This window comes from Olleya sediminilitoris, assembly GCF_016785945.1.
Classification (GTDB): domain Bacteria; phylum Bacteroidota; class Bacteroidia; order Flavobacteriales; family Flavobacteriaceae; genus Olleya; species Olleya sediminilitoris.
The window spans coordinates 1-324,651 of the sequence record NZ_JAEMEF010000004.1 but is presented as its reverse complement, the minus strand read 5'-3'; the positions used below and the strand labels follow the sequence as shown (position 1 = coordinate 324,651).

Annotated in this window: 281 protein-coding genes, 1 tRNA gene, 2 pseudogenes and 1 riboswitch; of the genes and pseudogenes, 136 read left to right on the top strand and 148 right to left on the bottom strand. The window is 31.4% G+C overall.

Annotated features, from left to right (window positions below; all coding sequences use genetic code 11):
* The 15 genes from JAO71_RS07185 to JAO71_RS07115 form a co-directional block, all read left to right on the top strand.
* On the top strand, positions 1-542 hold a 542-nt coding region (locus tag JAO71_RS07185), incomplete at its 5' end, for an IS3 family transposase (protein WP_202999853.1).
* A gap of 214 nt (positions 543-756) precedes the next feature.
* Positions 757-1,443 (top strand): hypothetical protein, encoded by a 687-nt coding sequence (locus tag JAO71_RS07180; RefSeq protein ID WP_202999851.1) that lies wholly within the window; start codon positions 757-759, stop codon positions 1,441-1,443.
* Positions 1,444-1,772: 329 nt separating this feature from the next.
* On the top strand, positions 1,773-2,480 hold the full coding sequence (locus JAO71_RS07175) for an SIMPL domain-containing protein (protein WP_116822557.1): 708 nt from the start codon (positions 1,773-1,775) through the stop codon (positions 2,478-2,480).
* A gap of 155 nt (positions 2,481-2,635) precedes the next feature.
* The gene (locus tag JAO71_RS07170; RefSeq protein WP_202999849.1) at positions 2,636-3,958 is read left to right on the top strand and encodes a P-loop NTPase family protein; all 1,323 of its coding nucleotides are present in this window, start codon (positions 2,636-2,638) and stop codon (positions 3,956-3,958) included.
* Between the two features lie 1,114 nt (positions 3,959-5,072).
* Positions 5,073-5,459, top strand: a complete 387-nt coding sequence (gene tssD, locus JAO71_RS07165; RefSeq protein WP_028291068.1) for a type VI secretion system tube protein TssD — start codon at positions 5,073-5,075, stop codon at positions 5,457-5,459.
* Positions 5,460-5,792: 333 nt separating this feature from the next.
* A complete protein-coding gene (gene tssD / locus JAO71_RS07160) occupies positions 5,793-6,179 on the top strand; it encodes a type VI secretion system tube protein TssD (RefSeq protein WP_028291069.1) in 387 nt (128 codons plus the stop codon).
* A gap of 91 nt (positions 6,180-6,270) precedes the next feature.
* Positions 6,271-6,666, top strand: a complete 396-nt coding sequence (gene tssD, locus JAO71_RS07155) for a type VI secretion system tube protein TssD (RefSeq protein WP_202999847.1) — start codon at positions 6,271-6,273, stop codon at positions 6,664-6,666.
* Positions 6,667-6,818: 152 nt separating this feature from the next.
* Positions 6,819-7,469 carry a hypothetical protein gene (locus tag JAO71_RS07150; RefSeq protein ID WP_202999845.1) on the top strand — a complete coding sequence of 217 codons (651 nt, stop codon included), beginning with the start codon at positions 6,819-6,821 and terminating at the stop codon, positions 7,467-7,469.
* Positions 7,470-7,582: 113 nt separating this feature from the next.
* Positions 7,583-7,885: a hypothetical protein gene (locus tag JAO71_RS07145; RefSeq protein ID WP_202999843.1), complete on the top strand. Its 303-nt coding sequence runs from the start codon at positions 7,583-7,585 to the stop codon at positions 7,883-7,885.
* A gap of 96 nt (positions 7,886-7,981) precedes the next feature.
* The gene (locus JAO71_RS07140; RefSeq protein WP_202999841.1) at positions 7,982-9,772 is read left to right on the top strand and encodes a type VI secretion system Vgr family protein; all 1,791 of its coding nucleotides are present in this window, start codon (positions 7,982-7,984) and stop codon (positions 9,770-9,772) included.
* Between the two features lie 15 nt (positions 9,773-9,787).
* Positions 9,788-10,747, top strand: coding sequence for a hypothetical protein (locus JAO71_RS07135; protein ID WP_202999839.1), 960 nt, complete (start codon positions 9,788-9,790; stop codon positions 10,745-10,747).
* Positions 10,748-10,756: 9 nt separating this feature from the next.
* The gene (locus JAO71_RS07130; protein ID WP_202999837.1) at positions 10,757-11,245 is read left to right on the top strand and encodes a DUF4280 domain-containing protein; all 489 of its coding nucleotides are present in this window, start codon (positions 10,757-10,759) and stop codon (positions 11,243-11,245) included.
* Positions 11,246-11,254: 9 nt separating this feature from the next.
* Positions 11,255-13,942 carry an OmpA family protein gene (locus tag JAO71_RS07125; RefSeq protein WP_116823014.1) on the top strand — a complete coding sequence of 896 codons (2,688 nt, stop codon included), beginning with the start codon at positions 11,255-11,257 and terminating at the stop codon, positions 13,940-13,942.
* A gap of 29 nt (positions 13,943-13,971) precedes the next feature.
* Positions 13,972-14,634 carry a hypothetical protein gene (locus JAO71_RS07120; protein ID WP_202999835.1) on the top strand — a complete coding sequence of 221 codons (663 nt, stop codon included), beginning with the start codon at positions 13,972-13,974 and terminating at the stop codon, positions 14,632-14,634.
* Positions 14,635-14,665: 31 nt separating this feature from the next.
* Positions 14,666-15,439, top strand: coding sequence for a hypothetical protein (locus JAO71_RS07115; protein WP_116823016.1), 774 nt, complete (start codon positions 14,666-14,668; stop codon positions 15,437-15,439).
* A gap of 235 nt (positions 15,440-15,674) precedes the next feature.
* Here the strand turns inward: JAO71_RS07115 and JAO71_RS07110 are convergent, their stop codons facing one another.
* The 4 genes from JAO71_RS07110 to JAO71_RS07095 form a co-directional block, all read right to left on the bottom strand.
* Positions 15,675-16,322 carry an outer membrane beta-barrel protein gene (locus JAO71_RS07110; RefSeq protein ID WP_028291081.1) on the bottom strand — a complete coding sequence of 216 codons (648 nt, stop codon included), beginning with the start codon at positions 16,320-16,322 and terminating at the stop codon, positions 15,675-15,677.
* Between the two features lie 95 nt (positions 16,323-16,417).
* Positions 16,418-17,773, bottom strand: coding sequence for a DUF5458 family protein (locus tag JAO71_RS07105; protein ID WP_054851313.1), 1,356 nt, complete (start codon positions 17,771-17,773; stop codon positions 16,418-16,420).
* 3 nt (positions 17,774-17,776) lie between these two features.
* Complete coding sequence (locus tag JAO71_RS07100; RefSeq protein WP_028291083.1) at positions 17,777-18,226, bottom strand: hypothetical protein; 450 nt, start codon at positions 18,224-18,226, stop codon at positions 17,777-17,779.
* 63 nt (positions 18,227-18,289) lie between these two features.
* Positions 18,290-20,758 carry an ATP-dependent Clp protease ATP-binding subunit gene (locus JAO71_RS07095; protein WP_116823017.1) on the bottom strand — a complete coding sequence of 823 codons (2,469 nt, stop codon included), beginning with the start codon at positions 20,756-20,758 and terminating at the stop codon, positions 18,290-18,292.
* A 264-nt stretch (positions 20,759-21,022) separates the two neighbouring features.
* On the opposite strand from JAO71_RS07095, the gene JAO71_RS07090 reads away from it, so the two are divergent.
* The gene (locus JAO71_RS07090; protein ID WP_054851315.1) at positions 21,023-21,772 is read left to right on the top strand and encodes a hypothetical protein; all 750 of its coding nucleotides are present in this window, start codon (positions 21,023-21,025) and stop codon (positions 21,770-21,772) included.
* An 88-nt stretch (positions 21,773-21,860) separates the two neighbouring features.
* On the opposite strand, the gene JAO71_RS07085 is transcribed toward JAO71_RS07090, so the two are convergent.
* The 7 genes from JAO71_RS07085 to JAO71_RS07025 form a co-directional block, all read right to left on the bottom strand.
* A complete protein-coding gene (locus tag JAO71_RS07085) occupies positions 21,861-22,325 on the bottom strand; it encodes a hypothetical protein (RefSeq protein WP_202999833.1) in 465 nt (154 codons plus the stop codon).
* Between the two features lie 55 nt (positions 22,326-22,380).
* Entirely contained in the window at positions 22,381-23,850 is a 1,470-nt protein-coding gene (locus tag JAO71_RS07080) for a hypothetical protein (RefSeq protein WP_116823019.1), read from the bottom strand.
* A 2-nt stretch (positions 23,851-23,852) separates the two neighbouring features.
* The gene (locus tag JAO71_RS07075) at positions 23,853-25,820 is read right to left on the bottom strand and encodes a T9SS type A sorting domain-containing protein (protein ID WP_202999831.1); all 1,968 of its coding nucleotides are present in this window, start codon (positions 25,818-25,820) and stop codon (positions 23,853-23,855) included.
* Positions 25,821-25,874: 54 nt separating this feature from the next.
* The gene (locus tag JAO71_RS07070; RefSeq protein WP_202999830.1) at positions 25,875-26,279 is read right to left on the bottom strand and encodes a DUF7793 family protein; all 405 of its coding nucleotides are present in this window, start codon (positions 26,277-26,279) and stop codon (positions 25,875-25,877) included.
* Positions 26,280-26,284: 5 nt separating this feature from the next.
* A complete protein-coding gene (locus JAO71_RS07065) occupies positions 26,285-26,698 on the bottom strand; it encodes a hypothetical protein (RefSeq protein ID WP_054851320.1) in 414 nt (137 codons plus the stop codon).
* 188 nt (positions 26,699-26,886) lie between these two features.
* Positions 26,887-33,063, bottom strand: a complete 6,177-nt coding sequence (locus JAO71_RS15845; RefSeq protein WP_236011189.1) for a PAS domain S-box protein — start codon at positions 33,061-33,063, stop codon at positions 26,887-26,889.
* 35 nt (positions 33,064-33,098) lie between these two features.
* The gene (locus tag JAO71_RS07025; protein ID WP_202999828.1) at positions 33,099-36,218 is read right to left on the bottom strand and encodes a PAS domain-containing sensor histidine kinase; all 3,120 of its coding nucleotides are present in this window, start codon (positions 36,216-36,218) and stop codon (positions 33,099-33,101) included.
* A gap of 421 nt (positions 36,219-36,639) precedes the next feature.
* Between JAO71_RS07025 and JAO71_RS07020 the strand changes: the two genes are divergently transcribed.
* The 5 genes from JAO71_RS07020 to JAO71_RS07000 all read left to right on the top strand — a co-directional run bounded on the left by JAO71_RS07020 (position 36,640) and on the right by JAO71_RS07000 (position 44,304).
* Complete coding sequence (locus JAO71_RS07020) at positions 36,640-41,640, top strand: DUF4132 domain-containing protein (RefSeq protein WP_202999826.1); 5,001 nt, start codon at positions 36,640-36,642, stop codon at positions 41,638-41,640.
* A gap of 115 nt (positions 41,641-41,755) precedes the next feature.
* Positions 41,756-42,169, top strand: a complete 414-nt coding sequence (locus tag JAO71_RS07015; protein WP_202999824.1) for a hypothetical protein — start codon at positions 41,756-41,758, stop codon at positions 42,167-42,169.
* Between the two features lie 407 nt (positions 42,170-42,576).
* Positions 42,577-43,092, top strand: coding sequence for a GNAT family N-acetyltransferase (locus JAO71_RS07010; protein ID WP_215906973.1), 516 nt, complete (start codon positions 42,577-42,579; stop codon positions 43,090-43,092).
* A 167-nt stretch (positions 43,093-43,259) separates the two neighbouring features.
* Positions 43,260-43,877 carry a hypothetical protein gene (locus JAO71_RS07005; RefSeq protein WP_116823026.1) on the top strand — a complete coding sequence of 206 codons (618 nt, stop codon included), beginning with the start codon at positions 43,260-43,262 and terminating at the stop codon, positions 43,875-43,877.
* 52 nt (positions 43,878-43,929) lie between these two features.
* Entirely contained in the window at positions 43,930-44,304 is a 375-nt protein-coding gene (locus JAO71_RS07000; RefSeq protein WP_028291096.1) for a hypothetical protein, read from the top strand.
* Positions 44,305-44,404: 100 nt separating this feature from the next.
* Here the strand turns inward: JAO71_RS07000 and JAO71_RS06995 are convergent, their stop codons facing one another.
* The 6 genes from JAO71_RS06995 to JAO71_RS06970 form a co-directional block, all read right to left on the bottom strand.
* A complete protein-coding gene (locus tag JAO71_RS06995) occupies positions 44,405-44,833 on the bottom strand; it encodes a hypothetical protein (RefSeq protein ID WP_028291097.1) in 429 nt (142 codons plus the stop codon).
* Between the two features lie 19 nt (positions 44,834-44,852).
* On the bottom strand, positions 44,853-45,362 hold the full coding sequence (locus JAO71_RS06990) for an endonuclease V (protein ID WP_116823027.1): 510 nt from the start codon (positions 45,360-45,362) through the stop codon (positions 44,853-44,855).
* Positions 45,363-45,366: 4 nt separating this feature from the next.
* Complete coding sequence (locus tag JAO71_RS06985) at positions 45,367-45,894, bottom strand: hypothetical protein (RefSeq protein ID WP_202999822.1); 528 nt, start codon at positions 45,892-45,894, stop codon at positions 45,367-45,369.
* A gap of 29 nt (positions 45,895-45,923) precedes the next feature.
* Positions 45,924-46,349: a DUF2262 domain-containing protein gene (locus tag JAO71_RS06980; protein WP_202999820.1), complete on the bottom strand. Its 426-nt coding sequence runs from the start codon at positions 46,347-46,349 to the stop codon at positions 45,924-45,926.
* 15 nt (positions 46,350-46,364) lie between these two features.
* Positions 46,365-47,621, bottom strand: coding sequence for a YncE family protein (locus tag JAO71_RS06975; RefSeq protein ID WP_202999818.1), 1,257 nt, complete (start codon positions 47,619-47,621; stop codon positions 46,365-46,367).
* A gap of 140 nt (positions 47,622-47,761) precedes the next feature.
* The gene (locus tag JAO71_RS06970; RefSeq protein WP_202999816.1) at positions 47,762-48,667 is read right to left on the bottom strand and encodes a DUF6892 domain-containing protein; all 906 of its coding nucleotides are present in this window, start codon (positions 48,665-48,667) and stop codon (positions 47,762-47,764) included.
* A gap of 155 nt (positions 48,668-48,822) precedes the next feature.
* On the opposite strand from JAO71_RS06970, the gene JAO71_RS06965 reads away from it, so the two are divergent.
* The 4 genes from JAO71_RS06965 to JAO71_RS06950 all read left to right on the top strand — a co-directional run bounded on the left by JAO71_RS06965 (position 48,823) and on the right by JAO71_RS06950 (position 55,338).
* Positions 48,823-49,878 carry an SMI1/KNR4 family protein gene (locus JAO71_RS06965; RefSeq protein WP_202999814.1) on the top strand — a complete coding sequence of 352 codons (1,056 nt, stop codon included), beginning with the start codon at positions 48,823-48,825 and terminating at the stop codon, positions 49,876-49,878.
* A gap of 66 nt (positions 49,879-49,944) precedes the next feature.
* The gene (locus JAO71_RS06960; protein ID WP_202999805.1) at positions 49,945-52,425 is read left to right on the top strand and encodes a hypothetical protein; all 2,481 of its coding nucleotides are present in this window, start codon (positions 49,945-49,947) and stop codon (positions 52,423-52,425) included.
* Positions 52,426-52,429: 4 nt separating this feature from the next.
* Positions 52,430-53,089 carry a DUF1266 domain-containing protein gene (locus JAO71_RS06955; protein WP_202999803.1) on the top strand — a complete coding sequence of 220 codons (660 nt, stop codon included), beginning with the start codon at positions 52,430-52,432 and terminating at the stop codon, positions 53,087-53,089.
* On the top strand, positions 53,077-55,338 hold the full coding sequence (locus tag JAO71_RS06950; RefSeq protein WP_202999801.1) for a tol-pal system YbgF family protein: 2,262 nt from the start codon (positions 53,077-53,079) through the stop codon (positions 55,336-55,338). Before JAO71_RS06955 ends, JAO71_RS06950 begins: the two co-directional genes overlap by 13 nt.
* Before the next feature lie 136 nt (positions 55,339-55,474).
* On the opposite strand, the gene JAO71_RS06945 is transcribed toward JAO71_RS06950, so the two are convergent.
* Positions 55,475-58,696 carry a fibronectin type III domain-containing protein gene (locus JAO71_RS06945; protein WP_202999799.1) on the bottom strand — a complete coding sequence of 1,074 codons (3,222 nt, stop codon included), beginning with the start codon at positions 58,694-58,696 and terminating at the stop codon, positions 55,475-55,477.
* Positions 58,697-59,478: 782 nt separating this feature from the next.
* Between JAO71_RS06945 and JAO71_RS06940 the strand changes: the two genes are divergently transcribed.
* Both JAO71_RS06940 and JAO71_RS06935 read left to right on the top strand, forming a co-directional pair.
* Positions 59,479-61,446 (top strand): tetratricopeptide repeat-containing sensor histidine kinase, encoded by a 1,968-nt coding sequence (locus JAO71_RS06940; protein ID WP_202999797.1) that lies wholly within the window; start codon positions 59,479-59,481, stop codon positions 61,444-61,446.
* Positions 61,447-62,088, top strand: coding sequence for a response regulator transcription factor (locus JAO71_RS06935; RefSeq protein ID WP_215906972.1), 642 nt, complete (start codon positions 61,447-61,449; stop codon positions 62,086-62,088).
* Between the two features lie 17 nt (positions 62,089-62,105).
* Here the strand turns inward: JAO71_RS06935 and JAO71_RS06930 are convergent, their stop codons facing one another.
* A complete protein-coding gene (locus JAO71_RS06930; RefSeq protein WP_202999795.1) occupies positions 62,106-63,086 on the bottom strand; it encodes a hypothetical protein in 981 nt (326 codons plus the stop codon).
* 150 nt (positions 63,087-63,236) lie between these two features.
* On the opposite strand from JAO71_RS06930, the gene JAO71_RS06925 reads away from it, so the two are divergent.
* Positions 63,237-63,632 (top strand): hypothetical protein, encoded by a 396-nt coding sequence (locus JAO71_RS06925; protein WP_202999793.1) that lies wholly within the window; start codon positions 63,237-63,239, stop codon positions 63,630-63,632.
* 166 nt (positions 63,633-63,798) lie between these two features.
* Here JAO71_RS06925 and JAO71_RS06920 read toward each other — a convergent pair whose 3' ends face one another.
* From JAO71_RS06920 to mnmE, 45 genes are all read right to left on the bottom strand, one after another.
* Complete coding sequence (locus tag JAO71_RS06920) at positions 63,799-64,194, bottom strand: hypothetical protein (RefSeq protein WP_028291109.1); 396 nt, start codon at positions 64,192-64,194, stop codon at positions 63,799-63,801.
* A 235-nt stretch (positions 64,195-64,429) separates the two neighbouring features.
* Positions 64,430-64,705, bottom strand: a complete 276-nt coding sequence (locus JAO71_RS06915; protein ID WP_054851340.1) for a hypothetical protein — start codon at positions 64,703-64,705, stop codon at positions 64,430-64,432.
* A gap of 59 nt (positions 64,706-64,764) precedes the next feature.
* Positions 64,765-65,493 (bottom strand): phospholipase D-like domain-containing protein, encoded by a 729-nt coding sequence (locus JAO71_RS06910; RefSeq protein ID WP_202999791.1) that lies wholly within the window; start codon positions 65,491-65,493, stop codon positions 64,765-64,767.
* Entirely contained in the window at positions 65,490-65,693 is a 204-nt protein-coding gene (locus tag JAO71_RS06905; RefSeq protein WP_202999789.1) for a hypothetical protein, read from the bottom strand. The genes JAO71_RS06910 and JAO71_RS06905 overlap by 4 nt, the downstream gene beginning before the upstream one ends.
* A 78-nt stretch (positions 65,694-65,771) precedes the next feature.
* Entirely contained in the window at positions 65,772-66,035 is a 264-nt protein-coding gene (locus JAO71_RS06900; RefSeq protein ID WP_317193465.1) for a type I restriction endonuclease subunit R, EcoR124 family, read from the bottom strand.
* Positions 66,036-66,308: 273 nt separating this feature from the next.
* Positions 66,309-68,504 (bottom strand): DNA/RNA helicase domain-containing protein, encoded by a 2,196-nt coding sequence (locus JAO71_RS06895; RefSeq protein WP_202999787.1) that lies wholly within the window; start codon positions 68,502-68,504, stop codon positions 66,309-66,311.
* Entirely contained in the window at positions 68,501-68,830 is a 330-nt protein-coding gene (locus tag JAO71_RS06890; protein WP_202999785.1) for a nucleotide pyrophosphohydrolase, read from the bottom strand. The genes JAO71_RS06895 and JAO71_RS06890 overlap by 4 nt, the downstream gene beginning before the upstream one ends.
* A gap of 78 nt (positions 68,831-68,908) precedes the next feature.
* Positions 68,909-69,625 (bottom strand): hypothetical protein, encoded by a 717-nt coding sequence (locus JAO71_RS06885; protein ID WP_202999784.1) that lies wholly within the window; start codon positions 69,623-69,625, stop codon positions 68,909-68,911.
* Between the two features lie 539 nt (positions 69,626-70,164).
* Positions 70,165-70,548, bottom strand: coding sequence for an HU family DNA-binding protein (locus tag JAO71_RS06880; RefSeq protein ID WP_028606379.1), 384 nt, complete (start codon positions 70,546-70,548; stop codon positions 70,165-70,167).
* Positions 70,549-71,065: 517 nt separating this feature from the next.
* Positions 71,066-72,031 (bottom strand): TIGR03571 family LLM class oxidoreductase, encoded by a 966-nt coding sequence (locus tag JAO71_RS06875; RefSeq protein WP_202999782.1) that lies wholly within the window; start codon positions 72,029-72,031, stop codon positions 71,066-71,068.
* Between the two features lie 55 nt (positions 72,032-72,086).
* On the bottom strand, positions 72,087-73,025 hold the full coding sequence (locus tag JAO71_RS06870; RefSeq protein WP_202999780.1) for an aldo/keto reductase: 939 nt from the start codon (positions 73,023-73,025) through the stop codon (positions 72,087-72,089).
* Positions 73,026-73,028: 3 nt separating this feature from the next.
* Positions 73,029-74,165 (bottom strand): MFS transporter, encoded by a 1,137-nt coding sequence (locus JAO71_RS06865; RefSeq protein ID WP_394370843.1) that lies wholly within the window; start codon positions 74,163-74,165, stop codon positions 73,029-73,031.
* A gap of 97 nt (positions 74,166-74,262) precedes the next feature.
* Positions 74,263-75,201 (bottom strand): cyclase family protein, encoded by a 939-nt coding sequence (locus JAO71_RS06860; RefSeq protein ID WP_194530495.1) that lies wholly within the window; start codon positions 75,199-75,201, stop codon positions 74,263-74,265.
* A 135-nt stretch (positions 75,202-75,336) separates the two neighbouring features.
* On the bottom strand, positions 75,337-76,434 hold the full coding sequence (locus tag JAO71_RS06855; protein ID WP_202999770.1) for an L-dopachrome tautomerase-related protein: 1,098 nt from the start codon (positions 76,432-76,434) through the stop codon (positions 75,337-75,339).
* A gap of 32 nt (positions 76,435-76,466) precedes the next feature.
* Positions 76,467-76,949, bottom strand: a complete 483-nt coding sequence (locus tag JAO71_RS06850; RefSeq protein ID WP_202999768.1) for a cupin domain-containing protein — start codon at positions 76,947-76,949, stop codon at positions 76,467-76,469.
* 118 nt (positions 76,950-77,067) lie between these two features.
* Entirely contained in the window at positions 77,068-77,640 is a 573-nt protein-coding gene (locus tag JAO71_RS06845) for a Crp/Fnr family transcriptional regulator (RefSeq protein WP_202999766.1), read from the bottom strand.
* Positions 77,641-77,878: 238 nt separating this feature from the next.
* A complete protein-coding gene (locus tag JAO71_RS06840; RefSeq protein WP_191099767.1) occupies positions 77,879-78,520 on the bottom strand; it encodes a DUF6266 family protein in 642 nt (213 codons plus the stop codon).
* Positions 78,521-78,645: 125 nt separating this feature from the next.
* Entirely contained in the window at positions 78,646-79,086 is a 441-nt protein-coding gene (locus JAO71_RS06835; protein WP_191099766.1) for a DUF6943 family protein, read from the bottom strand.
* Between the two features lie 1,117 nt (positions 79,087-80,203).
* Positions 80,204-80,698, bottom strand: a complete 495-nt coding sequence (locus JAO71_RS06830) for a heavy-metal-associated domain-containing protein (protein WP_202999757.1) — start codon at positions 80,696-80,698, stop codon at positions 80,204-80,206.
* A 32-nt stretch (positions 80,699-80,730) separates the two neighbouring features.
* Positions 80,731-82,509: an efflux RND transporter periplasmic adaptor subunit gene (locus JAO71_RS06825; RefSeq protein ID WP_191099765.1), complete on the bottom strand. Its 1,779-nt coding sequence runs from the start codon at positions 82,507-82,509 to the stop codon at positions 80,731-80,733.
* On the bottom strand, positions 82,499-82,981 hold the full coding sequence (locus JAO71_RS06820) for a DUF305 domain-containing protein (RefSeq protein WP_178984908.1): 483 nt from the start codon (positions 82,979-82,981) through the stop codon (positions 82,499-82,501). The genes JAO71_RS06825 and JAO71_RS06820 overlap by 11 nt, the downstream gene beginning before the upstream one ends.
* Positions 82,982-83,007: 26 nt before the next feature.
* The gene (locus JAO71_RS06815; RefSeq protein WP_105045948.1) at positions 83,008-83,799 is read right to left on the bottom strand and encodes a cation transporter; all 792 of its coding nucleotides are present in this window, start codon (positions 83,797-83,799) and stop codon (positions 83,008-83,010) included.
* Between the two features lie 4 nt (positions 83,800-83,803).
* On the bottom strand, positions 83,804-86,305 hold the full coding sequence (locus tag JAO71_RS06810; protein WP_191099764.1) for a heavy metal translocating P-type ATPase: 2,502 nt from the start codon (positions 86,303-86,305) through the stop codon (positions 83,804-83,806).
* Positions 86,305-87,543, bottom strand: a complete 1,239-nt coding sequence (locus JAO71_RS06805; RefSeq protein WP_191099763.1) for a TolC family protein — start codon at positions 87,541-87,543, stop codon at positions 86,305-86,307. Before JAO71_RS06805 ends, JAO71_RS06810 begins: the two co-directional genes overlap by 1 nt.
* Positions 87,540-91,247, bottom strand: coding sequence for an efflux RND transporter permease subunit (locus JAO71_RS06800; protein ID WP_191099762.1), 3,708 nt, complete (start codon positions 91,245-91,247; stop codon positions 87,540-87,542). Before JAO71_RS06800 ends, JAO71_RS06805 begins: the two co-directional genes overlap by 4 nt.
* A 107-nt stretch (positions 91,248-91,354) precedes the next feature.
* Complete coding sequence (locus tag JAO71_RS06795; RefSeq protein ID WP_036122971.1) at positions 91,355-91,768, bottom strand: HYC_CC_PP family protein; 414 nt, start codon at positions 91,766-91,768, stop codon at positions 91,355-91,357.
* A gap of 71 nt (positions 91,769-91,839) precedes the next feature.
* Complete coding sequence (locus JAO71_RS06790) at positions 91,840-93,792, bottom strand: heavy metal translocating P-type ATPase (protein ID WP_054851359.1); 1,953 nt, start codon at positions 93,790-93,792, stop codon at positions 91,840-91,842.
* An 11-nt stretch (positions 93,793-93,803) separates the two neighbouring features.
* The gene (locus JAO71_RS06785; protein ID WP_076692386.1) at positions 93,804-94,010 is read right to left on the bottom strand and encodes a GDCCVxC domain-containing (seleno)protein; all 207 of its coding nucleotides are present in this window, start codon (positions 94,008-94,010) and stop codon (positions 93,804-93,806) included.
* Positions 94,011-94,015: 5 nt separating this feature from the next.
* Positions 94,016-94,603, bottom strand: coding sequence for a mercuric transport protein MerTP (gene merTP, locus JAO71_RS06780; protein WP_054851360.1), 588 nt, complete (start codon positions 94,601-94,603; stop codon positions 94,016-94,018).
* Positions 94,600-94,962: a DUF3703 domain-containing protein gene (locus JAO71_RS06775; protein WP_191099761.1), complete on the bottom strand. Its 363-nt coding sequence runs from the start codon at positions 94,960-94,962 to the stop codon at positions 94,600-94,602. Before JAO71_RS06775 ends, merTP begins: the two co-directional genes overlap by 4 nt.
* A gap of 56 nt (positions 94,963-95,018) precedes the next feature.
* A complete protein-coding gene (locus JAO71_RS06770; protein ID WP_013622780.1) occupies positions 95,019-95,432 on the bottom strand; it encodes a Fur family transcriptional regulator in 414 nt (137 codons plus the stop codon).
* A gap of 2 nt (positions 95,433-95,434) precedes the next feature.
* Positions 95,435-96,640 carry an efflux RND transporter periplasmic adaptor subunit gene (locus tag JAO71_RS06765; RefSeq protein WP_013622779.1) on the bottom strand — a complete coding sequence of 402 codons (1,206 nt, stop codon included), beginning with the start codon at positions 96,638-96,640 and terminating at the stop codon, positions 95,435-95,437.
* Between the two features lie 4 nt (positions 96,641-96,644).
* The gene (locus JAO71_RS06760) at positions 96,645-100,979 is read right to left on the bottom strand and encodes a CusA/CzcA family heavy metal efflux RND transporter (RefSeq protein WP_054851362.1); all 4,335 of its coding nucleotides are present in this window, start codon (positions 100,977-100,979) and stop codon (positions 96,645-96,647) included.
* A gap of 121 nt (positions 100,980-101,100) precedes the next feature.
* Complete coding sequence (locus JAO71_RS06755; protein WP_224740649.1) at positions 101,101-101,496, bottom strand: hypothetical protein; 396 nt, start codon at positions 101,494-101,496, stop codon at positions 101,101-101,103.
* 63 nt (positions 101,497-101,559) lie between these two features.
* Positions 101,560-103,671, bottom strand: coding sequence for a Piwi domain-containing protein (locus tag JAO71_RS06750; protein ID WP_054851363.1), 2,112 nt, complete (start codon positions 103,669-103,671; stop codon positions 101,560-101,562).
* Between the two features lie 21 nt (positions 103,672-103,692).
* Positions 103,693-104,946 (bottom strand): ApeA N-terminal domain 1-containing protein, encoded by a 1,254-nt coding sequence (locus JAO71_RS06745; protein WP_013622775.1) that lies wholly within the window; start codon positions 104,944-104,946, stop codon positions 103,693-103,695.
* A 15-nt stretch (positions 104,947-104,961) separates the two neighbouring features.
* The gene (locus JAO71_RS06740; protein ID WP_038507003.1) at positions 104,962-105,258 is read right to left on the bottom strand and encodes a helix-turn-helix domain-containing protein; all 297 of its coding nucleotides are present in this window, start codon (positions 105,256-105,258) and stop codon (positions 104,962-104,964) included.
* Positions 105,259-105,413: 155 nt separating this feature from the next.
* On the bottom strand, positions 105,414-107,165 hold the full coding sequence (locus tag JAO71_RS06735) for a DUF3987 domain-containing protein (protein ID WP_038507001.1): 1,752 nt from the start codon (positions 107,163-107,165) through the stop codon (positions 105,414-105,416).
* Positions 107,162-108,070, bottom strand: a complete 909-nt coding sequence (locus tag JAO71_RS06730) for a BT4734/BF3469 family protein (RefSeq protein WP_038506999.1) — start codon at positions 108,068-108,070, stop codon at positions 107,162-107,164. The genes JAO71_RS06735 and JAO71_RS06730 overlap by 4 nt, the downstream gene beginning before the upstream one ends.
* A complete protein-coding gene (locus JAO71_RS06725; protein WP_013622771.1) occupies positions 108,057-108,353 on the bottom strand; it encodes a helix-turn-helix domain-containing protein in 297 nt (98 codons plus the stop codon). The genes JAO71_RS06730 and JAO71_RS06725 overlap by 14 nt, the downstream gene beginning before the upstream one ends.
* Positions 108,350-108,652, bottom strand: a complete 303-nt coding sequence (locus JAO71_RS06720) for a helix-turn-helix domain-containing protein (RefSeq protein WP_202999755.1) — start codon at positions 108,650-108,652, stop codon at positions 108,350-108,352. Before JAO71_RS06720 ends, JAO71_RS06725 begins: the two co-directional genes overlap by 4 nt.
* 156 nt (positions 108,653-108,808) lie before the next feature.
* Positions 108,809-109,756 carry a DUF6617 family protein gene (locus tag JAO71_RS06715; protein WP_202999753.1) on the bottom strand — a complete coding sequence of 316 codons (948 nt, stop codon included), beginning with the start codon at positions 109,754-109,756 and terminating at the stop codon, positions 108,809-108,811.
* A complete protein-coding gene (locus tag JAO71_RS06710) occupies positions 109,756-110,850 on the bottom strand; it encodes a site-specific integrase (protein ID WP_105045964.1) in 1,095 nt (364 codons plus the stop codon). The genes JAO71_RS06715 and JAO71_RS06710 overlap by 1 nt, the downstream gene beginning before the upstream one ends.
* Before the next feature lie 7 nt (positions 110,851-110,857).
* A complete protein-coding gene (locus tag JAO71_RS06705; protein WP_224740648.1) occupies positions 110,858-111,310 on the bottom strand; it encodes a helix-turn-helix domain-containing protein in 453 nt (150 codons plus the stop codon).
* A 130-nt stretch (positions 111,311-111,440) separates the two neighbouring features.
* A complete protein-coding gene (gene mnmE, locus JAO71_RS06700; protein ID WP_116823066.1) occupies positions 111,441-112,832 on the bottom strand; it encodes a tRNA uridine-5-carboxymethylaminomethyl(34) synthesis GTPase MnmE in 1,392 nt (463 codons plus the stop codon).
* A 65-nt stretch (positions 112,833-112,897) separates the two neighbouring features.
* Between mnmE and JAO71_RS06695 the strand changes: the two genes are divergently transcribed.
* A complete protein-coding gene (locus JAO71_RS06695; RefSeq protein WP_028606392.1) occupies positions 112,898-113,410 on the top strand; it encodes a peroxiredoxin family protein in 513 nt (170 codons plus the stop codon).
* Here the strand turns inward: JAO71_RS06695 and JAO71_RS06690 are convergent.
* Complete coding sequence (locus JAO71_RS06690) at positions 113,407-114,042, bottom strand: rhomboid family intramembrane serine protease (protein ID WP_028291138.1); 636 nt, start codon at positions 114,040-114,042, stop codon at positions 113,407-113,409. The genes JAO71_RS06695 and JAO71_RS06690 overlap by 4 nt on opposite strands.
* Before the next feature lie 63 nt (positions 114,043-114,105).
* Here JAO71_RS06690 and JAO71_RS06685 point away from each other — a divergent pair, with 63 nt between their 5' ends.
* A complete protein-coding gene (locus tag JAO71_RS06685) occupies positions 114,106-114,996 on the top strand; it encodes a lysophospholipid acyltransferase family protein (protein WP_116823067.1) in 891 nt (296 codons plus the stop codon).
* A 70-nt stretch (positions 114,997-115,066) separates the two neighbouring features.
* Here JAO71_RS06685 and JAO71_RS06680 read toward each other — a convergent pair whose 3' ends face one another.
* From JAO71_RS06680 to JAO71_RS06670, 3 genes are read right to left on the bottom strand one after another with little or no spacing between them, the layout of a single operon-like run.
* The gene (locus JAO71_RS06680) at positions 115,067-116,566 is read right to left on the bottom strand and encodes an aminotransferase class V-fold PLP-dependent enzyme (protein ID WP_202999751.1); all 1,500 of its coding nucleotides are present in this window, start codon (positions 116,564-116,566) and stop codon (positions 115,067-115,069) included.
* Between the two features lie 25 nt (positions 116,567-116,591).
* Positions 116,592-117,980 (bottom strand): phosphoglucosamine mutase, encoded by a 1,389-nt coding sequence (gene glmM / locus JAO71_RS06675; protein ID WP_116823069.1) that lies wholly within the window; start codon positions 117,978-117,980, stop codon positions 116,592-116,594.
* The gene (locus tag JAO71_RS06670; RefSeq protein WP_116823070.1) at positions 117,980-119,047 is read right to left on the bottom strand and encodes an acyltransferase family protein; all 1,068 of its coding nucleotides are present in this window, start codon (positions 119,045-119,047) and stop codon (positions 117,980-117,982) included. The genes glmM and JAO71_RS06670 overlap by 1 nt, the downstream gene beginning before the upstream one ends.
* A 41-nt stretch (positions 119,048-119,088) precedes the next feature.
* On the opposite strand from JAO71_RS06670, the gene JAO71_RS06665 reads away from it, so the two are divergent.
* Genes JAO71_RS06665 through JAO71_RS06655 form a run of 3 tightly spaced genes read left to right on the top strand, consistent with a single transcriptional unit; the run spans position 119,089 to position 122,123 of the window.
* Positions 119,089-119,679: an acyl carrier protein phosphodiesterase gene (locus JAO71_RS06665; RefSeq protein ID WP_116823071.1), complete on the top strand. Its 591-nt coding sequence runs from the start codon at positions 119,089-119,091 to the stop codon at positions 119,677-119,679.
* Between the two features lie 5 nt (positions 119,680-119,684).
* Complete coding sequence (gene ggt, locus JAO71_RS06660; RefSeq protein ID WP_116823072.1) at positions 119,685-121,364, top strand: gamma-glutamyltransferase; 1,680 nt, start codon at positions 119,685-119,687, stop codon at positions 121,362-121,364.
* Between the two features lie 45 nt (positions 121,365-121,409).
* Complete coding sequence (locus JAO71_RS06655) at positions 121,410-122,123, top strand: hypothetical protein (protein ID WP_028291145.1); 714 nt, start codon at positions 121,410-121,412, stop codon at positions 122,121-122,123.
* Between the two features lie 38 nt (positions 122,124-122,161).
* On the opposite strand, the gene JAO71_RS06650 is transcribed toward JAO71_RS06655, so the two are convergent.
* Complete coding sequence (locus tag JAO71_RS06650; RefSeq protein WP_116823073.1) at positions 122,162-122,686, bottom strand: hypothetical protein; 525 nt, start codon at positions 122,684-122,686, stop codon at positions 122,162-122,164.
* Positions 122,687-122,816: 130 nt separating this feature from the next.
* On the opposite strand from JAO71_RS06650, the gene uvrA reads away from it, so the two are divergent.
* The 8 genes from uvrA (at position 122,817) to JAO71_RS06610 (ending at position 136,648) form a co-directional block, all read left to right on the top strand.
* A complete protein-coding gene (gene uvrA, locus JAO71_RS06645; RefSeq protein ID WP_202999749.1) occupies positions 122,817-125,648 on the top strand; it encodes an excinuclease ABC subunit UvrA in 2,832 nt (943 codons plus the stop codon).
* Between the two features lie 12 nt (positions 125,649-125,660).
* The gene (locus JAO71_RS06640) at positions 125,661-126,350 is read left to right on the top strand and encodes an LOG family protein (RefSeq protein WP_028291148.1); all 690 of its coding nucleotides are present in this window, start codon (positions 125,661-125,663) and stop codon (positions 126,348-126,350) included.
* Positions 126,351-126,362: 12 nt separating this feature from the next.
* Positions 126,363-127,628 carry an exonuclease/endonuclease/phosphatase family protein gene (locus JAO71_RS06635; RefSeq protein ID WP_202999741.1) on the top strand — a complete coding sequence of 422 codons (1,266 nt, stop codon included), beginning with the start codon at positions 126,363-126,365 and terminating at the stop codon, positions 127,626-127,628.
* Positions 127,625-130,456, top strand: coding sequence for a gluzincin family metallopeptidase (locus JAO71_RS06630; protein WP_202999739.1), 2,832 nt, complete (start codon positions 127,625-127,627; stop codon positions 130,454-130,456). The genes JAO71_RS06635 and JAO71_RS06630 overlap by 4 nt, the downstream gene beginning before the upstream one ends.
* A 155-nt stretch (positions 130,457-130,611) precedes the next feature.
* On the top strand, positions 130,612-133,023 hold the full coding sequence (locus tag JAO71_RS06625; RefSeq protein WP_116823077.1) for an alpha-ketoacid dehydrogenase subunit alpha/beta: 2,412 nt from the start codon (positions 130,612-130,614) through the stop codon (positions 133,021-133,023).
* 88 nt (positions 133,024-133,111) lie between these two features.
* On the top strand, positions 133,112-135,865 hold the full coding sequence (locus tag JAO71_RS06620) for a T9SS type B sorting domain-containing protein (RefSeq protein WP_202999737.1): 2,754 nt from the start codon (positions 133,112-133,114) through the stop codon (positions 135,863-135,865).
* Between the two features lie 6 nt (positions 135,866-135,871).
* Entirely contained in the window at positions 135,872-136,135 is a 264-nt protein-coding gene (locus JAO71_RS06615; RefSeq protein WP_116823079.1) for a DUF202 domain-containing protein, read from the top strand.
* Between the two features lie 42 nt (positions 136,136-136,177).
* Positions 136,178-136,648, top strand: coding sequence for a hypothetical protein (locus JAO71_RS06610; protein WP_202999730.1), 471 nt, complete (start codon positions 136,178-136,180; stop codon positions 136,646-136,648).
* A gap of 59 nt (positions 136,649-136,707) precedes the next feature.
* On the opposite strand, the gene JAO71_RS06605 is transcribed toward JAO71_RS06610, so the two are convergent.
* The 3 genes from JAO71_RS06605 to holA form a co-directional block, all read right to left on the bottom strand.
* Positions 136,708-137,268 (bottom strand): type 1 glutamine amidotransferase domain-containing protein, encoded by a 561-nt coding sequence (locus JAO71_RS06605; protein WP_116823080.1) that lies wholly within the window; start codon positions 137,266-137,268, stop codon positions 136,708-136,710.
* A gap of 165 nt (positions 137,269-137,433) precedes the next feature.
* A complete protein-coding gene (locus JAO71_RS06600) occupies positions 137,434-137,799 on the bottom strand; it encodes a cupin domain-containing protein (RefSeq protein WP_202999729.1) in 366 nt (121 codons plus the stop codon).
* Positions 137,800-137,835: 36 nt separating this feature from the next.
* The gene (gene holA, locus JAO71_RS06595) at positions 137,836-138,840 is read right to left on the bottom strand and encodes a DNA polymerase III subunit delta (protein ID WP_028291157.1); all 1,005 of its coding nucleotides are present in this window, start codon (positions 138,838-138,840) and stop codon (positions 137,836-137,838) included.
* Between the two features lie 26 nt (positions 138,841-138,866).
* On the opposite strand from holA, the gene JAO71_RS06590 reads away from it, so the two are divergent.
* The 3 genes from JAO71_RS06590 (at position 138,867) to JAO71_RS06580 (ending at position 141,247) form a co-directional block, all read left to right on the top strand.
* Entirely contained in the window at positions 138,867-139,313 is a 447-nt protein-coding gene (locus JAO71_RS06590; protein WP_028291158.1) for a type I restriction enzyme HsdR N-terminal domain-containing protein, read from the top strand.
* Positions 139,310-140,296, top strand: a complete 987-nt coding sequence (locus JAO71_RS06585; protein WP_202999728.1) for a glycosyltransferase family 2 protein — start codon at positions 139,310-139,312, stop codon at positions 140,294-140,296. Before JAO71_RS06590 ends, JAO71_RS06585 begins: the two co-directional genes overlap by 4 nt.
* 93 nt (positions 140,297-140,389) lie before the next feature.
* Positions 140,390-141,247: an OmpA/MotB family protein gene (locus JAO71_RS06580; protein ID WP_028291160.1), complete on the top strand. Its 858-nt coding sequence runs from the start codon at positions 140,390-140,392 to the stop codon at positions 141,245-141,247.
* A gap of 75 nt (positions 141,248-141,322) precedes the next feature.
* Here JAO71_RS06580 and JAO71_RS06575 read toward each other — a convergent pair whose 3' ends face one another.
* The 3 genes from JAO71_RS06575 to JAO71_RS06565 all read right to left on the bottom strand — a co-directional run bounded on the left by JAO71_RS06575 (position 141,323) and on the right by JAO71_RS06565 (position 145,951).
* A complete protein-coding gene (locus JAO71_RS06575; RefSeq protein ID WP_202999727.1) occupies positions 141,323-141,943 on the bottom strand; it encodes an L-threonylcarbamoyladenylate synthase in 621 nt (206 codons plus the stop codon).
* A 17-nt stretch (positions 141,944-141,960) separates the two neighbouring features.
* Positions 141,961-144,300 carry an ATP-dependent helicase gene (locus tag JAO71_RS06570; RefSeq protein WP_202999720.1) on the bottom strand — a complete coding sequence of 780 codons (2,340 nt, stop codon included), beginning with the start codon at positions 144,298-144,300 and terminating at the stop codon, positions 141,961-141,963.
* Between the two features lie 79 nt (positions 144,301-144,379).
* Positions 144,380-145,951, bottom strand: coding sequence for an AsmA family protein (locus JAO71_RS06565; RefSeq protein WP_202999718.1), 1,572 nt, complete (start codon positions 145,949-145,951; stop codon positions 144,380-144,382).
* Between the two features lie 179 nt (positions 145,952-146,130).
* On the opposite strand from JAO71_RS06565, the gene JAO71_RS06560 reads away from it, so the two are divergent.
* Positions 146,131-147,684: an FMN-binding glutamate synthase family protein gene (locus JAO71_RS06560; protein ID WP_202999716.1), complete on the top strand. Its 1,554-nt coding sequence runs from the start codon at positions 146,131-146,133 to the stop codon at positions 147,682-147,684.
* 64 nt (positions 147,685-147,748) lie between these two features.
* Here JAO71_RS06560 and JAO71_RS06555 read toward each other — a convergent pair whose 3' ends face one another.
* The 9 genes from JAO71_RS06555 to JAO71_RS06515 all read right to left on the bottom strand — a co-directional run bounded on the left by JAO71_RS06555 (position 147,749) and on the right by JAO71_RS06515 (position 156,475).
* The gene (locus JAO71_RS06555) at positions 147,749-149,506 is read right to left on the bottom strand and encodes a carboxypeptidase regulatory-like domain-containing protein (protein ID WP_202999714.1); all 1,758 of its coding nucleotides are present in this window, start codon (positions 149,504-149,506) and stop codon (positions 147,749-147,751) included.
* Positions 149,507-149,590: 84 nt separating this feature from the next.
* On the bottom strand, positions 149,591-150,331 hold the full coding sequence (locus JAO71_RS06550) for a LytR/AlgR family response regulator transcription factor (RefSeq protein WP_202999712.1): 741 nt from the start codon (positions 150,329-150,331) through the stop codon (positions 149,591-149,593).
* Positions 150,331-153,183 carry a sensor histidine kinase gene (locus JAO71_RS06545; protein ID WP_202999710.1) on the bottom strand — a complete coding sequence of 951 codons (2,853 nt, stop codon included), beginning with the start codon at positions 153,181-153,183 and terminating at the stop codon, positions 150,331-150,333. Before JAO71_RS06545 ends, JAO71_RS06550 begins: the two co-directional genes overlap by 1 nt.
* A 43-nt stretch (positions 153,184-153,226) precedes the next feature.
* Entirely contained in the window at positions 153,227-153,784 is a 558-nt protein-coding gene (locus tag JAO71_RS06540) for a hypothetical protein (RefSeq protein WP_028291167.1), read from the bottom strand.
* On the bottom strand, positions 153,785-154,087 hold the full coding sequence (locus JAO71_RS06535) for a hypothetical protein (protein ID WP_202999709.1): 303 nt from the start codon (positions 154,085-154,087) through the stop codon (positions 153,785-153,787).
* Between the two features lie 8 nt (positions 154,088-154,095).
* Entirely contained in the window at positions 154,096-154,545 is a 450-nt protein-coding gene (locus tag JAO71_RS06530; RefSeq protein ID WP_202999707.1) for a hypothetical protein, read from the bottom strand.
* Positions 154,546-154,550: 5 nt separating this feature from the next.
* The gene (locus tag JAO71_RS06525; RefSeq protein ID WP_202999705.1) at positions 154,551-155,204 is read right to left on the bottom strand and encodes a hypothetical protein; all 654 of its coding nucleotides are present in this window, start codon (positions 155,202-155,204) and stop codon (positions 154,551-154,553) included.
* Between the two features lie 10 nt (positions 155,205-155,214).
* Positions 155,215-155,670 (bottom strand): hypothetical protein, encoded by a 456-nt coding sequence (locus JAO71_RS06520; RefSeq protein WP_116823093.1) that lies wholly within the window; start codon positions 155,668-155,670, stop codon positions 155,215-155,217.
* A gap of 4 nt (positions 155,671-155,674) precedes the next feature.
* The gene (locus JAO71_RS06515; RefSeq protein ID WP_202999704.1) at positions 155,675-156,475 is read right to left on the bottom strand and encodes a prolipoprotein diacylglyceryl transferase; all 801 of its coding nucleotides are present in this window, start codon (positions 156,473-156,475) and stop codon (positions 155,675-155,677) included.
* Between the two features lie 232 nt (positions 156,476-156,707).
* On the opposite strand from JAO71_RS06515, the gene JAO71_RS06510 reads away from it, so the two are divergent.
* On the top strand, positions 156,708-157,226 hold the full coding sequence (locus tag JAO71_RS06510) for a DUF7935 family protein (protein ID WP_116823095.1): 519 nt from the start codon (positions 156,708-156,710) through the stop codon (positions 157,224-157,226).
* 51 nt (positions 157,227-157,277) lie between these two features.
* On the opposite strand, the gene JAO71_RS06505 is transcribed toward JAO71_RS06510, so the two are convergent.
* Positions 157,278-158,207, bottom strand: a complete 930-nt coding sequence (locus JAO71_RS06505) for a patatin-like phospholipase family protein (RefSeq protein ID WP_054851395.1) — start codon at positions 158,205-158,207, stop codon at positions 157,278-157,280.
* A 1-nt stretch (position 158,208) separates the two neighbouring features.
* Positions 158,209-160,269, bottom strand: a complete 2,061-nt coding sequence (locus tag JAO71_RS06500) for a M1 family metallopeptidase (protein ID WP_202999702.1) — start codon at positions 160,267-160,269, stop codon at positions 158,209-158,211.
* Positions 160,270-160,380: 111 nt separating this feature from the next.
* Here JAO71_RS06500 and recG point away from each other — a divergent pair, with 111 nt between their 5' ends.
* The 8 genes from recG to JAO71_RS06460 all read left to right on the top strand — a co-directional run bounded on the left by recG (position 160,381) and on the right by JAO71_RS06460 (position 167,197).
* A complete protein-coding gene (gene recG / locus JAO71_RS06495) occupies positions 160,381-162,483 on the top strand; it encodes an ATP-dependent DNA helicase RecG (protein ID WP_202999700.1) in 2,103 nt (700 codons plus the stop codon).
* 3 nt (positions 162,484-162,486) lie between these two features.
* A complete protein-coding gene (locus JAO71_RS06490; RefSeq protein ID WP_202999698.1) occupies positions 162,487-163,557 on the top strand; it encodes a flavin monoamine oxidase family protein in 1,071 nt (356 codons plus the stop codon).
* Between the two features lie 81 nt (positions 163,558-163,638).
* Entirely contained in the window at positions 163,639-164,220 is a 582-nt protein-coding gene (gene miaE / locus JAO71_RS06485) for a tRNA-(ms[2]io[6]A)-hydroxylase (protein WP_028291177.1), read from the top strand.
* A 63-nt stretch (positions 164,221-164,283) separates the two neighbouring features.
* Complete coding sequence (tenA, locus tag JAO71_RS06480) at positions 164,284-164,937, top strand: thiaminase II (RefSeq protein ID WP_202999689.1); 654 nt, start codon at positions 164,284-164,286, stop codon at positions 164,935-164,937.
* On the top strand, positions 164,925-165,737 hold the full coding sequence (thiD, locus tag JAO71_RS06475; protein WP_202999680.1) for a bifunctional hydroxymethylpyrimidine kinase/phosphomethylpyrimidine kinase: 813 nt from the start codon (positions 164,925-164,927) through the stop codon (positions 165,735-165,737). Before tenA ends, thiD begins: the two co-directional genes overlap by 13 nt.
* Before the next feature lie 142 nt (positions 165,738-165,879).
* Complete coding sequence (locus JAO71_RS06470; protein ID WP_202999678.1) at positions 165,880-166,308, top strand: DoxX family protein; 429 nt, start codon at positions 165,880-165,882, stop codon at positions 166,306-166,308.
* Between the two features lie 2 nt (positions 166,309-166,310).
* Positions 166,311-166,772, top strand: coding sequence for a MarR family winged helix-turn-helix transcriptional regulator (locus tag JAO71_RS06465; protein ID WP_202999676.1), 462 nt, complete (start codon positions 166,311-166,313; stop codon positions 166,770-166,772).
* A gap of 11 nt (positions 166,773-166,783) precedes the next feature.
* Positions 166,784-167,197 carry an organic hydroperoxide resistance protein gene (locus JAO71_RS06460; protein WP_028606425.1) on the top strand — a complete coding sequence of 138 codons (414 nt, stop codon included), beginning with the start codon at positions 166,784-166,786 and terminating at the stop codon, positions 167,195-167,197.
* A 154-nt stretch (positions 167,198-167,351) separates the two neighbouring features.
* On the opposite strand, the gene JAO71_RS06455 is transcribed toward JAO71_RS06460, so the two are convergent.
* From JAO71_RS06455 to JAO71_RS06445, 3 genes are all read right to left on the bottom strand, one after another.
* Entirely contained in the window at positions 167,352-168,563 is a 1,212-nt protein-coding gene (locus tag JAO71_RS06455; protein WP_202999674.1) for a peroxiredoxin family protein, read from the bottom strand.
* 106 nt (positions 168,564-168,669) lie between these two features.
* Positions 168,670-169,386 (bottom strand): hypothetical protein, encoded by a 717-nt coding sequence (locus JAO71_RS06450; RefSeq protein ID WP_116823103.1) that lies wholly within the window; start codon positions 169,384-169,386, stop codon positions 168,670-168,672.
* A 1-nt stretch (position 169,387) separates the two neighbouring features.
* On the bottom strand, positions 169,388-169,600 hold the full coding sequence (locus tag JAO71_RS06445) for a hypothetical protein (RefSeq protein WP_028291185.1): 213 nt from the start codon (positions 169,598-169,600) through the stop codon (positions 169,388-169,390).
* A gap of 248 nt (positions 169,601-169,848) precedes the next feature.
* Here JAO71_RS06445 and pheT point away from each other — a divergent pair, with 248 nt between their 5' ends.
* Both pheT and JAO71_RS06435 read left to right on the top strand, forming a co-directional pair.
* The gene (pheT, locus tag JAO71_RS06440; RefSeq protein ID WP_116823104.1) at positions 169,849-172,278 is read left to right on the top strand and encodes a phenylalanine--tRNA ligase subunit beta; all 2,430 of its coding nucleotides are present in this window, start codon (positions 169,849-169,851) and stop codon (positions 172,276-172,278) included.
* A 342-nt stretch (positions 172,279-172,620) separates the two neighbouring features.
* Entirely contained in the window at positions 172,621-172,851 is a 231-nt protein-coding gene (locus JAO71_RS06435; protein ID WP_028291188.1) for a putative signal transducing protein, read from the top strand.
* 66 nt (positions 172,852-172,917) lie between these two features.
* Here JAO71_RS06435 and JAO71_RS06430 read toward each other — a convergent pair whose 3' ends face one another.
* Together JAO71_RS06430 and JAO71_RS06425 are read right to left on the bottom strand one after the other, a co-directional pair.
* Positions 172,918-173,451: a fasciclin domain-containing protein gene (locus JAO71_RS06430; protein WP_394370844.1), complete on the bottom strand. Its 534-nt coding sequence runs from the start codon at positions 173,449-173,451 to the stop codon at positions 172,918-172,920.
* 209 nt (positions 173,452-173,660) lie between these two features.
* A complete protein-coding gene (locus JAO71_RS06425; protein ID WP_028291190.1) occupies positions 173,661-175,283 on the bottom strand; it encodes an ABC-F family ATP-binding cassette domain-containing protein in 1,623 nt (540 codons plus the stop codon).
* 152 nt (positions 175,284-175,435) lie between these two features.
* Between JAO71_RS06425 and JAO71_RS06420 the strand changes: the two genes are divergently transcribed.
* Complete coding sequence (locus tag JAO71_RS06420) at positions 175,436-176,863, top strand: redoxin domain-containing protein (RefSeq protein ID WP_202999670.1); 1,428 nt, start codon at positions 175,436-175,438, stop codon at positions 176,861-176,863.
* Between the two features lie 69 nt (positions 176,864-176,932).
* On the opposite strand, the gene JAO71_RS06415 is transcribed toward JAO71_RS06420, so the two are convergent.
* The 3 genes from JAO71_RS06415 to JAO71_RS06405 form a co-directional block, all read right to left on the bottom strand.
* Complete coding sequence (locus JAO71_RS06415; RefSeq protein WP_202999668.1) at positions 176,933-177,289, bottom strand: heavy-metal-associated domain-containing protein; 357 nt, start codon at positions 177,287-177,289, stop codon at positions 176,933-176,935.
* 14 nt (positions 177,290-177,303) lie between these two features.
* Complete coding sequence (locus tag JAO71_RS06410) at positions 177,304-179,772, bottom strand: TonB-dependent receptor domain-containing protein (RefSeq protein WP_202999666.1); 2,469 nt, start codon at positions 179,770-179,772, stop codon at positions 177,304-177,306.
* A 71-nt stretch (positions 179,773-179,843) separates the two neighbouring features.
* Positions 179,844-180,260, bottom strand: coding sequence for an HYC_CC_PP family protein (locus tag JAO71_RS06405; RefSeq protein WP_317193462.1), 417 nt, complete (start codon positions 180,258-180,260; stop codon positions 179,844-179,846).
* Between the two features lie 129 nt (positions 180,261-180,389).
* Here JAO71_RS06405 and JAO71_RS06400 point away from each other — a divergent pair, with 129 nt between their 5' ends.
* The 3 genes from JAO71_RS06400 to JAO71_RS06390 all read left to right on the top strand — a co-directional run bounded on the left by JAO71_RS06400 (position 180,390) and on the right by JAO71_RS06390 (position 183,241).
* On the top strand, positions 180,390-181,181 hold the full coding sequence (locus JAO71_RS06400) for a DUF3108 domain-containing protein (protein WP_202999664.1): 792 nt from the start codon (positions 180,390-180,392) through the stop codon (positions 181,179-181,181).
* 7 nt (positions 181,182-181,188) lie between these two features.
* Positions 181,189-181,518: an FUSC family protein gene (locus JAO71_RS06395; protein WP_202999662.1), complete on the top strand. Its 330-nt coding sequence runs from the start codon at positions 181,189-181,191 to the stop codon at positions 181,516-181,518.
* 163 nt (positions 181,519-181,681) lie between these two features.
* Positions 181,682-183,241, top strand: a complete 1,560-nt coding sequence (locus JAO71_RS06390) for a M28 family peptidase (RefSeq protein WP_202999660.1) — start codon at positions 181,682-181,684, stop codon at positions 183,239-183,241.
* 105 nt (positions 183,242-183,346) lie between these two features.
* On the opposite strand, the gene JAO71_RS06385 is transcribed toward JAO71_RS06390, so the two are convergent.
* The 4 genes from JAO71_RS06385 to JAO71_RS06370 all read right to left on the bottom strand — a co-directional run bounded on the left by JAO71_RS06385 (position 183,347) and on the right by JAO71_RS06370 (position 186,277).
* A tRNA-His gene (locus JAO71_RS06385) sits at positions 183,347-183,422 on the bottom strand.
* 76 nt (positions 183,423-183,498) lie between these two features.
* Positions 183,499-184,215 (bottom strand): bacillithiol biosynthesis deacetylase BshB1, encoded by a 717-nt coding sequence (gene bshB1 / locus JAO71_RS06380; RefSeq protein ID WP_028606434.1) that lies wholly within the window; start codon positions 184,213-184,215, stop codon positions 183,499-183,501.
* Positions 184,216-184,220: 5 nt separating this feature from the next.
* A complete protein-coding gene (gene rlmF, locus JAO71_RS06375) occupies positions 184,221-185,114 on the bottom strand; it encodes a 23S rRNA (adenine(1618)-N(6))-methyltransferase RlmF (protein WP_317193461.1) in 894 nt (297 codons plus the stop codon).
* A gap of 11 nt (positions 185,115-185,125) precedes the next feature.
* Positions 185,126-186,277, bottom strand: coding sequence for a trans-sulfuration enzyme family protein (locus JAO71_RS06370; protein WP_202999658.1), 1,152 nt, complete (start codon positions 186,275-186,277; stop codon positions 185,126-185,128).
* Between the two features lie 140 nt (positions 186,278-186,417).
* On the opposite strand from JAO71_RS06370, the gene JAO71_RS06365 reads away from it, so the two are divergent.
* Positions 186,418-186,789, top strand: a complete 372-nt coding sequence (locus tag JAO71_RS06365; RefSeq protein ID WP_028291201.1) for a hypothetical protein — start codon at positions 186,418-186,420, stop codon at positions 186,787-186,789.
* A gap of 1 nt (position 186,790) precedes the next feature.
* Here the strand turns inward: JAO71_RS06365 and JAO71_RS06360 are convergent, their stop codons facing one another.
* On the bottom strand, positions 186,791-186,949 hold the full coding sequence (locus JAO71_RS06360; protein WP_187294254.1) for a hypothetical protein: 159 nt from the start codon (positions 186,947-186,949) through the stop codon (positions 186,791-186,793).
* Positions 186,950-186,953: 4 nt separating this feature from the next.
* A complete protein-coding gene (gene mscL / locus JAO71_RS06355) occupies positions 186,954-187,400 on the bottom strand; it encodes a large conductance mechanosensitive channel protein MscL (RefSeq protein WP_028291202.1) in 447 nt (148 codons plus the stop codon).
* A gap of 326 nt (positions 187,401-187,726) precedes the next feature.
* Between mscL and JAO71_RS06350 the strand changes: the two genes are divergently transcribed.
* Complete coding sequence (locus JAO71_RS06350; RefSeq protein ID WP_202999656.1) at positions 187,727-188,530, top strand: hypothetical protein; 804 nt, start codon at positions 187,727-187,729, stop codon at positions 188,528-188,530.
* A 201-nt stretch (positions 188,531-188,731) separates the two neighbouring features.
* On the opposite strand, the gene ccsA is transcribed toward JAO71_RS06350, so the two are convergent.
* Both ccsA and JAO71_RS06340 read right to left on the bottom strand, forming a co-directional pair.
* Positions 188,732-191,953, bottom strand: a complete 3,222-nt coding sequence (gene ccsA / locus JAO71_RS06345) for a cytochrome c biogenesis protein CcsA (protein ID WP_202999654.1) — start codon at positions 191,951-191,953, stop codon at positions 188,732-188,734.
* 91 nt (positions 191,954-192,044) lie between these two features.
* Positions 192,045-192,449, bottom strand: coding sequence for a group III truncated hemoglobin (locus tag JAO71_RS06340; protein ID WP_202999647.1), 405 nt, complete (start codon positions 192,447-192,449; stop codon positions 192,045-192,047).
* Between the two features lie 58 nt (positions 192,450-192,507).
* Between JAO71_RS06340 and JAO71_RS06335 the strand changes: the two genes are divergently transcribed.
* From JAO71_RS06335 to JAO71_RS06285, 11 genes are all read left to right on the top strand, one after another.
* The gene (locus JAO71_RS06335; RefSeq protein ID WP_202999645.1) at positions 192,508-193,266 is read left to right on the top strand and encodes a Rossmann-like and DUF2520 domain-containing protein; all 759 of its coding nucleotides are present in this window, start codon (positions 192,508-192,510) and stop codon (positions 193,264-193,266) included.
* Entirely contained in the window at positions 193,256-193,786 is a 531-nt protein-coding gene (locus tag JAO71_RS06330) for a KdsC family phosphatase (protein WP_054851419.1), read from the top strand. Before JAO71_RS06335 ends, JAO71_RS06330 begins: the two co-directional genes overlap by 11 nt.
* An 8-nt stretch (positions 193,787-193,794) precedes the next feature.
* Complete coding sequence (locus tag JAO71_RS06325) at positions 193,795-194,109, top strand: hypothetical protein (RefSeq protein WP_202999643.1); 315 nt, start codon at positions 193,795-193,797, stop codon at positions 194,107-194,109.
* A gap of 23 nt (positions 194,110-194,132) precedes the next feature.
* Positions 194,133-195,068 carry a geranylgeranylglycerol-phosphate geranylgeranyltransferase gene (locus JAO71_RS06320; protein WP_202999641.1) on the top strand — a complete coding sequence of 312 codons (936 nt, stop codon included), beginning with the start codon at positions 194,133-194,135 and terminating at the stop codon, positions 195,066-195,068.
* A gap of 2 nt (positions 195,069-195,070) precedes the next feature.
* A complete protein-coding gene (locus JAO71_RS06315; RefSeq protein WP_202999639.1) occupies positions 195,071-195,664 on the top strand; it encodes a Maf family nucleotide pyrophosphatase in 594 nt (197 codons plus the stop codon).
* Between the two features lie 27 nt (positions 195,665-195,691).
* Positions 195,692-196,600 carry a hypothetical protein gene (locus JAO71_RS06310; RefSeq protein WP_054851422.1) on the top strand — a complete coding sequence of 303 codons (909 nt, stop codon included), beginning with the start codon at positions 195,692-195,694 and terminating at the stop codon, positions 196,598-196,600.
* A gap of 32 nt (positions 196,601-196,632) precedes the next feature.
* Positions 196,633-197,163: a mechanosensitive ion channel domain-containing protein gene (locus JAO71_RS06305; RefSeq protein ID WP_054851423.1), complete on the top strand. Its 531-nt coding sequence runs from the start codon at positions 196,633-196,635 to the stop codon at positions 197,161-197,163.
* A 9-nt stretch (positions 197,164-197,172) separates the two neighbouring features.
* Complete coding sequence (gene corA / locus JAO71_RS06300) at positions 197,173-198,252, top strand: magnesium/cobalt transporter CorA (RefSeq protein WP_028606444.1); 1,080 nt, start codon at positions 197,173-197,175, stop codon at positions 198,250-198,252.
* A 162-nt stretch (positions 198,253-198,414) separates the two neighbouring features.
* Positions 198,415-200,946, top strand: a complete 2,532-nt coding sequence (locus JAO71_RS06295; RefSeq protein WP_202999637.1) for a PIG-L family deacetylase — start codon at positions 198,415-198,417, stop codon at positions 200,944-200,946.
* A 114-nt stretch (positions 200,947-201,060) separates the two neighbouring features.
* Complete coding sequence (locus JAO71_RS06290; protein ID WP_202999635.1) at positions 201,061-202,761, top strand: sodium:solute symporter; 1,701 nt, start codon at positions 201,061-201,063, stop codon at positions 202,759-202,761.
* Between the two features lie 15 nt (positions 202,762-202,776).
* The gene (locus JAO71_RS06285) at positions 202,777-203,241 is read left to right on the top strand and encodes a hypothetical protein (protein ID WP_162874846.1); all 465 of its coding nucleotides are present in this window, start codon (positions 202,777-202,779) and stop codon (positions 203,239-203,241) included.
* 72 nt (positions 203,242-203,313) lie between these two features.
* Here the strand turns inward: JAO71_RS06285 and JAO71_RS06280 are convergent, their stop codons facing one another.
* Both JAO71_RS06280 and JAO71_RS06275 read right to left on the bottom strand, forming a co-directional pair.
* Positions 203,314-205,050 (bottom strand): cytochrome-c peroxidase, encoded by a 1,737-nt coding sequence (locus JAO71_RS06280; RefSeq protein ID WP_317193458.1) that lies wholly within the window; start codon positions 205,048-205,050, stop codon positions 203,314-203,316.
* 48 nt (positions 205,051-205,098) lie between these two features.
* Positions 205,099-206,568, bottom strand: a complete 1,470-nt coding sequence (locus JAO71_RS06275; RefSeq protein ID WP_202999632.1) for an alkaline phosphatase PhoX — start codon at positions 206,566-206,568, stop codon at positions 205,099-205,101.
* Positions 206,569-206,882: 314 nt separating this feature from the next.
* On the opposite strand from JAO71_RS06275, the gene JAO71_RS06270 reads away from it, so the two are divergent.
* A complete protein-coding gene (locus JAO71_RS06270) occupies positions 206,883-207,329 on the top strand; it encodes a KTSC domain-containing protein (protein WP_028291219.1) in 447 nt (148 codons plus the stop codon).
* A 122-nt stretch (positions 207,330-207,451) separates the two neighbouring features.
* On the opposite strand, the gene JAO71_RS06265 is transcribed toward JAO71_RS06270, so the two are convergent.
* Positions 207,452-208,696 (bottom strand): glycosyltransferase, encoded by a 1,245-nt coding sequence (locus JAO71_RS06265; protein ID WP_202999630.1) that lies wholly within the window; start codon positions 208,694-208,696, stop codon positions 207,452-207,454.
* Between the two features lie 31 nt (positions 208,697-208,727).
* Positions 208,728-209,201: a heme-binding domain-containing protein gene (locus JAO71_RS06260; RefSeq protein ID WP_202999628.1), complete on the bottom strand. Its 474-nt coding sequence runs from the start codon at positions 209,199-209,201 to the stop codon at positions 208,728-208,730.
* A 36-nt stretch (positions 209,202-209,237) separates the two neighbouring features.
* On the opposite strand from JAO71_RS06260, the gene JAO71_RS06255 reads away from it, so the two are divergent.
* From JAO71_RS06255 to JAO71_RS06245, 3 genes are all read left to right on the top strand, one after another.
* A complete protein-coding gene (locus tag JAO71_RS06255; RefSeq protein ID WP_202999626.1) occupies positions 209,238-209,801 on the top strand; it encodes an adenylosuccinate lyase in 564 nt (187 codons plus the stop codon).
* A gap of 92 nt (positions 209,802-209,893) precedes the next feature.
* Positions 209,894-211,237: an adenylosuccinate lyase gene (gene purB / locus JAO71_RS06250; protein ID WP_202999624.1), complete on the top strand. Its 1,344-nt coding sequence runs from the start codon at positions 209,894-209,896 to the stop codon at positions 211,235-211,237.
* A 2-nt stretch (positions 211,238-211,239) separates the two neighbouring features.
* Positions 211,240-211,443, top strand: a complete 204-nt coding sequence (locus JAO71_RS06245) for a hypothetical protein (RefSeq protein ID WP_028606454.1) — start codon at positions 211,240-211,242, stop codon at positions 211,441-211,443.
* Between the two features lie 52 nt (positions 211,444-211,495).
* On the opposite strand, the gene JAO71_RS06240 is transcribed toward JAO71_RS06245, so the two are convergent.
* Genes JAO71_RS06240 through JAO71_RS06225 form a run of 4 tightly spaced genes read right to left on the bottom strand, consistent with a single transcriptional unit; the run spans position 211,496 to position 213,611 of the window.
* Positions 211,496-212,038, bottom strand: coding sequence for a DUF4252 domain-containing protein (locus JAO71_RS06240; protein WP_028291225.1), 543 nt, complete (start codon positions 212,036-212,038; stop codon positions 211,496-211,498).
* A 4-nt stretch (positions 212,039-212,042) separates the two neighbouring features.
* On the bottom strand, positions 212,043-212,609 hold the full coding sequence (locus tag JAO71_RS06235; RefSeq protein WP_028291226.1) for a DUF4252 domain-containing protein: 567 nt from the start codon (positions 212,607-212,609) through the stop codon (positions 212,043-212,045).
* Between the two features lie 23 nt (positions 212,610-212,632).
* The gene (locus JAO71_RS06230; protein WP_116823126.1) at positions 212,633-213,115 is read right to left on the bottom strand and encodes a hypothetical protein; all 483 of its coding nucleotides are present in this window, start codon (positions 213,113-213,115) and stop codon (positions 212,633-212,635) included.
* Positions 213,102-213,611, bottom strand: coding sequence for an RNA polymerase sigma factor (locus JAO71_RS06225; RefSeq protein WP_054851512.1), 510 nt, complete (start codon positions 213,609-213,611; stop codon positions 213,102-213,104). The genes JAO71_RS06230 and JAO71_RS06225 overlap by 14 nt, the downstream gene beginning before the upstream one ends.
* Positions 213,612-213,720: 109 nt before the next feature.
* Here JAO71_RS06225 and JAO71_RS06220 point away from each other — a divergent pair, with 109 nt between their 5' ends.
* A complete protein-coding gene (locus JAO71_RS06220) occupies positions 213,721-215,163 on the top strand; it encodes a S41 family peptidase (RefSeq protein WP_202999622.1) in 1,443 nt (480 codons plus the stop codon).
* 3 nt (positions 215,164-215,166) lie between these two features.
* The gene (locus JAO71_RS06215; RefSeq protein ID WP_202999620.1) at positions 215,167-215,892 is read left to right on the top strand and encodes a Dph6-related ATP pyrophosphatase; all 726 of its coding nucleotides are present in this window, start codon (positions 215,167-215,169) and stop codon (positions 215,890-215,892) included.
* A 72-nt stretch (positions 215,893-215,964) separates the two neighbouring features.
* On the opposite strand, the gene JAO71_RS15840 is transcribed toward JAO71_RS06215, so the two are convergent.
* The 3 genes from JAO71_RS15840 to JAO71_RS06200 all read right to left on the bottom strand — a co-directional run bounded on the left by JAO71_RS15840 (position 215,965) and on the right by JAO71_RS06200 (position 221,003).
* Complete coding sequence (locus JAO71_RS15840) at positions 215,965-217,920, bottom strand: DUF5074 domain-containing protein (RefSeq protein ID WP_236011184.1); 1,956 nt, start codon at positions 217,918-217,920, stop codon at positions 215,965-215,967.
* A 176-nt stretch (positions 217,921-218,096) separates the two neighbouring features.
* Complete coding sequence (locus JAO71_RS06205) at positions 218,097-219,167, bottom strand: YncE family protein (protein WP_202999618.1); 1,071 nt, start codon at positions 219,165-219,167, stop codon at positions 218,097-218,099.
* A gap of 3 nt (positions 219,168-219,170) precedes the next feature.
* Positions 219,171-221,003 (bottom strand): TonB-dependent receptor plug domain-containing protein, encoded by a 1,833-nt coding sequence (locus tag JAO71_RS06200; RefSeq protein WP_202999616.1) that lies wholly within the window; start codon positions 221,001-221,003, stop codon positions 219,171-219,173.
* A gap of 30 nt (positions 221,004-221,033) precedes the next feature.
* A riboswitch (cobalamin riboswitch) is annotated at positions 221,034-221,225 on the bottom strand.
* Positions 221,226-221,407: 182 nt separating this feature from the next.
* On the opposite strand from JAO71_RS06200, the gene JAO71_RS06195 reads away from it, so the two are divergent.
* The 12 genes from JAO71_RS06195 to JAO71_RS06140 all read left to right on the top strand — a co-directional run bounded on the left by JAO71_RS06195 (position 221,408) and on the right by JAO71_RS06140 (position 233,559).
* Positions 221,408-222,565, top strand: a complete 1,158-nt coding sequence (locus tag JAO71_RS06195) for an ABC transporter substrate-binding protein (RefSeq protein ID WP_202999614.1) — start codon at positions 221,408-221,410, stop codon at positions 222,563-222,565.
* A gap of 58 nt (positions 222,566-222,623) precedes the next feature.
* Positions 222,624-223,649, top strand: coding sequence for a FecCD family ABC transporter permease (locus JAO71_RS06190; RefSeq protein WP_202999612.1), 1,026 nt, complete (start codon positions 222,624-222,626; stop codon positions 223,647-223,649).
* Positions 223,650-223,653: 4 nt separating this feature from the next.
* A complete protein-coding gene (locus tag JAO71_RS06185) occupies positions 223,654-224,448 on the top strand; it encodes an ABC transporter ATP-binding protein (protein WP_202999610.1) in 795 nt (264 codons plus the stop codon).
* Positions 224,449-224,787: 339 nt separating this feature from the next.
* Positions 224,788-226,173 carry a DNA recombination protein RmuC gene (locus tag JAO71_RS06180; RefSeq protein ID WP_202999608.1) on the top strand — a complete coding sequence of 462 codons (1,386 nt, stop codon included), beginning with the start codon at positions 224,788-224,790 and terminating at the stop codon, positions 226,171-226,173.
* A gap of 12 nt (positions 226,174-226,185) precedes the next feature.
* The gene (locus JAO71_RS06175) at positions 226,186-226,551 is read left to right on the top strand and encodes a hypothetical protein (RefSeq protein WP_028606468.1); all 366 of its coding nucleotides are present in this window, start codon (positions 226,186-226,188) and stop codon (positions 226,549-226,551) included.
* Positions 226,552-226,553: 2 nt separating this feature from the next.
* Positions 226,554-227,108, top strand: coding sequence for an acyl-CoA thioesterase (locus JAO71_RS06170; protein WP_036598214.1), 555 nt, complete (start codon positions 226,554-226,556; stop codon positions 227,106-227,108).
* 81 nt (positions 227,109-227,189) lie between these two features.
* Positions 227,190-228,086, top strand: coding sequence for a hypothetical protein (locus tag JAO71_RS06165; RefSeq protein ID WP_054851441.1), 897 nt, complete (start codon positions 227,190-227,192; stop codon positions 228,084-228,086).
* Positions 228,087-228,089: 3 nt separating this feature from the next.
* Entirely contained in the window at positions 228,090-229,544 is a 1,455-nt protein-coding gene (locus JAO71_RS06160) for a B12-binding domain-containing radical SAM protein (RefSeq protein ID WP_202999606.1), read from the top strand.
* Entirely contained in the window at positions 229,537-230,319 is a 783-nt protein-coding gene (locus tag JAO71_RS06155) for a class I SAM-dependent methyltransferase (RefSeq protein ID WP_054851443.1), read from the top strand. Before JAO71_RS06160 ends, JAO71_RS06155 begins: the two co-directional genes overlap by 8 nt.
* Positions 230,316-231,698: a B12-binding domain-containing radical SAM protein gene (locus tag JAO71_RS06150; protein WP_202999604.1), complete on the top strand. Its 1,383-nt coding sequence runs from the start codon at positions 230,316-230,318 to the stop codon at positions 231,696-231,698. Before JAO71_RS06155 ends, JAO71_RS06150 begins: the two co-directional genes overlap by 4 nt.
* Complete coding sequence (locus tag JAO71_RS06145; RefSeq protein ID WP_202999602.1) at positions 231,695-232,807, top strand: hypothetical protein; 1,113 nt, start codon at positions 231,695-231,697, stop codon at positions 232,805-232,807. Before JAO71_RS06150 ends, JAO71_RS06145 begins: the two co-directional genes overlap by 4 nt.
* 2 nt (positions 232,808-232,809) lie before the next feature.
* Positions 232,810-233,559: a glycosyltransferase family 2 protein gene (locus JAO71_RS06140; RefSeq protein ID WP_116823138.1), complete on the top strand. Its 750-nt coding sequence runs from the start codon at positions 232,810-232,812 to the stop codon at positions 233,557-233,559.
* A 178-nt stretch (positions 233,560-233,737) separates the two neighbouring features.
* On the opposite strand, the gene JAO71_RS06135 is transcribed toward JAO71_RS06140, so the two are convergent.
* Positions 233,738-235,333: a glycosyltransferase family 87 protein gene (locus JAO71_RS06135; RefSeq protein ID WP_202999600.1), complete on the bottom strand. Its 1,596-nt coding sequence runs from the start codon at positions 235,331-235,333 to the stop codon at positions 233,738-233,740.
* Between the two features lie 95 nt (positions 235,334-235,428).
* Between JAO71_RS06135 and JAO71_RS06130 the strand changes: the two genes are divergently transcribed.
* Genes JAO71_RS06130 through JAO71_RS06115 form a run of 4 tightly spaced genes read left to right on the top strand, consistent with a single transcriptional unit; the run spans position 235,429 to position 239,485 of the window.
* A complete protein-coding gene (locus JAO71_RS06130; RefSeq protein WP_202999598.1) occupies positions 235,429-236,613 on the top strand; it encodes a hypothetical protein in 1,185 nt (394 codons plus the stop codon).
* A gap of 3 nt (positions 236,614-236,616) precedes the next feature.
* Positions 236,617-237,303 carry an FkbM family methyltransferase gene (locus tag JAO71_RS06125; protein ID WP_202999596.1) on the top strand — a complete coding sequence of 229 codons (687 nt, stop codon included), beginning with the start codon at positions 236,617-236,619 and terminating at the stop codon, positions 237,301-237,303.
* Positions 237,303-238,823 (top strand): B12-binding domain-containing radical SAM protein, encoded by a 1,521-nt coding sequence (locus JAO71_RS06120; RefSeq protein ID WP_116823142.1) that lies wholly within the window; start codon positions 237,303-237,305, stop codon positions 238,821-238,823. Before JAO71_RS06125 ends, JAO71_RS06120 begins: the two co-directional genes overlap by 1 nt.
* The gene (locus tag JAO71_RS06115; RefSeq protein ID WP_202999594.1) at positions 238,820-239,485 is read left to right on the top strand and encodes a methyltransferase; all 666 of its coding nucleotides are present in this window, start codon (positions 238,820-238,822) and stop codon (positions 239,483-239,485) included. Before JAO71_RS06120 ends, JAO71_RS06115 begins: the two co-directional genes overlap by 4 nt.
* A gap of 37 nt (positions 239,486-239,522) precedes the next feature.
* Here JAO71_RS06115 and carB read toward each other — a convergent pair whose 3' ends face one another.
* Both carB and rpmH read right to left on the bottom strand, forming a co-directional pair.
* Positions 239,523-242,375, bottom strand: coding sequence for a carbamoyl-phosphate synthase large subunit (gene carB, locus JAO71_RS06110; RefSeq protein ID WP_028291242.1), 2,853 nt, complete (start codon positions 242,373-242,375; stop codon positions 239,523-239,525).
* A gap of 105 nt (positions 242,376-242,480) precedes the next feature.
* Positions 242,481-242,642, bottom strand: coding sequence for a 50S ribosomal protein L34 (gene rpmH, locus JAO71_RS06105; RefSeq protein ID WP_028291243.1), 162 nt, complete (start codon positions 242,640-242,642; stop codon positions 242,481-242,483).
* 211 nt (positions 242,643-242,853) lie between these two features.
* On the opposite strand from rpmH, the gene JAO71_RS06100 reads away from it, so the two are divergent.
* Positions 242,854-243,432, top strand: coding sequence for a tetratricopeptide repeat protein (locus JAO71_RS06100; protein WP_028291244.1), 579 nt, complete (start codon positions 242,854-242,856; stop codon positions 243,430-243,432).
* A 69-nt stretch (positions 243,433-243,501) separates the two neighbouring features.
* Here the strand turns inward: JAO71_RS06100 and cls are convergent, their stop codons facing one another.
* From cls to JAO71_RS06085, 3 genes are read right to left on the bottom strand one after another with little or no spacing between them, the layout of a single operon-like run.
* A complete protein-coding gene (gene cls / locus JAO71_RS06095; RefSeq protein WP_116823145.1) occupies positions 243,502-244,959 on the bottom strand; it encodes a cardiolipin synthase in 1,458 nt (485 codons plus the stop codon).
* Positions 244,960-245,889, bottom strand: a complete 930-nt coding sequence (locus JAO71_RS06090; RefSeq protein ID WP_202999592.1) for a lytic transglycosylase domain-containing protein — start codon at positions 245,887-245,889, stop codon at positions 244,960-244,962.
* Between the two features lie 53 nt (positions 245,890-245,942).
* Positions 245,943-246,602: a YqiA/YcfP family alpha/beta fold hydrolase gene (locus tag JAO71_RS06085; RefSeq protein ID WP_202999590.1), complete on the bottom strand. Its 660-nt coding sequence runs from the start codon at positions 246,600-246,602 to the stop codon at positions 245,943-245,945.
* Positions 246,603-246,724: 122 nt separating this feature from the next.
* On the opposite strand from JAO71_RS06085, the gene JAO71_RS06080 reads away from it, so the two are divergent.
* A complete protein-coding gene (locus JAO71_RS06080; RefSeq protein ID WP_028291248.1) occupies positions 246,725-247,021 on the top strand; it encodes an N-acetyltransferase in 297 nt (98 codons plus the stop codon).
* A gap of 43 nt (positions 247,022-247,064) precedes the next feature.
* Here JAO71_RS06080 and mtaB read toward each other — a convergent pair whose 3' ends face one another.
* Positions 247,065-248,396: a tRNA (N(6)-L-threonylcarbamoyladenosine(37)-C(2))-methylthiotransferase MtaB gene (gene mtaB, locus JAO71_RS06075; RefSeq protein ID WP_202999588.1), complete on the bottom strand. Its 1,332-nt coding sequence runs from the start codon at positions 248,394-248,396 to the stop codon at positions 247,065-247,067.
* Positions 248,397-248,529: 133 nt separating this feature from the next.
* Between mtaB and JAO71_RS06070 the strand changes: the two genes are divergently transcribed.
* Positions 248,530-250,152: an ABC transporter substrate-binding protein gene (locus tag JAO71_RS06070; protein WP_202999579.1), complete on the top strand. Its 1,623-nt coding sequence runs from the start codon at positions 248,530-248,532 to the stop codon at positions 250,150-250,152.
* A 7-nt stretch (positions 250,153-250,159) separates the two neighbouring features.
* On the opposite strand, the gene JAO71_RS06065 is transcribed toward JAO71_RS06070, so the two are convergent.
* The 4 genes from JAO71_RS06065 to JAO71_RS06050 form a co-directional block, all read right to left on the bottom strand.
* Positions 250,160-250,855, bottom strand: a complete 696-nt coding sequence (locus JAO71_RS06065) for a lysoplasmalogenase (RefSeq protein WP_202999576.1) — start codon at positions 250,853-250,855, stop codon at positions 250,160-250,162.
* 2 nt (positions 250,856-250,857) lie between these two features.
* Positions 250,858-251,583 (bottom strand): lysoplasmalogenase family protein, encoded by a 726-nt coding sequence (locus JAO71_RS06060; protein ID WP_202999574.1) that lies wholly within the window; start codon positions 251,581-251,583, stop codon positions 250,858-250,860.
* A 111-nt stretch (positions 251,584-251,694) separates the two neighbouring features.
* Positions 251,695-252,870 (bottom strand): GlmU family protein, encoded by a 1,176-nt coding sequence (locus JAO71_RS06055; RefSeq protein ID WP_054851458.1) that lies wholly within the window; start codon positions 252,868-252,870, stop codon positions 251,695-251,697.
* A 98-nt stretch (positions 252,871-252,968) separates the two neighbouring features.
* Positions 252,969-253,220: a type B 50S ribosomal protein L31 gene (locus tag JAO71_RS06050; RefSeq protein WP_028281743.1), complete on the bottom strand. Its 252-nt coding sequence runs from the start codon at positions 253,218-253,220 to the stop codon at positions 252,969-252,971.
* Positions 253,221-253,379: 159 nt separating this feature from the next.
* Here JAO71_RS06050 and JAO71_RS06045 point away from each other — a divergent pair, with 159 nt between their 5' ends.
* The 7 genes from JAO71_RS06045 to JAO71_RS06015 all read left to right on the top strand — a co-directional run bounded on the left by JAO71_RS06045 (position 253,380) and on the right by JAO71_RS06015 (position 260,327).
* On the top strand, positions 253,380-253,910 hold the full coding sequence (locus JAO71_RS06045) for a DUF4199 domain-containing protein (protein WP_116823153.1): 531 nt from the start codon (positions 253,380-253,382) through the stop codon (positions 253,908-253,910).
* Positions 253,911-253,946: 36 nt separating this feature from the next.
* Complete coding sequence (locus JAO71_RS06040) at positions 253,947-254,900, top strand: glycosyltransferase family 2 protein (protein ID WP_116823154.1); 954 nt, start codon at positions 253,947-253,949, stop codon at positions 254,898-254,900.
* Positions 254,901-254,965: 65 nt separating this feature from the next.
* On the top strand, positions 254,966-256,696 hold the full coding sequence (locus JAO71_RS06035; RefSeq protein ID WP_202999565.1) for a phospho-sugar mutase: 1,731 nt from the start codon (positions 254,966-254,968) through the stop codon (positions 256,694-256,696).
* Complete coding sequence (locus JAO71_RS06030) at positions 256,697-258,535, top strand: ABC transporter ATP-binding protein (protein ID WP_116823156.1); 1,839 nt, start codon at positions 256,697-256,699, stop codon at positions 258,533-258,535.
* Between the two features lie 273 nt (positions 258,536-258,808).
* Positions 258,809-259,354, top strand: coding sequence for an RNA polymerase sigma factor (locus tag JAO71_RS06025; protein WP_116823157.1), 546 nt, complete (start codon positions 258,809-258,811; stop codon positions 259,352-259,354).
* Positions 259,355-259,387: 33 nt separating this feature from the next.
* Positions 259,388-259,873: a hypothetical protein gene (locus JAO71_RS06020; protein WP_028606479.1), complete on the top strand. Its 486-nt coding sequence runs from the start codon at positions 259,388-259,390 to the stop codon at positions 259,871-259,873.
* Positions 259,874-259,886: 13 nt separating this feature from the next.
* Positions 259,887-260,327 (top strand): hypothetical protein, encoded by a 441-nt coding sequence (locus JAO71_RS06015; protein WP_202999563.1) that lies wholly within the window; start codon positions 259,887-259,889, stop codon positions 260,325-260,327.
* A 67-nt stretch (positions 260,328-260,394) separates the two neighbouring features.
* Here JAO71_RS06015 and JAO71_RS06010 read toward each other — a convergent pair whose 3' ends face one another.
* The 9 genes from JAO71_RS06010 to JAO71_RS05970 form a co-directional block, all read right to left on the bottom strand.
* On the bottom strand, positions 260,395-261,492 hold the full coding sequence (locus tag JAO71_RS06010; protein ID WP_116823158.1) for a WD40/YVTN/BNR-like repeat-containing protein: 1,098 nt from the start codon (positions 261,490-261,492) through the stop codon (positions 260,395-260,397).
* Between the two features lie 74 nt (positions 261,493-261,566).
* Entirely contained in the window at positions 261,567-262,238 is a 672-nt protein-coding gene (locus JAO71_RS06005) for an SCO family protein (protein ID WP_054851466.1), read from the bottom strand.
* Entirely contained in the window at positions 262,238-262,864 is a 627-nt protein-coding gene (locus JAO71_RS06000; RefSeq protein WP_215906971.1) for a toxin-antitoxin system YwqK family antitoxin, read from the bottom strand. Before JAO71_RS06000 ends, JAO71_RS06005 begins: the two co-directional genes overlap by 1 nt.
* Positions 262,865-262,869: 5 nt before the next feature.
* Complete coding sequence (locus JAO71_RS05995; protein WP_202999561.1) at positions 262,870-263,634, bottom strand: YHYH protein; 765 nt, start codon at positions 263,632-263,634, stop codon at positions 262,870-262,872.
* 73 nt (positions 263,635-263,707) lie between these two features.
* Positions 263,708-264,241: an EF-hand domain-containing protein gene (locus JAO71_RS05990; protein ID WP_116823161.1), complete on the bottom strand. Its 534-nt coding sequence runs from the start codon at positions 264,239-264,241 to the stop codon at positions 263,708-263,710.
* A gap of 57 nt (positions 264,242-264,298) precedes the next feature.
* Entirely contained in the window at positions 264,299-264,583 is a 285-nt protein-coding gene (locus tag JAO71_RS05985) for an EF-hand domain-containing protein (protein WP_028291266.1), read from the bottom strand.
* Between the two features lie 121 nt (positions 264,584-264,704).
* Positions 264,705-265,166 carry a Spy/CpxP family protein refolding chaperone gene (locus JAO71_RS05980; RefSeq protein WP_116823162.1) on the bottom strand — a complete coding sequence of 154 codons (462 nt, stop codon included), beginning with the start codon at positions 265,164-265,166 and terminating at the stop codon, positions 264,705-264,707.
* 2 nt (positions 265,167-265,168) lie between these two features.
* A complete protein-coding gene (locus tag JAO71_RS05975) occupies positions 265,169-265,483 on the bottom strand; it encodes a hypothetical protein (RefSeq protein WP_116823163.1) in 315 nt (104 codons plus the stop codon).
* Positions 265,484-265,525: 42 nt separating this feature from the next.
* Complete coding sequence (locus JAO71_RS05970; RefSeq protein ID WP_202999559.1) at positions 265,526-266,104, bottom strand: RNA polymerase sigma factor; 579 nt, start codon at positions 266,102-266,104, stop codon at positions 265,526-265,528.
* 167 nt (positions 266,105-266,271) lie between these two features.
* On the opposite strand from JAO71_RS05970, the gene JAO71_RS05965 reads away from it, so the two are divergent.
* The 11 genes from JAO71_RS05965 (at position 266,272) to JAO71_RS05915 (ending at position 284,143) form a co-directional block, all read left to right on the top strand.
* Positions 266,272-267,483, top strand: coding sequence for an RsmB/NOP family class I SAM-dependent RNA methyltransferase (locus JAO71_RS05965; protein ID WP_202999557.1), 1,212 nt, complete (start codon positions 266,272-266,274; stop codon positions 267,481-267,483).
* A 22-nt stretch (positions 267,484-267,505) separates the two neighbouring features.
* Positions 267,506-269,347 carry an endonuclease gene (locus JAO71_RS05960; protein WP_202999556.1) on the top strand — a complete coding sequence of 614 codons (1,842 nt, stop codon included), beginning with the start codon at positions 267,506-267,508 and terminating at the stop codon, positions 269,345-269,347.
* Positions 269,348-269,516: 169 nt separating this feature from the next.
* Positions 269,517-273,209 (top strand): phosphoribosylformylglycinamidine synthase, encoded by a 3,693-nt coding sequence (gene purL / locus JAO71_RS05955; protein WP_202999554.1) that lies wholly within the window; start codon positions 269,517-269,519, stop codon positions 273,207-273,209.
* Between the two features lie 68 nt (positions 273,210-273,277).
* On the top strand, positions 273,278-274,084 hold the full coding sequence (locus JAO71_RS05950) for a helix-turn-helix domain-containing protein (RefSeq protein WP_028291273.1): 807 nt from the start codon (positions 273,278-273,280) through the stop codon (positions 274,082-274,084).
* A gap of 260 nt (positions 274,085-274,344) precedes the next feature.
* A complete protein-coding gene (locus JAO71_RS05945; protein WP_116823168.1) occupies positions 274,345-276,114 on the top strand; it encodes an AMP-dependent synthetase/ligase in 1,770 nt (589 codons plus the stop codon).
* Positions 276,115-276,296: 182 nt separating this feature from the next.
* On the top strand, positions 276,297-276,752 hold the full coding sequence (locus tag JAO71_RS05940) for a MarR family winged helix-turn-helix transcriptional regulator (protein ID WP_028291275.1): 456 nt from the start codon (positions 276,297-276,299) through the stop codon (positions 276,750-276,752).
* 2 nt (positions 276,753-276,754) lie between these two features.
* Entirely contained in the window at positions 276,755-279,163 is a 2,409-nt protein-coding gene (locus JAO71_RS05935; protein ID WP_202999553.1) for a 3-hydroxyacyl-CoA dehydrogenase/enoyl-CoA hydratase family protein, read from the top strand.
* 5 nt (positions 279,164-279,168) lie between these two features.
* Positions 279,169-280,359, top strand: a complete 1,191-nt coding sequence (locus tag JAO71_RS05930) for an acetyl-CoA C-acyltransferase (RefSeq protein WP_116823170.1) — start codon at positions 279,169-279,171, stop codon at positions 280,357-280,359.
* 27 nt (positions 280,360-280,386) lie between these two features.
* Positions 280,387-282,195 carry an acyl-CoA dehydrogenase family protein gene (locus JAO71_RS05925; RefSeq protein ID WP_116823171.1) on the top strand — a complete coding sequence of 603 codons (1,809 nt, stop codon included), beginning with the start codon at positions 280,387-280,389 and terminating at the stop codon, positions 282,193-282,195.
* Positions 282,196-282,506: 311 nt separating this feature from the next.
* On the top strand, positions 282,507-282,731 hold the full coding sequence (locus JAO71_RS05920; protein WP_054851480.1) for a hypothetical protein: 225 nt from the start codon (positions 282,507-282,509) through the stop codon (positions 282,729-282,731).
* A gap of 80 nt (positions 282,732-282,811) precedes the next feature.
* A complete protein-coding gene (locus JAO71_RS05915) occupies positions 282,812-284,143 on the top strand; it encodes a M28 family peptidase (protein WP_202999552.1) in 1,332 nt (443 codons plus the stop codon).
* 87 nt (positions 284,144-284,230) lie between these two features.
* Here JAO71_RS05915 and JAO71_RS05910 read toward each other — a convergent pair whose 3' ends face one another.
* Positions 284,231-286,030, bottom strand: a complete 1,800-nt coding sequence (locus JAO71_RS05910; protein ID WP_202999550.1) for a glycoside hydrolase family 15 protein — start codon at positions 286,028-286,030, stop codon at positions 284,231-284,233.
* A gap of 81 nt (positions 286,031-286,111) precedes the next feature.
* On the opposite strand from JAO71_RS05910, the gene JAO71_RS05905 reads away from it, so the two are divergent.
* The 5 genes from JAO71_RS05905 to JAO71_RS05885 all read left to right on the top strand — a co-directional run bounded on the left by JAO71_RS05905 (position 286,112) and on the right by JAO71_RS05885 (position 292,498).
* Positions 286,112-288,310, top strand: a complete 2,199-nt coding sequence (locus JAO71_RS05905; RefSeq protein ID WP_202999548.1) for a bifunctional alpha,alpha-trehalose-phosphate synthase (UDP-forming)/trehalose-phosphatase — start codon at positions 286,112-286,114, stop codon at positions 288,308-288,310.
* Between the two features lie 55 nt (positions 288,311-288,365).
* Positions 288,366-290,015, top strand: coding sequence for a M1 family metallopeptidase (locus JAO71_RS05900; protein ID WP_202999546.1), 1,650 nt, complete (start codon positions 288,366-288,368; stop codon positions 290,013-290,015).
* Position 290,016: 1 nt separating this feature from the next.
* Positions 290,017-290,589 carry a YdeI/OmpD-associated family protein gene (locus tag JAO71_RS05895; protein WP_054851485.1) on the top strand — a complete coding sequence of 191 codons (573 nt, stop codon included), beginning with the start codon at positions 290,017-290,019 and terminating at the stop codon, positions 290,587-290,589.
* Between the two features lie 56 nt (positions 290,590-290,645).
* Positions 290,646-291,857 carry a bifunctional alpha/beta hydrolase/OsmC family protein gene (locus JAO71_RS05890; protein WP_202999544.1) on the top strand — a complete coding sequence of 404 codons (1,212 nt, stop codon included), beginning with the start codon at positions 290,646-290,648 and terminating at the stop codon, positions 291,855-291,857.
* 89 nt (positions 291,858-291,946) lie between these two features.
* On the top strand, positions 291,947-292,498 hold the full coding sequence (locus JAO71_RS05885; RefSeq protein WP_028291285.1) for a PepSY domain-containing protein: 552 nt from the start codon (positions 291,947-291,949) through the stop codon (positions 292,496-292,498).
* A gap of 24 nt (positions 292,499-292,522) precedes the next feature.
* Here the strand turns inward: JAO71_RS05885 and JAO71_RS05880 are convergent, their stop codons facing one another.
* The 3 genes from JAO71_RS05880 to JAO71_RS05870 all read right to left on the bottom strand — a co-directional run bounded on the left by JAO71_RS05880 (position 292,523) and on the right by JAO71_RS05870 (position 296,649).
* Positions 292,523-293,917 carry a glycosyl hydrolase family 8 gene (locus JAO71_RS05880; protein WP_202999542.1) on the bottom strand — a complete coding sequence of 465 codons (1,395 nt, stop codon included), beginning with the start codon at positions 293,915-293,917 and terminating at the stop codon, positions 292,523-292,525.
* Between the two features lie 138 nt (positions 293,918-294,055).
* On the bottom strand, positions 294,056-295,522 hold the full coding sequence (locus tag JAO71_RS05875) for a sigma 54-interacting transcriptional regulator (protein WP_028606499.1): 1,467 nt from the start codon (positions 295,520-295,522) through the stop codon (positions 294,056-294,058).
* On the bottom strand, positions 295,522-296,649 hold the full coding sequence (locus tag JAO71_RS05870; RefSeq protein WP_116823179.1) for a vWA domain-containing protein: 1,128 nt from the start codon (positions 296,647-296,649) through the stop codon (positions 295,522-295,524). Before JAO71_RS05870 ends, JAO71_RS05875 begins: the two co-directional genes overlap by 1 nt.
* 97 nt (positions 296,650-296,746) lie before the next feature.
* Between JAO71_RS05870 and JAO71_RS05865 the strand changes: the two genes are divergently transcribed.
* The 4 genes from JAO71_RS05865 (at position 296,747) to JAO71_RS05850 (ending at position 302,065) form a co-directional block, all read left to right on the top strand.
* Positions 296,747-299,956, top strand: coding sequence for a VPS10 domain-containing protein (locus tag JAO71_RS05865; protein WP_202999539.1), 3,210 nt, complete (start codon positions 296,747-296,749; stop codon positions 299,954-299,956).
* A gap of 70 nt (positions 299,957-300,026) precedes the next feature.
* Positions 300,027-300,659, top strand: a complete 633-nt coding sequence (locus JAO71_RS05860) for a YceI family protein (protein WP_028291289.1) — start codon at positions 300,027-300,029, stop codon at positions 300,657-300,659.
* Between the two features lie 79 nt (positions 300,660-300,738).
* Complete coding sequence (locus tag JAO71_RS05855; RefSeq protein WP_028291290.1) at positions 300,739-301,266, top strand: RNA polymerase sigma factor; 528 nt, start codon at positions 300,739-300,741, stop codon at positions 301,264-301,266.
* 1 nt (position 301,267) lies between these two features.
* Positions 301,268-302,065: an anti-sigma factor gene (locus tag JAO71_RS05850; RefSeq protein ID WP_202999537.1), complete on the top strand. Its 798-nt coding sequence runs from the start codon at positions 301,268-301,270 to the stop codon at positions 302,063-302,065.
* Between the two features lie 303 nt (positions 302,066-302,368).
* Here the strand turns inward: JAO71_RS05850 and JAO71_RS05845 are convergent, their stop codons facing one another.
* From JAO71_RS05845 to JAO71_RS15835, 4 genes and pseudogenes are all read right to left on the bottom strand, one after another.
* Positions 302,369-304,597, bottom strand: coding sequence for a TonB-dependent receptor (locus JAO71_RS05845; RefSeq protein ID WP_202999535.1), 2,229 nt, complete (start codon positions 304,595-304,597; stop codon positions 302,369-302,371).
* An 11-nt stretch (positions 304,598-304,608) separates the two neighbouring features.
* On the bottom strand, positions 304,609-305,892 hold the full coding sequence (locus JAO71_RS05840) for a tetratricopeptide repeat protein (RefSeq protein WP_202999533.1): 1,284 nt from the start codon (positions 305,890-305,892) through the stop codon (positions 304,609-304,611).
* 101 nt (positions 305,893-305,993) lie between these two features.
* Positions 305,994-306,869 (bottom strand): annotated as a pseudogene (locus JAO71_RS05835) (DUF4331 family protein).
* An 87-nt stretch (positions 306,870-306,956) separates the two neighbouring features.
* Positions 306,957-307,229, bottom strand: a pseudogene (locus JAO71_RS15835) (DUF4331 family protein); the annotation flags it as partial.
* 156 nt (positions 307,230-307,385) lie between these two features.
* Here JAO71_RS15835 and JAO71_RS05825 point away from each other — a divergent pair.
* The gene (locus JAO71_RS05825) at positions 307,386-308,567 is read left to right on the top strand and encodes an LETM1-related biofilm-associated protein (RefSeq protein ID WP_116823184.1); all 1,182 of its coding nucleotides are present in this window, start codon (positions 307,386-307,388) and stop codon (positions 308,565-308,567) included.
* A 3-nt stretch (positions 308,568-308,570) separates the two neighbouring features.
* On the opposite strand, the gene JAO71_RS05820 is transcribed toward JAO71_RS05825, so the two are convergent.
* The 4 genes from JAO71_RS05820 to JAO71_RS05805 are packed head-to-tail and all read right to left on the bottom strand — an operon-like array spanning position 308,571 to position 311,742.
* Positions 308,571-309,326 carry a LytR/AlgR family response regulator transcription factor gene (locus JAO71_RS05820; RefSeq protein WP_116823185.1) on the bottom strand — a complete coding sequence of 252 codons (756 nt, stop codon included), beginning with the start codon at positions 309,324-309,326 and terminating at the stop codon, positions 308,571-308,573.
* A gap of 59 nt (positions 309,327-309,385) precedes the next feature.
* A complete protein-coding gene (locus tag JAO71_RS05815) occupies positions 309,386-309,733 on the bottom strand; it encodes a 2TM domain-containing protein (protein WP_051419298.1) in 348 nt (115 codons plus the stop codon).
* An 11-nt stretch (positions 309,734-309,744) separates the two neighbouring features.
* A complete protein-coding gene (locus JAO71_RS05810; protein WP_116823186.1) occupies positions 309,745-311,085 on the bottom strand; it encodes a 2TM domain-containing protein in 1,341 nt (446 codons plus the stop codon).
* Positions 311,086-311,115: 30 nt separating this feature from the next.
* Complete coding sequence (locus JAO71_RS05805; RefSeq protein WP_116823187.1) at positions 311,116-311,742, bottom strand: hypothetical protein; 627 nt, start codon at positions 311,740-311,742, stop codon at positions 311,116-311,118.
* Between the two features lie 178 nt (positions 311,743-311,920).
* Here JAO71_RS05805 and JAO71_RS05800 point away from each other — a divergent pair, with 178 nt between their 5' ends.
* Together JAO71_RS05800 and JAO71_RS05795 are read left to right on the top strand one after the other, a co-directional pair.
* Positions 311,921-312,334 carry a hypothetical protein gene (locus tag JAO71_RS05800; protein WP_028606510.1) on the top strand — a complete coding sequence of 138 codons (414 nt, stop codon included), beginning with the start codon at positions 311,921-311,923 and terminating at the stop codon, positions 312,332-312,334.
* 4 nt (positions 312,335-312,338) lie between these two features.
* On the top strand, positions 312,339-312,773 hold the full coding sequence (locus JAO71_RS05795) for a hypothetical protein (RefSeq protein WP_116823188.1): 435 nt from the start codon (positions 312,339-312,341) through the stop codon (positions 312,771-312,773).
* Positions 312,774-312,955: 182 nt separating this feature from the next.
* On the opposite strand, the gene JAO71_RS05790 is transcribed toward JAO71_RS05795, so the two are convergent.
* The gene (locus JAO71_RS05790) at positions 312,956-315,109 is read right to left on the bottom strand and encodes a TonB-dependent receptor (protein WP_116823189.1); all 2,154 of its coding nucleotides are present in this window, start codon (positions 315,107-315,109) and stop codon (positions 312,956-312,958) included.
* 265 nt (positions 315,110-315,374) lie between these two features.
* On the opposite strand from JAO71_RS05790, the gene JAO71_RS05785 reads away from it, so the two are divergent.
* Both JAO71_RS05785 and JAO71_RS05780 read left to right on the top strand, forming a co-directional pair.
* On the top strand, positions 315,375-315,869 hold the full coding sequence (locus JAO71_RS05785; protein WP_028290700.1) for an RNA polymerase sigma factor: 495 nt from the start codon (positions 315,375-315,377) through the stop codon (positions 315,867-315,869).
* Between the two features lie 3 nt (positions 315,870-315,872).
* Entirely contained in the window at positions 315,873-316,505 is a 633-nt protein-coding gene (locus tag JAO71_RS05780; RefSeq protein ID WP_054851501.1) for a hypothetical protein, read from the top strand.
* A gap of 71 nt (positions 316,506-316,576) precedes the next feature.
* Here the strand turns inward: JAO71_RS05780 and JAO71_RS05775 are convergent, their stop codons facing one another.
* The gene (locus tag JAO71_RS05775) at positions 316,577-317,380 is read right to left on the bottom strand and encodes a lysophospholipid acyltransferase family protein (RefSeq protein ID WP_028607836.1); all 804 of its coding nucleotides are present in this window, start codon (positions 317,378-317,380) and stop codon (positions 316,577-316,579) included.
* A 47-nt stretch (positions 317,381-317,427) separates the two neighbouring features.
* On the bottom strand, positions 317,428-318,069 hold the full coding sequence (locus JAO71_RS05770) for an NUDIX hydrolase (protein ID WP_054851502.1): 642 nt from the start codon (positions 318,067-318,069) through the stop codon (positions 317,428-317,430).
* Between the two features lie 7 nt (positions 318,070-318,076).
* Between JAO71_RS05770 and JAO71_RS05765 the strand changes: the two genes are divergently transcribed.
* From JAO71_RS05765 to JAO71_RS15755, 6 genes are all read left to right on the top strand, one after another.
* Positions 318,077-318,754: a peptidylprolyl isomerase gene (locus JAO71_RS05765; protein WP_202999531.1), complete on the top strand. Its 678-nt coding sequence runs from the start codon at positions 318,077-318,079 to the stop codon at positions 318,752-318,754.
* Positions 318,755-318,836: 82 nt separating this feature from the next.
* Positions 318,837-320,993 carry a M3 family metallopeptidase gene (locus JAO71_RS05760; protein ID WP_202999529.1) on the top strand — a complete coding sequence of 719 codons (2,157 nt, stop codon included), beginning with the start codon at positions 318,837-318,839 and terminating at the stop codon, positions 320,991-320,993.
* A 122-nt stretch (positions 320,994-321,115) separates the two neighbouring features.
* Positions 321,116-321,823 carry a VOC family protein gene (locus JAO71_RS05755; RefSeq protein ID WP_202999527.1) on the top strand — a complete coding sequence of 236 codons (708 nt, stop codon included), beginning with the start codon at positions 321,116-321,118 and terminating at the stop codon, positions 321,821-321,823.
* Between the two features lie 659 nt (positions 321,824-322,482).
* On the top strand, positions 322,483-323,208 hold the full coding sequence (locus JAO71_RS05750) for an ankyrin repeat domain-containing protein (RefSeq protein WP_202999517.1): 726 nt from the start codon (positions 322,483-322,485) through the stop codon (positions 323,206-323,208).
* A 277-nt stretch (positions 323,209-323,485) separates the two neighbouring features.
* Positions 323,486-323,947, top strand: a complete 462-nt coding sequence (locus tag JAO71_RS05745) for a hypothetical protein (RefSeq protein WP_202999516.1) — start codon at positions 323,486-323,488, stop codon at positions 323,945-323,947.
* Positions 323,948-324,458: 511 nt separating this feature from the next.
* The coding region (locus JAO71_RS15755) for a hypothetical protein (protein ID WP_215906970.1) at positions 324,459-324,651 on the top strand (193 nt) is incomplete at its 3' end.

Genomic DNA, 324,651 nt, shown 5'->3' with positions numbered 1-324,651 from the left:
CTCAACCAGAACAACTTTGGGTTAGCGATATAACATACATTAAAACAGAAAATGGACACAACTATCTGGCTTTAGTCACAGACGCCTATTCTAAACAAATAATGGGATATAAACTCGATAACCATATGAGAACATCGCTTTGTAAAGAGGCGCTTGCTATGGCTATTAAAAACAGAAAATATCCTAAGCAAAAGCTTATTCATCATTCCGACAGAGGGTTTCAATATTGCAATCCCAAATACACAGAATTTGCCGAAAGTAACGGAATAACAATGAGTATGACTGAACAATACGACCCTTATGAAAACGCTGTTGCTGAACGCATTAATAGAACGCTTAAATATGAATATGGATTAAAACAAACCATTAAAAACACTCAATTAGCACAAAAAATGACACAACAAGCAGTCTATATTTATAACAATTTAAGAACCCATTTTAGCCTGGATCTCAGAAAACCTGCTGAAGTCCATCTCAATCCAAACATCAAATACAAGTCGTACCGAAAAAATAATGTAAATTTACCTGAACTTACAATTTAAGAACAAACCTAGTTCAAACTTTTTTTTTGCATTCTAAACGGCTAAAAAAAAACTTTTGAACGTCTAAATATTAACTAAAAAGAGTCAACCTATATCAGTATAATACACTCAGCATTCAATGAAAAAACTGAAATTCATTTTAATACTTTTCGTAATACTACCAAAAGTTTCAATTGCTCAATCTTTAAATGAATTTTTAAAGCAGTTTGAAGAAATGTCGAAAGAAATAGAAACTGAAATAACAGTATTTGATTTAGATAATGACTCTGATTTAGACGTTATTATTAACTCACAATGTTCCGAAAGCAAATGCCTAGAAGTATATTTAAATATAGGAGGAAAATACAAAAGTGTAATTAGTGAGTTTGGTTCGATAAGTATTAAATTAACTAATTCTGAAAAAGGAGAAACTTCAAAACTTGTTTTAAATTCTGTTACTAATCATTGCTGTGGAGAAAGCCCTTTTGGTTCGAATCGAGATTTCATTTTTATTAAAGATAAAGTTATAACAAAAAATAATTATGTTTCATATAATCACGAATTTTATAATGATGAAGACAATTATAGATTAACACTAACACCTTATAAATTACTTACCAAAGAATATGAGATAAAAATTACAGTAGACAGTTATAATGTTAGATTTTCGGCTGATTTGAATCAACATAACTCAACTTTTACTTGTCCAGAAAAAACGAATATAATAGCTAAATTAAAAAAAGGCGCCACAGTAAAAGTAATAGGAGAATTTAAAGGGAATGATTCTGAGGAAAGAACTTGGCTTTATGTAGAAGCCACAAATGAAGCTATAAACGACAATGATTGTTCATCTCCTATTTCTTACAAATTTGACAAACAAAAATTAAGGGGTTGGATAAGTGACAAATATGTAGAAAAGTAACATTGCCTAACACGGTGTATAAAACATAGCTAGTAAGTGCTAAACCCGAAGGGTTGTTTATATTTAGGGAGTCCGCCAAATTTTTAATTTGGCTTTTTAAAAGAAAAAATTAAAAACAAAATATAAAAATTCGGCTCTGTGTTAATCCGAAAAGTTAGTGTCTTTTTACACGCTACGTTTCATACACAATACCGTTAGGCAACATTTGAAAAAAAACTCGCAGAATATTAACAAACTAATTGAAATGGACAGTTCACTCATTCTGACTTTCGAAAAAACAATTAAAATTATAGCTTCGATAAAAATAAAGAACTATAACAATTAAACCAATGAAAAACATCGTACTCATTCTTATCGGATTTTTAACAATTCAAACGTTTGCTCAAAGCAAGAACTTTATTGATCAACCATTTTTAGAAACAATTGCGGAAATCGACACTTTAGTTACACCAAACAAAATTCATCTGGTAATAATATTGAACGAAGAAGACAACCGAAATCGAAAATCAACAGAGGAATTGGAAGCTTCAATGTTGAGAGTTTTGAATTCACTAAAACTTGATTTAGAAAAAAACCTTTCGCTTTTAGATTATAGTAGCGATTTCAAAAAATACTTTTTAAGCGGACAAAAAATACTAAAAACCAAAATGTATTCATTAATTGTTAATGATGCACAAACTGTTGGAAAAGTAATGGCAGGATTGGAACGTGAAGAAATATCAAACGTATCTATTACAAAAACGGAATATTCTAAATCTGACCAATTATTACTGAATTTAAAAGCAAAAGCAATTTTAAAGGCAAAACAGAATGCCGAAAAAATGGTTGAACCTCTAAATCAGAAAATCGGAAAAGCTATTTACATTTCGGATTTAGAAACTGAATCAATAACAAGTCAATTACAAGGTAGAGTTGCAGGTGTGCAAATAAGAGGATATTCGAGTATTTATGGAAGTCGAGCTCAAGAAGACATTGTGATTGATTTTGAGAAAATGAAGTTTTCAACAAAAGTAAAAGTGAAATTTACAATTGAATAAAAAACGTTGCCTAACAATGTGTATAATTCATTGCTAGTTAGAGCTTACTTACGAAAGTCCTCGCGGACTTTCTATCTGTGATTTATTTGCTAACTTTAGTACTTAAAAACACAACGAAATCATACACCAACCGTTAGCTGTAATTAAAAACTCGAATGAAGAAAACTTATCAATTAGAAGAAATATTTACACCAAGTCAACCTGCGAAACATACTTTTGTTGAAAGAAGTTCTGTAAAAAAAAGGTTAGACAGAGCTTTCAGAACACCTGGAAAACAAATTATAATCTATGGTTATTCTGGTGCTGGTAAAACTACACTTTTAAGAAATAAGTTAGAAACAGAAAATATAAATTACATAACAACGCCCTGTATAAAAGGAATGTCAATTTCTGATATTGTAATTGATGCTTTCAATCAACTAGAAATATATTTTACTCAAGGAAAGGAAACAGTTGAAAGTAATAAAGTTGGAGGAACTTTAAGTGCTTCTTATTTAGGTCTTAAAGCTTCTTTGGGTGCTGAAACAAAAGGCGATAGTAAAATTTCCAAAAGAAGAGCTGTAGAATTACCGATTACACCGCAAACATTAGCTAAATTCATTGGAGAATCCGAAAATTGTTGGGTTATTGAAGATTTTCATAAAATCGAATCTAGCAATAAAATTCAAATGGCTCAAATTATGAAAGTTTTCATGGATGCTTCTGTTAATTATCCTAAACTTAAAATAATTGCAATTGGAGCTGTAAATTCTGCTCGGGAAGTTGTTCAGTTTGACCCAGAAATGAAAAATAGAATTACGGAATTACAAGTTCCGTTGATGAATGAAGAAAGTCTAAATGAAATTTTAAATACTGGAGAAAAGTTATTAAATATTAAAATCCCAACTAAAATAGTTGACCGGATAGTTTCATATTCTAGTGGATTACCTGCTGTGACTCATCAACTTGGATTGTTATTATGTGAAGTAAATAAAATCTTCCAAACACATGATTCAAGTAAAGTATTTGAAATAACTCAATCTTCATTTGAAATTGCACTAGACGAATATTTAGAAGAAAATTCTGATTCGTTAAAAGCTGTATATGAATTTGCTACGAGGATAATCCATAAACGTAAAAATGAAAATGCTTCAGATATTCTTCGAGCGATTTTAACTGTAAATAATGAGAGTATCTCTTTAAATGATATAAAAGAGGTAATTCAATTAGATGACAAAAACTATAAAGGAACTAATTTAAAAAAATACGTAGATGAATTAACGACACCTTCTAGGTCTGAAATATTAAGATTTAATGAAAACTCTATGACTTATTATTTTAACAATCCATTTATCAAAGCCTACTGTCAATGCGTCTTAAGGAACAATGTAAAAGGAAAAATAAATAGCAGTACTCTTTTAAAAGAATTTAGAAAAACACTTAATAAAGAATTAGAAATTGCAAGAAGAGCATTCTTGAAAGATATTTCTGAATTATAAAAAAACTACAGCCAACAAAGCACCACAGTAAAAAACAAGTAAAAACCCACTCAAGTTTAGCTAAAGTACTTCTATAAAAACCTTAATAAAATAATCCTGATTTTACATTCGTAAAAACTTATGTTAATAGTATATCACATATTGCTATTAGCATTAATATTTTATGCTTTCCTTTTGCGACTTATCACTCATTAATTACTTTACATGACTTCATGTATTTACAGCCATTAAAACACCTCATAAATTAGAAAAGTAATACCGTAAAAATCACCTATAACAAGGGATAATTCTGGTCTATTTTGCCATAAAACCAAAAATTAAACTAAATACCTAATAAACAACACTTTAAGACACCTATCCAAGTGGGTTATAGCGTGGTTATAGCGTGGTTATAGCATGGTTATAACGTGCTTATAGCAAGCTTATAGTATAAATTAAGTAAACCACTTATAACTTAGTGTAATGCATAACACAATAATTTAAACATATAGCGTCAAACCGCACATAATGTATACCTAATGCCAGCCTACTTATAAAAACCCTAACAAATTTTATATTAGGTTGTTGTTGTTATTAATTAATTAGCAAAAACATAGCTGTGTGTAAAACTTAATACAGAGTATCGCGATAATAAAACATCAAGACAACTTCAAAAAAACATTAATACTGTGTACAAATCCCCAACTAGCACTTGTTTGTAAATAGTACTATTTAAAGTAAAATTAAAACGATCTAAATGTTTATTAAATAATAAACAGAAAATGGTAATCAAAGCCTTCCCTCGTGCAACAAATCCATAACTCTAGTGTACTTAAGTAAAATCTGTTAAATTGTCTTAAATATTTTAAATGTTTTAAGTCATTACACGATGTCTCAGAAATATAAAATCACACAAAATAACTTTTTTAAAAAGACACCAAACAAGACAAGGTGCTGCTTAAAAAAACGGCTAAAATTTAAGACCTAAAATCAACATACCATAGCACTTTAAACAAACCACAAGCACACTTAAACAGATATTATTACTGTTTACCTTTATAAATCTTATTCACTCAACATAATCAGTAACTTATAAAAATGCCGATAATGGCAATTAATTTTTCAAATATTTTTTATGGCTTTTAAAGCAAAACTTAAAGTAGGAGGTCAAGAGTACAACGTATTAAATTGTTCTTACGAATTACACCAAGAAACAGACGCAACAGGAAGACCATCTTCTGTAACAAGAGGAGGTAAAATTAAATTAACAGTTGAGTCTACTGCAGACGTTAGTCTTTCTGACTGGATGTTTAACAACTTTGAACGTAGAGATGGATCTATAGTATATTTAAAAAGAGATAGCGAGTCTACTTCAAAAGAATTAAAATTTACAGAAGGTTATATGGTTAAATACCGTGAAACTTTTGATTCTACAGGTAGAAACCCAATGGCTGAAACTTTTGTAATATCTGCAAAAGGTATTGGTATTGGTAATGGAGAACACCTTAATGAGTGGGTATAAACCAGTTAGTATAGTTAACCAAATAAAAAGGGATGCTTTGGCATCCCTTTTTTTACTAATAAAACAAATACAATTAAACACCCCCTTTCCTCCCCTTTTAACTTGACAGTCTAAAATATTATTTTCAAACACACCGTAAACAAATCAATTCACAGTAAGATAATCTTCTAAAAAACAGCACTATAAATTTAGAAACAAACAACAACACTACACTTTATCGAATAAAAAAACTTTTTAACGAAAAAAGACAGGCGTATTCAATTACGTTTTATAATTTTAGGGTATGCCACTAATGGCTTTTAAACTTTTTTTATTAATTAAATATTTATTATTATGGCTTTTAAAGCAAAACTTAAAGTAGGAGGACAAGAGTACAACGTATTAAATTCATCTTACGAATTACACCAAGAAACTGATGCAACAGGAAGACCATCTTCTATTACTAGAGGTGGAAAAATTAAATTAACTGTTGAGTCTACTGCAGATACAAGTCTTTCTGACTGGATGTTTAACAACTTTGAGCGTAGAGACGGATCTATCGTATTCTTAAAAAGAGATAGCGAGTCTACTTCTAAAGAATTAAAGTTTACAGAAGGATACATGGTTAAGTATCTAGAAAACTTTGACTCTACTGGTAAAAATCCAATGTCAGAATCTTTTGTTATTTCTGCTAAAGGTATTGGAATAGGAAACGGAGAACATGTTAATGACTGGGTATAATAACTCCCATTATTAATAATTCATAAATTTAAAGGGAGTTGCGTATGCACTCCCTTTATTTCTTTATTCTCATTTTTTAAACCTATTCATTATGTCATTTTTAGCAAAACTTAATATTGATGATAACGAAATGAATGTATTAGAATGCTCCTTTGGTTTTCACCAAGGCGCTGATACTACAGGTCGACCATCTCAAAAACCTCGTGGAGGACAAATAACTATCTTGATCGAATCTACTAATAAAACAGACTTTTTAGAGTGGATGATCTCTCATAACATGACCAAAAATGGTGATATTATCTTTTACAAAAGAGATAATATGTCCAGCCTTAAAACCATAACATTTTATGAGGCCTATTGCCTAGATTATATGGAAGATTTTGATGCTGTTAGTGCACAACCCTTAAAAACAAGAATCGTAATTTCTGCTAAAGAAATTAGTGTAAAAGGAACAACCTATACAAATAATTGGCCAGCAAAAATGTAATTTCTGCAAGTCCAAACCTAACACTTTCAACGTATAACTATTATATAGTTAAAGACTGTACTATTGTTTTTAATAAACAATAATAGGGTATGCAATAAAACACGCACATACCAAACCGTATTATGGCAACGACTTAAACGCTACTTTTTGAAATGAACTACATAAAAAAAACAGATGCTTACGATATCTATATTGAACCAAGTCGAAAGACTATCGTTATCCGTCAAAAATGGAAATACATTTGGTCCGTAGCCTCAGGGATACCAAACTGGTCATATTTAGAAAAAAAAGCATGGCATCAAAAAGCAGATAACGTTATTTGGCAACAGTGGGGAAGTAAGTTTATTTTTTGGGCTTTGTCTAAAGATCACAATAATAGCAACACGTCATTACACAAAAAAGAATTTAATCTTGAATTTGATATACAGTGGGTGACTTCAGATCAGCATTGGATAGCTAATGTTAAAAAGATAAATGCTTTAGAGGACTTTAGATCTCGTGTTAATTTAACAGAAAAAAAAATACATCTAGCACATATAGATATTAAAAGAAGAAAAGTTGGAGCTATAAATCAAAATACTGTCAAACACGAATTTGGTCATACAATTGGAGCAAACGACGAATATGGTAATGCCTATAAAAGGGCATACAATCAAACGACTTACGAATCGATTTATGTTAAAGACACAAAAGGGCTAATGAACATTGGAAACGAACTTAGAACTAGATATATCCGTGATATTGAATTAGAAGTAAATAAAATGATTCCAGGTGTAACTTTTGCAGCTTTCTTAGAGAAATGAAAACCTTACATATAATTTTAGTAAATCTATTTATATTATCATCATGTAACAATAATCAAGTTAAGCCTAATGTAATGACTAAATCTAACAGCATTGATTCAACTTACTTTTGTTTGGAAGATTCTATTACTGTTCGTTTTTTGTCGCAAACCAATTATAAAAAAGCAATAGCCACTTGTAGATTAACTTTACTAGATAAACAAATTATTTTAAAAGGCCATGGTTATATGGGTCCAACCAGAATTTTAGCCAACTATTATTCAAGGGAAGAACATGAAAGAAATAATATCCCAATTAAAATTGTTCAATGGGGCACAAAAGATGAAGAGCATATCATTTACGTATGGTATAGAAAAGAAAAAAAGGAATGGCAACCTATTGTAGCAGAAAAATATCATATATCAACTCAATTTTAGTATGAGTGGATCATTATAACATAAAACAATATTTGGCTCGTAATAAAAGCCTAAAAATATAACAAATCAACTCAGTTTTAATAACACAATAAGACTATGGCATTACAAAGCAACACGACTATATTTATCTCAGGAACAGAGGTCACGGCATTTAAATCAATACAATTACATCAAAGTATCGATTCTCATCACAGACTAGAGCTAGTTTGTCGTATGGATGTTTTAGAAAATCTAACTCAAGCACTCGGTGAATCTAGTAAGAATTACTTAGGAGAAACCATAACAATCCAAACGTCAGCTTTGGGTGCTCTTAGTGGTTATGAAACCTTAGAATTTAAAGGGATTGTCTCGCAAATAACCACTATTAAAGGGCATGAAGCAAGTTCTGGTGACGAAGTTGTCATTACAGCTTTAAGTCCAACCTATATAGCAGACGATGGACCACATTATGCCTCCTATAACGATTTATCATTAGCAGAAATATTAGACCGTACTTTTAGCGACTATGACAGATCTAAATTAGAAGTCCAAATACAACCTAATAATACCGCTACCCTACACTACTCTGTTCAAAACGGAGAAAGTGCTTACAATTACGCTAGTCGTTTAGCTGCACAATATGGCGAGTGGTTCTATTATAATGGTTCCAAATTAATCTTTGGAGCTCCGGAAACAGAAGAATTAACATTAACTTATGGTTTTGATCTCAAAGAATATAACTTAAATCTAACACCACAATCACATAATTATAAATTTTATGCTAATGATTACTTATTAAACGATGTACACGAAAAAGATGCTAAAGATATTAGTTCTGGTACCAGTGGTTACAGTGGTTTTGTATCTAGTAAATCTGATAGTATTTTTACCAAAGAAACAAAAGTATGGCACAACTTATATAATGATCCACAAGCAAAACAAAGATTAGATTCTAGTATCGAATTACAGAAAAAAGCTATCCAAATACAACAGGTAAAACTGAATGGTATTAGCGATAATCCTGGTGTAAAATTAGGAAATATAGTGAACGTAGAAGGTGCAAACTACAGGGTTATAAGTATTACTCATAGTAATAGCGAAAATGGCGATTACGAAAACAGATTTGAAGCTGTTACTGCAGAGTTCGATGCTTACCCAAATACAAACATCAATGCATTTCCTAAAAGTGGTACGCAAACTGCTACAGTTTTAGAAAATGCAGATCCAGAAGGCTTAGGTCGTATACGTGTACAAATGCCTTGGCAGAAAACAACAGGAGAAATGACTCCATGGATACGTATAGTAACACCACATGCTGGTGGTGATAAAGGGTTTCATTTTATACCAGAAACAGGTGAAGAAGTACTTATTGGTTTTGAAGGTAATAATGCAGAACACCCTTACATGTTAGGTAGTTTGTATAATGGTGGTGCAACAGCAGGTGCTTTTCAGAGTAACGCAAATGATGTTAAAGCTATAAAAACAAGAAGTGGTCACATAATTGAATTTAATGACTCTTCATCTGCTGAAAGTATAACAATAACAGACAAGAATAATAATACTATATTCATTGATACAGCTTCAAATAACATACAAGTAATTGCGAACAACAATATAGAAATAACAGCTGAACAAACAATGACATTTAGTGCCAATAATATTAAAATTAAAGCGAATGAAAATATAGATATTTCTGCTGGAAAAGATATCAACAAAAGTATCGCAGAAAATTATAATATAATGACTAAAAACAGCACACAAATAGTTGAAGAAAAATTAACTACAGACTCTAAAAAACAAACATCTATTTCTGATGAAATCACATTAAGTAGTAATACAAAAAATCTTACACTTACTTCCGGTAAAACAGTGGATATACAAAGTAAAGAAAAAGTAAAACTCTTTTAAAATTATAATTAACAAATGGAAGAGGCACTTAAAAGTAATAATACTAAAGCTTTTGATAAAAATCATTTAACATTTAATCATAAAAAATTAAATGCTAAATACGGGTGTTCTGTACTTTTTGATGATGGTAAATCTAAGAATGAAATTAGATATAAATTAGATATTACATTTACTGGTAACATTGAAAATAAAATTAAGACATTTAGAATTACTAGAGGTGATAAAATTTATATAAACGATATAATACAGAATAACTTTATTGACAAGCTAGCAATAGAAACAAGTAAATGTCTCTACCCATTACATATTAAAACTAATAGAAAAGGTAAATTAATAGAAATTCTAAATTTTGATGAAATAATTAATCGATGGGAACAAATTAAAAAAAAAATAAAAGAAAATTATAAAAGTAAATTAACCGATAACTATATTAAAGCAACTGAAAAATCATTAGTTGACAAAAAAATATTACTAGATAAAATTAGTAAAGACTGGTTTTTAAATCTTTATTTTAGTGAAATTTATAAATTTTATTCTCAAGATTTATACATAAATGAAAATTTAAAATACCCTATACTTGGTGATGTAAAACCAGTAGAGTATAAAGTAATAAGTAAAGTTCAATTAAATGAGGACACTAAAGATATTAGATTAGATATTAGTGGAATTATAGATGACGATAGATCTGCATTAGATTTAGTACAAAAACTAGATACACCATATTACAAAGAGCTAAATAAAAACGAAAAATCTATGGAAGGATCTTGCAATCTAATTTATTTATTTGAGGGGAAAACAGGTGTTATTGAAGCAATAGAAGCAAATTTTGAAACAAAAACATCAGTTCCTAACAAAGTTTTAGTTAAAATGTTTTTATTAAAAAAAACAAACAGTACTAGTACTTTTACTATTGAGGATGATGAAGTAAAAAGAGAGAACAAAAAAGGATTTTGGTCAAAAATTTTCAAAAAATAAAATCGAATAATGAGTCAAAAATATGCCGTAATACAAGGAGCTTTATGCGAATGCCAATTTGGAGACTTCCCTGATAAACTAAAAGTGTTATCGCATAAAAAATATTATGCAAACGATCCAAATGGAGCTGATAAATTAATTGCCACAACTATGGAAATAGGCGGTTCTACATTTGAAAAAAACACTTTTGGACAATGCAAGTTACAACCCACAGGAAGTAGTTTTAAACCATGTCAAATTGTAGTAACAAAGTGGGATAATTTTTACAAAAATGTAGAGTTTAGTAATGGAGGGAAAATAATTTTAGAAGATAGTAAGGCTACTTGCCCAATATCAGGTAGTCCATGTATAAGTATAATAACACATGGTCAATCTATGGAAGGAAGTTCTAGCAGTGTAACAGAATCTAATGAAGAAATTCAGCATCAAATAAACCCGATGGTCAACATAAATAACCTTGACGAAATTACTGAGATCAAGGAAGTAAAACTTACTTAATTCATAAATATGCCGATAGGAATAGAAAAAATAGTAGTTATAAGAGAGGGGGTAGAACAACCTTGGAGAAGTTTCTACTTAACACCTGACTTCTCATATGAGCTTAGAGTGAAATATTTTTCTGATACACCAGAAGCAATGAAACATCAAGCTAAATGGGTATTAAAACCAAAAGACTTTGGTTTATATAGTAGTGCGGATCAAGATGGTAACACAGGAGATATAAGGTATGTTTCTATGGAAGCAAAGTTTTGTGGACCTAAACGATTTGTTATTGAAGCTTTTCTAATAGAACCAACCAATAGTTTTCCTCAACAACTTGAATTTTGGGGAAGAGCCCCTGAAAGAATCGTAAGTGCTACTTGGAGTAAAACTAATGGAGGTGAAAATATAAGAAATGAAAAAATACAATATGGTGATAACATACATCTAAATATACAAACTGAAGGATTAAATGGAGCTTTATTAGACATAGATATTTTTAATAAACGTAGTGAAAATTCAGAAGAAAAAGCAGATACTATACACGCTATAAAATGTGATAAAGGAGAAATAAATATTAACATAAAAAACACTTATTCTTGGCGTGAGTTTACTGGTTGGACAACTAGTAATAGTGGAGAAGATTTTTTTATTAAAGTTAGAGTATCAGGTAAGAGTGAGAACATTGCAGATACAAATGGTAAAGAAACACATGCAGAATTTTTAACAATAGAGGATGAAATTTCTACTCGTAATGTTGAAACACATGAAGAATCTAGACCTTTAACCGTCGGTGAAAATGAAGTAAATGTTGAGAGATATGAATTATGTCATTTTAAATCAATCGAAATAATAGATGATGGTACTACTATTTCATTGTTTGATGAAGGATTACTTTTACAAGATGACAAAGGTACTGGAGAATTTCATTTTTCAGAAACTATTCATTTCGACTTTGATGAAGACAGAATTAGAAATGACGCCAAACCTGTATTAGATGGTGTTGTAAACTTACTGTTAGATAATCCATACATACCATCAGAAATTGGAGCACATTGTGATATAAGAGGAAATAACAACTACAATGATGATTTATCTAGAAGAAGAGCTCTATCTGCATTAAATTATTTAGTAGACAAAGGTATTTCTAGAGATAAAATAATAGCCAATGGTTATGGAAAGAGAAGATTATTAATAACAGATGCTGTAAATGATGATGAGCATGAACAAAATAGAAGGTTAACAGTTCGCTTTAGAATTTCTGATGATGATGCTGAAACTATAATATTTCAAACCATTTCACCAGATATTAATAGAGGAAAAGAAATTGAAATCAACATAGGAGGATACCAAACGGACAAATGCTTAAGAGGTTCAAGTGACCAACACTCTACAATGGTTAAAATAGAAGAAATCACAAATAATGGTATACTTAGGCCTGCCGATAAAAGTGGTACAGCTTCAATTAAACACAAGGTATATTCCAATTTATCAAGTAATAATTTTATTCCTTTTAACTATATTCTACCCCATAAATCTTCCACAAACGATTTTTTATTTTACATAAATAGCTGTCGCTATTATTATAATAATGAAAAAGCCACAGTAAGGATCAAAGTATATCCAGATATTAAATGGGATTTTCATTTCTTTCTAAATTTAAGTAATTCTCCAAGTGTTAAATGGACAAACCTAGGTGGAGCCAAACATAGAGAAATGCAAGAAAAAGCAGGTAAAATAGGGGCAGAACAAAGATGGAAACAAGTAGAAGTCGATTTTGGAGTTATTCTTGAGGCACAATGGAACAAAATAGCAGAAGACAACTATGAAACCAAAGAAGAACTTACACTTACATTTGATTCTAAAATAAGAAAAATCTATAGTGTTTTTGCCCAGTTAAAAGAAATATCTTCAATTGTTACAAGTAAAACAAAAGGTAAGGCTATAGATACCCTTGGTAAAAGATTTCCTTTGGGAGTAGAAGTATTACCTCCTAATTTTTGTTTAGGTGCAGAATGGCAATTAGCCAGAGGTATAAAAAATCACAAAGAGTTAAGGGAATTAGGTACAGATATAAAATTTTATTTTAAAGCTCAACCCTTAATAGGTTTAGAGCTAACACTAGATCTTTTACAATTAGCCCTAGGAGCAACAGGACCTGCTGCACCAATATTAATAGGTATAAGAGATTGGTTAGCACCTGATGGAGATGATGATAATTTTTACATAGACATGTATGTTAACATAAAATTATTCGGAACCATCAATATAGATGATTTATCACTTGCTTATAATACAGCCTCAGACGAAACAGACCCTTCTAGAAAAGCACAATTAGACGCTTCAGCAACAATAGGAGTAACATTAGAAGCTGGAATTATGGTTAAAGCCACAGCTGCTGTAATTGTAGGAGAATTTTATGTTGAAGCTGGTGCTAGCTTTGAAGGAACGGGTTCTATTACATTTGGACACTCCTTAGTTTATGAGCAATCTGCGTTATATTATCAACCTAAATTACTTTTTGATGGCTTAATAGCTAAAGTTGAAATTAAAGCCACAGTTGGATTAGAAATCAAAAGAAGCTGGTTTTCTGGAGATTACAACAAAGAATTAGTCGACCATAATAAAGAATACAATTTAATAAGACCTTTTGATATCATTAAAAGTGTTGAAGATTTAATGGAAATAGAAACTAAAATAAAACTAATAGGATAAAAATGAAATCGATATTTAAAACTTTAATAATGTGCATTATATTTCAAGGATGTCAATCGCAATCTAATTTCGATTTAATAGAACTCTCACTTAATAAAGATAAAATTAATGATGTAATCACTAAAGATACTAAAATAAAAAAATATCCCTTAGGTAATACAAACAATGAATATATATCAACCAAAGCAGAAGAATTACTAATATTTAACAATACTAGTCTTATTGGTAGTCAAAATCCAGACAGTAATAGAGGCGTTAACGGAATAAATTTTTACTATAACAAAAAAGACAGTATTATTTATAAATATCAAGTTTTCATTTATTCTAAAGTACAGGCAGAAAAATTATTATCAGCGTTAAAATTAAAATTAGGCGAACCTAACTATACGGGTTATATGAGATTTGGAGATAAAGAAAAAGATAATTTCTCATCTCTATTATGGGAAGAAAAAGAAAATAATCGCTTGTATTTACTAAACTATTCGTTAAACGAAACTGAAAAAGCAAGACTAGAAGTAAAAAATAATTCTTCAGATATAAATGAATTAAATTTAACTGCTTCCTTTAGTTACTGGGAAGATTATTTAAAAGTTAGAAAAAGAAAAGATAATCTAAATTATACTTATCAAGATTTTTTAGATGAAAAATTAAAAAGAGATTCAAACGATGTTAGAGCTAAACTATCAAAGTAAGAAATTACATCTAAAAATGTAGATCAAAATTATGAAAGAACCTTATTATATGATTGATTTTAATGCGGCAGCTTGTTTATTCGAGATTCGAGTTAACGACCAACCTATATTAACAATGAATCTTCATGCACAAGCTTCTACTATTTTACCCATTAACTATGTTATCAATAAAAATGGCAAACAAGAAGTAACTATTAAAATGCTACCTCTTCTAGGAGAAACTCAATTATCACCAAAAGCAAAATTTAGCTTTAATATAAAATTATATGATACAGTTAAAAACTTCGAACTTAAAAATCAATTTAGTGGATTTGAGTCAAAAGAAGTAAAGGAGAAAGTTATTCCTTCAATCACTAACAAATCATTTTTCGATGCTAAAGTAAATTATAAACTTAAAAATTATTGGTTAGATGGCAAAGATATAGAAGATATAGAAGACTATAACATAAAATTAAAACATAGCTATTTAAGAATTATAAAAATTATAAAATCAGGAAATTTTGATTTGTTTTCTAAAAAATTAAAAAACAGAGAATACAACATGTCCACATCTATGTATCTAAATTCTAATGACAGTAAAAAAAGAATTACTAGTATTGTAAATAATTTAAAAAATGGTTATGACCATGTTATTTTCCCCGAAAATGTAATACCAATCATTTCTGCTTATGGAAAAAAAGTTTCGTTAAAAAAAACTAATGGAGAACCTGCCTTAGCCTTTGGCAATAAAGAGAAACAAGAACAAATAATGTTAGATATTGAGTTTTATTTCAATAAACAAACTAATTCCTTTGAAATTATATAAATTATAATTCTTTATTATATTGTAACCTATTACAGGTTGAAATATTTTTTTTTTAAAACTTCATTTTAATACGATAATAATTAAAATATTCAGTTTTAATTTTATCAAAAAACTATTTAACAAGGCACATTTCCAAAAAAAATAAATAGCTTTTAAGAAACTTTGATCTAAACAAAAAAATCCCAAGACTTTATATCTTGGGATTTTTCATTGATTTGAGTATTATTAGATGCTTTTAAAACTTAAACATAACTCCAAATTGAGCGGTTTGAAAAAAGTTATTAAACACATTTAAATCAACATTTAAGCTATTTGTATTACCTTCTTCACTAACTAAATCATCTCCTATATAATATGCTTCATTATTTAATGATCTATAATTAGCAACATCAGATAACACAAATGATATTGCTATATTATCCTTGACAAAATAATTAACTCCTAAATTAAGACCTACTTGAAATCCTGTTGCTTTTTGAGTATTAGATTCAAAACCACCTTCTAATTTAACATAGTCTCCACCCAACTCTCCATATACTTTAAACCTTTTTCCTAAGTCTAAAAAATAATACCTTAAAAATAGTCCTGCTGTAATAGTTTCTTCTATATTTTTTTCAGTGTCATCATCACTTTCTTCAGTGTGTTGATAAGATAAGTCTAAACCTACAGCAAAATCATCACCAAATAAATAACCAGCTTTAGGATTAATTATATATTCAGACAAATCTGCTCCTGATCTTGCATCTGTATCATTACTATAACCAATCATTCCCTCTACTATTACATTACCTTTTAAAAGGTAAAATGATGGCTCTTCTACTTCTTGAGAGTATCCTACAACAGCTATTAATAACAGGCCTAATAATGCAAATTGTTTTTTCATTGTGATTACTATTAATTTAAAATTATTTATTAATGTTTTTAAGCAAAAAAAACCGAAGAATAAACTTCGGGTTTTTTTCATTTATATTTTATTGTTTATTGTTGTTCATACTCAGCATCCCAAGCATTACCATCATCTCCTTTTTGACCATCCATCTTAATCATGAAATTTTTGGCTGGAAAATATGGTTTCATGTGGACATCTAAATAGATACGATCTTTCTGGTTATGATCTTGTTCAAAACGTTTAATAGAAAAATCTTCAATTAATTTGTCTGGTCCTGTAATATTGTCTAAAAACTTAACAATCTGTCCCATTAATTCTTTTCTTGTCTTTGCATTAAAGTTTTCAAATGCACGTCTGTTTAAGAAGTCCATTAGCACTTTAGTTACATAATCAAATACACGTACTACAGAGTAAGTTTGTAACCCTAAGTTATCTCCATTAAATAACGTTTTTGCAGAAAAAGCCATGACTTTACCATACTCGTTAACCATCGGTACTAAACCTAGTTTTTCAAGCTGAGCTATTTCACTTTTCTTTAAATCAAAACGTACACCATCAATTTCATTAATACCTCCAAACTTTTTACCTGCAGTTACTTGAGACATTAATGTGTTATAAATTTTTCCTGCTAATGCTCCTGCTGGTGGTACAAATAAGTCATCCTCCTCTCCTACTTCATCATGCTTACCACGACCAACTAGCCAGTTACAAGACATAATTACATTTGATCTATAATTATCTCCTCCTGTTAAATTTGCTGATTCAAACATTTCCATAACATCATCTGGCTCGTCTAAATGAGCAAAATCTGTTACTAACATTACTTTATTGTCATAAGCGATTTTAGCCCACTTTTCTACAACTTTATTAGACCCTAAATAACCTGGTATTACAAGTAAGCCATAATTATCTCTTAAATCTAAACGGTCAAAAGATGAGTTTAATTCTTCTGAAATAGCATCAATAAATCTTGTATTATCTAAATCTTTAACTTGATCTAATTCTGCATTTACAATAGATAAGTTTTTAAGTTTATCTGCTTCTGTATTTTTATAAAAAAGAGCCATAGATCTATAAGATCTTTCAAGGTCTCTTGTTGCATCAATAGCAGTACCTAAATTCTTTTTTAAAGATACATCTGCAACTTGTGATAATTTTTGTGATTCTTCAATCATTTCAGGAATATCATCAGATCCTGACAATACTGAAGACCACATTTCAAGTACTTTTTTTAAAGTTTCTCGTTCGTCTTTTTTAGCATTTTCTGTTAGAAATATTTTTTTTCTTGCTTTACGTTCTGGGTTCATGTTTTGAACACCTTCTACACAAGCTTCCATTAAATCAAAACCACCATACTTTGCTAGTTTCTCGCTATTAGTTTTTAAATACTCTGAAGGGTTTTCAACTGGCTGAAATCCTTGCGCTTTATCTTGAGAGGCTGCCATAATCTATTTATTTTCTTCTATTTCTGTTAATAATGCTCTAATAGATTCTAGTAAAGCTTCCTTTGCTTCTGGATTTTCAAGAGCTGTTTTTAGTATTTTATTGGTTTTTAATTGCTTTGCAATTTTAATGTACTGGTCTTTTTCGGTACTTAGGTCTTTTAAAAACTTACTTTGCCTTGTAATTCCTTGAGCACCATAGTCTCCAAGGTTTTTAAATTTCAAGGTTTCTTTTTTCCCAACACCATCAGAGTCTTCAAAATCTACTTCAACATTTGGTTGATAATGCTCAAAAACATCGTCTATAGTTTTTAACCCTTTAACAACTTCTGGTTTTATTGGTTGATCTTGAGTTAATTTTTCTACAAGTAGTGTTCTGTTTTGAGGAATTTCCTGAAGAGCTTCGGCTGAATCAGATTTTACTTCATTACCTCCTATTCCGTAAGTATTACTCATTTTTTTGGTTTCAAATTAGATTAATAATTATGTTAAATATAAAACTATTTTTTTATTCGGTATCTATTTATTAGATATATCCCACGTTAATGCTCCCTTTTTGTCAATATCTAATTTAATAGTAGCGCCTTTTGTTAATTCGCCTGAAATTATTTTTTTTGACAATGGAGATCTAAGGTCTTTTCTAATAACACCTCTTAATGGTCTTGCACCATATTTTGGTGTAAATCCTTTTTTGGCTAAATGTGTTGTTGCTTTATCACTTAAATGCAAAGTCATTTCTTGCTTATCAAGTGCTTTGTGTAAATCTTTTAATTGAATTTTAAAAATCTTAGTTATAAAGTCTTCCATGATTGGTGAAAACGGAATAATCTCGGTCAATCTTCCTAAAAATTCTGGTCTAAAATGTTTACCCATCATTTCTAATAAATCATTAGACTTAGGGATTTGTCCTGCATTAAAAGTATCTACAATATGATCGCTTCCAATATTAGATGTAAACAATATTACTGCGTTAGAAAAATCACCTTCCTTACCTAATCGATCATGTAATTTACCTTCGTCTAAAATTTGTAAAAAGATATCAAAAACAGATGGATGAGCTTTTTCTATTTCGTCAAACAAAACAATAGAATACGGTTTTTGTCTAATTTTATTAACTAGTAAACCACCTTCTTCATAACCAACATATCCTGGAGGTGCTCCATATAATAAGGCTGCAGAATGTTCTTCTTTAAACTCTGACATATCAAACCTAATGATTGATGTTTCGGTTTGAAATAAAAATTCAGCTAATGCTTTAGCTAATTCGGTTTTACCTGTTCCTGTTGGTCCAGAAAAGAAAAAGGATCCAATTGGCAAACCTGGTTTACTTAATCCTGATCTAGATTCTAAAACAGCTTCTGTAATAACTTTTACAGCATGATCTTGACCAATCACTCGTTTTTTAAGTTGGTCTTCCATATTAAGCAGTCTGTCTTTTTCGTCTGCTTGAAGTTTTCCTGTTGGAATCCCTGTTTTATTAGCAATGGTTAAGGCAATATCATTTTTTGTGATATGTGTCTTGTCTTTAGAAGCAACTTTTGATAGATTTTTTAAAATTGAATTAAGCTCTTTAAATCCTTTTGCTGCTGTTGTGATGTGTTCTAGTTTATTTTCTTCTTCCAACTCGGTAAATAAAAGATAACTCAGTTTATCTTTCATTTGAGTATACATCCATTTTATCTCACTTATAGCTTGATCTGTTGGTCGTTTTTCTGCTTTAAGTGCTTCAACGCGCTCCTTTAATGTTTCAATTTCTGGTACAGAGGTTTGAATCATAAATTTAGCAGCAGACATGGTACGGTCTATTAAATCTATTGCCGAATCTGGTAAACTTCTTTCTTTATTATAACGTTTAGCTAATCTTATGGCTTCTGTTATTGTTTCACTATCAATATCTAAATTATGGTGTTCTGTATAATAAGATATTGTGTTTTCAATCATTCTTAAGGCTTCAATTGCCGAAGGTTCTTCTAGTGTAACAGTTTCAAATTGTCTAGATAAACCTTCATCTATTTCAATATGTTTCCTAAAAGCATCATTTGTAGCTGTAGCAATAATTGTAAGTTCGCCTTTAACTAATTCTGATTTTAAAATATTTACTAAACCTTGATTATTGTTAGTCTTATCTGTAATTACGTTTAGCTGATCTATTAATAATATAGCTTTATCTTGAGCTTTAACCTGGTCTATTACTTTTTTTAATCGGTCTTCTATTTCCCCTTTATAACCAGCACCTGAAACTAAACTTATAAAATCTAACTCATAAACTTCTGCATCTTTTAATTGCTCTGGTATATTAGTATTTAAAGTCGTGTATGTTAGTCCGTTTAACAAGACTGTTTTACCCACTCCAGGCTCACCTAAAATAATAACATTTGGTTTAGAGCGTCTTCCTAAAATTTCAGTAATCATTTTAAGTTCGGCATCTCTTCCTGAGATTATTTCTAACTGATTTGATTTAGCTAAATCTGTTTTATTAATAGTGTAATCAATAACTCTATTAGAAGTGTTTTGAGCTGTTTTTACCTGTGTACCTGATTTTGTAGTTTTATTTGATGATGACGCTTTACTTGAGTGTTTTATAACATCTTCAGCCTGTAACGGAAACGTTTTTAATTGTTCAAAAGAAAACCCTACACCAGGAATTGCTAATGCAGCTAAAACACAATGTGCATTGACTTTTTCCACACCTAATTTCAGTTTTATTGTTTCGGCTTCATTAAAAATAGCTTCTACAAAAGCATCATGACCAGGTTGTTCTGGTATTTTATTAGTTTTCGGGTAAGATTCTAACCTTACTTCTGCCCATTCTTCTATATAATAGCCATCAACGTCAATGCTGTTTAGGTACTTAAGCATACCTATGTCTTTATGTAAAAGTGCTTTTAATAAATGTGCTGACGAATATTCTTTGTGAGAATACTCTTTTGCTATGGATTGTGCAATATGTATTGCTTGGTTTAATGATTGATCTAGGGAGTACTCCATTTAAAGTCTTAATGGTTTTTGGTTGGACTTAGATTTAAAAATATATAAATAATATGGATTGGTAATATAAAAAACGAATAAATGTACGGTTTTGTCTATGAATAGCATTTTAATACAACTAATAGCAAGGTGAAACGGTGTTTTTAATTCAGCTAAAAATAAATAAAAAATGAAACAAAATAATTTATTATTAAAAAATTAAAATAATCTATTTAATTTAGTCTTTACAAATTAAGCATTTACAAACATTTAAACTAAACAAACATGTTTTTAAGAGTCTCTACAATTATTTTAGCTTTATGCTTTATATCTTGTAATGAAAATCCCTCAAAATTTGATGGTGAATGGCAGTGTAACGATGGATCTGCCACTATTTACACCTTTAAAAAGGTAAATAACAACAGTTATATTATGCAATGGGATAACGACAAATACATCACTGGTTTAGTTACTAAAAACGATGTTTTTGAAACTGCAAACGAAATAATTGCTATTGATAGTAAAACTAATGAATTGATATTACCTAAAGAATGGAATTGTCAAAAAGCTGTTAAATTAATTTTACCTGAAGAAAACACACAGGATAATATTGCTGAAACAAATGTAACGTCAGAAAAAATAGCATCTAAAAGTGTAAATAGCACAAAATATTTAAACACTAAAACTGATATTAATAAACCAACTGATAAAACCAATATTAATTATTGGATTACAGATGAAACCATTGTTTATGATTGTTTAATAAGAAAACAAGAAATTAAGGAAGGTTTTAAACTTTTAACAGTTGATTTTATACAATTAAAAAAAGCAACTGCTGACAGTCAGAATTTTTTTGAAATAGTCAATAAAAACCCCAAATTAAGAACATTTGCATTTACAGATAAAACAACATTTTTACCAAGCGATTTAAAATTTGATACTTTAAAAAAGTATCAAACAAATAATGATGAGGGTCAAGTATTTAAAATCTCTGTTGTAAATGGTAAAATACAATCTTTGACAAAAACTTTATAAGTTAAAAACTTATTATTAATAAAAACCCAATCTTAAAATAGTTTTAAAATTGGGTTTAATATAAAAAACAAAAACACACATTTTGCTATTAAATATATTTACTCAAAATTGCTTTTAATTGTATTGTGTCTTTATACTCATCTCTGCATAAATTATTATTTTCATCACAATCTAGCATTGTATGTTCAATGGTTACTAAATTGACTCCTTTTTTTTCTAACATTAACTTACGTTTATTGTTATAATTATTAATGGTATTAAAATCTCCAGAGATTAACGCTTCTATATTGTCTATATTTGGTTTTGTTTGATTTACGACACACTCTATAACTAAGTCTTTTGCTTCATAAAAGACTGCTAATGGTAGTATTTCACTGACTTTTCCGTTGTTATTTAAATCTCCTAAAACCCATCCCAGTGAGCTTTCGTTTTGCCCATCACCTATTAATAATTGGTTACATAAATTGATGATGTAAAATTGATCTGACATTTCTGGATCAGATACATTACTACTAGATAAAATAGGATCTAAAACTTGATAATTGTTCTTCATGAATTGATTGTTTATTTTGATAGATATTGAGGTTATTTCTATTGTTTAGTTCAGCTTACTTCATTGAAAGGTTTAAAGAAAATACAGTAATGGTATTTGTACCACCTCCAGTTAGTCTTTGTCCCCAGATTTCTACATAATCACTTGGATCTAGCTCCACTGTAGCTGATATAGAATTACTTGATATATCAGTCGTACTATTTACCCTCATCAAGGTGTTTGATTCAACTAAAGTTGTAACACCATTTTTTCTTATAAAAAATGCATAAAAGTTTCCCACTCCTGAATTACCTCTTATTGATAATGATGCATTAATTTGGAAAGTTCTAGTTTTTTTACCTAAATAAGTAATTCGATTATCTAGTGGTGATGACATTCTAAAAAGGTTAACAGCTGTTGTATTGTTTGGAAATGTTCCGTTACCTGTTAGGTTAAACGGTGTACCATTTGTTACATCTTGCACAAAACCAGTAGTAATTGTTCCATTATAATAGATATTACCTGTTGCCAGCTGATCAGACTCAACTGGTATCCCTGGACAGTCTACTGTCCAAGAGTTAGTAAAGTTATAACCAGGATAAGATCCTGTTGTATATCTATTAACATAATCAGAAGTAGTATTACCACTAAAACTTACACCAGATAAAATACCATTTTCAACACTCAATCCTGCAGTACTTACATCCATACCAACTGCAGTACCATTCATCTCAGAAAAACCACCTTGTTTTTGTATTAAGTTAAAAGTCCCTGTAAAGGTTTCGTAGGTCCCACCATTATTAGGAAACCAGCCAACATTACTTAATAATAATTCTGAGATATCATTATAAATTACTCCTGCACTGTTACCAACAAATTGTACAATACTAACAAAAACTAATCCAAAACCTTCAATAGTACCTACTGCGCCAGAATTAGCAACTATACAATCTCTAAAAACAAAAGAACTGCTTGCTGCACCATTTAAACTAAAAACAGTTCCTCCTGGAGCTGATAGTGTTACACTTCTTACACTACCTCCTGTTGTGCCGGAAAAAATAGTACCTCCTGCAGAAAACAAAACATCTTCATTTGTATCAAAGCCAGTGATGTACGCATTATTTAAATCAATAGGTACTGCTAATGCTATAGTTCCATTAATCTCATATAAAGTATTTGTATCTAATAAATATGTAGCGTTTCCACCAGCAGCTAATTCATCTGCTAAATCTGCTGCAGATTGAATTAATTTATGATTAACCCTTCCGTTAGATTCAATTTTAACCCATATGGTTCCATTATAATGGTAAAATGAATTCTCAGTAGTATCATAAACCAATAACCCTTGGGCTGGAGTTGTAATTGCTAAACGTTGGGTTGTTGTCATTCTTGGTGCTAGTAAACCTTTATCTGTTGAAGATAAATCTAACATTGATGATGCATCTGGTGTTAAAGTACCAATACCAACTTGAGCATTTATATTTAAACTAAAACATATAAATACTAAAAGTGAAAGCGATTTTATTTTTAAGTTGAAGTGTTTCATAATTAATGAGTTAAGATTTTTTGTGAAATTTCTCCTGTTTCAGTTTCTACTTTAACAAAGTATACTCCGTCAGTTTGGTTAAAAGGAATTTCTATTTTAGTTGAATGATTAATATTTGAATTTAATTGAAGTATTTTTTGACCTAAAACATTAAATACTTGTATGTTTTTTAATTGAATATTATCCAAGTTGTTTAATACTATTGTTTTGTTCGGGTTATAGTATATTGTGATGTTCTTGATTTCATCTTCGTTTACAGATAAGGTTTCAGCTGGAGTAAAAACAACCGAATACCTGTCATAATATTCGCCAATAGGCAAATTGATTAAAAAATTAGAATCCGTTATATCATGTGTCGTATTCAATATATTGTCTTTGATATAGATTGTATTCTGAAAATTTTCTACTTCATCTATCATAATTTGATGCGTTCCACTTTCTGAGATTAATAATCCTAACGGAAACTCAAAACTGTCATCAAATGCATCCACACCTTGAATAGCATATTTATTATCTGTTTGACCATCAATTATAAAATACAGTTCGTCAGCTCTATTGACTTTCATTAAAGCGTCATAACCTGGATTATGAGTAATATCTGCTAACTGATTAGGTAAAAAGCCTAAAAGCAATTGTCTGTGGAAGCCTTCTGGATCTTCATAACCCAATCTGATGTATTGATTACTTGAAGTATTTTCAGCAGCAGCTTGATCTGTTCTGTAGTGTACAGCATCTCCTGAAGATTCTGTCCTAAAAATACGCTGTCCATTATTAAACTGAATATTTCCTGTTCCTGTCGCTCTTATAAAAAATCCTTGACCAACAGGCACATAAGGTGGTGGAGTTGTTATACTACCTGCTGTACCAACACCAGAAATTAATGGAGATGCCACAGATGGTGGAGTACCTCCTGTTATATTTCTAATGGCATAACCACCTAAATAGTCTGATAAATAATGAGAAGTAGATCCTCCGTCAACCCAATAATACAAAGCATCAAAAACAGTTATGTTATCGTTAATAAACTGCGCAACATCCAATGCTGATGGATAAGGGTTACCAACTAAAGACTCTTCTCCTGCGTTAATTGGCGTAGCGTATTCACCATTATTTGGCACTCCATAGTACACGTAATTTTGAGTAGCATCTACTGTATTTGTACCTTTCATAGTATATCCAATACCTGGATTTAAAGGGGTGTTTTGGTTAATAACTGCCCAATCTGCATATCCAGAAGATCCTTGAGCATATTGGTACAGCCATCTAGTATTAATAGTTAAAGCAGTTGTAACATTGTCACTACCATCCACAACAGATGGTAATCCGTTATATGGAGCTCCTGAATTAAATAGTACAGGTTGCGGAGTAAATGAATTGATAGCAGAATCTGTACCATCAAATTTATTACCAGCTATTGTAAATGTTCCTGAACTATTAACTGGAGAAGACCAAAAATTATATTTAAAAGCCGAAGCTTGACCCTGTTGGTCTACCATTATTTTTCCAGTCGAAATTGTATTAGCATCCAAGCCAGTGTGTGCTTGAATTAGTTGAGACTCTCCAACCAATCTTACATCTCCACTAACTAAATTAACATTGTTCTCTACATTAATAGCAAATCCATCTGTTACAGACACGCCTTTAGTATTAGTTGCAGTTATATCTACTTGCAGATTATTAAAGTTTACGGTTTCAGTAGTTCCAGAAATACTTAACAAGGGATTATCTACACTTTTGAAAAATGTAGTTCCGTCTGAAGCTGCTGTGGAGCCATTATTAATAAAATTACTGTTAAGGTATAGTTCTCCATCACTAACATGTGAAGCACTATTGTCGTTTGTGTACTCGTTTTCAAAATAAACGTCAGTAGACGATTCAATTTTAAGAATCCCTTTATTTATAATTTGTGCAGTTGCACAAAACATACTAAAGAGTATAAAACAAGTACTTATAATATAGTTTTTTGTCATAAAAGTTGTTTTAGTGATTAAAAGAATTCATAGTTGTTATTAGTATTAAGGTTATTAAATTTGATTACTAGTTTCTAAACAAAATTGTTTAGCCACTTCTAGGTCATTGCAAACTTTAAATGGTATAATTGGGTCATAAATACGTTTGTAAGATGCGATTAACAATTTAGTAGCCATAGAGTTTGTTATAAAGGCCTGTGATATACTAGAATTATTTAATAGACTGTTTTTAGCAATAAACTTTGCAGCCTCTGTGGAAAACGTACCTCTAAAACCTCTTAAATCTATAACAGAAGACATAGACATACCTTCACTAATTTGAAGTATCCCATTAAAGTATTTTTTTGCTGTATTTAAGTCTAAAACAAAATCTGATTGATTTTGAGTAAACTCAAAATAAAGTATATTGTCATAATCTGTCCAAAATTTTGCTTGTCCTACTGTTACCATTTTTTTCATTTTTTTTAACTGATAGAATTATAGGCTTGGTTATCTTCTATACAAAATTTAATAGCAGATGTAGTATCTACAAATATCAAATCTGGCATCGCTGGATTACAGAAAAAACTAACTACCTTTAATAACACACTTAACTTAAACGAGTTAACCAAAAACGTTTTTGATAATGTTAAAGATTTGATGATTCTATTTTTAGACAACAACTTAAACACTCTAACAGCGTTATTAAAATCCAATGCTTCTAGATTAAATAATATAGGCATATGCACACCTTCTGATAGCTTGGTAATGGCTTCATTGAAAATTTGATCTAAGTCTTCTGGTCGGTTACAATCTGAGAACGTATTAAATACCTTACAGTAGATTACATTTTGATCAACCCAAAACTTTAAGTCATTGATTAGCAATTGTTTTTTCATTGTCTGTTTTATTTGAAAAGGAATAAACAATACGAATGCCAAAGCTTATATAAATATACAAATAAATACCAAACAGCTGTATATCAGTGATTTAAAATATTTTATTGTTTTACAAATTACTTTATCAAGAATCGGTATTCCGTCATTTTTTAACGACGAAAAACACTACTCACGGAATACCGTTACTTTTATTTAGGTTTTTTAATACCTAGTTTAGACATTCTATCGCGCAAAGTACTTGGTTTAAGACCCAACAATTCTGACGCTCCTTTTTCTCCGCTAATTTTCCAATTGCAACCTTCTAAAACTTCTAGTATATGATTACGCAATACAGAATCCAGACTTAAGTCTTTACTATTAATACGTTGTTTAATTTTTTGATTAGCGGTTTCAAATCCTGGAACAATTAAAGTGTCTCCTGTAGATAATATCAATGCACGTTCAACCAAGTTTTCAAGTTCTCTAATATTTCCTGGCCAATTGTAAGCTTTTAATTTTGTCATAGCTTCATCAGAGATATATTTAACTTGCTTGTCATAAGCTTTATTAAATTTATCCACAAAATGCTCTACCAATAACGGAACATCGTCTTTTCTGTCTCTTAATGAAGGGACATTTACAGGAAATACATTAAGCCTAAAGTATAAATCTTCTCTAAATTGTTTTTTCTTAATCTCCTCTTCAAGATTTCGGTTAGTCGCTGCAATAACCCTAACATCTAGGGTCTTTGTTTCGACACCTCCAACAACTTCAATTTCGCCTTCTTGTAAGAATCTTAATATTTTGGGTTGCATGTCCAATGGAAGCTCTCCTATTTCATCTAAAAATAATGTACCACCATCTGCTAATTCAAACTTTCCTATTTTATCAGCAAATGCACCAGTAAACGATCCTTTTTTATGACCAAACAGTTCGCTTTCTATAAGCTCTCTTGGTATTGCAGAGCAATTAACTTTTATTAATGGTTTATTGTTTCTTGTACTTATATTGTGGATTGCTCTAGCTAACAACTCTTTTCCTGTACCTGACTCACCAAGTAACAAAACCGTTGCATTTGTTGGTGCAACTTGCTCGACTTGTGTTAACACGTTACTAAACTCAGCACTTCCATACACCATTTCTTCATAGTTAAAAACAAGATCTAGCTCGTTTCTAAGGTATACATTTTCTCTTTCAAGTTGTTTACGTAAATCATTTAACTCTAAATTAGCTTCGGTTAATTGCTGGTTGGTTTTAGCAATTTCTTTTTCGGCTAATGTACGCTCTTTACTTTCTACCATTAAAGAAACAATACTAGCTATTGATGTTGCAAAACTTTCTTCTTCATGGGTAAAGACACGATTTGGCACACGACATTCAAAACTTACAATACCGTAATGTTTATTTCTTCCGTAGATTAAAACATCTACTCTTGAAGTTATTTGATTAGGCTTAAAGTATTTTTCTGAAAATGCTTTGGTTAATGGATCTGTATTTACATCTGATATATTAATACTGTTTTTAGTTTCAAAAATGTTGAAATAATCAGGATAATCTTTTTTATAAATAGTTAAGTTTTCAACTTGAGCTTCATCTGTTAATAAATTATAATGAAGCTTACTTAATAACTCATTATCATCATCTTGATATTTCCAAATGGTAACCAAAGCTATATCTAAAGCTATTGCTGAAGTTTTTGCTATTTTTAGTAAAGATGAATTAAAATCTTCTCCAATAAGGTTAGCCAACTCTATAATGGTGTTTTTTCGTTGGTTAGATAAAATTATATTGTCTTTTAATATATTTTCAGCTTTAACACTTAATGAAATATCGTTTATGGTAGCAAAATAGGCTTTTACTTTTCCGTTATTACCTTTTATCATAGAGTAGGATAATGAGGCTGGAAAATACTCGCCATTTTTTCTCTTTAACGTCACTTTAATATTAGAACCTAGTTTTTGACTTGCATTTTCAAACAGGTCATAAACCTCATCATTTTTTTCTGGAGGCCAATACGGAAAAGGAGGTTTTATACCTATTAATTCTTCTTCAGAAAAACCTGTCATTGTACAAAGCGCTTTATTAACTTTAATATGCTTACTGTCCAAATCTACAACAGATAACCCTTCGTGTAATGACGTAATTAACTCCTCAGAAAATTCTTTTTCTGATTTTAGCTCTTTTTCTGCTTCTTTACGCTCTGTACCTTCAACCATTAATGAAACAACACTTGCAATTGTTGTTGCAAATTCTTGATCCTCAGCAGACCATTTTTTTAATGGTTTACCAACATGCTCAAAACATAAAACACCATAATGACCCTCTGCGCTATTAATAAACACATCCATTAATGAGGTTATATTATTTGGTACTAAATAATCTTTAGCAAATGCTTTAGTTAATTTATTTTTTTGTGCATTTGTTACTATTATAGTTTCTTTTTTATCTAAAGCAAGGAAGTATTCTGGGTTATCTTTATTAGATAAAACTGTACCTGACTGATATTTTCCTGTCTCAAGACTAAATATTTTTTGACAGGTTAATTGATTCATCTTTGTATTAAAACGCCATACACTAACTCTAGCTACGTTTAATGTTTTTGAAGCTAATTCTGTGATTTTTTTAAATGAATGATTTAAGTCTTCACCTATTAAATTTGTTAATGATATTATAGCTTCTTTTTTCTGATTAGATTTAAAAGCTGAATCTTCTAGGATTTTTTTTGCTTTTTCTTCTTTTGATATATCTTTTAATGTTGCAAATAAAGCGGTTAAAGTATTTGTATTATCCTTAATATATCCAGTAGTAAAGGATACTATTATTTTTTCTCCATTTTTTTTAATTAATCTACCTTTTGTATTTTGCTTATTACCCTTTCTGGTTTCTGTTATTGCCTCGGTTATTGATCCTTCATCATCTGAAAACTCAAAAGGAAATGGTCTTTTCATACCAACTAACTCTTCTTCTTTATAGCCTAATAATTTAGTTACCGATGGGTTAACCTTTAGAATTTCTCCTTTAAAATTTATTATAATAAGCCCTTCCTGAAGTGACATTATTAAATTATCTGCAAACTCATTAGCAATTTTTAATTCTAACTCTGCTGTTTTGCGTTCTGTTATATCCTGAATCGTACCAACAAAATTAACTGGTATATTATTTTTAAAGATTATTTCTCCTAAACCATGAATCCATATTACGTCTTTTGTATTAAGTGTTTTAACGCGATACTCTAAGTCAAACTTTTTATTATGCTTTTGACATTTTAACATCTCATGTTTAACAAGTTTTTTATCTTCTGCTATTACTAAGTTTTGCCATAAGGCAAAAGGAATATTCTTTTCTTCTTCTACACCTATTATCGTGTTAAAATTTATTGATGTTATTGCTATTTTATTTACTAAATCAAGGTTAAAACTTCCAATTTTAGCAATTTTTTGTGCTATAATTAGTGATTGCTCTTTGTCTTGCAATGTAATTTCTGAAAGTTTTCTTTCTGTAACATCTTGAATTGTACCCAACATTTTGATAGGGTTACCTTCATTATCAAAAATAGCTTCCCCTACACCATGCACCCAAATCTCGTTACTATCAATTGGCCTTAAAATTCTGTACTCCTTATCAAAACGCTGTTTTGACTTTACACAATCCAAAAAGTATTGATATACATGGTCCCTATCCAATGGATGTATTAAATTTACCCAATTATCTATTGTGCGTTGGTAATCTTGGTTTATCCCAAAAATATTAAACATTACTTCAGAACTATCCCAAGTCATGTCTAATAAATCTATAGTGTATGAGCCTATGTTACCAATTTTTTGAGATTGTTTTAAAACATACTCGCTTTCTTCTAATTTTAATTGCGATAATTTACGACTTGTAATATCCTGTATGGTACCAATTAACTTGATTGGGTTATCATTTTTATCAAATAATGCTTCAGCAATACCATGTACCCAAATCACTTTATTATCTAAAGGTCTAATCACTCTGTACTCTTTAGAAAACCGTTTGTTATTAGTAATACAGTCGTTTAAATAATTATTAAGGCTATCTCTGTCTTCTGGGTGTACATAATTATTATTCCAATTAGAGACTGTTTTTATAAATGAATCATCAATACCAAAAATATCGTCTAAAACTTCAGAGGATTGCCAAGTCATGGTTTTTAAATCTACCGTTATGGATCCAATACTTGCTACTTCTTGAGATTGCCTTAAACTATACTCGCTTTCAAGTAATTTAATTTCGGATAATTTACGCTCAGTAATATCTTGAACAGTACTCACCATTTTAACAAGTTCTCCATCTGTACCAAACAGCAATTTACCTATATTATAAACCCATATTATTTTATTGGTATCAGGTCTAATTACCCTATATTCTTTATAAAATTTTTTGTGTTTTTTAATGCAACAATCTAAACTTTTAAGAACATCATCTTCATCATCTGGATGAATTATTTTTTTCCAATTTTCAAATGTTTTAGTAAATGTTTCATCTATACCTAAAATATTATCTAAAATCTCTGAAGATTCCCAAATCATAGTTTTAAGGTCTAAGGTTTTAGACCCAATATTTGCTACTATCTGAGATTGTTTTAATCTGTATTCGCTTTCTTTTAGTTTTTGTAATATTTGCTCTCGTTCGGTTACATCTTGGACGGTTGCAAAATTTATAATTGATTTTCCGTTTTCATTTTTTATACTAGACATGATAACGTGTGCCGAAAACTTGGTTCCGTCTTTTCGTTTATAAACCGTATTAATATTAGGGTTTAACGCTCCTTTTTTTAGCGTTTTATTTTTTTGTTGAAGTTCTTCAAATTGTTCTGGCAAATGAAATGGATGTGGTATTTTTTTACCCAACAATTCTTCTTCGTTAAAACCTGTCATTTTACAAAATGCAGGATTAACACTTAAAATCTCAGTATGTTCACCTAAAACCACAAAACCTTCATGCATGGATTTAATCAGGTTTTCTGAAAACTCTTTAGCTGACTTGATTTCTTGGAGGTACTTTTTACGTTCAGAAACATCTCTTGCAATGGCTAATATTTTATCATCGCTTATTAATCTTGAAGAGATTTCAACATCAATAATAGTGTTATCTTTTTTAGTGAATTGTCTTTCAAAAACTACAGGAGTTCCGTTTAATAATTGCTTATTATTATCACTATTTACATTGATATTACCAACTAATACATCTTGAATTTTTAGCTTAGAAAATTGGCTTTTAGTAAACCCTAAAGCCTTCGCTGTAAAATCATTAAACTCGTGAATTGTACCATCTAGAGAATATACAATAATAGCATCACTTGCATGATTAATTAATGTTTTATAGGTTTCGTCCTTTCTTTTTATTTCTGTGACAATATTATGTTTAATTATGGCAATCTTTGCTAAATTAACTGCAAAATTAAGTTCTTGAACTTCATCAATAGTTGGAGAACTTATAGCTTTACTATAAATTGCAAAAGTTCCTAAAATAGTGTTTTTTTCATCTAAAATAGGAAGTGACCAACAAGATTTAAAACCATGTTTTAATGCTATTTCTTTATCATTTACCCAAAGTTTATCATTCTCTATGTCTGAAACTATAACTGGTTTTTTTGAAAAAACTGCAGTACCACACGATCCTTTTTGTGAGTGTATCTCTAGAACTTTAATATATTTTGTATAAGTTTTAGGTAACGATGGTGAAGATTTAAGATGTAATTGTTTTCCGTTTTTACTTAGTAAGCTTATGCATCCAAAATAGTTAGGATTATTACTTTCATAATTAAGCAGTAGTTGATCAAAAATAGAATCTAAAGGTGTATTTAATGAAATTAAATCTAAGATTTGATTTTTTTGGATTAACAATTGTTCTGCTTTTTTACGCTCTAAAACTTCATTACCTAAATCTAGACTTTTTTGTTTAAGCTTATCTATTAATCTTTGACTGTAAAGTTTTAATACCTCATCTTCAGAGATATTAATTTGATCGTTAATAGATGTTGCTTTCTGATTTTTTTCTAATATATATTTTATTTCTTTTATTAATTCTTCGTGATCGATTGGTTTTCGTAAAAAAGAAGCTGCACCTAATTTTAAAGCAAAATCTTCGTCTAATTTGGCTGTATATGTTGAAGTATAAAATACAAAGGGAATATTTTTATAATCACTATTAGCTTTACACGCTTTACAAAACAAATATCCGTCCATTATTGGCATTAAAATATCCGAAATTATTAAATCGACATGATATCTTTTTAAAGTCTCTAAACCTTCTTGTCCGTTATTTGCTTCCAGTACCTGGAATCCTTCTTTTTCTAATATTACTCTTAATAAGTATAGGTTTTGAAAAGTATCATCTACTATTAAAATTTTTTTAGAATCCATGAGCTGTTTGTAATCTTTACTTAATTTATTTTGAATTATTGATTAAATGGTAATTTAAAGGTGAAGCGACTACCTTGATTAAGCTTACTTTTTACATCTATTGTTCCTCCTAATTTTTCGACTAAACTTTTTGTTATTGCCAATCCTAATCCAGTCCCTTCATGATTTCGGCTTAAGCCACCTTCTAACTGCATGAATGGTTTAAATAAATGACTTAAATTTTGTTTACTAATACCAATACCTTGATCTACAACTTGGGTAACTAACCAGTCTTTTTCTTGATCTACTTTAATCGTTATTGTACCAGAGTTGGAAAATTTTATGGCATTGTTTAATAAATTTATTAAAATTTGCTTTACTCTGCGTTGATCACTATGCAAATTAACTTTAGTTACACTAATTTCTGACACGACGGTTAACTGCTTTTTTTGTGCTTGAGGCATTAATATTTCTATAGTTTTTTCTAGAGTCAATAAATAATCAAATTCTTTTAAAACAACATCTAGTTTACCTGCTTCAATTTTAGATATATCCAAAACATCGTTAATTAAACCTAATAAGTGATCACTACTAGATTTAACCATAGACAACTGTTTTTTCTGTTCATCATTTAATGGTCCAGAAAACTCTTTTAAAAGTACACTAGTAAAACCAATAATAGAGTTCATTGGTGTTCTTAACTCATGTGACATCGTGGCTAAAAAAGCTGATTTCATTAAATCTGCAGATTGCGCTTTTACTTTTTCTTCTTCTAATTGAGCAGTGCGTTTTACCACCAATTCTTCTAATTTATTTTTATGCTTTTCTAGCTCTATTTCGGTTTTTTTAATGTGTGTAATATCTCTAATTACTCCGATTATAAAACGGTTTCCTTTATTATCTATAAACCTTGTTTTTTTAGTCGAAATAGTTTTGGTTAATGTTTTGGAGACTTCAAAGGTTTCTTCAGTAACGGTTTCTAGTCCTGAGGAAAGTACTGAAGCATCATTTTTTAGAAAGCTAAATGAGGTAGCACACGATTCATTTATAGTTTTTGTTTTATTTAAAATCTCTTCTTTAGTTAAATTAAAAAAAGCACAAGCTGCATTATTAACTAAAATCACCTCACTTTTTTCATTTTTTACAAAAACAGGATCACCAATATTATTTATAATATTATCCAAGTAAATTTTACTTGATATAATTTCGTCCTCAGACTTTTTACGCTCTGTAATATCCAAACACGTCCCTAAATAACCATATAATATTTTATTAACATCAAATAAACCAATTGCCTTGACAGACATCCAGGTTACAATTCCTTTTTTATTAATAAACCTGCAATCTATCTCAAAATCTACTTTACCAATTATAGAAGCTTGCCATTCTTTTAAAACACGGTCTTTATCTTCTTCATGAAGTCCATTTACCCAACCATAACCTAAAGCTTCTTTAAAGGATAAACCAGAATAATTCATCCATTCTTGATTAACAAAATTACAGGCACCATCTTTATTGGTTTTAAATATGCCTACAGGTGCATTGGCTGCTAAACCTCTAAATAATTTTTCGCTATTTATTAATCTATCTTCAGCAATTTTACGATCACTAATATCTATTAAAACACCTATGTAACCGTAAAGTTTATTTTGGGCATTATAAGTCCCTACAGCTTTAACAGACACCCATTTAGTTTTTCTTTTTTTGTTTAAAAACCTAAAGTCTATATTAAAGTCTTTACCTGTAGGTACTATTTGCAACCAAGCACCAACAACGTCATCCCTATCTTCTGGATGTATTGCTTCTATCCAACCAAAATCCATAGCTTTTTTAAATGGCATCTCTGCATAATCTATCCATTGTTGGTTAACAAAATTACAAGCACCATTTAAGTCTGTTTTAAATATTCCAACTGGAGCATTAGCTGCTAAACCACGAAAAAGTTTTTCACTATTAATTAGTTTTTCTTCAGCAATTTTTCGGTCTGTAGTATCTAAAGCCATACCTATGTAACCATTAGGATTGTTTTCAGAATCATAAGTCCCAACAGTTTTTACAGACACCCATCTAACAGTATTGTCTTTATGTTTAAATCTAAAATCTGTTTCAAGTTCAAATAAGTCAGACTTCATGTAATGCTCCCACTCGACCACTATTCTGTCTTTATCATCAGGATGAATTGCTTTTGACCAACCATAACCCATAGCTTCATCATAGGTAATTCCTGCATATTGTGTCCATTTCTCGTTGACATAGTTGCAAAACCCGTTAATATCTGTTTGAAAAATAGCTGCAGGTGCTTTAGATGTTAATCGTTTAAACAATCGCTCACTTTCAATTAATTTTTCTTCATATCTTTTTCTTTCAGTTATATCTGTAAAGTATATGGATAATCCATCTTCTGTGGGATATACCCTGTTTTCAAACCATTTATCATTAGGTGCAAAATAATCTTCAAAAAACTGTGTGCGTTGTGTTTTAACTGCTTTTTGGTAAGCATCATAAAACTTACTCTTAACAATATCAGGAAACTCGGTCCAAAGGTGTTTACCTAAAATAGATTTAGGATCACGTTCTATTAACTCTGCAGCTTTTTTATTGACATATACATAGCACCAATTACTGTCTAATAAAATAAACCCATCAGTAATATGATTTAAAGTATTTTCTAGTTTATAGGCTAATTTTTTATGAACTATTAGATCTAAATATTTTTTTCGATAATTTAATACTGAAGATAAATCGTTATTTTTTAAAAAGTCAAAAAGGTTATATGGCTTATATTCGGTAGCATTTTGTACTAATATGATATATGCAATAACGTCCTCGTCTACATCTTTAATATTAGAAACATAAGCTATTATTGGGTATTCATTCCCTTCTTTATGTTGATACAATCCATTAAACTCACCTTTAAGTTGTTTTTTAATGATTTTATCAAACCTTGCGCTAAATTCATCATGTTTATTTTTTGGCCAAAAAGGAAATGGAGCTTTAGCACCTAAAAGCTCTTTTTTTAAAAAACCAGACATGTTACAAAAGGCATCGTTTGCAATTATAATTTCGCCAGTAGTATCAAAGACTAGAAAACCTTCTTCTAAAGATTCTAAATAGTCAGACGTAAAACCATTTAATTGGTTTAATTGGTTTAGTATGTTGGTTTTCTTTTTAGTCATAAATTTTTTGCAACAGCAACAATTTAGTTTTATTAAATTATTAATAATTTAACATTAAGGGAGAACAGACTAATAAAGCATTAAAATAATGTATTAAATTTTAATACAGGAATTATTTAAACAAAAAAACATTTCAATATTAGGTTATCAACCCTAATATTAGACTACTAATTATTGTAAGAATATTCAAACAGATTATTATTAAAGCTCAAAAAACCCTTTCAAATCAGCTTCATAAAATCAACTTAAAAATAGCATTAAACTATTTGTACTAAAGGATTCTCTTTCTGTCTTAAAATCAAAAAAATCATTAAATACAGTGAGTCCAAAAAAATTAATTACAAGTATATTGCCTACACTTATTTAAGCCTATTTAGATAGGTTATTAATTACGACTAATTATAAAAAAGAAAATTACAGTATGATTCCTGTAGAAGACGCACATAAATACATTAAAACACATAGCAAACCAGCAATTGACAGATTTGACTTTAGACTGTTTTCACAACCATATAGAGTATTAGCCAAAATTTTAGGTCAAATAGAAAAAGAGAAACACGTTAATTATTATGTTGACGATTTTATTGAAGCTTTTGACAACCCTATTACTATTAATCCTTGGGCCAATCCTGAAGGTATGCGCTTAGGCATACAACTTTACGGAGTCATACAAGCGCCATATTTAGCATCGTTATGGGATTTTATTGACACATTACCCTATCAAACAGGTTATGATAAAAAAGCATTTAGATCTAAACCAAACAAAACCATTTTAATAAATAAACTAGATTATTTTATAAAGTTTTTAAACTTTAGTCGTATTGGCTTTAATGGTTTATCACTACAAGAACATTTTCAATACAGTACCTATTACCCAAACGCTAACAGTTATTTTTTAGCTACAGTATTACACAATGCAGAAGGCATGTTTGATACATTATTAGACGATATTATTCAAGGTGAAGATGAGATTGGTGGTATAAGTGCTGATATTATCAAAGCCATGCTATTGTCTGAAGACCAAAAGCATTGGGAAATGATCGGAAAACTTTTATTGGCAGCACAACGCCAAGAAGGTTTAAGACAAACCATCTTAGAGGCTTTAGATTATGCCAGTCTTGGTGCTTTTAAATATATAATCAATATTGTTATAGAAAACAACTTAACTCGATTTAGTAGTGTTACTAGAGCTATTAATACATGGTTTGGTTTAAATTGGGAAACTCCTAAAAAAACAACTTTAAATCGTGTATTAAAAACTGCTCAGTCATTAATTTTAAATCTAGCAGAAGTCGATACGCTTTTAAAAAGCAAAGATAATTTAGAAGTCTATATTGCCTTATGGTCTATTGGTATTTTAGATGTAGATCGTGCTAACATTAAAGCATTAGATATTGTTTTTACCTCAGAAGACAGAAACAAAAAGATCTTAGCCCTCTATTTTATCTATCAAACCGAAAGACGTAATGAGGCATTGGTTGACTATTTTATAACTCAGGTTGGTAAAGATTATGCTTTAGACCATTGGATGACTGTAAACTTACCAACAACAACATTAGATAATACGACTTTTGAAAAATTATTTAACGTTGCCAAAACGGTCTCTGAAAAAGACAAAACCATTGAAAGTAATATCTTTTCATGGTGGACTTTTAAACCTGGACCAAACTATTTTTTTAGATTTTTAATTAATAGTGCCACAGAGCAACAATTAGAAATTCTTGGTAAGGATTTAGACCAACTTCCAACCGAGTTTAGAGAAAACTATATCTGTAAAGTATTTCCTAAACATTACAGTTACTCTTTTTACAGTTTAAATCAAAAAACTAATAAAAAAGACCAATTAGATTTAAATCAAACGTCTTGGAAAAGAACATTAGCTAGACAAGCGGTTTACAACCGTAATGAAATGGTGATGGCGACTGGTTTAAATATTTTTAGCAAAATGCATCTTTATGATGAAGATTTAGAGATTGCACAAGATTTATTAAGACGAAAAAGCAAAAGCTTACGCACCAACCTAATTACTTTAATAATTTCGTTAAAAACGTTTCGCATGAGGACTTGCGTAACACATTTAATATCTGCTAAAAACATAAATCAAAGACTTGCTGGTTTAGAAATCCTAACATTATTACATGACAAAAACAAAGAAACTTTGTTTATTGAAGATCAAATAAACCTTTATAACCAACGTCCTAAAATCACTATAAACGAACAGGTTTATTTAGATAAGTTTTCAGACACTAATAAAGAGTTTAATTTCAGTAATGGGTTTGGCGTCATTGACTTTTCAAATCTTACAACTTTATACCAACCTAAAAGTTGTTTTGAGAACAAAACTAGCTTTTTTGATAAATTAGGAATTTCTACTTCACAAACTTCAGGATTTAAATTCAGCGAATTTATTGATACTAATAAAATTATAATCCAAGTTAACCTATTAATAAACATTGTTAATAACCACAAAAACCACGAATATCAACATGAAGCTTATCAAGGTGAAATACAAACTTTATACATAGAAAAAGGAATACACGACATAAAACGATTAAATGAAGAGGCTTCAGCTTTGGATAAGTTACACAACATCCCATTAGCTAATTTATGGATTGAATGGTACGACAATAGTGGTTTAAATGATTTCGAATTATACGCTGTAATAAGATACTTAAACCATTGCAGTTACCCGTTTGGACACTACAAAGCTTTAGAACCTTTTTTAAGACAATACTATCCTGATTTAAACGGTTTAAATCTAAATGCAAAAGACAACTATCACGTCAAATTACACAACTATAAAACCATCTTAAAACGTTTGTTTTATGCTTACGCAGAAACTAATGTTATAGGTTCGTTTAAATTAAATGTATTAGAAGACATTATTGCTAACTTCCCTAAAAAATATAAGCTAACCAGTTTCCAAGATAATGGTTACCATTATACAACCACATTTAATTGGACCAGTATTATATTACCACTGACTCCTAATTTTGGAGTACAGTCGTTAAACCAACTGTCTAAACAAGAGCTTTTAAGATACTGGAATATCCACATGTATTTAGTTGCTCAAAATTACTCACATCCTTCAGATGCGACAAGTATTGATGTAATTACAGAAAGTAATAAAAAACCTAAAAACCTAGAGTTTCCTAATATTGAAATAACAATTAAGCTATATCAAGAGGGATTAATAAATGTAGACGACTTACTCTTTCAAGCACTACATTCTAGCAGTTTAATGACCATTATTGATGGTGGATTTAATTACAGAATGAACTACAAAAAAGGACTCAAACAAAACATGATTCCTAAACACGTCTTTCAGCCTTTAAAAACTAATTTATTAGAAACAGAGTTAGAACGAGGTGATCTTCCAACACCTGCTTCAGGATACGTTAGTGCGATTCATAAAGTTGAAGGTGTAGATTATGTCTTCAGGATTTTAGAACGTTTAGGCAAAGAAAACTTTGAACGTGGCTACAGCTATTATGGTGACAGTAAAAAATCTAAGTTTAGTGCCTTACTAAAAAAGACTATTTTTAAAGAAACTGAAGACTATGCAGACTTTGCTAAATGTGCAGATCAAGCTAAAATCCCTAAAAAACGATTAATAGAGCTTGCTTGTTATGCCACACAATGGGCTGATGTAGTTGGTCAATATTTAAAAATAGATCGTCTTGAAAATGCTGTTTGGTGGTTTCAGGCTCATGCTTCAGATTATATGAATAGTGAAAAGGAAACTATAATTTCACGTTATTCAGAAATCCCTAAAAACGATTTCAACCTTGGAGCTATAGATATAGATTGGTTTAACAAAGTATACAAAAGCTTAGGTAAAACCAACTGGAAACTGCTTCACGAAGCAGCCAAATACATATCTGATGGTAATGGTCACAGACAAGTAAAATTATACTCTAGTGTCATGTTAGGCGAAGTTAAAATCACTGAAACCCTAAAAAAAATCAAAAATAAACGTGATAAAGACTACGTTCGTGCATTAGGTTTAATTCCTTTAAGCAAAACTGTTCCAGAAAAGGACGTTTTAAAGCGTTATAATGTATTGCAAGACTTTTTAAAACAAAGTAAACAGTTTGGTGCACAAAGACAAGAAAGCGAAGCCATTGCTGTTACTATAGCATTAGATAATTTATCTAGAAATGCTGGTTATAAAGATCGTGTTAGGTTTGGCTGGGCAATGGAAGCTAAAGCCACTAAAGCTATTATGGATCAAGCATTACTAACCATTGATAATACTGAAATGGAACTAGTCATTAATGCTATAGGTAAAGCTGATATTAAGGTTACCAAAGCTGGTAAAACCTTAAAAGCGATTCCTGCCAAATTAAGAAAAGACAAACAAGTTATTGCGCTTAAAAACAACAAAAACTATTTATCAAAACAATACAGTCGCACGCGTTTATCCTTAGAAAATGCAATGGTAAACGAAGACCAATTTACTGCCTCAGAAATTGATAAGATGATGCAACATCCTATTGTAAAAGTAATGCTTAGTAAATTAGTATTAATTAACCCAGAAACAAAACTATCAGGATTTTACAACAACGGAAGTTTAATGGATACCACTGGTAAATCGCAAAAACTTACAGCAGACACTATTTTATGTATTGCACATGCCTCACAGCTGTATCAGGCTGTACAATGGGATTTATATCAAAAATATTTGTTTGCAGAGCGTATTACACAACCCTTTAAACAAGTGTTTAGAGAATTGTATTTAATAACTAACGACGAGCGTGAACATAGCAACCGATCAGAGCGTTACCAAGGTCATCAAATTCAACCTAAAAAAACCGTAGCATTATTAAGAGGTCGTGGCTGGACTGTAAGCATGGAAGATGGTTTGCAAAAAGTATATCACAAACACGGTTTTATTGCTACCATGTATGCTATGGCAGATTGGTTTTCGCCTTCAGACACAGAAGCACCAACGCTAGAAGACATTTGTTTTCAATCCATTGACACTTACAAAACCATTCCATTAACAGAGATTCCTTCGGTAATTTTTAGCGAAATAATGCGAGACATTGACCTTGTTGTTAGCGTTGCACATGTTGGTGGTGTAGATCCCGAAGCAAGTCACAGTACAATGCAAATGCGTGCTGCATTAGCTGAAGAGTCTGCAAGGTTATTTCAGCTTAAAAATATTACGGTTAAAGAGCGTCACATATTTATAAAAGGAACCTTTGGAGAGTACAGTATACATTTAGGTAGTGGACAAGTTAGTAAAAATGGACTAGCTTTATCTATCATACCTGTACATAGTCAACACAGAGGTCGACTATTTTTACCTTTTGTTGATGAAGACCCAAAATCTGCCGAAATTATTTCTAAAATGAAATTACTTTCTGAAGACAATACAATTCAAGATCCAACAATTTTAGCTCAAATAAACAGTTAATTTTAAAACAATAATGGCGTTACCACACTTAGGTGTGGTCGGACTTTTGTTGCAAGTCCTCGTGCTATTGCACTGTGGGCTTTTCACGACAATCCCTAACGCAAAAAAACATCCAATGCAACTAACATTACAACTTAAAAGAATAGGCAAAAAAAAGGTAAAACTTGTTCCGTTTACTCTAGATAAAACACCTAAAACTTTAAAGCAATTATTAATTGCTTGTGTCACAAATCAAGTAGAAGCATTTAACAACAAACGGTTAGAAGTAAACGTCGTCGGTTTTTTAAGTCCTTCAGAAATACAACATCAAGCTACAACCGGAAAAGTAGATTTTGGTGAAATAACTAATAAAACACTTGCTAATTTACAGCAATCCATAGACAATGTATTACTTGCTTTTCAGGATGGACTATTTGTTGTTTTTATAGACAACAGTCCAATAACAGACTTAAAAACAGCCATAACTATAACTTCAGATAGTCAAATTGCTTTTATCAGAATGACATTTTTAGTTGGCACCTATTGGTAGATGATTTAATAATGACCACTAAAATCTTAAAAAAACAATGAGCAACACTAATTGTTAACCACAATAAAACATGAAACAACTTATTAGCTAACACAAATTTAGGTAACGAAGCTTCCAATTATTGGGATATCACTTTGCAACCTACTCACATTTTGATTACTACTTTTAATAACACTTTCAGTTTTAAACATGTAATATTCACATTTGATGTTAATTTTGGTCTGTCTTATAATAATGATTACAAGCGATTTACAAAACAAATTTCTGGACATTGTAATTACCAACAGTTAGACGCTAACAACATAGTACTTCAAACTTTAATTCTAGATTAAAATGTTATAATTTAAAAGGAATAATTACATAGTTTTGCAAAAAAAACTTCAGTATTAAAAAGTAATAATTTTGAAATGATTACAATCACAAAAGCCAAACCAGAACATTCAAAATTAATAGCAACCCTTGGTAAACAAACCTTTTTTGAATCGCATGGTCACAGTGCTTCAAAAAAAGATGTTGCAAATTTTATTAGCAAAACATATAACGAAGCTACTGTTTTAAAAGAATTTGAAAATAAAAATAGCCTATACCATTTATTGTATGTTGACCAAACATTGGCTGGTTTTTCTAAAATCCAATTGCAAACACCAAACATCAATATTAGTGACCAAAACATCACCAAATTAGATAGAATATATCTGCTTGAAGCTTTTCACGGTAAACAATTAGGAGCTAGATTATTAGATTTCAACATTAAACTATCAAAGCAAAACAATCAAAATGGATTATGGTTAGTTGTTTGGGTAGATAATCATAAAGCTATTAATTTTTATAAAAAGAAAGGATTTGAAATAGTAGGTGTTTATGATTTTAAAATATCTGAAACACATAGCAATCCTAATCATGTTATGTTTTTAAAACACTAACACTTCCCTACTCCAATACAAGATTAAACAATTAACAAACAACAATATAAAATACTAATCTTGAAAAAAAAAAAGATTAACAACTAAATCTTTAAATCGCTGAATTCCGTGATACAAAAAGTAAGTCACTTGTATAATTTTGTTTAAAACAATCAAACATAATTATTATGAGCAATACCATTCATGGTCCAGAAAAAACACCAGAAGAAATAGAAAAAATAGTAGAACAAACTAAAAATAGTGATCAAAAAATATATCCTATTTTAAAGCCTAGCAATTGGGTTGGTTTAAAAGCTGGAGCATTAAGCTCGACATTAATTCCTGCCGAAGGTGAAACTAACGGTGTTGTAATTGGTTATGGTATGGATACACCAGACAACTTTGTGTTTTTAACTAAACAACATTTAGAAACTATGGATGGTAAGCAAATTACAAAAGAGGCTTTTGAAAATTTAGAACGTTATGACAGCAATTTTGAATTAGTTGGAGCTTTAAACAATAAAGCACTTGCTACCAATGGTAAAGACTTTTCTAGCGAGATCATACTTTCTAAATCTCACATGCTTAAAGCGCATGCTATGTTAGAGGCTGAAGAGTTATTGGTATCAATACCACGTAGGACCTGTATGACTATTGTTTCTAGACAAGCAGATGAAGACACACTAAATAAATTTGCTTACCTACATAACCATACCTGGAATGATGACAGCTTTGGAAATGCACCTATAACAAATTCGTTTTTTATTGTAAAAGCAGGAACCATTGTTGGACACATACCATTGTAATAAATAACCATTGGTTTAAAACACTTTTTCTTAATTTATAAATTATAATATTTTGAAATATCTAGACTTTAGTATTAATGCCAGAGTACAAAACTTAATGGTAGACGTTTTTGATGCGGTAAGCGCATCAAAAGAATCGGACATAAAAATTAACGAATTATTAGACACCAGAAGTATTTTTGAGCTTGTTTTTGAAATTGTAAATACGACAGATTTTTATAATCATGATGATAATTTCATGCTAATAAAGTCTTTAAATATTGATACCAAAACACAAAATAAAGAAGAAGCGCTATTTAATACTTGGATGACTATGGGTAAAAATCTAAACACATCTAAAACACAAGAAGAATTTAATGCAAAATTCGCCTTATTTGTACCCATTATTTTAAAACGTATGGAAGCAATAAATAATATATCTGCTTAAACCATTTTAACTGAATTACAAGTAAATAAAAACCATAAAAAAAGCCCTTTTACATCATTGTAATCGGGCTTTTTTATTATTTAGGAGTAACTAAAGCTTACTAAGAATAAGCTTTAATTAGTTTGTTTAACGTCATTTTTGTTTTATACAAGCTACCATCATCATGCCGAAAAATATATAGCGTTTTACTATCGTGTCTGTCAATAAACAACAAATCACCTTCTGTATTTTCACCAATGGTAAGGCTTGCAGATAACATTAACATAGACCACTGTTTTCCTTTTTGATCGTAAACCGTTGGTCCTAAAATGTTTTTTAAAGTATTTACATAGGCTTTTAAAGCTCTAACTTTACTTACTTCCATACCATCTATAGTTGTTAGAGCAATCATTTCTTCAAAACTAAATAGTTTAAAATCCTCCTCTTCAACAGTAACTGTTCTTGGTTTTTCTTTAATAAAATTGCTATAGTGTTTTGTAAATAAATTATCAGCTAGATTAACGTTGTCTACGATTAAATCTTCATTCATATTTTAACTCTTTAATACTTTATTTATTAGTGTTTTCTTTAGTTTTTGTATCAACAATCTGCAACAATGTTGGCATTCTGTAGTTTCCGTGCATACGTTTTATGGCGTTGCAAATGGCATCTGTATCAACACCTATAGACGTGACATATAATGGTTTTTTACTTTCACCACGAAACACTTTTTTAAACACCGAGGTTTTAGACACAAACTCAGACTTAGCAATGCCAACAACAGGGATTTTTCCTTTTAAAGCTTGGTATAAATAACCACCTAAACCTAAATGTTTTTCTTCTAAAATAACGTAACCATCAACGATTATTAAATCTACTGTTTCTAGATTTACTTGTTTTAATGCACTTAAAATACATGGTAATTCACGCTTATAAAAAGATCCTGGTTGGTAATCGGCTACACCTTCAATAATATCGGTATAAATTTGTATTGGCACTTCGTCTTCCCAATCGTTAAAACTTACCGCAATGGTTTTAGCTTTTCCGTCGTAATAATAGGTGTCAAAAGCAAGTATCATGTGTTTAATTATTTAAAAAGAACACACCCGAATCTAGCATCCCAATTGGATGTTTTGTGCGCTCGGTCCAGTCTTCATTATTTAATATAGCATTGGGTTGTAGTTGTATTTTTGTCTCTAAACTGTTTCTACCAACTTGTATTATTTGCTCTTCTATATTAGACGTAGTGCTGTTGAAAACATCTCGATAGACCTCATCAAAATGCATTAGTAATATTTGGGTTTTATCTTCAATTTTATAAATATCCAAGACTTTAAAATAGGCTCCAGAAGCAATTAAATGAAACCCATATTTAGCCACTTCAGGATTTATGGCTCCTAAATTTGAAGCGTTATTTGAAGCAATAGCAAAGCGTACAGTTTTAGCTAAACCTTCAGCTTGATTAGAGACATCTGTAAAACCACGCTCTTGTATAATTTGATTTATTTTGTAGCGCGTAACCAAATGTTCTGCAAGCTCACAATCTCTGTAATACATGGTTAAACCAGAAAATGTATGTTGATAGGCTTGTTCTATCTTTGTGTTGTCCATAACTTTTTATTTTGATAATTTTAGTGTAATTACCCAAACATAGTGGTGTCTTCAAAATTTTCACCATCAAAAGATTGAGCAATTAATGTATGGTAACCAAACATACCATCTTCATTAAAAAACACATCTATTAAATCTGTTGAAGTAAAATTTATAGCTGTAATGGTTAGTTTGCTTATAAATGCCTCTTTAATTAATTGCGGATACCCTTCGTCTTCATCTGCCCAATTATCATTATAATTATCTAAAAAGTCTCTAGTAATAGCTTCTATTGCAAGTTGTTTATAGGCTTTAAAATTGCTTGCTACATTGTTAGCTAATGCTAAAGTTTCGTTTAAAGTCGCATCATCAGGACTTAATCTAAACACAATAGCATCTTCATTAAACGGTAATACTATTTTGTAACTACCTTCTAAATCTGGGTCTTTCTCAAGGTTATTTGTAGTGATTTTCATAATTCTGATTACTTATTACCATGTTCTAATAGGTTCGTCTTTCCAAATCACCAATCTAAAATCTTCGTAATGTTGACCTGTTCCTATAGTATGATTATCTCGCAATCCTTTATCCAATTGCAGTTTATGTAGCATTCCAGAGTATGATCCTACCCATAATGTCTTCTCATCTTCAGAAATAGTCATTCCGCTAATGGTAGATCCTAAAAAGTATTTCCAAATGCAATCTCCTTTAGCATCTATAGCTTTTATATAACCGTAAGCATCGCCTAAAATGTAGTATTTTGAAGTCGCTATACCACAATACACACGCATACCATCGTCGATAACCGTAAAATCCTCACTGTCTTGATAAGCTTCGACACTAATCGTTTCAAGGTCTGAGGTATCTACACCAATAGTAACACCATTGTAAAAATGACAAGAATTTGTAATTAGCTGATTATCATTTTTAGAAAACAAACAAAAATGCGGATAAGACGATTGCGGACCAATATCCCCTAATTGCGCTCCATCGCTATTTAAAACACGATGATCGTAACATTGATCGCCAACAACTATATACTTGTTATCATTTGACAGTGTTGCGTTTTCCATATCCAAATATGGTTCCCACTCTTCATCTTCTGGATCAGGTAATGGATGAATCCTATGTTCTGTTTCATTTGAAATAATAAAAATCCCATCTGATGATACTAGTAAGACTTTTTTACCATCATTAAACGGAATCAAATCTGTTATTGCTATATCTTTTGTGTCTTTTAATTGAAACGTTGATATTATTTCACCTTCCCAACCTTGAGTGATTACAATAGCATTATTTGAAGCTATAGCAAATACATTGTTTTGTTTGGATTTACCTATAATATCTATTGAAGCATCCAACTCTAAAACAGTAGTATTATCAAGAATATAAGCTTGACGTTTTTGATATGCAGTACCAACCAAAAACACAATTTTTTGTTCCGTTATAAAATTGAGTTGCGAAATACTTTGTCCTTTATCTTTTAAAAATTTTAATAAAGGTGTGTGTGCTGGCGGAAAATCTTGTCTAAACTGCGCAACTGTATTGTTAGTATTAGCATCCTTTAAAAGTTGAAAAACAGCATCAGACAAATGGTCTCTTTCATCTTTAGGGTCTTCTCCTTTCCAATTCTCCCAACCATTGGTATCGCCAAATTTAACCATCTCATTTACAGCAATAGCATATTGACTACCCAAGGTATTCCATTCTGTTTTTATCTCGTTTATTTTCTGATTGGTTAGTTTCATTTTTTATACGTTTAATGTTATAGCACTAAAGTTCTTCATTAGTTGTTCAAAATTATAATTAAATGTTATCGTTTTAATCACTGAAACTAATGATATCTGTAAATAACCACATTAGACTTTTATGAAAACCTAACAGTCAGCTACAACCACTCTGCATCTATTCCTGAGGCAATCATCTCATCATACGCAGTATCTGTTGCATAACATAATGTGGCTTTTTTTAAATTATTAAAATGCTTAACATCTTCACTGGTTTTAATGTCCCAATAGTCTACAGCTCCACCAGAAAATGGTGATAAATTCATATAAATATCATTACCTCCATCCTGATAAATTTCGGTTAAAGCAGGTGCCAAACGTTTAGGGATTGGTAAGTCTTTAAAATACTGTTCTACTTCAGGGATTTGATTATATCCTTCTTCATCTATATTAATGTCACGCTTTTTGTACCATTTAGCAAATTCGTAAATATCAAATTTAGGTTTAAGCAACCCTTTATTATACATTAACTCTTCTATAACAGATAACTTAAAACCAAAATCTTCAAAAGGTATTATCGCTTCCTCTAAAGGTCTAATGGTGTATTTGTCTTCTGGTATGCCTTCACTTTTATCATAAGGTTTATAAGTGCTTACTTCAATAGCATTAACCCCTTGTTCATCTGCATCAAACCAAGCACTAATGGTATTAGAGACTAATGCACCTCCATCATCACCTTCAAAAAGCTTAACACACTCTTTTTTATTGGTTTTATAATATTCAATAATATCATGATTATGATATTCAAATTGGCCATTAAAATGGTTTGTAGGACTAAAATTATAACCATCAGGTTTAAAATTAGCGGTTAAAGACTCTGCTAAAATTCCGTTTTTAGAATAACACGTAATTCCTAAATCATCCCAAGTATATATGGTATTATTTTTAGTTTTAAATGCTCTAAAATCATGATCTAAAACTCTTTTTAAAGCGCTAATAGAAACCGGAAATTGGATAGCTACAGTATTTATCTGAAGTCCAATAGATGATAATTGTAGTGAAGTCATAAATAAATTTAGTGTTACAAATATGCTTTATTTACTTTGATTTTTTCTAACTGTTTTCAGTGATATTTATTTTATTAAAAATTAAAATCATTAGTTTCAGTGATAAAAACTTACAACGACTAAACTACTTTAGCGCATTCAAAATTTATACTAAAATGAAGACAATCGTAGATTATACAGATCGTGTAAAAGACATGAAGTGGGAAGATTTTAATTTTGAAACCATCTCCATCAACACCTTACCAAAACTAGATAACCCAACACATTATAAAAACAGTTTTATTTTTAGAGATGCTTTATTACAAGCTATAAAAGACCATTTTAATCAAGCCGTATTTAAACTATTATTTATCACTCCTGATCAGAGTTTAATCAGAAAATTTTATGGCATTGCGTTTTTAGACAACAAAACTATTGCAACTGTAAACTTTAAAGTGACGCCTACTTTTAAGACTTGGTTTGACGCTATTGATAAAAAGGATAAAAACCAACAAACAGATACCTCAAACATATATTCGTTTGCTGATAATTTATTTAGTAAACAACCGTCGTCTAATTATGATAAGGAGTTAATCATAAAAAATACAGACGAATTTATTATGCATCAGATACCCAATCAATTTATTGCAGAACAATTGACTAAAGAAAAAACCGATTTTATTACGCCTTACATTGAGTTAGACGTAACTTATAATTTGGATGATATTAAAACGAGTTTTGAAACCTTAGTAGCTAAAAAAAACTTAATCGTTACACCTGCAAAAAATAATGATACAGCTTATGCTAAGTTTAAAAACGAAGCTGGTTTTGACTTTCCAGAGATTTTAAAATCATTTTTGACCTTGCATAATGGTGTTAAAAACACTGCTTTTATGTCTGCCGAGCAAATTGTACTTGAATGGGTGAATTGGAAAATGATTTATGACGATTGGACACAAGGCGATTTGTTAGATAACTACAGTACAAATGAAGGTAAAGCCTTATTAATGTACACAACACCCTATTGGATTCCGTTTTTTGACTTACAAAACGGAAACTTTTTAGCTATAGATTTTGCGCCAAATACAAAAGGGGTTCCAGGACAAATCATCAGGTTTGGTGCAGATCAAGAAATTGGTTACATAGAAGATAAAAACTTAAACAGTTTTTTATTAAACCTTGCTAATGACCAGTCTGATATCGAAGATTTTGAGTGGCTACAAACTAACTAAAATAGCAGCTCAACCAACCCTAGTTTACTACCAAAAGTGAATCTTAATTTGAATACATCCGTATAAATGCCATCTATATTTAAAGAAGTCATACTGCCTAACCTTAATCTAAAAACATTAGAAGCATCAGAACAACAAGTGCTAATTACAATTTTAGAACTTTTAGACATCACAGATAGTAAGGTTTATAAAGATGCTAAAGACAATCCTTCAACCAAAACTTTAAGCCCTACATTTACTAATACACTGGCTCAACAACTATACAATCATCCAAAACTATATAGTAATACGCAACAAGGTATAACCTTTGTTTTGGCTTGGCTTCCGTTGGTAAAACAAGGTTTTTTTCCTGACAAAAAAAGTACTGAACTATTTATTCATTTTTTTAAATTCAATTTAAATTATTTTGAATCTGAACATTGTCATCAAACCGTTAAAAATCAAATTTTTGAAGTTATCAAACTACTTTCAGAAAGTACATCTGAAGCTTCAATAGTTGTAAATCAGTTTTTAATAGATAGTATTTTTGATCTTACAAACATCGTAAATTCAGACTTTCTAATAAAACAATGCATTCAATTTAATATACTAAATTCGACGTATTCTGCTAATCAAAACAAAGATACTCTAGACACGTATCCGTTTAAAATTAACGACACGTTTATCAAGCATTTTTTTAATAATGATTGGTCCTGTTTTATTACTGCATTTCATCAAATATTACCTGTTGGTCATGTTTACAAATCCAGTGCCTATACTATAATAGCTAATTGGTTATCGTCAGACCTAGCAGATTACTATGCAAATAACACACAATCAGTACTAGAAGCGCTTGAAGCAATAAAAGAGCGTTGGATTTTTGCAGAAGTTAAAAGTACTGCACTTTTACACCTTAAAACAAATAACAACCACTACCCTTTTATAAATGCCTTAGGTGCAAAAACTTGGGACTCTGGTGATGTTATTTTATTTAGTGACCTTAATAAAGGCATTCCACAAAATCTTTTAGACCAATGTTATCAGCAATTTTTAGAATGGCTAAGCATAAATAAAAACCTACATTTTAATACCGAAGTATTTACAGATTTTGCCAAACCACTATTACAGCAAGCGACAGCTTCCGTATTACCTTTAACAAGTCTTGCGTTTTGGTTTAATACCTGTCACCCAAAATCTGGGATAAAAAGTCAAACCGAAACTTATAATGCTATTTTTTCAAAGTTATTACTTGATGATAATCAAAACGCATTACCAAGTATGCGTTATCAAAATGAAACTTTTAAGCTAACAGGACCTTTTGTAATCACACATGTGTTTCAAAACACTAATAATTTAGATGTATTTTTAAAAGGTTTTCAAAACTGTGGTATTTCAAATCCTTTAAATCAATTTTTAGTTCGCGTGTTTTATGATGCCAATCAAGAATTGTTTAATTTATATAATAAAGAGCAACTTGAAGCTTTACAAATATTTTTGCTAGAACTAGCTTACTCAGCAACACAAACTGAAGACGCTATTAAAACCCAAAACCTTCCATTTATTGTTAACACATTAAGCGTTTTATGTGTAGACTCTGGTAATTTTACACGTGTAAACCAAATTTGGGCATTAAAAGATATTGATCCCTGTATTACAACGCTTTGCAATACATTTGCTGCTAAACATTATCTAAACCCAAATACTCCATTAACACTTAATCAAATACAAGCTTGGTTTAGTTATTTGTCAGACTATTATTACAGCTTTAAACAAGAAGCCATTTGGGTAAATGACATGCTAACAACACAAGGTGTGCGCACTGCAAACTTCTTTAATAAAATTAATGATGATGTCAGCTACTTTTTAGACAAAGTCATAAAAAACATTATAACTATACATCAAAAAAGTAAAAAGACAGAAATCGATAATGACGCTACACCTCAAACATGGATAAGTATAGAAGTTTTTTTAATGGACTTTCTAGATCAACTAAAAACAAACAAACTTAATGCTAATACGGTTCGTTTTTTATTTGAATACTGTACACTCCAAACCAATGGTTTTACCTCTCAAGACACATTAAATAATAGCATTACAACATTAAACAACCTATACTTTAATACAAAACCCGAAGCTGATAAAAGCAACACGTCTTTAAATACTGTGGACATAAAAATGCAACCTAATGAGATTAATCAAAAGTTTGTAGATTTCGTGCTTTCTAACCTAGAGCAGTACCCTCAAACCAAAATTTATGACACAGAAGCCCTAACGTTTTTACTGGACAACATAACCGAGTTTAAAGTTTGGCTACAAAATGATCCAAATAATATAAGGCCTAGACTTAGTCAGGCACTTTACATAACCTTATTAGATACTAATTTAGCTTCAAACGCTGCATTAGCAACGTTTACTAACTTATGTAAAACACTGTTTATACAATTAGTAAAAGGGACTAAAATGGCAAGTTCTTATGCTATGGGTTTAAAAACAATGGTTAAATCCGGAGCTTATCCAGAAGATGTATCTACGGTTTTATCACAAGTTGCTAAAGACATAATCGCTTAAAAAAATGACAGACACTATCACACCAAAAATTCAAGATCAACTTAATTTATCGGCTTTAGTTTTAAAAAAACACCACAAAAAAGCAGACTTATACAGTTGGTCAGGATTTGACTTATCAGAAGCGTTACAGGTCCAAATGGCTAAAAGACTGTTAAATTTATATGGTATAAAATCTGGGTTTCATTTACGTAATAGCTTACAACGCTATAAAAGCGGACAAATGGTATCCAATACATTTCAAAAATTAGCCACCCAATTCAGAATGGATTCAACCACGTCCTTTGAAGCTAAATATAATGCTGAGCAAAATCCAAAAACCAAACACATTTACAAATTAGTGTGGACGTATCGTTTTAGTCTTAAAGATCAAAAACTTATAGGCTATGAGATGGCCAACTATATTTTTCAAATGCGATTAGGTTTAGTCTCTGGCTTTATTACAACTCACGAAGTCCTTTTACGACTAGAAGACGCTAACAACACTATAAAATCTACTTTTAATAGTTGGGAAGCCTTCCATAATAACGTCTGTTTAGGTTATGAATACGTTTTAGGACCAACCGAACAGGATATTAGCAAATTTCCTGGAACAGATACCCTTTGGGACACGTATCAAAGATTACATATTGAACAAAAAAATGAGTTTAAAGTATGGAACACATAAGTTTATCTAGAGAAGACGTTATTGCATATATCCAGCGTGCTGAAGCATTATATAAAGCCAATTTATATAATGATTTACAAGCTGTAATGACTATAATTAAGGATAATTTAGAGGCCTTAGACGAGGACAATCACACGGACTACGCTAGGTATTACAGACTTTACATGTTATACATCAGTGTTTTTGAAGACATAAACATACCGGTTTTAGAATCTTACTTAAATGCTTTAATTAATATAAACGAAGTACAAGCCTCAGATTTTGAATTTGTTTGTAGCTATTATACAACATGTCAAGACTACGTGTTTCATAAAGCCTTAATGTTATACCCTCAAAACGAAACTTTACACATTCATTATGCCTTAAAACTAAAAGAAGAACAGCGTTTTGAAGAAGCAATCACCACCTTAAAATACATTTTAGAATGTTATCCTAGTTTAACCGAAGCTAGATTTTTACTAAGAGATATTCAAGCTGCTTTACTAGATCAATTATGCAGTTCTGCTCAAGAATCTGATGCTGATCAACTATTAGAATTAGCGTCATCAACCCATAATTTAGACGTTTTAAAAGGTTTACAATTAGACGACCGTTTAGATCAAACCAATTTGCAACTAGCTAACATACAAGTGGCTTTATGGGAAAACAAATCGGTTGAGGTTTTAAAACAATGGAAAACAGAATGGAAATTTTTGGACCTATCAGTCACTACTCAAATTGTATTAGCAGACTACGCTAAAGCTTTTATGCTGTATGAGATGGTCGCACAAATTGTAAAAACACCTGCAACACCACAATTTCCTGAGGTGCAATATAACACCTTTACGCAGTATCAAAATTACATGCAGGCCTTAGTTAATGCTGGCTGGCAGCAAGCACAACACAGTTATGTACAAATAGGTAACGCTGCTTATTATTACACTAAAAATAAAACGGTTTTAGAGCAAGCTATCGCTCAAGGCTTAGCCTTAACCCCTAATAACCCTTTATTTTTTGTTTTAAAAGCAAAGTCCTTTTTTCTAGAAGCTAATTATAAAGATACAGGAGCTATGTATCATGTAGCGTTTAAAAATGGACTCAGAACAAGCGAATATTTATTATATCTCTTGGAAATTAATAGCAGAATAGAAAGCTGGCAAGGTATTTTAGATATTGTGGCTCAGTTTCATATTAAAAATCCACCAACACTTAAAACGCTTTATTTTAAAGCACGAGCATTAGTTAAACTACAACAGTTTGATGATGCTTTAGTGGTTATTAATGACGCTTTAACTGGATTTCCTTTACCACCTCATTCGTATGCACCTTGGTTTTATAACTTACGCATGAGCATTCATAAAATCAACCAAAACTACGACGCCTTTTTTGAAGATCTTAATTCTGAAATCTATTATTATCAAGAAGGGGATAGCGAATATTGTAGTACCATAAATATGGCTATTGAAGTCCTTTTGGAAAAGGAAGATTATGAAGAATGCTATAAATACGCCATCTATAATCATGAGCAAGAGTATTTATTACCAGAACTGTATCCAGTGTTTCAATGGATTTGCTTTTATGATTTTTTAAATGAAAAACCTGAAGACATCAATGACGCTTCCATTGACGATTTAATACCAAATCCAATCACTTTTACCGACTATCGCAATAATGGTTTAATCCATTGGATGACAGGAGATACTAATGCTGGTGCAGACGCCTTAGTAAAGGCTGCATCATTAGCAACTAATAAAGCCTACTATTTTAAATTAGCGTTAGCATGTGCTAAAGAAGGGAGTAATACTATAAAAAGCATAGACATTTGTGAGGTTATTAAAACAGAAACGCCTGAAGCCTATGATTGGAATATAGAGTACGACTATGCAAACCTCTTGTATTTAGCAAAACGATACGACCAAGCTTTACTTGCTTTTAAACAATTATTAAAAAGTTATCCTGATCATTCCTTTTTTAATTTTCCAAAGGATCAAAACAACATGCTGTTACAAACTTTAAAAAATATAACGAAAGCCTTGAGTAAAGTAGAAGATAACGTCAAATATAATGCGCTATTTTTAAGTAAAGATCAACCTTCGGTTAGTGCTTTATTAGAGCATCTAGAATGGATTGACACCTCTAAAACAGATGCCCTTTTTAGTCGTCATAATATATTAGAAAAAATCATGCATTCTGACACAGCATTTGAAAACAACCAAACGGAACGGTTAAAAGCAATCAAATCTAAAATAAGCACAACCTATTTCAGTTAAAGTTATTAGTATTTAATGTAATTATTCCCTAAGCACATTATCCTTTTTATAGCGTGTAGGATAACAAGATATAAAAAACCCTCTTAATATATTAAGAGGGTTTAGAGGATTGCTAAATTTTACAAACCATAAACAATTATTTGTTTTTAATAATTTTTATCGTTTTGTAAGTCGTATTTAACTTAATTCTAGCTAAATAAATTCCTGGCGATACCGGCCTGTTATTTCCATTTTGTCCATTCCAGTGGTAACTATACACGTTTTTAGATTTCTGACTAGGCTTTAATTGCTTCAGTTTTTCACCATATATACTAAATATTGTAACTGAGTTTTCCTTAGGAGAATCTGTGGTTATATCTATATTAATACCTTCAGCAGAGAATGGATTAGGGTAGGCTCCTTTTATAACAGAAGCGTTATTACTTTCTATTCCTACTCTGTTAAGGCTACCTCCATCTTGTAATATGTAATAAGCAAGAGGCGTACCAGATGCAGGTAAAGTTCCTACGGTATTCCATGAACTATTTTCAATATCTAAACCAATTCCTATAGCATTTTGAAGATTAGGGAAGGCACTCTTAGCAACCTTAAGCTCTATCATATTGGCATTTTTTACTACCGTAATAGAGGAAGAACCTTTTAATGTCCAGCTCCAATTAGTTCCAGATCCAGAGTATTCAAATAGGCTTCCATTTTCTATACTATAATCACTTCCTTCTGGAGACCAAAGACCATTTTTAAACCCAGTAGTTGTGTTATTATCTGTGTTAATAAAGAAAATATAATTGCTATTCATTGTACCTTGAGCCAGGATATAAATGTAATCGCTATCATCGTATGCTTTTAAAGAAGTTAAACCACCAGTACCATTTGTAGAAATAGATGCAATACTACTCCAATCAGTAGCATTTCCATCAATAGTAATTTCTACACCAGTATCTACAGGTCCCTTTACTTCTACATTGTTAAATACAGCAGAACAAATAGCTTGTTGATTATGGCTAGTTGTTGCTAAGCCTATATAGACATTTGTTGCCATATCTATAGTGTCTTCACCTACTTTTGTCCAATTATTTCCGTTAATTGATTGATAGGCTGTTATTGTAGTACCCAATCTAACTAATTTAAGCCATAAAGAAGCGCTACCAGCAGCTCCTGTATGTGTAGTGACACCACCAGTGGCTGTTCTTCTTTGAAAAGCAATACCCTCAGAATAACTTGCTACTAACATACCATGTTTAGATCCTTGGTTCAATGTTTCTCTGATCATTACACCAGCTTTAGCCCAATTATTAGTATTGTCAACACTTTCAATCTTAGCTATAATTTCTCCATCTCCATTTAAAGGTTGATACACATAATGAAATTGATCCGATTGACCCCAGATATCAGATCCTGTTCCATTTACAGTAAATGTTCCATTATCATAAGAAGCGTTTCCAGAGATTGTAGGATTTCCTACATCGGCATTCTCCCAAGGTGCTGGCAAAGAAACCACAACTGCTTCGGTTGTCAATTCTAATACGTTACTGTATTCAGAAAAACCAACATCGTTATATGCTCTAACTCTATAAAAATACGTAGTATTAGGGTTTAGGTTCTCATCCTGATAAGAAGTGACATCTGTGTTTACAGTACTAATTTCTTGATAATTAGAATTTTCGTTTAACGATCTTTCTATACTATATCCAGATTCATTATCAGCGTTATCTACCCAATTTATTGAAATACTATTGGTCGTATTCGAAACACCTTCTAAATTTGATGGTGCTAAAGGTGCACTAACAGTAGTTGCCATAAATTCAAAAGCTCCTATATCGACTGAACCTACAGTTCTGTTTTCCCCATTAAAATCGGTTAATCCAATTAAAGGGATACCGTTTGGATATAGGTCAGCCCAAAATGAATCTATCCAGGTTGTTATAAATCCTTCCGACAATCCATTATTTATAGATTGTGAATCTGAACTTAAGCTAAAATCAAATTCTGAAATATTATTAAATTGGGGGTTAGCAACGACACGGTTACCTGGTAAATTATTTTGACCACTTGTGGACGTTCCCCACCATAGGTTTTTCTTAAATGTAATATTAGTATTACCATTTTTGTTGATTCCTACATAGTTTCCTCCAACACTAAAAGATCCAAAAATAATATTATTGGCTATTCTAATATTTGTTACTCTATTTTGAAAGGTAATTTCTGTCCCCCAACCGGAATCATTTTTGTTCTTGTAAAAAGTGTTATTTATAATATATATATTATCAGCACTACCTGTACCATTTGAAGAATACCCTCCCATAGCTACACCTGCCTCTGTGTTTTGATACACAACATTGTTAGACATAATGATATTATCTGTCTTCTTACCATTATGTTCGCTGGCAAATTCAAACCCTAAATCATTACCTCTAGAGATATTACGCTCAAACATAATATTTGTTCCACCATCTACATAAAAACCACCTGCACTTCGATCTCGCTCATCATATGTTTCATCAGGTAAGTTATACCAAGGATTCCTATCACAGCTATTGTTTTCTGCGATATTTTGAGTAACCAGTCCATTACGCACTCTATCTTTATAATTATCATTCTCTACACATTCGTAGCACTCTCCCTCGTACCCTATGAAGTCAAATCCTATATTATTATTATCGTGTACATAATTGCCTTTTACTAGAAACTTAGTCACATTGCCATTTAGTACAAAGGCTTCGCTGGATTGTAGTATATTGTTATAGACCTCATTATTCTCAAGGGTTATGTTTTTGATTCCTGTTTGCGTATTTCCATACACTGCGATACCATGTGCTCCGACTTCACAGTCACCATCATCCTCATTACAAGTACTTGAATGTTTTATGTCATGCACTTTGTTATTGATAATTGAAATATTAGAAGATGATCCACGGACAAGGATACCAACCGGTGTTTGCCCACTATCACTAGTTTTAAAATCTCTAATTTCAAAACCATCAATTTTAATATTATCGGAGTTGTCTATAGTAATAAGTCCTTCTCTACCATCCGGCACAAGTCCTAATCCAGATATAACAACATTGCTTCCAGATGCTTCTAGTGTTAAGTAGTTGCTTGTGTTATTAGCGTTTGTTTTATCTAAAAAAGATATTTTTTCATTATATATTCCGTCTTCGACTAGAATTGTATTTCCGACATTAGCAGTATTAACAGCTTCTTGTATAGTAAGTAATGCTGTGTTTGGGGTAGAACCGTCGTTGCTATTATTACCGGATTTTGAGACATAAATATTTTGAGCTATAGATAATTGGGTCATAAAAAACATGCACCATAGAAAATAGCTAAAGGATCGTTTTGTTTTAGTTTGTTGTGTCATTTTGTTTTAGTTTGTTTGTGTGTTTTGGTTTGATTTTTTTTTAGTTTGTTTGTGTTTTGGTTTGATTTTTTTTTGTGTTTGTATTTCTGTTTTAGGTGGGTTCTAAAAATTAGTTTTATTTCTTAAAAAGACAAGAACCCGTTTAGTACTTTCTAAAAAATCACGAAACAATGATACTATAAAAATTTTATTTTTGAAGGAAAAATATGACTTTCCCACTTTACTTATCTACCCATTAATAAGTTGTTTTTTAATCTTTTATCTGGTTAACTACTAAAAAGACTATAGGTTAAAGGGATTAAACTAGTAATTTTAATAGCTATACTAATTTTTAGAACCAATTCATTCATAGCCCACTTTGCAATCCCAAATCAAAGACGCTTCTCTTATTCTAATTTTGGATTTAAATTTGTAAGTTATTGCACTGCGTTTGCGGGTTTATTGTAATATTCTTTTTGGTATACTTTGCTTTTCGTTTAACATTTAATAATAAGTTTAGCTTATTTTTCTACTGTGTATCCACCATCCAAAAACAATTCTTTTGCTTTATCTTTTTAATTTACCTAAGGATCAAAACAACCTTCGGTTAGTACCTTATTAAAGCATCTAGAATGGATTGACACGTCTAAAACAGATGCCCTTTTTAGTCGTCATAATATATTAGAAAAAATCATGCATTCTGACGCAGCATTAGAAAACAATCAACCGGAACGATTAAAAGCAATCAAATCTAAAATAAGCACAACCTATTTCAGTTAAAGTTATTAGTTTTGCATGTTGCTATGCGATTATTAACCCAAAATATCATCCTTTTCTTGACGCTATGTATTAGCGTTAACCACGTCTGTTTAGGCCAACAAACTAAAAACAACGGTTTAATAGACTCGTTAGCAACAGTCTATTACAATCATGTAAAAACAAATCCAGTAATTGCAAAACAAGCTGCCTTACAATGGCTAGAAGAAAGTCAAAAACAAAAGATAGATCTACAAGAAGTTAGAGCCTTATATGCACTTGGTAACTTAAGCAATATTACAGGAGACTATAAAAGCACGATACAATACACCAATGATGCGCTTGTTTTATTAGACACACTAAAACTAGACAAAGGCAAGGCTGCCTGTTATAATATTCTAGCATCAGCTTATAAAAATTTAGGCGACTATCCAAAGGCTATGGATAACTACATGCAATGCTTAAGTTTTGCAAATACAACTAACAGTAAAGCACAAGAAGCCAATGCATACCAAAATATTGCAACCTTATATTTATTGCAAAAGGAGTATAAAAAATCGGCAGCCAATTTAGATCGTGCTGCCAATTTATATCGCGAGATTGGTGATGATGATGGTGTACTCACCACACTGTTTAATTTTGCTAATATTTTAAAGGAAGAAGGCAAATTTGATCAAGCACGAGAGCATTACAAAACCGTTTTAGGCTACCGAGAAAAAGAAGGAAACCAAGCGGTTATTGCTTATATAAACATCAACCTGTCGCAAATGCTTGTACAGGAAGAACGTTGTAAGGAAGCGGTTGTGGCTTTAAAAAAAACCTTGGGATTATTAAAAGCGCTTCAGTTTAACTCGGACATTGCCATAGTTTTAAACGATTTAGGGGTTTGCGAAACCAAATTAGGGCATAAAACCGAAGCTATTAATTACTTTAATCAAGCCTTAGCTATTGGTGATGAGCAATCGTTATTGCTTTACAAAGCAGACATCTATAAAAACTTAGCACAACTCTATCAAGAGGAAAAAAACTTTGAAAAAGCTCTAGAATTTTATCAAAAAGGGGTAACTACTGGTGCTGAACAGCTGACTTTAGACAAAGAAAAATATGTAGCTAACATACAAGAACGTTACGAGACGCAATTAAAAGAAGCCCGAATAGAACTACTTGAAAAAGAGCAAAAACTAAGCGAAGCCGAATTACAAAAAGTAGAACTTACTGTTAAAAAACAACGTCTTGTAAGAAATACGCTTATTACTGGTATTGCATTGGCGTTAATTATATTAGTAATTTTACGATGGTCTTATGTTAAACGTTTGAAAATACAAAAGCAACTTAACTTACAGCAAGAAGAAAATGCAAAACAGAAAATTAGTGAGATGATGAAGGATCACAAACTCTCTGTTATCGAGCGCTACCAGGAAGGTCAAGACGAAGAACGCTCTAGACTGGCACGAGAGATCCATGATGGTATTGGTAGTGACTTAGCAAGTATTAAAATTGCTTTTGAGCATTATAGCGAGCCTTACCAAGACCAAACACAGTCTAAAAAAATAGCCACAGCCATTAATAATGCCTGTCAAGATATTAGAAATTTATCGCATCAATTACATCCATTAGCTTTTTCTAAAATAGGGTTTACCAGTTTTTTAAAAGATTTTGTAACTCAAATTAATGCTACCTCTGAGATTGAAATTAATACTTATTTTTTTCCTGAAGACGAGATCGATCAACTACCAGAAGTATTACTGGCTGATGCCTACCGCATTGTGCAAGAGTTAATCAATAACATTATAAAACATGCCGAAGCCACAACAGCAGATGTACAATTAACCAAGCACGACACCCATTTAAACATTGTTATAAACGATAATGGTAAAGGGTTTAAAAACACTAAAACACAAGGTATTGGACTACGTAATATTAAAGAACGCCTTCAAAAAATAAAAGGGTCTTTAGACATAGACAGTAGCAATAATCATGGGACGTCTATTACTATAGACATGCCAACAAATTAAATGACAGTGAACAAAACAAACATCATCATAGCAGACGACCATCTTATGTTTCTGGAAGGCATAAACACCATATTAAGCGATATGGAAGAGGTTGGTGACATCCATTTAGCCACAGAGGGCAACCAAGTCATTAGACTACTTAGTCAATTTGAGATAGGCTTAATTATTAGCGATATTAGTATGCCTAAAATGGATGGTTTGGAGTTGCTAACTAGCATTAAAAAAAAGCATAGCAACGTTAAAATAATCATGCTTAGCATGTTAGACAACCACAGAACTGTACATAAAGTCATCCAAAAAGGCGCAGATGGTTTTGTACCAAAATTTACTAGTAAAGACGAATTACAAAAAGCGGTACGTACGGTTTTAAATGACGAACAATATTTTTCAGACATCATCAAACAACGCTATATGGAAAGTGTTTTTGAAAAAAAGAAATATAAAAACATCACGTTGTCTCCTCGTGAAAAAGAAGTCCTTAAATGGTTAGCAGAAGAGTTAACCTCTAAAGAAATCTCTGAAAAACTATTCATATCGGTTAATACCGTTGAGACACACCGTAAAAATATTTTACTTAAAACAGGCTCTAAAACCACAACAGGTGCTGTAAAATATGCCATCGAGTCTGGTTTGTTTGACTAAACCTGTAAGATATTCATTTAAAACGCAATACCTTCGGTAGTAAGTGCAGATTGGATAAGTGCAAAAGTTTCGGTGTAATCCAAAGTATCATTGGTTTCTGTTAGTACTGTTCCTCTGTAAATAAAATTAGAATCTAGGTCAAAATAAATCACATAAATCCCTTTTTGTGGGTTTATCCAAGGACCTTGCGTTGTATTATCTACACTGGTATCGTCTAAATACTGTACCCAAGCTGCTCTAGACATGGTTTTAGTATCTATATAAATAGTATGTCTTTCGGCTAAAGCATAGGGTGTTTTAAGACTTGCTATTTGCTGTAAAGCATAACGGGTTAGTCGTGCTAATAAGGGATTATAATTACTGTAATTAACAGACAACTGTAATGGCAAACGGGTCCATTGTTGTCGGTCATCTTCTAAAGTAAACGTCACAAACCCTTGTGGTTGCTCTGGTGTTGTAATGGTCACTTCAAAATCATCATAATGGTTTAAGGCGGTATGGTACTTATTTAATGTGTCTACACAGCGTTGCATTATAAACCTTAAAACTTCTGGTGTAGGTTGGTTGTCCAATGTTATGTTCACCGCTTTATAATCAAACTGTAAATCAAAATCAGGCTGTAACGCTGCAATTACTGTCTGTCTAGCATCATACCGTTGTTTTGAGGCTTGGTATGCCTCCTGACAGGTCAATTGCTCAGTAGCACGTAATGGTAAAACCGCATCCTCTAATATGGTTTTAAGGTTAAGGTGTAGGTAACATTCTATTTCCGGAATATTGGTATTGTAAATCAGAACACTAAAAATATTAGGATTCATGGTTGCTGCATTAAAAAACCGATTTAAATGCTTAAAACTGACATCGTCTTCAAACTCACGGTCTAAGTAGGTCTTCAAATTCTTTTTAGCCTGTGTGGTAGAGATGCCAATGTACTTAGAGCAGCCTAACACAATTAAATACAGGATATAAATAATAAGAGGGATTAGTAGGTAACGCATTACATATTGACTTTAAAAAATAAAGGTAGACGTCTAATGTATTGCTACCCTCACTGAAATCAGTGAGTTTTTAGTTTCACTAAAAAATGGTGCTAATAACAGTGCTTAAGCGTGTAACTTTGAGGTATTACTAACCCCAAACACAAACCCATGGGACTGCAAGAACAACGCGCTGCCAAAGCTATTGAAGACCAATACTTATCAGCGTATCAAAACGACATTAATACACTTATTGGACAAGATACTCCAATTACCATCCATTGGGATACGTTTGAATTAGACTATATCAAGTTTGTACCAAGCGTGTGTTTACAACGTCTTACCGATGCCTTAAAAGGGGTTTGCCAAGATCATTTGGGTAAAACTGCTGTACAAAATCAAATAAAAAACATACACGTATTTTGTATCGCTAATGAAGGTGCCGAAGCTAAAAAAGAACTAAAATTAGACGCTGGTGTGTTGTCTTTAACTGCCTGTTGGGGCGGACATCACAGTGTTTTTTTTCCTGATATTACCATACAAAACTATTTAGAAAATAAGTTATAATACAACCGCATTATCCAAACCATTAATAACAACTACCAAAAACAGGACACGTAATACAGGTCCTGTTTTTTTTTATACGTAACAGTCACCTCTTCTGGTTGGCTAACATAAAAAAAGCCTTTAAGCTTAACACTTAAAGACTTTGGACAACTAAACTAATATCCGTTTAATTTATAGTGGTTTCATTTAAGGTAACCCCTTCTAAATTAGCACTAAAATAAGTTTCAAGTCCTTCAAATTGATGATGTTCTGAAAACGACTGACTACATCCTGTTACTTTAGATTTTTTAAAGGTCATATGTAAAGTCAAAGTCTCTTGTTTATATAACTTTATACTACCAGACCACTCCCCTTCTTGATCACACAACCAATCTAATAAGATAGGATCTGTAATACTTTTAACACCTCCAGACAAGTTAAATGCTATAGGTGGTTTATTATCCTCTTCTTGATAATACGATGGTGAAAAATTATAATCACACTGGCTTAATGCAAAGACTTGTTCTGTGGTACTATCTTTTTTTAATACTAATTCTATTTTTAATTGATTTTGATCTTCCATGTGTCGTGTTTTAGTTTTTATATCATTATTTCGTGACTATACTAACTACATTTAAATCCAGCAAAAACCAGATGCCTAGTTGTATAAGTACATCACAAATTTGGTGCTTTTTATAACAGTTTAACTCACGGTTTACCGTGATATTATAAATTAATCCCTGTAATGCATCATGTTAAGACATAAAAAAAACGCTTTATATAAAGCGTTTTTTTTATTCCTGTAGGGTTTAAAACTATTACAGTTCTGTAGGTTTAACAGCTGGTTGCTTTTTTAATTGTTCTAAAATAAAATAAGCTGATGCAGCAGATACTAATATGGCAGGAATAGCCACCATGATAAGATCATCTTGAGACAAATCTAAAGTCATAAAAGCGGTTATAATTATTAAGGCTTCTACAACAATCCAAGTAATAACGGTACCAGCTATCCATTTTCCGGGTTTTATCCCTTTTTGATCGGCTACTAATTTAATTTGTTTAATAAAATAGGCTATAGCAAATGCTTCTAACATGGGTTTGGTTTTTAGTTTTTTTTTTAAAATTTAAGGTAAATATTATATTATTTAGGCTACTACCAATCAGGATTTTTATAACCTAATATAGGATTTGTCATACTAGTATTACCGTTAGACTTTTTACCTGTTTTATGACAGTAATTTTCTGGATAATCGTAATTTTCAAACTGAGCCCAAGATTTATAAGCTTTATAAGAAAATGGTCGCTCTGGATTAAAATCAATCTCCACACCTGTTCTAATACAATAACCTGTTTTAAGAGCTTTATAATCAACCTTTTGAGTTATATTAAAAGGTTTCTTTTTTAAAACTGGTTTTAGAACCTTCTCGTTTCTTTTTTCTGCTCTAGATTTTAATTCCGGAACAACATCTTTATCATCTAGACTAATGACATCTATATCTTTGTAAACAACACGCTCATAATCTTTTTTACTAGGGCCAAAAGACTCAAATATATCTAACAATACTTCAGACCTTAAATAGTTTTTACTCAAGCCTAATAACATAGTTTTATATACTGGTCGTTTAATATAAATACAATGTGCGCTTTCTTCTAATAGGTAATGATGATGATCTAGATGCTCTTGATACACTTTTTCGGTTAACGCACTTTTACTAAAAGCAACTCCATATTCTACATTATTATCTGCTGAGTAATCATACAAATTCATAGAGGTAATAATACCATTAGACTCATTAATATAGCTTTTAGCATGTAACCTTGGCTCATAAATAATTGACACGTTAGGAAAAGATTTAAAATAGTCTAAATCTTCACTTTTCATACTTCGGTAAAAATTATCCTCATTTTTACCAAACAAGATTTGAAGGTAAATAGATGGATTGTTTTTATTAAATTAAATCGTTCTTTAAAATGATCGTCTAATTTTATGTAAGGCGATGTAATATGGATAAACTTATTGGCATTTGCAATAATATCATCAATAGCGTTATTAAGATTATCTCCTGTTAAAAATGCACTCATAATTGGTTAATTCTGTTCTTTTAATGTATTTAAATTATTTAACTCTGTTTTGTAATTAACTTGTTGATTTTAGCCTTTTTACCCTACCATACCACTTACAAATACCTGTACAAATTCTTTCATTTTATCTAAAATACGCTCTCCAATTTCACGCGCTTTTAAAATACTTGGTCTGTTGTCAAGGCATTTAAAAATATCGTCTCTTAGAGGCTCGCGTCCATAGTCTGTATAGCTTTCTATTAAGGCTTTAAATTGTTTTTGGTCTAAATGTTCTTCTTCACATATTTTAGCTAAAGCTAGTATCTTTTCTTCGTGCCAAAAGCGTTCAAATTCATCTTGTATAGCATCTACATCACTAATATGTGGTAAGTTTTCTTCAATAATTTTTTTTTGATTAGCTCCCGTTTACTACGCAACTCTACATCTCCAAAAAGCATATCTATAATTACTTTTGTCTTAGTTTGTTCCAAACCAAAAATCTAATCCAACATTTTAATTTTATAAGAATTTTCTATAGATTTTAATTTATTATTCTATCAGTCCATACAAGTCATGCTCCTTAGCTTCAATTTTTCTATCTGTTTGATTAAATTGTTTGTTGTTTATCATTTTATTTCAGAATCCTAAAACCATCTCAAAAGTCCCAACCACTTTAAAGTCTTCAATTTCTTCATCTGAAAGTACTATAGGATCAAATGAAACATCAAATGACTGAGGTTTTAAGACAATACTTTGATGACTCCAAGAATCTTTATTGAATGATTTACTGCTTGAATACTCTTTAACAGTATATCCAGAACCAAAATCATTATCTTGAATTTCTGTTGATTGAGCTAATACAATTCTTCCATTTCTAGAACCTCCTCTATATTTCTTAAATAAACATATGGCTCCATTTGGAATTATTTTATTCATAGATTCTCCTACTACTTTACATGCAAAGTAGTCGTCTGAAAATCGAATATATTCTGACAAATTTACCCATTGATTTGCATCAACACTCTGTAACTCGCTGAAATCACCAGCTGCAGCTTGTAAATTATAAAATGGCACACTGTTTTCGAATTGCTTATCTCTAATATCTAAATCTATTATTTCCTCTTCCTTAATATTAGATTTATAAGGAGTTATGAAATAAGATAAATAGTCTCTTAAATCTTTGTCACAAGCGTAAACATAAGTTCCTTTTATTCCTCTTAGCATTATCGTTTTATAAATATTTACTATAAATGCTTTTAACTCACTTGAATTTTTTATAGATTGCTTTCCATTTGCATCAAAATAGTTTTCTTCTTTTATAATTATTTCTCCTAATTCTTTTGAATAAGAAATCTCATTACCAAAAATTACACCTGCATAATTTAAATCATATCCTTGAGTGGTATGGATGCAACCCACTTCATTAATTGCATTGGGGGAATTAACCCAATCTATATTAGTTGAATTCCATTTAAGTTTTGAATTTTCAATTTCTATATCCAAAAGGCTGTCATCCTTATTTGAAATCCATTTCCAAGAATAACCAGCAATCATTCTAGACAAACCAACTTCTTCATTTCTATATTTAATTTCATTAATAAATGACTCTATATTATCAAATAAAACAAAGTCATAATTATTACTATTAAAAGTGTCTTGATTTATATCTAAATTGCATTTCAATAAATTATCTATATAACTCACATATGAATTTCCTCCTTTTACTCTAAATTGAGATTGTAAATATTCAATCTTAGTATCTTTTCTTAATTTTAAAATATCAAAATCATCCTTCAATACATCTGAAGGTTTAATTGATTGTGCTTCATCATAAAAAAAAACAGCCTTTGTACTTTGCATATCAACCCAATGCAATTCATTACCTATAAACTTATCTAACTCTAATTTTATATTTATTTTATCGAATGCTCCAAAATACGCTCCTAAGTTTACTCTTCTTCTTAACCTATGAGATTCATCCACAATTACTATATCATAATGAGATTTAGCAAGTTGCGCAGGACCAATTACCATACTAGACTTTAGCCCTTTTACGTTTTTAAAAACTTTTTGCAAAGTCTTTCTCAAAGATGACATTGGGACAACTAAAGCCATTTTAGGTTTTGGGAATTTTTCTTTTAACTTCTCAATTTTAAATTTTAATTCGATTTCATCAACTCCAAAATCTCTAAAATTAAAATCAGAATTATCCGAATTTAATAATTTAAATAAGAAAATTGCTAAAATTGTTTTTCCTGTTCCTGCTCCACCTTCAATTATTGTATTATGAATATTATCATCTAATAGATTATCTATAATTAAATAAAGTCCTTTTTTTTGTTCCTCTGTTAGACTCTTATAAGGTGAATATTTAAATAAATCAGAATTATCAATATAGCTTAAAGAATGTTTAGCTATACCATCTTTTCTAAGGCCATTCCAGACGTTTTTAAAAACATCCCAATACACTTCTTTTTTCTGATAATAGTTATGATTAGCAATTCCAAGATTTCCATTTAACAGTTTATATTGTCCATCACCAGATAAATACTTAATTAAAAGAGATTCAATATCTAATGTCGCAGACTTATTAAACTTGGCACTGCTTATTATTCTAAATGTTTTTAGTTTATTCTTTTTATTATTTTTTAAATGAGTCTTTAACCTATTAATTGCATCTGTCGTTTCTCCAACATAAGCTTCTTTTACAATTTCGTCATTAAGTAAATAGACAATTGGCCAAAGATTATTAGCGTAATGATTATCTAATGAATCAATACTATTTATGTCAAAATCATGAGACTCTATTTTGAAAGCTTCACTTCCAATCATAATTCATTGTATTTTTTAGCTGAACCCTTAGACCTCTCAATTGGATACTTTTCACCATTAAGTTTAATTTTATCCTTTATAATTGAAGAAATATCTAATTCATGTTTTTCTGCTAAAAGAAATGCAAAAGATAAAATATCAGCTAATTCTTCTTTTAATCTATTTTTATCAACATCTTCATTTGATTTCCATAAAAATAATTCATTTAGTTCTGAAGCTTCAATTGAAATAGCTAGAGCTAAATCTTTTGAATTATGAAACTGTTTCCAATCTCTTTCATTTCGAAACTTAACTAATAATTCTGTAATTTCTTTTAATTCACTCATAATTTAAATATTCTACTATATTTTAAATATAGAACCTTTTTAAAAATTGATTTGTTTATTTTTTAAAAAATTGATGAATTATTCTTCAGAAAAAAAGAAGTAATGTATATCTATAATACCACTACGACTTATTTGAACCAAATCTTGCGTGTCTTTTAAAAAGATACCCAATGAGCGCTCGTTATACACTAGTTTCATGCTTGCAGAATAATCTGTAACCACATACATGTCTCCTGTTAGTTTAAAAAAAGGAATTACTAATTTACTTTTGACCTTAATCCCTTTATTTACAACTCTACCGTCTTTTAAAATGTTTTTAATGTCTGAGGTATTGGTCTTACTAGAAGCTACTTTTACGTAAGAGACCATCATGTTTAACCACTCTGCATCGTCCACCAAGTACCAGTTTACTTTTTCAAAATTAATACCATACTCACTAATCCATCCTGCAGAAGTAAAACCAAATAGCACTTGTTTTTTTCCATCTAATTCTGGCTTATCTGAAGGGGTAAATTCTTGTATTTTAAACGTCATTACCGATACCGCAGACATGTCTTTTAATTTTTTACCATTAAAATCTAAGGTTTGTAATGAGAAGCTACTAAGCTCTGGATGGTTGGATAATACCCATTGTGTTGCGGTTAACTCGGCTTGTTCTTTCATTTGCTCTACAGCTGCAATACCTGCACCAATAGCCAGTACTCCTGCAACTACAGCAGCACCTTCATTTTGAGCATTACTATTTTGTGGCATCAAATAAAGTGATACCAATAGGATTAAAATAGCTTTTTTCATGTTATTGATTATTATTAGTTAGATGGTTTTAATAACACATGTAAGGTTTGCGTTAGTATCCTACCAACAACAAAATACATGTTTGAAAAAATCAATCATAATTAGGGAGAGGGTTTAAATATAAAGCCTTTTTAAAAAAATAATACTGTAAATACTCGTAATTATTACAAAAGGTGCTGCAACACTTTAGTAAGTCCTTATTAAACAAAGGGTTATTTTTTTATGATAACAATGTAAAAACATCTATATTTGTGGTGTACTACTGGTACACATAGTGCGTAAGACACACTTAAGACCTTATAATAATAGCCTAAACACAGAGATTCTAGCTGGTATTTAGGCTTTTTTTGTGCTTAAAAAGTAAGATTTTAAAAGCTAAGCGCCTTTAAAGTGTCAGGTCAGCACCTTGTATAGCAAAGCTCAGCACCTTGGAGTTGTAAGTTACGCACCTTTTTAGGGTAACATTAGGGCATAAAAAAAGGCCCTGAGTGGTAAGACAACACTCAAGACCTTATAATAGGTCACTTAAAAACGAGATTCTAGCTGGCTTTTTTGTAAGTTAAACCTGTTAATAATTGTCGTAACCGTTTACCTGGTCTAAACAAAATACGCGCTTTGGTAATTAAACTGGCATTTACCGCCTCTATGGTATCTACACCAGAGGAACTTAACCCAACTTGAAAATTACCTAATCGTCCTAGTTTGACTATTCGTCCTTGTTTAAGCGAGTGTATAATGTTTCGCTCTAAGGATAATAGGACCGCATGACAATCGGACTCGGTTACGGTACACTCGTAAGCAATCTGCTCAGCAAGTATATCCAAATCTACTTCACCATCTGCAATTGCAGCAGCGTAGTACTTCTCAGGCAACGTAATGTCCTGAGGATTTCGTTTGGCTTGCGCCTTAAACTTAATACTCATATTTAAATGATATTAATTAAAAAAAAATATTTGCCTTAGTACGCTTAACACATTAACTATCAAACGTCTAACTGACATCACAAAACTACATTTAATGCCTTAGACTAGAAAGGGAGTTTATTAGGACTTGTCAACAAGTATTCAACAAAATTTGTGTGTTTTATAGTCGTTCTATGTTTTAAAACACTAAAAATCAACAAGTTAACTTCAAATAAATGTGTGCGAAATATCCCCTATTTAAACCACTGATAATCAGTGTTTTTTTTGGTTTTAGACCGTTTTTTTTAAAAACAACACTTATTTTTTATGATTTTGATGAGGTATTTTAGGATTGTGGTATAAAAAAAGTCCTATTACAAATAGGACTTTTTTTATGTATTGGTTTATAATGAGAGTTAGTCTATGAGTATTTTTAGTAGTGCACTATATTAAAACAATCAAGTTAAGACAACACATAGCTTCTGTTTTTGTTTAGACAAAGAGACAAAACATATAAATTAATACCAGAGAAACAATGTCAAGCTTTAAACTCCGGTAACACCACTTCCTCAATTTTAGCAATAGACTCACTAACAGGAGTTTCAGACTTTCTTAGGTTGATTGCCATATGGTTGACTCCTACATTTTCATAGGACTTTAAATATTCGGTAAGATGGTTGATACCTACTGTACCACCAAAACGTTGTGGTTTAAAAGTCGCATTATCGTCTTTAGATAGGTTTAAATGTATAGCCGAAATATAAGGTTTTGCTGCTTGGTCTTCATCATATAAAGCATTACACCAGTATTTTCTGTTTTCCAAAGTTTCGGCAACAGGTCTTGGGTAATTAAACCAAGCTTGTGCGTTTTTTGCGATCCAATTGATACTTTGTCCGGAATGACCTGCTATGACTAGCGGAATATCTTTTTTTGGTTTAGGATAGACTTGAATACCACTGGTTAAAAAATCGTATTTAGATTGTAAATTACTATTCGTTTTCCAAGCTTCTTTAATGATATCAAGATTTTGTCTAAAGATTTCAGGTCTTTTTTTATAATCGATATCATACATTGGGAACTCCACAGGCCTGTCTCCCAAACCCAAGCCCAACAATAGTCTGCCATCACTTAAATTTTCAATGGTAGCAGCAGCTTTCGCTAATTTTATAGGTTGTTGTAATGGTAATACTATGGCAGCTGTACCCAACAAAATGTTTTTGGTAGCAGCAGCTAAATAGCCCAAATATGGAAGCGTATCGAATAATTGTGCATCATCGCCAAAGTTAGGGTCGTACACAGGAACATCTCGCATCCATAAAGCTGCGAATCCTGCTTCGTCAATTTGTTGTGCTAAGGCTAAGTGATTGGAGATATCTGGAACTCCGAAAGGTCTGTTATCTTCCAAGCGTTTGCGATTGCCTTCTGTTGACCAATCGTTATCTAAAGGAAACTCTATACCCAATGTCATTTTACCTGGTTTGTATAGTTTATCAAATGGATTCATAGTGTGTGTTTTAAATTCAACAGGTATCCGTTAAGACAGCTGATGAATAATGTGATTAAGCCTTCCAGATACTATCTGCCGTGTAGGGTCCGTTGTCAACTTCCCAAAATTTACCATCTATAAAGCGGTGTCCTTTATCTAAATCTTTCAACAACGCCATATCGTCTTCGGTAAGCGTATGGTTTAACGACTCTAAATTCTGAAGCAATCTCGCTTCATTTATAGATTTAGGAATGACCGCAATGCCTCGTTGTATTGTATATGCCAATGCGACTTGTGCAGGTGACATACGTCTTGCTTTGGCAATGTTTTTTATCGTATCATTTTCCAACAAACGAAGCGTGCTATTGTCATCTACAAGCGAACCTAATGGTGCGTATGCAGTTAGCAGCATATCGTTTTTTACGCAGAATGATTGTAATGCGTCTTGCTGTAAAAACGGATGCATTTCTACCTGATTCATCTCTGGTTGATGCACTGCAGTCACTAGTATTTCTTTCAACTGATTTTCATTGAAATTGCTCACGCCAATATGCTTTGCAAGTCCTTGCTCTAAAGCAGCTTCCATCCCTTTCCAAGTATTGGTTAATGGTACTTCTGAAAGCGGAATAAAATCGGAGGCTTTTTCTGGCATTTCCGTTCCTTTTTTAAGAGCCACAGGCCAATGGATAAGATACAGGTCTAGATACTCTAATTGTAAATCTTCTAAAGTTTGTTTCAACGCAGGAATTACATTCTCTTCACCGTGAGAAGCATTCCATAATTTGGAAGTCACCCATAAATCTTCACGCGTAACCAAACCTTGTTTAATTGCTTCAGCAATGGCGTTACCTACTTCTTTTTCGTTTCCGTAAGCCGCAGCACAATCTATATGTCTGTATCCTATTTTAATAGCCGAAAGTACAGCATTGTACACTTCATTTGGTTCAGAACGAAACGTTCCTAAACCTAAAATTGGCATTTCGTCGTTATTTCTAAATTTTAATGCAGTCATTATTTATATGTTTTCTTTTTTAAATAAAACTAAGGTTAACAAGAATCCCACAATCACTAGAATACCACCTACCCAAGGGGTTGCTGCAACACCTAAGCTAGACTCTACAACCATTCCGCCTACATAAGCACCAATAGCAATACCGACGTTAAATGCTGCAATGTTTAAGGCAGATGCGACATCTTCGGTTCCTGGCAAGTATTTTTCAGCCATTTTCACCACGTATAATTGCAATGCAGGCACGTTTGAAAACGCTAGGATTCCCATAAAAAACAGGGTTACGATGGCAAAAACCGGACTAGAAGCAGTGAAGTATAACACAAACAATACGATAGCTTGTAAAGCAAACATTACTAATAATGCTTTTCCTGGTTTGTTGTTAGAGACTTTACCACCAATGATATTCCCAATTGCGATGGCAATACCATAGATTAAAAGGAATACACTAGTCATATCCGAAGAGAAACCAGTCACTTCTTCTAACAGCGGAGTTAAGTAGGTAAAAGTGACAAACGTACCACCATAGCCAAATGCAGTAATGGCTAATACCAATACAATAGACGGATTCTTAATCACTTTTAATTGGTCTATAAGTCGTAATGGAGCCGATTGTTTGATGTTTTTAGGAACCAAAGCCAAACTAGCTATTGCACCTACTAATCCTAATAAAGCAACACCAATAAAAGTAGCTCTCCATCCAAAATTCTGACCAATGTATGTTCCTAAAGGCACACCAGTTACAATAGCCACAGTAAGACCTGCAAACATTATAGAAATGGCAGTTGCTCGCTTATCTTTTGGCACCAAACTAGCTGCAATGGTAGACCCAATAGAAAAGAATACACCGTGAGCAAAACCTGTTACAACTCTAGATAATAGCAACAACTCAAAACTTGGTGAGATAGCTGCTAAACCGTTACCAATGATGAATAGTAACATAATACCCATTAATAATTGTTTCCTTGGAATTTTACCCGTTAAGGCAGTTAAAATGGGTGCACCAATGGCAACACCAATGGCGTACAGACTTACTAATAATCCTGCTGATGTTAATGATGTGCCTAGTTCGTTTGCAACCGTAGATAATAAACCTACAATTACAAATTCCGTTGTTCCTATGGCAAATGCACTTATGGTCAATGCTCATAATGCTGCTGGTAGACGCTTCTTTTTGGCTACCGTAGTATCTCTATGTATTGTTGATGTTTCCATAATTTCTAATTTTTTTTTGTTATTGTTATTTAATGGCAACAGGGTTTATTTGTACTTGCGTAGAGCCTTCATATAAAGGATGACCTAATACAAAAAGGAATTCCCAAGCTTTATCCTCAACCAACTCATCTACAAGAATATTTTCCAATACTTGTACACCGTATTCAGTTGCCATCATTTGATTTACAGGGAAAGACAGTGCGCTGTTTTCGTGTGGCACAGCCTCAAAAGACCAGTTGTCTGCACCTGCTGCAACAATTCCTTTTTCACCTAAATAATGCGCAGCTTCCGTACCAATTCCAGGTCCGCCAGCTAGGTAACGTTTGTCATCTTTACCCATTAATTTGGTCCATCCTGTATAAAATAAAACCACATCTCCTTTACGGATTTCAATGCCTTGTTTTTTGGCTACTTTTTCAATGTCTTCCACTGTAAAAACAGTACCTTCTTTTACAATATCTTGATTGTAATAGGAGCGCATATCTAAAACAATACCTCTAGTTACAATTGGAGGTAATTTTTCTAGCCCTAATTTTTTTACACCAGAAACGGTTAAAAAATCTTCTACTTTGTGTCCGTTATAATGCACATTGTCTCTACCATAATGTGCCAATCCGTTTATTTGAGATCCAACACCTGTCCAACCAATCAATTGATCATCGACGTAGGTGAATTTATTAGAACCTGCAGCAGCAGTTTCTGGTTGTAACGTTTCAATATGAAAGTATCTGTGACGGAAAGCTGCGGTTTCTGCATTTACCACCATTCCTAAGCGGTATACTTTACCTTTTTTAACCAATTTTACGGCATCTAAAACCGTTTCTTCATTTAAAAGGTTAAGTGCACCAATTTCATCGTCTGCTCCATAAGGTGACGTTGGTACTTGTTGTGCGTTTGTAGTTAAAGCAGTAAAAAGTGTAGCTGCTAAGGCAATTGTTTTTAATGTATTTACTATTGTTTTCATTTTAATATGTTTTTAAATTTCTTATACAAATTTCCGATTAAAGCTAGAGGTGTGCGAGGATGTACATCACCATTTTATAGTGATGTATGTCACATTTAATACTGCGCATACATCACTTGTTTTGTTTAGAGATACTTACTCTTCAATCTTCATCTTTAACACCAAGTAAGGCGGTTTACTAGCATCTTTTCCTTCATTTAACAAAGGCAGATTATGAAGTTGATTAGCTACGATATACAAGTAGTTTCCGTGTATGGCAACACCATCGGGCCAAGACAGGTCTTTTTTAGACTGTGCAATGGTTTTCATTCCAGCAGGCGTACTTTCTACAATGGCTGAATTTTCAACATCGGTGACATACACTTTACCGTTTGCACCTACTTTAAATCCGTCAGATTTTGGTTTGTTGGCATAAAACGCGATGTACTTATTAAGGTCGCTATCTTGCTTGCTTTCATCCGCTAAAACAGCAGACGGAATACGGTAAATTTTGGTATTTCCCATAGCACCATAGTAGATATACTTGTTTTCATCATCTATAGAAATTGGATTTAATGGGTATCTTGGTTGAATAGTAGTACCGTCTTTTCTTTTGTGAGAGACTAATCTACCGTGAATTTTCACTGGTTCATCAGCCGACAAAAAAGAAGCATTCCCTTCCAGAACTCGTCTTATATAACCCGTTTCTAAGTTTATCACGACAAAAGCTGGCGCAATTGGCGGATTTAAAGCATCGGTCATATCTGCAATTACAGCAGTGTTGTTTTTAACATCAATCACAAAATCTTGTAAAAAAGGTTTTGATGATAATACTGTATTCGGAATAGGAAAAACCTTTGTGACGTTACCGGTAACCAAATCAAAACCAACCAATTTTGGTGCCTGATTTTGCTTAACGTTACCCATATCCAACACCCAAAGAATTCCATTAGCATCGGCTTTAATTCCGATAGTTGAATTGATGCCTTTTAAACTTCCGTTTTCTGGTTTTACAATCCATTCTTTATCACCAAACGGAATGGCTTCTCCATTAGGCAAAATTTCTTTCACCATATATTTTGAAGCGCTTAGTGCACTCATTGTTACAAATATTCTTCCGTCGTTAGACACTGTTATATTTCCTGGTCTTGATTCTGGAAATGTTGCTATCGTTTCTAATTGTGCTTGTGCTAATAGTGTAAAATTCATTACAAATGCGAACAAGACTGTTTTTATAATTGTTATAGTTTTCATCGTTATTGTTTTTAAAATTGAATATGATTTACTTAGTTGCCTAAAAACTTTTTTTGCGTTGATGGGTCTACCCAAATAACATCGCTAGGATCTCTGGCTATGACATCAAAAACGAGTACGTCTAACGGACCTTCTAAAATTTTTCCGTTACCGTGTGCTGTACCTTTACCCCAAAACAATAAGTCGCCTTTTCCTGCAATAACAGGACCTTTATCGGCTACATAAAATTCTGCTTTGCCATTTAAAATATAGAGGTAAGCATCAGATTTTGCGTGGTAGTGCATAGGCACTTCGTCATACAGCCTAAAGATTCTAACACCTGCGTGTTCACGGTCTATTAATCTGATGTCTTTGATGATACCATTATGACTTTTAGGAACTAGCGTTACGTAGTCATCAATGTTGATAATACCGTAGGCATTACCCATTAAGGGTCTTTTTCCTTCTTGCGCATAGGTATTAAAACCTATAGCAATTACTGTAAATAATAGAAAAAGTGTTCTTGTCGTTTTCATAGTAGATTGTATTTAATTGTTCGATACAAAATTCTATGAAAACAAAGGGGTGTGCGAGGACATACATCACGGATTTTTTGTGATGTATATCAATATGGAAAAGTGATTTAGGTCACTTTTAGCTGTTAAAACGACTTAAAGTCTCTCTGGATACACCTAAATAGGAAGCGATTAATTTTTTAGGAACGCGCTGTATTAATTTTGGAAGTTTGTTTAATAAGTACTCATACCTACTTTCTGCGGTCATGGTAAGCAAAGACAAGATTCTTTGTTGCAAATTGATATAACCGTGATTGGATTTAATTCTGAAAAAGTTGGCAACTGCTGGTACTTCTAAGCAAATTTTCTCTCTGTTTTCTAAAGACAAACAAAAGAACTCAGAATCTTCAAGGCAATCCACAAAAATAGTCCCTGGTTCTTGATGCTGAAAAGCGTAATGGTCGCTCACCCAATAGTTTTCCATAGCAAATTGAAGAATATGTTCTTTCCCTTTGTCATCTATAGAATAGGCTTTTACTAGCCCATTGATAATCCAATATTCAAAATCTACAGATTGTCCTGTTTGTATTAAAAATTGGTGTTTTTTTAAGCTTTTATATTCAAAGTGCGATTGTATAAAGTCCCACTCCTCATTGGTTAAAGAAACGATTTCTTCAAAATGTTGTTTTAGTAAATTATACTTAGCATGCATAATAAAAATTGCTGTAAATTTTATGTGTTACAAATACTTAACTTTTATGTGACTTATTTACCAATACAATATTTAACTACCCTTGTATTCATTAGTGCTATTGTATTTGGGCAACAAATAGCATACAAAAAATGGATAATAAGAGAAGATTGACAACAACTATTAATAAATAGAGCAACAAATATAGTATAAAAAAAACCGCTCGATTAGAGCGGTTTCCAAATAAAAACACCAAGCATTAATTAGCTGTACCAGAGCCTAAATAAATACTGTTTGATACTTGACTACCATCAGCAGTAATAAAAGCCATAAATAGCTCTACTGTATCTCCTGCATAAGTTGTTGGGATTGGAATAATTTGAGAACCTACTGTTCTGTCTGCTCCATCAAGTAAAGAAATAGATTCCTTTTTTGATGGATTGTAAACCAATAACATCGCCTTGTCAGTAGCATTTGCGTTACCTTCAGCAGAGTTATCATCCCACCCAAAAGTTACTTCTCCAGCAGTTGCTAAATCAGTCGTTGGGTTTAGCACACCAGATAAACCTCCTCGACTTACTAAAGCGTTTGGATAGTCAACAACAAAGTTAGGTTCAGTACCTGTAATAGCATTATTCAATACATACGACATTGCAGCATTAAATTCTGTTTTCTTAACAGCTAACCCTTTATATCCTAACTTAATAAAAGGCTTTACAGCCTGTAAAAATTCTAAAGTGGCAGTAAACTTGGTTCTTTGGTTTACTTGACCAACAGTTCTTGGATTGGCTACACTTGAAGGTTTAATTCTAATGTAATCAATTCCTTTCCAGCTTCCACCGATAACGTTACCAACCTTACCTGAAAGACCTCCTAAAATACCTTGAGCAATTTTACCCATAACATAAATAATTTAAATGAAACATAATTTTCTTCGGACTTGGTACGGACTTAACACGAAGTTGTACCTTCCGCTGAAATATATGGCAAGTTTTATGCTATTCTTTTGATATGGATTTTGTTGCTTTAGATTGCTTCTTTTTGCATTTTAGAAAATAAACTTTGGATATATGATACTTTCAAATCTGCCATTTTCGAAATGACTTTTTGAAGTTCGGCTTCTTTTTCACAAATTGCTGACACTATATTAATATGCTTTTGCAATTGAAATTCATTATTTATTAATGATATAAAACTATTTTTTAGAGTATTTCTGCAATCATCTATTGAAATAAACGGAATAACACTTCCTTTTAAATAGTAAGCGTAAAAACCGCCTATTTGCAACATCATAGATAAGTGAAAAAGTGTGTGTTTTACCTCTTCTGTTGTAGTAGTGACAACGAAACAGTTAGCACAGGATTTTAAGAGTGGTTTTCCGCTGTTTAGACCTTTATTTAGAATGAAAAAATGAGGGTTCGAGTAGGTTCTTCCGATTTGGTGTGTTTTTAGTTCAAAAGTTGACATAGCTATCCAATTTAAAATTGCTTCGCTACGCTTCGCGCCATTATTTTTTTTGAAAAGAAAAAAGATAGCTATAGTTGTTGTGGCGTGGGTAAGGCTGTCAAGGTTTTTGGATAAAAGTTTTTTGAGTTGAATGTCTAAATCAAAAGAAAAAGGGTATTGAAAAAAGTTTTATTCAAAACCCGTAGGGCTTGACCTTTATAGCCTTGTGCGGTTGGCAGAGGTAGCCACATATATTTGCCATCTTTTTTTATTTTAATATTTCAAATCGGTTTAAACTTGATTCAATTTACTTTTAACTTTTCTGGGGAATTAACACTTAAAAAAATAGGTTTCAGTTCGTATTTGAGCGTTGGATGAAGCGTTTGTATATGTAGCGTTTTAAATAGTTGTTTGATAAAACAGCATTTAAACAAGCTACTTATACAGGACTTTTAGACAATAGCTTATTGCTTTTTTGAGGCACGATAAAAAGTAATGTGCTATGGCGTACTACAAAATATTGTAAACCTATTTTTTTATATCCTATTTCTTGGGTGGTGGGGAAAAGTGGACTTTAATATTTGTTAGTGAAATGAAACAAACAAAGACTTGAGGTAAGGAATACTTGGACTTAACGATGGTTTTGTGCAGTTGAATGAGATAACGAATATTATAATAAATTAACGTTACCCTTTGAATGTTCGACTGTTTAATGTTTGTTCAAAATGTAGTTAGAAGTTCGGATGTGAGCGTTGGAATAGCGGATATTTTACATAATAGCAGTTATAGCGACGAAAATATAATAACACGCCGTAGGCAACCTCTGAAAGGATTTTTGCTCCTATAACTTCTATTATGTAACATAGCTTGGGATTGGTTTTGTGGCGTAATAGTTGTTTTGAGCGTTGGCAATGGCTCTTTGCTTTTTTATTGTACCAATTTTATAAAATAACGACGTTTAAATAAAACAAGCAATGTGCTATTATAGGGTTGGCTACAAGTATTATGACATAAAACCAATTATGCATTGGCGCGCGGAACAACACAAAAGACAGAGGATTTTGAGGTACGAAAAAACTGGGTTTTGGGTTGTGGGGAATAAAAAAGAGCCTTCCGAAAAAGACTCTTTCATTTTTGTTTAATGGTCGTGATTTGAATGGTCATCACTTTTTTCTTCACCAGATTGATTCATCATCATTTCGTGGTCGTATTTACAACAACCTGGTAAACCATCATATGCTTCTTCATCACCTGCTACTTTTTCGGTATCATATCCTGAAGCTGCGATTGCTTTATGGATTGCCATTGCATCGGTTTTTGTATCATCAAAAGACACATCAATCTTCTTCTTATCGACATCCCAATTAGCACTTGCTACACCTTCAACACCGTTAGCTGCTTTTTCGATAGTGTTTTTACACATACCGCAATTTCCTCTTACACCAATAGACAGGTCTGTCATTGCCATATCTTTAGACATTTCAGTAGTTGTGGTTTCTGTTTCTTTTTTGGTTTCGTTTTTACAACTTGTTAAACCTAATGCTGCTATTACAGCTACACTTAAAATTACTTTTTTACTCACGTCGATTACATTTTTGTTTTTGTGTTCGTGATTTTTCTTTGAAAAATTCATTGTTTAAAATTTAATTGTTATTACTTGATTTATTATTCTATTACTTGTTTTACTTCACCACAGGTTAGCATTGCTTCGCCAAAGTATGGATTGATTACTTTTTCTTCTTTGCTTAACCAATAAGCACCATTATTGTTATCTGCCATTGGACAAAATTCTACATAGACCTTTTCATTGATACCAAATAGTTGTACAGCATTGATTAGATGTGATGATAAATGTTTAAAATGGTCTCTTTGTGATTTTATATCGGACGTTTCAGAAATTGAAGTTGCAGAAGATTTTATTTCGCCTTCTAATGACATCCAATGGTTATGCGCCTTATTATCTGACAACAATTTCATATCTACTTTGTTCAATTTATTTAATAAAGTTGTTGCGTTTGCTGAAGTACTTATTGAATCTTCTTTTACTAAAGCATCTTTTAAATTGATATACGCATTGTAAACACTATTTAACTGTTGTTGAAATTTCTCTGATACTTCCAAACGCTCATTCATATTAGTGTGGTCACTTTCTTTGTTAGATGCATTGTTATCCATACCTAAATGACCTTCGTGTCCAGTCATTACTTTACCACCATCTTTATTCATCATAGACTTTTTGCCTTGTAATTGTGCTGCTGCATCAACCGTAAATGTTCCGTTAGTCACTATTTCATTTCCAACAAATAAACCTTCTACAACTTCATATTCATTACCAATTTGATTGCCTAATTTAATTTCACGCATTTCAAAAATAGGTTGGTCTGGATTTGTTTTAAGGTACACCACAGAACGTTCACCTGTCCATAATACAGAAGATGCAGGAATTGATAATACTTCATCATTTTTAGCTGTACTGCCTTCAATATTTGCGGTTACAAACATTCCTGGTTTAAATACATCGTCCTTATTGCTTAAAACAACACGTAAGGTTACAGTTCTTGTTTTCGTGTTTAAAACTGGGTCAATGAAATCTACTTTACCTTTAAACTCTTTATTAGGATAAGCATTGGTTGTTATCATCACTTCCTGTCCTTTTTTAAAGCGGTCAATCTGATTTTCATACACATCAAAATTTCCCCAAACTGTGTTGAGATTGGCAATTTTTAATAAGGGTTGACCTTGTTTAATGTAATCGCCTTGCTCTACTAATTTTTCAGTAACAGTACCCGAAAAGGTTGCATAAACAGGAAAGTTTTCTTTCACTTTTCCTGTTTCTTCAATCTGATTGATTTGATTTTCAGAGAGCTTCCATAATTTCAATTTATTACGGACTGCTTTGTATAAAGCAGGTTGTGATTCTTTTAAAGATGCTGCTGTAATTAATTCTTGTTGTGCTGCATAGAGTTCTGGCGAATAAATGGTTGCCAATAATTGACCTTTACGAACTTCTTCACCTGTAAAACTCACATTCAAACGTTCAATTCTTCCAGCGAAATAACTTACCTGTACTGCATTGGCTTCTTCGTTTTCAGCAATTTTACCAGATAACTTTATGGTGTTGCCTTCAACATTTCCCTTGCCTACAACAGTTGTTTGAATATTGGCTAATGCCATCGCATTTTCTGTTAGTTTAAATTGGTCTGCCATTAAGCCATCACTTCCGCTTTCCGCAGGAATTAAATCCATACCACAAATGGGGCAGTCGCCTGGCTCTGGTTGCATAATCTGTGGATGCATAGAACACGTCCACATTTGATTGGTTGCTGCAACCGCATCGTGATTATGGTCTATTTCTTCATTTGATGAGCCACCAAAAAGCAACCAACCCAATAACACACCTACTACGAGTATGCCAATATATATGACTATTTTATTATTTTTCATTCTCTAATCGTTTTATCATTGCTTTCATTTCTTCTATTTCTTTACGTTGTGCTTTTATAATGTCTTCTGCTAATTTCTTAACTTCTGGGTCTTGAATATCTGCTCTTTCACTTGTTAAAATAGCGATAGAATGATGCGGTATCATTGCTTTCATCCAAAGGACATCACCAATAATTGGTGCTTGTGTTCTTACCAACCCTAATGCACCTACAAACAGAATAAAACTACCTGCAAGTATGGCGATATTCTTCTTTTTATCATTATACATTTTTCGCATAAAAAACCACATTATTACTGCCATTGTTGAAATTCCTAAACACGTCATATAGAATCGTGTTAAACTAAACCATACGTGGTCTATGGAATAGGTGTTTAAGTACATTGTGATGTACATTGCTACAAATGAGCAAGCCAACATTATAAAGAAGGTTTTGTAATTTCCTTTGTTTGAGTGTTCTTTTGAATTTTCCATATTTTTTGATTTTATAGTTAAACTTTTTACTTACTTAATTTTAATATCCTGAATGCACCTTGTATCACCAATCCAAATACAATGATTCCTATAATTAAATCTGGAATACCAGAATGCAGCCAATTGACTAAAACGCCTGCTGTAATTACGCCAAGATTTATTATAATATCATTAGAGGTAAAAATCATACTGGCACGCATATGTGCTTCTTGACTTTTAGATTTTTGTAAGAGGTACAAGCAAATGCCATTTGCAATCAAAGCAAATACTGAAACGATAATCATTGTTGAAAATACAGGTAGCGATTCATAGCCTAAAAACCGACGTATTACCTCAACGATTCCGATAATTGCAAGTGTTATCTGAAAATAGCCTGCATATTTTGCAATACGTTTCTTTTTTAAAACTGTACCACCAACCGCTATTAAACTCAATCCATAAACAAATGAATCTGCCAACATATCTAAACTATCAGCAACTAATCCCATTGATTTTGAAATAAGTCCTGTACTCATTTCAATAATAAAAAATGCAAAATTGATGATTAGAACTGTCCACAACAGTTTGGATTGACTCCTTGTAGATTCAGTAATAATTGTGTCGGTATCTTCTGAACTGATTAAACTTTCATTTAATTTTAATTCTTTTAAGGCATTACCAATTTCATTTACATTTGAATTATGATATAGTGTTAAGATTCTTTCTTCTAAATTAAAATCAAGTTGTTTGATACCATCTATATCAGAAAGTTTCATTTTGATTAGATTTTCTTCAGAAGGACAATCCATTTTTGATATTTTGAAAACTGTTTTCTGCATATAATTAAATGTTTTTTGTTCTTAATCGTAATGCGTTACCTATTACCGAAACAGAGCTAAAACTCATTGCTAAAGCTGCTATCATTGGCGAGAGTAGTATTCCGAAGAATGGAAACAACACACCTGCTGCAATAGGTACACCTAAAGTGTTGTAGATAAGTGCAAAAAATAGGTTTTGCTTAATGTTCTTCATTACAGCATTACTCAAATTTTTTGCTTTTACAATACCGTGTAAATCGCCTTTTACTAAAGTTATCATAGCACTTTCTATCGCTACATCTGTTCCTGTTCCCATTGCAATACCTACATCACTTTTTGCCAATGCTGGTGCATCATTAATTCCATCACCTGCCATAGCAACTACTTTTCCATTTTTTTGTAGTTTCTCTACTTCTTTGAGTTTGTCTTCTGGTAGCATACTGGCTTTAAAATCTGCAAGATTTAGTTCTGATGCTACTGCTTGTGCTGTATCGTGATTATCACCTGTTAGCATTATTACATCTATCCCTTTATCTTGAAGTGATTTAATGGCTTTAGCACTTGTTTCTTTTATCTTATCGCCTATAACTACATATCCAACTACGGTTTCATCTATTGACAAATAAGAAACTGTTTTGCCTTGTTTTTGGTAAGATTTAGCTTCGTCTTTCATTTTAGAGGTAATATCTGCTTTGGCATATTCCATCATTTTAGGATTACCTAATGCTACATTTTTTCCATCAATTTTAGCTTCAACACCTTTTCCTGTAACAGCACTAAAATCTTCGGACTTTAAAATTTCTGCGTTGTGTTCTTTGCCATATTTAACTGTCGCTTCTGCTAAAGGATGTTCGCTATTGGTATTTAATGACACGATGTACTGTAACACTTCTTTTTCGCTTAAAGCATCATTAAAAGCACCAACGGTTTCAACTGTTGGTTTTCCTTCGGTAATTGTTCCTGTCTTGTCAACGATAAGCGTATTTACCTTATCCATTTTTTCAAGAGCTTCAGCATTTTTAATCAATACACCATTTTGAGCACCTTTACCCACACCAACCATTACAGACATTGGTGTTGCTAAACCTAAAGCACAAGGACAAGCAATGATTAGTACTGCAATTGCATTGACAAACGCATACACATAAACTGGTTCTGGTCCCCAAATAGACCATACAATAAATGTGATAATAGAAATAAGAACTACAACTGGCACAAAATAGCCTGAAACTTTATCTGCTAAATTTTGAATAGGTGCACGACTTCTACTGGCATCATTAACCATATGAATGATTTGTGATAATAAAGTGTCACTTCCTACCTTTTCTGCTTTCATTAAAAAGGATTGATTCCCATTAATGGTTCCGCTACTTACTTTATCTTCTTGAGATTTGTTTACAGGAATAGGTTCGCCTGTAATCATAGATTCATCAATAGTTGTTTCGCCTTCAGTTATCACACCATCTACAGGAATTTTATCTCCTGGTTTCACTTTTAGAATATCATTAAGTTCTATCTCGTCAATACTGACTTCAATTTCTTCACCATCTACTATTTTTATGGCTTTATTAGGTGCTAACTTTAGTAACTCTTTTACTGCCGAATTGGTTTTACTATGCGCACGAGCTTCTAACAACTGACCTAAAAGCACTAACGTTAGAATAACTGTTGCTGCTTCAAAATAGACGTGAACTGCACCTGATTCAGTTTTAAATTGTTCAGGAAATACATCTGGAAACAACATCCCAAATACACTAAATAACCAAGCCACACCTGCACCGATTCCAATAAGTGTAAACATATTGAGATTCCACGTTTTTATGCTTTTATAAGCACGCTCAAAGAACATCCAAGTAGCATAAAAAACAACTGGAATGGATAGTGCAAATTGAATCCAATTCCAATTTTTCTGTTCCATTATATTATACAATGGATTGTTATTAAGCATTTCGCTCATAGCAATTAAGAAAATAGGTAATGTGAATACAGATGCTATCCAAAATTTCTTTAATAGCTTCTTATACGTTTTTTCTTCTGCTGAACTATCTGCTTCCATTGGCACTAAATCCATCCCACAAATAGGACACGAACCTGCTTCGTCTTTGACAATTTCTGGATGCATAGGACACGTCCATTGTTCCTTTGAAGTTGCTGATAGATTTTGTTCTTCCACCAAATCCATTCCGCAAACAGGACAATCGCCTGGTTCATCATAAGTTTTATCGCCTTCGCAATGCATAGGACAATAAAATGTGCCTGTGCCTTTTCCTTTGGGTTGCTCTTTCTTTTTATCATTTGAATGCTGATGTTGTTCACCTTGTTTATGAATACTGTATCTATCACCATCCTTTTTTAAGGCTTCTTGAAAAGTTTCTATGGGAATATGCGATTCCATTTCGATGGTAGCTTCTGCCTTATCTAAATCGACTGTTGCTTTTGAAACACCTTCTATTTTAGAGAGCGTTTCTTCAACGTGACTGCGACAACCGTTGCAAGTCATTCCGTGTATGTGATATGTGTGTTTCATTATTGCTGTGTTAAATAATTAATGATTGTACTTTGCACATAGTAGGTCTTCACAGATTCTATTTGGTTCATTTGAAACTTTAGCTGCAACTCTTGAATATCCAAAACATCATTAAAATCAATCGTTCCTGTTTCGTAGCTTTTGATTAAAATGTCTTCTGCATCTTTAGCTTGCTTTAGGTTTTTGGTTTGGGTAGCATAACTTATTCTTGCAGAAATGCGTTCGTTAATCGCTTTATCTAAAAGCGTTTCCAAAGAATTTAAACGTTCCTGTTTTTGAGCTGTTATTTCTTGCTGTTGCAAATCATTTTGTTTGGTTTGCGATTTATATTTTTTATTGAAAATTGGGATAGATACCGAAACCATTGGCATTACAATATCCTTTCCGTTATCGCTGAAATCCATATTTGGTCTTTCGGAAACATTGATATAATCTAATCCAAAACCAATCATTGGACTGCTTTCTTTTTGATTTAATAATTCTGATTGCTCTATGGATTGATAGAGTTTATCATATTTCAGTAATTCAGGATGTAATGCTAAATTTTCAGAAGTAATATCAAAGTCTTCAGAAGGTATCATTAAACTATCTACCACATTCACGGTAACATCATTATCTCTATTCAATAGATTATTGAAGTTAGTTTGTTCTGCTAAAAATTGTTGTTGCAATACGTCTTTTAGTTGTTGCATTTCGTTTTGACGCATTTGCAAACGCAACACATCTACTGCGGATGCTTTACCAACCTCAACAGAAGTTAATGCCAACGTCTCATAAGTTTCTAATAGTTTGATGTTTTCTGTTAAGACCTCTTGCTTTGCTTTATTGGCGTATAGATTATAATAGGATTGTGATACCGAAGCAATTAGTTTTCGCTTTGCGATAACAATGTCCTCGTATTTAGCATCTGCCAATGAACTCACATAATTTTCTCTCGATGTAATGGTTCCGAACCACGGTAACATTTGTTTAGCAGATACTTTAAAGCGTTGTGCACCTGTTCTGGTTTCCGGTTCACTTACAAAGTAACCAACACCAAATTCGGTATTAGGAATGGTATTGACTTCGTTTACTTTTTCAGAAGCTCTTTTGTATTGTAACTCAAACTTTTGAATTTCTGGATTGTTTGTTAAGGCTTCATCTATAAGTGTTTCTAATTGTTGTGCATTTCCAATGAGAACAAAGAATAACGAACAAAGAATAAAGACTGTTTTTATGTGTGATTTTATCTTTTTCATTTTACAGTTCTTTTAAGTTGAAATTCGGCTTTCCAGCTATATAATACTGGAACTACAAATAAGGTTATTAAGGCTATAAGCATTCCACCAAAACTTGGTATTGCCATAGGTATCATTATATCGCTTCCTCGTCCTGTAGAGGTTAATACTGGTAATAATGCCAAAATTGTAGTAGCTGTAGTCATTAAACACGGTCTGATTCGTTTTTCACCTGCTTCAACAACTGATGCTCTAATTTCCTTTTTATTATCTGGTGTGTTTCTATCGAATGTTTGGGTTAAATAAGTTGCCATTACTACACCATCATCGGTTGCTATACCGAAGAGTGCAATAAACCCAACCCAAACTGCAACACTTAAATTGATTGGGTGCATTTGGAATAAATCGCGTAGGTTTTCACCAAAGAAATTGAAGTTTAAAAACCAACCTTGACCATAGAGCCAAATCATTATAAAACCACCTGCAAACGCTACTGCGATACCTGTGAATACCATTAGTGATGTCCCTACAGAACGGAATTGGAAATACAGAATTAAAAAAATGATGGCTAATGCTAACGGTACAACAACCGACAAGGTTTTTTCTGCGCGTAACTGATTTTCATACGTTCCTGTGAATGCATAGTTGATTCCTTTTGGAACTATCAATTCACCAGAATCTATCTTTTCTTGGATTAGTGCTTGTGCATTTTCTACGACATTGACTTCTGCAAAACCATCCATTTTATCAAACAAGACATAGCCTACTAAAAAAGTATCTTCACTTTTAATGACTTGTGGACCTTGTTCGTATCTTATAGTTGCCAATTCGCTTAATGGCACAGGACTTCCTTTTTCTACTGGCACATAAATCTGTTTTAAGTCGGTTGGGTTTGCTCGTAATTCTCTTGGGTATCGCACTCGAACACCATATCGCTCTCGACCCTCAACCGTTTGAGTTAATACCATACCACCAACTGCTACTTTTAATACATCTTGAACATCTTGTATAGAAATGCCATAACGTGCAATTTTCTCTCTATCAATATCAATTAACAAATAGGGTTTACCAACAATACGGTCTGCAAAAACAGCTTCTTTTTTAACACCTTCAGCTTCCTTGATAATGTTTTCTAATTGCACTCCAAACGCTTCTATTTGCTTTAAGTCTTGACCTTTAACTTTAATTCCCATTGGTGCTCGCATTCCTGTTTGAAGCATTACTAATCGGGTTTCAATAGGTTGTAGTTTTGGTGCAGATGTAACACCTGGTAACTTTGTAACTCTTACGATTTCATTCCAAATATCGTCTGGTGACTGTATTTCTGGTCGCCAATTACGATAGTACTCGCCATCATCATCTTCAATTAATTGAGACCTTTTTATAGTGCTAAAAATGACGTTTTCGGAATTATTAGGATTTGCAATGAAACGACCATCCTTCAATTCAAAAAAGCCATCATCATTCACTTTATAGCGTTGGCGTTGTCCGTTTTCATTCAGCATATATTCTGGTTTGTACTGAATGATATTTTCATACATTGAAAGTGGTGCTGGGTCTAAAGCTGATTCTGTTCTTCCTGCCTTACCAACTACGGTTTCAATCTCTGGAATACTGGCTACTGCCATATCTAATTGCTGTAAAACACGTTTGTTTTCTTCTACGCCAGAATGAGGCATCGAGGTTGGCATTAGTAGAAATGAGCCTTCATTTAATGATGGCATAAACTCTTTACCTGTATTTTTCATAATGAAAAAACCTGCAATTACAATAACAGTTGGTGCAGATAAAAACAATAACTTATTATCTAAACACCACCTTAAAATACGTGTGTAATATTTGATAAATAATGAGAAAATACCTAATAAACCAAAGCAAATAACACTCACAAAAATGAGATTCCAGAAGATACTTTTATCAACGCCTAACGGTCTCCAATATTCGGCTAACAGAAATACTATTGCAGTTGTACATATTATGATATTAATTAAGTTGGATTGTTTTTCTGTTATTTTATTTTGAGTACTTAACAATGCTGTGATACCAAAAGCTATCAATATTAATCCTAACCAATAACCATAGATTATTGCTATTATCCCTAATACTATTAAAACGCCATTTAAAGCATATTTAAAATGCGTTTTTATGCTTTTCTTTCTGAATAAAAACGCTGCAAAAGGTGGAATTAAAAACAATGCTACAATTATTGAAGCTGTTAATGCAAAGGTTTTTGTGAATGCTAATGGTCTGAACAATTTACCTTCAGCGCCAATCATTGTAAATACAGGAATGAAACTTATAATTGTAGTCATTACTGCGGTTACGATTGCACCAGAAACTTCGGCTGTTGCGTTGTAAACTACTGTATTAATGGATTGTGTTCCATCATCTTCATCTAAATGCCGAATGATATTTTCTGATAGTATAACACCAACATCGACCATTGTTCCGATAGCAATTGCAATACCAGATAATGCGACAATATTAGCATCGACGCCAAAGAGTTTCATCGCAATAAATACCATTAAGACTGCAACTGGTAATAATCCTGAAATCAAGACAGAAGCTCGAAGATTAAACACCATAATGATTATAACCAAAATGGTAATCAATATTTCAAGAGTTAAGGCTTCATTGAGTGTACCTAAAGTTTCTTGTATCAATTCTGTTCTGTCATAAAAAGGCACTATGGTAACTTGTGATGTTCTTCCATCTGCCAAAACTTTTGAAGGTAATCCTGCACTTAATTCATTAATTTTTTCCTTTACGTTATTAATGACTTCCATTGGGTTTGCTCCATAACGAGCCACCACAACAGCACCAACAACTTCAGCACCTTCTTTATCCAATAAACCTCGTCTTGTTGCTGGACCTAATGAAACTTTTCCAATGTCTTTAATTTTTATTGAAGTGAAATTTTCAGAATCAACTACAGCATTTTCAATATCTGCAATGGATTTTACATACCCCAAACCACGAACTAAATATTCGGCTTGGTTAATTTCCAAAGTCTGTGCACCAATATCCTTATTACTTTCCTTAACCGCTTTTACAACGTGATGCAATCCAATATTATACTGACGCATTAGTTCTGGATTTACGTCTACTTGATACTCCTGAACATAGCCACCAATAGAAGCAACCTCTGAAACACCACTTGCAGAGGACAACGCATACTTTACATAGTAATCCTGAATACTGCGTAACTCTTGCAAATCCCAACCACCAGTTACATTTCCGTTTTTGTCACGACCTTCAAGCGTGTACCAAAATATTTGTCCTAATCCTGTAGCATCTGGACCCAAAGCAGGATTAACACCTTCGGGCAATAAACCACTTGGTAAGGAATTAAGTTTTTCGAGAATACGACTTCTGCTCCAGTAAAATTCTATATCCTCTTCAAAAATGATATAGATGCTTGAAAACCCAAACATAGAGGAACTACGAATGGTTTTCACTCCAGGAATACCCAATAATGATGTGGTTAATGGATAGGTTATTTGGTCTTCTATATCTTGTGGGGAACGACCATCCCACTTGGTAAATACGATTTGTTGATTTTCACCTATATCGGGAATAGCATCTACTGCTACAGGGTTACTTGGCAAAAATCCTGTATCCCAATTAAAAGGTGCATTAACAGTTCCCCATCCAATAAAAAGGACAAGTAGTAAAACTGCAACGAGTTTGTTTTCTATTAAAAATTTGATGCTTTTATTTAGCATATGATTGATTTTAAACAATTAGACAATAGTGTTGTAAAAACACCGAATACAGTAAATTATCCTTACGACATTGCAGTCATAGGATAAAAGAGTCTATTGTTTAAAAATCAAATTAAGTATGTCTCGTCAATCTTGTAGAGTTGCCTTATGACGAGTGGTGGTTTGTATTCTTCGTAGGTAGATACATTACTGTCTAAACCTTCAAAAAGGTTAATGTAAGTATAAACAAATGAAGCGATGAATACTTGTTGCTCAAACGTGATTTTGTCAACTTGCAATTGTAATTCGTCTTGACCTTCAATTGCTAATTGTTTATCATCACAACAATTTTTCTTGGTAATAGAACATTCTTCGGTTGAAGGCTTTTCCATTTCCATTCCGCAACCTTTGGCTTTTTGAAAGATAGCAGATTCTACTAAAGTATCTCCACAATAATGCATATTCACAGTAAATGACATTGTAGAGAATAACACTACAAAAGTCATTGCTAAAGACATTATTTTATGGAAAATCTGCTTCATATTGATTGCGAAGTTACGAAATTTTAACAACTATTGATTTTGTTTAACAGAAGTTTAATTGATTAATCTGCTTAATCCCATTTCATTTTCTGCAATCGAACTGCATTTAAAATTGCTAATAATGCTACTCCTACATCTGCAAAAACAGCTTCCCACATTGTGGCTAAACCACCTGCTCCTAATATCAAGACAATAACTTTAACTCCAAACGCTAAAATGATATTTTGCCAAACAATTTTTCTTGTAGAACGACTTATTTTAATGGCTCTAACTACTTTTGAAGGCTGGTCGGTTTGAATGATAACGTCTGCTGTTTCAATAGCTACATCACTACCTAAACCACCCATTGCAATACCAACGTTACTTGCTGCTAAAACAGGTGCATCGTTAATACCATCACCTATAAAGGCTATTTTGTTTTCAGGATTTTTCTTTAAAATTTCAACTTCGTTTAATTTATCTTCTGGAAGTAAACCACCTTTAGCATTTTCGATATTCAACTCTTTAGCGACTTGTTGCGTGATGGAATCTTTATCACCGGAAAGCATCATAATATTTTTAATGCCTACTTTGTGTAATGCTGTAATAGTTTCTTTTGCATCTTCCTTTAATTCATCTGCTATGACTACATAACCTGCAAATTGATTATCGATTGCTACTAAAACAATAGATTCTACAATAGATTCCGTTTCAGATGGAACATCAATATTATTAGTAGTCATTAAGGCTTTATTTCCTACTAAAACTGTTTTACCATTTACAATGCCTTTTAAACCTTTACCTGCAATTTCAGAAACGTCTTGTGCTTCAAAATCTTCTCCCTCTGATTTATACTCTAAAATTGCTTTAGCAATTGGATGCGTGGATTGTTCTTCCATCGCCATTAAATATTGCATAAATTCGGTTTCTTTCCAACCGATTGCTTTTACTTCTTTGATTTTAAAAACACCTTTGGTAACGGTTCCTGTTTTGTCCATTACCAAAGTACTTATCTTGGTCATTGCATCTAAAAATGAAGCACCTTTAAATAAAATTCCATTTTTTGAAGCTGCTCCCAAACCACCGAAATAACCTAATGGAATTGAAATCACTAACGCACAAGGACAAGATATTACCAAGAAAATTAATGCTCTGTATAACCAATCTCTAAATACATAATCATCTACAAAAAAGTAAGGTATAAAAGTAACACCAATAGCTAAAAACACAACAATTGGTGTGTAGATACGAGCAAACTGTCTAATAAATAGTTCTGTTTTAGACTTACGAGCTGTAGCATTTTGAACCAAATCTAATATTCTCGCAATAGAACTGTCTTCAAACTTATTAGTTACCTCAACTTCAATAACGCTTTCTAAATTGATACTACCTGCGTAAACCTTTGCTTCTTTCTGAATGGAATCTGGTTTGCTCTCGCCTGTTAACGCTGCGGTGTTTAGAGATGCTTTTTCGGATAATAAAATCCCATCTAACGGTATTTTCTCACCTACTCGAATTTGTATTTTTTCACCAATATTTACAGCTTCTGGCGACACACTAACATAATCACCATCACGAAATACATTGGCTTCTTTTGGTCGAACATCTAATAAGGCTTTAATATTTCCTTTTGCTCTATTAACTGCTGCGTTTTGAAATAATTCTCCTACTGCATAAAATAGCATTACTGCCACACCTTCAGGATATTCACCAATGATAAACGCACCAATGGTGGCAATAGACATTAAAAAAAACTCGGTAAAAACATCGCCTTTTATAAGACTTTTCCATCCTTCTTTAATTACAGGAAATCCAACTGGAATATATGCTAAAGTGTACCAAACTACTCGAATCAATCCTTCAAATTGAGGAATCGCATCAAAATAATCTACAGCGATACCTACCATTAACATAACAAAACTTATAATAGCAGGAATGTATGTCTTGAATGCACTTCCATCTCCGTGGTCGTGACCATCATCGTGAGAATGTTGCTCTTCTGAATTTGGTTTTAAATCTCTTAAATTGACTTTCTTTTTTTTCATTTAGTTTTGTTTTAGCAACAACTTTTGTTTTGTTGAATTGGTGGACAAGGAACTGTACCATAAGAACAATACACACAACAATCTCCTTCGATTGGTTTCAAAACCGTTTTACAATGCTCACACTCGTAAAAGAATTGACAAGCGTTAGTTGGCATATCTTCTTTCTTTTTATGACCACAGGTTGGGCAAGTGATTTCCGATTTTAATATAGTTTGCATCAATTTTAATTTTTATCAGTTACTTTATAACCCGTAGAATTAATTGCTTTCTCAATTTCTAATTCATTAGTTTTAGTTTGGTCATACTCAATGATTGCGTTACCATTCTTGTATGATGTTTTTGAGTTTACAATTCCGTTAAGTTTATTTACTTCGTGGTTTACGTGAGCTTCACAACTGGCACAAGTCATTCCACTTATTTTATACACTGTTGTTTTGATATTTGATTTATCAACGATAACAATTTGTTTCTCTGAATTTGGATAAAACATACTTGAGTAGTATGGTAATGCCAACATCACTATTGCGAATACTGTTACAACTCCTAAAAAGGTTTTTGACTGAATAAATTTTGGTTTTTTATCCGTTTCACATTCACAGTCGATTTCTTTTTCTGGTTTTAATTTTTGATACCAAGCAAAGAGAAGAACTAATATAGTTAGCCCTATTAAGTAAGGTCTAAATGGTTCTATCCAAGAAAAAGTTGAAGCTACACCACTTGTACCTGCAATTAATGCCAAAACAGGTGTGATGCAACACAATGAAGCTGTGATTGCTGTTAGGATACTTGTAACCGCTAATTTATTTTTCATTCTATATATAATAATTTTTCAATGTCATTTGGAATAGGCATACGTTTTAATGGTGGTACGTTTGCGCCACCTGTGTTACCAAGAGGAACGTGATTTATAAATGATTTCCAGCCACCAACAAGCAATCTAATAATTTGACCGAATACTTCTTTAGTATCTTTTTGTCTAAATCCAAACTTTAGCATAAGCCAATGTGAATAGGTATGTTCTATAGGATAAGATTGTCCTATTATATGACTACGTTCTAAATGATACCAAGCATTACCAAACTGCTTATTTTCTAAACAGAAACTGTATTGTTTTAATTCTTGGTTATACGCCTGTTTTAGATGTTTAGGTATTTTAGTATTAAACTTCATATCCTCTAATTTTGGATAAATGTACTTTAATAGTAAGTGCAATGGAAGTGCAATAATTAGACACTACACTTATCGCAAATACCTTTTACCACCAAATTTACATTCTCTGACACAAAACCATCTGGCACTTTTATTTGAGGTATTTTATGTTCTGTTAAGCAAATGGTTTCATTGCAATTATTACAATGGAAATGTAAGTGCAAATCGGTTTCAATTTCACAATTACATCCCTTTTCACATAATGCATATTTTGTAATCCCTGTACCATCGTCTATTTGATGCACAATAGCCTTTTCTTCAAAGGTTTTAATAGTTCTGTATAAAGTGGTTCTGTCTGCTTTTGAGAAAGCATTTTCAATATCACTTAAAGTAACAGCGACCTCTTTTTCTGCAAGAAACTTATATATAAGCAAACGCATTGCTGTAACACGAATATTTTTTGACTCTAATACTTGTTCTATTGTTTCCATAATTAATGTGCGTGTTCTGCTTCTCCTTTTTTCATTTCTGCGTTAAGATAATAAGCATTGTTATAAGCAAATTTTGTATTACTTTCTATGTTTTCAGTAAATTGAACCGATACCCAATCACCATCTTTAGTGCCTAACACAACTTCGATAGGTTTAAAGCTCCAATCGTCATTTTCTTTTTCTACTGAAAACACATAATATCTTTCGCCTTCTTTTATAATTGCACTTTCTGGTAAAGCTTTTGTTTGGGTATTATCTACTTGAATTTTACCTTGAATATACATACCAGGAATTAAGTTACCTTTTTTGTTTTCTATTTCTGCGTGAACGTGGACTGCTTTTGGGTTGTCCTCAAAGGTTTTGCTTACGGAATAGATTTCTGCGATAAGCTCTGCATCTGGTATGGATTGTACCGTAAAGTTAACTTTCTGACCTTTCTGTACTTTATAAACATCTTTTTCAAAAACCATTAAATCGGCGTGAACGTGATGCGTATTTACAATTTCAAATAATTCGGTTTGTGGCTCTACATATTGACCTGTTTTTACTTCAACTTTTTGCACAAAGCCTTCTATTGGACTTCGCAATGCTATGCGCTGTGCAATTGTTCCATTGCGAACTGATGTAGTGTTAACGTTGAGTATTCTTAATTGCGCTTCTAAACCATTAACCATTGCTTTTGATGCTTGATATTCTGCTTCTGCTTTCTGGAAATTAGCACCAGAACCAACACCAGCATCGTATAATTTTTGTTGACGTTCATAATTTTTCTTTGCAAGCTCGCTATTGCTATAAGCGTTTAAATAATCCGTTTGCGCTTGTATGATATTTGGGTGCGATAGATAAGCCACAACTTGACCTTTATTAACCTTATCACCTTCAATCACTTCAATTGAAACGACATTTGCACCAACAACAGTAGTAATAGCTGCTTCGTTTTGTGGTGGTACTTCTAACGTTCCGTTTGCTTCTACATAGCCGCTCATATTACGTAATGCTAACGTATCTATTTTCATTTTCAATGCATCGAATTGCTGTTGTGAAAGCATTACTTCGTCTTCATCGTGATGCTCTTCGTTAACTTCTGTTTTTTCTTCCTCATCGTGGGAATGACCATCATTCTCGTTATGATTTTCTTTATTTCCGCAAGCTGAAACAAATATGGCTAACACCATTACGGTAAGGATTTTATATATTTTGTTTTTCATTGTCTTATTTATTAAAATATTGTAATTGAAATGTGCTTTCTAAATAGTTTACTAATGCAGTCTGTGCTTCCAGTTCCGATTGAATTGCTTCTTTTATCAACTGCGTAAATGCAGTATAATCAATTTCGCCTTCTCTATATGCCAGTAATGCACCTGTTTTTTGCTCTTTTGTTAATGGTAAAACTTGGTCTTTGTAAAACTCCCAAGATGTTTTCCATTTCATATAATTTTCTTTAGCCTGAACAAACCTTGATTGTACTTCCTGTTTTTTGAACGCTACATTGGTTTCCGCTATTTCTTTATCAATTCTGGCACTTCTAACTTGTGCTTTGCTAGAACCTGATAAAAACGGAATTGAAATTCCTGCTTGATAGGTGTAAAATCCTGAATTGCCATTTACTTTTTGTAAACCACCTTGAAGATTGAACTTTGGCAAATTATCTGCTTTTGCAGCTTTATATTTAGCTTCCGCTTCATCTACAATGCTCTGCGACATACTGTACAATGGATGACTTTCAATACTGAATGTTTCCATATCACTATCTATCGCTACCTCAAATTCATCTGAAACTGTAAAAATTTCTTCTGATACCAACCACAAATTGAATTGCTGTAAGGCAATAAGATAATTACTATAGGCTTGCGCTTTTTTATTCTGAATTTGAAACGCTTGATTTTTTGCTGCCGAATATTCTAATTTAGAAATAGCTTCGACTTCATAATTTAAAGCTACTGCTTGCTCGAATTTGGAATAAATGGAATCCAATTCCTTATACAAATCATAGTTTTGTTTCATTTGATAGCAATTAGACCAAGCTTTTTTAACTTCCAATTCTAATTCCAACTCGGAAAGTTGAAAGGCTTTTTGTTCCAATTGAATGCGTTGTTCTTGTAGCTTCTTTTTAGAACCAATGCCAAATACATCGATATTTGATTGACCAATACCAATGGTTGTATAGATGCCATTTCCATTATCAATTTCTTCTCCACCTGTAAAAATTTGAGTCGTTCCGAAATCATAGGCAGTCGATTTTAATTGTTCTTGTTTTGTAATTTCCAACTGCTTTTGCTTCAATAATGGATAATTACTTTTTGCGAGTTTAACAGCTTCCTGTAATGAAATTTCGGGAATTGTATCATTCAACTCTTGTGCATTACTTTGTGGTGAAAAGCCAAATAGTAATAATACAACTGCTGTTGCTGTTACTAACTTTTTATTTGGCTTAAACGTAAAAGATTTGTTTTCTACCCAATGATATAAAATTGGTAAAACAAATAAGGTAAGCAAAGTTGAAGTTAATAATCCACCAATAACAACCGTTGCCAATGGACGTTGTACTTCTGCACCAGCTGATGATGAAATAGCCATTGGTAGAAAGCCTAATACATCTGTAAAAGCAGTTAGCATAATAGGTCTGATTCTTCGTTTAGTACCTTCAACTATTCTATCCTTTAGATTGGTTACACCTTCTTCTTTTAATTCGTTGAGTCCGCTTATCATTACCAAACCATTTAAAACTGCAACACCAAACAGCACAATAAAACCAACACCTGCCGAAATACTAAATGGCATATCACGTAACCACAACGCCACAACACCACCAATAGTTGCCATTGGAATAGCTATGTAAATCATTAAGGTCTGTGGTAAAGATTTTAATGCAAAATATATTAGTATAAATATGAGTAACAATGCAATAGGCACAACGGTTTGTAATCGGTTGCTGGCACGTTCTAAATTTTCAAATGCACCACCATAACGAATAAAATAACCTGATGGTAATTCTAATTGTGCATCTAATTTTGATTTAATTTCAGTTACTAACGATTTTACATCACGTCCTCTAACATTAACACCTACATAGGTTCTTCTATTGGTGTTATCTCTACTGATTTGCATTGGTCCTGCTTTATAGCTTACATCTGCAATTTCACGTAAAGGAATTTGAGCACCCGAAGGTAAATTGATATACAGGTTTTGAACATCTGAAATATCCTTACGGTTTTGATCGCTTAATCGTACTACTAAATCGAAGCGTTTTTCACCTTCAAAAATTACACCTGCTGTACCACCTGCAAATGCAGATTGTACGGTTTGATTTAGGGTATTTATTTGAAGTCCGTATTGTGCTAATTTGTTTCTGTTGTAATTAATGGTCATTTGTGGCAAACCTGTTGTTGCTTCGGCTTTCATATCACCAATGCCTTCAGTACCTGCAATAATTTTAGATATTTCTTCGGCTTTTTGAGATAGAATATCAATGTCTTCACCATAAAGTTTTATAGCAATATCTTCACGAACACCTTCTAATAACTCGTTAAAACGCATTTCAATAGGTTGTGTAAACTCATAATTAACACCAGGAACCATTTCAACTGCTTCTTTCATTGCTTCAATCAATTCATCTTTTGATTCTATAGTAGTCCATTCACTTTTAGGTTTCAGAATTACAAAAACATCGGCAATATCCATAGGCATCGGGTCGGTTGGAATTTCGGCAACACCAATACGACTCACAATTTTATCAACTTCTGGAAATTTTGCTTTTACTATTTGTTCTATTTTGGTAGTAGTTTCAATAGTTTCTGTAAGTGAACTACCTGGTTTTAAAATAGCGTGAAATGCAATATCACCTTCATCGAGTTGCGGAATGAACTCGCCACCCATTCTTGAAAACATAAAAACGGTTATTCCGAACAACACAACTGCAATACCAATTACCCATTTCCCTTTTCGCAAGGCTCTAACCAATAAAGGTTGGTATTTATCTTCAACCCAATGCACAAATCTATCTCCATAAGATTTTTTATCGTTTTTAGGTGCTCTTAATATTAAAGCTGACATCATTGGCACATAGGTTAAACAAAGTACCATTGCACCAATCATAGCAAAAATAAAGGTCAAAGCCATTGGTTTAAACATCTTTCCTTCAATACCTTGTAAGGCTAAAATGGGTAGAAAAACGATAAGGATAATCAACTGACCGAAGAAGGCAGCATTCATCATCTTTTTTGAAGCATTAGAAGCAACTTTATCTCTTTCTTTAGATGTAAGTTGTTTCTTTTTCAAAACTTGTGATGCTATAAGAAAAACAGTGCTTTCAACAATAATTACAGCACCATCTACAATGATTCCGAAATCAATTGCTCCTAAACTCATTAGGTTTACCCAAACATCAAAAACATTCATTAAAATAAAAGCAAATAATAAGGATAATGGAATAGTAGAGGCAACTATTAAACCTCCTCGCCAATTACCTAATAAAAAGACCAACACAAAAATGACGATTAATGCACCTTCAATAAGATTAGTTGTTACTGTAGAAGTTGTTTCGCCAATTAATTTACTTCGGTCTAATAATGGTTCAATAATTACGCCTTCTGGTAACGACTTTTCAATTTGAGTCATTCGCTCTTTTACATTGGCAATAACATCATTGGAATTAGCTCCTTTTAGCATCATTACCAATCCACCTACAACTTCTCCTTCACCATCTTGGGTTAATGCACCGTAACGAATTGCAGAGCCAAATTGTACCGTAGCAATATCGCCAATAGTGACAGGTATATTATTAATATTCTTGACAGTGATTTTTTTAATGTCCTCTAAACTTCTCACCAAGCCTTCACCACGAATAAAATTGGCTTGATGGTTCTTTTCAATATATGCACCTCCTGTATTTTGATTATTGGCTTCAAGTGCATTAAACACATCTGTAATGGTAAGGCCAATAGCATTTAAATCGTTTGGGTCAACCGCTACTTCGTATTGTTTTATTTTTCCACCAATAGCGTTTACTTCTACCACACCAGGAACCATTGCCATTTGACGCTGTACAATCCAGTCTTGCATTGAGCGTAAATCTGCAATGTTGTATTTGTCTTTAAACTCTGGTGCAACTTTTAGTGTGTATTGGTAAATCTCTCCTAAACCTGTTGAAATAGGCCCCATTGTAGGTTCGCCAAATCCAGCAGGTATTTGCTCTTTGACTTTGTTTAGTTTTTCGGCTACTAATTGGCGAGGTAGATATGTTCCCATATCATCATCAAATACAATAGTAACCACAGATAAGCCAAAACGAGAAATTGACCTTATTTCCTGAACATCAGGAAGATTGCTCATTGCCACTTCAATTGGATAAGTAACAATTTGCTCAATATCTTCAGTACCTAAATTGGGGGATTGTGTTATAACCTGTACTTGGTTATTGGTAATATCTGGAACAGCATCTATTGGCACTTTGGTCATACTCCAAATACCTGTTCCGATTATGGTAAGCGTAAGCAAACCAATAATGAATTTGTTATTGATTGAAAAATCAATGATTTTATTAATCATAGAAAATGTATTAATTCAGTTAAACTATTCGAAATAATTCTGATATAAGAAATAGAATTACACGAAATGAAAAGAACCCTTTAGGCTCAAAATTGGATATAATTATCCATTAAAAACTGAATTATACTTTAGGTGGTTGAAAAAGTGATTCCAAATATCTGGAAGTGAAGTTTGCTTTATGTAAATTATATTGTTTTTTCTCTTCAAACTTTAGTCGATTGTTTAATGCCAAATTATTTTTCGCAATAATTAACACTAAAGGGTGACAACATTGATTATGGGAATGGACTGGTGTATTCTCCTTGTCAGGGTTATGATGTTGCTCTTCATTTTTAGCATCGCTGTCAATGTAATCTTCAACTACATATTCAAAGAAAGAGTCTCCATAAACTTTATGGTCTTGATAATGGGTAATTACATTTGAAATTTCTTTAATTGGACCACAAAAGTCCATATCTATGCTTATCCCTTGAAAAAAGAATAAAATAGACATCGATATGGAAACAAATATTTTCATATAATTTATACAAATATACAAATTATTGAATGCAATGGTGTTGCAAATAAATTGATTGGTAAATTACAAAAACCATAGAGCATCTTTAGCATCGTCTGGAACGCCATTATTAAAACGTGGTGCTATTTGTGCTACCATTTCTGGATATTTTATTGTGATTGGTACATTTTGTTGTCGAAGCGATTTCCAATATAATCTGCTAAACTGATACACTTGTGTTAATAATTCTAACACTACATCTGCATCTTCAAAAGCATCTTCATCTGGACTGCTTACCTTAATTTTTATTGGGAACGGATAACCATCTGTATCTGAATACCGCTGTGAATTAGGGTAACGTGCATTATTAAACAACAAAAATTGATTTTCGCTAATACGTATGTATGTACCACTTACAGGCATTAACTTTTTGTTCCAATTAAGGTCGTAAGCAATAATATCTTCTGCTTCTGTTTTATTGATATTTAGAATGTAGAGCGGAATTTTTAACCCTAATGTATGCATTCCTCTAATAATTGGTTTTAGTTCCTCGTAACTCATTTCCTTATAGAAGTGAATGACTACTTTATCTGCTTCTGCAACCGATGTAAAATCTCTAATGGCTTTACATATACTTCCTGCCAATAGGTCTGTTTCGCTTTGGTCAAAATATTCGAACTTTCTAAATAAGCCATTGTTTTGAAAACTAAAGGCACTTGCTATATAACGTCTGTTTTCGCCTTGATTGGTAAATGCACCAACACCTATTACTAATTCTTTTTTATCGGTTACTGCAAGTTTCCAAGGTGCGCCACCTAATTTGGCGTGAATAGCTAACGCCATATTTTGTAATGAAAATTGGAAGTTGTATTGATTCTCGATATTGACCACCATTTTTTCATAATCTACCACTTGTGTAACAATGCCTTCATTTAAAAACAGTTCTTTGATTTGAATATAGATTTCGCGGTCTTCGGGATTTTGTGTGAACTTATCGAAAGGACTTAAATAAAAAGCTGCGTAAAGCACATTATCGTGGTCGAAGGTTAAACTCTCTAACTTTTCAATTATTTCTGGTATTGGGTCGTTTTCGTTGGTAAATTCAATGAAGTGTTCTTTGGATGATGATGCTTTAATGTTCACATAGGCTTCTAATCCTTTATAATAATTCTTTTCTGTATTTACACCTTCCTTTAAATTTTGATAGAAAGACAATACCGAATCTTTATGAGAAGTATGGCAAATGAAAAATATCTTGATATTTTGATTGTTTGGACGTCTGTAAGGGTTTAGGATATTCATTGCCTTTTTAGGCACTAAATGGGTTTTCTTGTTACCGTATTGGTCTTTACCAAATTCCAATAAACCTACTTGTGGGTCGATATGGTTGATACGATTGAGTGGCACATCTATAAACGTATCAGTTTTAAATGGAAATATGACTTTAAAATCTTCTTTAAACAGATAGTTGGTTGCAAAATTATTAATAAGTGCTACGTACTTTTGATATTTATTAATTGGTCTTATAGGTTCCTCAATAGGTATATCTAATGCTCGTGCTAATGACAAATTAAAAATTGGGTATGCTTGGTCAAACTGAATAGCATTGTAAAATTCTTGTTTTTCCTCTGTATCGAGGTCCATTTGGTAATTGAACGTTTTTTGACCATATACACAACGTTTTATTAACTCTGAATCCTCTATATCCTTAACCGATGTTGTAAGGACTTTTGAAGTACCATCGTATGATACAATTAACTCTGGTAAGTCTGTGAGTTTTGCAAACTGTATCTTAAATGAAAATTTATAGTAGAGGTTATAGTCTGCTGTATTCCCTTTTTTTGAAGGCATCCACACTTGTACATCACCAACGAAGTTTTTTACTACTATATAGTCTTTCGATTTAAAATAGCTTCTTAATTTATGTTTAAGGAATTGCTTATAAATTCTTAATTCTCTACCATCTACTAAATTTAGCTTAATGCTTGGTGCATCTGGTATTTCTGTTGTAAATGTTGTAAATATTTGGTCTTTGTTAGATAAGTCTGCATCTGGAAACACCTCTTTTATCTGCCTTGAAAATTTAGATTTATGGATAGGATGACTACCTTCAATATCCTCTAAAGTTAAATAAATAGTAGGCGCACTATTAGGCCATTTAAAGTTTAGTATGTTGGTTTTGAGGTGTTCTTGCATAAATGAAATTATATTGTAATTTTACATAGAAGGTTGAACTTTATTATTGTTATCAACTAATAAATCTTTGTTTAGTAGTCTATTTACAGACTGCATATCTTGGTATGTAGATTTAGCACGCTCTATTATTTTTTCAATAATTTTATCAGAAACTTCCATTTGTTTCACCAAGCCTAAACCAACCAAATAATCTAATAAAAAGGATATATACAATAGTTCAAACTGTGAAAAAATATTGTTTTTTGTTTTAGTGCGATGTATTAAATAATCTCGATGACGAACAATCTTTGATACATATGTTTTAATATCATCTTCTGGAATATTAGTTATATCGACTAATAATTGCTTTTGTTCTAATAAATCTTTGGCAAAAGATGAGTTCTTAATCTTATTACCAAATTTCAAACTATAAGCTTCGAAAGCTGTATAGGAATTTGTAAATCGCCTACTATGGCTCGTTTTAACCGAGAGTAAATTTTCGATAATAATATCAGCACAATAACCTATGCCTTCATTGTTATACCAATGCTTAATTATATTGGACAAATCATCTTTAATAGTATCATAGTCAAGCGCTATAAAACCAGATATGTTTTCTTTGTTGAAATCATCCTTGTAATATAACGAAGCCCAATTACCACAGCTTAAACATTTAAAATTAAAAGCTTTAAATTGTACAGACTTACCGTATAAAAAATGAAATAATTTTTGAAATGAATTATATAAATCTATACTCTCAAGAATACTCAATTTTTTTTCTGATTTAAAATCGACATATCCAACATTGTCCATTCTAAAAAAGTTGTGGTTAGAAGTATATGATGTTGATTTTGTGATTTTAATAGATAAGTCTTCAGTAATATTCGTATTGTGGACTACGTCATCCTCTTTTTCAAGTTTGTCTTCTAAAGAATTATACCAATGCATTTTTCTAACCCAACTCACTATTGCTAAATTGTCAATTTGAAATTCATTAATTTTCAAACCTATAGGTTCAATTAAATGATATGCACAAGCAAACGTATATTTAGGCTTATAAGTTTTAGTCTCTACTATTCCATTGCTACTGTTTTTAATCTTGCAGTTTACAAAAGTTAAATAGCCTAAACCTGTAAAAACCCCATAAATTAACTCTATTTGATAGGCAGGTAATCTTTCTGACAAATTGGTCGTTATGTGTACTTCATCATTAATTAACTCTAATACACAAAAGCACTTATTATCCTCTGCAGATTTAAACCATACCTCGCCATAATATTTATTCTCTTTAAACATAAATTACTTTAAATCCTAACCCTTTTTTACAATCTTACTAATTTTTTCTTCAGCTATTTTGAGGATTTCCGTACGCTCCTTTTCATTTTTGAGCATTAGTACAATTTGTTCGGACATCCATAGCTTAATTAATTCGTTTTCGTCTTCTTTTAATGTTTTGGCAAAAGCAACTACTTGTTCGCGTCTTGCCATCCGATTTCCTCGTTCTATTTTACTTAAATAGGCAACATCCATATTTAGGTTTGCAGCCATTTCCCTTAATAGCAAATTGCGTTTTTCACGCAATGAACGTATGTACTCTCCAAACTCCATAATAGAATTATTTAGACTTGTCAAATTTTGTCTAATTTAACAAAAGGAAACCAAAGGAAAATAAAAAGATATAAACAGTTATTAACAGGTAATGAGGATATTAAGGATTTGAGGAAGTCAATTTAATCATATCCTTAAATCCTTAAAATCCTTAACTATGTCTTTGCAGGATTTGAATAGTTGTTGTGTGCTTCTCTGTATATTAAACCTGCATCAACAAATTTGGTAATATAGCCTTCTGCGGTTTTGTGTGCGATGCTTTGTTTTGTGGCTAAATCTAAATACTCTTGTCTGCTAAATTGCTTTGGCAAACTTTCTAAAAAGCGTTCTTTTCTATTTAAGCGTTTTGTTGCTTTTTGCTCTATTGGTAAATCATTAAATACTTTACTACTGTGTTTTACTAAAATTGAAATTATGGTTAGTGCATTTTCAAAATCTATATCCTCACATTCTTTAGTTGCGTTTACATCACCATCCTCCATAATTCGGAATGCTGTGAATAGCATCATTATCCTAAACGCAATTAAGCCTAATCGCCTTATTGTTGCGATGTACTCTTCGGGTTGTAGGTTGATGTATTTGGTCTGTAAGGATTCAAAGAACGTATTGAATTGCTGTTGTTGGGTTGTGGTTAATCGTATTTCAATCTCTGGGTTGTTTTTTAGCGTTTTGTACAATTCTAAAAACTCACTACCTAATTGGTTATAGTAATCATCTAAACCTAACTTATTACTATTTTGAAATACATTTTTCCAAGTTGGTTTTATATTCATATAGTAAAACATAAAGCGACTAAATAGCCCATTTTCTGCATTGGGTATTAAGGTTGCCACTTGTTTAGGTGTGCCTGATAATACTGTTGACAAGCACGGTTTCTCAATATCTACATATTCTCTATCTGTTCTACGATAATAGCTTATGGTTTCGTGATGAAATGCTTTACGAAATCCATCGGAATAATTGCCATAATCACTTTTAAAGGCTTGTGCTAATGTATCGCCTTCGGTTTCAAAAATTAAACCTCTGCCTTTATTATCAGAAATTAATTGATATACGCCTGTTACACTATTGTTAGCAGGAATGAACAGCATTCGCTCTGGCGGTTTACTCGGTTTTTCCAAGTTTTCATCTTTGCCTTTATTCATATTATAAGTAGCAGTTTCTGCTTGAAATTGCTGCTTTAATACTTTGGCTTGTTCTCGTTTTAATTTATGAACAGGCTCTACCAAATTTTTAATTTGGTTAAGTCTTCCTTTACCTGCAGATGCAGGTGCGGTTACAAATAAATATAAGTTGCTGAATACTCTACGTTGGTCATAGATACCAAAGAGTTTAGGAAAACACGTACTAAATGCTGTTAATGCACCTAACAATAAAATGTCCTTTTCTTCTTGTCCATTAGCAGGATTTACAACTTGTTGTAAAAACTGTGGCAAATTCTCATATACCGTTTCTGGTATTGTAGGCATTGATTGGTTGGCTGTATCGACAACAGTTGCAACGTTTGTTGCAACTTCGTTGTTATACTGTTGTTTAGTCGGTTTGATACCTGACTGATGTGCATAGTGATAAAAGGTAGCAATTTTAATTCCGTGTCCTTTTGCGTTTGAGCATTTATCGAATTGTGCATCACACTCTTTAGCATCGTAACCTGCATAATTTTTACTCATACGGTGGAAATAATCTCTACCTATTTCTCCATATTCTTCTGCTAAAGCAAAGCCTAAATCTCTCCAAGTGGCATAACTTCCTGTTATGTCTGTACCTGATTGCTCGATTGCTGAAATGTAGGATTCAATGTCGTTATCAGCAACAGCAACAACATTAGTTGTTGCTGTGTTGCTTTTTGGTTTTGTTGGCTCTTTAGGAACTTCTAACCAATCTTTTGGTTTAAATATTTTAGTCATAATGCTTGATGTCTTTTATGTAAAAAGGCTGTTGGGTCATATGGTAAAAAACACGCTCTGGAAACGTCTTTACCTGACTGGTCAACCTCAATGTTATAATTGTGTTTAATGTAATTTGCTACTGCTGTGAAATATTCTGAATGTGTTACTTCTGAAATATCTATTCTAATAATCCATTTTAGGCCATCGCCAGATGGTGATATGAATAGCATTTCGGTTTCAAAATATTCATCATTTAAGAGCTGTGTTCTTAACTCTTGTAGATTCTCTAAATGGTCAAAATCAATGGTTAATAAATTAGAATGCTTTAGCAAATTGTTATCGCTTCGTTTTTCAAATGTTCCTGAAAGTGTTACGTAATCAAAGCGATTCGCTTTGAATTTACGTGCTTCTTTTACATTGGTAATTGCTCTTAATTCTTCAGTAATCTTTTTGTATTTATTACTTGTGATTAATGCAAATACTTGATGTAATCGCAAGGTTTCCGAAGGAAACACATTGCGAACAGGTGCTTTAAAAAAGCTACAGTTGGCATACCACGTATAGTCTGGTTCATTAAGCCATTCCAATTCGTCTTTTTCCTTGACTTCTAAATTTAGATGTAGCTCTTGATTTATCTTCTGGTACAAATCTTCTTCATCGGTTATTCTAAAATGATATTGTGCAAAATCGAATACATCACCTTTAAAGGCTTCTAATTCTGTATCTCGATATGTTGCTATAATACCATCAATATGAATCCGTAAGGTTTCTTTACCACCATTAAAAGGGTTTCGAGTTATCCCACAGTCCCTTCCTTTTACAGAAAGGACTGTTTGATTAGGATAATACTGTCTCAACACATAGGCATAGATTTTTAAACCATAATGTGTTTTGTCTAAAATTGCTTCTCTACTTATTTCCATCTTGCTTGAAATTATGGTTGTAGTAGTTGTCTTGAAGCAATTGCTCTATGTCAGCAACTTTATAGTAAAATTTACCTTTTACTTTGCTGTAAGGCAAAGTGCCATTGGTTCTTAAAGTTTGTAGCGTTCGCTTACTTATATGTAAGGTCTGCAATACATCTTGATTGTCTATCCACGTATCTTTTAATACTTCTGCTCTCGATTGTCGTAACAATTCGATACGTGCTTTAATGTCCTTTATTTCTTGAGAGAGCGTTAAGAGTAAATCGATTATTTCAGTCATAACTTCACCGCTCTTTTCTTAATAAGGTAATCGGCAGCTTGCTGTTCGATTTCGTCTCTTGAGTTCATACGGTTACGCAGTAACCAATGGTCTAACTCTTCTCTTTGGAAATAAATCTTTTTACCATTCGGTTTATAATGTGGAATGGTTCCCGTACTTGTGAGTTTATACAAGTGCGATTGGGATAATTCTAAATACTTGCAAGTTTCATTAAAGTTTAATACTTGCTTTTGCATTGTTTGTTGCTCTAATAAGAGTTTTTCAATGCGGTCTAACTTTTCGATGATATTTGTGTCCATCGTTTATTTTGTTTTAAATAAATGAGGACATCTGGCCAAATGTCATTCTTGGTTTTCAAGAACAGGACAAAGGTTGAAAATTGGCTTCCCGATTTTAGTAAGAGTGTAAAACAAGGGTAAGACAACAGTAAGGTTTCTTACTATTCTTACTGTTTTTTATTGCAGTTGTTGGATGATTTTATCTATTTCTTCCTTTTCTTTTGGGTTGTGAATTTTGTTTTTGTGAAGATTATTCGCCTTTAATAGCGTACCTGTTTTAGTAATAAATTTTCCAGAACGTTCTATTGAGGTAGGATTGAAACCATTAAAAAATGGTTTAAGTTTTGTTACAAGGTAACTAAACTGTGTAGTTTCGCATTGAAGATAAATTTGCGATTCTGTATTTGCAAAATCTTTTGCTAATAACAATTGGTGCAAATGTTCAACAGTTGTGCGGTTATCTAACAAATCGATTTTTAGATTTACTTGTTTAAGTACAGTTAGCAAAGTTGAAGTGTCATTACTTTTATATCCAAAAGAAGTCTTGGGTGTTGCTTTCGTTTTTGATGTTTTTTTGGTAGCAACTTTTTTAGTGGTGTTCTTTTCTATTAAGCTAACATCAAAAGTTTCATCATTAAAGTATTTTTCTGCAATTTCAGAAATTGAGAATTTTGTATTTTCCGAAAATTGTCCGTATTGCTCTTGTAGTTCAGCATACAACCTTATTACAGATACTTTTAAGTAGTTTATGATATAATTGTCATCATTATTTAAATCTGTTGTTATACCTCTTTTATTGATATAAGTTGCAATGTCATTTAAGTACTTATCAAATTTATTAAGTAGAATGGTATAGCTGTATTTATTTTCTGGTGTAGTTGCAATTTTCGGAAATTCCTTTACAAATGATGCTACTGTATTTTCTGTTTCATTAAATATTAGCTTTTGATAGTATTCTTTTTTCGCATTTAAAGGCTTTTTAAAGTTTACTTTAAAAACTGCATTATTGGCTTTTGGATTCAATTTAAAATCAGACAGTAGGTATTTAAAATCCTTTTCCTGTCTATTATCTCTATGTAAGCCATTGGTTATAGAAACCAAACTTGAAAATATACTTCCTTTCATTATAAATCCAGTTGAATACGGTTAGCAGCTTCTTTCTTTTTATCGTCAATTACTTTGGCATATATCTGTGTAGTGCGTAACTCTTTATGACCTAATAATTTTGATACAGTATATATGTCTGTACCCAAAGTTAATTGTAAGGTAGCGTAGGTATGACGCGCACAATGAAACGTAATAGTTTTAGTAATACCTGCCTTCATCATCCATTGTTGTAATTTTAAATTAGACCAGGCACTATAATGTAAGCCATCAAATACTTTATCGTCTGGATTACCTTTTTCTCCTAATAGATTTCTTGCTTGGTCTGATATTGGTAAGGTTTCAACTCCTTTAGTTTTCTTTTGCCTAAATCGGATATAATATCCCATTTCTTTTGAGTGCTGGATTTCTGACCATATTAGTTTTTCAATATCTGACCAACGTAATCCGGTTAAAGCTGAAAAAATAAAAGCATTCTTTAAAATAGGCAGTTCACATTCTGTATTAACTGCCTTTTGTAATTCATCAAGCGTTAAAAATTCTCGTTGAGGTTCACCTTGTTTAAAATACTCTACACCATTTGCAGGATTTACTTTTAATATGCCATCCTTGACCGCTTGTTTTAATGCAGCTGAAAATTTACCGTAATACGAATATTTAGAATTTTGAGACAGTTGCTTACCTGCTCTACCTATTGCATCTTTATCTAAATACTCTTTGAAACGTTCAACAAACGATTTGTCTATATCTTGAAAACTAACATCTGTTGGACAAAACTTTTTTAAATGTTTTAGCATACTATTCCAATTCCCATAATTGCCAGAGCTTGTATTCTTCTTTTCTGCTAAAGCTGTGATGTAAGTAATAAAACTGCCTTTTAGCTTTTCAATATCTTGAAAGCCATAAATACCGTTTTGAATTTCAATCTGTCTTTGAGCACAAATAGTTTCAGCCAATTGCTTGGTTTTCTTGTTGACCTCTCTTTCCGTTTTGGTTTTAGGATTTGGTGTAAGGTATAAACGCAAGTATTCAGTTTTACGTTTGCCTTTATGATAGTAATCTAAATACAGGCTAATCTTATTATTCTTTTTGCGTTGTCTTAATGTTACTTTCATAATGGAATTAATTAAAGAGGTTTTCTATTTGCCATCTGGCCACAATACGCTTTCTACCAAAAGGAACTGCTTTTAAACGTCCTTGTTGTATCATTCTTTGAATGGTCCATCTACTCACGCCAATAAGTTGTGAGGCTTCTGTAACACTTAAAAAATCTTTGTTATTTACAGCATTAGAATTGTGAACCTCAACAATTTCTTTTTGTTGTTGTATATCTTCAGTAAGAGTAGCTTGAATTTTTTCTTTGCGCTTGCGTGCTTTATAGGCTCTTTTTGCACAAGTATCACCACAGTATTTAGTAACTGTTGTACGTGCTGTAAAAGCATTACCGCAATGCTTACAAGTTTTAGGAATGAATAAATTACTGCTCATAAATGGTGCTTTATGTAGCGTAATGGTGCAACGTGGTGCGTTATGGTGCATCATTTCGCCAGTATCTTCGCCAACAGATTTGGGCAACAAATCCGTATTTTAGGCAACAGATACACAACAAATTTAATCAAAAAAGAGTAAATAAGCAACAAATAAAAGAAGATAAATTACTATAAAGTCAATAATAACAAGGGATTAACAAATAAAAGAAAGTAAGTTACTTCCCAATACAGAAGTTAGCAAAAATATTACCTAGTAAATCATCGCTTGTAATCTCTCCAGTAATTTCACCAAAATGATACAAGGCTTGTCTAATATCTATAGCCATAAGGTCTCCTGACAAGCCCATTTCTAGACCTGCTTTTACTTTTTGGATCTCTTCAAAGGCTTTTAGTAACGAGTCGTAATGTCTGGTGTTGGTAACAATCGTTTCGTTATTACGCAAAGCTCCTGTATTAACAAATCCTATAAGTTTATTTTTTAATTCCTCTACGCCTTGACCTGTTTTAGCCGATAATACATGTACACCATCAAACTGAACCTTTAAGGCGTCTACCTCTGTAGGAGTTAAAGTATCTATTTTATTAGCTATTATTACTAAGGGCTTTAACGGAAACTTGTTTTTAATCTTTTCTATTTCAATAATCAAACGTTGACTTTCGGTTTTAAACTCTTCAGCAGAAAAAAGAAGCACTACTACTTGTGCTTGCTCCATTTTCTCGAAGGTTTTTTTTATTCCTATACTTTCAACCACATCTTTAGTTTCTCTAATTCCTGCAGTATCTATAAATCTAAACCCAATCCCTTCAATGACTAACTCATCTTCAATGGTATCACGTGTGGTTCCTGCAATGTCACTAACAATAGCGCGTTCTTCGTTTAACAATGCATTTAATAGTGTAGATTTACCAACGTTAGGTTCTCCTACGATGGCTACCGGAATTCCGTTTTTAATCACATTACCTACAGCAAAACTATCTATTAATCGTTTTAAAACAAAAGTGATTTTTTCGACTAGATCCTTAAATTGTTTACGGTCTGCAAACTCGACGTCCTCTTCTGCAAAATCTAATTCTAATTCTATTAGCGAAGCAAAATTCATTAATTCAGCTCTAAGCTTAGCAATCTCGCTAGAAAAGCCACCACGCATTTGTTGCATGGCAATTTGGTGTGAAGCCTCGTTGTCACTGGAAATTAAATCGGCAACCGCTTCGGCTTGACTTAAATCTAGCTTCCCGTTTAAAAACGAACGCAAGGTAAACTCGCCTGCATTTGCCATGCGACAACCTTGTCTTAAAAATAATTGTATAATTTCTTGCTGAATATACACCGAGCCATGACAAGACACCTCTACCACATCTTCACCTGTGTAAGAATTTGGGTTTTTAAATACCGACACCAATACTTGATCAATAGTACGTTTGTCATCCATAATATAACCTAAGTGGATGGTATGCGTATTTTGATTTGTAAGGCTTTTATGTTTTGTAACGGATTTAAAACAACTATCAGCAATGGCTATAGCATCTTTTCCGGACAATCTAATAATGGCTACTGCTCCTGCTCCAGAAGCGGTGGCTAAGGCTACAATGGTGTCGTTATAAATCATATTGCAAAAATAGACATAAATAAATCAATTATTATATTTTATATTTGCTAGAAACACTTACACTCATGAAACATTATATTTTACTTGTATTGGTTGCTACTTTTACGTTGTCTTGTGTACAAGAGCAAAAAAAACCGATGGTTTATGGTACTAAAATTGGGGATTATGCGCCTACTTTTACTGCAAAAACACCAGAAGGTAAAGACCTGTCTTTAAAAGATATTAAAGGTAAGCTAGTTATTTTAGATTTTTGGGCTAGTTGGTGCGGACCATGTAGACGTGAAAATCCAAACGTGGTTAAAATGTATAACAAGTACCACAGTAAAGGTTTAGAAATAGTGGGTATCTCTTTAGACAAACAAGGTCATAAACAACGTTGGATAAATGCTATAGCACAAGATAAATTGACTTGGAAACATTTATCTAACCTACAAGGTTGGCAAGAGCCTATTGCAGCTACTTATGGTGTACGTGCCATACCTGCAACATATATTTTAGATGGTGAAGGTAAAATTATTGCTAAAAACTTACGTGGTAAAGCTTTAGAAAAAAAGGTTGCTGAGATTTTAGACCACTAAATCTTCCCTGTTTTTTGCATGACATACAGTACAACAATGGGTATGGCTAATACCAATACCATGGTTAAATCTGTTTTTAATAACCAAGGGGCTATTATTAAAGTCGTTACATAACCACCAACTGCACCTCCAAAATGTGCGTCGTGACCAATGTTACCAATTTGTTTTTTCATACCGTAAATGGAATATAACAAATATCCAATACCAAACACCCAACCTGGAATTATAAAGTTAATTTGCATCCAAGGGTCAAATAATATAGCCGAGTAAATAATACCCATTACTGCACCACTGGCTCCAACTGCACTATAATGGTAATTATCTTTATTAAAAACCAACGATAGCAAACTACCTGCTACCAAGCTGACTAGGTAAATGACAATAAATTTAGTCTCGCCTACCCTTGCAATAACTAACCATGCAAAAAAGTATAACGTTATCATGTTAAATAATAAGTGCTGCGGATTAACATGTAAAAACCCAGAACTAAACACCCTAAATTGCTCGCCTCTTTTTATCGCGCCAACGTTAAATTTATACTTTTCAAAAAACACACGATCTTCAAATCCCTTGTAAGAGATAATCACATTTGCTGCGATGATTATAATTGTTATAATATTAAAATTACCCATGGTCTAGATTAAGTTTAAGTCAAATATAACATATATTTGCAATAGCAAAATTAATAAGTATTCATGCAATTTTTAGCCTATATTTTAATTTATCCCCTTTTATGGTTAATATCAATACTTCCGTTTAGGCTATTGTATGCTTTTTCTGACGGATTGTACTTTTTAATCTACCACATTATTGGATACAGAAAAAAAACTGTTAAAGAGAATTTACATCTTGTTTTTCCTAATAAGTCTGAAGCGGAAATTGTAAGTATCCGAAAAAAATTCTACCATCATCTATGTGATATGGTGGTTGAAGCTATCAAATCTTTAACCATTAGTGAAAAACAAATGATGAAGCGCATGACGTTTCCTAATATTGAAGAAATCCATAAACATGAAAACAACAACCGAAGCATTGTACTAATGTGCGCACATTATGGAAGTTGGGAGTGGATTTTTATTTTACAAAATCATGTACGTAGCAAAGGGTATGCGGTATACAAAAGATTAGAGAACAAGTATTTTGATAAATTAGTCAAACGCATCAGAGCCAAATACAACTCGTATTTAATTACCACTAAAGATACCTTTGACACCTTACAAGAGGCTAAAAACAAAGGAGAATTAACGATTAACGGTTTTGTGTCTGACCAAAGTCCTAAACCTTGGAAAGCACACCATTGGTTAGACTTTATGGGTATACACGTCCCAGCTCATACAGGAGCCGAATTACTAGCTAAAAGACTAGACATGTCTGTGGTGTTTTTTGCTGTAAAACGAGTAAAAAGAGGGTTTTATGAAACTACGTTTAAAACCATAGCAGAACATCCAAACGATTATAAAGATTACGAGATTACTGATGCCTTTTTTAAATTGGTTGAACAACAAATTGAAGAAGCGCCTCAATATTACTTATGGACCCATAAACGTTGGAAACATCGTGATAAATCTCCTGAAGATTTTAAGTAAAACAAAAGCCCTTTATTAAATAGTATAAAGGGCTTTTTTATGTATTTAAAAGTTAAAAAGGCATTGTATTTTATAACTCAAACCAATCACTGACTCTAACATCATTTTTAGGAATAAAGCTTTTGTGTATAAACTCGTTGTTTGCTTTGTTATACTCATAGTCCTTGGCCCATTCTTCATGATTTTCAGCTAAAGCAATTAAGCTTTCGCAAACATAATCGACCTCATTACAAGTCGTTGTTGGATGAACAGATAAACGGATCCAACCTGGTTTACGGATTAAATCACCCAAAGAAATCTCGTTAACCAAATCATGAGACTGTTGTTGATCTACGTGTAATAAATAATGTCCATAAGTCCCTGCACAACTGCATCCACCACGAGTTTGGATACCAAACTTATCGTTAAGTAATTTGACTCCTAAATTAAAATGTAAATTATCTATATAAAAGGAGACGACACCTAAACGGTCTTTATGATCTCCTGCTAAAATATGCAGGTTATCAACACCATCTAAATTTGTAAATATTTGATGCAATAACTCATGCTCACGATCTAGCATGTTTTTGACACCCATTTGCTCTTTTAATTTAATGGATAAGGCTGTTTTTATGGTTTGTAAAAAACCTGGTGTACCACCATCTTCACGATCTTCAATATTATCTATATACTTATGTTCTCCCCAAGGATTAGTCCAACTGACTGTACCACCTCCAGGACAATCTGGTATCATGTTTTTGTACAACTTTTTATTAAATACTAAAACACCTGAGGTTCCGGGTCCTCCTAAAAACTTATGAGGCGAAAAGAAAACCGCATCTAAAGCTTCGTCTGGATGGTCTGGATGCATGTTTATGTCTACATAAGGTGCCGAACAGGCAAAGTCTACAAAACACACACCTCCATTTTTATGCATTAATTTTGCAATTTGATGGTAAGGCGTCTGGATACCTGTAACATTACTTCCGCCAATAACAGATGCTATTTTTAAAGGACACTCTTTATGTTTTTCTAAAAGAATTTCTAAATTTTCTAAACTAAATAAACCATCCTCACCAGCAGGAATAACTTCTACTTTTGCAATAGTCTCTAACCATGAGGTATGGTTAGAATGATGCTCCATATGAGACACAAACACTACAGGTCTTATAGCCTCTGGAATTGTGGTATATTTTTGTATGTTTTCTGGTATTTTAATTCCTAAAATACGTTGAAACTTATTAACCACACTAGTCATACCATTACCTGCAACAATCAATACATCGTCTGCATTAGCATTAACGTGACCTTTTATTATTTGTCTTGCTTTGTGATAGGCATTAGTCATGGCTGTACCTGACACAGTCGTTTCGGTATGTGTATTAGCTACAAAAGGACCAAACTGATGTAATAATTTATCTTCAATGGGTCTGTACAAACGTCCTGAAGCAGTCCAATCTGTGTACACCATTTTTTGATTTCCGTAAGGCGATTCAAACTCTTGATCTACACCAACAATATGTTGCCTAAACTGAGAGAAATAGGTTTCTAATTTAGAAGTTGCTGTTCTTTGTGTGTTTGTATGATGCATAACCCAATGATTTACAATTAATATACTAAATATTTGCGATTTGTTTGATTTCTGCAATGATTTTATCTGCTAAGCTATCTGCTTCGGTTTGGCTTTTAGCTTCGGTATAAATTCTAATAATTGGCTCGGTATTACTTTTACGTAAATGTGCCCAACTTTCAGCAAAATCTATTTTAACCCCATCAATAGTGGTTAGATTTTCGTTGCTATAGTTGTCTTCCATAGCTTTTAAAATAGCATCAACATCTAAGCTTGGTGTTAATTGTATTTTCTTTTTACTCATAAAATAGCTCGTGTACGTTTTACGTAGCGCACTAACACTTAATTGTCTTTCGGCAAGTAGGCTTAAAAATAAAGCCACACCTACTAAAGCATCACGACCATAATGAGAGTCTGGATAAATGATACCTCCATTACCTTCTCCTCCAATAACTGCGTTATTTTTTTTCATTAAAGTAACGACGTTTACCTCTCCAACTGCAGACGCTTCATAAGTTCCGCCATGTTTTTCAGTGACGTCACGTAGTGCTCTTGTCGAGCTCATGTTACTGACTGTATTTCCTGGATTTTGACTTAATACCCAGTCTGCACAAGCAACAAGTGTATATTCTTCGCCAAACATCTCTCCGTTTTCATCCATAAACGCTAAACGATCGACGTCAGGATCTACAACAATACCAAAATCGGCATTATGTTTTTTAACTTCGTTAGACAAATCTCCTAAATGCTCTTTTAAAGGCTCTGGATTATGCGGAAAATGACCTGTTGGATCGCAATACAATTTAACAGCCTCTACACCTAAACGCTCTAATAATAAAGGAATTGCAATTCCTCCAGTACTATTAACACCATCGACTACGACTTTAAAATTAGCTGCTTCAATAGCCTTTTGGTTAACGTATTCAAGCTCTAAAACTTCATCTATATGGATATCTATATAAGCATCGTTCTTGGTGATTTTTCCTAAATCATCAACCTCTGCAAAAGTCATGTTATCAGACTCAGCTATTTCTAATATTTTTTGTCCTTCGGCTCCATCTAAAAATTCACCTTTAGCATTAAGCAATTTTAGTGCGTTCCATTGTTTAGGGTTATGACTTGCAGTTAGTATAATCCCTCCATCAGCATGTTCCATTGGTACCGCAATCTCTACTGTTGGTGTTGTAGACAGGTTTAAATCTATTACATGAATACCTAAACCAACCAAAGTATTCATGACTAAGTTTTGGATCATATCTCCAGATAAACGTGCATCACGTCCAACCACCACTTTATAATCGGTTTTGTTGCGTTGTTGTTTTAACCACGTCCCGTAAGCAGAGGCAAATTTTACAGCATCAATAGGCGTCAGGTTTTCGCCTACGGTTCCTCCTATGGTTCCTCTAATTCCTGATATAGATTTTATAAGTGTCATTATCTAAATTTGTTTTTAAGTTTTAAAAAATAGCCTTCAAAATATTTATACGAAAAATGGGCTATTATTACAGTTAATGCAAAGGTCAACAAATACATTAGTATGATTATTAAAACAGCGTTAATCTTTATTGTTTTTTGCAATTCCAAAAATAAGTAAACTACAACGTATAATGCAACAACATTGTACATATATAATCCGTAAGATATCTGCCCCAAATAATTTAGAGCTTTATTTTTTATTTGTATGCCTCTGTTATTATAAGCTAAAGTGTGAACAAATAATCCAAATAAAACCATAGATACCAGGTTAAACCAAAACCCTTCAATAACATGTAAAGCGGTAGTTGTAAAATACAATACGGTTAATGTAAAAATTGTAATAGGTATTAGGGCTGTATATTTTAAAAACTCTAATTTCTTTTTATCTTCTAAAATAGCAACTATACCACCAAAAAACATAAAGAAAAACACCATATTGTACTTTTTAAAATAACTAAAAACGTCCAAATGGAATACTATAAAATAACCAATAGTTAAAACTATTAATAGCTGTAAGACTCTGTTTTTATTTACAAAAAACAACAATGGAGCTACAAGAATATAAAACTGTTCTTCAATACCTATAGACCATAATACTTCTAGAATTCCGCCAGGCATAAACAATTTAGCACTAATATTAGGCATAAAAAAAGTTGTTAATACAATACTGTCTGTTAATGCGTAATTATTATGATAAGCCATCCCTAATTTAGGTAAAACTAACCAATAGAAAATATACCCAAAAATCATGATTAAATAATACAATGGAAAAATTCTTAATACGCGTCTGGCATAAAACTTTTTTATTGAAAATGTTCCTTCTTGTTTATTATCGTAAATTATTTTGATGATTAAAAAGCCACTTAATACAAAAAACAAATAAACCGCTTCAATACCACGATTAAAAATAGGCGCATCCATAAAGTACGGAAGCCCTTGGTTTTTACACAATTGAGGCAAATGAAAAAACACTACAATACTGACAAGTACAAAACGTAAGACGTCTAAATTGGGTAATCGCTTCAAATTTTAAAAGTTTACAGACTAAATTTATATATATTTATAAGATGAATTTTCTTGCACATATATATCTTTCGGGAGATAACAAAAAAATAACCATTGGCAATTTTATTGCTGATGGTATCAGGGGTAACAAATATGATGATTTTGATGACCAAATCCAAATAGGGATACAATTACATCTTCAAATAGACACTTTCACAGATGCACATCCTACGGTAAGGAAAAGCACCAAGCGACTTCACAAAAATTACGGACATTACTCTGGTGTGATTGTAGACATATTATATGATCATTATTTAGCTAAAAACTGGTCAAAATATTCTGATATTCCGTTAGCAAATTACATTGATGATTTCTATCTCACCTTAGAGGACAACTTTGAAATTTTACCACAACGCATTCAAAAAATGATGCCTTATATGTTAGCCGATAATTGGCTACTTAGTTATGCGTCAATTGAAGGTATTGGAAAAGTTTTGGAAGGTATGAATAAACGTACTAAAAACAGATCCAAAATGAATTTAGCCATAAACGAACTAGAAGAATTTTACAACGAATTTGAAGCGGAATTTACTAGTTTTTTTGACGAATTAATCGCATTTTCAAACAAAACCTTAGCCCAATTACAATCCTGATATCTATGAAAAAACTACTAATCGCAATCCTATTTTCAAGCTTAGTATTTAGTTGTAAAAACAATAATAAACGCGGATTAATAACAAATCAGGCTATGGTGGTTTCTGCTAAAGCAGAAGCGTCTAAAATTGGAACAGCTATTTTAAAACAAGGCGGAAATGTATTTGATGCCATGATTGCTACAGACCTTGCTTTGGCTGTTTGCTATCCTTATGCAGGTAATATTGGTGGTGGTGGTTTTATGGTGTACCGCCTAGAAGACGGAAGTATTGGTGCTTTAGACTATCGTGAAAAAGCCTCTAAGCTAGCCACCAAAGACATGTATTTAGACAGTTTAGGCAATGTCATACCAGGTTTAAGCACTAAAGGCGGTTTAGCAGTTGGAGTACCTGGTACAATAGCTGGCCTATTTGAAGTACATGATAAATTTGGATCGCTTCCAATGGAAACCATTATGCAACCTGTAATAGACTTAGCTAACAAAGGCTATGTACTAACAACAAAAGACCAAGCAGTATTAGACGACAAACGCCTAGCTTTTTTAGAAGTAAACAAAACACCTATTTTATTTAGTAAAGCATGGAAGGCTAAAGACACCATAAAACAACCTAAACTTGCTAAAACACTTAAAGCGATAATGCTGAATGGACGTGATGAATTTTATAAAGGGGAAACAGCTAAAAAAATAGCAGATTTTATTCAAAAGAATGGAGGTATTATTACAATTGACGACCTAGCAAGCTATGAAGCCCAATGGAGGCAACCTGTAACTTTTGAGTATGATAACCTAAATATTATATCTATGTCTCCGCCTTCAAGTGGAGGAATTTGTTTAGGTCAAATCATGTTACAGATTGAAGATTATAATTTAGATGAATTTGGACACAACTCGCTTAAAGCCATTCAAGTTATAACTGAAGCTGAGCGTCGTGCTTACGCTGACAGAAGTTATTATCTAGGAGATCCTGATTTTGTAACCGTACCACAAGACCAATTACTTAGTGAAAGTTATATTAAAAGTAGAATGTCTAATTTTAGTTTTGATGCAGCGACCGCATCAACAACAGTATCTCATGGTAAAGTACAAATTATTGAAAGTGATGAAACTACCCACTACTCTATTGTTGATCAATTTGGAAATGCTATTGCAGTAACAACAACATTAAACTCAGGCTACGGATCTAAATTATATAGTCAAGAATTAGGGTTCTTTTTTAACAACGAAATGGATGATTTTTCTAGTAAACCTGGTGTGCCAAATGTGTATGGATTAATTGGAGCGGAAGCAAATGCCATTTTACCAGAAAAACGCATGCTAAGCTCTATGACACCAACTATTGTTGAAAAAAACGATCAACTGTATATGACTTTGGGTACGCCTGGTGGATCCACAATAATCACCTCTGTGATGCAAACCATTTTAAATGTACATGAATATGACATGACTATGCAAGACGCTGTAGATGCACCAAGATTCCATCACCAATGGTTACCAGATACTATAAGAATGGAACCTGACTCGTTTTCTCAACAATTAATTGAGCAATTAAAAGCAAAAGGATACATTATAAACGAAGAAAATGCTGATGTGATTGGTAAAGTAGATGGTATTTTAGTGTTAGACAATGGACAATTAGAAGCTGGGGCAGATAAACGTGGTGATGACACCGCTTTTGGGTTTTAAACCCATTTTTTAATACTATTTTTACAAAAAAAATCGCTTAAATTTATGAAACCAAAAAAAATATTAAAAATAGTCGCTGGAGTAATTATATTTTTCACGCTACCAAGTCTTCTGTTTTTTGGATTTTTATATTTTAAATACAACGAAGAGTTACCTGTAGGTTCACAACCTGAAAAAGCAGAAATATTAGCTCATAAAATGTTGATAGCGTTAAACTCGGCAGCATATGATGCTACAAATGTATTAGAATGGACTTTTAAAAACAGACATCATTACAAGTGGAACAAAAAAGAAAACACTTGCGAAGTGAGTTGGAAAAACTACAAAGTCATTTTAAATCTAAACAATCCAAATACAAGTGAGGTTTACATAGATAAGCTTAAAGTGGAAGACTCCAACAATGCAGACCTTATCAAAACTGCAACAGATTACTTTAATAATGATTCGTTTTGGTTGGTTGCACCATATAAAGTATTAGATAATGGTGTATCACGCAGTATTGTTAAGCACAATGGTAAAGACGCCTTATTAGTCACTTATAATCAAGGCGGAAGTACACCAGGAGATTCTTATTTATGGATTTTAGATCAAGATTATAAACCTACTACATTTAAAATGTGGGTTGACATACTACCTATTGGTGGTTTGGAAGCGTCATGGGATAGCTGGAAAACAACAAATACAGGAGCACAATTACCAACACACCATAAATTGTTGTTTTTAGGAATCGAATTGGACAATATTAAAACCAGCAAATAAACAAAACGTTATTTACTGGTGTTTTAGTTGTCTAATTTTCACTTTCCTTTTTGGCCTACAAAATGCTGTTCTTTAGACTTAAACAACACATTAAATGTGGTTAAGCTTCCGTAGATACGTGTAATATACTGTTGTAAATCTACTTTTTCTTGTGCCTCTAAATTACTAGAGTTAACCTTTTGTTCCATAACTCTAAGCCTGTCTCTGACCATGGTTATTTTCTTAAAAAAATCGTCTATTTTAATCTCTTTACTTTTTAAATTGCTATCTGCTGGTTTTAATTCTAACATTCCGCCTTTCCACTTGTCTCCAATTGGCACAATTTCCGAGACATCGCTATAGGATTTCAAAATGCTAACTAGGCTACTTTCAATATCAAAAAAACTAACCGTATCTACTTCGTTTTTAGTCGTTTCAATAATCTCAAAAGTATCATCTAAAGCAATGGTTTCTAAACCATTTTCAATAAAAGTCACCCAATAGTGTTTGCTATCTATGTTTGTGACAACGCCTTTACCATGTTCTGGGTGATTAATTCTAGACCCTATTCCTAATATTTCCATTTTTATGATGTTTAGTCCTTTCAAAAATAACAATAATTAATAAAATCCTAACAAACATCATTTTTAAAAAGAATTACAAAATGCGTATCTTTGCTATCTTGTCTATCTCTGGATAAAGCTTAAAAATGCTATGAAAAATTTTGAAGAAAACATTGAGGTTAAAGGTGCTAGAGCACATAACCTTAAAAATATTGACGTTACCATTCCGCGTGAAAAACTAGTGGTTATTACTGGTTTATCAGGTAGTGGTAAGTCGTCATTAGCATTTGACACCATTTATGCCGAAGGACAACGTCGTTATATCGAAACGTTTTCGGCTTATGCAAGACAATTTTTAGGTGGATTAGAACGTCCTGATGTAGACAAAATTGATGGTCTATCTCCTGTTATTGCTATTGAGCAAAAAACGACTAGCAAATCTCCAAGATCTACAGTTGGTACTATTACCGAAATTTATGACTTTTTGCGTCTTTTATATGCTAGAGGTAGTGATGCCTACAGCTATAATACTGGAGATAAAATGGTAAGTTATAGTGACGACCAAATCAAACAATTAATTACCGAAAGCTATAAAGGTAAGCGCATTAATATATTAGCACCTGTAATTAGATCTAGAAAAGGACATTATCGCGAGTTATTTGAGCAAATTGCCAAACAAGGCTTTGTAAAAGTACGAACCGATGGTGAAATTAAGGATTTAGTGAAAGGCATGAAACTAGATCGTTACAAGACACATGATATTGAAATTGTAATTGACAGATTAAAAATTGATGATGCTGTTGATAATGACAAACGCTTAACCGAAACCATTAACACTGCCATGTATCATGGTGATGATGTGTTAATGATTATTGATCAAGACACACAAGAGGCACGCTATTTTAGTCGTAATTTGATGTGTCCAAGTTCTGGTATTTCTTACCCAAATCCAGAACCTAATAATTTTTCATTTAACTCGCCAAAAGGAGCTTGTGATAATTGTAATGGTATCGGAACATTATACCAAGTTAACGAAAATAAAATTATACCTGACGACACTTTATCTATTAAAGCAGGTGCATTAGCACCTCATGGTCCAGAAAAAAAGAGTTGGATTTTTAAACAGTTTGAAACAATTGCCGAACGTTACAATTTTAAATTAAGTGATCCTTATAAATCCATACCAAAAGAAGCCAAGCAAATCATTATGTTTGGTGGTAATGAAAAATTCTCTGTTGAAAGTAAAACCTTAGGTATTACTAGAGATTATAAAATAGATTTTGAAGGGGTTGCCAATTTTATTGAAAGCCAATATAAAAATGCAGAGTCAACGTCTTTAAAACGTTGGGCTAAAGATTACATGGACAAAGTGACTTGTCCTGTTTGTGAAGGTGCAAGACTTAAAAAAGAATCGTTATACTTTAAAGTTAACGGTAAAAATATAGCCGAATTAGCCAATCAAGACATTAGTGATTTAGCGATTTGGTTTAAACAATTACCAGAATTTTTATCCAAGAAGCAAATTAAAATTGCTGAAGAAATTATAAAGGAAATCAATGCCAGACTTCAGTTTTTATTAGATGTTGGGTTGGATTATTTATCCTTAAACCGAAGCTCAAAATCTTTATCTGGTGGAGAAGCTCAACGTATTAGATTAGCCACTCAAATTGGGTCTCAGTTGGTTGGTGTTTTATACATCCTTGACGAACCTAGTATTGGTTTACACCAACGTGATAACGAAAAACTAATAAACAGCTTAGTGTCTTTACGTGACATTGGTAACTCTGTTATTGTGGTAGAGCACGATAAAGACATGATAGAACGTGCAGATCACGTAATAGACATAGGTCCAAGAGCAGGAAAACATGGTGGAGAAATTATAAGTCAAGGAACACCAAAACAATTATTAAAAGAAAAAACATTAACCGCACAGTACCTAAACGGAAAACAAGAAATTGAAATCCCTGAAAAACGTCGTGAAGGTAATGGTCATGTTTTAGAGCTTAAAGGCTGTACTGGTAATAACTTAAAAAATGTATCGGTTAAATTTCCATTAGGAAAGATGATAGGAGTTACTGGTGTTTCTGGTAGTGGTAAATCTACGCTAATTAACGAAACCTTATACCCTATTTTAAATGCGCATTACTTTAATGGTGTTAAAAAACCAATGCCTTACAAAAGCATTAAAGGTTTAGAGCACATAGATAAAGTTATTGATATTAATCAATCACCAATTGGTCGTACACCAAGAAGTAATCCTGCCACTTATACCAAAACTTTTGACGAAATCCGTAGTCTTTTTGCTAAAATACCAGAAGCCATGATACGTGGTTATAAACCAGGTCGTTTTAGTTTTAATGTTGCTGGTGGACGTTGTGAAACCTGTAAAGGTGGAGGTTTACGTGTTATTGAAATGAATTTTTTACCTGATGTATACGTCGAGTGTGAAACTTGTCAAGGAAAACGTTTTAATCGCGAAACACTTGAAATTAGATATAAAGGAAAAAGTATTAGTGATGTTTTAGATATGACTATAAACGAAGGGGTTGACTTTTTTGAAAACATCCCTAAAATCCATAAAAAACTTAAAACTATTAAAGATGTTGGCTTAGGATACATTACCTTAGGACAACAAAGCACAACACTGTCTGGTGGTGAAGCACAGCGTATTAAATTGGCTACCGAGTTAAGCAAACGCGATACTGGGAATACTTTTTATATTTTAGACGAACCTACTACAGGACTTCATTTTGAAGATATTAGAGTATTGATGATTGTGCTTAATAAATTAGCAGATAAAGGGAATACCGTATTAATTATCGAACATAATTTAGACGTTATCAAAACCGTAGATCATATTATTGATATTGGTTATGAAGGCGGAAAAGGTGGTGGTCAAGTCATTGTAGAAGGGACGCCAGAAAAAGTTGCAAAACATAAAAAAAGCTACACAGCTAAATTTTTAAAAAAAGAATTAAAATAATATTAAAAGTAAATGAGAAAAGAACAACATCCAAAAGGTTGGAACGAGAAAAAAACAAACGATTCTTGGGCGATTTTTAAAATCATGGGAGAATTTGTTAACGGATTTGAAAAAATGAGTGCCATAGGACCATCTGTGTCTATTTTTGGTTCTGCACGTACAAAACCAGATCATAAATACTATAAACTAGCCGAAAATGTAGCCTCTAAAATTGTAGATGCTGGCTATGGTGTTATTACAGGTGGTGGACCTGGTATTATGGAAGCAGGTAATAAAGGCGCACATTTAGCAGGAGGTACTTCGGTTGGATTAAATATCGAATTACCGTTTGAACAGCATGATAATCCATATATTGATTCTGATAAAAGCTTAGATTTTGACTACTTTTTTGTTAGAAAAGTAATGTTTGTAAAATACAGTCAAGGTTTTGTAGTAATGCCAGGTGGTTTTGGGACATTGGACGAATTATTTGAAGCCATAACCTTAATACAAACTAATAAAATAGAGAAATTTCCAATTATATTAGTTGGAACCGATTTTTGGTCAGGATTAATGGATTGGGTAAAATCTACTTTACTAGACAAGTTTGCTAATATTAGCGAAGGTGATTTAGATTTAATACATTTAGTGGATACAGCTGAAGAGGTTGTAGATATTTTAGACAGTTTTTACAAAGATTATGGATTAAGCCCTAATTTCTAAACAGACAAAACAATGAAAAAGTCTCTTTTTTTCATTATCACATTACTAAGTTTTACTGGTGTCTTCGGGCAAGACACCTTTAAAACTATGTTTTATAATCTATTAAACTTCCCACTTCAACAACCCTCTACTACAAGATTATCAGAACTAGAAATTATTTTATCAGACTATCAACCTGATATATTTATGGTTTGCGAACTTAATAATGAGTCTGGCGCAAATTCTATTTTAAACATGATGCAACAAAGCATTAATCCAGACTACCAAATGGCTAATTTTGTTTTAAATACAAGCGATGACACAATTAGCGACCAAAACGACTTACAAAATCTAATCTATTTTGACAGCTCAAAATTCACTTTAGATAACCAAACTGTAATCACTACCATTTACAGAGATTTTAACCATTACACCTTAACATTAAATACTGTAAACCAAAACACAAACCCAATTACTCTTAATGTAATAGTTTGTCATTTAAAAGCTTCTAGCGGTACAGACAACCAGCTACTACGCTTGCAAATGGCTCAAGACTTAACTACCTATTTAGATGGCTTTTCTGATGATGATTATTTTATACTAGCTGGAGATTTTAATGTGTATACCAATTCAGAACCTGCTTTTCAAGAATTTATTAATCCTGCCAACACGATTACTTTTACAGATCCTGCAAACCGTATGGGAAGCTGGCATAATAATAGTAATTATGTAGATGTATTTACTCAATCTACAAGAACAGCAACGGGTTTAGGCGGAACAACTGGAGGATTTGATGATAGGTTTGATTTTATAATGACAAGTACCTCACTAAGTAACAACACAGGTTTACAGGTACAACCCAATAACTATAAGGTTTTTGGTAATAACAATAATTCAAATTGTTGGAATAACGCTATTAATAGCGATGATTGTTCTGGGACATTATTTTCTAATACTATTAGAGAGTCACTTCATAATTTTAGTGATCACCTTCCTGTAACCTTAAACTTTGAAACCAACCAGAATTTTTTAAATCTAACCAAGTTTACTGAAAATCCTGTCGTTTTTGAAATTATTGGCTCCAACCTTATTGCTAATACATTAGCTTTAAAAATAAATAACACACAAATTAAAAAACACAAGATTCAGATTTACAACAGTTTAGGTCTATTAATAAAAACTATTGTGTCTTCTAACAAAACTATTTTGACAGATATTTCGTATTTATCACAAGGAATATATTATATTTCATTAGATAATATTGCTGTTAAACCCATAAAGTTTGTAAAAATACATTGAAGCTAAATCATTATTTATTAATTTGTTTTTTACTTTTAAGTCTTTCGGCTTTAAGCCAAAATAGCATGACTATTGATGCTAATTTTGATACCACAAAACATAGTATTAAAATTACTCAAAACATAAAATACCAAAACACTACAAATCAAACATTAGACACCATTTATCTTAATGATTGGAGCCATAGTTACTCTTCTAAAACGACTCCTTTAGCAGATCGGTTTGCAGATGAATTTAAAACCACATTCCATTTTGCTAATAATGAAGACAGAGGTTTTACTGCTATAACAGCTATAAAACAAGAAGGTCAAGAGGTTTATCATCAAAGATTAAAGCAGCATCCAGATGTTATAAAAGTTGCGTTAAAAAATCCTTTAGCACCAAATGAAACCTATGATTTATCATTAAATTACATTGTTCAAGTCCCAAATAATAAATTTACGCGTTATGGTCTTACAGGTGATGGACAATACAACTTACGCTTTTGGTACATAACTCCTGCTGTATTTGACGGAACTTGGCATTATTACAGTAACAAAGACTTGGATGACCTTTATGTAAACCCTTCTGATATTACACTAAAAGTTAATTACCCAAATAACTTTAAACCAATAACAGAATTAGATTTAGTTGAAAACACTACTATTGAAAATAGAACTACATCTATTTTTAGCGGAAAGGACAGAACAAACACAAAATTCTCGTTAGTAACAACAAACGATTTTAATACAGTTGAAACTGATTTTTTTAGTATTGAATCTAATTTAGACACCGAAGATTTACCAGTTACTGATGTTGCCATTTTATCTGACAAAGTCGCACAATTTATAACCAAAAACCTAGGTCAATATCCTCACAAAAAACTATTACTAACTTGGATTGACTATAAAAAAGATCCTATCTATGGTTTAAATTTATTACCAGATTTTATTAGACCATTTGAAGATAGTTTTCAATATGAACTTAAAATACTTAAAACAGCTTTAAAAGTATATCTAGAAAACACTTTTTTAATAAACCCAAGAGAAGAACAATGGTTGTTGGATGGTATTCAGGTGTATTACTTAATTAAATATGTAGAAGACTATTATCCAAATCAAAAAATTCTAGGAAAACTAGCCAAAGTTTGGGGTGTCAGAGCGTTTCATGCGTCAGACTTAAATTTTAACGACCAATATTCGTTTTTATACATGCACATGGCACGTACAAATATTGACCAGCCTATTGGTATGGCTAAAGATTCGTTGTTAAAATTCAACAAAAATATTTCTAATAAATATAAAGCTGCTGTTGGTTTAAAATATTTGGATGACTATGTTGGAGATTCTATCGTAGACCAAACCATAAGTGAGTTTGTTAAACAAACTAAGCTTAAACGCACGACACCTAAGGATTTTGAAACTTTAATAACTTCAAAAACCGATAAGAATATTGAATGGTTTTTTAATGATTATGTAAAGACTAGTAAGAAAATAGATTTCAAAATAAAAAAGGTCAAGAAAACTGAAGATTCTATTACCATTACTTTAAAAAACATACGTAATAATGCAATGCCAATTTCTTTATTCACTTTAAAAAATGACAGCATAACCTCTAAACAATGGATTGAAGGTTTTGATGGAACAAAAAAAATAACAATTGCAAATAATGATGTTGACCAGTTAGCACTTAATTATGATTATACCATTCCGGAATTTAACCAACGTAACAACTATAAAAAACTAAATGGCTTTTTCTTAACCAATAAACCGCTTCAATTTAGATTATTTAAAGATATTGAAGACCCTAATTTCAGTCAAGTCTTTTTTATGCCAGAATTTGAGTATAACTTTTATGATGGTTTATCACCTGGATTAAAATTATACAACAAAACGTTATTAAGTAAGCGCTTTTTATATAAAATTAGTCCCAAATTTGGATTTAAAAGTAAGCAAATAGTCGGTAGTGCTTCCTTGATATATAATGCACGTCCTGAAGATTCTGATAACTATCGCACACGCTACGGTTTATCTGGTAACTATTATAATTATGCTCCAAATTTAAGTTACACCTCTTTTACACCTTTTATAGATTTTAATTTTAGAGACCATAAAAATCTGAGAGATAATAAGCGTGAATTTTTATCTTTTAGATACATCAATATAAATAGAGAGGTTGATCCAACGGGAGAATTTGAAACTAATGGAGAACCAAAATATTCAGTGTTTAACACCAAATTTGGTATTGTAGATAACAATTTAAAAGATTATGCGTCATTATTTACGGACTTACAATTAGCTAAAAACTTTGGTAAGTTATCTGCAACATTAGAATTTAGACATTTAAACGAGCGTAATAAACAATTTAATTTAAGACTATTTTCTGGTGTATTTTTATATAATGACACCTATCAAGATTCCGACTTTTTTAGCTTTGCTTTAGACAGACCTACAGACTATTTATTTGATTATAATTATTTAGGTCGAAGTGAACAAACAGGAATACTGAGTCAACAAATTATAATTGCCGAAGGTGGATTTAAATCTAAATTAAGACAACCTTTTGCAAACCAATGGATGACAACTGCTAATACCAGTACAACCCTTTGGAGGTACATCATGTTGTATGGTGATGCAGGAATTATAAAAAGCCATAATTTTAAACCTAAGTTTGTTTACGATTCTGGTATTAGATTAAATTTAGTGGAAGATTATTTTGAGCTATACTTCCCTATATATTCTAATTTAGGTTGGGAGATTGGACAACCTAATTACGATGAAAAGATTAGGTTTATAGTCACACTGTCACCTAAAACACTTTTAGGGCTATTTACACGTCGTTGGTATTAATAAATTCTTAACAGAATTAAATATAACCCTGTTTTTTTACAGATTATTAGCTTAATCAAGCTGTTTTTTAAATAATTCTTATTTTTTTAAGCATTTTTGATATTGCAAAACCCACAAATATTCAGTAAATTTGTTATCAAATAACACCCTTATATATGCAAACAGAAGCTAACACTAATAAAGACCTATCTTTTGACGATTTTAAAACCGAAGTACTTAACGACTATAAAGTTGCTGTAACCAGTAGAGAATGTAGTTTACTTGGACGTCGAGAGGTCTTAACAGGAAAAGCTAAATTTGGTATTTTTGGAGACGGCAAAGAAGTGCCACAACTTGCTATGGCTAAAGCCTTTAAAAACGGAGACTTTAGATCTGGTTACTATCGTGACCAAACATTTATGATGGCTATTGGACAATTAACAATCCAACAATTTTTTGCTGGTTTATATGCCAATACAGATTTAAGTCAAGAGCCTATGTCTGCAGGTCGCCAAATGGGAGGACACTTTGCTACACATAGTTTAGACGCTAATGGTAACTGGAATGATTTAACACAACAAAAAAACTCAAGCTCTGACATCTCTCCTACTGCTGGACAAATGCCAAGGTTATTGGGATTAGCTCAAGCTTCAAAAATTTACAGAAATGTAAAAGGTATTGATACAACAAATTTTTCTGTTGAAGGAAATGAAGTCGCTTGGGGAACCATAGGTAATGCCAGTACTAGTGAAGGTCTGTTTTTTGAAACCATCAATGCAGCAGGTGTTTTACAAGTACCAATGGTAATAAGTGTTTGGGATGATGAATACGGAATTTCAGTACACGCTAGACACCAAACTACTAAAGAAAATATTTCTGAAATCTTAAAAGGATTTCAACGTGATAAAGATGCTAATGGTTATGAGATACTTCGTGTTAAAGGTTGGGATTATGCAAACTTAATTGCAACTTATGAAGAAGCTTCAAAAATAGCTAGAGAAGAGCACGTACCTGTTTTAATTCATGTTAACGAGTTAACACAACCTCAAGGTCACTCGACTTCAGGATCACACGAACGTTATAAAGATAAAGCGCGTTTAAATTGGGAAGCTGAAAATGATTGTAATGTAAAAATGAGAACTTGGTTAATAGACAATAACATTGCTACTGACGAAGAGTTACAAACCATAGAAAAAAACATAAAAAAACAAGTTAGAGATGCAAAAAAAGCTGCTTGGTCTAATTATTTAGAACCAGCTTTAGCTGAAAAAAATGAAATTGTTTCGCTTTTACAAACCGTTGCAAATTCAAGTCCTAACAAAGTTTTTATTGAAAAAATAGTAAACGAATTAGAAGACTCTAAAGAACCTAACAGAAAAGACGCTGTACAAGCAGCAAGAAAAGCATTACGTTATGTTATTTCTGAAAACACTTCAGAAAAACAACAATTATTAGATTGGATTGATGCCTTTTTTGAAAAAGTACAACCTTTATATAGTTCGGATTTATATAACGATTCTGAAAGCGCAGCTATACATGTAAAAGAAGTTAAACCAACCTACACTGATGATAATGAAACTGTAGATGGACGTGTGGTTTTAAGAGAAAACTTTGATTATATATTCAACAACTATCCTGAAACTTTAGTATTTGGTGAAGATGCAGGAAACATTGGAGATGTAAACCAAGGTTTAGAAGGTTTACAAGAAAAATACGGAGAACTTCGTGTTGCTGATGCAGGTATTAGAGAAGCTACTATTTTAGGACAAGGAATTGGTATGGCAATGCGTGGTTTACGTCCAATTGCTGAAATCCAGTATTTAGACTACATCATGTATGCTTTACAAATTATTAGTGATGACTTGGCAACGCTAAGATATCGTACAAAAGGACGTCAAAAAGCACCTTTAATTATTCGTACTCGTGGTCATAGACTAGAAGGTATATGGCACTCTGGTTCACAAATGGGAGGCGTATTAAATTTAGTAAGAGGTATTCACGTTTTAGTACCAAGAGACATGACCAAAGCTGCTGGTTTTTATAACACTTTATTACAAAGTGACGAGCCTGCTTTAGTCGTAGAATGTTTAAATGGTTACCGTTTAAAAGAGCAATTACCATCTAATATTGGTGAATTTAAAACACCTATTGGAGTTGTTGAAACTGTAAAAGAAGGAGAAGATATTACTTTAGTATCATACGGTTCAACGTTAAGAATTGTTCAGCAAGCTGCTAAAGAATTAGCGGAAGTTGGTATTAATGCCGAAATTATTGATGTACAATCATTATTACCATTTGATTTAAATCATGATATTGTCAAAAGCGTACAAAAAACTAACCGATTAATGGTTATTGATGAAGATGTACCAGGTGGAGCTTCGGCTTATATTTTAGATCAAATTTTAAACAAGCAAGAGGCTTTTAAGTTTTTAGATAGTCAGCCAAAAACATTAGCAGCAAAACCACACAGACCAGCATACGGTACCGATGGAGACTATTTCTCTAAACCATCTGTTGAGGACGTATTTGAGGCTATTTACGACGTCATGCATGAGGCTAGTCCTAGTACTTATCCTAAATTAAGATAATCACATAAGTTAATTTAAAATAATATTAAGCTCATCTAAATAATTAGATGGGCTTTTTTTATATCTTTAGGTTTAACTTTTTAATTACATGAAACGCTATTCATCAATTTCAAAAGGACTTCTAGTAATATTACTAATTTATAATTGTAGCTTATTTGCCCAAAGTGAGTCTGCCAACTGGTATTTTGGAAATTTTGCAGGTGTTAGTTTTAATTCAGGTCAACCTGTTGCATTAACAGATGGAGCACTAATTACAAAGGAAGGTTGTGCGACAATATCTAACGCTAACGGAGAATTACTGTTTTACACTGATGGAAAAACCGTTTGGAACAGAAACCATGATATCATGCCTAATGGTACAGATTTAAAAGGAGATAGTTCTAGTACCGAATCTGCAATCATAATACCCAAACCTGGATCTAACGATTCTTATTATATTTTCACAACAGATAAACCTAACTATTTTTTATCACCTAATGATCCTATTGAAGGGCTTAATTATTCTGAAGTCAATATGCAATTAGATAATGGCTTAGGGGATCTTATTGTTGAAAACAAGAATATTCATTTAGTTACATACAATAGTAATGACGCTGTACAAAATGAATATAAAAACTCAGAAAAACTAACTGCTGTAACCCATAGTAATGGTATAGACATTTGGGTAATTACTCAATTTATAAATAAATTTCACGCTTTTAAAGTTACATCATCTGGTGTTATTGAAACACCTGAAACATCAACGGTTCCTCAAAATATTTTTCCAAGGTTCAATAACGATGGCGCTAATATTACTGCAATAGGTTACCTTAAAGTATCTCCTGATGGTAAACAAATCGCTATAGCGCATAGCTCTACGACATCTGGGTCTGTTGATGAAGGTACTAAATCTTCTGGAAAAGTATTATTGTATGATTTTGATAATACTACTGGATTGGTTAGTAATGAAAAAACCATATTAGAAGATACCTATCCTTATGGTGTCGAATTTTCTCCAGACTCTAAACTCCTATACGTTACCACATCAAACTTTGATAGTGAAGATACATTTATTAATAGTAGTCTTTTTCAATTTAACACTGAAGCTAATAACATAATGGGCTCTAAAACCAATATCAACACCTCATCTAATGTTGCAGGTGCTTTACAATTAGCTATTGATGGAAAAATTTATCGTGCTGGATATGTATTATTAGGTTCTAAAGCTTATCTATCTGTAATTAATAATCCAAATCAATTAAGTTCTAGTTGTAACTACACACATAATACATTTTATCTAGAAGGTAGAGATACAGAAATAGGTTTGCCTCCTTTTATTCAATCTATATTCAAATACTCCTTTAATTACGAAAATATTTGCTTAAATGATAACACATATTTTTATATAACTTCTGAAGATCCCTATGATAGTGTTTTATGGGATTTTGGTGATGGAACAACTTCAACAGATGTAGAAGCCTATCATACCTATGCAAATGCAGGAAATTATACTGTTACTCTAAACATGTCTATCAACGGTGTTGATTATCAACCATTATATAAACAAGTTAAAATTGTATCACCTCCAGAAGTCATTCAAACTACCTATGACCTTATAGAATGTGATTCTTGGGATGACAATCCATCAGATGGTATCACTGTATTTAATTTAAGTAATGCCAATGACTACCTAGTCATAGATCCAACACAAAACTTCAGTGTTTATTATTATCACACATTAGAATTAGCACAAAATGACATCGATAATACTAATTCAATTAATCCGGATTATTATTTAAATCAATATAATGATGAAATTATTGTAGCAAAAATAACAAGTCCAAATACGTCTTGCTTCAATATTGCTTATGTAAAATTAAAAACAACACAAGCTATAAATTTAGGTGAATATCAATTAAATGCCTGTGATTTAAATTATACAGGTCATGCCGATTTTAATTTAGAAACTATCCGACAACAAATTATAAATAGTTTAACGTTAACAGGTCAAGTTTCTGTAAATTTTTATTTATCGGAAGCTGAAGCTGCTATTGGGAGCAACAGTTTGACAACTTTATACAACTCCGATAACAGAACCATATATATAGCAATTGAAAATGACAATGTCTGTTTTGGATATGGACAATTAGACTTGATGGTTAATCAGTTTCCCTATATTGAAAATCAGTATTACCAAATTTGTCAAAACGAATTTCCGATTACAATTAATTCAGGTTTAAACTCAATTCAAATACAGAATTACAATTATTCATGGGAGAATGGAATGAATACTGAATCCATTCAAGTTAGTAACCCAGGAACCTATAATTTAACTATTACAGATCCAAATTTACATTGTGATAAGACCATACAAATTGAAGTACTGCAAACACCATCACCACAAATTCAATCCGTTACGGTAGATAATTACTCCGCTACTATTGTATTAAGCAATTCTCATGAAAATTTTGAATTTGCTTTAGACAATAACAATTATCAATCATCAAATATTTTTACCAATTTATCTCCAGGTAATCACACTGTCTACGTAAGAGATATCAACCTTTGCGAGATAACATCTCAAACCATAAAAGTTATTGGTTTTCCTAAATATTTCACTCCAAATAACGATAACCATCATGAATTTTGGAATATTATTGGTATTAATGAGGATGAATACCCTAACTTAAATCTATATATTTACGACAGGTATGGCAAGAAAATTGCTAATTTCAATCCAACGGAATCAAATGGGTGGGATGGAACGTACAATAACAAAACCATGCCTCAAAATGATTATTGGTACAAATTACAGTTACCAGATGGCACTATTTACAGTGGTCATTTTACATTAAGACTTTAATAATTAATGAGTAACAATTCAAATCTTACCACAAGAGACTGGCTAGCTATAGAGCGAACTAAACTTGCTAACGAACGTACTTTTTTAGCTTACTTCAGAACATTTTTAGTTATTTTAGGAACAGGAATAACTATTTTAAAATTAGATCTTCTAGCAGACTTAAAAACCTATGGAATAATTCTTATTGGTATTGCTCCTGCAATATTGCTAATCGGAATCCTAAGATTATTTACAGTAAAACGCACGATCAAAAAACATTATAAAGTTTAAATTTGATATTGATTCCGTCAAGCGGAAAAAATAATAACATAAATGAAAGCAGTATCTGTAGTTACAATACGTAAGGAATTAAAACATAAATCTAACGAAGAATTAGCACAACTTTGCCTTAGACTATCTAGGTTTAAAAAAGAAAACAAAGAACTATTAACCTATTTGTTATTTGAAGCAGATAGCGAAGCTGGTTATATAGATACTGTTAAAGTTGAAATTGACGAACAGTTTGAATTGATTAATACAGACAGCTTTTTTTACATAAAAAAAAGTGTTCGAAAAATTTTAAGAAACACAAAGAAATATATCAGATACTCGCTTAATAAAGAAACTGAAGTTGAACTACTACTCTATTTTTGTAAGAAGCTTAAAGCAATGAAACCTTCCATATCTAGAAACACTACCTTGACCAATATTTATGATAGAAATATTGAAGCCATCACTAAAAAAGTTTTAGCGCTTCATGAAGACTTACAATACGATTATACTACTGAGTTAGAAGACATGTAATTATAACAAAAAAAAGCCAACATAAAGTTGGCTTTTTTTATTATGAAAAATCAAAAAATCTATGCAGTTTGCATTTCGTGCTTACCTTCATAAACTTCTTCAATTAATTTTTTATTAAAGGCTGGCAAATCATTTGGATTACGACTAGTAACTAAACCTTCATCTACAACAACTTCACTATCTTCCCACATGGCTCCAGCATTTACTAAGTCTCTTTTAATAGAGTTAAACGATGTTACTTTACGTCCTTGTAACACTCCTGCTTCTGCTAATAACCAAGGTGCATGACAGATTGCTGCTACTGGTTTTTTATTTTCAAAAAAAGATTTAATTAATCTAATAGCGTTATCATTTCGTCTTAATATATCTGGATTAATGACTCCTCCAGGTAATACTAATGCATTATAATCACTTTGTGATACTTGGTCTATGGTTTTATCAACGTCATATTCTGTACTCCAGTTTCCGTCGTTCCAGGATTTAATTTTCCCTGATTGTTCAGAGACAATATGTACGTCTGCTCCTGCTTCTTTTAAAGCATTCATTGGTTCTTTTAATTCACTTTCTTCAAATCCATTTGTTGCTAAAATTGCAACTTTCTTTCTCTCTAAGTTTTCCATTTTCTTTTTTTTGGTTTTTGTTGTTAATAATTCGATTCACATCTAAATTACTACAAACATTGACCATACAAGAATCTAACACGCTGTTTAACTTGGATTTAATAGGAAATGTTAACACTTATAATGGTAGTGTTAAAAGTACTAGCGATACGTTAAAAGATTTAACTATTTAGGTTCTATAATTAAAAAAACAGCAGTACTGTCTCCAACATTTAGAACTTCATGCTCTGTTAATACATCTTTAGACCAAGTAACTCCTGTTGGTACAGGCACTACTCTTTCTCCTTTTTGATCTATCATTTTAAAAGTACTTCCTGCTAAAGTGTATCCAAAATGTGGTTTATGAAAATGTTTTTGGTGGCCAACATTTGGTGGAAATGTACATTTTAGGATACGTTGTTTTTTAGTTTCATTTAAAACCTCACACACTTTTTTTCCGTTCCAACCTGCTTCTAATGGATCTGGTAAAACTTGAGTGGTTTTACAAGACATTAATATTGTTAATACTAAAAAATAGGTTGTTAATTTCATGATATCAATTTTACTACTATATAAGACAAGGCCAAATTAGCTCATGATTTTAAAAAGCATTTCTTTTAACAAGTCACCTTGTGGCACAGCATTACTGTCTACACCTTTACTTTTACCATCAAACTCTCTTAAAATAGCTATAACTTGACTGACTTTACGCATTGGATATTGTCTTGCTGCTTCTAAATATTCGTTTACAAAATAAGGGTTTACGCGTAATGCAGAAGCTACAGCACGTGGATTACGATCTGTCATTCCGTGAAGTTGTAACAATTGAGAAAAAAAACTAAACAGTAAAGACACAGTTAACACCATAGGATTGGCTTTAGGGTTTTCGGCAAAATAATTAATTATTTTAAACGCTTGAGCTGTATTTTTTGCACCAATAGCTTTACGTAACTCAAAGTTGTTATAATCTTTACTTATTCCAATATTCTGCTCAATATGATCTGGAGTAATCTGTGTGTCTTTTGGTAAAACTATTTGAAGTTTTTCTAACTCGTTACTTAATTTACTTAAATCAGTCCCTAAAAACTCAACTAACATTTGTGAGGCTTTAGGAGTAATAGAATACCCTTTAGGTGAAAGTACACGTCTTATCCAATCAGGAACCTGATTTTCGTATAACTTTTTACTTTCATAAACATATCCCGATTTTTTTATTTCTTTATAAACCGCTTTTCGTTTATCAACTTTTTTGTATTTGTAACAAATAACCAAAACAGTTGTAGGTTGCGGATTTTTAGCATAACTAGCTAATTGGTCAATGGTTCTGGCTAAATCTTGAGCTTCTTTAACAATAACCACTTGACGCTCTGCCATCATAGGAAAACGCTTAGCATTACTTACAATATCATCCACAGTAATGTCCCGACCATATAAAACCATTTGGTTAAAGCCACGCTCCTCCTCTGTTAAAACAGTGTCTTCAATAAAATCAGAAATTTTATCAATATAATAAGCCTCTTCACCCATTAATAAATAAATAGGTTTTAGTTGCTTATTTTTTATATCAGTTACTAGCTTTTTGACTTCGTCCATTAAAAAAAAATCACCAATTTTGTGTAGTGCAAAAATTAAATTTCCCTACATATTCGTTTCGATTCAAAAATAGCGAAAATAAAGTTTCTATTTTTGATGTTATTCGTAAAAAATTTGTGATTCTACAACCTGAAGAATGGGTTAGGCAACACTGTGTGCATTATTTAATTGAAGTAAAAAAATATCCTATCTCTTTAATTAATGTAGAAAAAGAGCTTAAAGTCAATGATTTAAAAAAACGCTATGATATTGTAGTTTTTAATACAGACGGAAGCATCCATTTAATTGTGGAGTGTAAAGCACCAAAAATTATAATTAAACAAGATACTTTTGACCAAATAGCACGTTATAACTTAGTACTTAACGCAACCTACTTAATGGTTACCAACGGTATAAATCACTATTATTGTAACATGGATTTTGATGCAGAACAGTATCATTTTTTAAAAGACATCCCAGAATATACAAAATGAAAATAGCAGTTGTAATATTAAATTGGAACGGAATTAAATTGTTAGAACAATTTTTACCTTCTGTAGTCAAATACTCAAAAGAAGCTGTTATATATGTCGCAGACAATGCCTCTACGGATGACTCTGTAGCATATGTAAAAGCTAATTTTCCTGATATCAAAATAATCCAAAACACAACAAATGGTGGTTACGCAAAAGGGTACAATGATGCTTTAAAACATGTTAAAGAAGATATTTATTGTTTATTAAATAGTGACATTGAAGTTACTCCTAATTGGTTAACACCTATTATTAATACGTTTAAAAACGAATCTGAAACAGCAATCATCCAACCTAAAATTTTAGATTTTAAAGACAAAACTAAATTTGAATACGCTGGTGCTGCAGGAGGTTATATTGATAAATATGGATATCCATACTGTAGAGGTCGAATTTTTAATACCATTGAAGACCATCACAACCAATACCCAAACACTACTATTTTTTGGGCTTCAGGAGCTTGTTTTTTTATAAGAAAATCAACGTTTGAAGCATTAAAAGGCTTTGATCAATCGTTTTTTGCACATATGGAAGAAATAGATTTGTGTTGGAGAGCTTTTAACAAAAACTACACAACTAAGTATGTAGGTGAGTCATTAGTGTATCACGTTGGAGGTGCAACCTTAGATGTATCTCATCCAAAAAAAACCTATTTAAATTTTAGAAATAGTCTATTTACCCTTACCAAAAATGCTGAAGGTAATTTGTTTATTTTAGTCTTAACAAGATTAATTTTAGATGGTATTGCTGCCTTAAAATTTTTAACCGAATGGAAACCTAAACATATCTTTGCCATACTAAAAGCACATTTTAGTTATTACAAACACTTAGGTGCACTTTTAAGCTGGCGAAAAAATAACACACAGAAAGCAAAATATTTTAATCAGAAATCCGTTGTATGGTCTTACTTTATTAGTAAGAAACAAAAGTTTAGTCAATTTTAAATCTTTTAGTAAAAATTTTGTTAAACCTAATTTTAACATTTTAATTATTTATACATTTGATACTGTATAAATTTAATTTATCATTTAAATATTATGAAAAGAATCCTATTACTAAGTGCAAGTGCACTTTTATTATTAAGCTCTTGTGTATCTAAAAAAGAATTTGCTGCATTAGAAGCAAAACAAAAAGAAACACAGGATTTATTAAACACAGCAACTGTAAAACTAAACTCTTGTTTAGCTGACGAAGCTGCATCTGCAGCACGATTAAAAGAGCTTCAAGCACGTTTAGCAGATATGAAAGCTAACAATCAAGCTTTAATAGAAAGCAGTAAAGACATGACTGTTTTAACTACAAAAGGAGCTGCTAATCTTGAAAAATCTTTAGAAAGTTTAAAAGAAAAAGATTTAAAAATATCAAGATTACAAGATGCTTTAACTAAAAAAGACAGCGTTACTTTAGCTTTAGTAACTAGTCTTAAAAAAGAAGTTGGTTTAAATGATGAAGATATAGAGATTAACGTTGAAAAAAGCGTTGTATTTATCTCGTTATCAGATAAATTACTATTTAAAAGTGGTAGTTACAACATCACTACTAGAGCCAACGAAATTTTAGCTAAGGTTGCTACTGTAATTAACAGTAAACCAAACTTTGAAGCAATGGTTGAAGGTCACACAGACAACGTACCATACAACAGAGGTGGTGTTTTAGTGGACAACTGGGACTTAAGTGTTAAACGTAGTACTGCTATTGTTAGAGCGTTACAAGACTTAGGTGTTAAACCTCAACAATTAATTGCAGCTGGACGTGGTGATCACTTACCATTAGTAGCTAATGACTCTCCTACAAACAGAGCTATTAACAGAAGAACTAAGATTTACATCTTACCAAAAATTGATCAGTTTTATGAAATGATTGAAACTGAAATGAAAGCGTTATCAAAAGAATAATTTAATAACGTTTTACAACTTAAAAAGCTCAACCAAATGGTTGAGCTTTTTTTATATGTAAATAATAAAATGAATTTAGAAAATCTCTAAACTTCCTTTTCCTTCTCTTATAATTTCTGGTTCATCACCTGATAAATCTATAATTGTCGAGGCTAGATTATCTCCATAACCTCCATCGATTACTAGGTCTACTAGATTGTCCCACTTTTCTAATATTAACTCAGGATCTGTAGTATACTCTAAAATAGTATCTTCATCTCTAATAGACGTTGATATAATTGGATTACCTAATGCTTTAACTATATCCAATGCGATAGCGTTATCAGGTACACGTATACCGACTTCTTTTTTCTTTTTAAAAGCTGCTGGTAATGTTTTAGAACCTGGTAAAATAAATGTGTAAGGTCCAGGTAAAGCACGTTTTAAAATTTTAAAAGTGCTACTATCAATTTGTTTAACATAATCTGAAAGGTTGCTTAAGTCATGACATATAAACGAAAAATTAGCCTTCTCTAATTTAACCCCTTTAATTCTAGCAATACGTTCTAATGCTTTTGTATTAGTAATATCACAACCTAAACCATAAACCGTATCTGTAGGATAAATAATAAGACCTCCTTTTTTTAGGACGTCTACTACTTTTTTAATTTCCTTTGGATTTGGGTTTTCTTCGTAAATTCTGATAAAATCTGCCATAACGTGAGTGTATAAATCTATCCTATAAGCTGTAATTTTGCAAAACGTAATAATAGTTTCTTTTTACCTCCAAACTCAAAATCAATTTCGGCTTTTACGTCACTACCTTTTCCTTCAATTTTTAATACTTCACCTCTACCAAATTTGAGGTGTTTTACTCTGTTTCCTTCAGCAAGCTCTCCTCCAAATGAGTTTGCATCTTCATGAGGAATCACCTCTGATGCTTTTTTTAATTTTTTTGGTGCACTGATTTCGAAGTTTACTGGTTCTTTCTTTTTGGCCACTTTCTTTTGTAATTTAGGTTGTACTGCTTTTTTAAATCTAATTTTGTTTGGTGGTGTATCTCCAAAAATATCTGCCGATAACATTGGATTAATACGCCTTTCTTCAATTGGAGTAATAATATCTAAAAACTGATCGTCAATTTCTTCAATAAAACGACTAGGTTCAGAATCTACTAATTTTCCCCAACGGTATCTTGATAATGCATAGGTTAAATATGCTTTTTTCTCTGCTCTTGTTAGTGCTACATAAAATAAACGACGTTCTTCTTCTAGTTCACTACGTGTATTCATACTCATAGCACTAGGAAATAAATCTTCCTCTAAACCAACAACAAATACATGACTAAACTCTAATCCTTTAGAAGAGTGAATGGTCATTAATGCGACGTGGTCAGGATCTCCTTTATCTCCATCTAAATCTGTTGCTAATGCTACATCTTCTAGGAATTCGGCTAAATTGTCGTTAGAGTCTGCTATTTCTAGCTGTCCTTCAACAAAATCTTTAATACCATTTAAAAGTTCTTCAACGTTTTCAAGTCTTAAAATACCTTCTGGTGTTCCGTCTTTATTAAATTCTTTAATTAAACCACTAGTTTTGGTAACGTGCTCTGCTAAATCAAAAGCATTAGCGGTTTGATTCATGACTTGGTAACTCTCAATAAGCGTTACAAAATCTTTTAATTTGTTTTTGGTTCCGTTATTAATATTAATATCTACGCTATCAATATCTTTTAAAAGGCTATAAATGGTTTTACCAGAGCTATTTGCTGCTACAATCAATCTATCTATTGTAGTTTGTCCAATACCACGAGCTGGATAATTTATAACACGTTTTAAAGCTTCTTCATCAGAAGAATTAAGTATTAAACGCAAGTAAGCGATAACGTCTTTAATTTCTTTACGTTGGTAAAACGATGTACCTCCATAAATACGATACGGAATATCACGTTTTCTTAACGCGTCCTCCATTGCACGAGATTGTGAATTGGTACGATACAAAATAGCAAAATCACTATTAGGTACGTGATCATTCATTTTAGTTTCCCAAATGGTACTGGCTACAAAACGTCCTTCGTCACCATCTGTTAAACTACGATGTACTTGCACTTTTGGTCCCTCATCATTGGCTGTCCAAACTACTTTTTCAAGTTTAGTTTGGTTATGCTCTATTACTGAGTTGGCTGCACCAACTATATTTTTTGTTGAACGGTAATTTTGCTCTAAACGATACATTTTTACATCGTCATAATCCTTCTGGAAATTAAGGATGTTACTAATATTTGCACCTCTAAAGGCATAAATACTTTGCGCATCATCACCTACTACACATATGTTTTGAAAACGGTCTGCTAAAGCACGTACTATTAAATATTGACTGTGGTTGGTATCTTGGTACTCATCCACCAAAATGTATCTAAACTTATCTTGATATTGTGCTAAAACTTGAGGAAAACGTGTTAACAGCTCATTGGTACGTAACAGTAAATCGTCAAAATCCATTGCTCCTGCTTTAAAACAGCGATCCACATAAGTTTTATAAATTTCACCCATTTTTGGACGTCTAGCCATTACGTCTGCTTCCATAAGCTCTGGATTACTAAAATATGCCTTAACGGTTATCAAGCTGTTTTTGTAAGATGAAATCCTGCTGTATACTTGTTTTGTTTTATACAAATCTTTATCCAAGCCCATTTCTCTTATGATAGATCCCATTAATTTTTGAGAATCTTGGGTATCATAAATAGTGAAATTACTTGGGTAACCTAAATGATGACCTTCAAAACGAAGGATTTTAGCAAAAACGGAGTGAAAGGTTCCCATCCAAAGGTTTTTAGCTTCGCTAGCACCAACTATTTCGGCAATCCTTCCTTTCATTTCTTTAGCTGCCTTATTGGTAAAGGTTAATGCTAAAATATTAAAAGAATCCACACCTTGATTCATTAAATAGGCAATCCTATAGGTAAGCACACGTGTTTTACCAGATCCTGCACCTGCGATAATAATCATAGGTCCATCTTTTTGAACTGTAGGCGCGTATTGTGCTTCGTTTAACTGACTTAGATACTTTTCCAAATGGCTTGTTTTTTAAAGGTTACAAAAATAAGTAATGTAACCGTTTTAACACCTTGTATTTATTAATAATTATAAACAATTAGTTTTCTTTTGTACCATCTCCTGCCATAGCAGAGATTAAGCCTGATTGTGTGTTTTTCCAAATAAAGTTAAAAACGGATTTTGTGTTATCTCTTGTAACTTGCTTAGTGTCACTCTTCCTGAAGTTATCACTCTGACCCTTACTGTCTTTAGACACATAAAGGTTTATAATGCCAGATAAGAGTTTGTTTTTTTCGTTTCCATTCTCTTTTAAAATTATAATATCAAATTGATTATATTTTGTTTTTAAATCTACATTTGATGTGACTGCATTACCATCAATTGTAAACAATGTTTGTTTTAGGTCTCCTTCTAATTTTAAATTTAAGTTAGGTGTCATAAATTGATTCAAAGCTTCGGCTTTAAGATTACCTATATCTGCTTTAAATGTAAAATGGTCTTGTAAATTATTAACATTAAAGGACCAGTTGACTTGCAACGGAGTGTTTTCCATGAAAATGCAATCTATATTTATTGTTGTTTGACTATCATGATAAGTATTACTAACATTTATCAATTTTGCATTAAAGTTTTTAAAATCTAAAGTACCTGCTTGCGTGTCTTTTTTAACTTTTTCTTGGTAGGTTATAGATCCATTAATAATTTGAATTGCTTTTAAGTCCAACTGAATATCTAAGTCCCTTAACATTTTACTGTACATAGCTTTGTTAGTTAAGTCATCTGCTACTAATTTATCTCTAAAAATGGTTAGGTTTAAGTCTGATATTGTCATGTTTTTACTAGAAAATGCTAGCAGCTTTGCGCCTTTAAAATCAAAATCTTGATTTTCTATTTTTATCTTAGGTATATGTAAATCAAAATGATCACGTTCGGTTTGCAGTTGATTGGATAAATTTTCTTTTGAGAGTTTTGTTTTCAGTTTTAAATCTGAAATCGCTGTTGTGTTATTATCAAATATTAATTCATTAAAAGAAAGTGTTTCAAAATTGTTAACCTGATACTCTAAATCAATAATTTTTAATGCTACATTTTTAAATTGAAAAGGGGGTTTGGTATTACTTGTCTGCTTTCCATTAAATATAAAATCTGATAGACTAAAATTAAGGTTTTTAGTTTTTAGTAATACTGAATCTTTTTCTAAATCGAAGACCTCAATTTTTGCGTTTTTTATTTTAAAATCATCTACAGTAACCTTTTGTTTAATATCATCAAACATAGCTTGGCTACCTTTAGATGTACTAGCTAACGGATTATGATAGTATGTTACTTCAGGTTGATTAGCAATAATACTTGAAACATTTATCGTTTTATTTACCATGTAATCCCAATAACTAAATCCCTTTAAAGACATTTTTTTGGACTGTACAAACCCATTAGATTGACCAGTCGTTTGCCCTTTTAAATTAACTTTAAACCCATCAAAAACAACATCTCCTGATAATAATCCAATTGAAAGGTCTTCATATTTTAACTCTATTTGTTCTGGCAAATTGGAAAGGTATTGTTCTAATTTATTTTTAATGATTGCTTTAGTAATAAAAAACAATAACACTATCAATGTTAAAATTATTGATATGATAACGATGCGTTTTTTCTTTTTCTGTTCCATACTTATAAAGATAACCCTTAGATTGTCAGGGACAACTTTTTAAAAATATCTTAACATTAATAGCTAAAAGCAGAATTTAGACCACTTCCCTTTTTTATTTAAAACCGTTATTTATAAATTAAATAGTTACTGTTATTACACAGATTGCTTATTTTTGAGAAAAACCTTTACATAAATATATGGAGACTATTTTAAACGTTTTGTCATCAATATCTTGGTGGCTTTGGATTGTGATTGCTTTAGTAATAATTGCTATTAGAGACATTTTACAGAAAAAACATACTATAAGTCATAACTTTCCTGTTGTTGGACATTTTAGATATATGCTAGAAAAAATTGGTCCTGAATTAAGACAATATTTAGTTGCAAACAACAGAGAAGAATTACCGTTTAATAGAATTGAACGTGGTTGGATTTATGCTTCTGCTAAAAAAGAAAATAACTACGAAGGTTTTGGAACTGATAGAGATATTTTTGCGCATCAACACATTTTTATTAATAATGCCATGATGCCTTACAAGGTTGAAGACCATCATCCACATGCTAAAGACAAAAGCTTTTTACCTTGTGCTAAAGTTATGGGTGAATATAATAAACGTCGTAAACCCTACAGACCTGCTTCTGTTATTAATGTGTCTGCCATGAGTTTTGGCTCGCTTTCTGCGAAAGCAGTAGAATCTTTAAACAAAGGAGTAAAAATAGCAGATGCTTACCACAATACTGGTGAAGGTGGATTGTCTCCTTATCACAGTAATGGTGGAGATGTTGTATTTCATTTTGGTACAGGTTACTTTGGAGTACGTGCTGAGGATGGAGGATTTTCTATGGAAAAAATGATAAAATTAGTGGAAGACAATCCTTTTGTAAGAGCTATTGAAGTAAAATTATCTCAAGGTGCAAAACCAGGAAAAGGTGGTGTGTTACCAGGTGCAAAAATAACACCTCAAATAGCAAAAATAAGAGGTGTTGAAGTTGGTAAAGATGTCCTATCTCCTCCTAACCACAAAGCGTTTAGCAATGTCCCAGAACTAATAGATTTTATTGAACGTATTGCAGATGCTACTGGCTTACCTGTTGGGATTAAAGCTGCTATTGGTAAATTAGAACAATGGGAAGAACTTGCAGACATTATGAAAGCGACCGGTAAAGGTCCAGATTTTATTACTGTTGATGGTGGTGAAGGTGGTACAGGTGCTGCTCCTCCAAGTTTTGCTGACCATGTCTCTTTACCTTGGGTATATGGTTTTGGTGATTTATACAAATTGTTTCAGAGTAAAGGGTTAAGCGAGCGTATTGTTTTTATAGGAAGTGGTAAATTAGGCTTTCCCGCTAAAGCTGCTATGGCTTTTGCAATGGGAGCAGATTGTATAAATGTTGCTAGAGAAGCTATGATGAGTATTGGTTGTATCCAGGCACAAGTCTGTCATAACAACACTTGCCCAAGTGGTGTTGCTACACAAAGTAAATGGTTACAACGTGGTATTGATGTCCCATTAAAATCTGAACGATTAGCACAATATTTTAAGTCTTTTAAAAAGGAATTTTTAGAAATCACTCATGCTGCTGGTTATGAACATCCTTGTCAATTTACAATGAATGATATTGAAGTTAATGTTGATGACCACAACTTATCAAAAGAATTAAGTAACACTTACCAATACCATAAAACACATGTCCCTTTTGAAGGCATACAAAGTTTAAAAGATTGTAACCATTTAGGTGGTGTGAAATAGAGTTATAAAAAAAGAGGTTTCAAATATTTGAAACCTCTTTTTTTTATAAAATTAAATACTAATATTACATATCTCTTAATACATGTATTGATGCTGAAAGGTTTCTTAAAATACCATCATTATCTGTAAATGTACCTGATATATTCATATCAATATAATCATTAACTGCTCCATAATTACTTAATGTAAACTGTAATGTATTGGGCTGTCCAAAATCCATATTTATTCCAGTTTCAACATAAAATGCTTGTGACCCAGAACTAGTATATGTACCTAGTGTTGTCGTGTTACCATATACAACAAAACTACCTGTTGAGTTTTGCGTACTTATATACATAGACGTCCCATTATCACCTTCTTGCGCTGTTAAATTTAACAAGTAATAATCTACTGGATCATTATCAATTTGTACTGATATATATTCTGTAACTGTATCACAAGCTATTATATTTCCGACATTTGGAGTAGTAAAATTAAATGGTAAAGGTGTAGTCGTTTGAAATGTATCATAATTAACACCTTCTAAAGTAAATTCTGTAATTGAAGCACATTCTATCATATTTAAAGTAAAACTACCATTTACAACTTCTACTGAAGCGTATTCTTGACCATAATGTACTGTTACATATCCATTTGTTACAGGTTGACTTGAACAATCTACTAAGTTTCCTGTTACAGCAGAATAGTTAACAGAAGACATTACAACATCTCCATAATTAGTATCTGAATTAAATGGTCCAATGGTTGTATTATATACTTCAATTCCACATTGATCAATTGCTTTTAGAGTCAACGTTTCATTTGCTGGAATAAGTCCGCATATTTCTCCATTTCCGTTAGAAAAACCAATTCTAGGGTACGTTTGACCACTTCTCCATAATTCTACTTTAACATTGGATAATGGTATATTAGAAGCATCAACAACTGTCATACATAAATCAACTGTTGGAAATTGCGCATCACAATTCCACCAAGAAAAATGTGAAACTTCTCCAATATACTTACCTGAAACTAAAGTTGCTTCTCCATCTTCAACCCAATATCCATTTACCTCATCAAAATGCCATAATGGAATTACTGAAGGCGCAACACCAGATTGAGCTGGATCCATTGGCATTTCAATAGTTGCTATATGTCCATCTGCAATATTTAATTTTTGACCAGAATCCCCTTTTAATTCAACATTTAACATTCCGTAAGATTCTAACACACGCTCATCACCATCTTGATTTACTGCTTGTAAACTTCCTGGCATTAATATATTATTATCTGGATTTGCTGGATCTAAGTGATACATGTAAACATCCACATTTCCAGAATAAGCATTTCCGTTTTGATCTTTAAAACTTCCGTCAAAACCTACTTTTGTTCCGTTAGGTAAACTAACTTCACTAGTTACACCTGAAGTTACTGTACCTGCTAAGTTTTCAGTAATCATCATAATGTTAATCATGTTTGTACCTTGTGTAGGCACTACAGATCGCATTCCGTTTAAAAAACCTGGTTTTTCAGCTAAAATAAAGGCTTGTCGTTGCTTAACTTGAACATCAGATATTTTAAACATTCCGTTATTATCAGTAGTTGCTGTTTTATTTCCTATTGTAATAGAAACATTATCTAATGGAACTGAAGATTGATCGACTATACGACCCATAAAATCTCTTTGGATGTTAGAGCCTAAATCTAATTGACTGGAGGTTGGGTTGTTTTCTGGAGTCTCTGGTATATCAACAGACTCGTTTGGGTTACACGATGTTAATAACATACCTAACGTAACCATTAGGCTAAGTATAAATTTAAAATGTTGGTTTAAAGTTTTCATAATGTATTGTTTTAATTATTGATTTATTATTAATTCAACTTTATATACACTATGACTAAATTTTGTTACCCTATTTTTTTAAAATTATTTAAATAATTCTAAAAAAGCCTTTTTATTAGCTCTAGATATAGGAATCCGTTGGTTATCATCAAGAATTAAATAACCTTCATTTTCAAAATGTCTAACTTTTTCAAGATTAATTATGTGAGATTTATGACATTTGAAAAACTTATTACATAACAGTTTTTCAAAACGCCCTAAATTGTAACTACTTATAATTGTTTTTTTTGTTGATAAATGAATTTTAGTATACCCATCATAACCTTCTAAATGCATTACCTCTGCCTGAGGTATAAAAGACATGCCTTTTGCAGTTGGAACAATAATTTTATTGCTATTAGAAATAGTTTGAGTTAATAGATTAACTAATTTATGCTTATTAGCTAGATCAGATTTGGTTTTTATAACATCTAAAGCTTTATTAACCGCTATTTTAAGATCATCATTATCTATTGGCTTTAATACGTAGTCAATAGCGTTTTGCTTAAAAGCTTCAATTGCGTACTCACTGTAAGCAGTTACAAATATGACCTGAAAATTAATGTCTTTTAATTGAGATAACACTTCAAATCCGTTTAATCTTGGCATTTCTATATCTAAAAACACTAAATCAGGTTGGTTATTTTTTAACGCTGTAATCGCTTCTTCTGGTTGTTGAAATGTATTTTGAATAACAACTTCTGGAAATAATTTACCTAGTTTTTGCTCTAACCCTTTAAGGTTTGAGATTTCGTCATCAATTAAAATAGCGTTTACTGTATCCATTAGTTGTTTTTTGATATTAAAAAAGTAGACACGTTACCTTTGTCTTCATGATTTGGATGTAATGCTTTAACCGAATAAGTTACATTCCATTGACCACTTTTATTTAAAAATCGTAATCTATCATGTAATACATTTGAAGATTTTATTTTACGATTTGTCTTTTTTATAGTATTAACAAAGCCTACACCATCGTCTATAATTTCAATTTTAATAGCATGATTTTTAGCTTCGTTAATATTAATAGTCACTTTCCCTTTTTCAACCTTATTAAATATACCATGATTTATTGCGTTTTCAACTATTGGCTGAAGTAACATGGTTGGCAAATTAACTTGATTTACTTTAATAGTTTCAGATATATTGATTTGATAATCAAACTTATCTTTGAATCTCAATTTCTCAATATCTAGATAATTAGTAATTAATCCGACTTCTTCCTTCAGACTAATATCTGTTTCTTTTGACAATTCAAAAAACTGACGAATTAACTTTGAAAACTTTACCAAATAAGCTTCTGATGCTTCAATCTGATTGTTATTGATATAATATTGTATGGCTGATAGAGAGTTAAATACAAAATGAGGGTTCATTTGAGAGCGTAAAGCCTTTAATTGTATTTCGGATAACTTTTTATCTTGTATTAACTTATTATTTTTTTTCTCTTGAGACTTTTTACTAAGCTTCCAAACAGATAAAATTATTATAGTTATTGACAAAAGAGTAAGCAATATTTTAACCCAAAGTAGTTGCCACCACAATGGTAATATTGTAAATTTTAGTTGCTTTTTAATGCTTCCAGATTTTACATAAAACACATAGTCATCTGGTTGTAAATTATTAAAATTAAATACATTAGTATTAGAGGACACCCATTGTTTTTGGGATGGTTGCAACTTAAATTGATAGGTTAAGTTTGTATTATTGTCAGAAAAATCTATGTTATCAACTGTTATATTAATACTATTATTTTTTGAGTATTTAAATGCTGATTTTTTTTGATTAATCGCCTTAGAATTATAAGTCGCATTAGCGATATAAACATCCAATAATTGCGGAACATTTTTTTGGTTTTTTGGTAAAATTGCTATTCCGTTATTAGTTCCCAAAATTAAATTATTTTGATCAACATATAGCCTTTTAATATGGTTTGTAGGTAAGCCATCACTAACTGTAAATCGTTTTTCGTATTGGTAATTATCCTTTACTTTTTTAAACTTTAAAACGCCTGTATTTGTTGCTAACCATATTATATTATCCGCTATAAAAGCGTCTTCAACAATTAAATAATCGGTTAACGCTAAAGGTTGTATGATTTTTAAATCCGATAGATAGGCACCAAACCCATCTGTATTAATCAGCAACTTATTATTATCTACTAATTTGATGTTTAAAATAGGCTTATCAAATACAATATTACTGAATATTACAGGTTTTAAAGTATCATTAACGACTTCCTTTAAGCCATTATTTGTAGCTATTAGCAAGCGGTTTTTAAAGCTAATCAAATCGTTTACTCCACGTTGTTTAAACTCTTTTTCTATTTTTAAAGAACTTGCATTTATCCTGTTAATACCAAAAGAAAAATTACTATAAATTTTATGATTATGACAAACAAATTTACGTCCTACTTCATTTGCTAATAAATCATTGGATTGTAAGTCATCAACTTTTACAATTGTTTTCTTACCCTTTTTTTCTTTAATTAAAGTATTTCTAAAGGCATAAAAATTAATATTATTTAATTTTAAATGACTTGCTCCATAAACATAGTCGTTGTCACTTATTAATTCATGAAATATACCATCCTTAAACTTATAAAATCCTTTTTGATAGACACCTACTACTAAGCTTGAATCAATACAATTAAAACTTTGAATTTTATGGTTCAGTAAATGGTATTTAGCCTTTTGTTTTACGTAAGGTAATTTATAAATACCGTTATTAAATGTCGCTAACCATATTGTATTTAGCTTGTCTATAAAACCAAAATGAGCGTCTATATTTTTAGGAAAAAAATATGGGTCAACAATCTCTAAATCTTGATTTAATTTTGCGACAAATCCACTACCAGAAACCTGAACTTGATTATCCACAACATTAACCCTAAGATTATCTACTGTATTTAAACCTATAGCTTGTTTTAAATCCACATGTTTTAAATGATGGGTGTTTAAATTTAAAATGAAATAACTTTTTTGGTTTGTCCAAAAAAACAAACTATCATTTAATTGTCCCCTTGTTCCTGTTGTACCATAAATACCTGTTGTTGTAATTGTATTTATCTTTTGCTCTTGTTTATTGTACAGCTTTAATTGTCCAGACCTGTTAAGTACTATACTTGAAACCAAGCCATGTTTTATAGTAATCCTCTCGTTAGACTGAGTTTTATATGTTGAATTTAATAAAGCGACCCATTTATTATTTTGTAATGAAAATATTTTATGAGGCTCTGTTGGGTAAACAGAATCTCCTACTTGAGAAGAGTAAATAGGGTTTATTATTTGATTTTTAGCTTGATTTGAAAATGAAACTACTGTATCATTTTGAATATATCCTAATTTAGGTGTTTTTGATAAATACCAAACTTTTCCATCAGGTGTTGGCAAGGCATCCCAAACATCATTAATAGGCAACCCATTTTTTGTAGTAAAGGTTTTAAATGTTTTACCATTATACCTGGCCATACCTTTATCTGTTAAAAACCACATAAAACCTTTAGCATCTTGTACTATAGTATATACATGATTACTTGGCAAACCGTCTTTAGTACTATAATTAAGAAACTGTTGTGCAAACGAAAAACTCCATATCAAAACGAAATATATTGTGATATGGAGTTTTTTGTAATTCAATAGTATGATTTTAGTTGCTATACAAATGTAATGGAATTAAAATTTAAAAATCTTGATTTGCATCTCTTTGAACTCTGCATTCTCCTGAAATACTGTGCGAAACATTATTATCGTCTGTATAACTACCAACAAAAGTAAACTCTAAATAATCACCTACCGCATTTGGAATTGCTGATGTTACGGTTGCTATAATTGGGTGTGCATTAAAATCTGAAGACAATAAAAACAAATTTGTCGAAGTGGTTTCACCAAAATAAAACTTTTCGGTTGGTGTGTTATCTAATGCAACTCCCCAATTATAAACCGTGTTTGGCATGAATGCGCCAGAGCTATCAAACGAAAAATTAATACCTACGCGTCTTAAATCTCCACTAGGCTGTTGTCCAGATGCATTAATTTCAAATCTATCAATTATAGTAGACGTATCAGTTTCTAGATGTCCTTCAACCTGATAATCAAAAATACGCTCTACGCCATCTATAGTATATTTAAAATACTCGTTAGTATTTCCTGTCGTTGTAGATCCATCATCATCGTCACTACAGTTAAAAACTGTAATACTGATTGTTAATAGCAGTATTACTTTTATAATTGTTTTCATTTATTTATTATTTGAGTTATAATATTCTAATGCTTCTGAAAATTTAAATCCAAAAAAAGCATCTTTTCCTTCATAAAAAATCACTTTGACTCCATCTACAAAATCATTTAAAAAAATAATCTCATGAAAATCGTTTTCAGATAATTTTCTGTCATTAATTAAATAGTAGGTTACTATTTCTGTTTTTTCAGCTTCTGTTAACTGTGTTGTTTGGGCTGTTGTTTCGGTTTTTACTGTATTGTCTTTGCAATTAAAAGATAATAAACCAAGACCAAAAACTATATATTTAAGATATATTTTCATTTTCAAATTTACAAAACGACTTCATCAATAATGACACAAAATTCAACTTCAATATTCCCATAAACCACATCTAACCTTATTTCATCTCCAACTGCTGTTCCTGCACGTTGACAAGTCACTGTTACTGTTTGCTCTTGACCATTATCTAAAGTTAAATACCCTGTTCCGGTTTGGTTTAAGGCAATTACATTGGTTACAAAAAATAAGGATGGTGTACTTGTGTTAGACACTATTTCTATTCCTGGAGCTCCATAAGGTCCATTGCTTGCATTTGGAAAAAACTGAGTATTTAATTCGGTTTCAGCAATTAAAGTCTGATCGTTATTTGAGGCATCTAAATATGAAAATCCTTGATAATTACATTGAGTCTGGTTGGTTGCATCGTTATTAACATCGTCATCATTATTACATGCAATACACACACAAAACAACATTAACATTTTAAATATATTTTTCATTTGTTTTAGTCTAAAATTACTCCAAAGGTTCCTTCATAATATCCCTCAATAATGTCACCATTTTGATTCATAAAAGTATAATCTGCATTGATTGTACTATCTGTAGGATTAGTATTATCAATATTAATAGCATTAATAGTAATTGTTGGTCCTTGTGTACCTGGCCAATTAAATATACCTACATTTTCATTACCTTCTCCAAATTGAATGTTGTTTTGAATATAAGCTGGTGTTAATGGATCTATTTGACCGTTTTCTATAATTACGGAATCATTAATGCTTGAAACAATGTAAGTATTGCCAGGTAAAGGTGAATTATTAGCTAAACTTGGATTGTCTGACACCTCTACATTTAAAAACACCCAATTAGTGGTATTTAAAGACAATAAAAAGTCTCCTGAAGATCCGTTTACGTTAGCATCGTTATCAAACATACGTCCATTGGTAAAAAAGAAGCTGTAGTTATCAGGCATACCATCTGCATTATCGTCTTCTTCATCAATTTCAAAATAGGCGTTTGCAGTTTCAAAAAACATGTTATTGTGTGTAAATCCATCTGTTGGATTTATTGGATCGGTTTGAGCATCGTCATTATTATCACAACTAAAAAAAGTAATGATTAATACGATTAGGAATGCTGTTTTAAAAATTGTTTTCATTTGAGGTTTATTAATGAAATTCGTCTATTACTACACAAAACTCGGCATCAAGACCAGAAGCTATTACTATAAATTGCATACCTTGTCCAACAGCATTACCTGTTGCTAAACACGTTACATTTACAGTTTGAATATTACCATTAATACTTAATTGACCTGTCCCAGTTGCATTAAGCGTTACAACTGTGGTTACAAACCAAAAGTTGCCAGGATCACTGGTTTCATAAATTTCTACTTCTGGACCATTTGAAGAAGTATTGAAAAAATCTGTAGTTAATTCTGCTTCAGGTATTAAGGTCGTAGTATTGTTTGTGGTATCTAAACCATCATAACCTTCATAATCACATGCTGATGTTTCTGGTTCATCTTGAACACCGTCATCTGCAGGGCAACCAGATCCTATTAAAAACAAAGCGACTACCAATAATGTTATTGGAGATATTGTGTTAAAAATTTTCTTTTTCATTGGATTAAACTTTAATTAAATTAGTATTACTTGCTTTATAAAACTTGAAATAAAAATAACATGCTAAACCTATAAAAAACAGTCCTATACATTGCGAGTGAGATAAGACTCCATCAATAACATAGCCTCTTTCATCACCTCTAAACAACTCTAATATACCTCTACCAAAACCATATAGCATTAAGTAGATTAAAAATATTTGACCTTTAAATTGTTGTCTGTTTTTTACATAAAGAAGAATTAAAAGTATGGACATCAAAACCAATACTTCATATAATTGTGTTGGATGCACAGCTGTATTATGCGTAGTAGGAAAAACCATTCCTAGATGACTATCAGTTGGAGCACCAAAACAACAACCAGCAGCAAAACAACCCAACCTACCTATTGCATGTACAATTACCGTTGTAACTGCCAATATATCTAACATTGGCAATACTGGAATTTTATACTTTTTAAGGTACCAGATTATAACCGGAATTATCATAATAAAAGAACCATAAAAAACATATCCACCATTAAAACTACTTAAAATTAAATCAGGTTTATTTATGTACAACATTGGATCTTGTAGGTAAAAAAACAGCTTACCTCCAACAAATCCAGCAATAAATATTAAATAGAAAAACGTATTTGGCAAATTAGTTATACCTAACTCCCTTTTAGCACTCCATTTTGTATACAAAGCAGCAATCAAAGTCCCTAAGGCAATTAAAGTTGCGTAACTATAAATGGTAATTTGCTTAGCACCTATAAAGCTGGATAAAAAATCTGGGATTGAAAATTTAAATAACTCTGGAAACATAATGTTTGAGGTTGTAAAAAAAACCGACAATAATTTATTTTACTATAACACTATTGTCGGTTTTAATTATAGATTAATAGCAATCCAAATGTAACTTACAAATACAACAGAAAATACTCACATTACTTAATCTGTTGATTTCAATCTATTAAAAACTAGGTTGATTCAATTATCTGTTTTCTTGTACAATAATTTAAAACACATTAAGTTTGTTATATAAACTAATCACACCATGGAAGAACAATTATTAAACCTTTTAATGTATACAATACCTGCTTTAGTTACAGGAGCAATTGCATATCTTTTTTTTAGAGAACACATGCAAAACGAAGAACAACGTCGTAAATACGCTATTACTAAAGAATTAAGTAAAGAGTCATTACCAATACGCTTGCAAGCCTATGAAAGAATAGCTTTATTTTTAGAGCGTATTTCTCCAAACAAGTTATTATTACGTGTTGCTCCAATATCATCAGACAAGCAAGGTTACGAAGATTTACTTATTAAAAATATCGAGCAAGAATTTGAACACAACCTATCACAACAAATATATTTAAGCAACGACTGCTGGACTATTGTAAATGCCTCTAAAAGTGCAACAATACAATTAATAAGAAAAGCTGGAATGAGTGATAAAATAGATTCTGCTTCAAAATTAAGAGAAGCTATTTTAAACGAAATGCTTGACAAACCTGCACCAAGTAATGCTGGTTTACATTACATAAAAAAAGAAGTCGGAGAAATCTGGTAATAATATTATAAAAAAAGCCTTATCCATTGGATAAGGCTTTTTTTATATGGTTTATTCTTCTTCCTGATTTATAGGTACAGTTGTACCAAACTCGTTATTTGCATCATATTTACTTTGTGCATATAAATACCCTTGTAACCACCATTTTTCCATTAGTTTTTTATTAAAAATTAATGAGTTTTCAGTTAATTTAGTTGGTGTGTAATATAAATTAAGTTTTACGTTTCTATGTTTTGCTGCTAATTTTCCAATAGCAATATCTCCTTTTTCTACTTGGTCTAATAAATGCCCAAATAAGTTAATCATTAATGAAAACGGGTTTTTTCCCAACACCTTATTGTACTCTAAGTTTTCACTCTCTAAAACAATAGCATCAACCTCTGTGGCACCTCTTAAAATCGCTTCTCTAATTGGTATCACGCAACCTAAGCCACCATCAGCATACTCAAATCCATTTTTTTTAGCCAATGACATAAACGGAATATAATTGCATGAAATCCAAATCCACTCACAAAACTCCTCATAATCATAATCGTTAATAGACTTATACTCGACTCTATTTTTAGATAAATTGGTAACCGTAACCACCACATCTTCTTTAGTTGCCTTAATTAAATCATATTCTGCTTTAGTAAAATTTTCTCTTATATGTTTTTTAAGATTTTTACTTTCACCAAAGGTTCGTTTTCGTTTTAAAAATTGCAAAGTGGTGTTAAAATAATTTATAGACACATACTCACGATCTCCTTTTTTCTTTAAAACAAAAGGATTGATATTAAAAATCGAATTTTGATTAACATGCGTATAAATATCATAAAGCTTACCAATATTACCAGTTGCTAAATGCGGAATTAACAAACTTCCTGTAGAAGTCCCTAAATACATATCGTATTTTTTATCCTGTTGTTCAATCAAATACTGCGCAACACCACCAGCAAATGCGCCTTTACTTCCACCTCCAGATATAACTAATGCTTTCAAATTATTGTTTTTGGTTGTCCTGCAAATTACTAATTAAAGATTTATATTTTTCATTTTCAGATAACATTTCTACAACTTGTTTGGCAAAACTTTTAAAACGCCAATTATGATGCTTGGTTGCTTCTAAAAGATTAGTCAACGCTTGCTGATTAAACAGACCTAAACTTGACATGGTATCAAAAGCAGACTGACGTCTTGAAAAGGGTTGATTTGGATCGCTATAACTTACCAACTCATTATAAAAACTTTCTGTTTTTTCTTGTTCAAAATTAGGTGTAGCAATAGCTAAAGCCAACCAAAGTATTCTGATATTATAATTATTAAAACCGTAAATACTTTTAGTTTGATCCAAATAAAGGTTTCGCTTTCGCGGAAAATTAGCCCAAAGATTATACAATGCAGCTTCAATGGTTACATAACTGCTATCGTTAAGTAAACTCTCGTAGTTTTTTTGAAATTTTAAAGGGATTTCTCTTAATCCCAAAGCCAAGGTTTGTCGTAATTGTATTTGACCAGATTGAAACGCTTCCGTTATCAAATCATCATACGTTGGATAATCTGGTTTGTTCAACAATTCTTGCAATACTGCAGTTTTAATAGTGTAAAAACCTTCTGGTAAAGACATTGTTAAGCTTGACGGAATATAATTTTCATCCTGATCTGTTCTAAAACTTAAATAAGGATCGGTTTGCATAGTTAATAAAAACGAAGCAGTTTCATTACGTTTCAAACTTGCTTCTATTTGCTGCTCCAAAACAACAGAAGAAGACAACCAATCTTTTACAAACGTATTTAAATCTTGACCAGAAGTCTTTTCGACTTCAGTTATAAAATTAGTAGTCTCAACATTTTTATAGGCATAAGTATTTAAATAGCTTTTTACAGCATCTTTAAATGCCTTATCTCCTACTTTTTTTCTTAAAACATGTAAAGCCCAAGCTCCTTTTTTGTAAAACGTTGTACTACTAGATTTTGGATTTAAAAGTGCTGTGCTTTGACCAGCACTATCTTGTGCTTTCAACTCTTGATAATACTCAAAAAGTTGATTGTAATAATAATCCTCTCCAAATATATCGCGTTCTGCAAGTAATGCATAATAAGTTGCAAAACCTTCTTGTAACCAATGATGGGTTCCTGAGGTTTCAGTGACCAAATCTCCAAACCATTGATGTGCTAACTCATGCGCATTAACGTTGACGTAGTTTTTATCAACAAAACTAGTGTCGTCAATCATAAAGTCATCACTAAAAATGGTGCAACTAGTATTTTCCATACCAGAATACAAAAAGTCTTTAACTGGAATTTGTTTGTAGTTTTGCCAAGGGTAAGGCACACCTATTTCGTGTTCTAAAAAATCAAATAGTTGTTTGGTGTAACGATACGTTGGTTCTACTTTAAGCGAATCTTTTGGGTAATAATATAACTCAAGTGGAATTCCGCTTTTGGATGTAATTACTTTTTTATCATACTTGCCAATAGCTAATGCTACTAAGTAACTTGACATTGGTTTTTGCATGTTGTAATGCCAAATTGAAACATTATCTGCAATGTCGCGTTTTCTAATTTTACCATTAGCAATAACTTTTTCGTCAGTATATGAAATCACTGATAAATCAAATTCAATTTTATCATTCATATCATCAATACTAGGTAACCAATGACTGGTGTATTTACCTTGATCTTGGGTCCAAACTTGCCAATCTTTTTCATTTTGAACAAAATACATTGCCTTCTTAGGATAAACTATGTAGTCAAAACTTAGTTTATAAATTTTATTTTTCTTGAATTTAGATTTTATCACAATCTTTTTTAAATCATTTTCAAAAAAAACTGTTTTATTATCTAAAACAACATTTTTAAATTTCATATCAATAGCATCTAAGTAAATAGAATCTGTGTCTTTTAATATTTTAAAAGAACTGACTAATTTACCTGACACTTTAGACTGTTCTGGTATTATAACTAATCTAGAATTAATAGTTTTAAAATCAACAATTTCTGTCTGTTGTGCTTTCGCAAAAAGACATAAAAACGTAAAAAACAGGACTAAAAAGCTTCTCATAAATAATTTTAAACAAGTACCAGACCAAAATACAATTTTTTGTGATGAAGTATAGTAATGCTAACCCAATTAACTTTCACTTTAAATCAAAATACATTAATTTCGTTGTTTATGAGTGTTAATCTTCAAACTCCCATTGATTACCTAAAAGGTGTAGGACCAAATCGTGCTGATTTACTACGCAAAGAATTGGCTATACATACCTATCAAGACTTAATTAACCTGTTTCCAAATAGGTATTTGGATCGTACAAAGTATTATAAAATTAGCCAATTATTACCCAACGCATCGGAAGTACAAATCATTGGAAAAATCACAAAATTTGAAGAGATTGCACAAAAAAGAGGAAAACGACTAGTAGCTACTTTTAAAGACGACACTGGCACAATGGAACTGGTTTGGTTTAGAGGTCAAAAATGGATAAAAGACGCTTTAAAACTAAACACGCCTTACGTCATTTTTGGAAAAACAACTAAGTTTGGAAACAAGTTTAGCATGCCTCATCCTGATATCGAGTTATTATCAGAACATGAAGCTAATTTACGAAGTGCAATGCAAGCTATTTATCCATCTACAGAGAAGTTAGCTAACAGAGGTATTACCAATCGTGTGATGACAAAAATCATGCAAAATTTGTTTCTTGAAACCAAAGGAAGATTTGCCGAAACCTTGTCCGAAAAACTGCTTTCAGAAAACAAATTAATTTCTAAATCTGAAGCGCTTTTAAACATTCATTTTCCAAAAGATCAAACATTACTTTCTAAAGCTAAATTTAGATTAAAATTTGAAGAATTATTTTACATTCAATTGCAATTAATTCTTAAAAACCTAATACATAAAACCAAAATAAAAGGGTTTCCTTTTTCTACAGTTGGAACACATTTTAATGCGTTTTTTAAAAACCATTTACCGTTTGAATTAACTAATGCACAAAAACGAGTCCTTAAAGAAATACGTGCTGACTTAGGTAGTAATGCACAAATGAACCGTCTTTTACAAGGTGATGTAGGATCTGGAAAAACTATAGTCGCCTTGATGTCAATGTTAATGGCTCTTGATAATGGTTTTCAGGCTTGTCTTATGGCTCCTACTGAAATTTTGTCAGTCCAACATTATAACGGTTTACTTGAAATGTGTAATGATTTAAAAATCAGCATTAGACTGTTAACAGGTTCAAGCAAAACTTCAGAACGAAGAGAAATCCATAGCATGTTAGAAAATGGCGAATTGGATATCCTAATTGGGACACATGCTATACTGGAAGACAAAGTTAAATTTAAAAATTTAGGACTTGCAATTATTGATGAACAACATAGGTTTGGTGTAAAACAACGAGCTAGACTTTGGAAAAAAAACAGTCTTCCTCCTCATGTTTTGGTCATGACTGCTACTCCAATTCCTAGAACATTAGCTATGTCTGTTTATGGTGATTTGGATATTTCTATTATTGACGAGTTACCTCCTGGAAGACAACCTATAAAAACGGTTCACAGATACGACTCAAACAGACTAAAAGTTTTTAGGTTTATACGTGACGAAATTGCTAAAAAAAGACAAGCCTATATTGTCTATCCATTAATCCAAGAAAATGCACAAATGGATTATAAAGATTTGATGGATGGCTACGAGAGTTTAACTCGAGATTTTCCGATGCCAGAATATCAAATTTCTATTGTACATGGTAAAATGAAACCTGCAGATAAAGAATACGAAATGCAACGTTTTGTTAAAGGTGAAACACAAATTATGGTTGCTACAACTGTTATTGAAGTTGGTGTAAATGTACCCAATGCATCTGTGATGGTTATTGAAAGTGCAGAGCGATTTGGACTAGCACAATTACACCAATTAAGAGGTCGTGTTGGTCGTGGTGCAGAACAAAGTTATTGCATATTAATGACTGGTCATAAGTTATCAGAAAATAGTAAAACACGTATTGAAACAATGACCAGAACTAATGATGGTTTTGAGATTGCTGAAGTCGATTTAAAACTTCGTGGTCCTGGAGATATTATGGGTACACAACAAAGCGGAATTTTAAATTTACGCATTGCAGATATTGTAAAAGATAATGACATTTTACAACATGCACGTTATTGGGCAAAAGACCTTTTAACCAAAGATCCTAGTTTAAATAGTCCAGAGAATGCAATTATTTTAGAGACTTACCGACAAATGAGTAAGTATAAAAATATTTGGAACTACATTAGCTAATTTATGACTACACAAGACAAAGACGTCCTTATTATTGGAGCTGGATTAACAGGGTTAACGCTTGCCTATTTATTAAAACAAACGTCTTTAAAAGTGACTATTATTGAAGCCAACACACGTATTGGTGGACGTATTTTAACAAAATACAACACTAATGAAGCTGCTATTGATTTAGGAGCAACTTGGATTGTACCTCAGCAAAGCAATGTCTTAAACTTAGTCAAACAATTAGATATCAAGTTGTTTAAACAATCTTATGGTAAAACAGCTATTTACCATCCTGATAATAGCAAACAACCACAATTGGTGACCTTACCCAATAATGATTCGGTGAGTTATCGAATAACAAATGGTACAGAAACTATAATTAAAACCTTAGCAAATACACTACCAGAACAGACTATTAAAACAAATACTAGCGTGCAGTCTCTTCAGCTTAAAGCTGAAACAATTTTGGTCCAAACAAATAAACAAAACTATAATTCAAGGTACGTGGTATCAACTTTACCTCCAGCGTTGTTTAATCAAAATATTAGTACACAGCCAGAATTACCTGATACTTTAATAAATGTATTAGCAAATACACATACATGGATGCACAACTCCATTAGAGTTGGATTTACTTATAAAACTCCGTTTTGGAATAACCAAAATACTAGCGGAACAATTTATGCAAATTCAGGACCTTTACAAGAATTTTATGATCATAGCAATGCAACACAATCTTTGTTTGCACTAAGTGGTTTTATGAGTGGTTCTTTATTACATAAAACTAAAAACGAGCGTCAACAAATGGCTTTACAACAATTGCAAAGTTATTATGGCGATCAGGCTCTGGAGTTTTTAAGTTATGAAGAATGTGTTTGGCAACAACAACCGTTTACAACACCAAGCTATGACAATTTTGTAATGCCACAACAAAACAATGGTCATCCGTTATTTAAATCTACGTACTTAAATAATAAATTATTTATTGCTGGAGCAGAAACTAATACCAGATTTTCTGGTAAAATGGAAGCAGCAGTAACTAGCGCTCATGAGGTTTTTAATTTACTTAAAGTAGAAATTAAATAAACTTAGCATTCATTATTAAGACTTTAACAACAGACCCAAATTATAATTATATTTGTGTTACACATCACTTAAAATATTATCATGCTTCACCTTAAACTAGAAACCGATCCACGTTGGGTCACTATTGCAGAATCTAACCTTGAAGAAATCTTGACAGATCATGCTTGGTGTGAGCAAAAAGCAGCTACCAATGCCATAACTATTATTACGCTAAACTCTGAACATGAAGATTTAGTTACCGAATTAACGTTGTTAGCTCAAGAGGAGTTACAGCATTTTCAAATGGTACATGATATTATAAAGCAACGTGGTTATACGCTTGGTCGTGAGAGAAAAGACCATTACGTAAATCAGTTATATAAATTCATGAATAAAGGTGGAAACAGAGTGCAATCTATGGTGGATCGTTTATTGTTTTCGGCTATGATTGAAGCGCGTAGTTGTGAGCGTTTTAAATTGTTATCAGAACGTATTAATGATGAAGAATTATCTAAGTTTTATTACGATTTAATGGTTAGCGAAGCTGGACACTACACGACCTTTATAACCTTTGCAAGAAAATACGGAAAAGATATTGATGTTGATAAACGTTGGCAAGAATTAGTCGCTTTTGAAGGCGAATTAATTAAAAGTTATGGTAAAAGTGAAAGTATTCATGGTTAAGATTAATACTATTATTTTATTCTTTGCTTGATAAAACATAATCAATTTTAAACTATAAAACCAATGTCAAACTGGTATAATAAAGTAAGACAAGACACCAATTACATATTAGAAGCTATACAAAAACATCCATTTATTACTCAATTAATGGATGGTACATTACCTGATGATGTGTTTAGATTCTATATTAATCAAGACGCATTATATTTAGCAGAATACAAAAAAAACCTTGCTGCTGTTGGTATAAAATGTAATAAGAGTAGCGAAACCCAATATTTTCTAGATGCAGCTACTGGTATTATTGCTGTTGAAAACGCTTTACATCAAGTATTCCTTAAAAATGAAATTTTAGATAAGGAGCCTTCTCCTACCTGTGAGTTATATACAAGTTACTTAACTAAAATTATTAATAATCATAGCTTAGAAGAAGGTTTAGCTGCTATTTTACCTTGTTTTACTATTTACAAAGAAATTGGTGATTATATTCTAAAACACCAAAACAATAAAGACAACAATCCTTATCAAGATTGGATAAATACTTATGGTGGAACAGCATTTGAAGAATCTGTAAATAAAGCCACAGCAATAGTTAACAAATACGCTAATAACGCTTCAGAAACTATTTTACAAAATATGGAACAAGCCTTTATTAAAGCGTCAAAATTAGAATGGCTATTTTGGGATAGCGCTTATAACAAAGAACAATGGAAAATATAAACACCAACTACAATACTGTTTTAACCATAGCAGGAAGTGATTCTGGTGGTTGTGCTGGTATCCAAGCAGATATAAAAAGTATAAGTGCTTGTGGTGCTTTTGCTGCTTCAGTAATAACTGCTTCAACTGCACAAAACACATTAGGTGTTACAGATATTCATCCAATGCCTATACAACATATAAAAAAACAGTTGGATGCTGTATTAAGTGACTTACAATGTAATACAGTAAAAATTGGTATGTTACATTCTGCTGATGTAATAAACCTAGTAAATGATACACTTGACAAGTATAATATTACTAACATAGTTTTAGATCCTGTTATGGTTGCTACCTCTGGAGATAAACTTATCACAGATAATGCACTTTTAAGCTTAAAACAGTTATTACCAAAAGCTACTTTAATTACTCCAAACATACCAGAAGCAGAATTACTGATCGGTCAAAAAATAAGTGTTAATAATCTTGAAGCTGCTGCTATTAAATTAGGGCAACACTTTAAAACCTCTGTACTTTTAAAAGGAGGGCATTTAAACAAAACAACAGATATTATTACAGATATATTATATCTTTTAGACTCTAACTCTACTGTATCAATCACAAATCCTTGGCATGACACCAATAACACTCATGGTACAGGTTGTAGTTTATCCTCTAGTATTGCTGCTTATTTAAGTTTAAATAACGATTTAGAAACTGCAGTTACTAAAGGCTGTGAATACGTTAATCTAGCTATAAAAAAAGGACAATATAAGGTTTTAGGACAAGGTAATGGACCCATAAATCACTTTGGATTATAACGTTATAACTCCTAGATCCTTAATACTTTCAAGTTACTTAAAAGGGTATTACTTGTAAAATAAAAATGATTTTTTACTATCTGTTTTTATTTAATATCAAAATTCGTATATTTGTATCGTACGCGATTTAATCTTAAAAGATATGAATATAAAAACAACACATACGCAAAACATATTTAGAATACTTTTAGGAAGTCTAATGCTAATTGCAGGAATAGGTCACCTAACCTTTCAGAGACAAGAGTTTTTAGCTCAAGTTCCAAGATGGTTACCAAATAATCCACAGTTTATGGATTTTATCGTCCTATCTTCTGGTATTGTTGAAATCACACTAGGCTTAGCTATGATTTTTATTGTTAAGCATAAAATTAAAGTAGGCTTAACATTAGCTATATTTTATGTTTTAATTTTTCCGGGTAACATCTCTCAATACACAAATCAAATTAATGCTTTTGGATTGGATACGGATTTAAAACGATTAATCCGATTATTTTTTCAACCTGTATTAATTCTTTGGGCTTTATGGTCTACAGGCACTTTAAGCTTTCTTATTAACAAAACAAAAAACTAATCATGAGTACTTCATGCGAACATCTTAAACTAGATAATCAATTGTGTTTTCCGCTTTACGCAGCCTCTAGATTAACTACCAAAATCTATAGTCCACATTTAAAACTTTTAGATATTACGTATCCGCAATATCTTGTAATGCTAGTCCTTTGGGAACATAAAACAATGTCTGTAAATGCTATTGGATCGCTATTATTTTTGGAGTCCAATACTTTAACTCCATTGTTAAAACGTTTAGAACAAAAGCAACTAATAAAGCGTCAAAGATCTACAGAAGACGAACGTACTGTATTGATTACTTTAAAAGATAAAGGCGAAAAACTAAAAACTAAAGCAGAACAAATACCTTTAAAAATCAAGGACACTTTTAAAACAGATGAATTTAGTGAAGACGAATTAATTTCGTTTCAGAGTAACTTAATAAAGTTATTAAACAGTATCCAAAAACAAATAAACAATAAATAAAAATATTGAAAATGAAACAATTATTTGAAACATCAGCAACTACAACAGGAGGAAGAAATGGTCATGTAAAAAGTGCTGATGGTGTATTAGATTTTAATTTAAAAATCCCTACTCAAATGGGTGGAGAAGGTGGACAATTTACTAATCCAGAACAATTATTTGCTGCAGGATACTCGGCTTGTTTTGACAATGCCTTACAAATGGTTGCTGGTATGGAAAAAATTAAAATAGAATCTACCACTACTGCTAATGTTGGATTAGCAATGCACAACCCTACTTCTTATGGTTTAACAGCGACCTTAGATGTAGAGGTTAAAGGTGTTGATAAAGACAAAGCACAAGAATTGTTAAATAAAGCACACACTATATGCCCTTATTCTGTTGCATTAAAAGGTAATGTAGACGTTAAAATAAATTTAGTTTAATAATCAAAGTTTGATTATTTGACTAAACCCTAGTAATTAATAGCAACCTAAAAGGACTTTAAGAGCAATCTTAAAGTCCTTTTTTTATATTTCACAAATAGTGAATTGTAAAATGGATGAGAAAATAAATATTCAATGAATTAAGTAAAGACTTCTACTCTTCTTTCAATAATTGATCAATAAATGTTGTGAAATCTGTTTTAAATTCTGTGAATTTGTCTCCAGTAGCAGGACCATTAAAACCAGTGTGTATTTTTCTTACTTTCCCTTTTTTATCTAAAAAAATAGACGTTGGATAACTTAACACATGATTAAGCATAGGTAATTTCTCGTTTGCTTTAGACTTACTTGTTGTACCTGTTTGGGCTAACAATATTGGATAAGTAATATTTAAACGATCTTGTAATCGTTTTATAAAACTAAAAGCTTTTTCTTCTGTTTTAGCATACTCAAAAGCTAAAGCTACAAACTGAATGTCTTTATCTTTATTAGCGTTATAATAGGATGTGTAGTATTTACTTTCGTCTAAACAATTAGGACACCACGTTCCCATAATTTGTACAACTGTTACTTTATTTTTAAACTGAGCATCTGTTAATGAAACTTGGTTACCATCTGCATCAGGAAATGTAAAAGCTAATGTGTCATAACCCTCTTTTAAGTAAGTTAATTGATCTGCACTTTTTAATTGATAACCCTCATTACGTTTAGCCGTAAAAGGCTCTTTCCAGTGGTTACCTGAATAAAACTGACCATTAATTGTACTATCTGTTACTGTACCAGTAAACATAAAAGCATGTGCACCATCAAAAGTTGACAACTGTAATTGGTTACCATTTACAACGCCTTCAAGATAACGATAGTCTCCTGTTTCGGTTAAAAAAGTACCTGTTACAATATTTTCATTTTGGGTAAAAACGCCTTTTGCAACATAGCGATCAGCTTCGGTATTTGGACTAAATACTGTTTGCCAATTACCAGTTATATTGGTTTCCGCTTTAGCTTTATTATCAAATCTGCTATTATTTTTTGACGCTGTAAAAGCTTGTTGACGACCTTTTTCTTCTACTAAAAAACGTCCATTTAAGGTTTGATCTGTAATTTTTGCTACTAACATCCCTTCAAAAACAGGAAGTTTGATATAAACTGAATCATTTTTATATTCAATTTCATCGACTTCAATCACTTCTTCTGCATTATAAATTTCTAATGTATTTGCATCTTTAACCTTAAATGTAAAAGGTAATTGTACTGTTTCACTAACTTTTAATTGTCCTCTGTAAGTACCAAAAGTTAAAAATTCGGTTTCATTTTTATCACAAGACAAAACGATAAATAAGGTTAGTATGACTAAAAGGTAACGCATAATTATGTTTATTTTTTTTATTAATCGAAATATCGTTAAAATACTTACAAATAAAAAGACATTGCGCTAACAATGTCTTTTTATTTAATTTATTAAGTGTTAAAAATTACTCTTCAGTAACTTCTAATTTAGTTAGCTTCTCACGATTTTGTTCTAAAAGTGTTTTACTATTTTCTAACGTTTCTTCATTTTGACTTAATTTATCTTCAATACGTTTAAATAAAGCTTCGCGTTTTGTGATTTCCTCATCAGATAAAGTACCTTCTGCTTTTTGAGTTTCAAATTTTAATTTAGCTTCTGCTAAACGAGATTTTCCATTTGTTACTAATTTATCATTTTTAGTTAACTGCTGATTACTAGTTTCTAATTTTGATTTAGCTTCAACTAAAAGTTCTTGCTTATAAGCTTCTTTATCTCCTTTATATGCCTCACGTTTTGCTTTAAGCTCATCTCTTTTTTCAGATAAAGATTGCTTTTTCTCTAACATTTTAGACTTAAGTTCTGCTTTTTCTTCTGGAGATGCTGTTGCCATTTTCTCTTTCATTTCGGCTTTTACTGCAGCACTCTGTTCTTTTAACTCACCTTTTTTAAGCTCTAAAGCTTCCTTTTTATCTTTAAGCGCTTCTTTCTTTAGTTCACCTTTTTGTTTAAGCTCACCTTTTTTAGCATTCATTTTGGTTTCACCAAGCTCTTTTTTTTCTTTTAACTTAGCTTTCCCTTTTTGCTCTAATTTATCTTGTGCTAACTCTTGAGCAAATACTGTTTGCTGTGTACCTAACACAAATAAACCTACTGTTACTACTACTATTTTTAAATGTTTCATCTTATTCTACGTTTTCAAGTTGTTCTAATTCATCCAAATCATTTTGTAAATCTTGGGCTTGAGCCTCTAAAACATCATTAACACTATCTGTAGCAATCTCAATGTTTTCAATAGTTTCAGCATCTTTTACTAAAGCTTCTTCTTTTTTTGTATCACGACAAGAAAACGTCGTAAACAATACTGCTACTAGAGCTAGTTTTAAAATGGTTTTCATAAATATTTAAGTTTGATGGTTTATATCTATTTAAAGATACGTGTAGTAAAGCTATTATAGATTATAATAAGCTTAATTAAGATAGAAAATACGGCTTAACTGTTAATAAAACCGATAAATGACACACGTAACATAACATGAGTAAAATATTACTAAAAAAAATGCTCTAAAATTGAAATAAAAGCTGATTTTAAAATCTTAAAAACTACTAAGTATTGTTATATTTGTGGTCTTAATTAGTATACAAAATGAAGATTTCTTACAACTGGATTAAACAATTTATTAAAATTGATTGGACTCCAGAACAAACTAGCGAATTACTTACAGATTTAGGACTTGAAGTAGAAGGTTTGGACCTTTATCAAAGTATTAAAGGTGGTTTGCAAGGTGTTGTTGTTGGTGAGGTTTTAACTTGCGAACAACATAGTAATGCTGACAAACTTAAAGTTACAACCGTAAATATTGGTCAAGATCAACCATTACAAATTGTTTGTGGTGCACCTAATGTAGCTGCTGGTCAAAAAGTACCTGTTGCTACTATTGGAACAACTTTGTATACCAATGAAGGTGAAGCTTGGACCATTAAAAAAGGTAAGATTAGAGGTGAAGAAAGTCACGGAATGATCTGTGCTGAGGACGAGCTTGGTTTAGGTAAATCTCACGATGGTATTTTGGTTTTACCAGAAGATACTGTAGTTGGAACACCTTGTGCAGAACTTTTTGATGTAGAAAACGACCAAGTGTTTGAAATTGGTTTAACACCAAATCGTGCAGATGCAATGAGCCATTATGGTACTGCTAGAGACCTTAAAGCTGGTTTACAACAAAAAGGTATTAATGTAGAGCTTATTACACCAAGTGTAAGTGCATTTAATATAGACAGTCGCATACTTAAAATGGATGTAGATGTCTTAAATAAAGATTTAGCACCAAGATATTGTGGTGTAACTATTTCAGGTATAAAAGTTGAAGACTCTCCTGAATGGCTACAAAACAGATTAAAAGCTATTGGTTTATCACCTATTAATAATATCGTGGATGCTACCAATTATGTATTACACGATTTAGGACAACCGTTACATGCATTTGATGCTAATAAAATAACTGGTCAAAAAATTGAAGTTAAAACACTTCCATCTGGTACTAAATTTACAACATTAGATGGCATTGAGCGCGAGCTACATGAAGATGATTTAATGATTTGTGATGCAGAAAAACCAATGTGTATAGCAGGTGTATTTGGTGGTATTGACTCTGGTGTGACAGAGCATACAACAAACATATTTTTAGAAAGTGCTTACTTTAATCCTGTAAGTGTCCGTAAAACTGCAAAGCGTCATGCTTTAAATACTGATGCTTCATTTAGATTTGAACGTGGTATTGACCCAAAACTTACTGAATACGCTTTAAAACGTGCTGCTTTATTAATACAAGAAATTGCTGGAGGAGAAATTACTAGCGAAATAGCAGATTTATATCCAAACAAAATTGAAGATTTTCAAGTACGATTAAGTTTTGATAAAGTCACAAAATTAATAGGGCAAGAAATTCCAACTGAAACTATTAAATCAATACTAACCTCTTTAGACATAAAAATAAATAGCGTTACCGAAACTGGTTTAGGTTTAACCATTCCTCCTTTTAGAAACGATGTTACGCGTGAAGCTGATGTTATTGAAGAAATTTTAAGAGTATTTGGTTACAATAACATTGAAACTAGCTCTAAATTAAATGCATCAATAGCTAATGCCTCAAAATTTGAAGACTATAAACTTCAAAACGTTATAGGTAACCAATTAGCTGCACAAGGTTGGTATGAGATTATGGCAAACTCATTAACTAGCGCTAGTTATACCGAGTTATCAGAGCAATTAAACGCAGATCATAATGTACAAATGCTAAACCCTTTAAGTCAAGATTTAGGCGTAATGCGTCAAAGTTTATTATTTTCTGGATTAGAAGCTTTAAGCCATAACATTAACAGACGTCAAACCAATCTAAGATTTTTTGAATTTGGAAAAACCTACCATGATTATAATGGTAAACGTGAAGAATATAAGCATTTATCACTATTAATCACTGGTTTTAAAACCGAAGAAAGTTGGTCTAATGCACCACAAGCAAAAACAAATTTCTTCTATTTAAAAGGAAGCATAGCCAGTATTTTAGAACGTTTAGGTATTAAACGCTATCAAGAAAGCACATCTACAAATGACGTGTTTTCCGAAGGATTGCAGCTTAGTATTGGACGTGATACTTTAGTTAATTTTGGAGTATTAAAATCTAAAATAGCCAAACATTTTGACATCAGTCAAGACGTTTTTTATGCAGATTTTAATTGGGACAAAATAATTGAAGTAGCAAAACGTAATAAAATCAAGTTTACAGCTATACCTAAATACCCAGAAGTACGTCGTGACTTTGCCTTATTATTAGATGATAATGTAACATTTGATAGTTTACAAGCCATTGCTAAAAAAACCGAAAAACAATTACTTAAAAAGGTTAACCTTTTTGATGTATATCAAGGTAAAAACCTTCCTGCAGGTAAAAAGAGTTATGCAGTAAGTTTTACATTTTTAGACGAGCGTCAAACACTTACCGATAAAGTTGTAGATAAAATAATGAACAAACTGCAAAATAACTTTGAGCGTCAGCTTGGTGCTGAGTTGAGATAATTAAGAGCAAATAACTAATATGGAATCCTTAAGAAACAATAAAATGTATAATTTACTATCAGGACTATTGTTAATAGGTTTTGGTTGTTTTAGATTATATCAGCATTTTAATACCAAGTTAACTTTAAATAATTTAAAGTTGGCAATTGCTGTTTTTGCAATTGTCTACGGGATTTATAGCTTGTATAAATATACACAGCTAAAAAAACAAGAATAAACTTTATAAAAAACCTTCAAATAATATTTGGAGGTTTTTTATTTTAACAAAATCATAGCAATACACTAAACGGTTACTTATAGTATTTATTCGTATATTTAAGTAAACACATAAATATAAAAGCTATGACAGATTATATAAAAATTTTTGAAGGTAACTTTATTGTTGTTCAATTAATTAAAACAAGATTAGAAGATATAGGTATAAACCCTGTAATTAAAGATGAAAACGAATCTGGAAGACTTGGTGGATTTGTTCATGACATGCCTAGGGTTCCAGAAGTATATGTACATCAATCTGAGGTTGACAAAGCATTACCAATTATCGAAGCTGTAAAAGCTGAAACTGAAGCATAAAAAAAACGCTTTATTCTAAACTAGAATAAAGCGTTTTTAGTAAGACTAATTTGATATTCTATCACCTTACGACTTAGGTAATAATACTGTGTCAATAACGTGAATTACTCCGTTTGATTGATTAACATCTGCTATTGTTACTTGAGCAGAGTTTCCGTTTTCATCAGACACATAAACAGCACCATCTTTTTCCCAAGCAGTTAGTGTAGCACCAGAAACGGTTTTAATCACTGCTTTTCCTTTTCCTTTTTTAATCATTTTAGCAATGTTTTTAGCACTCCATTTTCCAGCAACAACATGATACTTTAAAATAGTTTGTAATTGCATTTTGTTTTCTGGCATTACTAAAGTAGCCACTGTACCTTCTGGTAATTTGTCAAAAGCTGCATTAGTAGGTGCAAACACAGTAAATGGTCCTTCACTTTGTAAAACGTCAACTAGTTCGGCTGCTTTTACTGCTGCAACTAATGTTGTATGATCTTTAGAATTTACTGCATTTTCAACAATATTTTTTGAAGGATACATAGCTGCTCCACCAACCATTTTAGTGTCTTTAGACATCATTTTATCTTGAGCTAAACCTAAATTTGCTACAAGCATTACACTAAGTCCTAATACAATTTTTGATAATTTTAATGTTTTCATAGTTTTAATATTTTTATTGATTTTTGTGTTCGGTTTATCTACGCAACATTTATAAAGTCGGTTTTATTTTATTTTAAATTAACACCATATTAACAACAATTAGAGACATAAAAAAAGCCTTCAGATGACTCTGAAGGCTTTTATATATTGAGGTTAAAGTGTAATTATACAGTATACATTTTATCTCTTAATTCTTTTATTTTTTTGTCTTGCATATAATCATCAAACGTTGAGTATCTATCAATAACTCCGTTTGGTGTTAACTCCACTACTCTATTAGCAACTGTCTGAGCAAACTCATGATCATGTGTTGTAAACAACATGGTACCTTTAAAATTTTTAAGCGAGTTGTTAAATGCTGTAATACTCTCTAGGTCCAAGTGGTTAGTTGGCTCGTCTAATTGTAAAACATTGGCTCTAGTCATCATCATTCTAGATAACATACAACGTACTTTTTCTCCTCCAGAAAGTACATTACATTTTTTTAGTGCTTCTTCACCACTAAAAATCATTTTACCTAAAAATCCTCTAATGTGTACTTCTTCACGTTCTTCTTCTGTTTGAGCCCATTGACGTAACCATTCTACTAAAGTTAAATCTTTATCATCAAAAAACTTACTATTATCTAATGGTAAGTAAGATTGTGTCGTAGTAACTCCCCAAGCAAATTTACCAGAATCTGCTTTTAGATTGTCATTTAAAATTTCGTAGAATGCAGTTGTTGCTCTAGAATCTCTAGAAAACACAACCACTTTATCTCCTTTTTGTAAGTTTAAATCTATGTCTTTAAATAATGTTTCACCATCTAAGGTAGAGGTCAAACCTTCAACATTTAATATTTGGTCTCCAGCTTCTCTATCACGTTCAAAAATAATAGCAGGATAACGACGACTTGTACGTCTAATATCTTCAATATTAAGTTTATCTATCATCTTTTTTCTACTTGTTGCCTGTTTACTTTTTGCAACATTGGCAGAAAAACGACGAATAAATTCTTCTAATTCCTTTTTCTTTTCTTCAGCCTTTTTATTTTGCTGTGCATGTTGTCTAGCTGCTAACTGTGACGACTCGTACCAGAATGTATAATTACCAGAAAAATGGTTTATTTTTCCAAAATCAATATCACTAATATGTGTACAAACTGCGTCTAAAAAGTGTCTATCGTGGGATACTACAATAACACAGTTATCATAATTAGCTAAAAAGTTTTCTAACCATGCAATTGTTTCGTAATCCAAATCATTGGTAGGCTCATCCATAATAAGGACATCAGGATTTCCAAAAAGCGCTTGTGCTAATAAAACACGTACTTTTTGTTTACCATCTAAATCTGCCATCAAAGTATAATGCAAATCTTCTTTAATCCCTAAGTTAGATAACATTGCTGCTGCATCACTATCTGCATTCCAACCGTTCATCTCTTCAAAACGTACTTGAAGCTCTCCTATTCTTTCTGCATTTTCGTCTGTATAATCTGCGTATAATGCATCAATTTCAGACTTGATTTTATAAAGTTCTTGGTTTCCTTTTAAAATAGTTTCTAAAACAGTATCCTCGTCATGTTTGTTGTGATCCTGAGTTAAGACAGACATACGTTTACCAGCTTCTAGGTGCACTTGACCTGAAGTTGGCTCCATTTGTCCAGAGATTATTTTTAAAAACGTTGACTTTCCTGCTCCATTAGCTCCAATAATTCCGTAACAATTTCCGTTATTAAAAGAGGTACTAACTTCATCAAAAAGTACACGCTTACCGAATTGAACTGATAAATTTGATACTGATAACATATCTATAATTTTAATTTTGTGCAAAAGTAGAAAATTAACACCAAATAGCCATTATACATTCAGTCTTTAATAAGTTTTAACAACGCCTTAACACGACTACTGTTTTGCAAAACATATTTTTGTTTAATTATGATAGCTTTACAAACTAATTTATGTCTTTAAGACCCATATTATATAGTATAATCTGCCTAAGTGTTTTAGTATCTTGTAAAAAAGATAACAACGTAATTGAAGAAAGCTCTGCTTTTTTTGGTGGTCAGATTATAAATCCTAGTAGTAACCACATTATTATTTTCAAATCTTCGGATATAATTGATACTGTATATTTAGATTCTAAAAACAGATTTAAATACAACTTTAAAAATTTTGAAGCAGGTTTATATAATTTTTATGATGGTAAAGAGTCTCAGGCTTTTTTGATACAACCTAATGATAGCATCATGATACGCGTTAATACTATGGAATTTGATGAGTCCTTAGTTTTTAATGGTATTGGTGAAAAAGAAAACAATTATCTTATTAATTTATTTCTAGAAACCGAAAAACAAGAACAAGAAGTCTTAGAGATTAGTCAATTAAAACCTGAAGCATTTGATGAAAAACTATCTAAAATTAGACAAGAAAAACTTGATAAATTAGCTAAGTTTAAATTAAGATATGGAGCTTCAGAATTATTTACCGTATTTGCCTTAGCTAATATAAATTACAATTATTACTACAGTAAAGAAGCTTATCCTTTTATAAATTACAGTAAAAGTGAAAGCGAGTTATTTAAAGATTTACCTAAAGATTTTTTTGATTTCAGAGAAGAGATAGATTATAACAACAATGTATTAAAAGACTACAGACCTTATATTTCATTTTTAAGATTTCACTTTAACAACATAGCATTACAAGAACATTTTAAACACTCAGAAGACGACATTTACAATAACCAGTCTTTAGAGTATAACCTTGATAAATTAGACTTAATTGAAAACAAAATAACAGACACATTTATAAAAAACAGACTGTTATATTACAATATGATTAAGTTTATTAACGCTTCAAAAAGTGTTGATGATTATGACAAGCTTTTAAAGTCTTTTTCACAAAAAAGCACCAATAACAAACAAAAACTAAAAGCTAATCATTTAGTAAATTCTTACAAACGATTAAAACCTGGTAATACCATTCCTGATGTAATGGTTATTGATAAAAACGAAAACACACTACACTTAAAAGACATTATATCCAAACCTAGTATTGTATATTTTTGGGATGTTAAGGATAGGTACCATTTAAAAGTATGCCATCAACGTGCTAAAGAGTTAAAGAATAAATATCCTGAATTTGATTTTAAAGCCATTTGTGTTAATCCAATTAGCAGTAAAGAACAAGCTTCAATCTTACAACGAAACAACTTAGTTTACAAAGATGAATACCATTTTGAAAATGCAAAAAAAGCTATAGAGTTTTTGTCTATCAAACCTATTAACAAAGTATTTATACTAGATAAAAACGCTGTTATTGTTAACCCAAAGGCTAATATGTTTGACATTTCTATTGAAAAAGAAATGTTGTCTTTGATTAATCAATAAACCAAACTTTATTATATTAAAAAAGCGTCTACAATGTTGTAGACGCTTTTTTTATAGTCAACCTAAAAGTTATTCCTTTTTATGATCATATTTAATAGCTTCATCTCTATATTTACAGCAATCATGAACAGATGCGTAAGCTTCATCAGATGCTTTTAAACCCTCTGAATCATGTCCAGCATTAAGAACACTTTGTTGTATTGTTTTTAAATCTGTTTTACGCTCGTCGTAAATTAATTTTAACTCATGTGTTTCCACACTCCAAATAGCGCTTTTAACACCTTTGGTTTTGAAGCAAGCTTTTTCTATTCTGGCTTTGCACATTCCGCAAACACCATCTACATCTAAAGTTTCTCTTTTGTTTTTGTCTTGGGCAAACGTCATTGCTGATGTTACCATTAGTAGTAAAACTATTATTTTTTTCATTTTTTTATAAGTTTTTATTTTAGTTTATATCTTAATCCTGCGTAATACATACTTCCAAATATTGGTCCATACACAAAGTTTGTATCAAAACTTGAGCCAAATGGATTTTCTGCACTAACTATTGGATTACTTTGTCTAACATTTGTGATGTTTTCTCCTCCTAAATATACTTCAAATTTTGGAGAAAACACTTTGGTTACTTGAGCATTAATTGTACCTATTGTTGGAGAATAATCATCAAGCACATATGGTAAAGCGTTACTAGTTGTTGATGCAAAACGTTGCTGACTTAACCAATTGTAAGTTACATCAAATTTCCAGTTACTATTATTTTTAATATTTGTTTCATAAGATGCATTAGCAAAAAAACGATGTTTTGGCGTTAATGGTTTTGCCAATTTACCTGTTTGGTATTCCGTTTTTACATCATAAAACTTGTAAGCAGTTCTAAAATCAAAATGATTAAATACATTATAATTTAATTCGACTTGAAAACTATTTGCATAACTATCACCTTCTAAGTTATAAAAATTGACTTGTTGTGCGTTTTCTAAATCAACAACAATTTGGTTTTTAAAATCTGTACGATAAAAGTCAAACGTAACATCTGCAGCTCTGCCAAAAAGATTAAACCCTTGCAAGTAGGAAGCTCCATAATTCCATGCAATTTCAGGATCTAATCCATAAATACTTCCGTTAGAATTTAAAATTGAAAATACTCTAGACGATGCAAATAAGTTTTGGTTTTCAGCAAAAATATTTGCACTTCGCTTACCTCGTCCAATAGAAGCTTTGAAAGCAGATTTACTCCATGGTGAATAACGCATATGAAGCCTAGGTGTTATAAATTCGCCTAATAAATTATGACTATCAAAACGTAATCCAGCAGTCAGTGTGAATTTTTCTAAATTATCAAACGAATATTCTCCAAAAGCTCCAAAAGAGCGCTCTACTCTTTCAAAATTTTGACCAATAGCAAATTCGTCATAGGCATCATAAGTAAAATTAACACCAGTTTTTATTTTATGTCTAGAGTCATCTATAATTGAGTTATACATAACATTTGTGTATACACTTGTATGTTCTATATCATATTGGTTTAATCCAAAGTAAGAGTTTTGATCATGCTGACTAAAGGCTAATTGAACACCAATACTTTGCCAAGGAATTTCTGGATTAACATAACCTAGTTTAGCAGACAACTCATAGCGTTGTGTATTAATCTCGCTTCCCCAAGCGTTTGTAGTTAATTTGTCTGTATCTGGATTAAAATCTAACTGACCACCTTGTTTATCGTCATTTAAATATTTTAGATTTATAAAACTTACAAAACCTTTTTCGGTATCAGTATATTGCCAACGGTTCATTAGATTAACTTGACTATATAAAGGCATATCTAAAAACCCATCATTATTTACATCATGCTTCTCCTGGTGCGTATTTCCGTGAATGTACAGACCTGTACTCCATTTATCGCTTAAACTAGTATTAAAATGAGTATTAAGCTCTAAACGTGTACTACTTGCTCCATACAGATTTAAAAAAAACGAATTATCTGTAGTTGGTTTTACTAGCTCTGCATTAATTTGTCCTGCAATACTCTCATAACCATTAACTACACTACCTGCTCCTTTGGTAATTTGAATACTTTCAACCCAAGTCCCAGGAATAAAACTTAATCCAAATGCTTGGGAAGCACCTCTTACTGACGGAATGTTTTCTGTTGCAATCAATATATAAGGACTTGATAATCCTAACATTTTTATTTGTCGTGTTCCTGTAACTGCATCGCTAAAATTAACATCAATTGACGGATTGGTTTCAAAACTTTCAGACAAGTTACAACAAGCTGCTTTTAAAAGCTCATCACTACTAACCAACATTGTATTTGTGGCTTTTAAATAGGATCTAGAAGTTGCTTTTTTTCTGGATTGCACAACAACTTCATCTAAATCTGTAGTTGGATTTAAATAATGTTTAATAGTCTTGTTACTGATTACATCTATAGTATCGGTTTTAAATCCAACATAACTGACTATAAGCTTTTTGTAATTTGAATTATATGGTATTTTAAATTGTCCATTTATATCTGTAGAAGTCCCAACACTAGTACCTAACCAAATCATGTTGGCACCAAATAAAGGTTGTGGATTGTTATCTGTTGAGGCTTCATAAATAACTCCTGACAATTCGGATTGACCAAAACTTGTTACTGATAACAAGCTAAACACAACTAAAAACAACATCAAAATAGGATTTACAACCTGTTGTTTATTTGGTTTTATAGGATTAACTGAATATGTATTTAACAATGTGTACTGCAATTGATTTTTTAAAACAGGTTTAGAAACGTCCAAAATTACTTTGGTAGTATCTAAATCTACAACAGCAGATTGTACATGTTTTGTGGATTGTAAAGCAGATTCAATATCTACTTTACAAGTATTACAGGACATACCTGTAATATTATAAGTTTGTTTCATTTATATATTTTTTTAATAAAAAATTCCTTTATGTGTTTTCCGCATAAGCGAAAACTAAACAAAGCTTTTTATCAAATAATATATACGTCGTGAAGGACTTGATAATCCACAATTAAGGAAGGTGGATCGTAATTTTTATGGGGGATTTTTAACTTTGGTAGACTTTCAAATAAATCAAAGTAAGACAATACCAAAGTGGTAATAAAAGATTGCGTTTTAAAGTCTAAATCATCAAAAGAGTTATTTTTTAATTGGTCTTGACCTTTTACAACATCTACTTCATTTTTACAACATGGTTTCATAACAACCACAGTCTCTTCATTTACATTAGAAACATCCTTATTACAACTTTTAGCTTTAGTAAATACTGCTGTGTCTACTAAAAAATCGCCACAATAATGACGCTCTACAGTAAAAGACAATGTTGAAAACAACACGACTAATGCCATAACAAAGGACAAACTTTTATGTAAAATTTCTTTTATCACATCACAAAGGTACAAAATTGATTTATTGGTAGAGATGTAAAAAAAAGCTTTAACATGATTTTAAATTCATACAATAATTTCGGCACAATTAATGTTAAGTTATATCTTTGACAATTAAATACTCATATTATGAATTTTAAACTAACCTTATTATTACTATTAGCTGCTTTAACTTTTAGCTATGGACAGGACAATAGAGCTTTTAAAGCTGGCGAAAAACTTATATTTTCTGCTGCTTATAACATGTCCGGAATTTTAACAGATGTAGCAGAAGTTAGAATGGAAACTAGTGAAATGAATACTAGCTCATCCAAACTTTTACATTTAAAATGTACAGCAACCACTTATAGTAGTTTTGATAGTTATTTTAAAATTAGAGATCTGTATGAAAGTTATGTTAACCCAAGAACTATAACACCATATTTATACAACCGAGAAATTAATGAAGGTGGTTATTACAAATTTGTAAAATATAAATACAACCATAAAACCAATCGCGTAAATAGCGTCATTAAAAAGAAAACAAAAAACACTGCTTCTGGTTTTTGGGATAAAAAAGAAAATGTAAAAATCAATGGAGGAACAAAAGATATTGTTGCCACTATATATAAAATTAGAACTTTAGACATCAAAAAAGCACCAATTGGTGCATCAGATTCTTTTACCGTTTTATTTGATAATAAGCAGACTAAATTTAGATTTAAATTATTAGCTAAAGAAACTATAAATACAGCTTTAGGTAAAAAAGAATGCTACAAATTAGCAATTAGCACATCAGGAACAGATGTTTTAAAAGGAAGCAATTCTAACTTATTATGGTTAACTGCTGATGAAAACAAAATACCTGTTTTTGCAAAATTTAAAATTGCGGTTGGTAGTGGTGAGTTAAAAATTAAATCGGCAACTGGATTAAAAAACTAAAAAAAGCATGAGAAAACTAAGTATTATTTTAGGTCTAATTTTTGCTGTATTAGCAGTAATATTATCTGTTTTACCGTTATATAAACTAGCATTTATACCTGCTATTTTAGCTGCAATATTTGGTATTTTAGCATTTTTGAAAGCACGTAATCAAGATTTACCAACACATGTCATTCAGGTTGTTTTTTTATTGACTATTATTAGCTTAAGCCTTGCAACTTATAAAACTATTTTTACTGTTGCAGAAGTTGGAGATACTAAAGAACTTAAGCAAACAGAGGACAAAAGAAAAGAAGAAGCTAAAGAAGAATTAGAAGATATAATCATCACTGATTAAAGCTATAAATTATAATCTTACACCAAAAAGAGCCTATTTTAAAATTTAAAATAGGCTCTTTTTTTATTGATTTTTTCTAATCTAGAAAATGTAATTATAATTTAGTAAAAGCCTAAAATTTCTTGTACTTTTACAAGTGTAACTGTAAAATATATCTTATTAAATGAAATCCATTTTTTCAATAGCTTCATTAAGCCTATTATTTATTGCCTGCGGAAGTTCGCAAAAAAGCAAAACTACAACAAACACTACTACTGATCCTAGTGTATATGCTAAGACCATAACTCAAGAAGAATTAAAAACAGCATTATATCAATATGCTTCTGATGAATTTGAAGGAAGAGAAACTGGAGCTGAAGGTCAAAAAAAAGCTGTTCAGTTTTTAAAAGAACACTATATACAATATGGTATTCCTGCAGCAAAGTCTGACGGAAACTACTTTCAAGACGTACCATTACAATTACAATCAAAACCAGAGGTCAAGTTAACTGTTAATGACAAAAACTTAACAAGTCTTGAAGATTTTGTATCTATTAATCCAATGGAGACCTCTACACTAAATGCTAACGAAATTGTAAATCTAGGTTACGGAATTGAAGATGATAAATTTTCAAACTATAAAAATGTAGACATTAAAGATAAAGTCGTCTTTTTTATTAATGGTGAGCCGAAGAATGATGATGGAACTTACGTGATTTCTGGTACTAAAGAAGATTCTAAATGGTCTAATTTTAGACAAGAATTTGCTTTAAAACGTGACATAGCAATGAAAAAAGGTGCTAAAGCCGTATTATACTACAATCCAAAAGTATTTGCTATGGCTGCATTACGCTACGGAACTTCAAGCGGAAGAATGAGCTTAGTTAGCAAGGATAAAAAAATGTTTTACTTTTTAGTTAATACCGAAACTGTAAAAGCATTATTTAATAAGGACATTACTAGTTTTGACAAATCTTTTACTAATGAAACACAACCTGCTACTATAGCCTTAGACTATACAAACAAGTCTAAAGCATTGTCTTCTGAAAATGTTGCAGCTATTATTAAAGGAAGCGAAAAGCCAAATGAATACGTTGTCATCTCTGCACATTTAGATCACGAAGGTATTAAAGATGGTGAAGTATATAATGGAGCTGATGATGATGGTTCTGGTACTGTTGCTGTTTTAGAAATAGCTCAGGCTTTTGCTAAAGCTAAAAAAGAAGGTCATGGTCCAAAACGATCAATAGTCTTTTTAAATGTAACAGGTGAAGAAAAAGGATTACTTGGAAGTAGACATTATACAGATAACGATCCTATTTTTCCTTTAGAAAACACTGTTGCTAACTTAAACATTGATATGATTGGACGTACAGATCCAAAACGTAAAACAGGAGATAGAAACTATATTTACTTAATTGGAAGTGATAAGTTAAGTACAGATTTACATAATATATCTGAAGACGTTAATACTAAATACACAAACATTGAGTTGGACTATACGTTTAATGATGATAATGATCCTAATCGTTTTTACTACAGATCGGACCATTATAACTTTGCTAAAAACAATATTCCTGTAATTTTTTATTTTAATGGAACACACGATGATTATCACAGACCAAGTGATACACCAGATAAAATTGAATATGATTTATTAGAAAACAGAGCACGATTAGTGTTTTACACTGCTTGGGAAGTAGCTAACAGAGACGCGAGACTTGTAGTTGATAAAGCTGAGTAATAAATTAAAAAATCCCGTAATTAAAATTACGGGATTTTTTATGTCTTATTTGTAAATTTCTATAAACAAAAAAAGCTTCTCTTTTCAGAGAAGCTTTTTACTTTTGGGTGGAAGACCGGGTTCGAACCGGCGACTTTCGGTACCACAAACCGACGCTCTAACCAGCTGAGCTACAACCACCATTTGTGCGCATTTAATAATGCGTGTGCAAAGGTAATTTATTTACTAGTTATTACAAATATTTTTAATAAAAATTTTTATTTTAAATCAAATAAACTTTCCACAGCGACGTAACGCTCTACATTATAACCTTCTGCGTAATCAACATTTATAATTCTTCCTAGGTCTTGAGCTCTATATTTTACGCTATCTGTAAAGTTTTTGCTAGAAATTGGTGTTTCAGGCTCTTTACTATCAGGATCAAAAAACTGAGTTTTGTAAGCTAACACACTTTTTAACTTAGTATCCATATGACTTGAAACATCTACTACAAAGTCAGGTTCAATGGTTTTCCATTGTATGTAATGGTACACTTGTTTTGGTCTCCATTGCTTTTGTGGTTGACCATCAATACTAGTTTCAATTTTAATTAAACCACTTAAAAAACAAGCATCACTAACTAATTTACTTCCTTTACCATGATCTATATGTCTATCGTCAATAGCGTTACATAAAATAATTTCTGGTTGATACTTACGTATCATTTTAATAATTTCTAACTGATGTTGTTTGTCATTAATAAAAAAACCATCAGCAAATCCTAAATTTTCTCTATAGGATACACCTAATATGTTTTTAGCATCTTCAGCTTCAGCTTTACGTGTAAACTCTGTCCCACGTGTTCCTAATTCCCCTTTAGTTAAATCTACAATTGCAACAGTTTTTCCGTTTGCAATTTCTTTAGCTATGGTACCTCCTGCTCCAAGCTCGACATCGTCTGGATGTGCACCAAATGCTAATATATCTACTTTCATTTTTTTTATTTTTTATTCCAATTTTGTTTTTGTTCTTCATTTAAAAAAGTCCAAGCAACAATACGACTTTTTTTGTTTCCTATATTCATTGCTATAGTCATTACTGATGTGGCTCCTAACTTTTTAAGAGATTGGTTCATGGTCTTAATATTATCTTTATTAGAAACCAAACTAGTATACCAAAAACTGCTTGTTTTTTGTAATGAACTTTCGTAAAGATAAGTATGCAAAAAAGCTTTTTCTCCTCCTTTATACCATAACTCATGAGCTTGTCCTGCAAAGTTACGCACCATTTGGTCTGTAGGTTTACCTAAACCTTTCAGTTTACTTGTTGTTGCTTTAATTGCATCTGCTTCGTTTTTAAAAAATGGTGGATTACACATCGTGATAGTAACCTTATCATTTTCATTTAAAACATCCTGCAATACATGTGTATCGTCTGTTTGTTTTTTAAGCTTAATTTTATTTTGTAAGTTGTTTTTATTAATAATATTTTGTGCAGACTTTATTGCGTCATCATTACTGTCTACAGCTATAAAGTTCCAATCATAACTTGAGGTCCCTAATAAAGGGTAAATGCAATTTGCACCTGTACCAATATCCATAATAGTAATGTCTTTATCTAATTGTGAACGTTGTAATAAGTCTGATAAATGATGAATATAATCTACACGACCAGGAATTGGAGGACACAAAAAATGATCTGGAAAGTCCCAAAAGCTTACATCATAATGCGTATGCAATAATGCTGCATTTAAGGTTTTAACCGCTTTAGGATTTGCAAAATCAATGGTCTTTTTATTATTGGCATTTGTAAACACAAAAGATTCTAGTTTTGGGTGTACTGTTGCAAGTGTTTCAAAATTGTAATCTTCAGAATGTTTATTTTTTTTATGCACAACTTTTGGTTTTATTGGATTGTTTTTATCGCTTGTTTAATGTCTTGTTTTAAGTCTTTAGCTTCTTCTATTCCTAATGAAAATCTAATTAATCCATCAGAAATCCCTACAGCTTCACGCTGTTCTGGTGTTAATAATGCGTGTGAAGTTTGTGTCGGAGACAGTATTGTACTTTCTACACCTGCAAGACTTATTGATGGTTTTATTAATTGTAATTGTTTCATGAATTGATCAGAATTAATACTGTCTATCAATTCAAAAGACAACATAGCACCAAAGCTTTTCATTTGTAATTTAGCTAATTTATGTTCTGGATGACTTTTTAGTCCAGGATAATATACCGTTTTAACAAAAGATTGTTTGTCTAACCATTTTGCCATTTTTAAAGCATTTTTACTTTGTGCTTTAACACGTAATCCCATGGTTTTCATGCTACGCTCCAACATCCAAACAGTAAAATCGCTTAAACTACCACCATAATTTTTAGACACATGCCAAATTTTTTCCATATGCTCATGACTTCCTGCTACTGCACCAGCGCAAATATCTGAATGACCACCAAAATATTTAGTTGCAGAATGCATAATCAAATCTATTCCAAATTGCGCTGGATTTTGATTAACAGGACTTGCAAACGTATTATCAATACTAGTTACAATATTGTTTTGCTTACCTAATTTTGCAATTGCTTTGATATCTGTAATAGTTAGTAACGGATTAGAAGGTGTTTCAATATGAATTAGCTTTGTATTAGGCTGAATTACTGCTTCAAAATCTTCAACTTTATAACCATCTGTAAAAGTAAATTCTATATTTAGCTTAGGAAACTCTTCTCTTATAAAATTTGCTGTTCCTCCATATAATGTATTTTGTACAACAATATGATCACCTGATTTTAAAAAGGCTAAAAACATATGACTGATTGCTGCCATACCTGAACCAAAAATCATTGCAGTTTCAGTAAACTCTAATGCTGCAATCTTTTTTGCTAAATATTCTTGATTTGGTGTGTTAAAATATCTTGGATATCGTTTTACATCAACATCCATGAATTGATAAGATGAAGATAGATATATTGGAGAAATTGCACCTTTGAACTGATCATCAGGCACTTCTCCAACGTGAGTGCAAATGGTATTTAAACCTTGTTTTTTTGCTTTCATTTAATACATAATTTTAAAGCTGTAATTTACTAATTTAATAGCTGAATATTTAATTGTAAGCTACAATAATATAAATAACTTATTCAGATTTAACGACTTATTAACGCAATAGGTTTTATTTATTTTGTATAATATTGATTATGATAGCACAAGACAAAACTACACACGAAGACATTTTACAACAATCTATTAACCATTTAGAATTTTTAGGTTTTGAAAACATTAAAGCAGATTTAACTGGTTATGAGCAGCCAAAAACTTTTATAAAAAAGGAAAACAATTTAGTTATGACACCAGATATTACTGCTTATAAACGAACCAAAAAATACTACTTTGAACTTGGGTTAAAAAGTGAGAAGCCTAAATTATTAAAATCTAAATGGCGTTTATTAGATGTTTTTACAAGAATGAAAGACCATAGATTTAAAATTATAAGCACAAAAGGACATTATAGTTTTGCTAACACTATAATTAAGGAGCTAAATCTTGATAAAACACTAATTAAATTATAGTTTAATTACTATCATCCTCTTTTGAAGCGCCTTTTATAATTGCTTTAAGACGTTGTTTTCTGAGCAACTCTTCTTTTTTCTTTTTGTTAATCTTTTTAGCCATTAACTTAGAGTGCTTTGCTTTATTTTTAGTGTTTTTTTGACCTTTTGGTTTTGGCATGACCTTATTTTTTAGATGCTTTTAGTAAAGAATTTTGCTCTTCCATTAACTCTGATAATCTTGACAGTAATTCTATATCCTTAGGAGTTTTAACAGTTTTATTTTTAACATCTTGAGACTTATCTCTTAATCTATTCATAGCTTTTACAACTAAAAACACTGTAAATCCTACGATTAAAAAATCTAAAAACACCTCAAATAACTCTCCATAATGCACTGCTACTTCTTGAGTAGTAATTACACCCTCGTTATTTGTAATAGCATCTCTTAAAATTAAGCGTTTATTTTGAAAGTTTAAACCATCTGTCATTAAAGATAAAGGTGGTAAAAACACTTTTTTAACCAATACATCTATTACCTTATTAAAGGATGCACCTATAATAATACCAATAGCCATATCCATCATATTACCTTTTACTGCAAATTCTTTAAACTCTTTTAAAAACTTCATACTATATAATATTATTTATGTCTCAAAGTTAATAAAGATTACTAATCAAGTCATTTTTGAAGCTGCTAAAACTATATGATTCTTACTTAACACAAAGCATTGCTTTATGTTTTGTCAGAAAATCACTCGATTATCTGTTTATATTGAATGAAAAAGACGAGACAATACACTTAAACTACTTTATATGCATTTAATCGAATAACAAACCTCTACTTGTTGTAAAAAATGCATTTCATCGAAAAAAAAACGCAATTCACGGTTGTAATTCAAAATAAAATGTAACTTTGTCGAATAAATTTACCGTTTAACCGACAAATAAACTAATTATGAAAAAATCTACTTTACTATTATTACTATTAATCTGTAACAACATATTCGCTTTAAACTCTAATGTTACTTCAGAAAACACAAACAATGCATCAAGCAGTGTTCAAATATTAAGATTAGAATATACTTCTCCAAATGGAGCTGTTAGAGAACTTGTATTAGGTTTTACATCAAATAACATTGCTACAGAAGGTGTTGATTATGGTTATGATGCCTCAGCTATTTTTCCTCAATCCAATGATTTAAACTGGATTATTGAAGGTAATAGATATGTTATACAAGGAGTTGGTAGTTTTGACGATAGCAAACAATATTTACTAGGAATGTATAATGAAACTTCTGGAACAGCACAAATTGCATTAACAAGCTTAGAAGGATTTACTAATGATATTGATGTTTACATACACGATGCTTTATTAAACACCTATACTAAAATAAACGATACTGCTTATACAGAAACTGTAGATGCAGCAGATTACACAGATCGCTTTTACATTACTTTTAGTCAACCAGAAACAACGGATGAAAATAATGACAATATATCATCTTTAGATCCAAAAAAGAAAAAGAAAGCTAAAGTTGGATACCTAATCAACTCTGGACAATTAAAAGTTACTGCTCCAGATAATGACACAATAAAAGAAATTAAAGTTTACAATTACAACGGTAACACATTACAAATGGCTAGAAATATAAACGCTAAACAAACGTATTTAAATTTTGCTAGCGAAGAAAAAAACATAATACTACATATTATTACTGAAAAAGAAACTATAATTAAGCAAATTGTATTGAATAATTAATCATTTAATTATTACCAACAACAATTAAAAGACTTGCTAGTATTAGCAAGTCTTTTTTTTATTAAATACACACATGTTATTTGTATCCAAATCCTTGATACATCTATATAAAATTAACCTCTCCTTTTTTATAAGTACTTCATAAAGCAAAAAAAACTCACTACTAATAGTGAGTTTTTTTTATGTAAAAGTAAATTCTTTTTATTTCTTATAAAACTTAGCGTACTTTCTATAAGAAAACACAGCTAATATTGCAATAATCACCAATGCAATTCCTATAAATTTAAAGCTTACAATTTGATCTCCACTTGCATAACTATGCAATCCTGACAAGTAAAAATTCACTCCAAAATAAGTCATTAATATACTTCCAAAAGTAATTATTGACATTAAATTAAAAAACCAACGTCCACGTAAACCTGGCACTAATCGCATGTGAATAACAAATGCATATAACATAATACTAATTAAAGCCCAAGTTTCTTTTGGATCCCAACCCCAATATCTTCCCCAACTCTCATTAGCCCATTGACCACCAAGGAAGTTCCCTATGGTTAACATAACCAAACCTACGGTTAAAGACATCTCATTGATTATAGTTAATTCTTTTATATTTAAATCCATTTTAGCTTTATTGTTTTTGTTGGTCAACAAAATTAAAACCAAGGATACTATTCCTAATATCATACCTAAAGTAAATGGACCATAACTTGCTACAATTACAGCAACATGTATCATTAACCAATAACTATTTAAAACCGGTTGAAGATTTGCAATTGCTGGATCCATCCAGTTCCAGTGTGCTATCATTAAAATCATGGCTGTCACAAATGCTGTAGATGCTAACGTTAAGTCACTTTTACGACCAAAAGCTAAACCAAAAAACATTGTAGCCCAAGCCACATAAATCATAGACTCATAAGCATCACTCCAAGGTGCATGACCAGAAATATACCAACGCGCTATTAAACCTAGAGTATGCAATACAAACAACCCTAAAATAACAAACTTGAATATAACAATACTTGTGTTTAACCATTTATTGTTAGATTTAAAGATTTGCCATAGTAACAACACAAACAACAAAGTTCCTGCATACATGTACCAACTAAACAGTTTTTTAAACACATCGTACTTATTATATAAAATTTCAGTATCAATCTTATCATCACTAAGCATTACGTTAGCTCCAACTTTTTTCTGTGAAACTTTAAAAGCATCTAACAACTTTTCAGCTTTAGTAAAATCACCAGTTTTTTTGGCTTCATTTAAAGTTAATAAATACCAATCAAAACCAGAACCTATAAAACTACCATAAGTTGTGTCTTGTATTTTTTGGTTAAACCCTTCGTTTTTATATTCAAAAGGAGAAATCCATTTATTGTTTTCATCATCAGGAACAGGAAAAATCTTTAACGATCGACCTTCAATAGCATTACTTAAAAGGTTAATGCGCTGATTAGCCTCTATAAACTCTTTTTGTATTCCTGTTTGTGCTTTTACTGCAGAAGCTTCTTCTAAATAAGAATCTAATTTATACTGAAAATTGTCATCAAAAAAGTCTAACATTGTTGCGTATTTCTGACTTTTATCCAACCCAATAATTCCTCTAATAGAATCTGCTTTTTTGGGTGCCAAATAAATTATTGGCACGTTATACCAAAGCATTGGACTTTCTAGAATACTCAAAAACACTTGATTAGAAGTTAAACCTTCATAACCTTCGTGCTTTGTTAGTTTTCTAACCAATTCTGACGCATACGTATCAATTGGCATCATACGACCATCTAGATCCTGTATTACTAAACGTCCAAACTTTTCGGCATGTTTAATAGGAGCCACATTAGCTTTTAAAATAGAGTCTATTTGGGCTTTTGTTGGCCTACTGTTTGGTGTAACAGCAACTGTCTCGTGATCGTGACCATCATCTTCCGTATGTTGCTCGTGTTGTGCAAAAGCACTTAAACTAAAACATAATAAAAGTAATGTAGCCGCTTTTTCTTTTTTGTTTTTAATTTTTTCTAAACCATTTTGTAAATCTCTAAATCTTGTATGGTTAGCAAATAAAATTGCCATCATACCAATGTATAACAAAAAGTAACCTAAATAGGTCACCCAAGTTCCCCAATAATCATGATTTACAGACAGAATGGTTCCTTTTAAATCTTTGTCAAAATCGGCTTGAAAAAAACGATAACCTCTATGATCTAGTATATTATTCATATATATATGAAAATCAAAATCACCTTGTTCTTTATCCAATACTGTTACTTTACTTTCGTAAGAAGAATAATTACTATCTGTACCAGGAAACTTTTCGGCTATAAAATCATTTAATTTAACTTCAAAAGGTAATTCTAAAACTTTAGACCCATATTTTAAAGCTATATCTAAACCACCAACAGTAACTTGTTTAAAACGATTATTAGACCATTGACTACCCAATAATTTAATTTCTTTAGTTTCGCCATTAGCAGACACATTTAAAACAACTGCATTATCATCTTGTTTAAGGAAACTTGCCTTTTTTACAACATCAAATTTTCCTTTTACAACAGGTTTAGGAAACACCAATTGCATGTCTCCAATTACGTATCTAGAACGCAACATTAAAGGCTGAATACTATCTTTAATTAATTGACCTTGACTCATGGTTGCCATTTGCAGGTATTCACCCTCAAAAGGAGACTCAACCATCAACCCATTTTCTGTGGTTGTAATATTTACTGCACCTTGAGTTGGTTTATCTAAAGCAATTAAAAGGTTGTGTATGTTTTCTACACTACCTTGTTTTAAGAAGTGATTATGTGGTCCATTACCTCTAGCTTCAACTATTTTCAAATAATTTTCACCAGAATCGTCCGGAACAACATCTTCTTCTGCTCCAATAAAAAAATCTGTTAATTCAAAATTTACTGGAGTACCATTGTAAGACGCAGTATAATCAAAACTATTAGTCATACGACCAGAAAAATCTACTTCTTCTTCTACAGGTAAACGCTGTGGTACACCATCAATTTTATAATCACCATCAATGTAAGCTGTGATGTATGTTTTTTGAGATAAAAAACCACTTTCAGTTTCACCTTCTCTGATAGCTATCATTCCTTCAAAACCAAAATAACGTGTAATTCCAGCACCTAAAATGATAAATATAAAAGCCAAATGCAGCAATAATGTAGCCCATTTTTCTTTTCGTAATAATCTAAATCTAAAAATATTACCAATAAAATTAACCATAAATAATACCATAATGGCTTCAAACCACCAAGCATTATAAATTAAGTTTCTGGTATAAGGTGTTGGAGAGGTATCCATATTTCTATCTAAAAGCGTTCCTGCTGCCATAGCAACAGCAAAAACAATAAATAAGACAGATGTCAATCTAGTAGAAAACAAGATTTTGGCAATTCTATTTTGCATAATAATAGGCCTTTTTTAGCTCGTGCAAAGATAATTGTTTTTGTTGGTTTTAATTCCTCAAAAACTTCCAAATCTTGTGTTAAAATTACGGTTAAGCCTTTTGCCTAGCTTCAAAAATCTTTAAGTACATAAAGGTTCCCATTTTTCTTGCTCGACGTTTAGCGTTATCAGCAATTTCACCTTCAAAATATTGATCGATGGTTCCATACCATAAATTCAACCAAATACCAAAATGCATTTCGGTAATAGTGTGCTTCATTTTAGCATCTACTTTTTCATGAGCTTCCAAAGGATTACCAACATATTTATGTGCTATTTTTTTACCAATAAACAAACTAGACTCCCAAAAGGTAGTTAAATGATTTAAATGACTGTCCCAATCTGTAATAACGTCATTAAAAATAGGACCTAATACATTATCTGCTCTTACTTTTAAATAAAACTGATCTACTAAAAGCCTAACATCTTGACGGTTTGATATAGTTTTCCTATTCATAATAACAAAGATAAAGTTTTGCACTTCTAAATTTCTATTTTCTTAGTATTTTAGCGGTATGATTAAAATAGTTTTGCTTGGCGCAGGAAATGTTGCCACACACTTATATAAAGGCTTTAAAAAGGCTAATACTGTCAACGTTGTGCAATGGTACAACCGAAACTTAAAAAGTATTGAAACTTATAAAAATGAGGTTAAAATCACAGACAACGTAAACAACTTAATTGAAGCTGACGTATATATTATTGCTGTAAATGATGATGCTATACCAGAATTAAGTAGCACACTACCCTTTGAAAACCGATTGGTAGTACATACCTCTGGTAGTGCAAGATTATATGATATTGACCAAAAACTTTATAGAGGCGTTTTTTACCCATTACAAACCTTTAGTAAAGCTGTCGATTTAGATTTTACAACTGTACCAATTTGTATAGAAACCCTTAGAAAAAAAGATTTTAAATTACTGGAAACACTAGGACAAAGCTTAGGCTGCGTCACCTATAAAGTAAATCCAAAACAAAGACCAGCTTTACATCTTGCTGCTGTTTTTGTTAATAATTTTACAAATCAAATTTACAGAATAGCACATGAAATAACTGAAAAACAAGGTGCTGAATTTGACATTTTAAAACCATTAATTACCGAAACTGCAAGAAAAGTCCAGGAAGTATCACCTTACATAGCACAAACAGGACCAGCAAAACGAAACGATAAAAAAACCATTAAAAGACATTTAAAGTTATTAGATAATCCTGACCAAGAAGCGATTTATAAACTAATGACAGAATCTATAAAAAAAACCCATGGACACTAAAAGTTACAAAGAGTATTTACACCAAATTACAACCTTCATTTTTGATGTTGATGGTGTTTTAACCAACGGAATGATCACAATTACTTCCACTGGTGAGATGATAAGACATATGAATGTTAAAGATGGTTATGCTATGAAACAAGCCTTAAACCATGGTTTTAATGTTTGTATTATATCTGGAGGCACAAACGAAGGTGTACGCACTAGATTAAACCACTTAGGTATTAAAGATGTATATTTAGGTGCACACCAAAAAGTTGTACAATTTGACGAGTATTTAAACAACAATCAAATTAAAGCCGAAAATGTATTGTATATGGGAGACGACATACCTGATGTACCTGTATTAAAACAAGTTGGTTTATCTAGTTGTCCACAAGATGCTGTACCAGAAGTCAAACGTGTTTCTAAATACATATCTCACAAATTAGGAGGAGAAGGTTGTGTACGCGATGTCATAGAACAAGTACTAAAAGTACAAGGTAAATGGGATAGCGATTTTGACGCACAAACGTTTTAATAATTATTTTGAAACACTCTAAAAGAAGACATAACATTGGATTTGGATATATTGGTTTTGGCAACAAAACTTGGGCATTTAACCAAAAATCTAAAACACCTTTCTCTAAATTAAAATCGCATTTGAATTCTGAATCCAATAAACAATTCAAATCTGATTTTAAAATAGATAAACTCTCTGAAATAGAAAAATTGCAAATAAAAAATAAAATTAGAAGACAAACAAAACACCAAAAAAATATTGCTATTGCTACAACAATAGTTTTGCTTATTATAATTACTATATGCTGCATTAAAATGTTGGAAGGTGTATTATTCAAATAATTTTTATTTAAAACATATACAACTTGAAATTACTACAACTTATTAGGTTTAAAAATTTGCTACTAATAGCATTAGTACAAATATTGATTAAGTATGCCTTATTCCCATCGCTAAGCATGTTTATTGACGGAACTTCGGTTTTTGTATCTACTACACTAGATCCCTTTCAGTTTATACTTTTAGTAATTTCAACACTTTGTATTGCATCAGGCGGTTATATTATTAATGATATTCTTGATGTTAATGCAGACTCCATAAACAAACCAGACCAACTTGTTATTGGCAAACACATTTCTGTAAACAAAGCCTACAATTATTATATGATATTTACGGTAATTGGTGTCGTTTTAGGGTTTTATTTATCTCATGCTGTGGGTCAAAGTAGCTTTTTTGCAATATTTGTTATCATAGCAGCCTTACTTTACATTTATGCTACTTTTTTACAGCAAATACTACTTGTTGGTAATATTGTTATTGGTTTAATGGTTGGTTTAAGCTTAATTATAGTTGGTATTTTTGACTTACTGCCTGCTGTAACACCTCAAAACCAATACTTACAATCCTCAATGTTTGAGGTACTTTTTGATTATTCTGTTTTTGCTTTTATTATAACATTAATCAGAGAAATTGTTAAGGACATACAAGACGTTGATGGCGATTATAAAGCACAATTAAAAACCTTACCAATAGTATTAGGTATTAACAGAGCTTCAAAAATTGCATTTGTAATAACAATAATAGCCATAGGTATTTTAATTTACTATTTAGCTGCTTTTCTATACATGCAAGAAATAGTTGTTGTCTATTTTTTAATAACCGTCATAGCTCCTTTAGTTTACGTTGCAATCAAACTGTTTACTGCCGAGAAAAAAACAGAGTTTAAAAATATAAGCAAATGGCTTAAAGTAATCATGTTATTAGGTATACTATCAATGGTCATTCATCTTTTAAACAAATAATTATGCTAAACCAAAAACTAAAAGACAGACATATAATATTAGCCTCAGGCTCACCAAGACGACAACAATTTTTTAGAGATTTAGGCTTAGATTTTGAAGTTCGTTTAAAAGACACTAAAGAAGATTACCCTAAACATTTATTACACTACCAAATCAGTGATCATATAGCCGAGCTTAAAGCTATTCCGTTTATAGATCAACTTAAACCTCATGAAATATTAGTTACCAGTGACACCATTGTTTGGTACAAAAGTAAAGCTTTAGGGAAACCACAAAACAACGATGAAGCCTACGCAATGTTAGCCTCATTAAGCAATGATACTCACGAGGTCATTACATCTGTAAGCATACGTACTAAAAACTTTCAAAAAACCGTAAATGCTGTCACTAAAGTCACGTTTAAAGAATTTACTGATGACGAAATCTGGCATTACGTAAACACCTATGCGCCTCTGGACAAAGCAGGATCGTATGGTATCCAAGAATGGATTGGCCAAATTGGAGTTATTAGTATAGAAGGATCCTTTTTTAATGTCGTTGGTATGCCAACACACCTTGTTTATGAAACGTTAAATACCATTGCTGACCAATTTTAGAATTGTACTTTTATAGTAAAACAAACTATGAAAATCCTAAAATACACTACAGTAATTATAATAGCTCACTTGTTATTTAGCTGCAACAATCAGCCCGAAAGTACAACTAAAACAACAGCAAAAGCAGAAACAAAGGATACTAAATCCACAAAAACACCTGCTTTCAAACCTAATAAACTATTTAATGACTATTGGTACCAAGGTCAAGCCGAAATCACCTCATACCAATTAGACCAAGCTCGTTATGGCGAAATACGTGACGGAAAAGCAGTTTTGGTCTTTGTAACCGAACCCTTTCTTAAAGACCAACAAGTCAAAGCAGACCAAAACACTTCACAAAACATAAACGTTTTAAAACTAAATGCCACAAAAAAATTTAATACAGGTATTTATCCTTACAGCATAATGCAAAGCACATTTTACCCAATAGCCAATAACCAACACGCTATAAAAGTTAGTGCATCAATGCAAGAATGGTGTGGACATGTATACACACAACTAAATAATCGCGAGCAATTTCAAATCAGCTCTCACTCTTACTTTCAAGGTGAAGCAGATCAAAATTTCAACTTAGACAAAGCCATTTTAGAAAATCAACTGTGGACACAATTACGTATCGACCCTAAAAGTTTACCTGTTGGTGATTTTAAAATCATACCAAGTTTAGAGTTTACTAGACTAACCCATAAACCCCTAAAATCTTATAACGCTTTCGCGGAAATAAAGCCAGGACAGTACACGCTAACTATAGCCGATTTAGATAAAAAGCTAGTCATCAACTTCAGTCCTAAATTCCCGTATACTATCGAATCTTGGCAGGAAACCATCAACGGTCTAACTACAAAAGCAACAAAATTAAAAACCATAAAATCTGCCTATTGGAACAAAAAAAGTAACGCAGATTTAGAGTTAAGAAAAACACTTAAATTAGAATAAAAACTATATTTGCCAACTTATTAAAACGCTATATGTTTTTTAAAAATTTACAATCAGAAATTTTAGCATCAGCTATATTGTTATTAGTTTTTATAGTCATTCGTTTACTATTAAAAATTTCAATAAAAAAAATAGGTCGTAAAAGCGGAATTAATGATGCAAGAATTGGTTTAATATCAAGATACACCACCTTTACCCTTTTTTTGGTATTCCTTTTAATACTTGCTTATATATTTGGTGCAGAACTAGAAAACTTAACCGTTATATTTTCTTCTGTATTTGCAGTTTTAGGTGTTGGATTATTTGCAGTATGGTCAATATTAAGCAACATAACATCTGGTATAATCATGTTTTTTTCGTTTCCTTATAAAGTAGGTGACAAAATAAAAATACACGATAAAGATGCTCCAATCGAAGCTATTATAGAGGACATTAGAGCCTTTCAACTATTACTAAGACAAGATGATGGAGACTTAGTAACATACCCAAACAACCTAATTCTGCAAAAAGCTGTAACTTTAGTTAAAAAAGATGCTATCGAGCATTTTGGTGACATGCACTAGGTAAACATTATGGCTAAAAAAAGACAAAAAAAGCGTACCCAAAATTATAAAAAACATCTAGGTCAAGTACCAGGTGCATTAGTGTATACAGGTGCCAAAGACAATAAACAATTACAACTTCATGCTTTTGATTATAATGAGCATGATTATAAAGAAGCCGATTTATCTTCTGTCGAAGAAGCATTTAGATTTAAAGATTCTGAAACCGTAACTTGGTTTAATCTAAACGGTTTAAACTTTATAAACCAAATCGAAAAAATTGGACAACATTACAATCTTCATCCTTTAATATTGGAGGATATTGTAAATACATCACAACGACCAAAAATAGACGAGTATAAAGACTACTTTTTTATAGTTTTAAAAATGATGTATTATGACGAATCTGAAAAAATAGTCTCAGAGCAAGTTAGCATGGTCATGGGTAAAAATTACGTTTTGACTTTTCAAGAAGCAGAAGGAGATGTTTTTAACGGTTTAAGAGAACGTATTAGACATAAAAAAGGACGTATTCGTGATGAAGGGTCCGACTATTTACTATATGCGTTAATCGATGCTATTGTTGACCATTACTATGCTATTATTGAAACCATGGGTAACAAAATCGAAGATCTTGAGGACGATTTATTTACGGGTTTAACGCAAGAGGAAATCTCTCAGCAAATACAAAACTTAAAACGAGAAATTTTAAAAATTAGACGTGCCATTTTTCCGCTTCGCGAGATAATAAATAGACTAGAAAAAAGCGAAGGTCCGTTAATAGAAGAAAAAACCACACACTATTTTAGGGACGTTTACGACCATATTATTCAGGTAACAGAAAACATTGACATTTACCGAGAAATGATTTGGAGTTTAATGGATATGTACATGACAACTATCAGTAATAAAATGAACGAAGTTATGAAGGTATTAACCATAATGGCTACTATCTTCATACCACTAACCTTTATTGCTGGTGTCTATGGTATGAATTTTAAAAACATGCCTGAACTAGAAAACCCTGACGGTTATTATATTGTTTGGATAGTCATGATTGCAATTTTTATTGGTATGGTTGTTTATTTTAAACGTAAAAAGTGGTTGTAAGCTAATAGACATAATCTAAAATAATTTCATTATTAAACCTTTTAATATTGTCAGTTTTCAACTTTCACTTTGTGTTAATTTAAGTTAAAGAAAACTAAAAATCCAATAATCACTACATGACTTGTTTATATTTGAAATAGTTTCAAATTTGAAAAAATAACCATGCAAAAATTATTGGCTTCGGTCTTACTACTACTATGTTTTTCGCTTACTACACAAGCACAACAACCGGAAAAACTTAACGCTTCAGAGATACATCAATCTGTTAAAAAACTAAACTTTTTGGGTTCTGTTTTATATTTGGCAGCACATCCTGATGACGAAAACACAAGATTAATTTCTTACATGGCTAACCATGTTAAAGCACGCACTGCTTACTTATCATTAACACGTGGTGATGGTGGACAAAACCTTATAGGTCCAGAAATTAGAGAGCTATTAGGTGTAATACGTACGCAAGAGCTATTAGCAGCAAGGCGTACAGATGGTGGAGAACAACGCTTTACAAGAGCTAATGATTTTGGATACTCTAAACATCCTGATGAAACTTTAGAGATCTGGAATAAAGACGAAGTTTTAAGTGATGTTGTTTTAGCTATTAGACAATTTAAACCAGATATAATTATCAATCGTTTTGACCACAGAAGTCCAGGTACAACACATGGTCATCACACAAGTTCGGCTATGTTAAGTGTAGAAGCTTTTGATCTGGCTAACGATAAAAATGCATATCCTGATCAAGTTAAACAATACGGAACTTGGCAACCTCAACGCGAGTTTTTTAATACCTCATGGTGGTTTTATGGTAGCCAAGAAAAATTTGATGAAGCAGATAAAACAAATCTCTTAAGCTTTGACATTGGTGTCTATTATCCTGCATTAGGCTTATCAAACAACGAAATAGCAGCATTAGCCAGTAGCCAACATTTGTGCCAAGGTTTTGGTCGTTTATCTCAACGTGGAAGTCAAACTGAATATATCGAGTTAATTAAAGGTGATTTACCAAAAGATAAAAACAATATTTTTGATGGCATAAATACCACTTGGACAAGAGTTAAAGGTGGTAAAATAATTGAAGCTATTTTAAAAACTATTGAAAACAATTTTAATTTTGAAAATCCTTCAGCGCATTTAAGTCAACTATTAGAAGCTAGACAATTAATTGCTAACATAGATAACCCTCAATGGAAAACTCAAAAAATTAAAGAAATTAATAGAATAATTGAAGCTTGTGCAGGATTATACCTTGAGGCTTCAGCAAGCGCTCCAACAGCTTCAACTGGCGAAACTATAGATGTAACTATAGAAGCTTTAAACCGAAGCAACGCAAACATAACATTAGACAGTTATTCTATATTAAATAATAAAATTAATACTACTAAATACGGTAAACCTTTAAATTACAACAACAAACAACAAATAAAGGAGCAGCTTACTATATCTACAAAATTACAACCTACAGCTCCTTATTGGCTAAATAAAAAAGGAAGTTTAGGAATGTACACTGTTGATGATAAAAACTTAATAGGAAAACCAGAAACACCACGTGCAATAACGGTTGATTTTAATTTAAATATAAATGGTTTTGCTTTTACTCTAAAAAAAGACCTAATTTATCGTTATTCAAAACCTGATAAAGGTGAATTGTATAGACCTTTTGAAATTATACCTGAAGCCTCTGCCAAAATAGATCAGAAGGTTATTATTTTTGAAAATGACCAACAAAAAGAGATTCCTGTAACTGTTAAAGCAGGAAAAGATAATTTAGAAGGTTTTGTTACCCTTGCCTATCCAAACGGATGGTCTGTGTATCCTGAAAAGCAAAACATTTCTATTGCTAATAAAGGTCAAGAGCAAACCTTAGTTTTTACTGTTATTCCTCCTAAAAATCAAAATGAAGGCTTATTAAGTCCTATTGTTACTATTGGTAATAAAACTTACACTAGAGAGTTAGTAGAAATTGACTATGAGCATATTCCATTTCAAACAGTATTACTACCTAGCGAAAGTAAAATTGTTCGCCTAGACATTCAAAAAAGAGGAAATAACATTGCTTACATTGAAGGTGCTGGAGATGTGGTTCCTGAAAGTTTAAAGCAAATTGGTTATAATGTTATGGTTTTAAAACCTGAAGAGATTACAGCAGAAAGACTTAGTGCTTTTGATGCTGTAGTCGTAGGTATTAGAGCTTACAATATTGTTGAAACTTTAAAATTTAAACAAGACCTACTGTTTGATTTTGTTAAAAATGGAGGAAACATGATTGTGCAATACAATACTAATCGTCGTTTAAAAACAGATCAAATTGCACCTTACGACTTAAAATTATCTAGAGATCGTGTTACAGATGAAAACGCCGAAGTTAAATTATTAGCTCCTAAACATGAGATATTAAACTTTCCTAACACTATTACTACTAAAGATTTTGAAGGCTGGACGCAAGAGCGTGGTTTGTATTTTCCAAATCAATGGGCTCCACAGTTTACGCCAATATTATCTATGCATGACAAAAACGAAACTGCTAAAACAGGAAGCTTACTTGTTGCTAAACACGGAAAAGGACATTACATATATACAGGTTTAAGCTTTTTTAGAGAGTTTCCTGCAGGAGTTTCTGGTGCTTACAGGTTATTTGCTAATATGCTAAGTATAGGTAAAGACAATATTAATAATGATAAAGCATTAAAACACTAAACCATGCAAAAAGACCAACCCAAATACCAATGGAAACCATTATATACATTATTATTAATTGCTAACCTTGCGTACGTTATCGCATTTTATTTTATCACAAAACTGTTCTAAATTATGCAAACACTAGATTGGATTGTCTTAATCGGGACACTATTAACCATTGTTATTTATGGTACGTATCAAACCAGAGGAAGTAAAAATGTACAAGATTATTTAAAAGGCGGAAGCAACAGTAAATGGTGGACTATTGGTCTATCTGTAATGGCTACACAAGCTAGTGCTATCACGTTTTTAAGTACACCTGGTCAAGCATTTCACTCTGGAATGGGGTTTGTACAATTCTATTTTGGACTACCAATTGCTATGATTGTAATTTGTATGGTTTTTATACCATTGTATCATAGACTAAAAGTGTACACTGCTTACGAGTTTTTGGAAAACAGATTTGACCGTAAAACACGTACCCTAACTGCTGTTTTATTTTTAATACAACGTGGACTTGCTGCAGGAATCACCATTTTTGCGCCTGCTATAATACTATCTGCTGTACTAGGCTGGAATCTTTTACTATTAAATGTAATTATCGGAGTATTGGTAATCATTTACACGGTTTCTGGCGGAACCAAAGCGGTTAATGTGACACAAAAGCATCAAATGGTGGTTATTTTTACAGGAATGGTCATTGCTTTCATTTTAATCTTAAATCAATTACCAGATGACATTACTTTTAGAAAAGCTCTAGACATTGCAGGTGCTAGTGGTAAGATGGAAGTACTTGATTTTTCTTTCGATTTAAATAATAGATACACCGTTTGGAGTGGTTTAATTGGAGGTACGTTTTTAATGCTTTCGTATTTTGGTACAGATCAAAGTCAGGTCCAACGTTATTTATCTGGTAAATCTGTAAAAGAAATGCGTTTAGGGTTAATCTTTAACGGGTTATTAAAAGTCCCAATGCAATTTTTTATACTCCTAGTTGGTGTCATGGTTTTTGTATTTTATCAATTTAATGAAGCGCCTTTAAACTTTAATCCAACTGCTACAGATTTAGTGTTAAATAGTCAATATGCTGAGGATTATAAAAGTTTGGAAGCTGAACAAAATAAGATTTTCAAGGATAAACAAACCATTATTAGTGCCTTTACAAATAACGAAACACCTAATGCTACAAAATATATTTCTATTGCAAATGAAGCTAATGATGATATCCGAAACGAAGCTAAAGCGTTAATTGAAAAAGCTGGTGAAGCAAAAGGTATAAAAGTAGAAAGCAACGATAAAGATTATGTCTTTATTCATTTTATACTTAATAATTTACCAAAAGGATTAATTGGGTTGTTATTGGCTGTTATTTTAAGTGCTGCTATGTCAAGTACTGCTTCAGAGCTTAATGCGCTAGCTAGTACAACAACTATTGATTTATACAAAAACAGAGTAGGATCTAAAACAGACGAAGAAATGGTTAAAGCCTCTAGAGGATTTACATTACTTTGGGGTATTTTAGCTATTGGTGTAGCTTGTGTTGCTAATCTAGCAGAAAATTTAATTCAGTTAGTAAATATTATTGGATCTATATTTTATGGTAACGTCCTTGGTATTTTTTTATTAGCCTTTTTCTTTAAACACATCAAAGCTAATGCTGTTTTTGTAGCAGCTTTAATTACGCAAGTATTAGTCATTGGATTATTCTTTTTAGATGAATTTGAGGTTATAAACCTTCCTTTTTTATGGTTAAACTTTGTAGGTTGTGTGATCGTCATGATTATTGCTTTTGCCTTTCAAGCATTGTTTAAAAATACAGATTTAGAATTTTAAAAACATTAAACTAAAATGAGTCCTGAAGTTCCTGTTATTGTTATAATTATAGCTTGTATAGTTTATTATATTTCAAAATTAATTTTGAAAAGATTAAATTTTGGAACTTCAAAAAAAAGAAAAATTGTTGCGTTAATTTCATCAATAATCTTAAGTCCTTTAATCTATTTAGGAATAATATATATGATGCTTTTTACAATCTCATATTATCCATCTAATGATTTTGATAAAATAAAATGGGACACTAACAAAGCTGAACGATATAAAATGTCTGAGGATATAATTGAAAGTGAAATTTTAATTGGAAAAACAAAGACTGAAATTATCCAATTACTAGGAAATGACTTTTATAGTTATAACAATAATCATATTGCTTATGAACTTGGTTTTGTTCCAGGACTATTTAATATTGATATTGATGTATTGGATATTTATTTTGAAAATGAAAAGGTTATAAAAGTTAGTCAACACAGCTCCTAACTCAATTATTTAAAACAAAAAAACAACCACTTTTTAAGGTTGTTTTTTTGTTTTTTTAAAATGAATAATACACTATCGATCATCCAGTGTTTTCATAAAACTAATCACAGCTTTAATTTCTCTATTGGATAATTGTAATGAATCCGAAGGTAACGTTTGGTATTCTAAATCCATTTTAAGTCCTGCTCCTCCTCCATTGTTATAAAATGTCATGACTTGCTCTAAAGTGGTATAAACTCCGTTATGCATATAAGGTGCAGTTTTAGAAATATTCCTAATGGTTGGTGTCTTAAAAAAGTGTTGTCTTTGTGGTGTATTAAATACATTATATCGTCCTAAATCTGTATCAATTACATTATTAATTGTGTCTTTAGGTACACCTAACAATTCTAATTCTGTTTCGGTAAAAATAGGTGGAACTGTTCCGTTAAATACTGGTGGGAAGTGACAAGTAGCACATTTTGCTTTTCCCATAAATAGATTAAACCCATTTATTTCTTGAGTGGTTAAAGTGTTTTCTTTTCCATTAATATTTAAATCAAATTTAGAATTAAAATCTCCTAAACTTCTAACATAAGCAGCAATTGAGTTTCTAATGTTTTGCTGATTAACACCATCCCTAAACAATGTATTAAAAGTATTAACGTAAGTAGAATCCGTTTTTATAACCTTTGTTAAATTGTCTAAATCCGAATGGAATTCGGCTTTATTATTTACTACATCTACAATTTGACCTTCTAAATTACCAGTACGACCATCGTAAAAAAAGCTTTGCTGATAAGCTGCATAAAGTAACGTTGGCGAGTTTCGTTTTTGATTAGGAAACACCTTTAGACCATCAGTAAACGCTTTGTTTTTATGGTGGCAACTAGCACAACTCATACTATTATCTTTAGACAATCTAGTATCATTAAACAATACTTTACCTAATTGTTGCTTTTGCAATTGTAATGTGTCTGCATGAGGTAAATCTGCAAAAAAATCAAGGTTAAAAGTCGTGTTAGAAAACAAAGACGTCATGTCGTTATTAAAAGCTAATTCCAATGGAAAATCTACAGACCAATCTTTTTTAATCGCTTGTAATAACTCTAATTGTTTATGCGCATGGTTTTTAATGAAACTATAACGATCAAAAGTTTCAAAATCACTTGAATTTAATAAGTTTTGCGAAGCTTCAATCTCAGATTTAAAATTTTGATATACTGTTTTAGACTTAAACTTACCCTCAAAAACTTCTAATACATCTAAAACCCCTTGATAAGCAAGCGAAGATTCTTTTAAAGATTGCAAAACAGGTGAATCAAAACCTGAAATACTTGTCAGTGCAATTCTAGCAATTTGATCACGAATAACCCATAAAACATGGTAATCTTTCAATCTCAGATTAGTGTTTTCTGCAATTAATTGTAATCTGTTTTTTGTTTTTAAAACTATCTTTTTAAGCTGAACTGTGTCTATTGTATCCTCATACACAGCCTCTTCAATCACCTGAAAACCAAACGGATTATTTATTTTAATATCTGTTGCATCTTCTTCTTCAATTTTTAAAATATTTGGAGCATTTATAGTTTTGTAATTTTCTTTATCTACAAAAGCAAATACAGCTTCAATGTGTTTAAAATGCTGTCTAGCTTTTACATAGTTTTCCTGAAATTTAGTTCTAGAAGTACTAGACACTATAGTATCTAAATAATTTATACTAGCGTTTAAGTGTTTTAAATATGTACTTTGATATTGCTTAATTGGACTAATATTAGTAGTTGCTTTATCCTTTTTACAACCACATAAAACCATTAAAAAAAGACACACCAATAGTTGGTGTGTCTTTATATTTTTATAAAAATATACTATCATGTATTAACGCTCTAAACCTTCAACAACAAAAAGCATACTACCTTCTTTACGGTTTTCTAAGTCAGGATTAGCATTTGGATCTGTAAAAGAAGAACCATCTTCTGGTTCCCAACCATGATTTTGAGTAATTAATATAAATGTATCTTCTTTTCCAACAGTTTCAGAAATATCAATCATACCTGTAAGCTCCCAAATACGATTCTCTTCTCCATAACCTTGAGCAGCTGCTGATATTTGATCACATTCTAATACTGTTTTAAACTCACCAGTATTTAAATTATATTGGTATAATCTTGCAAAGTGTGTTTTATCATCTGTATCAAAATATCCGTTTGGATCTTCTTGGATGTAAGCATAATTTTCAGTCACTAAAATATTATCTGGACTATGGAATGCTTTTGCTACACCATCTAATTTATCTCCATCTAAAACACAAGTAATAGTTGCTGGTCCTGTTGGATCGTTTTCGTTTAAAGTAACTTTATAGATTCTTCCATATAAGGATCCTTTTCCTATTAAATCTGGTTTATGTCTTCCTGTAACGCAAAAATAAATTTCTCTGTTATTAGCAGCACTACCTCTTCTCCAGTCTATATCTTCTAATCTAGAAAAGCCCATAACACCTTTACTTTTAGCCTCAGCATCCAAAAGGTCTATTTGTGTTTCATCTAACTGAACAAATTCTGCAGTATAAGATTCACCTTCTTCCATATCTACTTCAAAGTCAACACCATCTGTAGTTACTTTTAATCCATATAATTGACCTCCATATAAATCTCCAGCATCACCAACATACATTCCTAAATGTCCTGAAGGTACAGAGTTATCAGAATGATCATCTCCAATAAAAACTACTGTTTTATCAGAATATGCATTTTTACCTATAGCCACAGCGTTTTCTGTTGACCATTGTCCCATGGCGTCTAACAATGTTGCTGTTGATGCATTACCTGCACTTTTAAATGGATCTGTGATAAAAACACCTTTAGAGGCTCCTCCCCATTCTCCACCAGATAAATATAATGGTCCAAAACCATGCTCTTCTGGAGTAATTAAAGATCCAGAACATTGTGCTGTGGATGCTGTTGCAGCAGCATTTAAGATGTACTCTCCACCTACAGGTTTAAAGGTCTTGTCCAAAGTTATTCTAGCAATAGAGTAATCTGCTTCAATATTATTGATTAAAGTAAAAGTCCCATCGTCATTTTTAATTAATCCTGCTCCATCAGCCATAGATCCATAAACAAAATCAGGAGTATTTTCCAACTGATCCTCTGATGACATTAAGTTATATATATTGATATTATTAAAATCGCTAGTTTTTTGTAAAAAATTTGGTGTCGTAGAGTGCGACATTAAATTTACTGGATTTACGTCCACGTTTGTGTCTGTACCAGAATCGTCATCATCATTACAAGAGGTGACTGTAAATAATGTTACAAATGCTAATGCATAGTAATTAAATGTTTTCATTTTAGTTGTGTTTTTAAGTTGAATATTTTTCACAAAAAAACAATAACTATCAAAGAGGTTTTTTAACTAAAAATTACCAAAGTATAACCAAATTGTAACCTACATTAAATTTAGGTTATACCTACATCACTAAATTTATTTAATAAATAAATACACTATTTTTATAAGTTAAGCTTTTTGTTAACGCCTTAAAAACAAACAAATGAATACTTAATTTGTTGTTTTGAAATTATAATCAAATAATTTTGCAACTTTCTAATAGTCAATTCAAAACAAAAGAGTACTTTCGCGCCTTATTAAAAAAAACACCTGTTATGAAACGTATTAACGAGTACAAAAAGCTATTTAACGTTGATCAAGATTTATCTTTAAAAACTTTAAAAAAATCTTACCGTAATTTGGTAAAAGAATGGCATCCTGACAAATTCCAAGCTGGAGATGAAAAAGCTATTGAAGCTGAAGCAATGAGCCGAAAAATTATTGATGGTTACCACTTTTTAGTAAGTATGGCTCCTGAAACTATTGAAGCAAATAAGGAAGAGTACATGACAACTATTACCACACCTATAATGGACTGGCAACATAAAGGTCTTTTATTAGAAGTGACGTTTTTAAATGGTGATACTTATGAGTATTTTGGTGTAAATAAAGGATTATACATTAAATTTTCGCAGAGTGATAAACAAACTCGTTTTGCAAAACGTAGTATTTTTAATTCTTTCCCTTACAGAAAAATCAAAAAAAGTGAAGTTACTGCTTAATAAAGTAACGCTACATTATATAAGATATAGAGTAATAAAAAAAGAGCTTCAGTTTAAAACTGAAGCTCTTTTTTATATTTTATCTTTTTATGTTTACAAATTAAGTAAACCAAACCATAGGTTTATGTTTTGGTTTTATTTTTTTCTTCAATCCAACGACTCATAAACTTAGTACTTTGTACTGTATGATGCATTAATACTTGACCAATAAAATGTTGTTGTCTATGACTTTGCAATCCTGCTTGAAGCTGTTCAAGTCTATGTAAAACATCTTTAGTATAGATTGCTTTATCATACAAGGTATTAATAATCATAAAACCAGTTTTTTGTTTACCATTCCAGTAAATGCGGTTCGCATACAATTCTGCTGCTTGTTTAGCAAATGCTTTAGCATCGTCTTCAATAAACGCATTGGTATCTCTTAATGTTCCGTACATACCTTCTGCTCCAATAGTTGTTGTTACGCAAGGTGTACCGTTTATCATGGCATCAATAAGTTTTCCTTTTAAACCAGCTCCAAATCTTAAAGGCGCTAAACAAACTTTAGCCTCTTGCATTACTTTATTAGCATCTTCAGTAAAACCTTTAATTAAAAATCCCTCTTTAGGATTGTGTAATTGTTTTACTTTTTGAGACTCATAGGCACCATAAACATGCATTTCTATTTTTGGTAATTCTTTTCTAATAAGAGGCCAAATATCGGTTTTTAAAAAAAGTACTGCATCAAAATTTGGTGGATGCATAAAATTACCAATGGTAATAAAATGGTTTCTATCTTTAAATTTAGGGCTTAATTTTTGTGTTTCTGGAGTAATTGGATCTAATAAAAACGGTAAGTAATATAAAAGATGCTCGTTAATATTAAACTGATTTACTAATATTTCTATTTCTACTTGACTGATTATAAACGATAAATCGCTACGCAATATACTTGCAATTTCACGTTTTGCAGTATCGTTTTGCAAATAGCTTTTATCAAAAATGGCTTGATCTTTTAAAGCTTGTTCACGACCTTTACGTAAGCAGTGTAAGTCTTCTGTATCTAAAACTCTAAGCGCATTAGGACACTGCTCTGCTACACGCCAACCAAATTGTTCTTCAACCATAAAACGGTCAAACAATACCATATTAGGGTTTAAGTCTTTTATAAATGTATCAAAACTACTATCGTTTAAAACAATAGCTTTAGTCGTTACGTCAAGGGTTGTTAAATCAAAAGCATTGTCCGTTTTTACACAGGCAGATGCAAAGGTAATATCATAGTTTGCAGATTTAAATACATTTATAAGTTGCATCATCCTGCTACCTGCTGCCGAACTTTTGGGTTCTGGCCAAACAAATCCTATGATTAATAATTTTTGGTTCAAATGAGGGATTTTTACGGATTATTAATTGGTACTACTGTGCTTTTGGCGCTAACGCATAGCCTACTCTGACTTGGTTAACCCAATCTACTATAGCTTTAATTTGATCTTGGGTTAAATTTGCTTCTGAATGCGTCCACGTATAACTTGGTAAAGGCATTTTATGTTCTTCTACTTCTTCAGCTATTTCTTCAAATTTATGGTCTTTTCTTTTTACTGAATAGTCAGACCATTTAGAAAAATCTAAATGTTTACGACCATCTTCAACATGTTCTGCTAACCAATAATTAACAGGTGTAATTTTATCATACCATGGATAGTTAGTATGACTACTGTGGCAGTCAAAACATGTGGTTTCTAATATTTTTTGAACCTCTGGACTTGGCTTAGTTTCGGTTAAAAAAGCGGATAGATCCTCTGTGTTTCCTTCGTTTTTTTCAGGAGAAAAAAACTGTGCAATCACAAAAAGTATTAATAAAAGAAGTCCTAACTTTTTAAGTATTTTCATTTTTAGCTATTTTTAGGTTTTAAAAATAGTAAATCTTTGAGTACTGACGCTTTATATCAAGAATTAAATTATGTAAATCACTCGAGAGAAAAACGCTTGTATTATGCAAAAATGCTATTAAACGACAGTGAACTAATACCAAAAACCCTTGATATTCTATTTAAAGTAGATGACAAAATATCTGCAAGAGCCGCTTGGATTTTAGAGTTTATGTGTGGCGAAAATCTTGAAGCCATCATCCCATACTTAGATAAGTTTACAGACCAAATGGGTTTAGTGCATTTAGATTCGGCAGAAAGACCTGTCGCAAAAATCTGCGAATATATTGCTAAAGCTTACTATGGAAACTCGCCTTCAAAATTAAAAAAGGCCTTGCTTCCGATACATCAAGAAAAAATTATTGAAGCTTGTTTTGATTGGTTAATTAATGATTGTAAAGTGGCTCCAAAAGCTTACAGTATGACTACTTTATATTTATTTGGTCAAGATTACGATTGGATACATCCTGAATTGGTGCAAATTTTACAGCGCGATTTTACTAGTCAAAGTGCTGCTTTTAAAGCAAGAGCTAAACATATCTTTAAAAAACTGAAGGTATAGGTTTTAATATTTGTTAAATTCTTAAAGTGTAATCCTTTAGTCTTATAGTTAAAAAAACTATATTTATAGCTTGTTAAAAAACAACTATTTTTATGTCTTTAAATCAACTTAATGCCATCTCACCAATTGATGGTCGTTACCGTAATAAAATTGAAAAATTACAAGATTTTTTCTCTGAAGAAGCTTTAATCAAGTATCGCGTTTTAGTAGAAATTGAATACTTTATTGCTTTGTGTGAAGTACCATTACCTCAACTAGAATCTATAGATAAAAGTAAATTTGAAGCTTTACGCGACATTTACAAATCTTTTAGCACTGAAAATGCTCAGGCTATTAAAGATATAGAAAAAGTAACCAACCATGATGTTAAAGCGGTTGAATATTTTATTAAAGAGCAATTTGATGCTTTAGGTTTAAGTGATTATAAAGAATTTATACACTTTGGATTAACCTCTCAGGATATTAACAATACTGCTATACCGTTAAGTATTAAAGAGGCTATGAATGATGCCTATGTCCCAGAATACTTAAACGTTGTAAAAGAATTAAAACGTTTAGCTGAAGAATGGAAAGACATACCAATGTTAGCCAGAACACATGGCCAACCTGCTAGTCCAACACGTTTAGGTAAAGAAATTAAAGTCTTTGTTGTACGTCTTGAAGAGCAATTTAATTTATTAAATGATATACCAAGTGCTGCTAAATTTGGTGGTGCAACTGGTAATTTTAATGCACATAAAGTGGCTTATCCAAATATTGATTGGAAAGCATTTGGAAGTACTTTTGTACAAGAAAAACTAGGGTTACAACACTCGTTTCCAACGACACAAATAGAGCATTATGACCATATGGCTGCTTTATTTGATTGTTTAAAACGCATAAATACTATTGTTATAGATTTAGATAGAGACATTTGGACGTATGTATCTATGGATTACTTTAAACAAAAAATTAAAAAAGGTGAAGTTGGTAGTAGTGCAATGCCACACAAGGTAAATCCTATTGATTTTGAAAACAGTGAAGGTAATTTAGGTATAGCAAATGCTATTTTTACACACTTATCTGCAAAATTACCAATTTCTAGATTGCAACGTGATCTTACAGATAGTACTGTTTTACGTAATGTTGGTGTCCCTTTTGGACATACATTAATTGGTTTTGGATCTACACTTAAAGGTTTAGGGAAATTATTATTAAACCAAGCTAAATTTGAAGCTGACCTTGAAAATAATTGGGCTGTCGTTGCTGAGGCAATACAAACTATTTTAAGACGTGAAGCTTACCCTAATCCATATGAAGCTTTAAAAGGTCTAACAAGAACTAACGAAGCTATTAATAAAAACTCTATTTCAAATTTTATTGATACGTTAGAGGTAAGTGATGCTATTAAAACCGAATTAAAAGCGATCTCTCCAAGTAATTACACAGGTATCTAATTATGTTTAATGACAAAACATCTTTAATACTTTGCACTGTAACAGCCATATTATTTATAGTTGGTGTAGCAACAGATTGGTTAAGCCATCCTGTTTATATTGGTATTAATGTTTTGGTTTATTTAATAGTAATTATTAACGTTTTTATGGTTAAAAAACCTGAAGATTACGACGATAATTTTTTTGAAAAAGAAAATAACACATAATAAAAAAGGCTTATCCAATGGATAAGCCTTTTTTTTATAACTCTATTAAGGATTATTTAAAAAAGTTAGTTAAGCTTTTAAGTTGTGCTTGATCTATGTCTGCATTTTGTAACTTATCTGTCAATTTAATTAACTCTTCTGGTTTCATGTTATCTCCTAAAATTCTAACAATTGTAAATCCAAACTCATTGGAGCTTGCAAGTACTAAAAACTCGTCAATTGCATCTTCATTACCTAAAGTGCTAACTTTTACTTTAACACCTTTGTCTTTAAACTCCATTAACTCTTCATACTTTTCGTTATTAAAGACCTTTTTAGCTTTTTGTAACTCTGTTTTATAGCTTTCTAGGTTATTGTCTTTAATTCGGTAAGCTAAAATGTCTAATTTATCTACAGATTGATATGCTTTTTGCTCATCTGGACTTAGGTTAGCTTTAGAAAAGTCTACAACATCTGCAGCAACATCATAAGACATAAAAGCTGGTAACTCTTGATGGTCTACAAAATAGGTTTGTATCGAGTTTTGGTCTTTACAACTTACTAAAACAATACTTAAAGCAAGGAGTGTTATTATGGATTGGATGGTTGTTTTCATGGTTTTAGTTTTTTGTTTTCTTTTCTAACTCCTCTCCTCCTGGAAGATTCATTTTTTGAGTTAATTTAGAAATCTGGTTTAAATCTATATCTCCTGTTAATGATATTACAACAGTTTCGATACTACGTTTTTCTCCGTTAATTTCAACCTCAGAATCTTTCATTACAGCCTCTAGACCATTAATAAACATTAATAACTCACTTACATGATCACTGTCTTTACCTTCTTTTACATAAAACTTCATGATAACACCATTGTCCTTAACTTCCATTAATTCTTCTAAAGTACCACTACGTGTACTTACCCATTTAGTAATGTCTTTTGCTATAGTTTTATCTCCTGTAGCCATTGTTTTAAAGCTAGTAATACTGTTTACCATATCCATGTAAGCTTTAGCTTCGGCATCATCTGTATTAATATCTATTTTAGCCAACATCTGAAACATTTTTGGCTTAATTGAGACGTAACTTACTTTGTCCTCATCACTATATTTTTCAAAAATGTCTTGAGCCATTCCTGTTAAAGGCATCAATAATATTGCTAATACTGTTATTGTTATATATTTTTTCATTGTGTTGGGTTTTAAAATTTATGTTATTGTTTTTGGGGTTTGTTATTATTTAAAATGCGACCTACTGGGTTTTCCATTTCTTTTAAATAGTCAACTTGTGTGCCTGCTTTGTTAATAGCGCCTAAATAATGGACTTGTGCTGTACCTTTGTTGAAGGTTCTGGACACCAACTCTAAATACGATTTAGCTTGATTATAAGCTAACCTGTCTGCCTCTGTTATTGTGTCTTCTTTAGGTCTATTAAAATATATACCAACCATTAAGACTGCTACTGCTGCAACGCTTAACCACTTAATTTTATAATTATTTTTAGCGTTTAGTGGTACGTTTTTAGTAAAAGTTTCTTGTTGATTTGCTATATAGTAACCAAAAATAACTTTGTAATGCTCTAAATGAGGTGCAACAGTCTCTTGTTTAAAATAGTCTTTTAACTGTGCTTCTTCCTTTAAAGTAGTCAGGCCATCTTCGTACTTTTCTAGTAATTGTTCTATATTATTTAACACCATAATTATGTGTACTTGTTAATTTTTCTCTTATTGCTTTTCTTGCTCTTGATAATGCGACTCTAACAGCTGTTGGATTCATGTCTAACATTTTTGCTATTTCGTCATTATCATATTGTTCTATATCTCTTAATTGTACTACCATTTTTTGTTGCTCTGGTAGATCTTCTATAATTTTTGCGACCCATTTTAAACTATCATTAACTTCAATTTGCTTTTGTAAAGCAACATTATGATCTTGATAATTACTATGCACAATTTTTAAATTTTGTGCTTGTTTAGATTTTAACTTATCTAAACAAAAGTTTTTGGTCATGGTCATGGAAAACGCTTCAACGTTTTTATACTGTTCCATTTTAGCTTTGTTTTTCCATAATTTTAAAATAACTTCTTGTGTCGCATCTTCTGCTTCTTCTCTAGACACAAGTAATCGTTTGGCTAATCTAAAGACCTTGTCCTTAAAAGGCATCACAATATTTAAAAACTCGGTTTGTGTCATTTTGGTTGGTTGGTTTCTATTACGACGAGCCATTATTAAATTTGTTACAATTTATTTTCAATATAAAATAAAGTAAGTACATTTATAAAGATAAATTTAAATTATGACTATGAAAAAGACTTGGGCATATGCCTTGCTATTACTATTATCCATTAGTTTTACAGCGTGTTTTGAAGATCAGGATGATAATACTATTGCTGATGTCGATATTAAAGATTTTGTATGGAAAGGATTAAACCTTTGGTACTTTTGGCAAGATCAAGTTACAGATTTAGCTGATAATAGATTTTCTAACTCTGAAGATTACACTGCCTATTTAAATAGCTTTGATGCTCCTGATGATTTGTTTTATAACCTTTTATCCGACGAAGACCGTTTTAGCTGGATTGTTGACAATTATTTTGAACTAAATGATGCTTTAAATGGTGTGTCAAAAAGCAACGGTATGGAATTTAGTTTAGGTTTCGTTGACGCTTCCGAAACTGATGTGTTTGGAGTTGTTAATTATGTGTTACCAAACACAAGTGCTAGTTCTAATGGTGTACAACGTGGTAATGTATTTTTAAGTGTTGATGGTGTACAATTAACTGAAAACAATTTTGGTAGCTTATTATTTTCTGACAACGACACCTATACAATTGGTCTTGCCGAAATGGATGCTAATGACAACTTTGTTTTAACAGGCGAAACAATTACACTGACCAAACAAGTATATGAAGAAAATCCAATATTAATTAGCAACACCTTTACTGTAGATGGTATTAAAGTTGGTTATTTAATGTACAATCGTTTTACAAGTAATTTTGACCAACAACTTAACACTGTTTTTGGACAATTTGTAGCCGAAGGTATACAAGAACTAGTTCTAGATTTACGTTATAATCCAGGAGGAAGTGTTGCCTCTGCAATTAACTTATCAAGTATGATAGCTGGTCAAGACACCTCGGATTTGTTTTTAAAACAACGCTGGAATAATAAAATACAAGCTGCATTAAGCGAAGAAGATGTTACCAGAAACTTTGTTAACCAATTATCAGACGGAACAGCTATTAATACACTTAACCTGGATAAAGTTTACATTTTAGCTCAAGGCAGTAGTGCTTCAGCTAGCGAATTGGTAATTAACGGTTTAAACCCATATATTAATGTTGTACATATTGGAGACACAACTCGTGGGAAAAACGAATTTTCAATAACATTATATGATAGTCCAGATTGCGCTTATTCTTGCACATCAAATATAAATCCTAATCATACTTGGGCTATGCAACCTTTAGTAGGTAAAAATGAAAATGCTAATGGTTTTTATGAATATGAAGCTGGGCTAACACCAACTATTGAATTAGAAGAAACCGTTTCTAATTATGGAGTTTTAGGACAACAAGACGAACCACTTTTAGCTAGAGCTATTCAACATTTAACAGGTAATGGAAGATTTAGTAACACACAAAATGAAGCTAAATTTAAAATTATTGAAAGTTCTAATTCTAAAACAATACTTAAAGATAATATGTATATCGATACTAATGATATGCCTAACATTTTTAAATAACCAATGCTATTGAAACACAAAACCTATTTTAACTGGAGTACAGGAAAAGATTCTGCTTTAGCATTATATTATTTATTAAACGACAACAATTATAGCGTCAACCAATTGGTGACTACCATAAACTCTCATTACAATCGTGTCACAATGCATGGTTTAAGACAAGAGTTACTAGTAGCACAAACCCAAGCTTTAAATATTAAAGCTAGTTTTATACAGTTGCCAGAACAACCATCCATGGAAGTCTATAACCAAATCATGCAAGACAGTGTGACTAGTTTAAAAAATCAAGGATTTACACATAGTGCATTTGGCGATATTTTTCTTGAAGATTTAAAAGCCTATCGTACAAACCAATTAGCGACTTTAGATGTTGAAGCTGTTTTTCCTTTGTGGAAAAAAGACACTAAACAGCTGTTGACTCAATTTTTAAAACTTGGATTTAAAACTATTGTTGTTTGTGCAAATTCTAAATATTTTGACCAAGATTTTGTTGGTACTATTATAGATGAAAACTTTATAGATAATCTTCCTGAAGGAGTCGATCCTTGTGGAGAAAATGGAGAATTTCACACGTTTTGTTTTGATGGTCCAATCTTTAAAAATCCGATACCGTTTACAATCGGAGAAAAAGTATATCGCGAATACAAAGCACCTAAAACCGATGATAATGATGTCTGTAAAAGTGATGCCGAAACTTATGGTGTGTGGTATTGTGATTTAATACCTTAACAATTTCCTAAAATATAATGTATAAAAAAGCCTCTAAATAATTTAGAGGCTTTTATTTGTATTAAATCTGGCTTACTTTTTAACAACTTTAAGCGTAGCACTTCCTTTATTAGTAGTAATATTTACGATATAAACTCCTGAGCTTAAATCTTCGATATTTACTGGATTATCAGTAGACTCCACATTTTTCTTTAAAACCAAACGTCCTTCAGAAGAATAGATAGTTATTAAACCAATTTCTGAAACATAAAATTGTGACGTGGTAGGATTAGGAAAAAGAGAGATTTTTATTTCTTTTGAAAAAGAAGTTACTCCTAATGTGTTTCTGTTAATAACTCCAACAGCATTCAAATCAAATCCACTTGAAGCGTAAGGTGTTGAAAAGGGATCGTTAATAATATTTCCGTAAGAATCGTATGTTGCATATGTAGGATCTATGGATCCTACTACATCTATAATTTTAACATGTGTAATATTATTTTTATCTAACATAGTAGACGCTTCAATGTCGCTAATATCAAAAGGAGTACCAAATCCAGAACGATATTTTCCTGCTAAATTATTTACATAAGTGGCATCTACATTACCAAAACCAACTACTTGCGTAGCAGTTTGTGTTTGACTGTGCGAAGGGAACCTAAAATAGTTAACACCATCTGAACTTACCTCAACAAAAGCCAACTCTAAAAACGTATCACTAAAGCTATTCTCAAATACAGCAAAATCAAAACCTTCGTCATCTTTAATAGGTGTATCAAATGTTAAAATTGCTTCTCCACCATCTCCTAAACTCACAACACTTCCGTCTGCGATACCCAAAGCAGAATCTGAATCACCAACACTAGCATATGTATTATTAGATGGATTTGAAATATCTACTAATCCTCTTGTTATAGTCGCTCCAGTTGCCCATTCTGAAAACAATGAACTATCTTGTGCTATTGCTGTTGTACCTGTTTGCCCAGCAGGAGGCGCATATATACCTAATGGTATTTCATATTTATAAACTCCATTTGGGATAATCCCAACGGTATATTCATTTTCGTATGTACCAGACGTTGTATAGGTTCTAATTTTACCATTGCTAACATAATCCTCAGCATCAGCCAAATATAACGTATCATCAATTAAAGATAAACCATAAGCTAAAGTTACGTTTTGCGCAGATGTATCAATAAAAGCAGTTGTTGGTAAACTTCCTGTAAAGTTAAAATTATATATATCATTATTCAACACGTAAAAAGCATTATTATTTTGTACTTGTAAATAATTTGGGTGCTCAGTCGCTGCAAAATCAAAAATACTCATGACAGAAAAATCATTTAAATCAATTTTATATAATTGTCCAAAAGTTTCATCTCCTGACCATCCAGGTTTTCCTGCGCAAAGCACATACAAATAATCATTATCTGCTATTATAGAATTAGGTATATCTCCAACTACTATTTGAGAGACACTATTATCGACTAAGTCAATTACAGATACAGAATTACCAAAACCATAACCTCCTTGATGTGCTACAAACAATTGATTGTTCTTTTTAATGATCTTTTCAGGACCTTCAATAACAGGTATGGTATTTACGACAGTATTTGTAGATAAATCCATGACAGCAACATAATCATCTGTAGTAACTGCTGGATCTCCCCAATTAGTTATGTAACCAAATCCATTATCAAATGCAATATACCTTGGGTTATTAATATCCGTTGTTACTGTTGCAATGTGTGTAAATGTCACACGATCTACAACATTAATCTCATTACTTCCACTTCCAATGATGTAAGCATGATCGCCATCAAATCCCATGCCTTGTCCTAATTGCCCAATATCTTGACCTGGATTTTGTGTTTCAAAAATGTCGTTTTCTAATGTTCCTGAATCATTTAAAAAAGAGACCGAAGCAGTGTTTGTACCAAACATACCTTCATTTAATATAAAAACACCATTATCAAAGCTTTGCGCATAACCAGAATAGGCTAATAAGCTAAAAATAAGTATTAATACGAATAGATAGTTTTTTTTCATGTATTTAAGTTTTAGTTTGTTTGTGATTTTATCCTTTAAATTATTTAATTACTCGCTTTGATTAAAATTACAAGTACAGATGAAATTGTTATACATAAAATAAAAGCCTCTAAATATTTTAGAAGCCTTTATTAATGGTTGGTTTGTGGTTTGTTTGTTTGTTTGTTTGTTTGTTTTTAGTTATTGAAATAAACTTCTCCTGCAAAAGGCCCTAAATCTATAGATTTAATTTCAGAATTTGTATCTAAACTAAATACTTTTAAATAGCTAGTTTCTGAAGAATATACATTATGATCTAAAGCAAATAGTTGATTACCTCTAACACTAAAATCATATAAGTTACTTACACTAAATTCTGCTATTTCAGGTAAAGTAGATTCTGCAGATGACATTTTATAAACATCTCCTGATAGTCCATAATACAAATTATTTGTATCATAATATAAGTTACTAGGATGTAGACCTTCATCAAATGTAATAGATGATGTAATTGTGTTTGTAGATGTATTTATTTTATATAACGCTCCATCAGTTTCATTTGCAGTATGATTTGGATTTCCACCACATAACACCCATAATGTATCAGATTCATCTATTTGTAAAGAGTTAGGCACGTCTCCAACAGTAAGAGTTGTTATTACTTCATCAGACACAGCATTGATAACTGTTAATTGGTTGTTTTGAGTAAAGCCACCTTGATGAGCAACATATATATTATCGTTTAAAGACACTATTGCTTCTGGCCCAAATGCAACAGGTATTTGACTCACAAATGTATTTGTATTTAAATCTAAAACAGCTACATAATCATCTGTCTCATCATTTCCATCTCCCCAATTTGTTATATAACCTTTACCATTTACTACAGTCATATATCTTGGATTATCTAATCCTGAACTTATTGTTGTAATGGCTTGAAATGTATATCTATTGACTACTTTTAAAGCGTTTGATCCATTTTCAATAATATAACCTAGACTACCATCAAAAGCCATACTTTGTACTAAATTTCCTAATGTTTCTTCATTAACATTTTCAAAAACTGTATTTTCAACATACTCTAAATCATTTGACACAAAAGATATTGCTCCAGTACCATTGGTAAAGTTCCCTTCTTCTGTAATTATAATACCATTCACATATTCTAGTATAGGCTCCACAGTCACAGTTGAGTCATCATCATTACTACAAGATGTAAAAGCTAAGCTTATGCTTAAAGCTAATATTGCTAATTTGTTAAGTTTCATTTTTTAAAATTTAATTGTTGTTTGAATTGTAAAGTTTCTGTTTGGCATTGGGCGCAATGCTACATTCTCATAATAGGTATTAAAAATATTATTAACTTTTAATTCTACTATGTAGTTTGTATTTCCTTTTGAATTTAAATTATAAGCGACACCTATATTACTGACGTTATAAAATGGTAATTCGTCTCTTGATAAAGTAAAGACTTCTCCATTAAACAAATGCTGATAATACATACTAAACTGTTTGTATCCATAAGATAAATTAGCATTTGCTTTATGAAAAGGGACATATAATAATTGTTGACTAGCAGTTTTATCTTCAGCTATTGTGTAAGAGTAGAGCCCTTTTAATTCTAGGTTATGATTTTTAAACTGTTGTTTAAAACCTAATTCGGCTTCAACCCCATAATGTTCAGTTTCAGCAATATTTATTGGACTCCAAAGTCCTGATGTATTAGGTCTCCATTGTATTAAATCTGAAGTGGTTATATAATAAGCATTCAGTTTTAAATTAATTTTTTTATAATTTAATTCTTGTCCCAAATCTATTTGATATGATGATTCTGGAACCAAATCAGGGTTTCCTCCTGGTTGCCAAAACAAATCATTAAATGTTGGGACTCTGTAATTTTTAGATGCATTTATTTTTATAGCATAATTTTTAGTTAATTGAATTTTAGAATCTACTGAAAACACTAAAGGGCTTGTAAACCCACTAGTAAAATCCTTTCTTAGGTTTAAACCATATGTGATTTTTTTGGTTGGGTTATGCTGTAATAAAGCGGTCGCTGAAAACACTTGTCTATTGGGACTACCAAAACTACCTCCTTCTCCATCAATAGTGTTGTATTCTAAAATTGATTTTAATGCTATTTTATCAGATACATCATAATTTAAATCGTGCTTTAAAACTAGAGTATTAACCTTTCCAAACGAAAAATTAGCCTTCTCCTTATTTTCAAAATATTTATATTCTTCATGTAAATTGGCTACTTTAAACTTGGACTGGATGGTTGTACCAATATGTGACCATTCTAACATGTTCCTGTAATTAAAATCTTTATATCCACTTTTAGAAGGCGCTACCAATGTACCTGAAAAATTACGGTCACTAAAAAAAGTTTGATGGTACAACTTTAAGACATCTGTATCGCTTATAAAATATCCTAAATTAGCATTAATATTTTGATTATTAAAAGCTCCATTTTGGTTGGTTAAATCGGTATCTAAATACTTATAATCATTATCAGAATCCACATAACTTACACCTATATTTCCTGCAAAATTGGTGTTTCCAAAATCCGTAGATAAACTATATTGCTTAGTATTAAAACTACCTAAACTTACACGTGCTGTTGAATTAAAATGATTAATAAATTGTAATTTATTATTTAAATGTACAGTACCTCCAATACTACCACTTCCGTATTGTACACTTCCTCCTCCACTTTTAATATCTACCGAACTAAAGTTTGTTGTATTTATAGTATTAAAATCAGTTTGACCGTTTAATTGCGAGTTTATATTTATTCCATTCCAGATGACAGCAGTTTGTGAGGCATTTGTCCCTCTAAATGATGGAGAAGACACCATTCCAAAACCATTTTCTTTAAAGTAAATATTAGAATTAAAGCGTAATAAATCTGTAAAAGTAGATGTGTTTTTGTTTAATACAGAATCGTTTAAAACGGTGACTTTAAATCCAGCAGCATTACGTTTCAATTTAACATCACTCAACTCAATTTCATCTAAAAATTGAATAGAGTCCGTTGGTGTTTGTCCAAAGGATAACACGCAATAACATACAGCAAAAAATACTACAATATTCTGTTTCATAAATCTTAAAAATCTTTCTCCCGAAGATTGTATTAGATGACAAATTTGGCAGGTCTCCTGACTTGCGTCTTGTTATTGGTCTTCCCATCTTAATGACAGTGACATGAAGTATAATAACAAGCGTTATAGCTTACAGTTGCGGGAACAGTTCTGGATTTTAACCAGATTCCCTTTTAATCCATTCAATAAAACTGAATGAAACCTAAATTCGATTGCGAAAGTACTATTAAATATTAATTTGTGACTACTTTTTTTTGTTCATTTTATAAATCAAATAAACAAAGCCAATTAAAAAATGGACAATAATCACACCTCCTACTATATATATTGTTAAATTTGAACCGTCTCTCATAACTAAAATTTTATATAAATTTAAAGGAAACAATTCCGCTAAAGTGTTACCTATGTTACAAAACAAAGTCTATTTATTACTGTTTATATCTTCATTTTTACTATTTAATTGTAAAGAAGATAAAGGTATTATCCGAAAACTACCACCTCTTGAAAAATCAACAAATAGTATTACTTATGCTGAAGGTTTTAGTGTTGAAGAGGTCAGTGGTTTTAAAGTTTTAAAAATTAATAACCCTTGGCCAAATGCAGACAAAACCTATAAGTATGTATTAATATCTAAAGAAGAAGCTGCAAAAAGATCTTTTATGAAAGGTGAATATGATGGCATTATCATAACTCCTGTCAAACGTATTGTAGTGACATCAACAACACATATTCCTGCATTGGAGTTGTTAAATGAAGAAGAAAGTTTGATTGGTTTTCCTGGCACAGATTATGTCTCGTCGCAAAAAACAAGACAACTTATAGATAATGGTAACATCAGAGAGTTAGGAAAAAATGAAGGTTTAAACACAGAAGTACTTCTAGATCTAAACCCTAATCTTGTTGTTGGATTTGGTGTAGACGGTTCTAGCAAATCTTTAAATACAGTCAGTAAAGCCAATATACCTGTAGTTTATAATGGTGATTGGGTAGAAAAATCTCCTTTAGCTAAAGCTGAATGGATTAAGTTTTTTGGTGCGTTATATAATAAAACAAAACAAGCCGATTCTATTTTTAAAACCATAGAAACGGATTATAAAGCAGCAAAAAAACTAGCACAAACGGTTAAAAACAGACCAACAGTAATAAGTGGAGCAATGCACAAAGATGTATGGTACCTTCCAAACGGAACAAGTACTGAAGCTCAATTTTTAAAAGATGCTAATGTGGACTATTTATATGCTGACACAACTGGTAAAGGAAGTTTAGCTTTAAGCTTCGAAACCGTCTTTGAAAAAGCAAAAAGTGCAAACCTTTGGTTAAGTCCATCCTATTTTCCAACAATGGAAGCTTTAAAAGAAGCCAACACACATTACACACAATTTGATGCTTTTAAAAATAATGCGATATATACATTTTCTAATACTACAGGTAAAACTGGAGGTGTTTTGTATTATGAGCTTGGTTTAGCAAGACCTGATTTGGTATTAAAAGATATTATTAAAATTAGTCATCCAGAGCTATTACCATATTACCAACCGTTTTTCTTTAAACAACTAAAGTAATACAAATACAATCCCTAATATTTAAACAATATTCTACCCTAAGTCAAATACTAAACTATTGAAAAACAACTATCAATATAGCTTTATAATTTTAATAATACTATTGGTTGTCTTGTGCTGTGTAAACATCAGTTTAGGCTCTATATCCATTAGTTTTAACACTATAATAGATAGTTTTTTGGTGGATTCTTCAGACTATAGTAGTAAAGAATACATCATACAAAATTACCGTTTACCAAAAGCCATCACAGCTATTTTAGTAGGTTCTGGCTTAGGTATTTCTGGTTTATTAATGCAAACATTATTCAAAAACCCTTTAGCTGGACCTTTTGTTTTAGGTATAACCTCTGGAGCCAGTCTTGGTGTCGCTTTAGTTATTTTAGGTAGTGGTATTTTTGGCGGATTTCTAGCCACATTCCTATTATCAAAATGGAGTTTAGTCATTGCAGCAAGCATAGGTAGTTTTTTAGTCCTACTATTAGTCTTAATAGTCTCTTCAAAAGTTAGAGATACTATGGCTATTTTAATTATTGGATTAATGTTTGGTAGCATTACATCTGCCATAGTTAGCGTACTATCCTACTTTAGTAGTGCAGAACAATTGCAGCAATACATTTTTTGGGGATTTGGTAGTTTAGGAGATTTAGATTGGACCGAAGTCAAAATATTTTCACTTATTTATACTATTGGCATCCTTTTTAGCGTAGCATCCATTAAAGGGCTAAACACCTTATTATTAGGTCAAAACTATGCAAAAAGCTTAGGTTTAAACATCAAAAAAAGTCGCTTAATAATTATTATTGCAACAAGCTTATTAGCAGGTACAATAACTGCATTTGCAGGACCAATTGCATTTATAGGTTTAGCCATTCCGCATATAACAAGACAAGTATTTAATACTTCAAACCATAAAATATTATTACCTGCAGTTTTTTTATTTGGTGCAATAATCATGTTAATTTGCGACAGCATTGCACAATTACCAAACACAGACTATTTATTACCAATCAATGCCATCACCTCTTTAATTGGTGCTCCAGTTGTGGTTTGGTTATTAGTTAGACAACGTAGAATGGTGTTTTAATATTATGAAAACCTCTTTAAAACATACCATCCTAAAAACCGAAAATCTACACATTGGATATACCTCTAAAAAAGAAACTATTACAGTTGCCTCCAATATTAATTTAGCCTTAAACAAAGGCGAATTAATAGGCTTAGTTGGTGGTAACGGAATCGGGAAATCTACATTATTAAAAACACTAACAAAAGTTCAAAACCCTTTACAGGGAAATATTAGCATTAACCAAAAAACTTTAGAAAACTACAGTAATTTAGAACTAGCAAAAACGCTAAGTTTGGTTTTAACCGAAACTTTAACAGCAAAAAATCTAACCGTTTTTGAATTGATTGCCTTAGGAAGACAACCTTACACCAATTGGGTTGGCACAATAACCGAAGCTGATTTAAGTATTATTAATAAAGCTATCAGTCAGACAAATATTACAGATTTAAAACATAAAAAATGTTTCGAGCTTAGTGATGGTCAACTACAAAAAGTAATGATAGCACGTGCTTTAGCACAAGATACCGATTTAATTATTCTAGACGAACCAACGTCACATTTAGACATGTACCACAAGGTGTACATCTTAAAACTACTTCAAAAAATAACCAAAGAAACCGGTAAAACAATCTTGTTTTCGTCTCACGAAATAGATTTAGCCATCCAATTATGCGATAGTATGATTGTCATGTCAAATAATTCTATTGTTAGTGACTCACCTTGTCATTTAATCGAAAAAGGTGCATTTTCTAACCTGTTTCCGGAAGATATGATTGTTTTTGACCCAAATACAGGCAGTTTTAGAGTTAAAAAGTAATTTTATCTAATACTTTAAAATTCAAATAACAAACAAACATACGTCATACTGAACTCGTTTCAGTATCTCATCTTTATTGAGTATTTTGTGTTTTCTTCAATTAAATTATACTAACTTAAATATCAATCAGTAGTAAAAACCATCAAACATACGTCATACTTAACTTGTTTCAGTATCTCATATCAAATTTAGCATTTTAAAAGTCTATTTTAATACCTCATAAACTAACTATTAATTACTTTCAGTAGTAACTAAATTAAGTATTCAATTTATAAAAATACTAGACTTCTCACTGAGAGACAAATTAACTATCTTTACACAAATTCTTTGTTAATAAAAATGAACGACAACATCATCCTTATTATTGCTATATTAATTGCTGCCACTATTGGTGGTTATTTAGGTATGCTATTTACTAAACTAAAAAGTAAAAGCGAAAAAAGCACCTTAGAAGAGCGTAACAATAACCTACAACAGCAATTAAATGACTTAAAACACTACCATACTACTGAAAACGAAAAGCAAACCTCTAATTTTAATACACAATTAGGAGATTTACGTGATACGATTTCTAAAATCGAAACTGACAGAGAGTCTATTAGACGCGAAAAAGATTTTTTAAGTCAAGAATTAGCTAGAAAAAATACCGAGTTTGAAAATCTACAACAACTTAATATAAAACGTGATGAAGAACTTGAAATTAGACAAGAACAATTACGTAAAGATTTTGAGCTATTAGCTACTAAAATATTAGACGAAAAAAGCGAAAAGTTTACACTTCAAAATAAAGAAAACATCAAAAACATTTTAAACCCTTTACAGGAAAAAATTATGGTTTTTGAGAAAAAAGTAGACGATACTCAAAAAGAAAGTATCAGCATGCACAGTGCTTTAAAAGAGCAATTGTTAGGTTTAAAAGACTTAAATCAACAAATGACTAAAGAAGCAACCAACCTAACTAGAGCTTTAAAAGGTGACAGTAAAATGCAAGGAAATTGGGGAGAATTAGTCCTAGAACGTGTGCTTGAAAAGTCTGGTTTGGAAAAAGACAGAGAGTATTTTGTACAACAAAACTTTACCAGAGAAGATGGCTCTAGAGTATTACCAGATATTGTATTACACTTACCAGGAAACAAAAAAATGATTATTGACAGTAAAGTGTCTTTAACCGATTATGAACGCTATGTTAATGCCGAAGATCAAGAACGTGAGACTTATTTAAAAGCACACTTAAACTCGATTAAAAAACACGTAGACCAACTGTCTGACAAAAAATATGAAGATTTATATGATATTGAATCTCCTGATTTTGTCTTACTTTTTATTCCTATCGAGCCTGCTTTTGCAGTTGCTATAAACGCAGATAATACGTTATACAATAAAGCTTTTGAAAAAAATATTGTTATTGTAACACCTTCTACCCTATTGGCTACATTACGTACTGTTGATAGCATGTGGAATAACGAGAAACAACAACAAAATGCTATTGAAATTGCAAGACAAGCAGGTGCTTTATATGATAAATTTGAAGGATTAGTATCTGACTTAACTGGTGTTGGAAAGAAAATTGACGATGCCAAAAAAGACTATTCTGCTGCAATGAACAAGCTTGTTGATGGACGCGGAAACCTAATTAGAAGTGTAGAAAAAATTAAAAAACTTGGTGCAAAAGCAAAAAAATCTTTACCAGAAGCTTTTATTAAACGTGCCGAATCTGACGATTAACCCAAAGATATTATGATAAAATTTTTAGTAAAAACCTTAGTTGTAATTATATTAATAATCGCTGCATACTTCAGCTTTATCTATTTTGCAACTTATAGTGAAGGTGTAAGAGCTGGTGAGCTTGTTAAGTTTAGTAGCAAAGGTGTCATGTTTAAAACTTGGGAAGGCGAAGTTAGTCAAGGTGTGTCTGAGGCTCAACTTTTTAAATTTTCAGTAGAAGATAAAGAGACACAGGTTATTAAAGATCTAAATCGTTTGCAAGGTAAATTTGTAAAATTAACGTATTTTGAACGCTACAAAACCTTTTTCTGGTTAGGTGACACTAAATATTTTATTACTAAAGTAGAAGAAGACAAAGACCGACGATCTAATTATTAATTATGAAAAATTACAAAAAAGTAGACGCTTCACGCATTAGTATTTCAGAATTAATGCTGCCATCACACTCCAATTTTAGTGGAAAAATACATGGTGGATACATCCTAAATTTAATGGATCAAATTGCGTTTGCTTGCGCTTCTAAACACTCAAAAGCCTATTGTGTTACTGCTAGTGTGGATACTGTAGATTTTTTAAATCCAATTGAAGTTGGAGAGTTAGTAACCATGAAAGCGTCTGTAAATTTTGTTGGAAACACATCAATGGTTGTTGGTATACGTGTTATTGCAGAAAACATACAAACAGGAGTTATAAAACATTGTAACTCGTCTTACTTTACAATGGTTGCAAAAGACGAAAGTGGTAAATCCACACCTGTACCTGGTCTAATTTTAAATGACAAAAATGAAGTCAAACGTTTTTTAAAAGCTTTAAAACGTATGGAAACAAAAAAACAACGTCAGTTTGAATTTGATCATCAAGATTTTTCACATATTGATTATTTACCATTACTTCAAGATCATAAAGTTAGGATAGATTTACCTGATAATTTTTAAAATTTAGATAAAAAAAGAAAAAAAACAGTCGTCTTTAAGAATTATGAGAAATTATTAGTTAAATTAACAAAAAAAATAAAATTGCCTGTCCTTAAAACATTACTTTATTTTTCAATTTTTAATTATCCAATAACTAAAGAAGAAATTTATAGATATTCGGAAATTAATTCTATTGAAGACGTAAGTAAACAAATAAACTACTTATTAAACAAAAACGTTATTTTTCAATTTGGCTCTTATTTTTCTATAAAAAACGATAAACACCTAGTAAACAGAAGAGAGATAGGCAACCAAAAAGCAAAAGCTATTTTACCTAAAGCTAAAAAAGTAAGTGGTTTTATTGCTAATTTTCCCTACGTAGAAAGTGTTAGTATTTCTGGAGCATTATCCAAAGGTTACTATGATGATGTTGATGGTGACTTCGATTTTTTTATAATTACCAAACCAAATCGACTTTGGATTGCTAGAACACTTCTAATTTTATACAAGAAAGTTTTTCTACTTAACTCTAAAAAGTACTTCTGTGTAAATTATTTTATAGGAAGTAACCAATTAAGTATTGTAGAACGTAATAGGTTTACTGCTACCGAAATTGTAACCTTACTCCCTTTTTTTGGCAAAGAAGCTTTTAGTAAATTTATTACAAATAATGAATGGACAATGCAACAGTTTCCCAACATTGAAAAAGTGAATTTTGAAGCCATAAAAAACATAAAAAAGCCTTTACTTTCTAGATTTTTAGAGTTCATTTTAAACACTAGTTTAGGAAATACTTTAGACGATTTTTTTAGAAAACTAACGTTAAAAAAATGGCAAAAAAGTTTTGGACACTTAAGCAAAGAAGATTTTAAAATTGCAATGAAATCTACCAAAAACGTATCTAAACATCATCCTCAAAACTTTCAGAAAAAAGTGATTTTAAGTTTAGAAGAGTCTTATAATAATATAATAGAAAAGTATAATTTAGAGTACCTTTAAAATATGATTGATATTCTTTTTTCTCATTCCTATTTCTATAAATTCGACCAAAAGCAATGGAATAACAAAACACCTTTTCCTCCTTTAGGTACACTTTATGCTGCTTCTTATTTAAGAAAAAATGGTTATGCTGTTTCGCTTTTTGATACTAATTTAATAGATAATCCCGAAAGTGTTTCGGATAAAATAAAAACAGAAAAACCAAAATACTTTGTAGTTTATGACGATGGTTTTAATTACCTCACAAAAATGTGTTTAACCACAATGCGTGAAGCTGCTTTTAAAATGATTAAAATAGCAAAAGCATTAAACTGTAAGGTTATTGTTTGTAGCTCAGACTCTACAGATCACTACGAAAAATATTTAGATAATGGTGCAGATTTTATTATACAAGGTGAAGGAGAAATCTCTTTAAAAGAACTTATTGATGCCTTAACCAACAACCAAAATACTTCACAAATAAAAGGTTTGGTTTTTAAAAATAAAACTGAAATAATAAAAAATCCAAAACATGCTGTTTTAAGAGACCTAGATGTTTTACCAATGCCAGCTTGGGATTTGGTAAACATAAAATCTTATAAAAATATTTGGGAATCTGGCGGAAAACAATTTACATTAAACATAGCAACTACAAGAGGTTGTCCTTTTAAATGTAATTGGTGTGCAAAACCAATTTATGGAAATAGATACAATTCACACTCACCAGAATATATAACTAAGCACATTAAATTTTTAAGCGAAACTTACAATGTAAATAGGTTTTGGATGTGTGACGACATTTTTGGTTTAAAACCAAATTGGGTTCAGAATTTTAATTTTTTATTAAAAAAAGAACAACTAAACATCTCTTATTATATACAAAGTCGTGTAGATTTATTATTAAAAGAAGACACTATAGATGCTTTAGAGCAAAGTGGTTTGGAAGAAGTTTGGGTTGGTGCAGAAAGTGGTTCGCAAACCATTTTAGATGCTATGGATAAAGAAACCAAAGTAGAACAGATTTACAAAGCAACAAAGTTATTAAAAGCAAAAAAAATTAAAGTTGCATTTTTTATTCAGTTTGGTTATTTAAACGAGACTAAGGAAGATATAAATAAAACTATTGCAATGATTAAAGAGTTGGTTCCAGATAATATTGGAATCTCTGTGTCCTATCCTCTTCCTGGAACAAAATTTTACGACAAAGTAAAAGACGATTTACAATTAAAAGCTAATTGGACAGATTCCGATGAATTAGCCATGATGTTTAAAGGAACCTTTAACTCTAAATACTATAAAAAACTACATCGTTTTGTACATAAAGAGTATCGAAAAAGTCAAGGTTTTGCTAGTTTAAAATCTATTTTTAGTACGAATAAAACCACAAATTGGAGAGCCATTGGTTTATTACCTTATTATATTCCAACTTCTTTTTTAGACAAAATAACGCTTAATACAATGCAAAACACAAATGATTAATAATTTTGATGTTGCTGCAAAAACCTACGATTTCGATTTTACATTGTCCAAAATAGGACAAGCACAACGCAATGTTGTATACCGCAATTTAAGCGCTGTTTTTAAACCTAAAAAAGCACTTAATATTTTAGAACTTAATTGTGGTACTGGTTTCGATGCTTTAAATTTCGCAAAATCTGGACATATTGTTACTGCTACAGATATATCTAAACAAATGATTGCTGTTGCACAGTCTAAAAAAAACGAGCACAATGTTAAGTTTGCTACTCAAGATATAACAAGAATAACTACAGCTTCATTTAAAACTAAATTTGACTACATATTTTCAAATTTTGGAGGTTTTAATTGTTTAACGACTTCCCAAATTGAAACTTTTTTTAAAACTTCAGCTAAACTATTAAAACCAAAAAGCAAAATCACTTTAGTAATAATGCCTAAATATTGCATTTGGGAATTTCTATATTTCGGCTTAAAATTTCAGCTAAAAAAAGCTAAAAGAAGACAAACTAAAAGCTATGCAATAGCCAATGTAAATGGAACTGAGGTTAAAACGTGGTATTATAATCCAAAACAAATTGAGGCTTTAGCGCAAAAACAGTTTAAGATAAATACTGTAAAACCAGTTGGATTAAGCATTCCTCCTTCGTATCTTGAACATTCAATTGCGTCAAAACCCTTTTTATTGTCAATATTTAAAGCTTTAGATGCTATTTTTACTGCTTCTTTTTTATCAAAATTCGCAGATCACTATTTAATAGAATTGGAATTAAAATGAGTATTGTTTTAACACATAGTTATTTTTTAAATGAAGATGATAAGGAGCAAAAAATAATGAAACCATATGCTCCTCTTGGTTTACTATACGTTTCTGGTTATTTAAATGAGAAAGGTATAAAAAACGATGTCTACGATTCTACGTTTTATTCTAGTAATGCACAATTAAAGTTTATTGAAGAAAAACAACCTAAAGTGGTAGCTATTTACACTAATTTAATGACCAAAGTAAACGTTATTAAATTAGTAAAAGCATTAAAAACTGAAGCCAAATATGGTTTTCCAAAACTTATTTTAGGAGGTCCAGATGTTACTTACAATTTAGAAAACTACCTTAATACAGGAATAGATTTTATAGTAATTGGAGAAGGAGAGCAAACCACTTTAGAACTTTACAATGCCATAATTAACAATACCAATTTTAGCACTATTTCTGGTATTGCCTATTTGCAAAACAACGCTGTTTTTAAAACTGCTCCAAGAGTAAAAATGAAGAGTTTACTAGAGTTGCCTTTACCAAATAGAGAAGCAATAGCCATAGACAAATATTTAGATACCTGGAAAACACACCACGGAAAAAGCTCTATGACAGTTAGCACACAACGTGGCTGTCCTTACACTTGCAAATGGTGTAGTACTGCTGTTTATGGACAAAGTTACAGACGTAGACCTGCTAAACAAGTTGTGCAAGAATTAAAGCTTATACAAACTAAATACAATCCAGATTCTATTTGGTTTGTAGACGATGTGTTTACAGTAAGCCACAAGTGGATAAAAGAGTTTTACCAAGAAATGATTTTGCAAAACATTACTATTCCTTTTGAATGTATTACAAGAGCTGAACGTTTAAACAACGAAATACTTGAGCTTTTAAAAAAAATAGGATGCTATCGTATTTGGATTGGAGCAGAATCTGGATCGCAAAAAATAATTGATGCAATGGACAGACGTGTGGATGTAAATGTTGTTAAAAAAGCCATACAAAACACCAATAAATTAGGTATAGAAACTGGTACTTTTATAATGGTTGGTTATCCAGGAGAAACCTTAAACGATATAAAAGCAACGACTACATATTTAAAAGAAGCTAATCCAACTCATTTTACAATTACAAAAGCATATCCAATCAAAGGAACTGCATTATATACAGAGATTGAACAAAAAATTACCATAAAACCAGATTGGGAAACCTCTACAGATCGTGATATAGATTTTACACGTACTTACAAGACAAAATTTTATGATTATGCTATAAAATATATTGTAAACGAAGTAAATTACAGTAAAGAAAAACTAAAAACCAAACCCAATTTAAAAGCTCTTTTTAAGTTGAAAACAAAAGCTTTTGCTGCATTTAATATAATGAAATTAAGCCAATGAGAATAATAGCATTTATACTTTTTTCTTGCCTTTTTATTTGTTGTAAAAGCGAATATTCTGAAATTGATAACACTTCGGAATTAAAACTTAAATGGAATAAATCTCATCAAGATGACTCTATAAACAGAGCTGTAATTGGCTTACAATGGGCTTTATCGTATGTTGGATCAAATACACCTTGCAATTCCAAAAGCATTAAAGTTTCTGGAAATATAATAACTATTTATCCAGATTACGTTGGCTTAAATAATAAAGCATTAGCAGTTTTTAAAACTTTAATAAGTAAAATTAAACAAACCGAAGCTTTCAAAAATAACAACACGTTGGATTTAGGTCGCTTTATTACACTGCTACTTGCAAGTCCAGAACATTATTATGCACTTGTGGGTACACCAAAAACTTTAGAGCAATTAAAAGCAAAATACAAGCTTAATGCACAAAAAGGATATGTAAATAACTCGAGTGTAGCACTACAGGATAGAATTATTAGTTTTTCTGATTTAAAAGACCTTAATCAACTTTGGATATCTGAAGAAATAGATTCTATCTCAAAAACTATTTACGAATTGGAGACTATTGAGTTACTTAAAAACGGACAGTTACGTTTTGGTATTTATAACAAAAATGGAATACTTAAAAACGTAGCCAATAGTAAACATACAGCTGCAGGAAAGCCTGGTAAATGTATTTGGTGCCACGAGTCTAATTTAAACCAGATGTTTAAAAAACAAGACAATGTGTATGGTTTTTTATCAGCAGATGCATTACAGCAAAAAATAAAAGCAAGTAGGGATACATTTAAAAGGAAAAGAAAACTACTTAAAGAAACCGTAGACTTCAATAAAAAACAACAACACACTTTTACCGAAATACTTTACATTTCGTTTTTAGAACCTTCAGCAAAACGCTTAAGTTTAGAATGGAATATTAACGAAGATGAAGTAGTTAAAAGCTTAAAACACTTAAAAACTCACAAACACAAAGAGTTTCAGTTTTTAGGTGATTTGTATTACCGAAAAGATGTAGAGCAATTTGCTCCTTTAAAAGCTATAAAAGTTTCTAGCAGTGTTAGAGAATTGTCCGCAAACGAAATAAATCATTTAAACTAAAAATGATAAATAACAAAAAAATTGTTGTTGTAATGCCTGCTTACAATGCAGCAAAAACTGTTGAAAAAACATTTAAAGAAATCCCTTTTAATATAGTAGACGATGTTATACTTACAGACGATTACAGCACAGATAACACTGTAAATATTGCAAAAAGATTAGGTATAAAACATGTACTAACTCATAAAAAAAATATTGGGTATGGAGGCAATCAAAAAACATGCTACGATAAAGCTTTAGAGTTAAATGCAGATATTATAATAATGCTTCATCCAGACTATCAATACACACCAAAATTAATACCAGCAATGTGCGATTTGGTTGCAAATAATGTAAATGATGTTGTTTTAGGATCTCGTATTTTAAGCGAAGGAGCAGTAAAAAACGGAATGCCAATTTACAAGTATATTTCTAACCGTTTTTTAACCTTGTTTCAAAATATATTAATGTCGCAAAAGCTATCCGAATATCATACAGGGTACCGTTGTTTTAATGCCGAAACACTTAAAAAAATTGATTATAACAGCAACTCTAACGACTTTGTTTTTGATAACCAATTATTAGCACAATGCTGTTTTATAAAAGCTAGAATTGGAGAAATATCATGTCCTGCAAAATATTTCGAAGATGCATCATCTATCAATTTTAAACGGAGCGTTACTTATGGTTTTGGTGTTTTAAAAGTGTCACTAATGTATTTTTTTCAAAAATTAGGTGTGTTTAAGTTTAATATATTTAAGTCTTTAACTTAAGTTATTTAGTCCACTTTTGTATTGCAGTAGTTCTCTCTTCTTCCGAAAACAAAATGAAGTTCATATTTAGAATTGTAAACTTCATTTAAATAGTGTTCTGGAAATTTAATAAAGTTTTTAAAATTGTTATATAATACCAATACAAATCGATCTTTAATATAGTATTTTAAAAAGACTATCAATTGCTATTTATATTTATCTTTTTTAAAGTAAATGCTCCTCTTCTAGATTGAGAATCTGTAAGGTAATACACTTCTTTACTATTAATTAAAACAGGTTTTTTCTTTAAAGAAGGATCGTTAGTAAGTTGTTCCCCGTTTAATACTATTTGGTTATTTACTAGCTTACAAGCAGAAGTATTAAAGGTATTAACTGAGATTTTTGTTGTTACAGTTTCTTTACCATTTTTACCCAACGCAAAGTAAGTTAAAAGATTATTGGTTTGTGAAAAATCGTAAATTATAAAGAATTCTTGTGTTTTTAAAACATACAGTGACATCAATTTTTTTGAGTTACTAAAAACACTCAAATAAAAAGGGATTAATAAAATTATTGATGCAAAAATAAATAAGAAAGATTTGCGCTTAGCAAATGTAGAGAAAACAATAATAGCCAAAATTAGAGCAAACCACATACGCGAAAACCGCAGTAGTATTGGTAGATTTTCTAATTTTGACAAAGGAAAATTACACAATAAAAATAGAATTAAAAAAAAAGCTATTTTTTTCCACATATTCATTTTATTACTTATAATATAAAAAGCAGGAATAATCCATAGTATTTGTGCATAAGTTGCTGTTCTGGATTGTACTAAAAACAAGGTGACAATCCATATAGAAAGTAAAGCCAAAACATCCTTTTTAACCTTAAAACTCATAGAAAAAGCTAAACCAAGAAACACAGCTTTAAATATCCAAATTATAGCAGTATATAAGCGTTCGCTATTATATAACACATTAGGATTATAATAGGAATCGTGAATAAAAAGTGTTTTAAAAAACACATCGAAAGATTGCGAGTTAAATTGAAAATTAACAGTGCTTTTATTAGCAATAGCATTAGGAATAACTTCGAGAAAATAGGTTTTCCAAACAGGAGTTCCTGTTAAAGTAATGCCTAAAACTAATAATAAAAATCCTGAAATAACAGCATAAATTATTGCTTTTTTATTATTGTTTAAAACAAAAACAACACCATAAAAAACAGGAAAAACTTTAAGCAAACTTGCCAGTGCCAATAAGGTTCCTCCTGCTTTTGCTTTGCCTTTTTTAATTTGCAAAAAGCTAAAAACAATAAGGGCAAAAATTAAAAAATAAGTTTGTCCAAATAATATTTGGTTTCTTATAGGTACGTAAAATAAAACAGGAATTACATAAACTAGTAAATGGCTTTTTTCTCCATAACGCTTAATTAAAGCAGCAATAGACAATACAAAGAGAATACAACTAATTCCATTAAAAACAGCTTTTGCTGTATATGCATTTTCAATAAATGCAAAAGGATAAAAAGCAACAATGTTAAAAGGAGAATTTAAATAAAAATCGGCAAAAACCTCATTATAACCTAAAGACCATATATAATTGTTAAACTCATAAATATCGAATAGAAAAAACTCTGGAGTATTGTTATATATAGCTAAATGCGCAGGAAAATAGCTGTTTGCAAAATCGTGTAAAGGAAACGATAACGACCTATAAAAAACATACCCTAAAAATAAGAGTAATGGGAATATAGACTTAACCGTAAAAATATGTTTAATAATGTTTTGTTTCATATCACTCTATAAAAGTAATGCTAATTAACCATAGTTAAATATAAAACTCCAAGAGAAATAATGTAAATTGCATTTAGCTTTAGTGACTAATTTATATGATAAATAAAAAAAATATAACTCGAGTTTTACCTATTGCTTTAAATGGGTTTAGAAGTTTCCTAAGTCCAATAATATCTATATTCTTTTCTTACATTGTTGTACACTTTTTTTCTAAAGAACTTTGGGGAAACTTTGTAGAGTATTTACTTTTTATATTAATTACATCTGTAATTATTAATTGGGGAAATAAAACCTATTTAATGAGGTTATTTAGCCAAAACCCAAAAGAAATAATAGCTAATTGGCAAATGTTATTTAAAGCAAGGTTTCCTATATGCCTTATTATAATTTTAATAGTTCCATTTTTATATGGCATAAACACATCCATATTGTTAATAATCTGGCTTCTAAGTGCTTTTGTACAAAACTCCTTTTTATCTGTTATATTTTATAACAGAGATTATATCGAATTTATTGGCATCGAACTTACAGGTTTTGCAATTTTATTATTACAATTATACTTTTTAAAAACCAATATAACCTTATTAATTTTATTACAAACTTATGTAATTGCAATGCTAATAAAAGCAGTAATTACAGCTCTACTCTACTCTAAATATTTACGCTTTAAAAACATAAAAATAAACACAAAAGTATTGTTCTTGAGTTTTCCTTTTTTTTTATTAGGGATTTCTGGTTTCTTACAGTCTAAGATTGATGTTTACGCTTATAGTTTAATAACAAAAGGCACACCTTTAGGCGAATACCAAATAATATCTGGATTTTTTGTTTTTTCTCAATCAATAGCAATGCTGTTAATTTTTCCTTACGTTAAAAACATTTATAGAATGAATTCTAAAAGTATACTAAAAATAAAAAAAGGCTTTGTTATTTATGGTTTTTTACTCAACTTACTAGTTGTAACATTTATCTATTTTTCTCTTTTATATTTTAATATAAAATTATCGTTAGTTCAACTTATTTTTGGTTTTATTATAGGCTATCCATGTTATATTTATAGTCTAGACATTTTAATGTTATTTAAAAAACACAAGGAATCTCTAGTTATAAAAATTTCGGCAATAAGCTTAAGTATAAATTTCGTCTTATCTTTAACTTTATTATATTTAGGATACAATTTTACAGGACTTTTGGCAGCTAATGCTATAGCTCAAATTTTTAGTTTAAGCTGTTATATATATCTATACAACAAAAAAACCACCTATATAAACCTAAGTTAATAAATGCTATTTAATAATTATCTTAAAAAAAAAGCACTAAAAAAGCTATATAAATCATTAGTAATAACTCATGATTTGTGTTTTGATATTGGAGCAAATTTAGGATATAAAAGTATCATTTTATTAGAGTTAAAAAACAATGTAATAGGTTTTGAGCCACAAACAAGTTGCAAAAAACCATTAAAAAAAATAGCAACTAAAAACTCTCATTTTTTATATGAAAAAATAGCACTAGGAGCAGAAAATTTTGAAACTGAATTAAACTTAGGAAACCATATAGAAATAGCAACTTTATCTAATAAATTTATTCAACATTTTAAAAATGAAAAAATTTATTGGCATGCAAAAGAAAAGGTGACCGTTAAAACATTAGACTCACAAATAAAAAAATATGGCTTACCTAAATATTGTAAAATAGATGCAGAAGGATACGAATATGAAATTTTAAAAAATTTAACTTATAAAATTCCTATTATCGAATTTGAATTTACAGGTGGCTTTATAAAAGAAACATTATTGTGTATAGAAAAAATTTCTAGTTTAGGAGATTATACATTTAATTATATTTTAAACGAAAACCCTAAATTAGAAATTAAACAATGGGTTTCTAAAAAAGAAATTTTAACCATAATAAAGGTGTTAAAATCTAAAAATCTACATGGCAATATTTTTGCCAGAATACAGAATTAATGAAAAACAAAATTATCATATTCAATCCAAAAAGTGCAAATGGAAAGCATAGAATACCTAATTCTATACTTCAAGTTGGAGGATCAATACATGGAAAACATGAATATGTTTTTGTAGACGGAAACCTAGAAAAAGACCCTTGGCAAACTATAAACACTTATTTTAAAACAGGAGAATTTAAATATTTTTGTAGTACTGTAATGCCTGGACCACAATTAAAACAAGCCATACCTTATACAAAAAAAATTAAAACACTTTACCCAAAAACCATAACAATTTGGGGAGGATATTTCCCGTCCAATCAATACAGAGTTTGTTTAAATTCTGGCTATGTAAACTATATTGTAAATGGTCCTGGAGACAATACTTTTCCTCATTTAATTGAGGCTTTAGAGCAAAATAATTTAGACGAAATTCCTAAAATAAAAAATCTTATATACCAAGACAATAATGGAGCAAATCATAAAACTCCTGTCGAAGCTTTAATAAACCAAGATGATTTAGCTAAATTTCCTTATCAATATCTCAACAGTTTTTATCCAGTAAATAATTATTTAGCAAAAACATTTATGGGACAAAAAACACTATCCTATCACTCAAGTATGGGTTGTCCTTTTTCATGTTCTTTTTGTGCTGTAGTACCAATTTATAACGCAAAATGGAAAGGTATGTCTGCTGCCAGGATTTACGAAGATGTAAAGTATTTTAAAGACAATTACAATATTGATGCTATAGAATTTCATGACAATAACTTTTTTACATCTAAAAAAAGAGTATTAGAATTTTCTAAATTAATATTAAACGATAATCTTAGTTTTTGGGGAGAAGGAAGAATAGATACCATAAATAAATATAGTGACGACGATTTAAAACTAATGCGTAAAGCAGGTTGCAAAATGATTTTTCTTGGAGCAGAAACTGGTAACGACGAGGTTTTAAAACAAATGAATAAAGGAGGTACACAGTCTGGACAAATGATTAAAGATTTTGTTTTAAGAATGAAAAAAGCCGATATTATTCCAGAACTTTCTTTTGTTTTAGGAATGCCTGCTAAAACCGAAGAACAAGTTTACAAGCAAATACTTTGGGATATTAATTTTATAAAAGAAATAAAAACCATTAATCCAGATGCCGAAATAATTATTTACTTATACAGTCCTGTTCCTACCGAAGGATCTGAGCTTTACCAACAAATTTTAGATGCTGGATTTTCGTTCCCAGAAACTTTAGAAGAATGGATAGATCCTAGTTGGGAAAGTTTCGATTTACGTAAAAACCCTCTTACTCCTTGGTTAAAACCTTATATGATAGACACCATTAAAAATTTTGAAACCGTATTAAATGGTTACTATCCAACGGTTTCAGATTTTAGAATAAGAGGTTATAAAAAAACAGTTTTAAAAGGAATCTCTAAATTAAGATACAATAGTGGCTTTTATAAATATCCATATGAGATTAAAGTGTTACATAAAATTTGGAAATACAGACAACCTGAAATAGAAGGGTTTTATTCGGAATGATTAGAACATTTATAAAAAAAATAACGCATCCTTTTTTAAAGTTTTTTACCGAGAATTACTTTAATAAAACACGAAATTACACCTATAAAAACATTACTGTAAAGGTTGTACCTAGTGTATTTCCTCCACATTATACAATTAGCACAAAAATATTACTAGACTATATTTCTAGTTTAGATTTAAAAGAAAAAACCTTATTAGAATTAGGTTGTGGATCTGGTATAATCTCTTTGTTTGCAGCATCTAAAAATGCTACTGTTACTGCTTCAGATATAAATAAAAACGCTTTAAATGCGCTTAAAACTGCAGCAGATTACAATAAGTTAAATCTAACTATTTTATATTCAGATTTATTTCAGAAATTACAAAAGTCACCTTTTGATGTAATTATAATAAATCCTCCTTACTACCCTAAAAACCCTAAAAACATTAAAGAAAATGCTTGGTTTTGTGGTGAAGATTTTGAGTATTTTAAAAATTTATTTTTTCAACTAGATACTAGAGAAGACAAACTTGTATTAATGATATTATCGCAAGACTGCGACCTTGAAAAAATAAAAAATATAGCTGATACGCATAACATAAAGTTGGAATGTGTTTTAGAGAAAAAAGTTTTGGCAGAGAATAATTTTATTTTCAGTATAAAAAAAACCTTCAATTAAAATTGAAGGTTTTTTTGTATTGTATCTATTTTGACAATTACTTACTTAAGTACATTTTACGTCTTGAGTATAAATTGTAAAATTCGTCATCTTTTAAATCGTCAATAAATAAGATGCTTTCTCCAGTACTTTTCATTTCTGGACCTAGCTTTTTATTTACATTATGAAACTTGTTAAAAGAAAACACAGGTTGTTTTATTGCATAACCGTTTAATTTTGGGTTAAATTCAAAATCAGTTACTTTCTTTTCACCTAACATCACTTTAGTTGCATAGTTTACGTAAGGTTCTCCGTAAGCTTTAGCTATAAACGGAACCGTTCTTGATGCTCTTGGATTAGCTTCAATTATATAAACTTTATCATCTTTAACTGCAAACTGTATGTTTATTAAACCTACTGTATTTAATGCTAAAGCAATCTTTTTAGTATGATCTTTAATTTGTTGCATTACTAAATCTCCTAAGTTAAAAGGAGGTAATAAAGAGTTACTATCACCAGAGTGTATACCACAAGGTTCTATATGCTCCATAATACCAATAATGTATACATTTTCACCATCACAAATAGCATCAGCTTCAGCTTCAATTGCACCATCTAGATAATGGTCTAAAAGTAATTGGTTTCCTGGCATACGACTTAATAAGTCTACGACATGCTTTTCAAGTTCTTCTTTATTAATAACAATCTTCATACCTTGACCACCAAGTACGTAAGAAGGTCTTACTAATATTGGAAAATCTAACACATCTGCAATTGCTGCTGCTTCATCAGCTGTTGTTGCAATATCAAATTCTGGATAAGGAATTTCTAAATCCTTTAATAAAGTAGAAAAATGCCCTCTATCCTCGGCTAAATCTAATGCTTGGTAACTTGTACCTAATATTTTAATACCGTAACGCTCAAGTTTTTCGGCTAATTTTAAAGCGGTTTGACCACCAAGTTGCACTATAACACCTTCTGGCTTTTCATGCTTAATGATATCGTAAATATGTTCCCAGAATACAGGTTCAAAATACAGTTTATCAGCAGTATCAAAATCGGTAGAAACCGTTTCTGGATTACAATTAATCATGATGGTTTCGTAACCACATTCTGCTGCAGCTAAAACACCATGAACACAACAGTAATCAAACTCGATCCCTTGACCAATACGGTTTGGACCAGATCCTAAAACAATTACTTTTTTCTTATCTGAAACAATACTTTCATTATCTGCTTGTCGTGTTCCGTCTGCAGTTTCAACATCGTTTTCAAACGTTGAATAATAATATGGCGTTTTTGCTTCAAACTCTGCTGCACAAGTATCAACCAGTTTATAAACACGATTAATATTTAATTCTTCACGTTTATTATAGACTTGACTTTCTAAACAACCCAACATGTGTGCTATTTGTCTGTCTCCATATCCTTTTTGCTTCGCTTCAAGTAATAAATCCTTTTGAATAGTATCAATAGTAAAAGTTGAGATTTCTTTTTCTATGAAATATAATTCTTCGTATTGCTTTAAAAACCACATGTCTATTTTTGTGATTTCATGAATACGACTTAACGGAATTCCCATTTGAATGGCATCATAAATAGCAAAAACACGATCCCAACTAGCGTGTGTTAGTTTATCTATAACTTGGTCGTAGTTTTTATAACCTTTACCATCAGCACCTAAACCGTTACGTTTAATTTCTAGCGACTGAGTTGCTTTGTGCAAGGCTTCTTGAAAGCTACGTCCAATTCCCATGACTTCTCCAACAGATTTCATTTGTAAACCTAAAGTCCTGTCTGATCCTTCAAATTTATCAAAATTCCAACGTGGTATTTTTACGATTACATAATCTAAAGTCGGCTCGAATAAAGCAGAAGTAGATTTAGTAATTTGGTTTTCAAGTTCATCTAAATGATATCCTAAAGCTAGCTTAGCTGCAATTTTTGCAATTGGATAACCTGTCGCTTTACTTGCTAAGGCAGAAGAACGCGATACACGAGGATTAATCTCGATAGCAATAATATCTTCGTTTTCATCTGGACTTACAGCAAATTGTACATTACAACCTCCTGCAAAATCACCAATATTGCGCATCATATGGATTGCCATATCACGCATTTTTTGGTATGTTTTATCACTTAATGTCATTGCTGGAGCAACAGTAATCGAGTCTCCTGTGTGGATACCAATAGGATCCATGTTTTCAATAGCACAAATAATAACAACATTATCGTTTGAGTCTCTAAGTAACTCTAACTCATATTCTTTCCAGCCAATTAAGGCTTTATCAATCATGACTTCGTGGATTGGAGACGTCTCTAAACCACGTGTCAACAACTCGTCAAAATCTTCTTCTTTATATACAAAAGAAGCTCCTGCTCCTCCTAAAGTAAAGGATGCTCTAATAATTAAAGGGAAACCAAACTCTTGTGCAATTTCTTTTCCTTTTAAATAAGAAGTCGCTGTTGCTTGAGGTGCCATAGGAATACCAATATCAAGCATTAACTCTCTAAACTTCTCTCTATCTTCGGTAATGTTAATAGCGTCAATATTTACACCTATTATTTCTACACCAAAATCTTTCCAAATACCTTTTTCGTCTGCTTCAATACATAAATTCAAGGCAGTTTGTCCTCCCATTGTAGGTAAAACAGCATCAATATGTGGATGCTCTTTAAGTATTTGGATTATTGATTTAGTCGTTAATGGCAACAAGTAAACATGATCTGCCATACTTGGGTCAGTCATAATTGTTGCTGGATTAGAGTTTATTAAAATGGTTTCGATACCATCTTCTCTTAACGATCGTAAAGCCTGAGTACCAGAGTAATCAAACTCACAAGCTTGACCAATTACTATTGGACCTGAACCAATAATTAAAATCGATTTTAAATTAGATTGTTTTGGCATTTTATTAATTTTATTTCGGTTATCAAAAATAATCAAATTTGGATACAAAAAAAGGCGTTACACCTAAGTAACGCCTTTAATATATTAACAATTGAAAATCATTAATTATCTTTTATGTCTAGTCTCAGTTGAAACAGATATTTTCTTTCTTCCTTTAGCACGACGACGCGCTAATACCTTTCTACCATTAGCAGAAGCCATTCTCTCTCTAAAACCATGTTTATTTCTTCTTTTTCTCTTTGATGGTTGAAACGTTCTTTTTGGCATTGTCTTATGTTTTTAAATCTAAATAGTAAATGTTTTAAATGTTTTAGACTTTCCCTAAAACTGAGCGCAAATATACAACGACTTTTTTATTTGACAAACCTAATTTTAAAAATATTTTTAAAGATTTTTTTAGTTTCTTTGTACTCCAATAAAAAATACGCCTAAAAGCGTTTAAATTTAAGTAAAAATAAGACATTTAAAATTAACAATAATGTACAATAAAGTAATAAAATTAATAATAGCAATCGGAATTTTTGGTGTAGCCATCTGGCAATTTGTAGAAGGAAACATAGGAAATGGTATCATGTACATCCTTTTATCTCTGATATTTGTCTTTTTATATTTTAAAAATGAATTTATTTTACTTGCGTTTTTAAGATTAAGAAAACAAGATTATCCTGGTGCTAAAAAATGGTTAGATAAAATTAAAAATCCAGAAACTGCTTTAGTACAAAAACAACAAGGTTACTATAACTTTTTAAATGGTATCATGGTGTCTCAAGATAATATGAGTGAAGCTGAGCGTTACTTTAGAAAAGCTGAAAAGCTTGGATTATCTATGGATCATGACATGGCAATGGTTAAATTAAACTTAGCAGGTGTTGCTTTATCAAAAAGAAGAAAGCAAGAAGCGACTAACTTATTGGCCGAAGCACAAAAATTAGATAAACAAGGCATGTTAACAGATCAGATTAAAATGATGAAAGAAAACATGAAACGTGCCCAAGCACCAAAACAACATTATGGTCAAGGTGGATCTATTAGAGCACAAAAAAGAAGAAGTAGATAATCAAACTACATTTTATAAAAAAAGGTCAAACTATTTAGTTTGACCTTTTTTTATGCAAAATAATACTACTTATAATAATGGTGCCCAAAGCCTACAATATGCTTCTTGAATGCGTTTTATATTAGAACGCTCTGTCCATTGATTAAAATCTATTTGAGCTGCACTCTCTAAATCATTCGTAAATATAGCTTTGGCTTCTTTGGCTTTATCTTTATTGTAGATTAAAGCATTGATTTCAAAATTAATATTAAAACTTCTATAATCCATATTACAAGTTCCAATAGTTGTAAAGACATCATCTACAACCATAGTTTTAGCATGAATAAAACCTTTTTCGTATCTATAAATTTTAATATTTGCTTCTAATAACTGTTCTAGATATGAATTTGTTGCGTGTTTTGCTGTCCAAGAATCGGATTTATGCGGAATTAAAAGCCTAACATCTACTCCACTTTTTGAAGCTACTTGCATGGCTGTAATAATTTGATCGTTTGGTATAAAATATGGTGTTGTGATGTACACATAATCCTCTGCAGTAACTATAGAAAAAAATATGGCTTCCATAATATTAGCCCAATCGGTATCTGGTCCACTGGCTGCTATTTGAACAGGTTGAATAGTTTGGACCTTATTTTGAGGAAAAAACGAACGGTCTAATTCTAAAGTCGTATCTGCTACAAAATTCCAGTTTGTCAAAAATTGTGTTTGTAAAGTAAATACAGCCTCTCCAACAATTTTTAAGTGTGTATCTCTCCAATAAGCTTTATTTTCTGGATAATTAACATAGGTGTCGGATACGTTTATACCTCCAACAAATCCAATTTCTCCATCAATAATGACTATTTTCCTGTGGTTTCTGTAATTCATTTTACCAGCAAACCTAGGGAATAACACAGGCATAAAAGCATGAAACTTAATACCAGATTCAGTCATTTTTTTCTTCATTTTAGAAGAAATTTTACTACCTACATCATCAAAGCTTAATCTAACAATAACGCCTTCTTTTGCCTTTTGACATAATAAGTCAATAAACTTTGTACCAATTTTATCATCTTTTAAAATGTAATATTCAATATGAATATGCTCCTTTGCATTTTGAATATCTTTAAAAAGGATTTCAAATTTATTTTCACCATTTAAAATAATTTCGATGTCATTATACTTAGTTAATGGTGATTTATCATTTTTTTGAAGTAAATGAATCAACCTAATTTGGTCTTCTTCAATATTAGCTTCGTAACTTGTTAAAGTCTCTGGATCAAGATTTAACTTTTGGTTTATTGATTTGATTAATGAATTGTTCAAGACGTCCTTTCGGTTAAAAATCTTATCTTTTCTATATTCTTGACCAAAAAAATAATATACAATCAATCCAAAAAAAGGAAACACTAACAATACAATAATGTATGTTAGTGTTTTAGTTGGATTAATTGACTTAAATAATATGGTTGCTACTGCAATAATTACTAAAATATAATTTAAGACAATTGCAACAGTCCACCAATATTGACTTATAAAATCTAGCATTTATGGGTTTGTTTGATAATATCCTTCTCTAGGAATGTCAATATAATATTGCTTTCTAGATTTGTTATTTAATTGAGGCTCTCTCAACCAAGGGTTATGCAATTTTAAAATTTTATAGTTTATACCAAACTGTTTTGCAAAATCTGCAAAATCCGTAACTGCTGTATCTACAGCTACCTGATAAGTTGGCACAGTAGTATATAAATCTTTATCTCTAAAATTAAATCCATATTTATCTGGGTTTGATAAGATTTCTTTTAAAGCTATAATTCTAAACACATAACGACCAGTTTCTTCTCCTAAAAGTAGATCGTAATAACTTGTTACATCTTGTGCTTTTAATCGTTTTGAGATCCCGTAATTTCCTGCATTATATGCTGCTGCTGCAGAAGTCCAAGACCCTAAACTTCTTTTAGCTTTTATTAAATAATCACATGCTACTTCTGTTGCTTTTTCTAAATGGTAACGCTCATCTACATTATCATTAACTTCTAATCCATGCTCACGTCCAGTAGCTTTCATGATTTGCCAAAATCCACTTGCTCCTGCTGGAGAACGTGCGTCAGTCAAACCACTTTCTATTACTGCTAAATATTTAAAATCATCAGGAATACCATGTTTTGCTAAAATAGGTTCTATAATAGGAAAATACTTTTTAGCTCGTTTAAACATTAACAATCCATTAGATTGCCAATAAGTGTTTACTAAAAGCTCTTTATCCATACGCTCATAAATATCTGGATTTGACAAAGGAACTTCCTCTCCTGCAAATTCTAAATACGTTGGCATCTGTATAGCGTAAACATTATAATCGTTTATAATTTGTTTTTGAAAATTTTCGTCTGTTGGAGCATCTTGATAGGCGTTAATAAATAACATGCCTAATGCTGCCAAACCTACTACTGCTAGGCTTTTTTGTACTATCTTCATCGTCTTATCTTTTTCTTTTAAATATAAAATATTTTATGTGATTTACTTAATGTTTAAGCAATTAATTTTGGTAAATTTTGATTAAACCATCTGTACCTATTTATTATCATAATATGCGTACCTCCTTTGATTGTAATGCAATCTGAAAGATTGGAAAACGGAAAAACCAAATCATTATCTCCATGGATATGCACAACACCATCAATAGGTTGTTCTTGTTCCCAACACACAACTTGTTCTATAGCCCAATCAAGGTAGTTTTTATCACTAACAGACAGGTACTTTTTGTATAATTCAATACGCTTAGTAATAGTATTCCCAAAAGCATATTTTGCTAATAAATCTATATTACTTAGCAATTGAGTTGGTAAAATCTTGTAAGCTTTGGTTGCTTTAAGTAGTTTCATACGTTTTGGTAACTCATGCTTAGTCTTTACACTTGACACAATAATTACCTTTTTAGTATTAATTAGCTTACTAATTTCTTGAACCAAAATACCTCCAAAAGAAACACCAATTAGGACTGGATTGTCATGTTTTATATCTTGACAAATACGTTTTGCATAGGAAGAAATGCTTTCGTTATTTTCTGGAATTTTCCATTCTAACCAATGTATTTGATATTGATGTTCGGGTAATTTTATGTGCTCGAAAATTGTCGGATTAGCTGCCATTCCTGGCATTAAATAGACTGGTATTACTTGCTGACTCATAAGGTTTTAACATTACGCAAGGCTATTGCTAATAGTTTTTTTGTACATTTGTAATGTAAATTTATAAAATAGTTTGGTACTATTTTTGAAACTCTCCCAATAATTAATAAAACTTTATAAACATGATTGATGCAGCAGAGTTAGTTGACAATGAGTTTTTACGTCAATTTGAACTGAAAATAGACGATCATTTTGCTAAAATTGAATACTCTTTACAGGAACGAAAGATTTTTTTAACTAAATTAATACTTCCTGAACCACTTAATAATGAAGAGTTTATTTCAGAATTTTTAAAAACTGTTTTGGACACAATGGAAGACCGCAACTTAAGTGTTGTGCCAACAAGTCCAGAAATCGCAAAATTTATTAGACGAAACAGACGATACAAAAAATTATTACCTGTTGGTCTAAGAATCTAAACATTGAAATAAAAAAACCGAAGTAAAATTACTTCGGTTTTTTTTATGCTGATTGCTGATTAATAAAATCAAATCTTACTAAACCGTCGTCATCAATTTTAGTTAATTCTATATTATGTAAGGTATTAACAAACTCTGGATTCCATGGTGTTTTAACTTTTACATAATTGTCTGTAAACCCATGGATATAACCTGCTTTATTTTCAGACTCAAATAACACTTTTCTGGTGGCACCAATTTGACTTTCGTAAAATGCACGACGTTTTTTTGCGCTTAAACCACGTAACATTTTACTGCGTTTAGTGCGTATGTTTTTAGGTACAACTTGATCTAAACTTGCTGCGACAGTATTAGCTCTTTCAGAATAAGTAAAAACATGCAAATAACTAATATCAAGTTGGCTTAAAAAATTATAGGTTTCTAGAAAATGATCTTCGGTTTCACCAGGAAAACCAACTATAACATCCACACCAATACAAGCGTGAGGCATAACTTGTTTAATTTTCTCTACCCTATCTACATATAATTCACGCATGTAACGACGACGCATTGCCTTTAAAATGTCGTTGCTTCCGCTTTGTAAGGGAATATGAAAATGAGGCACAAATGTTTCACTTTTAGACACAAAATCTATGGTTTCATTTTTAAGTAAATTAGGTTCGATTGAAGATATTCTTAAACGCTCTATACCTTCTACTTCATCTAAGGCTTGTACTAACTCATAAAACGTGTGCTCATGCTTTTTATTACCAAATTCACCTTTACCATAATCACCAATATTAACTCCTGTTAATACTATTTCTTTTATGTTTTGCTTAGATATTTCTCTGGCATTTTTTAATACATTATCTAATGTATCACTTCTTGAAATCCCTCTAGCTAAAGGGATTGTACAGTAAGTACATTTATAATCACAACCATCTTGGACTTTTAAAAAAGCTCTAGTACGATCACCAATGGAGTAACTTCCGACGTAAAAATCTGCATCTTCTATTTCACATGAGTGGACTTCACCTAAATCGTTTTTGGACAAGTCGTTAAGGTAGTCTGTTATTTTAAATTTTTCGGTAGCACCAAGGACTAAATCTACACCATTTACATCTGCTAACTCTTGAGGTTTTAACTGTGCATAACATCCAACAGCAACCACAAAAGCGTCTGGATTAGATTTTTGAGCTTGCTTAACGATAGTCTTAAAACGTTTGTCTGCATTTTCTGTAACAGAACAAGTGTTTATAACGTAGATATCTGCTGGATCATTAAAATCCACACGATCAAAACCTTCGTCTTTAAAAGATCTGGCAATGGTTGATGTTTCAGAAAAATTAAGTTTACAGCCTAAAGTATAGAAGCCAACTTTCTTTTTAGTATTCAATTTAAAATAGTCTTTAATGCTAAGTAAGATTGTTTATATTTACCTAGTGTAATTACAAATTTGTGATTGCAAAATTACGTATTTTTTTTAAGCCTTAAAAGGTGTTTAGACGCTTATATATTGATTACTATTAATGACTGTTTTAAAACGCAACACTACTAATTATCTTATTTTACTTGCCTTTATTAGCAGTATATTATCTTGTACAAATCAAGATAAAAACAACAAAGACCATTTAGTTTTTAGATATAATGAACACAAAAACATTGGCTCTTTAGATCCTGCTTTTGCTAAAGACAATGCAGATATTTGGGCTGTTAACCAATTATTTAATGGTTTAGTCCAAATGGATGATAGCTTATTGGTTAAACCTAGTATAGCTAAACGTTGGACTGTATCTGAAAATGCTTTACAGTACCGTTTTGTTTTACGTGATGACGTGTATTTTCATAAACACAAATTATTTAAAAAAGATTCCACCAGAATTGTAACTGCTTATGATTTTGAATACAGTTTTAATCGAATATTGGATCCTAAAATAGCGTCTTCAGGACGTTGGATTTTTAATAAAATAAAACATTTTGAAGCTGTTAATGATAGTGTTTTTGATATTACATTAAAACAACCCTTTCCTGCTTTTTTAGGATTATTAACCATGAAATATTGTAGTGTTGTCCCTAAAGAAATCACAGGACATTATGGTACAGATTTTAGAGCCAATCCAATTGGAACTGGTCCTTTTAAATTTAAACGTTGGGAAGAAAACGTCAAATTAGTATTCAGAAAAAACAATCAATATTTTGAAACTGACGCTAAAGGCGAAACATTACCTTATCTTGAAGCAGTAGCTATTACGTTTTTACCTGATAAACAAAGTGAATATATGCAGTTTATACAAGGTAACTTGGACTTTTTAAATAGTTTAGATGCTTCGTATCAAGATGACATTTTAACTACAAAAGGAGCCTTAAGTGATAAATACGCCAACACTATTGACTTAATTAGAGGCCCTTATTTAAACACTGAATATTTAGCATTTTTCATGGAGTCTAACCTAACAGAAATACAATCTAAACGTATTAGAGAAGCGGTTAATTACGGTTTTGATAAACAAAAAATGATGACCTATTTAAGAAACGGGATAGGTATACCTGCTACTGGTGGTTTTATTCCTAAAGGTTTACCTGGTTACAGCAGTACTATTGGTTATACTTATCAACCAGAAAAGGCTAAACAATTAATAGAAGCTTACAAGACCCAAACTGGAAATAATAATCCTGAAATAACAATAACCACAACTAGTAATTATCTTAATTTTTGTGAATACATACAACGTGAATTAACTAAAATTGGACTAACAGTTAATGTAGATGTTATACCTGCTTCCACACTTAAAGAAGGTAAAGCTAATGGAAAATTAGATTTATTTAGAGCTAGTTGGGTTGCGGATTATCCTGATGCACAAAATTACTTGTCATTATTTTACTCTGAAAACTTTGCTCCTAACGGACCTAATTACACACATTTTTACAATACAAAATTTGATAGCCTTTACAAAGCTTCGTTTTTAGAAAACGATATAAAAAAGAGAACAGAATCTTACAAAACTATGGATAGCTTGGTATTAAGCAACTCGCCAATTGTTCCTTTGTATTATGATGAAGTGATTAGATTTACTCAAAAAAATGTATCTGGATTAAGTAGCAATCCTATTAATTTATTAGAAATTAAACACGTTAAAAAAGAAAAACAATAATATTATTTTAGACTAATACACTTTTATTATCATGTGCCTTTCTATTTAGAATTAATCCTAAAATAATAAGGTATTGCCCCATTGCATATCCAAACATGACCAAAAAGTCCTGAAACATTACATCTCCATAAAACATTTTAATAACCATTGTAGCTTCAGATAGCACAAACAAACCTACACCTAACAAAACAGTATAATAGCTTTTATTATTAACAACACCTTTTCTAATGTAAGCAAATAGAGTCATGACCAATGATATAAAAAAATACAATGTTATTGGTAAAAAATAATCTTTTAAATTAGTAAAAATAAGACTGTATAATATAGCTACTAGTAAAAAACAAATTACAAAAAATGGCACTAATCGTTTATTACTAAAATCCTCTTTATGAGAAAACTTAACAATGTATAATATTTTACCTATTACAAATAAACCTATACTTATTATAAATTTAATTTTATTTAAATGGTCAATTATTAATATATCTCCTATAAAAAATAAAATTAAACCATAAAAAATATATTTTTCTACATAAACCTTTTTTTTATAAATAGCGTAAGCTGTAAAAACCAATAAGCTACCCATTACTAAAACCTTACTATAATACCTGTAAGGCATTGAAGGTAAATAGATTTTAGTATAAATATCTATTACAAGTAAGCAAATAAATAGAGGTGTATAGTATCGTATTAACTTTTCCATAATTACAGATTAGTTTTTAATACGTTTTCTGTATAATCAATAGTTGTTTTTTCTTTTAAAACCCCAACAATAATTAAATACTGTGACAAACAATAAAATAACATTACAGTTATTTTATTATAGGCTATCAGTGGGTTATAAAAGGTTTTCAAGATATTAATGCTATCTGCAATCATTGATAAAAACACACCTAACATTACTAACCAAAAGCTACTTGTATTAACTTCGTTTTTTCTTAAAAAAGCAAACTGCATTAATAACATTACCACAAATAAGTAGATTAAAAAAGGAAAAAAATAATGATCTAAATTATTATAAACTATGGACGTAATTAAAGTCATGTAAGCAAAACAAAAGACTAAAAACGGAATTAACTTAGAAATTTTAAAATCTTCATTATTTAAAAACCTTACAGAGTAGCATATTTTTCCTGCAATAAACAAGAATGCAGCAATTACAAAATGAGTCATTTTACCAGAATTACCGGTAATAAAGAAAAAATCTCCTATTAAAAATAATGACAATGCATAAATAACTAATCGTTTTTTAGTGTTGTCCTTTTGTTTATTATTTAAAACATAAAATAATAACAAACTAACACCTAAAGCAATTTTAGAAAAATATCTATACGAATATAAATCGTAACTATTTTTAAAAAATGAGTCCAATAAGTACAAGCTTAGATATAAGATTGAAAATCTTAAAGTATTTTTAAAAATAAAATTCATATTGATTTTTAAAACAAAACAATATAAAAATTTAAATCAAAATTAACCCATAAAACCTTACAATTTCGATGATTAACCGTTTAATAGCAAGAGAATCAGTTAAATTAACGGTTAGTCTTTTCTAAACTTTTTAGTCTCTTCAAAAACATGTGTTAAAATAGCCTCGTCTTGAGCTGTAAAATCTATACCTCTTCTTTCCATAACTACCTTTGCTACCTCAAAAGCTTTAGAAGTCAGATACGTTGTAAAACCTGAAGCTCCTCCCCAACTATAACTTGGTATAAAGTTTCTAGGAAAACCACTTCCAAAAACATTAGAATTAACTCCAACCACAGTTCCTGTATTAAACATTGTATTTATACCAGATTTACTATGGTCTCCCATCATTAAACCACAAAACTGTAAACCTGTTTTTGCAAAACGTTCAGTTTCATAATCCCACAGTTTAACCTGTACGTAGTTATTTTTTAGATTAGAATTATTAGTATCTGCACCTAAATTGCACCATTCACCTAACACTGAGTTTCCTAAAAAGCCATCATGTCCTTTATTTGAATACCCAAACAATACAGAATTATTGACCTCTCCTCCTACTTTACTGTGTGGTCCAACAGTTGTTGGTCCATAAATTTTAGCTCCTAGCTTTAATGTTGCATGATCACACAATGCAAGAGGACCTCTAATTAAAGTTCCTTCCATTATTTCGGCATTTTTACCAATATATATTGGACCTGTACTAGCGTTAAGCGTAGCAAATTCAACTTTAGCACCTTCTTCAATAAAAATATGTTCTGGAGAAATCACATTATTACTTTTTGGAATAGGCTGTGAAGTATTGTCTTTTGTTAACAACTCAAAATCTTGCTGTATAGCTTCACCATTTTTTGAAAAAATATCCCAAGTATGCTCTATTTTTAAAATATCTTTATCAAATTCTATAGCTTCATAAGTATCAAAATCTACTGCTTCTTGTGTATCTGTTGTATAAAAAGCAATAACATCTTCATCTTTAAAAATAGCCTGATTTTCGGTTAAACCTTTAATAATTTCTACTAAATCTAAATTTGGTAAATATGCAGCATTTAGCATTACATTAGCCTCCAACTCAACCATAGGAAATTTTTCTGATAGATAGTCTTCAGTAATTGTAGTCGTTGTGTTACCTAAGTACAATTCCCATTTTTCTCTAATAGTCAAAATACCAACCCTAACATCTGCTACTGGTCTTGTATATGTAAATGGTAAAAGCTGATTACGAACTGGTCCGTCAAAAAGAATATAATTCATACTAAAAGTGAGTTTTGATTCAAAAATAATTCAATTTAGGGTAACAAAAAAGCCTTTCATTAAAATGAAAGGCTTTTAAAATATAGTTGACGCTAAAATTATTTTTTAAATTTTGCGTATTTGTTTTTAAACTTATCAATACGTCCAGCAGTATCAATTAATTTAGACTTACCTGTGTAAAACGGGTGAGACGTTCTAGAAATTTCCATTTTTATTACTGGATACTCAACACCATCAACTTCTATAGTTTCGTTAGTGTTTGCAGTAGACTTAGTTAAAAATACGTCGTCATTTGACATGTCTTTAAATGCTACCATTCTATAATTTTCTGGATGTATACCTTTTTTCATCGCTAAATGCTTTTTATCTTAACTAAATTCGAGGTGCAAATTTAAGTAATTTTTACAAACCTACAACTAATTTTTTAAAAAATTTTATTGTTAAAATTTGTAACGTTTTATTGTACCTTTATACTTATCATGTATTAACAAAACAAATATAATTATATCATGGACAAAACTATTAAATCTATTGCTACAAATTTTGGTATTTATCTTGGAGTGATACTGTCTTCCGTTACAGTAATTGCTTATGCTACTAATCTTGAATTACTGACCCAAGCATGGTTAGGTATTAGTTTGTTTGTCGCTATTATAGTCTTTGGTATAATAGCTGTAAGCAAATCTAAAAGTGCTTTAGGTGGTTACATTAGTTTTAAAGAAGCCTTTACAGCCTATTTTATCACAGTTATGATTGGTATTTTAATTAATGCAGTTATAAGTGTTATAATTTTTAATTTTATTGATCCAGAAGCAGCAGTTACTTTAAAAGAACTTGTTATTGAAAAATCTATTGAAATGATGAGAAATTTTAACACTCCTGAAGACGCTTTAGCTGATGCATTGAACCAAATGGAAAATTCACCAAGTCAATTTGCTATTAGTAGTATGGTACAGTCAGTAATAATTCAATTAATAATTTATAGTGTAATTGGTCTAATAATTTCATTAATAATGAAAAAAAACAACGAAGACTTATAATAGTTTTATATTTGAAAATATTTTTCAAATTAAATTATGAACATATCAGTAGTCATACCACTACTTAACGAAGAAGAGTCTTTAACAGAGTTACACCATTGGATAGCAAATGTAATGCAATCCAATGGTTTTTCATATGAAATACTTTTTATCGACGATGGTAGTACAGACCAATCCTGGAAAACTATTACTGCTCTACAAGCTAAAGATAGCAATGTAAAAGGTATTAGATTTTTAAAAAACTTTGGGAAATCTCAAGCACTGCACGCTGGATTTGCTAAAGCTGAAGGTGACGTTATTATTACTATGGATGCCGACTTACAAGATAATCCAGATGAAATACCAGAACTTTATAACATGATTACCAACCAAGGGTTTGAGTTAGTTTCTGGATGGAAAAAAAAGCGTTACGATAATAAGTTAACTAAAAACTTACCTTCTAAATTATTTAATTGGGCAGCAAGAAAAACTTCTGGTGTCCAACTTAATGACTTTAATTGCGGACTTAAAGCTTACCATAAAGATGTTGTTAAAAATATTGATGTAAACGGAGAAATGCACAGATACATTCCTGTTTTAGCTAAAAACGCTGGTTTTTCTAATATTGGCGAAAAAATAGTCCAACATCAAGCCAGAAAATATGGCGAAACTAAATTTGGAATGGACCGCTTTGTTAATGGATTTTTAGACTTAATAACTATTTGGTTTTTATCAAGATTTGGAAAAAGACCAATGCATCTATTTGGTGCTTTAGGCGTTATTATGTTTGGCTTAGGACTTGTTTTTGCTTTGTATTTAGGAATAGACAAACTCTTTTTTAACACCTCTGGCAGACTAATTACCCAAAGACCACAATTTTATCTAGCATTAGTAACCATGATATTAGGATCTCAGTTTTTTGTGGCTGGTTTTTTAGGTGAAATAATTTTACGTCAAAAATCAGAAAAAAAACGCTATTTAATTAAAGAATCCTTAAATTTAGGTGAGTAAAACACATTATTACTAGCACTTAATCAATAGTTTATACAATCACCAAGTATTAAAAAAGTAAACCTATGAGACATATTGAACCAGAACTTTTAAACCGAGTAAACACTTGGCTTACACCAACTTTTGACCAAGACACACAAGACCATATAAAAAACCTAATAGCAACACAACCTAATGAGCTAAATGAAAGTTTTTATAAAGACTTAGAGTTTGGTACAGGAGGTATGCGTGGTGTAATGGGTATTGGTACAAACCGTATTAACAAATACACACTAGGTAAAAACACACAAGGTATTAGCAATTATATGCAAACCGTTTTTCCTGGAGAAGACCATAAAGTAGCTATCGCTTTTGATTGCAGACACAATAGTAAAAGTTTAGCAAAGGTTGTTGCAGATGTTTTTTCTGCAAATAATATAAAAGTCTATTTATTTGAAGACCTACGTCCTACTCCAGAGTTATCTTTTGCCTTAAAACACTTAGATTGTCATTGTGGTATTGTACTTACAGCATCACACAATCCTCCAGAATACAATGGTTACAAAGTATATTGGCAAGATGGTGGACAATTAGTACCACCACAAGATGCACAAATAATTAATATTATTAACGCTTTAGATTATGCTGAAATTAAATTTGAAGCTAAGCCTGAATTAATAGAGTATATTGGACAAGAAGTTGATGATGTGTTTATTGATGCTTCAGTAAAAAACGGAAGTTTTGACACACCACAAAAAGATAAAGACAATTTAAATGTTGTTTTTACATCATTACATGGTACATCAATTACAACCATACCAGAAACCCTTAAACGTGCTGGTTATAACAACGTACATATTGTTGAAGAACAACGCGAACCTAATGGTGATTTCCCAACTGTAAAATCTCCAAATCCAGAAGAACCTGAAGCATTAAAAATGGCTTTAGAGTTAGCAGAAAAAGTAGATGGAGACATCGTTATTGGTACAGATCCCGATAGCGACAGAGTTGGTATTGCTGTTAGAGGGTTGGATAATAAAATGATTTTATTAAACGGAAACCAAACCATGGTCATGATGACTCAGTTTTTATTAGACCAATGGAAAAACAATAATAAAATTAATAACAATCAATTTATAGGAAGTACAATTGTATCTACTCCAATGATGTCTGCTTTAGCTAAAGCATATAATGTAGAATGCAAAGTAGGTTTAACAGGATTTAAATGGATTGCTAAAATGATTAAAGATTTTCCTAACCAAGAATTTATTGGTGGTGGAGAAGAAAGTTTTGGATTTATGGTTGGTGATTTTGTGCGTGATAAAGATGCAGTAACATCTGCACTATTAGCTTGCGAAATTGCTGCACAAGCCAAAGCAAAAGGTAGTAGCTTTTATAAAGAACTAATAAGCTTATATATAAAACATGGCTTTTATAAAGAAAGACTAATATCAATGACTAAAAAAGGCATTGAAGGCGCACAAGAAATCAAGCAAATGATGATTGATGCAAGAGAAAACCCATTAACGACCGTTAATGGATCTAAAGTTGTTAAAATTGAAGATTACCAATTATCTGAATCAAAAAATACTATAAACAATACTACAAGCACTATTGATATCCCTAAATCAAATGTATTAATTTATTATACTGAAGACGGAAGCAAAATAGCCTTAAGACCAAGTGGTACAGAGCCTAAAATAAAATTTTACATTAGCGTCAATACTACTTTAGACAATGTGTCAGATTTTGAAGCTACGGAACAGAAATTGGAATCAAAGATTGATGCTATATTAAAAGATATGCAGTTAAATTAAATGGATCAAAACTTAAAAAAAATAATCCCATATATTAAACCTTATAAGTTTAATATAGTGATGAATATCATTTTTAATATTCTATATGCGCTTTTTAGCACATTATCATTTATAACAATGTTTCCATTGTTGGAAGTGCTATTTCAAAAAAAATCAGAGACCACAACTATTCTTAAAAAACCTGTTTACACAGATATTTGGAGTATTACTGATTATTTAAAAGATTCATTCTTTTATGAAATTGGTAATCTTAATCAAATCCATGGTCCTCAATACTCGTTATTGTTAGCTGTAGGTTTGGTAATTACTACATTTTTACTTAAAAACTTATTTAACTATTTAGCATCCTTTCATATGATGCATTTAAAAAATGGAGTATTAAGTGATTTACGTAAAAAAATGTATCAGAAGATTATTAGCTTATCAATCCCTTTTTATTCAAATCGTACAAAAGGAGATATAATGGCTAGAATGTTAGGTGATATTAGCCAAGTACAATCGTCATTTTTTGTTATTTTAGAACTTATTGTTAGAGAGCCTTTAACAATACTATTTACGATTTATGCCATGTTAAAAATTAGTGTAAATCTTACACTTTTTGTTTTTGTTTTCATGCCTATTTCTGGTTTTATAATTTCTAGAATCGGTAAAAATTTAAAATCAAAATCAACAAAAGCTCAAGAAGAATCAGGAAAACTCATATCAATTGTAGAAGAAAGCTTAACAGGATTGAAGGTTGTTAAAAGCTACAATGCAGAATCTAGTTTTAGAAAAAAATTCAATAATTCTGTTGACCGTTTATTAAAATTATCCAACAGTATTGGTAACAAAAACAACTTAGCCTCGCCAATGAGTGAATTTATGGGTATTGTTACAATTGCTATTCTTTTATGGTATGGAGGTAATCTAGTATTAGTTGAAAAAACACTGGAAGGTGAATTATTTTTAGTGTATCTACTATTAGCTTATAATATTTTAACACCAGCAAAAGCAATATCTAAAGCATCCTATTCTGTAAAAAATGGACTAGCAGCTGCAGAGCGTGTGTTTGAAATATTAGAACAGGAAGAAACCATAACATCAAATACTGATGCTATTAACTTAACAGGCTTTTCAAATGAAATTAATATCCAAAACATCAATTTTAGATACGAAGATGAAAATGTACTTAAAAAATTCAGCTTAAAAGTACCTAAAGGAAAATCTGTTGCTCTTGTAGGACAATCTGGAAGTGGAAAAAGTACAATAGCTAATTTACTAACTCGTTTTTACGATGTAAATGAAGGAAACATTACGATTGATGGTAATGACATAAAAAAGGTGACAAAAAAATCATTACGTAATCTAATGGGCTTAGTAACACAAGACTCAATTTTATTTAATGACACCATAAAAAATAATATATTAATTGGTAAACCTAATGCAACCGAAGACCAAATTATTGACGCTTTGAAAATTGCAAATGCTTGGGAGTTTGTTAGCGAATTACCAAACGGTATAGAAACAAATGTTGGAGATGCTGGAAATAATTTTTCTGGTGGACAAAAACAACGTTTAAGTATTGCAAGAGCTGTACTTAAAAACCCTCCAATTATGATATTAGATGAAGCGACCTCTGCTTTAGACACTGAAAGTGAGCGTTTAGTCCAAGTTGCTTTAGAAAATATGATGAAAAACAGAACATCTATTATTATTGCACACAGGCTATCAACCATACAAAATGCAGATCAAATTATTGTGATGCAAAAAGGAGAAATTGTAGAACAAGGTACACACACTCAACTATTAGATAAAAACGGAATGTATAAAAAGCTGGTAGAAATGCAAAGCTTTGAATAATTACAATATATATAAATCAAAAAAAGGATAAACAATTGTTTATCCTTTTTTTTATCAGTTGTTAGATTTGGGGCTAACAACATAAATACGCTTACAAGACAAAAGTAAACCTTTTTTAACACTAAACAAGAAAAAAAAACGCTTAATCGTTAAAACACAACTCTTAATCGTATCAACCGATTCAATCAACTAAAAAACAACACTTTAAACAACAAGATTATTCTTACTTTTTTAAATTAAACTTTTGTGTTAAATTACAGTCTAACTTAATGTATGTTACAAGAAGAAACACTTTTACTGCAACAATTACAGTCTGAAAAAGACAAAGATGCAGCATTTAAAAAACTAATATCGCTTTATAAAGAGCGTTTGTATTGGCACATTCGTCATATTGTAAAATCTCATGATGATACAGATGATGTTTTACAAAATACCTTTATAAAAATTTTTAAAAACATAAATTCTTTTAAAGGTGATAGTAAATTATATTCGTGGATGTATAGAATTGCAACTAACGAAGCATTAACTCATATAAAACGAAATTCTAGAATAAAAAACAGCAGTAATGAAGAAGTTAACCAATTAGCTATAGATAGTTTACAATCTGATGTGTATTTTGAAGGCGATGATATTCAATTAAAACTTCAAAAAGCTATTGCAACACTTCCAGAAAAACAACAATTAGTTTTTAATATGAAATATTTTCAAGAATTAAAATACAACGAATTGTCAGAAATTTTAGAGACTAGCGAAGGCGCTTTAAAAGCCTCTTACCACATTGCAGCAAAAAAAATTGAAACCTATTTAAAAGACAATTAAACTATTTTACTTTTTTAAAGTCCTATTAATACAATGAAAAAGAAACTATTAAATACAACACAAGCTTCTGGTTTTAAAATTCCTGAAAATTATTTTGAAGGATTAGAAGACAAAATGCTTACACAAATACATTTAGAAACCCAATCTAAATCCTCTGGATTTAAGGTTCCTGAAGACTATTTTGATACAATTGAAGCTTCAGTATTATCTAAAATAAATAAACCAGAACCAAAAGTTTATAAGTTATTTACAAAAAAAACATTACTATCTGTATCTAGTATTGCAGCTGCATTGATGTTATTTTATAGCCTGAATTTATTTAAATCATCTCCAACAACATTAGATGCTTTAGATACTGATACTGTTGAAAATTATATTTTAGACGAAATTGAATTAAATGATTTAAATCTTTTAATTAATGACACAGAATTATCCCAAACAGATTTTATTGATTATAATACCATAGAGGTTGACGATTATTTAGATGATATAGATTTAAACGACTTCTATCAAGAATAAAAAAATATTAAAAATGAAAAAAAACATATTAATAGCACTAGTTTTATTGTTTTCTTTTAGTGCTTTTGCACAGAGAGACAAAGAAAAACAACACGAAAAAATTAAAGCTCTTAAAGTTGCTCATATTACAGAGCAATTAGATTTAACCACTAAAGAAGCCGAAGCTTTTTGGCCTATTTATAACAAGTTTGAAGAGGAGCGACACAAAATACGTGAATCCTATTCTGAAAAAAGAAAACGTGTTGATGCACAAAAACTAACAGAAAGTCAAGCAGAACAACTTGTAAAAGAAATGCAAGAATTAGAAGCTACTAAATTTAAAATGGATAAAGATTACGTCGCTAAACTTTCTAAAATTATAAACTACAAGAAAATTGTACTATTATTTAATTCAGAACGTACATTTAAGAAAAAAATGATTGAAGAATATCGAGGTAGACACCGAAAAAATTAAGAATAAAAAAGAAGCCAAATGGCTTCTTTTTTATTGTTTAATATGGAGTATTACTTTTATAATCAGTCTACTTAAAACTAAGTTTACTAATCTTTTTATTTCCTGCAGCATAAGCTGTACTGTCATTTACAAATCGTAATGTATAATAGCCATCGTCACTTAAATGCGTCCAAGTATGTCCTGCATCACCACTATAATCTATACCTTTAAAACCAATAGCAACTAGTTGTTTAGCATTACTATTTGGCACATACTTAACACAACTTCTGTAACCTGGTCCTACTCCATCAGAAACTGTTTTCCAAGTTTTCCCTCCATCTTTAGTTATAATTTTATTAGCTACGTTATCCTCTGCTTTTGTGTAATCTCCACCAATAGCGAAACCATTGTTTTGATCATAAAAATCTATACTATACATTCCCGTAGTTTCTAAGCCTTGAATAATTGGAGTATTAAACACTTCCCAAGTCATCCCTTTATCTGGTGAAAACATAACACGACTTGCTTTACCTCCTGTAGCAACCCAAGTATTATCTCCAACTATAGCAATATTGGTGTCACTTGCAGCAAAAGCAGCTTCACCAGGTTTTGCCTCAGGCAACTTACTACAAGGTATTTTAGTCCAAGATTTACCTTTGTCTCTAGTTATAATTATGCTTAGACAATTATCTGTAGGATCTCCAATTGCAATCCCTTCTTCGTCATTCCAAAATTCCATCGAATCATAAAACGCTTTGCTATGATTTTCTTGATAAACCACTTTATTTTTATGCAAATCTATATCAAGATTAAAAACCAAAGCAGGTGACCCAATACTTAAACCGTAACCTTTATTATTAGCAAGAGCAAGAGCTCTAAAATTAGGTGTAATAGTATCGTGTGTTATTTGAATAGGAAAAAGATCTTTAACTGAATTAAACTCTGGTGCATCATTATGAAAATACATTCCAAATTTACCATCAGAGGTTAAATAAGCTAAACCAATAGTATCCATTATTTCAATAGCTCTTACATTAAGAGTCTGTTCTTCAATTAAAACTTCAATATTAACAGAAGAGAAGCTTTTTTGTTCTGTTTTTAATTCTGATTTGTTTTGGCCAGCTCCACAACTTAATAAAATTATTGTTAATGTTAAGCTCAGTACAATATATAGTGTTTGTTTCATATTTTAAATTTTCATAAAAATAGAAAAGCTCCACCATTACAGCGAAGCTTTTCAAAAAAAATAATCAACCAAAATTATTTACCTTCATGCTTTAAGGTTTTTATATCTGTGATTAATTGGGCTATTGAAGCTCTGTTTAATCCATTATAAATTCCTCTAATATGTTTTTGTTTGTCTATTAGTAAAAAATTTTCGGTGTGTAAAAAATCATTAATATCTTTACTTTCACCTAAATCATTTTCGACAAAATATTGTTCTCTTCCTAAATTATATATTTCATTTTTATCACCTGTAACAAGGTGCCATTTATTATCTTTTACGTTATAATCTGTTGCATATTTTTTTAAAACAGCTACAGTATCTATAGTTGGTGTCACAGAATGTGACAGTAATAACACCTCATCATCATCTTTAAATGCCTCTTGTATTTTTGCCATGTTACCCGTCATTTTGGGACAGATTCCTGGACAAGTGGCAAAAAAGAAATCCGTAACATAAATTTTACCCTTAAATGTACTTTGCGTAATTGTATCTCCTAGTTGGTTTATTAATGAAAACTCTGGTATTTTATGAAAATCCCTTTCTGCATCACTATTTGGTGTTAACCAATTTGGTGTAAAAGACTCATCATTATAATACGGTAAATAGTCTGTCCTACTATTTTCTTCTATAACAATAGTTTCTTTTTTTACTTTACTATCGCAACTAGTAAAAATGATTAATAAGAGTATTAAAAACTGTTTCATTATTCTTTTTTATCTAGTAATACAACTTCGTCTTCTAGTTTAAAACAAGAGTTAGCTCGTCTCATACCAAAAATTCTTCCGTTTTTAGCCTCATAATTTACATAAAGCTTTCCGTTTTTTAACCAAGCTTTTTGTAAACCATCTTCTTTACCATTAGCTAATTGCCTTTGTTTTGATAATTGACCAGTATTGTACCATGATAAAGCTTCACCATTTACTGCTCCATTAACATACTTACAATCTAAAGCTAAAGTTCCGTTTTGCCACCAGGTTTTATAACTACCTTCTAAAACGTTTTGTTTGTAATGTGACTGTAATTTTAGTACACTATTTTCAAACCAAACACAATACACGCCTTCTTTTTTTCCGTTTAAGAAGCCTGTTTTTTCTTTTAACTTATTATTTTTATGTAATCTTATGGCATAGCCAGTATACGGTTGACCTTTATAGAACCACACTCCTGTGTTTCCGTCTAACGATAAACTATCTTTAATTACATTTTTGTCTGCATCAATTGATGCTACATTTACTACACTTACTTTATAATTGCTGTTTGAAGTTGTATTAGTATTACAACTAACAATTAAAAAAACTAATATAATAAAAAAAAGTTTATAAACTTTCATTTTTTTTAATAACCTTGATATGGTCCTGCAAAAGCAAGATATGAACCAGTTGTTGAGTATAACTCATTAATAATATGATAGTGATATTCTTCTTCTCCATCTGTATATTGAGTAACTGATGTGTGACCACCTGAGGCATCTAAATCTGAAGGGTAAGTCCCTAAATTATTACACTTACGACCATATAAAAACACACCATCTAGTAAAACACCCACTAAAGCGTCATCGTCATTAGAGAATGCTTTTGGCTCTAAATGATAGTGATAAACACCAGGACCAATGTGGGCACCTGTCCAATCTAAACTTGCTGCAGCTGCATCAAGTGGTCCACCACCTTCTTGATCGTTAAAAATTGAAGCACCACTAACAGCTATACCAATAGTATCAAAATTTGTTGCTACTGAACTACCTGTTAAATCAGGTATAGCATCTACTGTTATTGTTGTTGCGTTATTATTACTTGACATTATTGAAGGGGTTGTTTCTACACTAGGTTCGTCTAAGTATAAATCATGTCCTTCTCCCCAATATACTGTTTCATGATTTGGCAATCCTGTAGTTTCAATAGTAACAGTAGCACCATTATTTGACAAATAAATGTCTGTAGCATCTTTGTTAAATGCTTCAAAAGCAGCATGAAGCTCTGTTACTGTGTCATCTGTACTTACTGAGTCTGATGTATCTGTTGATGAATCATCATTACTATCACAAGCATTGGTAGTTAATACTATACTTAATACGACTACAAAGGGTTTAAAAAATAATTTCATGTAATAAAATGTTTTAATTTATAACTATATAATTTAGATGCTACATTAAAAAAATACTTGCGTAAAAATTAAATTAATCTCTTCTTTTTCTTTTTTTAGAGTTGTCTTGGGTATTTTCATAAAATACTTTTAACTCTTCTAAATCCAATTCTCCGTCTCTATTTGTATCTATTTCACTAAAATGTTCTGATAATTCTTGTCTTTGTTGTGCTGCAACTTCAAGCTTGTTTAAAGTACCATCATCATTATCATCTACTTCTTTTAAAACTCTTTTAGCCGAAATTTTTCTGGGTTTATCACTATTAATTACAGCTTCTAATTCTTCTAAGTCAATAACACCATCTTCATTAAAATCTATAGTATCAAATTGCTCTGATATTTTACCCTTTTTATCATTGGATGCCTCTTCTTTATCTATAACATCATCACCATTTTTATCTAGTAATTCCATTATTTTTGAAGCATCTGGTTTTTGTTTACCTTGACCTCTTCCACCACCTTGACCACGTCCACCTCCTTGCCCTCCACCTGGAGGTCCTTGAGCAAATACGCTAAAGCATAATACCATTGAAAAAATTGTGATTGCTGTTTTAATATTTTGTTTCATTTTGGTTAGTTTTTTTTATAAAGATTACTTTTTTTTATAAACGTTTAATATTAAATTTTAATTACGTTCTCTTCGTTTTGGTTTTGGTGCTTTTTTAAATTCTTCTTCACTAATAAACCCATCTTCATCAGTATCAATTTCTGTAAAGCTTTCTTTTAATGGTCCCTTAATTTCAGTTTTAGATAATTTACCATCTTCATCTGTATCCAACTCTTTTAATAATTCACTAAATGTTGGAGGAGTTCTTTTTGCTCTATCTTGTGATTGCGCTTTAGCATTAGTTAAATTGAATACTGTTAATCCAAATATTAATATTCCTGTTTTTATTGCTTGTTGTTTCATCATTAAATTGTTTTGTTATATAGTTTTAGATGAAGCATTAACTATTTACTTGTGCTAGCTTATGTTAATTAAAACACAAAAAAAGACCTTCGTTTTACTGAAGGTCTCTATTGTTTTAATGTTATTGTCTTTGACTTGGTCCTGGTGGTCGTTGACCATCAAATTGTCTTGCGTTTTTTATTATTTCTGTAAATCGTTTTTTTTGTTCTTCATTACATATCTGGTAAATGCGACGCAATCTGTAAAACATCTCTTTTTCTTTAGTTGTTTCTTTTTTAGCAATAGATTCAAATAAACCATCAATAACTTTAGTGTCTATGTTTGGCTGCTGCATGGCGTTAAACAATTGATCTTTATCTGACTTAAGTTGGTCTCCAAAACGTCTCATAACTTCCATATGTTTGGCTTCGGACGTTTTAAATTGCTGTAATTGTGAGTCGTTAAAATTTAATTCAGAAACTATAAAATCACTAGATTCTCTTGGACCTTTATGATTTGGTCTTCCTAAATAATTTATTAAGAAAAACACATTCATTATTATTAATACCAAAAGAAGCAAGTATAAAATTGTATTTTTTTTCATTTTTATAAATTAAATAATGTGTCTTCTGTTGAAGTATCTAATCCGTAATCTGATGCAAAAGTAGACACTGAAGATTCGTATACTGAATTTTTAATTTGCGTTACAGTATAAACATTTACTGCTAATATACAAACTAAAGCTGCTAGTTGTAATTGAGGTGTAAACCAACTCCAAAAAGTCTGTTTTTCTTCTTCTTTATCAAATAAACGTTGCAACGTTTGATCTTTAAAAAAAGGAGAAACTTTAACTTGCTGTAAGCTTTCAACCACATCAAGTGTTTGATTCACTTTATCTTGTATGTTTTTATCTGTTTTCATAATTGTATAGTATTAGATGCTATAGTTTTTAAAAACTTGCGTCTACATTTGACTTTTATAAAATTCTTCTAAAATGTTTTGTAAATTCTTTTTTGCTCTAAATAATAATGACTCAATAGATCCAATACTTTTATTAGTAATCTCAGCAATTTCCTTATAGCTTTTATCATCAATCTTATTTAAAGTGAATACTAACCTTTGTGTCTCAGGTAATTTATTGATTGCTAAAAATAAAGTTTCACTAATTTCTTTTTGCTCTAAAACCAAACCAGGATGATTAATCTCTGTAAAATAACTAGCTTTATCTAATGTATAATCATCACCTGATAACGATTGTAAAAAAGCAAAACGCTTTTTAGTTTTTCGTTTTCTAATCAACTCAAGACACTTATTAGTTGTTATTCTGTAAATCCAAGTAGATAATTTAGAGTCTCCTTTAAATTTATTAATAGAATTAAATACCTCAACAAATACCTCTTGCGCAATGTCTTCAGCATCTTCTTTATTTGGCACAAATGACAAGCAAGTCCCAAATACTTTTTGCTCATAATCTTGCAACAGCCTGGCAAAAGCTGCTCTAGACTGAGTTTTAAGGGCTTCTATAAATTGGGTTTCGGTCAAAAATTTTTAATTGTGCTATTAATAAATATTAGATGCAATCTAATCCAAAAACTTGCGCTATTAGATATTTTTTTATTTTTATTAATAAAACTAGTCATCTTATAACAAAAAAGCAATACTAATTTGTGTTATTTAACGTAACTTTGCACGCTTTTAAAACTTAAAAAATGCGCTTACACAGAAACTTATGCTTTGCAACCGTTGATGGATTATTATTAATTTTCAACGAAGGCAAATATGCAGATAAAGTAGTACAACAATTATTAAAACGTGATAAACGTTGGGGAAGTCGTGACAGAGGTTTTGTTGCAGAAACCACTTACGATATTGTCCGTTGGAAACGCTTATATGCTGAAATCGCAGAAGTAAAAGAACCTTTTAGCAGAGAAGACATCTGGCGTATGTTTGCTGTTTGGGCAACTTTAAAAGGAATAACCTTACCTGATTGGAAGTATTTTGAAAATACACCTACTAGAAAAATTAAAGGTCGTTTTGACGAATTATCTAAAGTAAGAAAAATCAAAGAATCTTTTCCAGATTGGATGGATGAGTTAGCTGCTAAAGAGTTAGGGGAAGTGGTTTGGACTAAAGAGGCAACTGCTTTAAACCAACAAGCAGATGTAATATTAAGGGTCAACACACTTAAAACAACCAAAGAAAAGCTTAAAGCTGAGTTGTTTGATTTAGATATTGAAACTGAAGAAATAGCAAAACATCCAACTGCTTTAAAATTAGCCGAACGTGGTAATGTATTTACTACTGAAGCTTTTCAAAATGGTCATTTTGAAGTACAAGATGCCTCTTCTCAATTAGTTGCAGAATATTTAGACGTACAACCAGGTATGCGTGTTGTAGATACTTGTGCTGGAGCTGGAGGTAAAACGTTACACCTTGCTGCTTTAATGGAAAACAAAGGTCAAATTATTGCTTTAGATATATACGATAATAAGCTAAAAGAACTTAAGCGTCGTGCTAAACGTAATGGTGCACATAATATTGAACCACGTCATATTGAGTCTACTAAAGTCATTAAAAAACTTTATGACAAAGCAGATCGTGTTTTAATAGACGCTCCTTGCTCTGGATTAGGTGTTTTACGTCGTAATCCTGATGCTAAATGGAAAATGCAACCGGAGTTTATTGAAAAAATAAAACAAACTCAAGCCGAAATATTAAGTACTTACTCGCGTATGGTAAAATCTGGAGGTAAATTAGTGTATGCTACATGCTCTATCTTACCATCAGAAAATCAAGAACAGGTTACTAAATTTTTAAATTCAGAAAACGGTAAAGATTTTACACTTGTAAAAGACAATAAAATACTATCCCATCAATCAGGTTTTGATGGATTTTATATGGCTTTATTAGAAAAAAAATAAATTACAACAACACACAACTACTATGAAACACTTTTACTTATTAATTTTATTTTTAATTTCTTCGTTAAGTTACGGTCAATTAACTCCACCTGCAGAGCTTCAAGCATATTATAGTGATGTAGATTTTACAAAAACTCAATTAGATTTATTTAATGACTTAGCTGTGACTACAGCTGTAAAACACACAAATAGTTTAAGCTATACACCAGGTATATGGGAAGCAAGTAAAGTCACAGACGAAGATATTGACAACCCAAATAACGTTATTTTATTTTATGGATATAGTGATACTGATGGAAATGGTGTTACTGATAGAACTAGAAATAAAAATTTAACAGGAGGTGACAATGGAGAATGGAATAGAGAGCATGTTTTTCCAAATTCATTAGCAAATCCTAGCCTAAATAGTTCTGGTACATCTGGCCCACCTTATGCTGATGGGCATAATTTGAGACCTTCTGATGTTCAAATGAACTCAAATCGCGGTAATAAAAAATTTGCTGCTGGTTCTGGTAATGCTGGAAACACTAGTAATGGTTCTAGTTTATGGTATGCTGGTGATGAATTTAAAGGTGATGCTGCTAGAATTATCATGTATATGTATACACGATATGGCTCACAATGCCTTCCTTATTTTGCTGTAGATGGAACTACTAATAGTATTGACCCTAATATGGTAGATTTATTGTTACAATGGAATGCAGAAGACCCTGTGTCATTAATAGAAGACAATAGAAATTCTTTTCATGGTGATTTATCTAACACATATGCACAAGGTAATCGAAATCCATTTATTGACAATCCATATTTAGCAACTGTTATATGGGGAGGAATTCCTGCAGAAAACAGATGGGGAGAACAACCTCCAGCCGACACACAAGCACCAACAGACCCTACTAATTTAGTAGCTAATAATCCAACCGAAACGAGTGTTGATCTTAATTGGAGTGCCTCAACAGACGACACAGGAGTTACTACATACATTATTTATGTTGATGGTGTTATATATGCATCAACAAATAACAATACGACAACTTACATTGTTACAGGATTAGACCCAGAAACTACATATACATTTTCTGTAGTTGCTAAAGACGCATCAAACAATGAATCTGGACAAAGTAATACAGACACTGCTACAACACTTTCTGCAGCTCCTGTAGATTCAAACTGTATTAACCCTGTAAATCAAGATTTTGAGACCATTCCTGATAATAGCAGTTCATATAGTGACAGAACTTGGACCGATGGTTATGGTGTTTGGAATGCAACTAGATCTAGAACAGATCAATCCATTAATGGATCTAGAGCTATCGTAATAGACATGAGAACTAATAGTAATGGAACTTTGACCTCTCCTGTAATTTCTGGAGGAATAGCAGACTTAACAATGACAACACAACAAGTATTTTCAGGTTCTGGTGGTGTATTAAGTATATATGTAAACGGTGTTTTAAAAGGAGATATAGCATACAATGACACTGTTCAAACCACAACAATTACGGACATTAATATAGAAGGTGATATAACACTTTTAATTAAGGATGACAATGCTACTAATGGTGCTAGAGTTGCTATCGACAATTTACAATGGACTTGTTACAGCTTATTAAGCACTAAAGACTTTGATTTAAATAAAACAAAAATTTATCCTAATCCCATTAATGGATCTAGTTTAAATATTGATACAAATCAAGATACAAATTACAAAATATACGACATATTAGGTAAAGTAATTATTACAGGAAAAGTAACTCAAACTAATAGTAAAGTTAGCGTTGTAAATTTAAAAAAAGGAGTTTACATCATAAAACTAGAAACAGCCAACGGAAATAGCATTACTAAAAAACTAGTAAAAAGCTAAATTCCGTAAAATCTTCACAAAAAAAGCGATTCTAAACTGAATCGCTTTTTTTTATGGTTAATAAAATCGTGAACAACTATTAAATTAAGTCTCCTTTTTAAGCGCAAAATTTAACTAAAAAAGCTAAATTTGTGTCTTTATTATAAACAACACTCAAACTAAACATATAATGATTCATTTCTTCGGAAACCAAAACAGTAACGTATTTGCTGTTCAAGCAACAAAAGAATTATCAACCGACACCATCTCAAAATTGACATGGTTATTTGGCGACCAACCAAAAATAGAACAAGCATCTTTAGATGCTTTTTTTGTTGGACCAAGAGCTGCAATGATAACTCCTTGGAGTACTAACGCTGTAGAAATCACCCAAAACATGGGTATTGAAGGCATCCTTAGAATTGAAGAATTTGAGGCATGCGACAAAGACTTCAAAGGATTTGACCCGATGATTTCTGAAAAATACAACAGCTTATCACAAACCGCTTTTAATATAGATGTTAAGCCTGAACCTATTTTAAACATTGAAGACATTGCTGCTTATAATGTTAAAGAAGGTTTAGCTTTAAATGATGAAGAAATTGAATACCTTGAAGGTGTTTCTAAAAAAATTGAAAGACCTTTAACAGATTCTGAAGTTTTTGGATTTAGCCAAGTAAACTCAGAACACTGTAGACATAAAATATTTAACGGTACTTTTATTATTGATGGAGAAGAAAAACCAACCTCTCTTTTTAAACTAATTAAAGAAACCTCAAAACAACATCCAAACGACATCGTTTCTGCTTATAAAGACAATGTGGCTTTTATAAAAGGACCAACTGTTGAGCAATTTGCACCACAACGTGCTGATATTCCTGATTTTTATACTACAAAAAATTATGATTCTGTTATTTCGCTTAAAGCGGAAACACATAACTTTCCTACTACAGTAGAACCTTTTAATGGAGCTGCAACAGGATCTGGAGGAGAAATTAGAGACCGTTTAGCAGGAGGAAAAGGGTCATTACCATTAGCTGGAACAGCTGTATATATGACCTCTTACTCTAGATTAGAAGACACTAGATCTTGGGAACAAACTATGGAAGCTCGTCCTTGGTTGTACCAAACACCAATGGACATTCTAATAAAAGCAAGTAATGGTGCATCTGACTTTGGTAACAAATTTGGTCAACCATTAATCTGTGGTTCTGTACTAACTTTTGAACATGATGAAAATACAGACGCAAATCCTACAGCAAAACCACGTAAACTAGGTTATGATAAAGTCATCATGCAAGCTGGAGGTATTGGTTACGGTAAAGCAGATCAAGCATTAAAAGACACACCAAAAACTGGTGATAAAATAGTAATTTTAGGTGGTGAAAACTACCGAATTGGTATGGGTGGAGCTGCAGTATCTTCTGCTGATACTGGAGAGTTCTCTACAGGTATTGAGCTAAACGCAGTACAAAGATCCAATCCAGAAATGCAAAAACGTGCTGCCAATGCTGTACGTGGCATGGTAGAAAGTGAAGAAAATTTTATTGTTTCAATACATGATCATGGAGCTGGAGGACATTTAAATTGTCTTTCAGAGTTAGTTGAAGAAACAGGAGGTACAATAGACTTAGATAAATTACCTGTTGGTGATCCAACATTATCTGCTAAAGAAATTATTGGTAACGAATCTCAGGAAAGAATGGGATTAGTAATTGCTGAAAAACATTTAGAAACTTTAAACAGAATTGCAGATCGAGAAAGATCTCCAATATACACTGTTGGTGACGTAACCGGAAACGACAGGTTTACTTTTAAATCTAAAACCAATGGTGACAAGCCAATGGATTTAGCCTTAGAAGACATGTTTGGAAGTTCTCCAAAAACTATAATGACTGACAATACCATTAACAGAAATTATAACAATGTTACTTACAAATCTGATGAATTTTACAACTATTTAGATCAAGTATTACAGTTAGAAGCTGTCGCTTGTAAAGACTGGTTAACAAACAAAGTAGATCGTTGTGTTGGTGGTAAGGTTGCTAAACAACAATGTGTTGGACCATTACAAATCCCATTAAACAATGTTGGTGTAATGGCTTTAGATTACAATGGTAAAGAAGGTATTGCAACCTCTATTGGTCACTCTCCTATCTCAGGATTAATTAACCCTGTTGCAGGAAGTAGAAACAGTATTACCGAAGCTTTGACTAATATTATTTGGGCGCCTTTAAAAGATGGATTACAATCTGTATCTCTATCAGCCAATTGGATGTGGCCTTGTAAGAACGAAGGTGAAGATGCAAGATTATACGAAGCGGTAAAAGCAATATCTGAATATGCTATTGATTTAGAAATCAATGTTCCAACAGGAAAAGATTCGTTATCAATGAAGCAAAAATATACTACAGAAGAGGTTATTTCTCCCGGAACAGTAATCATTTCTGCTGCAGCAAACTGTAACAATATTAAACAAGTTGTAGAACCTGTTTTTAAGAAAAATGAAGGTGATATTTATTATATAAACATCTCTCAAGACGAGTTTAAATTAGGAGGAAGTAGTTTTGCTCAAGTATTAAATAAAGTCGGTAATGACACGCCTAATACTAAAGATGCTACTTATGTAAAAACAGTGTTTAATACCATTCAAAATTTAATAAAAGATAATCAAATTGTAGCTGGACATGATGTTGCATCAGGTGGTTTAATTACCACTTTATTAGAGCTATGTTTTGCTGATGTTAATCTTGGTGCCGAATTAGATATTTCTGATTTAAAAGAAAAGGATTCACACAAAGTACTATTTGCAGAAAATTCAGGAATTGTATTCCAATCTAAAGATGCTTCAATAGAAAAGGTACTTAAAGATGCTAACATTACTTTTAATAACATAGGAAAAGTAACTGATACTGATGTTTTAAGTATCATCAATGATGCTGAAGTCTTTACTATGACAGTCTCTAGATTAAGAGATATGTGGTATAAAACATCTTATTTATTAGATCAAAAACAAACTGCAAATAATCTTGCTGAAGCTCGCTATAAAAATTATGCTCAACAACCATTACAATATAGTTTTCCAAAACAGTTTACAGGACAATTACCTGTAATTGACTCTAGCAAACCACGTCCAAAAGCTGCAATTTTACGTGAAAAAGGAAGTAACTCAGAGCGTGAAATGGCAAACGCCATGTACTTAGCAGGATTTGATGTTAAGGATGTACATATGACCGATTTAATTTCTGGAAGAGAGACCCTAGAAGACATTCAGTTTTTAGGAGCTGTTGGAGGGTTTTCTAATAGTGATGTTTTAGGCTCTGCAAAAGGATGGGCTGGAGCAATTAAATATAATGCAAATGCTAATAAAGCTATTAAAGACTTCTTTAATAGGGAAGATACACTTTCAGTTGGTATCTGTAATGGATGTCAATTATTTATGGAATTAGAATTAATAAATCCAGAACATGATGTACATGGCAAAATGCTGCATAATGACTCCAAAAAACATGAAAGTGCTTTTACTTCTGTTACCGTTCAAGATAACAATTCTGTAATGTTATCTACATTAAAAGATGCAACTTTAGGTGTTTGGATAAGTCATGGTGAAGGTAAATTTAACCTTCCTAAAACAGAATCTGACTACAATATTGTAGCAAAATATGGTTACAACAGTTATCCTGCTAATCCAAATGGATCAGACTTTAATACAGCTATGCTATGTGATAAAACTGGTCGTCACTTAGTAATGATGCCACACATTGAGCGTTCAACTTTTCAGTGGAATTGGGCTAATTACCCAAACAATAGAACAGATCAAGTATCACCTTGGATTGAAGCTTTTGTAAATGCAAAAGAGTGGATAAATGTTAAAAAAGACTAAAACCATACTGAAATTTAAAAAAATCATTAGGTTTATAGTATAACCACATTGAATTTAAAAAGCTATTAATGAATTTTAGATACATTGAATGTAGCAAACCTAACCAGTTGATTCAAAATTTTTTCGAGCTTAATGTTGAACAATCAAGTACACCATTAAGCTCTAGAATTATTCCTACAGCGCAGTCACATATTTTATTTTTCAAATCTCAATTACCATTACAAACAGGTGTCAATGATAAAATTTTTAAAAATAAAGGCATCGTGGTTTTTGGGCAATCATACAAATCGTACACTTTACTTGCTCAAAAACCATATTATAATTTTGGAATAAACTTCCACCCTACTGCACTTTATAAAATTTTAAAAACAGATATTTCAAAATTTACAGACCAACATATCAATCTATCTGAAGTAGATCAAAAACTATATCAATTACTAGATCCTATTTTTAAACAAGAATTTTCAGGTGAAGAATTAGCTAATAAGATAGAAAAAAAGCTATTAAAACTTGAATTATATGAAAGTAAAAATACGAAGTTAGTCGATGATGCTATTCATGTTATTTATAAAAAAGAAGGTAGAATAAATGTTGAAGAAATTTTGAAAATTTTTCCAATATCTCAAAAACATTTAGAAACTCAGTTTAAAAAAACAATAGGCCTTACACCATTAAAATTCATTAAACTTTTCAAGTTTGTAAGCCTTATGAGAAAGTACGAAACTACTAACACTCCTATCTCTCAATTAATTGATTATTACGCATATTACGATTTTTCTCACTTTACAAAAGACTTTAAATTATTCATGAATTTAAAGCCTTCAGACTACTTTAATACTAAAACCCCTTTTCTATCAAATTATTTAAAAAAATAATTTTTACGAAAATTTACATTTTATTTAAATAGATTTTACATAATTTAGCTTCGAAATAATGTGATTTATTTAATTTAAATGGAAGTTAAGGGATTCATTTAAACACAGTTAGTTATTAAACAAAAATCATCAAAACATTTTTTCACGCTATCAATCAGTTAGCTTAGGAGCTGTTTAATTACAGCTCCTTTTTTTAACTACTATTTGAAATCGAGATAAAATTTCATACTTTGCAAAACATTAACTTCGCAAACTAACAAATGATAGAAATAACTAGACTCTTCGATTTTCCTTACTATCAACTTGAAAAATATAATCTTGAAAAAGCTTTATCAACAAAATATGATGATAAATGGATATCTATTTCAACTAAAGAATATATTGAAAAAGCAAATACTATTAGTAGAGGACTACTAAGGTTAGGAATTTCTCAAAATGACAAAATAGCGGTAATATCTTCTACAAACCGCACAGAATGGAATATCATGGATATTGGTATTTTACAACTTGGTGCACAGAATGTACCTGTTTACCCAACCATTTCTGAAGAAGACTATGCATACGTACTCAACCACTCTGAAGCTAAATATTGCTTCATTTCTTGTCAAGACGTATATGATAAAGTAAAAAAAATAAAATCAGAAGTACCTTCTTTAATAGAAGTATATTGCTTTGATCAACTAGAAGACTGTAAAAATTGGCAAGAAGTTTTAGATTTAGGTAAAGACACATCTAACCAAAATGAAGTTGAAAATTTAAAAAACAAAGTTAAAGCCAGCGATTTAGCAACATTAATTTACACTTCTGGTACTACAGGAAGACCAAAAGGTGTAATGTTATCTCATGACAACCTTGTTAGTAATGCTCTAGAAAGTTTTAAACGCATACCAATTGAGCTTGGTAAAGCAAGAGCTTTAAGCTTTTTACCGCTTTGCCACGTGTATGAGCGTATGCTTATTTACTTATACCAATATTGTGGTGCCTCAATACATTATGCACCTATTGATCAAATTAGCGAATATGCTCAAGAGGTAAAACCACAAGTGATGACTGCTGTACCTAGACTTTTGGAAAAAGTTTACGATAAAATTATTGCCAAAGGAGCTGATTTAACAGGAATAAAGAAAAAATTATTTTTCTGGGCTGTAGAAGTTGGCTTAGATTATAAACCTTACGGAGAAAATGGCTGGTGGTATACTCAAAAATTAAACTTAGCTAATAAATTAATTTTCAGTAAATGGAAAGCTGCTTTAGGTGGTGAAGTTGCAGTAATGGCATCAGGTAGTGCTGCCTTACAACCTAGGCTTGCTCGTGTATTTAACGCAGCAGGATTTGGTGTTATGGAAGGCTACGGACTAACCGAAACCTCTCCTGTTGTATCTGTTAATGATATGCGAGACGGAGGATTTAAAATTGGTACAGTAGGAAAACTACTGGATCGTACTGAAGTTAAGATAGCTGAAGATGGTGAAATTTGTGTAAAAGGCCCACAAGTCATGATGGGATATTACAAAGATGATGCAAAAACCGCAGAAGTAATTAAAGATGGCTTTTTCCATACAGGAGATATAGGTGTTATTGATAATGAAGGTTTCTTAAAAATTACAGATCGTAAAAAAGAAATGTTCAAAACCTCAGGTGGTAAATATGTTGCTCCACAACTTTTAGAAAACAGATGTAAGCAATCTAGATTTATAGATCAAATTATGGTCATTGGTGAAGGCGAAAAAATGCCAGCAGCATTTGTACAACCAGATTTTGATTTTATAAGAGATTGGGCTAAAATACACAACAAAACATTAGGTACTAATGAAGAAATTGTAACTAACCCTGAGGTTGTAGCTCGTTTTCAAGAAGAAATTGATGCTGCAAACGAAAACTTTGCTAAATGGGAAAAGATCAAACAATTTAGATTAACACCAGAAGCATGGACGGTTGAAGGAGGTCACCTTACACCTACTTTAAAATTACGTCGTAAAATTATTAAAGAACGTTATAAAGCATTGTACAATGACATTTATGGTCATTAGTAAAAAATAATCACCAACCAATTAATTGGTTAGCAATATTTTACAATTAAAAACATTGTTATTTTAAAAAAGCTATCTATCTTTAGGTAGCTTTTTTTTGTGCACATTTTTTTGAAATTTATTATGCATGCATAATAAATTTTTATTATCTTTGAAAGTAACAAACTAATTGAGTTTTCAATATGAAAGACAAAACCATTGATTACATGCTAAGAACCACTTGGTTAGCTGTCAACAAAATGTACAATGAAGAGGCTGCTAAATTTGGTACAACAATGGCAACTGGTTTTACTTTATTAAGCATAGATCAAGACGAAGGGACTCCTTCTACATCACTAGGACCAATTATGGGTATGGAAGCAACAAGTCTATCTCGTATACTTAAACGTATGGAAGAGTTAGATTTAATTATGCGTAAACCTAACCCTAACGATGGTCGTGGTGTTTTGATATATTTAACTCCTTACGGAAAAGAAAAAAGAAACGATGCAAGAGAACGCGTTCTTGTTTTTAATGAGGCTATAAAAAGTAAAATACCTCAGGATAAACTGAAACACTTTTTTGAAGTTTCTGAAACTATTAACGAAATGATTTCTAACAAAAAAATTTACAATCAAAAAGAACACACTTTAAAATAATCATGAGCAAACGTAGAATTAAAAAAGTAGCCATTATTGGTTCCGGAATTATGGGAAGCGGTATCGCTTGTCACTTCGCCAACATTGGTGTAGATGTACTATTATTAGACATCGTACCTAGAGAATTAAACGACAAAGAAAAAGCTAAAGGTCTAACTTTAGAAGACAAAGTCGTTAGAAACAGATTAGTAAACGATGCCTTAACTGCATCACTAAAATCTAAACCATCACCTATTTACAGTCAAGCTTTTGCAAGTCGCATTACCACAGGTAATTTAGAAGACGACATTGCTAAAGTAGCAGATGTAGATTGGATTATGGAAGTTGTAGTAGAAAGACTTGATATTAAACAACAAGTTTTTGAAAAACTAGAACAGTACAGAACACCAGGAACTTTAATTACCTCTAATACTTCTGGTATTCCAATTAAATTCATGAACGAAGGACGTAGTGAAGATTTCCAGAAACATTTCTGTGGAACACACTTTTTCAACCCAGCACGTTACTTAAAATTATTCGAAATCATTCCAGGACCAAATACAGATGCTTCTGTATTAGAGTTTTTAAATGAATATGGTGAAAAATTCTTAGGAAAAACTTCTGTTGTTGCTAAAGACACACCTGCTTTCATCGGAAACAGAGTTGGTATTTTCAGCATACAAAGTTTATTCCACGCAGTTAAAGATTTAGATTTAACTATTGAAGAAGTAGATAAATTATCAGGACCAGTAATTGGTCGTCCTAAATCTGCAACCTTCCGTACAGTAGATGTTGTTGGATTAGATACTTTAGTTCACGTGGCTAACGGAATTAGAGAAAACTGTCCTAATGACGAACGTTTAGAGTTATTTGAATTACCAGATTTCATCAACACCATGATGGAAAACAAATGGTTAGGAAGTAAAACTAAACAAGGATTTTATAAAAAGAGTGTTTCTGCTGAAGGCAAAAAAGAGATTTTAGCTTTAGACTTAAACACCTTAGAATATAGACCTTCTAAAAGAGCAAAATTTGCAACTTTAGAACTTACGAAAACGATTGATAAAGTTGTTGACCGTTTTAAAGTATTAGTAAAAGGAAAAGATAAAGCTGGTGAGTTTTATAGAAAAAGCTTCACTGCATTATTTGCTTACGTATCTAATCGTATTCCAGAAATTTCAGACGATGTTTATAAAATTGACGATGCTATGAAAGCTGGTTTTGGTTGGGAACACGGACCATTTCAAATTTGGGATGCTATTGGTGTAGAAAAAGGTATCGAGTTAATGAAAGCTGAAGGTTTAGAACCAGCTGCTTGGGTTAATGACATGATTGCTTCTGGTAATACATCTTTTTACACAGTAAAAGAAGGTGCAACATATTACTATGATATTCCTTCTAAAACACAAACAAAAATTCCTGGTCAAGATAGTTTCATCATCCTAGATAACATCAGAAAAACAAACGAGGTATTTAAAAATTCTGGCGTTGTTGTTGAAGATTTAGGTGACGGAATCCTTAACGTAGAATTCCAATCTAAAATGAATACTATTGGTGGAGACGTTCTTGCAGGTTTAAATAAAGCTATTGATTTAGCCGAAAAAGATTTTGCTGGATTAGTAGTTGGTAACCAAGCTGCAAACTTCTCGGTTGGTGCAAACATCGGAATGATTTTCATGATGGCTGCAGAGCAAGAATATGACGAGCTTAACATGGCTATCAAATATTTCCAAGACACAATGATGCGTATGCGATACTCTTCTATCCCAACTATCTCTGCTCCTCACGGAATGGCTTTAGGTGGTGGATGTGAATTATCACTACATGCAGACAAAGTAGTTGCAGCAGCTGAGACTTACATGGGACTTGTAGAGTTTGGTGTTGGTGTTATTCCTGGTGGTGGTGGATCTAAAGAAATGGCTTTAAGAGCGCAAGATCTTTTCCAAAAAGGAGACGTACAACTTAACGTGTTACAAGAGCATTTCTTAACTATTGGTATGGCTAAAGTATCGACTTCAGCTTATGAAGCTTTCGATTTAAACCTACTTCAAAAAGGAAAAGATGTGGTGGTTGTAAATAAAGACCGTCAAATAGCAGTTGCAAAACAACACGCGATGTTAATGGCTAATTCTGGTTACACACAACCTGTAAAACGTACTGATGTAAAAGTATTGGGTAAACAAGCTTTAGGTATGTTCTTAGTAGGAACAGACTCTATGCAGGACTCTAACTACATTTCAGAACACGATATGAAAATTGCAAATAAATTAGCTTATGTTATGGCTGGTGGAGATTTATCTGAACCTACTTTAGTTAACGAGCAATATTTATTGGATTTAGAACGTGAAGCATTCCTTTCTCTTTGTACTGAAAGAAAGACATTGGAAAGAATTCAACACATGTTAACAAAAGGTAAACCTTTAAGAAACTAAGAAAAATGAAAACAGCATATATAGTAAAAGCATATAGAACCGCAGTTGGTAAAGCACCAAAAGGCGTGTTCCGTTTTAAAAGAACAGATGAATTGGCAGCAGAAACCATCAAGTATATGATGAAGGAATTGCCAGGTTTAGACCCAAAGCGTATTGACGATGTTATTGTTGGTAATGCAATGCCAGAAGGTTCTCAAGGTTTAAATATGGCACGTTTAATCTCTTTAATGGGATTAGATATTGTAGATGTTCCAGGAGTAACTGTCAACCGTTTTTGCTCTTCTGGAGTAGAAACTATTGGTATGGCAACTGCAAAAATACAAGCTGGAATGGCAGATTGTATTATTGCTGGTGGTGCAGAAAGCATGAGTAGTGTACCAATGACTGGTTTTAAACCAGAATTAAACTACGATATCGTAAAATCGGGTCACGAAGATTATTATTGGGGAATGGGAAATACTGCTGAAGCTGTTGCTAAACAGTTTAAAGTATCTCGTGAAGACCAAGATGAATTTGCTTACAATTCACATATGAAAGCTTTAAGAGCACAAGCTGAAAATCGTTTTCAAGATCAAATAGTACCAATTGAAGTAGAACAAACTTACATTGATGCTAACGGAAAAAAAGCAACAAAATCATATACAGTAACTAAAGATGAAGGTCCTAGAAAAGGAACCAGTAAGGAAGCTTTAGCAAAACTTAGAGCAGTATTTGCTGCTGGAGGAAGTGTTACAGCTGGTAACTCGTCACAAATGAGTGATGGAGCTGCTTTTGTAATGGTTATGAGTGAAGACATGGTTAAAGAACTAGGTTTAGAGCCAATTGCAAGAATGGTAAACTATGCTGCTGCAGGTGTTGAGCCTCGTATTATGGGAATTGGACCAGTTAAAGCAATACCAAAAGCATTAAAACAAGCAGGATTAAAACAAGATGATTTAGCTTTAATTGAATTAAACGAAGCCTTTGCTTCTCAATCTTTAGCAGTAATTAGAGAACTTGGTCTTAACCCAGATATTATTAACGTAAATGGTGGTGCAATTGCATTGGGTCACCCATTAGGATGTACGGGAGCTAAATTATCTGTACAACTTTTTGATGAAATGCGTAAGCAAGACATGAAAGGTAAATATGGTGCAGTTACCATGTGTGTTGGTACAGGTCAAGGTGCTTGTGGAATATTCGAATTTTTAAATTAATCAAAGAACTTAATACAATACTATAAAATGGCAGATTTAGAAAAAGACATCTTAAGAGGTGGTCAATTCTTAGTAAAAGAAACAAATTGTGACGATGTGTTTACTCCTGAAGATTTTTCAGAAGAACAAGCAATGATGAAAGATTCTGTAATGGAATTTAATGACCGTGAAATTATACCACATAAAGCACGTTTTGAAGCTAAAGACTACGCACTAACTGAAGAAGTTATGCGTAAAGCTGGAGAAATGGGCTTTTTAAGTGTTGCTGTTCCTGAGGATTTTGGAGGAATGGGAATGGGATTTGTTTCTACAGTATTAACATGTGATTACATTTCTTCTGGAACTGGATCATTTAGTACTGCTTTTGGTGCACATACAGGTATTGGTACTATGCCAATTACTCTTTATGGTACTGATGAACAAAAACAAAAATACGTACCAAAATTAGCTTCTGGAGAGTGGTTTGGTGCTTACTGTTTAACAGAGCCTGGAGCTGGATCTGATGCTAATTCTGGTAAAACTACTGCTGAACTTTCTGCAGACGGAAAATCATACAAAATTAACGGACAAAAAATGTGGATCTCAAATGCAGGTTTCTGTAGCGTGATGATCGTTTTTGCTCGTATTGAAGATGATAAAAACATTACTGGATTTATCGTAGAATATGATGGTGAAAATCCTAACGGAATTACTTTAGGAGAAGAAGAACATAAATTAGGTATTCGTGCGTCTTCTACGCGTCAAGTATTTTTTAACGACACTGTTGTTCCTGCTGAAAATATGCTAGCTGGACGTGGTGAAGGTTTCAAAATTGCCATGAATGCACTTAACGTTGGACGTATTAAATTAGCTGCTGCATGTTTAGATTCTCAAAGAAGAATCTTAACAACAGCTGTAAATTATGCAAACGAGCGTAAACAATTTAAAACACCTATTGCTGAATTTGGTGCTATAAAAACTAAATTAGCTGAAATGGCTGCTAGTGCGTATGCTGGTGAATCTGCTACTTATAGAGCTGCTAAAAATATTGAAGACAGAATCGCAATGCGTGAAGCTGCTGGAAATACACACCAAGAAGCAGAGCTTAAAGGTGTTGAAGAATATGCAATTGAATGTTCTATCTTAAAAGTTGCGGTATCTGAAGATGTACAAAACGCAGCAGATGAAGGTATCCAAATTTTTGGTGGAATGGGATTCTCTGAAGAAACTCCTATGGAATCTGCTTGGAGAGATGCTAGAATTGCACGTATATACGAAGGTACTAATGAAATCAACAGAATGTTAACCGTTGGTATGCTTGTTAAAAAAGCTATGAAAGGTCACGTTGATTTATTAGGTCCTGCATCTAAAGTTCAAGAAGAATTAATGGGAATACCATCTTTTGAAACTCCTGATTATTCTGAATTGTTTTCAGAAGAGAAAGAAATGATTAAAAAGCTTAAAAAAGCATTTTTAATGGTTGCTGGTGGAGCTGTTCAAAAATTTGGTCCTCAATTAGAAGAGCACCAACAATTATTAATTGCAGCTGCAGATATCTTAATTGAGATCTACATGGCAGAGTCTGCAATTTTAAGAACTGAGAAAAACGTTAAACGTACTAGCGAAGCTGAGCAATCTGCTCAAATTGCAATGGCTAAATTATATTTATATCACGCTGTTGATATCGTTGAAGAAAAAGGAAAAGAAAGCATTATTTCTTTTGCTGAAGGAGACGAACAACGTATGATGTTAATGGGTCTTAAGCGTTTTACAAAATACGCTAACTATCCAGATATCGTAGACTTACGTATCGAGATTGCTGAAAAAGTAAAAGCAGAAAACAAATACTGCTTCTAAAAATTTAGTTTTAATTATCTTAAAAAGGCTACTTTGTAATGAAGTAGCCTTTTTTTGTTACTTAAAACTTACTCTTCACAATCTTAATTATATAAATCATTTAAGCTTTAATAAATTTAAAAAGTATAATCAATCCTCTAGTATAGCAGAGAATTGTTTGGAATTAAGTTTGTCAAACAATTATATCACCAAAACTACTAATTAAAAAAACAAGATAATTTATTCTTTAAAAACAATAAAAAACTGAGCTTAAAATTTATAAAAACTTTTTTTTATATATTTAAATTCAAAAACCAACTAAATATATAAATATGAAAAAAATTGGAGGTTATATGGCCTTTTTCGGGTTATTCGCTATTGTTTTAAGTTTTATGGGACGTGTTCCTACAATTTTAATGTGGATTTATGAATGGGGAGAAACACCTGCTTGGATCATTAAAATAGGACTTATTGTTATTGGAGGTGCTTTATTTTTTATGGGCAAATCAGAAGAACCAACAATAGAAAATGAAACTAAAAATGAAGTTGTTGAGTAACAAATATTGTTATAAAAGTTTAAAAGCTGTTTCTATTTTGAAACAGCTTTTCTTTTTTCGTATTTTTAGGAAAAAAATAAATGAAAAAATTAATTCTTCCCTTATTACTATTAACAACTGTTATAGTCTCTGCGCAAACTAGTCAAAAAATATACGATATTATTGATGCTGTTTCTGCAGAACGTATAGAAAAAGACATTCAAAAATTAGTCGATTTTGGTACTAGAAATACGTTTAGTGATACTATTTCTGAAACAAGAGGCATTGGTGCCGCCAGACGTTGGATAAAATCTGAATTTGAAACTATATCAAAAGACTGTAAAGATTGTTTAGAGGTGTTTTACCAAAAGGATTTTGTAACCAAAGAAGGTAACAGACGTGTACCACACGATGCTTGGGTAGTAAACGTGGTTGCGATTCAGAAAGGTACAAAATATCCAAATCGTTACATTATAATGAGTGGAGATATTGATTCTAGAGGTAGTGATACCATGGAGTTTACTAAAGACGCTCCAGGTGCTAACGACAATGCGTCTGGTATGGCTGGAACAATTGAAGCTGCTAGGGTTTTATCTAAACATCAATTTGAAAACAGTATTGTTTATGTTGGCTTATCTGGTGAAGAACAAGGTCTTTTTGGTGGTGGTGGTTTAGCTAAATATGCTAAGGAACAAAACTGGGATATTATTGGTATACTTAATAATGACATGATTGGAAACATTAAAGGTGTAGATGGTGTTATTGACAACCGTACGTTTAGAATTTTCTCTGAACCTGTTCCTGCTAACGAGACTGAAAAACAGCGAAGATTAAGACGTTTTTATGGTGGTGAAGTTGATGGTATTTCACGTCAATTAGCACGATATATCCATAAAACTGTAAAAACGTATATGCCAGAAATGAATCCAATAATGGTTTATCGTTTAGATCGTTTTGGACGTGGTGGACACCACAGACCTTTTAATGACCTTGGTTTTGCAGGAATTAGAATTATGGAAGCACATGAAAACTATACGCAACAACATCAAGATATTAGAGAAGAAAATGGAATTAAATATGGAGATGTTATAGAGCATGTTAATTTTGAGTACGCTAAAAAACTAACAACTGTTAATGCTATAAATATGGCCAATTTGGCTTGGGCTCCTCCTGCTCCAACAACTGTTGCTATTGGTGGTATTGTAGAACCGTCGGTTAAATTTAAATGGGATAAAGTTGAAGGTGCTGTTGGTTATAAAATATATTGGAGAGATACCACGTCGCCAACTTGGGATCATAGTCGTTATGTTGGTGATGTTTCAGAGTTTATGTTAGATGGTATTGTAATAGATAACTATTTTTTTGGCATAGCTTCGGTAGGAAAAGATGGTTTTGAAAGTCCTGTTGTGTTTCCTAATAAAATCATGAGATAACCTTACACCTTTTTATAATATAAGCAAACAAGCCATTTCAGATTGAAATGGCTTGTTTGCTTATTCTGCTTTTCACTTAAAAAAAAATTAACTTATAGAGTCTTTTACTTTTTCTTCTGCTGTAACATTAGATAAATTAATAGCAGTTTCAATTAAAGCTAAATGCGAATAAGCTTGTGGGAAATTACCTAGTAATCGTTTTGTTTTAAAATCTATATCTTCACTAAACAAGCCTAAATGATTACTGTAAGACAACAGTTTTTCGAATTGTTCTGTTGCTTTTTGCTCCTCTCCTATTTTATATAAACTATTTATAAACCAAAACGTACAAATAGTAAAAGATGATGAAGGTAAACCAAAATCGTCTTTATTTTTATATCTATATAATAAACCTTCATAACATAAGTCGCGTTCTATGGCTTTAACTGTGCTTACAAATTTAGGGTGTTTTGCATCAATAAATCCATAAGATTCCATTAATAAGACTGAGGCATCTAAATCCTCAGAGTTATAAGCTTGTGTAAAAGCTTGTGCTTTTTCGTTCCAAGCATTTTGCATGATGTCTTTTCTAATATCTTGTTCTAAAGCTTCCCAACGTGGTAATTTGGATGTTTTACCTAATATTTTGGCTACTTTTAAAGCTTTATCTACTGCTGTCCAACATAATACTTTTGAAAACGTAAAATGCTGATCTCCTTCTCTAAATTCCCAAATACCTTTATCTGGTTCTTGCCAATGACTACTTACTACCCAAACAATACCTTTGGTCATGGTCCACAACTCTTCTCCATTATCGATATCATTACTAAAATTAAGAAGTAACTGATGTATTACATCCATTAATATACCATATATATCATTTTGCTTTTGCATATAAGCAGCATTACCAACTCTAACTGGACTTGAGTTTTTGTAACCTGATAGATGGTCTAAAGAGGTTTCTGTTAATTTTTTTTCTCCACTTATACCATACATGATTTGCAGTTTTTCATCCTTATCAGGCATCAAATCTATAATAAACTTCAAGTAACGTCTGGCTATATTTTTATGACCAAGTTTTGACATGACCTTAATGACCATGGATGCATCTCTAATCCAACAAAAACGATAATCCCAGTTTCTGACTTCTCCTATAGTTTCTGGTAAAGATGTGGTCGCAGCTGCTAAAACTGCTCCTGTTTTATCATAACTTAGTAATTTTAAAGTCATGGCACTTCGTGAAATCTGTTTGTTATATTTCTTATATGTAGGTGTACGCTCTAACCAATTTAACCAATAAACTTTAGTACGCTCATATTCTAAACTTGCATATTTCAAGTTTGGTACAAATAATTTTTCGTTATAACCTACCAAGAAAAAATGATCAGAATCTAATGTTATAACATCTCCATTTAAGACCTTTTCTTTGTCTAAATCTGTATATAAAAATAATGTATCATAAGTGTCTTCATTATTTAAACTGACAATAAAATCATCTTTTACATAGGTTGAAGTTACACCTTTAGCATATTCTAATTTAGGGTCATAAGCTACCTTTATTTTTGGTTGTCCAGAGATGTATTTTATATATCTAATAAACTCTGGAGGAGAATGGTAGCTTCCGTTTGGCTTATGATATCTTGGCATAAAGTCAACAACTTCAAATATATTATCTCCTTCTGTAAATCGTGTTACTAATATTGCTGTATCTTCTAGATAAAATTGTTCTGTAGTATAGCCATCGTCAACAGTAAATCCAAAACTACCTCCTATATTATCATCTAACAACTTAGCGAAAACAGATGCTGAATCAAATTTAGGCAAACAACACCAATCTACTGATGCATCTTTTGATATTAAAGCTGCACTTCTACAATTTCCTATAATTCCGTAATCTAAATTGTTCATTATTTTTCTGTTTAAAGTAGTGGTATAAATACTAATTTCTTTAAATTAACAAAAAACTATAAAACCATCCAAAATATTACTATGAATAAAACAATAATAGTTTCTAATAGGTTACCGCTACAAATTTCAATAGAACAAGACCAGCTTAATGTAACACCTAGTGTTGGTGGATTGGCAACAGGTATGAAATCTGTTCATGCAGATGGTAATGGACTTTGGGTTGGTTGGACTGGTATTACTGATGAAGAACTAGATGCTGACCTAAAAAAAGAGGTTGATGCAAAAGTTAAAGACGTAAAATGTAAAGCTGTTGGACTGACACAAGACGATATTGACCAGTTTTATTTAGGATTTAGTAATCGTACTTTATGGCCTTTATTTCATTATTTTTTAGAATATACTGAGTTTGAAGACAGCCAATGGGAAGCTTATAAACGTGTTAATCAAAAATTTGCTGAAGTCGTTTTAGATACCATTGAAGATGGAGATACGGTTTGGATACACGATTACCAATTATTATTACTACCTCAGCTAATTAAAGACGTTAAACCAGAAGTAACTATTGGTTTCTTTTTACATATACCCTTCCCTTCTTACGAAATATTTAGGACGTTTCCTTGGCGTGAAGAATTACTAACTGGTATGCTTGGTGCAGATCTTATTGGTTTTCATACCTACGATTATGAACGTCATTTTTTAAGTTCTGTTAAAAGAATTTTACGTTTAGACGTTAATTTTAATGAAATTACTTATCATGATAGGATTGTAAAAGTGGACTCTTTCCCAATGGGAATTGATTATAATAAATTTCATGACGCTGCTTTAGAACATGATAACCCCAACACTGAAATTTCTGAACTTCAAAAAAGAATTGACACACATTTAAATGAAGATGGTGATAAAAAATTAATCTTATCCATAGACCGATTAGATTATACCAAAGGAATACCAAATAGAATTAGAGCTTTTGAATATTTCTTGAATAAACATCCAGAATACAAAGAAAAAGTAAGACTAGTAATGCTTGCTGTACCATCTAGATCTGGCGTACCACAATACCAATTATTAAAAAAAGAAACCGATGAATTAGTCGGAAGGATTAATGGAGAATTTTCTACTGTAAGCTGGACTCCAATCTGGTATTTTTACAGATCATTACCCTTTGAAAACTTAATAGACTTATATACTTCTTCAGACATTGCATTAATTACTCCTGTAAGAGATGGTATGAATTTAGTTGCTAAAGAGTATGTTGCTACTAGAACTAAACAAGATGGTGTCTTAATTTTAAGTGAAATGGCTGGAGCTGCAAAAGAAATGAATGAAGCCTTACTTATTAACCCAAATAGTTTTGAAGATTTTGCTTCTGCACTTAAAAAAGCATTAACAATGCCTTTAGAAGAACAAAATAACAGAATGAAAATCCTTCAAAAACGTTTAAAACGTTATGATGTTGAAAAATGGGCTGATGAGTTTTTTAAAACCCTAGAGGCTACTAACAAATTACAAGACGTAGTCGTGTCTAAAAAAATAAACGAATCTTTACAAAACGATATTGTTGAAGCCTATAAAAAAGCAAAAAAACGATTAGTCCTTCTTGATTATGATGGTACTTTAGTTGGTTTTAAAGACAATCCTCAAGATGCTAAACCAGATGAAGAACTTTACGGTTTATTAGACCAATTTGAAAATCAAAATAATACTAAGTTGTGCTTAATAAGCGGAAGAGACAAAGCCACTTTTGAAAACTGGTATGGTAATAAATCTTATGATTTAATTACAGATCATGGAGTCTGGATGAGAGAACGTAGTCAATGGACACCGTTAGAAATTTTAAAAACCGAATGGATGACAAACATCAAACCCATTCTAGAAACTTTTGTAGACAGGACTCCTGGTACCTTTATAGAAGAAAAAGAATACTCTTTAGCTTGGCATTACAGAACAGCAGATCCAGAACTAGCACAAATTCGTACTATGGAGTTAAATACTGTTTTAACCAGTATGGTTGCTAATAACGAGTTGTCTGTTTTACAAGGAAACAAAGTTATCGAGATAAAAAGTAGTAACGTTAACAAAGGTAGAGCTACAACACAATTATTAATGAAAGAAGATTATGATTTTATTTTAATAATGGGAGACGATTGGACAGATGAGTATATGTTTGAAGCTGCTCCTGATTTAGCCACAACCATAAAAATAGGATACGTTAAAACAAAAGCTAAATATCAAATTAAGGATCCAGAAAAAGTAAGAGCACTTTTAAAGCAGCTAGTTTAATTATTCTTATTTAAAAAACTAATCTATTTTTGTTCTTTACATTCAATTTAAATACATGAAAAATCTAGTTATATTAATTACTTGTTTTATCGCAACTTATTGTATATCTCAAAATAACGAAGGCTTACTTCAAGAAAAAAACAATTTTACACATCAAGATACACTTCGTGGTAGTATTACTCCAGAGCGTGAATGGTGGGATTTAACGTATTATCACTTAGACATTAAGGTTAATCCTGAAAACAAAACTATTACTGGAAAAAATACAATCACATACAAAGTTTTAAAACCGTATCAGGTTTTACAAATAGACTTACAAGAGCCATTAACTTTAACAAAAGTGACACAAAATGAAAAGGAATTAGAGATAAAGCATGATGGAAATGCGCATTTTGTAACTCTTAAAAAACAACAAAACATAGGCGAAATTAATAGTGTTATTGCTTATTACGAAGGTAAACCACGTGAAGCTGTTAGAGCACCTTGGGATGGTGGAATTTCTTGGAAAAAAGACAATAACGGAAAGCATTTTATAGCCTCCTCTTGTCAAGGTTTAGGTGCTAGTGTTTGGTGGCCCAATAAAGACCATATGTATGATGAAGTTGATAGTATGGATATTAGCGTTACAATCCCTAAAAATTTAATGAATGTCTCTAATGGTAGACTTAAAAGTATTGTAAATAATAAAGACGAAACCATTACAACCCATTGGCACGTAGCAAATCCAATTAATAACTATGGTGTAAATATTAATATTGGTGATTACGCAAATTTCTCTGAAGTATACAAAGGAGAAAAAGGAGATTTAGACATGAATTATTATGTACTAAAAGACAATCTAGAAAAAGCTAAAAAACATTTTAAGGATGCTCCAAAAATGATGAAAGCTTTTGAGCATTGGTTTGGTCCTTATCCTTTTTACGAAGATAGTTTCAAACTAGTTGAAGTCCCTTATTTAGGTATGGAACACCAAAGCTCTGTAACCTACGGAAACCGTTACATGAAAGGCTATTTAGGTAGTGATTTATCTGGATCAGGTTGGGGTTTAAAATTCGACTTTATAATTATACATGAAGCTGGACACGAGTGGTTTGCTAACAATATTACAAATGTAGATATTGCAGACATGTGGATTCACGAAAGCTTTACAGCTTATTCTGAAAGTTTATTCTTAGACTATTATTATGGTACAAAAGCTTCAGCAGATTATGTTATTGGAACAAGACGAAACATTCAAAACGATAGACCTTTAATTGGATATTATAATGTTAATAAAGAAGGATCTGGAGACATGTACTATAAAGGTGCAAATATGCTTCACACCATACGTCAACTAGTTAATAACGATGAAAAGTGGAGACAAATACTGCGTACTTTAAACAGTAAGTTTTATCATCAAACAGTAACCACACAACAAATAGAAGATTGTATAATTCAAGAATCTGGTTTGGATTTAAAAGGCTTTTTTAATCAGTATTTACGTTCTACTAAAATTCCTGAATTACAGTATAGTATTGATGGTAAAAAACTAACGTACAAATGGAATAATACAGTTGAAAACTTTGTAATCCCAATTCAAATTGAAATCAATGGTGTTTCACAGTGGATTACACCTACTTCAAAAAATAAAACTTTAAAATTAAAAAGCAAAAATGCCACGATCGTTATAGATAGAGATTTCTTTATAGAGACAAAAAACATTTAAAATGAAACAAGAAGAACTCTATTTTAAAACTGATTCTGAATGGAGAGCGTGGCTACACGAAAACCATGATAACGATGAAGGCATTTACCTCATCTTTTACAAAGTAAGTCACAAAAAGCTAAGCATGCGTTGGGAAGAGGCTGTAAAAGTAGCGTTATGTTATGGCTGGATTGATAGTACTGTTAAAAGTTTAGGTGACGGAAAACGTAGACAATATTTTTGCAAACGCAACCCAAAAAGTGTGTGGAGTGCTTTAAACAAAAAACATATTAAAACTTTAATAGCTGAGGATTTAATGCATCCTAAAGGTTTAGAAATAATAGATATTGGTAAGAAAAACGGAAGTTGGACCGCTTTAGATGCTGTTGAAAAAGGTATTATTCCAGACCTGTTACAACTAGCATTTGATAAAAATCCAAAAGCATTTAATAACTACAATAACTTTGCGCCTTCCTACAGAAAAAGTTACTTATATTGGTTAAACCAAGCTAAAAGAGAGACGACTAAGCAAAAAAGAGTTACAGAAATTATTAAATTATGCGAAGCAAATATTAAATCTAGAGAGACGTGGTGATATAATCATTTTGAAAGGCTTCAAATATTTTCCGACTGAATTAAAAACCAATTACAATGAACATTCAAAAAGTAAATTTTATAAATACAGAAGGACAACAACTAGTTGGACGTTTAGAGCTTCCTATAAACCAACATCCTCATAATTTTGTCATTTTCGCACATTGTTTTACTTGTAATAAAAATTTATCTGCTGTAAAAAATATTTCAAGAGAATTAACAGCCAATGGTTTTGGAGTATTACGCTTTGATTTTACTGGATTAGGAGAAAGCGAGGGTAATTTTGAAAACACAAATTTTTCTGGAAACGTAGAGGACTTAATTAGTGCATCTAATTATCTAGAAGAAAACTATATTGCTCCTTCCCTATTAATTGGACACTCTTTAGGTGGAGCTGCTGTTATTTTTGCTGCCTCAAAAATAAAATCTATTAAGGCAGTCGCAACTATTGGTGCGCCTTCTAACCCAAAACACGTACAACATTTAATACAAAGTAGCGTCAAAGAAATTAACACTACAGGAAAAGCAAATGTTAATATTGGAGGACGTCCATTTACTATTAAAAAACAATTTTTAGATGATATCGAAACCAAATCGCTACCTGATGTTGCACAAAACTTGCGCAAAGCATTATTAGTAATGCATTCGCCTCAAGACACAACGGTTGGTATTGAAAATGCAGAAGACATTTATGTAGCTTCAAGACATCCAAAAAGTTTTGTAACTCTAGATGGTGCTGATCATTTATTATTGAAAAAAGAAGATTCTGTTTACGCAGGAAGTGTCATTGCTACTTGGGCAAAACGCTATATTTCTATCCCTATTATTGATACCCTTAAAACCACTCATCAAGCGGTTGCTAGTTTAGATAAAGAAGATGGTTTTACAACACAAATGACGGTCGGAAATCATACCATGATGGCAGATGAACCAATTAGTTATGGAGGTAATGATTTTGGTCCTTCTCCTTATGAGTTTGTTTCTGCAGGATTATCTGCTTGCACTGCAATGACAGTTCAAATGTATGTAAAACGAAAAGGTTGGGATCTACAAAATATTGAAGTTCATACTTCACATACTAAAGTTTCAAAACAAGTTATTGAAAATAATGAGTCAAAAGAGATTAAAGTAGATACCTTTAATAGAGTCATTAAACTAACTGGAGCTTTAGACGATAAACAAATACAACGTATACTTCAAATTGCAGATAAATGTCCAGTTCACAAAACATTACACAATGATATTGAAGTGGTTACCACTTTAGTCTAAATTTATTAAAAATTGGCAGTCTTAATATTAACTAATTTTTAAGAAGTTAATGTATCAACTTTTGTCAGATTAGTTGTTAATTATAAGCTGTGAAACAAAAAAATAAAAACTTAGCCAAATCAGCACGTTGGTATAGACAAACGCATCGCAAGGTAGCTATTGTGTTACTTCTTTTTATTGTAGTAATGAGTGCTACAGGTTTATTATTAGCATGGAAAGATCAGTTAGGTATTAAACCTTCCTCTGTTACTGTACACTCTGATAATAGATCTTTAATTTCTTTAAATGAAATTGAACAACATGCAATACATTATATTGATAGCCTTAATCTTTCAACTGAAATTAACAGAATTGATTACAGACCTAGAAAAGGTATTGCTAAGGTTAGATTTGAAACCCATTTTACCGAATTACAGATTGACTGTTACACCGGAAACATTGTTTCAGAAAAAACAAGAACTGCAGATTTAATTGAAATGATTCATGATGGATCAATCGTAGATTATTTATTTCATTTTAAATATTCAAAATTAATCTACTCTACAGTTCTTGGTTTAGGATTATTATTTATTTGTGTTAGTGGTTTTTATTTGTGGTTAAAACCAAAACAAATTAAAAGGAATAAACGATTACTTGATTAAACCTTTAATTAAAAATAGTTATATCTAAGACTTAACTATTTTAAAGCTTTTATTATCTATTTTAAGAAAATAAACACCAGTTTTAAATTGTGAAATATCCAATTTTAATTCTGATTTTTTTACTTGGTTTTGATAAAGTTGCTGACCATTAATCGAATACACTTCTACAGTTCTAGATTGTGCTGTTTTAAACTGAATATGCAAAGTATCTTTAACTGGGTTTGGATAATATTTAAATGTATCTAAAACATTTTCAGTTGTACTTAGCGTGTTATCTTGAATTGCATTATACATATTTCCTGATAAAGCAAACATATAAATAGCACGTAAAGTCGCTCCAAAATACGCTGTTGTTGCTTGATTTTTTAATTCAGAATACCCATTATTTACAAAAGATTGATTGGTTGAAGTCATTGCTGCAGTAGCATAAGCTCCTGTAAAAGTTGGATCTTTGTAAGAAGTGTTAATGGCTACACCAGATTGAGAGTAACCTGGATAAATCTGATTAAAACCACCTTGCGCATTAACAAAATCAATACATAATTGATTGTAATTACTAGCTTCTGTATTACCATACCAGATATAATCGGTAGCAAATCTCCATGGTGTACGTGCTGCATCATAGTAATAAGATTGACCTTGGTTATAAGCCCATGATACTTCTGTTGAGTAGGTTCCATCTGCTTTACACCAATCAGATACTAAATTATAACTCGCATTATTCTGAGCTAAATTGGCATTAATAATAGCGTAGCTTTTATCTGCAACAGCATTCCAATAAGCACTATCATCAGTATAGACACCAAAAACTTTAAAGTAACCAGGAGCTAGATAAGACGGGTTAGTCGTGTTACTTCCTCCCCAAGCATCACCTGGTTTAAGGACGTTTGATCCAGCTTCAACCTCATGATTTTTAATAATAGTAATTAGTGATATAGCATCACTTTGATAGTCAATTGCACCTAAACTTTGCCAACGTTGGTCAGCAACTATTAATGCATAAGCTGCATCTAGTTCTGCATCAGTAGCTCCATTATTACCAATAACACTATTACAGCCATCGATTTTCCAATTCATAACTCCATTAGCGTTTACAAAATCTTGGTAGTATAACCATAAGCCATCAAACAACTCTTTGTCATTGGCGTAAACAGATAATAACATACCGTAAGCAATTCCTTCTGATACTGTTTCAGTTGGAGTATCAAATTTTATACGATAGCGACCATTATTACAGGGTTCGGCAAAAGTGGTTCTCCAAGACACGTATACATCATAAATGTCATTAGATTGAATGTTATCAGGCTGTATACCGTGTAGGTAAGTCTGATTTTGAAAACTTACTGCTGAAATCTGTGCATTAAGCGTTGTAAAAAACAGAAAAGCAGTTAAAAAGGTTAAGTTGTAAAAATGTTTCACGGTTGATATATTTTTTTTGGGTTTAAATATATACGAACAAACCACCTTTTATGGTTGCTCAAAATATATTTTTTTATAAAAAAAAGTGCCTAAAAAAATTCAGGCACTATTATCTATTGCAGTTTTTATTTCAAGAACTTATAATCCACTTATAAAACTTCCATAAGGGTCTTTAAATTGAATACCTTCTGTAAATCTATATTTGCTTAACAACTTATATTCTACTAAAGCCCAAAGCACGAATTCTTTCACAAAATAGCTTTCTTCTTTTAATAATTTAGGTTGATGCTCTCCAAGTAAATCATCTAATGGCGACACTGCATCTAATAAGCTAATATATTCTTTATCACGTAAATCGTCTAACAATTCAAAACCATCAGAATTATTAAAAAACCATGATACAATAGTGTCGTAAGGACTTTCGTCTTCTTGCTTTTTCAATTTCTCTATCTTAGGGAAGTACTCTGGAAACAAACTTTTTACAGCTTCACCAATTAAATTATAAGCGACTTGCGCTGCACCTTCTTGTTCTCCTTCATAAACCAATTCTACTTTACCTGTAATTGCAGGAATAATCCCTAAAAAGTCTGATAATCGAATGGTTGTCTTTTCGTCTCCAGATTTTAACGATCGTAACTCTGCTGCACTTAATAAGTTTTCAAAAGCAGTAATACTTAAACGTGCACTTACACCACTTTTCTCGTCTATAAAATCACTATCACGAGCTTCAAAAACAATTTGTTCTAACAAATCTTTGGCTAATTCGGGTACATGAATACTCTCTTTTTGTCTTCCATCAGACTTAGCTTCTTGCTGTGTGATGGTTTTAGCGGTTTCAATATCTGTTGGATAATGCGTTAATATTTGCGATCCAATTCTGTCTTTTAATGGTGTTACAATACTTCCTCTATTAGTATAGTCCTCAGGATTTGCAGTAAAAATAAATTGCATATCTAAAGGTAAACGCAATTTAAACCCTCTAATTTGAATATCTCCTTCTTGTAAAATATTAAATAAAGCAACCTGAATTCTTGCTTGTAAATCTGGCAACTCATTAATTACAAAAATACAACGATTGGCACGAGGAATCATTCCGTAATGTATCACACGATCGTCTGCATAGCTTAGTTTTAAATTGGCTGCTTTTATAGGATCTACATCTCCAATAATATCTGCAACAGTTACGTCTGGAGTCGCTAATTTTTCGGCAAAACGCTCACTTCTGTGCATCCAAGTAATTGGTGTATCATCACCTTTTTCTGTAATCAACTCTGTAGCAAAACGTGAGATTGGTTGTAAAGGATCGTCATTAATTTCACTACCTTCTACAACAGGAATATATTCGTCTAGCAAATTAAGCATTAAACGTGCTAAACGTGTTTTAGCTTGACCACGTAATCCTAAAAAATTAATATTATGTCGTGATAAAATAGCACGTTCTAACTCTGGTATTACAGTATTTTCATAACCATGAACACCTTCAAAAACGGTTGTTTTATTCTTTATTTTTTCAATTAAATTATCTCTTAATTCGTCTTTAATCGATTTGCTTTGGTATCCAGCTTTTTTTAATTCGCCTAAAGTTTTTATTGTTTCTATTTTCATTATCCTTTAATTCTTTTTTTTCTGTTTGTTTCGTAATCTTGAAAAATCATTTCTCCTAAACCTTTTAAACCTGTATAAAAAGCTTTACCTTGATTAGCATGCGTAAATTCTTCAACAAATTGCATTAAATAAGGATCTTGAGCAATCATAAAAGTTGTAATAGGAATATGTAATTTTCTAGCTTGCTGTGCTTGTGCATAACACTTATTGGTTATGTAAGGATTTAAGCCATTACTGTCTTTATAATAGGTTCCATCAGGTAAACGCAAGCAACTGGGTTTACCATCGGTAATCATAAAAATTTGTTTGTTGGTGTTTCGTTTACGTCTTAATAAATCCATTGCTAATTTTAATCCTGCTACAGTATTTGTATGATAAGGACCAACGTTTAAATAGGGTAAATCTTTAATTTTAATTGGCCAAGCATCGTTACCAAAAACTAGAATATCTAATGTATCTTTTGGGTAACGTGTCGTAATCAATTCAGCTAAAGCCATAGCTACTTTTTTTGCAGGAGTAATTCTATCTTCTCCATAAAGAATCATACTGTGACTAATATCAATCATCAAAACCGTACTCATTTGAGATTTGTGGGTCGTTTCTTCAACCACTAAATCATCTTCGGTTAAGTTAAAATCTCCTATTCCGTTGTTAATTTGGGCATTTCTTAGACTTTCTGTCATGGACACTTTATCCAAGCTGTCTCCAAACTGGTAATTTCTAAAATCGCCAGTATGCTCATCTCCTACTCCTGTACCTTTACTTTTATGGTTACCAGAGCCACTACGTTTTATGTTACCAAAAATTTGGTCTAAAGCAGATTGCCTGATTGCGCGTTCGGTTTTGGCAGTAATGGCATTTCCTTTTTTTCCATCGGGTTTAATCTCTTCACGAATAAAACCTTTAGCTTTCAAATCTTCAATAAAGTCATCAATGGTATATTCTGGAGTGGTTAACTTATATTCTTTATCTAATTCACGAAGCCAATCTATAGCTTCGTCAAAATCTCCTGAAGTATGTGTAATCAACTCTTTAAATATGTCAAAAAGCTTCTCGAAAGGTGATAGTGAAGGTGCTTCGTAGGGTTTAAATACGAAACCTTTTTTGTGTATATTTTTTTCTTTCATTGCAGTATAAAAATACAACAAATTAACATCTAAATAAACGTGTTAACAGCTTTTTAAGAATATGTTGCTTAACTTTATGCAAACTAATTTACCAAAAATGAAAAAATTATCCTTTTTACTTTTATTACTCTTCTCTATCACAGCTTTTTCGCAAGAATTCTCGATGGATTTAGTTAAAAACATGACACCAAGAAACATTGGTCCAGGTGGTATGTCTGGTCGTGTAACTGCAATTGACGTTGTCCATAGCAACCCTGATATTATGTACGTTGGTACAGCATCTGGAGGTTTATGGAAGTCTACTTCTGGTGGTATTAAATGGGATCCTTTATTTGACAAAGAAGTAACAGCGTCTGTAGGGTCTGTTGCAATACAACAATCTAATCCAAGTGTCATTTGGGTTGGAACAGGTGAAGGAAACCCAAGAAACAGTTTAAATGGTGGTTACGGCATTTACAAGTCTTTAGATGCTGGAAAAACTTGGACGTCTATGGGATTAGAAAAAACCAGACACATACATCGTGTGGTAATAGATCCAACAAATCCAGACATAGTTTATGCAGCTGCAATTGGTAGTCCTTGGGGAGAACATCCTGAACGTGGTGTTTTTAAAACCACAGATGGTGGATTAACCTGGAAAAAAATACTGTTTGCTAACAACAAAACAGGAGCAGCAGATTTAGTTATGGATCCTACTAATCCTAATAAATTAATTGCAACTTTATGGGAGCACAAGCGTGATCCATGGTTTTTTAAATCTGGTGGAGCAGGTTCGGGTTTACACATTACACATGATGGTGGTAAAAACTGGACTAAAGTAACAGAAAAAGAAGGTTTCCCTAAAGGGGAATTAGGACGTATTGGAGTTGCTATTGCTAGAAACAAACCCAATAATGTTTATGCTTTAGTTGAAGCTAAAAAAAATGCGTTATACAAAAGTGAAGATGGTGGTTTTAAATGGAAAAAAGTTAACGATAAAAGTGATATTGGTAACAGACCATTTTACTACTCTGAAATATATGTAGATCCTCAAAACGAAAATAGAGTATACTCTGTTTTTACTTACATAAATGTTAGTGAAGATGGTGGAAAAAACTTTTCGCAATTAATGCCAGCTTATGGTGCAGATAATGGTGTACATCCAGATCATCATGCTTGGTGGATCCATCCTACTAACGGAAACTTTATGATAGATGGAAATGATGGTGGACTAAACATAACCAAAGATGGTGGAAAAAATTGGCGTTTTATTGGTAACATGCCTGTTGCACAATTTTATCATATTAATGTAGATAACGAGTATCCATATAATGTGTATGGAGGAATGCAAGATAATGGATCTTGGAGAGGACCTGCTTATGTTTGGCGTGCTCAAGGTATACGTAATAGCTATTGGCAAGAGATTAGTTTTGGTGACGGTTTTGATGTTATACCAGATAAAGACAATTCGCGTTACGGTTGGACTATGAGTCAACAAGGTTATGTTAGTTATTACGATTGGCAAACTGGTAATAATTTTGGAGTACAACCAACACATCCTGATAAGGATGTTAAACTACGTTTTAACTGGAATGCTGCTATAAATGTGGATCCTTTTGATAATAATACAGTCTATTTTGGTAGTCAGTTTGTACATAAATCTACAGACAAAGGTTTAACTTGGGAAGTAATATCTGAAGATTTATCTACTAATGATCCTAACAAATTAAAACAACATGAAAGTGGTGGATTAACTTTAGATGCAACAGGTGCTGAAAACCACTGTACTATTTTAGTTATTGAACCTTCTACTGTTGAAAAGGATGTATTTTGGGTTGGTACTGACGATGGACGTGTACATATCACACAAAATGGAGGTCAAACTTATAGTGATGTTTCTAGTAATATTAAAGGCTTACCTAAAGGAAGCTGGATTGCACAAATTAAAGCTAGTAATAAAAATAAAGGTGAAGCATTACTTATTGCTAATGATTACAGACGCTTTAACTACACACCATATGCTTACCGAACTAAAAACTATGGAAAAACTTGGGAAAGAATTGTAGACCAAAACGATGTTAAAAGTTATGCGTTGTCCATTGTTGAAGATTTAGTTGAACCAAACCTTATGTTTTTAGGTACTGATGATGGTTTATATGTATCTATTGATGCAGGAAACAAATGGACAAAATGGACCAAAGGTTTTCCTACGGTTTCAGTAAAAGATTTAGTGATCCATCCAAGAGAACATGATTTAGTTATTGGTACATTTGGTCGTGCTGCATGGGTTTTAGACGATATTAGACCGTTAAGAGCAATAGCTAAAAACAAACAAATTATAAACAATAAAATTCAACTATTTTCTCCTCCTACTGCTTACCAAGCTGCATACCAACAGCCAACAGGAAGTCGTTTTGGTGCAGACGCTATGTTTCATGGTCAAAATAGAGGTCGTGGTGCACAATTTACTTACTATGTAACACCAGAAAAAGCTTCAAAAGAAACTAAAAAAGGAGATGACAAAGAGGAAAAGAAAGAAGATTCTGAAACCAAAGAAAATGAAGTTGAATGGGATTCTATGTCACTTAAAATCTATAACAACGATAAGTTAATTAGAACTTTAAAACGAAAAGTTCCTAAAGAAAAAGGGTTACATAAATGGACTTGGTACATGGATGAAAAAGGTAGTAGTAGACCTTCAAGAACCATTAGAAAACAAAAAAGAGAACCAGGTGGAGTTGATGTTAAACCAGGAACTTACAAAGCGGTTTTAGAATATGGTGATCAAACTTCTGAAAGTATGATTACTGTCGCTTCTGACCCTAGATTAGAGGTGTCTTCTAAAAACACAGATGAAGTTTATGCTGCTTTAAAAGAAATTGAAAAATTACGTCAAATTGCTGCTGACGCGACAAAACAATTAGCTGAAAATAAAAAACTAGCTGAAAAATATAAAAAAGAATTAACCGATTTAGATAAGTCAAAATACAAAGAAGAGATAAAAGCGTCTAAAGACATTATTAAGGAGATTGATACACTGTTAGACATTTACACAGGAAAACAAGACAAACGACAAGGTATAACTAGAACATTAGATGTTAGTGTTAATAGTAGATTAGGTACAGCGTCTTGGTATACAGCGACTAGACAAAATGGTCTAACAAAAACAGAAACAACGTTGATAGAACATGCTAAAACAGATTTAAAAACTGCATTAGAAAAAACAAACACCTTTTTTAATGACAGTTTCAAACCATATTACCAGTCTATCATTAAAATTAATATGACTAAACCTATCGAAGAAATAAAGACCTTTAGCTTAGATTAAGGTACAGTAATTTGGATAAGCACATTTATCTGCTTAACTTTATAATTATTAAAGAAAACAACTATTTAAAATGAAAAAAATAACACAATTAGTATTAGCTTTTACACTTATTTTAGCGGTAAGTTGTAAAGATGAAGCTAAAACAAATGATGCTGAAAAAGAGACGACTAAAACAGATGTTAAAACTGAAAAATTTGTAGTTAAACCTGAAGCAACAACAGTAAAGTTTACAGCTTATAAAACCACTGAAAAAGTACCAGTTGGAGGACAATTTAATGTATTAAAATTTGACCAAAAAACAGGAAGCACACCTCAAGAAGCACTTAATGACTTAAGTTTTTCTATTCCAATTACTGGATTATTTACAGATAACGAAGCCAGAGATTTAAAATTAAAGACTTCATTTTTTGGAGAAATGCTTAATCCTGAGTTTATTAAAGGAACCATTAAATACGTTAACAACAAGTATGTTGCTTCTATCACAATGAATAATGTTACTAAAGATTTACCATTAGATGTAAAAATTACTGACAAAAGACGTGTGGCTATGACAGCAACTATGCAATTAAAAGATTGGGATGCTTTAGGTGCTTTAAGTGCTTTAAATAAAGTTTGTTTTGATCTACACAAAGGTGCAGATGGAGTTAGTAAAACTTGGGAAGAAGTTGCAATTAATGTGAATACCTTTTTAAGAGAAAATTAATTATAATTTATTATCTTTATACCAAACAAAGCAGCTAAATATTAGCTGCTTTTTTTAGCCTTAACCATTAATTCAATTTATGCAATTAGAACTTTTAGTTTCAAAATTTAAACAAAAAGACGAAAAAGCGTTTGAAAAATTATACAACATGTATAAAGACAGCATGCATGGTGTAATTTATAATATTGTTAGAGATAATGATATTGCAGAAGAAATCATGCAAGATGTATTTATCAAAGCTTGGCATAAATCAGATAGTTATGATGCAACCAAAGGTCGTTTTTTTACTTGGCTAATTAATATTGCTAGAAATGCTGCGATAGATAAAACCAGATCAAAGGCTTACAAAAATGCTAGTAAAAACCTTAACTCGGATTTTTTCGTAGATATTATAGAGTCGCAAGATAATTTAGATAATAGTACAGATGCTATTGGAATAAAAAAGTTTGTAGACAAACTAGCTAAAAAATGTATTCAGGTAATCGAGCTATTATATTTTAAAGGTTTCACACAAAAAGAAGCCTCAGAAGCTTTAGATATGCCAATTGGAACTATCAAAACTAGAAACAGAAATTGTATTAAAGAATTAAGAGAATCCGTATTATAATATGAACATTAACGACTACATAAACTCAGGTGTACTAGAACTATACGTTGCTGGTCAGCTTTCTGAAAAAGAAAGCAAAGAGGTGTATGACCTAATGTTAAAACACCCTGAAGTTTTAAAAGAAGTTTTAGAAATTGAAGCTGCTTTAGTAAAACTAACCGCAAGTGTTGCACCTAAAAAAGACATTGATTTTAATACTATTAAAGGACGTTTAAATACAAATAGCGAGACTAAAGTTATTAGTTTAAATAGACCAAAAACTAAGTGGTTTAACTATACTGGTTGGGCTGCAGCTGTAATATTAGCTGGTGGTCTTATTTGGACAATTAATCAAAAATCTAATTTAGAAGACCAGATACAAATAGTAAATACTGAAAAAGACTTTTTAGAAATCCAAATGGAAACTTCTAAAACGGATCTAGCCGAAACTAAAAATCTACTAAACATCATTAGAGACAAAAGTATTATTAATATCCCTTTAGAAGGTCAAGCAGCTGCACCTGGAGCTTATGCAAATGTATATTGGGATAAAAATGATGATACTGTATATCTAGATTTACAAGGTTTACCAGAACCACCAGAGGGTAAAGTTTATCAAGTTTGGTCCTTAACATTAAACCCGTTAACACCTACTAGTTTAGGTACTATTGACGACTTTATACAAGATGACAATAAGATTTTTAAGCTTAAAAATGCAAATCAATCGCAAGCATTTGGTATCACTTTAGAACCAGCTGGAGGAAGCAAATCGCCTACATTAGAGCAATTATATACGTTAGGAGCTTTAGCTTCAATATAACAAATTACTATTTTAATAGTACTAAAAAAGACACCATGTGGTGTCTTTTTTAGTTTTAAAAACTTCTACAATTTTATCTGTATTACACTTATACAGGTCTATTGATTTTAATTAATAGCAACTTTATTACATAAAGAAAGTGTTTGATAAACATTGTTATCAAACACTTTCAAAACAAACTAACAAAAAACAACCTCACTTTTTCATAGTCTTCACGTATTGTTAGTTATGCAATTAATTGTTTCCCTTAAATCGATTGCATTATACTTACGTAAATTAAACTAGTAAGGTTTTATTGTTTTTTTAAAACGAATAACTTAATGTTGTTTTAAAATAAAAAGGGGTTCCTGGTGTAAAATGAATTTCTTCAACAGAGGCTGCTTCATTTTGCAATCTTGACTCTGTTAAAAACTGAGTTTCTTTCCAGTTTGTATCAAATAAATTTTCGATACTAACACCTAATTTCCAATGATTATCAAACGCATAATTAAGATTTAAATCGGTTACAAAATAACCTTCTGCTTGTACCGAATTATCCTCGTTTGCAGGTCTATCATCAACATATCTATAATTGATTCCTCCTGAAAAATTATTAATATCTTTAAAAGACAATCCTCCTACTACAGTAAAATCTGGTGCTAATGGTATGTAATCATTACCATTGTCTTCTTCTAAACTTCTTGCTCTAGTATAGGTCGCATCAGTATTAAAATAAATGTTATCTGACACTTGATACCTTACACCAAAATCAACGCCATAACGTTCAGATTTTCCGCTAGGTTCTATAATTCCTGCATCACCAACGTAAACAAATTCTTCTTCAGAAAACAAATACCATAATGCAGAGTTTAGCACTAATTTATCTGTTGGTTTCCAGATGTTACCTAAATCTACACCATACGCTTTAGGCAAAGCATTATCTATATTTTGATTTAACACAACTCTAGAATCGTTAGAATGAAATCCAATTCCTGATTTTAAAAACCATTGTACATTATTATTTTGATTGTACTGTATGCTAAGCTTTGGTAACAATGCGACTTCAGTATCTGTTAGGTTACTATAAGTATCACTTAATTGGTCTTGGTATTGAAACTTGATGTACTCTAAACGTAAAGCTGGAGTAATAGTTACTTTTCCTAGGTCAATTTCAGCATTAAAAAAACCATATAAATTACGTTGATTAACATTTCCTAATTGTATGTTTTCTAGTGTTTCTTTTCGGTTTAATGTGTGTGATAACTCGATATCATTAACATCGTCAAAACGTAATCCAACACCTGAAGTATAATTAACATCAAATGAATTATAGTTTTTATTTTTTTTGAATTGTGTGTTAAAACCAAAGATATTTCTGTCTTCTTTTTGTTTAATTTGATCACCATTTACTGGATCGTCTAAAAAGAAAGTAAAGTTAGAATATAACAAAAAATCATAATTTGAATAAAATGCATTAGTTTGCATTTCGACATCATTATCTAAAATGGTGCTATACTGAATATTAAAGTTAGTACGACTAGTTTCTCCTCCTTCAGTATCATCTACTGCTCCAAAATTTGAGATTGTACCATCATCTACTAAACGTTGTGGAATTTGACCTGAGGCATCCCATTGACTTGTAAAATGACTTAGGGTTACTCCAATTTTTGAATTGTTATTTAAATATGCATTGTATTTAGTCATTAGGTTTAATCTGTCAAAATTTTGAGGAGACTCAAAAGGTCCATCTGTTTCAATATACTCAACTGCAACATAGGCATTTTGGGCATTTTTATTATCTAGTAAATTAAACAACCCTAAGGTTCTTAAGGAATTAAATTGTCCAGCCGAAAAACTTATTAGATTATCATCTAACTTATCTTTGGTTTTAAAATCTACAAAACCAGCAGTATTAAAATCACCATGATTTGCATAATATGGACCTTTACCAAAACTTATATTATTAATAGTTTCTGGAATTAAAAAGTGTAAATCACTATAGCCTTGACCATGTGCATGAGAGACCATATTTACTGGCATTCCGTCTACTGATAATGCAACATCAGTACCATGATCTACGTCAAAACCTCTTAAAAATATTTGTTCGGCTTTACCACCTCCTGCGTGTTGACCAATAATTAATCCAGGAACTTTACGTAAAATTTCTTGAGAAGAATTTATTGGATCTGTAGCCAAATCTATCTTAACCATACTATTAATAACATTAACAGGTTCGGTTAGCACTAATTCATCTAACAAAAATGCTTTAGTTTTTAAGTTTATAACTAAAGGTTGTTGCAAAAGCGCTTCTGTTAATAACACACTTTGTTTTTGGTATCCTAATAAACCAATAACTAAGCTGTCTCCAACCTTAGTGTCATTAATTATAAATTGTCCTAATTGATTAGTATGTGAATGCTGTTTTGAGTTTTGATTATACACATAAGCATTTTCTAAAGGCTGATTGTTATCTGTAACAAACCCTTTAACTGTCTGAGCGCTAATAGTAAGCGTAAAGCCTACTAAAACTAGTAGTATTAAAATATTTTTCATGGTTCCAAAGATTATAATTTGTTTACAATTTTTGAAGTTAATGGACCTAATTCGTAACTACTTTCTTGTAATTCTTTTTTAATTAAAGCCATTTCTTTTAATTTACCGTTGGCTTTATATATTTGGGCAATATGGTATTGTGCTTCAGGCTCAAAAGTTTGTCCTACAACGTGCTTTTCTACAATGTTTAAAGCCTCTGTAATATTTCCATTACTAAAATAACTCCAAGCTAATAAATCATAAGATAAAGGTGTTGGCCTATTTTGGACTTCAATTTTAGCTAAAGCTATCGCTTTTTTGTTTTTGGAATCTGCTAATATTTTTGAAGAATACACATTATACATGTTGCCATAACTGGTGTCTTTAATGGCTTCAAAGTAAGTGTTTAAATACTTGTTTTTTGCAGTATCATTGTTTTCATATTCTGCAATTTCTGCTTTAAACAATAAATAATCAGGTGCATGGTGTAATTGGGTTAATGCATCTAAAATACGATTAGCTTCGGTCGTATTTTTCTCGTAAGAATACACTATCCAAGCAATTCCTTTTTTAGCGTAGGCATCATCAGGATTTAAAGCTAATGCTTTTAAATAATGCTTGTAGGATTCTTCTATTTGTCCATCATGACCGTAAAAATCTGCTAAATTAGTATAAGACCACTCCATTAAATGATCTAATTTTGAAGATTCAGCTTTAGCTGTTGCTTTTTCTAAATACTTAATTGCTGCATCTAAATCGCCTTGATAATCACTCCATTTTGATAATCTGATTAAATATCCAAAATCGTTTAAATCTTTGGTTTGTTCTAAATAGTTTTTTGCTACAGTAAAGTTACCCAACTCCATGTGTACATCAAATAGCATTTTTTTTGTTCCGTCTAAATTTTGTCCATTAGCTTCTGCTTTTTTAAGCATCTCTAAAGCCTCCTTAAATTTATGTTGTGAAATATAATTACGGGCTAAGCTTCTTAAATGTCCGGCCCAATTATAATGTGTACGTGTATTTAAAGTTAATAAAGATTTTTCGGCATGTTTTAAATATTTAATATAACCAGTAGATTTAAACAATCTAGTTTCTGCACTTGCTATTTGTGATAAGTAAGATAATTGATTTGGAGCAGCTTCTATTTTTTTGTTCCAAAAATTATAATCTGCAGTGGCTTCTAGGGTCTCGTTACTGGGTTGTTTAACTAGGTATTTATTATAGTCTTCTGGATTGGTAATTGCTTGGTTTTTGTCTGAACAACTAGTTACTATAATAATAACAAGTAGTAGCATGTATAGTTTTGTGTTCATGATATTTTTGTTTTGTTGTTTGTTTGTTTTATGTGGGAAATATTATGGGTTTTGAAATAATCCAGAGTGGTTGTTTAAAACACTCTGGATTAAAATACCGTCTACCAAGGAGACGCTAAATAAGGGAAAGAGGCTAAAAATGGTTTATCATTTTCGCTTACATTGTCATTAGAAAGTGTTGGGTTTTCAGAGAAATCTTCACCTCCAAAAATTAATAACAACTCAACTGTTATTACGTCATCTGCTAAGTTACGACCAGTTAAAACATTTGTTCCGTCATAAAAAGTAGTGGTTCCGTCTAAAGACACATTAAGTACATCTGTAGCTAATAATCCTGTAAAAGCAGCAGCATCTTGACCTAATGCATTAGCATCACCTGGATTAGCAAATGCAGGACTTAAAGCTGTTAAATTAGCTTCAAACATAGACTGAAATCCAGCATTTTGGTCTGTAGGTATAGTGGTGTTAAAAGTATCCTTTGATCCTGAAGACACAAATACTGTGTTTACAGCAGGTCTACCCATTTGATCTTGTTGCGTGTATGTCCCAGAAAAATCAGTTCCTGTTGGAGTTACAACCATAGTTGCATCATCGTCATCAGAACAATTAAAGGCAACCAAAGTTATTAGTAATACTGTAAATATATTTTTTAAATTTTTCATAATTTATATGTTTTTGAAAGTTTGTAATTATTTAGACTTAGATTCTACCCAAGTATTGATTGTTCCTGTACCACCAATCATAGATTTTGGCACCTCAACTACTATTGACATTACATTTGTACCTGCAAAAGTGTCTGTTCCTGGATCGTTAAATGCTGTTGCATCACCTGCTATAATTGCAGAATACTGGTTAAAATCAAAGAAAAACGGATCGTCTCTTGGTCCTGCAAAAGCAGTAATACCATTGCTAGTTTCTGTCATTGCAGACTCACCATAAGCAGTAATGTCTACAACAGTTTGTGTTGCATCCGTCATTACTCTACTACTTAAACCTGTTGTTCCTGGAGCAACTGGTCCAAAAAAGTACATTTTACCATCTCTTGGTATAGCTTGGATCACTAGATCTTCAACATTGTCTCCTGTATTGTCAATGTTAAACTCGATCATCACGTTTTCGTCAAAACTTGCACTAGCACTTGCTGTTGGACTTAATAGACCTTGTACATTAGCAACAAACACTAAATTGTTTGTGTCTTCACCCTGAAAAGCGTAAAAATCTGTAATATCACTTGTACCACCTTGTACAGCAGGAGCATCAATATGATCTGCTGATAAGAAGAAGAAACTTGCTGCTGCAAATACACCTACTCCTAAAATAAATTTGAAATTTTTCATAATGTTTTTGAGATTTTTTGTTAATTAATATTTTTGGTTCTCGCATACACTTACGCAACTTTTATAAAAGCGGTTTTATTAAAGTTTAGTTTAAATGAAAAAATGTGAAAAATAATTTTAAAAAAGTATCTTTAACCTTTCTAATAAAAATGTTGAATGAACCCTTCTGCTTCAGGCTGGATTAAAAAATTACTTAAAGAGCTTAAACCACATGAGCTGTTTAAAGACAATGACTTGGAGGTGTATTACAGACACTTTAGAGATTGTGGTTTTATATACGGAAGTAATGTAACAGTTGTAAATAATTGGGTAAAAGACAACGATTTTGAAGCAGACGAAATTTGTAAAATAAATTTAGTCATTGCACTGCATATTGCCTACACAAACCATAATACCACAGAAGATTTTTATACCGAAGTGGTTAATTTTTATAATACTATTAACAAAGGAAAAGTTACATTTTTACAATCTATAATTAGGTCTAAAGATATTAAAGATCAAACCGAAAAGATTATAAATAAACGTATTCAAATTGATGATAATTTAATTGACAAAAGCTTTAATTACTTTATCACCAATGCCTTATTATTTGTTGATGTATTAGCCTTTAGAAATTATTTAAAAACTGGAGTTGCTAATGATGAAACTATAAAAGAATATGAATCTATAATAGAAAGTATTGTTTTAAACACTTTAAATAGTAAAAAACAAAAATCTGATTACGATAATAGCTTAATTGAACTTTTTGAACAATCATTAAGATACCAAAGAGATAGTGTTTTATTGTTTAATGAAGCTATTGCCTCTGTTGACACTAATTTATTTGCTAGATACTGTTTAGACCTAGCTGCTATGGCAACATGGACTGATGCAAAATTAGATAATGAAGAGGTTTTATTTTTAAACAACTTAGGCGAACAACTAAATCTAACACAACACCAAACCAATGAGGCGTCTAAAACTATTGCCCAATTTTATAAAACTTATAGAAGTAAAGTCCCTTTATTAGGCTCTAAAAACATTGTAAAAACGTTTTATGACAACTCTACCAACATGGTATTAAAGTTAATAAAACGCAATAGTAAACGTCTAACGCAAGAGCTTTTAGAAAGTAAAGAACTATTAATACTTTTAACCCAATCTACAGTTAGAGATTTAAGCAAAGACGAACAAAAAAAAGTACAAGAACAGCTATTAGATGTGTTTAAATCCATACCTAGTCTTGCTATTTTTATTTTACCAGGAGGTGCTTTGTTATTACCATTGGTTGTAAAATTTATTCCTAAATTATTACCTAGCGCGTTTGATGATAATAGAATTGAAGATGAAGAAGAGTAACACCTACTCCAACCATTGTTTAAAGTCCTTTACACGCTCTCTAGCCACAATAACCTGATCATCATTATAATTATTTAACTTGATTTGTAAACGTGAATTTGTATAGCTAATAATGTCTTTAATAGCATTGATGTTTACAAAAAACTTACGGTTAATTCTGTAAAACGTTTCTGGTTGCAGCTCGTTTTCAAGTGCTTCTAAAGTGGTATCTAAAAGGTAGTTTCTACCTTCTGTGGTATGTAAGTAAGTCCCTTTATTTTCGCTATAAAAGCATTCAACCTCATCAATATTTACTAATTTTATATGTTGTCCAACTTTAACAGAAAAACGTTTTTTGTAGACTCTATCAATTGGATTAACCAATAGTTTTTTAATATCCTCAAAGTCTAAAGCAATATTTGTTTTCTGCGGAAGCCTAGCCTTATATTTTGTTACAGCAGCTTCTAAATCTTCATCATCAATAGGTTTAAGTAAATAATCAATACTATTTAATTTGAAAGCTTGCAATGCATATTCATCATAAGCAGTTGTAAAAATAATAGCTGACTTGACTTCTACTTGATCAAAAATTTCAAAAGACAAACCATCACTAAGCTGAATATCTAAAAATATTAAATCTGGATGTGTATTATTATTAAACCAATCTATAGATTCTTCAACCGAATGCAACATGGTGTCTGCTTCCACATTAATTGCTTTAAGCATACGTTGTAAGCGTCTCGCAGATGGTTTTTCGTCTTCTATAATTATTACTTTCATGGTTTTAATATTTGTTTTTTGTATTTATTTAGTTTGGTTTAGGTTTATTAAACAACTGCTTATTCCCAACGTTTATTATCTTTTTCTTTATTCATGTATTTTTCAATTTTACGTTCTTCCCAGTTTTTACCAAATAAAAAATCTGTCCCAAAAACACCTAAAAAATGAAATCCTATACCTATTCCCCAAAATAAAGGTGTCGACCAAACAGCAAAGCTCCAAAAGGGTTCTCCTGATTTAGAATAAATCATTATCATTAAAAAAATATTAACTACAATGTAAATTGCAAAATGCCAATAAAAGCCAACAATTTTCTCTACTTTTTTCTTAGCTCTAATATAAGCTTCTTCTTTTTCAAAATTATTTTGATGATTATTTTCTATATAATTATCTATATCGCTTTTCATAATATTAAATTTTAGTTCCAACGTTTTTGATTGTCTTCTTCCATAAACTTTTTAATCTTCTTTTCTTCCCAAGATTTTCCTAGCATTCCGTCATTTACAAACACTTTGTATGCGTGAAATGATATGCCGACTGCCCAACCAAACATTGGAAAGAAAAACCATTTGTAATCCCAACTTGTTTTATAATTTATAAAAATTAAAAAAGGAATAACGATACAATATGAAATCAGGTTATAATAAAATTCTTTTAATTCTTCTACATGCTTACGTGCTCTTACATATGAGTCGTCTAATTGTTGTTTTGGTATTTGTTTCATAATTACTATTTCTTTTGTTAGTATAGGAATTGCAACCATAAAATCGTTTTGACTTTGGTTAATTACTACACGTTTATTGGTTAATAATTGGTAACGTTGTTTGATGTTTTCAAGACCAACTCCACTACTCTTTTTTACTATTTCTTTGGTTTGTAAATTGTTTTCAACCACTAGACTACCGTTAGTTTCATAAATTTTAATATGCAACGGTTTACTACTGGTAACAATATTGTGCTTTACTGCGTTTTCTAATAACAATTGTAATGATAAAGGCACGACTTTACTTTCTGGATTTGTGGCTTGTTTTGGTATGTCAAAAATAATACTGTCTTCAAATCTCATTTTTAATAAAGACATATAGGTTTTAGCAAACTTAAGTTCTTCATCTACAGTTACTAAATCTTTATTTTTTTGTTCTAAAACATAACGATATACTTTTGACAAACTGGTTGTAAACTTTTGTGCGTTATCTGGATTTTCTTCAATTAAACTAGTTAATACATTTAAACTATTGAATAAAAAATGAGGATCTAATTGGTTTTTTAAAGCATCAAATTTAGCACTTGCTGTTCCTGCAATTACTTTTTGTTCTTTCAGCTTATTTTTTTGATATCTGTTGTAAAAATAAACCACATGAAAGATAGATACAATGGTTAATGTTATCCATAATCCAAACGAATAGCCTTTCCAAGTTTCATTTGATATAAAAAACGAAAACGAATTACCAAAATACACTACAGAGGTAAATGCCCTTAATAAAAACAGACCTAAAAGTGTAATTAGTGTAGATCCTAAAATGCCTAAAAGCACACGTTTAACATACTGTCCTGACATCCATTTACGACGTTCCATATATGAGAAAAACGTCATGTTTGAAAAACCTAAAACAAAAGCATATAATTGATAAAATATAAAATCTTCTATAAATTGTGATGTAGTGTCATACTTAAACCCATTGGATAAATATTGCCCTATAACAAAGACTACACAGCCTATAGCAAAAGTTAATATTATATTTTTAAATACTTTGTTCATAATGTTTTGTTATTAAAACAGTTGCAATAATTAAGCTTTACATTGTGCTGTTAATTGCTCTGCACGCTCTTTTCCCCAATTGGGATCAAAAGTAGTTTCTGGTTTAAAGTTAGCAAAAAGTTGCAGAGATTTTTCTATTTGCTCACAAAATGGCTTTGTGTCCTGTCCAAAATATTTAGCACTTCCCATATCCCATTCTGCTTTACACAATATCACACGAGGGTTATTTGGTGCTAATTGTGCTGCTTTAGCATATAATGCATTAATTTTTGGAGATAATGACATACCGTAATTTGCACCATCACTAGCGACATAAGCGGTGTGTAGCATGGCTTGTAAAACCATATTTTCAGGATTATCCTTTGATCTAGAAACTGCATCATCTAAAAAAGTTTGTGCTTTTTTTAATTGTGCTTCTAAAGCGTGTTTATCTTTTAATTTTGTAAAACTGTCTAGAATTAAAACTTGAGCTGCATAATAAGATGGTAACCAGTTATCGCTTTCTACTGTTGCTATACGCTCAAATAAATTAGAAGCTTCAGCAGGTTGTCCAGATTTCCAAAGCTCGAAGGCTTTATTCATACCAGTTTCATAAGTGCTTTGTGCAGATAAAATCTGACTGAACATTAGTGTAATAATAATTGCTATTTTGTACATAATTAATGATTTAGATATTAACACTACAAATATCCAACACTACTACAGTTTAAAAAAAAGCAGATGACCCAACTGTAACTTTTTTAGTCTGAATTGTAATAGTTTTATCATTTGTCTTCATTTAGCATTGTTTTTACAATACAAAACCACTAACTTTAAGTCTTTAAACTCGCTATTCATGTCCATAACAACTGTTGAAATTATTGTATTTAGTACCATTGGCTTATTAATTTTATTAAACACGATTTTAAATATTAACTACTATAAAAATGATACTATTAATGTTGTAATTAAAAATTGGAGCTATAACAAGTACTTTTTTATACCTTTTCTTTGGGGAGTTTTTGGTGGTCACTTTTTTTTAGGAAGTAAAAAACCTGTACTTGATATTTTTATTACCCATTGGGAAATTCCTCCAATTGTGTTAGCTGTAATAGTTATTATTATGATTATATATGGTAGAAAATTGCCTAAGGATTACATAATTAAGACCAAGTATCAAATTATCTTATTGGTTAGCGGTTTACTATTTGGTCATTTTATATGGTCACAACGTCATGAAGAATTTATCCAATTTACATTAAATAACTAATAGTATGCGACCTTTAAATCAATTATTAGACAATGATGCTTTTGTAAAAAAAGTACAATACCTAATTATTATTTTATTTATACTACTAATTGGGTTTGACATCTATTTAGCTGTAGATAATACAACTGATAACGATACCATCAGCCGAATTATAAAAACGTACACAGATAATGGCTTATATGTATTAACCTTTTTTTGGGGAGCTTTGGCTGCCAATTTCTTTTTTACAACAAAACACGTTTTACTAGTCAGTGGTACTGTAGGTAGTATCATTTTGGTTGTTTTTGCTATTTTTATTTACTGGTTTAGCTTAGGTACTAAAGTTGAAACTCTTATTGGACCAACCGAAAACGACATACGCATTGCTCATGGTATTTACATGGCTTTTGGGTTTATAATGGCTTTTATTTTTTGGAGACAAAGTAGTAAGAAGCAGTGATTTTTATTCATTAAATCATTGCTAATAGTCCTCGATACACCTCTACTACGTCAAAGTACTAGAACTGACGTTATGTGATGACTCAAAACTATTACTTGCGCTAACTTTATTAGTACTAATTACTCAATTCGTCACTTCGAGTGATTTGTGAGGCACGAACAAATTGTATCGAGAAGCTATAATTATAAATTATCCAATTGATTGTCAGTACCTTTTTCACTTATGGTCCAAAAGAAACCTACAAAGAAAAACTGATCTGCTGCAGGACGCAACGCACGACTATTAAACTGTCCATTTAAATCTGGTGTATTAGCGTATTGGTAACCGTTTATATTATTAAATCCTAAGGCATTATTTACCGAAAAATATAAGATTTTTTGAGGACTTAAAAGGTAAGCCCAATTTAAACTTAAACTATTATAGCTTTTTGTTTTCTGATTTAAAAATCCTTCTTGATTTGGATCTGTATAACTACGCCCTGAAGCAAAATTATAACTTAATCCCACTTGACTTTTTAAATTATCAATCCAGTATTTACCTACGACTGATAAATTATGGGCATTAGCAAAATTAGGTTGGGCTGCATTTGCATAATTTTTATAATCACGTTGCGTATCTAATAACGAATAGCTTACCCAGTAATCTATATTTTTAATGCTTTTATTATCACGAAAAAACAAATCGATACCTTTTGCAAATCCATCTCCTGAATTATTGAAATCAGTATCAAAACTTGTAAAATCTGAATCGTATTTTACTAAATCACTGTATTGTTTGTAATAGGTTTCTGCTCTAAAAATCTTTCCATCTGCATTATATTGATAGTTTAATATATAATGTTGCGCTTGTTGTGCTTGCAAATCTTGATTAAATTTTAAGATATCACTATTGGGTTGCTGAAAAAAACGTCCATAAGCTAATGACAACTGACTTTTAGATCCTGTTTTATAAGCTAAAGACAATCGTGGTGACACATTAACAGCATCAAACAAAGCACTATATTCTGCACGAAAACCAGCTTTTAAAGCTATCTTTTTCGAGAAAAACACATCTGCTTCCGTAAATGCAGCAGATAGGTTATTATTATAACCATAATTAACATTAGTGATAGTTTCGTCATTATAGTTTTCTGTAAATTGTGTGGTAAACTGCTCTACTCCAAAGTTTAATTTAAATCGATTATTAAAACGATATTTTAATTTTACTTTAGCATGAACCGAGTTTTGTGTGCTTTTAATTTTACTTTCAAAAACCTCTGTTTTAGCGTTTGCAAAAGTATAACTAATACCTCCTGAAATAGTCCAATTATTATTTAATGCTTCTTTATAAGAACCATTAAAATATAGGTTGTTATTATTTAGACCAAACGGAATACCATTACTGTAATTTATATCGTCTTGGACTAAGCTAAAATCTGTGGTATCAAAAGCTGAGTATAATTTTAATAATCCATTGTTAGTTTTATGTCTAAATACGGCTTCTCCAGAAAGGGTTTCAAAAGGTTTTTTCCAGTCGTTTCTATCTTTAAAAAGCTCTAAATATGGCGCTAAATTAATATAAGATGCATTGACGCTTAAACTATTTTTACCCCAAATTTGAGTATTACCTAGATTTGCTCCTACACTCATGATACCTATATCTGTTTTTTCTTGATCTGGCTGATGTATTGTATTCAACTCTAAAACACTTGACAAAGCTTGTCCATATTCTGCGCTATAACCTCCTGTTGAAAAGGTGATTCCGTCAAATAAAAATGGAGAATATCGTCCACGTGTTGGTACATTATTTGTAGTTGGCGAGTAAGGTGTAAACACACGTATTCCGTCAATAAATATTTGCGTTTCTTCGGCTTCTCCACCACGTACAAATAAACGTCCATCTTCAGCAACTGTTGTGGTTCCTGGAAGGGTTTGTAATGCTCCAACAAAGTCTCCTAAAGCACTAGCTGTTGTCACGACGTCTAATGGTTTTAAAACTGAAACTTTACTATTATCTCCTGCTGCAAATGTACCAGCTGATATGACTACTGCATCTAATGTGTTAACATCTTCACGTAATGTAATTTTTAAATCCTTAAACTGGTTTATATTATTAACTAAGGTTTTAGTCTCATAGGATAAAAACGAGATTATTAAGGTTTGCGTTCCTGTTGCTGTACTTGTAAAACTAAAACGACCATTGTCTAAGGTACTGGCTCCATCGTAGGTTCCTTTTAGGTAGACATTGGCTCCTAAAACGGGTTGTTTGTTTTGATCTATTACTGTACCAGATATTGTGGTTTGCGCTTGTAGCGTTAGGGTTAAAAGTAATAGTAGACATGATAATAAAGATTTCATAACGGTGTTTGTTTTTTGATTGTTTGATGGTACAAAGATGTACTGAACCTCTAGGATTTGGAATTTTAAATTTCTGAATTGTTGTTTTTGGCGGATGAGTTGCGTTAGCGGTTGCAGTGGTATCCTTTTTTTGCTGCCACATATGGCAAAAAAAGATTTTAACGTAAAACGCGACCCTCGTGGTAACGCCAAAAAAAATATTTTTATTTTTGTGTAACATCTTTATATTAATTGCTACTAATAGTTAAACTAACTAATCAAACCATTGAGTAAACCACTAGAACAAAATTTTGTTGAATTGTTGGAACAGCACCAAAATATTGTGCATAAAGTTTGTAGACTTTATACCAATAATTATGATGCGCACAACGATTTATTTCAGGAAATAACGATCCAACTATGGAAAGCTTTCCCGAAGTTTAGAGGTGATAGTAAGTTTAGTACTTGGATGTATCGTGTGGGATTAAATACCGCAATTACACTTTACAGAAAGTCTAAACGTACTATTAATACTCAGCAATTTGATACTGTACAATTTAAAATTAGTGCGGAAGAGTACGATAGTACTGAAGAGGAACAATTAAAATTGTTATACAAGGCTGTCCACCAATTAAATGATATTGAAAAGGCTTTGGTGTTTTTATATCTGGAGGACAAAAATTATAGAGAAATAAGTGAAACAATGGGTATTACTGAAGTTAATGCTAGAGTGAAAATGAATAGAGTGAAAACTAAATTAAGAACCATTTTAAATCCGTAACCTATGGATGAATTAGAATTATTAAAGAAAGACTGGGTTAAGAGCGACGATAAATTTGAAAAAAAATCGGCTTCCCAAATATATCCAATGCTATTAAAAAAATCGTCTAGCATTGTAAAGACGTTATTTTATATAAGTATTGCTGAGTTGGTGTTTATATTATTCTGTAATTTTATTCCGTTTTTTGTTTCTGAGGATTATAAAAATCAGTTTAACGAAACTTACAACAATGGCACTTTTCATTATATAATCTTGGGCTTATCCTATGTGGTTATTGTAATTTTTATCTATTTGCTGTACAAGTCGTACAAAACAATTTCGGTTGTGGATAGTACCAAACAGCTAATGAAAAACATTTTAAAAACCAGAAAAATTATTAAATACTATGTGGTTTATAATTTGTTTATGATAGTAGTAATGGCACCTTACTACACCTATTTATCATTAAAAACTAAACGTACTGAGTTTGATGTTTCTGCACTATCTACCATTGAATTGTCAAAATTTATTGGTGTAGTTACCTTACTTACTTTAATTACTGTTGGTATTGTTTATGCGTTTTACAGCTTGATTTATGGTATATTACTGAAGCGATTAAACAGAAATTATAAAGAACTTAAAAAGATAGAAATCTAAGTTTAAACACAAACTAAAAAAGCATCAAAATAAATATATTTTGATGCTTTTTTTATGTTGTAATATTTAGCTTAACTTAAAAACTCACGTTGTTTATTAAGTTCTTCCTGTGCTAATAATTCTTTTTCTGGTATTACTTTTAAAAACGAAGGATGTTGCTCGATTGCATATTCTATTTGCTCTACAATATCTGCAATACTATCGTTTTCGTAATCAATTTTTAAAGGCGCTTTAATTTCAAAAGATTGGTATACGTTTTTCTTTTTAACGCGTAAACCTTTTTTATCAAAACTACGTCTAAAACCATCAATAACAATTGGTACTACTACTGGTTTGTAATGTTTTATTATGTGTGCTGTACCTTTACGGATGGGTTTAAATGGTGTTGTTGTCCCTTGCGGAAAAGTCACTACCCAACCATCATCTAATGCTGTTTTAATAGCAGATATGTCAGACATTTTTACTTGTCGTTTAACATCTTTACCTTGGCTACGCCATGTACGCTCTATACTTATAGAGCCTGTGTAAGCAAATATTTTAGGAATTAATCCAGACTTCATAGTCTCTTTGGCTGCAACGTAATAAAAGTTAAGCTTAGGATTCCATAAATACCCAACATTTTTGATAGTATCTTGACGATTACTTAAAGCTGCATTAAAAACATGAAACATGGCTATTACATCTGCAAAATAAGTTTGGTGATTTGATATAAATAATACGTTAGTATCTGGTAAGTCTCTAATAATATCAGACCCTTCAATCTGCAATTCGTTAAAACCCCTGTAACGTCTGTGTGTTAAGACACCTAAGATCCTAATCAACCATTTTTTTACAAAAAGGATGTGTCCAAAAGGATTTTTTTTAAATAAACCCATAGTTTAATTTTACATTTAGTAGATACAAATATAGCAAAACCTTTAGGTTAAAGGGTTTGTTTTAACAAGTCTTTGACTTCGCTAAGCATCATTGCAGTTGCTCCCCAAACTAAATGATTGTTTAAATTAAATGCAGGCACCTGTACATCAGCACCATAACTAGTAGTCACTATTTTTTGTGTTAAATTACTTTCGCTTAACAAATCGGATAGGTAAACTTCTAATAAATCCTCTACCTCACTATCTTGTTTGGTGAAAATTGGTGTACTATCTGCCACTCCAATAAAAGGTTGTACATAAAAATTACTTGGTGGAATGTAAACTTGAGTAAGTTTTTTATAAACCGTAACTAACTCTGGAGAGACACCAATCTCTTCGTGGGTTTCTCTTAAAGCAGTATGTTTTAAGTCATGATCTTCTAATTCTACTTTTCCACCAGGAAAACCAACTTGCCCAGAATGGACTCCTTTGTAGGTTTTTCTTAATATTAAAATTAACTTTGTTTGGGCTTCTAAATCTGGGTAAAACAAAGCTAACACAGCACTTTGCCTTGCATTTTTAATAGTATCACCTTGTTGTTTTACCAACTCTTGTCTATAAGGTGGTACCATTTTAAGCTGTGATGCTTCGGCTGGCAAAGGGATATTTTTTATTTTTGGTAACGCTATGATAAATTCATTAAAATTCATTTTAAAAATGCGCGTATTATTATTGGTTAGTTTCTGTTTAGTTTTATTTAATTGTGAAGATAAACAATCCAAAGCTAAAACAAAAGACATTAAAACTGAAGTCGCTACTAAAAAAGACACAACGCCTAAACGTCAATATCCTTACTTAGATAAGGATAATGTAATGGACTTTTTTTTAGAGTTTGAGCCACTTCATAAAGAAAACAAAGTCCGTATTGTAACTTCTGTTGGAGATATTGATATACAATTGTATGACAAAACTAAATTCCATCGTGCTAATTTTATTTTTTTAGCCAAACAAAAAGCTTTTGACAATACCCAATTTCATCGTGTGGTTAAAAATTTTATTATCCAAGGTGGTAATACAGACAATGTAAATGTGGCTGCAAAACGACGTAAAATTGGCCATTATTTATTACCAACAGACACAAACCGTGGGTTTACTCACAAACGTGGAGTTATATCTATGCCAAGCAGTGATATAGAAAATCCGCATAAATTAGCCTCGCCTTATGAGTTTTTTATCACGCAACAAGATGCGTTTCATTTAGATGGTGACTATACCGTTTTTGGCGAAGTCATTAAAGGTATGGACATTGTAGACAACATTAATAGTGTAGATGTTGATGAAGCCGATTGGCCTTTACAAAACATATACATTGAAACGGTAAAAATTTTAGACTAAACAATACGATTTCATTTTAACAAGCTACATTTTTTAGCAGTACACAAAATACTTATCTTTAAGCTTCAATTAAAAACTAAACATGAAAACAAACTCAATTTATTCCTTTATAACCTGTACAGTGCTACTGTTTTCTACAAGTTGTAAAGACGAAACAACTAAGACCGAACATACTAAAACCGAAACAGCCATGAGTGACAATATTCTTTTACAAGATTACACTGGACCTTATGGTGGTGTACCTGCTTTTGATAAAATGAAAGTGGACCAAATCCAACCTGCAGTTATTGAGGGTATGTCTCAAGGTTTAAAAGACATTGAAGCTATTGCAAACAATACAGAAGTGCCTACTTTTAAAAATACCATAGAAGCTATGGAACGTGCTGGACACGGTTTAGATAACGTATTTACTTACTACGGGATTTTTAGTAGTAATATGAGTAGTCCAGAATTTAGAGAAGTGCAAAGTCAATTAGCACCTAAACTGTCTGACTATCGTTCTAAAATCAATCAAAACGAAGCGTTATTTAAACGCGTCAAAGCGGTTTATGATGCCTCACAAACCAATCCGCTTCCTGCAGACCAACAACGTGTGACAGAGTTGGTTTACAAAGGTTTTGAAATGAATGGAGCCGAACTGGATGCTGAAAAGAAAAAACGCTATGCCGAAATTAATAAAGAGTTATCATCCCTTTACAATAAGTTTGGTGATAATGTATTACATGACGAAGAAAACTACATTACCTACTTAAACAAAGACCAATTGGATGGTTTAAGTGATGGGTTTATAAAATCGGCAGCAAAAATAGCTACAGATAACGGTAAAGATGGACAATATGCTATTACCAATACCAGATCATCAATGGATCCATTTTTGACTTACAGTACAGAGCGCGAATTACGTAAACAAGTTTGGACCAATTATTACTCTAGAGGAGATAATGGTGACCAATATGATAATAATACGCTTATCGCGGAAATTTTAAAACTACGTAGAGAGCGTGTTAAATTATTAGGATATAGTAATTATGCCGAATGGCGTTTACAAGACCGAATGGCTAAAACACCAGCCAATGCTATGGGACTAATGGAAGCTGTATGGCCAGCAGCAATAGCTCGTGTAAAAGAAGAAGTTGCAGACATGCAAGATGTTGCAGGTGATGATTTAAAAATACAACCTTGGGATTACCGTTTTTATGCTGAAAAAGTAAGACAAAAAAAATATAATTTAGACAGTGACGAGGTTAAACAATACTTACAATTAGACAAGTTAACACAAGCCCTATTTTATACAGCTGGACGATTATTTAACTATAAATTTACTCCAGTAAAAGAAGGTAAAGTTCCTGTTTTTCATGAGGATGTAAAAGTTTGGGAAGTAACAGACAAAGACAGTGGTAAAGCCATAGGCTTATGGTATTTAGATCCATTTGCAAGACCAGGAAAACGCTCAGGTGCTTGGGCGACAACCTACAGAAGTCACACCACATTTGATGGTCCAAAAACAGTATTAGCATCCAACAACTCAAACTTTGTAAAACCTGCACCAGGAGAAGCTGTATTAGTGTCTTGGGATGATGCCGAAACATTTTTCCACGAATTTGGACATGCTTTACACTTTTTCTCTTCTAACGTAAAATACCCAACTTTAAATGGTGGTGTTAGAGATTATACCGAGTTCCAGAGTCAGTTATTAGAGCGTTGGTTATCTACAGACGAAGTTATTAATCAATTTTTAGTACACAACAAAACTGGCGAACCTATACCAGATAGTTTAGTACAAAAAATTAAAAAAGCATCTACCTTTAATCAAGGATTTGCTACAACCGAATATTTAGCATCTGCTTTAATGGATATGAAACTACATTTAGCAGATCCAGAAAACATTGATATTGATGCTTTTGAACGCGAAACTTTAGCCGAATTAAATATGCCAAACGAGTTACCAATGCGTCACAGAACACCACACTTTGGACACGTATTTTCAGGAGAAGGCTACGCAACAGCCTATTACGGATACATGTGGGCAGATGTGTTAACAAGTGATGCCTCTGAAGCATTTAAAAATGCACCAGATGGTTTTTATGACAAAGCTGTAGCAGATAAATTAGTTAAATACTTATTTGCACCAAGAAATAGTATTGATCCTGCTGAAGCTTTTAGGTTATTTAGAGGTCGTGATGCTAAAATCGAAGCCTTATTACGCGACAGAGGTTTTCCTGTACCAACAAATAATTAAACCAAAATAATCATCACTAAAAGGAATAAACATCCCGTAATATTACGGGATATTTATTCCTTTAATTATTATATAACTAGTTGTCTGTAATTTAAGCTAATCGTAAACAAAAAATAATTTTAATGAAATTCATAGAATTAGAACTTTATACAAAAAAATTTGAGTCTGAATTAAAATTCTATTCAAAAACATTAGGTTTTAAACTTTTAAAACAAAGTGATATTTCATTTACAGTCCAAATCGGTTGGAGTAAATTAACTTTTAAAAAATCCAAAAAAGAATATAAATACCATTATTGTTTTTTAATCCCAGCAAACCATCTAAACAAAGCATTAGATTGGATGGAAAAGAGAACAAAAGTAATAGATATTGAAAAGGGTAGAAAAACTCAAAAATTTGAATCTTGGAATGCAGACTCTTTCTATTTTTATGATGCTAGCGGAAATGTAGCTGAATTCATTGTCCGTTATGACCTGAAAAATGACGATAAAACTGATTTTGATATTTCAAAAGTATTAGGAATAAATGAAATGGGAATGCCTACAAATGACGTAAGAAAAATAAATACACAATTAGAAAACGAATTGGGTACTAAATTTTGGAAAGGAGATTTCGAAAGATTTGGAACTAACGGAAATCAAGAAGGAATTTTATTGTTACCTAACTATAAAGTAAAAGAAATTTGGTTTCCAACAACTTTAAAGATAAAACCACAATCTTTTAACGCTATTATTGAAAATAATGAAAAAGAATATAAAATAGAATACATAGAAGAACGATTAAAAATAAAAATGATTGCCAACACCAGTAACCGTTGCACAAGACTATAAATTATAAAAAACAGGCTTCAATAATTGCTTTTTAAGGCGTTTTCTTTTTTAAGTCCACTTTACAATTAACTATTTTAATATTCCTTAAAAACAACTTCAAAAACTTATATAAATGATTTATGCTAAAAACAATAAAGCAAGCTGAAAATTTACGCTTACTTCAAAGCAAATTTTCAACAAACATGTTTATTAGACATAAGTTCCCGAAACAGTTATAAAAAATAATCAGAATTTAAAAAGCCAAGACATAACACTACACATAATTTATAACTCCCTTAACCTATTCACAAAAACACTCCCAGATTTTCTATTCGGTTTGTATCTACTAACCTAGTTACACAAGCACACAACAACCTCATAAACAAACATATTCAACACAATGCGCCAAAGCAAATTTTCTGCAATACATTAACAAAAATCAAACAATTAAATACAGACACCTATCTAAACACAAAATAAACACTGGCTAAAAATACGTAGTTATACGTATTGAATTTGCAAGTGCATTATTATAATTTAGCTATCAATAAACAACAATAATAAAAAGACAATTATTTGATATAAGTCACAAAAAGTTGTCATAACGGGAAATATAACCCCAAAAACAACTATATTAGTTGTCATATAACCAGTTGGCAACAATTAAAAAAACTGAATAAATGAAAAAATTATTACTTGTATTACTTATTGCAATAACATCAATTGGACATTCCCAAAAATTATATAAAGCTGTTGAAAAAGGAAATTTAGAAAAAGTTAAATCACTTATAGAAAAAGGAGAAGATATTTCTGAATATAATAAAAATGGACTATTTCCTCTATGGAGGGCAACAGCCGACAATAACTATGAAATTTCAGAATATTTAATTAAAAATGGAGCTGATGTAAATCAAGTAAACAAAGTAAATCCAGGAAACTCAACACCAATAGAATTCCCTTGTCAAGAAGGCTATTTTGAAATAGTTAAACTTTTAACTGAAAACGGAGCCGATGTTAATTTTAAAGGATACCGTGATTTTACTCCAATCAGAGTAGCTGCAAGGAATGGTCATCTAAAGATTGTAAAATATTTAGCTCAAAATGGTGCAGAAATTGACATTAAAGCTATGGATGGTGCTACACCTCTTGAGCACGCTGCTTCAAAAGGACACTATGAAATAGTTAAATTTCTTATTGAAAATGGTGCAAACGTAAACAGTAAGGATAAAGATGGAGATTTTTCCCTTGGAGAAGCGGCAAAAAGAGGATATTTAGATATAATTCAGATATTAATAGACAACGGTGCTGATTTGAAACTAAAAAATAAAGAGAAGAAAAATGCATTTGATTTAGCTAAAGAAAGAGGTCAAAAAAAAGCTGCTGAATTGATTGAAAAACATATGTAAAATAACTGTTGCCAACACCGTATATAATTTATTGCTAGTTCTAGCCTACTTACGAAAATCCTCGCGGATTTTCTATTCGGTTTTTATTTGCTAACTTTAGTGCTTAAACCACGCAACAAACCATATACAAAACCGTTCTACGCAATTTGACCAAACCAAGAAAATGATAGTAAAATATAAAAATTCCGTAATTGAAATAACAAATGAATCTGATTTGGATTCAGCGGAATTTGGTCAGAGATTTAAGAAACAATATCCAGCCGATTTAGGATATAAATTGGAATATCAACCTTCCTCAAAACACGGAATTCGAATAACAGAAAACGGAATTGAAAAGTGTAGCGCATTATTGTTGGAATCTGGAGGAGCAACTGGAATTTCTGAAAATTCATTTCTAATTAAGAATGACCGAATTTATATTTGCTGTTCTGACCAAATATATTCTCTGAATTTAACAGACTTATCAGCTAATTGGAGAAATCAATATGACGTTGCAACTTGTTTCGGAATTTATGAATTTGACGAAGATTTTATCGTTCACGGAGAAATTCAAGTTAGCCGAATTGATAAAAATGGAGAAACTAAATGGAATTTTAGTGCGAGAGATATTTTTGTAAATCCAGACGGAAAAACGGAATTTAAAATTATTGAAAACAGAATTGAATTAATAGATTGGGAAGGTTATAAATATGAACTGAATGGAGAAGGAAAAATATTAACGGAAATAAAAACTGCGTAGAACACCGTGTATAATTAATGGCTAGTTCACTCCTACTTACGAAAATCCTCGCGGATTTTCTAATCGGTTTTTATTTGCTAAATTAGGTGCTTAAACACGCCACTAATCATACACAAACACGTTAGCTTTAATGCGTGAGCAAGTTTGCGGAATTGAAAAAAAGCGTGTTTATTTTTCGATTTTTATTTGAGTTTTAAGAAAGTAAAAACCGAAAAACTATGTTGTCGAATTTTGAAAAACGAGCTGAATTCTCACTCAAACTCTAAATTGAATTACGTCTGATTTTTTAGCTTATTTGCGAAATCAAGAAAACAGAATTTAAAACTCTGAATTTAGCAAGTTGCGGAATTTATTACTCGAAACCTGAATTAAAACACTATCGAATTTCATCAAGTTTGCGGAATAAAAACTAAGTAAAAAAAAAGAAAACAACGAATTTTAAAAGCACTAAAAGCTAACACTGTATAAAATTAATTGCTTATTTTAGATCAATCAAAAGGTCATTGCTTTTTTGACTACTGCTGATTTTCCTACGGAAAATAAGCCTCGTCAAAACGCAACTAATCTTATACAAAACCGTTGGCATTCATTGACGAACGAACTCAAAAGGAAAATTATGGAAGAATTAAAATTGCATTCTTTTGGACAAAATGACCATATTGAATCTCTAAAGAAAAAATACAATTCTCTAAAAGAGAAAATTA

What these genes read in the sequence shown, in the direction of transcription:
- JAO71_RS07180 (WP_202999851.1), top strand. Translation starts at nt 757, where the DNA reads ATGTCGAAAGAAATAGAAACTGAAATAACAGTATTTGATTTAGATAAT.
- JAO71_RS07175 (WP_116822557.1), top strand. Translation starts at nt 1,773, where the DNA reads ATGAAAAACATCGTACTCATTCTTATCGGATTTTTAACAATTCAAACG.
- JAO71_RS07170 (WP_202999849.1), top strand. Translation starts at nt 2,636, where the DNA reads ATGAAGAAAACTTATCAATTAGAAGAAATATTTACACCAAGTCAACCT.
- tssD (WP_028291068.1), top strand. Translation starts at nt 5,073, where the DNA reads ATGGCTTTTAAAGCAAAACTTAAAGTAGGAGGTCAAGAGTACAACGTA.
- tssD (WP_028291069.1), top strand. Translation starts at nt 5,793, where the DNA reads ATGGCTTTTAAAGCAAAACTTAAAGTAGGAGGACAAGAGTACAACGTA.
- tssD (WP_202999847.1), top strand. Translation starts at nt 6,271, where the DNA reads ATGTCATTTTTAGCAAAACTTAATATTGATGATAACGAAATGAATGTA.
- JAO71_RS07150 (WP_202999845.1), top strand. Translation starts at nt 6,819, where the DNA reads ATGAACTACATAAAAAAAACAGATGCTTACGATATCTATATTGAACCA.
- JAO71_RS07140 (WP_202999841.1), top strand. Translation starts at nt 7,982, where the DNA reads ATGGCATTACAAAGCAACACGACTATATTTATCTCAGGAACAGAGGTC.
- JAO71_RS07135 (WP_202999839.1), top strand. Translation starts at nt 9,788, where the DNA reads ATGGAAGAGGCACTTAAAAGTAATAATACTAAAGCTTTTGATAAAAAT.
- JAO71_RS07130 (WP_202999837.1), top strand. Translation starts at nt 10,757, where the DNA reads ATGAGTCAAAAATATGCCGTAATACAAGGAGCTTTATGCGAATGCCAA.
- JAO71_RS07125 (WP_116823014.1), top strand. Translation starts at nt 11,255, where the DNA reads ATGCCGATAGGAATAGAAAAAATAGTAGTTATAAGAGAGGGGGTAGAA.
- JAO71_RS07120 (WP_202999835.1), top strand. Translation starts at nt 13,972, where the DNA reads ATGTGCATTATATTTCAAGGATGTCAATCGCAATCTAATTTCGATTTA.
- JAO71_RS07115 (WP_116823016.1), top strand. Translation starts at nt 14,666, where the DNA reads ATGAAAGAACCTTATTATATGATTGATTTTAATGCGGCAGCTTGTTTA.
- JAO71_RS07110 (WP_028291081.1), bottom strand. Translation starts at nt 16,322, where the DNA reads ATGAAAAAACAATTTGCATTATTAGGCCTGTTATTAATAGCTGTTGTA.
- JAO71_RS07105 (WP_054851313.1), bottom strand. Translation starts at nt 17,773, where the DNA reads ATGGCAGCCTCTCAAGATAAAGCGCAAGGATTTCAGCCAGTTGAAAAC.
- JAO71_RS07100 (WP_028291083.1), bottom strand. Translation starts at nt 18,226, where the DNA reads ATGAGTAATACTTACGGAATAGGAGGTAATGAAGTAAAATCTGATTCA.
- JAO71_RS07095 (WP_116823017.1), bottom strand. Translation starts at nt 20,758, where the DNA reads ATGGAGTACTCCCTAGATCAATCATTAAACCAAGCAATACATATTGCA.
- JAO71_RS07090 (WP_054851315.1), top strand. Translation starts at nt 21,023, where the DNA reads ATGTTTTTAAGAGTCTCTACAATTATTTTAGCTTTATGCTTTATATCT.
- JAO71_RS07085 (WP_202999833.1), bottom strand. Translation starts at nt 22,325, where the DNA reads ATGAAGAACAATTATCAAGTTTTAGATCCTATTTTATCTAGTAGTAAT.
- JAO71_RS07080 (WP_116823019.1), bottom strand. Translation starts at nt 23,850, where the DNA reads ATGAAACACTTCAACTTAAAAATAAAATCGCTTTCACTTTTAGTATTT.
- JAO71_RS07075 (WP_202999831.1), bottom strand. Translation starts at nt 25,820, where the DNA reads ATGACAAAAAACTATATTATAAGTACTTGTTTTATACTCTTTAGTATG.
- JAO71_RS07070 (WP_202999830.1), bottom strand. Translation starts at nt 26,279, where the DNA reads ATGAAAAAAATGGTAACAGTAGGACAAGCAAAATTTTGGACAGATTAT.
- JAO71_RS07065 (WP_054851320.1), bottom strand. Translation starts at nt 26,698, where the DNA reads ATGAAAAAACAATTGCTAATCAATGACTTAAAGTTTTGGGTTGATCAA.
- JAO71_RS15845 (WP_236011189.1), bottom strand. Translation starts at nt 33,063, where the DNA reads ATGGATTCTAAAAAAATTTTAATAGTAGATGATACTTTTCAAAACCTA.
- JAO71_RS07025 (WP_202999828.1), bottom strand. Translation starts at nt 36,218, where the DNA reads ATGACTAAAAAGAAAACCAACATACTAAACCAATTAAACCAATTAAAT.
- JAO71_RS07020 (WP_202999826.1), top strand. Translation starts at nt 36,640, where the DNA reads ATGATTCCTGTAGAAGACGCACATAAATACATTAAAACACATAGCAAA.
- JAO71_RS07015 (WP_202999824.1), top strand. Translation starts at nt 41,756, where the DNA reads ATGCAACTAACATTACAACTTAAAAGAATAGGCAAAAAAAAGGTAAAA.
- JAO71_RS07010 (WP_215906973.1), top strand. Translation starts at nt 42,577, where the DNA reads ATGATTACAATCACAAAAGCCAAACCAGAACATTCAAAATTAATAGCA.
- JAO71_RS07005 (WP_116823026.1), top strand. Translation starts at nt 43,260, where the DNA reads ATGAGCAATACCATTCATGGTCCAGAAAAAACACCAGAAGAAATAGAA.
- JAO71_RS06995 (WP_028291097.1), bottom strand. Translation starts at nt 44,833, where the DNA reads ATGAATGAAGATTTAATCGTAGACAACGTTAATCTAGCTGATAATTTA.
- JAO71_RS06990 (WP_116823027.1), bottom strand. Translation starts at nt 45,362, where the DNA reads ATGATACTTGCTTTTGACACCTATTATTACGACGGAAAAGCTAAAACC.
- JAO71_RS06985 (WP_202999822.1), bottom strand. Translation starts at nt 45,894, where the DNA reads ATGGACAACACAAAGATAGAACAAGCCTATCAACATACATTTTCTGGT.
- JAO71_RS06980 (WP_202999820.1), bottom strand. Translation starts at nt 46,349, where the DNA reads ATGAAAATCACTACAAATAACCTTGAGAAAGACCCAGATTTAGAAGGT.
- JAO71_RS06975 (WP_202999818.1), bottom strand. Translation starts at nt 47,621, where the DNA reads ATGAAACTAACCAATCAGAAAATAAACGAGATAAAAACAGAATGGAAT.
- JAO71_RS06970 (WP_202999816.1), bottom strand. Translation starts at nt 48,667, where the DNA reads ATGACTTCACTACAATTATCATCTATTGGACTTCAGATAAATACTGTA.
- JAO71_RS06965 (WP_202999814.1), top strand. Translation starts at nt 48,823, where the DNA reads ATGAAGACAATCGTAGATTATACAGATCGTGTAAAAGACATGAAGTGG.
- JAO71_RS06960 (WP_202999805.1), top strand. Translation starts at nt 49,945, where the DNA reads ATGCCATCTATATTTAAAGAAGTCATACTGCCTAACCTTAATCTAAAA.
- JAO71_RS06955 (WP_202999803.1), top strand. Translation starts at nt 52,430, where the DNA reads ATGACAGACACTATCACACCAAAAATTCAAGATCAACTTAATTTATCG.
- JAO71_RS06950 (WP_202999801.1), top strand. Translation starts at nt 53,077, where the DNA reads ATGGAACACATAAGTTTATCTAGAGAAGACGTTATTGCATATATCCAG.
- JAO71_RS06945 (WP_202999799.1), bottom strand. Translation starts at nt 58,696, where the DNA reads ATGACACAACAAACTAAAACAAAACGATCCTTTAGCTATTTTCTATGG.
- JAO71_RS06940 (WP_202999797.1), top strand. Translation starts at nt 59,479, where the DNA reads ATGCGATTATTAACCCAAAATATCATCCTTTTCTTGACGCTATGTATT.
- JAO71_RS06935 (WP_215906972.1), top strand. Translation starts at nt 61,447, where the DNA reads ATGACAGTGAACAAAACAAACATCATCATAGCAGACGACCATCTTATG.
- JAO71_RS06930 (WP_202999795.1), bottom strand. Translation starts at nt 63,086, where the DNA reads ATGCGTTACCTACTAATCCCTCTTATTATTTATATCCTGTATTTAATT.
- JAO71_RS06925 (WP_202999793.1), top strand. Translation starts at nt 63,237, where the DNA reads ATGGGACTGCAAGAACAACGCGCTGCCAAAGCTATTGAAGACCAATAC.
- JAO71_RS06920 (WP_028291109.1), bottom strand. Translation starts at nt 64,194, where the DNA reads ATGGAAGATCAAAATCAATTAAAAATAGAATTAGTATTAAAAAAAGAT.
- JAO71_RS06915 (WP_054851340.1), bottom strand. Translation starts at nt 64,705, where the DNA reads ATGTTAGAAGCATTTGCTATAGCCTATTTTATTAAACAAATTAAATTA.
- JAO71_RS06910 (WP_202999791.1), bottom strand. Translation starts at nt 65,493, where the DNA reads ATGAAAAGTGAAGATTTAGACTATTTTAAATCTTTTCCTAACGTGTCA.
- JAO71_RS06905 (WP_202999789.1), bottom strand. Translation starts at nt 65,693, where the DNA reads ATGAGTGCATTTTTAACAGGAGATAATCTTAATAACGCTATTGATGAT.
- JAO71_RS06895 (WP_202999787.1), bottom strand. Translation starts at nt 68,504, where the DNA reads ATGATTGGAAGTGAAGCTTTCAAAATAGAGTCTCATGATTTTGACATA.
- JAO71_RS06890 (WP_202999785.1), bottom strand. Translation starts at nt 68,830, where the DNA reads ATGAGTGAATTAAAAGAAATTACAGAATTATTAGTTAAGTTTCGAAAT.
- JAO71_RS06885 (WP_202999784.1), bottom strand. Translation starts at nt 69,625, where the DNA reads ATGAAAAAAGCTATTTTAATCCTATTGGTATCACTTTATTTGATGCCA.
- JAO71_RS06880 (WP_028606379.1), bottom strand. Translation starts at nt 70,548, where the DNA reads ATGAGTATTAAGTTTAAGGCGCAAGCCAAACGAAATCCTCAGGACATT.
- JAO71_RS06875 (WP_202999782.1), bottom strand. Translation starts at nt 72,031, where the DNA reads ATGAATCCATTTGATAAACTATACAAACCAGGTAAAATGACATTGGGT.
- JAO71_RS06870 (WP_202999780.1), bottom strand. Translation starts at nt 73,025, where the DNA reads ATGACTGCATTAAAATTTAGAAATAACGACGAAATGCCAATTTTAGGT.
- JAO71_RS06860 (WP_194530495.1), bottom strand. Translation starts at nt 75,201, where the DNA reads ATGAAAACAATAGTAAATACATTAAAAACAATTGCCTTAGCAGCTACA.
- JAO71_RS06855 (WP_202999770.1), bottom strand. Translation starts at nt 76,434, where the DNA reads ATGAAAACTATAACAATTATAAAAACAGTCTTGTTCGCATTTGTAATG.
- JAO71_RS06850 (WP_202999768.1), bottom strand. Translation starts at nt 76,949, where the DNA reads ATGAAAACGACAAGAACACTTTTTCTATTATTTACAGTAATTGCTATA.
- JAO71_RS06845 (WP_202999766.1), bottom strand. Translation starts at nt 77,640, where the DNA reads ATGCATGCTAAGTATAATTTACTAAAACAACATTTTGAAGAAATCGTT.
- JAO71_RS06840 (WP_191099767.1), bottom strand. Translation starts at nt 78,520, where the DNA reads ATGGGTAAAATTGCTCAAGGTATTTTAGGAGGTCTTTCAGGTAAGGTT.
- JAO71_RS06835 (WP_191099766.1), bottom strand. Translation starts at nt 79,086, where the DNA reads ATGTCAACTTTTGAACTAAAAACACACCAAATCGGAAGAACCTACTCG.
- JAO71_RS06830 (WP_202999757.1), bottom strand. Translation starts at nt 80,698, where the DNA reads ATGAATTTTTCAAAGAAAAATCACGAACACAAAAACAAAAATGTAATC.
- JAO71_RS06825 (WP_191099765.1), bottom strand. Translation starts at nt 82,509, where the DNA reads ATGAAAAATAATAAAATAGTCATATATATTGGCATACTCGTAGTAGGT.
- JAO71_RS06820 (WP_178984908.1), bottom strand. Translation starts at nt 82,981, where the DNA reads ATGGAAAATTCAAAAGAACACTCAAACAAAGGAAATTACAAAACCTTC.
- JAO71_RS06815 (WP_105045948.1), bottom strand. Translation starts at nt 83,799, where the DNA reads ATGCAGAAAACAGTTTTCAAAATATCAAAAATGGATTGTCCTTCTGAA.
- JAO71_RS06810 (WP_191099764.1), bottom strand. Translation starts at nt 86,305, where the DNA reads ATGAAACACACATATCACATACACGGAATGACTTGCAACGGTTGTCGC.
- JAO71_RS06805 (WP_191099763.1), bottom strand. Translation starts at nt 87,543, where the DNA reads ATGAAAAAGATAAAATCACACATAAAAACAGTCTTTATTCTTTGTTCG.
- JAO71_RS06800 (WP_191099762.1), bottom strand. Translation starts at nt 91,247, where the DNA reads ATGCTAAATAAAAGCATCAAATTTTTAATAGAAAACAAACTCGTTGCA.
- JAO71_RS06795 (WP_036122971.1), bottom strand. Translation starts at nt 91,768, where the DNA reads ATGAAGCAGATTTTCCATAAAATAATGTCTTTAGCAATGACTTTTGTA.
- JAO71_RS06790 (WP_054851359.1), bottom strand. Translation starts at nt 93,792, where the DNA reads ATGAAAAAAAAGAAAGTCAATTTAAGAGATTTAAAACCAAATTCAGAA.
- JAO71_RS06785 (WP_076692386.1), bottom strand. Translation starts at nt 94,010, where the DNA reads ATGCAAACTATATTAAAATCGGAAATCACTTGCCCAACCTGTGGTCAT.
- merTP (WP_054851360.1), bottom strand. Translation starts at nt 94,603, where the DNA reads ATGAAAAATAAATTAGCGGTTACAAGTATCCTAACAGCAATCACAGCT.
- JAO71_RS06775 (WP_191099761.1), bottom strand. Translation starts at nt 94,962, where the DNA reads ATGAAGTTTAATACTAAAATACCTAAACATCTAAAACAGGCGTATAAC.
- JAO71_RS06770 (WP_013622780.1), bottom strand. Translation starts at nt 95,432, where the DNA reads ATGGAAACAATAGAACAAGTATTAGAGTCAAAAAATATTCGTGTTACA.
- JAO71_RS06765 (WP_013622779.1), bottom strand. Translation starts at nt 96,640, where the DNA reads ATGAAAAACAAAATATATAAAATCCTTACCGTAATGGTGTTAGCCATA.
- JAO71_RS06760 (WP_054851362.1), bottom strand. Translation starts at nt 100,979, where the DNA reads ATGATTAATAAAATCATTGATTTTTCAATCAATAACAAATTCATTATT.
- JAO71_RS06755 (WP_224740649.1), bottom strand. Translation starts at nt 101,496, where the DNA reads ATGAAAATATTTGTTTCCATATCGATGTCTATTTTATTCTTTTTTCAA.
- JAO71_RS06750 (WP_054851363.1), bottom strand. Translation starts at nt 103,671, where the DNA reads ATGCAAGAACACCTCAAAACCAACATACTAAACTTTAAATGGCCTAAT.
- JAO71_RS06745 (WP_013622775.1), bottom strand. Translation starts at nt 104,946, where the DNA reads ATGTTTAAAGAGAATAAATATTATGGCGAGGTATGGTTTAAATCTGCA.
- JAO71_RS06740 (WP_038507003.1), bottom strand. Translation starts at nt 105,258, where the DNA reads ATGGAGTTTGGAGAGTACATACGTTCATTGCGTGAAAAACGCAATTTG.
- JAO71_RS06735 (WP_038507001.1), bottom strand. Translation starts at nt 107,165, where the DNA reads ATGACTAAAATATTTAAACCAAAAGATTGGTTAGAAGTTCCTAAAGAG.
- JAO71_RS06730 (WP_038506999.1), bottom strand. Translation starts at nt 108,070, where the DNA reads ATGGAAATAAGTAGAGAAGCAATTTTAGACAAAACACATTATGGTTTA.
- JAO71_RS06725 (WP_013622771.1), bottom strand. Translation starts at nt 108,353, where the DNA reads ATGACTGAAATAATCGATTTACTCTTAACGCTCTCTCAAGAAATAAAG.
- JAO71_RS06720 (WP_202999755.1), bottom strand. Translation starts at nt 108,652, where the DNA reads ATGGACACAAATATCATCGAAAAGTTAGACCGCATTGAAAAACTCTTA.
- JAO71_RS06715 (WP_202999753.1), bottom strand. Translation starts at nt 109,756, where the DNA reads ATGAAAGGAAGTATATTTTCAAGTTTGGTTTCTATAACCAATGGCTTA.
- JAO71_RS06710 (WP_105045964.1), bottom strand. Translation starts at nt 110,850, where the DNA reads ATGAAAGTAACATTAAGACAACGCAAAAAGAATAATAAGATTAGCCTG.
- mnmE (WP_116823066.1), bottom strand. Translation starts at nt 112,832, where the DNA reads ATGATTTATAACGACACCATTGTAGCCTTAGCCACCGCTTCTGGAGCA.
- JAO71_RS06695 (WP_028606392.1), top strand. Translation starts at nt 112,898, where the DNA reads ATGAAACATTATATTTTACTTGTATTGGTTGCTACTTTTACGTTGTCT.
- JAO71_RS06690 (WP_028291138.1), bottom strand. Translation starts at nt 114,042, where the DNA reads ATGGGTAATTTTAATATTATAACAATTATAATCATCGCAGCAAATGTG.
- JAO71_RS06685 (WP_116823067.1), top strand. Translation starts at nt 114,106, where the DNA reads ATGCAATTTTTAGCCTATATTTTAATTTATCCCCTTTTATGGTTAATA.
- JAO71_RS06680 (WP_202999751.1), bottom strand. Translation starts at nt 116,566, where the DNA reads ATGCATCATACAAACACACAAAGAACAGCAACTTCTAAATTAGAAACC.
- glmM (WP_116823069.1), bottom strand. Translation starts at nt 117,980, where the DNA reads ATGACACTTATAAAATCTATATCAGGAATTAGAGGAACCATAGGAGGA.
- JAO71_RS06665 (WP_116823071.1), top strand. Translation starts at nt 119,089, where the DNA reads ATGAATTTTCTTGCACATATATATCTTTCGGGAGATAACAAAAAAATA.
- ggt (WP_116823072.1), top strand. Translation starts at nt 119,685, where the DNA reads ATGAAAAAACTACTAATCGCAATCCTATTTTCAAGCTTAGTATTTAGT.
- JAO71_RS06655 (WP_028291145.1), top strand. Translation starts at nt 121,410, where the DNA reads ATGAAACCAAAAAAAATATTAAAAATAGTCGCTGGAGTAATTATATTT.
- JAO71_RS06650 (WP_116823073.1), bottom strand. Translation starts at nt 122,686, where the DNA reads ATGGAAATATTAGGAATAGGGTCTAGAATTAATCACCCAGAACATGGT.
- uvrA (WP_202999749.1), top strand. Translation starts at nt 122,817, where the DNA reads ATGAAAAATTTTGAAGAAAACATTGAGGTTAAAGGTGCTAGAGCACAT.
- JAO71_RS06640 (WP_028291148.1), top strand. Translation starts at nt 125,661, where the DNA reads ATGAGAAAAGAACAACATCCAAAAGGTTGGAACGAGAAAAAAACAAAC.
- JAO71_RS06635 (WP_202999741.1), top strand. Translation starts at nt 126,363, where the DNA reads ATGAAAAAGTCTCTTTTTTTCATTATCACATTACTAAGTTTTACTGGT.
- JAO71_RS06625 (WP_116823077.1), top strand. Translation starts at nt 130,612, where the DNA reads ATGCAAACAGAAGCTAACACTAATAAAGACCTATCTTTTGACGATTTT.
- JAO71_RS06620 (WP_202999737.1), top strand. Translation starts at nt 133,112, where the DNA reads ATGAAACGCTATTCATCAATTTCAAAAGGACTTCTAGTAATATTACTA.
- JAO71_RS06615 (WP_116823079.1), top strand. Translation starts at nt 135,872, where the DNA reads ATGAGTAACAATTCAAATCTTACCACAAGAGACTGGCTAGCTATAGAG.
- JAO71_RS06610 (WP_202999730.1), top strand. Translation starts at nt 136,178, where the DNA reads ATGAAAGCAGTATCTGTAGTTACAATACGTAAGGAATTAAAACATAAA.
- JAO71_RS06605 (WP_116823080.1), bottom strand. Translation starts at nt 137,268, where the DNA reads ATGGAAAACTTAGAGAGAAAGAAAGTTGCAATTTTAGCAACAAATGGA.
- JAO71_RS06600 (WP_202999729.1), bottom strand. Translation starts at nt 137,799, where the DNA reads ATGAAATTAACAACCTATTTTTTAGTATTAACAATATTAATGTCTTGT.
- holA (WP_028291157.1), bottom strand. Translation starts at nt 138,840, where the DNA reads ATGGACGAAGTCAAAAAGCTAGTAACTGATATAAAAAATAAGCAACTA.
- JAO71_RS06585 (WP_202999728.1), top strand. Translation starts at nt 139,310, where the DNA reads ATGAAAATAGCAGTTGTAATATTAAATTGGAACGGAATTAAATTGTTA.
- JAO71_RS06580 (WP_028291160.1), top strand. Translation starts at nt 140,390, where the DNA reads ATGAAAAGAATCCTATTACTAAGTGCAAGTGCACTTTTATTATTAAGC.
- JAO71_RS06575 (WP_202999727.1), bottom strand. Translation starts at nt 141,943, where the DNA reads ATGGCAGATTTTATCAGAATTTACGAAGAAAACCCAAATCCAAAGGAA.
- JAO71_RS06565 (WP_202999718.1), bottom strand. Translation starts at nt 145,951, where the DNA reads ATGGAACAGAAAAAGAAAAAACGCATCGTTATCATATCAATAATTTTA.
- JAO71_RS06560 (WP_202999716.1), top strand. Translation starts at nt 146,131, where the DNA reads ATGGAGACTATTTTAAACGTTTTGTCATCAATATCTTGGTGGCTTTGG.
- JAO71_RS06555 (WP_202999714.1), bottom strand. Translation starts at nt 149,506, where the DNA reads ATGAAAACTTTAAACCAACATTTTAAATTTATACTTAGCCTAATGGTT.
- JAO71_RS06550 (WP_202999712.1), bottom strand. Translation starts at nt 150,331, where the DNA reads ATGGATACAGTAAACGCTATTTTAATTGATGACGAAATCTCAAACCTT.
- JAO71_RS06540 (WP_028291167.1), bottom strand. Translation starts at nt 153,784, where the DNA reads ATGAAAACAATTATAAAAGTAATACTGCTATTAACAATCAGTATTACA.
- JAO71_RS06535 (WP_202999709.1), bottom strand. Translation starts at nt 154,087, where the DNA reads ATGAAAATATATCTTAAATATATAGTTTTTGGTCTTGGTTTATTATCT.
- JAO71_RS06530 (WP_202999707.1), bottom strand. Translation starts at nt 154,545, where the DNA reads ATGAAAAATATATTTAAAATGTTAATGTTGTTTTGTGTGTGTATTGCA.
- JAO71_RS06525 (WP_202999705.1), bottom strand. Translation starts at nt 155,204, where the DNA reads ATGAAAACAATTTTTAAAACAGCATTCCTAATCGTATTAATCATTACT.
- JAO71_RS06520 (WP_116823093.1), bottom strand. Translation starts at nt 155,670, where the DNA reads ATGAAAAAGAAAATTTTTAACACAATATCTCCAATAACATTATTGGTA.
- JAO71_RS06515 (WP_202999704.1), bottom strand. Translation starts at nt 156,475, where the DNA reads ATGTTTCCAGAGTTATTTAAATTTTCAATCCCAGATTTTTTATCCAGC.
- JAO71_RS06510 (WP_116823095.1), top strand. Translation starts at nt 156,708, where the DNA reads ATGGAAGAACAATTATTAAACCTTTTAATGTATACAATACCTGCTTTA.
- JAO71_RS06500 (WP_202999702.1), bottom strand. Translation starts at nt 160,269, where the DNA reads ATGAGAAGCTTTTTAGTCCTGTTTTTTACGTTTTTATGTCTTTTTGCG.
- recG (WP_202999700.1), top strand. Translation starts at nt 160,381, where the DNA reads ATGAGTGTTAATCTTCAAACTCCCATTGATTACCTAAAAGGTGTAGGA.
- JAO71_RS06490 (WP_202999698.1), top strand. Translation starts at nt 162,487, where the DNA reads ATGACTACACAAGACAAAGACGTCCTTATTATTGGAGCTGGATTAACA.
- miaE (WP_028291177.1), top strand. Translation starts at nt 163,639, where the DNA reads ATGCTTCACCTTAAACTAGAAACCGATCCACGTTGGGTCACTATTGCA.
- tenA (WP_202999689.1), top strand. Translation starts at nt 164,284, where the DNA reads ATGTCAAACTGGTATAATAAAGTAAGACAAGACACCAATTACATATTA.
- thiD (WP_202999680.1), top strand. Translation starts at nt 164,925, where the DNA reads ATGGAAAATATAAACACCAACTACAATACTGTTTTAACCATAGCAGGA.
- JAO71_RS06470 (WP_202999678.1), top strand. Translation starts at nt 165,880, where the DNA reads ATGAATATAAAAACAACACATACGCAAAACATATTTAGAATACTTTTA.
- JAO71_RS06465 (WP_202999676.1), top strand. Translation starts at nt 166,311, where the DNA reads ATGAGTACTTCATGCGAACATCTTAAACTAGATAATCAATTGTGTTTT.
- JAO71_RS06460 (WP_028606425.1), top strand. Translation starts at nt 166,784, where the DNA reads ATGAAACAATTATTTGAAACATCAGCAACTACAACAGGAGGAAGAAAT.
- JAO71_RS06455 (WP_202999674.1), bottom strand. Translation starts at nt 168,563, where the DNA reads ATGCGTTACCTTTTAGTCATACTAACCTTATTTATCGTTTTGTCTTGT.
- JAO71_RS06450 (WP_116823103.1), bottom strand. Translation starts at nt 169,386, where the DNA reads ATGAAACATTTAAAAATAGTAGTAGTAACAGTAGGTTTATTTGTGTTA.
- JAO71_RS06445 (WP_028291185.1), bottom strand. Translation starts at nt 169,600, where the DNA reads ATGAAAACCATTTTAAAACTAGCTCTAGTAGCAGTATTGTTTACGACG.
- pheT (WP_116823104.1), top strand. Translation starts at nt 169,849, where the DNA reads ATGAAGATTTCTTACAACTGGATTAAACAATTTATTAAAATTGATTGG.
- JAO71_RS06435 (WP_028291188.1), top strand. Translation starts at nt 172,621, where the DNA reads ATGACAGATTATATAAAAATTTTTGAAGGTAACTTTATTGTTGTTCAA.
- JAO71_RS06430 (WP_394370844.1), bottom strand. Translation starts at nt 173,451, where the DNA reads ATGCTTGTAGCAAATTTAGGTTTAGCTCAAGATAAAATGATGTCTAAA.
- JAO71_RS06425 (WP_028291190.1), bottom strand. Translation starts at nt 175,283, where the DNA reads ATGTTATCAGTATCAAATTTATCAGTTCAATTCGGTAAGCGTGTACTT.
- JAO71_RS06420 (WP_202999670.1), top strand. Translation starts at nt 175,436, where the DNA reads ATGTCTTTAAGACCCATATTATATAGTATAATCTGCCTAAGTGTTTTA.
- JAO71_RS06415 (WP_202999668.1), bottom strand. Translation starts at nt 177,289, where the DNA reads ATGAAAAAAATAATAGTTTTACTACTAATGGTAACATCAGCAATGACG.
- JAO71_RS06410 (WP_202999666.1), bottom strand. Translation starts at nt 179,772, where the DNA reads ATGAAACAAACTTATAATATTACAGGTATGTCCTGTAATACTTGTAAA.
- JAO71_RS06400 (WP_202999664.1), top strand. Translation starts at nt 180,390, where the DNA reads ATGAATTTTAAACTAACCTTATTATTACTATTAGCTGCTTTAACTTTT.
- JAO71_RS06395 (WP_202999662.1), top strand. Translation starts at nt 181,189, where the DNA reads ATGAGAAAACTAAGTATTATTTTAGGTCTAATTTTTGCTGTATTAGCA.
- JAO71_RS06390 (WP_202999660.1), top strand. Translation starts at nt 181,682, where the DNA reads ATGAAATCCATTTTTTCAATAGCTTCATTAAGCCTATTATTTATTGCC.
- bshB1 (WP_028606434.1), bottom strand. Translation starts at nt 184,215, where the DNA reads ATGAAAGTAGATATATTAGCATTTGGTGCACATCCAGACGATGTCGAG.
- JAO71_RS06370 (WP_202999658.1), bottom strand. Translation starts at nt 186,277, where the DNA reads ATGAAAGCAAAAAAACAAGGTTTAAATACCATTTGCACTCACGTTGGA.
- JAO71_RS06365 (WP_028291201.1), top strand. Translation starts at nt 186,418, where the DNA reads ATGATAGCACAAGACAAAACTACACACGAAGACATTTTACAACAATCT.
- JAO71_RS06360 (WP_187294254.1), bottom strand. Translation starts at nt 186,949, where the DNA reads ATGCCAAAACCAAAAGGTCAAAAAAACACTAAAAATAAAGCAAAGCAC.
- mscL (WP_028291202.1), bottom strand. Translation starts at nt 187,400, where the DNA reads ATGAAGTTTTTAAAAGAGTTTAAAGAATTTGCAGTAAAAGGTAATATG.
- JAO71_RS06350 (WP_202999656.1), top strand. Translation starts at nt 187,727, where the DNA reads ATGAAAAAATCTACTTTACTATTATTACTATTAATCTGTAACAACATA.
- ccsA (WP_202999654.1), bottom strand. Translation starts at nt 191,953, where the DNA reads ATGCAAAATAGAATTGCCAAAATCTTGTTTTCTACTAGATTGACATCT.
- JAO71_RS06340 (WP_202999647.1), bottom strand. Translation starts at nt 192,449, where the DNA reads ATGAATAGGAAAACTATATCAAACCGTCAAGATGTTAGGCTTTTAGTA.
- JAO71_RS06335 (WP_202999645.1), top strand. Translation starts at nt 192,508, where the DNA reads ATGATTAAAATAGTTTTGCTTGGCGCAGGAAATGTTGCCACACACTTA.
- JAO71_RS06330 (WP_054851419.1), top strand. Translation starts at nt 193,256, where the DNA reads ATGGACACTAAAAGTTACAAAGAGTATTTACACCAAATTACAACCTTC.
- JAO71_RS06315 (WP_202999639.1), top strand. Translation starts at nt 195,071, where the DNA reads ATGCTAAACCAAAAACTAAAAGACAGACATATAATATTAGCCTCAGGC.
- JAO71_RS06310 (WP_054851422.1), top strand. Translation starts at nt 195,692, where the DNA reads ATGAAAATCCTAAAATACACTACAGTAATTATAATAGCTCACTTGTTA.
- JAO71_RS06305 (WP_054851423.1), top strand. Translation starts at nt 196,633, where the DNA reads ATGTTTTTTAAAAATTTACAATCAGAAATTTTAGCATCAGCTATATTG.
- corA (WP_028606444.1), top strand. Translation starts at nt 197,173, where the DNA reads ATGGCTAAAAAAAGACAAAAAAAGCGTACCCAAAATTATAAAAAACAT.
- JAO71_RS06295 (WP_202999637.1), top strand. Translation starts at nt 198,415, where the DNA reads ATGCAAAAATTATTGGCTTCGGTCTTACTACTACTATGTTTTTCGCTT.
- JAO71_RS06290 (WP_202999635.1), top strand. Translation starts at nt 201,061, where the DNA reads ATGCAAACACTAGATTGGATTGTCTTAATCGGGACACTATTAACCATT.
- JAO71_RS06285 (WP_162874846.1), top strand. Translation starts at nt 202,777, where the DNA reads ATGAGTCCTGAAGTTCCTGTTATTGTTATAATTATAGCTTGTATAGTT.
- JAO71_RS06275 (WP_202999632.1), bottom strand. Translation starts at nt 206,568, where the DNA reads ATGAAAACATTTAATTACTATGCATTAGCATTTGTAACATTATTTACA.
- JAO71_RS06270 (WP_028291219.1), top strand. Translation starts at nt 206,883, where the DNA reads ATGAAACGTATTAACGAGTACAAAAAGCTATTTAACGTTGATCAAGAT.
- JAO71_RS06260 (WP_202999628.1), bottom strand. Translation starts at nt 209,201, where the DNA reads ATGAAAATACTTAAAAAGTTAGGACTTCTTTTATTAATACTTTTTGTG.
- purB (WP_202999624.1), top strand. Translation starts at nt 209,894, where the DNA reads ATGTCTTTAAATCAACTTAATGCCATCTCACCAATTGATGGTCGTTAC.
- JAO71_RS06245 (WP_028606454.1), top strand. Translation starts at nt 211,240, where the DNA reads ATGTTTAATGACAAAACATCTTTAATACTTTGCACTGTAACAGCCATA.
- JAO71_RS06240 (WP_028291225.1), bottom strand. Translation starts at nt 212,038, where the DNA reads ATGAAAACAACCATCCAATCCATAATAACACTCCTTGCTTTAAGTATT.
- JAO71_RS06235 (WP_028291226.1), bottom strand. Translation starts at nt 212,609, where the DNA reads ATGAAAAAATATATAACAATAACAGTATTAGCAATATTATTGATGCCT.
- JAO71_RS06230 (WP_116823126.1), bottom strand. Translation starts at nt 213,115, where the DNA reads ATGGTGTTAAATAATATAGAACAATTACTAGAAAAGTACGAAGATGGC.
- JAO71_RS06225 (WP_054851512.1), bottom strand. Translation starts at nt 213,611, where the DNA reads ATGACACAAACCGAGTTTTTAAATATTGTGATGCCTTTTAAGGACAAG.
- JAO71_RS06220 (WP_202999622.1), top strand. Translation starts at nt 213,721, where the DNA reads ATGAAAAAGACTTGGGCATATGCCTTGCTATTACTATTATCCATTAGT.
- JAO71_RS06215 (WP_202999620.1), top strand. Translation starts at nt 215,167, where the DNA reads ATGCTATTGAAACACAAAACCTATTTTAACTGGAGTACAGGAAAAGAT.
- JAO71_RS15840 (WP_236011184.1), bottom strand. Translation starts at nt 217,920, where the DNA reads ATGAAAAAAAACTATCTATTCGTATTAATACTTATTTTTAGCTTATTA.
- JAO71_RS06205 (WP_202999618.1), bottom strand. Translation starts at nt 219,167, where the DNA reads ATGAAACTTAACAAATTAGCAATATTAGCTTTAAGCATAAGCTTAGCT.
- JAO71_RS06200 (WP_202999616.1), bottom strand. Translation starts at nt 221,003, where the DNA reads ATGAAACAGAATATTGTAGTATTTTTTGCTGTATGTTATTGCGTGTTA.
- JAO71_RS06195 (WP_202999614.1), top strand. Translation starts at nt 221,408, where the DNA reads ATGTTACAAAACAAAGTCTATTTATTACTGTTTATATCTTCATTTTTA.
- JAO71_RS06185 (WP_202999610.1), top strand. Translation starts at nt 223,654, where the DNA reads ATGAAAACCTCTTTAAAACATACCATCCTAAAAACCGAAAATCTACAC.
- JAO71_RS06180 (WP_202999608.1), top strand. Translation starts at nt 224,788, where the DNA reads ATGAACGACAACATCATCCTTATTATTGCTATATTAATTGCTGCCACT.
- JAO71_RS06175 (WP_028606468.1), top strand. Translation starts at nt 226,186, where the DNA reads ATGATAAAATTTTTAGTAAAAACCTTAGTTGTAATTATATTAATAATC.
- JAO71_RS06170 (WP_036598214.1), top strand. Translation starts at nt 226,554, where the DNA reads ATGAAAAATTACAAAAAAGTAGACGCTTCACGCATTAGTATTTCAGAA.
- JAO71_RS06160 (WP_202999606.1), top strand. Translation starts at nt 228,090, where the DNA reads ATGATTGATATTCTTTTTTCTCATTCCTATTTCTATAAATTCGACCAA.
- JAO71_RS06155 (WP_054851443.1), top strand. Translation starts at nt 229,537, where the DNA reads ATGATTAATAATTTTGATGTTGCTGCAAAAACCTACGATTTCGATTTT.
- JAO71_RS06150 (WP_202999604.1), top strand. Translation starts at nt 230,316, where the DNA reads ATGAGTATTGTTTTAACACATAGTTATTTTTTAAATGAAGATGATAAG.
- JAO71_RS06145 (WP_202999602.1), top strand. Translation starts at nt 231,695, where the DNA reads ATGAGAATAATAGCATTTATACTTTTTTCTTGCCTTTTTATTTGTTGT.
- JAO71_RS06140 (WP_116823138.1), top strand. Translation starts at nt 232,810, where the DNA reads ATGATAAATAACAAAAAAATTGTTGTTGTAATGCCTGCTTACAATGCA.
- JAO71_RS06135 (WP_202999600.1), bottom strand. Translation starts at nt 235,333, where the DNA reads ATGAAACAAAACATTATTAAACATATTTTTACGGTTAAGTCTATATTC.
- JAO71_RS06130 (WP_202999598.1), top strand. Translation starts at nt 235,429, where the DNA reads ATGATAAATAAAAAAAATATAACTCGAGTTTTACCTATTGCTTTAAAT.
- JAO71_RS06125 (WP_202999596.1), top strand. Translation starts at nt 236,617, where the DNA reads ATGCTATTTAATAATTATCTTAAAAAAAAAGCACTAAAAAAGCTATAT.
- JAO71_RS06120 (WP_116823142.1), top strand. Translation starts at nt 237,303, where the DNA reads ATGAAAAACAAAATTATCATATTCAATCCAAAAAGTGCAAATGGAAAG.
- JAO71_RS06115 (WP_202999594.1), top strand. Translation starts at nt 238,820, where the DNA reads ATGATTAGAACATTTATAAAAAAAATAACGCATCCTTTTTTAAAGTTT.
- carB (WP_028291242.1), bottom strand. Translation starts at nt 242,375, where the DNA reads ATGCCAAAACAATCTAATTTAAAATCGATTTTAATTATTGGTTCAGGT.
- rpmH (WP_028291243.1), bottom strand. Translation starts at nt 242,642, where the DNA reads ATGCCAAAAAGAACGTTTCAACCATCAAAGAGAAAAAGAAGAAATAAA.
- JAO71_RS06100 (WP_028291244.1), top strand. Translation starts at nt 242,854, where the DNA reads ATGTACAATAAAGTAATAAAATTAATAATAGCAATCGGAATTTTTGGT.
- cls (WP_116823145.1), bottom strand. Translation starts at nt 244,959, where the DNA reads ATGCTAGATTTTATAAGTCAATATTGGTGGACTGTTGCAATTGTCTTA.
- JAO71_RS06090 (WP_202999592.1), bottom strand. Translation starts at nt 245,889, where the DNA reads ATGAAGATAGTACAAAAAAGCCTAGCAGTAGTAGGTTTGGCAGCATTA.
- JAO71_RS06085 (WP_202999590.1), bottom strand. Translation starts at nt 246,602, where the DNA reads ATGAGTCAGCAAGTAATACCAGTCTATTTAATGCCAGGAATGGCAGCT.
- JAO71_RS06080 (WP_028291248.1), top strand. Translation starts at nt 246,725, where the DNA reads ATGATTGATGCAGCAGAGTTAGTTGACAATGAGTTTTTACGTCAATTT.
- JAO71_RS06070 (WP_202999579.1), top strand. Translation starts at nt 248,530, where the DNA reads ATGACTGTTTTAAAACGCAACACTACTAATTATCTTATTTTACTTGCC.
- JAO71_RS06065 (WP_202999576.1), bottom strand. Translation starts at nt 250,855, where the DNA reads ATGGAAAAGTTAATACGATACTATACACCTCTATTTATTTGCTTACTT.
- JAO71_RS06060 (WP_202999574.1), bottom strand. Translation starts at nt 251,583, where the DNA reads ATGAATTTTATTTTTAAAAATACTTTAAGATTTTCAATCTTATATCTA.
- JAO71_RS06055 (WP_054851458.1), bottom strand. Translation starts at nt 252,870, where the DNA reads ATGAATTATATTCTTTTTGACGGACCAGTTCGTAATCAGCTTTTACCA.
- JAO71_RS06050 (WP_028281743.1), bottom strand. Translation starts at nt 253,220, where the DNA reads ATGAAAAAAGGTATACATCCAGAAAATTATAGAATGGTAGCATTTAAA.
- JAO71_RS06045 (WP_116823153.1), top strand. Translation starts at nt 253,380, where the DNA reads ATGGACAAAACTATTAAATCTATTGCTACAAATTTTGGTATTTATCTT.
- JAO71_RS06040 (WP_116823154.1), top strand. Translation starts at nt 253,947, where the DNA reads ATGAACATATCAGTAGTCATACCACTACTTAACGAAGAAGAGTCTTTA.
- JAO71_RS06035 (WP_202999565.1), top strand. Translation starts at nt 254,966, where the DNA reads ATGAGACATATTGAACCAGAACTTTTAAACCGAGTAAACACTTGGCTT.
- JAO71_RS06030 (WP_116823156.1), top strand. Translation starts at nt 256,697, where the DNA reads ATGGATCAAAACTTAAAAAAAATAATCCCATATATTAAACCTTATAAG.
- JAO71_RS06025 (WP_116823157.1), top strand. Translation starts at nt 258,809, where the DNA reads ATGTTACAAGAAGAAACACTTTTACTGCAACAATTACAGTCTGAAAAA.
- JAO71_RS06020 (WP_028606479.1), top strand. Translation starts at nt 259,388, where the DNA reads ATGAAAAAGAAACTATTAAATACAACACAAGCTTCTGGTTTTAAAATT.
- JAO71_RS06015 (WP_202999563.1), top strand. Translation starts at nt 259,887, where the DNA reads ATGAAAAAAAACATATTAATAGCACTAGTTTTATTGTTTTCTTTTAGT.
- JAO71_RS06010 (WP_116823158.1), bottom strand. Translation starts at nt 261,492, where the DNA reads ATGAAACAAACACTATATATTGTACTGAGCTTAACATTAACAATAATT.
- JAO71_RS06005 (WP_054851466.1), bottom strand. Translation starts at nt 262,238, where the DNA reads ATGAAACAGTTTTTAATACTCTTATTAATCATTTTTACTAGTTGCGAT.
- JAO71_RS06000 (WP_215906971.1), bottom strand. Translation starts at nt 262,864, where the DNA reads ATGAAAGTTTATAAACTTTTTTTTATTATATTAGTTTTTTTAATTGTT.
- JAO71_RS05995 (WP_202999561.1), bottom strand. Translation starts at nt 263,634, where the DNA reads ATGAAATTATTTTTTAAACCCTTTGTAGTCGTATTAAGTATAGTATTA.
- JAO71_RS05990 (WP_116823161.1), bottom strand. Translation starts at nt 264,241, where the DNA reads ATGAAACAAAATATTAAAACAGCAATCACAATTTTTTCAATGGTATTA.
- JAO71_RS05985 (WP_028291266.1), bottom strand. Translation starts at nt 264,583, where the DNA reads ATGAAACAACAAGCAATAAAAACAGGAATATTAATATTTGGATTAACA.
- JAO71_RS05980 (WP_116823162.1), bottom strand. Translation starts at nt 265,166, where the DNA reads ATGAAAAAAAATACAATTTTATACTTGCTTCTTTTGGTATTAATAATA.
- JAO71_RS05975 (WP_116823163.1), bottom strand. Translation starts at nt 265,483, where the DNA reads ATGAAAACAGATAAAAACATACAAGATAAAGTGAATCAAACACTTGAT.
- JAO71_RS05965 (WP_202999557.1), top strand. Translation starts at nt 266,272, where the DNA reads ATGCGCTTACACAGAAACTTATGCTTTGCAACCGTTGATGGATTATTA.
- JAO71_RS05960 (WP_202999556.1), top strand. Translation starts at nt 267,506, where the DNA reads ATGAAACACTTTTACTTATTAATTTTATTTTTAATTTCTTCGTTAAGT.
- purL (WP_202999554.1), top strand. Translation starts at nt 269,517, where the DNA reads ATGATTCATTTCTTCGGAAACCAAAACAGTAACGTATTTGCTGTTCAA.
- JAO71_RS05950 (WP_028291273.1), top strand. Translation starts at nt 273,278, where the DNA reads ATGAATTTTAGATACATTGAATGTAGCAAACCTAACCAGTTGATTCAA.
- JAO71_RS05945 (WP_116823168.1), top strand. Translation starts at nt 274,345, where the DNA reads ATGATAGAAATAACTAGACTCTTCGATTTTCCTTACTATCAACTTGAA.
- JAO71_RS05940 (WP_028291275.1), top strand. Translation starts at nt 276,297, where the DNA reads ATGAAAGACAAAACCATTGATTACATGCTAAGAACCACTTGGTTAGCT.
- JAO71_RS05935 (WP_202999553.1), top strand. Translation starts at nt 276,755, where the DNA reads ATGAGCAAACGTAGAATTAAAAAAGTAGCCATTATTGGTTCCGGAATT.
- JAO71_RS05930 (WP_116823170.1), top strand. Translation starts at nt 279,169, where the DNA reads ATGAAAACAGCATATATAGTAAAAGCATATAGAACCGCAGTTGGTAAA.
- JAO71_RS05925 (WP_116823171.1), top strand. Translation starts at nt 280,387, where the DNA reads ATGGCAGATTTAGAAAAAGACATCTTAAGAGGTGGTCAATTCTTAGTA.
- JAO71_RS05920 (WP_054851480.1), top strand. Translation starts at nt 282,507, where the DNA reads ATGAAAAAAATTGGAGGTTATATGGCCTTTTTCGGGTTATTCGCTATT.
- JAO71_RS05915 (WP_202999552.1), top strand. Translation starts at nt 282,812, where the DNA reads ATGAAAAAATTAATTCTTCCCTTATTACTATTAACAACTGTTATAGTC.
- JAO71_RS05910 (WP_202999550.1), bottom strand. Translation starts at nt 286,030, where the DNA reads ATGAACAATTTAGATTACGGAATTATAGGAAATTGTAGAAGTGCAGCT.
- JAO71_RS05905 (WP_202999548.1), top strand. Translation starts at nt 286,112, where the DNA reads ATGAATAAAACAATAATAGTTTCTAATAGGTTACCGCTACAAATTTCA.
- JAO71_RS05900 (WP_202999546.1), top strand. Translation starts at nt 288,366, where the DNA reads ATGAAAAATCTAGTTATATTAATTACTTGTTTTATCGCAACTTATTGT.
- JAO71_RS05895 (WP_054851485.1), top strand. Translation starts at nt 290,017, where the DNA reads ATGAAACAAGAAGAACTCTATTTTAAAACTGATTCTGAATGGAGAGCG.
- JAO71_RS05890 (WP_202999544.1), top strand. Translation starts at nt 290,646, where the DNA reads ATGAACATTCAAAAAGTAAATTTTATAAATACAGAAGGACAACAACTA.
- JAO71_RS05875 (WP_028606499.1), bottom strand. Translation starts at nt 295,522, where the DNA reads ATGAAAATAGAAACAATAAAAACTTTAGGCGAATTAAAAAAAGCTGGA.
- JAO71_RS05870 (WP_116823179.1), bottom strand. Translation starts at nt 296,649, where the DNA reads ATGAAAGAAAAAAATATACACAAAAAAGGTTTCGTATTTAAACCCTAC.
- JAO71_RS05865 (WP_202999539.1), top strand. Translation starts at nt 296,747, where the DNA reads ATGAAAAAATTATCCTTTTTACTTTTATTACTCTTCTCTATCACAGCT.
- JAO71_RS05860 (WP_028291289.1), top strand. Translation starts at nt 300,027, where the DNA reads ATGAAAAAAATAACACAATTAGTATTAGCTTTTACACTTATTTTAGCG.
- JAO71_RS05855 (WP_028291290.1), top strand. Translation starts at nt 300,739, where the DNA reads ATGCAATTAGAACTTTTAGTTTCAAAATTTAAACAAAAAGACGAAAAA.
- JAO71_RS05850 (WP_202999537.1), top strand. Translation starts at nt 301,268, where the DNA reads ATGAACATTAACGACTACATAAACTCAGGTGTACTAGAACTATACGTT.
- JAO71_RS05845 (WP_202999535.1), bottom strand. Translation starts at nt 304,597, where the DNA reads ATGAAAAATATTTTAATACTACTAGTTTTAGTAGGCTTTACGCTTACT.
- JAO71_RS05840 (WP_202999533.1), bottom strand. Translation starts at nt 305,892, where the DNA reads ATGAACACAAAACTATACATGCTACTACTTGTTATTATTATAGTAACT.
- JAO71_RS05825 (WP_116823184.1), top strand. Translation starts at nt 307,386, where the DNA reads ATGAACCCTTCTGCTTCAGGCTGGATTAAAAAATTACTTAAAGAGCTT.
- JAO71_RS05820 (WP_116823185.1), bottom strand. Translation starts at nt 309,326, where the DNA reads ATGAAAGTAATAATTATAGAAGACGAAAAACCATCTGCGAGACGCTTA.
- JAO71_RS05815 (WP_051419298.1), bottom strand. Translation starts at nt 309,733, where the DNA reads ATGAAAAGCGATATAGATAATTATATAGAAAATAATCATCAAAATAAT.
- JAO71_RS05810 (WP_116823186.1), bottom strand. Translation starts at nt 311,085, where the DNA reads ATGAACAAAGTATTTAAAAATATAATATTAACTTTTGCTATAGGCTGT.
- JAO71_RS05805 (WP_116823187.1), bottom strand. Translation starts at nt 311,742, where the DNA reads ATGTACAAAATAGCAATTATTATTACACTAATGTTCAGTCAGATTTTA.
- JAO71_RS05800 (WP_028606510.1), top strand. Translation starts at nt 311,921, where the DNA reads ATGTCCATAACAACTGTTGAAATTATTGTATTTAGTACCATTGGCTTA.
- JAO71_RS05795 (WP_116823188.1), top strand. Translation starts at nt 312,339, where the DNA reads ATGCGACCTTTAAATCAATTATTAGACAATGATGCTTTTGTAAAAAAA.
- JAO71_RS05790 (WP_116823189.1), bottom strand. Translation starts at nt 315,109, where the DNA reads ATGAAATCTTTATTATCATGTCTACTATTACTTTTAACCCTAACGCTA.
- JAO71_RS05780 (WP_054851501.1), top strand. Translation starts at nt 315,873, where the DNA reads ATGGATGAATTAGAATTATTAAAGAAAGACTGGGTTAAGAGCGACGAT.
- JAO71_RS05775 (WP_028607836.1), bottom strand. Translation starts at nt 317,380, where the DNA reads ATGGGTTTATTTAAAAAAAATCCTTTTGGACACATCCTTTTTGTAAAA.
- JAO71_RS05770 (WP_054851502.1), bottom strand. Translation starts at nt 318,069, where the DNA reads ATGAATTTTAATGAATTTATCATAGCGTTACCAAAAATAAAAAATATC.
- JAO71_RS05765 (WP_202999531.1), top strand. Translation starts at nt 318,077, where the DNA reads ATGCGCGTATTATTATTGGTTAGTTTCTGTTTAGTTTTATTTAATTGT.
- JAO71_RS05760 (WP_202999529.1), top strand. Translation starts at nt 318,837, where the DNA reads ATGAAAACAAACTCAATTTATTCCTTTATAACCTGTACAGTGCTACTG.
- JAO71_RS05755 (WP_202999527.1), top strand. Translation starts at nt 321,116, where the DNA reads ATGAAATTCATAGAATTAGAACTTTATACAAAAAAATTTGAGTCTGAA.
- JAO71_RS05750 (WP_202999517.1), top strand. Translation starts at nt 322,483, where the DNA reads ATGAAAAAATTATTACTTGTATTACTTATTGCAATAACATCAATTGGA.